Consider the following 461,373-nt stretch of genomic DNA (forward strand, 5'->3'; position numbering starts at 1 on the left):
ACTAGACGAGCTTTGTTCACCTGATAAGGAAGTTCATTTACGATAATGCTCTTCTTACCATTAGAATATTCTTCTATCTCTGCTTTTGCACGCTGGATAATAGAGCCTCTTCCAGTTGTATAAGCTTTACGAATTCCTTCACGACCAAGAATTTCAGCTGCAGTAGGAAAATCCGGTCCAGGAATATACTCCATAAGTTCAGGAATCGTCATTTCAGGGTTTTTACTAAGCTCAAGAAGACCATCGATCACTTCACCTAGGTTATGAGGTGGAATATTCGTCGCCATACCTACCGCAATACCAGAAGCCCCGTTAACAAGGAGGTTAGGGAATCTTGCAGGAAGTACGATTGGCTCACGTTCAGATCCATCATAGTTATCTTGATAATCAATCGTATCCTTATTGATATCTCTTACCATTTCCATTGAAATTTTAGACATTCTAGCTTCTGTATAACGCATTGCAGCAGCTGCATCACCATCGATGGATCCGAAGTTACCATGTCCATCTATCAACATGTTTCGATAGCTGAAGTCTTGTGCCATTCTAACCATGGTATCGTATACGGCAGAATCGCCGTGCGGGTGGTACTTACCGATTACTTCCCCTACAATACGTGCAGATTTCTTATAAGCTTTATCTGACGTCATTCCAAGGTCATTCATCGCATATAAGATACGACGGTGTACCGGCTTTAGGCCATCACGCACATCAGGTAGAGCGCGGCTAACAATAACGCTCATCGCATAATCCATGAAGGAGGTGCGCATTTCCTGACTAATATTTATTTCTTTTACTCTCGATCTTTCCATATCAGACATACGGAAAACCTCCAATTGTACTCTTGTTCATCTTTTACGTAAGATTGCTCTTCAGTGAAAACTGGACTTTTGCACAATCTTTGAAAGCCACTATATTTTTCATTAGCAATAAATATCGTTAGTTACAAGAAGAAAAAGGGGATTTTCTCCCCTTTACTTTTGAAACTTATACATCAAGGTTTTTAACGTAATGAGCATTATCTTGAATAAAGTTTCTTCTCGGTTCTACCTTATCACCCATCAACATGTTAAACACTTCATCAGCTTCGATCGCATCCTGCATATTCACTTGCAGTACTGTACGGGATTCAGGATCCATCGTCGTTTCCCAAAGTTGAGTTGGATTCATTTCACCAAGACCCTTGTAACGCTGAATTCCCGGCTTAGGATTCTTCGGAATATCTGCAAGAACGATGTCTCGCTCACGTTCGTTGTATGCATAAGTAATCTTCTTACCTTGCGTAATTTTATAAAGTGGTGGCTGCGCGATATAAATATAGCCATTTTCGATTAACGGACGCATGTAACGATAGAGGAACGTTAGTAACAGTGTACGAATATGCGCTCCATCAACGTCGGCATCCGTCATGATAATAACCTTGTGGTAACGAGCCTTTGAAAGATCAAAGTCTTCTCCAATTCCAGTTCCTAGCGCAGTGATGATGGCGCGAACTTCATTGTTTGAAAGAATCTTATCAAGTCTCGCTTTTTCTACGTTAATGATTTTACCTCTTAGCGGTAAGATTGCCTGAAAGTGGCGATCACGTCCCTGCTTTGCAGATCCTCCCGCTGAGTCACCCTCAACAACATAAAGTTCAGAAATAGAAGCATCTTTCGATGAACAGTCAGCTAGCTTACCTGGTAATGAGCTGACCTCTAGTGCTCCTTTTCTTCTTGTAAGTTCTCGTGCTTTCTTTGCCGCTGCACGGGCTCTTGAAGCCATTAACCCTTTTTCAACAATTTGTTTACCTACAAGAGGATTTTCAAATAGGAATGTAGAAAACTTCTCTGCAAAAACAGATTCTGTAATCGTTCTTGCCTCAGCGTTCCCGAGCTTGGTTTTCGTTTGACCTTCAAACTGAGGATCTGGATGCTTGATTGAGATGATTGCAGTCAATCCCTCACGCACATCATCACCCGTTAAGTTAGGATCATTCTCTCTAAATAAGCTGTTCTTTCGTGCGTAGTCATTGATAACTCTCGTCAAAGCGGTTTTAAATCCATATTCATGCGTACCGCCCTCATGTGTGTTGATGTTATTTGCAAAAGAATAAATGTTGCTTGAGAAACCATCATTATACTGAACAGCTATCTCAATTGAGATTCCTTCACGTTCACCTTCAACAAAAATAGGTTCTTCATGCAGAGCTTCGCGAGTGCGGTTTAAATGTTCTACATAGGATTTAATACCGCCTTCATAATGATATTCAAAAAGGCGAACTTCTTCCGGACGCTTATCTTCTGCATTGATTTGAATGCCGCGGTTTAAGAAAGCCAGTTCTCTTAAACGATGGGAAAGGATATCAAAATCATATTCAATCGTTTCCGTGAAGATTTCGGTGTCAGGAATGAAGTGAATAGTCGTTCCTGTAATGTCACTCTCACCTATAACTTTAAGGTCCTCATCTGGAACACCTCTTGAGAAGCTCTGGTAATATACCTTCCCGTCTCGTTGCACAGTAATTTCTAGCTTTGAGGATAGTGCGTTTACAACAGATGCACCAACTCCATGTAGTCCACCTGAAACTTTGTAACCTCCGCCGCCAAACTTACCACCTGCGTGCAGTACGGTCATAATAACTTCAACAGCCGGACGCCCCATTTTCTCATGGATACCAACAGGAATTCCTCGCCCGTTATCCTGAACAGTTATACTATTATCTTTCTCTATACTTACGGTGATTTCCGAACAATAACCCGCAAGTGCTTCATCAATACTATTATCAACAATTTCCCAGACAAGATGATGCAGTCCGCGTCCACTGGTTGAACCGATGTACATACCAGGACGTTTTCGAACAGCCTCAAGGCCCTCGAGAACTTGGATCTGGGTTTCATCATATGTTTGCTTATTAGATTGCTGTTCTAATGTCATATCGATCACCTACATTTCTCTATCAAAGATAGACTCTGATCCAGTTTATTAACTGGCTTTATGATGATTCTCCTCGAATCGTTGTTTCAACACTGTCTGATACGGTGTACGCTCTTCTTTTCAACGTTAGTGAAGATAGTGGGGATAAAAATACCATATCCGTCGTAAGAACGATTGATTTCGTTAGATCGCCACCAATGTCTTCTACAAGCTTATCCTTAGAGTGCCGATGAAGAAATTCGGTCGTAATTTCAGCTTCCTCCATTACGTGCCAATCGAATATTCCAACCACATCTCTGGACTGCACGACGACATCTTCTCCTAAGTGTATAAACACATCTTCACCTCATTTCACTTTATCGATCAGCCCGTCTTGAACCTGAAAGGTCGTTGCTTTCTCTAACGTTTCATGATTGATACCTTCAACGCTAGTTGTTGTGACAAAAGTCTGCACCTTACCTTGAATTGTATTTAAAAGATGAGACTGTCTGTAATCGTCTAATTCTGACAGTACATCATCGAGAAGAAGCAACGGATACTCACCAACTTCACTATGAATCAATTCAATCTCAGCAAGCTTTAACGATAAAGCAGTTGTTCGCTGTTGCCCCTGAGAACCATAGGTTTGAACATCCTTTCCGTTGACAAAAAACGACAAATCATCCCTATGCGGACCTACAAGCGTGACACCGCGATCCACTTCTCTTTCTTTTATCTTATCAAACTTTTCTTTATATCCATCTACTATTTTCGACAAATCCGCAGATTCTGATACCTCAACAGTTGGATTATACTTGATTTCTAACTTTTCAAGTCCTCTGCTAATTCCATAATGGATGGGTTCAGCCCATTTTTGAAGGAGTCGAACGAATTTCACTCGACGCTGATAGATATTCGCAGCTGATTCAATCAATTGATCGGTAAGTATCTCTAACATCACATAATCAGGGTTCTTTTGATACCGAAGATCTTTCAACAAACTATTTCGTTGTTGAAGTAATTTAAGATACCGACCAAGGTAATAAAGGTATACAGGTTGAACCTGTCCAAGCTCAATATCAATGAAACGCCGACGAACACCTGGATTTCCTTTTACAAGGTTTAAATCTTCAGGTGCAAACATAACCACATTTAATGCGCCTATATAGTTGCTTAGCTTTTGTTGTTCCAATTGATTTAATTTAGCTTTTTTACCTTTATGGGAAATGACCAGCTGGAGGGATAGGGGACCGTTTCTTTTCTCTACTCTACCTTCTATTTTAGCATACTCCTCATCCCAATTGATTAATTCTTTATCTCTTGGTGTTCGATGGGATCTTGCCATCGCGAGTACATAAATTGCTTCCATGATGTTTGTTTTCCCTTGAGCATTCTCTCCCAGAAAAACATTTACATTGTTTTCAAATGCCAGTTCTTGCTTACCGTAATTACGGTAGTTCGTAACTGTTAACGTGTTTAGATGCAACGGGATACCCCCATTCAGCTAGTTACAACAAACTCTCCTACTCCAGGAATCATAACTTTGTCCTGATCATAGAGTTTCTTTCCTCGACGATCTTCTAATTCTCCGTTCACATACACTTCATACTCTGACAAAAACCATTTGGCCATACCGCCAGTATCTATAACCCCGGCTTCTTGAAGAAGTTGTCCGAGTGTAATATGTTCTTTTATCAATTTAACTTGTTCCATGCTATTCACCTCAATTGTCCTTTTGAATATGTTCATTCATATTCAGTTTCAAGGATGCCAATAGTTTATTATACCTCTTTTTCACCAAAAACGCATGAAAAATAGCTGAAAAATTTATTAAGAATACAAAAAACAAGCTGCCAGAATGAAAAACCCTGACAGCTTGTTGAATATTTCAGTAAAAAAAGATTAATACGTTCTAACAGGAAGAATCAGCTGCATGATCGCTGCCCCTTCGATTGGTTTAATTAAGAAAGGACGCATTGCTCCAGTAAAGCTAATGTTTACTTCGTTAGAGTCCATAGCTCTTAAAGCATCCATCATGTATTTCGCACTGAAGGAAATTTTCAATTCCTCACCATCATAAGAATGAGCTTGTACTTGCTCAATTACTTTACCAATCTCAGGTGAATTGGAGGAAATCTCGAGTGATGACTCTTCAAGGCTTGCAAGCTTTACAACGTTGTTTCGGCCTTCTCTAGCTAGAACTGAAGCACGATCAATTGCTTGAAGTAGTTCTTTCGCTGAAACCGTTACGTTTGTTTTACTCTCATTTGGGATCAAACGGCTTGTGTCTGGATAGTTGCCGTCTAAGAGTCTTGAGAAAAACAGAAGGTTGTTGGCTTTGAAAAGGATTTGGTTTTCAGCAACTGTAATATCGACTAGGTCTTCATTGTCATCGATGATTTTGGAAAGCTCACTCAAACTCTTCCCAGGTATTACAACATTGGAAAATGCAAGCTCATTGCTGTTTGGCTCAACCTTTACAGATCGTAGAGCTAGTCTGTGACTGTCTGTTGCAGTACAGTTTAACTCATCGTTTTCAAGCTCCCAGTTTACACCTGTTAACACCGGTCTTGTTTCAGAAGTAGAAACAGCAAAAACTGTTTGTCTAATTATATTCTTCAGTAGATCAGCTTGGATTTGGAATCCTTCTTGAGCTTCTACTTCAGGTAAACGTGGATATTCTTCTGGGTCTAGTCCATTTAAATTGAACTCTGAAGAGCCAGAACGAATTCTAGTTGTTAAGCTATCGTATACTTCAATTTCTACTTGGTCACCTGGTAGTTTCTTTACAATGTCAGAGAAGAAACGAGCTTGAAGTACGATACTTCCCATCTGAGAAATCTCGACGATTTGTTTATCGTTTTCTTCTGACGGTATAAAGCATTCGATTGAAATGTCAGAGTCGCTTCCTGTTAATGTTACCCCTTCATCACTAGCAACAATTTTGATTCCTGTAAGGATAGGAATAGTCGTTCTTGAAGATACGGCTTTCATTACATCTGATACGTTCGATACAAGATGATCTCTTTCAATCGTAAAACGCATAATTTACCTCCTAAATAAATGAACCTGATTAGTATAATTATTATTAAAAAATATCGTAGTCTTACTAGTAGGGGCTGTGAATGTGTGGATAAGTATACACAACCCCTTGATACGAAAGTTATCCACCTGTGGATAGAGTGTTAGTAACTCTCCCATTCTGTGCACACTTTATTCAGTAGTATCCACATAACGAAGGTTAACCGTTTTTTAATTGCTCGACAATATCTTGCAATTTTTTCTGAAGATCGTGATCAGAATCAAGCAGTCTTGAGATCTTCTCATGCGCATGAATGACAGTCGTATGATCTCTCCCACCAAATTCTTCTCCAATCTTTGGAAGGGAGAAATCAGTGAGCTCTCTAGAAAGATACATCGCTATCTGCCGAGGGAATGCTACTGATTTCGTTCTTTTTTTAGCAGCAAAATCCTCAAGTTTTACAGAGAAATGGTCTCCAATAACCGTTTGAATATTATGGATAGTGATTACTTTCGGTTGAGAAGAAGGAATGATGTTCTTTAACGCTTCAGCAGCGAGATCAGCGTTCATATCTTGATTGATAAGAGATGAATAAGCGACTACGCGAATCAATGCCCCTTCTAACTCTCGAATGTTCGTATCGATTTGGTTTGCGATATAGAGCATGACTTCATTCGGGATATCGAGTCCTTCAGCTTTTGCCTTCTTCCTTAAAATCGCAATTCTTGTTTCTAGATCAGGAGGAGTAATATCCGTAATTAAACCCCACTCAAAGCGAGAACGAAGTCGGTCCTCTAATGTTGGAATTTCTTTGGGAGGTCTGTCACTAGAGATGACAATCTGCTTACTTTCCTCATGAAGTGCGTTAAAAGTATGGAAAAATTCCTCTTGTGTTTGTTCTTTTCCAGCAAGAAACTGAATATCATCGATTAGTAGAACATCTACATTTCGATATTTATTGCGAAAATTTACTGTTCTGTTGTCCCGAATCGAGTTAATGAACTCATTTGTGAATTTTTCGGAAGATAGATAGACCACTTTAGCGTTAGGATTATGATCGATTACATAGTGCCCGATTGCATGCATTAAGTGAGTCTTCCCTAAACCTACTCCACCATAAATGAATAATGGGTTGTATGCTTTTGCTGGTGCTTCCGCTACAGCAAGAGATGCTGCGTGCGCAAACCGATTTCCAGATCCAATAACAAACGTGTCGAATGTATATTTAGAATTAAGCATGCTTTGAGGATTCTCTTCCTGAGCAGGTTTCGCTTTTGGTTTTTTCTTCATTGCTTGTTCAATATCAAGGTCATCATCAGATTTTGTCTGAGGAATGATGAATTTTGCCCTAAGTTCACTGCCGGTCAATTCAAGGAGTGTCTCCGTAATAAGACTTGAATATCTAGATTCTAGCCAATCCCTTGCGAACTCGTTGGGTGCTGTAATAATAATGGTGTCGCCTTCCATCCTGTTGGCGGAAGTTGACTTTAGCCATGTTTCAAAGCTCGGTTTACTAAGTTTCTTTTCGATTTCCGCTAGCGCTTGTTGCCAGAGATCCGTGATGTTTTCCAACGAAGTCCCTCCTTCTGTTTGCAAAATAAAAACAGGCTGTCACCGCTGGCGCTTATCGCCCTCTCTGCCAACGTACAACCTTTGTATAACCATCTGAATATAATGTAATAAATATACCGTCCACAATTTTTAAGTGTGTCATATAATATAGAAGAAAGTCGAATTATCGACTGTGTTCACAGGTTTGTGGACAGGCTCATAAACACCTCTTAATAAATGTCCACATATTTATCCACAAGTTGTGGATTGAATTTATAGCTCATAGTCTTGTCAACGAGTTAAAACACAAATATCATAACAAAATAATCCCTTTATTGCAATGCTTTTCGATTAGTTATCCACAGAGAGCATATCTTGTGGATTTAAGATGTCCACAACGCTAGATTTTGTGTAGAAGCTGTCGATAAGGTATGTGAATAAGTGGAAAGTGTCGAAAAAAGTTATCCACACGGTTTTGGCGGGGGATAGTGTAGAATGAAATTGGAGGGATTGAAGGATCTTGATGAACCCTCTTAAAACATTGTCGATCATGTTCACTTACCAAAGAGTTTTCAATAGAACTTGACATATATAGCCTCTCTTTTTATAATGATTTAGACTGTCTTTATACAGTTTATCCTCAGGGAGGTGTAATAGAATGAAAAGAACGTTTCAACCAAACACACGTAAACGTAAAAAAGTTCACGGTTTTCGTGCACGTATGAGCTCAGCTAACGGACGTAAAGTTCTCGCTCGTCGTCGCCGTAAAGGTAGAAAAGTATTGTCTGCATAGACCACTGATCATCAGTGGTCTTTTTTCAAGATAAGGTTTATAATGTGCTTATCCAAGCAACACTGGGAGTGTGCGGATTGAATAGCAACTACCGGATTAAAAAAAATTCAGAGTTCCAGAGTGTTTTCAAAAAAGGAAACTCTACTGCAAATAGGCAATTTGTTGTTTATGTAATGAAAAGAAATGATCAACCTCATTTTCGATTAGGTCTTTCGGTAAGCAAACGAATAGGGAATGCTGTAACGAGGAATAGAGTGAAACGACTCATTCGTGAATCTTTTCACCAGCTTTCAGATGATATCCAGGTACCTTATGATTTTGTAGTAATTGCTCGAAAGCCTGCATCGGAAATGAATTTAGAAGAAGTGAAGAGCAGCTTGATTCACGTGTTGAAACGAGCACGTGTATATAAAGGTGCAAAACGGAATGGAAAAGGAAGGGGTACAAGATGAAACGACTGGCTATGTTGCTTATTCGCGGATACCAGAAGTTGATATCACCTTTGACTCCTCCATCATGTCGATTTTACCCGTCTTGTTCCCAATACAGCTTGGACTCCTATCAAAAACATGGGTTTCTAAGAGGTACATGGTATACGGTTAGGAGAATATCGAAGTGCCATCCGTTTCATCCTGGAGGATTTGATCCAGTTCCAGATAAAAAGAATTAAGGCAGTGCTTTACTTACATAAAGGTATTGTAATTGTCGAGTTTGATTGCAAGGAGGATGAAGCGTGAGGAAAAAAGTAACCCTCGCATTTCTATTGATTGGTCTCGTTGCGGTGCTGGCCGGTTGTAATATTAACGAACCAATTAATGCAGATAGCACAGGATTCTGGAGTATTTATGTCGTATTACCATTATCTAAGGTCTTAACGTTTTTTGCAGACGCAACAGGTGATGGGAATTACGGACTATCTATTATTATAGTTACGATCCTAATTCGTCTTGTATTGCTACCATTAATGATTAAACAAACGAAGAGTTCAAGAGCAATGCAGGATTTGCAACCTCAGATGAAAGAACTGAGGGAGAAGTACAGTAGTAAAGATCAGAAGACACAACAGCAGCTTCAACAAGAAATGATGCAGCTTTTCCAAAAGAATGGTGTAAATCCACTCGCGGGTTGTCTTCCGATTTTGGTTCAGATGCCAATACTACTAGGTTTTTACCATGCGATAATGAGAACACAAGCAATTGAAACACACACTTTCTTGTGGTTCAGTCTTGGACAGTCTGATATCACGCTTGCCTTGCTTGCTGGTATTACAACGTTTATTCAACAAAAGATTATGATGGGTAGCGGTGGAGCAGTTCAGCCTCAAATGAAGATGCTACTTTATGTTATGCCGATCATGATTATCGTATTCGCAATCAATTTCCCTGCAGCACTTGCCCTTTACTGGGTAGTAGGTAACATCTTTATGATTGCTCAAACTTACTTTATTACGAGACCTGCCAAGAAAACCGCTAGTACGGATACGGAGGGAGCGAAGAAGTGAGAAGCGTTACGGTAACGGGGAAATCAGTTGAAGTAGCGTTGAAAGATGCGCTATCTCAACTTGGAACTGTAGAGGAACAAGTTGATATTGAAGTGATTGAGGAGCCCAAAAAAGGGTTCTTAGGATTTGGAGGAAAACCAGCACGTATTAAGGTGATCGAGAAACCTGATGTGCTTGAACAAACAAAAGCTTTCTTAGAAAAAGTAATTAGTAATATGGGAGTTGAAGCCAGTATAGAAGGAGAAAAGAAGGATCGTGATCTTTTCTTTACCTTATCTGGTGAAAAAATCGCTATACTAATAGGGAAACGCGGCCAAACTCTTAACTCGCTGCAATATCTTACAAACCTCGCCGCGAACCGATTTTCAGATCGTTTTGTAAGGGTGGTTCTTGATGCAGAGAACTATCGACAAAGACGAGAGGATACGCTGAAGAAATTAGCTGATCGTCTTGCTGACAAAGCGATTCATACGAAAAGGGAAGTACAGTTAGAACCGATGCCTTCGCTAGAACGGAAAGTGATTCACCTTTATTTAAAGGACAAAAAGGGAATCTCTACTCACTCTGATGGAAATGATCCACAACGCCGTGTGGTAATTGTTCCACGTAATAAATAATTTCAAACCTTCGGGCTATTGTCCGAAGGTTTTTTATGGTGTTCACCCCCTGAATGTGGAACCGATTTGCAGTTCAGGAACTGCTTTCAATTCTAGAGCCTTGTTATTTCTTTTTTCGCAAAAATGGGTTACACTAAAAGGTATTGTGGATTAATCTCTGTCTTTTTTTGAAAGAGTTATCCACTGTGGATAATTGGTTAAACTAATACTAGTCTTCAATCATATAAGAAATATAGTAAATAGATCATCATTTTTATAGATAAGAGAGGTGAACAAAATGGAATATGAAACGATAGCAGCGATATCGACCCCTATGGGTGAAGGGGCGATTGCAATCGTACGGTTAAGTGGTTCTGAAGCAGTAGAGATTGCTGATAAGCTCTATAAAGGTGCAAAACCGCTAGGAAAAGTAGACTCTCATACCATTCACTATGGACACCTTATCGACCCGGATACAAACGAGTTAGCTGAAGAAGTCATGGTTTCTGTCATGAGGGGGCCTCGAACATTCACAAGGGAAGATATTGTCGAAATTAATTGTCATGGTGGACTTGTATCAGTCAATCGCGTTCTGGAACTTGTATTAAGAAGTGGTGCAAGACTGGCTGAACCAGGGGAATTTACTAAACGAGCTTTTCTCAACGGTCGAATCGATCTTTCTCAGGCAGAAGGTGTCATTGATCTTATTCGAGCAAAAACTGACAGAGCGATGAATGTGGCTTTGAATCAAATGGAAGGTCGTTTATCTTCGTTGATTTCAACGCTTCGAAGGCAATTACTCGAGACTGTTGCACACGTTGAAGTGAATATCGACTACCCAGAGTACGATGCAGAAGAAATGACTCAGGAGCTTTTAACAAATCAGTTAAAAGAGGTTGAAGAGGAGATCAGACGCATCCTCGTCACAGCGAGACAAGGTAAAATCCTAAGAGAAGGACTTTCTACTGTTATTGTAGGAAGGCCAAACGTAGGTAAATCGTCTTTATTGAACAGTCTTGTTCATGAAAACAAAGCGATTGTCACAGATGTACCTGGTACAACAAGAGATGTGATCGAAGAGTATGTGAACGTAAGAGGAGTACCGTTGAGACTCGTCGATACGGCTGGTATACGTGAAACCGAAGATCTTGTCGAAAGAATTGGAGTAGAACGATCTAGAGAGCGTTTGAAGCAAGCAGATCTCATTTTACTCGTTCTTAATCATAACGATGAACTTACTCACGAAGATGAACAGCTTTTCAAAGCAGTCGAGGGTATGGATGTGATCGTTATCGTAAACAAAACAGATCTTGAAGAAAAGCTTGATATAGAGAAAGTGAAACAGTTAGCGGAAGAGCATCCGATTATTACGACTTCCTTAAAGAATGAACAGGGAGTAGATGAGTTAGAACAATCTATTTCTGAACTATTCTTTGAAGGAGCGGTTGAATCACAGGATTTAACCTACGTATCGAACTCCAGGCACATTGCATTACTTGAGCAATCTAGGAAAACTCTAGCAGATGCCTTGAGTGCGATTGAAGCGGGGATGCCGGTTGATATGGTTCAGATTGATATTACTCGAACATGGGAATTACTAGGGGAGATCATAGGCGATACGGTATCTGAGAGTTTGATCGATCAGTTATTCTCACAATTTTGTCTTGGGAAATAAGTATATAAAAGGAGGAATACGGCAATGGGTTACAAAGCCGATTCTTATGATGTAATCGTCGTTGGCGCAGGTCATGCCGGTGTAGAAGCAGGTCTTGCTTCGGCAAGAATGGGTGCAAAGACACTTATGCTGACACTTAATCTTGACTCTGTTGCATTCATGCCTTGCAACCCCAGTGTTGGGGGTCCTGCAAAAGGGATCGTTGTTAGGGAAATTGATGCACTAGGCGGCGAAATGGCGCGAAATATTGATAAAACACACATTCAGATGAGAATGTTGAACACAGGTAAAGGACCAGCTGTTAGAGCACTGCGTGCACAGGCTGATAAGGTCTTTTACCAAAGTGAAATGAAGAAAACCCTGGAAGAGCAAGATAATTTATCGCTACTGCAAGGGATGGTTGAGAAGCTGATTGTTGAAGACGGCGTATGTACAGGCGTAGAAACAAAAACTGGTGCTCAATATGAAGCGAAATCAGTTATTCTTACAACAGGTACATTCCTTCGCGGCCGTATTATCCTTGGAGACCTTTCTTATGAGAGTGGTCCAAATAATATGCAGCCTTCTGTTAACCTTTCTTATCATTTACAAGAACTTGGTTTCGATATGGTTCGATTTAAGACAGGAACACCACCTCGTGTGAACAATAAATCGATCGATTATAGTAAGACGGAAATTCAACCAGGTGACGAAAAGCCAAGAGCATTTTCATATGAAACGACGGAATTTATTACGGATCAACTTCCGTGCTGGCTAACGTATACAGGTGAGGAAACGCATAAGCTTATCAACGATAACCTTCATCGTTCCCCTATGTACTCCGGCATGATCGAGGGCACAGGACCACGCTATTGTCCTTCGATCGAAGATAAGATCGTCCGGTTTAATGATAAGCCTCGTCATCAGATTTTCTTAGAGCCTGAAGGGCGCAATACGAAAGAGGTTTATGTGCAGGGGCTATCAACGAGTCTTCCAGAAGACTTGCAGCGTAAAATTCTTAAGACGGTACCGGGTCTTGAAAACGTAGAGATGATGCGTGCGGGTTATGCGATCGAGTATGATGCAATCGTACCTACCCAGCTTTGGCCTTCTTTAGAAACAAAAACAGTGAAGAATCTATTCACTGCTGGCCAGCTTAACGGTACTTCAGGCTATGAAGAGGCTGCAGGACAAGGAATAATGGCAGGAATCAATGCGGCACGAAATGCACAGAACCGCGAACCAGTTATTCTGGATCGTTCACAAGCTTACATTGGGGTATTAATCGATGATCTTGTAACAAAAGGCACAAATGAACCTTATCGTTTGTTAACGTCACGTGCAGAATACAGATTGCTACTTCGCCATGATAATGCTGACTTGAGATTAACTGAGATTGGACATGAAATTGGCATGATTCCAGAAGATCGATACAGTCGCTTCACAGCAAAAAAACAGCTAATCGAAAAAGAAATCAAGCGACTGGAATCTGTCGTTATTAAACCAACTGCTGAAGTTAATGATGTTCTAAGCAAGTATGGTACTGATTTAAAAGAAGCTGCACATGCAGCTAACTTAATAAAGCGTCCTGAAGTAAGTTATGAAGCCATCAAACAGCTTGCTCCTGCTGATGAAGAAATACCAGAAGATGTAGCAGAACAAGTAGAGATCCAACTTAAATATAAAGGCTATATTACGAAGAGTTTGCAACAAGTTGAGCGTATGAAGAAAATGGATGAGAAGAAGATTCCTGAAAATATTGATTACGCTGCGATCAATGGACTAGCAAATGAAGCGAAACAGAAGCTACATGAGGTTCGCCCTCTTTCGATCGGCCAGGCTTCACGCGTTTCAGGAGTAAATCCGGCAGATATTTCTATTTTACTTGTCTATATTGAGCAAGGCAAAATAGCTAAAATTGCAAAATAATCGATAAAGTGAGGTAGCCATGAACGAACAACAATTCATGGGGTTGCTGGAGGAGAAAGGGATTTCCCTTTCTTCAGAGCAACTTCAACAATTTCAAACATACTATGATATTTTGGTAGAATGGAATGAAAAAATGAACTTAACAGCCATAACCGACAAAGAAGAAGTGTATGAAAAGCACTTTTTTGACTCCATTATGGCAGCATTTTCATTTGATTTTTCATCTGATTTACATATTTGCGATGTAGGAGCAGGAGCGGGATTTCCAAGCTTACCTATTAAAATTTGCTTCCCTCACCTACGCGTCACAATCGTCGATTCACTTAATAAACGAATTGGATTTCTAGAACACTTGGCGTCAGAATTGAATTTAACGGGTGTTTCTTTTTGTCATGATCGCGCTGAACTATTTGGTAAGAACAAAACGTATCGTGAACAGTATGATGTGGTTACAGCTAGAGCTGTAGCACGGATGTCTGTTCTAGGTGAATTGTGTTTACCGCTAGTAAAACCAGAAGGCTATTTTGTTGCATTAAAAGGACCGAATGTCGAGGAAGAACTGAAAGCTGGAAAACAAGCAATAACCTTACTTGGTGGTAAAATAGAAAAGATCGACAAACTTTCTCTACCTATTGAAGAAAGTGAGCGGAATATCGTCACTATTAAAAAAATCAAATCGACACCAAAAAAATATCCAAGAAAGCCGGGCACACCCAATAAAAATCCTTTATAATAGAAATGGTCTGCATTTGAACGGAAAAGTGTTTCACGTGGAACGCTATGTCTAGAAGGATTTTTAGTTCAGGGTAACGAATCAGTTAAGGAGTCGATTAAAGGTGGTGTTGGGCGATGAAACATACGTTTTCACGTCTTTTCGGATTGAACGAAGAAAAAAATGAGGCGATGGAATCTGACCAGGACGAAGTAAAGCACATCCTCGTTGAAGAAATTATTCCGAATCGTTTCCAACCTCGAACAATTTTTATAGATGAAAAAATCGCTGAACTATCTCAGACTATTAAAACACATGGCATTATCCAGCCTATTGTGGTGCGAGAACGTGAAGGCAAATATGAAATTATTGCCGGAGAACGCCGCTGGAGAGCAGTGAAAAAGCTCGGGTGGGAGCGGATTCCTGCAATCGTTAAAGAATTTAATGATTCGCAAACAGCATCGATCGCTTTAATAGAGAACTTACAGAGGGAAGAGTTGACAGCAATTGAAGAAGCAATGGCTTATTCACAGCTATTAGAGCTTCATAATTTAACTCAAGAAAGCCTCGCGCAACGACTTGGAAAAGGGCAATCAACAATTGCAAATAAGCTTCGGTTATTGAAACTACCGGAACCTATTCAGCAAGCACTTTTAAATAAACAAATTACTGAAAGACATGCAAGAGCATTGATCCCTCTTAAAAATCCTGAGAATCAGGTGAAGGTACTTGAAGAGGTGATCGAGAGGCAATGGAACGTTAAGCAGACAGAGGAAAGAGTTGTGCGGATGTTGGAAGGTTCCACTCCAAAGCCAAAGCCAACAAAGAAGTCCTTCAGTAAGGACATGCGTCTTGCTGTGAACACCATTCGTCAATCTCTTGATATGGTTACGGAAAGTGGACTATCGATCGATACTGATGAAGAAGAGCACGAAGAATATTACCAGTTTACAATTCGCATTCCCAAAAAGAAGTAAAAACTCATCCGAGCAGGATGAGTTTTTAGTTTGGACTAGGTGTTTTTTTATTTGTCAAAACAACATCCAAAATATTCTAATCATGATAAAATATGAGGTAGAAATGTCGTTCTAAGGAGTAGGTGAAACATTGGCTAATATTATTGCTGTTGCGAATCAAAAAGGCGGGGTAGGAAAGACGACAACCTCAGTTAATTTAAGTGCCTGTCTAGCTTCTCTCGGTAAAAAGGTGCTTCTCGTTGATATTGATCCACAAGGCAATGCAACAAGTGGTGTGGGTGTGGAAAAAGGTGCGATCGATCACTGTGTGTACAATATTCTAGTTGATGATAAAGATGCAAGTGATATTATGCAGCAGACCTCGATTGAAAATCTCCACGTCATTCCTTCAACGATTCAGCTTGCAGGGGCAGAAATTGAACTTGTCCCCACCATTTCAAGAGAAGTACGTTTGAAAAGAGCGTTAGCGAAAGTTGAAAAAAACTATGATTATATTATAATAGATTGTCCTCCATCACTAGGTTTACTTACAATCAATTCTCTAACAGCGGCTAATGCAGTTCTTATCCCTGTTCAATGTGAATATTACGCGTTGGAAGGGTTAAGTCAACTTTTAAATACTGTTCGACTTGTACAAAAACACTTAAACACCGATTTGAAAATCGAAGGTGTTCTACTTACTATGTTAGATGCTAGAACAAATTTAGGTATTCAAGTTATTGAAGAAGTGAAGAAGTACTTCCAAGAGAAAGTTTATAAAGCGATCGTTCCAAGAAATGTTCGATTAGGGGAAGCGCCAAGCCATGGCAAACCGATTATAGCTTATGATTCTAAATCTAGAGGAGCGGAAGTTTATTTAGAACTTGCAAAGGAAGTGTTAGGAAATGGCTAATCGTGGATTAGGCAAAGGGATAAATGCATTTTTCCCTTCTCAAAAGGAAGATGAAACCGTTAAAGATATTCCTTTAAATGAACTGCGTCCTAACCCATACCAACCTAGAAAAAAGTTTGATGCTGAAGCGATCGGAGAATTGAGTTCCTCTATTCAAACATACGGGGTTCTTCAACCAGTGATCGTAAGGAAAAGCATAAAAGGGTATGAAATTGTAGTAGGGGAACGACGCTATCGCGCTTCAAAAGAAGCGGGGCTCAAAACAATTCCTGCAGTTGTTCGAGACCTTACGGATCGAAAAATGATGGAAATCGCCTTGATTGAAAACCTTCAAAGAGAGAATTTGAATCCAATTGAAGAGGCGTTGGCTTATCAGAAATTAATGGAAGAAACCGATGTTACACAAGAAGAGTTATCGAAGCGGCTTGGTAAAAGCAGACCCCATCTTGCTAACTTTCTCCGGTTGCTCCAACTTTCTTCTGAAGTACAAGAGTATATAGCAGAAGGTAAGTTGACGATGGGGCATGGTAGAGCTCTATTAGGATTGAAAAATAAAGATGCGAGAAAAGCGTTAGCAGAACGTGTAATCGCTGAAAAGCTAAACGTGAGACAGCTGGAGCATCTTATCAATGGTATGAATAATAACGTTTCACGTGAAACAAAAAAGGATGAAAAGCCCGATCCTTTCTTAAAAGATAAAGAAAATGTTCTTCGGGAACGTTTTGGGACTTCGGTTTCAATCAAAAGGACGAAGAAAAAAGGCAAAATTGAAATTGAGTTTTTCTCACAGGAAGATTTAAATCGGATTTTAGACGTATTAGAAAAAGGTGAGCAATAGTAGTCGGCATAAACTGAAAAGCAGTTTATGCTTTTATTATAGGTGAAAAAGCGGAGGTGTTTGTTTTATGTATCTCGATCAAGCTGCATCGTCATTTCCGAAGCCACCAGAAGTGGTGGAAGCTATGACAAAAGCGCTAACAGAATACGCTGCAAATCCAGGGCGAAGCGGGCATAGGATGGCTGTGAAAGCGAATGAGGTAATTAGTCAAGCAAGAGAACAGCTTGCTGACTTTTTTGGGTTTGCATACCCAGATCGCGTTTGTTTTACTTCCAATGCAACTTCCGCGCTTAACCAAGGAATAAAAGGATTTCGTTTTCAAAGCGGTGATCACGTGTTGACGACATCCTATGAACATAACTCTGTACGTCGCCCTCTTGAGAACATGAAAGAGAAGTCAGGTATTGAGATTACCTACTTTGATTCTGGTGTGACTGAAGACTTTGATATGGATGCTTTTGAAAAAGAGGTAACACCTCAAACAAAAATGATCGTTGTCTCTCATGGTTCCAATTTAACAGGCAAAATCACTCCTATCAAAGAAATTGGGAAGCTTGCAAAGGAGAGGGGCATAACGTTTCTCGTAGATGCCGCGCAAACAGCAGGTGTTCTACCGATTAGTATGGAGAATATGAATATCGATCTACTTGCGTTTCCAGGTCATAAAGGGTTACTCGGTCCTCAAGGTACTGGGGTTCTTATAGTAGGTAAAGGAGTGGATCTCGAACCACTTCAACAAGGTGGGACAGGAAGTCAGTCAGAGTCGATTCAACAGCCAGAAGTGTACCCTGAGTACCTTGAGAGTGGAACATTGAACACTCCAGGTATTGCAGGGCTTCTAGCTGGCCTCGAAACTGTGAAGAGATTAAGTCTCGAAGCGATTCATCGACATGAGCAACTCCTTATATCCAAACTGATCGACGGATTACGTTCAATTGATTATGTAACGATATATGGGCCTTCTTCCAATCGTCTTGGAGTTGTTCCATTTACCATTGAAGGGATTGACGGTCAAGAAATCGCGATTATTTTGGACCAGCACTACGATATCGCTGTCCGGGCAGGACTACATTGTACTCCGATCGGACATGAGTCGATTGGGACATCTGAATGTGGGGCTGTAAGGATCAGTGTAGGTCCATATAATACGGAAGAAGAAATTGAACAGGTGTTAACCGCGCTTCAAGAAATAGTAGAAGGTTATTTCGGCTAAGGAGAGGTAAGATGGTCCTATTAGGTACAGTAGTTAATGGTCTTGCAATCATGATTGGAACATTAATTGGAACATTTAGTAGAAGAATACCTGAGCGTATGAAAACGACGATTATGCAGGGGTTAGCACTTGTTGTTGCCGTAATCGGCCTTCAAATGGCTATGAAGAGTGAACAATTTCTCGTTGTGATTGGTAGTTTAGTAGTCGGGGGAATTCTTGGAGAGTATTGGGACCTTGAAGGAAAGCTGAAAACCTTAGGTCGCTGGATCGAACGAAAAACAGGGGCTGCATCTGAAGGAAGCGTTGCGCAAGCTTTTGTAACGGCTACGCTTGTGTACGTGGTTGGGGCGATGGCGATCCTAGGAGCTTTAGATAGTGGACTTCGTGACGATCACTCTGTTCTTTTCACGAAATCACTAATAGATGGTTTTACGGCAATCATGTTTACGGCAACCCTTGGGTATGGTGTCTTGTTTTCTGCCTTCCCTGTTATGATCTACCAGGGGTTTATTGCTCTTTTTGCATCTCAAATCGACCGCTTTGTTCCCCAAGCGTTGCTTGATGCATTCATTGCAGAGGTAACGTCTGCAGGTGGAATCATGATATTAGCCATAGGACTGAATTTATTAGGATTAACACAAATTCGTGTAGCGAATTTCCTCCCTGGGTTACTAGTGGCAGTAACGCTCGTCACATGTCTTTATTTCATCTTATAAAAAAACCCCTTTTCCGGACTAGAGTTCCGAGAAAAGGGGTTTTTTTATGGAATTTGAAAAAGATCATCGCTCCATGATTTGATCTGCTTATTCAATTTACTTTCTTGCTCTGTTGAAGAGTAATAAGCTTCTATCGCACCGTTGAGACTTTCAGCCATAATATCGGCCATTTTCATGACAAGATTTAAGCGTGTATTCTGAAGAACAAAATATTCCATGAACCCACTCACATTTACAATCCCTGTTAAGTGGATATGGCCCACTTCTGGCAGTTCCTTCTTCACGCCAGCACCTGGTTTCACTGGCCCATCTCCAACCGTGATAATGCCTACTGAGTGTAGCCTGCCAAGGCAAGCATCGATTCCAATAATAAAGGGATTGTGATGAGTCTTCTCAATCGTTGTCATCACGTCATTTAAATTTACAGCATGTACGGGAGACTCTAGCGTACCATATACAGTAGCGTGTAAATTCAGTTGATTCAGCTTACTTCCTACGAGAGGACCGAGCGCGTCTCCGGTAGATCGATCAGTACCAATACAAACGATTACAATTTCTTCAGCTCGTTTTCTAGGGAGCATATTCGTAATCTTTTCCTCAGTCGTTTTTATGGCAAGAGTATCCTCATGATGGATTCGATATGCTACAGGCTTTTTTTGAAAAAACTTGTCTCGAAGATTCATAGGATTCTCTCCTTTGTAATAGTAGTAACAGTATACGGAAACTTAAGGTGATCTATACATAAAGCTTCGTTTTTCTTCAACATAAATGAAATATAGTCAAAGAACTAGTAAAGGAGGGAATGCCTTGTTAAACGGTGGGATGAAGTGGATGTTCCTCATACTTGGTACGATGATCGGAGCGGGGTATGCTTCTGGAAGAGAGCTGTGGCAATTTTTTGGACATGAAAGTGTCCTAGCTATCGCTCTATTCACAGTCATGTTCAGTATCTGTTGCTATGTCATCATGAAAATCAGCTATGAAACGCAATCATCACATTACTTACCGATTCTCGAGAGGTTAGTAGGCAAGAAACTGACTGGGCTGTACGATCTATTAATCATCCTTTATTTATTTACGACTACGATTGTAATGTTTGCTGGCGGTGGCGCTACAATGGAAGTGTTGCATTTCCCTTATTGGATAGGGATAGGAGTTCTCGCTATCCTGGTCGTCGTCTTATTCTTTTGGGATATTAACGGCATGCTCTCCATGAATGCGATTATCTTACCCCTGCTCATTATTTTACTGCTAGCAGTTCTTCTTCTGTTTATTAAATCAAATGTGAATGCGATGCTATTTGATTGGATGAAGCAATCAAATTGGCCAGCAGCATTTACTTTTACAGCTCTAAATATTCTACCTCTTGTTGCTGTTCTTTCAGCGGTTGGTCATCAGATTAAACATAAAGGTGAAATTTTGATAGCAAGCATAGGCAGTGGAGTGATACTAGGAGGGCTATCTTTTCTATACAATCAATCATTAATTCAAGTGGCTCATGACTTACTTGTCTATGAAATTCCATTGTTTGCGATTCTAAAAAGCTACCCTTACTATATGGTGTTAATCATGTCGTTCTTATTATGGACAGCGATATATACAACAGCTGTAAGTGGAGTTTTTGGTCTTACCGCACGGTTCCGCGATATGGTCAATCTTCCTCTTTGGATCATTGCATTGATTATTGTAACTGTCATGATTCCTTTTACAACATTCGGGTTTTCAACATTAGTTGCTTTTTTATACCCTCTATACGGCGTGCTTAACCTTTATATTTTGGCTTCTATCTTGATTTTTCCCGTTCTGAAGCGTTATGATTTGTTATCATAACAGTAGGATTAATATTGGAACGGGAGAGATGAGGTATGGGTGTGGTAGAAGAACTATGGCTCACTATTTACGAGTTTCTAGCCAATCGCGAATTATGGATCGACATCTCGGGAAGAATCTTTAGGATTCTTGCCATCCTTGTTGGAACATGGTTGTTCATTCGTTTAGCCAAAACAGCTTTGAATCACATCTTTGCCATTCGTTTGAAAAGCCCACTTCGATTGTCAGAGCGAAGAGAAACGACTCTTATTCGCTTGATCGAGAATGTCTTGACGTACGTCACTTACTTTGTAGCACTCGTCATGATCTTGAGCGAATTTGAGGTTGATGTTCGCACATTGATTGCAGGTGCTGGTGTTGTCGGTCTTGCAGTAGGTTTTGGAGCTCAAAACCTCGTAAGAGATGTGATTACAGGGTTCTTCATTATTTTCGAGAAACAATTTTCCGTTGGTGATTATGTTCGTATCACGGGGATTGAAGGGTTTGTGGAAGAAATCGGTCTTCGAGTTACCAAGATTAAAAGCTGGACAGGAGAACTGCATATCATCCCGAATGGAAACATAAGCCAGGTTACAAACTTTTCTATACACAATAGTATCGCAGTAGTCGATGTAAGTATTGCTTATGAGGAACAGATTCATGAAGCAGAAGAAATCATTATTGAATTATTGGACGAGCTTTATGACCAATTTGAAGCGATGATCGTTAAGCCTGAGTACCTGGGTGTGCAGACACTAGGCGCTTCAGACGTTGTTCTTCGGATTATTTCTGAAACACGACCGATGGAACATTGGGGTATAGGAAGAGAAGTTCGAAAAGCGGTTAAGCAGCGTCTTGACGAAAAAGGAATCGAAATACCGTTCCCTCGTCTCGTTATGTATCAGCGGGATGAACAAGCAGAGGTTCAAGAAAAAGTATAGAAGGGATGGAGCATTGTGAATGAGAAAGAATTTGAGCTGAACGATGTAGTCGAAATGAAGAAATCCCATCCATGTGGTGAAAATAAATGGAAAATTATTCGCATGGGTGCAGATATTCGGATTAAGTGTCTCGGCTGTAATCATAGTGTGATGTTACCACGCAGAGAATTTTCTAGAAAAATAAAAAAAGTACTAGAACGTGCTGATTCTTGACCGTTAATGAGACGGTCTTTTTTTGTGCGAACAAGTGAGCAAAGCTTGTGTTTTCCCCTTTGAATCTCTATAATTGGAAAAGGTATGTCTCTAGTTTATTCGTTAAAAAGTAATGTCAAAAACAGCGCTATAAGCTGTTTTTACTGTTATAAAAAAATAGATGCCAAACGGCTGATTTATTGAAGGAGTGACCGAGATGGCTTTAACCACCGGTATTGTCGGACTTCCGAACGTTGGGAAGTCAACATTGTTTAATGCAATCACACAAGCAGGAGCAGAATCTGCTAACTATCCATTCTGTACAATCGATCCTAACGTTGGAATCGTTGAAGTACCAGATGAGCGTCTTCAAAAGCTAACTGAGCTCGTAAACCCTAAGAAGACCGTCCCTACTGCTTTTGAATTTACTGATATCGCAGGTATCGTAAAAGGTGCAAGTAAGGGTGAAGGTCTTGGGAACAAGTTCCTATCCCATATTCGTCAGGTAGACGCAATTTCTCAAGTCGTTCGTTGTTTCGATGATGAGAACATCACTCATGTATCAGGTAAGGTAGATCCAATTTCTGATATTGAAACCATTAACCTTGAGCTCGTCCTTGCTGATTTGGAAACAGTCGATAAACGCATTGGCAGAGTTGAAAAGATGGCTAAACAGAAAGACAAAGAGGCCCTAGCTGAATATAACGTCTTGAAGAAGATTAAAGAAGCACTAGAAGATGAAAAATCAGCTCGCAGCATCGAGCTAACGGAAGAAGAAGAGAAGATCGTATATGGTCTACACCTTCTTACGAAAAAGCCTGTCCTCTATGTAGCAAACGTAGATGAAGATGATTTGCTCGATCCAGCCGATAACGAACACGTTGCACAAGTGCGTGAATACGCAGCAAAAGAAGGCGCTGAGGTAATCGTAGTGTGCGCGAAAATCGAATCTGAGCTCGCTGAGCTAGACGGTGAAGAGAAAGATGCGTTTCTAGAAGATATCGGCATAGCTGAACCAGGTCTTAACAAGCTGATCAGAGCATCATACGACCTACTTGGTCTCGCTACTTATTTTACAGCGGGTGAGCAAGAAGTGCGTGCTTGGACCTTCCGTCTTGGAATGAAAGCTCCTCAAGCAGCTGGTATCATTCATACTGATTTCGAGCGTGGATTTATCCGTGCTGAAATCGTTGCGTATAACGATCTCGTCGAAGCAGGTACGATGGCAGCAGCGAAAGAAAAAGGAAAAGTACGACTAGAAGGAAAAGAATATATCGTAAAAGACGGAGACGTCATTCACTTCCGTTTCAACGTATAATGAATAAAACCTTGCTAAAATAGGTGCATTTTGATATAATCTAAAGCTGTGAGTAATTATCTTTGTATACTTACTCCTTGCTCTTATCATTATAAGAGCCGTTAGACCAAAAGGAGGTGAACGGAATGCGTAACTACGAAATTATGTACATTATCCGTCCAAACATCGAAGAGGATGCACAGAAAGCTCTTGTTGAGCGTTTCAACGGAATCCTTACTGATAATGGTGCGGAAATTAATGAAGTCAAGCAAATGGGCAAAAAACGTCTTGCTTACGAAATCAACGATTTCAACAGCGGTATCTACATTGTCCTTGACATTAACAGTAACACTGAAGCGATTGAAGAATTCAGCCGTTTGATGAAAATCAACGACGATGTTCTTCGTTTCATGACGCTTAACCTTGAAGAAGCTAAAAAGTAATTGTTTGATAAATAGGAGGGGTTCTGATGCTGAATCGCGTCGTATTAGTTGGGCGTTTAACAAAAGACCCTGAATTGCGTTATACCCCGAGTGGCGTAGCGGTTGCGAACTTCACTCTTGCAGTGAATCGCCCGTTTACTAACCAACAGGGAGACCGTGAAGCAGATTTCATCAACATTGTTGTATGGCGCAGACAGGCAGAAAACGCAGCCAATTTCTTGAAAAAAGGCAGCCTTGCTGGTGTAGATGGACGAGTTCAAACTCGTTCTTACGATAATAGCCAGGGACAGCGTGTGTTTGTGACAGAAGTAATGGCTGAAAGTGTCCAATTTCTCGAGCCTAAAGGTGCAAGCCAAGGCGGCGGAGGCGGCAACTACGGTGGCGGCTCTCCAAACAGAGATAGCGGCGGTTACGGAAATCAGAACCAAGATCGCAACAACAATCGTGATCAATCCAATTTTGGAGATGATCCGTTTGCGAGCGATGGCAAGCCGATTGATATTTCGGATGATGACTTGCCGTTCTAATAATCCCTGTTTCGAGCGGTGAATACAGAGAAAACAAATTTAAAAGCAAAGGAGGTACTAACCATGGCAAGACCAGGTGGACGTAGAGGTCGTCGTAAAAAGGTTTGTTTCTTCACAGTTAACAAAATCACTTACATCGACTATAAAGATACAGATCTTCTTAAGCGTTTCGTATCTGAGCGTGGAAAGATTCTTCCACGTCGTGTAACAGGTACTAGCGCAAAATATCAGCGTCAATTGACTCGTGCGGTTAAGCGTGCTCGTCAAATGGCACTACTCCCTTACGTTGTAGGAGAGTAAGTTGATTAAGGAAGGGACAGCAGGATTTGATCTTGCTGTCTTTTTTCTTTATATTGGAAAAGCAAGGTGGTTTAACTTTATACAGAAAAAGGTATATATTCCTTACAATTGACTGTAAGGAGGATGTATCATCATTATGATGAAAACCACTAAACTAAAAGTACATAAACAGCATAGTATGAATGCGCTCATCTCTTTTGTGAAACAAGCAAAGTCATTCGGTAGCCATGTTACGCTTTATCATGATGGCCATAGCGTAAATGGTAAAAGTCTAACTAGCGTCATTGCGTTCAATTTGATGGTGAATGAGGCTGATCCAATCTTATTGATTGCAGAAGGTCCAGATGCAGAGGAGGCAACTGCGAAGTTGAGTGAATTGCTGAAAAGCGAACCGGAGAGTGCTGCAGACCAACCACTATCTTTCATGTAGTTGATCAGGCTGTTGTGGAAACAGCTTTTTTTATATGTTAGTTTATTTATAAATGCAAAATTTGCTGTTACGGGCAGAAATTCTTACAATATAGTAAGGGGATTTCGACCCGTTTTTTATTAGATATAAGGTAGGTCAAAAAACTTGAAAAATCAAACCGTAAAGCAATTAGTGGAAGGTGCTGCTCTGGCAGCTGTTTTTGCTGTATTATTTCTCATCACAACGTTTGTACCAATTCTAGGGTCCATAACTTTTTGGGTCTTACCTATTCCGTTTATACTAATAGTTGTTCGAAATGGTATCGGTAGCGGATTTGTTATGTGGGGAGTTTCGACTGTTCTTGGTTTAATTATTGCAGGATTTCCATCCCTTATCGCGTCCTTTCCATTCGGAGTTGGAGGATTAACAGCAGGATATCTTTATGCGAAGCGTAAGTCTGCACTGGCTGTTTTAATTGGTAGTGGAATCACTTACGTTATCACCATGTTAATTCTCTTTATCGGAAGTATCGTACTAATAGGTGAGAACCCGATCGATATGTCGATCACGATGCTAAATCAGTCCATCTCACAAGCCGAATCAATTACCGAGGCATTGGGGCAAGATACTAAACAGTTCGATCAATTGTTTGAACAGATTGAGGTTATTCGATATCTGGTTCCTACAGTGCTTGTTATTTTGGGAGTCATGATGGCTTTGATTTCGCAGCTCATTTCAATCCCTGTTCTAAAGAGGGTAGGCGGATTTCAACCTCCAGTGTTTAAACCGATTCGAGAATGGGCATTTCCTAAGAGTTTTTTATGGTATTATTTAGTTGTTACCATTCTAATGATGGTCGGTTTAGAAGAAGGTTCTGCTGCTTATGTAGCTTCTATTAATGTATATTCTGTATTGAATGCGTTAATATTCGTGCAAGGACTAGCAGTCATATACTTTTACAGCCATAAAAAAGGTTGGCCTATCGCTGTGCCGATACTTTTAACATTTCTTGGCTTCGCACTAACGTCACTTGTTGTTATCATTGGAATAATTGATTTAGGTTTTGAACTGCGAAGGAGAATGAAATCATAGGTAGGAGCTGAAAATATGCCAAAGTTTTTAACGAAACGGTGGCATGGTTATCATGTGGTAGCCTTGTTCGTCATTTCCATCCTTTTTATCGGCATTATTACTTATTACAACTGGATACTTGGAATTGGAAGCGTACTTGTCACAACGCTCCTTATTTATACAGCTATACGAGCTGAATCGAATTTTCAGGACGATTTACGGGACTATGTCTCCACACTTTCACATCGGGTGAAAAAAGTGGGAGATGAGGCATTAATGGAGATGCCAATCGGTATATTGTTGTATGATGAGGATTATCACATCGAATGGACGAATCCTTATATGCCAACAGTAACCAAGCAGGAACAGCTGATTGGTCTTTCGTTAAATGAGATTTCTGAAAAAATCATTCCGTTTCTGAAATCAGAAGCAGAGGATGAAATCTTAACCATTAATGAGCGAATGTATAAGACGTACTTCAAACAAGAAGAACGCCTTCTGTATTTCTTTGATGTGACTGAAAAGATTGATATTAAGCGAAAATACAATGAAGAAAAAACGGTAGTAGGTATTATATACCTTGATAATTACGAAGAGGTCACGCAAGGGTTAGGCGATCAGGTACGTAGTAATTTGAATAGTGCTGTTACGTCTATTCTTAACAAATGGGCGGATGAACATGGCGTATTTCTCAAACGTAGTTCTTCAGAAAAGTTTTTTGCAGTACTTAACCAAAAAATACTTCAAGAACTTGAAAAAAATAAGTTCTCCATTCTTGATGAAGTTCGTGACGTGACGTCAAAAGAAAACATTCATATTACGTTGAGTATAGGGATCGGTAGTGGTCATAGTACCCTCACAGAGCTTGGACAGCTCGCACAATCTAGCTTAGACTTAGCACTTGGACGTGGTGGTGATCAGGTAGCGATTAAGCAAACGAGCGGCAAGGTTAAGTTCTATGGCGGGAAAACGAACCCGATTGAGAAAAGAACAAGGGTTAGAGCGCGTGTTATTTCTCACGCACTTCGAGAACTTGTATTAGATAGTGACCAAGTTATTATCATGGGGCACAAAAATCCTGATATGGACTCGATCGGTGCATCGATTGGTATTTTGAAAGTAGCACAGGCGAATGGTAAAGAAGGAAACATCGTATTTGATCAAAATCAAAAAACGAGTGGTGTATCAAGGTTAATTGAGGAAGTCGAACAAAATGAGCAACTTTGGGCTCGTTTTCAAGATCCTGAAGAAGCTCTTGAGAAAGCTACATCAAACACACTTCTTGTTGTTGTCGATACTCATAAACCGTCATTAGTAATGGAAGAAAAGCTGCTTCAAAAGCTTGATCGTGTCGTTGTAATCGATCATCATAGACGTGGAGAGGAATTCATAGAAGATCCAGTTCTTGTTTATATGGAGCCATACGCGTCATCCACAGCTGAACTTGTGACTGAACTCTTTGAATATCAGCCTAAGCGTCTCAAAATGGACATCTTAGAAGCGACAGCATTATTAGCTGGCATAATCGTAGATACAAAGAGCTTCACGCTTAGAACCGGCTCGAGAACGTTTGATGCAGCTTCCTACTTAAGAGCGCATGGTGCCGATACTGTTCTTGTACAAGAATTCCTTCGCGAGGATATTGCACAATATATCCGTCGAGCCCGCATTATAGAAAAAGCCAATATATATCGTAACGGCATTGCTATAGCGCTGGGTGAGAACGATAAAACATATGATCAAGTAATGATTGCCCAGGCGGCAGACACCCTACTATCGATGAGTGGTGTTATTGCTTCCTTTGTCATTTCAAAACGAGATGATGGGAAAATCAGCATTAGCGCAAGATCTCTTGGCGATGTGAACGTGCAGATTATTATGGAAGGTCTAGAAGGCGGAGGGCATTTAACGAATGCCGCCACACAACTAGACGTCAATACAATAGAAGAAGCAGAAAGTATGCTTAAAGAAGTCATAGATGACTATCTAGAAGGGGGAGACGAAGAGTCATGAAAGTAATTTTCTTAGAAGATGTAAAAGGTAAAGGTAAAAAAGGTGAAGTTAAGAATGTAGCAGATGGGTATGCTCGGAATCACCTTCTAAAGAATAATCTAGCTGTGGAAGCAAATAATGCAAATATGAAACAACTGAAAGCGAAGCAACGCAGCGATGAAAAGAAAGCACAGGAAGAATTAGAGAAAGCGAAGGAACTTAAAGGTACGATCGAAAGCCTTGAGGTGGAAATTTCAACAAAATCTGGTGAAGATGGTCGCCTATTCGGATCGATCACAAGCAAGAACATTGCTGAAGAGCTTAAGAACCATGACATTAAAGTTGATAAAAGAAAAATCGAACTTGATGAACCAATCCGTTCACTTGGTTACACAAATGTACCCATTAAATTGCATCAAGATGTGACAGCCAAAGTTAAAGTACATGTCGTTGAGCAATAATAGGTGTTAACGGGTGGAAAAAGCGAAATGCTCAGGGGGAAAACAACATGAGTGATTTATTTGCTGATCGTACGCCACCTCAAAATATAGAAGCAGAACAGGCCGTTATAGGGGCGGTGTTTTTAGAGACTGATGCGCTAACTACTGCAACTGAAGTCCTCCAATCGGAGGACTTTTATCGGGCGGCGCATCAGAAGATCTTTTCTGTCATGATCGAGCTTTCCGAGAAAGGTGAGCCTGTCGATCTTGTAACGGTGACCTCTGAACTTCAAGATCGATCACTCCTTGAGGAAATTGGCGGAGTTTCATATTTAAGTGATCTAGCTAATTCGGTGCCTACTGCTGCAAACGTTGAATACTATTCAAAGATTGTAGAAGAGAAATCGATTTTAAGACGTTTGATCAGAGCTGCAACCGATATCGCTTCGGACGGTTATGCGAAAGAGAATAAAATAGAGAACCTATTGTCTGAAGCAGAAAAATCAATAATGGAAGTATCGCAACGTAAAAACACTGGTGCTTTTATTTCCATTAAAGATGTTCTAGTCGATGCATACGATAATATTGAAATGCTACAGAACAACACTGGAGATATTACAGGTATCCCTACAGGGTTCTCAGAACTTGATCGGATGACGGCAGGATTCCAGCGTAATGACTTGATTATAGTAGCTGCACGTCCTTCTGTAGGTAAGACGGCTTTTGCATTGAATATCGCTCAGAACGTGGCAACGAAAACAGATGAAAATGTTGCGATCTTTAGCCTTGAGATGGGTGCAGAACAACTAGTCATGCGTATGCTTTGTGCAGAAGGTAATATTGATGCACAACGTCTACGTACTGGTGCACTAACAGGAGATGACTGGCAGAAGCTTACGATGGCTATGGGGAGTTTATCTAATGCAGGTATCTATATTGATGATACACCTGGTATTCGAGTCGGAGATATTCGAGCTAAATGTAGACGTTTAAAGCAAGAAAAAGGGCTTGGCATGATCTTGATCGATTATATGCAGTTGATCAGAGGGGATGGCTCTACTGAAAACCGTCAACAGGAAGTATCTGAGATATCTCGTTCACTAAAAGGAATTGCGAGGGAACTTGAAGTTCCTTTAATTTCACTATCTCAGCTTTCACGTGGAGTAGAATCCAGGCAGGATAAGCGTCCTATGATGTCTGATATACGTGAATCAGGAAGTATCGAGCAGGATGCGGATATCGTTGCATTCTTATATCGAGACGATTATTATGATAAAGAATCAGAGAATAAGAATATTATTGAAATCATTATCGCGAAACAGCGTAATGGACCAGTTGGAACGGTAGAGCTTGCTTTCGTGAAGGAATATAATAAATTCGTAAACCTAGAGAGACGTCATGATGAGAGTGATATCCCTCCAGGTGCGTAATAAGTCCCAATGCGGGGCTTTTTCTTTTGCATGTATGTGATGAAAAATGGGTAAATTAACCCTAATAACGAACATAAAAAGACTGAATGAGTAAATTGTTCGGTTTTGTTGACTTAATTAACATGAATTGGTACACTTACTCTGGGTTTTTTAAAAAAGAGCATGCTTCAACGAGCGAATTCGAATGAAGCATCTGGAGGTGCTGAAATGCCATCAGTAGTAGTCGTAGGAACACAGTGGGGCGATGAAGGTAAAGGAAAGATTACCGATTACCTTTCTGAAAATGCAGAAGTTGTTGCTCGCTATCAAGGCGGGAACAATGCTGGACATACAATTGTATTCAACGATACGAAATACAAGCTTCACTTGATTCCATCAGGTATTTTTTATGATGATAAAATTTGTGTGATTGGTAATGGAATGGTTATTGACCCGAAGGCGATCGTAGAAGAACTTGCATACTTACATGAACGTAACGTTAGTACTGCCAACCTTCGCATTAGTAATCGTGCGCACGTCATTCTTCCATATCACTTAAGATTAGATGCAGTTGAAGAAGAATCTAAAGGTGCGAATAAAATTGGTACGACTAAAAAAGGGATAGGACCTGCTTACATGGATAAAGCCGCACGTGTCGGAATCCGTATCTGTGACCTTCTCGATAAAGAAGTGTTTGAAGAAAAGCTTGAACGTAATCTTGCAGATAAGAACCGTCTTCTTGAGCGCATGTATGAAGCTGAAGGCTTCAAAAAGGAAGATATTCTTGAGGAATATTATGAATATGGACAACAGATTAAAAAGTACGTCGTGGATACATCCGTTGTCTTAAATGATGCTATTGATGAAGGACGCCGCGTTCTTTTTGAAGGTGCTCAAGGCGTAATGCTTGATATCGACCAGGGTACTTATCCATATGTAACGTCATCTAACCCAATTGCAGGTGGAGTAGCAATCGGTTCTGGTGTTGGCCCTAGTAAGATTAATCATGTTGTAGGGGTTTCTAAAGCTTACACGACTCGTGTAGGAGATGGCCCTTTCCCAACGGAACTTCATGATGAAACTGGAGACAAAATCCGTGAAGTAGGTAACGAATATGGGACTACTACAGGACGCCCTCGCCGTGTTGGTTGGTTCGATAGCGTTGTTGTGCGTCATGCTCGTCGAGTTAGTGGGATTACCGATCTCTCTCTTAACTCCATCGATGTATTGACTGGTATCGAAAACCTCAAAATTTGTACTGCATATAAGTACAAAGGTGAAGTAATCGATGAATTTCCAGCAAGCTTGAAAGTCCTTGCGGAATGTGAGCCAGTATATGAAGAGATGCCTGGTTGGACTGAAGATATTACTGGTGTGAAAGATCTCGGAGAACTTCCTCCAAACGCACGACACTATATTGAACGTGTATCCCAGCTTACTGGTATACCGTTGTCTGTTTTCTCTGTTGGACCAGATCGTAATCAAACAAATATGGTACGTGGCGTATTTGCGTAACAAGCTGCTGGCAGTTAACACTGCCAGCTTTTTTTGATATATCTTCCCATAAAACAACAGCGCAGTTTGCTTTTATATGATAAGATTAATACTGTTATAATTTTCTATATTTTATGAGGTGGGCTTAATGAATCGGGATAAAAGGCAAGTCTTTCGTCACCAACTTTCTGTACCTCTTGTAGCTAGAATGAGAGTAATAGAAGCGGGTGACCAACCTGATAGTAAAGAATTTAATCATAAAATTTACATACATGACATCGGCCTTGAAGGTATCGGCTTCTCTACTGATCCTGAGTTATCGAAGCATACGGACTTAGAATTTGAGCTGAAATTGAACGAAACATTATTTCAAGTATCTGGCGAAGTCCTTTGGTTAAAGGCAAACAACCCTAATGATCCTAACACCAGGGCTAGTAATAGTTACGGAGTAAAATTCTATCTCAAAACGGAAAAACAATACTCACTTGTCTTTCAGGAAGTGAATCGCTTTGCTATTAAGCGTCATAAGCGAAAACAAGAAATACGCCAAATGATGAGAGAAAAGCTAAGAAAAAAAGGTGAGACAAGGTAACAGTTCTACCTGTTATCTTCTCTTTTATTATTTTTATTTGAAGAATCCTTGCTTTTTTCATAAACCAGTGATAAGATAACACTTGTCGTCATTAAAGAACACTTTAATGAGCCATTAGCTCAGTTGGTAGAGCATCTGACTTTTAATCAGAGGGTCGAAGGTTCGAGTCCTTCATGGCTCACCATTTTCTTTCCGCAGAGATACATACTGGCAGAGAAAGCAACGTTGTCATTTATATCGTCGCGGGGTGGAGCAACGAGCGTAACTTCCATGAATCAACAACGAGTTGTTTCGACGGATACGCATCGAAGCATAACCTTGTAGAGGAAGAAACAGTGCACAGCATATAGAAGCAGGTGCAGCATCATTTTCATTCATATCGTCGCGGGGTGGAGCAGTTCGGTAGCTCGTCGGGCTCATAACCCGAAGGTCGCAGGTTCAAATCCTGCCCCCGCAACCAAAATTTTAACTACGTCGATTAATCTTCCGTGTTAAAATTTTATCGTAGTCCCTTTAGGGACAACCTAAAAACTTCACAAATAGCTTACACATATCAAACGTAAGTGAACAATGGTTTTTAAACAAAACTGGTCCCGTGGTGTAGCGGTTAACATGCCTGCCTGTCACGCAGGAGATCGCGGGTTCGATTCCCGTCGGGACCGCCATTTTAATTTAAACGGCTCTGTAGCTCAGTCGGTAGAGCAACGAGCAAAGCATCACCGAATATCCGACGAGTTGTCCCGACACAGCAAGCTGCGAAGCATTGCTGGAAGAGGAAGGGACAGTGGTCTTACACAGCACAAGCTGATGGACATCACAATAAACATGGCTCTGTAGCTCAGTCGGTAGAGCAACGAGCAAAGCATCATCGAATATCCGACGAGTTGTCCCGACACAGCAAGCTACGAAGCATTGCTAGAAGAGGAAGGGACAGTGGTCTTACCCAGCAAAAGCTGATGGACATCACAATAAACATGGCTCTGTAGCTCAGTCGGTAGAGCAGTGGACTGAAAATCCACGTGTCGGCGGTTCGATTCCGTCCGGAGCCACCATTTCTTACTATTAATACGACTATATACAAGCCTGTCTCCATGGAGATAGGTTTTTTTATGTTCAGCCAATGCCGAAATTTATAGCATTCTTACCAAGGAATACCACTATCATGACGAATAGACTACATTTATGTTACAAAATGGGGAGTAATACCCTATTGACTTTATATGTGTGTTAGAGTTCAAACCGTGAGTAAATTTATAAGCGTAAGCAAATCGCAGGAGGAAACATTATGGCAACATCAAAGCTAGTAAAACGATTGTGTCAATCCGTAGCTCTGTTCTCGTTAATAAGTGTAAGCATGATTATTGGTATCCAGCCAGCAAGTGCTACTGTATATAATATGATGAAACCTGTCTATCACGTATACATAGATGGTACTAATGTAGGAACGATCGATGATAAAGAACTTTTTACTAAAAAAATAGATAAGATGAAAGAAAAAAGACAAACAGACGATTTAACCTTAATGGTGAAAAATGATCTTGAAATCGTTCCAAAACGATTGTTTCAGCCTTCATATGATAATGAAGAAACGCTTGATAAGGTCGATGATGAACTGACTTTTGTCGCTAAGGGATTTGATCTGTCATTTAACGAGGAGTCAGTAGGAGTTTTCCCTAGTGAATCAAAAGCTAAACAAGCGCTTTGGGTATACGCCAAACCGTTTTTATCTGAAGAAAAGGTAAAAGAAATTGAGAAGAAAGTTGAGGAAGATGAGAAGAAACATCCGGCTGACTTCTTAGACCTTTCTACTCCTTTCTCGATTGATGAAGTTGAGACAAAGAAAGAGAATGTATTAACTGAAAAAGAAGGCGTTACTCGAATTGAGGACGGCTACATGAAGGAAGTAGAGAAAGAAGTAGATGAGGATAAAACGCTTGCTGACTTTGCTGAAGAATTTGATATGGATGAGTCAGAGGTTAGAGAACTTAATAATCTCTCCAAAAAAGATAAGATTGCTGACCTTGAAAAGGTGAAAGTGCTCGAAAAGCAAATCGTAAAGGTGCTTGAAACAGAAGAAGTGATCAAAGATGAAGAAATTGATTTTGAAACAGAAACAACCAAAAGTGATTCAATTTTAAAAGGTGAGAAGAAAGTTACCCAATCTGGTGAAAAAGGTGAGAAAAAGGTAACGTATAGCATTTCTAGAGAAAACGGTGAGGTTACAAAGAAAGACATCGTCAAAGAGGAAGTCACGAAAGAGCCGGTTAAAAAGAAAGTCACAATTGGCACTAAAGTAATTCCTTCAAAAGGTACAGGAACCTTCGCATGGCCAACTGTCGGTGGTTCGATTACAAGTAAGCAAGGAGAGCGTTGGGGTTCCTTCCATAAAGGAATCGATATAGCAGGCGTCTCCGATCGAACGATTAAGACAGTAGATAATGGTAAAGTTACTGCAGCAGGTAAACGTAGTGGTTATGGTAATCAAATTACGATTAACCATAATAACGGAATGAAAACGACGTATTCTCATCTCTCTTCCATTTCTGTCTCTGTAGGAGACACAGTACAGAAAGGTGACAAGATTGGTGTGATGGGAACTACGGGCAAATCTACCGGAATCCATCTTCATCTAGAAGTTTACAAAAACGGTAACCTTCAGAATCCAATGAAATACCTTTAATGAGAAAAACCTTCAGTTTACGCTGAAGGTTTTCAGTTTGTAAAGCAACCCGAAATATTGTGCTCCCTATGCCGTAGGAGTTTGAATACCGCTTGCTTTCCTGTGGACGAACGCCCGAGCCTCCTCGCGGACAAAAAGCCCGTCCACTCCGGGGTCTCGAACGCCCGTTTTCCACGGGAGTCAAGCGGTATTCCCTCCTACTAATTAGTAGTTAATACAAGTTAACCTTACCGACCATCGTCATAAAGTAGACGTCATCCATTTTTTTCACTAGCCTGCTTTATATTGAAGTTAGATTTAGTAATTAAATTAATCACGCAATAAAGTTGATTGGAGCGGAAGAATGCCCGCCCCGCGGAAAGCGAGCATCCTGGAGCGGAAATCTCCACCATACTATTGGATAGTACTGTTTTTCCTAAACTGTCTCGACAGTCTGAAAATCTTCAGCTCTTACTGGAGGTTTTCTTTTTACATGTGCCGCATTAGGGTAGATGATAAATAAAATAGTTATAATATGATAGAATAGACGAAATAAGACATGACTTTTACTTGAAAATACATAAATCTGTATTACTAAAAAGGAGCGTTCATAATGGACAAGAAAATTCTTGTTGTAGACGATGAAAAACCCATTGCTGATATACTTCAGTTCAACCTTGAGAAGGAAGGCTTTACTGTTGTATGCGCTTACGATGGAGATGAAGCAATTGCAAAAGTGGAAGAAGAAAATCCTGATATGATTCTCCTTGATATTATGCTACCTCAGCGTGATGGGATGGAAGTATGCCGAGAAGTGAGAAAGAAATACGAAATGCCGATTATCATGCTTACAGCAAAAGACTCTGAAATTGATAAAGTACTTGGACTTGAGCTTGGAGCAGATGATTATGTTACGAAACCATTTAGCACGAGAGAGTTAATTGCAAGGGTGAAAGCGAATTTAAGACGTCGTCAGCAAGAACCTGAGAAAGAATCATCAACGAACTCATTGATTAATGTTGGTGCTTTGACGATTCATCCAGATGCTTACTTAGTAACAAAGCGAGAAGAGTCAATCGAATTAACACATAGAGAATTCGAATTGCTACACTACCTCTCTAAGCATATCGGACAGGTTATGACGCGTGAGCATCTTTTACAAACGGTATGGGGCTATGATTATTTTGGTGATGTAAGAACGGTCGATGTAACAGTGCGTAGACTTCGAGAAAAGGTAGAAGATAACCCGAGCCATCCTTCATGGATTATTACAAGACGTGGGGTTGGTTACTATATGCGTGAGCCAGAACAGGAGTAGTTAGATATAAATGGGGAAAGTTGGTTTTTTTAAGTCCATTCATTTTAAGTTTGCAATCGTATATGTTCTCCTTATTCTTATCGCAATTCAATTTATATCGGTGTATTTCAACGATAAGCTTGAGGAACAATTTGAGCAAAACTATATGAACTCTGTTAGAGATCGCGCACAACTGCTCGCTGAAAATGTTTCTAGTCAAATAAACAGTAAGAGTGATGAAGAAAGCAATTCAATATCCAATTTAATAGCGAATTTTAATCAAAAAGAAATACGCCAAATTTATGTTATCAATTCACTTGGACAGATCGTAGGGTCACTATATGATGACGAATTAGTTGGATCCCGATCGACGAATAAATATGTAAACAGTGCTCTAAACGGAATTGATGATGATGCAATATTAGTTGATGAAGATGGAGAGCGTTTTTTTGTATATAGTGCGGCAGTTGAAGGGGATACAAATTCGACTGTAGGTGCAGTTTACATCCAAGCTGATATGGAGCATGTATTTAAGCAAGCGAACGAGGTAAATAAATTACTAGCGCAATCCGCGCTTATAGCTCTAGTATTAACAGGCTTATTAGGAATTGTGATTTCTCGTACGATAACCAGACCGATCTCAGATATGCGTAAGCAAGCGCTTGTTATGGCGCGTGGGGATTTCACACGGAAGGTAAAAGTATATGGGGAAGATGAAATCGGCCAACTTGCGCTAGCCTTTAATGATTTAACAAGAAGGTTACAGGAGGCTAATGCGATTACTGAAGGTGAACGGCGTAAGCTAACGTCAGTTCTTGCATATATGACAGATGGCGTTATCGCTACAGATCGTGAAGGAATGATCATCCTTATGAATGATCGAGCCGAAGAGATGATGGATGTTTCGCGTGAAACAGCTCTAGGTACGCCTTTGAATAAAATCCTCCAATATGCTGAAGAGAAAACCTGGGATGATCTCTACAATGGTCCAGATTCAGTCATTCTTGATTTAAGTAACGACCATCAAACATTTATCATTCGTGTGAACTTTTCCATCATTCATAAAGAAGATGGGCCTATTAATGGTTTGATTGCCGTTCTACACGATATTACAGAGCAAGAGCAGCTAGAGCAAGAACGGAGAGAATTTGTCGTGAACGTCTCTCATGAGCTTCGTACGCCTCTTACAACGATGAGAAGCTACCTTGAAGCTCTTCAAGAAGGAGCGTTATCTGATCCGGAGATTGCGCCACGTTTCTTAAGCGTGACCCAAAATGAAACGGAACGTATGATCAGGCTTGTTAACGATCTTCTCCAACTATCGAAAATGGATAAAAAAGAATATCGTCTTGAATTTAGTGAAATTGACTTTGTAGAAATGTTTGATCAGGTATTAGATCGTTTTGAAATGTCAAAACGGGAAAACATTGAGATCGTGCGTCAACTTCCTACTGCAGCGATCTATACAAGAATCGATCGAGATAAAATGACTCAAGTACTCGATAACATCATTTCGAATGCAATCAAGTATTCTCCAGAGGGTGGTACGATTACAGCTCGTTGTTGGACGATAGGTAAAAAGGTTCGTATAAGTATTAGTGATCAAGGTGTAGGTATTCCAAAGAACAACCTATCCAAAATCTTCGACCGTTTTTACCGAGTTGATAAAGCTCGCTCACGCCAACTTGGCGGTACTGGTCTCGGTTTGGCTATTGCGAAGGAAATGATTAATGCCCATCATGGAGACATCTGGGCAGAAAGTAAGTGGGGAAAAGGGACAACTATTTACTTTACACTTCCTTATAAGCGGATAAGGGAGGCTGAAGACGAATGAGAATGACAAAAAAGCATTTAGAGTCGATTAAAACCATTTTGTTGAACGTCTTAGTTCTTATTAGTCTCGTGTTAACCTGGCAAATCTGGACGTTTGAACCGGAATATGAGAAAGAAACAACGCCTTCTGAAAATAGGACCGTTGGTGTGAAAGAAGTCGAACTTAATCAAGTTATCAAGCCGAATCAAGTTGTTTTTCACCAAAATGATCAGCATTTTACGTCATTTGAACGGAATACGATCGATTCCTATTATACGGATTTCATCTCAGGTACACGGGTGAAGTCTGTGATGATGGTCGATAATGTCGAAAGTTTAGTGAATCGTGATGAAAGTGTAGAATTTGTGTTTCCTATTTCTCTATCGAATGATGTATTGAAGAGCTTAGTTAGTGTTGCAAAAGGGGATATTCCTCTCGAAGTTTTTGATCGGATCATCATACCGTCAGCTCAAACAGGAAAAAACAATGAAGTCATCTTCTTAAATAGCTCAAATCAGAATGGAATGAGAGCAACCGTTGATGTGTCTAGAGATATGAAAGATTGGTTTGATGGTGATTTTTCAACTCTTGAAGAATCTTCAGGGGGAAAAGTGGCTAGAGCCAGGTCATATCAATACAACGACAAGACGCCTGCCTTTTATTTGCCTACAAATGACATTCAGTTGAAATCATATGGTGTTAGCACGGATGAATTGACGAATATTGACTCATTTATCACAGCGCTCTTTCCTGATGAGAATGCGGTAGAAGAAAACACCTATATCAATTCTTCGTCTCTTTATACAGATGGAAGCCGTGATTTGAATTATGATAAACCGAGCGATTATATGGTTTTTCAAAACCCGCAATCTACATCGAGTAACTTCGTTGCAAATGAAGCACCAATAATGAACGCTTATGGATTTATTAACAAGCATTTCGGTTTTCAGGTGAGTGATCCAAATGATGACTACTTTCTCAGTGAATGGGTGACATCATCAAAGCATAAAACAGATCGCATAACATTTAGGTTGAATACACAGGGATACCCTGTATTTAGTCCTTCTCAGGAGGATTTAGATGAAATCGTCGTGACATTAAAAAATAATGAAATAAGCACGTATAAACGGATGCTTAAAGTGATTCAGTACGCAAATGATATCGAAACGAGTACTATCCCTTCCTATGATGAAGTGGTATCTCTATTAGACGAGGGGAATTTCAAAAAGAATGCGATCACTAATTTTACGATTGGGTATACGATCATTCCAAACACATCTGATAACTCATATGACTATAGTCTTGTCCCTCAGTGGTATATTAAATTGAATCAAACGTGGACACCACTGCAGAATTTAGAACAAGGAGGGGACGACTTTGGATTGGAATAGAACAAAAACCATACTCATTCTAACCTTCCTTGTGTTTAATATTTTTCTTGTGAGCAATTTGATTAAGAAACAAACGGCTATGAGCGGTCTTTAGCAATTAAAGCAGGTAACGCTTGAAGAAAAGCTTGCAAGCTATAATGTGACATACAAACAAAAGCCATCTATACAGTCTGAGAACATGCCGTTCATTAGTGGGAAAGTACATGAATTTAATGAACAGGAAGAAAAAACGCTTGAGCAAGGCACGGGTCAAGAAATCGAACTCGATGGAAATAAGTTGATTTCTACATTGGAAAAGCCTTATCCAATTAAGGATCCAAAATTACCTTCAGCTTTTTCCATTTTCTTAGAAACGTATGTGTATGAAGGGTCCAAATACGAGTATTCTCATTCTGCAAATGATAAGAACATTATTTATTTTGTCGAAACATATGAGGATGATCGACCAATATATAATCAGAATTCTGGGATGCTAATCGTTACGATGGAAGATGATAAGGTCATTTCCTACACTCAAACATACCTCAATCTTGATGCAATTACGGATGAGAGAAAGATAGATCCTGCTTCAGACGTGATTGAAGTGTTATTGAATCAACAATATCTTGAGTTAAATGACGTTGTAGAAGATGTTTCTTTAGGGTACTATACGGTTACGACTGAGGACCAAAGAGAGAAGATTGTCTTTGTTCCGACATGGCGTGTTGTGTTAACGAATTCAAAGAAAAAAGATGAAGAGCCTGATGTTTATTATGTAGATGCAATTGAAAAGAATGTTTTCAGTGATTCGAAGGATAATGAAAAGGTCGAAGAAAGTGAAGAGGATGGCAATAATGAAACGAACGATACAACCATTGACCCTTCTACACCACAATCTTCGACAGGGGAAAAGTAGGAGAGGAATGAAATATGTCTCTTAAATTTAGTGTGCTTGCAAGCGGGAGTACAGGAAATGCACTATTTGTAGGTACGGAAAAACAGAAATTTTTGGTTGATGCCGGGCTGAGTGGGAAGAAGCTTGAAGAACTATTAGCTAAAGCTCACATTGATCCTAAGGAAATTGATGGTTTGCTTGTAACACATGAACATAGTGACCATATCAAAGGCCTCGGTATATTTGCACGCCGTTACAAACTACCTATCTATGCGAATGAGAAAACATGGCAGGCGATGGAGCGTTCGATTGGTGAAATTCCACTCGAACAGAAATTTCATTTTGATATGGAGTCCGTTAAAACGTTTCATGATTTAGATGTGGAGTCATTCGGTGTATCTCATGATGCAGCTGAACCTATGTTTTATGTCTTTCACCATGAAGGTAAGAAACTAAGTTTAGCAACCGATCTTGGATACGTTAGTGAAAGGATAAAGGGGACCATTCGTGATTCAGATATGCTTATTTTTGAAGCGAACCATGATATTAATATGTTGATGATGGGAAGGTATCCTTGGAACGTCAAAAGAAGAATTCTTGGAGATATGGGGCACGTATCGAACGAAGATGCAGCAGTGGCCCTTGCAGATATAATCGGTGAAAAAACGAAGCGTATTTATTTAGCCCATTTAAGTAAAGATAATAACATGAAGGACCTGGCAAGATTGTCAGTCCAACAGTCTCTTGAACAAAATGGCTTTAGCGTTGGAGAACAGTTCGATCTCTATGATACGGATCCTACAACTCCTACACTTCTCACAAAAATATGATTCCCGTTCAAGAGTTGAAGTTGGAAGGATAGTCTCACTTAGGTCCACCTTTTTGATAGGAAAGGAAAGGTGAAGAAATTGGGCTTTTATGATGGTGAGGATTATAACCGGACCACCAAACAGAAAGGTAATCGTGGTGGTGCATTAGTTGCTGGGTTTCTAGGTGCTATCTTAGGCGCATTGATCATTCTTTTTACGATTCCAGCATTGTCGGGTCTCGGCGTATTGCCTGAGGTGACATCTCCTGCACCAGAGGAAGAATCAAGCGATGAGCTTGTTCAAGATCCCGTTACAAAGAGCATTAGTGTTGATGTAACGAATGATATTACTTCAGCGGTAGAAAAGGTAAATGAGGCGGTTGTAGGGGTTATTAATCTCCAGAAGACCGATTTCTGGGCTGAAGATTATGGAGAAGCAGGAGCAGGTTCAGGTGTTATCTACAAAAAGCAAGGTGATACAGCTTTCGTTGTCACAAATAATCATGTTGTTCAGGGTGCAAGTCAGATAGAAGTTAGTTTAAGTGCTGAACAACGTGTCTCTGCTGAGCTGGTTGGGACCGATCCACTCATGGATCTTGCAGTGTTAAAGATTCCAGCTGAAAATGTAACAATGGTCGCTGAGTTTGGAGACTCAGATAAACTCAAGCCAGGAGAACCGGCGGTAGCGATTGGGAATCCTTTAGGGTTTCTTGAAGGGACGGTTACGCAAGGCATTGTAAGTAATCCTGAACGCTCATTTCCTGTCGATACAGACCAAAATGGTACGATCGATTGGAATGCTGATGTTATTCAAACAGATGCTTCGATTAACCCTGGGAATAGTGGAGGAGCTCTCATCAACATTTCTGGGCAGTTAATCGGGATCAACTCGATGAAAATTGCGAAATCAAGTGTAGAGGGCATTGGATTTGCCATCCCAATCAATATTGCAGAACCAATCATTAAGGATCTAGAAACTTATGGAGAAGTGAGAAGGCCGCAAATAGGAGTAGGAACAAAATCACTGTCTGAAATTCCAACTTACCATTGGAGTGAATCCTTGAAGCTCCCGATGGATATTGATTTTGGTGTAGTCATCATGAGCGTCTTTCCTACATCATCAGCCTACCAAGCAGGACTTAAAGAACTTGATGTGATTACAGCGATGGATGGTGAAACCATCAAAAATTCTATCGATCTAAGGAAATTCCTATACTCCAAAAAAGAAATTGGAGATACAGTAACGATGACGATCTATCGTGAAGGAAAGAAGCAAAATGTGAAAGTGACGTTATCTGAGCAACAAACCTCATAATCGATAAACAGGAGAGGAAACTCTCCTGTTTACTATGTAAATGAGTTATGCACAGTGGATAACTTAGAAAGGATGATGAATATGAAAATCTATTGTTGTGAAGAACATGTAGAGCTTGCTCTAGATGTGACAGTGGATGAAACAGAGCATTTCCCTGTGCTGGAAAAGCTCGAAAAGAATGAGAAAAACTTGTCCACAACCTGCGAATATTGTAGTAACACTGCCGTATATATGGTGTCGAACTAATATTCGGTCACGATATGTGGATAGAAAATGTGTATATGTGGATAAGTTCTGTTGATAACATGTTTATTAACTGTGGATGTACTGTATAACGAACAACTTGGGGGCAGATGGTTAATATGAATATTAGTATCGTTACGGTTGGTAAATTGAAAGAAAAATACCTTAAGCAAGGAATAGCAGAATACACGAAACGTCTAGGCCCTTTTGCAAAAATAGAGGTGATCGAGGTTCCAGATGAAAAAGCACCTGAGAACCTTAGCGAAGTTGAAATGGTGCAGGTTAAGAATGCTGAAGGAACACGTATACTCTCAAAAATCTCTCAAGATGCTCACGTTATTGCTCTAGCGATAGAAGGGAATATGAAAACTTCTGAAAAACTTGCAAAAGACCTGGACCAGCTTGCTACATATGGAAAAAGTAAAGTAGCGTTTGTGATAGGTGGCTCCCTCGGCTTAAGTGACGACGTTATGAAGAGAGCGAATGATACACTATCCTTTTCGAAGATGACTTTCCCTCATCAGCTTATGAGACTAGTTCTCGTGGAACAGATTTATCGTGCGTTCAAGATTAATCGTGGGGAACCGTACCACAAGTAAATCAGCTCTGAACAAAGCGTTTCTCTTTAGTGAGAAGCGCTTTGATGAGTACAAGGTTGAAGCACGGCATACCCTTAAATATCTGAATACTCATTTTAATCGCTTTTTCTACTCTAGTTTTCATGCAAAACTGTCTAGATCGGTTTTGAAAAGGGTACATATAAGTATAGATATATTTAACAATTGTGAAATTCAAATATGATATGGTTATAATGGAGATAGAAACGGAATGTTCCAAAGTGACGCCTTGCGAGACGTAAGCTTGTGCGCCTACTCTTTATTAAAATTAATAAGATAAGGAAGGATATCATGAGTAACAATCAAAAAAAAGACGTTATCTTAATTGGTGCTGGAGTCATGAGTGCGACTTTGGGGTCATTACTGAAAGAGTTAGCACCGGAATGGAATATAAAAGTATTTGAGAAGCTGGGCAGTGCAGGAGAAGAAAGCTCTAACGAGTGGAATAATGCTGGGACAGGCCATGCCGCCCTTTGTGAGCTGAATTATACATCCGAAAAAGCTGATGGATCCATAGATATTAGTAAAGCTGTAAAAGTAAATGAACAGTTCCAGCTATCAAGGCAGTTTTGGTCATTTCTAGTAAACAAAGGTTTAATTGATAACCCTCAAGATTTTATTATGCCAATCCCTCATATGAGTCTTGTACATGGGGAAGAGAATGTCACGTTTTTGAAAAAGCGTATGGAAGCGTTGTCAACGAAACCTATGTTTCAAGGAATGGAATTTACTGAGGATCCTGAAAAGCTGAAAGAGTGGATCCCATTAATTATGAATGGTCGTACAACGAATGAAGCGATAGCAGCTACGAAAATCGACTCTGGAACAGATGTTAATTTTGGTGCGCTAACCCGTTTGATGTTTGAGAATTTGGAAAGTGAAAACGTTGCCATCAATTATAAGCATAGTGTAGAAGATATTAAGCGTACTAAAGAAGGTACTTGGGAAGTAAAGGTTCAAGATATGGAAAATGATACACTTGGTTATCATTCTGCAGACTTCGTGTTTATTGGAGGAGGAGGAGGCAGCCTCCATCTGTTACAAAAGACAGGAATTCCTGAATCGAAGCATATAGGAGGTTTCCCAGTTAGCGGACTCTTTATGGTTTGTAATAATCCAGAGGTTGTCGAGCAGCATCATGGAAAGGTATATGGTAAAGCGAAGGTTGGAGCACCTCCAATGTCTGTACCGCATCTTGATACAAGATATATAGGCAATAAGAAAACGCTTCTGTTCGGCCCATTTGCTGGCTTTTCACCAAAGTTTTTAAAAGGCGGTTCAAACCTTGACTTGATTAGCTCAGTAAAGCCAAACAACGTCTTAACGATGATGGCGGCTGGCTTAAAAGAAATGGGACTTACTAAATACTTGATTCAACAAGTCATGCAATCTCATGAACAGCGTATGGAAGATATAAGAGAGTTTATTCCAAATGCAAAAGCCGAAGATTGGGAAATTGTCGTAGCAGGTCAACGTGTTCAGGTTATTAAGGATACTGAAAGTGGTGGCAAAGGTACACTACAATTTGGTACAGAAATTGTTAATGCTTCTGATGGCACTATTGCCGCATTACTAGGTGCTTCACCAGGTGCTTCTACAGCTGTTCACGTTATGCTTGAACTTTTTGAAAGGTGCTTTCCTCAACAGATGGCAGATTGGGAACCAAAAATTAAAGAAATGATTCCTTCATTTGGGCTGTCATTAGCTGAGAACCCTGAACTCTTTCAAGAAATTCATTCTTCGACAGCAAATACATTGGGTTTAAATAAAAATGAAGTCGTTTATAGTTAATCTGATGAAATGTAAAGCTAAGCGGGCAAAAAGTTCGCTTAGCTTTTTTTGTGCATCAATAAGGATCACTAAGCTTATGAATAGGAGAAGAGGAGGCAGCCTCCTGTAACAAAACTTAATGTACACGAATATGTGTACATGTTTGCAATCTCGTGTACAAGTACACATTAAAAGTAAACAAGTTTACAATATTGTATACATCCCTTCATTGCGCTATGTGTACATTATTGTATACAAGTACACAATTGATGTTTACTTGTATACGCTTTTGTAAACAAGTAAACAAAAGTGTAAACTAGATAATATGGCTTATTGACGAATGGCGAAATCTTCTATAACTTTTAAATTAATAGTAGAAATACTAGATTCATTTAAATTTGAAAGGGTGGATCGATTTATGAGTAATTCGAGAATCGCTGCAGTTGATGTTGGAAATGACTCTCTAAAAGGAATCTATGGGAAAATTGAATCCGACTTATACATACCAAACGTTATAGCAAGAGATATTGAAGACCGTCCGGTAATTGGAATTGAGGAACTTGACACGAAGGATCCTCTCGATGGTATTCACATTAAAGTACACTCCCCTGCACTTCAGGACAACAATGCAATTTACCGAGTAGGTAACCTTGCGACGACAAGTGATAACCCTACTGAGCTTGATCCAGGTAGCGCTAAATCAGAAGAAGATCAAACTCTGATTATGCTATTTGCATCTCTAGCTTTGGATGCTGTGAATGAAAACAATACAGCGAACTTCAGAAATCAGAATGGCGTAATCGATGCCAATTATACACTAGGTACTGGACTTCCTCTTCGTGAAGTAAAGGAAGGAAAGGACGTTGGTTATCGTTCTAGACTCCTTGGCTCAGTACACCAGGTTGAATTCTTAGTAACTCCTAAACATCAGGGTAAGAAAGTAAACATTAAGTTTGATGAAGTGAAGGTTTATCCTGAAGGATTTGCTGCTTATATTAATCTAGTTATGGATAACGATCTTAACGTTATTAACAAAGACTTAATCGATAAACGCATCCTTATTCAGGATATTGGAGGTTTATCTACTGATATCGCTGTTATTAAAAACAGAAACGTTGATGATGACAAAGCACAAGGATTTAATATCGGTGTAGCGGAATCACTAGAATTAATTCGAGAAGAAATTCGTTCGAAGCATGGAGTTGAGCTTGACAGCAGACGTGATGTCGTTGATATCATCACGAAGAAAAATGATCGTAATCACATTATGGTGCGAGGAAGTCGTACAAGCGTTCATGATATTACTGATCGTATTCTCCTTGAACTTGCTAAAAAGCAATATCGTCACCTTCGTAATGTTTGGCAAAAGAATTCTCAAACAGAAATTTGTTACTTTGTAGGTGGGGGTTCAATCGTTCTTAAGGATTACCTTAAAACGCTTAACAACAACCTTGATGGCTATAATATCGACTTTTTCGAGGACGAAAAAGAAAGCATCTGGATGATGTCCAATGCTTATTATAAGCTAATTTCTGATTACAAAAGAAAGCTTCAAAAAGAGGCATCTAAAGATAAAAAGGAAGACAAGCACAAGGTCAAAAGCTAGGGTGATTTGATGAAAAAGGCGGGGATGACAGGGGTTCAAAGGGGACAGGCTATCACATTTCGGCTGCCCTCTGACACGCCTGATCATATTCTGAAACAATTGCAGAAATTAAAAGAAGAAGAGAAGAGAAACTTTTCAAGTCGCATAGCAGAGTATGTACTTGAAGGTGTTACTCAAACGATCAAAAGAGATAATGAGGCGATTACTGTTCCTCTTCCGAAGAGCTTAAGTAAAGCCCAACGCGATTGGTTGAAGCATGAACACTCTGAGGCTCTTCTAGGCAATATTGTTTATCAGATTTTATCAGATCCTCTTCGTGCAGCTTCCATTTTAGCCACGTTTACTAGTAATTCTCTTGATATTGAAGAAGCTCTTTACTGGCAGGAGAAAGGCTCTCTAGCTTCATATTCACCTGAACGTGATGAAGAAGATCAATCTGTGTCAGAGGTTCAACCTAATGATGATGATTTAATGAATTTTGATTGGAATCAAGCAAAGCAAGAACAAAGTTCATCGATCGAAGAAGACGCTGAAGATAGCGATGAGGATTTGCTTGGTGGTTTCTTAGACAAGATGAATAAATAAGAAAGAGGCAGAAGAGAATTATTCTCTTCTGCCTCTTTCTATCATCTTTGTCGGGCAATAGTGACTAAAGTTTCCGCATAGCATCTGCTACGAACTCTACGTCTGTTCCAACAATGATTTGTAAATTGCGGCTATCAACTTTAATTACCCCTCTAGCACCGTATTTCTTCAATTCAGCTTCATTCACAGCTGATGCATCTTTAATTTGCAAGCGAAGTCGAGTCGTACAGTGATCGATTGAAGAAATGTTATCAATTCCACCGATGCTTCTTACGAAGTGACCAGCCATGAGGTCGTACTTATCCCCTTCAGCAGGTTCATCGTCCCGTGTAATCATGTCTTCATCTTCACGCCCTGGTGTTTTCAAATTGAATGCTCGAATAAGGACATAGAAGATGATGAAGTATAACAATCCATAAACTAGCCCGATTATGAGCAATAAAACAGGCTTTTGTGCTAATCCAAAGTTAAGAAAGTAATCGATGGCCCCTGCCGAGAACCCAAATCCATGATGGATATCTAACACATAAGCAAGAACCATTGAACTTGCGGTTAGAAGTGCGTGAATAACATAGAGAAATGGTGACAAGAACATAAAGGCAAATTCGATTGGTTCTGTGATTCCTGTTAGGAATGAGGCGAAAGCAATCCCGATCAGCATGCCACTTACCTCAGCTCTTCTCTCTCTTTTTGCAGTGGCGATCATTGCTAGACATGCAGCTGGTAAGCCGAACATCATAATCGGGAAGAACCCTGTCATGAAGATGCCGGCAGATGGATCCTCCGCAAAGAAGCGATTGAGGTCACCTGTCGCCCCGTTATATTCTCCGAAAACGAACCACACTAGGCTGTTTAAGACGTGGTGAAGTCCAAATGGGATTAACAGTCGATTTAAGAATCCAAATACCCCTACGCCAAGTGCACCAGCATCTATAATCCACTGCCCGAGTGCATTGATACTATCCTGGATAGGTGGCCATACAAACCCGAATATCCCTGCAAGTATAACCATTGTGGCAGCAGTTATAATCGGTACGAAACGTCTTCCTCCGAAAAACCCAAGCCAACTTGGTAATTTTATATCATGAAAACGATTATATAATAAGCCAGCGACAATCCCGGAGATAATTCCTCCTAGCACTGCCATTTCAATTTCTTTATCGATCGATTGTGCGCCTTGAGTGAGCACGAGATAGCCAATTGCTCCTGATAACCCAGCAGCCCCGCTACCATCCTTAGAAAACCCAATCGCTACTCCAATAGCGAAAATAAGTGCAAGATTATCGAAAATAGCTCCTCCGGCAGCTGCTACGAACGGTATATCCAACAAATCTTCTTGTCCTAAACGAAGCAATAGTGCTGCGGCTGGTAATACTGCGATCGGTAGCATCAACGATTTTCCTATGCGTTGCAAACCTCCTAGCATAACACCTTCAACCTCCTTAATATCATTTTGAAAACGTTTTATCTCCAAATCAATCATAACAACATTTAAATATAGTTGTCTATACCAATTCTATCTATGTCACGAAACCGTCAGCTCATCTGGTATAGACAACTGTACTTTGGGGTGATAAAATTTAATCAACAAGCCTAGGTAAGGAGTTTGATCGTATGAATGAAGACAGTTTTGTTATAGATCAAATAACAATATATGCTGAAAATGAAACGATTAAAAATGGATATGTCAAAGTGAAAAATGGAAAGATTGAGGCTGTTGGTCACTCCGTTAATCTAACAAAGGATTCAGATGAGAGGATCTTTCATGTTCCGGAACAGCTAAGTTTATTGCCAGGTATGATCGATGTGCACATTCATGGTGTGAATGGGGCAGATACGATGGATGCTACTCCTGAAGCCCTAGATACGATTACGAGCACGTTGCCCTCGGAAGGTACAACAAGCTTCCTTGCTACGACGATTACAAACGAATCCTCTACGATCGAGAAAGCTTTGGATAATGTAGGTGAATATATTCTAAATAAGCAAAAACCAGGACAATCAGAAATTATAGGGGTTCATTTAGAAGGTCCTTTTATTAATAAAGTTCGTGCGGGTGCGCAACCTTTTTATGCTATACAGCAACCAAACATCGATTTGTTCAAACAATGGAACAAACGAGCACTTGGTACAATTAAGCTTGTGACATTAGCGCCAGAACTAGACAGTGGGGTAGAGTTTGTTCGCTATTTATCTAATGAAGGTGTTGTTGCTTCGATCGGTCACTCTGATGCAACACATGAGCAGGTTCAACTAGCAGTTGATAACGGGGCGACTCATGTAACACATCTCTACAATGGAATGAGAGGTCTTCATCATCGGGAGCCAGGTGTAGCTGGTGCTGCCTTATTGTTGCGTGAACTTAGAACAGAGCTTATTGCGGATGGTCATCATGTACGCCCTGAAATGATCGATTTAGCTTACCGCCAAAAAACCGATGAAGGAATTGTATTGATTACAGATTCAATGCGTGCAAAGTGCTTGAAGAACGGAAGCTATGACCTTGGTGGTCAGGATGTTATCGTCCAAGATGGGAAAGCCGTATTAGAGAATGGAACGTTAGCTGGAAGCGTTCTAAAAATGAACGAGGCTCTGAATAACATTCAGGAATTCACTGGCTGTTCCCTAGAAAGTGCGATAAAAATGGCTGCTGAAAATCCAGCTCGTCAATTAGGTGTTTATGATCGTAAAGGCAGTATTGCTGTTGGCAAGGACGCAGACCTCATCCTACTCGATGAACAAGGAGAAATCTTTGCGACATTCTGTAAAGGTGTAAGAGCGCAAACAAAATAAGGAGGGGGCAGTATGAGAGTAATAGAAGCAGAGGATTATCAGGAACTCAGTAATATAGCAGCTGACTTCTTTATTAATAAAGTAAAAGAAAATCCGGAAATAACACTCGGATTGGCAACTGGTGGCACACCTAAAGGGACATACAGGAAAATGGTGGAGGATCATGACAAACACGGTACCTCTTATCGTTCTGTAACAACATTTAACTTAGATGAATATGTAGGTCTAGATTCAGACCATCCAAATAGTTACTATCAATTTATGGAGACTCATCTTTTTAATGAGATCGATCTTCCGTTTCGTCAAAAGCACCTTCCAAATGGCGTTGCGAAGGATATTTATAAAGAATGTATCGAATATGAACGAACGATCGAACAGTGTGGTGGAATCGATGTGCAACTTCTTGGTTTAGGAAGCAATGGACATATCGGATTTAATGAACCCGGAACTGCTTTTGAAACTATGACTCATGTAGTTGAGCTTACACAATCGACGCGTCAGGCCAATGCTCGCTTTTTCAATCAACTCGATGAGGTTCCACAGAGAGCAATAACGATGGGCATTTCGACGATTATGCAGAGTAAGGAAATCGTATTGTTGGTATCAGGAGAGTCGAAGCAACATGCGTTACAACAGTTACTTACTAGACAAAGTGATGAGGGGTTTCCTGCTTCCGTTTTAACAAAACACCCTCATGTTACAATAATTGCTGATCGAAAAGCATTGTCAGGGATTCCTGTAAACGGCTGAAAGGAGAATCATACGAATGATTGATAAAACATCCCCTTTACCAATTTATTATCAACTTGTAGAACTAATCAAAGGGATGATCGAAAAGGGAGAGCTTAAGGCGGGTGATTCACTTCCTTCTGAACGAGAATATGCAGAAAGGTTCAAAATCAGCCGAATGACAGTGAGACAGGCGATCACTGAGCTTGTGAATTCTGGCTACCTGTTTCGTCAAAAAGGGGTAGGTACATTTGTTGCTGAGAAGAAGATTGAGCAACAGCTTTTAGGGTTGACCAGCTTTACTGAAGATATGCAGAGCAGAGGAATGGTCCCTAGTAGCAAGTTGATCAGTTTTGAAATCGTTTCGTCACCTGCATCAATTTCTGAACAGTTGAACATACAAGAGCATGCTCCTGTGTATGAAATCAAACGTGTCAGGCTTGCGGATGGTATTCCGATGGCGCTAGAAACCACTTTCATATCTGCAAACCTTGTGAAAGGGATAACGGAAGATACCGTTAGTCAATCACTTTATGATTATATTGAGAAACAATTATCAATAAAGATTGGCGAGGCGACACAAGTACTCGAGTCGTCCGTCGCAACACAACAAGAGTCTCAGTTCCTTAAGATTAAAAAAGGTTCCCCTATCTTGCTTATACAAAGAAACACAAAACTTGCAGATGAAACTCCTCTAGAGGTTGTGAAATCATCTTATAGGGCCGATCGTTACAAGTTTATGATCACATTGAAGCGGTAATCGACAGGAGGCATAGGTATGCTCTCGGAATACTTTGCAGAAATAAAACATGCACTGGATGTTATTGAAAATGATGAACGTCAAACGATAGATCAAGCAGTAAAGGTAATGACTGAAGTGGTCGAATCAGGTAACATCATTCATGTGTTTGGTTGTGGGCATTCCCATATGATGGCTGAGGAGATGTTCTATCGAGCGGGAGGCTTAGCACCTGTGCGTCCTATACTGATCGAGGAATTAATGCTCCATCAAGGAGGTAGCAAGTCTTCAAAGTACGAGCGAATGAATGGGTTTGCGGAAACCTTTATGAAAGAGCAAGATATTAGGAATGGCGATGTTGTTATCGTAGTATCTAACTCAGGACGAAATCCAGTACCAGTAGATGTTGGGCGTATCAGTAAGGAGAAGGGCGCATTCGTAATAGGATTGACGTCCTTAGAAGCAAGTGAAGATCAACCCTCTCGCCATAAAGAAGGCATTTATTTAAAAGATGCCGTGGACCTTGTACTCGATAACCATATTAAACCAGGGGATACGGTATTTTCGCTTGAAAACAGAGGCTTTTCCTATGCTCCTCTTTCATCAGTTATCGGGATGGCGCTACTCAATGGTATCGTTGCTCAAGTAATCGATCGTATGATCGCTGGTGGAAAAGAACCTCCTGTATTTCGTAGTGGCAATATCGATGGATCAGATTCTCATAACAAGAAGTTAATCGATGATTATCAAGCAAGAATTTCACTACTGTAATGCTAGTCATAACGCACATATAAAAGGAGGAACGTGTTCTTGTATCTCTCGATAAAAGAAACGGCTGAATATTTATCATTACCTGAAGAATATATTGAAACGCTGATTCGCGAAAAGCGTATCCGAGTCATTCATGACGGCGATCAATATTTGATTTATAAAGAGCAATTTAATACTCACTTAGAACAATTAGAGAAATATAAGAAAAGGATGGAAGAAGAAATGAACGAGCCTCTTCCAGAAGACCCCGATGTGAAAGATGAAGATTGATAGCTAGTGGTCGTTCACTTCACTTCGTTTATGATTTCTTAATCCGGGAATAGCCTCTTTATAAAGGGAGGCATTCGTTATGAAGAAATTAATCAAACGAGCAATCAAGTATGGTCCCATGATTTATCCGATTGTGAGAAAAATGAGAAACAAAAGCAAAGCAAAACGCATGTAAATAAACCCCGGGACTCTCCGGGGTTTTTGGTTTGTCTATCTCTTTAATACGTGGTTACTTGGAATAGTTTTTGAAGAATATACATGATGTATTTAAATGCCGATAACGTGTTTTGATACTTTGAATATTCAACTGTGTATACGCCGTCCTCATTATTCCATATTCGTTCAAAGTAATGATCGACGTCTTGGACAAGCTTAGAATCATTCGATGCTTTCAGGTGAATATTAGACTCCATGTTATAGTCATCCATATTTCTTGATGTATAGTTTCCTGATCCTCCTATTATCGTACTTTCCTCTTTCCCTTTCACATACAACATTTTCGTATGAAATTGTTCTTTATTCGTATCATACCAGCGGATCTTTAAGTAGTTGTCACCTTGTTTGTGGAGTTCCCCGGTAATCGGCAGGTTTGGCAACCCCATCTTCTGATGACCGAAAGCGTTTTGGTTTGGGTCAAGAACCATTCGCACCATAACTTTTCTCTCAGTGGCGTCAACGATTGCATCGATAATATCCCGGTCAGCTAGATAAAACATACCAATGTTGATTTCATCGCCTTCTTTAGCGTCGTCGATCGCAGTAACAACACTATCTTGTATCTTACTTTCAGTGACGATCTGTCCTTTAACATTAGATTGTTTTTCTTTTTCCGTTGATTGCACAGCAGGGAGCTCTGGAAACCTTGATAAATCTCCTCCAGAAAAAGCAGCGACCGCTTTCTCAGATCGAATCAAGTCATTGAGAATTTTCCCTTTTACTTTGAAGGCGATATTCGAATGAAACCCACTCGCATCATGAGGGTTAGCTGACATAATGATTCCTTCATCCTCGGTCATAACTGTTTTTCGATGATTTGCTTTAATGTTAAATAAATCTAAGTAGGAGCGCATCGTGACTTTTGGGGCAGACGATGCTAGTGGGTTAGGAATCCAGCCAGGACCGCTCTTACCGAACCATGAGAACGTCATACGCCATAGTCCTGAATAGAATAGGTTAGGATCTCGCAAACGATTCAAGTCCGTATAAATAACTTCTGCTCCCATCTCCTTTAATTTGTTGATTTGTGGAGCGGTATGAGAATTATACGACGTATTGATTTCATCGCTTATTAAAACCACTTTTAGTGATGGGTTTTCCTCCATCACTTCTATGACAGAGTTCGATAACCGCTCACTAATTTTAGGATAATCTCTTTTCCCATCCGTAAATCCATTGAACAAAAAAAGATCTAGCACGAGGAAATCATCTGCTTCCTTAATTGTGTTGTTCACTTCATCGAAAATAGAGTGATCATAGACTTCTTTACCATCTTTGTCATATGTTAAATCGTATAAAAACTCTATATCATCTTCTTGCAAAGAGTGCACTTCCGAAGCGTACGATATTCCTTCAGGGAGTGGTTTAAAACGATGATAAAGTAACATACCACAATAAATAAGAAGGAAGATACTTAATGCAATCCAGCGTTTTTTCTTATACCATGACTTTTTCTTCATTAGGCGGACTCCTCGAAATTGTTTACTGTTCTTATACCCTCAAGGCTACGCGTTAATCCTCTTCAGGAAAGAAAGAGAAGCCGTTTCTGAAACCTTTTTATGGAAAATGCGTAGTACATAGTAACAATCAAAAGAAAAAGGGGGAAGTAAGATGGAAAAACAACGAGATAAAGTTCTCTCCTTAAAGGGGTTAACAAAAAAATATGGCGATAAACTTGTCCTTGATGAAATAGACCTGGATGTCTATAAAGGACAGATTATTGGTTACATAGGACCGAACGGTGCGGGTAAAAGTACGACGGTGAAAATTATGTTAGGGCTTGAAGGGTCTTACGAAGGTGAAATAGAGATATTTGGAGACAATATAAAAGATAATCAGGTGGATTATAAATATAGAATTGGTTATGTCCCAGAAATGGCTGACATTTATGATAATTTATCAGCGAGAGAATATCTCTCCTTTACGGGTGAGTTGTATGGAATGGACCCGGAGGAAGCAGAAACAAAAGCAAGAGAGTTAATGAAAATATTTGATCTTGAAGAAGTGTATGATTCTCGAATTTCTTCTTATTCGAAAGGCATGAAGCAAAAGGTATTGCTCATTTCGAGTTTATTGCATGACCCAGATCTATTGTTTCTAGATGAACCGATCAATGGCCTGGATGCGAATAGTGTGATGATTTTCAAAGAGATTCTTGCAAAGCTATCTGAGCAAGGAAAAACGATTTTCTATTCTTCTCATATCATGGAAGTCGTGGAGAAAATCAGCAGTCGTATTTTGCTTCTTAATGAAGGAAAGATTGTAGCAGATGGGAGTTTTGAAGAACTTCGACAGAAGAATAAAGAAGGTTCATTAGAAGAAATCTTTAATCAGTTAACAGGATTTAAGGAATATAAAGATCTATCTGAGGAATTTGTACAAATCGTACAACGTGATAAAACATGAAGAATTTCAATTCGTTAAAGCTGTTGGATGTATTTAAGGTGCTTTTTGAGAAATTAGGAATCGATTATGGTACGATGCGCCGTATTCTACAAGTGAAGCTTACGATGGACGGAAGACGAACGTCTACTGTCATGAGTCAAAACATGGGAAATAGTAAGAAGAGTGATAGTAACCAGTTTTTAAAATCTCTCTGGTTTTATGCGTTTACCGGTTTGACCCTTGTTCCAATCTTGTTTGTTGGTGAAAACTACATGTTCCAAGTGAGTATAATCATTGGGGTATTCATGTTTTTAATCATGACAACGATGATTTCTGATTTTTCTTCAGTATTACTAGATGTAAGAGATCAAACGATTCTTGGAACAAGGCCCGTTAATAGTAAAACGATCAGTGCATCAAAGGCGATCCATGTAACGATTTACTTGTTCTTCATAACGGTTGCAATGATAAGTACATCTCTTATCGTTGGTACGATTCGACATGGCTTTTTATTTGGGGTGTTGTTCATCCTGACGATCCTATTCACCAACCTGTTTATTGTTGCTATCACAGCGATGCTCTATTATGTTATTTTGAAGCTCTTCGGTGGAGAGCGACTGAGGGATATGATTAATTATGTTCAGATCGGATTGTCTATTACCATCGTGCTTGGCTATCAAGTCGTAGCCCGTGCATTTGAAATCGTAGAGTTTGAAGCGCAATTCACACCTGAATGGTGGACGGTGTTATTACCTCCCGTGTGGTTCAGTGCGCCGTTCGCGGTCGTATTGAACGGTGAGACAGGACCGTACTACTTTATACTTTCTGCGTTAGCAGTTGTAGTTCCTGTACTTTCATTTGTGGCGTATACAAAGATACTTCCTACATACGAAGAAAATCTAGTGAAATTAATGGATCAAACGACCAAGAGTTCAAAACGGAATAGGTTCGGCCTCTTTAAACGTCTCGCCTCTTTGGTTACTCGAAGTAAAGAAGAACATGCTTTTTATCGCTTCGCAGAGAAAATGCTTAAGAATGAACGAGAGCTTAAACTAAAGATTTACCCATCGCTAGGGTTCGCGATGATCTTTCCCTTTGTTTTTCTTTATAATAATTATTCAGCAGCGGGATCTTTCGAAATGTTAGGACAGGGGAAATCGTATCTTTCGATTTATGCTGCGTTGATGATGATTCCAGGTGTCGTCATCATGCTTCAATATTCTAGCAAGAGTAAGGGAGCGTGGATCTACCATGTGGCGCCGGTGGCAGATTTAACCAATAGTATAAAAGGAACGCTTAAAGCTCTTCTCATTCGTTTGTTTCTGCCATTGTTCATCGTTCTTAGTGTCCTTTATACAGTGATTTTTGGTATTCGGATTCTCCCTGACCTCCTCATTGTTTTTCTATTAACTTTCATTTATAGCGTGGTTTGCTTTAAGTTAATTAAAGGAACACTACCTTTCTCTGAACCTTTCGAGAGAGCAAGTCAAGGTGATGGATGGAAAACCTTGCCCTTCATTTTACTAATCCCTTTATTAGGATTCATTCACTATGGAGCAACATTTGTACCATTTGGGGTGTGGATCTATCTACTACTTGCATTAGTCATGACACCGCTTATTTGGAAACTAGGATTGAAAAGAAACCCCTCTGCATGAGGGGTTTCTTTATATTTGAGCTTTAGAGAGCTTAGTTGAGTAGGTTATTTAGTTTCGATGTTAAGTCGGAAGTAAAGCTTCGATTTGTGCTGTAATAAAACGTATTTGGATCATCAGTAATGTGAATGTTTAGGAGCCCTGCTGCTCGTAAAATCGATAGGTGATGGTGAATGTTTCCTTTTGCCATCCCGATTTCAGAGACGATATTCGTGAACGTATAAATTCCACTAGAAAGAAAGGTGAGGATGTTAAGCCGTCTTTCGTCGCTTAATGCTTTAGTGATTCTTAAAAGTTCTTTCTGTTCGTTTTTCTTTGAGTGAACGGGATATGTAATAAACACTGTGTTCTGAAACTGATCGATTAAAGACATGGGATAAAAGTGAAAACCAGGCATCAGGTAAACTGTTTGAATGTTGTCGTTAGTGATGACAAATCGGCTAGCTTTATGGACGATTTCAGCTGGTGTTGATGTTTTGAGTAATTCACTTTTTTCAATCGCGTCAGATTTTAAATCTTCTAGTATGGTCGTATCGATCTTATCAAAATACTCTGCTCTCCACTCCTTTAGAAGCGAAATGAAACGGTCTCTTTGTGCCTCGAGATCTGGTGGAAGCGAGCTCTTAAGAAAAGGTGAAAGTAGCTCGTAAAGTTCCCCTGAAGATTTGGATTGCAACCAATCGAACAAACCATCGATGTCATCTTCGATTGGACACTGTGCCATTAATAGTACGGATAAGTCCTCGAAGTTAAGGGTGGTATTTGATGCAATGCGCTCTTGTAAAGATGAAGATATTCTTTCTTCTACTTCTTGTGGCCAAGTAGCACCTAAAGTTAAATATTTCATTTGTGTTTGTCTCTTATATAACGACATGCTTAATAATAATTCATGTACAGGAGAATAAAACATTTTTAATTCATAAGCCACAGAAAATCCTCCAGTTTTCTTTTTATTTTATCATAGTAGTTTCAATTATTTAAAACATTAAAATCGGTTATAAGTATATTGACTTAATTATTTAGTTCAATTAATATTGAACTAAATAAAAGTGGGGGGCCATGCTTATGCTTACATTCGTAGACTGCCAGACTCGTGTGATCGATCTTGTAGGTAAGAAACAGTATGATGAGTCACTTGAACTAATGGAAAAAGCAAAAACAACTTTTCCTGAGAAACGGGATCGACTAGGGCATTGGAAAGCCAATGTTTATTGTCTTCTAGGTGAAAGAACTAAAGCAATTGCCGAGTTACAGGAAATCATCGATAGCGGACTATGGTGGAACCCAGATATTTTAAATTCTGATTCTGAGCTGGATGTAGTAAAAGATACAAGGGAATTCCAACATATCCTGGATCAATGTGAATCTATCTATCGTGCGAATCAGGATTCAGCACAACCTTTGCTAAAAGTTGAAGGGAACGATAATGCTGAATTGGCGATTTTCTCATTGCATTGGAAAGCTTCAAATGTAGAAGACTTCTCATTAGAGTGGCAAGATAAAAGACTATTAAATCATTACCTTATTGGATTTCCGCAGTCATCTCAGCTGTTCAGCTATAATTGTTTCTCATGGGATGATTTCGAACAAACTAGGGAGGATGTAAGGGAGACGTATTCAACGTTTTCAATGAACCGTGAGATTGAGTCAGAACACGTTATCATTTCAGGTGCTTCACAAGGAGGCGGGCGAGCTGTAGAGCTATGCTTAAGCCAAGAAGCGCTTTTTGAGAAGTTCATTGCTGTGGTGCCGGCATTCGAGGACTTGGATAAATTAGAGAAACTAGCGAGTACTAACAAGTGTAACGCCCGAGGATGTATCATTACTGGAAATCGTGACCCTTTTTATGAAGGTGTTTTGAAAGCGGTTTCTATTCTTGAGAAGCATAGCATTCCGTGCAAGCTAATCGTGATAGAAGGGATGGGGCATGAGTTTCCTGAAGACTTTCCGTCGGTGTTTGAAGAAGCTGTTCGGTTCGTATCACGTTAACTATCGAGCCCTCTCCAACCGTTGAAGAGGGCTCTTCACTAGACATGTTTTTTTGCATAGTAATACGCGATCCCTAGCGATAAAATCATAATTCCGAGTAGGAAAAGGTATGTTAGTTGAAACGAGTTCGTGCTGTATGTCAATCCGTTCAATTCAAGGAGGATTCCCCCTAGAACTGCTCCTGAAGCACTGCCGACAAACTGCACGAGCTGTTTCATACCAATTCCAGTAGCCGTTTCAGAGGGTGGTAAAATACGTGATACCTCATTCGTGGTACTTGAAGAAAGACTTGAGAAGCCGAAGCTAGTAAACATATAGCCGAACATGGTCATATAGGAATTCAGTGGAGATAAGAAATAAAAGATGATCGTGGAAATCAAAAGTAACAGGTGTGCAAGATAAATAACCTTCATGTTTCCATAACGATCGAGCATCTTCCCTACATAAACAGCTGCAACGGCTGACAACATAGCTCCTGGAAATATAATGTAACCTATGATAGAGGGTCCCTTATCAAATACGTTTTGTAGCATGAGTGGCATTAGGAGTAAGATAGCAAAATGCGTCGTGAAACCTAGATAACTCATATAAAGAAGAAGGCGATATCCCCTTTTTTTAAAGAGCTCGGGCTGAATAAATGGAATGTTTGTTTTTGTGATTCGTACCCAAAGTAGAAAGATAACGACGACTCCTAAAAATAGATAAAGCAAATTGAACGTTGAAATGAATAACAAGAAACTCGTAACAGATATCCCTGTTAAGGCTGCACCGAGAAAATCAAAAGATCCCCTTTTTACCTCCTCTTCAGGCAGGCGTTTAAAAAGGATGGGGATAAGTGATAGTACAAATAGCGTTACAATAAAAAGATAATTCCAATCAAGGTATTCTGTTATGATGCCACCTATAACTGGTCCTAAGCCAAACCCAAGTGATGATGCCGAAGCAATGAATGCCATCGCTCTTCCTCGTTTCTTCAAAGGAATGAATCTGCCCGCAAACACCATCGATAGCCCTGGAATTGCTGATGCCCCTGTAGCTTGTAATAACCTTGCAGTAAGAAGAAAGGCGAAACTTTCAGCAAAAAAACCAAGTATTGAACCGATACTAAAAATAACGATCCCTGTTATAAGGAGACGTCTTATTGGAAGGTAGTCAGACAATCTCGTATAAGTAATCGTGGTTACCGCCAGAATAATTGAGTATCCAGAAACAACCCAGGCACCATCGGATGGACTTAAATTAAATTCACTTAAAATGTTAGGAAGCGCGACGTTGAACATCGTTGTATTCATCACAACGAGCCAGACAGCTGCACTTAATATGAGGATGGTGCGGAAATAGTTTTTTTCATTCGTCATGGTTTAAAACCTCCTGATGCTCTAAAAAACAACACCAGTTTATTGTAAACCATCACCCCCATTGAAGTCCCATTTGAATGTTTATAATAGCGATGAATTATTCTTTTTGTGGTCTAATCGTTTCGCGAGTTCTTGTTTCGCTTGGTTATACGTAAGACCTGAATTTGCGTTTAATCTCTTTACTTCTTCAATGTCAGTTCCAGATTTCGCTTTCATCGTGTTCACCACCTTTTCATTAGCTTTTGAACGTTCATACTGTTTTATGTAGGGAGATCGCATCATGTTATAATGCAAGCAGAATCAAAAACTTGAACAGATAGGATGACATGATGAGAAACGAAACGCGCGTGCAAATTCAATCCAAGCACAAAAAAAAGTTTCTGAACGGATACCCCCTTTTATTTAAGGAAGCCCTCGCAAACCCTGAGAAGTTAAAAGAAGAGGGGGCGATTTTAAATCTTGTAGATCATAACGGAGAGTTTATTGGAAAAGGCTATTATGGAAGGCAGAACAAGGGATACGGATGGGTCTTGACCCAGGACGCAAGTGAATCGATTGATGAAGCGTTTTTCACCAATAAAATTCAAAAAGCTCTTCACTATCGGAAATCATTTTTTGAAGATCCAAGTACAACTGCTTTTCGTGTTGTTAATGGCGAAGGTGATGGACTTGGAGGAATAACGATCGATCGGTTCAACGATTATTACCTGATCAATTGGTATAGTGAAGGCGCATATTCATTTAAGAATGAGGTTGTAAATTCATTAAAAACGCTCGTTAACTTCAAAGGTATATACGAGAAAAAACGGTTTGACGCTAAAGGACAATATGTCGATGATGATGATTTTGTAGCTGGCGAACGTGGTGAGTTTCCTCTTATCGTCAAAGAAAACGGGGTCGATTTTGCGGTTTATCTTAATGAGGGCGCTATGGTAGGCGTGTTCTTAGATCAGCGACCTGTTAGAAAAATCATCCGTGATAAGTATGCGAAAGGAAAGAGTGTATTGAATACGTTCTCCTACACGGGCGCCTTTTCTGTTTTCGCTGCATTAGGTGGCGCGGTTCACACAACGAGCGTTGACCTTGCGAACAGAAGCTTAAATAAAACGATCGAGCAGTTTAGCGTCAATGGAATCGACTATGAAGCACAGAACATTTTAGTGATGGATGTATTCAAGTACTTTAAGTACGCTGTGAAGAAGAACCTTAAGTTTGATATGGTGATTCTAGATCCACCTAGCTTTGCACGCTCTAAAAAACATACATTTAGCGCTGCTAAGGATTATAAGAATCTGCTGAAAGAGACGATTGCCATAACAGAGGACAAAGGGGTAATCGTAGCCTCAACGAATTATAGTGGCTATGATATGAAAAAGTTTAAAGGTTTTGTGGACCAGGCATTTAAAGAGAGTGGTGGAAAATATAAGTTACTTGAAGAATATTCTCTACCAGAAGATTTCCGTACCACGAAAGAATTCCGAGAAGGAAATTATTTAAAAGTAGTCTTTATCGAAAAAATAAAAGGTTGAGATTAAATAGAGCATTTAAAACCCCGCATCGATCGATGTGGGGCTTTTTCTATTAAAGCCTTTTGGAAGAGATTGCTTCACGCATACGCTGAAGAGAGTCCTTAGCTTCATCTTTTCTTGCGATCATGACATTCACATAAAGGGCGTCTACAAGGCTCAGCTGCGCAATTCTAGATGCGAGTGCTTCAGAGCGAAATTCTGTTTCTTGTGAAACAGTGTATAACGAAATATCTACTTTTTTACTTAATGGAGATGTAGCAAGGTTTGTGATCGCAATCGTGGTAGCTCCACTTTCTTTTGCGATGTCAGCTACTCGCATGATGTCTTTGTTTGTTCCTGAGTGAGAGATGAGAATCGCTAAATCACTATCTGTTAGCTGGGAAGCGCTCATAATTTGCAGGTGCGCATCACTATAAGCCGCCGTTCGCAGACCTGTTCGAATAAACTTATGCTGTGCATCCATCGCAATGATTCCTGATCCACCATTTCCATAAAACTCGATCTGATCAGCGTTCAAAAGGGCTTCTACAGCATCCTCAATGCTAGAACTGTCTAAAATATGAAGCGTATCTTCAAGCGTTCTAATATTAGAGCGCAGTACTTTCTCTGCTACATCTTTTCTGGAATCCGATTCTGAAATCGTTTCGTGGATATCTTGAATTGGGTTAACGATTTCTGCGGCAAGGGCAATCTTCATCGCTTGAAACCCTTTGAAGCCAATGCGCTTACAAAATCGAAATACGGTTGCATCCGCAACGCCTAAATCCTCCGCAACTTGATTGATCGTGTTATGGATGATTTTGCTCGAATGATTTAATATGTAATCCGCTACTTGACGCTCTTTTTCACTAAACTGAGAGTATGAAGAGCGAATTCTAGGAAGACAGTGACGGGTTTCAGTGCTAGACATAAACATTCTCCTCTCACTTTACTCTGTTCTCTTTATTGTAACCGATTACAAAACTTATGAAAATAGATTTCTTGGAAGCGGTTGCAATAAAAAATATTTATTGTATAATTCGTAAGTAGGAAATATTTTTCCTTGATGGTAATGCTTTTTTACATATAGTTCTTTTGGACGTCATTATTCATGTTAATTATGTAAGCGATTCCTAAGGTGAACCAACAAATAGTATGGGTCTCTTCGAAAAGCTTAGTACATACGAAAATGAAGGAGGAAACAACATGTCAGGTAATATGTTAATTTTGTTAGCAGTTCTTGCTATTTTTGTGCTTTTATTCCTTGTTATTAGAACGAAACTGCATGCTTTTGTATCACTCTTATTAGTGAGTTTACTAGTAGGGATCGCAGCAGGGATGCCGTTAGAAGGGGTTATCGAGTCGGTCAAGAACGGAATGGGCGGAACACTTGGATTCGTTGCAGTCGTTGTTGGTTTAGGTGCGATGTTTGGTCAGATGTTAGAAGTATCTGGTGGAGCTGAACGACTTGCACAAACGCTCATTAAGAAGTTCGGCGAAGAACGAGCACAGTGGGCATTAGGGTTAACAGGTTTTATCGTCGCAATTCCCGTTTTCTTTGATGTTGGTTTTATTATTCTTGTTCCACTTGTTTATAGTCTTGCGAAAAAAACAGGGAAATCATTGCTACATTATGCAATTCCACTTCTAGCTGGACTTGCTGTAACACACAGCTTTATCCCGCCTACGCCAGGGCCGATCGCAGTTGCTGATTTAATTGGAGCGGATCTTGGTTGGGTTATTTTCTTCGGTGTACTTGCAGGTATTCCATCAATGGTTATTGCTGGACCTTTATTTGGACGTTATATCGGGAAGAAAATTCATGCAACAGTTCCGGACTACATGGAAATTAAAGAGAAGAAATACGATAAAGAGCTTCCGAGCTTTTGGTTGGTTACTAGTTTGATATCGATTCCACTAGTTTTAATCTTAGCGAACACACTATCTGATTTACTGATTAAAGATGGTACTTCACTCGTTCCCCTACGTTCTTTCTTAACGTTCATGGGACATCCTTTCGTGGCATTAACAATCGCAACAATCCTTGCATTTATCCTGCTGGGGACATTGCGTGGGTATACGAAGGAAGATGTACAGGGTATTGCGAACAAAGCTCTTGAGCCAGCTGGTATCATCATTCTTGTAACCGGTGCTGGTGGTGTTTTCAAACAAGTATTGATTGATTCAGGTGTAGGACAAGTTCTAGGTGAGAAAATGGCTTCATCACCATTACCTCCTATTCTATTAGCCTTCTTAATTGCAGCCGCTGTTCGTGTTGCACAAGGTTCTGCGACTGTTTCGATGGTAACCGCAGCAGGTCTTATGTCTCCACTGATTACGAGCATGGATATGCAGGGACCAGTATTAGGAATGATGGTTATTGCCATTGCAGCTGGTGCAACAGTGCTATCTCACGTGAACGACTCTGGCTTCTGGCTAGTGAACCGATTCTTAGGATTAAATGAAAAAGATACGTTAAAGTCATGGACGATCATGGAAACCTTGATTGGTCTTGTCGGGTTCGCCGTGGTCTTTGTTTGTAGTTTCTTTATTGGATAGTCGAAGTCGGATGCGAGCATCTTAATGCTCGCATTTTCTTATTAAACTGAATGCAGGAGGAGTTTACTTTGAAAGAAACATTTATGATTGGTGTCGATATTGGTACGACGAGTACGAAAGCTGTGTTATTTAACGAGAAAGGTCATCCAGTTACAAAACATAGCGTTGAATATCCACTCCTAACACCTACACCAGGTACAGCAGAACAAAACCCAGAAGAGATTCTCCTTGCTGTGGTGAAATCAATTCGGGAAGTGTTGACTGAACAACATCTTTCTTCAGAAAACATATCATTTGTTTCCTTTAGTTCGGCTATGCATAGTTTAATTGCTGTAGATTCAGATGGAAAGCCAATAACAAACTGTATTACGTGGGCAGATAATAGAAGTGCAAAGTGGGCAGAGAAGATCAAATCAGAAATGAATGGTCATGAGATCTACATGCGTACAGGTACGCCAATTCATCCGATGTCTCCTTTATCAAAATTATTATGGATGAAGAATGAGAAAGAGGATGTATTTTCGAAAGCTAGTAAATTTATTTCGATCAAAGAATATGTCTTCTACCGCTTTTTCCATAAATACGTAATTGATTATTCGATTGCTTCTGCAACGGGTTTATTCAACCTTGAGAAGCTTGATTGGGATGAAGAGGCGCTAGAGATCGCGGGTGTTACAAAAGATGAATTATCTACTCCTGTATCAACTACTACGATTGTGGACGGCTTGAAAGAGCCATATATCGAAGAAATTGGGCTTAGTGAGTCGACTAAATTTGTTGTTGGAGCAAGCGATGGTGTTTTATCGAATTTGGGTGTGAATGCAATCGATCCTGGCGTGGTAGCGGTAACGATCGGAACGAGCGGAGCCATTCGTGCGGTAACGGATCGTCCTGTGACAGACCCTCATGGACGAATCTTTTGCTACGCTCTTACTGAAAACAAATGGGTGATCGGCGGGCCAGTCAACAATGGCGGCATAACGTTCAGATGGGTTAGAGATCAGTTTGCAGCCTCTGAAATGGAAACAGCAAAGCGTCTAGGTATCGACACATATGAAATTTTAACTAGAATTGCTGAACAAGTGCGACCAGGCTCAGATGGATTGATCTTTCATCCATACCTTGCTGGAGAACGTGCTCCGTTGTGGAATTCAGATGCGAGAGGAAGTTTCTTCGGTCTAGCGATGCACCATAAGAAAGAACACATGATTCGAGCGGTTTTGGAAGGTGTTATATTCAACCTGTATAGTGTGTTAGAGGCACTTAAAGAACTTATCGGTGAACCGAAACAAATTAAAGCAACTGGTGGCTTTTCAAGGTCCGCTCTGTGGCGTCAAATGATGGCAGATATTTTTAATGAGGAAGTAATTGTTCCTGAAAGCTATGAAAGCTCATGTCTCGGTGCCATTGTCCTAGGGATGGAAGCACTAGGCGATATCGATTCATATAGTATCGTATCAGACCTTGTTGGCAGTACGTTTGCCCATCAGCCTGAAGAAGAAAGTGTGAAATTATATTCCGAGTTACTGCCGATTTATACGAGTATTTCTCAAAAGTTGACGGATGAATATAAAGCTATTTCAGCGTTTCAGACGAATGTATTAGGAAAGTAAACACAAAAGGCCAGCTCCGGTTTGGAGCTGGCCTTTTCGTTACGTATTCTATTGATAGATCGCTTCATTCAGCATCGTCGTAGCCTGATCGATCTCTACATCTTTTGTTAGTACAATTTCACTTATGAGAAACTGCTGTGCATTTTCAAGCAGCTTTTTGTCGTCTGTTCCTAGTGGTCTTTTCTTGTTGAGGGTAACCAGTTCTCGAATGACCTCTACGTGGTTGCGGATATCCCCGGTTTTCAGCTTATTCATGTTATCGCGGTATCGCTGGTTTCTATTTGCATTCGGTTCTTCATCAAACTCAGCGTCATGATGAAAGGTGGTTAGAATATCATCCATTTTATTGGAATCCAATACTTCACGGATATTCAAGTTCTCCATTTTGCCTTTTGGTATCATCACCTGGATATCACGAAATGCAATATGAAGAATATAATAGAGCTGTGTTTCGCCCAGAATTTCTTTCTCTTCGATAGCTTCGATTACACCTGCACCGTACATGGGATAAAAAACTTTGTCGCCTACCTCAAACAAGCGCCCACCTCCAAAATAATTAATTATAGCACAACTACTATTATATCATAAATAGAAAATCTACACTAATTTAAATTTTTCTCAAAAAAATTTCCTAATGAATTGATGGACTGTTATGATCTCTTATACAATTAATTAAAGCGCTATCATTCCGCACAGATAGGAGGATGTCATAATGAATCTTGCAATGATAAGTTTTTGGCACGTTCACGCAAAAGATTACGCTAAAGAGGCTCAACAACATCCTGAAACGACCATAACTGCGATTTGGGATGAGAATGAAGAACGAGGAAGGAAGAAAGCCGAGAAGTGGGGAGTAGCGTACATAAGTACCATCGATGAAATTCTTGGTAACGATTCGATCGATGGGGTGGTTGTGACTTGTCCAACGAATATGCACAAAGAGGTTATGATAAAAGCCGCCAAAGCAGGAAAGCACATTTTCACAGAAAAAGTACTTGCTGCAACAGAAGATGAGGCTTTAGAAATAATCCATACGGTGAAACAGGAGGGAGTAAAGCTGTTTGTTTCCTTGCCAAGGGTTTATGATGGTTACACCTTAGCGATACAAAATATCATCTCCTCTGGTGAGATTGGAGAAATTACACAATCTAGAGTCCGACTTGCGCATGATGGAGCTCTTGCAGGTTGGTTACCTAATCATTTCTATGATAAAGAAGCTTGCCAGGGAGGAGCTTTGATAGATTTAGGGTGTCACCCAGTCTATTTAACAAGGTTATTTCAAGGAATGCCGAAAAGTATCTTATCACAATTTGGATATGTGACGGCAAAGCCCGTTGAAGATCAGGCGGTAGTCACATTTCATTACGCAGGAGGCACATACGGCATTATTGAAACGGGTTTTGTAAACCCACATTCTCCTTTTACTATTGAGTTACATGGAACAAAGGGTTCCGTTCTTTATGGAATGACCGGTGATGTCTTGCTAATGAATAAAGGAGAAGGATTCGAGCGAGTTACCATTCCGGTTGACCAACCATCTCCGTTCAATCAATGGGTCGATCATGTTCAACATAATAAGCGTACCGATGAAAATATCGCTCTCGCACTCGATTTGACGGTACTGATGGAAGGAGCATATCGCTCCGCCCAACAAGAAGCGAAAGTTACAATCAGCATTTCCTAAAGTGATAGTAAAGAGCCCGCCCAGGTAGTGCACCCCTAAAAGTTAGTTATTAACTCTAACTTCCGGGGTGCACTACCCCATCATCTTGCTGGGCGTGCTCTTTACTAACTGTTCTATTGATCGATAGGGATATGTTTGAATGCTTTTACATCAAATAGTCCCATGTCCGTGAGCTTTAGTTCAGGAATGACAGGTAGACTTAAAAATGAAAGCGTTAGAAAAGGGTTGAAATGTTCTGGAGCTCCAACCTTTCTTAGCGCTGTATCTAACCGGCTCAACCCTTTGTTAACCGTTTGGTAATCTCTGTCTGAAAGCAGTCCCGCAATCGGCAACGGCAGTTCACCGATTATCTCTCCCTCTTTGACAACCACCAGGCCACCGCCTATATTACTCAAGAGGTTTGCTGCTGTGATGATATCTTCATCGTTCGTACCTGCAACGATGATATTATGGGAGTCATGTCCGACAGTAGTGGCGATCGCACCATTTTTTATTCCTAGTCCTTTTACGATTCCAAGACCGATATTTCCTGTTTTATGATGTCTCTCGATTACTGCCAGCTTCATGAGGTCGCTTTCTTCCGAAGGGATAAACTTGTTTTCAGTATCCTTCTCCACCTCGACCTTGAGGTGTTTTGTCACTATTTGATTTGGAATGATTTCAATGACATTTGCGCGCTCATTTTCTACCGTGATGGAAAAACTTTCCTTGCTTAATTCAGGTATATGAACTGTGTTACGAACTTCATATTGGGGTGCGTTGGATTCAAATGAAGCTGTACCTTTCTCCGCAACAAATTTTCCACCATGATAGACGTGATGAATATCGAAGGTCTCAAGATCGTTCAACAAAAGAAAGTCTGCATCAAGGCCAGGAGCAATAGCTCCTTTGTTCAAGCCATAGCATTCGGCAACGTTGAGTGATGCCATCTGAATAGCAAGGTATGGATTTATACCATTTTCGATAGCCAGTCGAACGTTGTGATCGACGCTACCTTCAGATATTAGGTCGTCCAAATGCTTATCATCGGTACAAAACATAAAGTGTCTTGCGTTATGAGCGGTGATCGCAGGAAGGAGTTGCTTTAAGTTTTTTGCAACGGATCCTTCACGAATAAGAACATACATCCCTCTTTGAATCCGTTCTAGTGCCTCCTCAGCATTGACACATTCGTGGTCCGTGGTAATGCCAGCAGATTTATAGACATTTAATGCATCAGTTGTAAGACCTGCTGCATGCCCATCGATTTTCTTATTGTTTCGATGTGCATCAAGAAGCTTCTCGATCATGGAAGGATCTGCATTTCTCACGGAAGGATAGTCCATCACTTCAGCAAGTCCTAGGACCCGGGGGTGGCTATAAAAGGGTTTCAGTTCTTTAGCTTTTAGCACGGAACCTGCGTTCTCAAAGGGGGTGGAAGGGACACAAGAAGGAAGCATAAAGAAAACATCCATCGGAATTTGTTCCGAATCTTCAATCATGAAGGATATCCCTTCCACACCAAGCACATTCCCGATTTCATGAGGGTCCGTTACGACAGAGGTTACTCCGTGGGGGAGCACGGCCCTTGCGAATTGCGATGGAGCCACCATTGCAGATTCAATGTGGACATGGGCATCGATAAGTGAAGGGACGAGAATCTTTTGTTTTGCATCAATGATTTGTCTCCCCTCGTATTCACCGATACCTGCAAACTTCCCATCACTAATCGCGACATCCCCTGTTATGAGACGCAAATTATACACATCTAAAATCTTCGCATGCTTAATCACAATATCAGCAGTTTCTTTTCCTGATGCCGTATGAATTCTTTTTACTAATGGATTCATTCTGATAAGCTCCTCTCGTTCTGGAATTCTCCAGCCTGACAGAGGATGACACATCTTATGTAATCATCGTAGTCAAACCATTTGCGGTAGTTTGGTAGAAACATTTGGACCATATTACCAAAAATATACGAAGTGCTTTCACTTATATTATTAAGATATTCTATACATTCTCCATCGTTTGGTCAATTCATGCTTCTAAAATTACTTTGACAAGTATATTGATAATTAAGTAGATTGCGAGTAAACTTAAGTAAGCGATATCATATGAAGGCTTTTTTTATTATGCAATTGAGCAAACGTTTGCACTTAAAATGAGTTGCCTCGTTTTCAAATAAATAGATGGGGGTGTAGGAGAATGAATAGAATTTGGTGGAAAGAAGCAGTAGGTTATCAAATTTATCCCCGCAGTTTCCAAGACTCTAACGGTGATGGCATAGGTGATTTGCAAGGGATTATTCAACGACTAGATTATATAAAAGAATTAGGAGTCGACGTGATCTGGATTTGTCCGATGTACAAGTCTCCAAATGATGATAATGGGTATGATATTTCTGATTATCAAGACATAATGGAAGACTTCGGTACGATGGAGGACTTTGATTGTCTTCTTCGTGAAGTACATGATCGTGGAATGAAGCTAATTATCGACCTTGTACTCAATCATACGAGTGACGAGCACAAGTGGTTTGTGGAATCCCGATCTTCAAAGGAAGACCCAAAACGAGATTGGTATATTTGGCGAGATGGAAAAGAAGGCCATGAACCAAATAACTGGGAAAGTATCTTTGGAGGATCTGCATGGCAATATGATGAGAAAACAGATCAGTACTATCTTCATGTATTCTCAACTAAGCAACCTGACTTAAACTGGGAAAACTCTGATGTACGTGATGCACTATACGACACCGTAAATTGGTGGCTCGATAAAGGAATCGATGGGTTCCGGATCGATGCGATCAGTCATATAAAAAAGCGACCGGGTTTACCAGATATGCCAAATCCAAAGAACGATAAATATGTTTCATCCTTTGATATGCATATGAATCAAAATGGAATTCAACCGTTCCTTGAAGAATTTAAAAATAAAACGTATGCGAACTACAATGTAATGACTGTAGGGGAAGCAAACGGCGTGTCTATAGAGGAAGCAGATAAGTGGGTTGGAAAAGAACAAGGTAAGATGGATATGATTTTTCAATTCGAGCACCTAGGACTTTGGGATGCCGAGAATAACACTGAATTGGATATCGTAGCTTTGAAGAGGGTCTTAACCCGTTGGCAGAAGGGGCTTGAGGGTGATGGATGGAATGCACTTTTCGTCGAGAATCACGATAAACCTCGTGTAGTATCTACTTGGGGAAATGATGAAGAATTTTGGAAGGAAAGCGCAACTGCAATGGGGGCGATGTACTTCCTGATGCAGGGAACGCCTTTCATATACCAGGGACAAGAAATTGGGATGACGAATGTTCAGTTCCCTTCAATAGAAGACTATGATGATATTGCTGATAAAAATCGCTATCGTATTCAACGAGAAGCCGGCGTATCTCATGAGGACATCATGAAAATCATTTGGGCATCGTCTCGTGATAATAGCCGTACGCCTATGCAGTGGAATAGAGATTCAAATGCAGGCTTTACCACGGGAACACCATGGATGAAAGTGAATCCAAACTACCACGAGATCAATGTAGCGAACCAAGAGCAAGATAAAGATTCCGTATTATCATTCTATAAAGAAATGATTTCTCTAAAGAAAGATCATCCAGTTTTCACATATGGAACCTATAACTTGATCCTTGAAGACCATAACCAAATTTATGCTTATACGCGTACAACTAACGACGAAAAAATTGTTGTTATTACGAACCTTTCGACTGAACCAGCTACATTCCATTTTGAATTTAACTTGAAGGATGAGAAGCTACTGCTTCATAACTATCCAGTAGAAAAAAGTGAAAAAGAACCATTAATACTTAAGCCATACGAGGCTAGAGTGTATCGAATATAATTCCTAGAACAAAGCTGTCGATTAAGTCTTCGACAGTTTTTTTGTTAGCAAGCGAAAATCAGCTCCATTCTTATAGGAACTTCAGCAACAGAAACTTCTTTGCGCTTCATTGTTTCACGTGTAACATTCTAGCTGGTATGATAAGAGGAAAGCAGAGGTAGAATTGAGGAGATTGGTAAAGTGAGTAAACAATTAATTCTTGCTGAAAAACCTTCAGTAGGACGAGATATTGCTAGAGTATTGAATTGTTCAAAGAAAGGTAACGGATATCTAGAGGGAGATCGTTATATTGTGACATGGGCGCTTGGGCATCTTGTTACCCTGGCAGATCCAGAGGTATATGATGAAAAGTATAAAACATGGAATTTAGATGATCTGCCCATGCTCCCTTCCCCATTAAAGCTTGTCGTTATCAAAAGAAGTGGGAAGCAATTCAGCGCCGTTAAAGCGCAGATGAACCGTAAGGATGTAAATGAAATCATCATTGCCACAGATGCAGGACGGGAAGGCGAACTCGTAGCGAGATGGACGATTGAAAAAGCTCGCGTAAACAAACCGATGAAGCGGCTTTGGATTTCGTCTGTTACAGATAAGGCGATTCGCGAAGGGTTTAAGAATTTAAAAGATGCCAAAAACTATGAGGCCCTTTATCAATCGGCAGCAGCGCGGTCTGAAGCGGATTGGTATGTTGGCTTGAATGCTTCAAGAGCTCTAACGACGAAATTTAATGCGCAGCTTTCAAGTGGAAGGGTACAAACGCCAACCCTCGCGATGATTGCTCATCGAGAAGAAGAAATCAAATCATTTCAGCCGGAGCGCTATTATGGGTTGGTAGCTGTTGTGGATGGTTTCTCGCTTAAATGGCGAAACAAACAAACGAAAGAATCGAACGTTTTTGATCGAAATCTAATTGATGAAACCAAGTCTAGAATAGCGGGTGAATCCGCTACTATTCGATCAGTCGATAAAGCGAAGAAAAAGACGTATTCTCCTGGGCTTTATGACCTGACTGAACTTCAAAGAGATGCACACAAACGTTATGGCTTCTCAGCAAAAGAAACACTGTCAGCTACACAACGGTTATATGAGCAGCACAAGCTCGTTACTTATCCGCGGACAGACTCCCGTTTCTTATCTTCAGATATGAAGGAAACGTTAAAAGAACGTCTTCAAGCTGTTTCTTCATATGAAAAAGCTGCAAGAAAAGTTGTTGGTCAACCTCTTAGAGCTGGAAAGCATATTATTGATGATAGTAAAGTATCTGATCATCATGCGATTATTCCAACCGAGCAGCACCCTGTTATCCGCGAATTGAGTGATAAAGATCGCAAGGTATATGAACTGATTGTTAAGCGCTTTGTGGCTGCCTTGTATCCACCTTATGAATATGAACAAATCACGGTTCATGCTCAGATTGATAATGAGAACTTTGAAGCAAAAGGTAAAAAGATCATCTCAAAAGGTTGGAAAGAAGTATATGGAAATGAAGAAACTGACGAAATCTTACCAGAGCTAGAAAGCGACCAGAAGCTGAAGGTTCTTTCTCTTACACGAACAGAAGGGACCACCAACCCACCGGCTCGTTTTAATGAAGGTTCATTATTAACAGCAATGGAGAAGCCTGCACAGTTCCTCGAGCAGCAAGATCAACGTTTTGCGAAAACGCTAGGTCAAACAGGTGGACTAGGTACAGTCGCTACTCGAGCTGATATTATCGAAAAACTGTTTAACAGCTTCCTGATCGAAAAGAAGGGGAAGGATTTAACGATAACAGCAAAAGGAAAACAGCTTCTAGAACTTGTTCCGACAGAGCTTCAATCTCCTGCACTAACCGCAGAATGGGAACAAAAGCTTGAAGCGATCGCAAAAGGAAAGTTAACGAAGCAAGCATTTATTAAAGAAATGAAGGCTTATGCAGAAGAAACTGTGCAAAATATTAAAGCAAGCACAAAGAAATTTAAGCACGACAACCTTACTGGTACGAAATGTCCAGATTGCGGTAACTTGATGTTAGAAGTGTCGAATAAGAAAGGTAAAATGCTTGTTTGTCAGGACCGAGAATGTGGTTACCGTAAAGGGAAGAGCAGAGTTACAAATGCAAGATGCCCGAAATGTAAGAAGAAACTTGAATTACATGGCCAGGGAGAAGCACAGACGTTTATTTGTAAATGTGGCCATCGCGAAAAGCTTTCTTCATTCAATGAACGTAAGAGTAAAGAGAAGAATCATAAAGCGTCCAAGCGAGATGTTTCAAAATACATGAAGAATCAACAGAAGGATGAACCGGTCAACACGGCACTAGCAGATGCGCTTGCCAAGTTGAAACTTGATCAAGATAAGTAAGAAGCAGGCACGCCTGCTTCTTTTTCAATAGAAGGCAGGGGTATGGATGAATGGATTTATTGAATTTGGGCTAAGAAAGGAAATGATCGAACAATTAGCAGGAGATGGAATCGAAACGCCTACCACAATTCAAGAAAAAATGATTCCTCCTCTATTAGAAGGGAAGGACCTCCTTGTTAGAGGTAGAACGGGTACAGGAAAAACCTTTGGATTTCTTCTTCCTGCAGTTGAAATGCTTAACGATGGTGAAAATAGGGTAAAAATCCTTGTTATTACACCTACAAGAGAATTAGCAATACAAATAACAGAGGAAGTGAGAAAGCTTTTACCTTCAGAAGAGAAAGCAGTTGCGATTTATGGAGGGCAAGATATACATATTCAAATCGCTCGCCTTAAGGTAGCGACAATTGCTGTAGGTACGCCCGGTAGACTGCTTGATCACGTTAGACGGGGTACGATCGACTTGGATTCTGTTTCTATATCCATATTGGACGAAGCAGATCAAATGTTACATACTGGCTTTTTACCTGAAGTGTCTGACTTGATGGAAGTCCTTCCTGAGGACAGACAAGCAGTCCTATGTTCAGCTACGATGCCAGCACCTATTAAAGAGCTTTCCAATCGATTTCTAGCTGACCCTGTAGAATGTTATGATGATTCTGCCGTGATTCCGGAGATAAAACAAACTGTGTTCGTGACCAAAGCTCGGTTAAAGCAGGATACGTTAGTGACCATTCTGCATCAATTTCGTCCATACAAAGCGATTCTTTTCTGTAGAACAAAGAGAAGGGTAGCTCGTCTAGCTGAAGCACTTAGCTTAAAAGGGATTCAATGTGGGATATTTCATGGAAACCTTTCTCAAGCTAAGAGGGAACAAGTAGTAGAACAATTTCGCAATGATGACTTTCAGTTCCTCATTGCGACGGATATTGCTGCGCGAGGTCTTGATATCGATGGTGTCACGCATGTGATCAATTATGATATTCCTCTTGATGTAGAGGGGTACGTTCATCGGATTGGAAGAACAGCTAGAGCAGGTGGAAAAGGAATCGCTGTCACCATCGCAACTCCTTCTGAAGAACAGATGCTTCTCAAGATTGAAAAGTCACTCCAAACTAGAATGAAAAGAAAAACGTTGTAGGAGCAATATTTACTAATTTCAGGGAATTATGAGCAGGAATCCATACAAGTTTACTGAAATCATTTAAAGTTATAGAATACTTAGATAGAGAAGGAAGCAGAAGAACTGTTTCGAAAAGGAGGCTGCCTGTGGTAGATTCAATTTTGTTTAATATTATGCTTGTGGGCGTCCTCGGTGTGTTTTCACAGTGGTTTGCCTGGAGGTTTAACATGCCTGCCATCGTAGTGATGTCTATAATCGGTCTGCTTGTGGGTCCGATCTTTGGTATCCTACATCCTGATAATGTTTTTGGGGATTTATTTGATCCGTTTGTTTCTATCGCAGTTGCTATTATTTTATTTGAAGGAAGTTTGAATTTAGATTTTCGTGAAATAAAGGGGCTTGGAAAACCAGTTGGTAGAATCGTTACAGCCGGTGCATTTCTCGCATGGTTACTTGGATCACTATCTGCCCATTATGTAGCTGGACTATCATGGGGGGTGGCCTTTGTAATAGGTGGACTCTTCATTGTTACCGGTCCTACCGTTATTCTTCCTTTATTAAGGCAGGCGAAGCTTAAGCCAAGACCAGCCAAAATATTAAAATGGGAAGGGATCATCGTAGATCCGCTCGGTGCACTTCTAGCGGTATTTGCATTTGAAATCATTAAATTCCTCCAATTTGAAGAAGCGACGCCTACTGTTCTTCTTATCTTTTTCCTAGCGTCCTTGTTCGCCACACTATTTGGGTTCTTATGCGGACGCGGAATAGGATGGATGTTTGAGAAGGGGTACGTTCCTGAATTTTTGAAATCTCCGGTTGTTTTCGGGGTTGTTATCCTATGTTTTGCCGTAGCGGATGAAATTGCCCATGAAACAGGGTTACTAGCAGTAACTGCAATGGGGATTACAATTGCGAATATGCATATATCGTCTATCGATGACATGAGGCACTTTAAAGAGAATATTTCTGTCTTATTGATCTCGACAATCTTTATCATGTTAACAGCATCGCTATCCGTTGAAACCCTATTAGAAATCTTCCAGTGGCAAATCTTAGCGTTCGTATTGTTAATGCTCTTTGTCGTAAGACCTCTTTCCATCTGGCTTTCTACAATTGGGACCGATCTCTCCTGGCAGGAGAAAACCCTAGTCGGGTGGATTGCACCGCGAGGTATTGTAGCGTTAACAGTGGCCAGTTACTTTGCTAGCGTTCTTCTTGAAGCAGGGTTTGAAGATGCAAAAATATTGATTTCACTTACATTTGCGCTTGTGTTTGCGACGGTTGTGGTCCATGGATTCTCGATTCGATGGACGGCTGAAAAGTTACATTTAGCCAGTGATGAGCAGCCGGGTGTCGTCATTGTTGGAGGAAGCTCATTCAGTACGGCTCTTTCACGCACACTTCAGCAGTTAAAAGTACCTGTGTTAGTCACTGATTCATCGTGGAAAAGGCTGATAACGGCTAGAAAAGCTGGAGTTCCTTTTTATCGAGGAGAAATTCTTTCTGAGCAAACTGAATATAGGCTGGATTTGACTCCATATGAATATATGATTGCCGCCACCGAACTGGACTCTTACAATGCACTAGTATGCACGACCTTTGTTCCTGAAATAGGGAGAAACAATCTTTATCAACTCAGCTTAAGAAATGATAGAGGCGATGATATCGAGGAGCTTGTTCATACAATTGGTGGACGGATTGCATTCCGGGAAGGTGCTACGTGGGAACACTTGAATCGAAAAGTGGAAAGTGGCTACGTACTTCGTAAAACGAACATTACACAGCAATATAAATATGACCAATATGTAGAGGAAATTGATGAAGAAACAATCCAACTGTTCATCAAGAAACCTTCAGGAAAACTCGAGTTCTTTGCACACGACTTAGAGTTAAGTGGTGAGGCAGGAGATATAGTCGTTAGTTTAATGCCTCCAAGCAAAGAGTTTAATCGAATTCAACAAAAACTTGAAAAACAACGAAGTGAAGAAGATAAGGTTCAGAATCGTCAGGAATGACGGTTCTGAACCTTTCTTTTATCAAAGGCTCTCTAGTCACCACCCTCTAAATGAGAGGCCTTTCGTATGGTATGCTGATTGAAAGAAACAATAAACGGAGGGTTACTATGTATGATGTCATTATTATAGGAGCAGGAGTGAGCGCTATCTTTATGGCTCATAAACTAACAGAGCTACACCCTGGCTATAAGATATTGATGATCGACAAAGGAAAACAACTTCATGAACGATCTTGTAAGGGTGATGGCTGTAAATGTGAAGCATGTGACCAATACATAGGGTTTGCAGGATTAGGAAAGTCTGAAGGGAAATTCAACTATACGAATGACTTTGGCGGTAGTCTTGGAATGAAAGTTGGAAGCGAGAAAGCCATGAAATTAATGGAGGAAGTAGACGAACTCATCTGTATGTATGGAGGGAATGCTGTAGAGAGTTATAGTACTCATAATCCTCATTTAGCTGATGAAGCGGAGCGACATGGATTGAAGGTGCTGACAACTACAGTCCGGCACCTTGGAACAAAACGATCAACAGAAGTCTTTCAAAACATATACGCTTATTTGAAAAGTCATATTGATTTCGTATTTGAAGCAGATGTGAAGGAAATTTCTAAGGATAATGGATATTGGATCAAAACGAGTCGAGGAACCTTCCACTCCAATAAAGTTGTATTTTCAACAGGAAGTAGTGGAAGTGAATGGATGTTGGAAAGGTGTGAGGCGTTAGGTTTGAGACCTGGTCCTTCGCGTATTGACTTAGGGATTCGGGTTGAGATGAGAGGAGATCAGCTTAAACATATTCTAAGAGACACGTTTGAAACGAAGCTTTATGTAAAAGGGTCAACTTATGAAGCTACGACGTACTGCATGAATCCCAATGGCCGTATCATACGGAAATATCAACATGGCCTCGTTATGGCTGATGGACAGAATCAGCGAGAGAAGGGATTGAGTAATAACCTGAATTTCACTCTGTTCGTACCATGGTTATTTGATTCGAAAAACGAAGCTGATGGTTTTGCTCGTCAGTTCATTGGTGGAATTAATCAGGGAAGAGACCGAATCGTTGTGCAGCGTTTTGAAGATTTGCTTAATCAAATCGCAACTGATGATCAAAAGCTGACTCGAAACTCGATACAACCCACATTGTCAGCAGAGCCGGGGAATCTGAAAGAAGAAGTTCCAATAAAGGTTGTAACCGCCATCCAAGAATTTTTACAATCGTTAGAAAGCCTTCTTGGTGAGGCGATTGATACAGATACATTGCTTTATGGGATGGATGGTAAATTTTATGAACCAAAAATCAAAACCGATCGCTGGTTTGAAACGGAGTTGGCTGGACTTTATTTAATCGGAGATTGTTCAGGAGAAACACACTCTCTATCGCAGGCAGCAGCGAGTGGATTGCATACAGCGGAACATATATAAAGGCTGGCCTTTTGGCCAGCCTTTATATATTATGAAACGGGCCTTTCAGACAGTTTCTTTTCTTTATTTAATCGGAATTTCAAGGTGAAGACACTAAATGCCACTACAGCGATAAGACTTAAACCGATATAAAGATTACTATAGATAATATTGTCTCCTAGCTTAGCCAATGGATTCATGGAAAAGGAAACGTTAGGCATGTCCAGAAGGCGACCGAAAATAGCTGAGCTGAAGGCGCCAGCCATAAAGTTGAGTAAGTTGAAAACTCCCATTCCAACGCCGTTTTGATGGTCAGGTAAAATTGTAGATATCAAATCGGCAGTTGAGCTTTGAATAAGAGGAAATCCAAGATAAGCAATAAGCAGACAAGGCACAATCACCCAGGCTGTGTAACCTGAAAAGGTTGATATGAAGAAGGTTCCACTGGCGATGAGTATTAGGGCAAGTTTCACAACGGTGGTAGCACCCTTTTGTTCAATAAGTTTACCGCCAACTTGGCCGATTAACCCCGCAGCCATAGCACCAGGGAATAAGACGAGACCAATCGATAATGTCGATAGCTCGTTTAAATCTCTCAACATGATCGGTATAACGAAAATCAGACCGAATAGTGCTGAAGTACCGAGAAAGCTTGTAAGTGCAGTGATGGTGTATTTCGTATTCTTCAAAATGAGTGGATCGATAAACGGTTTATCGATTGTGAATGTCCGGTAAAGAAACAACCCAAATAATACGATGAATAATACAAGTAAATACCAGAAGAAAGTAGTTATATAGATGAGCAATGCAGCAACTGAAGCTGCCATCAATAACGCTCCCGGGATATCGACCGTGCCTTTACGTTTATCTTCGTCAGGTAGCCATTTACGAAACAAGGGAATCGCAAAAATCGTTGCTACTGAAAAAAGGAAAAGGAATCTCCAGTTCATCGTACCTCCAACAATGCCGCCAATAATTGGGCCTACGCCTGAAGCAAACGCAACTGTGGAGGAGATAAGCCCAAATACTCGTCCTTTTTCATTTGGAAGAAAGCGAATTGGCACGATAAATGCTAGTGCAGGGATCGTGGCACCACCTGCAGCTTGTAAAAGTCTAGCTAGAAGGAGTGTTTCATAATTTGGAGATATAAACCCAATAAATGCCCCAGCGGAGAAAATTGCGATACCGATTGTGAACAATGTTTTAATAGGATAAATATCTGCGAGCTTTCCATACATAAGTGAACCGATGGCGAAAACTAAAATATATCCTGTTAGCACCCAACTTACTTCGGATGGACTTAAGTCAAAAGCGGCCGCAATATCTGGGATTGCAACGTTAAACATCGTTCCATTCATTACGGCAAAGGCAAGAATCGTACACACCAAAATAATCAGTCGTTTTCTTTCTTTGGGCGTGAATTCCTTGCTTATTTGTGAATCTGACATGCATACCCTTCTTTCTATTTAGGAACTCGAAATAATGATTACTCATTTTATAATAGAGTGGAAAGGTAGTGATGTAAATTAACTAGCTTCATAACATCGCATTTCAATGGTTTTACCATTTATAGACAATAAACAGATAATCTATTATGATTAGATTGGAAATTCTTGCTGAAGGGGTGAAGAATTTGACGACCATCAAAGATGTAGCAAAACGGGCAGGCGTTTCACGAACAACGGTCTCTCGCGTATTAAATGACAATGGTTATGTAAGTCAGGAAGCACGAGAGCAGGTTTTGAAAGCAGTCCAAGAAATGGGTTATATTCCTAGTGCCCATGCTAAGACGATGAGGACGAAACGTTCTGGCGTTATCGGTGTCATTCTTCCAAGGATCAGTACCGAAACCGCAAGTCGAGTGGTGAATGGAATTGAACAAGAATTAGCTGATAATGGATATCAGATCTTACTTACGAATACACAGTTAAAGCCGGAGAAAGAAATAGAAAATATTAAACTCCTAAGAAGCCGACAAGTAGACGGTATTATATTACTTGCTACAAATCGTAATCAAGGACTTTTGAACACAATAAATGAAACGAATATCCCTTTTGTAGCTCTAGGACAAGAACTAGAAGGGGTGACTTCTGTGATGTATGATGATTATCACGCATCTATTTCTATAGCGGAGTCGCTTATTTCCAAAGGCCATCAACGCATTGGGTTCATTGGTGTGCAAGAAAAAAATCACGCAGTTGGTGTTCTTCGTAAAGAGGGATACAAAGACGCGATGAAGAAACATAACCTTACAATCGATGAAAACTGGATTCAGTATGGTGACTTCACGTTCGAATCAGGGTACGAAGCAGCAGAGCGATTAATGGTTGGTGCAGCTATGCCGACTGCTATTTTTGCTGTAACTGACAGAATGGCAATCGGTGCATTAGGTTGTTTGCGAGAAAAAAATATCAATGTCCCAGAAGAAATGGCCGTATATGGCATCGGTGCTTCTGATCTATCAAAACATGTAACTCCGACGTTATCTACTGTCGATTACTTTAATGAAGATGCGGGTCGTCAAACAGCTCAACTGATTTTACAACAGTTGAAAGGGCAAAGTTTGGAAGAAAAAAAAGTCAAACTAAGTTATAGACTTATTGAAAGAGATAGTGTATAGCAACGAGTGAAAGCGATATCATTTATTTTTTACCGATGTGGAATCGTTCACACATAGTGAACAATTAACTTGAAATTGATACAAGAAGTTAGCGAGTGTTTGAAAGCGCTCGCATTCCTCTATCAGGGTTACTTGGTTTTAAAGACAGCATGCTAGGGGGCTAACTAAGTGGGCTGTGAAATGGAATATTTCCAATCATATAATGATTTAGATAGAACGAGCCTGGTCAAAAGACCAGGCTTGTTTATTAGTTAGATAGATAGAGCGAATAATGCCGCCTTCAACTCGTTGAGCTGAGCCATTAATCGCTGAAGAAAGAGGAGATGCAAGGTATGCAACCGTATTAGCTACTTCTTCTATCGTTGCAAAGCGTTGGATAAGAGAAGTTGGTTCATTGTCTTTGAAATAATCTCTCGTAAATTGATCAAGATCTTTATTTTCTTCTTCAGCCGCTCCTTCCATGAAGCTTGCTACACCTTCTGTCCAAGTTGGCCCAGGTAGAACGGAATTAACTGTTACATTCGTACCTTTTGTTGTTTCAGCTAATCCGCGAGAAAGGCTGATCATCGCACCTTTTGAAACGGAATAAGGGATCATTTGCGTAAGGGGCTTCACGCCAGCTTCACTTGCAATGTTCAATACCCGACCGGAATCCCTTTCAAGCATAGATGGAAGGAAGTTACGAGTGAGTCTTACAGCACTGATAACATTCGTTTGGAAATAATTCATCCACTCTTCATCCGTTACTTGTTCAAACGGTTTCACTTCAAACATGCCCATATTATTAACAAGAATGTCGACTGCGCCATGCTTTTCAACTTCTTCAACAAATAACTCACTTTCTTCCTGTAACGAAAGGTCTGCTGCGATTCCATAAACCTCTCCATATGAAGATAGCTCATCGACAATACCATTTACACGTTTCTGTTTACGGCCGTTGACGATGACTTTTGCTCCTTCTTTTAAAAGCGTTTCAGCAATTCCTTTTCCAATTCCAGAAGTAGATCCTGTTACCACGGCTAATTTATTCTTCATTTGTAAATCCATCCTAATCTCCTTTCGACAATCAAGTTAACTCCTCGCTAACTGTACCAATAATAAATACAGTTACTCAATGATTCTGCTCACGAAACAGATAGCGTTTTTAGTAAGCGTTATTTTAGTCAATGAGGTTAAAATCTTCCACAAATATGACCAAAGTATGTACGAAATGTGTCGAAAAAGTGATAGAAAGTTGAGCAACTTTTGACACATTGTGATGTGTATCACATTTTTCTATTTCCCCTGCTAGAATAATAGTTGTCAACGCAAAACCCTATCATTAAGCATCTTTAAGAAGTTGAAATTATGATTTTACTATAGAGAAAGAAAGGAAGGTGGCCTTGCGGTGAAGCGAATAAAGTCAATGCTAGCATTCGTCATGTTCATGTCAGTTTTAGTTCTGAGCGGTTGTAGCAACTTAACTGTGCTTGATCCAAAAGGACCCGTAGCGGAACAACAAGCAAATCTAATTCTATTCTCCATAGGGTTAATGCTATTTATTGTTGTTGTCGTATTCGTTCTATTCACACTAATTCTTGTGAAATATAGAGAGCGGAAAAGTGGCCCTGAATATGAACCTCCAGAAATCGAAGGAAATATATTTCTTGAAATTGTTTGGACGGTTATCCCTATTATCATTTTAATTGCTCTTGCAATTCCTACCGTTAAAACAATCTATGCATTAGAAGAGCCTCCTGAAGCAACAGCCCATAAAGACCCTGTTGTTATTCATGCGACATCAGTAGATTGGAAATGGGTGTTTAGCTACCCAGAAGAAGATATTGAAACTGTGAACTATATCCACATTCCAGAAGATCGCCCGATATTGTTTAAGCTTGCTTCAGCTGATTCTATGGGTTCATTCTGGATTCCATCATTAGGTGGTCAGGAATATACGATGGCCGGAATGATGACGGAACTTTACTTACAAGCAGATGAGCCTGGGGAGTATCGAGGTCGAAACTCTAACTTCACAGGTGAAGGCTTCGCAGATCAGGTGTTTACCGTTACAGCGGAAACAGAAGAAGAGTATGCTGAATGGGTTGAAGAATCCCAAGAGGCACCTGAATTAACGCAAGAAAAATACAACGAGTTGATGTTAAAAGGTCATTCAGATGAAATGACATTCTCCTCAACACATCTTGAATGGGTCAATCATGCGATGGATGCTGAATATGCAACTAAGGTACGTAAAGGCCTCCCACTCGATGAGGATAAAGAAGAAAACTCACATGGTTCACATGGTGAACACGATGACCATTCAAAATCTGAAGATAAAGGCACTCACTCTGAGTCGCATTAAGGAAGGAGGAAGACACCATGAAATGGGATGAATTTTTCGTCACAGGTGACCCACTTATATATGGTGCCGATGTATCGATCGCTTTAACGATGATCGGTGTTATATTTGTTCTGACATATTTCAAGAAGTGGAAGTGGCTATGGACAGAGTGGCTCACGACTGTTGATCATAAGAAATTAGGAATTATGTATGTAATGTCTGCCGTTCTGATGCTATTTCGTGGAGGTGTAGATGCCCTCTTGATGAGAGCGCAGCTCACGGTTCCAGATGCAGGATTCCTGGACTCTACTCACTATAATGAAATCTTTACAACGCACGGTACCATCATGATTATTTTCATGGCTATGCCGTTCTTGATCGGTTTGATGAACGTTGTTATTCCTCTCCAAATTGGAGCTCGAGACGTTGCGTATCCGTTTCTTAACGCAGTAAGCTTCTGGACATTCTTCATGGGAGCAATGCTGTTTAATATTTCATTCGTTATCGGAGGCTCTCCTTCTGCAGGATGGACAAGCTATGTTCCACTAGCAGGACTAGAGCTAAGTCCGAGTGTAGGACAGAACTATTACTTGCTCGGCTTACAGATAGCAGGTATCGGTACACTGTTAACAGGTATTAACTTCCTAGTCACGATACTCAAAATGAGAGCACCTGGAATGAAGCTTATGCAGATGCCAATCTTTACATGGTCATCTTTGATTACATGTGTAATTATCGTATTTGCTTTCCCAGTTCTAACAGTAGCTCTTGCTCTTATGACATTTGACCGCCTATTTGGAAGTCATTTCTTCACATTGATGGACGGTGGTATGCCGATGCTATGGGCTAACCTATTCTGGATTTGGGGACACCCTGAAGTATATATCGTTATCCTTCCAGCGTTCGGTATGTTCTCTGAAATTATTAGTACATTTGCACGTAAAACACTATTCGGATATAAAGCGATGGTTTACTCGATGGTTGTCATCGCAGGACTTAGCTTCCTTGTATGGGTGCACCACTTCTTTACGATGGGTGCCGGTGGAGCAGTTAACTCGTTCTTCTCCATCACAACGATGTTAATTGCCGTTCCGACCGGTGTTAAGATATTCAACTGGCTATTCACTTTATATAAAGGAAGGATAAAGTTTACTACAGCAATGCTGTGGTCGCTTGCCTTCATACCAAACTTTGTTATTGGTGGGGTTACAGGGGTCATGCTTGCGATGGCTGCAGCTGACTACCAGTACCATAATACGTACTTCCTTGTCGCTCACTTCCACTACGTATTGATCTCAGGTACAGTGTATGCTTGTTTTGCAGGCCTTCACTTCTGGTATCCTAAGATGTTCAACCACCGATTGAACGAGAAGTTAGGAAAGTGGACGTTCTGGATTTTCGTAGCAGGATTTAACCTTTGTTTCTTCCCGATGTACTTCCTTGGACTCGCAGGCATGCCGCGTCGAGTCTACACGTATGGCGCTGCTGATGGATGGATGAGTTTGAATGTTCTAGCGACTATGGGTGGCGTTCTGATGGGAATCGGATTCTTGATTCTTGTTTACAACATCTACTATAGCTTCCGTTACTCACCACGTGAGACAACTGGGGATCCTTGGGATGGAAGAACACTTGAATGGTCTACTGCAGCACCTGTTCCTTTCTACAACTTTGCACACGTACCTGAAGTAAAAGGACATGATGCTTATTGGATTGCAAAGAAAGAAGGGAAAACGAAAGAGAAGAAACCTTACAAACCGATTCATATGCCAAGCAACTCTGGTGTACCGATCATCATGAGCACGTTCTTCTTTATCGCAGGTTTCGGTATGGTTTTCTCTTGGCACTGGATGTCGATTGCGGGACTGATCGGGGTTCTTGCAACGTTGGTTATTCGTTCTTTCGATTATGACAAAGGCTTCTACGTTAGCGTAGAAGAAATAGAAAAACATGAACAGACTACCGAATAAAGGAGGCGTGACAAATGGATGCAGTTGAACATTCTCCAAATACGCCTTTGGAATATCAGTCGGAAACTGGTCGTCTGAATATTCTCGGCTTCTGGATTTTTCTTGGTGCAGAGATCGCGCTTTTCTCAACGCTGTTTGCGACCTATTTTGTATTAGATGGCCGTACAGCGGGTGGTCCATTACCAACAGAATTATTCGAAGTAAAAGGTGTATTGATCGAAACATTTTTGCTGTTAACAAGTAGCTTTACTTGTGGACTGGCAATTCATTATATGAGAGCCAATTCATTAAAAGGAGTTTTCCTATGGATTGGGATTACTCTTGCTCTTGGCCTTTCGTTCCTTGGCTTTGAAATTTATGAATTCGTTCATTACATTCATGAAGGTGCGGCACTCACAACGAGCGCTTACTGGTCAGCATTCTTCGTACTGACTGGTACGCACGGTGCCCACGTTGCAATGGGGATCGCTTGGATCTCTCTCATATTGATTCAGTTAAAACAACGCGGCTTAACCCCCGACACGTCAAGGAAAGTATTCATTTCAAGTCTTTACTGGCACTTCCTTGATGTTGTATGGATCTTTATTTTCACAGCCGTATATTTACTAGGGATGGTGATGTAAGATGGCTAACAACGAGCAAACTCACAGCCATTTCCCATGGAGTCACGTCATTGGTTTTGCTCTTTCAATCATTCTGACATTGTTTGCACTTTGGGTTGGTTTTGAATCTGGATTAAGCAATACCATGATAGTAGCAGTCGTGGTTGGTCTGGCTCTTATTCAGGCGACAATCCAGCTACTTATGTTCATGCATATGACGGAGAGTGAAGACAGCAAGATCCAAACTGGTACTATTTTATATGCCCTGTTCATCGCGATTGCAGTCGTGGTCGGTACAATCTGGGTTATGTCATTTGGTATGAGTCATATGTAAAGCCAAAAACCGTTCACCATTAGAGGTGAACGGTTTTATTTATTATTCCATAGAAGAAACTTTTTTTGCAGCTGCACGTTCACGGATAATCGGTAATGCAAAAAGTAGAAATGCTGCTAAATGTGCAAACAAAACATTAATGACAAATAGTGTAATGAAGATTGTATGAGCAGCTGGCGTCATTCCTCCACCGATGTAAAAAATGAGAAGAGCCCAACTAGCTATTATAAATGGGGTGTGTAGATAAGCAAGCTTTCTATATTCTTTCCAGAGAAATAGTGGTGTAGCTGTAATAACAAAAAGATAAACCATAAAGACATCCATGAAATCCACTCCTTATTTGATACCGCTTTCAAAATCGTATTTTGTGACAAACTTAAGATTTATTTGTGAATGTTTTGTTACAATTAGTATACCACAAAAGTTCGAAAATTCTACACATATTAAAGACACGTGGAATCTTTAATAGGATTAGTTAGTTTATAGAATGGAGGGAGAAACGATGAGGAAACTTCATGAAGATGAAATGATTGATGCGCTTCGTCTTTCAGAATATGCATTTCAATATGATGTGCCGAAAGAAGATGTAGAGAAAAGGTTGAAAGCCTACAGTGAGCATGCTGTATGGGGAGATTTTGAAGATGGTAATTTAGCCGCAAAGCTCCACATCATCGATTTACATACGTGGATTGCAGGAACGCGATTTTCGATGGGAGGCATTGCATCTGTGGCGACTTACCCAGAGTATAGAAGGGGTGGGAAAGTTGCGAAGTTGCTTCGCCATTCATTATCAGAGATGAAAGAGAATGGTCAAACGATTTCATTTCTTCATCCTTTTAGCATTGGTTTTTATCGTAAATTTGGTTGGGAGATTCTTAGTAATTGGAAAAAGCTCACGCTAAAGAAAGAGGATTTCGTGCAGCTTACTCCAGCTAGTGGAAAAGTTCGAAGGATTCGCTTAGAGGATGTATTCGAACAACTGAATCCAATCTATGAAGCCTTCGCAAATAAATTCAATGGCATGCTCAAACGAGATGAATACTGGTGGAAGAACCGCGTTTATTCAGAAGGCGACCTGTTTGCGACCTATCAAAATAGTGATGGTAAACTGTCGGGATACGTTTATTACAAAGTGAAAGAACGAAACCTTGAAGTGGAAGAATTCGTTGCTTTAGATGGAGATGCTCGAAAAGGTCTATGGAATTACTTATGTCAACACGATTCGATGATTGATGGAGGGACCATATTAACGAATGAAGGAGATCAGCTTCCGTATTTACTTCAAAACCCTAAAGTCAAAAGCGAAGTGGAAGCATACTTCATGGCTAGGATTGTGGACGTGGAAAACTTCCTTATCAACTATCCATTCATGTTGGACGAGGGAGAATCTCTCTTTATGCACATACATGATGAACACGCTGCATGGAATAACGGAACGTTTCATATCGCACCACATGAGGTGAAGGTGTTCCAGGCTAACTCTCAAACTAGCTCTTGTACTCACCCACCAAAGCGCGGCCTTCGATGTAATATCAATACATTGACAGCAGTACTAACGGGGTATCAATCACCAGAATTTCTTTATGAATCAGGCTTGATTGAAGGTTCAGAACAAGACTTGTCCTTACTTAAAAAGATCATAACCAATAAGGAAACAAATTTCATGGACTTCTTTTAAAATTAGCAGGCGGTTTAGAAAACCGCCTGTATTTCATTTCAATCACTAGATCGATAGACTGTGTTTTGTAAGAAATTCCTTTTCTATATGGGCTTTGAACTCATGTTGCTGTTGTAAATCGAAGATGCTGTGTGCTTTCTTGAAATACTGAAGCGATTCTTTTTCTGCGCCTTTAAGGTGGTAATTATAGCCGACTTGGAAATACAATTGCCCAAATAAATACATGCTGTTGGTTGAGATACAATACGCAATGCCCTTATTACAAATCGATATCGACCTTTGGATATCGTTATGGTAACTGAGCGCTTTCGCGAGATTGTAATATAAACGAATTTTAACTGTATGATCGCGTACGCGTTTAAGTTTACTGTGTTGTTCGATTAATTCAGTATATAACGCGATAGCCAGTGTGTGTTCTTCAGATAATAAAAAAACGATGCCTTTACTATTCAGAATTTCAATTTCTCTTTCACTATAATATTTATCTGTAAATGTGAGATTGAATGCCTCGTTTATGAGTGCAATTGCTGATTGAGCTTCTTGGTATAAGTGATAGTGGCAAATGCCATTGTGCCACATGATGAACTGCTTAAATTCTAGGTTTTGATGATACAAAGGATTTCTCTGTTCAGTTCGAACGATTTCCTCTACCCTTTGATAGTCATATTCTTTTATGGCATTCCTTACTTGAAGATACACTTCTTGAACATAATCAATTCTTTCAACAAGCGTTCTTTCAAAGAAATAATTAATATCTACTCCGAGTCGGTTTGAAAGCTCATAAAGAGTGGGAGCTAACGGATAAACGTCACCTTTTTCAATTTTACTAATCTGAGCTTGTGAACATATGCCTCTACTCAGTTCTTTCTGCGAAAATCCTCTGAATTTACGTAAATTCTTAATTTCGATTCCTAACGTAGCGAACGTCATTCAATCAACCCAATCGTATGTATTATGGTAGGTTCTCGAGCACTTCAAGAGTGCGACAGTGGATCCGCTGGACGTCACCAGATGAATCGTTTTGAGACGGAATAAGGTATTTTATACAATCCTCACTTGAAAACCAGTCAGGATGATCCTGGGTTTGATGAGAAATTGTCTTCCAAATCGATAGTTCTGGGCTATAGATACGTGGGCCAGATCGAACCTTACAATTATTTAATACCCTTTTCTCCCCAGGAATTCCTTCTTTTATAGAATGAAAAAGATGAGCCCAGTAATCTTTTCTAGAGCCTGTATGTCGATGTTGGAGACTCCAATCAAGAATAGATTTCAGGGTAGTGTCTTTAGAAAAAAGAAGCTGATATAGATGTTTTCCAAGTTTAATACGCTCAGACAGTTGAGAAAAATGCTGAACAGTAGCTCCTATTAACCGTACGTTCTCCCCATCATTCATTGGAAACAGAATGGTATTCGTAGTTAACACATTTTGAAGATGGAACGGTAGCGTGTTTAGAACAGACTCTTTGTAATACTGATTCTGAATCATGCGAGTATCGATATAGTTTTGTTCATTTATGATTAATGCGCTAGTAAGCAAAGAAGCGTCTTGGGTTTTCCAATACCAGTTCCAGATTACTTCCATGAACTTTGAAACCTGAAGATGTGGCAAAAGGTGAAAAAGATAGCTTGATTGAATCTTACTATGCTTATATAGCAGTAGTTGAGGATAAACATCCTGGAAGATCAACCAGTTTCCTTTCTCGAGAAAGAGGAAAAAGTCTTTTTGCTTGGATGAAGATAGAATTGTAGGCAAATACTCTCCCTTTAAGTCTGTCATCGACCATCCTGCATTACGTGAAACCATGTGAGCAAGAAGGGACCAGTGAATTTCTTTATAGTCCATAAAGAAATCTAAATATGCTTTCGTTCGTGTGCAATTGTCTCGGTTATGAAGAGAGGTTTCGAGTCTGATCGCCTCTAACAATTGATTATCTTCTTTGGATAGATGAGGCTTTGTTAGATGAGTGTGTTTGCATGCTTTTATTAACTCTTTCTTCAAGCTTTTCCAATACGAAGGCGTTTTTTTCTTGGGTAGATTATTTAAAATAGGTAACACTCTGGTTCCTACCTCCTTCACTCTTATATGTATGCAACTCTTTCCGAGTGAGAAGGGGAGGGAAATAGTGATGAAAATGATTTAAGGTGTCTAGAGGTATAGACAACTAGCTTCATTGGAAAAGCTGCCGACATATTCTCGACAGCCTGATATCTTACTCTCTCTATTACCCTACTTAAATTGCAACAGTGCTTTTTCAAGTGTTTCTGCAATGGCTTTCATGCCAGACTTGTTCCCTTTTTTCTCTGCGTCTGGATTATAGTTTGTATTCGTATTTACATCGTACGTAAATAAATCACCATTTTCATTCTGTATGCATTCGATCCCAGCAAATGTAATACCGTTTGCTTTCAAGAATTCTTCGTATTTTTTTAGAATAGGATGATCAAAGTCTTCAATGATTTCGAATTTAGGCTTTTCGGTTGCTGGAGTTGTTGGGCAGTAAGAATCACCAACCTGGCATACATCAGCCGGGCAGAGTTCAAATCCTTCAGACGTATCTACTTTAACGGCATATAGAAACTTACCTCCTACAAATTCACAGCGTGTGATCGAAGCATCAGGGGATTGAATGTAGTCTTGAAGTAAGGTGATTCCGTCGATCGATTCATCAAAGTCATCGCTGTCTACGTACTGTTTCAATGCTTCTTTGCTTTGAAATAGTTGAACACCTAGTCCTTTTCCAGCTCTGTTATGCTTTGTGATGAACGACCCATCAAAGGAGTCAGCAGAACGGATGAGATGCTCTTTCCCAACTGCAGCAATCGTCTTCGGAGTGGTAATGCCGTGTTCTCTTAGCGCATTGTATTGAGCAACCTTACTTACCTCAAGTGCTAGTGCGCGACTATCGTTCAGTACAAGGCGACCATGGCTTTCAAGCCAGGAGATTACTGCAGCGGTATATTCAGGTGCATAACGATGATTTCTTGTATGTGAAGACGCACTCATTCTGTTATAAAAGATTCCCTCTGGAGGAATTTCAGTTAAATCAAGCTTTCCACTGTCCAAAAACCAATCTTCATATGGAACATCGAGCTTCTCTAGCTCACCTTTAAGCGGTGTTGTCCATTCTTCATTTTCGTGTAAAATGTAAACCTTCGAACTCATGGTGTAGCCTCCTTTTATAATAACCAGAAAATCCAATCGATTTACTCGAGTATAAATCAGAATTAATAGAATTCCCAGTACAGAGGAGAAAAGGGTAGTGAACAGACGCAGCAGTTTAAAAGAAAACAAGCTAACGAGATTTTCTCGCTAGCTTGAGAGTCTAGAGTATTAAAATGCCCAGTTCCCGCTCCTAAAGACCGGTTCACTCGATCCATCGCTTTTGATGCCATCGATGTCCATTTCTGCTGAACCAATCATGAAATCTACATGAGTGACACTTTCATTGGCACCAGCAGCTTGTAGCTCTTCTTTAGACTTGGTTTTCCCGCCTTCTAAACAGAAGGAGTAGGCATTGCCAATTGCAAGATGGTTCGATGCATTTTCATCAAAAAGAGTGTTGAAGAAGATCGTATCTACATTTGATATTGGCGAATCGTGAGGAACGAGCGCAACTTCTCCAAGGTACCGTGCACCTTCATCCGTTTCGAGTAGATGCTGAAGAGTGTCATTACCTGATTTAGCTTCTGCTTTTACAATTCGACCTTCTTCAAATGTTAATGAGAACTCTTCGATCACCGTTCCGCCATAGCTTAACGGTTTAGTTGAAGTCACTACGCCGTTAACGCCTTGTTTGTGTGGAATGGTAAACACTTCTTCTGTGGGCATGTTCGCTACAAAGTGATTTCCTTTTGCGTTCTCACTAATACCACCTACCCACTGATGAGCTTCAGGGAGCTCAATGGTTAGGTCAGTACCAGGCGCACGATAGTGGAGTTTACTGTAGTGCTTTTCATTTAAATAATCTACTTTTTGTTCAAGGTTAGCACTATGTTCTTTCCAGGCTTGAACAGGGTCTCCTTTTGAAACGCGCGTTGCATCAAAGATTGCTTCCCATAATAACTCTTCTTGCTTATCTTCTGGTGCTTCAGGAAATACCTTTTCGGCCCACTGTTTTGATGGAACCGCTACAACTGACCAGCTGTTATGATCTGACATGATGTAGTCTCGGTATCCTTCAAGCGCTTTTCCCGCCGTTTTACTTGCTTTGGAAATCCGCTCAGGATCAATTCCTTTTAAGAGATCAGGGTTTGAAGAAACGATCGATAGAAAAGCTGCGTCGTTTTCAGCCAGTTCTTCAAAACCTTTCGCTTTCCACATCGGAAATTCTTTGAATGCTTCATCTGGAGCTTTCTCGTACTTAATTCGAGTTAGACTTTCATCATTCCATTCAACGTGGACATTCTTAGCTCCAGCGTCATAAGCACTTTCAGCGATCTTTCTAACGAATTCAGCTGAAGTGAGTGGTGCGTTCACAACAAGAGTTTGTCCTTCTTGAATGTTGACGCCGACCTTAACTGCGAGGTCAGCATATTTCTGTAAATTCTTATGAAAAGTGGTCATAAACAGTCTCCTTTATTCATTTATATTCCTACAAGTTAAGTTTATCAGATATAAAGCTCATCGGTGAATATTTATTGAAAGCGCTATCATGAAACAAGTTTCTGGAAATGTACACGCTTTTCAGGATATCTTATTAGTAAATCCTCTGTATTGGAGTGGTAGAGAATGAGTAACAAACAAAGTGAAGTGGCAACATTTGCCGGAGGATGTTTCTGGTGTATGGTTGAACCTTTTGATGAAATGCCAGGGATTCAAAGCGTAGTAACAGGATATACGGGTGGAGATAAACCATATCCAACGTATGAAGAAGTAATCTCCAAACAGACTGGTCACGTGGAAGCGGTGCAGATTACGTACGACCCTGAGGTATTCCCTTATAGCAAGCTGCTAGACCTTTTTTGGCGCCAAATTGATCCTACTGATGATGGTGGGCAATTCTTCGATCGTGGTGATACGTATAAGACAGCAATTTATTACCACGATGATGCGCAACAAGCGTTAGCAGAAGAGTCCAAGGTAGCACTAGCTGAAAGTGGGCGATTTTCAAAACCGATCGTCACAGAAATCCTTCCTGCAAAACCATTTTATCCTGCTGAAGATTATCATCAGGATTATCATAAGAAAAACCCTGGTCACTATAAACGTTACAAAAAAGGATCAGGCCGAAAAGCGTTTATTGAAGATAACTGGACTTTTCAGAAAAACGACGATGAGCTTCGTGAGCGCTTAACTGATATTCAATACGACGTGACACAGAAAAATGGTACGGAACGACCATTTCAAAACGAATATTACAATAATGATCAGCAAGGAATCTATGTTGATATCGTCTCGGGTGAACCATTGTTTAGTTCAACTAATCAATATGATGCGGGGTGTGGCTGGCCAAGCTTCACTCAACCCATTCACAAAAACTTTGTTAAAGAAAAGAAGGATCTCAGTCACTTCATGATTCGCACAGAGGTTCGTAGTAAAGAAGCAGAATCTCATCTCGGTCATGTTTTTAATGATGGACCTACTGAGAACGGGCTGAGATACTGTATTAATTCTGCAGCGATGAAGTTTATTCCGAAAGATAAGCTAGAGGACGAAGGCTACGGTGAATTTCGCGTGTTGTTTCAATGATAACTTATGATGTAGCGATTGTAGGCGGGGGATTATCAGGAATCCTTGCCGCGAGAACGATGATGAAGCAAGGACTTTCAGTAGTCGTGATCGATAAAAGTAAAAGTGTCGGTGGCCGAATGGCGACGAGACGCCTCGATGGTGGGAGAGCCGATCATGGAGCGCAATTCTTCACAGTGCGATCACGAGAATTTCAGTCTCATGTGGATGATTGGATTCAAAATGGCTGGGTGGAAAGCTGGTTTGGTGATAAATACGCAAGGTATAAGGGGATTGAGGGAATGAATCAGCTTGTGAAGAACTTATCTGGGGATCTTCCTTTGAAGCTGAATTTCCAAGTGCAACACATCAGCAAACGAAACAGTGAGTATGTGCTCGTATGTGAAGATCGAGAAGAGATAACGGCAAAAGCAATTCTCTTAACTCCTCCTGCACCTCAAGCGGAAAAATTGCTAAATCAAAGTGAATGCAGTGTATCTAAAGAGGCTTTAGATACACTTCGAAATCTCAAATTTAGTCCTGCTATCGTAGCACTAGTTACCCTAACGAAGAATGCTCATACAGGATTACCTGAATCAGGTCACCAGGATACTCTATTATCTAAAGGACTTGAACGAATCGTCGATAGCTATAGGAAAGGTATCTCACATGAAAGAATTGTTAGCATCTATGCTACTCCTGAGCTGTCTAAGAAATTGTATGAAGAAAGTGACGGTACAATAAACGATGAGCTAATAAAGCTTGCAACACCGTTCATTCCCGTACGGGACATCGTTTCTTATCAGATAAAGAAATGGCGGTATGCACAGGCCGAAAACGTGTATATGTCCCCGTTCCTTTCTGTCTCCGATGAAGAAAATATTCTAGTAGCGGGAGATGCTTTCTTGTATGAAGACGATCAATCTGGTCGCACAAGGATTGAAAGTGCTGCCCGCTCAGGTCTTGCGGCCGCAAAAGAAATGATAGGAAGACGATATAACGCTTCATCATGAGGCTTAAAAGGTCTGTCGAGTACTTCTCGTCAGACCTTTTTACATGATTGGGGGGAGCTTCTGGTTATGATAGAGGTAACGATATGTTTCGGAGAATTCTCGAAAAGTGAAAAGTAATGTAAAGGGTGTGCAGAAGGAAAGAGCTCTTTCTGAATAATGGATGCAGATTTTCCTTCATGGTGTTTACTAAGAACATCATATTGCACGGCTTTTAAGTACGTAAGCTTTTCCTCTAGTCGAACTCGTCCGTTAGGAAGGACGCCGGAATGGGAGCAATACATCGTTTCGAAATCACATTGCATTACTTTTTCAATCGAATCGATAATGTCAGGGATCGACTCAAAGGCGAAGATACTCTTTGGTTTACTCATCACATATAGATCGCCAGAGAATAACCATCCCTTGTCTTTCTCGAGAAGCGCCACATGATCCGGGGCATGACCGGGCGTATGGATCACGTCAAATGTACAGTGCTCAGTGCGAACTTGATGACCTAGTGGCATCGGAGAGAATGGTTTTCTATTTCCCCAAAACACTTTTCGATAGAAAGGAAGTTTTGGCTGTTGCTTGCAGAGCTCTATTCCGGTTGCATGGCTATAAATTGGCACGCCTTTACTCAATGAATGAGCATTTCCAGTATGATCTTCATGATGGTGTGTTAAGATAATTTTATTATAGTGTTGCTTTTCTAACTGAGAGGCGAGTTCACGCTGCAACCTGGCGGGGCCTGTATCGATAAGAAGCTCATCCACAATGTATAGGTAGACACTCATGGAAATCCCGCCTCGTTTTACAGATCCTTTTATTGCGGTAACATCATCTTTGTTCGTAACAGTAAGCAATGCACATCACGTCCTTCGATCTTCTACTACCTAGTATAGCTCTAAATGGGTAAATGAAAAGTTATCTAAGACATTCTTGACATAGGATTTTAATCTTTGTATAATTATCTTGAATTCAAGATAAACGCATCGACTGGTAAGGGTGAACAGTATGAATGAATCGCTAGACAGGGAATTATCTCTAAAGCTTTTTATTGTTATGGCTAGGGCCACTCGATCTGTGACCGATCAAGTGAAGATAGACATTCAAAACCATGGATTAAATCCAACAGAATTTGCTGTATTAGAGCTTCTTTATCACAAAGGTAGTCAACCACTTCAACAAATAGGAGAGAAAATCCTACTTGCTAGTGGAAGTATTACGTATGTGGTCGACAAGCTTGAAACCAAAGGTTATTTGAGAAGAAATCCATGCCCGAATGATCGTCGCATCACTCATGCGGTGGTTACAGATGAGGGGAAGGCATTAATGGATCGTATTTTCCCTGAGCATGAGTTGAAACTCCAGAAGATTTTTGCTGGACTCGATGAATCAGAGAAAGAAACAGCTATTTCATTAATGAAGAAGCTTGGTCACTATGCGGAGAAGCTCTAAGCTTCTTTTGCCTAATTATCTCGAAGTGGAGATTCTTGAATTTGAGAATATTGGCGCTTTAAGTTTAAAATTGGTTTTGTAGGGAAAATATCTCGAAGTAGAGATATTTTGTATTGAGGTATTCTGAAAAATATAGCTTAAGAGGGAGTGTTTTTGTTGAGTACAAAAATTTTAATTCCGTATTATAGTGCTTATGGTCATATTTATCAAATGGCTCAGGCAGTAGCAGAAGGTGCAAAAGGTGCTGGAGATGTAGAAGTGAAACTGGTGAAAATTCCAGAATTCGAAGGTGTCAAGCAAGCAATGTCTGCACAGCCACCATACGTAGAGGCACAAGAGGCGCAAGATCCTATTCCAGAAGCAACACATGATGACCTTCGCTGGGCTGACGGTATTATCTGGGGCATTCCTACTCGTTATGGTTCCATGCCGGCCCAAATGAAACAATACCTTGACTCAGCTGGGTCGCTTTGGATGAATGGTGAGCTCGAAGGGAAAGCAACGGCTGTTGTCACAAGTACTGGATCGATTCATGGAGGACAAGAAACAACAGCGCTAACGACATTCGTACCATTGATGCACTTTGGTATGATTTACGTTGGTCTTCCGTACGGTGAAAATCCAGAACAACTGTCAACCGAAGGAATTGGTGGTTCCCCATATTCAGCTTCTACGGTGGCAGGACCAGACGGATCAAGAACACCGGTGGAAGTAGAATTAACGATGGCAGGTAGACTCGGTGCACGCGTTGCAAAGGTAGCGGGAGCATTGAAGAATATTTAAATAGACAAAGCCAGCACCTCACAGGGAGATGCTGGCTTTTTTTATAGGTTTCGTATTTTGCTCTTGGAGTACAGTCACACCTAGAAGTCCAAATAATGTAAAACCAAATGTGTTAACAAAGCCATGAAAGAAGACCATTAACGGAATGCCGAGAATGACTGTTTCATTCACATGAGCAAATCCGTAGATCATAGCAGAACTCATAGAAAAGAGAAGAGCCATAAATGAGATCGACAATAGCATTTGAACTGAAAACTCAAGCTTTGGAACGAGGTAAACAAGCGAAAGGATTGCAAATACAATTAATGGCGAAACAAATTCAATGACAGAAATGAATTCTAATACAGGTAAGGTTTCTGAAAATGTTATCCCTAAAGCAATGAAAGGCGGGCCTAAAAGGACAAGATAAGCAAGTATTGTAAACCATGGTTTTAATTTCGGTGCAAATGTAAGTAAGTACTTCCCCAGGAAAGCCATCGTAATAGGGGTGACAAAGGCAGCATAATGAAAATGAATCGATGTAAGCAATACGATTACATCGCTGAAATGAAGAACTTGAATACCTGATCTATGAAGAACGAGCCACATTCCTCCGATACTGATATACATAAGCCCCACTTGAATCAATACGTGATAAATTTTGCTTTTCTTCCAGGTTTGCAATACTTTCGTAACCCCAAAGAGAGCAATAAGTATTGTTGTAATGAACCATGGAATAGCTAAGATTACCGCAAATGTGCCTTGTTCTAAGAAAAACGAGACCCCGGCTAACACAGCTGCGATGGGTTGCAGGTTAGCTGCATAACGGTAGAAAGAATTTTTCTTTTGTTGAACTAAATGAAGCGTAAGCGGCACAAGAACGAGATAAGCAAACATCAGTAGCATCATCACATACTGAAGCGTATCGATTGGCGTTGTGACGAGCTTCGTTACTACAAATGCGACCCACAAAAACAGTCCCGCAAAACTACTAGTTTTCATCATGATTTCACCTCTCTTTTAGTGTACGATGAAGAGAAGATAGAAGAAAGAAAATTATAGGAGAGAGGCGAAAAAAATGGATTCTTCAACACAACAACCTGTTCTGGGCTTTGTTGGAACAGGGGTAATGGGTAAAAGCATGGTTCGTAATTTAATAAAGGCGGGGTATCGTACGCTCATCTATACGAGAACAAAAGAGAAGGCTGCAGAGCTTTTAGAAGAAGGAGCCGAGTGGCAAAATTCAATTGCTGAGCTTTCCTCAGCATCAGATGTCATCATGACGATGGTGGGGTATCCAGTTGATGTAGAAGAAGTATATTTTGGAGATGAAGGCATCATTAACAATGCTCGTTCTGGATCGTTTCTGATTGATTTTACTACATCGAGTCCGACGTTAGCAGAAGAAATCTATCAGCTTGGACTATCAAGAAAGTTATACACACTTGATGCCCCCGTATCAGGAGGAGACGTGGGAGCAAGAAATGGCAAGCTTTCGATTATGGTCGGGGGAGAACAAGAAGTGTTTGAAAAAGTGAAGAAACTCTTTGAAATCGTCGGTGAAAATATCGTCTTGCAGGGACCCGCAGGTGCCGGGCAGCACACGAAAATGTGCAATCAAATCGCTATTGCGAGTAATATGATCGGGGTGTGTGAAGCGATCGTCTATGCTGAAAGAGCTGGTCTAAACCCTAAGAAGGTCCTGAAAAGCATCGAATCGGGTGCTGCAGGAAGCTGGTCTTTGAGTAATCTTGCACCAAGAATGATTTCGAACCAATTAGAGCCTGGCTTCTATGTAAAACATTTTATCAAGGATATGACGATTGCGCTTGAATCTGCAAAGCAGATGGGAATGCTGACGCCAGGTCTTGAACTTTCAAAAAAGCTATATGAGGATTTGGCTGAACGTGGAGGAGAAGACAACGGGACACATGCCCTCGTTACATTGTTTCGAAAGTAGGAACCTGGGGGTGGCCAGGTTCCTGCCATGAAAAGGGAAGATTACGTTGAATGCCGAATACAATAAATAAGAAATAAAAGACTAGTATTTTCAGGGAAATAATCGTGTGTTTTTTTTGGGAAGGCTCTACTCCCAAAGGTTGTTTCTTTAGAAAGAATTTTTGTATAAAGAAACACACTTTGCTTGTTGGAGCGGAAATCCCCCACACATATCGCAATAATGTTTACGAAAAGAGCATTTAGAAAACCCTATTTCTTTTTTGATTTTTTCTCGATTTCTTCAGAAACAATGTATGCAAGATCATCGTTTCCGTATAATGAAAGTACACTTAGAACAGTTTGATCAGGTATGTGCTCTGATTCTTCTTTAGCTACAATAAGTTCAAGACTCTGTTTCAATGCTGGGTTTTTTATTTGATCAGGATAAGCTGTTTCATAGAGTGATTCCGGGTTAAGATCATTATTCACGCACCATTGCGCAAATACAAGAATCATCATATTTTCATCGCGCTGATAGTTTTCGATTACTTTTTTTTCAATATCTTTTCGGTCCAATGAGAACCCTCCGTTTCCCTAATCTACCGTTAGTGTACTCGGACAATTTGGGCATGACAAGAGTATTTATTCATTTCATATCATAGATAGCTAGGATCTACCCCAAACTACCCGATGGAGGGACCGATATGAATAAGAAGGAAGTAAGAAGCTGGATGATGTACGACTGGGCGAACTCTGCTTTTGCCACAACGATGATGGCAGCTGTTTTACCAGTATTTTATTATGATGTCGCAGCAAAAAACATTGATAAAAGTCTAGCTTCTTCTTATTGGGGATATTCTCAATCGATCGCTGTCTTGATCGTTGCTATTCTTGCCCCGGTGCTCGGTGCGATTGCTGATTATTCCAATTCGAAAAAAATGTTTCTAAGGTTCTTTGCTTACATGGGTATTCTGGCCAGTATTCTCATGGCTTTTGTCGGGGAAGGTGGGTACCTTTTAGCATCTCTGTTACTAATCCTTGGGACGATCGGTTTTTCTGGTAGTAATGTGTTTTATGATGCTTTTCTACCCGAAATTGCCAAAGATGGGGAAATCGATCGCATTTCCGCTAGAGGATATGCATTCGGATACATCGGTGGTGGAATCTTACTTCTTATTAATCTAATGATGATTCTGCACCCGTCATGGTTTTTATTACCGAACACTCTCGTAGCTACTCAAGTTTCCTTTGTAACGGTAGGAATTTGGTGGTTTCTCTTTTCGATACCAATGTTCAAAAATGTGAATGAACAAAAGCGAATTCATTCCAAATTGACCGGCTCCTATTTGTCCGTAGGGTTTAAACGTGTTGGCGTCACCTTTAAAGAAATCAATCAGTACAAACATTTACTAATCTTCCTATTTGCTTTCTGGCTTTATAACGATGGCATATCAACGATCATAAAGATGGCAACGATTTACGGTCGTGACATTGGAATAAATGCCAACGATCTCATAGCAGCCATTTTGATCACACAGTTCGTTGGTATACCATGTGCATTTTTCTTTGGATGGCTCGCGAAAAAAATCACTCCAAAAAAAGCACTTCTGCTTGCGCTATGGATTTATGTTGTCATCGTATTTCTTGGCTATTTTATGACTACAGCCTTGCACTTCTATATCCTCGCTTTTATGGTTGGTTTCGTACAAGGAGGAGCCCAGGCATTGAGCCGCTCAATATTTGGGAGTATGGTTCCTGAACATCGACATGCAGAATTTTACGGTTTCTATGGAATATCGGCTAAGTTCTCAGCGATATTCGGACCATTTTTGTTTGCGCTTGTAGGTCAATTAACGGGTTCTAGTCGTCTCGGGATTTTCTCTATCGTTCTTTTCTTTATAGGAGGGATTTATCTTCTGCACAAAGTTAACATCGATAAGGGAAAGGAAGAAGCGAAGAAAGCAATGGTACAAGATGGGATTCAAATGTAAGCGAAAGCGCCTCTCCCAATAATAGGGAGAAGCGCTTTTTTTTATTTATACGATTGGACTAAAGTGTTTAAGAGGTAAGGGGAGTGTGCAGTCCTTCCCAGTATCATAAGAACGATTTCCGATCTGGTCTTTTAATTCCCTTACACAGTTTTCTTCATTATGCCAATAATCATAAATGAGGGGCAGTATCGTTGTCGCTTCGTCTGATGCCTGTTCAAGTAGTTCTTCAAAAGTGGCATTCGATTCTTCTTCTTTCACAGAGGGGTGCAACCAGACGTTGCCTTCTTCGTTTAAATAATCCTCATTCCCAATCTCTTTCCTGTATGAAAAAGAAGATACTTGTTTTCTCAACACCTTGTTTTTCCAACCGAAGGGGTCAAATAATAATTTTAGCGCAAGAACCATATCGTGATAGGATTGGTCGATGTAGTGATCTGGCATACGTGCTGCGCTCTCAGGATAAAATCGATGGATCAACTCAGAAAGCATTTGTTCAATTGGTTTATAGAGTGTTGAACCAACATTAATTTCTTTGTATACAGGTGTTTTCCATGTGTCGATGTCTTTATGCTCCTTCATTAAGAGCGTGTCGATGATGATCTCAAGGCGCTGATGCTTATTGCCTTCAAGGCCAGCTCGATAATGAATATAGGGATGGGTATTTCGGTCGAGGATGTGGTGAGTGACGAAACCAAGTATATAGGACTGGATGCGCGGATCATCGGTTTTACCGTATTCAATCATATCTATAAGAAATGGGCCACAATGGTTTTTATGAAGGACTTCACCAATCTCTTGCACCGGCGTTTCTTTCCATGGCCAGAAATTATGATAGAAAAAAGGGTCGGGCCCTTGTGCCCCTAGTCGGAAATATGGGAGGTGGTCTTTGATGGTACTCCATATGCCGGCTTCAGTAATCGCTTCTTCTGCAAATAATATATGTGTCCAAACATTCGGCATCTTTAGGTCCCCTCCTGTTGAAGTCTTTCTTCTATTATACCTAAGATATACCTGTCTTCTTGCTAGTTTTTGAAAAGAAAAGTTGTGGAGAGAGATGGATACTCTTTCTTTTCCCTTTTTTTCGAGAAAAGAAGCGTAAAAAAAGCAAAAAACCCGGTACTTGACCGGGTTTTTACTACTTCAAGAAAACTTTTTCAATGTCGTCTAGCATTTTATTAGCTGAAAGAACGCCACCTGATGTGTTCCAGATTGCATCGCTAACTTCATGGACATTCCCTTCTTTCACAACTTCTAAGTTGTTCCAAAGCGAATCGTTTGTCCATTCTTTTTCTGTTGTACTCGCTTCACCATCGCCAGCTTCATAAGTGAAGTAGAAGAGAACGTCTCCATCCATTTCAGGAATGCGTTCTTTTGTTACTTCTTTGGCGAATTCTTCCTTTTGCTGTGATTTAGGTCGAGCAAAGCCTAGCTCTTCAAGGATAACCCCTGAGAATGAATCTTTATAGTAAATTCGTGTTTTTCCAGCAAGGAAACGAACGACAGAAACTTCCTTCTTAAGTTGTTCACCTAGATCAGAGCTCATTGACTCAATGCGCTCATTGTAAGCGTTCATTACTTCTTTGCCTTTGTCTTCTTTATTCAATGCCTTCGCATAAAAATTGAAGTTCTCCTGCCAGTCGCCTTTAAGCGTTTCTGAGAAAACCGTTGGTGCGATGGAGCTCAATTGGTCGTATACGTCTTCTTGACGAAGTTTATTTCCGATGATCAGATCAGGTTTAAGGGCAGCGATGGCTTCAAGGTTAACTTCACTCTCTGTTCCTACAACTTCAACGTTCTGCATGTCGTCAGAGATGTGGTCGTACCATGGGTCACCGAGCCAAGATTGAACGGCCCCAACTGGCTTTACACCAAGTGCAAGAAGAGCTTCTGTTCCTTCATTTGTTAGAATGACTACTTTTTGAGGTTCAGCTGGGACGTCTGTTTCACCCATCGCATGTTTCACTGTCCGCATTTCAGAGCTTTCAGAATTATTATCATCTGCGGAATCCTGTTGATTATTTGTATTTCCGTTATTCGTACCACAAGCAGAAAGGATCATCACGATTGCAAGCAAGGTAATCATCCAACCTTTTTTAAACATATGTTTTTCCCCCTATGTATGTTGATAATCATTTTCATTTACGTAGTTATCATACTGAATTGTCAAACATGTGTCAATGTTTAATTGATATTGATTCTCAAAATCATTGACACGCTTTCAAACTTTTTCTACACTTAATTGGAAGGTGTAGAAAGGGATTAAAAAAATGACGAACATAAAACCCATGACGCTAAGGTGGATGGGGGTTGCTGTTGGAATAGTTGCTGTAATGATCTTGATGGCGCTAAGCGTTGTTTACGGCCTAACAAGCATTTCCTGGGAAACCGCCTGGCAGTCTTTCACTAAATTTAATGGAAGTAATGAACATATTATTATAAGAGAAAACCGCGTGCCACGAGCACTTATAGGGGCAACAGTTGGAGCTAGTTTAGGTGTTGCTGGTGCACTCATGCAAGCGATCACACGAAATCCTCTCGCGTCACCTTCTATTCTAGGAGTGAATGCGGGAGCGAGCTTTATGATTGTAATAGCGGTGACGTTCTTTTCTGTGTCTTCTCTGACAGCTTTTAGTTGGCTAGCATTCTTAGGAGCAGGAATTGCATCAATCGTTGTGTATACGCTTGGTTCCTTAGGAAGAGAAGGGCTTACACCGATGAAGTTAACGCTCGCTGGCGCAGCGATCGCTGCGATGTTTTCATCGCTGACGCAAGGGATGCTCGTATTAAATGAGAAAGCCCTTGAAGATGTCCTCTTTTGGCTTGCTGGGTCAGTAGAAGGACGCAGTCTCACAATTCTTGTATCTGTTTTACCATACATTTGTGTTGGTTTGATCGGTTCTATTCTCATCAGTTCAAAAATTAACACGCTCGTCATGGGCGAAGATGTTGCAGTTGGACTCGGACAGCGCACGCTTCTAGTTAAAGCGATCGCAGCGCTTTTTATAGTCTTCTTGGCAGGAGGATCAGTTGCAATCGCTGGTCCAATCAGCTTAGTTGGAATCGTAGTTCCGCACCTGGCCCGCTATGTTGCAGGATATGATTACCGATGGGTAGTACCGTATAGCGCAATTCTTGGGGCTATACTATTGTTATTAGCAGACATAGCAGCGCGCTTTGTCATTATGCCACTAGAAGCACCAGTCGGCGTGCTGACAGCTGTTATTGGAGCTCCATTCTTTATTTACATTGCACGAAGGGAGTTTAACCAGCTATGACAAAATATGCTTCCTTCAGAACTCGAATGTTTTCCTATTTAATCGATCGAAAAGCTGTGTGGATTACGATTATACTCGCTTTATTCGTTATCATTTCAGGGCTGATTAGCATTGGAGTCGGTGAAATTTTCATGACCCCTATGGAAGTTGGGAAAGCCCTCTTCGGATATGGAACCGATATGAATGAGCTTGTCGTGAAGCAGTTTCGTTTTCCTAGGGTTGCGATGTCCATTCTCGCAGGTGGTGCTCTAGCTGTTTCTGGAGCCATTTTACAAGGAATGATAAGAAACCCACTTGCATCACCAGATATACTAGGGATTACTTGGGGCGGAGCTCTTGCGACGACAGGTTTTTTGGCAATATTTAGCGATCGAGCAGATGCTCTAACGGTAAGTATTCAATGGATGCCACTCGCATCATTCATTGGTGCGATCGTAACTGGATTTCTTGTGTTCATCCTTTCTTATAAAAATGGAATATCTCCTATCAGACTTGTACTGATAGGAATTGGGCTTGCTGCTGTACTGCAAGCGCTCACGACGCTTCTCATGATCTTAGGACCAATTTACCGTGCTTCTGATGCGAACATATGGATTACAGGTAGTGTCCATGGTACGAATGGAAAAGATGTACTCACCCTTTTTCCATGGGTAGCCATTTTACTATTAGTATTAATGGTATATTCAAGACGAGTTAACCTTCAGGAACTAGGTGATGATATAGCAAAAGGTGCCGGAGCAATCTTAATGAGAGATCGAATTGTTCTGTTGTTCATTAGTACCGGACTCGCAGGTGGTGCAGTTGCATTTGCAGGCGGAGTCGGATTCGTGGGCTTGATGGCACCGCACATCGCTAGGAAGCTAGTCGGGTCGTCCTTCGGCGTACTCGTTCCTGCATCAGCTCTCGTAGGAAGTATGCTCGTCATTGTTGCTGATTTAATAGGGAGAACGCTGTTTTCACCTCTAGAAGTGCCAGCAGGTGTATTTACAGCAGCGATCGGAGCTCCTTACTTTGTTTACTTACTGTACCGTTCTAGAAACTTATAAATGACGAGGTGATAGCCATGTACGCATTACAGACGAAAGACCTTACATTGGGATACGGTGATCACACCGTGATAGATGAACTGAATTTGCTGATTCCAGAAGGAGAGTTGAGTGTCCTGATCGGTGCCAATGGATGTGGGAAGTCCACCCTTCTCCGAAGTTTAGCGCGTCTATTAAAACCACACTCTGGTGGAGTCGTCCTTGATGGAGAAGCTATTTCAAGCATGCAGACAAAAGAAATTGCACGTAAGATGGCTATTCTACCTCAGTCACCGGTAGCTCCGGAAGGTCTTACTGTTCTTCAACTCGTCAAGCAGGGGAGGTACCCTTACCAGAGCTGGTTGAGTCAATGGTCAGAAGATGATGAAGAAGCAGTTCAAAAGGCACTCAAATCAACGCATCTTGAAGAATTAGCAGAGCGTACTGTCGATTCCCTTTCAGGTGGTCAAAGGCAGCGCGCATGGATTGCGCTGACGTTAGCTCAAGATACAGATATTATTCTGTTAGATGAACCAACAACGTATCTCGACCTTGCTCATCAGATTGAAGTGCTTGACCTTCTGTTTGAGTTAAATAGACAGGATAACCGAACGATCGTAATGGTCCTGCATGACTTGAATCTTGCATGCAGGTACGCTGATCATATTATCGCTGTGAAAGAGAAAGGGATTTATGATCAAGGAAAACCTGAAGATATTATTACAGTTGACCTTGTGAAGCATGTATTTGGACTTGATTGCAACATACTCGAGGATCCGCTTTTTGGGACTCCATTATGTGTACCGCACGGAAAGGGGAGAAACATTCATGCTAGCCAAACCGCAAACGTTTAGTATTGAAGAGAAAGCGAAGTTAGAGAAGCTTAGGCTTCAAGTTGGACTAGATCCTTCTACTAATGGTCAAATCGATGAGGTGAAGAATCTCCTCGATCCAGGTCATCTAAAAGGTCTCTTGCAAAAGCTCGTAGACGAAGGTCATTTTCCTTCCTTAATCGTCGCAGGATCGCAGTTTGTGAAGCGATATGCCTTCATGCTTCTTGTTCCTTTTCTATATTCGTTCTCGAAGTGGGATAAACCGATCTTAGCTGGTCCTGAAATGCTTAAGTACAATCTTGATACAAGCACTGACCCATGGATGATGAACTTTGTGTTGAGCAATGATACGTTGAGTGGGATGAACACAAGAAGTGAGGCAAGAGAAAAGCTTGCAGATGAGCTGATCAATGGGAATCTTGCTCCATTTATCGAGACAGTAGTTGAGGCAACCAAGCTATCTCCTACTATTCTTTGGGAAAATGCCGCCATTTATCTTTTCTGGTTATACGAAACAGAACTTCCGAGCGGGGCATCAGAAGATCAACAATCAAAGATACAGGAAGATTTTCATTACTTGCTCAAAGAGTTTCAATGTACAAGCTTCACGTGCGGCGTAAATCCTTTTATTCAGTATTACACTCAGAAAGAAGAAACAGCGAACGGCCCACAGCGCTTTCGAAGAACTTGCTGTCTTTTCGATCAAGCGTCAGATGACGGCCGCTGCTGCAAAACATGCCCGAAGATGAAGTGACAGGTACCACCCGGTCTGGCTCGAACGATGTCGAATTAGCCTTGAATGGTTTGTTTCTGATGAATGTGCTTTGGCTCACGGTTGTAGGTTCGCGTGAATAGGAAGAGTCCAGTCAAAATAATGCCTCCTCCGATCCACTGCATGAGGTGCAGGGTCTCACCAAGTAAGAAATAAGCGAGTATACTTGCACCAATTGGCTCAAATAAGATACTCATGGCAATAACGTTAACACTGACCCATTTCACGGACCAGTTTAATAGCGAGTGACCTAGCAAAGTAGGGAAGACGGCTAGGAGTCCAAACATCATCCAGTCTGAACCAGGATAACCTGTGAAAGGGTTTGTAAGGCTGATGTTATAGAGTATAAGCGTAACCGCAGCGATTCCATATACGATGAACGTATATGGAATAAGGTCGAGCCGCTTTCGAACATTTTGTCCGAATAATAAGTAACCTGTAACCATTGCGCAGGCGGTGAGAGCAAGCATGTCGCCTACAAGGGCGATACCGCTCAACCTGAAATCTCCCCAGCCAATCACAATAGAACCTGCGATGGCGGTTATCCCACCAATCATCGCAGGCCATGAGAGTTTTTCTTTGAAAAATAGATAAGTCCCGATGAATGCAAATAACGGTTGTAGTGTGACAAGAACAACAGAACTAGCAACAGATGTGTAGTTCAGTGACTCAAACCAGAGAATAAAATGAAACGCGAGACTGACACCTGCAAGGCTACCAAAAACCCAATCGCTTTTGCTAACTCTCATCAAGTCTCCACGATGCCGAAGGATCACGATAGGGAGCATCAAGAAAGTGGCAATGATCAGCCGATACATGGCAATAATCGAGGCAGGTGCTGACGTTAGTTTCACCATAACTGCTGAAGTTGAAATGAATGCCACTGCAATGGCAATCGCCAAATAAGACTTTTGTTGTTGAGAATAAGCCAACAGAATTCCCTCTTTCTCTCTTCAAAAGATAAGTTAAACAAGCTCCGCTTCAGCTTCTTCTGTAGAGCGTTGGTCATACGTCTCACATCTCTTATATCCACCAAACTTCTCTTCAATCTTCTCTCCCAACTGAAAAAGTGCTTCCTCGTTACCGGTGCGGCTGACGAGCTGAACACCAATTGGCATACCTTCTTCTTTGCTCGTTCCAATCGGAATGACAAGTGAAGGGAGCGCCCATAAATTCGCATAGGCTACATACGGCATGTAATTCAAAAACGTTCTTCTGATCGAGAAAATTTCTTGATAAAGCTCACCGTGCGGAGGAGCGGGGGTATGGTAGACAGGCATTACTAGAATACGTCTATCTAAATAGTCTCCAATCAAGTCGTCTCCACGGGTAATCATCGCGTAAATATTATCAGTTTGTTTCCGATTAGGTTTAAAAAGCTTAGCACCTACTAGTGCCCAGGAAAGGTATGAATGAACAGAAGAGCTTTTGAAGAATTTCTCTTTCATATATTCTGCAATCGGAACGGCAGAACCATCTTCACTCATAAGTTTGGTGAGAGATGCTCCCCCGTCGATGGACATGATTTGTTGCCATAGTTGTGCAGCGTCATTAAAGAATGGCGGTTTGTCCTGCTCTGTATCTAAGTCATCGCTAAAGAAGTCTCTAATACTTGAAACGAGCTGAAATGTTTCACGATTGATCGGGATGCGATGGTGAGGAATTGGAAACACAAGTTTAAATTCACTCAAGCTTACCTTTTCTGGCTTTTGATCAGAAATAATCTGGTTGATCAGCCGGGCATCTTGAACGGATTTACTTAGAGCACCAATGCCAAGCATCCGCTCTTGTTCTCGGATTTGTATATAAGGAAATGTTCCTTCATGAGGAACTTGTCGATCTCCAGATTTGAAGCCCACTACACCATTAAAATGAGCAGGAATTCGAATTGACCCTCCAATATCTGAGCCGATCCCAACGGCTGCACCTCCTGCAGCAATCAAACTAGCTTCGCCTCCGCTTGACCCTCCAGCTGTTCGAGAAACGTCCCACGGATTATTTGTTCTACCATAGTGTTTATTATCCGTCTCCTGACAAAAGCAAAGCTGTGGTGTGTTTGTTTTTCCTAGTATGATCGCGCCCTCTGCTTTTAAGCGTTTGATCACTTGGGCATCTTCTTGTTCACGATGAGTCGAGCGATAGCTGAGCCCTCCAGTTGTATACATACCCTCCACGTGAAAGCATTCCTTCACACTGATTGGAACACCGAACAAACGCCCTTCTGCCTTTTTCGTTGCAAGCGTGTAGTCCGCGAGTTTGGCTTCTTCAATAGCTGCATCAAAACGATCCTCTACTAGGCAGTTCAGCGTAGGGTTGATCGCATTTAGGTGGTCGATAAACGTTTTGACTACATGTGAAGAAGAAACTTCTCTACTTGCAATCTTCTTTGACAGGGAAACGGCATCCAAATCTAATAGTGACATCTTATCCCTCCATCGTGTCGGACTTTCCCCGACATGGTTTACTGTATTAATTCGTCCCCTAGCAAAATAATCCTTTAAATTCCAGGTGACAGGCACCGCTCACATTTGCTCGAAACATGTCGAGAACGAAAGCACAAAAAAGCATTTCGTATAATACGAAATGCTAGATTCCTTTATGAAATAGAGTATTCAGAGGGAAGAGGGGATTGAAACACTTCACGCTCAGATGTTTTTGGATCGTAGTAAACCAATACAAGTTGTATTTCGCCATCACTCATAATAGTATCGATAATCGTGTGCTTTTGTACTTCTCTTTGAGAAAGGTTCATCGCTTCAAATTTTGTCCCTAATAGGTTAGGCGCTGCGACAATGGTGTGAATAAGTGATAGTTGTGTTGCTTTCTCAAGGCGGTTTTCCCACCAAACGGTACGAGGTTTCGTTTTCGCGTTAGATAAATAATCGATTTTCATAAGGGAAGTAATCTCATCAATGTGTTCAGGGGATCGATTCCTAAGGAAGGTAGCTAGCCTTCTGAATAAATCCTCAAGCTGGTGCCCGATTCGTGACCATCCATTGTTTTCCCAGTAGCTACCAAACTCTTGGAAAAAGTCAAAAGGAGAATCGAAAACGGTAGTGACAAGGTACTCAATGGTTCGATCCATACGATGATCGTTCCAGTACTTTTCTAACACATCTTCAACTTGCTTAATTCGTATAATATCGTCAAATGAGAGGACATTATTCCCAAGTATTTCGTATGGAGCATGATCCATGTATAGGTAACCATGGTTCTCAGCATTTATACGTACGCCGGTTCCTCTGAGCATTTTAAGAAAACCGAGTTGCAGTTCTTCAGGTCGAAACGAAAAAACATCGTTGAACGTTTTGCGAAAGGATTGATAATCTTCCTCGGGTAGCCCGGCGATCAAATCTAGATGCTGATCAATCTTTCCGCCGTCTTTGACCATCGTGACGGTTCTAGCAAGCTTTTCGAAGTTTTGCTTTCTCATCACAAGTTCATTCGTTGCGTCGTTCGTAGATTGAATTCCGATTTCAAATCGGAACAACCCTGAAGGTGCTTCGCGATTTAGGAACTCCAACACTTCAGGACGCATGATATCTGCCGTGATTTCAAATTGAAAAACACATCCAGGTCGATGATGATCGATAAGAAATTGAAACATTTCGATCGCATAGTTTCTTCGAATATTGAACGTTCGGTCAACGAACTTAATCGTTTTTGCTCCGTTATCCATCAAATAGAGGAGCTCTTCTTTCATCCGTTCAACAGGAAAGTACCGCACGCCTACCTCTATAGAAGATAAGCAAAACTGACAGGAATATGGGCAGCCACGACTTGTTTCAACATATGTTACACGACGTCCAAGCTCTGCTCGGTCCACTTCAAAACGAAATGGAGATGGAATTTCACTTAATGAGAGCTTAATAGCTGGTGGGTTGATATGATTCTTACCGTTTTTTCGAAAAGCGATCCCTTTCACGTCTTCCGGCGAGTCTCCCTTTTTGATTCGTTGAAGGAGCTCTTTAAACGTAACTTCTCCTTCGCCCATGACGATATAATCGACTTCAGGGATACGATCGAGCCACTCGTACACATCATAAGAAACTTCAGGGCCTCCCAAAATGATTTTGAGTGAAGGGTTTACCTTTTTTAGCATTTCAATAACTGGGATGGTTTCTTCAATGTTCCATATATAACAGCTGAACCCCAATACATCGGGTTTCATGCTGTGAAGATCACTAACGATATTCATAATTGGGTCTTTGATCGTATATTCTGCCATCTTTACATCAAATTCTGGGGCGGCAGATGCTTTCAGATACCTTAACGCAAGGCATGTATGAATATACTTGGCATTCAACGTACTAACAACAACTCTCATATTTTCCAACTCCTGCATAATTAATCATTATAATTATAGCACCTCTCTATAGAAAGTAATCAGTTGCAAAGGAAGATTTGTTGTTAGATTATTCAGAATAATAGTTGAAGCAAAATAAACTCCGTGAGATGATAAATGAAAAAACGAGGAGGGAATCAGTTGGAAATCGCTTCTGTTACGAGGGAACATCCTTTTACAGAACAGGATCTTGAGTACACGGCCCTTTTACCACAGTATCGAGTCGATTTACGGAATGTGAAGGATGAAAAACGAGATCGCTTCTTAAATGCCAATATTGTCAGTGATTGGTCGCAACTGTCCTGGGATAAAGTAGGGAGGCCGTTCGAAGTAAAGAAGCTCGCAAAGGACCGTCTTGATTGGGAAAGTGAACATGGACAAGCGATGCCTGTTAAAACTTCTTGGGAGCACTTTAATCGGTCCTTTCATAGTCTGTTCATGCAAGACGTCCCTGCTGAACAGTACAGGCTTAAAGGAACATTGAAAGATAGTTTCAAAGGCTTCCGGGTACAGGATGTGAAACAGGGTCTCGGTGAGATGGTTCGATTATCTCTTTGGAATTACGTTCATCGAATCGAAGACGGGATCTGGGACCCAAGAGGGAAGCGAGCGTTGTTTGAAGGGCTCGATGTCACCAATCCTCGCATCCTATTTCTCGGGGCAGCAGAAGGATATGAAGCGATGCAGCTGCATGCGATGTATCCAGGTGGAGAAGTCGTGATGGTGGATTACGATGAATTTTGTAAGACGGATCGTTTCGGTCATTTCCCTGAGACGTATCCATTTCTAGGCACGAATCCTCAAACAGGTGGAACAAAGGTCTGGTACAAAGACCAGATGAACATTACGTATCTAGTAAAAGACATTCGAGATCTCGATTTTCAAAACGAGTTTGATATTGTGTTAAGCGTCGGTTTACTAGAACATGTTCCTGATGAGCATAAACCTGCCATACTAGATTGGCATCGTAAATTTGTGAAAACAAATGGATACGTCATTATGACGACTCCTCGAAATCAAGTGAAATCGAAACTGTATTATCATATCATGGCAGATATTATGAACCACACGTACCGAGAGTTGATGGATATTCGCCAGATGGGATTGTACGCATATGAGAACGGTTTTGATATTCTAAGGCATGGATACATCAAAGTTCATAATGGAATCATTGCAAGAGCACGCTGATCGATGATTCCCTCACATTTATGGTACAACTGAGAGTAACCAATAGGAGGGGTAATATGACAATACATTCATTCAATGTAGAAACCATTAAAGGGAAAGAGCTTCCATTATCCGAGTATGAGGGGAAAGTGCTATTGATCGTTAATACCGCAAGTAAGTGTGGCCTAACACCCCAGTATGAGGGACTTCAAGAGCTCTATCAGTCATTTCGAGAGCGGCCATTCGAAATACTAGGGTTTCCATGTAATCAATTTGGTGCTCAAGAGCCAGGTTCAGAAGAAGCTATTCAAGAGTTTTGTACACTTAATTATGGGGTTAGCTTTCCAATGTTCTCAAAAGTCGATGTAAATGGGGAAACTGCACATCCACTTTACAAATACTTAACTCATCAAGCACCTGGAGTAGAACATAAGGATATCCCATGGAACTTTACAAAGTTTTTAGTCGATAAGAGAGGGAACGTCATCAAGCGTTATTCCCCAGAAACAGATCCACAAGATTTGAAGAAAGATGTCGAAGAAATGCTCGAATAGAGGTTCAATAGTTGTCGGATCCGGGTATATCACCTTTGAGGTGATATCAAAATGAAATGGTGGATTCCGTTTTGCTATATGGTAGGCACGTTTTCAGGAGCGATGCTCAGTGGATGGGGCATGGACAGAGAATGGGATGTGTTTCCTTCATTTGCAATGGCAATTACAGCATTTTTCATTAGTGTCTTATACATGGTCTTTCGAGACATCGTTCCAAAAGTCTTTCATGAAACGTTGCGTAACTAGTGAGCGCGACGTTTTTTCATGAACTAATACAGAAAAGCCCTGCTTTTATTGCAGGGCCTTTTGGCTGTATGAGTGACTCGAATCTGATGTGATTCGAGAGGTCATTGCGTCTAGTAATGTTTTTTTGTTCCCGTTTTCATACAAGTCCAGGAATTGCTCAGCTGTTTGATAATCTACGTGATACGTTAAGCCTGTGTGGTAGTCGATTAGAAAATAGGTTGCTTCTCCGTTATCGTTTCCTGAAAGCAACTCATACTTCTCGTATTCGTAGTGTACCTCTGTTCCATGCTGTGTTTTCTCCAAATACGTTTCAAAGGGTGTAATCGGTAACACCGCTTCCTTTTTCATCATACTTCCTCCTTTAATGTACGAAACTTATTTGCTAGTTTGTCCAGAGGAAGGCATTTTATACATAAAAAAGTAGATTAAGAGAATAGTAGTGAAAAGAGCCTATAAACGACACCTAACATCCAATCTCGAAAGGATGAATCGGTGACTCAGCCGGAAACGAGAATGAGGCTTTCCCGTGATGCCACTTCCAAGCAGCGTACGCTGCGAGACAAGCATCGAACGAATGTGTCGATTGAAGTGTATGTTCTGGAATAGCTACCACTCTCTCAATTTCTAAAAAATCTAGTAGCGTCTTTCTAGCAGTTATGTCAGATTTATAGGTTAGCACAGAGTTGATATCGGAAAACCTCAGTCCAACTGCTGCTCCAGGATGAACTTCTACGATACTAGTAGAAGGTATACCCGCAAGACCTCGTGATAATGAAACACCTCTTAATGTGAGGTAGACCATGCGCGTCATTGTTGGTGTCATGATCGAGGCACCCTTCATGCCTGCTTCCTTTATGCGGTTCCTTAGTGCTCGATCACCTGGGCGATCTCCTCCACCAGGCTGATAGGAGAGGGGAGCGTCGATTCCGATCACCATGTTTTCCTCTTCGTTCTCAAACCGACTGTAGATTTCGTGATCAGTCGCTCCCACCATCAATTCCTTAAGGCGCATTTCTTCATGATTCCCTGAGAAGATCGAGATGGAAGTGTCTTTTGTGTTCGAGGGACCTGACAGGTCGATGCCAATATATAATGTCATCACGTTTCTCCTTTTTTTACTTTATAAGGTAACAGTAAGCGTATGGCTTGTTTATGTAAACTCTCGTGTACGTTATAATGAAGGTACAGAAATGGACTGATTAACAATGAATGATTTAAAACAAAAGTTATTTAAATTTGTAGGGGGACGGATTTTAAAAACGGGTTTAGCCGCATTTATTACTGCCTGGATTTGTGATGCGCTTGGGTTACCCGTGCTTTTTGCTGTCATTACAGCAATCGTAACCGTCGAACCTACTGCTTCTGACTCGATAAAAAAAGGTATCGTTCGATTTCCAGCAGCAGCAATCGGTGCTGGCTTTGCGATGGTCTTCGAGTCGTTTCTCCACCAATCTCCATTTACTTATGCACTTGCAGCGACACTCACACTTATCGCCTGTCATAAGCTCCATCTCGACTCGGGTATGCTTGTTGCAACATTAACTGCTGTTGCAATGATTCCTGATACAACAGGAGATTATATGACCTCTTTCGTATTTAGGTTAAGTACCACATTAATTGGTATCCTGGTCTCAACAGCTGTAAACTACTTTGTTATGCCGCCAAAATTTTACCCGATGATCAATCAGAGCGTTGAAGGGCTCTACCATAGCGCAGGAGATTTGCTTGATCAAATTATGAGAGATCTTCCACATGCTCGAAAACAAAACCTTGTGTACCAACGCGTAAGTCGTGAACTCGAACGAACGTATAAGTTGATTGAATACCAGAGAGAAGAATGGAAGTATCGCCGACATAGCATGCAGGAAGTAAGGAGCTTTTCTGTCGTTCTTAAGAAGCTTGAGTATTTGCAGAAAATCCTTTATCACCTCGGAAATATGCTGTACGTCGACACGAAAAAAGGGTTTCAAGAAGAAGGTTATGACACCATCATTCAGGCTGGTTGCTCAATCTCAAATGCCTTTCATAACCCAACGAACCAGACAAGAGAAGAGCACCTCGCGAAAATCGAACAGCTTGATCAGTTGTTTCATGAGCTTGATGATACGAGAACGACCTCATCAACTTCTCGCCATCATTTCGATGACAAAATGATTATCATCTTTGAACTTCTATCACTGAATGATGTGCTGGATGATCTCTACATGCTAGAACAAAAAGAAATACGTCATTACAATAGGAGCATACAAAATGACGCTGAGATTTGAAGATAAATGGGAAAAAGCGATATCACCGAGTGATCATGAGGAATTCAATAAAGTGCACCAGCGTTTCCCCATCAAAAGTAACGAACTTCTTTTCGCTCCAGTAAGAGTAGCGATGAACCATAATGGTGCACTACTCGCCACTGTTTTGATTCTGAATGGTTATAAAAGCAATTGGAGATTATATGAGAGGGCTATTCAGTATGTTGAATCGACTGACATAGTAGCAGAGGGTTCTTTCACACGTGAATCTCTCGAAATTCCATCTCAATCAGCTGTACCCTGGACATTTATATTTCCTAGTTCCTCCTTTTTGAGAGCGCCTTCATTTCAAGATTGGAAAATTACTCAGCAAAAACCCTGACACCGCAAGGGATTTCTGTGGTAAAACAGTTTGTAATAAAACTTCTGTACCACTTCACTGTACTAACTAAGTAAGAAATGTGTTACAATAGTTTGTAGATTGTGTCTAAAATTACAAAAGGGGGACAAATGAATGACGAAGAAAAGAATATTCAGTTTGTTCGTAGCTTTACTTTCAATTTCCATGGTACTTGGAGCATGTGGTTCATCAGATGGCGATGGAGCTAGTGGTTCACCTAAGGATTTAAGCCTGTTAACAGGTGGTACTGGTGGTACATATTTCCCACTTGGTGGTGAAATCGCTAATTCGATTCAAGATAACACCGATATTGAAAGCGCTAACGCACAGTCTTCTGGAGCATCTGTAGAAAACATGCAAACACTTCAGAGTGGAGATGCTGATGTTGCGTTTACTCAAACCGACATCGCTGCATACGCGACGAAGGGCGAGCTAATGTTCGAAGATGGTAAAGTTGATAATGTACAAGCTATCGGAACGCTTTATCCAGAAACAATTCAGGTCGTTACACTGAAGGAAAGCGGCATTGCTTCGATCGAAGACCTTAAAGGCAAGAAAGTATCTGTTGGAGCACCAGGAAGTGGAACATATGCGAACGCTGAGCAAGTTCTTGAAATTCACGGTATTTCCATGGATGACATCGACGCGCAGCATCTTGCATTCGATGAGTCTACTGAAGGTATCCAAGATGGTAACATCGATGCAGCATTCATTACTTCTGGAACACCAACTGGTGCTGTAGAAGGACTGTCTGCAGTAAAGCCTGTTAACGTACTACCGATCGAGCAAGATATGATTGATAAGCTGATCGAGAAGTACCCTTATTATGCAAAAGATACAATTAAGAGCGGTACTTATGGACTTGAAGAAGATACGACAACAGTTGCTGTACTTGCAATGCTTGTCGCTCGTTCTGATCTTGATGAAGAGTATGTTTATAACCTCACGAAAGCTATTTTCGACAACGCAGATAAAATTACACATGCTAAAGGTGAATTCATCACAGCAGATAGCGCACTTAACGGTGTAGGAATCGACCTTCACCCAGGTGCAAAGAAGTATTTTGATGAAAAAGGAATCAAAAGCGAGTAAGCTTCTTTATAATCTATTTAAAAAGGATGTGATGGACGCAGGCTGCTAGCAGCCTGCGTCTTCTTACAATGATATTATCAACCTCAACCAGACAATTTCTGTTTCACACAAGTTTGGCGCTCGTTCTGATTATGGTTGTTTTTACTTATCCCTTTTTTACGGTGATGGGTCTTGAGAATGGGAAGACTGGTAAATTTCTAGCCTATGTTCCGATCGATTCTGCCCCAGAAAGCTTTGATATACGTTACACGCATTCTGTTCACCGCACGCCAGTCCTAGAATCCTACTACATTTCAGAAAACGGCACTATTATTCAATATGAACTTTCATATGAAAACTTTGCAGTTGGAATGCCGGCGAATGCAGGTGAAGGAGAGAGATTTATTCAGGATGAAGAGGGCTATAAAATTAAAGACATGAACCTAGAGCTACCGTCGATCGACTTGCGAACAGGTCAAGTTGTGGCTGATCATACACTCCTCGTGCAGAATCAAGAAGTGAAGCTAAGCAAGGTTATTGAACCTGGCTCATGGCTTCATATGGAATCAGGTACAATAAGTTTGTGGAAGTGGATGAAAGGAGTTAATTTGCTTGAGTGACAAGGATAAAGATAAACCAATAGATCATGAAGAAAATGAAGAATTTACAGAAGAACAATCGAAGGACTTATTGGCGAAATTCGATCCTGAAGCGAGCCACCGAACGTTAACTGGAGTGCTAGGGTGGATTTCGGTTATTGGACTCGTAGGATTTTCTGTCTTTCAATTGTATACAGCAATATTTGGAGTGTTTACCGCTCAACTACAGCGTTCAATCCACTTAGCTTTTGCGCTTGGACTGATCTTCTTACTGTTTCCTGCTTCAAAGAAGCGAGTCAAAGATAAAAAAAGAAGGTTTCAAGTTGCCTGGTATGACGGACTGCTTGCTCTAGTTGGTGTTTATGTCGGTATGTACTGGCCACTAAATTTCGAAGAGCTTGTTTTTCGTGTTGGTCGTTTGACGACACTCGATTTAATCGTTGGTTTTCTAGCGATCGTTCTTGTGCTTGAAGCCACAAGACGTGTTGTTGGATTACCAATAACCATCATTACGTCAATCTTCCTTCTTTATGCTTATCTTGGACCTTATATGCCTGGCTTTTTGCAGCATAGAGGACTAAGCATCGATCGTATTATTCGTTCGATGTACTTTACAACAGAGGGGATACTCGGTACGCCGCTCGGGGTATCGGCAACATTTATATTCCTCTTCCTCTTGTTCGGAGCCTTTCTCGTCAAAACGGGTGTTGGTCAGTACTTCAATGACCTTGCACTTGTGATTGCCGGGAAACGAGTTGGCGGGCCAGCGAAAGTTGCAATCTTCTCAAGTGCGTTACAGGGAACGATCAGCGGAAGCTCGGTTGCAAACGTTGTTACATCAGGTTCCTTTACGATCCCGATGATGAAACGTCTCGGGTACAAGAAGGAGTTTGCTGGTGGGGTAGAGGCAGCCGCTTCAACAGGTGGACAGCTTATGCCACCGATCATGGGTGCCGCAGCCTTCCTAATGGTTGAATTTATTGGTGGAGGCATCACGTACTGGGAAATTGCAAAGGCAGCAACAATTCCAGCAGCTCTTTATTTCACAGGTATTTGGATCATGACTCACTTTGAAGCAAAACGTATCGGGCTACGTGGTCTGACAGAAGATGAAATGCCGAATCGTAAACAGGTACTGATGAAAATCTACCTTTTACTTCCGATCGCAGCAGTTATCTTCTTCTTGATGTCTGGAACGTCCGTAACGAGAGCAGCACTCTATGCGATTCTAACATCGATCATCGTAGGTGCAATCAATAAGGAAACAAGAATGGGTATCGGTGATTTCATCGATGCGCTAGCAAATGGTGCACGAACAGCGCTAGGTGTAGCAGCTGCAACCGCAGCTGCAGGTATGATCGTAGGTGTCGTAACGTTAACAGGACTTGGGTTAAAGCTTGCGAACAGCCTCGTGTCATTGTCAGGTGAGAACATCTTGCTCACATTGTTCTTTACAATGATCGCATCACTCATCCTTGGTATGGGATCACCGACGACGGCGAACTACGTTATCACGTCAACGATCGCTGCGCCTGCACTCATCGTGCTTTCAGTTCCTGAGCTGTCAGCTCATATGTTTGTGTTCTACTTTGGTATTGTGGCAGATATTACACCACCAGTAGCGCTTGCAGCCTTCGCCGCAGCAGGTGTGTCTGGGGGTGAACCGCTCCGAACCGGGGTCAATTCAGCCAAACTTGCCATCGCCGCGTTTATCATTCCATACATCTTCGTTCTTTCGCCGGAACTGATGATGATCGATACAACGTGGCAAGAACTTCTTTGGGTACTCTTTACATCACTCACTGGTATGATCAGTATCGGTGCTGGGATGATTGGTTACTGGTACAGAAGAACATATGCGATCGAACGGATTGCTGGTGTAGCAGCAGGTATCATGTTGATTTACCCTGACGGATCTACTGATCTATACGGACTAGGTCTTTTCATCGTGCTACTCGTTCTACAATTTGTATTTAAAAGAGATGACCAAGATAAAAAGCAAGTTGCGAATGCGTAATTTGAAAAGCCGCTCATTTTGAGCGGCTTTTTTTCAGGTGTGCTATTAGTTTGTTAAATGAAAAGCACATTGATTTTGGAAGGATCAATGTGCTTTTCGAACAGAATAAATCAATTTCTTTATTGAATTCAAAACCTGGTTGTTAATTCGAGACTATTCTTTTGATTTTTTCTTCATCTGGAAGTGTTATCCCGTATATAACTCCTGGCATATTATAGGTATATTCTTGTCCTTTTATTGAATAGGTAAGAAGTGGTGTTAACGTATAAAAATCGAACTCATTTTCAAATTCAATTGAAGGGATGACTAGATTCTTTTTTTGATTTACTTCAATTGGATTTTCGTCTTTAAAATCATGGAAGAAGTTTTGGTTTATATCTTCGATGCTATGAACTGTAATTAAGCTGTCTGCATTATTAGCAATATGAACATCAAGACTTGGGGATGGGTAACCGACGTTGTAATCTCCTTTTGGGACTAAATCATCTTTCTGAAAAAGCTTATCATTTTGAAGGATGATCTCCCCTATATCATAAGAACGTACTTCACCATTTTTTAAACTGATTTTTATTTGTTCAGCTTTTTCTATATCATCTGTTAGAACTTTAAATTCCACAATCATATTAACCAATTGATAATGATTAGTGGTTATTCCTTCTTCTACACTAAAATCTAACGTTTCTATGTTTGCATTATTAACCGTCACACCATTAATTAAATCTGAAAGCGAGGCATCTCCTTTGCTTACATCCTCAACGGCAAAAATGTTAAAGGACATAGGATCATCATTTTGTAGGACATAACTCACGTAATTATCAGCAAATAGAATAGCAGGGTTCTTTAAAATCACTTTTTCATCGATGCTTTCTTCATTTGCATTTGAATTATTAAACCCATAAAAAAAAATTATTATAAAAGAGACAGTGGCTACTAAACCCACTGTCATAATAAGAAACATCTTTTTCTTCAATGTGATCCCTCATATCTTGACTTTTATTTGTAAGCAGCTAATAAATAGGTGTCTTTTCGAGGCGCATAGTGATAGGTGTTCTTAGAGCTGTATAGCTTACCACTGATATAAGTACTTACTTTCACATACCTCTTATTATAATCACTATAAAAAGCCAATTTACTTAACCTTTTGCTGTCGGCAGGAATCGTTGCTGCAACGGAATAAGACGTAGTAACACTACTTGAGACTCCTAGCTTACTAGAGATTCCTCCTGCACTTAACCCAGCATCTGAAGTCACCGTTGCGCTGGCTGTATTTGACTTTGTCCACGTATAACGTGAAGCATAAGACCATGAGCCACTTAGATAACGAACGAATTTCGTACTAACTAAGTTTGGTCCAGAAATTGTACTTACTTTTTGACTAGGTACTCCACATGCTACACAGGATGGTTCATCGGGGTTAAGGATATCTGGATAAATCATATCCGGTTCACTCGGCTGCTCAGGGGTGACAATATCAGTCACACCTTCAAATTGAACAATAGAACCTACATCAGAATGCTCCAATTCTTCATTACTTCCATCGGACGCAAAACCTAACTGAGGAAAACCTAAACTGAGGCAGAGAGCAAATGTTAAACCACCGACCAGCTTTCTCAACTTTTCCATCTCCTTTTTATAAATGCAAATACCAACAAAAGTATTCTATCAATTCAGAAAAATAAAGTAAACATTTTATTCCATTATCTTTAAAATATTTCCATTTTATATCTACTAATTAGTAATCTCTCATGATAGCGACTGCACTACGGACTAATCAAGAGGCGAAGAGCGCTTCTCGTACTCCGTACGTGTCGCTTCGGTCTCAAAGAGCTCAATAACGACATCCTATAAGCTCCTTCGTCACTAGAACAAAACTTACATATGAAATTTGACGCATTTAAGAAATACGGGGTGGAAGAGAAGATAAATGAAACGAAAAAGGACCGTCCAGCGTTTGCGGAATTGTTGAAGTATTTACGATAAGGAGATACAGTCGTTGTTTAAAAGCTATCCGATCAAATTGAGCGGATTTTCATGTGTGGAAAAACTAAATTTGACCTATCACACGGATCAGAACCTAGATTTTCCCGTCAAAACAAAGCTTCATGACGTATTGTTATACTCATTAAAAAGGTGTGGTTTACAATCTTTAAACAGTGAAATATCGTTGATTGGAGCGGGAGCATGCTCGACTCCTGCTGGATGAGCAGGACAGTGTGACCAAAAAGGCGCGCGTCAGAGCGCCGAGGCACCGCCCGCCGCGTGGAAAGCGAGTATCCAGGAGCGCAAATCCATCAGCACCAAGGTTCTTAAGACTTTCTCGACATCTTTTTTGTATGTAAATTGTAACGATACCTTCGTAAAAATATGATATGATGAAAGCGTCGTCATGAAAAAGAGAGAAGGATTAGCCTTCTTTTTATGGAAGTGAAACTTGTTAGTTTTTTACTTAAAGGAGGATCACAATGGACTATAGAATTGAACGCGACTCAATCGGAGAAATAAAAGTACCTAGCGACAAAATGTGGGGTGCTCAGACACAGCGAAGCAAAGAGAACTTCAAAATCGGTAACGAAAAGATGCCGTCTGAAGTTGTAAAAGCATTCGCGATTCTAAAAAAGGGTGCTGCTCTTGCGAACCAACGTCTCGGAAAACTTGAGGACGAGAAAGCCGAAGCGATCGTACAAGCTGCTAACGAAGTGATCAACGAAGAACATAACGAGCACTTCCCGCTAGTTGTTTGGCAAACAGGAAGCGGCACACAATCGAATATGAACATGAATGAAGTCATCGCATTCCGTGCGAATGAAATATTGAAAGAACAAGGTAGTGACGCGACGGTTCACCCGAACGATGATGTGAATAAATCACAATCATCTAACGATACATTCCCAACAGCTCTTCATGTAGCAGCTGTTTTGGCAGTAGAAGATCATCTTTATCCTAACTTGATCGAATTAAAAGAAACGCTTTATAAGAAGATGCAGGACTTTGACCATATTATTAAAATTGGTCGTACACACCTACAAGATGCAACGCCCCTTACGCTTGGACAGGAAATCAGCGGTTGGCACCGTATGCTTGTGAAGTGTGAAAACATGCTTCTTGAAAGCGTGAAGTACATGAAGGAGCTTGCGATCGGTGGGACTGCAGTAGGAACTGGACTGAATGCTCACCCTGAATTTGGCGATATGGTGGCTGAAGAAATCAGCAAAATGACGAATCGCACGTTCAGCTCAGCTCTTAACAAGTTCCATGCGCTTACAAGTCATGATGAAATTGTGCACGTACACGGTACGCTTAAAGCTCTTGCAGCAGATCTGATGAAGATCGCAAATGATGTACGCTGGCTAGCGAGTGGTCCACGCTGTGGTATCGGCGAAGTGACAATCCCAGCAAATGAACCAGGAAGCTCCATCATGCCTGGAAAAGTAAACCCTACTCAAAGTGAAGCACTTACGATGGTTTCGGCTCAAGTTATGGGTAACGACGCGACAATCGGCTTCTCAGCAAGTCAGGGTAACTTTGAGCTTAACGTTTTCAAACCGGTAATCATTTATAACTTCCTTCAATCTGCAAGCTTGCTTGCAGACGGCATGAAGTCATTCAATGATAAATGCGCAGTAGGAATTGAACCGAATGAGGAAGTAATCGGTGAGTACCTTAAGAACTCACTAATGCTTGTGACAGCACTTAATCCTCATATTGGGTATGAGAATGCGGCGGCTATTGCGAAGAAGGCTCACCAGGATGGGACAACACTTCGAGAAGCAGCTCTTGAAAGCGGTCATCTCACAGCTGAGCAGTTCGATGATATTGTACGCCCAGAAGAAATGATTTCACCTAAATAAGCACGAAAAAGCGGGATCGCCTATGATCCCGCTTTTTTTCTTACTTTCAAAACCAGGAAAGCGCTTACGGTTTTGACGGAAGAACAGCCCTGATGCCTTTGTAGATCAACACAAGTGCAAATAGCAGCGCCGCTAAGTATCCAACAACTTCGAATACCGGATTAAGACTCGATAGAAAAGAGTCAGCCTCAGATAAACGAAGCATTGCAAAACCAGCAATCATAGCCGCTACAAAAAGCAATGTACGATCCAACATAATCAGCACTCCCTTTGAAAGAAGAATTTTTTATTGCCCTACAAATATATGCAGAGACAGGAGTTGGCAGACCGTATCTGTCCTATTTCTTAAAGAAATATTATGTGGAGGGGGTCAGGTAGGTTCCAGGAACGTACCTGGAACCGCAAAAGTAAAAAGGGGTCAGGCACCAGCCTGACCCCTTCACTCATTTATTTCCATTGTGCTACTTTATCTGTATCTGTTACAAACATGAAGATTTTTCCTTTGTCCATTTCAGATTCATAACGCTCTGCTTCTTCTTTGGAAAAGCCGATTTCTTTCATTTTCGTACGTAGTTCGTCACCTTTTCTCCTAAAGACGTTCTTTAGGCTGGTTAAGCCCATTTCTTTTCGATCGATCGTGTTGGCATTTACGCCGTTTGCAACGCGTTCTGTGCGATCATCGTCGTGAGAGAGGACATAAATATCGTCCTTGGATACACCGATGTTACTAAGTTCTTCAATGTCAGTCTTTAGTTTTTCATCGTTCTGATATTCTCGGACTAAGGGTCTACTCATCAATAATGCCTCCTTCAATAACTGATTTTATAGGTAATATTGACGCTGCAAGGGAAGGATAAACGTAAGATTGTGCGTGGTTGTGCTTCTTCCGTGGATGGAAGATGTGCATAATTCGATAGAAAAGGGTATAACAAAGAGTAGATAAAAGAAGGAGGCAAATGCGATGAGTAACGAACAATTAGGTGTAACAGATGGAAAATTAGCTCCTTGTCCAAATAAGCCAAACTGTGTGTCGACACAAAGTATAGATGAGAAAAGTAAAATGGAGCCTTTTTCATATAGCGGTACTGAAGGAGAGGCGCTCGCAAAGCTAAAAGAAATTTTATTAGATAGAAAACGTACCAAGATTGTGAAGGAAGATGAGAACTACATAAGAGCTGAAGAAACTTCTAAGCTTTTTAAGTTTGTAGACGATATCGAATTCTATCTGGAGGAAGCATCAAAAACGGTCCACTTTCGTTCTGCTTCACGTACTGGCTACTCAGATTTTGGTGTGAATAAGAAAAGGATGGAAGAAATCCGAAATGCGTTCGTAAACTAAGAAACAGGTGCCGGTTGGCACCTGTTTTCTCGTTAATATTCGTTCGCTTCGTCACTTTCTTCTTCTAGCGTATCTTCGTTTTCATCCTCGCGTTCATTTTCGTCTCGTTCTGAGGATAGAAACCACCCTCCAAGAGCAATCGCAACAAGGACGCCCCAGAATGTTATTTTCCAGACCGGTTCTTTTGGAAACGATTCTTCAAGAATACCTAGGCTAGGGTGAGCAAGGGTATACACGGCTAGCTTTACACCGACCCAACCAACGATGATAAATGCAGCCGTTTCAAGTCCAGGTTTACGGTGAAGAAGTTTTACGAAATAGTTCGCTGCAAATCGCATGATAATCAAACCGATAATTCCACCGGTAAGGATAACCGCGAATTGCGCACCATCTAATCCACCCACTTTTGGGAAATTGGTGGTGGGTAATGTGAGTGCGAGCGCCACTGCAGCGAGAATGGAATCGACTGCAAACGCAATATCAGCTAACTCAACTTTCAACACGGTTGTCCAGAAACCTGAACCTTCGCTGTTTGGCTTCTTATCTTTTTTTGATTTTTTCTTATCATCGCTCAAAAAGAATTTTTTCACAATGTGGTTGATGCTTAAGAATAGCAGGTAGAGTGCACCGATTGCCTGCACCTGCCAGATATCGACTAAGAAGGAAATGATGAAGAGTGAACCAAAGCGGAAAACAAATGCTCCACCAAGGCCATAAAATAGCGCTTTTTTACGTCTTTTTGGTTCAAGATGCTTGACCATAATGGCCATAACAAGCGCGTTATCTGCAGCAAGTATGCCTTCAAGTCCGATCAGGACAAGAAGCACCCATGCGTATTCTAGTAGTAGACCAGCATCCATGACTATCTCTCCTTTAATGCTATTTAGTGTCCCCAATTCTAAAGACCTTACTATGGCTATTAGAGTAGATCATATCTGTAAAATCATATTTCTAAAGGTATGTACGAAGTATGGTAATACGTACACATTGAGGGAATGGTTACATTATGTTTTTTATACCCTCATTTATATTCAAGAAACCCGACGTTTTGAAATAAACGCAAAATGGGTTATCGTAAAAGGTGGAGGTGAAAGCATGCGTTTATCGAATAAAAAAGTAATTAGTCTCGTTCATCATGAATTTGAGGACCTTGAGTTAACGTATCCTTACTACCGCTTGATCGAAGAAGGTGCAACCGTTCATTATGTAGGTGAAAAAGCCGGAGAGAAGTACGTCGGAAAGTATGGTGTTCCTGTCGTTTCCGATTATGCATACGGTGACATTGACCCTGCAGACTACGATGCAATTCTCGTGCCGGGTGGCTGGGCACCTGATAAGATTCGTCGTTTCCCTGAAGTAATAAATATGGTGAAGCATATGGAAGAAAACAAAAAACCAATAGGGCAGATTTGTCACGCAGGTTGGGTGTTGATCTCTGCACGTATTCTTGAAGGGAAAAAAGTAACGAGCACACCTGGTATTCGTGACGACATGGAGAATGCAGGCGCAACATGGATCGATGAGCCAGTCGTGGTAGATGGCCATCTTGTATCAGCAAGACGTCCACCAGATCTTCCGCCTTATGGGAAAGCATTCGCAGATCTTCTAGCATCACAATAAGAAGAAGCTCACTCCATCGAGTGAGCTTCTTCTTATTGTTTATTTTTCTACAAGCTCTAGCTTTCCAGTTTCAGGATCGATGACTAACCCGTGAACAGGCGTATCTTTTGGAAGAAGAGGGTGGTTCTTAATCATATCGACACTATTGCGCACCCCATCATGCACAGTGGTAAACCCTTGGAGCCATTTTTCCAAATCCATTCCAGCATGTTGGAGAGTAGAGACAACTTCCTTCGATACGCTATTTTCCATTTTATCAAGGAGTTTCTTCGGATCAACTTTCCCCATACCGCAGTCATGGTGCCCGATGACGAGAACTTCATCTGCCTGTAGTTCATAGACACCTACAAGAATCGAGCGCATGATGCTACCAAACGGATGGCTTACGACTGCGCCAGCATTCTTTACGATTTTCACATCGCCATTTTTAAGATTCATCGCACGTGGGAGCAACTCGACCAAACGAGTATCCATACAAGAAAGAATGACCATTCTTTTTTCAGGAAGACCTGATGTTATGTACGGTTCATAATCCTTGTTCTCAACAAATTTCTCATTAAACTCTAGAATATCACTTAGCGTTTCCATTTAATAAACTCCTCCTACATTGATAATTTTTTCATTTCTCATTTGTTCTGGTACACTAAAAGCACGAATCCCTTCTTAACGAAAAAGGAGTATGCATAAATGAAGGATATCCCTATTGAACAACTTGTTCAACAGATGAATAGCAAAATGAAGCAGCTTACTTATAATGTTGAAGAAAATGATGCCGATGTCAATGGCATTCGAGAAGATCTTATCGCGATCAAAACCTACTGCGATATGTTGCTGCAGGCTTCAGATGGTGTGAAGTCAACTCCAAAGCTTAAGCAGCAGCCATCCTACTCAGCTCCGGTTCAGCCAACTCCGGTTTCATCTCCATCAAAACCGATGGACGATGATGACGCGAATGAAGACTCGATCTTTGATTTCTAAAGGCGTATGTCCCATGGGACATGCGTTTTTTTATATGCCGAATGAAGTTGGATACCGGACGTGCCCCTTCTTTAGCGCATCATTCTTTAATTCTTTCACCATGAACGAATTTCCTGCATCCTCGAACGGACCTGTAATGTTCTTTTCAGAAGCGGGCACAAACCCAAACTTCGAATAGTAACAGCTATCGCCAAGGACTACGGCATGGCGGTAGCCTAGTGACGTAGCACGATTTAGTCCTTCTCTAATCATCAAGCTACCGATTCCTTCCTTCTGAAACTCAGGGACAACGGAAACTGGTGCAAGGGCAAGCGACGTGAAGCTCTCATGCTCCGTCTCGATCTTTATTTCACTAAACATAATGTGCCCTACTGGTGTGATTCGATTATGTAAAGCAACGAAAGTTAGTTCGGGGATGTAATAAGGTGATTTTCTTATGCGATGGATTAAGGAAACTTCAGCTTCCCCATCAAATGCATTTCTTACGATGTCATCAATTTCCTCGACATCATTCGTTAACTCTTCACGAATTTCGATCATGTTCTCTCCTCCTTTTGTAGCTTTGTTTCTAGAGTAAGTGCCTCCTACATTAACGACCCTTCAGTCTATTTAGTGAAAGATTTCCAACATAAAAAAAGTGTGAGGGGACAAATTGATAGTAATCCCAAAGAAAGGAGGGAGACAGAATGCCGGATCTATATCCTTATTCAGCAGAAGCTGATCCTATAAAAAATGAACACGACAGCTACAATGTGTATGTGAATGATAATTATATCGGCAATAAAATTTTGTTCTCTCAGAAAGAAAACATTCAAGATGTAAGCGACTATTTAAATAACAAAGGCTTCTACAATTTCCAGGCGGAGGTTGAAGGCGATCACTATCGTCTCCAAATGACTGAGCTAGACCAAGGTGAGCTTGTAATTGATGAACTTCACAGCTACCTTGGACTGCATTAGAGTGAAATTCTTTCCCATATCCTGAACATTCGTTCTTTCTCGATGGCGATTTCTTGAGCCTCTTCGACACTGACTTCTTTGAAACGAATCGTACCACCAGGAGGCACCTGAGCAATCAATGGAAGGTCTGGACCAATGACTGTGCCGATACGGATGTAACCACCCGTTGTTTGACGGTCAGCAAGAAGTATAATTGGCTCCCCATTAGCTGGAAGCTGAATGCCACCAAGGGGCACGGCGTCAGATATAATATCGCCTTCATGATTTGTTTTGATACCGTTGCTCACTAAGCGATATCCCATTCGATTCGATTGAGGAGATACCTCGTGATTTGTCTTGAAAAATTGATTCAAAACTTCAGGACTCAGCTTCTCATGGTGCGGCCCTTTTACAACGCGAACTTCAACTTCGCGCCCATATGCAGGAATCTCGGTATGGAAGAGCCCGATTCCTGTTTTTTGATGTTGAGGGTGTCCTACTAGCTCATCTCCGGCCTCCAACTTACGCCCAAGACCTGCAGGTTCATATACGGATTTACTTCCCATGTATTCCTCTGCTTCAAATCCTCCATTCACGGTTAAGTAAGCACGTACTCCAACTTTGGGTCGACCAAACTCAAGTATCTGTCCTTTTTTTATAGTGAGAGATTTCCACGTTGGAATACGTTCGCCGTTGATCATCGGTGATAAATCTGCCCCTGTAATTGCAATGACAGAGTCGATTTCTGCAACCAATTCTGGTCCCTGCATCGTGATTTCGATTCCTGCAGTGTTACGTCGATTGCCAACAAGAATGTTTCCAACCTGAAGTGCGAAGCGGTCGAGTGCACCTGAAGCCGGCACACCGTATTTTAAATAGCCTGTTCTACCAAGATCTTGATATGTTGTATATACACCCGGTTTTACTACTGAAAATAACTTCAACGGTTTCCGATCCTTTCCAGCGTGATATTTTCTGCTCTAAATCTCTTTCTTAGTGATTGGATAAAAGCGAGCGCGGACGGTTCATCACCATGCACACATACTGTATCTGCTTCGATCGTGATTTCTGATCCATCTACTGCTATAACCGTGCCGTGTTTAATCATTGATATCACTTGATCGATTGCCGCTATCTCATCTGTTATTATCGCATGTTTTTCTGTACGTGGCGTGAGGGTTCCATCAGGTTGATACGTTCGATCTGCGAAAACCTCAGAAGCATACCGTATGCCAGCGAGTTTTGCTGCTTGAATCAATTCAGAATTTGCAAGGCCGAACAAAATTAGATTTGAATCAAAGTCCTTCACAGCTTGCGCGATTGCGTTTGCAAGTTCTGCGTCCTTTGATGCCATGTTGTAAAGCGCCCCATGAGGCTTAACGTGCTGGAGCTCTACTTCGTGAGCACTGCAGAACGCGTGCAGCGCACCGATCTGATAAAGCACAAGCGTATAAGCTTCTTCAGGTGAGATAATCATTTTTCTTCTGCCAAATCCGGTTAAGTCGGGGAAACCAGGATGAGCACCGATCCCAACGTGATGCTCCTTCGCCCATTTGACCGTTCGGTTCATGATGCGTGGATCACCCGCATGAAATCCACATGCTACGTTTGCTGATGATACAAGTTCAAGAACTTTTTCATCCTCCCCGATCGAATACGCACCAAAACTTTCACCAAGATCACAGTTAAGATCGATTAACGTTGTCACCTCGATACCTCCTCACGTTGTACCTCATAAGAACCTTTTTCGACTTCTTTTAAAATATGTTCAAACTCTTTCTCTGTAACGGGTTGAAACCGAAGATAATCTCCTTGATTTAGTAAAAATGGAACGTCTCTTTTGGGCTGAAACAGCCGAAGTGGTGTGCGTCCGATAATGTTCCAACCACCAGGAGATTCGATTGGATAAACGCCTGTCTGTGCTTCAGCGATTCCAACCGACCCAGCAGGAACCTTTTGCCTTGGAGTATCGAGACGAGATGCCGCGATTCGCTCATCTAGTCCGCTGAGATATGGAAATCCAGGTAAAAAGCCAATCATGTTTACTAGATAATCTTCGTTTGTATGTATGTGTATGATGTCGTCACGTTGCATTCCTTTTTGATTTGCAAGTTCTTCAAGGTCAGGCCCGTATTCTCCACCATAAAGCGTTGGGATCGTCACGATTACTTTCCTTTGTGATTCCTCTGTCGCAACTGCCGTGATATTTTCTAGTATTTCAGTGATTTCAGCATAAGTGAGCACCCAAGGTTCGTAGTAAATAGTAATGGAGTCGTAAGCGGGTACCCATTCTGAAATTCCGTCTATGTTTAGGGATGCGAGCTCACGACAAAAAGCTTGAATGCGACTAGTAAGAGAGGGGGACACTTCTTCACTGTACGAAAGCTTTACTGCTGCTTCTCCTAGCGGGTGGAAAGTGATGTTCATAGCGGTCTACTCCTTTCATGAATAAGTGTATCGAATTTTAAAATTTTCAACAAATTCAACCTGTTAAAAGACGACAAAAGACTTATAATGAGGATAGACTTTTACAGATAAAGGAGCTTTTTCTATGAAAATCCTCACAACCCGCTTCGGAGAACTAGACGTGAATGAAGACAGCCTCATCACATTTACGAACGGAATCCCCGGACTTGAACAATACACGACATATTGTCTATTACCCGCTGATGAAGAGAATGAGTCGCCGTTTTTCTTTTTGCAATCAACTGAGGAAAGCAGTTTATGTTTCATTCTTGCTGACTCATTCAGTTTCTATCCTGACTATGAAATTCAGTTAGATGAAGATCTATTGCAAGAGTTATCGATTGAAGAGTCAGCACACGCGATGGTACTTTCCGTCCTAACGGTGCAGGGGTCGCTACAAGAAGCAACGATAAATTTAAAAGCACCGATTATCTTGAATCCAACTCGTGGAAAAGGGAAGCAAATCGTGTTGAGTAGGGATTTTCAAATAAAAGCTCCGTTAGTGGCTGCGGAAGAGGGAGGCAGGTAACATGCTTGTACTCGGACGTAAAAAAGACCAGTCGATCATCATCAACGATGAAATCGAGCTAAAGGTCATCAGCATTGAAGGGGATACCGTGAAGCTCGGGGTAGAAGCTCCAAAAAACATCAGCATCCATAGAAAAGAAGTGTACGTGGAGATTCAGGAAGAGAATAAGCTGGCATCCTCACAAGAGATCAATCTCGAGGAGTTAAAAGGTTTCCAATTTAATCGATAGGCAAAGAACCGCTATAAAGCACATAGCGGTTCTTTTTAATTTATTTTTCTAAAAACTATAAACAACTGAATTTTCCAGCCGATAATGAAAATATCAGGAAGTCCAAACGGATGTGGGCTTTCTAGAAAACACATTACACGGAGGTAATTTAGAATGAGAATTAACCACAATATCCAAGCGATGAACACGTACCGTCAGATGAACGTGAACCAAAATGCGGCGAGCGGATCAATGGAAAAGCTTTCTTCTGGGCTTCGTATTAACCGAGCTTCGGATGATGCAGCCGGTCTTTCAATTTCCGAAAAAATGCGTGGCCAAATCCGTGGGTTGGATCAAGCTAGCAGAAATGCTCAAGATGGCATCTCACTAATTCAGACTGCTGAAGGAGCATTGTCAGAAACACACTCTATTTTGCAACGTATGCGTGAACTAGGTGTTCAAGGAGCATCATCAACATTACAAGATCAGGATAGAGGCGCGATCAAAGACGAATTGCAACAGCTACAAAAAGAGATTGACAGAATCGCTGATACTACTCAGTTTAACGGTAATAAGCTAATTAATGGCGATATGAAGTCAGAATTTGCTAATGTTGGAACAAACTTATCAGCAAGTACCACTTCATTCGACAATTCTAAAGGGATTAAAATTGATACTACAGGTGCTGATGGCGCTTATTATGAAGTAGAGACTACAGTAGGTGGTTCAGGGGAATTAACTTCATTAACTTTATCCAAGCTATCAGGTGCTGCTGGAACGCCAGTTGAAACACAGACGTTTACAGGAGCTGATTTAAGTGCTGCAGCCGGCCAAGAAAAAGATTTTGATTTCAGTTCCATTGGCGTAAAAGTTACTTTAGATTCTACTTTCGATACTGCTGCTGCTCTATCAGCAAATAATGAGTTTCAAGTTGATACTTCTACTACAAGTGATGTAAGCATTCTAATTGGTGCGAATAGCGGTGAATCTCTTGATTTCTCAATTAACAATATGGGAACATCTGCATCTGCCTTGGACCTTTCTAATGCTCGTATTGATGTAACGACATCTGCTAATGCACAGAATACAATCGATAATATTGATTCAGCGATAAAGAAAGTATCTGAAGAGCGTTCAAAATTAGGTGCTAGTCAAACAAGACTAGAGCACACTATCAACAACCTAAGTACTTCTTCGGAAAACCTTTCTGCCGCTGAATCACGTATCCGCGACGTAGACATGGCGAAAGAAATGATGAACATGACGAAGGAAAACATCAAATCTTCAAGCTGCTCAAGCTATGCTTGCGCAAGCTAACCAGAACCCACAGCAAGTACTTCAACTTCTTCGTTAATTTCTTTTAACTAGGCCTTAGATTTCATCTAAGGCCTTTTTCTTTGAAGGGGGTGGTTTGATATGGATATTGCTGCGCTTTCGATGGTATTAAATCAAGCAAAGGTCCAGCAGCAGGTTAGTGTCTCGCTTACAAAAACCGCTATGAATCAAGCACAGGAAAATTCGAATGGGCTTGTGAAGATGATGGAGCAAGCCGCGCAGCCTCATCTTGGTGGTTCAATCGATGTGAAGAAATAAATCTCATTAGAGGTCGGGTTTAATGTAACTCTTATTGAAGGGGATCGGACCATGGAAATAAAGACAATTTCAAATCAACTACCTGGTATAGGGAAACAAGTTCAACAGCCCGTTGAAGGTAAAGAAATAAAGGAACTAAAAGAAGAGAAGAAAGAACCGAAAGAGAAGGTTCACACAAAGGAACAGGTTGTTCAACAGATCGATCAGCTGAATGATTTTATCATGCCAGTGAAAACGAACCTTAAATTCCAACTGCATGATAAGTTGAACGAGTATTATGTACAAATTGTTGATAGTACCAGTGAGGAAGTCATCAGAGAGATTCCTTCGAAGGATTTTCTCGATCGGTATGCAGCGACCGCTGAACTCCTTGGTTTTATGGTGGATCAAAAAGTATAGAGTCTTGAGAACCTTCTACAATGAGGGTTCTTTTTTTATAGTACTATTTACATCTAAAAAAACGGTGTATCTTTGCCGATAGTATGTGTATGAGTGATGAACGGAGGAGATGTTCATGAGAATTTCCGGGATGGCATCGGGAATGGATATCGATCAGATGGTGAAGGATCTGATGAGAGCGGAACGGATACCGCTCGATAAATTATCACAACAAAAACAAACTGTGGAATGGCAGAAGGATTCGTATCGTGAATTGAACACGATGATGTCGGATATGAGAAGTGCGGCATCAAAATTGCGACTTCAGTCCACTTTTAACGCATATAAAGCAGGTTCATCGAACGCGAGTGCCGTTACGGCAGAAGCTACGTCTAGTGCAGCACCTGGTTCTTATGCTGTAGTCGTGAACAGCCTTGCTGAGAGTGCGAAGTTAACATCAGCGCAAGGGATCAAGAATGAAGCTGGCGCTGCTGCAAAAGGGACTGATAAAGTCCTGCAGGCAGGTGATGCCGACACCACCTTTAACCTTACGAACGGAAAAGGGCAGGAAGCAACCATTACGATAACAGCTGCCGACACATTTAAGAGTCTAGCAACAAAGATTGCTGAGGCAAAAGACGATACGACTGGTGAAACGCTTGGCATGAGAGCGAATTTCGACGATACGACTTCTCGATTCTTCCTCTCGACGAAAGCGATGGGTGGAGATGAATCGATCACTCTCTCGAATTTTAGTGATGGCACTGTAGAAAACCGACTCTTTGGAGGAGCGACTACTGCGAATGGAGCATACGGTTCGGTCACATTTGATGGCATCACGGTAAATGATCTAAAAAAGAACGAAACAACAATCAATCATATCAAGCTTAATCTTGTTGAGAAGGGAACGTCGACGGTTTCGATTCAAAGTAACCCTGAAGCACCCTTCGAAAGTATTAAGTCCTTTGTAGAGAAATATAACGAGTTCATTGAGAAAACGCAGGGGGTACTCACTGAAAAGCGGCACAGAGATTTTCCACCTTTAACGGATGCGCAGCGGGAAGATCTTTCTGATAAAGAAATCGAACTCTGGGAAGAGAAAGCAAAGAGTGGTTTGCTACAAAGCGATGCAACGGTGAGAGGCATTGCGAGCGATCTTCGAAGTGCTTGGATGAATCCTGTTAGCGGTACTGCCGGTGGGGAGCTATCCATGCTTTCAGAAATTGGCATCAATACAGGTTCTTATCGTGATGGAGGTAAGCTTTTCATCGATGAAGCGAAACTGAAAAGTGCTATCGCGCAAAAGCCCGATGAAGTGATGAACCTATTTACGAAAGGCGACGCAGGAATTGGAGACCGCATCTACAAGCAGGTGAATGAAGGAATCGATCGTCTTGGGAAAAAAGCGGGTACGCCTGGCGTGTTGGTCGACACGAGCTTTTTATCGAAGCGGTTGGATAGCATCAACGAACAGATGGATCGCTGGGAAGATAAGCTCGGCTCCATCGAAGATCGCTATTGGAAGCAGTTTTCCGCCCTTGAAACAGCGATGGATCGAATGAATCAACAAAGCATGTGGGTACAACAAAACTTACTTGGTGGGATGTAAAATGAAAAGAATTGATGCCTTGAATCAAATGCACGTCGTGACAAATCAAATCGTAAAATCACTCGATGGGCTAAAGCCTTCGATGGATGAGAACGGTCCAGAAGATCTTGAAGGGATCAACAATATGATTACCCGTCGTGAAGAGACGATTCAACTTTTAGATAAGGCGATGAAAAAAGAAGGAAACGACTGGTCACAAGAAGAGCGGATCATGCTTCAGCAGTTGAATAAGCTTGAAGAAACGATCCAACCCAGGCTTTCTGATCTGTATGCTGCGTTTTCTGAGCAGATGAGACGTTTGCAGCAAGGAAAGACAGCGGCATCTAAATATAATGCTGGACAAGCTTACACAGACGGCGCATTTTTCGATAAGAGGAAATAGGGGGAACGTTCGATGGCTATGCAAAATCCTTATCAAACGTATCAACAAAATTCGGTCGCTACTTCATCTCCACAAGAACTTACGCTAATGCTGTATAACGGATGTCTTAAATTTATTCGGATGGCAGCAATTGCTATGAAAAAAAACAATGTTGAAGGTAAGCACACCAATATTATGAAAGCACAAAACATTCTAGAAGAGCTACGCGCAACGCTAAATATGGATATGGAGCTTGCGAAATCGATGGATTCACTTTACGAGTTCATGATTGGTCAGCTTGTATCTGCGAATATCAATAACAATATAGAGACACTCCAAGAAGTAGAAGAGCTAGCAGAAGAGTTTCGAAATACTTGGAAAGAAGCTATGGAACAGAAATAAGCGGTATTGAGGGTGAAAGCTTTGGAAAAAACATCACTGTTCGGATTATTGCTCGGCTTTTTCGTCCTCGTGGGCGGATTGATTTTGAAGGGAGCCAATCCAGCTGCTCTACTTAATCCAGCTGCCCTCGTTATTATATTTGTCGGGACAGCCGCAGCACTGTTGATCGGTTTTCCGTTTTATGAAATTAAGAAATTTCCGGTTTTATTAAAGATTATTTTCACAAACCAAAAATTAGTTTCTGCAAAAGAAATTATTCCGATGTTTCGCGAATGGGCGACGATTGCTCGTCGGGATGGTTTGCTGTCACTAGAAGATAACCTTGAAAACCTAGAAGATGATTTCCTGAAAAGAGGCTTTCAGATGGTCATCGATGGACATTCCCGGGAAATTATTGAAGAGATACTAGTAGAAGATATCGAAGCGATGAAGGAACGGCATCGTGCGGGAGCGGGGATTTTCACACAAGCAGGAACATACGCACCTACGTTAGGGGTTCTTGGTGCAGTAGTAGGACTTGTAGCGGCACTCAGTCACCTTGGTGATATGGAGCTATTAGGAAAATCTATCGCAGCAGCATTCATTGCAACGCTGTTTGGGATTTTCACCGGATACGTTCTTTGGCATCCATTCGCTAATAAGCTGAAAAGGAAGTCTAACGCTGAAGCGCAAATTAAGATGATTATGCTTGAAGGGTTACTAGCCGTACAATCTGGGGCAACACCTACGATGGTCGAAGATAAACTACTTGTCTATCTTCCTGAGAAAGAGCGAAATCTTGATAAGACTAAGAAATCAGGTGACGTCAAAGTCGGAGAGGGAGTAGGTGCCGATGCGTAGGAAAAGGCATGAAGAGCATGAAGAACACGTCGATGAAAGCTGGCTAATTCCTTATGCAGATATGCTAACGCTACTTCTTGCCCTTTTCATTGTTTTATTTGCAGCAAGCACGGTAGATGCAAAGAAATACGAAGCGATTTCAAGGTCGTTTGAAGAAGTGTTGAATGGTGGTACAGGTGTGCTAGAAAGTGAGCCATCGGTGATGAAGCCTGAGGATGACTCGTTCGTTGGGTTAACGGAAGAACTAGACAAAAACAGTGAAGAGGATTCAGAGAATCTTGATGTGGATGAAACTGAGAAAGATGAAGAAGAACTAGAGGAAGATTTAAATAATCTACAAGAGTTAAAAGAACGGATCGATCAATACATTTCAAAGCAAAGTCTCGATTCGTATTTGAAAACGGACTTAACAGAGGAAGGGTTATTGATCACGATCAAAGAGGCTGCTCTGTTTAATAGCGGACAAGCTTACTTAACGAGTGATGCGAAGGGGATTGCTAGTGAAATTTCCCGTTTCCTAGTAACGGATCCTGCAAGAAACATTACTGTGACAGGACATACTGATAACAAACCGATAAAGACTTCTCAGTATCCGTCAAACTGGCATCTTAGCTCAGATCGAGCGCTGAACTTCATGACGGAGCTTTTAAAGAATAGTAAGCTAGATCCAAAGCTTTTCAGTTTTACAGGTTATGGAGAGTATCGTCCGGTCGCCTCGAATGATAGTGAAAAAGGCAGAACGAAAAATAGACGAGTTGAAGTGTTGATCCTGCCTTATGATGTTGAAAATTAACGTTAGAGGTGAATAGATGAAACGTATCATATTAATTATTTTGGCCACTCTTGGAGTCGTTGGAGGAGGGGCCTTGGCAGCAGTATTCTTCTTAGACATCGATCTTGGAAAAGTACTTGCACAGGAGGAGAAAGAGCCGACTGCTGAAGAACTAGCAGCAAGAAGCTATAGCATGGAGTCGATTACGACGAATCTACTGTCTGATCATTATGCTGTTGTTCAGCTAAACTTGTTAGCAGACGGGGGAAAAAGCTATCATGAAATTGAAGTTCGTAACCCCGAATTAAAGTCAATCGTCATATCGACCCTTGCAAGTTTATCTAGAAACGATTTAAAAGGTGCAGAAGGTCTCAAAACGTTTGAGGAGAGCATCAGAAAGCAAATTAATGACGTATTGCAAGATGGTGAAATCGAGAGAGTACTTGTAATAGATTTCAAAATTCAGTAAATAGTAAACTTTTACAAAGAAATTTCCGATATAAACGGTAAGATGCTCAAAATAGGGTACGAATAATAGAAGAAGGAGTAGTATTACTATTATCGGAGAGGGGTGAACGGATTGAACGTTAATAAACCGTCAGCACCACCATTTGTTAACCCTTACAAAAAGCACAATCCTGTTACAAAAGTCGAGCAAGTGAAAAAAGCTCCTCGTGAAGATGAGCTACAAATCTCAAACAATGCGAGAGAACTATACACGATGAAGACAGAAGAAAAGCGGGAAGCCAAAATAAACTCGATTCAAAAACAAATTGATGATGGAACATATAGGATCGATAGCAAGAAAACAGCCGAAAAACTGTTTGATCAGTTGTTTTAACAGGAGGCAGCAAGATGGGGCAACAATTATTGGCTACATTGAGCAACATGATAAATTTGCATGAGGAATTAATGTCTCTCGGTGAGTCGAAGAAAGATGCGCTCATCGAGCGAAATGTAAACAGTTTGTCAGAGGTGATGAAGGCAGAGAGAGAACTCCTACAAGCTCTAAGTGTAGAGGAAGAAAAGCGGCAGGAGCTTGTTGAGGAGCTTGGTGGAACAGGTCAAACGCTTAAAGAGGTGCTGACAAAGCTCAGCCCGGCTGTTAGAAGAATAATCGAAAGCCGAGCAGTCACCTTAAAGCAAAAAGCAGAAGCCTTACAAGTCTTAAATGAACAAAATGATGTTCTATTGAAAGATGCAATGGCTTTCGTTCATCATATGATCGGACATCTGACAGCGTCCCCAGAGCAACCCCTTACATACACAAGACCAAACCAAAAACCGGCCTCATCGACACCGAGAGGGTACTTCGACACAAAAGCATAGGCTTTAGAAAGGAACGTGACAGTATGACGTCTACATTTCATGGGTTAGAAATCGGAAGGAGAAGTTTGTATACGCAGCAAACGGCACTATCGACCACAGGTCATAATATCGCGAATGCAAACACTCCTGGTTATTCCAGACAGCGTGTGAATATGGAGGCGACTTCGGCGATTACGAATCCTTATCAAAGCGGCGGCTCATCATCTGAACTAGGAACTGGCGTAAGCGTTGGATCCATCGAGCGAATTCGTTCAGAATATCTAGACACACAGTATCGTAGCCGAAATGCTACGCTAGGCTCAGAGTCTATGAGGCTAGAAACGCTTGAGCAAATCGAGATGATGTCAGCAGAGCCAGGCGAGAACGGACTGAATGCTTCACTAAATAAACTCTGGTCTGCTTTCGAAGACCTTTCGGCTAATCCAGATAGCCTTGCAGCGCGTTCTGTCGTCGTTTCACGGGCAGAAGAGGTACTTGATAAGGGAAAAGCATTTAATAAAGACCTTACGAATCTATCAGATAGTCTGCAATCACAGAAAGAAGCTGTGATTAAAGATATTGATTCTCTTTCAAAGCAGATCGATGAATTAAATAAAGAAGTCGTTCGTACGAATGGTGCCAATGATATTAAAGATAAGCGTGATCAGCTGATCGATGAACTTTCTGGTCTTATCGATATAGAAGTGACGGATAAGAGTAACGGTGAACGAGATGTTAAATACGATATTGCAGATGCAAAGGCAGGTAAGCTCAAGGGTCTCGAAGAGTCAGCAGCCTTCACGAAGAACGTGCAACAAAATTTAAACGCTGTGTTTGAAAAACTAGCTCCTGAAATCAATACTCTTGCAACGTCTGGTTATTCTCTCGTGAAAGTAGACGGCGCGATGCAAAAAGGAGAACCTCTTTTTGATGTAAGTAAAGGTGAGGGAAGCTATCTTGAGCGTATGAGTGTTAATTCGGAGGTCAAGTCGAATCCTGCTAATTTAGCAGCCTCGTCTACCCAGGGAACAGTTAGTAACGGTGACCTCGCTGCAAAGATAAGTGATTTGAAAAACAAATCACTATCTTTCGATCTAGCAGGATCTGATGACAAAGTAGATGCGACGACCAACGATTTCTACAGCATGCTCATCTCAGACATCGGGTCGAAAACACAGTCCGCCGAGCGTGCTGTGGCGAACAATGATACTGTGCTTCAGTCAATTGAATCGAACCGGCTTTCAATCAGCGGTGTATCGCTCGATGAAGAAATGGCAAATCTTGTTCAGTTCCAACACGCATATAATGCAGCAGCACGGTATGTAAGTACAACAGACGAAATTCTTGATGTAATCATCAACCGAATGGGCATCTAACGGGAAAAGGAGTCATATGATGAGAATTACACAACAAATGTTAACTCAAAATGTTACAAATCAGATGAATCGAAACTTGACCCGGTTAGAACGAGCAAATGAAGAAGTATCGACAGGAAAGCGCATCAACAAACCTTCTGACGATCCGATGGGTACAGAAAAATCGTTGAAGCTTTCGTCAGAGCTTGCAAACAACGTACAGTTCGAGCGAAATGCTGACTACGCACAATCATGGTTAGAAGTAACCGAGCAGTCACTAAGCAGTGTTTCTGATCTTCTACAACGAGCAAATGAGATTGGACTACAAGGAGCAAATGGAATTAATTCTCCCGATGAACTAAAGAATCTTGGAAAAGAAATCGATCAGCTTCGTGATGAACTCGAAAATTTAGCAAACACGAAACTAGATGGAAAGTATATCTTCAATGGGCAGAAAACAGATCAGCCAATTGTGATCGAAGAATCTGGTAACATCATCAACGATGACCAGCCTCTCAATCAGCGATTATCACCTTTTAGTTCAATGACCATCAACGTTCACGCTGGTGAAGTATTTGGTGGGGAAGACAACTTGTTTAAATCACTCGATGATTTATCTGCTACATTAAAAAGTGGTAATGAAAGTGGCCTTCAAGATGCGATTGGTAGAATTGAAAAAGGATCGGATCAGGTGCTCAACAAGTGGACATCCTTAGGAGCGAAACAATCGAGGGTAGAGAGCTTGTCACAGCGATTGAAAGAAGAAAACGTTTCGCTGCAAAAGCTCGTTTCAAAAAATGAAGATGTGGATATTGCAGAAGCGATCATGAAGCTGAAGTCTGAAGAGAGTGTGTATCAAGCTTCACTTGCATCGAGCGCAAAAATCATACAGCCTTCTCTAATGGATTTCCTTAGATAAAAAACACTCATCCAACGTGGATGAGTGTTTTTCATTATCGCTTAATTGTATTCGCAAGGCCCATCATTTCATCAGCCATCTTCATCGCTCGGCTTTGAAATTGTAAAAGGCGTTGCGTGGTGAGCATTTCTGTCGTTTCATTCGCAAGATCAACGTTTGACATTTCAAGGAATCCCTGTTTCACCTTATATCCTGAATCAGCGACTTCACCTTCGCCTTCACGGAGTCGGAATTCATTTCCGCCTTCGCTCAGAAGGGATTGAGGACGGTCGATTCGAGCTACGCTCAACTCGAATGTCGCTTCGTTATCGCCAACATTGATTTCACCACTATCAGAGATCACAAACCTGGATGGTTCGCTATCAAAAGAAATAATGTCACCATTTTTATCGAGTACATTGCTACCGTTTCTGGTTACAAGATTGATTCTGCCATCCTCTGTATTTTGAAGTTGGAATGAGCCATCTCTCGTGTAATGAGTAGCGTCACCATTTTGAACTCGAAAATACACATTCTCTCCCTCTAACATCACATCAAGGTTTCGACCAGTTTCATTAGCTGCTCCTTGATCTGTTCGGAGGTTCGTCATAGCGACCTTGGCTCCGTAACCTACTCGTAGGTTTTCAGGAGTTAGTCGACCGGGTTCAGTCGTTTCACCTGTATTATTCTGAAACTGTTGAGTTAATAAGTTTTGAAAGCTTGCTTCCCGTCGTTTATATCCGACTGTGTTTACATTTGCTATATTATTCGCGATTGAATCCATTTTCTTTTGCGTCTGGCTCAATGTTGAAGATGCAATATTCATCTGGATGTTCATTCAAAACCCTCCTAATACACTCTACCAATGTCATTAACTGATTTGTCGATACTTTGATCGTAGGTTTGAAGGACGCGTTGGTTCGCTTCGTACATTCGGTAGGTGTTGAGCATATCTGTCATAGTCGTCGTGAGATCTACATTCGATCCTTCAAGAAATCCTTGCTCCACGGTATATTGAGTGAACTCAGTAGTACGAATGTCACGTGGTGCATTATTGTCATCTCCAGACCATTCGAAAACGCCGTTTCCTCGCTGATTTAATCCTTCAGGATTACCAGTATACCCAATCCATATCTCTTGTTCATTTCCATTTGCTTCAACAAGCTTCCCATCTTTTAGCGTGAATTGCTCACTCGAAAGTTGAATGGGGGCGAGGTTAGTATTCAGTACACGATATCCTTCACTCGTAGTCAAAAAGCCTTCTTCGCTTACCGTAAAGTTACCGTTTCGTGTATATCGGATAGCGTCATCCTCTGTTCTTACCCCAAAAAGAGCGATGCCTTTCTTCCCTGTATCTTCATCGGTAGGAAGGTTCTCATCAAGAAGAGCAAGGTCAGTTGTATTTCCAGTTTCCTTTAATGTGCCGCTAGTAAAAAGCGGAACGCCTTCTTGAGTATATACACCATGAGAAAGATCTCCGACTCTCTTGTCACTTTGCGACGATGTCGTATTTCGTTCTTTTAATAAATATTCAGGAAAAGAACGAATGACAGCTTGATCTTGTTTAAAGCCAGGTGTCTGCGCATTCGATAGATTATTTGTGAGGTATTGCTGCTTTCGTTCACTCGCCATCATCCCCGAGGTTGCAGTGTACATTCCTCTAAACATTTTTACCTCCTCAGTAGTCCCTTTTAACTATAATTCTTGGATATTATTCTCATTATAACGTTGAAATATGGAAAAAATAAGTGTAAAAAGTCGTTTATTAGGTTAAAACTCTCATTTACTATTAATTTTGACAGTGCTATGCTAAAAACAGAGAAAATATTGTCGAATGAAGATTATAATGGAATGATATCCATTTATTGTAAAATAAACCTAATATTTCATGAGGAGTGTGGAATGCTTCGTGAAGGTATTTCAATCGATTAATCCGCTTCATAATGCGTTGAATGCTTCGATGACTCAACAGCGGACCATAACGTCTAATATATCTAATGTTGATACCCCTAATTACAAACGGAAAACCGTTTCGTTTCAGGATAACCTACAGGAAGCCGTGAATCAGCGCTTCCAAAGCTACAAATCAAACCCCAACCATGTGTCTTTTAGTACTGAACAAAACTCGTCTGCAAATGTCAAAGTGAAAACTGAGCGTAATACATTAAGTAAATCAAACAAGAATAACGTTGACATGGATGTTGAGATGGCAGAGCTTGCGAAGAACCAGCTCTGGTATAATTCGATGATCGAGAAAACAAACAGCCAGTTTCGTGATCTGCAAACTGCTATTCGAGGGAGCTGAACGAAATGAAATTGTTTAATGGATTCAATACAAGTGCTTCTGGACTCACGGCCAATCGTTTACGAATGGACGTCGTTTCTTCAAATATTGCTAATGCGGAAACAACTAGGTCGGAGTTAGTAGATGGTGAATGGCAGCCCTATAAGAGAAAAGTCGTTCAGCTTCAGGAAAATTCTTTTGAAAACCAGTTGCAAGCGGCGATGGGGAAGGGGAAATCATCTTCTGGAGTGAAAGTATCTGACATAACAGAGGATCGTGCACCCAATAAACTTGTCTATCAACCTACTCATCCAGATGCAAATGAAGACGGGTATGTAGAATTGCCCAATGTTGATATGGTGAAAGAAATGGCCGACCTTATGTCTGCTTCACGATCATATGAAGCAAATGTGACGGCTCTTAATGCAACAAAAAGTATGTATATGAAAGCCCTTGAACTTGGGAAGTAGTTTAATAGCCTTTTGGGAGGAATAACATGAACACGATTAATGCGCTTCAAAGTACACCGCTTCAAACAGCTAATTCATCTCAACCAAAAGAAGCTACAGGGGATTTTGGCAATATGTTAAAAGATGCAATTCAGCAGGTGAACAATACTCAGGTTCAATCTGAGCAAATGTCACAAAAGCTCGTAACGGGTGAGGTACAGAATGTTCATGAAGTGATGATCGCAGCAAAAAAAGCTTCTCTCTCACTCAATTTGACAGTAGAGGTTCGAAACAAGGTGATCGAATCTTATCAAGAAATCATGCGTATGCAAATGTAGTTCTTCAGGGATGGATGGCAGATGAATGAACAATTACAAAAAATGAAAAGCCGCTGGGGCGAAACATGGAGTAGTTATTCCGCTAAGACAAAATGGCTGATAGGTGGAACATTTCTAGCAACGCTACTAATCCTTCTATTCCTTGTTTTCTGGATGTCTAAACCAAATTTGACACCTATTTATTCCAATCTCACTCCGACTGAGGCTGGAGAGATCAAGGGAGCGATCGAGCAAAAAGGGATTGCAGTAGAAGTTTCATCAGATGGAACAACGATCAGTGTTCCAAAAGCGGAAGCTTCAGATCTAAAGGTGAGTTTAGCAGCAGAAGGAATTCCTAAAAGCGGTAATGTAAACTATAGTATCTTTAGCGAAAACATGGGTATGGGAATGACGGATAAGCATTTTGATGTGGTCGAGCGGGATGCGATGCAAAATGAACTGAGCTATTTAATTGAGCAGATCGACGGCATCCAGCAGTCCAAGGTCATGATCACCCTTCCGAAAGAAAGTGTGTGGCTGAATGAAGAGAGCGATGTAGCTACTGCATCAGTTGTAGTTACAAGAGAACCTGGATTTAACCTTGATCAGGGACAGGTGAATGGACTTTATCACGTTATTAGTAAAAGTGTTCCGAATCTTCCAATCGAAAATATCGTTGTGATGGATCAGAACGGATCGTCTTTTGATTATGGTGAAAATAAGTTGGACACAACGCTATCAGCTTATCAGCAACAGGAAGAAATACGTCGTGGTATTGAAAAAGACATGCAAAAAGACCTCCAGCAGATGCTAGGGTTGCTTCTTGGTCAAGACAAAGTAGTCGTATCTGTCATGACGAGTGTCGACTTCACAAAAGAAAAACGAGTCGAAGACTTGGTTGAGCCTGTCGATGAAGAAACAGGAGAAGGTATTGATATTAGTGTTGAGAAAATTATGGAAACATACTCCGGAAACCCTGATGCCGCTACAGATGGCACTGGGACTGCAGAGGGAGAAATTCCAAACTACAACGCTGATGATCCAAATGCTGAAGGCGACGGTTCATACGAAAAAGTTGAAGAACGCATCAATCGAGAAGTCAATCGAATTCATAAAGAAGTAGAAGAAAGTCCCTATGTAATCGACGATATTACGATTAACGTTGGAGTTGAACCTCCAATCGCTGACGACGTAACGTCTTTAACAGCAGCTCATGTAGAAGATATTCGCACTGTGCTAAAAAATGTTGTCCGTACTTCTTTAAGTGGAAGTGACGTGCCTCTTGAAGATGCAGATTTAGAAGAGCGCATCTCTGTATTTCCAAACGAATTTAGAGGAAAACCTGGTTATGTAGCACCAGAAAAGAGCTTCTTCTCAAGTACACTCGATACAATTCCAATGTGGGTTATTTATGCAGCAGGAGCAGGTGTTGGAATCCTTCTTATAACAGGGACGATGCTTCTATTCCGAAGAAAAGGTAAGCGAGAGGAAGAATATGAAGAGTTTGAAAGAACCTATGCACCGAGCGAATCAGAAGACCACTACCTTCCTCGAGAAGAAGCAAAGGAAGTCGATCTTACTCCAGAGGTTATTTCAGGTAGAGATGAAATTGAAAAGCTCGCAAAAGAAAGTCCAGAGGACTTTGTTAAATTATTAAGGATATGGATGAACGAAGACTAGGAGGGGCTATTTGGTGAGTAAAACGAAGGGAATATCAGGCACGCAAAAAGCAGCAATTTTACTTACATCTCTCGGCCCTGATTTATCAATTCAAACGTTCAAGCATCTGACTGAGAAGGAAATCGATAAGCTTGCGCTTGGGATATCAGAGCTTAGTAAGGTAGAAACCGGCGATCGTGAAAACATTATGGAGGAATTTATTCATATGGTTAAAGCGAAGGACTACATTGCTGCGGGTGGGATAGATTTTGCTAGACACGTGTTAGTTGAAGCGCTTGGCTCGAAGAAAGCAGAGGAGATTCTGGCTCGACTACAGTCTACTACGCAGGCGAAACCATTTGCATTCGCTCGAAAAGCTGACCCGGAGCAGATACTGAATATCGTTCAACAAGAGCATCCTCAAACGATTGCCCTTATCCTTTCTTATTTAGATTCACAGCAAGCATCCAAGATCTTGTCATCACTTCCTCAAGAGAGGCAAGCGGATGTTGCTAGACGAATTGCCTTGATGGAAAGTACTTCACCAGAAGTGATCAGCAAGCTAGAGGACATCATCGAAAGAAAATTAAATGCCAGCGGTTCACAAGATTATACGTTTACCGGAGGAGTAGAATCGATTGTAGAAGTACTGAGTGGTGTTGACCGTAGTACTGAAAGAACGATCCTAAGTTCACTCGAGAAGGACGACCCGAAGCTTGCTGAAGAAATTAAACAGCGCATGTTCGTATTTGAAGATATCGTTCTACTAGACGATCGTTCCATTCGTCTTGTAATCAGTGAAGTGAAGGATGACGACCTATCGATTGCGCTTAAGGTAGCAAGTGAAGAAGTAAAAGACCTTATCTTCCGAAACATGTCAAACCGACGTGTTGAAACAGTTAAAGAAGAACTTGAGTTGATGGGGCCACTTCGCCTTAGTGAAGTTGAAGAAGCTCAGACGAGGGTAGTCTCTGTTATTCGATACCTCGAAGATACCGGAGAGGTCGTAATCGCGCGTGGTGGAGGAGATGATGTGATTGTCTAATATCATTCCGAAGTCTTACAAAGGAACAGACGATGTACCAAAAGTACTTGGTCAAAGAGAAATAGCTGAACCTAAGAAACAACGAGTATTACAATCACGGCAGTTAACGGTTGAGGAAAAGAAATCACATTTACTTCAACAGATGATTCGGCTAGAAGATCAATATCACACGATCCGTACTCGACTGCAAAATGAGGAAGAGCAAGTTCTATCAAGTCTAGATCAAAAGCAGCAGCAAAAAGAAGAAGAGTGGGAAAAGCTTGCTGAACAAAAGTATAGAGAGGCCGAGGATAAAGGCTTTGATGCTGGTTACCAGGCTGGTCTTCAACAAGTGCAGTTTGAGCTCCAAGATAAACGAAATGAAATAGAATCGATTTTAACAGAGGCTTATAAGAAAAAAGACGAATTGATTCAAAGTGCTGAACCGTTCCTTCTCTCGCTTAGTACTTCGATCGCGAAGAAAATTATGTTGAGAGAATTAAAGCAATATCCCGAATCGATTTCTGAGATGGTCCGACAAACGCTACAACGTATTCAAGACCGAGGGGAAGTCGTACTTCAAGTTTCGGTTGAAGACTATACACACATTACTCCGATGGTAGAGGAGCTTGAGAAGCAGCTCGATGGTCATGCGAGCTTAAAGCTTATTCCCATGAGTGATCTCCCTCCTGGATCTGGCATGATTCACACACCTAGTGGTAGCTATGATATCTCGTTCCATAGCCAACTAAACGAAATTAAAAAGCAGTTATTTGCACTCTATGAGGAGAATGGAAACGATGAGCATTAAGGTAGATCGTTATCTTTCGCACTTGGATTCGATCCAATCTGTTCAAAAGTATGGAAAAGTTACGCAAGTAATTGGATTAACAATTGAATCAATGGGTCCTGAGGTAAAGATGGGGGAACTTTGCTATTTACAACCGGGTCCAGGTCATACGCCGATTGAAGCAGAAGTCGTAGGATTTCGTGAGAACAGAGTTCTGCTTATGCCGATGGATGACCTATCAGAAATTGGTCCAGGTTGTCTCGTTGTTGCAACAGGTGAACCGCTAGAAGTGAAAGTAGGCTACTCTATTCTTGGTAGTATCCTTGACGGCAGAGGGAAACCACTTGATCAAACGGTTTTACCCGGGGGGCTGAAAACAGTCACGACACATAGGCAGCCACCTAATCCGATGACGAGACCAAGGATTTCAACGCCATTCCAGCTAGGAGTTCGCGCGATCGATGGGTTATTAACGGTCGGACATGGTCAGAGAATCGGTATATTTGCAGGAAGCGGCGTTGGAAAGAGTACGCTCATGGGGATGGCAGCTCGAAACTCCGAGGCTGATGTGAACGTGATTGCCCTTATCGGTGAACGAGGGAGAGAAGTTAGAGATTTCATTGAGCGAGATCTTGGTGAAGAAGGTTTGAAGAAATCGGTCATCGTCGTAGCGACATCTGATCAGTCGCCACTTCAAAGAATTAAAGGTGCACTTACTGCAACGTCAATCGCTGAATATTTTCGTGATGAGGGGAAGAACGTCATGCTTATGATGGATTCCGTCACGCGTTTTGCGATGGCTCAGCGTGAAGTGGGGCTTGCGATTGGAGAACCTCCAACAAGTAAAGGCTATACACCGAGTGTTTTTGCATTATTACCAAAATTGCTAGAACGCTCCGGAACATCGCATAAGGGTTCAATTACTGCTTTTTATACCGTGCTTGTTGATGGGGACGATATGAACGAGCCTATTGCAGATGCTGTTCGCGGAATATTGGATGGTCATATCGTTCTCGACAGAAAACTTGCTCAGAAAGGGCAATACCCTGCGATAAACGTCTCACAGAGTGTTAGCCGGGTAATGAAAGAAATTGTGCCTCCGGAACATATGGAAGCAGCTAATGAATTGAAGCGACTTCTCTCTGTTTACAACTCTTCTGAGGACTTGATCAATATCGGTGCTTATAAATCAGGGACAAACAGCAATATCGATAAAGCGATCGCAAGTCATTCAGAGATTGAGCGATATATCAAGCAAGGAACAGATGAACAGGCATCGTTCCAAGAAAGCCAGGAGTGGCTTTTATCAAAGTTTGGAAAGGATGAATAGTCATCGCACGTTACCAATTTCCATTTCAGCGTATTCTCGATGTGAAGGAAAACGAAAAAGAACAAGTGCAGCTTGAAATGGCTGAAACATTGAAAGTTCAGAGTGATCTAGAACAAGAGATAGCCACTCTAGAACAAAAATTGAATACGATGCGACAAGCCCTAGAACAACGGCAGTTCGAAGGCCTTTCCGTAACAGAATTGATAAAAGAAGAAGCCCACATTTCCTATTTAGACCAGAAACTTGGTGAAAAGAAAATGTATCTCAAACAGTTAGACGAGCGGGTTTCAGATCATCAGGAGAATTTGGCAGAGAAAGTGCGAGAAGAAAAAACGTGGCAATCGATCAAAGAAAAAAGACGTGAAGAGCATAACAAAGAAATCCAAATCTTCGAACAAAATGAACTCGACAGCTTCAATACGGTTAGAGCGTATTTGCAACTTAAGAATGGGTAGCGTGTAGAAAGGGTGAAAAGGGTGCGAAAGAAGCGGAACCATACATCGATAAAGGAAGTCTTCATACACAATATTTTTCTGCCGCTGACTTTCGTAGTGACGGTACTGCTGATCATTCTCCCATTCATGGGATATGACCTTATCGCTATCGCATCTAATGCCAGCGAAAAACCAATTACATACATTCAGAATACGTTCGCGGCAGAGCTTTCGGAAGGTGACGCTGAGGAAGAACCAGATTTCGAAAAAAAGGTTGAAGAGCAAGAAAAAGAGATTTATAGGCTTACAAAAACGGTTAAGGAGCAAAAAAGCGAACTAGCCGAGTACAAGAATGAAATAGAAGAGCTTAATAAAGAAAGAAAGCAAGAATTGAAAGACAGAGAAGAGCGAGAGAAAAAGCAACAGAATCTCGCGACGATGTACGAAGGGATGACTCCTTCTAAATCAGCCGCGATCATTGAGAAACTCACTCTTCATGAAGCGGCGCTCCTGCTCGATAAGATGGGGGGCACCGAACAAGCCGCGATTCTTGGAAAGATGAATACTGCTGTAGCTGCTGATATTACCATTGCACTAAGAGATCTTGATAAAGCAGACCAACCAGAAGTAGAAGCTATGCAAGAAAGACTTTCGCTGTTAATGAATGCGATCGAACGAAAAGATAGTTCGATCGCAGTCGAAGATCTCGCAAAGCAGATTGAGGGAATGGAAGAAAAGAAAGCGGCAGGGATTTTAGAAGCGATGAGCGGAGATAAAGAAGAGAAGAAAGTCGGTATTCAGATTCTTTCAGAGCTTGATGAATCAAAGCGAACGTTGATTCTTGAAGAAATGGATGAATCAGTTTCTTCTAAGTATGTAGCGGAGTTAGCGAATTGACTTAAGAGGAGGTGATGATGTGAGTAAGACGATTCAACCCCTTGCCAAAGGTACGCAACGTTCTCCTGCAACAAAGGGAGAGGCGCCCAAAGGCAATTCTGAATTTGAAAAGCTACTAACAAAGCTTGCCAATGTAGAAGAGACTCCAAAGAAAAAAAGTCAGGATCCTCTCGTTCTTGCAGAAGGAGTTACTGAAGAGGGACAAGACGAACCGTCAGAAAGCGGAGCTTTCCCCTTGCAAGCGATAGGCGAAAAGCTTGTGAATCGCACAAACCTTAAGCAACTGCTTTTGGCTACCCCGAAAGGTAATGGATCTGACGTAGCTGTTCATGGTTTTACGAAAGAAGAGTTGCTGAAACTTGATTCAGGTCAGCAAAAAAAGCTCATGCAAACTGTTGCTGACGCAACGGTGAAAATGAGTGAAGAAGGCGAACTGAAAGCAATTGAAAGTAAGCAAACAGTGTTGAAAATGGCTGAACAAATTGAGCCTTTGTTAGTAAAACAACAGCAGTCGGATCTTCAAGCATTGCTAAAGAGAAATGGGATCGACATCCCACCTAGTTTGATGACTGGAAAAGGGTTAGTTCAGGATTTAGCGGCTCCACTCGAAACAGCTACCGTCCAAGCTCCTGAGGAAAATGAACAAGTTCAAGCAAAACCGTTGGCAGAACCTCTACTGCAAACATCAGTGAAAGAAGAAATGCCGGTTGTAAGAGCACGTCAACTTACAAATGATTTCAGTCAGCTTTTAGATCGAATGCAAGTGATGAAAAACGGTAAAGAATCGCAGCTTCGAATCAAACTAGCACCTGAAAACCTAGGGCAGTTAGACATACGGTTAACAACAGTTGAAGGAAAAGTGACTGCTCATATTGCAACAACTACGGCAGCAGCGAAAGAGATGATCGAAGGACAGCTACATCAGCTGCGACAAACATTTGTGCAACAGGGAATCCAACTCGACAAAGTAGAAGTCGTTCAGCAATCGAGCCAATCGCTTTTACAAGACCAACAGAGTCATCAGCAGGGACAGCAGCAGTTTGGGCAAGGAAAGCATCGCCAGGAGAAGCCCTCTGGTCAGTATGAAGTTGAAGAAAACCCTGTTGTAACCCATGAACATGAGCAAGAAGAGACGATAGGAATTAATTATTCCGTTTAGGAGGGGTGGTATGAATACAGGTTCAGTTACAAGCACAGCAGCTGCAACAGCACAGCGTCCCAAATTGCCAGGACAGCTTGGAAAGGACGACTTCTTAAAAATCCTAGTAGCACAGTTAGGGAATCAGGATCCTATGAAGCCAATGCAAGATACCGAATTCATCGGACAGATGGCACAATTCAGTTCGCTTGAGCAAATGACGAATATGAACAGTTCTCTGACTCAATTTGTGAATAACCAGCTTCAAGATTCAATAACAGATCATGCTCATTTAATTGGAAAACAGGTGAAATGGCGTGAGAATGATGAACTGAAAGCTGGGGAAGTATCGGCCGTGGTGTTTAAAGAAGGGAATGTTCTAGCAGAGCTGAAAGATGGAACACAGGTGAATATCTCCTTGTTAGAACGTATCGAAACGGGGGAGTGAGATGACGAAGCTGCAGATTCATGAGAGGTACCATCCGAACCAACCGCTCGTAGCACCAAAAAAGCAGCCACCCAAAGCATTTGCAGAACAGCTGAAGCAAACTTTACATAAACCAGTTTCCTTCAGTCACCATGCAGAGCAAAGGTTAGCGCAGCAAGGTATCTCGCTCTCTAACGTTCAGCTAAAGAAGCTGAATGAGGGTATCGAAACGGCTCGCGAAAAAGGTTCTCAAGATTCACTACTGCTTATGAAAGATCTTGCGTTTGTTGTAAGTGTGAAGAATAACAAGGTGATTACCGCGATGAAGCAAGAGCGGATGGAAAATCACATCGTAACGAAAATCGATTCAGCGTTAATTTTATAAAAGAACAGGCTGGACCATATGATGGAGGCCTATCGCTGTGGACCGATTGAAGCAGCGACTTATAATCAAGGGGGAAAACACATGCTACGTTCTATGTACTCAGGTGTATCGGGAATGAAGGGGTTTAATACAAAATTAGATGTGATCGGAAATAATATCGCCAATGTGAACACTGTCGGGTTTAAGAAGAGCAGAGTAATGTTTCAAGACTTGCTCAGTCAGAACATGGGTGAAAGACAGGTGAATTCAACTCAGGTCGGTCTTGGGGTAACTGAAGGATCAATCGATACGTTACACACGACGGGGTCATTTATGACGACTGGTGTACAGACGGACCTTTCAATTGAAGGAGATGGCTACTTCCGAGTACAGCGTGAAGTTAACACAGGAGGCACACCTATAACTGAAGAACTTTATACGAGATCTGGAAACTTCTATTTGAATAATGAAAACCAACTAGTTACCTCACAGGGATACTATGTGCTAGATGAAGATGGGAAGAAAATCGAGATTGACTATCCTTATACGATTAATCGAGAAGGGCAAATCAATGAAATGGGAACTGATGGTAAAGCGATACCTCACGGGAAAATAAGCATGGGAGTGTTTAGTAACCCTTCAGGTTTGTCAAAAGATGGAGGATCTATGTACGAGGAAACTACAAAGTCAGGTACTTTTTCCCAAGGTTTACCTGAATCGTCACGCGTCGTATCTGGTCAGCTTGAAATGTCTAACGTAGACCTTACAGAAGAATTCACGGAAATGATCGTTGCACAGCGAGGATTCCAGGCTAACTCAAGAGTGATTACCACCTCAGATGAAATCCTTCAAGAAATCGTCAACTTAAAACGATAGGGGGTAGGAGCTGAGGAAGGTGTACCTTTCTCGGCTCGTTCTGTTCTTATGATTACATTAACGAAACTAAACAAAGAATCATTTACTCTTAATGCCGTTTATATCGAAAAAATAGAAGCCACACCAGATACGATGATTTTCTTGACCAACGGAAAACATTACGTCGTGCTTGAGCCTGTTGAAGAAGTCAAAAGAAGAGTAACGAAATTTTACCATGATATTCAAATCTTGAAGTAGTGGCTAGTAGAAGGAACGGGGGTGACAACTTTGTCTGATATGCTATCTCCAGCAACTGTCGATGCATTATTATCAGCAATCGATGATAAATCTCAAAAGCCTGATCCGCTTGAAGGGCGGCGAGTACGAACGTATGACTTTAAACGTGCTCTTCGTTTTTCACAGGATCATATTCGGATATTAACAAGAATCCATGAAAACTATGCGCGACTCATGACCACCTACTCATCTGCTCAGCTGCGGTCGATCGTTCAAGCTTCGGTTGCGTCTGTTGATCAAATGTCATTTGAAGAATTTGTGAAGTCTCTTACAGACCAATCGATCTTAAGTCTATTTATCGCAAAGCCGCTTTCAGGTCAAATGGTACTTGAAGTATCACCTGATCTCGCGTTTGCCATGCTTGATAGGATGTTAGGAGGGATGGGGCTTCAGCCAGATAAGCTCTCTCACTTAACAGAAATAGAAACGATGGTGATGGAGCGTATATTCAGTAAGATTCTGGAGAGTTTTCAGGATGCTTGGAATTCGGTTATGAAGCTGAATACAGAATTGAAAGAGCTTGAAGTGAATCCTCACTTTCTTCAAATCGTTTCACCGAACGAGACGGTTGTCACAGTCACCATAAATGTAAGCGTTGGTGATGTGGAAGGGACAGTACGCGTTTGTTTACCACATGTCGTACTTGAGCCGATCATGCCACGACTATCAGCTCATCACTGGCTATCGAATCAAAAGAAAGACCCTGAACCTCAAGAAAGTGAAGCACTGCAAAAGCGGTTGAGGAAGACGGATTTAAACATTATTGCTGAATTAGGGAATTCAGAGGTGACGATTGAAGAGTTTTTGAACCTCGAAATAGGCGATGTGATTCGACTGAACGAAAATGTCTCAGATCCGCTCATCGTAAAAGTAGATGATCAAGAAAAGTTTCAGGGGTACCCTGGAACTTCAAAAGGCCGAATGGCTATCCAAATTACAGAAGTTAAGGAAGAGGAGGACTTGGGCAATGACGGATGATCGCCTTTCACAAGAAGAACTGAACGCTCTTTTCCAGGAAGCTGCTGCGGGCAAGGAAGGATCTACATTACCATTTCAAGCAGTTGAAATTGAAGCAATGAACGAGTTGTTCAGCGTCTCATTAGGAACTCTGTCTACATCGCTTTCTTCTATTTTCATGGAGGAAGTTCGTGTATCTAGTATTCATACAAACGTTCTTACAGATGAGAACATTACGGAACAAGTACCTTTTCCATATGTAGAGGCTGCGACTCGTTATGAAGGAGCTGCTTCAGGCGATTCGGTATTTATGTTAAACCCTCCTGATGCACAGGATATTGCAGATATCTGGGCAGTTGTAAGTGGTGATGAGAATGACGACAATGTCGACAAGAGCTTAACATCAGTTGTGACACACATAATGGAAAGCTTACATAAAGGGTTGAGTATGGCGTCTGGTTCCTCTTTTGGAGGGGCGTTCTTGAACCTGCAAGTTGTATCTGAATGGAGTAATTCTGTTCTAAATCAGAATGAAGACTTAACGATGGTCGACGTTTCATTCGATCTGTCAATAGGTTCAATTATTCAAACAACCGTTCACCATGTGCTACCTGCACCGATTGGCAAACAAATCTCAGAATTGCTCGTAAGTGAAGAAGACCTTCGCCAACCAACAACAGAAGAGGTCGTTGAAGAACCCCCTCTAACAGAACGAGTACAAACAAGCGAATGGAAGGAGCCTGAGCGTTCTTATGATGAACAAGTGAAACAGTCTGAACCAACAAGATCTGAACCAGCAATTCAGAACGTAGAGTTTACTAATTTTAATCAAAAGCAAAACCCGTATTCCGAAGAGCGTAACCTCAATATGCTCCTCGATATTCCCCTTCAAGTTACGGTAGAGCTCGGTCGTACGAAGCGAATCGTCAAAGATATTTTGGAACTATCACATGGTTCAATTCTAGAGCTCGATAAGCTCGCTGGTGAACCTGTCGATATTCTTATTAATCAAAAGCTTATTGCCAAGGGAGAAGTTGTCGTAATCGATGAGAACTTCGGTGTACGTGTGACAGATATATTAAGTGCAGCAGAACGGTTATCAAAGTTGCGGTAAAACAAGGAGTGTTAGAGAGTGAGACAGCGTTACTTAGGCATCATGGCACTCATGCTGCTTCTTAGCTTTTTTGTTACGACACCTCACGTAGAAGCGGTTAACGGTAGCGTAACAGATTGGCTTAAGGAAGAGGGAGAGAAGCCAGCTGAAGAGAAGGAAGAAAAACCACCAGCTAAAGTAGAAACGAAGAACTCAAATATAGTTGTTCTCCTATTGAAGCTTGTATTCTACACGGTTGTCGTCGTTGGACTGATCTACCTTCTAATACGTTTTCTAGCGAAGCGTCAGCAAAAGATGCAGCAGCATTCCATCTTCACCCCTCTTGGAGGTACCCCACTTGGAAACAATAAGTCTGTCCAAATGATAAAAGTGGGCAATTCTGTATATATGCTCGGTGTCGGTGAAGATATCAATCTATTAAAAGAAATTAAGGATGAAGAAGAAATGAAGGTCATCATGGCTCATGCTGAAGAACAGAAGACTGTTCCTTTTCTAAATCGAAAGCAGTCAGAAGACTTGAAGGATATGTTTCAATCCAGCCTTAATCGTCAACGCTCAAGACGATCGAAATGGCAGCAGGAAATGGATGATGACGATCCAGATAAGAGAGATCGTCTATGATGGACTTATTTATCGGCTTAACAGTACCTGGGCTTGATTTTGGGTCGAATAATCCAGAGGATGTCTCAGTAACCGTCCAGATCGTCCTGTTACTCACTGTTCTTTCTATTGCACCCGCTATTCTCGTACTCATGACCTGTTTTACTAGAATCGTAGTCGTACTTTCGTTTGTTAGGTCTGCACTTGCTACACAATCGATGCCGCCTAACCAGGTGTTGATTGGTTTAGCGTTATTTTTGACGTTCTTCGTCATGTCGCCCGTACTATCAGAAATTAATGCGGAAGCGTTACAGCCTTATATGAACGAAGAGATTGGGCAGGAAGAGGCGCTGGATGCTGCAGAAATGCCAATCAAGGAATTTATGGCAGAGCATACGCGTGAAAAAGACTTAGCGCTATTTTATAAGTATGCGAAGCTCGAAAAACCCGAATCGATTGAAGATGTAAGATTAACAGCACTTGTCCCTGCCTTTGCTATATCGGAATTAAAGACAGCATTTCAAATAGGTTTTGTGATATTTATTCCATTTCTTATTATCGATATGGTTGTCGCTTCCACTCTGATGGCGATGGGGATGATGATGTTACCGCCCGTTATGATTTCATTACCTTTTAAAATATTGTTATTTGTGCTCGTCGATGGCTGGTATCTAGTCGTCGAGTCACTTCTATTAAGCTTCTGAGGAGGACGACATGTCACCGGATTTGGTTATTTCGATTGCTGAAGACGCTGTGTACACGGTCATCATTATATCCGCACCACTCTTGCTTATCGCACTAGGTGTCGGTTTGATCGTCAGTGTATTTCAAGCAATGACTCAAATACAAGAGCAGACACTCGCATTCATACCGAAGATCATTGCAGTACTGCTGACCATCGTTCTCTTTGGACCGTGGATGCTAACGATGTTGCTAGATTACACAACGAACCTCTATCAAAACCTCAATAGGTTCATCGGGTAAGGAAATGGAAAGTATTTTAAACGCCCTACCACTATTTTTACTTGTATTCATGAGGGCGACCTCCTTCTTCATCATTGCGCCTGTTTTCTCAACACGAAGCGTACCGGCGCGTTTCAAAGTAAGTCTCGGGTTTTTTATCGCACTTCTCGTAACAGCTGGGGTGGGTTCAGTAGAAAGCATGTCACTAGATTTCGCTTTCTTGCTATTAATAATCAAAGAATTATTTATCGGTCTATCTCTTGGATTTATCGCGACACTCATTCTGTACACGGTTCAGGTTGCTGGCGCATTTATTGATTTCCAAATGGGTTTTGTTATGGCGAATGTAATCGATCCCCAGACGCGTACTCAGGTGCCGATCATCGGTAACTTTAAGTACATGCTCGCTTTGCTATTTCTCGTATCGGTAGATGGTCACCATATGATGCTAGATGGTTTAGTCAAAAGCTATGAGCTTCTTCCTGCAGAAGCGCTTCTCGCACAGGCTGAGAGTCAGACGCTTGCTAGATTTATTGCAGAAGTATTTTCGGGCATGTTCTATTCCGCGTTTCAACTTGCACTACCGATCGTCGCATCCTTATTTCTTGTTGACGTGGCTCTTGGTCTATTAGCCAGAGCGGTTCCGCAAGTTAACATTTTTGTTGTCGGGCTCCCTTTGAAAATCTTTGTAGGCTTTGTTTTGATCCTAGTAACGATACCGACGTTCTTCTTCTTACTTAGAGGAGTGTTTAGAGAAATGATCGATACGATGGGGCAGCTTATTCAAATTCTGGGTGGTTAATGCAATGGGTACATATCGTATGAAAATGAATCTACAGTTTTTTTCTCAAGAAAAGACCGAAAAAGCGACGCCCCAGAAGAAGCAAGATTCTCGTAAGAAGGGTCAAATCGCAAGAAGTGCTGAGATTCCTTCAGCGCTAATGATGATTGGTGTTTTCTTATTCATGTCTTTTATTGGTGGATGGATGGTAGAGAGCCTTCAATCGATGATTCGGGGCAACATCATGAGAATACCAGAATGGGAATTGACCGAAAAAAACCTTGATCTCATGATGAAAGAGAATGTCTGGCAAGCTGCACTCATCGCAGCACCATTGATGGGCATTTCGCTCGTCATGGGGGTGATAGGAAACTATATGCAAGTTGGTTTTCTAGTAGCTACAGATCCTCTAAAAGCAAAGCTTGAAAGAATTAACCCTTTAAAGGGCGCGAAAAGAATATTCTCTGCTCGTACGCTAGTCGAACTCTTGAAATCTTTAATCAAAATAACGTTTATCTCCTCCGTAACCTTCATCGTGCTTTGGAGAAAGAGAGAAGAGATGATGGTGATTTCCCAGATTTCAATGGGAGACGCAATTGGATTAATCGGTTCGTTAATCATTCAAACTGGATTGGCGGTAGCGATTCTACTATTGTTCTTATCCATTCTTGATTACGTTTATCAGAAATATGACTTTGAAAAAAACATCCGGATGTCAAAGCAAGACATTAAGGATGAACATAAAAAGAGTGAGGGTGACCCACTCATTAAATCACGAATTAAAGAAAAGCAGCGGGAGCTAGGGATGAATCGAATGATTTCAGAAATTCCAAAAGCAGATGTGGTCATTACAAACCCAACGCACTTTGCGGTAGCCCTAAGGTATGACCCAGAAGAAATGGATGTACCAACTGTCGTTGCAAAAGGAATGGATTTTGTTGCTCAAAAAATTAAAGAAACAGCGAAAGATCATGATATTGTGATGTCGGAAAATGTCCCCTTAGCACGCGCCCTTTATCATCAAGTGGATATAGGAGAAGGTGTTCCGGAGGATTTATTTAAAGCAGTGGCTGAGGTGCTTGCTTATGTATACAGCATCAAAGGCTATCCGGGAGGAGGAAACTAACCATGAAATTAAGGGATTTTGCAGTTCTTGTATCAGTCATTATGATCGTCATCATGATGGTTATTCCGTTTCCTCCATTGTTATTGGATTTTTTGATCATGATGAATATAAGCCTGGCTTTAACAATTATTCTCGTTGCAATGAATACGAAAGAAGCGTTGCAATTTTCCATTTTTCCATCCCTCTTATTGCTTACAACGCTCTTTAGGTTAGGGCTTAACGTTTCGACGACGCGTTCAATTTTGACAAACAAAACCGGCGGACAGGTAATTGAAACGTTTGGATCATTTGTGGTTGGAGGAAGTGTAGTAATAGGACTCCTTGTTTTCCTTATTCTCGTTATTATTCAATTTATTGTAATTACGAAGGGGTCCGAACGTGTAGCTGAAGTAGCAGCACGTTTTACGCTAGACGCGATGCCAGGTAAGCAAATGAGTATCGACGCAGATTTAAATGCCGGAATGATTTCGGACCATGATGCACGTGAACGTCGTCAGAAGATTGAACGTGAAGCAGACTTCTATGGTGCGATGGACGGTGCAAGTAAGTTTGTAAAAGGAGATGCAATCGCAGGAATCGTCATTACGCTGATCAATATTATTGGGGGACTCATCATCGGAATGGTCGTTCACGGAATGCCTGTAGGAGATGCGGCGACTACGTTTACGCTTTTATCGATAGGCGATGGTCTTGTGAGTCAAATACCTGCACTATTGATTTCGACTGCTACAGGTATCGTCGTAACTCGAGCTGCGTCAGACGGAAACCTTGGAACGGATATTACAGGACAAATCTTTGCTTACCCGAAATTGTTGTACATAGTTGGAGCAGTTGTTGCGCTTCTTGGTATCGCAACGCCAATCAATCCGCTATTAACATTTCCAATCGCAGGTTTGCTTATCTATTCTGGTTGGATGATGCAGAAGACTCTTGATACTACAGCAGAAGAAGTAGAAACGGCTGCTGGCGATGAAGAAGCAGAAGAAATGAAAAGTCCTGAGAGCGTTACTGGCCTTCTTCATGTTGATCCGATTGAATTTGAGTTCGGATATGGGCTGATTCCGCTCGCAGATCAAAAGCAGGGCGGCGATTTGCTTGACCGAGTCATCATGATACGTCGTCAAATCGCACTAGAACTAGGAATCGTGGTGCCTGTCATCCGAATCCGTGACAACATACAGCTACAGCCTAATGAATATGTTGTCAAAATCAAAGGCAACCGCGTTGCTGGAGGAGAGCTTTTACTAAATCAGTATCTTGCTATGAGTAGCGGAGTGGAAGATGAAACTGTTACTGGTATCGAAACGGTAGAACCTGCTTTTGGACTTCCAGCACTCTGGGTGACTGAAGAAATGAAGGATCGAGCAGAGCTTTCAGGTTATACCATCGTTGACCCACCATCGGTCGTATCAACTCATTTAACAGAAGTGATCAAAAAACACGCCCATGAGCTATTGAGTCGCCAGGAAGTTAAGAACCTTCTAGAAAATGTGAGAGAAACATCACCTGCAGTTCTAGAGGAGCTCATACCGAATGTTCTCACAATCGGTGACGTTCAAAAAGTTCTGATGAGGTTACTAAAAGAGAAAGTTTCAATCAGGTCACTCGATATGATTCTTGAATCACTTGCTGATAATGGAATTCGAACAAAGGACACGGATGTGTTGGCAGAATACGCGAGACAAACGTTATCACGACAGATTACGGCTCAAATCGCAGCTCCTGGTGAAGCGGTCAAAGTACTGACAGCTGGTGCAAGACTTGAGAAGCGCTTTGCAGAGTCAGTGCAGCAATCTGATCAAGGTAGCTATCTAGCGCTTGATCCAGAAACGTCCCAGACCATCTACCAGGAAGTATTGCAACAAGTAAACCGACTCCAGCAATCTGGGATTCAGCCGATTTTACTTACCTCTCCTGCCATTCGAATGTATATAAGACAATTTCTCGAGCGATATATGCCTGACTTAACAATTCTATCTTATAGTGAATTAGAACCTGATGTTGAAGTCCAGAGTGTAGGGGTGATTAATCTGCCATGAAAATAAAACGATATACGGTAAACCATCTGAGAGAAGCTATGCCGATGATTCGAAAGGATCTTGGTAAAGACGCCGTCATTTTAAATACGAAAAAGATAAAAGTTGGAGGGTTTCTCGGTTTTTTTCAGAAGACCAAGCTCGAAGTCCTCGCTGTATTAGATGAAGATAAAGCCGCAAAGGAAAAGAAGGATGAGTTTGCGACGCTGCTCGAATCAGAGAAGAAGCGACGAGAACAAGCGCCTAAACCTAAAGCGGAAGAGGTTCCACAACCCGAACCACAGTCGATTCAAGAGGAAGAGAAACATGTTATTGGCGAATTAAAGTCCATGAAAGAAATGATGATGCAGATGATGGAAACAGAAAGGTTACCCGTGCATTTGAAACCGGTCAACACCTTTTTGGAAGATCATGAATTCTCTAAATCGATTCGTTCATCCATCATGGCAGACTTACTCATGAAAGCGAAGCTATCTCCTGGGTTTTCTAGAGAAGATGCTTTCATCTGGATGAGACAGGGGTTGCAAAAGCGCACACAAGAATACCCAGACATGGCTACACCTTCTAAGAAAATACGCTGTTTTGTTGGTCCGACTGGTGTAGGGAAAACGACGACGATCGCTAAACTTGCTGGAGATATCATCCTAAATGAACGAAAGTCAGTAGGGTTGATTACGTCAGATACGTATCGAATTGCTGCAGTTGATCAGCTGCGCACGTATGCGGATATCCTAGGAATTCCTTTAGAAGTCGTTCAATCACCTGATGACCTTTCATATGCGATCGGAAAACTTTCGGAATGTGACACGATTTTAATGGATACAGCAGGACGGAATTACCAGCAATACAAGTATATTTCACAACTTGAAGAACTTGTTTCAAAGAACGATATCGCCATCAGTCTCGTTCTCAGCCTGACTCACCGATATAACGATTTAAAAGTAATCACAGATAATTTTCAGAGCGTAGGTGTGACAGAAGTCATTTTGACGAAGATGGATGAAACGAAAGCCCGAGGACCGATCTTCAACTTAATGGAAGAGTATAAGATTCCGGTGACCCTCATTACGAATGGTCAAAACGTGCCGGATGATATGGTGAGGACTACCCAATGCCCCCCTGTGGATCTAGTAATGGAGGATAAGATGTATGACAGATCAAGCTAACAAATTAAGAGAGAAGATCACTAGTCGTGCAGAGTCCCATCGTGAACGAAAGACGAAGGTTATCGCAGTAACGAGCGGTAAAGGCGGCGTCGGAAAGTCCAATATTTGTTTAAATTTAGCTTTAAGTATGGAAGCACTCGATAAAAAAGTGATGATCCTTGACTTGGATATAGGTATGGCGAACGTTGATGTCCTGATGGGTGTTACGCCAAAAGAAACATTGGTATCTATGCTTAAAGAAAGGCTCTCACTTGAAGACGTACTCGAAACAGGTGTGAAGGGACTTACTTTTATTGCTGGCGGTAATGGAATAGGTACTGTTTTTTCAATGACTGATGATCAACTTCACCACTTCTTCAATGAGTTTAGTAGTCTACAAGGCAAAGTCGATTACATCATTTTAGATACGGGTGCAGGCCTTACTCCTGAAAGCATGAGATTTCTTCAATCTGCAGACGACATCTTTATCGTACTCAATCCAGAACCTCCATCGATTACGGATGCTTATGCAGTATTAAAAGCACTCCACACGAAGAATGCTAACCTACCAGTCAAGCTAATCGTCAATCGTACTATCAACGATCAAGAGGGAGAACAGGCTTCAGCTAACTTTTTGCGAGCTTCTGAACAACTTCTGAATAAACCGATCGAGGTGCTTGGGTATATTCCAGATGATGACGCAGTAAGGAAAGCCGTTATGAACCAAACACCATTTCTTTTGCAGTACCCGCGTTCAAAAGCTTCTGAAGCAATCAATCAAATCGCAAGAGCTTACCTTGAACTTCCTACCCAATACAAGCTAGGAGTGAAAGGGTTCCTTATGAAAACATTGTTTCATAAATAAATGGAAGACATAATCAGGTGGTGAATCCCATGAAATCCAAAATGGACCAACAGACAATTGAATATTGGAAAGCATGGAAAAATGAGAAAAACGAAGAAGCCGGTAACTATCTAGTTTCCTTCTATCGACCACTTGTTGATTATGCTGTGAAACGTTATGTGGCTACATTACCTTCCTCTGTTCATCCGGATGATATTAGTAGTTTTGCTTTCAATGGTTTGCTAGATGCGATCGATAAGTTTGAGCTAGAACGTGACCTTAAATTCGAAACCTATGCGAATTGGCGAATCAAAGGTGCGATCATCGATGGATTGAGACAGAATGACTGGGTACCGCGATCTGTGAGAGATAAAGCGCGCAAGATCGAGGAAGCGTATGCGCTGTTAGAACAAGAGCATCAAAAGTCTTGTACAGATGAAGAAGTAGCAAATCACCTTGGAATGACGGCAGCAGAAGTTCAACAAACGATGCAGGATGCCTCTCTTTCAATCATGATTTCAGTTGATGAGCCGGTTTATGAAGAAGATCAACAGCAAATCGAACGGTATAATGTCATTGAGAATGAACGTGCTGACCTCCCAGAAAAGCATATCCATGAGCATTTTATTAAAGAAATCCTGACGGAAACCATCGATCGCCTGCCAGAAAAAGAAAAACTAGTTATTTCGCTCGTTTATTTTGAAGAGCTTACCTTAACTGAAATTGCGAGAATTCTTAAGCTGTCTACAAGTCGAGTCTCACAACTTCATTCAAAAGCATTAATGCGTATGAAGGGTGCTCTTCGAGCGAATAAAGAACATGTCCAATCCATGTAATCGGAGTGAATTGAATGATAATCTTCATTTTTATCAGCATAGCCTTACATCTGGTTAGCTTTTTGTGTATCGTACTTCTATTTCTCAAGCAGTCCAAAGGATCCAATCTAAAAGAAGAGGTTAGAGAAAGTATGCAATCCTATATCGAACAGCTTGAGCATGAAAATGATCAATTGATCGATCGCGTGAAAACACTTGTTGAAAAGCGAGAGAGTAAGATTGATTTACGACTGCGAATTCTTGAGCAATCTAGAGACAAGGTGGTACCAGAGGAAGATGTGCCACCACGGGAGCCACCAAAAGAGGTTCAGCAATATCCGAAACCTGGATCGGTCGTTCTTCAGCACCCTTCTGTAAGAAATGATCGAAAGCAGCAAGCTCTCAAGTTATACAAAGAAGGTTTTACGATAAATGAGATCGCAAAGTTCCTAAACTGTGGAGTCGGAGAGGTCGAACTTATTGTAACGATTCATGGAAGGTCTCAACAGCTATGAAAATCCAACAATCAAGTCAACTAATGCTTGATTCAGTAAAGAAAGACACAACGAAACTATCGTCTCGAAACACATTCAACAATGTGATGAATGAGGCTGCAAAAGAGTTGAAAGGCTCGGCACTTCAAAGGCTACTTCATCAAATCGAAGACCAAGGAAAGCTGCTAGGAAAAGAAAAAACGCTTCAAAACTTAACAGCATACAAACGTTTAGTAAAGAACTTTCTTGAAGAAGCAGTAGGTCAAGGTTTATCACTATCCGAAAAGAACAGCACCGATCCGAATGGTCGAAATCGAACATATAAACTAGTTGAAACGGTTGAAGAAAAGCTTGTAGAGCTTCAAGAGGAAATTCTAGAAAAAGAAAAGTCCGGTGTGCGCGTTCTCTCGCTTGTGGGTGAGGTTAAGGGACTGCTAGTGGATTTACTATTATAGGTCATTTGTACTAGGGGAAAATAGGAAGTTTTTGCTCATGTGGGAACGCATGAGTTTTTCTATAATAAAAACAAGAACATACGTTCTAATTGATGGTTGTGATTTTTGGAAGAATGGATACTTTCTATCTTACACAAAGAGAAGGGAGAGGTGAGGATGATGCAAAGATGTCCATATTCTATGATAAAGGGTGCTCATGGTGAGCTCATGAAAAACCCCCTTTTCCGATCTTTCATTGAAGGTGAGGAGAACTGGAGATGTTACATCGAAGTTCGTGAAGAACAGAGGGCGGACAGACTTCAAAGGTTAAACAAGCTTTTTCATATGTATTATGCAGAAATTCGATTTATTGCTTATTTATCAAGCTTGATTCATTATACGGCGATTAATTTCGATCGAAAACACAGATTAAACAACATGAGGTATCCACTAACGCTCGATCAACCTGTGAAAGAGAACGGGGACTCCTGGATCGATCTAGTTGCTGGGGAACCGCTTCATTCTACTGCAAAGGATGTTGAGCAACAGTTCCTATCCTTCCCTCTGTATCGGGCGTATAAAAGGCTGACAGATAAACAGAAAGAAGTGTTAGCTCTTTTTTATAGTGAAGGCGCTACTGATACAGAGATAGCAATTGATGGTGGAGTGTCTCAGCAGGCTGTAAGCAGACGAAGAAAACGTGCATTGACGAAATTAAGAGATGTGGTAAAGGAGGGGAGCGAATGAACATCACAAATATTATTAATACGATGATCGGTGATTTAGGTTTTCCAATCGTTGTGTCGCTGTATTTACTCATTCGACTGGAGAGAAAAGTTGAAAATTTATCTAATGTGATTGCTCAACAGGAATCTGATAAGAAGGGATAACTATGGAAAGCAGACTATATAACCTTTTACAACGTGCTAAGAAACAAGATGAGGAAGCGATCTCGCTTATCCTACAAACATTTGAGAAGAAAATCGAAGCAGAATTAAGACAAACATCATATGAAGAGAGAGACGACTTGCGACAAGACTTGTTCGTGAAGGTATACGAAGCGATTGGCAAATACAAGATTGACGAGGTGCCTGACTTTGAAGAGTTTGTGATAAATCTAGAAAAAGGGAAGAGTGGGAGTGGTGAATGATGTATGAACTTTTATGAAAATGATTGTAGCTTTAATCGCTTTTAGCTATGATGAAGATGGAAGTAACAATACGGAGGGTTTATTATGAAAATCTTTTTAATAATTGGTGCGATCAATGCTTGTCTTGCTGTTGGTCTAGGTGCCTTTGGCGCACATGGGTTAGAAGGACGTTTATCAGAAAGAATGCTGGAAACGTTCAAAACGGGCGTTCAGTATCATATGTATCATGCTCTCGGATTGATCGGTATTGCACTTGCTGCTGACAAGCTGCAATCAGCAGGACTTATCAATTGGGCTGGGTGGCTGATGTTTGCTGGCATTATCCTCTTCTCAGGAAGCCTTTATGTGCTGAGCTTGAGTGGTATTAAAATTCTTGGAGCGATTACCCCACTAGGAGGCTTAGCTTTTATCATTGCTTGGATTCTTCTTGCAGTGGCTGCATTAAAATTGTAATAGAAAACCGGCCTAGGTTAGGCCGGTTTTTGATTTATCTTGGGGAATATGAGGTCATTTGTTGGAGAGGGTAGTTATATTCAAGCTCTTCATCGAACGTAATATAGTCCAAGTAGACCATTAATAAAATATAGCGTTTCCCTGTCTGCGGATCAGAAAGAATAATATGATCTCTTCCAGCGGCTTCAATAATTCCTTTGAATACCTTCGCATTCCACTTTTCGTTGTTTTCAAACGTCATATAGATTGTCGCGACTTTTCCAAGGTTTAAACGAAGAATATTTTCTATATACGATTGCTCGACTGCCAACTGAGCTGGAAAGCCTTGACCTTGTGTCATGGCACCCTGTACTTGTTGACCTTGCGCAGGGTATCCTGATGGATATGATTGCTGCCCCATTTGTTGTCCCTGACCGTTTTGCCCCATTCCATTTTGTCCTTGCTGCGGCATCTGTCCATACCCGCCGCCCCCGTTGTTCCATAGATTATTCTTCATCGTAACCCTCCTTAAGCGTTCCCTTAGCCTTAGTAAACCTCTGAGCACTCACTTTCGGTAGGTTGATAAAAGCAATGCGCTTTAAACCTTCCAGCATTCCATTGATCGTACCATTGAGCAGGGCAGGTTCCCGATGGTTTAAAGAACCACAGTGCATTACTTGCTGGGTGGTATCGAATGCCTTTGATCGTCTTTCGAGCAAGTCGTTTTTCCTTTTCTCTAGCTCGTTGATAAAAATAGCCTTTTTGAGTCGCTTCGAATCCTCCTGGATTTTGATAAACCATGTTCGTAATAGAGTTGATGTTCTTAAAATCGAGACATGTCACCTTTACTCGATTGACACCGACATTTCCTACCATCAGCATACCTAGTTCACCCTCACCCTCTGCCTCAGCACGCATTAAGCGAGCTAAGAGGGCGACATCAGAGTCATTCGTTTGAATTACGGCCAAAAGCCCACCTCTTCTCAGGTTTCACAATGATCATTTGCAGGATGAAAGAAAAATGCCATGGCCCTTCGTAACTCATTGTATGTTTAATACGGGAGGTTATGACTTTTTGTGAATGAAGAAAGAAGTGAGGAATATGCACATAGAAAAAAGCCATTGAAAACGTACGTTTTCAATGGCTTTTCCACATCCTATTACACGTATAAGAATTGAGGGAGACGTTCTTTAGGAAGGTGAGTTCCAACAAAGAAGCTTCCGAATTCACCAAAGCGTGCACTCACTTCATCAAATCTCATTTCATAAACAAGTTTTTTGAACTGAAGCACATCATCAGCGAATAGTGTAACGCCCCATTCCCAATCGTCGAAACCGACTGAACCGGTAATGATTTGTTTTACTTTCCCAGCGTAGCTTCGACCGATAAGTCCATGGCTACGCATCATGTCACGACGCTCATCCATTGATAGCATGTACCAATTATCGTTTCCTTCACGTTTCTTGTTCATTGGGTAGAAGCAAACATATGGTGCTTCAGAAAGCTCTGGTTTCAAGCGTGCCTGAATACGAGGGTCGTTATCAGGGTCACTGTCTTTGCCAGCCATATAGTTACTTAACTCGACAACGGATACATATGAATATGCTGGAATTGTATATTCTGCAAGTGTCGTTTTATTAAACGCATTTTCGATCTCATTGAGTTGTTCCATTGTAGGGCGAAGGAGCATCAACATAAAGTCTGCTTTTTGACCCACGATGGAGTAAAGCGCGTGACTTCCTTCTTTGTGATTTGCTGTTACTTCCCACTTTTCTAGGAAAGTTAAGAATTCGTTAATCGCATTGTCACGTTCTTCGCTAGATAGCTGCTTCCATGCAGTCCAATCCATCAAACGGAAATCATGCAGGCAATACCAGCCATCAAGAGTTTCTGCTGCTTGGTTCATATATGATTCACTCCTTATTAATTATCCAATCAATCTCCACCTTCTACTATACCAATACTTGTCCTTGTTTGAAAGCGATTGGGAGGAGGAGCGTTTGAAGGAAGTCTAACGCTTTTCTTGTATTCGTTTATTAAGGATGAACCCATAAATCAGGTTCATTAATTTATAAAGCTTACTATTATTCATAAAGGAAAGTCATGCATGAAATTTGAAATCGAGGCCGACTCCTATGCTAACGATTTCTATAGTGTGATATACGTGGTAGGAGTGTCGTGAGGTGGTTACAAGTATCATTGTTTATTCGTCAGAAAAATAGAACTTTTAAATGGAAGGGTTTACAAATAGGGATTTATTTTTGTTTTTCATGAAAAAAGAGTATTGTAGGGGTGGAAATCAAATTAATGAGGTGAATACAATGAGTGATCTTTTTACAACCATGAAAGATACCGTAAAAAAAGGAAATCCGACAATTGTTTTTCCAGAAGGTACAGATGAACGCGTTCTTGTGGCGGCAAATCGTCTTGCGCAGGATGGCATTTTAAAACCAATCGTTATTGGCGGAGAAGAAGCAGTGAAAGACAAAGCATCTACATTAGATGTTGAACTTCACAGTGACTTACAAATTATTGATCCAGCTTCTTATTCAGAAATGAATGCTCTTGTTGAGTCTTTCGTAGAACGTCGTAAAGGGAAAGCTACTGCAGAGCAAGCACAAGAAATTCTTCTTGATGTGAATTACTTTGGTACGATGCTTGTTCATACAGGAAAAGCTGATGGTCTTGTGAGTGGCGCTGCACACTCTACTGGGGATACAGTACGTCCGGCTCTCCAAATTATCAAAACAAAAGAAGGCATCAAAAAGACTTCAGGTGCTTTCGTGATGGTAAAAGGCGATCAGAAATATGTGTTTGCTGACTGTGCGATTAACATTGCACCAGATAGTAACGACCTTGCTGAAATTGCCGTTTCTGGTGCAGAAACAGCTAAGATGTTTGGAATCGATCCGAAAGTAGCGATGCTAAGCTTCTCTACAAAAGGTTCCGCTGTTTCTCCTGAAACAGAAAAAGTAATGGAAGCAACACGTATTGCAAAAGAAAAAGCACCTGATCTTGTCATCGACGGTGAGTTCCAATTCGATGCTGCATTCGTACCAGAAGTAGCAAAGAAAAAAGCACCTGAATCTCCACTTGAAGGACAGGCGAATGTATTTGTATTCCCAGGTCTTGAAGCAGGAAACATCGGGTACAAAATGGTTCAACGCCTTGGTGGTTTCGAAGCAGTTGGACCGGTCTTGCAAGGTCTAAACAAGCCTGTAAACGATCTTTCAAGAGGTTGCAGTGAAGAAGATGTGTACAAGCTAGCGCTAATTACAGCGATGCAAAGTCTATAAGTTTCGTTACAGACTGTCGACACGAGTTCGGCAGTCTTTTTTTTTGTTTCATTTCACGGTAGGATCGAGGAGAGATGGCCTTTATCTCGCATAAAGTGAAATAATTGCGGGTATACCACTAATCTCACGCGATATAAAAAGCACCCGAAACGGATTTCGGGTGCTTTTAACAACTATTTATAAAGTGCTTTCTCATTTCGTGTGAAAACACGTTGATAATTGTAATCGTACAGAGATAACTCAGGAATCGAAAGGTGTTGAGTCGTCAATGACCCTGCGTATTTATTCAGCGTTTTAAGTGACCTCATCATTACATCACGAACCGATAAATCTTCTCCAATCAATTCGCTTAATGAAGCCATCGTTTCTGGAACAATTGCTGGATAACTAAACTTAGTTTCTTCTCCATGTAAGGAACGCTCGTAAAACTCCTTGATCAGTTCTGCACGCTCTGAACCACTGCCGTCCACACAAAGATAAACCTGAACCGCAACGCCTCCACGAAGACGCCTTTGAGAGATTCCGGCAAACTTCTGGCCATTTATGCTTAAATCATAGCGGCCAGGACAATAAGAGCCAACAATTTCACGGTCTTCGATAACAACACCATACGGGCTAAGGATTTCCTGCACGAAATCGACCATAGATTCATACCCTTTGTCGATGCCAACCTCTTGCTCTTTTTCAGAAAATACTAGTGATAGATTTAAAACACCATCATCAAGAACAACGGCTAGACCACCTGAATTTCTAACAATGACCCGATAGCCTTGTTGTTTTAAGTATTCGATTCCTCTTTCAACGTGGGGAAGACGAGTGTCTTGTATGCCAAGTACAATCGTATCGTGATGAACCCAAGAGCGCATAACCGGTGAAGATTCGCCACTCCCTGTTGAGTTGCATAGCGTATCATCCATCGCAAAAGATTGTAGTGCGTCGAAAGAAGGTCCAAGAGTTGATTGATCTATTATTCGCCATTCTGGCTGGTAAAGTACTGAGTCATTCGCCATAGCTATTTCCTTTCTGTTACAAATCATCTGTTGTTATTATAGCACGAAAAAATACTCACCTTCAGAATACATATTGCGACAATATTTCCCGGGAGATGACATATTATTACGTTTAGGGCTAGTGACAGTAGTGGAATATAGGTACTAGATAAATATGGGAGGTGAGGGGGCGCCACGAGCCACAAATAGGCTAGGAGGAGGGACTTATAAGTTTACAAACTGTGGTCTGAAAATAAGTTGCGCTAAAAACAGTGGTTTGTTTCCACTTTATAAAATTTATGGAAACTACATCTTTCATTCCGCCTAATACCATAGCTCCTCAGCGCTGGAAAGTACGGGGAAAATATCTCGTACTTTTTTCTTAGTTTTAGTGATTTTTTGCCTTTAAAACCTTTATTTTATAGGTGAAGTTGTAAACTTACTAAGTTAAGATAATTTTGCGAGAATTGTCTAAAATGCTATAATAATATTCGCGTGTTTACTAGTTAGCGAGAAAGAGAGCAAGCAAGATAGAAACAAAACAAAGTGTAAGTGCTTTCATAAAAACAAGACAGCAAACGAATGACTTGCATATAAACCATTCATGAGAGGGGTAATGTCCATGAAGCTAACGGTTAAGATAGTTGCCGGTTTAGTATTGGGTATTTTAGTTGGTGTAGTTTTTAATTTATTTGCACCAGGTGCGTTTGGACCTGTTGATCAGTATGTTCTTGGTCCCATCGGACAAATCTTTTTAAATTTAATTAAAATGCTAGTTGTACCGATTGTGTTCTTCTCAATCGTAGTAGGTACAGCCGGAATTAGTGACCCGAAGAAGTTGGGTCGTATGGGAGGAAAAACAGTAGGCTTTTTCCTAGTAACGACGACCATCGCTATTTCAATCGCTATGGCACTTGCTTATCTAATCAAACCTGGTGTGGAAGGTTCATTCTCCGGCCAGAGTGATTTTAAAGCGGAGGAAGCACCTCCTGTAATGGATACTATTCTGAACATTATTCCAACGAATCCTGTTCAGGCTTTAACTGAAGGAAACATGCTTCAAATCATTGCTTTTGCTATTTTCATAGGTTTTGCACTTGCTGTTCTTGGTGACAAAACGAAAGCACTGCGAGACCTTATGGAACAAGGTAACGATGTCATGATGTATCTAGTGAAAATCATTATGGAAACTGCTCCATACGGAGCTTTCGCTTTGATCGCCTCTGCTGTCGGTGGTCAGGGTAAAGAAGCACTTCAATCCATGGGTATGTACTTTGTTGTCGTACTGGCTGCACTGTTTATTCATGCACTCGTCACATATAGTAGTGCTATTTATTTGCTGGGTAAAGAGAATCCACTTAAATTCTATAAAGCTTTTTCTCCAGCGATGGCTGTTGCGTTCAGTACCTCATCAAGTAGTGGTACTCTTCCGGTCTCAATGAAAACAGCTCAAGAAAACTTGAAGATTCCAAAACAAATTAGTAGTTTTGTTCAGCCTCTAGGGGCAACGATTAATATGGACGGAACTGCGATTATGCAAGGTGTTGCAACAGTATTTATTGCACAGATTACTGGTGTTGATCTGACCTTCACTCAGCTTATTATCGTAGTTGTAACAGCTACTCTGGCAAGTATCGGTACAGCCGGTGTTCCTGGTGTAGGACTCATCATGCTTGCGATGGTTCTGAAACAAGTTGGTCTTCCTGTTGAGCCAATTGGCTTAATTCTTGCTGTGGACCGCTTGCTCGATATGACGCGTACTGCAGTTAATATCACAGGGGATGCTGCTTGTGCTCTTTATGTAACAAAATCAGAGGAAAAGAGAAATGAGGCTGCACCGTCTACTGCCGGTGATTTCAAAGGATAATACGTAACGATAAAATCGTACTCATAACTCTTAGAAACCTTCTACAATCCGTCCTTCTGACGGGGTGTGGAAGGTTTCTTTTTGGCATAATCTGAGCTATAATAGGGGGATGAAATTGACGGAAGGAGTCCAATGCTGAAATGCTCGAACGATTAAACGAAGAAAAAGTTTTTAAAGATCCAGTTCATCGCTATATCCATGTTCGCTACCGTTTAATCTGGGAGCTAATTGGAACGAAGGAGTTTCAACGTCTTCGCCGGGTTAGACAGTTAGGAACGACATATTTAACGTTTCACGGTGCTGAACATAGTCGCTTCAGTCACTCACTCGGTGTTTATGAGATCGTTAGAAGGATTAATGAAATCTTCTCTCAATATGACAGTTGGAACGAAGAAAATAGATTATTAAGCATGTGTGCTGCGCTTCTGCACGATGTTGGACATGGTCCGTTTTCCCATTCGTTCGAGAAAGTATTTGGATTCGATCATGAGGATTTTACGCGCATGGTCATTTTGGGTGATACAGAAATTAATCAAATCCTTCGTAAAGTAAGCGATCGTTTTCCTGAAGAAGTTGCTGATGTCATTGCCAAAACGCATGACAACAAACTTGTAGTTTCTCTCATATCTAGCCAAATCGACGCAGATCGAATGGATTATTTATTGCGTGATGCTTATTTCACAGGCGTGAGCTATGGGCAGTTTGATATTGAACGTATTCTGCGGGTTATGAGACCAGGTGATGACCAAATTGTCATAAAGCAAAGCGGTATGCATGCTGTAGAAGACTATATTATGAGTCGTTACCAGATGTATTGGCAAATCTATTTCCACCCTGTAACGAGAAGTGCGGAAGTCATTTTAAGCAAGATTTTGCATCGAGCAAAGAAGCTTTATCTCGAAGGGTATTCCTTTAAGCATGAACCGAAACATTTTCATTCTCTTTTTAATGAAAATATCAGCCTTGAAGACTTTTTAAAGCTTGATGAATCTGTTGTGATGTTCTATTTTCAGATTTGGCAAGAAGAGGATGACCCGATCCTTCGCGATCTTTGCGAACGTTTTATGAACCGACGTTTGTTTAAGTATGTAGAATTCAATCCAATGGAAAAAATGAATGATTGGAGAGAACTATACGATTCGTTTAAGGAAGCTGGGATCGATCCGGATTACTATTTGGAAGTAGATTCTTCCTCGGATCTTCCATATGATTTCTATCGCCCTGGAGAAGAGGAAGAAAGACTTCCTATTCATCTTCTTAAACCAGGTGGAGATCTACGAGAACTTTCTCGTGAATCTGAAGTTGTCGAAGCCATCTCAGGCAAGAAGCGAACAGATCACAAGCTCTATTATCCCGCAGATATTATTCTGCAGGGGAACTCAAAAGCCACTCGTCGTATTAGGTCATTGCTTCAATTAGATTAATCTGTTCAAAAAGAAACCTGCACATGATGGCGTGCGCTTCCTATGCAGGTCAAATGATATTAGATATAGAAAGCTTTTTGGACAACCTGTAAAAAGAAAAATGGGGAGGGGTACAGGTTGCTAGAAGATCATGCGAAAGTCATCACTGTATTAAAAGAAGCGGGAGAAGTTACCGGACGGAAAAAACTTCAGAAAATCATATACATTTGTAAGAAGTTACAGTTTCCATTTAACGAGAAGTACCAATTTCATTTTTATGGTCCGTATTCTGAGGAACTGACGCTTCGAGTTGAAGAGCTTTGCAACCTTGGCCTTGTCGCAGAAGTGAAGGAAAGCAAAGGGAACTACTACCAATATAAGTACTCCGTAACGGATCAAGGAACTGAATTTCTAGGACATTACAATCTCGATTTTCCATCTTTAAATGAGTGTATCTTTAAAATGAATGAAGAAAGCTCACGTTTTCTTGAGCTTGTTTCCACTGTATTGTTTTTTGATAAGCTTACGAAAGATGAAGTGATTGAGAAGATTCAGACGATTAAACGAAAGCAAAATTATTCGAGTGATGAGATCGAAGAGGCATACGCCTTCATCAATGGTCTTAACAGCTTGCTTCAATAGAATACTAGTTCAATAGAAAAAGGTGCGCGAAGTAGATTCGGCACCTTTTTCGTCTAACCTTTTAGAGGGATTTTTTTCGATAGGGTCGTTTGGAGCTTGCTGAAATTAATTTTTGTGAGAATATATCCGTTTACAATCAAGAGTCCTATCATAAGTAGAGAAAAGACCAAAGTGCTTAGATATGGAAGAATCAGTTGCAGTACACCGGGTATTGAATCTGCTAGTAGGAAAACAATCGAAAAGGATGCTAGTACATGAAAGGTAATTCCAGCTGCTAGCCCCACACTTTCCCTGCTTTCTAATAGAGAAGGCATCCAACCAATCGCTAGTATAGAATAAGTAATAAGAGCAAGGAACAAGGTTAATGTCCCCAAGACGAGGTTATGCTGAAAATTACCAACTGCTAATAGCACTATGTAAATGAGAGTGGATACAATACCTATTCCAGCACCGATCGATGCTGGCGAATACAAGCGTTCCTTCATCATTAATCTCCACCTTTTTATTACAATTATTTCGAACATATTACAATCAATACCCTATTGAAGATTAGTATAATCGTTCAGGTACATAAGATTTTGCAGAAAAATGTCGAGGCTAGTAAGAAATTTTGTCGATTGATAAAAAAGGTTCGAAAGACTCATATAGGAGAAAAGGAGTGTTCAAAATGGATAGAATCAATACCGCTATCGTTGGGTTCGGATTTTCTGGAGCAACGTTCCACGCGCCTGTGATGAAAGCAGTGAAAGGTTTACATATTACGACGGTGGTTTCATCGAACCCAGAGAAGGTAAAGTGCGCTCTTCCTGACGTAGACGTTCACTCAACTATCGAAGAAGTGTTGAATAATGAAGAAATAGCGCTAGTTGTCATTACAACTCCAAATGAATTTCATTTCCCTATGGCTAAAAAAGCGCTGGAGGCAGGAAAGCATGTTGTTCTTGAAAAACCTTTTGCGGTAGATGTTTCTGAGTGTGAAACGCTTATCAATGTGGCAGAAGAGAATGGGTGTATCTTGAGTGTTTATCATAACAGGCGTTTTGATAATGATTTTCTCACGATCAAGGAACTGGTAGAAGAGAACATTCTAGGTGATGTGTGCACATATGAAGCGCATTATGATCGCTATCGTGCTGAAGTACGAGAGCGATGGAGAGAACAAGATAAGAAGGGCTCGGGTATACTATTTGATCTGGGCTCACACTTGATCGATCAAGCCTTGTCTCTTTTTGGAGAGCCAGACAGTGTAATGGCAGACGTGATTGCACAGCGTGAAGGTGCAAAGACTGATGATTATTTCCACCTTATTTTGAAGTACGGAAACAAAAGGGTCATTTTGCATGGAGGATCACTTGTGCAGAAGCCTGGGCCACGCTATCAAGTTCACGGGATGGAAGGTTCGTTCGTGAAGTGGGGGATCGATCCTCAAGAGGATGCTTTGAAGAACGGTCGAATACCAGGTGGACCTGGATGGGGGGAAGATGCCGATCGTGATTATGGAATTCTTACTTCAGGAAGTGAAGAGAGCAGAATCCCCACTATTCCAGGAGCCTATCAGGAATATTATGAAAGAATCGTCAGATCGATCAAAGAAGGTGACGCTGCACCAGTAACGGCTCAGCAAGCGCTGAACGTAATCAAATGTATCGAACTAGCATTGGAAAGTAGTGCTAACAACCGCACAGTTGAATGGATGTAAAAAGAACGAGGTGGCTAATTGAGCTACCTCGTTCTTTGCGATTGTTATTCTTTACCCGTTACTTGAATAATAGAATCAGCCCATTTAAGAGCCTCGATATAGCTGTTTTGAAGAGCTTCACTAGTGATTGTGAACGTATTGAGGTGGGAGGATAGCTCTTGCCAATCGTTCCGTTCCACAGCTTTAATCATATTCAGCAAGTGATGATAGTCTGTTTGTCGAACGTTCGTTAAGGTTTGTTTAATCGTATCGTCTATTGGTAGCTCATCAAGAACTTCTTCCATAGGTCGCTGCAAAATCGTATCGAGTAAAGAAAACATACCTACTAGAGAAGCTTGATGCGGATTCACATTTACTTTCTTTGCTAGTAGCTCTGCTAATTTTGCACGTGAAAGAGAGAGGTGGAGAATCCCGGAGGACTGATCAGAATCCTTCGTGAACATGAGAATTAGAATCCACTTTTTCACCTCAGCTAGTCCTAAAAATACGATCGCCTGTCTAACATTGCTTACTTTAACTTGGAGGCCGAGTGAGTTGATCAAACGTAATAACTTATAAGAAAGGGCAACGTCTTTTTCAGCCAGCGTAGCTACAGCATCAATATCAGGCACCGGCTTATTGATTTCGTTCAACATTTGAATATATAGTTGCGGCATTGGTTTAAGGTCTTTTGTAGAAAGGATTGATGGCTTACAGAAAAAATAACCTTGAAACAGTTCGAATCCAAGGGATTTGGCCTCCTCAAACTCTTCTAACGTTTCTACCTTTTCAGCTAGAAACTGTATTGGACGGTGACGGTATCGATCCATGATTTCGATTCGTTTTTCTTTCGATGTGCCAAGGAAATCAACTTTGATGATATCGATCACGTGTAAAATCTTTTCGTAATTTCCAAAATCGGTGAAGTCATCGATTGCAATGTTGTAGCCTTCCTCTTTAAAGGTTTCACATTTCTTTATGACTTCCGCGGTTATTTCAATATCTTCTAGTAACTCGATGATAATAGAATCAGGTGAAAATAGCTTAGGCGTTTCGTCAAGAATCAAATCTTTCGTGAAATTAATAAAACATTTTTTGTGGTCAGACAATTTATCTAGTCCAAACGCTAAATAGGAATTAGAAATGACTTCTGCCGTAGCTTGGTTACCGTCTAATCCGTCAAAAGAATTGAGGTTTCCGGTTCTATGCAATAATTCGTAACCAAACAGCTGCTTGTCGACTGTTAAAATCGGCTGACGCCCGATAAATACGTCCACTGTATACCTCCAGTAGGAAATTAATTACGTTAGTCTTAAAATTATTATAGTGGAATTTATAGGTAATTGGAAACGTTATTTAATTCAAAGAAAAGACCTACTCAAGTAGAAGCAGGTCTTTTGATTAAGCATGTGGTAGAAATGCTAGTTGATAGAAGAAGAGCACTGCGAATAAGTATAGCAGCGGATGAACCTCGCGCCCTTTTCCTTTTACTAATTTTAGAACGGGATATGTGATGAAACCTAGTGCAATTCCAGTTGCGATGCTTGATGTGAGTGGCATCGTTAAGATGATTAGGAATGCCGGGAACGCTTCATCGAATTCATGCCATTCGATTTTACCAACAGCGCTGATCATTAAGCTTCCGACGATGATTAGCGTTGGAGCTGTAATCGCTGAAAGTCCTGATACTGCACCAACTAGTGGACCGAAGAAAGCTGCGGCGATGAATAGTACTGCGACTACAACGGATGTTAAACCAGTACGGCCACCAGATGCGACACCAGAAGATGATTCGATATACGCACTTGTTGGACTTGTACCGAAAATAGCTCCGACTGTCGTCCCAATTGAATCTGCAAGTAATGCCTGACGAGCTCGTGGCATTTTCTTTCCTTTCATCAACCCAGCCTGCTCTGCTACACCTACCATCGTACCGGTAGTATCAAATAGTGTAACGAGTAAGAAGGAGAAGACCACTGCATATAAACCATATTCGATCATGTCTTTAAATGCTTGAAGGGGACTGCCGAATACAAAAAGATCAGGAGAAGAAGGTGAACCGACGATCCCTTCTTTGAATTCAAGCTGCCCTGTTAATATAGCGATAATCGCTGTGGCGATCATGCCAAAGAATAAAGCGCCATGTATATTTCGTGCCATCAAAATGAGCGTGATGATTAGACCTCCAAGAGCTAGTAAAACTTCTGGAGAATGAAGGTTACCGAGTGTGACAAGGTTTTCCTTATCAGCAACGATGATTCCTGTCATACGGAGTCCGATGAACGCTATGAATAAACCGATACCTGCTGTGATACCAAGTTTTAAATTTGTAGGAATAGCCTCGATCAACTTTTCACGGAACGGCGTTAGTGAAAGAATGATGAAAAGAAGTCCAGCAATGAATACAGCTCCGAATGCTACCTGATAGGAAACGCCTGGTTGGCTGCCTACAACAGAGAAAGCAAAGTAGGCATTCAAGCCCATACCAGGAGCGATCGCAATCGGATAATTAGCAAACAGCCCCATCCAAAGCGTACCAACAACTGCTGAGATGATGGTTGCCATAAAAACTGTATCGAATGGTACGCCAGTTGAGGAAAGAATAATAGGATTTACAATAACGATATATACCATCGTTAAGAACGTGGTGATACCGGCTAGAAATTCAGTTTTAACGCTTGTTCCATTTTCTTTTAGATGGAAAAAGGAGTTTAACATACAATACCTCCTGTAAATACGAACGATTTTTAAACACAATCTCTATATTATTCGTAAAAGCGATTTTTAGCAAGGGTAAATTAGTAATTTTCTCTTTAATATCAGCATAGGGGCTACTGGATGAATACACTATTGTGTGTATGATAAAATAGTAGCGGAGAATAATGAATAAAGGAGGTCGTTCAACTTGGCAAAAGAGGAAGAAAAGAAGCCTAAGAAAAAGCCTTCAACAGGCTTTAATATTTTGAGTGGTGATTCCACAGATGGCCATGGAGGATATGGTGTTGGAACCATTAATCTTGATAACGTATCACCGGTGATTATCGACCCAACGACAGACGAAGTATATGTAGATATCGGTGCCCTGCATGCAAGAAGTGCACTTGAAAAGCGTAAGAAGCTAGTCAAAACAAAAGAAGAAGTTCCTGATGGTCATACGGCATGGATCGTTTGGGTAACCCTTCAACGAACAGAAGAGGGTCCTCTTTATTATGGGGTAGGAGCTTGTGAATTCTTCTTAAATGCTGAGGCGAAACGGGCTTGGAAGAGTATGCCTGAGCATGTTAACAACATGGATAAGTCTATGAAGGGCCGAGTAGTTGTCGACCACATGGATGATAAGTCTAGAGAGATGCTTCGAAACTACTTGATCGACTTCGATAAGAATGTTTACGATCGCTCCAGTGATGAATTAAAGGAAGCGCTTGAGAACTAATTTATGACCTTTTTTTGAACAAATTTTGAAATCTCTTGAGCTTTCATTGAAGTAGGATTAAAATTATTTTACACAGCACATATAGCTAGGACGCGAAACGGCTCGGGGATACGTCTCCGGGCTGTTTTGTTTCGAAATGGTATACTTATCCTAAACATTAGTTAGGAGTGGTCGACATGTGGAAGCAGTTTCCCCGTGAGAAAAAACAGGAGCTTATCGAGCGCATTCAAACGTACTTCTATAATGAACGTGACGAAGAAATCGGTGAGCTTGCTGCAGAAAACTTTCTTCATTTCATCATGTCTGAAATGGGCCCATCCTTTTACAACGCAGGAGTGAAGGATGCTATTGGAATGACAGAACAAAAGTGGATCAGCATCGAACAAGATTTGGATTCATTGATCAAGCCTGACCCAGAAGTGAAGAGATGATATGAAGAGGACGCCATTTAAGGCGTCCTCAGTTTGTAGAGCAACCTTAACCTGTGCTCCCGAGGCCGTAGGAGTTTGAATACCGCTTGCTTTCCTGCGGACGAACGCCCGAGCCTCCGCGCGAAAAAACGTCGCTGTGGGGTCTCGGTCGCTCGTTCTTCCGCGGGAGTCAAGCGGTATTCACTCCTACTAGATGGCGATGAAGCTAAGCATAACGACCAGTTCTATTGAATCCAATTAAATAAGAAAAATCTTTCTTTCCATTTTTATCAAGTTAATTATTAAAGATTCTTGATTTGATGAAAAATGATTTAATTTATCTCACAATAACGTAGATTGGAGCGGAAGGATGCCCGCCCCCCGGAAAGCGAGCATCCTGGAGCGGAAATCCCTCTTACTTATTGCTAAAGGTAAACAGAAAAGCTGCCGAGATTTTCTCGACAGCTTGATGACATCGTTACATATTTGCTTCGTTATCTTATCCAGTTAAAGAAACGGTCCAAGAAACCTTTCTTATCCTCTTGAATGTCTTGCTGTTGTGCGGCATCGACATGAACATCACAAACTTCGTGAGGTTCGCTTCCTTCTATATAATACGTTAATCTCTTATTCGGACAATTTTCATCGGCGATTTTTCCTGTTTGAGGATCGATTTCGATCCCAACCACACCTTCAGGAGCTTTGAATTCTTTTACTTTCTCCCCTTCAAGTGCATCCTCTACAAAATGCGCCCAGATTTTCTTGGCATAGAACCCATCATTTCGATGGTTTAAATTTTTTCCTTCATCGTAACCGATCCAGACTGATGTAGCGAGTTGTGGCGTGAAACCGACCATCCAACTGTCAGTGGAAGTGGATCCAGTTTTTGCAGCAGCGGGTCTTGTTAGTAAATGATCGACTCCAGAACCCGTCACCTTTGTATAATCATTTAAAGATTCATCAAAAACCCCTGTCATCATGCTTGTTGTGACAAATGCAGCTTCTGGCTTCAATATTAATTCTTTGTTGGATTTATTTTCATAAATCACGTTGCCGTCACGATCTGTTACTTTTTCGATGTAGTGAGGTTCAACACTGTATCCGCCGTTTGCAAGCATGCTGTAAGCTTCAGTCATTTCCAAAACTCCAACTGGCTTCGTTCCAAGTGCAAGAGAAGGGATTGCTGATAGTTTACTCGTAATCCCAAATTTCTTTGCTGTATCAACGAGCGTCTTTTCCTCTAAAAACATGTGTGTTTTAACCGCAACAATATTATCCGATAGTGCGAGCGCTTGTGCGATGGTAATTTCATCATTCGCGTATGCGTCTCCATAGTTATGAGGTGAATAAGTCTTCTTATCGCCATCATAATAAAAGTTCGTAGGCTCACTCCTGACGAGAGTAGACGGTGTGAAGCCGTTGTTCATCGCCGCATAGTAGAGTAAAGGTTTAAACGTTGATCCTGGAGTTCGTTTCGCCATCGTCGCACGATTGAATTTACTTTCCTTGTAATCTCGTCCCCCAACCATCGCCTTGATCGCACCGTTTTTAGGATCCATTGCAACGAGTGCTGCTTGGATGTCGCTTTTTTCTTCTATTGAATTTGAGACTAAGTCTTCAGCCTTTTCCTGCATGTCTGAATCTAACGTTGTGTAGACATGAAGGCCACCTTCCTCAATAATTCTTTCATCTAAGGACAGCTTATTTCTTAATTCTTTTTTTACTTCAGCTGTAAAATAAGGAGCTGTTTCTGGATCGATTTGTTCCTCGTTGAAAGTTTGCAATGCCATCGCTTCATTTTCAGCATCGACTGCTTCAGCCTTTGTTAATTTATTCGTTGTCACCATGGCATTCAAAACGGTGCGCTGTCGTTCTTTCGATCGATTTGAATCTGCATAAGGAGAGTAGTAGCTGGGACCTTTTGGAATCCCAGCAAGCATGGCCGATTCAGAAACAGAAAGTTCATCAGCTGCTTTACCGAAATAGGACCTGGCAGCAGCTTCGATGCCATATGCGCCATGGCCATAATAGATTGTGTTGAGATAGCCTTCTAGAATATCTTCCTTTGAATAATGAACCTCAAGTCGATAGGCGTAAAAGGCTTCGAGCACTTTGCGCTTCCACGTTTTGTCGTGTTCTAGGAATAGATTTCTTGCATATTGCTGCGTGATGGTACTCGCTCCTTGAACTTTTGCCATCGCTTTTAGATCGGCGAGAACAGCCCCTGCGATTCGCTTGAAATCAAAACCGAAATGATCGTAGAAGCTTCGATCTTCAATGGCTATCGTCGCGTCGACCACAGACGGAGAAATATCCTCAAGCTGTACCCAATAACGGTTTTGTCCACTTTGGTTACTTTCTCCTATTACGTTGTCATCAACATCGTAATAAATCGTTGTTTGTGGCACCTGAAGAGGTGGGGCACCAACGAAAACGGCAAGCAAATAGATCGATCCTACTGAAAGGCCGACAAAAAGTGTACCTATAACCATCAATCGTAAAAATAGTTTCCCCCAGCGCTTCCAATAATCAAAGCGTTCACTCATCGGTTTCATGTGGTTCACCCCCACATTTCTTGTTTAAATCTAGTATGTGACAATCATGAAACTCTTAAACACAGCAATCTATAAAAATAATTGTCCACTTTTTGAATAGGATACAAATAATGAGTGTCATTTTGTACAGAGGGAGAGAGTGCAATGGAACTACTTATTGCTATTATTCTTGGGGTGGTTGAAGGATTAACGGAATTCTTACCTGTTTCATCTACGGGTCACTTGATTCTTACAGGTTTTTGGTTGGACTTTGTAGATGAGCGAGCTAAGACGTTCGAAATCGTGATTCAGCTTGGGGCGATTCTTGCGGTAGTAGTAATGTATAGAAAAAGGTTTATCGATTTATTTTCCCTTAAGCAAACCGAGGGCGGACTTTCTCTTATGCACATTATACTAGGGATGATACCTGCTATCGTAGCGGGGTTCTTTCTTCATAATGTCATTAAAACGTATCTATTTTCGCCATATACTGTTGTCTTTGGACTTGTATTAGGTGGTATATTTATGATTTTAGCAGACGTGAAGAGAACGGCTTCTGTAACCTCGAATCTGGACGATCTCACGCTGAAACAGGCTTTTTCTATTGGAGTCTTTCAATGTCTCGCTTTGTGGCCCGGGTTTTCACGATCCGGAGCAACGATTTCTGGTGGAGTATTGCTTGGTACAACGCATAAGACGGCTGCTGAATTCTCCTTTATATTAGCAGTACCTATTATGGTCGCTGCCAGTGGGTTTGATCTTCTGAAAAGCTATAAATACTTGGCTATTGCAGACATTCCTATTTTTGCTGTTGGATTCATTGTTGCATTTCTTGTTGCGCTTATTGCTATTGTAACATTTATCCGATTTATCGAACGCGTCCGTCTGATTCCGTTCGCAATCTACAGGTTCATTCTTGCCTTCTTCGTGTGGATGATACTATTCTAATTGAAGTGAAAAATTCTCTTGCTTTTTTATAGAAGTGAACTATACTTTTCTTGTGCTTAATGATTAATGATAGGATAGAGAACGATTGGCATACACGAATGAAAATAGGATGATTTTTCGGTTCATATAGATTCGTTTGCGTTATACTAAGTCTGTTTTGAGATGGTTGAATCGGGAACTGCTTAGATAAAGAGATAGAATTTGAGGAGTGGTAGAGATGGAATTATGGTATACAGAGAAACAAACAGAGCGCTTTGGCATTACGGCGAAAATTAAACAAACGCTTCACACGGAACAAACAGATTTCCAGCGTCTAGACGTAATTGAAACAGAAGAGTTTGGAAATATGCTCGTGTTAGATGGCATGGTTATGACAACTCAAAAAGATGAGTTTGTTTACCATGAGATGGTGGCTCACGTACCCCTTTTCACGCACCCGAATCCGAAACATGTACTAGTCGTTGGTGGCGGAGACGGTGGAGTGATTCGTGAAGTATTGAAGCACCCTTCTGTAGAAAAAGCAGTATTAGTCGAAATCGATGGAAAAGTAATCGAGTACTCAAAGAAATACTTACCTGAAATTGCTGGCGAACTAGAAAATGAGCGCGTGGAAGTTCTAGTGGATGATGGGTTTATGCACATCGCAGAAAGTGAGAATGACTACGATGTGATTATGGTTGATTCCACTGAACCTGTTGGACCGGCTGCGAGGCTTTTTGAAAAAGGCTTTTATGAAGGAATTTCAAAAGCACTAAAAGACGACGGTATTTTTGTCGCACAAACGGACAACCCATGGTTCAAGGCAGATCTTATTTCCCAAGTTCAGAGCGATGTGAAGGAAATCTTCCCAATCACACGTGTGTATACGGCGAATATCCCTACGTATCCGAGCGGCCTTTGGACATTCACGATCGGATCGAAAAAGGTAGATCCTCTTGAAGTTGAAGAAAGTCGCTTCCATGAGATCGATACCAAATACTATACAAAAGAACTACACAGTGCTTGTTTTGCACTTCCTAAATTTGTACAGGATCTTTTGAAATAAGGAGAGCAACGATGAAATTTGATGAAGCTTATTCTGGAAATGTATTTATTTTAAGTAATCCTTCATTTGAAAATAGTGATGTTGTGATTTATGGCATGCCGATGGACTGGACAGTAAGCTTTCGACCTGGATCAAGATTTGGCCCTGCTCGCATAAGGGAAGCATCACTAGGGCTTGAAGAATATAGTCCCTACATGGACAAGCATCTTGAAGAAATTCGTTATTTTGACGCAGGTGATATTCCTCTACCTTTTGGAAATCCTGAGCGAAGTATCGATCTGATCGAAGAATATATCGACTCTTTGCTTGAACAAGGCAAATTTCCTTTAGGGATGGGTGGGGAGCACCTTGTGACATGGCCGATCATGAAAGCTTTCAACAAGAAGTACAATGATCTTGCTGTTATTCATATCGATGCTCATGCGGACCTTCGAGAGGAATACGAAGGAGAGGTGCTATCTCATTCGACTCCTGTTAGGAAGATATGTGGTTTGATCGGTGCGGAGAATGTGTACTCATTTGGAATTCGTTCCGGTATGCGAGAAGAGTTTCAGTTTGCTAAGGACTCCGGTATGCACATGTCGAAGTTCGAAGTGGTCGAACCTTTGAAGAAGATTCTTCCAACGCTAAAAGGGCGTAACGTCTATGTGACGATCGATATCGATGTGTTGGATCCAGCTTATGCACCTGGTACAGGTACAGCTGAAGCTGGGGGAATTTCTTCAAAAGAATTACTAGAGGCAATCTCGTTGATCTCAAACGCTGGGGTGCGCGTTGTAGGAGCTGATCTCGTTGAGGTTGCACCGGTTTATGACCCATCAGAAAAGACTCCGATTGCAGCTAGTAAATTTATTCGTGAAATGCTGCTAGGCTGGACTCACAAGGAATAAAATTGGACAGAGGCTGTATTCAATTTGAATACAGTCTCTTTTTCTCATATAATAAGAAAGTTAATGATGTGTAAGGACGTGAATGCGATGAGTGATCATCCGATCAATTTGACGATTGAATCTAGGATTCAATCTGGTAAAGAAAAAGAATCTTCTAACCATTCTGTTCAAGGTAATCTAATCGAAAAAGGGGACTCCCTATACTTACGATATGAAGAAGACCTTGAAATTGGACAGGTTTCCACAACTGTGAAAATAGATAACCAGCAGGTGACGGTAATCCGTAGAGGAGCGCTTTCGATGCGTCAGAGCTTTGCACCTGGTCAGCTATCCGAGAGTCTGTATAAAACGCCATTCGGTTCCATGCCGATGCAAATACGTACAGAACGAATCGAACAGCTGGTTGATCGAGAACAAAACAAAGGGCGTTTGACCCTTCGCTATATTCTTTATTTAGAAGAAGATGAAACACAACGACATGAGCTGTCGTTAAGCTGGAAAGGAGCAAGTCAATGAACAGTGTTGAGCAAAAGAAAGAACAGTTAAAAGAACAGATAAAAGTTGCCGTCATTCAAGCCGGACTCGCAAATGAGAGTGAAATTCCTGAGGTAATCCTTGAATCGCCTAAAGATAAGGCGCATGGTGACTATGCGACTAACATGGCGATGCAACTCGCTCGTATTGCAAAGAAAGCACCAAGAGCTATTGCAGAAGATATTAAAGCAAACCTTGATATGGACAAAGCATCCATCAAGCAAATTGATATTGCTGGCCCTGGCTTTATTAACTTCTTTATGGAAACAAGCTATTTGAACGAGCTTATTCCAATGATCCTCGAAAAAGGCAGTGATTATGGGAAATCTGTCGACAAAAATGAAAAGATTCAAGTAGAGTTTGTTTCTGCGAACCCTACAGGCAGCCTTCATCTAGGACATGCACGTGGTGCAGCTTATGGAGATACACTGTGTAATATTCTTGAACGTGCTGGGTATGAGGTATCAAGAGAGTATTACATCAATGATGCAGGAAATCAGATTCATAATCTGACGGTCTCTCTTGAAGCACGCTACATGCAGGCACTTGGTATGGAAAAAGACATGCCTGAAGACGGATATCAAGGACAAGATATTGTTCAGTTCGGTAAAGATTTAGCTGAGAAAGATGGAAACCGTCTCCTTGAGCTTGATGAAAAAGAACGTTACCAATATTTCCGTGATTATGGTCTTGAGCGAGAGCTTGAGAAATTGAAGAAAGACCTTGCAGAATTTGGTGTTGAATTCGATGTTTGGTTCTCTGAAACATCACTTTACAACTCTGGTAAGATAGACAAGGTACTTGCAAAGCTCCATGAACGCGGTGAAACATTTGACGAAGATGGCGCGACGTGGTTCCGTTCAACTGAATACGGAGATGACAAAAACCGTGTCTTGATCAAGGGTGATGGTTCATACACTTACCTAACGCCAGATATTTCGTATCACCAAGATAAACTTGATCGTGGATTCGATAAGTTGATTAACATTTGGGGTGCCGATCATCATGGCTATATTCCTAGAATGAAAGCGGCGATCGAAGCACTAGGATATAAGAGAGAACAGCTTGAAGTAGAAATTATTCAGATGGTTAATCTGTTTAAAGACGGCGAGAAAATGAAGATGAGTAAACGTACGGGTAAAGCCGTTACCCTTCGTGAACTAATGGACGAAGTAGGGATCGACGCGATGCGTTATTTCTTCTCAATGAGAAGCTCTGACTCTCATCTAGACTTTGATATGGACCTTGCTGTTTCAAGATCGAATGAAAACCCTGTTTATTATGTACAGTACGCGCATGCGAGAGTGTGCAGCATGCTGCGCCAAGGGAAAGAGATGGGATTAAGCGAAGATGCCGACCTATCGCTCATTACTTCTGAGAAGGAAATCGATCTTCTGAAGAAGCTTGGAGAGCTTCCTGAAGCAATTGCCGAAGCAGCTGAAAAGCGTATGACACATCGCATCACAAACTATGCGTTTGAACTTGCTGCAGCACTTCATAGCTTTTACAATGCTGAGCGTGTACTAGATCCAGATAACCTTGAACTAAGTGCAGCACGCTTTAAATTAATGCAGGCAGTTCAACAAACGATCCAAAACACACTTGAAATCATTGGTGTAACAGCGCCAGAAAAAATGTAGAACACATTCAGAAACCGTCAGGTACCCTGACGGTTTCTGAAATTTTCTGAGGCCGAATATAGGAGAGGGCAGTAGCCTTCATAATCCAATGCAAGTACGGAAATACTTTTAAAAGGAGGGATCGTATGAAGACAATACTACTCGCCATTCTAACCGGTTTTATAGTTGGGTTGGTTTTTGCTATTTTAAAACTACCTATTCCAGCACCCCCAGCTTTTGCAGGCGTTGCCGGCATAATCGGTATCTATATGGGCTTTAAAGCATATGACTGGATGCTTGGGACATTCTTCAGCTAGTTTTCAGGAAAAAAATACAGTAGTTAACGCTACTTCCATAGAAGGGTGCTGCCATCGAGGCGCTTCACCCCTCTGATCGATGAAAGATCTTCTACCAACTTAAGGGCAGCAAGGTCTTTTTTCTTTGCTTCGATCATGATATCAGCATCTTCACCATGCTCGTTAAGCATCTCAAGAAAAGGCAATGCAAATTTGGGGTCAACGTAATCTGCATGGCTACGGTAAGCATTTTCTGATCGCGGGGAGGATAAGTGATACTTCACCGAAACTTCCCGGTTCTGCCACGTTTTCTTAACGCGTTCAAAAAAATGTTCTGGGAGTCCATTGCCCTGATTCGCCATATGATGATGATAATCAAAAATAAACGGCACGCCCGTTTCCTCGCAAACAGTCAAGGTTTCTTCTGCATTGTAAGTTTTATCGTCGTTTTCTAGCGTGATTCGTGACTTGATTCGCTCAGGAACTGTATCGAAATTTCGGTAGAACCGCTCTAGAGTTGTTTCTTTGTCCCCATAAGCGCCCCCAATATGAATATTTGTAATCGCGCTGTTATCGAGCCCCATCATTTCAAGCATGGAGGTATGATAATCAAGGTCGATCACAGCATTTTCAGTTACTTGCTGCCTTGGGCTTGTAAAGAGCGTGAACTGATTTGGGTGAAAGCTCACTCTAAGGTCATGTTTCTTAACAAGGTCGCCGATTTCCTTGAATTTTTCCCGGAATGGTGTTTGATAATCCCACTTGACCTCAGGGTGAGTAGCGAGAGGAACGATTGATGATGACATTCGATAAAGCTTTATTTCATGAGCAATATTATAATGGAGTGCTCGTAATGTGTTCGTCAAGTTAGTATCCGTTACGGAGAGAAGTTTTTCCTGACGTTCATTTTTTGGTAGTTTGCTATAGCGAGCAAACGTCATCGTTCGAGCGGGAGTTGCTTCATAGAGTGCAAGTGCATGTGAGACATAGCCAAACCGCAGTTTCATGGACTGAGCATCCTTTCAATTGTGTTACTACATACTTTCCCTGCTATGGTTGAACGAAACCGTTCATGGAGCATCACTCTATAGAAAGGGTGATAAGGCTCTAGCGATCGGGCCGATTAGACGGTTTTTCAACGTTCGATCTTTTAACCTTTTCAGGTGGAGCGGGTCTGATTGGACAATATCTCGCTCAATCGTATTCTTTACCTTTGTAATCATCTCTTGATCACGAAAGATGCAGTTGATCTCGCCGTTGATAGTCAAACTTCTCTTATCGAAGTTAGCTGTTCCGATGTCACAAACTTGATCATCGACTAACAATACCTTCGCATGAAAAAAGCCGTTCATATATTGGTGAATCTCACATCCAGCTTCAATGAGCTCAACTAGATAGGGAAATGATGCTTCTTGTACAAAGGGGTGGTCAGCTCGTATCGGTAGGATGAGTTTCACATTCACGCCCCTACTTGAAGCATTCAAAAGACTTTCTTGTAATTTATCTCCTGGAATATAGTAAGGTGTTCCGATATAGATCAAAGAAGTTGCGTCATCAATAAGAGAAATGAACATCTCTTCGACGCTGTTTCCATTTGTGATGTGTAGGCTCACGAGTGCATTACCTTTGGGTAAAGACGGGAAAAAGGCTTCATCTAGTTCAGTGCCGGCGTTCTCTCGCGACCAGTCTGATAGAAACTGCTTTTGTAGTTCGTGTACAGCCTCTCCTTTTATACGTAAGTGATAATCACGCCAGTAGCCAAACTTCGGATCTTTACCCACATACTCTTTTCCAATATTGAATCCCCCCATATAACCGATTTTTCCATCGATTACAGTAATCTTGCGATGGTTTCGTTCGTTAATAGATGTAAAGAAGAGAGGGAAGGTCGCTTTTCTAGAAAACGAGAAGTGAACACCACTTTTTTTCATTTTCTTGATCGTGCTTTTTTTTATATGTCGGCTCCCCATATAATCGGTTAGCAACCTAACATGTATGCCATAGGAAGCTTTTTCACAAAGCTTATCAATGAATTCGTTTCCAGTTGTGTCATCTCGAAAAATAAAGAACATCATATGGATATGATCTACAGCTGCATCTAGGTCTTTTAATAACATTCTCAAAAAATCATCACCATCTGCAATGAACTCCATGTCAGCAGAAACTGATTTCAGGGAGGAAGGGTTTTTTCTTCTTTTTTTGGCTCCCAACATGAGGTCTATCCCCATCCATATCACTAGTGCGATAACAAGTAACACAAAGACCATTCGACACACCTCGATTCAAGTGAAATCCATAGAAATAGTTTGCCCAAAATAATAAAAACTAAAAAAGTTCCCTGACTGAATGCTCATTCAGTGAAATATATGTTATAATTTATTCAGAAAATTACTTTCATTCTGACTTAAAGCGTTTTCATAAAGTTGTTCGAACATTCGGGGAACATAACTCTTGTTCAACATACCAGGTAAAGCGTTCTTACAAGAAAGAATGACATGAAAGGAGATTTTGCCAACATGGATGTTTTATTGATCATCAACTGGATTGCTTTCATTGTTGTAACCGCTTACGCATTCTTTTTATTCGGGTACGTTGTTAAAACGCGTTATGAATTTATTAAGCTAGGTAAGAAAGCAGAATTTGATCGCTCCATGAAAGAACGAATTGAAGCGATCGTTGTAAAAGTATTTGGGCAAAAGAAATTGTTAAAGGATAAGAAGAGTGGAACCATCCATGTCATGATGTTCTATGGCTTCCTACTTGTTCAGTTCGGCGCGATCGATATGGTCATCAAAGGTCTTTCACCTGGATCACATCTACCGCTTGGACCACTGTATCCAGCGTTTACATTCTTCCAAGAGTTTGTGACCGTAATGATCCTTGTAGCAGTCATCTGGGCATTTTACAGACGTTATATCGAAGCGATCGCTCGCTTGAAAAAAGGATTTAAAGCAGGTCTTGTATTACTCTTTATTGGTTTACTAATGGTTTCTGTTCTTTTTGGGAACGGAATGGAAATGATTTGGCATAATATCGATTATTCCTGGAGTGCTCCTATTGCTTCTGCAATTGCATTTATATTCTCTTGGATCAACGAGACTGCTGCCATCGGACTATTCTTTTTCTTCTGGTGGATTCATCTTCTCGTATTATTAACGTTCCTTGTGTACGTACCACAGTCAAAGCATGCGCACTTAATTGCTGGACCAGTAAACGTATTCCTTGGTCGTACTCATAAGGTTGGACAGCTTGCATCGATTGATTTTGAAGATGAAAGCAAAGAAACATATGGGGTTAATACAATCGAAGATTTCAATCAAAAACAGCTCGTCGACCTATATGCTTGCGTAGAGTGTGGCCGTTGTACAAACATGTGCCCCGCGACAGCAACAGGTAAAATTCTCTCTCCTATGGAGCTAATTGTTAAGCTTCGTAATCATTTAACTGAAAAAGGGGCAGCGGTAACATCCAGAACGCCTTGGATGCCAGCGTATGCTTTCTCAGATACACCGGGGAATCAGCTCGCGTATCAAGCGAGGGAACAACAGGAAACAGCAGCAACGGCTGAAGGGCTTGTAAGTGATGAATTGATTGGTAGCGTTATCACTGAAGAAGAGATCTGGGCTTGTACGACTTGCCGTAACTGTGAAGATCAGTGCCCAGTCGAAAACGAACACGTAGACAAGATCATCGATATGCGTCGTCACCTCGTTCTAATGGAAGGAAAGATGGACAGCGACGTTCAGCGTGCAATCACAAACATCGAGCGCCAAGGCAACCCGTGGGGAATTAGTCGTAAAGAGCGTGAAAACTGGCGCGACATGCGTGATGACATTGTAGTTCCTACCGTAAAAGAGAAAGAAAAAGCTGGTGAAGAGTTTGAGTATCTTTTCTGGGTAGGTTCAATGGGCTCTTACGATAACCGAAGCCAGAAAATCGCAGCTTCATTTGCCAAAATCATGAATGAAGCGGGCATTTCCTTTGCAATCCTCGGAAACAAAGAGAAGAACTCTGGAGATACGCCTCGTCGTGTCGGTAATGAGTTTTTATTCCAGGATCTTGCACAGAAAAATATCGAGACGTTCCAGAAACATAATATTTCAAAAATCGTTACGATCGATCCTCATGCTTATAACTCTCTAAAAAATGAGTACCCAGAGTTTGGGCTCGAAGCAGAGGTTTATCACCATACAGAATTGTTATATGACTGGATTAAAGAAGGTAAACTTAAGCCTGTTAACGAGGTTAACGAACGGATTACGTACCACGATTCCTGTTACCTCGGAAGGTACAACGAAGTATACGATCCGCCACGTGAAATCTTACGCAGTATCCCTGGTGTAGAAGTGATCGAGATGGATCGCAATCGTGAAAATGGAATGTGCTGTGGTGCTGGTGGCGGTCTGATGTGGACGGAAGAAGACACAGGTTCACGTATTAACGTTACTAGAACAGAGCAGGCATTAAGTGTGAAGCCTTCTGTTATCGGAAGTGCTTGTCCTTATTGCTTAACGATGATGAGTGACGGTACTAAGGCAAAAGAAGTGGAAGAAGATGTCGCAACACTCGATATCGTAGAAATCTTAGAACGTTCAATTGTTCAGAAAGAAGCAATCGTTCAATAACAATGCACAAAAGGAAGCTTATGCGGGAGGGAACTCCGGCATGAGCTCCTTCCTTTGTGTTTTTAATATGAGAATTCAGGGTGAACGAGCGTTCAGTCACTAATAAACTTGCATTTATGAGAGCGTTTTCAACTATTTTGAGGAGGTTATTGTAATGGGCAAAACAGTTATTGTGAGCGGTGTTAGAACACCATTTGGAAAGTTTGGAGGGGCGCTTAAGTCTCTAGAAGCTTCTCAGCTAGGTGGTATTGCGATCAAGGAATCATTGAAACGAGCGGGTATCGAAGCCAATCAAGTTGGTGAAGTCATCATGGGTTCAGTTTTGCAAGGCGGACAGGGTCAGATCCCATCACGTCAGGCAGCAAGACATGCAGGAGTTCCATGGGAAGTGAAAACGGAAACGATCAACAAAGTATGTGCATCTGGACTTCGTAGTGTCACGATGGCTGACCAAATCATTCGTGCAGGTGATGAAGAAGTAATCGTCGCAGGTGGCATGGAATCGATGAGTAATGCTCCTTACATTATGAAGGATGCCCGCTGGGGAATGAGGATGGGAGATAAAAAGATCGTCGACCTCATGGTACATGATGGCCTTACGTGCTCATTTGATGGGTGCCATATGGGCGTGTACGGAAATACAACGGCAGAGGAATATGAAGTATCAAGAGAAGCGCAAGACAAATGGGCTTTCAGAAGCCAGGAGCGCGCAGTAAAGGCAATGGAAGAGGGGATTTTTGCAGAAGAAATCGTTCCTGTGGAAGTTCCTCAGCGTAAAGGCGATCCGCTTTTGGTCGAGCACGATGAAGCACCTAGAAAAGGAACGACTGTTGAGAGTCTTGGTAATTTAAAGCCTGTATTTGGTGCTGACGGAACGATCACTGCAGGGAATGCGCCTGGCGTCAACGATGGAGCAGGTGCACTTGTATTGATGTCTGAAGAACGTGCAGAAAAAGAAGGAAAAGCGCCGATGGCAACGATCCTTGCTCATACAGCGATCGCGGTGGAAGCGAAAGACTTCCCTCAAACGCCAGGACTCGTGATCAATGAGCTTCTTAAGAAGACAGGAAAGACGCTTGAGGAAATCGATTTGTTTGAAATTAACGAAGCATTTGCAGCTGTTGCACTTGCAAGCGGAAAGATTGCTTCGTTAGATGAAGAAAAGGTTAATGTTCATGGCGGTGCCGTTGCTCTAGGTCATCCGATCGGCGCAAGTGGTTCTCGGATTTTAATCACGCTTATTCATGAGTTGAAAAGACGTGGCGGTGGCATAGGCATTGCAGCGATATGCAGTGGCGGCGGTCAAGGCGACGCGATCATGGTGCAGGTATAATTTAGAGGGAGGAATGAACATGGAAATTAAATCAGTAATGGTAATCGGTGCAGGACAAATGGGGTCTGGGATTGCACAGGTTTGTGCGATGTCAGGATACAAGGTGTACTTAAACGATCTTAAGCAAGAATTTATTGATAAAGGATTAACAAGAATCGAAGGCAACCTTTCTAAGCAGGTTGAAAAAGAACGAATTTCTCAAAAAGACCTCATCGCAGCGATGGATCTTCTCCAAGGAACAGCTGATCTTAATGACGCAAAAGAAGTGGATATCGTAATCGAAGCAGCTGTGGAAAACATGGAAGTAAAATGTAATCTTTTCTCTCGTCTTGATGAGATTGCTCAAGACCATACGATTCTCGCAACGAATACATCATCCCTTCCGATCACAGAAATTGCTGCAGTAACAAAACGGCCAGGAAAAGTCATCGGGATGCACTTTATGAATCCTGTACCAATCATGAAGTTAGTGGAGATCATTAAAGGTCTTGCGACGACAGAGGAAACGTTCAATGCTGTTGAGACACTTGCGAATGACTTGAAGAAATCTCCAGTAGAAGTGAATGATTTTCCAGGATTCGTATCGAACCGCATCTTGATGCCAATGATCAATGAAGCAATCTATACCGTTTACGAAGGGGTTTCATCTCCGGAAGATATTGATCAAGTGATGAAGCTTGGTATGAATCATCCGATGGGTCCGCTCACTCTTGCTGATTTTATTGGACTTGATACTTGTCTTTATATTATGGAAACGCTTCAGGAAGGTTTTGGGGACGATAAATACCGCCCATGCCCGCTTCTCCGCAAGTATGTGAAGGCCGGCTGGTTAGGACGTAAGACTGGAAGAGGATTCTACCAGTATCAGGATTAACATCATGAGGAGGAACAGAGATGGAGCTTGTTTTTACTGAAGAACAAAAGATGATGCAGAAGATGGTAAGAGATTTTGCCGAAAAAGAAATTGCACCATTTGTAGAGAAGATGGAAGAAACTGATGAATTCCCACGTGACATCATTAAGCGTATGGGTGAACTTGGTCTAATGGGCATCCCAATCCCTGAAGCATATGGTGGAGCGGAAATGGACTACACGTCTTATATCATAGCGATCCACGAACTTTCAAAAGTTAGTGCAACAATCGGCGTCATCTTATCTGTGCATACATCTGTTGGCACACTGCCCATCCTGAATTTTGGAACAGAAGAACAGAAACAACGTTATATTCCAAAGCTTGCAACAGGGGAGTACTTAGGAGCGTTTGCGCTGACTGAAGCTGGATCTGGGTCTGATGCAAGCAGCATGAAAACGCGTGCTGTACGCGAGGACGATCACTATAAGCTAAATGGATCTAAAGTATTCATCACAAATGGTGGAGAAGCTGACACATACGTGGTGTTCGCACGTACGAATCAAGATGAAAAAGGAAGTAAGGGAGTTACAGCGTTTATCGTCGAAAAAGATACGCCAGGATTCAGCATTGGGAAGAAAGAAAAGAAAATGGGATTGAATGGCTCAAATACAGTCGAAATCATTTTCGATAACGCACGTGTTCCTGTGGAAAATCGACTCGGTGAAGAAGGGCAAGGCTTTAAGATCGCGATGGCAAACCTTGAGAGTGGACGAATCGGAATCGCTGCACAATCTCTTGGCATTGCAGAAGCTGCGTTGAATTACGCTGTTTCTTATGCAAAAGAAAGACAACAATTCGGCAAGCCGATCGGGCAAAACCAAGGACTTGGCTTCAAGCTCGCGGATATGGCAACAGAAGTAGAAGCAGCAAAACTATTAACTTATCGCGCAGCAGATCTCAAAAACCAGGGCATCCCATGCATGCAACAAGTCTCAATGGCCAAACTTTTCGCCTCAAAAACAGCCGTAAAAGCATCCATCGAAGCCGTCCAAGTCTATGGAGGCTACGGATACACAAAAGACTACCCAGTAGAGCGCCTCTTCAGAGACGCAAAAGTCTGCGAAATCTACGAAGGCACGAGTGAAATACAGAAGATCGTGATTAGTAGGGGTATGATGAAGTAAAGAAAAGCGGAGGCGACTGGTCTGGCTCGACAAGCGCTGGAACCTTTTCAAATGAACACGCTCTTTGTGTTCAATTGAAAAGGTGAAGCGACTCGAGAGCCAAGGAGCCGCAGCTAGCCAGGAAAAGCGGAGGGGAGCGTTCAGAAACGGCAATATTGGAACTCTTGAATGGGAACACGTTCTTTGTGTTCCTATGAAAGAGTGAAATATTGAAGTTTCTGCAACCCGCAGCTAGCCAAGAAAAGCGGAAGCGCCCGTTTAGCCCCGACAGGCGTTGGAACCTTTTCGAATGAACACGATTTGTGTGTTCAATCGAAAAGGTGAAACGACCCGAGGGGCTGGGCGCTCGCAGCTAGCCAAGAAAAGCGGAGGGGAGCCCTCCCACCGTAGAATCATTCCAACTAGCTAATAAAATCCCAATTTAGACAATAAATCTCGATTTTGGACAATAAAATCAAATTTTAGCTAATAAATCGGCAAATTGGACAATAAACCGGCAATTCCGTCCAAAAAACAATACAAACCACACAACAGGAGCACATCCAGACCACCACCAAGAGAGAAAAGCTCCTACACACATAAATTTAAAGGAGAGAACCTCATATGAACTTTCAACTTTCAGAAGAACATGAAATGCTACGAAAAATGGTGCGCGACTTTGCCAAGAAAGAAGTAGAACCAACAGCTGGTGAGCGTGATGAAGAAGAACGCTTCGATCGTGAGCATTTCACACATATGGCTGAACTTGGATTAACAGGTATTCCTTGGTCAGAAGAATACGGCGGCATTGGATCTGATTACTTAAGCTACGTGATTGCGGTTGAAGAGCTTTCAAGAGTGTGTGCATCAACAGGTGTAACGTTGTCGGCACATACTTCTCTAGCTGGATGGCCAGTACACGCATTCGGTTCGGAAGAGCAAAAGCAGAAGTTCCTTCGTCCAATGGCAGAAGGGAAAATGATGGGAGCTTATGGTCTAACTGAGCCAGGGTCTGGTTCTGACGCAGGTGGCATGAAAACAACAGCAAAGCTAGATGGTGACCACTATGTGATCAATGGTTCAAAGATCTTCATCACTAACGGTGGGGAAGCTGAGATCTATATTGTGTTTGCACAAACGGATAAAGAAAAGCGTCACAAAGGCATCACGGCGTTCATCGTGGAAAGTGATACACCAGGATTCTCTGTAGGGAAAAAGGAAAAGAAGCTAGGAATTCGTTCTTCTCCTACGACTGAAATCATTTTTGAAGACTGCCGTGTTCCGGTTGCGAATCGACTCGGAGATGAAGGGCAAGGTTTCAAGATCGCAATGAAGACGCTCGACGGTGGACGTAATGGTATCGCAGCTCAAGCGGTTGGGATTGCACAAGGAGCACTTGATGCGGCTACAGCTTATGCGAAAGAACGTAAGCAGTTTGGTAAGGCGATCGGTGAAAACCAGGGGATCGGCTTCAAGCTTGCGGACATGGCGACTAAGGTAGAAGCAGCAAGACTATTAACCTACCAGGCTGCATGGAAAGAAAGTCAGGGACTTCCGTACGGGAAAGAATCTGCGATGTCTAAGCTATATGCTGGTGACATTGCGATGGAAGTGACAACAGAAGCGGTTCAAGTGTTTGGGGGCTATGGCTACACGAAAGATTACCCTGTTGAACGCTATATGAGAGACGCGAAAATAACGCAAATTTATGAAGGAACTAACGAAATTCAGCGTCTTGTTATTTCAAGAATGCTATTAGCTGATTAAGAAGGATGAGTAGCATGGATTCACTTGCAGAACGTATTTCGAAACGCGATGAACGTGCGCTGGCAAAAGCGATTAGCCTAGTTGAAAACGACGCAGAAGGAAAACTTAAGCTGTTAAAAGACATTCATCCTATGACTGGACATGCGCATTATATCGGATTAACAGGATCACCAGGTGCAGGGAAAAGCTCACTCGTTAATCGACTCATCACATATCTTAGAAAGCTTGAACTCACTGTTGGAGTGGTGGCTGTTGATCCTACGAGCCCCTTCAGCGGTGGTGCGCTTCTAGGCGATCGCGTACGAATGGTAGAGCATTTTACTGACCCGGGCGTCTTTATTCGGAGCATGGGCACAAGAGGAAGTCTAGGGGGATTATCACGAACATCAAAAGAAACCGTAAGACTTATGGATGCATTCGGGTTTGATGTGGTTTTAATCGAAACAGTAGGTGTGGGACAGTCAGAATTAGACATTATGAAAATTGCTGATTCCATAGCTGTCTTATTGAATCCAGGCAGTGGTGATGTGGTCCAGGTGTTTAAAGCAGGAATCATGGAGATTGCAGATCTATTCATCGTAAACAAAGCAGATTTGTCAGGTGTTCCGAAATTGCTAGCGGAGCTTGAAAGCATGCTGGATATCGTGAAACATGATGCTGACTGGCGCCCTCCAATCGTAAAGACAGTTTCTGTTAAGAATCAAGGAATCGATGAAGTGTGGGAGCGATTGACGGAGCACATTGAATACATGAAAGAGTCTGGAGAGCGGGATAGGAGACGGAAGACTTCTCTTGAACGTGAAGTAATCGAAGTCGTTCATGCTGAAATGATGAAAAGACTTGTAGAAAAAGAAGAAGAGCAGAACAAAAGCTGGGTAGAAGAAGTAAAGAATGGATCGATCGATCCTTATTCGGCTGCAGTCAGGCTACTGGATGACTATTACGGAGAGAAAGTAGACAAAGGCTGAGGAAGGGGCTGGGTATTCGGTGAGAAAGAACGTTCCTTCCATGGTGAAGGATGAAAAACTGATCCAGAAACGACGAGAGCAAATGATCAAGGCTGCTGTGACACTTTTTAAAGAAAAGGGATTTCATAGAACAACGACAAGGGAAATCGCTCGTGTAGCAGGATTTAGTATCGGAACACTTTATGAATATATCAGGAAGAAGGAAGACGTGCTCTATCTTGTTTGTGACAGTATTTACGATGAAGTGCGAGAGAGATTAGAAGAACAGATCAAGCCAAATGTGAAGGGGATCGATCGCTTGAAACAAGCGCTGCATGCGTTTTATCAAGTCATGGACGACTTTCAGGATGAAGTGCTTGTGATGTATCAAGAAGCGAAGTCGTTGCCGAGTGAAACGCTACCTTACGTGTTGAAGAAAGAAATCGGCATGGCAGAAATTTTTGAGAAACTCATCCAAGATTGTGTCGACGAAGGCATGCTTCAGCTGACAGATGAAGAAATCTATGGAGCATCGCACAACATCCTTGTGCAAGGGCAAATGTGGGCGTTCAGGCGCTGGGCGCTTCGCTCTCATTACACGATTGAAGAATTTACGAAAATGCAGGAGGCGTTCATCATTCAAGCGCTGAACCCTGTTAATACAGCGAATAGAACGTGAAGGAGGAAACAGTGTGAGTGTAACGCAAACAAAAAAACCGGTTAACCATGTGCGTTTTGTAACGGCTTCTAGTTTATTCGATGGTCATGATGCGTCGATCAATATTATGCGTCGAATTCTACAAGCGAGTGGTGCAGAGGTGATTCACCTTGGGCATAATCGTTCTGTTGAAGAGGTTGTAAACGCTGCCATCCAAGAAGATGTTCAAGGTATCGCCATCTCGTCATACCAAGGTGGCCATATGGAGTATTTTAAATACATGTACGACCTTCTGAAAAAGAACGGGGCTTCTCATATCCGCATCTATGGTGGAGGTGGAGGAGTTATCATTCCGAAAGAGATTAAAGAACTTCATGAATATGGAATTTCAAGAATCTTTTCTCCTGATGATGGAAGTGACCTTGGACTTCAAGGAATGATCGACCTGATGGTGAAGGAGTGTGACTTCCCAACCTTTAAGCAGATCGATAATCAACTTGAGCGTGTAGGAAAACGCGATCCGCAAGCCGTTTCAAGCTTAATTACGCTTGCTGAAAGCTTCGGTGCTGAGCGATCTGAAGAAACGGCTGCTACTGCCGAAAAAGTGTTCACAGAGCTTAAAGGCATGGAAACGGCGGCTCCAGTAATCGGAATCACAGGTACTGGTGGGGCTGGTAAAAGTTCTTTAACAGACGAATTGGTTCGTCGGTTTATTAATGAATATGACGATAAAACAGTTGCGATTCTTTCAATCGATCCAACAAAACAAAAGACGGGCGGTGCACTTCTTGGTGACCGTATTCGTATGAACGCGATTCATAATGATCGTGTGTTTATGCGCAGTCTTGCAACCCGGAAGTCTAAAACAGAGCTTTCACTTTCAATTCGTGAAGCGATGGCTGTTGTTAAAGCAGCTGGCTACGACCTGATTATTATCGAAACGAGTGGAATCGGTCAGGGGGATGCAGAAATCGCTGAAATAGCGGACGTGTCGATGTATGTGATGACTAGTGAATTTGGAGCACCATCACAGCTTGAAAAAATCGACATGATCGATTTTGCTGACCTTATTGTAATTAACAAATATGAGCGTAAGGGATCAGAGGATGCGCTTCGTGATGTGAAGAAACAATACCAGCGCAGTCACATGCTGTTTGAACAGGACCTTGATAAAATGCCGGTTTACGGCACAATCGCGAGTCAGTTCAATGATCCTGGAACGAACACGCTGTTTAAAGCGCTGATCGATACGATTCAGCAAAAGTGTGGAAACGACTGGGCGACGACTATTGAAACGAGTGAAATCGTTGAAAAGTTGAATTTGATCATTCCTCCACAGCGTCAACAGTACCTTCAAGATATTTCAGGTTCTGTGCGTCGCTACCATGAGTATGTTGAGAAGCAGGTGCAGCTTGCACGAAAAGCATTTCAACTTCAAGGTACGATCGAAATGCTTCAAGAGAAAGATGAGAGCGAAACAATCACAATGCTTTCTAAGATGAAAGATGAAAACATGGATGACATGCATCCTGAGACGAAAAAAATCATCGAAAGCTGGCCGGAGCTTAAAGAAAAATATAGCGGCAAAGAGTTTGTATCCGTTATTCGCGATAAAGAAATCGTAACGGAACTTACGACAACGAGCCTATCGGGGATCGACATTCCGAAGGTTTCCCTTCCGAAATATGAAGACTGGGGAGAGATCGTGCGCTGGGTATTGAAAGAGAACGTACCAGGCTCGTTCCCTTACACGGCTGGAGTATTTCCATTTAAGAGAAAAGGTGAAGATCCTAAGCGTCAGTTTGCTGGTGAAGGTACGCCTGAGCGTACGAACCGCCGTTTTCACTATCTATCAAAAGATGATGATGCAAAGCGTTTGAGTACCGCATTTGATTCCGTAACGTTATATGGCGAAGACCCTGATTACCGTCCAGATATTTACGGTAAAGTTGGGGAGAGTGGCGTAAGCATTTGTACGCTAGATGATATGAAGAAGCTATACGATGGCTTTGATCTTTGCGCGCCTTCAACATCTGTTTCTATGACGATCAATGGTCCTGCTCCTATCATTCTTGCGATGTTTATGAACACGGCAGTAGAGCAGCAGATTCAGAAGTTTGAAGAAAAAGAGGGACGTAAAGCAACTGACCAGGAGCTTCAAGATATTAAGACAATGACCTTGAGCACTGTTCGTGGAACAGTTCAGGCGGATATTCTGAAAGAAGATCAAGGACAGAATACATGTATTTTCTCTACTGAATTTGCGCTGCGTATGATGGGAGATATTCAGGAATATTTCATCAACAATGAAGTCCGAAACTATTACTCAGTATCTATTTCCGGCTACCATATTGCTGAAGCTGGAGCGAATCCTATTTCTCAGCTTGCATTTACGCTTGCGAATGGTTTTACGTATGTAGAGTATTACTTGAGTCGTGGGATGGATATTAACAAATTTGCACCGAACCTTTCCTTCTTCTTCAGTAACGGTTTGGATCCAGAATATACCGTGATTGGACGTGTCGCAAGAAGAATTTGGTCTACGGTTATGAGAGAAAAATATGGTGCGAATGCTAGAAGTCAAAAGCTAAAGTATCATGTGCAAACTTCCGGTCGCTCTCTCCATGCACAGGAAATGGATTTCAACGACATTCGTACGACGTTACAGGCTCTTATGGCTATACAGGATAACTGTAATTCTCTTCACACCAATGCTTATGATGAAGCTGTTACGACTCCTACAGAAGAGTCGGTGCGCCGTGCAATGGCGATTCAGATGATTATTACAAAAGAGAATGGACTCACGAAAAACGAAAATCCACTTCAAGGTTCCTTCATTATTGACGAACTTACAGATCTCGTTGAAGAAGCTGTCCTTACGGAATTCGATCGAATCAATGCACGTGGAGGCGTTCTTGGAGCGATGGAAACGCAGTATCAGCGCGGTAAGATTCAAGAAGAGTCTATGTATTATGAGATGCAAAAGCATACGGGTGATCTTCCAATCGTAGGGGTGAACACGTATAAGAATCCGAATCCACCTGCAGAAGAAGAGTGGAATATGGAACTCGCAAGAGCGAGTAAGGAAGAGAAAGAACAACAGATATCTAACCTCAAGAGCTTCCAGGAGAGAAATGCTGAAGAAACGCAAGATGCCCTTCGTCGTTTGAAGCAAGCAGCTCTCACGAAAGGAAACATATTTGAGGAGCTTATGGAAACTGTCAAAGTTGCAAGTCTCGGCCAAATAACTACTGCACTCTATGAGGTCGGTGGAAAATACCGTCGAAATATGTAGACAGGTAATAGCTTGTCAAACGAATCGGTTCATATTATTGTAGGAGGAAGGATAGTCCTTCCTCCTATTATTTGTTTACTAGGGATTTTATACCTTTTCAGTACAAATCTATAGATTGAACTAGATTTGTTTAAAAATCGTAGCATAGATTGAGGAAATTTGTTTATAATGAATGGTATGATTTTTAGAAAGTAAGAAAAGCTACCTATTTGGATACCTAGCATAGCTTGTTTTTCTTATCATTCGGGTAAAGTATTCAGAGGAGAGAATTGAAAGGGAGTGCCGATATCATGAGTACCTTAAATCAGTTGTCTGCTGATGAGATTCAAGAGACATCAATGATTGATATTATGTTTTATATTTTGCAAGATGAAAGAAAGCCAGTTTCTTTTTATACTTTAATGAGTCAGATTGGAGATATGAAAGGACTGTCATCTCAAGAGGTTCAAAAGCGTCTTGCAGAAGTTTACACAAACCTAAATACAGATGGTCGTTTCGTAACACTTGGCGACAACCAGTGGGGTCTGAAGAGCTGGTATCCTGTTGAGCAATCTCAGGAAGAGCTCGCAACTACGATCAAACCAAAGAAACGCAAGAGCAAGAAAGCTGAAGAAGAAGATGATGCTTTCGAAGATGACGTTGAAGATGAGTTGGAAGATCTAGAAGTCGATGATCTTGATGATGACTTCGATGACGATTTCGATGACGACGACGCAGAAGAGTTTGATGATGAAGATGCGGATGACGACGATGACGACGATGATTTTGAAGATGACGAGAAAGAAGCTAAATAATTTGTGTCAGTTCTTGACTTTCAGTCCTGAAGTCGGTAGAATCATTTTTGGGCTTCACCAATAAACGAATATAATAATGATTAATATAAAACAAAAGTGCCCCCCTTCTATGGGACAGGTGTCACTTTTGTTTTTTTTATTTTATTTACAAGCACCTGACAATACATTCGAATAGGAACACGTCGATCATTCTCACAAGTCTTTTTCTAGAACATAGCAATCGAATGAATCCTTTCCCTTTTTATAAGGGTAGAATACTAACAATGAGGGGGCAGAAATATGACAATAGGTAAGCGGAAGAAGTATATATTTGTAACAGGCGGGGTTGTATCATCGCTAGGAAAAGGTATAACAGCAGCATCACTCGGACGCCTTCTTAAAAATCGTGGAATCAGCGTAACGATTCAGAAATTTGACCCTTACATTAACGTTGACCCGGGCACAATGAGCCCATACCAGCACGGTGAGGTATTCGTAACAGATGATGGCGCGGAAACAGACCTTGACCTCGGACACTATGAGCGTTTCATCGATATCAATCTTTCGAAGAACTCGAATGTTACGACAGGTAAGATCTATTCAACTGTTCTTCGCAAAGAGCGTCGCGGTGACTACCTTGGTGGAACTGTTCAAGTAATCCCGCACATCACGAATGAGATTAAAGAGCGTGTATTCCGTGCTGGCAACGAAACGGATGCGGACGTTGTTATCACTGAAATCGGCGGAACTGTAGGCGATATTGAAAGCCTTCCTTTCCTTGAGGCGATTCGTCAAATCAAGAGTGATATCGGGAAAGAAAACGTGATGTACATTCACTGTACGCTCGTTCCACACTTGAAAGCTGCTGGTGAGATGAAAACAAAGCCAACTCAGCATAGTGTGAAAGAATTGCGTAGCCTTGGCATCCAGCCGAACGTGATCGTTGTGCGTACTGAACAACCAGTTCCTCAGGACATGAAAGATAAGATCGCACTGTTCTGTGATATCGATTCTCATGCTGTAATCGAAGCACAGGATGAAGAAACACTTTATCAAGTGCCACTTTCACTTCAAGCACAGAAGCTAGACGAGATTACTTGTAATCACCTTAAGTTGAACTGTCAAGAAGCGGATATGGTAGAGTGGAAGCAGCTTGTAGAGAAGGTACAAAACCTTTCTAAGAAAACAAAGATTGCGCTAGTAGGTAAGTATGTTTCACTACAGGATGCGTATATTTCTGTTGTTGAGTCCATGAAGCATGCAGGCTATGCGTTTGATGCAGATGTGGATATCAAATGGGTGAACTCTGAAAATGTAACACCTGAAAATGTTCATGAGTTACTGTCTGATGTTGATGGTATTCTTGTACCGGGTGGATTTGGGGATCGTGGTATCGAAGGTAAAATCACGACCATCCAATATGCTCGTGAAAACAAAGTGCCTTTCCTTGGAATTTGTCTTGGAATGCAGCTTGCTTCAGTAGAATTTGCACGTAACGTTCTTAATCTTGAAGGCGCACATTCTGCAGAAATCAAGCCGACTACTAAATATCCAGTGATCGACCTTTTACCTGAGCAGAAGGATGTAGAAGACCTAGGTGGCACGCTTCGCCTTGGACTTTACCCTTGTAAGCTTGTTGAAGGTACAAAAGCGTTCGAAGCTTACGAAGATGAAGTAGTCTATGAGCGTCATCGTCACCGCTATGAGTTCAGCAATCAGTATAGAGCTCAAATGGAAGAGGCAGGATTTATTTTCTCTGGTACAAGCCCAGATGGCCGCCTCGTTGAGATTATTGAAGTTCAGGATCATCCGTGGTTTGTAGCATCACAATTCCACCCTGAATTCACATCTCGACCAACTCGTCCTCAGCCATTGTTTAAAGAATTTATCGGTGCATCGATTTCGAATCAATAACATAAAAAAACAGGGTGTCGAGTAATTATCGGCACCCTGTTTTTCTCTATATTTCTACTCCATGTTCATCAAGAATTTCTTTCGTTGTTAAGTAAATCGCATGATAGATATAAAGGGATATGAGGAGTGATGGATGACCGATACGCTCACCATCTTCATCAGGTACAAGTCCCGTTGTGAGCCCTGTGTTAATATAAAAGTGAACAGAATCCTCCAGGGTTTGGGCTTGATCTTGACCTTTTCGTGTTGCCGCAACACCAACAACCGAAGCTCCCGATTCTTTATACTCCTTAGCTAGCTCTGCAAGTGATTCATCATCGTTAAATTTTCCGAACATGATGACTGTATCGCGATCTGTGAGCTCTGTTTGAGGCTCAAGTATAGCGCATGAGGGAAGGCGATCCGCTCCATCGATCGCTTCAAGTGCTACGCCTTGAAGTTCATTTTGACCATGAAAGTAAACCATACCTCCGCCAGTAATCGTTTGTGCGAGAAGGCGGGATAAATCCTCGATGACCATCTCGTGGTTATCTTGTATGTGTTTAAACTTGCCCATCAATTGTGTTGTAAATATTTTTAGCATTGGGGTCACTGCCTTTCTTGTGATTGAACATCGTTCGATACACATTATAACGTGAGTGCAGCGTGCTTGCGAATCGTGGACGTAAGAAGGATAATTTTCACGAATAGCGAATTCATACTAATAGAAACTGAAAATCGGGGGGCATTTATATGAAAAAGAAAATCTTAATCGTCGACGACCAATACGGAATACGTATCCTCCTTAATGAAATCTTTCAAAAAGAAGGTTACCAAACCTATCAAGCCGCAAACGGCGTTCAGGCGTTATCAATTGTCAAAAGCGAGGATCCAGATCTCGTGATTTTAGATATGAAGATTCCAGGTATGGACGGATTAGAGATTCTTAAACGAATTAAAAAAATGGAAGCGAGAGCGCTTGTCATCATCATGACAGCATACGGCGAGCTTGATATGATTCATGAGGCAATGGATCTTGGAGCGATCACACACTTCCCAAAACCGTTCGATATTGATGAAATAACAGACGCTGTAAAAAAAGAACTGTCTAAGATATCTTAGTGTTATAGGTAGCGCTTACATAAACAAATCCTATTAAATCAGGGTTTTCCCCCTCCTTTTGTTAATTTGATATGCTATAATAGAACCGTGTTTTTGGAGTTTTTACAAGAGTGGCTGATGAAATTCATTTCATGGTACATACATAAAATAAATGTGTTTGTGCCATCTTGAATAAGACCGATTATTTCAAGAAGGCATTTTGTAGGCTCTGATAACAAGTGTTTCGTTTACAACGATGCTACTGGTTTCGACCGAGCAATCTTAATTAATATCGAGGAGGATTTACCATGCCTTTAGTTTCTATGAAAGAAATGCTAGAAAAAGCTAAAGCAGAAGGCTACGCAGTTGGCCAATTTAACCTGAACAACCTTGAGTTCACTCAAGCGATTCTTCAGGCTGCTGAGGAAGAAAAATCTCCAGTAATCCTAGGAGTATCCGAGGGTGCTGCTCGCTACATGGGTGGTTTCAAAACCGTTACAACTCTAGTAGAAGCATTGATGGAAGAATACAATGTTACAGTTCCAGTTGCGATTCACCTTGACCATGGTTCAAGCTTCGATAAGTGTATGCAAGCGATCAACGCTGGCTTCACTTCTGTTATGATCGATGGTTCTCACTATCCATTAGACGAGAACATCGCTCTTACTTCTAAAGTAGTTGAAGCTGCACATGCAGTTGGCGTTTCAGTTGAAGCTGAGCTTGGCCGTATCGGCGGACAAGAAGACGATATTATCGTTGACGATGCAGAAGCTGCTTATGCAATCCCAGAAGAGTGTGAGCGCCTGATCAACGAAACTGGTGTAGATTGCTTCGCTCCTGCACTTGGTTCAGTACACGGTCCATACAAAGGTGAACCAAACCTTGGCTTCGACCGCATGGAAACAATCAGCAAAATGACTGGTGTTCCTCTAGTTCTTCATGGTGGTACTGGTATTCCAACTGCTGACGTGAAAAAAGCGATCAAATTTGGACATGCTAAGATCAACGTGAACACTGAAAGTCAGCTTTCTTCTGCAAAAGCAGTTCGTTCTGTACTAGAAGAAAAGCCAGAACTTTATGATCCTCGTAAGTACATGGGACCAGCACGTGATGCGATTAAAGAAACAGTAATCGGCAAAATGCGTGAATTCGGTTCTTCAAAGAAAGCATAAACCTTCTTTAAAAATGGAAATAGTAAAAACCGCTCGATATCGAGCGGTTTCTAATTTCCATACTCTTCCCCTTCCACCTACTTGTCGACTATTTTTCAATTAATTTGAACCAAACCCGGAAATCATCTAGTAATTTATGTTAAACTTTTTTCGTAAACGCTTTCTAAACAACGGAGGAGGACATACTTAATGAAAATTTTTATAGATTCTGCTAACTTAAATGACATCAAAGAAGCTTTCGATATGGGAGTTGTATCTGGAGTTACTACGAATCCATCACTTGTTGTGAAGGAAAACGTAGATTTCCATGACCGATTGAGAGAAATTACAAACTTGGTCAAGGGCTCAGTCAGCGCTGAAGTTGTTTCCATGAAGGCTGAGGATATGATTGAGGAAGGAAAGCAGCTTGCTAATATCGCTCCTAACATCACTGTGAAAGTACCGATGAACCAAGAAGGTCTTAAAGCAGTAAAGGCATTCTCTGAACTTGGAATCAAAACAAATGTAACGCTAGTATTTTCTTCAAACCAGGCACTTCTTGCAGCTCGTGCCGGTGCATCGTATGTATCACCTTTCCTAGGTAGATTAGATGATATCGGACATAACGGTTTAGATTTGATCTCTGAAATTTCTGATCTGTTTGCTGTACACGGAATTGAAACTGAAATTATTGCCGCATCTATTCGTCATCCGCTTCATGTTTCAGAAGCAGCACATAGAGGAGCAGATATTGGAACAATGCCACTGAAAGTTGTTCTACAAATGCTAGAGCATCCACTTACAGACAAAGGAATTGATAAATTTCTTTCTGACTGGAACGAAGTACAAAAAGACTTGGATTAATCGAAGTGAAATTGGCATGAACTTCCTGTTTTTGCCCATACTATTCTTATGGAGTTTCACATTTCGACAAATCCATTGCCAGGAATAAGATGCGGACGAAGAAGGGAGACCATTATGGAAAAGTTGATGATCGCCGGAGGACACCGTTTGAGTGGGACCGTTCAGGTGAGCGGAGCCAAGAATAGTGCAGTAGCGCTGATTCCGGCGGCTATATTAGCAGAATCCACTGTCACAATCGACCACCTGCCTAACATTTCAGACGTTGGCATCCTTCGTGATCTTTTAGAAGAAATCGGGGGACAAGCTGAATTAGATGGGAATACGCTAACGGTTAACCCTCAAGATATGATTGCTATGCCGCTTCCGAATGGGAAAGTGAAGAAATTACGTGCTTCTTATTATCTGATGGGAGCTATGCTCGGGCGCTTTAAAAAAGCTGTTATTGGACTTCCTGGTGGCTGTAACCTTGGCCCACGTCCAATTGACCAGCACATTAAAGGCTTTGAGGCACTAGGTGCAAAAGTAACCAATGAGCAAGGTGCGATTTATCTTCGAGCTGATGAATTAAAAGGCGCGCGTATTTATCTTGATGTTGTTAGCGTTGGGGCTACGATTAACATTATGCTCGCTGCTGTACGTGCAAAAGGACGTACTGTCATTGAAAACGCCGCTAAAGAACCTGAAATTATTGATGTTGCCACATTGCTATCTAGCATGGGCGCAAAGATTAAGGGGGCTGGAACGGACGTTATTCGAATCGACGGCGTCGATGAGCTTAACGGTTGCTATCATTCTATAATTCCTGACCGCATCGAAGCGGGAACGTATATGATTATGGCAGCAGCTATGGGTGACGAGGTCGTCATCGATAACGTGATCTCACAACACTTAGAGTCGCTGATTGCGAAACTTCGTGAAATGGGTGTAACAGTAGAAACGAATGAAGATCAGGTGTACATCAGTTCACCTCGGACGGGATGGAAGAGCGTCGATGTCAAAACGCTCGTATATCCTGGTTTCCCAACAGATCTTCAGCAACCATTCACCTCACTCCTTACCAATGCAGAAGGAAGTAGTGTTGTAACCGATACAATCTATGGAGCAAGATTTAAGCACATTGATGAGCTTCGTAGAATGGGAGCGAATGTTAAAGTTGAAGGTCGCTCCGCCATTATTAACGGAGCTACAAGGCTTCAAGGTGCAAAGGTTCGTGCATCTGATCTTCGTGCAGGAGCAGCACTCGTTGTAGCTGGGTTAATGGCAGAAGGTGTAACGGAAGTATCAGGACTTGAGCATATCGATCGTGGCTATGAACGACTTGTAGAGAAACTCAGTGACCTTGGGGCACGAGTTTGGCGTGAGAAGTTGGATCAAGAAGAGTTAAAAGAAGTAGAAAATACGTAACTAGCAGAAAAAGCGGCCTCAACCGCTTTTCTGTTACAGAAAATATGTAAGCGTTTTATTCAAGCTGACATGAGCATTTGAGGGGAGAGCGTTATGGAGAGAAGTTTGTCGATGGAACTAGTTCGGGTGACAGAAGCAGCCGCACTTGCTTCTGCTCGTTGGATGGGTCGAGGAAAGAAAGAAGAAGCGGACGACGCTGCTACTTCTGCGATGAGAGATGTGTTTGATACCGTTCCTATGAAAGGGACCGTTGTTATCGGAGAAGGAGAGATGGATGAAGCTCCTATGCTTTATATAGGTGAAAAGCTAGGAACGGGCTATGGTCCACGAGTAGACGTGGCTGTCGATCCTCTTGAAGGAACAAACATCGTAGCTGCAGGCACATGGAATGCCCTAGCTGTACTTGCCGTTGCTGATCACGGTAACTTGCTTCATGCGCCTGATATGTACATGGATAAAATTGCGGTAGGACCAGAAGCAGTTGGTAAGATCAACATCAATGCTTCCGTCCTTGATAATCTGAAAGCAGTAGCAAAAGCAAAAAATAAAGACATTGAAGACTGCGTGGCGGTCATACTGGATCGTAAACGTCACGAAAAGATTATAGAAGAGGTTCGTTCTGCTGGTGCAAGAATTAAACTCATCACTGATGGAGATGTAGCCGCCGCGATCAACACGGCTTTTGAAGATACTGGTGTTGATATTTTGTTTGGCTCAGGCGGAGCTCCTGAGGGTGTTCTTGCCGCAGTAGCACTCAAATGTCTTGGTGGTGAAATTCAGGGTAAGTTACTTCCGCAGAACGAAGAAGAGATGCGTCGCTGCCGTGAGATGGGAATCGTTGACGTCTCTCGAGTGTTACGAATGGAAGACCTCGTTAGAGGAGACGATGCGATCTTTGCCGCTACAGGTGTCACAGACGGAGAATTGTTAAAAGGAGTTCGCTTTAAAGGAACTGCTGGAACGACTCAATCCGTAGTCATGCGCGCCAAATCTGGAACAGTTCGTTTCATTGACGGCAAGCACAGCTTGAAAAAGAAACCAGACTTAGTTATAAAGGCTTAATTAATGGAAAGAGTGGTGCTGTGTTTGGCAGCATCGCTCATTTCATGTTGAATATTCTTAAAGAATCTGGTAAAACTATAAGGTGCTACATTATTTTGCTGTACTTTAAGAAGATTTAACCCTATCATGAGGTTTAACCTATAAGATTTTAAACTATGTCTATATGAGCACAAGAGTAACGATTGCTTAGCAACACCTTCGTTGTGCACTTCCTCTACTCTCACACAAGAGATACCTGCATGGATAAGAATACTAGCCTCTCATGGGATCTCACAAACTCTTTCTTTTTTCGTACGATGAACATGATTCATTTCATTAAGACAGCAATGAAAGCTGTTTATATCCGTAGTACTCTCTTCTCCTTTATTCCTTTTATCAGGAAAAACTAGCATTATTATAAATTAAAAGTGTGGTGTCAACATGGCAGTAAATTTAACTGAATTAGAACAAATGAACTTAAAAGAACTGTATGAACAGGCTAGAAAATACAAAGTCTCCTATTACAGTAAACTCAACAAAAGAGAGCTCGTCTTTGCAATTCTGAAAGCACAGGCAGAGCAGTCCGGACTTCTGTTCATGGAAGGAATTCTTGAAATTATTTCTTCTGAAGGCTTTGGCTTCTTACGACCGATTAACTATTCACCAAGTGCTGAAGATATTTATATATCAGCTTCTCAAATTCGCAGGTTCGACCTTAGAAACGGTGACCGCGTTTCCGGTAAGGTACGACCTCCGAAAGAAAATGAACGATACTATGGCCTTCTCCATGTAGAAGCAGTAAATGGAGATGACCCTGACTCTTCGAAGGAACGCGTTCATTTCCCTGCGTTAACGCCTCTCTACCCAGAGAAGCGCATGGAATTCGAAAACAAGCCGAATAACCTTTCGACTCGTATTATCGACATGATCGCTCCAGTAGGATATGGCCAACGTGGTTTGATCGTGGCGCCACCGAAGGCAGGTAAAACCATGCTGTTAAAAGAAATTGCGAACAGCATTACAACGAATCACCCTGATACGGAACTAATCGTTCTTCTTATCGATGAGCGTCCTGAGGAAGTAACAGATATTGAACGTTCTGTTGATGGAGATGTTGTGCATTCAACATTTGATGAAACGCCTGATAATCACATTAAAGTAGCGGAGCTCGTACTTGAACGTGCGATGCGTCTTGTCGAACATAAGAAAGACGTTGTTATTCTTCTCGATAGTATTACACGTCTTGCTCGTGCTTATAACCTTGTGATCCCGCCAAGTGGCCGTACACTTTCAGGTGGTATCGATCCTGCAGCTTTCCATAGACCTAAGCGTTTCTTTGGTGCTGCGCGTAACATCGAAGAAGGCGGAAGCCTAACGATCCTAGCGACAGCTCTTGTAGAAACTGGTTCTCGTATGGATGACGTCATCTATGAAGAATTCAAAGGAACAGGTAACATGGAGCTCCACCTCGACCGTCGTCTTGCTGAACGTCGTGTATTCCCAGCGATTGATATTCGTCGTTCTGGAACACGTAAAGAAGAACTTCTTCTTCCAAAAGAACAGCTTGAAATGCTTTGGACAATTCGAAAAAGCATGGATGACTCCTATGAATTTGTCGATAACTTCCTGAAGAGATTGAAGAAAACGAAGACAAACAAAGAGATGTTCAACTTGTTTGAGAAAGAGAAAAGCGGAGCTGGACGTTAAGTCATGAAAAGCGGAATGGGCCGTTTAGACCCGACAAGCGCTGGAAGCTTTTCAAGGGAACATGATTTGTGTGTTCAATTGAAAAGGTGAAGCGACTCGAGGGTCTGGCCCGTGCAGCTAGCCAGGAAAAGCGGAATGGGCCGTTTAAATCCGCAGTTCGTTGGAGCCCGTGAGGATGAGACGCTTTATGTCTCACCCGAAGGGGCGAAACGAGCGGAGGATTTGGCCCATGCAGCTAGCCAAGAAAAGCGGAATGGGCCGTTTAAATCCGCAGTTCGTTGGAGCCCGTGAGGATGAGACGGCCGAAGGATTTGGCTTCTGTAGCTAGCCCCAACAAGGAAGCTTCTAGCGAATCGACAACTGAAAAAGACTTTTTTATGACCAATTGCAATGTGTTATTCTCCCTGCTATAATACGTCTGTATGTGCAGAAATCGTTAGCTTAGCTTAACGGTTTTTAGATAACTCTGGTTCCCAAGGAATCAGGGCGGAAGGAGATGACATTCATGAAACAAGCAATTCATCCAGGTTATGAAAAAGTAACGGTTAAGTGTGCTTGCGGTAACGAATTCGAAACTGGTTCTACAAAACAAGACGGGGTTAACATTGAGGTTTGCTCAGAGTGCCACCCGTTCTACACTGGTCGTCAGAAGTTTACTGACGTTGGTGGACGCGTAGATAAGTTTAGAAAAAAATACAACCTCAACGGTTAATAAATAAGAACAGGCAAGTATTCTTCTTGCCTGTTTTTTTAACACTTTCAGGAGTGTAACACCTTCAATAGGGGAATATAGATAACAAAAGACATTGTCTTTTCGGGATAGGGAGAAAGGAGAAGCGGTTGCATGCATGTCATGAAACACAACGGCTGGATTGAGGTCATTTGCGGTAGTATGTTTTCTGGAAAATCAGAAGAGTTGATCCGCCGTGTAAGACGAGCGACTTATGCGAAACAGAAAGTTCAAGTCTTCAAGCCAAAAGTTGATAACAGATATAGTGAAGAGTCCGTTGTGTCTCATAATGGCACGTCGGTTATTGCTGTGCCGGTAAACGACTCAACTGCGATACTTGATCGTGTCGATGAAGATACAGATATGGTCGCAATCGATGAAGTGCAGTTTTTTGATGATGGAATTGTGGAAGTTGCCCAGCAGCTTGCTGATGAAGGCGTACGCGTCATCACAGCAGGTCTTGACCAGGATTTCCGTGGTAAAGCATTTGGACAGGTTCCAGAGCTTCTCACAGTAGCTGAGTCCGTAACAAAGCTGCAAGCTATTTGCGTTGTCTGCGGCTCGCCAGCAAGCAGAACACAACGCCTAATCGACGGCAAACCGGCTCACTACGATGATCCAATCATCCTAGTCGGAGCCTCAGAATCATACGAACCACGGTGTCGCCACTGCCACAAGGTACCAGGCAAACCCACAGCTAGAGACCTACAGCAGCAAGAAGTATCGAGATAAACCCGGGAAACCGGGTTTTTTTAGTTAGAAAAGCGGAAGCATCCGCTTAGACCCGAAGGCGGTGGAGGCTTTTCAAATGTACACGATTTGTGTGTTCAATTGAAAAGGTGAAGCGACTCGAGGGTCTGGATGCTGTAGCTAGCCCAAGAAAAGCGGAAGTGAGCGTTTAGAAACGGATATATTGGAACTCTCGAAAAGGAAGACGATTTTTGTGTTCCATTGAGAGAGTGAAATAGAGGAGTTTCTGCGAACTGCAGCTAGCCCAAGAAAAGCGGAAGCGAGCGTTTAGAAACGGATATATTGGAACTCTCGAAAAGGAAGACGATTTTTGTGTTCCATTGAGAGAGTGAAATAGAGGAGTTTCTGCGAACTGCAGCTAGCCCAAGAAAAGCGGAAGCATCCGCTTAGACCCGAAGGCGGTGGAAATAATTACTCTAATTAGCTAATAAAAACCGAAAGTAGATAATAAAATTAGATTTTGGCCAATAAATCTCGAATTTAGCTAATAAAATCGTATTTTAGACAAGGGCAGTATTGTTGAACAATAAATCACCGACACACACGGGCAATCAGCCTGAAACTCCTTCAAATTCCTGACAACACCTCCAACTAACATAATTTAACTGCCATACAGTCGCAAATAGTCGGACACCTTAAGAACAGGAGGTGTTTAGATGATGAAAATTTGCGCTGTTTTCCTTGCTTCACTTATGCTTTTCGCATCAGGCTGTACGCCGCTGAAGGCACCTGAATCAAATGGAGCAGCAGGTGAGGGGCAACAATTGAGCACTGATATCAATTTGAACCCGAATGCTTATCGAAATATGGATACGCAGAAACCAACCATTAGTGATGATCAAAACAAGATCCGTGAAGTTGTTGAAGCAGAGGGTCTGGATGCTGGTGCTGTTTCGATCAATGGAAATCATGCTTGGGTGAATGTGAAGTTTGAATCAGTAGAAGCGATGGATTTAAATGAACAACGAAAACGCCTGGCGAAGAAAATTTATAAGGCTGTTCCAAGATACAAAATCCATGTCCGAGCAAAATAAATACCCTCTCCCTACTGTGTGGGAGAGGGTCAATTTTTGTTAATGCTGTGCTCTTCTTGCTCCTTGTTGAATCGGATCCCATACACTGTTGTATGGAGGAGCATAGGCGAGATCGAGATCTTCGATATCATGCAGCGTCATTTGATGGAAGAGGGCAGTTGCGAGCACATCGACGCGTTTATCGACGCCGTGTTTTCCGATGAACTGGCCTCCCAAAATACGCTCGTTGTCATCTCGGAAAATGAGTTTTACATTTAGCTCGCGTGCATCAGGATAGTATCCAGCGATGTCTGTGGCCTGAGTTGAGCAGCTAGAGAACGGTAGATTTAACTCCTCTGCTTCTTTCGAGGATAATCCTGTACGTCCTAATGTTAAATCAAAGAACTTAATCACAGAGGTGCCGACGACCCCTTTGAACGTGCTTGAATTTCCGATGATGTTAAGTCCGGCGATACGACCTTGTTTATTTGCTGTTGTGCCTAGTGGGATAAAATCATCGCGCTCTTTTACGCGGTGATAGTGTGTGGCGCAATCGCCTGCAGCATAGATATCTTCAATGCTAGTTTCCATGTAGCGATTCACTTGAATGGCACCATTTTTCGCAGTATGAAGACCACACTCTTGCGCGAACTCTGTGTTAGGTTTAACTCCGACAGAGACCATAACGAGGTCAGCATCATACTCACCTTGATCTGTAACTATTTTTTCCACGCGGGAATCACCTTTAAGTTCTTTCACGGCCTCGTTCGTATGTACGGCTACGTTGTTTTGTTTTGCTTCTTCATGAATGTGCTCTGCCATGTCTTCATCAAATATTCCGCCGAGATACGGACCTAATTCGATGATGCGCACTTCTTTCCCTATTTCTCGAAATGCTTCAGCCATTTCGAGTCCGATATAACCACCACCTATAATGGCCACATTTTTGATCGATTCTGTAGTATCTTCTATTACTTTTTCAGCATCAGGGATCGTTTTCAGAGTATGTACACCGTCGAGATCGATGCCTTTCCAGTTTGGTTTTACTGGACGTACGCCAGTTGCAATCAATAATTTATCGTAGCTTTCTGAAAAGCTCTCGCCGGTTTGAAGGTTTTTCCCCTTCACAATTTTGTTATCGCTATCAACTTCTGTTGCTTCATGATAGACTCTTGCATCGATACCATATTTTTCGCGGAACGTATCGACACTTCGAGCAATCAGTTTTTCAGTTGATTCAATTTTTCCGCTGACAACGTAAGGGAGTCCGCACTGGCCATAAGAATAAATATTTCCTTTTTCAAGCGTAACGACTTTAGCTTCTTCATCATTTCTTACGATTTGCATCGCGGCACTCATTCCTGCAGCATCTCCACCTATAATGACAACTTTCATGGAAACAGCTCCTTTCATATAAAAATCACTTTTGTTAGTTTACCCTATTTAAAGAAAGTTCAAGCTATTTTTGCTTTTGACGGGCTATTTATCCTATACTATAATTAGAATGTTATGCAACGAAAACGAGGTGAAAGATCTTGTTAGAACGGTTAGAAGCTGTAGAAGAACGTTATGACAAATTAAATGGGTTATTGAGTGACCCAGAAGTAATCAATGATACGAAGAAGTTACGTGAATATTCGAAAGAGCAATCAAGTCTTGAGCAAACGGTACAGGTGTATCGTGAGTATAAGGAAGTCCTTCAAGGAATCAAAGAAGCGAAAGCGATGCTTGAGGAAGAGAAAGATTCCGAAATGCGCGAAATGGTGAAAGCTGAGATAGCTGAACTTACGCCACAGGAAGAAGAGCTCGCTGAAAGACTTCGAATTCTTCTTTTACCTAAGGATCCAAACGATGATAAGAACGTTATCATTGAAGTTCGTGGAGCTGCTGGTGGAGATGAAGCTGCCCTATTCGCAGGTGATCTTTATCGCATGTATAGTCGCTATGCGGAAGCACAAGGATGGAAGTCTGAAGTAATCGAAGCTAGTTACACAGAGTTAGGCGGATTTAAGGAAATCATTTTCATGGTCAATGGTGAAGGTGCTTATTCCAAGATGAAGTACGAAAACGGTGCACATCGCGTTCAACGTGTACCTTCTACTGAATCGGGTGGCCGTATCCATACGTCTACTGCGACTGTAGCGGTTCTACCGGAAGCAGAAGAAGTAGAAGTCGATATTCATGAGAAAGATATTCGAGTGGATACCTTTACTTCAAGTGGCCCAGGTGGACAGAGTGTTAATACGACGATGTCAGCGGTCCGTTTAACGCATGAACCTACAGGTGTAGTTGTATCATGTCAGGATGAGAAGTCACAGATTAAGAACAAAGAGAAAGCTATGAAAGTTCTTAGAGCTCGTGTGTACGATAAGTTCCAACAGGAAGCTCAAAAAGAGTACGATGAAAATCGTAAATCAGCAGTAGGTACTGGTGATCGTTCTGAGCGTATTCGTACGTATAACTTCCCTCAAAACAGAGTAACTGACCACCGTATCAACTTAACGATTCAGAAGCTTGATCAAATTCTCCAAGGTAAGATGGATGAATTTATCGATGCTTTGATTACGGAAGAACAAACTCGCTTGATGGCTGAAGCTGGAGAGTGACTTTATGAAGACAGTATTTGAAGCCCTAACCTGGGCTTCTTCTTTTTTAGAAGATCATGGACGTGAGGCATCTTCAGCAGAATGGCTATTAAAGCAGGAGCTGAACGTGTCACGAACGGAATTGTTGCTTAAGATGAGAGAAGAAATGCCTGATTTTGAAAGCTTCGAAAAGAAAATACGAATCCATGCCACAGGCGTTCCGATTCAACATCTTGTTGAACGTGAGGAATTTTATGGCCGGACGTTTCGAGTGAATAAGCATGTTTTAGTGCCTAGACCTGAAACGGAGGAGCTAGTAGAAGGCATTATTTCTCGAGCGCGAACGCTGTTTAGTGACCCACCCTCCATCGCTGATATCGGCACAGGGAGCGGGGCAATTGCGATTAGCTTAGCGCTTGAGCTTCAACAGTCAGTTACAGCGGTCGATATTTCTGAGGACGCGTTGAATATAGCGAAAGAAAACGCTAAAACCCTCAAGGCTCCTGTGTCATTTATGCATGGTGATTTAGTAGAACCGCTCAAAGGTCAGAAGTTCGATATTCTCGTTTCCAATCCACCGTATATTTCAGAAGAAGACTATAAAGAATTGGACTCCCTTGTGCGGGATCATGAGCCAATTCTTGCTCTTGTCGGTGGAGAAGATGGGTATGAGTTATATCGTCGTCTTGCATACGACCTGCCCGAAGTTATTTCAAGCCCTGGATTGATTGGTCTTGAAGTGGGTGAAAAGCAGGCGAGAACTGTTGCTGATCTATTGTGTGTTTCTTTTGGAGAGCGAATTGAAGTGGAAGTAGTGAAAGATATAAGTGGCAAAGAACGCATGGTGTTTGGCGTCATAAAATAGCCCCGTCGAAATGGCTCACATTCTGGTGAAGAGTTTCATGTTTAAAACGTCTTAATCTGGCCAGAATGAGAGCTAGAAGGGACGGGGATACAAAATGAAACAAAGCGGACTTATAAATCTATTAATCTCTATTTTTATTCTTGTATCAAGTCTTCAAGGGTCAGAAAGCAGTCAAGCATCAGAACAGCAGATAATCCCAGACGAAGCGATTCGTCTTCGTATATTGGCTAATAGTAACAGCCAGGATGACCAAAGTGTGAAGCGTCGTATCCGTGATGAAGTGAACGAATCGATCAACACATGGGTAGCTGATTTAACATCGATCGAAGCTTCTAGAACGGTTATTAAGGGGCACCTGGAAGAGATCGAAACAATTGTAAAGAAAGAGCTAGATGCCATCGGAAGTAAAGACGCATTTAAGGTCGAGTTTGATGAAGTCGCTTTTCCTACAAAGCTATATGGTGATTTCGTTTACCCTGCTGGAAACTATGAGGCTGTGTTGATCACGATTGGTGAAGGTCTTGGGGATAACTGGTGGTGTGTATTATTTCCTCCTCTTTGCTTTCTAGATTTCTCGAATGGAGATGCTGTTCAGGCGGAAACGTCTGCTGCCGACACGGAAGTGGAAGCGTCGTCGGATGACGTTGAAGTAGAGTTCTTTCTAGTACAAATGATTGGTGATTTGATAGATTGGATAAAAGGATTGTTCGCTTAAGGGTTCTATTATCCTTCTTTTATGCATAAAACGTATCATAACTACTTTTATGCTAGAAAAAGGAGGATGATAGATTTGTTTCTTGTAAGAGAAGCGACTTCCAAAGATGAAGAAGCAGTGAAAAATATCGTAAAACGTTCGGGACTTGAAGTGGACTTGATTCCTGATATAGAATCATTTTTGATAGCTGAAACAGAAGCGAAAGAATTATTTGGAGTCATCGGACTTGAGAAATATGGTCGCTCTGGACTTCTTCGTGCACTTGTATTAAATAGTGCGGAATCTACTTCTGAAAGGCTTTTGCGTTTCTTCGATCAAGTGATTGCATATGCAAAGAAATGTAACTTGGACGAGCTTTATTTAACCTCAAACGAAGAATCTTTCTTCTTTCAGGTATTTGGTTTTTCGACAATAAGTCGTGAAGAATTGTCTGTAGACATAAAACAAAATAGGTTATTCAGTGGAGATGCTTCGAATCGGGTGATTATGAGGCGCCAGTTGAACTCCTGATGTCACCATCAACAATTTTATACACAGATTGATCGTGTTTTATCCACATTATGTGGACTAGTTTGTTTTAGAACTAGAATACGTTTCTGCAAATCGTGTAGAATCCTGCTGAATAACCGCTCTTTATCCCGAAACCAATGGGTTTCTCGGCAATATGTGTATAAGAGGGTGAATAACGTGGGAGGTATCCACACAAATGTTTGGTATGTGGATGACAATGTGGATATAGAAAAATGTTATCCACAGATTGCAGAAGCTGCCGAGTTGTTGAAAAGAAATGAAGTTGTCGCTTTTCCTACTGAAACGGTATATGGGCTTGGCGGGAACGCACTTTCAGAGCAGGCTGTAGCTAAGATTTTTGAAGCGAAAGGAAGACCAGCAGACAATCCACTTATCGTTCATGTCGCTAGTCGTCCACATGTGGAAAAGTTAGTAGCTGAAATTCCGCGCCAAGCCGCTCAGTTAATGGATGCTTTCTGGCCAGGTCCTTTAACAATCGTTTTACGTGGAGGAGCAGGTGTCGCAACAAATGTTACCGCTGGTCTTGATACAGTGGCTATTCGCATGCCTGATCATCCTGTTGCTTTGGCTTTATTAGAAGCTGCCGACTTACCTTTAGCAGCGCCTAGCGCGAATCTTTCTGGTAAACCGAGTCCTACAACTGCTCAGCATGTTATTCATGACTTGACCGGAAGGGTAGCTGGAGTTGTGGATGGAGGAGCAACTGGTGTAGGCCTAGAATCGACGGTTGTGGACTGTTCTGGGGATACGATCACGATTTTGCGGCCAGGTGGGATTACGAAAGAACAGCTGGAAGAAGTCGTCGGACATGTTGAGATTGATCCAGCACTAACGGATGACAGTCATCAACCGAAATCTCCAGGAGTGAAATACAAACATTATGCGCCGTCTGCCCCAGTCACGCTAGTAGAGGGTACAAGCTCTTTCCTTCAATCTATTGTTGATAAACGCAAGGCAGAGGGAGTTAAGGTTGGCGTTTTGGCAACTGAGGAATCAGAGTCTTTGTATGAAGCGGACTTGGTGATTCCGTGTGGTTCACGAGATGATCTCATTTCTGTTGCTAACCGCCTATACGATGTTCTAAGAAGGTTTGATGAAGTGAATGTGGATGAAATCTACAGTGAAGTGTTTACTGAAGAAGGTGTTGGCGCTGCAGTAATGAATCGATTATCAAAAGCTGCCAGTGGTAATGTGATAAAGGAATAGATTACGAAGAGCGATGTCCCCAGAAGGGGCTCGCTTTTTCTTTGTTTAACGCAGAAATCACCCCGTACAAAGCGGGGTGATTTTGTGCTACTTATTTCTATATTTCTTTTGGACATATTCCTCGATCATTGCATTTGTAACATAAGAACGCGTTGGGATCGAACCTTGTTTTGCGAGTTCGTTTATTTGAGAAGTTAGTTCGTTTACACGGTCGAGTGAATAAGTTTCGTCGGCGTGACTATGTTCGACTGCCTTGGCGATTGCTGCTTCTCGTTCTTTATCTAATTGAATAAATAAATTTATTTCTCTGTTTTTTCTTCCAAGCTGTGATGAAATGTCTTTGTGTACGCTCATTGAGTATAGCCTCCAAAAGTTTGACTTTTCCTAGAATCATTTCCCTTATCCTACGACTCTTAACCTATTATTACCCCTTTCCCTTCTATTTTCAAGAGGACGTGCATAAAAGTGGAATAGCACGTCCCGGGAGGAGAGAGTATGATTTCCACTGCGCTTATTGGAGAGCTTGCAACCTTGAGTATGATGGCATTAGCTCTCGGTATGGATGCCTTTTCAGTTGGACTAGGTATGGGGATGATTCCCCTTCGTCTTCGTCAAATTACTAAGATCGGAATTGTTATCGGATTGTTCCATATGGGAATGCCTCTGGCTGGGTTATTGATTGGAAAGATTATATCCGTTCATTTTGGGAGTATCGCCTCTATGATCGGAGGAGGTTTGTTGCTCATCTTAGGGATACAAATGTGCCTGTCTTCGTTTACTTCCAGTGATAAGCCTTTCGTGAAACCGTTTGGGATCGGGTTGCTCTTGTTTTCTCTTAGCGTGAGCTTAGATAGTTTTTCTGTTGGGTTGAGTTTAGGTATATATGGAGCGAGAGTCATCGTCACGATCGTTTTGTTCGGATTGATCAGTATGATGCTAACTTGGGCTGGTTTGATTATAGGTAAAAAGTTTCAGAACGTTATCGGATCGTATAGTGAACTGTTTGGAGGGTGCATCTTGTTCGGGTTTGGGTTAAAGCTTCTCGTTATATAGAATATGATGCCGCTCGGAAGCGACATCATAATGGTGAATTTATTCTGAGATTCCCTGTAAAAGTTGAGCATACGGAGAATCAGAAGGTAACATGATGACTGTTTCATCATTAAGTGTTGTTCGATAGGACTTCAGCGTTCGGTAAAGCTCGTAGAACTCTGGATCCTGACTGAATGCTTCGTTATAGATCTTAGCAGCCTCGGATTCCCCTTCGGCAACGATTTCTTGGGCATCAGCATCAGCTGTAGCGAGAATCGTATCTACTTCTTTATCCGTTTCCGCTTTGATTCGATCTGCTTCCGCATCACCTTGAGAAAGGTATTCTTGCGCTTTGGATTCACGCTCAGAAATCATTCGCTGGAAGACGGACTTTTCGTTAGCGTCAGGTAGATCGGTACGTTTCATTCTTACGTCTGTTACCTTAATCCCATAGGCATCTCGTTCTAGTAATTCATTCACACGATCGCGTACACGCGTGTTAAAACTACCTCTACTGGATTTTTCCTCATTAATAATTTCATCGTACGTTAATTGACCAAGCTCTGATCGAATAACAGAGAAGATGAATTCTCCCATTTTGGCTTCAGCATTTTCGATGGTACGAGCATTACTGATCATGTTCTGAGGATCTTTGACTGACCAAACAGCATAGTTATCCACTGTCATTCGCTTTTTATCTTTCGTCGTAATTTCTTCTGGATTCACATCATATAACATTTGATACTTCGGAAGAGTCGTAATCGATTGGATGAACGGAATCTTGAAATTAAGACCCGGACTCGTTTCGATTCGAACAACGTCTCCGAATTGACGGATAACCTTATATTCGCCTTCTTTTACGACGAAAATAGAGCTGAAGATACCGCCGATGACAATGAGAAGTGCAATGATGAGAAGAGCGCTTTTAATTAGTTTAGAAGGATTTATATTCTTTCGGTGTTCATCCATATTAAAAACGTTGTTATCACTCATTCGACTCACTTCCCTTCGGCTTTTCAGTCTTACCAGGCTGGATCGGTAAGTATTTTACAGTATCTCCGCCTTCATCAGTAATGTAGATCTTCGTATCAGGTAATACTTCTTCAAGCGTCTCTAAAATGAGACGTTTTTTCGTTACTTCAGGACTATTCTTATATTCGTTGTAAAGTGCATTAAAGGTTGCGACGTCACCACGCGCTTGCTCGACGCGCTGTGCTTTTTTACCTAGGGCTTTTGAAATACGTGCGTCCTTTTGTCCTTCAACAACACTAAGCTCCTGGTTTTTATATTTTCTCGCTCCGTAGATCGTCGTTTCTTTTTGTTCACGAGCGTCAACTACGTTCGTAAACGCTTTTCGGACTTCATCGTTTGGTAATTCAACATCCTGTAGCTTCACGTCAAGGATAGAGATACCGATTTCGTACTCATCGATGAGTTTCGTAAGGATTTCACGAACGCTTCCTTCGATTTCAGCTTTACCAGAGGTAAGTGCTTCGTCGATTTCAGAGCTTCCGATAACACCTCTTAAGGAAGAGGATGTTGCGTTATAAAGGATTTCTTTCGGTTGATCAGAATAATAAAGATATTTCTTCGGATTTGTAATTCGCCACTGCACGACAAGGTCAGCCAGGACGATATTTTCATCACCCGTTACCATTTTCGTTTCTTTAGGGAAATCCACGATTTCGCCATCTTTTTCATCGTATCCAAACGTTAAACTAAACGTCTCTCTCGGTAATATATCAACTTGTTGAATTGGCCACGGCAACTTGAAGTGTAGACCGGCATCGCTAATTTCTTCGTCTACTTTCCCAAATGTCATGATCACAGCTTGCTCGGATTCATCTACCGTATACCAGCTCGTAACAAGTACGATTCCTAGTAGTAGAAAGAGGACGATGGAACCAGCAATAACTGCTATTCTTCTTTGTGACATTTTATTTCCCCCCTTGGTTTTGCTTCTATCAAGTATTACGCTTTCATGTTACAAAAAGTTTCATTTTTGTTAAAAAACATTTCATGGATCGTGCTTAATTGAACAGGGTGGATTTATCGCCTTACATCTTTCATAATAAAGGTAGAAGGAGAGTGGCTACGTTGAAGGTTTTATTTATCTGCACAGGGAATACGTGTCGAAGTCCAATGGCGGAAGCGATCGTGAAAAATAAAAAAAGTAAGGTCGAAGTGAAGTCTGCAGGTGTTTTCGCTGCAAATGGGTCACCTGCCAGCCAACAAGTTGTAACTCTTTTGAAAGACAAGAACATATCGTTTTCCCATAGTGCTCGCTTACTAGATCGGGAGCTTGCTGAATGGGGAGATTTACTTCTTACAATGACAGAGAGTCATAAAGCGTTGGTTTTAAGAGATTTTCCGGAGCTGTCTCACAAAGTTAGTACGTTAAAAGAGTATGTTTTTGGAGAAGGGATGTACGAACCTTACCAAAGAAAAGCTGCAGAACTTGAAACAAAACGCGCGACTTTTATACATGAAATGAATGGATTAAGTGGTGAGGAAGAAGAGGAGAAGAGAAAAGCGTTTGAACAAGAGCTAATGAAAGAACTAGAGCAATTGGAAATGCTAGAGAAAAATCTTCCTTCCATCGATATCTCTGATCCATTTGGTGGATCTTTAGACCAATATCATCAAACATATAATGAAATAGAAGATGCAGTAGAACGATTAATCGAACAACTAACAAAGGATAATAATGAGGAGGATGAACGGTGAGAGTTGCAATTGGAGCGGATCACGCAGGTGTTATGATCAAGGATGACATTATAGAAGTAATAGAGGAATTAGGCATGGAAGTTACCGACCTTGGATGCAATTGCAAAGACTCTGTTGATTACCCGGACTATGCTATACCTGTAGCCGAACATGTTGCTTCTGGAAAAGCTGACCGAGGCATTCTTATTTGTGGAACAGGCATCGGCATGTCCATCACAGCGAATAAAGTCGAAGGAATTCGATGTGCGCTTGTTCACGACTTGTTTAGTGCAAAGGCAACGAGACAGCACAATGATTCCAACGTATTAGCGATGGGTGAGCGGATCATCGGCCCTGGACTTGCTAAGGAAATCGCCAAAGTTTGGCTTGAAACAGAGTATGAAGGCGGTCGTCACGCAAAGCGCGTAGGTAAGATTACTGCTTACGAAACGAATTAAAGGAGGAATGAGCTGTGGATGAGAAAATGGCTCAGCAGATTTCCCAGCATACCCGTGAAGCATTAGATGATCTACAAGTTGATGCTCGTTTGTCGGAGCGAAATCTTTTAATTGTCGGAATGAGTTCAAGTGAGGTCATGGGAGAACGAATAGGGACTGCCGGTACCACTTTTGCTGCTGAAGCAGTTTATGAAAGCATCGGTTCATTTCAGAATGAGACGGGTGTAAACATTGCGTTTCAATGCTGTGAACACTTAAATCGCGCTCTAGTAGTTGAACGAGAAACTGCTGAAGCTAGAAACTATGGCATTGTAGCTGCCGTTCCTACAATTCATGCAGGTGGTTCAATGGCAACGTATGCTTTTCAAAGGATGCGTGATCCCGTACTTGTTGAATTCATTTCAGCAGACGCAGGAATCGATATTGGTGATACCTTTATCGGTATGCATATTAGACACGTAGCGGTGCCTGTTAGAAGCAGGCATAAAGCAATAGGACATGCACATTTAACGATGGCGAGATCCCGTCCAAAACTTATTGGTGGTGAACGAGCTTCGTATCCTACTAAAAATGAGCATTGTTTTTAGGTGAAAAACCGAACATTTTCAATATTGTTTTATTTAATATACGGTATCGAAGATCTGTGATACAATGCAAGCGAGATTGATTCACGACTATTCAATTAAAGGATAGAAATATGTGTGAGATGGAAAGGGGATATCAATGCAACAACTAGCAAAGCATGATCAGGAGTTATTTCAGGCAATTCAAGACGAGCTAGGTAGACAACGTAGCAAAATTGAACTAATTGCATCAGAGAACTTTGTTTCAGAAGCTGTGATGAAGGCACAGGGGTCCGTTCTAACGAACAAGTATGCGGAAGGTTATCCAGGTCGCCGTTACTATGGTGGCTGTGAGTATGTAGACGTAGCTGAAAACATCGCAAGAGATCGAGCAAAGCAGTTATTTGGAGCAGACCATGCTAACGTCCAGCCACATTCAGGCGCACAAGCAAACATGGGCGTATACTTCACTGTCCTAGATCAAGGAGATACGGTCCTTGGTATGAACCTTTCACATGGAGGACATCTCACACATGGTAGTTCCGTTAACTTCAGTGGTGTTCAATATAATTTTGTGGATTACGGTGTAGATAAAGACTCACATCGCATCGATTATGATGATGTGCTTGAGAAAGCCAAAGAACATCGTCCGAAATTGATCGTTGCAGGCGCAAGTGCATATCCTCGAGAAATCGACTTCAAGCGTTTCCGTGAAATTGCTGATGAAGTTGATGCTTATTTGATGGTAGATATGGCACACATTGCTGGACTTGTAGCAACAGGACATCATCCTAACCCAGTTCCTTACGCTGATTTTGTAACGACAACCACTCACAAAACGCTTCGTGGCCCACGTGGTGGTATGATTCTTTGTAAAGAGGAATTTGCGAAGAAAATCGATAAGTCTATTTTCCCAGGTCTTCAAGGTGGTCCACTCATGCATGTGATCGCTGCAAAAGCAGTAGCATTCGGTGAGGCGTTATCGGAAGATTTCAAGCAATACTCAGAAAGTATTATTAAGAATGCTAGAAAACTAGCATCCTCTCTAGAGAAAGAGGGAATCAATCTTGTTTCTAATGGAACAGATAACCATCTTGTTTTATTAGACCTTCAGAGTCTTGAAATCACTGGTAAAGTGGCAGAGAAGGCATTGGATGATATCGGTATTACAACGAATAAAAACACGATTCCATTCGATCCGCAAAGTCCTTTTGTAACAAGTGGACTCCGTATCGGAACCGCTGCTGTCACATCACGAGGATTTGGTGAAACTGAAATGGAAGAAATCGCAAGCATCATGAGCGATGTTCTTCATAATATTGAAGATGAAAATGTATTGAAGAATGCAGAGCAGCGTGTTGTTGAACTAACAAATAAATTCCCAATGTATGAAGATCTTTCCTATTAATAGATGAAAGTCAGGGCGGATAAGCGTCCGAGAGCTGTCGAAACTGTTTCGACAGCTCTTTTTATACTCTAGTAAATCGGGCTAGTTAACCCCTGTAAGCAGAGGAAAACGAAGGTTAGCGGACGATCTGCGTAGCTTGGATGTGTAGTAGGAAGGTTAATTGCGTAATCCGTATTGCTCTCAATGAGTGTGAATATTTTATCATCTTAGAAAGCCTTGAATAAGTTATCGTTTTTCTGTAGAATTGCGAAGAAGATTGTGGAACGATATTAAATTGAGAAGGGGAGATTGTACAATGGGTAAAGTATACGTGTTTGATCATCCATTGATTCAGCATAAGCTTACATACATTCGAGACGAAAAAACAGGTACGAAGGAATTTCGTGAATTAGTTGATGAAGTTGCTGCTCTAATGGCGTATGAAATTACGAGAGAGCTTCCAACTGAGGAAGTTATGGTGAAGACTCCTGTAACAGAAGCTAAATCCAAAGTCCTTTCAGGTAAAAAACTTGGACTCGTTCCGATCTTAAGAGCCGGTCTCGGCATGACAGACGGAATTCTTAAGCTTATTCCTGCTGCAAAAGTAGGACACGTTGGACTTTACCGTGACCCTGAAACACTTCAACCGGTCGAGTACTATGTAAAGCTCCCTGCAGATATCGAAGAACGTGAATTTATTGTAATCGACCCGATGCTTGCTACTGGCGGATCAGCTGTTGAAGCAATCAATTCAATTAAGAAGCGCGGTGCACAAAACATTAAGATGATGTGCTTGATCGCGGCTCCAGAAGGTGTAGAACTTCTTCAAGAAGCGCATCCTGATGTAGATATTTTCATCGCTGGTCTCGATGAGAAATTGAACGAAAAAGGATATATTGTTCCAGGCTTAGGCGATGCTGGTGATCGTCTTTACGGAACGAAGTAATCGAAAACCTCTCCATTGTGGGGAGGTTTTTTAGTTTGATATTAGAATGTGGTGATTTCCGCTCCAGGAGGCTCGCTTTCCGCGGGGCGGGCGGTGAGCCTCCTCGGGGTCTCACCTGTCCCGCACATCCCGCAGGAGTCGAGCCTCCTTCCACTCCAATCACAGTTATTAAACTTCATTACAAAGCTAAATTAATCCAAAATCTTTTAAAACAGGATAGTGAAATGGATCAGTTACTGTTTACTTGATTCGTGGCAACAAGTCGGAGAGTACTGCTTAAATTCGTATCAATCTATCGGGACCCATACTATCCTCATACTTCAGACGTAGGGAGATTATAAAATTCTTAAAAGCTAACTCTCTCGATATAAGAACGATTTTTGTGTTAAAAAGTGTCCCATCCACATAAAATGTGAAAAAAAAGTGACAAAATGATTCGAGTTTATCCGCTAAATTTTACCTCTTTCACAGATAAGGTTTCGTAAAAGTCATGAAAGCGTTATAATCCTTGTGTATATGGGGATTATTGAGCTTGTTTGAATTTGTGAAATTCATCACACCATTTGCTTGAAACGGATTGACATGGTTGGATGCCTATTGTATCCTTACAAAGGGTATAGTGATAAGGTTTTCATCCGCACGGGAGCTACATTCCTCCCAAACTAACCTCAACAGTAAAGGGGCGCTTCATTTGAAGGCGATGGCACTCTACTCAACCATCCTGTCGTACCTTGTCGGATCAATACTCACAGGGATATTCCTCGGGAAATGGATGGACAGCCTTTTCGACACCTTTCCGCTTTTTCTTGTCATCGGACTCCTCTTAGGACTCGGTGGAGGAATATATGGACTGGTTCGTCTTCTACATAAGTTTACAGGGGAAGATTAAATGACAGAATATAAACAACATTTCCGCCGCTACTTACAATACACCCTGTATCTGCTCGCAATTTTCGTTATGGGTTGGGGAGTTACCTCAAGCAAAGCATTATTCCTCGGGTTAATACTAGGCACCATATTTAGTATATATAACCTATTCAACATGTTCCGTAAAATAAACCGACTTGGACAAGCTGCTGCAGAGGGGAAGAAACCAAAATCTCTCGGCTTCTTAACAAGGTTAGCTGTGGCAGGACTAGCTGTCGCCATCGCAACTCGGTATCCGGAACTGTTCAACTTGCTAGGTGTGGTAATTGGGTTAATGGTGACCTACATTATCATTCTCATAGATTCAATACTTCAAATACGCTTTAAGTAGGAAGAGAGGTGAAAAGCTGTTGGAACATAATGCACCTACAACTGAAGAAATTTTAGGCATTACTTTTAATCTTTCCAATGTACTCATGATCACGATTGCATCCGCTATCGTTTTCATCCTTGCAGTTGTAGCAACTCGCTCACTCGCAATGCGTCCAACTGGTCTGCAAAACTTTATCGAGTGGGTTATGGACTTTGTGAAAGGTCTTATCTCAAGCACCATGGACTGGCAAACAGGAGGACGATTCTTGTTTCTAGGGATGACGTTACTCATGTATATCTTCGTCTCGAATATGTTAGGTCTTCCATTCGCCATTTCATTGGGCGACACCTTATGGTGGAAGTCTCCAACTGCAGACCCGACGATTACGCTAACGCTAGCAACAATGGTCGTGGTGCTTACACACTATTATGGTGTGAAAATGAAAGGTGCAAAGGAATATGGTAAAGGGTTCTTTACCCCGATGAAATTCCTATTTCCTTTCAAGTTGATCGAGGAATTCTCAAACACATTGACACTTGGTCTTCGTCTTTACGGAAACATTTTTGCCGGTGAAATCTTGCTTGGACTCCTAGCTGGACTTGGAGCTGCAGGAGTCGGCGGAGCGCTTGGAGCCTTTCTTCCTATGCTCGCATGGCAAGGATTCAGTATCTTTGTCGGTACAATTCAGGCGTTTATCTTTGTAATGCTTACAATGGTTTACATGGCACACAAAGTGGCAGACGACCATTAAACAACAGTATTAATGAACTTTTCATTATATAAAAAATCTATTTTCATGAATAATAAGGAGGAAATTTAGCATGGGTTTAATCGCAGCTGCAATTGCAGTAGGTCTAGCGGCAGTAGGTGCCGGTATTGGTAACGGTCTTATCGTAGGACGTACAGTAGAGGGAATCGCTCGTCAACCAGAACTTAGAGGTACTCTTCAAACTACAATGTTTATCGGTATCGCACTAGTTGAGGCACTACCGATCATCGGTGTAGTAATCGCATTTATCGTAATGGGTCAATAATTACCTACGAAATTTCATAGGGAAATCGTAACGTTTCATGATGGCGGAGAAAGTTTCGAAATGAAACCTTCGCCATTCGTTTTGTATGATCTCTGAAGGGAGTGAACACGTTGTTCAACAGTCTAATTCTTGGAGCTGGCACTGGGATTCACGCTGGTGATATCCTTTATCAGCTTTTCGCATTTATCGTGCTTCTTGCTCTATTGAAAAAGTTCGCTTGGGGCCCGTTGATGGGTATCATGAAAGAACGAGAGCAGCATATCGCAAATGAAATCGAATCTGCTGAAAAGAACCGTAAAGAAGCTGAAGCTTACTTAAATGAACAGCGCGAAGAAATGAAGCGTGTTCGTCAAGAAGCGCAAACTATGCTTGAGAACCAAAAGCAAATGGCTGACCAAAAAGGTCAGGAAATGATTGAAGCAGCACGTCTCGAAGCTGAACGCTTGAAAGAAGCAGCATCAGCTGACATCGCTCGTGAACGCGAAACTGCTGTAGCATCACTGCGCGAGCAGGTTGCATCACTATCTGTCATGATCGCTTCCAAAGTTGTTGAGAAGGAACTGGACGAGCGTTCACAGCAGAAGCTGATCGATGATTACCTTTATCAGGCAGGCGGTCAGAAATGAGCAGGGACCTTGAAGTAATCGCAAAACGTTATGCTAACGCTCTTTTTGAAATTGCTCATGAGCAAGGAACAGTTGAGCGAGTGAAGCAAGAGCTTGCAGTCGTTAACGATGTATTCAAAGAAACTGACGACTTGATGGAAGTGTTCGCACATCCTAAATTTACAACGGCGCAGAAGAAAGACATCATCCAAAACAGTTTTGGAAAATCACTTTCCGCGCCAGTTTTAAACACGCTTCTCACTTTGGTTGAACGTGATCGTATTGCGATCGTTTTCGATCTCATCAACCACTACCATATGTTCGCAAATGAGCAGCAGCAAACAGCTGCAGCTAAAGTATATTCTGTAATGCCTCTTTCAGATGAGGAACAGAGCAAGATTTCTGCAGTTTTTGCAGAACGAGTAGGTAAGAAAACACTTCAAATCGAAAATGTGATCGATCCAACTTTGGTCGGTGGAATCAAAGTCCGTGTCGGCAATCGCATCTTCGATGGCAGTATTAGCGGTAAACTCAAACGCATGGAACGTAAATTAGTTTCAGCGAAAGGCTAGAAGATAGGGGTGAATATGCATGAGCATCAATGCTGAAGAAATCAGTACTCTGATAAAGCAACAAATCTCAGACTACCAAGCTGATATTAAAGTTGATGATGTAGGTACCGTTATCCAAATCGGTGATGGTATCGCTCGTGCCCACGGTCTTGATAACGTGATGGCAGGAGAACTAGTTGAATTTTCAAATGGTGTTATGGGTATGGCTCAGAACCTGGAAGAAAATAACGTAGGTATCATTATTCTCGGACCTTACACAGATATCCGTGAAGGTGACGAAGTTCGTCGTACTGGCCGTATTATGGAGGTTCCAGTTGGTGAAGAGCTTCTTGGCCGTGTCGTTAACCCTCTTGGACAGCCTGTTGATGGACAGGGTCCACTTGGTGCTACAAAAACACGACCAATTGAAAGTCCGGCTCCAGGTGTTATGGATCGTAAATCCGTACACGAGCCACTTCAAACAGGAATCAAAGCGATTGATTCTCTTATTCCAATCGGACGTGGACAGCGTGAGTTGATCATCGGTGACCGTCAGACTGGTAAGACATCAATTGCGATCGATACTATTCTTAACCAAAAAGATGAAGATATGATCTGTATCTATGTTGCAATCGGGCAAAAAGAATCTACGGTTCGTGGTGTTGTAGAAACACTTCGTAAGCAAGGTGCACTTGATTACACAATCGTTGTAACTGCATCTGCATCTCAGCCGGCTCCACTTCTTTTCCTTGCGCCATATGCAGGTGTAACGATGGGTGAAGACTTCATGTATAACGGCAAGCACGTTCTTGTTGTATACGATGACTTAACAAAGCAGGCTTCTTCATACCGTGAACTTTCCCTATTGCTACGTCGTCCTCCAGGTCGTGAAGCATATCCAGGGGATGTATTCTATGTTCACTCCCGCTTACTAGAGCGTGCAGCGAAGCTTAGTGATGCAAAAGGAGGCGGCTCACTAACAGCCCTTCCATTTATTGAAACGCAAGCTGGTGACGTATCAGCTTATATCCCAACAAACGTAATTTCCATCACTGATGGACAAATCTTCCTTCAATCTGACCTCTTCTTCTCGGGTGTACGTCCAGCGGTTAACGCAGGTCTTTCCGTATCCCGTGTTGGTGGATCTGCTCAGATTAAAGCGATGAAGAAGGTTGCGGGTACACTCCGTCTTGACCTTGCATCTTATCGTGAACTAGAAGCATTTGCTCAGTTCGGTTCTGACCTTGATAAAGCAACTCAGGCTAAACTGAACCGTGGTGCACGTACAGTTGAAGTACTGAAGCAGGGACTTAACAAGCCACTATCAGTAGAGAAGCAGGTTGCTATCCTTTACGCATTGACTCGTGGATTCCTTGATGACATTCCTGTTGAAGACATTCAGCGTTTCGAATCAGAAATGATGACTTGGATCGAACACAATAAGAAAGATCTTTTCAATACAATTCGTGAAACAAAAGCTCTTCCAGACGAAAAAGAATTCAACGGTGCAATCGAAGAATTCAAAAAGAGCTTCGCAGTTTCTGAATAAGAGGGATGCGGCGGAAACGCCGCGGCCAGCTTAAAAGGTGGTGAAAATGAGTGGCATCTTTACGCGATATTAAGTCGAGAATTACATCGACTAAGAAAACAAAGCAGATTACAAAAGCGATGCAGATGGTTTCAGCAGCGAAGCTTAACCGTGCAGAAATGAATGCAAAGTCATTCGTTCCCTACATGGAGAAGATTCAAAATGTTGTAGCGAGTATTGCTAATGGATCAAGCGGCGTTAGTCATCCGATGCTAGAAAAACGTGAAGTGAAGAAAACAGGTTATGTCGTCATCACTTCAGACCGTGGACTTGCAGGAGCATATAACAGCTCAGTACTACGCCATGTCTATCGAACGATTAATGAACGTCATAGCTCCAAAGACGAGTATGCCATCATCGTAGTTGGTAAAGTAGGTCTTTCCTTCTTTAAGAAACGCGATATGCCTGTAGTGGAAAGCATTGTTGGTCTTGCTGATCAGCCTTCCTTTGCAGACATTAAAGACATTGCATCCAGAACGGTAAGGATGTATGAAGATGGTGCCTTTGATGAGCTTTACATGTACTATAACCACTATGTAAGTGCCATTCAGCAGGATCTAACGGAGAAGAAACTTCTTCCGTTAACGGATATTGAGACAGGTGAAGGGAAATCGTTAAGTAGCTACGAATACGAGCCTTCTGAAGAAGAAATTCTTGAAGTCCTGCTTCCTCAGTATGCTGAAAGCTTAATCTACGGAGCGCTTCTCGATGCAAAAGCAGCAGAGCACGCTTCCCGTATGACAGCGATGAGAAGTGCGACTGACAATGCAGACGACCTCATCGGCAACCTTACACTTTCTTACAACCGAGCACGTCAAGCAGCAATCACTCAGGAACTTACTGAGATTGTAAGTGGCGCAGCGGCACAGGAATAATAACGAAAAGCGAAACGAGCCCGTTTAAATCCGTAGGGTGTTGGAGGCCATGAGAATGAGACGATTTGTGTCTCAATCGAATGGGTGAAACAGCCGGAGGATTTGGCTCGTGCAGCTGGACACACGAAAAGCGGAAGTGGCCGTTTAGGTCCGACAAGCGCTGGAGGCTTTTCGAATGAACACGTTCTTTGTGTTCAATCGAAAAGGTGAAGCGACTCGAGGACCTGGCCACTGTAGCTGGACAACGAAAAGCGGAAGTGGCCGTTTAGGTCCGACAAGCGCTGGAGCCTTTCAAAATGAACACGATTTTTGTGTTCAGATTGAAAGGTGAAGCGATCGAGGGGCTGGCTACTGTAGCTGGACAAACGAAAGGCGAAGGCGACTGCACGGTTCCGACAAGCGCTGGAGGCTTTTCAAATGAACACGCTTTTTGTGTTCAATTGAAAAGGTGAAGCGACTCGAGGGACCAGGAGCCGTAGCTAGACAACACTAGTTCAAACACTATTGCTATTTGAAAGAATTCCTTTCAAAAGCACTTAAAGCAAGTTAGGAGGGAACAGGATGAACAAGGGATACATTACCCAGGTTATGGGTCCGGTTGTAGACGTTAAGTTTGAGGGCGGCAAGCTCCCAGAAATCTACAACGCCCTTACAGTTAACTATAAAGCGGAATCCGATGACGAAAAGAGCATGGATTTAACGCTTGAAGTCGCGCTTCACCTTGGCGATGACTCTGTTCGTACCGTAGCGATGGGTTCAACAGATGGTCTTGTCCGTGGAGTTGAAACGATTGATACAGGTGCGCCGATCTCCGTTCCAGTTGGAGACATTACACTAGGACGTGTATTCAACGTACTAGGAGAAAAGATTGACCTTGACGAAGAACTTAGTGGCGACATTCGTCGTGACCCTATTCACCGTCAAGCTCCTACATTTGAACACCTTGCAACATCTACTGAGATCCTAGAAACAGGAATCAAAGTAGTAGACCTTCTAGCTCCATACGTAAAAGGTGGTAAAATCGGTCTGTTTGGTGGTGCAGGTGTAGGTAAAACAGTACTGATCCAGGAACTGATCAACAACATCGCACAAGAACACGGCGGTATCTCTGTATTCGCAGGTGTTGGTGAGCGTACTCGTGAAGGTAACGACCTTTACTACGAGATGACAGATTCCGGAGTTATTAAGAAGACTGCAATGGTATTTGGTCAGATGAACGAGCCACCAGGTGCACGTATGCGTGTTGCTCTATCTGGTCTTACAATGGCAGAATACTTCCGTGATGAGCAAGGACAAGACGTTCTACTCTTCATCGATAACATTTACCGCTTTACTCAGGCAGGTTCTGAGGTATCCGCATTGCTTGGCCGTATGCCATCAGCAGTAGGTTACCAGCCGACACTTGCAACTGAGATGGGCCAACTTCAGGAACGTATCACATCGACTAACAAAGGTTCTGTAACTTCCATTCAGGCAATTTACGTACCAGCCGATGACTATACTGACCCGGCTCCAGCAACAACGTTTGCTCACCTTGATGCAACGACTAACCTTGAGCGTAAGCTATCTGAGCAAGGTATCTACCCAGCGGTGGATCCACTAGCCTCTACTTCTCGTGCACTTTCTCCAGAAGTTGTTGGTGACGAACACTACAACATCGCTCGTGAAGTACAGCAAACGTTACAGCGTTACAAAGAGCTTCAAGATATCATCGCAATCCTAGGTATGGATGAGCTTTCTGATGAAGATAAGTTAACTGTTTCACGCGCTCGTCGTATTCAGTTCTTCCTTTCTCAGAACTTCCACGTAGCTGAACAGTTCACTGGACAGAAGGGCTCTTATGTACCTGTTAAAGAAACAATCAAAGGATTCAAAGAAATCCTAGAAGGCAAACACGACGACATCCCTGAGGATGCTTTCCGTCTTGTAGGCCGAATTGAAGAAGTAGTAGAAAAAGCTAAGCAAATGGCATAATGAAAGGCGAAATGAGCCGTTTAAATCCGTAGGGTGTTGGAGCCCGTGAGGATGAGACGCTTTTTGTCTCACCCGAAGGGGCGAAACAGCCGGAGGATTTGGCTCATGCAGCTAGACATTAAAGAAAAGCGGAGGCGACCGCCTAGGCCCGACAAGCGCTGGAGCCTTTTCAAGGGAACACGTTCTTTGTGTTCAATTGAAAAGGTGAAGCGACTCGAGGGCCTGGGAGCCGCAGCTAGACATGGAGCAACGGCGCAAAGAGACTTTTCTCTAGCCAAAGCTACCGATGTCTAGCTCCAGCGCCTACCCCCTCTAGGTCTTAAGTCAATCATCATTGTGGCAAAGAACGCCACATTGATGCTCGCCTTAAGCTCGTCGGGGGTAACCAAGGCGCTTACGCAATCATTACCACACCCAGGGAGGGGTACGATGAATACATTGGAAGTCAGTGTAGTCACCCCTGACGGCCCGGTATACCAAGGGGAAGCTGAATTAGTCAGTGTAAAAGCGCAGAGCGGTGAGCTCGGTATTTTACCTGGTCATATTCCGCTTGTTGCCCCTCTTACCATTAATGCAGTTCGCTTCAAACATGGAGCTGATACTCATGTGCTGGCCGTTAGCGGTGGGTTTGTTGAAGTAAGACCAAAGCAAGTGACAATCCTTGCAGAATCTGCAGAAAAGCCTTCTGAAATCGACGTGGAACGCGCTCGTGCAGCAAAGGAAAGAGCAGAGCAACGCCTTAACCAGGCAAAGCAGGATAATGTTGATTTCAGCCGTGCAGAGCTAGCTCTTAAGCGTGCAATCAACCGTCTTGATCTTGCAACGAAATAATAAGCAAAGCATCAGAGATTACTCTCTGATGCTTTTTTTATAAACTTCTTCTGTTATACCCTCGTAGTCTTGACCTTCAAACAAAACATTCCAACCCTCATCTGGTTTAATAAAATAACTTTGATCGATATAGTCTGAAGGATACTTTTTCAACAAGTTGGTCACCAGACTTTTGAGCTGACTGATATCTTCTTCTGAGAGCTCTTCTTCACCATCTAGAATTTCATTCATAGAGGCGAAGAACACTCGCTTCTCATCTTCATCTGCGCGTTTTCTAAAATAACCCCACATATGCTCTAGGGTCGTCCGCATACCTTTTTTAGTATAGGGTAAGTGAACAGCTTCAAAGATCATCAGGTAGACTTCATAAAGTTCATCTACTGACTGTGCCTCTTTTAAAACTTTACCAATACGTTTGTAGTGTTCATAACCCTTTGCCATCACACTATATTTATTCTTTGCCCAGAGCTTTTCGGTTACCTTTCTCATTTCCTTGTAGGACACACTGATCACCTCTGTTCGAAATTTTTAAAAAACTTTTCCAGAAAAGCAAGAATAAGGGGAAAAGTGTTGAATTAGTATACGAGAGTAATCATTTCAACCGCATGACGAGAGGAGAGATCCTGTTTGGGTGATTCGCTTAACGTGTACCAAAATAGTTACCTCCTGGTATTGATGTTCCTTCTTCTTGGTCTCTTACTACCTATTGTTGCACTCACAGCCGGGAAATTCCTCCGCCCCCATAAGCCTACCACAGAAAAACAAACAACTTACGAAAGCGGCATTGAGCCGTTCCATCAAAGCTGGATACAGTATAACGTCCGATATTATTTATTCGGGCTACTATTTGTCATATTCGATGTAGAAACCGTTTTCTTATACCCGTGGGCAGTAGCCTATCAGAAACTCGGTTTTTTTGCATTTATTGAAATGATGATCTTCATCATCATGCTTCTAATCGGGTTAATCTACGCTTGGAAAAAGAAGGTGTTGAAATGGATATAAGATTGGAAAATATAACGCCAGAAGAATACGAGGAAATGAAACAGAACGTTTTCCTCGCAACGCTTGAACAAGTGAAGTCATGGGCTCGTAGTAACTCGCTTTGGCCTCTTACGTTCGGACTCGCATGTTGTGCGATTGAAATGATGGGCTCAGGAGCTTCGCATTATGACTTAGATCGATTCGGAACATTTTTTCGAACGTCTCCTAGACAATCAGATGTCATGATTGTATCCGGCACAGTAACAAAGAAAATGGCACCTGTCCTGAAGCGTCTATACGATCAAATGCCAGAACCGAAATGGGTTATCGCGATGGGATCCTGCGCGACTGCAGGAGGACCGTATATCAACTCCTATGCCGTAGTGAAAGGAGTCGATCAGATCGTACCGGTTGATGTGTACATACCGGGCTGCCCACCAAATCCGGCAGCACTCATCTATGGAATCAATAAATTACAGGAAAAGATTCGTTACGAAGCTAAGACCGGAAAGCGGGTGACGAATAAATGACGGATGAATCACGAACTGATGAACTAGCTGAAGAGAAGCGGAAAGCCATAGAAGAAGCCAAGAGGAAAGCGGCAGAACTAAGAAAAGCTCGTGAAGAAAAGAAAGCAGAAGAAGCTGCTCAAGTGAATGAAACAGAAACTCCGGAAGATGCCGAGCTAGCGAAAAAGAAAGCTGCTGCTGCAGCGAAAGCAAAAGCAGCAGCACAGAAGAAAAAGAAAGAGTTAGAGGATGGGGCGGATGAAAAAGCAAAAGCCGCCGCTGCCGCTCGTGCGAAGGCAGAAGCTTTAAAGAAGAAGCGTGAGAAGCAAGATGTTTCGGGGAATGACGCAGACATAGACAAAGACGCCGATCTTGAAAAGAAAAAAGCAGTTGCAGCAGCGAAAGCGAAGGCTGCCGCATTAAGGAAGAAGAAAGAGCAAGAGCAGTCATCGCCAGACGATAAGGCAAAAGCGGTTGCTGCCGCAAAAGCAAAAGCAGCTGCTTTGAAAAAGAAGTCAGGTGATGGTGATGATGAAAAAGCGAAGGCGATTGCAGCTGCAAAGGCAAAAGCAAAAGCCGCCGCAGCCGCTAAAGCAAAGGCGAAAACGAAAGAAGAGGAGCCAGAAGAGGTTGAGCCTTCTCCAAACCAACCTATTCTTGACCGTTATCTTGCCATTATCAGAGAAAATCTTGGCGAGGACCTCTTGGAAGATGCCTACATCAATCGCCTTGCCAAAGACGTCCCAACGCTCATTGCGAAGGTCGATTCGTATTATAAACTCGCAGAGTTTCTGAAATACAATGAGCTTCTGGCTTTTGACTATTTATCAGAAACGCATGGCACCGACTTTGAAACTCACATGGAAATCTACAATCACTTCTATTCTTATCAAAATAAACAGAGCGTTGCTCTGAAAGTAAAGATAGATAGAGAAAAAACTGTTGTCCATTCGATCACCCCCCTCTGGGCGGGGGCGAACTGGCCTGAACGAGAAGCGTACGATCTGCTTGGAATTGTTTTTGAAGGGCATCCGAATATGACAAGGATCATGATGCCAGACGATTGGGTAGGTCACCCTCTCAGAAAAGATTACGAGCCGTACGATGTGGAGGTGTAAGGATGATTCGTACTGAGGAAATGCTTTTGAATGTAGGACCGCAGCACCCCAGTACACATGGTGTGTTTCGCATCGTCCTCAAGATTGATGGTGAAGTGATCAAAGAAGCGACACCTGTAATCGGATACCTTCACAGGGGAACTGAAAAGATTGCTGAAAACCTACAATACACACAGATTATTCCATATACAGATCGAATGGATTACCTGGCTGCGATGACGAATAATTATATCCTTTGCCACGCTGTAGAGACGATGATGGCGATGGAGCTTCCTGAACGTGCTGAGTATTTGAGAGTGATCGTCATGGAGCTTGGGAGAATAGCGAGTCATCTTGTATGGTTCGGAACATACCTACTTGATATTGGAGCGATGAGCCCCTTCCTCTATGCGTTTCGAGAGCGAGAAATCATTATTAATCTGCTGAATGAAATATCTGGAGGGCGCCTGACCTTTAACTATATGAGAGTAGGCGGAGTAAAGTGGGATGCGCCAGAAGGATGGCTTACAAAGGTACGAGAGTTTGTACCATATATGAGGGAGGAGCTGGCAGGTTATCACGATCTCGTTACAGGTAACGAAATCTTCATGGCACGCTTAAAAGGGGTAGGGGGTTATTCAAGAGAAACAGCACTCTCTTATTCTCTTAGTGGAGCGAACTTGCGTTGTACAGGTGTTGACTGGGATCTTAGGAAGAATGAGCCATACTCCATCTATGAAAAGTTCACCTTCGACGTTCCTGTCTTCCACGAAGGAGATGCAATGTCGCGATACAATTGCCGAATGGCTGAGATTGAAGAAGCGCTAAAGATTGTGGAGCAGGCCGCTGCTCAAATTCCTGAAGAAGGGGCGATTATGGCGAAGGTGCCAAGGATCATTAAGCCTCCTGCTGGTGAAACATACGTTAGAATCGAATCTCCCCGCGGAGAAATCGGCTGTTACATAGCATCCAAAGGGAAAAAGGAGCCTTATCGACTAAAGTTCCGCCGTCCGTCCTTTTATAATCTACAAATCCTTCCGGAACTTCTCGAAGGAGAAAACATTTCAAACTTAATCACAATTTTAGGAGGCATCGATATCGTTCTTGGGGAGGTGGATGGTTGATGAGTGAATGGCTCACTTCCACACCAGGATATTGGCAAACAGGAGGATTCTTCCTTGCTGGCGCAGCTATGCTGATGGTCGTGCTAGGTTTCGTTACTTATGCGATTTTGGCAGAGCGGAAAGTGCTTGGTTTTATGCAGTTAAGGCACGGCCCAAATAGAGTCGGAGGGCGTTTCGGTCTCCTTCAGACCGTTGCAGATGTTCTGAAACTATTGCTGAAAGAAGATCTTATCCCAAGAGATGCAGATCGTCCGCTATTTATCATTGCACCTGTCATCGCATTTGCACCTGCTTTTATTGTTATCGCGGTACTACCTTTTACGGAACAGATTTCGTTCGCCAATATTGGAGTGGGATTGCTTTACTATATTGCAGTTTCGGGAATCTCAACGATCGGGATTCTAGCTGGTGGGTGGGCCTCGAACAATAAATACGCATTATTAGGAAGCATGCGTTCAGCGGCTCAAATGATTTCCTATGAAATCCCGCTCGTTATGAGTGTCATAGGAATTGTCTTACTTACAGGTTCATTAAATTTGAATGATATCATCATGGCTCAAGAAAATGTGGCGTTCATCATTAAGCAACCGCTAGCGTTTCTGATCTTTCTAATCGCTTCTGTAGCTGAGTTAAATCGAACGCCATTCGATTTGCCAGAAGCGGAGTCAGAACTCGTTGCAGGTTACCACGTAGAATATTCAGGATTCAGATTTGCATTCTTCATGCTTGCTGAATATGTATATCTCTTTGCCATGGCTTCGCTAACAACGATTCTTTTTCTTGGAGGGTGGCAGGCGATCCCGTTCTTAGATTTTGTACCTGGATTCGTCTGGTTTGCTCTAAAGTTCATTTCGATCGTGTTCGTCATGATCTGGATTAGAGCAACATTCCCACGTCTAAGAGCAGATCAATTAATGTCATTCGGATGGAAGGTTCTCCTTCCACTGGCGTTGGCTAACATCTTTATTACGACCATTTTGATCGAACTATTCCGTTCATTTTAAATAGGGGACAGATCCGGTTTAAAAAGGGAGGAAGCAAAACATGCGAGGACTAGCGAAAGGGTTAGCTTACACCCTTAAGAACCTAACAAAAGAAAAAGTAACGTATGGCTATCCAGAAAAACCGCTCGAAATGCCAGATCGCTTTCGAGGCATTCAGAAATTTTATCCAGAGAAATGCATCGTCTGTAACCAGTGTGCAGCGATCTGCCCGACGGATTGCATCACATTAACTGGAAAACGTCATCCAGATCCTTCGAAAAAAGGAAAGATTATCGATACGTACGATATTAATTTTGAAATCTGTATACTATGTGATCTTTGCACCGAGGTGTGTCCTACAGAGGCGATCATCATGACCAATAATTTCGAGCTGGCTTCATATAGTAGAGACGATCTGTTTAAGAACCTGGAGTGGCTAGATGAAAACGATACGAACTTGAGAAAGGAAAACAAAGTATGAACGGAGAACTGATCGTCTTTGTCATCCTCTTTCTCATTACGATTTCAGGTGCTCTCTTCATGCTGAACCTATCAAAGGTCGTTCATATGGTGATGGCGCTTGTTCTAACGTTTCTCGGAATCGCGGGGCTTTACGTGATGCTAGCAGCGGAGTTTGTAGCTGTTGTCCAAATTCTAATTTATTCAGGAGCGATCACCATCATTATGCTATTTGGCATCATGCTCACGAAGCATACAGATGAAGAGAGGAAAACAAGCTTTGCAAAGAAAGGAATTGTCCTTTCTGGTATAACCCTTTTCTTCTTAATCATGTTTTCCGCAATACGAAATCTATCGCTTGGAAGCGAAGCGACAACTCTTCATGAAAATAATACAGAGCAAATTGGGATCATGCTTTTCACAGATTATGTTATTCCTTTTGAACTAGTGTCAGTCGTATTACTCGTCGCGCTCGTCGGAGCGGTAATCCTCGCAAAAAGGGACGATGCGAAGGAGGGAGAGGGATCATGAGTTCAATACCGCTTTCTGCCTATCTAGTTACGGCATTATTACTTTTCTGTATGGGGCTTTATGGTGCTCTGACAAAACGGAATGCCGTTATCGTTCTGATTTCAATTGAGCTCATGTTGAACGCCGTGAACATCAACCTTGTTGCGTTTGCAAAATACGGTGTAGGTGCTTCCATTCGAGGGCAGGTATTCTCGCTGTTCACGATTACGGTCGCAGCTGCAGAAGCAGCAGTTGGTCTTGCTATTCTTATCGCTCTCTACCGCAATAGGGGGACGGTTAACGTCGATGAAATGAATACATTAAAAAAGTAGCAAAGGGGGGTTATAAATGGGTTATGTCTGGTTGATTCCGGTTCTGCCACTTCTGTCCTTTCTAATCATTTTGTTTACCAGGCCGGTCATTTATAAAAAAGCTGGCATCGTTGGTACCCTGTTTTCTGGCGCTGCTTTTGTTGGTTCACTCGTTGTTCTCTTTAGTCATTTTCAAACAGGAAATTACCTGATAGAAGGCAACTGGTTATCGATTGATGCTCTTACACTAACTGTCGGATTAGAAGTGAATCCGTTGAATGCGCTCATGCTTGTCATCGTGACCCTCGTTAGTTTTCTGGTACATATGTATTCGATCGGTTACATGGAGGATGACGAGCGGATCGCAACGTTTTTTGGCTATTTAGGACTTTTCACTTTTTCGATGACAGCGCTCGTTTTGTCGCCAAATCTTCTTCAAATTTATTTCTTCTGGGAGCTCGTAGGAGTATGTTCTTTCCTTTTAGTAGGTTTTTATTTTTATAAGCCTGAAGCAAAGGCGGCAGCTAAGAAAGCCTTCATCGTAACGAGAATCGGGGACGTAGGTTTGCTTGTTGCAATCTTCCTACTGTACTGGCAAACCGGTACGCTTGAGTTAGACGGCATTTTCGCTGCAGCGGCATCTGGTGATATAACGCCAACGATGATCACCATAACAGCCATCCTTATTTTCATAGGTGCGGTTGGGAAATCCGGACAATTTCCACTGCATACATGGTTACCGGATGCAATGGAAGGTCCGACACCGGTATCTGCTCTCATTCATGCTGCAACGATGGTAGCGGCTGGTGTCTATCTTGTTGCCGTGATGTTCCCTCTATTCATAGCTTCAGAGGTTGCGATGACGACTGTTGCCATTACGGGTGGAGGTACAGCGATCTTTGCAGCCACCATTGCGCTCGTTCAAAACGATATCAAACGAATTTTAGCATACTCAACAATCAGTCAGCTTGGTTATATGATGTTAGCTCTTGGAACGGCTGGTTATACAGCAGCAATCTTCCACCTCACCACTCACGCGTTCTTCAAAGCATTGCTTTTTCTTGCGGCAGGGAGCGTTATTCATGCAGCACATGAGCAGAACATTCTAAAATTAGGTGGTCTCGGTAAAAAGATAAAAGGAACAGCACTTCTTTTTCTTCTTGGGAGTTTAGCGCTATCTGGCTTTCCGCTTTTCTCAGGGTTCTTTAGCAAAGATGAAATCCTTGCTTCTGCTTTTACAGATGAGCGCTATATTTTGTTCGGTTTAGCTCTCCTTACTGCGTTTCTCACCGCTTTATATATGTTCCGTCTTTATTTTCTTGTTTTTGCTGGAGAAGAGAAAGGGGAGGCAAAAGAATCACCGCGGACGATGCTTATTCCAATGGCGGTACTTGCCGGTCTCGCGGTTCTTTCAGGATTCATCCAGACACACTGGTTCGGCACGTTTCTTGGTGATTGGCTCGAAACGACACCTTATCCGGTTGTATTCCGTGCGATCGAAGCGCCGTTCTGGATTCCGATTCTTGCAAGTGCCTTGTCTATAGGAGGGATCGCTCTTGCTTGGTTGATGTATGCGAAACAAAGTGTTCCTCGAAATTGGCTATATGGATCGCTGAAAGAAATACATCAGGTTTTGTATCGAAAATATTATATAGATGAAATTTACGATGCTGTTTTTGTTAGAGGACTTTTTGTTTTCAGCTACTTCTGGAGCTATTTTGATCGCTTCATTGTAGAAGGAGCAGCTGCAGCAGTGAGGGGAGTCGTGACACAACTCAGCAAAACAGGTGTGAAAGTTCAATCTGGACAGGTGCAGACCTATGGTGCCGTCGCATTCTCGGGTCTCGTAATTGTTCTGCTCGTTATCGCGGCATTAGGGGGGTATTTCCAATGACCGAGTCATATTTACTTACATTGATCGTATTCTCGCCTCTCCTAGGAATCGTATTACTTTGCTTCGTGTCTCCAAAAAACCACTCAATAAAATGGATCGGTACGGTATCTACCTTATTACCACTTCTTCTTACCGTCATCGTGTTCTCGTTATTTGACCGAGGCATCGAAGGGGTCCAGCTCAAACAGTCTCTTACATGGTTTGAATTGATGACATCGATTAGTCCGAACGAGCCATATATCATTGCTTATGAGCTAGGCGTCACTGGATTATCTCTCTTGTTTTTGTTTCTAACGTCACTCATCACGTTTCTTGCTTCTTTTACAGCGCATCGAATGAAGGATGGTGTGAAAGGATTCTTTATTCTTTTCTTGGCGCTTGAACTTGGCATACTTGGCGTTTTTTCTAGTGAAAACTTGTTCCTCTTTTTCTTGTTTTTTGAGATTACTCTTGTCTCGACTTTCTTACTTCTTGGAAGGTGGGGAGGGTTTCACAAGGAACGAGCTGCCTTCTCATTCTTAATCTACAATGGAATTGGGTCTATCTTGCTTCTTGTCGTGATCATTACACTTTTCGTTGAGATGCATACAACGAACATTACAGAACTTACTGTCATGTTGAAAGATACGGATTCACTTGAATATCTCTCGTATGACGCGAGAATGTGGCTATTGGTTCTACTCGTTCTTGCATTTGGCACAAAACTACCGATCGTTCCCCTTCATTCTTGGATGGTACGCGTACACGTAGAAGCGCCGATAGCAGTCGTCATGATTCATGCAGGTGTTCTACTGAAGATAGGGGCATATGGATTGATTCGCTTTGGAGGTGGTTTCTTTCCAGAACAGCTTCAGGACATGGCGGTGGTTCTCGCCATACTTGGACTGATCAACCTTCTATATGGCGCATTCATCGCTTTCGTCCAAACTGAACTCCGTGCGTTACTTGCTTACTCTTCCATATCTCACATGGGAATCGTGTTGCTTGGTTTGGCTTCATTCAATACAGCAGGCGTACAGGGGGCGATTTTTCAAACCATCTCACATGGACTTATCGCAGCGCTACTCTTCCTCCTAATTGGTGTCATCGTAGATCGTTTTGGAACAACAAGACTCGATGAGCTTGGGGGAATTGCGAGTCAGACGCCGTTATTTGCTGGGTTCTTTTTAGCAGCAGGACTTGCATCACTGGGTTTACCAGGTATGAGCGGCTTCATTAGTGAGTTTCTAGCATTCCTAGGTGTGTTTGAAGCGATGCCTGTGATCGGTGTAATCGGAGTAATAGGAATTATTTTAACGGCTGTTTATATATTACGAGCAGTTCTCGCTGTAACCTTTGGTGAAAGGCGACCATCGTTTGATCGAAAGGCAGATCTCACGGTGACTGAACTCGTTCCTTCAGCGGTCTTACTCATCATGATTATCTGGATCGGCGTTTACCCAGGAATCTTGTCTAGCACACTGAGAACGATTGGGATAGGGGGTTAGAGATATGGATATGTCGACATTGATGCAATTCAATTGGGATAGTATGATGCCTGAATTTATCATCCTAATTACTGCTGTAGCACTCTCCCTGATCGATCTGTTTATGAATAAGGAGAAAAACCGTACGATACTCGTATGGTTCGCCCTTGCAGGAGTTGGATTGGCAACGACCTTTCTCTTTCTGCAGTTCGACAATGGCGTTGTTTCAATCCTGAATGAAACGTTCCGTCTAGACTCCTTTGCGAAAGCATTTAAGCTCTTGATGCTGGTTGGAACTGGTTTCGTACTCTTGCTTGGGCTTCCAGCTGCCGATGATCTAGAGCACGTGAGGGGTGAATACTACTATCTTATTTTAACTGCGCTTCTCGGCGGGATGATGATGGCTTCGAGCGCTGATCTTATCACCTTATTTGTTGGTCTTGAGCTATTGAGCTTATCTTCTTATATACTAGTAGGGATAAGAAAAACGAATCATTTCGCAAACGAAGCTGCATTTAAATACCTCGTAAATGGAGGGATTGCCACCGCAATCACACTATTCGGGATGAGCTATGTGTATGGTCTTTCAGGAGAAACGAATCTATATGCGATTCAGTCAGCAATGGCTGGAGACATTGTGGCAGAGAATCGTTTTCTCGTCGTTTTTGCTTTCCTAATGATTTTTATCGGACTGGTATTCAAAATTGCAGCAGCGCCTTTTCATATGTGGGCACCTGACGTCTACCAGGGAGCTGAAACCCCGATCACAGCTTTTCTAAGCGTAGTATCAAAAACAGCTGGATTTGCGATCATCCTTCGAGTGCTTATGGTTCCGTTTGTTTTCGCACCAGGGACAGGAAAGGTCATTACACCAGATGGAATGAGTTATGAGTCGTTACTCGTATCCGTCCGACCTTATATAGGGATTATAGCGATTCTAACGATTTTAATAGGAAATCTTATCGCGCTTAGACAGCTGAATGCTAAACGGCTTTTTGCCTACTCGAGTATCGCGCACGCAGGGTATATCCTTATTCCGTTTGCGGCGTTATCGGAAATGGTTTTTGAAGTGATATGGTTTTATTTAATGGCTTATCTCTTAATGAATATTGGTGCTTTTGCGGTCATACATGCTGTAACGAAAGAAAAAGAAGATGTGACGATCGCTTCGTTTGCAGGGATGTTTCGACGTTCCCCATTCATCGCAATCGCCATGACAATCTTTCTTTTGTCTCTTGCAGGCATCCCGTTTACTGCAGGGTTCATAGGGAAGTTTGAAATATTCATGAGCGCTCTTGGAACAGAACCGAAGCGATATTTTTTAACAGGAGCAATGCTTATTGGAACCGTTCTTTCATACGTATATTATTTTGGGCTACTCGTTCAAATTTATTTCAGGCCAACAGATAAAAAACCGATCACTATTTCATCAGGCATCACGGCTGTTCTAACGATCACAGCGACAGCCACACTTGTAGTCGGGATATTCCCTTCGACGGCTTTAACTTTTATACAGGACTACTTTCATTTCATGGAAATGTTTAATCAATAGGTACCGCAGTCTCACAGGGATTGCGGTTTTTTTGTTGTGATTTAGGAAAAAATAAAATTATTGTCGAAATTGATGGTAAAATGAAGTTTATTGCTTATAATTATGGGGTTAAAGTCCGATATTCATTAAGTAGAATATCTTTTATAATTAGCAAATAGAAATTGGTACAAGTGTGCAATGGAGAGGGGGTAAAAAGATGACAGAAGCACTTGCGCAGCAATCGATTTTTTCGATTTTTATTCATCTGGTGTTTTTATTAATCACTTGGTGGGCGCTGCAAACTGTTCGCTTCGATGTATTTGTTAAGAAGCCGAATAGTCCACAAGCCAAAGTCCTCATGATACTCCTGACCATTAGCATCGGTTCCCTCACTAGCAGCTTCTTTCTTGATTACTACAACTGGTCCATCCGCCTAAAATACTTATTCTAACTAGCTTCACGATAGCAAAATGGAATTTGTCGGTTAATGACTACAAATTCCATGTATGCGCTCGCTCTCTATGGTCACAATGAAAGTAAGAGACCGGAACGGGGAGAGGGTTTAAGATGAAGCTAATGATCGGTTTACTTTCAGCGATGCTTCTTGGAAGTTTCTCGAATGGTACATCAGTAACGTTTGAAGAAGATACGGAAGTAAAGACAGCCGAGATTGCGAACATTTTAATAGACAATGATGTCACGATTAAAAGTTGGTCCCTTCACACAAAAGAAAAAATGGGTTTTAAAAGTAATAGCTCAGGGAAGAGACTAACTACGTCGGAGCTTCAAGACCTTTCACCAGGCTACAAATGGACTGAAAAGGATGAGCACGACGGTATTGTGAAGGTCATTGGCACAAAACTGGATTCTAAGAAAGGGATCAAAGACACACTGACCCTGATTACTTATCCGGAGAATGGTCGTAACAGCTCTTATCTTATTTATAAAATGGAAGTCTCCGGATTTCACCAGGAGGAATGGCGAACAGCTTACGAACACTTTAAGTCACAAAAGTCACAATTTTTCCATGAAGATGCCCCTGACTTCACTTGTTTTAAAGGGGTAAAAGATGATAAAATGAACATTGTTTTGTACAAAGAGGCGGACAAGCTTTTAAACGATTTTCAAGCCTCGAAAGTTGAAGCAGTCAATGAAGAGACGTTTGTATCACTTTCCGCATACCATAAGAAGTGGAAAGCTAATATTACAACGAACAACCAGAGAATGAATTTACAAATAGCATTAAGAGATACAGGATTGGGCGGCGCAACTACCGTCACAATTGGCACACCGATAATTACGACTGAATATTAATATACAAATTGGACGCGGAGGGGAATACGTTGGAAAAAATCATCGTCCGAGGTGGCAGGAGACTGACTGGCTCTGTCAGAGTCGAGGGAGCTAAGAATGCAGTCTTGCCCGTCATCACAGCATCTGTTTTAGCACATGAAGGCACGAGCACGTTAAAGGATGTGCCGGCCTTATCAGATGTACACACGATTAGCGAAGTATTAAGTTATCTGAACGTTGAGTCAGAGATAAATGGAAATACGATTCATGTAGATGCAACAAAACCACTAAAAACAGAAGCACCTTTTGAAGCAGTACGCAAAATGAGAGCTTCATTTCTAGTGATGGGACCATTATTGGCCCGCGTGGGTCATGCCCGCATCGCACTTCCTGGTGGTTGTGCAATCGGATCTAGACCGATCGATCAGCACCTCAAAGGATTTGAAGCAATGGGTGCTGAGGTTCAAATCGGAAACGGATTTATCGAAGCTTCTATTAAAGGAAGACTTCAAGGCGCAAAGATTTACCTTGACTTCCCAAGTGTTGGAGCTACAGAAAACATTATGATGGCAGCTGTTCTTGCTGAAGGTACAACGGTCTTAGAAAACGTTGCTCAAGAGCCTGAAATCGTCTGTCTAGCGAATTATCTAAATGCAATGGGTGCGAAAGTACGTGGCGCAGGTACAGGAACAATTCGAATCGACGGTGTCGAGAAGTTATACGGTGCTGAACACACTGTTATTCCAGATCGCATCGAAGCAGGTACTTTTATGGTAGCATCTGCGATTACAGGCGGTAACGTTCTTGTAGAAAACGCTGTTTCTGAGCACATGAGACCTCTTATTTCTAAGATGGAAGAAATGGGCGTAGAGATTATTGAAGAAGGTGATGGACTAAGAGTTATCGGTCCTGAAACGTTGAAACCAGTAGATCTCAAAACAATGCCACACCCTGGTTTCCCTACAGATATGCAGTCACAGATGATGGCACTTTTGCTTCAAGCAAAGGGTACAAGTGTGATCACGGAGACAGTATTTGAAAATCGCTTCATGCACGTAGAAGAATTTCGTCGCATGAATGGAAACATTAAAATCGAGGGTCGTGCTGCTATTATCGAAGGTCCTTCAAAGTTACAAGGTGCTGAAGTATCAGCGACCGACCTCCGTGCTGGAGCTGCTCTTATCTTAGCTGGTCTAGTTGCAGACGGCTATACGCGAGTAGATGAACTCAAGCACTTAGATCGCGGATATGTTAACTTTGCTGAGAAGCTTGCGGCTCTTGGCGCTGACGTGGAACGCGTTAACCTTGACGAAGCTGAAAATGCTTCTGAAGCTGTAGTCGAAGAGACGGATGTTAAACCGAAATTAGCATAGAGTAATGAAAACCGTAGCGATGAGCTACGGTTTTTTTGTTGTGTAGAAATGTGTATAGCAGACGAGAAGCCGTTTTAATGTAGCCATCGTTTCTGTTCTAAATGGTTGTCCTCTTCCATAAGGTGTTAGTGGAGATACATTTAAATGACGGGGGCATGCGAATGAGAAAAATCCTTACGACACTTGTATTGTTTGCCGGCATTATTATTCTTCTACCATCTGTTTTAGTCCTACCTTATGGGGCTACTGGAGAACCACCTGTGGCAACTCAAGCGAACGTTAAAGACAAAACGATACCTACGAAGACTGTCGATGTTCCTGTCTATCGAGCTCAGCTTGAAAAGACCGTAAACGTTCCTATCGAAGAATATGTAAAAGGCGTTGTAGCGGCTGAAATGCCAGCAGAATTCAATATGGAAGCGTTGAAGGCCCAGGCATTAACAGCAAGAACGTTCGTAGTCACACGGCTAGCAAATCCAACTGAGAAGCTACCAGGTAACGCAATCGTGACAGATACCATTCAGCACCAGGTGTTTAAAGACAATGATCAGCTGAAGGAAGCCTGGGGGGCAGAATTCGAGACGAAATACGCAAAGATCGAGAAGGCTGTTGAGGAAACAACCGGTCAGATCTTAACGTATGAAGGAAACCCGATCTACGCTTCTTTTTTCTCAACGAGTAATGGATACACGGAGAATTCGGAGGACTACTGGGAAAACGCAGCCCCATATTTGCGTAGTGTAGAAAGTCCATGGGATAAGCAATCTCCAAAATACTCCGATCAAGTGTCTTTCTCAACAAGTGAGTTTGAACAAAAGCTCGGCATAACGCTTCCTGCAGATGGATCGATCGGCTCCATAAAAAACTTAACAACAGGGAAACGAGTAGGTGTGGTTGAAGTAGCTGGTAAATCGTTTTCCGGTAGGGAAATAAGAGACCTCTTAGGCTTAAGATCTTCAGACTTCACCTGGGAGCGGAATGGAGACAGAATATCCGTAACAACAAAAGGTTATGGGCATGGAGTAGGTATGAGCCAGTACGGGGCGAACGGGATGGCTGAAGAAGGGAAAGCTTACGATGAAATCGTGAAACACTATTATAAAGGCGTGGCGATCAGTGAGATGGGGCGCTATGTGGAAAATTTAACAGCACAACGATAAAAGTCGCAGCGATGCGGCTTTTTTGCTTGTTCGATATGCGTTTTTTTAAGGAAACTGAAACCAAATGCATAAAAATAACCCTCTTGTCGAAAAATAAATAGATATTTTTTCTGTAATGTGTATAGAAACCTTGTAACCTGACAAGAATGATTGCTGAGGTGATGATAAATGGGAGATGAAAACAAAAAATCTCATCCTATTGAAAAAAGTGCTTCTAAATGGCAAAGGCTAGCTAGAAAGCGTTGGATTTATCCAGCAGTATATCTTGGGTTCGCAGCACTAGTATTAACAGCGGTGTTATGGATGCAAGGTGGACAAGAAAATGCAGAGCCCCGTGACTTGAGTGACATTGATTCTGACAGAAGTGCCTTTGATGCTGACGAAAAGTCTGTCCCGGTTCTTGGTGATTCTGAAGTCTTTAAAGTACCTGCTTCTGAAGATAGTGGCGTATTTGTTCAAAAGCAATATTACGACGCTGAAGCTAGCACTGACGAACAAAAAGCTGCTCTCGTATTCTATAATAATACCTACTACCAGAATTCAGGAATCGACTATGCAAAAGATGATGGTGCAAGTTTTGAAGTCGTAGCTGCTATGAGTGGTAAAGTTATGAAAGCAGAAAAAGATCAGTTGCTTGGTAATATCGTACACATCGAACATAATGATGGCGTTGTAACTGTTTATGAGTCTCTTGATGAGCTTGAAGTTGCTGAAGGCGACAAAGTGAAGCAAGGCGATAAGTTAGGAACAGCTGGAACAAACACATTCGATACGGATGCAGGCGTGCATGTACACTTCGAAGTACGTAAAGAAGGAACACCAGTTAATCCGCTTGAAGTCTTTAATCAACCTTCCTCTGCTGTAGAAGTACAGGAAATGAGTGATAACTCAGAAGCTGGAAACCCTGTTACAAATCCATCAGCTTCAGAAGGTAATCAGGGAGTAGATTCTGAGAAAGATGCAGAAGAGAAAGCTGAAAAAGACGCGGATAAAGCAGATGAAAAAGGGTCAAAAGACGCAGAAGAAACTGATGAAAAAGGTTCGAAAGACTCAAACGCAAACAATGAAAAAGGGTCAAAAGACTCTCAATAAGAAACAGGGCCTCCGAGCGATCGGAGGCTTTTTTATGTTCTATTAAATAATGGAAGAGTATCATGTAACAGCAATCGACCTTTCCCGGGAAATAGCAGGGAATTTTATGTCCTTTCGTTAAAGAATAGGGCGAATTATTGGAAGATTTGTGGAAAAGAAGTGTTGACTTATAGTTTCTCTAGCATGATAATGAAAAATATAATTTACAAAAATTCAGATTATTTAGACGAAAGGAGAATCTACAATTTTATATGTCTTAATCATAGCGGTTTTAATAAGTATCGTCATTACTGTCCGGAAAAGAAAACCTCTATTTTTGCTTATGCCCATTGGTTTATTGGGTGTTTATTTAATCGTAGAGATTGCCAGAGTTCCGCTAGGTTTTGGAGAAACTGTAGAGCTTATTTTTAATTTAAAATAATTGGAGGTGGAAGAATAGTGAAGAAGATCGATAAACAAACGGCAGATGCTTACACAAAAGCTAGATTTCGACTGACCACTGTTCTCTTAATCATTTGGCTAACTGTTTCCTTCGGAATGGTTTTGATCGCTGAAACGCTAGCGCAGTATACGTTTAATGGTTTTCCGCTGCATTATTTTATGGGTGCTCAAGGTTCGATCGTCATATTTATCATTCTACTATTTGTTAACGCTTACATATGTGATCGAATAGATGAAAAGTACAATTTAGTAGAGAAGAAGAGCAAGAATGTTAAGGGACAAACACTAAGTCAATAAGAGGGAGGATAAGAATGGATTCACAGTTTCTAGTTTCATTACTACTTATTATCGCCTCGTTTGGGTTGTATATTGGGATAGCCGTATACAATAGAGCAAAGCAAACGTCAGAGTTCTTTGTAGCAGGTCGTGGTGTCCCACCGATTTACAATGGGATGGCGATTGGAGCGGATTGGATGAGTGCAGCTTCATTCATCGGCTTAGCCGGAACTGTAATGGTACTTGGTTACGATGGATTAGCTTATATTATGGGCTGGACAGGTGGGTATTTACTCCTTACTTTTCTATTAGCACCTCAACTTCGGAAATCTGGCCGCTATACAGTTCCAGAATTTATTGGTGATCGTTTTCAAAGCAAAACAGCACTAGTTATCGCAGCCATCGCAACAATCATCATTAGTTTTACATACTCGATCGGACAGTTAGCTGGTTCAGGGGTCGTGATCGGGAGATTATTTGAAGTAGATGCAAAGGTTGGCGTCATGATTGGGGTTGTGATTATTGCAATTTATGCAACGATGGGCGGTATGAAGGGGATTACCTGGACGCAGGTTGCTCAATATGTCATTTTGATCATAGCCTATCTTGTGCCAATTATCTTCATGTCACTTCAGCTTACGAATAATCCCTTGCCGTGGTTAAGTTATGGAAACATCGTGTCTGAGTTAGGCGCACTGGATCGAGAACTCGGTATTTCAGAGTATTTTAAGCCGTTTGATACTGCTTCTAAATGGCAGTTCCTCGCATTGATGTTTAGTTTGATGGCAGGAACAGCAGGCTTGCCTCACGTTATCGTACGCTTCTATACGGTTTCGACGATGAAAGCAGCTCGATGGAGTGGCGCGTGGGCCCTTCTATTTATCGGTTTACTTTACTTGTCGGCTCCGGCATACGCAGCTTTCTCACGTTTCATCTTGATGAAACAAGTCGCAGGTAGTCCGATTGATAACCTCCCAGGGTGGACTGAGAAATGGATCAATACTGGTTTACTCAGCATGGCAGATGCCAACTCTGATGGGATTCTTCAGTGGAAAGAAATCGCGATAAGCAACGATATTGTCGTGATGGCCACGCCAGAAATCGCAAACCTTGGAATTTTCGTCATTGGCCTTGTGGCAGCTGGTGCAATGGCAGCAGCCCTATCAACAGCAGGTGGCCTTCTTATGGCTATTTCTTCTTCTTTTTCACATGACATTTACTTCCGGATCATTAATCCGAATGCGTCTGAGAAGAAGAGAATGGCAGTTGCAAGGTGGTCAATCTTGATCGCAACGATTGTAGCTGGTCTTGTGGCTTTGAACCCTCCTGGCGTTATTACGCAAATTGTAGCCTGGGCGTTTGCACTCGCCTCTGGTACGTTCTTCCCGGCACTGATTCTAGGTGTATGGTGGAAACGTGGAAATGCGCCTGGCGTTATTTCAGGGATGATTGTAGGACTGCTCGTAACCCTCACTTATATCTTCCTAGCTAAATTTGGAGGGGTGACGGTCTTTGGGATCATCGACACAGGAGCGGGAGTATTTGGAGCTGCGGCAGCTTTCCTCACCAATATTCTCGTTTCACTAAGTACAAAGCCGCCATCGCAGAAAACACAAGAAGAAGTACTAGATCTTCGTTACCCTGAACAATTGAAGTATCGAAATGGCGAAGTATGGAAAGATGATGAAGTCATTTAAAGAAGTAGCCCCGGATACAATGGTATCCGGGGCTTAGTTTGTAGGGAAACCCTGGTTATTGAGCTCCCCAGCTTTGCTTTTTCTCGTAATCATACCCTGAAATGCAGATTGGAGCGGAAGGATGCTCGACTCCAGCGGGATGTGCGGGACAGGTGAGACCCCGGAGGCGCAACGTTTTTGTGCGCTGAGAAGGCTCACCGCCCGCCACGAGGAAAGCGAGCATCCTGGAGTGGAAATCACCACTATAACCGTGGCAGATGGTTCTTAAGACTTTCTCGACGCTCAGGATTCAATCGTATCAGAGGCTGTTTATATTTTAGGACCTTTCAATAATTAAGTTTCTTATAAAGAAATTTGAGTATAATCATACTTCATAATTGATTGGAGCGGAAATCAATCACCACTCAGAAAGGTTTAAGGGGTTATAATTTTAAGAAAATTAAATAAATTCACTTGTCCCTCTTGACTTTTTGGTATATAACTATCCAACCCCTAATAAAATGTTACAAAACTTAGTAAATGAGGGGCAGAGGTGAGAAGTTGTGGTAACGCTTCGAAGTATTCTTGTACACAATTCTCCTGACATCATGTAGATCGACTTGATGACTAGAGCTTCGTTGCATGATCACTTTATCAGTCTCATTTCGCATCTCTCACATCCAATTTAGGGAGGCGAGTGGTGTGCACGATTACATCAAAGAGCGAACCATCAAGATTGGAAATTACATCGTGGAGACGAAAAAAACGGTGAGGGTGATCGCCAAAGAGTTTGGAGTATCAAAAAGCACCGTCCATAAGGACCTTACTGAAAGACTTCCAGAAATCAATCCTGACCTTGCTAATGAGGTGAAAGAGATTCTTGAGTACCACAAATCCATCCGACATCTCAGAGGCGGGGAAGCGACTAGAATAAAATATAGAAAGGACACAGAAAAGGAAGAAGCTGTAAAATAATCGATTTTCAAAACGACAATTTTTTCTAAATCTTTTCTTCCGTGTTCATTTATGTGATACAATATACTAATGGATATGAACTCTATACATACTAGGATTGGAACTTATAGATGAGTGATTGAACACAGGGAGGATAGATCATGTTATCACGTGATATAGGGATTGACTTAGGTACTGCAAACGTACTGATTTATTTAAAAGGTAAAGGAATTGTGCTTGATGAGCCTTCTGTTGTAGCAATTGACACCACCACGGGCAAAGCGCTTGCTGTTGGTGAGGAAGCTAGACAAATGGTAGGCCGGACGCCTGGAAACATCGTTCCTACTCGTCCTTTGAAGGATGGAGTCATCGCTGACTTCGATATTACGGAAGTGATGCTTAGACATTTCTTGAACAAGATCAATGTGAAAAGTTTTCTATCTAAGCCACGTATTTTAATCTGTACACCAACCAATATTACATCGGTTGAGAAAAAAGCGATCAAAGAAGCTGCTGAAAAAAGCGGTGGTAAACAAATTTTCCTTGAAGAGGAACCAAAGGTTGCAGCGATTGGTGCAGGAATGGATATTTTCCAACCAAGCGGCAATATGGTTGTGGATATAGGCGGTGGAACGACTGATATCGCGGTACTTTCAATGGGCGATATCGTCACCGCCTCTTCCATTAAGATGGCAGGGGACAAGTTTGATTACGAAATTTTAGATTATATTAAGAAAACGTACAAGCTCTTGATCGGAGAACGTACGGCAGAACAGATCAAAATCAATGTTGCAACGGTATTTCCAGGTGGTCGGAAAGAAGAGCTCGACATTCGTGGACGCGACATGGTATCTGGACTTCCTAGAACGATCACAGTAAAGTCTGATGAAATTCAACAGGCACTGCAAGAACCGATCTCCCATATGGTGATGGCTGCGAAAAGCGTTCTCGAACGTACTCCTCCTGAACTTTCGGCAGATATTATCGATCGCGGTGTGATCATGACAGGCGGAGGCGCGCTTCTGCATGGTATCGATCAACTATTTGCTGAAGAGCTGATGGTACCAGTACTAATTGCTGAAGAGCCAATGAGCTGTGTTGCAAAAGGGACAGGCCTCATGCTTGAACATATGGACAAAATCGCTAAAAAGAAACTAGTATAACTTATCGGAAGTTCTTGGGTAACGGAAACTATTCGTAAGGGTGTTATCATGATGGCGAACAACCATGAAAACGTAAATGAAACCTCAGAAATCAAACCTATGAATGATGAGGGAAAAAAGACAAAAGATAAATCTAAAATAAAAGAGCGCAAGCCAAGAATTCGGTTGATCCCGATTTGGCTGCGCCTTATTCTCGTTACTTTGCTCCTTGCTCTCTCACTTGTTGCAGGAGCTATGATTGGATACGGGGTCATCGGAGAAGGAAGTCCAGGAGATGTTTTCAAGAAAGAGACCTGGATGAAGATTTCTGATATTGTTAAGAAAGAAACAGAGTAAACGAAAGGAGCACACGTTATGATGGATATTCAAGATATCAAATCGATCATTCCACACCGCTATCCTTTTCTACTTGTTGATAAGATTGTGGAAGTAGAAGAAGAAGTAAGAGCGATTGGGATTAAGAACGTTACAGCCAATGAAGAATTTTTCAACGGCCACTTTCCTGATTACCCTGTCATGCCAGGTGTCTTAATTGTAGAAGCACTTGCGCAGGTCGGAGCTGTTGCAATGCTTAAGAAAGAAGAGAACCAAGGAAAGTTAGCTTTCTTTACCGGTATTGATAAATGCCGATTCAAGAGACAAGTTAAACCAGGTGATCAGCTTCGATTAGAAGTAGAAATCATTCGCATTAAAGGACCTATGGGCAAAGGAAAAGCCACAGCGACGGTTGATGGTGAAGTAGCTGCGGAAGCGGAAATAATGTTTGCCTTAAAATAAAGTTTGTAGAAGCATCTCGTTTATCGAGTTGCTTTTTTTTATTCCTAAACAGCAATTTGTAAAAAAAGAAGCCAGGTTTGTAAAGCATTTATTGAAACTCTGTTAATTCAAACACATGAGATTATTTTGCTGTTATGATTTGGTCAACCGCTTATTCAGTAGCCGCGGTCATACTTAGTTTTCAGGGAGGAATTTTGATAATGAATAAGAAATTCATGGCCAAAATTGCAACTTCGTTTCTAGCTGTAATGCTCATCACGGCTTGTAGCAGTGGTGGGGAAGAAGAAGGGAACAACTCTACGAATAACGGAAGTAACACAGAAGAGCCTGCTTCCAACGAGGGCACAAATAACTCTGAGAATTCTGCTGAATAAGTCTTTAAGCTCCCGTCCACTCCAGGCGGGAGTTTTTTTATTTTCTCTATTCTTTTTTGTTTAATTGCCATTTCCTAAACTCAAGGAATTCTTCAAAGTCCTCTTTCGTAATTCCTGATCGCATTGCTTCTTCAATCAATGCTTCCCATTCAGGGTCAAGCTGTGACTCTCTGTCTCCGAATTCATCCTCATGAATAAACACATCCATAGGTACTTTCAAGACAGTAGCAATTTTTTCAAGGAATTGAATGGATGGATTAGCCTGCTGGTTTCGTTCGATTGAGCTAAGATATGATTTTGCCACACCCGCTCGTTTTGCTAATTCGGTTAATGAAAGTCCCATTCGGTTTCGATAAAGTTTGATTTTTGCACCTATCATCCCCAATACCTCAACTTTGTTATTATTTATTGTTTCAATTTTATCAAGAACAACCCGTTCTGTAAATAGAACAAATGACGCAAATTAAAAAAACGTAAATAAATGGAATTATAAGAAAAAACAAGCATAGATTAGAATATTACTGATTTTCTAACGTGATGTAATGAAAATAAAGAATTTTCAGTCTTTTATATTCAATCTCATAAGATTATATTAGATTTATATTCTAAATAAAGAACAGTAACGTTCTTAATAATGTCGTAATAGAGAGAATAAAGTAAGGAGGATGAAAATGAGGGCGTATGGTGGGGAAAAATTGGACTTAGAATGGATAAACCTTATTTCAAAAGCAAAAAAATTGGGTCTCAGTAAGGAAGAAATTAGACAATTTCTTGATAATTCCTCAAAAAAGTAGGGAGGAATTAAGATGATTAAGTTAGGTCATTCTACATTCGTGTCCTATATTACAGGAAAAAGGGTAAAGATCGTTGCTCTCGACGAAAGGACAAGCAAACTATATATTAACGATGAATATAAAGGTAGGTGTGATTTAGATTTTATTCTAAATAAGGTTAGGGAGTTGGAAGTCCAAGAGGAAAGTAGCAAATGGCTCTTTAATGACGAACGGAAACTATATAACGAATTAAGCGAAATCATAAAGAATCAAATCATCTCCTCCAATACGGAATGAGGCCTCATTCGCAGCTATTCTTTCAATTCACCCTTTACTATTTGGCCTGCTGCAATATCATAGATGGCTTCATTACATATTGGGGTGTGCAAAATAGCGTGATAGAAGAAGCTAACCCAATGATGAAGGCTTTGGTACATTATCATCCATATGCTTTTCTTATCTTTAAGCTCGCATTATCTATAGTGCTTATATTTATAGGCATTATGAAGTTTGAATTCGATTCACGTTTCGTATCGGCATCGTTGATCGTTGCATCCATTCTTTATACGTTCATTGTAGTCTACCACGCCTATTGGCTCTTTTTACTTTGAAGAAAAATAAAAAGAGCCTTCATCTAAGGCTCCTGGTCACTAAATTAGTTGTCGCTTCCCTGCTTTGCACGCCATTTGTTAAATTCAAGGAACTCTTTGAATTGTTCTTTGCTAACACCAGAGTTCATTGCTTCCTTAACAAGCTTCTTCCACTCTGAATCCAACTCACTTTGATGGATTAGGTTATCTCCTTGAAGAAGAACCTCTACGGAAACATCTAATACTCCTGAAATCTTCTCCAAAAATTGAATAGAAGGGTTAGATTGTATGTTTCGTTCAATTGAACTCAAATAGGATTTTGCTACACTAGCGCGTTCAGCTAATTCAGAAAGTGAGAGGCCTTTACGTAAACGATACTTCTTTACTTGCTCTCCTATCATCTCTTACCCTCCCATACTTCGACATATCTCTTAGATACTAAGTATTATATCAGTATGGTTATGTTCCGTAAATAGAACAAAAGCGGTAATCACCCCTTTGATCAAGTCTAAGAACCCCTGACCATTTTCTCCTTTCGAATAAAAGATTTCACCTCTTCTACCGATAATCCCAATTCTTTCGCTTTAAGAATTAGAAAAACCCACTCATCATCAAGCTTCACCTTTTCACCTGTATTCATCCCATTCCTCCTCAATATTCCAGGTAGTTCAGCCGTCATAGGATTCGTCTGACCGATACTCCCTTAGACCTGATAACTTTGCGATCTACTTCTTTCAAAGTAGAGTGCCTTTGGCTGGAGGATACCCGCTACTTTGGACCTATGTATACAAATGATGCCTTGTTTCTATCATAGTCGGAAAAAGCTAAGAAATTTGTTGTTTTTTGTTGCTTACATAAACTTTTTTTACCTTAATTTCAGGAAAGAAAATCGATGGAATTTCAATTTCTAAGGGGGGGTATCTGCTTAAGTTAATTGACGAAATAAAAACACTTCGCTAAGTTTAGAAAGAGGTGATCGAAGATGTTTACGAAGTTGCACCATGTAGCAATCATTTGTTCAGACTATGACTGTTCGAAGCATTTTTATGTGAATGTACTTGGATTAAACGTGATTCAAGAAACATTTAGAGAAGAACAGCAGTCGTACAAGCTCGATCTCGCAGTTGGAGGGCATACTCAAATCGAGCTGTTCTCGTTTGTTGAAGCCCCAGAGCGTCTAAGCTATCCAGAAGCGCGAGGACTTCGACATGTAGCATTTGAAGTACAAGACATCAACCGTGTTGTGCAGAAGTTAAAAAGCAAAGGTGTCGATACGATTGAAAACCTTAGAATAGATGAATTAACAGGGAAGCGGTTCACTTTCTTTCAAGACCCAGATGGACTCCCGATTGAAATATATGAAAATAGCGACGAAATCGTAAAAGAAATAGTAGAAAAGTAAATTGTTTAGTAAGGGGGCCAGGCACGTGCCTGGCCCCCTTTAAAATATTTCCAAATATTTTAAAATTTTACTATTCCCAAATAATAGAAAAGTGATATACTACAACTATCAACCACGCATTAGTAGAAATTCCTCATCTTCCTCTCTTAAAGGAGCAATTCGAATGGCTCGAAAGAAACGAATCTGGTTTCCCGGGGCAAAGTACCACATTGTATGCCGAGGGAACCGCAAAGCTTCACTGTTTAATGAGCAAGTGGATCGACTAACGTATTTTAAGTTTCTAGAACAAGCTCGTACCGCTTTTCCGTTTCGCTTACACGCTTACTGCCTCATGACTAACCATGTGCATCTCTCCATCGAAACCTTCGATTACCCACCCGGTGAAATCATGAAAGTCATCAACTCCAATTATGCCCGTTATTTCAATAAGAAATATGACTATGCAGGACACGTATTTCAAGGCCGCTACACAGCTGAGCTGCTTGATTCTATTTTGTATGAAATACACCTAAGTAAATACATTCACCTTAATCCGGTCAATGCCCAGATGGTTCAACATCCATCGGACTATGCCTGGAGCAGTTATAGTGCCTACCTTTCATATAAAACAGACCTGCACGTTACTTCCGAATACATACTAGCTTTCTTTCAACAACCGGCAAGGGAAGCCTATCAGCGTTATGTAGAACATAGCAATCCTTCGATACTACCAGAACTTGTGAAACACGTTCCATATCTTAAACAAGGTTGATACCCTATTTTGGATCAGAGAGAGAAGAAGAAGTGAAAAATTTATACAGAAAGAGAAGACTAGAATGGAGCATTGGATCTGGCTTTGTTCAATCCGGCATGTCGGTCCTGTTTCTCAAAAGAAACTTCTGACCGCATTTGGGAGTCCTGAGCGAATTTATGAAGCTTCTTCTTCAGAGCTACAAGAAGTGAAGGGGATTTCTCAACGTGTCCGAGACGCTGTTTTGGAAGCTCGGTCATTAGAGAAATGCAAGCGCATTCTTGAGCGGGCTTATAAAGAAGAGATCTGGCTTTTAGCCCGGGATGACCCACTTTATCCGTCATATGCAAAAGACTTACCTGAATCACCAGCTCTACTTTATTACAAAGGCTTTATACGTCCATTCACTCCTTCTGTTGCAATCGTAGGTTCTAGAAATTGTACAGATGAAGGAAGAAGGGCTGCCGAAGACCTTTCGTACTCTCTTTCTAAAAGAAATATACCTGTGATCAGCGGGCTAGCGAAAGGAATTGATCAAGCTGCCCACGTAGGCTGCCTCGTAAATCGTGGTGTACCGATCGCCTTTGTTGCAAGCGGAGTAGATCGTTGCTATCCGAAAGAGCACCGCTCGCTCTACGAAGCAATTATCGAAAAGGGAGCCGTGATATCCCAGTACATGCCTGGCACACCTCCGTCTCCAAAGCAATTTATTCAGCGAAATGCGTTGATCAGTGCATGGTCGAGTCACGTAGTCGTCATTGAAGCTGGCGTGAAGAGTGGTGCCCTGTCCACCGCCCACTTTGCACGAAAGCACAATAGAAAAGTATTCATGTTACCGCGGAGTGATGCGCTATCTGAACTGATACCAGGCTGTTCGGTAGAGGATGGGTATTACCCATATCCGGGAGTTACAGCCTTTGAAGCGGTGCTGAACTAACTCCTAGCATCACTACCGTTTTTAATCCATCCCCTATAAAACTCCCCGAAATATCTGATTCCCTTCAGTAACTCCGAAATGATCCCTCTAGGATCTTCAAGCCCATCTCCCCACAAGAGCATGGTGGTCAAAGACCATCGGGGTAAGATGAGAAAAAGAAGAAGATAAACCTGCCTCTAGACCACCGGATCGAGCCATCGATCTGGTGGTTTTTTTGTTTGGTGATGGGGCCTGGATGGGGCCAGGCCCCATCACCAAACAATTTACAAACAAATTACAGATTTTTCATAAATTTTGTTGTATACTTCAAGTGGCGGAATTATTCGCTATAATCTGACTAAATCCGGGGGGATACATGTTGAAAAGAAAGTCTTCGAGTCACATGATTAGCTTCTTGCTGATCTTTTCAATGGTCTTGAGCTTTTTTGCTGCGCCTGTTTCTCAGTATGCATCAGCTGCTGAAGAGACGTTTCAGAGTGTCATTATTTCTGAATACATAGAGGGCGGAGGTCACAACAAAGCAATAGAGCTTTACAACGGTACAGGTAGTTCAGTAGATTTAGCTAACTATGCGCTAGAACTCTATACGAATGGGGAAGCACCGCCTAAGTATTCTGTAACATTAGACGGTACGATAGCTGATGGAGAAGTATATGTACTTTCCCATGATAGCGCTGACCAAGTGATTCTCGATCAGGCAGATACTACGAATCAAACCGTTACGAATTTCAACGGGAATGACACGTTAGTTCTGAAAAAGAACGACACGATTGTTGATTCTTTGGGGCAAATCGGAAATAGCGCCGATTTCGCTAAAGACGTTACCCTCGTTCGTAACGACTCAATCAAGTCTGGCGATACGAACCCGAACGACACATTCGATGCTTCATCAGAATGGACATCCCACGCGAAAGACACAACGACTTACCTCGGTTCTCACCTATCAGATGGTGGAACAGACCCAGAACCAGTCGAACTTTCTTCTATTGCCGATGCTCGTTCGAAAACAGTCGGTTCAGCAGTGAAAGTGAAAGGCATCGCGACAGCTTCCTTTGTTGCTGGAAGTAGTACAAACCTATACATTCAAGACGACACGGCTGGTATCATCGTACGCGCTGAAGGAATCAAAGCAAACCCAGGTGATGAAATCACAGTAGAGGGCAAACTTGATGACTATTATGGCATGGCACAGATCAGCACAACTTCTTCACAAATCGCAATCACAACACAAGATAAAGGCATACCTCAACCACAAACGATTCAATCTACTAATCTAACATCCGATAACGGTGAAGCCGTTGAAGGAGAATACGTAGAACTTAAGAACGTAACCATCCAATCCAAAAATCAATTTGGTGAATTTAAAGCAACGGATTCAGCAGGAGCATTAACAATCGACAATTTCAATACTGATAATCTTGAAGTAGGAAAAACGTATGAGCTTCTTCGTGGGGTAATTAACTATGACCATGAGGAATATAAGCTCGTTTTTCGTAGTGCATCAGATATAATTGAAAACGCTTTCTCTGTTGTGGCTAACCCAGGTGCGGGTTCAGTAACAGAAGGAACGAAGGTTGAACTTGAATCTGCGACAGAAGGAGCGAACATTCACTATACGGTGGATGGGTCAACTCCAACAGATCAAAGCACTGAGTACACAGCTCCGATCGTACTTACAAAAGATACAACGATTAAAGCAATCGCAACGAAAGATGGTAGAACGAGCGAAGTAGCAACATTCAGCTACACCGTACTGAAACCCGCGGACAACGTGAACATCCACGATATTCAAGGTGCAGGACATGAGTCTCCATATAAAGGCCAACCTGTATCTGAAGTGGAAGGAATTGTTACAGCAAAAGCGGGAGCAAACGGCTTCTATATGCAAAGTGAAACACCTGACGCACGTGTTGCAACATCAGAGGGGATCTATGTTTATAGCAAAGGTCATTCAGTTAAAGTGGGCGACAAAGTCTCCGTTGACGGTAAGGTAGCTGAATGGAGAGAAGAAGGCTACGACGATGCAAAAGATTTATTAACAACACAAATCTCAGCATCTAACGTAACTGTGGTTTCATCTGATCAAACAGTACCGGCTGCAATCGTGATTGGTCAAGATCGCACGCCGCCAACTGAAACAATCGAAGATGATGGTATGAAAACATTTGACCCTGAAACAGATGGACTGGACTTTTATGAAAGCCTTGAAGGGATGCTTATAGAAATTCCTGATGCGCTGATTTCAGGTCCAGCGAAATATGATGAAGTACCAGTTTTCGTGAACACAAGCGACGATCAACTTCGCACACGTGCTGATGGGCTATTGATCTCACCTGAAGATTACAACCCTGAACGCATGCTGATCGATGTTGATGGTATTGACGTGAATGTGAAAACGGGCGATTCGTTCGATGGATCTATTCTAGGTAACGTTAGCTATGACTATAGCAATTTCAAAATTCGCCCAACGGGTACATTCCCATCCGTTGTCGACGGTGGAGTTGAAAGAGAAACAACAGAAATCGAGGTTTCAGACGAGAAGCTTACGGTAGCGTCTTACAACATCGAGAACTTCCGTGCGCCTCAAACTGAAAAAGCAGAGAAAATCGCGGAATCGATCGTTTCAAATATGAAGACACCTGACATCATCGGTCTCGTTGAAGTACAGGATAACAACGGACCGACTGACGATGGCACAACAGATGCAAGTGAATCTTACAAAGCACTTATCAAAGCAATCGAAAGCGCTGGTGGGCCAACGTATAAATTCGCAGAAGTGGCACCACTTGATAAAACAGATGGCGGACAGCCTGGAGGAAATATTCGTGTAGGATTCATCTACAATCCTGATCGCGTTGATTTCTCTAACAAGCCAGAAGGAGATGCAACGACTGCAGTCGGTGTTGATAAAAATGGTCTGACGCATAACCCAGGTCGAATCGATCCGACAAATGAAGCGTTCGATGATTCTCGTAAAGCACTTGCTGGAGAATTTTCATTTAACGGTGAAAAAGTAATCGTCATCGCAAACCACTTTAACTCAAAAGGTGGAGACGGTGCGCTATTTGGTAGCGATCACCCTGTTGTACTTAATAGTGAAGTGCAGCGAATGAAGCAAGCGACTGTCATCAACGACTTTGTTAATCGTGCAGTCGATACGATGGAAGAGGCGAACGTGATCGTATTAGGAGACTTGAACGATTTCGAATTCTCAAATCCAATCAATACGCTTGAAGGCGATGTTCTTACAAATATGATGGAGAAGCTTTCAGCTGAAGAGCGTTACACGTACATCTATCAAGGAAACTCTCAAGTTCTTGATCACATTCTTGTAACGAATAATCTAGCAAAACATACTGCGATCGACAGCATCAATATTAACTCAGACTTTAGTGAGGCTGATGGACGCGCGAGTGACCACGATCCAGTTTTAGCTCAGATTCAATTTGATAAAAAAGTTGATCGAACAAGTGGAAAAGATCGCTACAAAACAGCGATTGAAGTTTCAAAAGCAGGCTGGGAGCAGGCGGATACAGTTGTGATCGCTCGTGGCGATACGTACCCTGATGCACTTGCAGGTGCGCCACTTGCTTACAAATACGACGCTCCAATTCTTTTGAATCCTGAGAACAAACTGAATGCTGATGTTCGGGCTGAGCTCGATCGTCTATCTGCTAAGAACGTTATTATTCTTGGTGGAACTGGCGCGATCTCAAATTACGTAGAATACCAGATTGAAGGTCTTGGAATCAAAGCAGAGCGAATCTCTGGTAAGGATCGCTTTGAAACAGCGGCTAACATTGCCGCGCGCCTTGACGGTAATCCGGCAAAAGCAGTCATCGCGGATGGCTATAACTATCCAGATGCGCTAGCTGTTGCTTCACATGCTGCGAAAAAGGGTTATCCAATTTTACTAACAGGTAAAAAAGAATTGCCTAAAGCAACGAAAACAGCTCTTCGTTATATCGATGAAACGATCGTTGTTGGCGGAACAGGTGCGATCGGTGCAGATGTGTTTAATGAGCTTCCGAAACCGAAGCGCTATAGCGGAAGTGATCGCTATGCGACAGCGGCAACCATTGCTACTGACCTTGTCGGCTCAACGAACAAAGCCTTCATCACGACAGGAAGCGAATTTGCAGATGCGTTAACTGGGTCTGTCCTCGCTGCAAAAGAAGATGCAGTCATGCTTCTCGTTCAAAAAGAGAAGGTACCAGAGGCGACACAATCTGCAATTGATGAACTCGACATCATTAACTTCCGCATTCTTGGAGGTACTGGTGCTGTAAGTGAAAAGGTTATGAACCAACTGAAAAAGTAATTGAGGAGTCGGGGTATCTGCTGTCAGCAGTGCCCCGCCCAACTAGCAATCTACTATATTTTATAAAAAGAGAAGGAAGTGTCTGAACACATGAAAATGAAAAAGCCATTTATCGCTGTATTATCATCTGCTGCCCTAGCTATGGGGATTGCAGCTGCTGCACCTGCAACACCAACTGAAGCGGCTACGGGGAATTTTGACTTAACGATCATGCATACGAATGACACACATGCACACTTAGAAAATGCTGCAAAACGTGTTACAGCTGTGAAAGACATTCGTGCTGAGCGCGAGAATTCCATTCTTGTTGATGGAGGGGATGTTTTTTCCGGAACCCTTTTCTTCAACAAATACAAGGGTCTTGCTGACGTTCAGTTTATGAACATGATGGAATACGATGCGATGGTTCCTGGTAACCACGAATTCGATGAAGGTCCAAAAACGTTTTCTGACTTCGTGAAAAAGACCGAATTTCCAATCGTAAGTTCGAACATTGATTACAGTAAGAATGAGGATCTTAACCCTCTTTATAAAGATGAAGTTGGGACACCTGGAGATGGTGGCACAATCTATCCAGCAGTCGTTCTTGATGTGAATGGTGAGAAAGTTGGTGTGTTCGGCTTAACAACGGAATCGACACCTGAACTTTCTGGACCTGGAGATACCCTCACATTTGAAGATCACCAAGAGCATGCGGCAGAAATGGTGAAAATGTTTGAAGGCAAAGGCATTAACAAAATCATTGCGCTAACTCACCTTGGAAAAAATACGGAAGTAGAGCTTGCAGGAGCGGTTGAGGGCATTGATGTAATCGTTGGTGGACATAGTCATACTAAGCTTGAAGAGGAAATTGTTGTGCATAAAGACGAAGAACCCACTCTTGTTGTTCAAGCATTCGAATACAGCAACTTCCTTGGAGATCTACAAGTCACTTTTGATTCTAACGGTGTTCTAACAGGCTGGGATGAAACCCTTGTTAATTTAGGAAGAGATAGTAAAATAGAACCAGATCCTGAAGCTCAGAAGCTTTATGAAGAGCTAAAGAAACCGCTAGAGGAAATTGAGAAAGAAGTGGTTGGTCACTCAGACGTATTCCTTGATGGTGAACGTAGTTCCGTGCGCTCTGGTGAAACGAATCTTGGAAACGTGATCACAGATGCAATGCTTTCAAAGGCACAAGAGTTCACTGATGCTACGATTGCGATTCAAAATGGTGGTGGTATCCGTGCTTCAATCGACAAAGGACCGATCACGATGGGAGAAGTTTTAACAACGATGCCATTCGGAAATAATCTTGTAACACTTGATTTAACTGGTCAAGAAATCATGGATTCTCTCGAACACGGATTGAGTGGTATTCAGGACGGAGAAGGTCGTTTCCCTCACGTTTCTGGAATCATGTACTCTTATGATGAAGAAGCTGAAGTAGGCAAGCGACTTTTAGATGTGAATGTGAAAACGGATAAAGGTTACAAAGATATTGATCTAGACGCTACGTACACTGTCGCAACAAACTCGTTCATGGCAACGGGCGGAGATGGCTACACAGTGATGGGGCAAGCGGCTGAAGAAGGACGTATGGAGGAACTTTTCTTCGTAGACTTCGAACTATTTAATGAATACATCGACGGTAAGACGATTGAAATGGGGCAAGAAGCAAGAATCGTTGAAGAAGAAGCAACGCGTCTTTCTGGAGATGACCGTTATGACACGGCTATCAAAGTTTCACAAGCTGGATGGGAGAGTGCAGATACTGTTGTACTAGCACGAGGTGATGCATTCCCTGACGCTCTTGCAGGTGCACCACTTGCTTACGAATTGGACGCTCCGATCTTGCTGACGGGTCAGGATTTTCTTAATAAGAAGGTAAAAGAAGAAATCAAGCGTCTTGGTGCGAAGGATGTTGTTATTCTTGGTGGAACAGGCGCTGTGAGTGACTATGTAGAATACCAGGTTGAAGGACTTGGAGTCGAAGTTGAGCGAATCAACGGTAAGGACCGTTTTGATACAGCAGCAAACATCGCTGCACGCCTTGGTGGTTCACCAGAGCAAGCCGTTGTTGCAAACGGAATGAACTTCCCGGATGCTCTTTCGATCGCATCATACGCCGCTCGTAACGGCTATCCAATCTTATTATCAGAAGAAGATGAGCTTCCTATGGTAACAAAGCGTGCTCTTTCTAACGTTGATATGTCGATTGTTGCTGGTGGAACTGGCGTGATTAGTAAAGAAGTAGAAGGCATGCTTCCAGAAGCAACGCGCTATGCTGGGAAAGATCGCTTCAGCACTGCTGCAACGATCGCGACTGATTTAAATCCGTCGGCTCGCGTGTTCGTAGCAACTGGAATGGACTTTGCAGATGCACTAGCAGGATCCGTTCTTGCGGCGAAGCAGAACGCATCGATCCTACTTGTTCAACCGAACAAGCTTCCTGAAGCGACTGAAAAAGCAATCGATGATTTAGAAGCATACGACTTTACTGTAACGGGCGGAACTGGCGCAGTAAGTGACGATGTGTTTAATAAGCTTTCAAAATAAAGAGATACTAAAGGAAGTGCCATCATGGTGCTTCCTTTATTTTTATTTTCAGCAGGACTTTTGAATGGCGTGGCAAATAGTAATAAAGCAATGTTCTTTATAATGCATAACATAAAGAACAGCAATCAAAGGAGGCAAACAAGTGAAGCAACGTTTTAGGAAAACGCGATTATTGGTTATCCTGTCCCTTGTTATGATGCTTTTTGCTCCGTCTTTTGCAAACGCTGCCCCGTTCGCTCATGATCAATGGAGTTATGTTGCCCTTGGTGATTCATTGGCTGTAGGGATCCAATTTGATGGAAAACCAGGCGATAGCTATGCAGATTACATAGCACATGATTTAGAAAACATCTATCAGTTAGAGTCATATACAAAGAAATTCGCTGTGCCGGGTCTTACGACTGATGGTCTTTTGGAACAATTAACGATGAACGTAGAAGCGCAACAAGCTGTGGCGAATGCTGATCTTATTACGCTCACTATAGGAGCGAATGACTTTCTAAACGTCTTGAAAACTAGCCCGGAAGATCTGGAAGATACAGAGAAAGTAAAGCTATTGTTTCAAAAAGTCCAAGCAAACTATGCGCAAGTCATGGGAGTAATCCGTAAATTAAATCCGGATGCCAACGTATTCTTAATGGGCTATTATAACTCGTTTTACGCATATCCAGCGGAGCAGCAAGTGGTATTCACTCAGCTCATGCAGTCATTAAATCAAATGATTCAAACGCTAGCAGTCGGATCGGGTAGTGGGTTTGTACCTACGTATGATGCGATTGCTATGAACTATACTGAGTATTTACCGAATCCTCAAAATGTCCATCCGGGACCAGCAGGCTATAAGGTGATAGCGGATGAATTTTGGAAGCAGATCAAGATGGTTGTGCCTGTAGAAGTCGAACGAATCTCTGGAAAGAATCGATACGAAACGGCAGTAGCAATTTCTAATATAGGGTGGGAGTCAGCTGATACCGTGATCATTGCACGAGGAGATGATTTCCCTGATGCGCTTGCAGGAGCTCCTCTTGCCTATAAGATGGATGCGCCGATCTTGTTAACTGGCAAGACGCTTCCTCAATCGGTAAAAGACGAGCTTGCGAGATTAAAAGCCGAGAAAGCTATTATTCTCGGAGGCAAAGGTGCTGTATCAACTTATGTCTATAATGAGCTCAAAAGCTTAGGGGTTGATGTCGATCGAATCGGTGGAATCGATCGTTTTGAAACGGCGACAAACATCGCTGCTGTACTCGGTGGCGATCCAGAAAAAGCCATCGTAGCAAACGGACTGGATTTTCCAGATGCACTTTCGATCGCATCTTTTGCAGCGGAGAACGGTTTTCCAATTTTATTAACAAAGAAAAGCGAATTACCAGAAGCAACGAAAAAGGCACTGCATGGGTTTGAGTCTTCAATTGTGGTTGGAGGCACAGGGGTTATTTCTGAAAATATTTTGGCGAATCTTCCTGGGGCTGAGCGATATGGTGGAGAAAACCGTTACGCTACATCAGCGAAGATAGCGACAATACTTAATCCTGCTGATAAGGCGTTTGTTGCAACGGGCGCGGATTTTGCAGATGCCCTAACCGGTTCCGTTGTCGCTGCGAAAACGAATAGTACCTTTCTCCTTGTACCACCAACTAGCGTAGACGATTCAATTTCAGGAGCAGCTACTGAACTAGGAATCAGGCACTTTACGATTCTAGGCGGGGAAGGTGCAGTGAGCAATAATGTAGAAAAACTACTCGAAGCGATCAAATAATTTAAGAGCGGGGTCAGGTAGGGGACAGTCCCCCACCTGACCCCGCTTTCATGTTACACTAGAAAATGATGGAAAAAGGGGAAGGGGAGAACACATTGAAAAAGAATTTTATTCGAATCGTCATTGCTTTATTAATTGTAAGTAGCTTTGGTAGCTTACAGCTAGGGGGCAATAAGGTACAAGCAGCTGAAAACCTTACATACGCTAACATTGGACAAATATTAACTGAAGAAGCGATCAAGATGGATATTCCACCTGAGGTAGCGAAAGCGATCGCATACGAAGAAAGTGCTTGGGACCAACAGAAGGTTTCGAGTGTTGGAGCAATTGGAGTAATGCAAGTATACAAGCCAGATGCATCTGATGACGAAAAGAACAAACTAAGATATGATACGCGCTATAATATCCAACAGGGTCTTAAAATTCTCAATGATAAGTTTGTAGGTAAAGATGGTAAACTTCCAACAGTTAACGAGAATGATCGTGACGTGCTTGAAAGTTGGTATTTCGCTGTACTTGCATACAACAGTGTTGTACAGAAGAATAGTCCACTAATACTAAGTGATGGTTCAGGAGATCGAAATCTTGGTGCTTATCAAGAGAAAGTCTATCAATCTATTGAAAATTACAGCATATCAGGAAACGTTCAACCGATTCCTTTCAAATTCACAAAAAACGATTTTAGTTATGGGGATGGAAATCAGCTCTATTTCGAAACGTTTCATTATGAAATTCCTGAAAGTGAACTGCATAGAACCGCGCAGAATTATAAAGGCCAAGACATTGTAATCACAGCACAGCAAGCTAATTTCAGAGACGCACCATCGTCTAAAGCTAAGAGTATAGCGTCAACGACAGAGCGTGAACCTGTAACGCTAACAAGCGATCGTATCTATGATGATTCATCTAATTATGGAGTAAGCGATGCAAGTATGGTGTACAAGCACTATGTTTGGTACAAAGTAGAACTCGATAGTGGGAAAGAAGCGTACGTAGCTTCTGGCGATCTCATCCAGCTCGGCCAACGCTTATCGGGTCCTGACCGTTACAAAACAGCTGCAGCCATTGCACAAGAGGGATGGCCAAATGGAGCAGATACGGTTGTAATCGCAAGAGGTGGCGATTATCCAGATGCGCTCGCTGGAACACCACTTGCATATGAACTAGATGCACCGATGCTATTAACAGAGAAGAAACAGTTAACAGAATCTACAATGGATGAATTACAGCGCTTAAAGCCAAACAAAGTTATTCTTCTTGGTAGTAATGGCGCTATAAAAGACGTTGTGAAAGAAGAAATTGAAGGTATGGGAATTGAAGTAACACGTCATGGTGGATCCAATCGTTTTGAAACAGCATCGATTATAGCGGATCAACTTCCGAAAAGTAACACTGCGATTCTTGCATACGGACTGAACTTCCCAGATGCTCTTTCAATCGCTCCTTATGCTGCGAAAAATGGGTATCCGATTTACCTTGCACTTACGAATAAACTTCCTGAAGCAACGGCAAAAGCAATCAAGAACTACGACAACGTAATCGTAGTGGGAAGTAATGGTGTTGTAAGCGAAAAAGCGTTAAAAGGGATTCCTAACTACAAGCGTTACGCTGGAAAAGATCGTTATGAAACAAATATAGATATTCTGAAAAATCTTCCACTTGGAACGGAGCAAGCCTATGTCGCTACAGGTGATGATTACCCAGACGCCCTTACAGGAGCAGTACTTGCAGCAAAGAATAACGCTCCATTGATTCTTTCTCCTGCAAAATCTCTACAACCTGTCACACAAGCTTACCTTGAAAACTCATCGTTCGACCGTTTTGAATTCCTAGGCGGTGACGATGTAATCAACGTTGAAAAAGATCTTACACAAATTCTGCTAAACAACTAGTTCTTCTAATAGAACGAGAGATGTCGGTTAACCTCGACATCTCTCATTTTTTGTGGAGTGGAAATATTATCCTAATTTTCAGAATTGTGATATCATTTAAGGTAATAAAAATGATACATAGTTAAGGGAGGAAATAGCTTGAAGATGAGTAGAGTGATCGTCTCGATTTTATTCATTGCACTTCTGTTCTTTATATGGAACGAAAATGCTTTCGCAGCTCCTGCCAACGATGTATTTCGAACCACTACGCAACCTGACGGAACAACTTTTCTTGCAAAGTCAGTAGGAGACGAATTTAAACACTGGTACGAAACAAAGAATGAGAAAGTCATCGTGCGAAATGAAGATGGCTATTGGTATTACGCGAAAGTTGAGAAATCGAACGTTACCGCTACCTCATCCAAGGTTGGGATAGACAAGCTCCCAAAAGATGCAGCCGAAAAGAACGATATGCTAGAGCTACCTTCCCAAAAGCTACTTACTCCTAAAGCAAGTCAAGTAAGTCATAAAAGCACTCTGAAAACTGCTGATTCTCTCTCCTCACATAATTTAGTAGTGTTATTAGTGAGCTTCAGTGACACAAAAATAAGAAAGTCTGAAACGGTTTGGGCAGATAAAATTTTTAATCGTAATGGTAACACGTTGAACAACTATTATGACGAAGTTTCTTCAGGAAAGTTTCAGTTCACACCGGCTGAAGAGTCAAGTGAGCTAAACAATGGGGTAGTGTCGGTAACGTTAGACTATAACCATCCTAGTCCGGTAGGCAAAGTAACAGAATTTGAGACTTATAGAAAATTAGCTACCGATGCTCTTGAAGCTTCCGACAGCATGATTAATTACAAAAAATACGATAAAGACAATAATAAATACATCAGTACGGATGAACTTCATGTCGTCACAATTATTGCAGGTGGAGAAGCAAGTTACGGAGACGGTGATCATTCTGTTTGGGGCCATAAATGGGGCTTACTTTCACCTCTAAATTTAGACGGCGTTTTTGTTGGTTCGCTTTACGATAACGGAGGTTACACGCAGTTTGGTGAATATCATGGTTCGCATCTAGCTACTATCGGAATTATTGCTCATGAACTCGGTCATGATCTTGGTTTACCAGATTTATATGACCGGGATCGTTCTTCCCTTGGAATTGGTGTTCATAGCCTGATGGGTTCGGGGTCATGGGCAGAGAAGACAGGAGAACATTCTGGTCAAACCCCCACCCACTTGGACGCATGGTCAAAAGTTCAGCTCGGTTTTGCAGTACCTGAAGTGATCACGTCATCGGGAACCTTCACCTTTAATTCAACCAAAGATGGTGGATACAATGTCATAAAAATCGACACCGATCGACCATGGGAATACTTCCTTATCGAAAATCGCCAGTATGCAGGTTTCGACAAGGGATTAGAAAACGCCACACTATCTGGTGGGGTAGCGATTTGGCATATTGATGAAAGTGCATATTATAAACAAAACGATGATGAAGGCAACAAGCTTGTCGACCTTGAAGAAGCAAGTGAAGGAGAGGAAGGGAGCGATCTCGATAACAGACGATGGTACAAACCTTTCAATCATTACTACCGAAAAGGCTTCAAAACATTACTTAACAACACAACCAAACCGAATAGTAAATTATATGAGGGCTTATCAACAGATGTTTCGATCGAGATAACTGATTATAGCCAGGATATTATGAAGGGGAAGGTTACTCTCGGAAACGAAGATGTTCAGGAACCTGTTTGGCAAACAAATGCAACCGTCACCCCAGTCAGTGTGACTTCAGATGCAGTGTCGTTATCCTGGGCAGCAGCTTCAGATGCGTCCGGAATCGCAAACTATGAAGTCTACCTTGGTAATTCCTTAATAAAAACCGTTGCTGGAAGTACGAAAAGTGCACTAATAGCAGACTTGAAAGCGAATAAATCCTATACATTTAAAATTGAAGCCGTAGACAAGAAAGGTAACCGAACGACAGATGGTCCTTCTGTAACGGTTAAAACGAAGCTAGAAAGCATCATGAGACTAAAAGGGAAAGACCGATTCTTGACAGCCAATGAAATTAGTCAGCAAACTTACAGAATGGCTAAGACAGTCATCATAGCAACAGGGTATGATTTTCCGGATGCACTAGCTGGTGGTCCGCTTGCTAGAAAGCTAGAAGCCCCTATTCTATTAGCTGGGAAAACGAGTCTGTCAGATGGCACAGTAAAGGAAATCAAGCGTTTGAAGGCATCTGAAGCGATTATTCTAGGTGGTAACGGAGCAGTCTCAGACGCGATCCGTGTTCAATTGGAAGAGCTTGGCCTGAAGGTAGATCGAATCAAAGGCAAAGACCGTTTCGAAACAGCTGCGAAAATTGCCGATGAACTGAAGCCTTACGACCGAGCAATCGTAGCGTATGGACTGACCTTCCCAGATGCCCTAGCGATCGCTCCGTATGCAGCTCAGAATGGGTATCCTATTTTGCTAACGAGCACCAAAAAACTACCCAACGTAACGAAAACTGCTCTTGCTAAAGTTGAAAAAACCTATGTGATTGGTGGGACAGGTGTGATATCTGCCGATGTCGCAAATAAACTCCCAGCACCAACCCGATATTCTGGTAAAAACCGCTTTGCTACAAACGCGGATATCGTATCAAAACTTTATACAAACTACGACACCGTTTATTATGCGAGCGGAATGAACTTCCCTGACGCGTTGACAGGCTCCGTTGCTGCAGCCCAGCATTATGCACCTAAGTTTCTCGTAACAAAAGACAAGATACCAAAGGAAATCATCGCGCTTATCGAAAAAAGAAAAGCAACGTCCTATGTAATAGTAGGAGGAAGCGGAGCGATCAGTAATAAGGTAGAAGATCAACTATCCAACTAATAAGGGAGCAGAGCCACTGTCCAAATAGAGGGCAGTGGCTTTTCTTATGTCTTTTTACCTACTACTAACTACCATAATTCGCCACTATTCGTATAAATAACCTTTTTTGTATAAAAATTTAGCACTTTTTAAAGGGAAACTATTCAAACTTAGCGAATTATAGCCGATATTGTTAAATAGTAAATGTCGGTCTGTCATGCAGTGAAACCATTAAGGGGGATGTACATGCAAGGTTCTACGCTAAAGAAAACGGTAGTTGGATCAGCGCTTTTGTCTGGTTTTTTTTATGTTCAAGCCGGGGAAGTAGAAGCTGCCCTTGGTAATCAGGAATTAACGCTCGGAATGAACAATTCCGATGTGAAAGAACTGCAAGACGTTTTGAAAGAAAAGGGTTACTTTACATATCATACGTCAACAGGATACTTTGGCCCGATCACCGAGAAAGCCGTTAGCGATTTTCAAAAAGCAAAAGGATTACCAGTAACAGGTACTGCAAATGGTGAGACTCTTAGCGCATTGAAAGGAGCTACTGTAAAAGCTGTTTCTACCTCTTCTCAAACACTATCGATGGGTGAACGTGGCCAGGCGGTGAGTGATCTTCAAACGAAGTTGAAGAACAAAGGGTATTATAATTATAACGTCGATGGGATCTTCGGACCGATCACTGAAAAGGCTGTGAAGCAATTCCAGAAGGCGAAGGGTCTTTCAGTTACTGGAATCGTCGATCAGGCGACAGAAAATGCAGTGAATGCTTTCGCGACGAAAACGACAAAACCTTCCCAGCAGGCTGATTCGTTGAAAGTTGGCGCACGTGGTGCTGAAGTTTCAACAGTACAGCAACAGCTGAAGAACAAAGGGTATTACAGCTATGCAGTGGATGGAATCTTCGGACCAATCACGGAGAAAGCAGTAAAGCAGTTCCAAAGCGCGAATGGCTTATCGAGCACGGGCGTCGTTGATGGGAAAACAAAAGACAAGCTTTCTGCAACTTCATCAACTCAAGTAGAGAAAAAGAAAGAAGAAAAAGTTTCTGGCCTCACGATCGGTGCACGTGGAAGTGCAGTCACGTCTCTGCAGCAAGGGCTTAAGGATCGCGGCTATTACAATTACAAAGTCGATGGCATCTTTGGTTCGATTACTGAAAAAGCAGTGAAAGAGTTCCAAAGTGTCGTCGGTCTTTCTGTGACAGGCGTTGCGGATGATGCGACAGTCGATGCATTGAAATCGCGTGGAGGTACGACAACACAATCGGTTTCAGTGATGAAAGTCGGCTCACGTGGCGATAACGTTGTTAAGCTTCAACAAGACCTCAAAACCGCAGGTACGTTTCATGTAGGTGTAACTGGATATTTTGGCCCCGTTACTGAAAAAGCTGTGAAGGACTTTCAAAGAGCGAAGGATCTTACCGTAACTGGAACAGCAACGAAGGAAACGCTCGATACGCTGAGCAACACGACTAGTCCAGCGGTTCATCCTCCAGCACAGGATTCTTCTCATGACGATGTTCTCAAGGTTGGTTCAAAAGGGGAGCTCGTCGTCGAACTTCAGTCTAAGCTAAAAGCGCTTGGCTATTACAACGGTGCAACAGATGGCGCATTCGGACCGATTACTGAAAGTGCTGTGAAGACGTTCCAATCTCGTAATAAGCTGACTGCGAACGGAATCGTTGATTCATCGACATGGGAGAAGCTGAAGCAAGGGACTTCCTATGATGGCGGTGGTTCTGGAGATACAGGTAGTGGTTCTTTCAGCGTCATGGATCTGATCGCAGATGCATCAGAGTTTATTGGTGTTCCTTATACGTGGGGAGGCAATACGCCGCAATCAGGTTTCGATTGTAGCGGCTTTCTCGTTTACGTATTCAAGAAGCAGGGGGTTTCCTTGCCGCGAACAATGGCACAGATGTGGAATGTGACGACTCCAGTCAGCAGCCCATCTGTTGGGGACATCGTGTTTTTTGAAACATATAAACCAGGAGCATCACATGGTGGAATCTACATCGGAAACAATAAGTTCATTCACGCTGGATCTTCTACAGGCGTTACGATCAGTAACATGAACTCAAGCTACTGGTCACCGAGATACCTCGGTGCGAAGCGAGCTCATTAATAGGAAGAAGGCCGATCTATTCGTAGGTCGGTCTTTTTATATGTTTTTAATAAACTATTATCATCATCCAATCAGATTTGTTAATCGATTGTAAAATTTGTGTTACAATATGATACAAATCTATGTAAAAAAAGGAATTTTCTCATGTCTAAATACATATATATCGTTCTTTGGTCCTCCCTCATTCTTATGGGATGGACATTCAAAAACAGTTACTTTTCACATCAAATAATAGGAGAAGCTCATACGGGGCTTATTTTTCTAGGGGCGGTTGCGCTAACGTTCGTATTAGTTAGCTTCCAAGTGATGTCTGGAAAAGTGCGATATGCGTTTCTAGCATTCTCACTTTATTTGCTCGTTTCGTTCTTACTCTATGGCGATGTGCTATATGAGCGTTACTATTCAAGCCTATTATCACTGGAGCTACTAAACCAGGCGGGCCAAACAGCGGAAGTTGGGGACTCTATCATCACCCTCATCGAACGCAGTGATATCGTTTACCTCGTGGACGTTGTTGTATTACTCCCTTTATTGATCATGATGGCTGTAAAACGACAAGCGGTGAAAAATCGTTTGATAGGTTCTAGCTTTCTAGTCGTTGGAATCATTCTATTAACGGTGATTTCAACCTTCTCGATCGAAAGTCAGTACAGTGATCAATATAAGGTGGCGAAAGCAGGGATTCTGCCGGCTCATTTACATGCGAGCACGATTTATTTTAATGAAAATAAGGTCGCACCTGCGATGGGGCAAGGCGAATCGATTAAAGAGCTCGAAGCGATCAATCAGTACTTTTCTGAAAATCAGAGCGGAAAATCCCCTTATTTTGGCGTAGCCGAAGGGAAGAACGTCGTCGTTGTTCAAGGGGAGTCCATGAATAACTTTGTGATCGGTATGGAAGTAGAGGGGGAAGAAATTACCCCTAACTTGAATGATCTTGTCGAAAAAAGCTTCTATTACAATCAATTCTACACACAGATCGGAAAGGGGAACACATCAGACGCGGAGTTCATTGTGAACAACTCCTTGTTTCCCGCGGAACGAGAAAGTGGATACACGGCTTATGAATCGGGAGTTTTTCGTTCATTACCGATCGTTCTTGGAGAGGAAGGCTATCAGACTAGCGTAGCTCACGGAAATGATCCTGAATTCTGGAATCGAAAGGCTGCCTATCCAGCTCAAGGGTTCGATCAATTCTATAATGCGACATCTGAAACAATCGATAGCAGCGAAACTCTTGGAATGGGTATTTCTGATGAGAGCATGTACAGTCAGCTCGTCGACATCTACGAGCAACAAGCAGAACATGGACCATTTTATAATTTCTTCATCACCTTAAGCCAGCATAGACCGTTTAAATTACCAGAAGAAAAGAAATACCTCGATTTACCTGAACGTTTTCAGGATACAGCTGTAGGAGACTACCTTCAGAGCACGAAGTATGCGGATGAAACGCTAGGGACTTTTATCGATGAAATGAAAGAAAGAGGTCTTTGGGAAGATACGTTATTCGTATTCTACGGTGATCATTATGGGCTATTGCCTGAAAAGAAAAAGGAATTAGATGAACTAATCGGAGTAACGTTCGATCGTAAAGAAATGTACCACGTCCCACTCATGATTCATTATCCTGGTCAAGAAGAAGGCGAAGTGAACAATGTCATCGGAGGTATGGTGGATATTAAGCCGACAATCACTAGCTTACTAGGGTTAGAGGATTCCATCTATCATGTTGGTACGGACCTCACAACGAAAGAAAAAGGTTTTGTCGGATTTCGACACGGCTTCCCAACATATACCTTCTTCGGTGAAACCTACTCGTTCGACATGTCGCCAACAGGAGAGTTCACGAAAGGAACATGTTCGAGAACTGAGAGCGGTGAAACGGTAGACGTCGAGAATTGCCGTGAAGGATATGAGCGAATCAAAAAGCGAATCGAGATATCGGATAAAGTTTTAGAAAATAACCTTCTCGAAAGGTTAATAAAGTTACGTGAAGAATCACTATAAAGAGCACCTTTTTAGGTGCTTTTTTGATGGAGAAATTTATCGAAAAAAAGAGATAGTAATTATTTGGAATCTCGTATATAATCCTCTTAGCAATAAGAAATGGAAGGTGAAGCTGCCGGGAAATAGGCGTTATCTTATTTCGTTAAATCTCCAAAAAACATTATATTCGGGGGAATGAAAGCATTGAAGAAAGTATTGAGTCTAATGTCGTCCGTTATCGTGGCTGCAAGTTTGTTAGCAAGCCCAGCTGCTTCTGCTGCTACAAATGATCATCCAGATTTAGAAAGCGTAAAGAAACTTATGAAAGAAAGAAGTCTTGATGAAACTGTCGAACTACAAGGGTACAATGAGTTCGGTGATTATGAAGAGGAAGAGCCAAATAATAGCTTCGATCAAGCAAACGCGATCGAGCTTGATAACTATGTAATAGGAACGTTTGCTGATCAAGATAAAGACTACTATAAAATCGAAATTACCGGAGATGAAGAAGTAGACTTCATTATCTCTCTCTTTTCAACTGAAGAAGAAGGCACAGAGATGGAGCTTAACGTAAATCTTTATAATGAAGATAAGCAAAAGCTTGAAGGGGATTTTGACGTTTCTGATGAGTATGGCTACCTAGCTGGTATTACACTAGACCCAGGTGTCTATTATCTTGAGGCATCAGATCTTGCTAACCTTACTACTGGAGAAGAATATCTCTTAAATGCGTTTGTCTATGCCCCAGAACCATACATCCAGCGTATAAATGGGAAAGATCGTTACCATACGGCTGCAAAAATAGCGATTCGCTCTCACGGTAGCTATTCGACAGAGAACGTAGTACTTGCGACAGGAAGTGATTTTCCTGATGCGCTAGCGGCGGCTCCACTCGCATACTCATTGGATGCACCGATCTTATTAACAGGAAAGAACTCACTACCGAAATATACTGAAACAGCTATGGATTTGCTAGATACGACTCATGTCACGATTGTCGGCGGTAGTGGAGTTGTTTCGAAAGAGGTCGAGCGCTATCTTGAAGAAGAATTAGGACTCGAAGTCGATCGAATTTCAGGAAAAGACCGCTATGATACGGCTGCGAAGATCGCAAATGAACTCCCATTCGCAACTGGCACAGCTGTCGTTGCAGATGGCACGAACTTCCCTGATGCTTTATCCATGGCCCCTGTAGCTGCTCAAAACATGATGCCGATTTTATTAACACAAAAGGATAGCATCCCTTCAGCAACGAGTAAGGCGCTTCGGAATTATGATAGTAGCATCGTTGTTGGTGGAACAGGAGTCATCAGCAATACGGTTTTTGAAAAACTACCTGATCCAGATCGAATTTCAGGAAAAGACCGCTATGGCACATCTGTTGCGATTGCAGAAGAATTTGAGCTAGACCGAGAATTCGTTAACCTTGCAACGGGTAGAAGCTTCGCAGATGCCTTATCAGGATCAGTGTATGCAGCAACGATGAACGAGCCAATGTTACTCACTCCTAAAGAAGAGCTTGATCCGAAGGTGAAACAGTTCTTCGTCGACAACGATACATTCTACTTTAGAGTGCTTGGTGGAACAGGCGCTGTAGGTGTAGGTGTGGAAGAAGATATTTGGAGTGTTTTTGAATAATAGGTAAGATGAATAATCGTTTAATAGAAAACGAGTATCCTAAATGGGTGCTCGTTTTTTTGGTGTGCATCGAATTATGCCTCTAGTTATATTTTTTTACTATGCGGGAGCAAAAACGAGGATTTGGAGTGTTGTTGCTTTAATACTGGTTGAACCCTTCTGAAAATATTACAAAAATTACTTTTGTTACGTTTACATTACAAAAAGGGTGTAGTATAGTGGGTGAAGAGTTAATTACTGGAATATTATTAAGCCTTGAAAGGAATGAATCTATTGAAGAAAATCATTAGTATTTTATTCTCGCTTCTGTTGGTAGCTAGTATACTAGCGTGCCCGGTTGCGAACGCTGCCAATAGCGATGGTTTTGAAAAGATGCAAGCACAGAAAGCTAGTAAACAAGGTTCAAATGAAGTAATTCAGGAGCAAGAACCGAATGATTCGTTTGAAAATGCGAATGCGATTGAGTTAGAAGAACATTATAAAGGAACTTTTACAAAGGACGATAAAGATTACTATAAAGTAACGATTACTGGTGAAAAGCCAGTTAATTATTCACTAGAACTGTTTAAAGAAGATTATTCAGTGAAGGATATGGATTTTGATATTACAATCTATGATTCTAGTGAGAAGGTAGTAGAACCTTACAGGTCAGATAAAAATGATGCTTATTTTTATGGATTATATAAACTAAAACCGGGTGTTTATTATATAGAAGCATCGGATTTAGCTAATTTGGACAATGGCGAAGAATACATTCTTTCTCAGGGACTCGTAGTTCATGAAATACCTTATATCGATCGAGCAAAAGGAAAGGACCGTTATGAAACAGCTGCCTTTATCGCTTATCTGCAAACGCTAGAAGGTGGCGGAAAACCAGATAACGTTGTTCTTACAACAGGTGCTAATTATGCTGATGCTCTAGCTGGCGCGCCACTTGCATATCACCTTGAAGCCCCTATTCTATTAACAATGAAAGATAAACTTCCGAACGCTACGGAGGGAGAATTAAACTTCCTAGAAGCTAAAAAAGTTACGATCGTTGGAGGAACAGGCGTCGTTTCTACTGATGTTGAAGATTACTTAAAAGAAGAGCTTGGTCTAGAAGTCAATCGAATCTCAGGAAAAGATCGTTATGAAACGGCAGCTGCAGTAGCTGCTGAACTTCCAGAGACAGACACTGCGGTTGTCGCTTATGGAAAGAACTTTCCGGATGCCCTATCAGTTGCATCTGAGGCAGCTCGAAATGGGATGCCAATCTTGTTAACAGACACAAATCATGTGCCAGAAGCTACGAAGAAAGCACTACAAAACTATGAGAAAAGTTATGTAGTAGGTGGAACGGGTGTTATCAGCGAGAACGTATTCAAAAATGAATTGCCTGAACCAACACGTCTTTCAGGAAACGATCGTTACGCTACTTCTGTAGCGATTGCAAACGAATTTCAGAATGATAAAAACTTTGCAGTCGTTGCAACTGGAGAAGGCTTTGCAGATGCGTTGACTGGATCTTTGTTAGCAGCTAATTTCACCAATCCGCTACTATTAACACCGAAAGATAAACTAGATCCTTCTGTAGCAACTTACTTTAAGAACCATGAAACACGCTATTACACGATTCTTGGTGGTGAGGGAGCCGTTTCTGAAGATGTAGAGATGGATATCTGGAATTTATTGAATTAATAATGTGTGGGGTCTGGAACGGGTCAGACCCCACCAACAAACAATTAAACAGGAGGGAGCACGAATCTAGTGAAAAAAACGATCGGAATCTTTTCTTCAGTCATTATGGCAACGAGTCTACTAGCAGGACCAGTCGTACAGGCGGAGGGGAATCTGCCAAACGACAAAAATGAATTTACTTACATAGACGAAGTGGAGCTCAATGACACGTTTAGTAGTGCGAATCAAACGCTATCAAACGAAGTTATTATTCATGGGACCTTTTCTGAAAGTGATAAAGACTATTACAAGTTGGAAGTTACTGGTGAAGGGTATCGAGATTTAAGTATATTCATTGGCCAATTAGATGGAAAAAGAACTGAAATGAAAATGGATATTGCTCTTTATAACAGTGACAAGGAGGAAATTCATCCTTATCAATCTGTTGAGGCTTCTGATGGACAATTTATAATTAAGCCAGGTACCTATTATGTTAAAGCGCAAGACCTTACGAATATTAACAATGGGGAAAGATATGATTTATTGGCTTATGTTACAGAAGTACCCGAAGGATCTCTTTTTATAAGAGAAGGATCTGATCGGTATGAAACTGCTGCCAGAATTGCGATGCAATCTAGAGCAAATGGTTATGCGGAAAACATTGTCCTTGCATCGGGTGAAGACTTCCCAGATGCACTTTCGGGTGCCCCTTTAGCCTATCATCTTGATGCGGAACTTCTACTAACTCAAAAAGACAAACTCCCTAAATCAACTGAACAAGCATTAAAAGATTTTAAAACAAAGAATGTAACCATTATTGGGGGCACAGGGGCAATTTCAGAAGAGGTTGAAAACTACCTTGAGACGAAACTTGATATTAACGTTGATCGTATTTCAGGAAAAGACCGCTATGCTACAGCGGCGGCGGTAGCAGCTGAGCTTCCTCAGTCAGATAAGGCAGTGGTTGCTTATGGAAAGAACTTCCCTGATGCTCTTTCTATTTCACCTTACGCAGCGAAAAATAAGATGCCCATTCTTTTGACGGAAACGAACAGCGTACCTGAAGCAACAGAAGAAGCACTTAAGAGCTATAAAGAAACAATTGCTGTTGGAGGTACTGGTGTAATCAGTGAAGATGTCCTTGAAGATCTGCCAACTGCAGAGCGTCTTTCAGGAAAAAATCGATACAGTACTTCTGTAGCAATCACAGAATACTTTGATTGGGAAAGACCTGCAGCTAACATAGCAACTGGAGCAGGATACGCGGATGCACTTTCAGGTTCTTTGTTCTCTGCTAAATTAGGAGCACCGCTGCTACTGACTACTAAAAATCACTTAGATCCATCAACGAAAGAATATTTGGAGAATAACCATAAATACAAATATAATCTTCTTGGTGGAGAAGGAGCAATTTCGAGTAGCGTTTACGACGACGTCATCGATTTAATTATTGCGAAAAAATAATTGATGACATTGAGAATCAGACAATCGTCTGGTTCTCTTAATGCGTATGAAACATATACGGTATGATCTAGGGGGATATTATTGTGACGAAATCTGTAAAGAAGAATCTATTCCTACTATTAACGATTGCACTCGTGATAATAGTAGGAATAGTTATATTCAATCAATCAAAAAGTGATGAAACAAGCGTTACTTCCGATGAATCAACAACTTCTGAGGAACTAACACATAGAGCAGAAATAAATGAAGACTATGGTTTTCGAATCGATTCATATGAAATGGAAGAACTACCAGCTGAGAAGGTTCCTTACATTGGGGGAGCGGTACCGTTAGAAATTGATGAACCAACTGATGAGAACGGTATTGTGATGTATAAGCAAGGGGAAGAGCTGTACTATCATCCCTTGAAAATTGGTAGATATGCCAAATCATTTTTAATTAGTTACGAAGAGAAAAATGATGAAGCGTATCTCGAAAAAGCAATCTTACATGGAGACAAGCTTTTAGAAATGGCTGAAGAGCATAATGGTGGTCTCTATTTTCCTTATAATAATAATTTTGATCTCCATGGATTTGGTGAAGACGTTATGAAAGGTCCTTGGTTTTCAGCTATGACGCAAGGTCAAAACCTTTCTACTTTTACAAGGTTGTATGACTATACCGGTGAAGAAAAATACCTTGAAGCGGCCCATGAAACGTTCCAGAGCTTGAAAAACGTAAAACGTGAGAATGATGTCTGGGTTTCTTTAATCGATGAAGACGGTTATTTATGGATGGAAGAATTTCCTCGGGAAGAACCAACTCATGCATTGAATGGATTTTTATTTGCGATCTTTGGTGTGTATGACTATTACTTAATGGAAGAAGATGAGGAAGTAAAGCGTTATTTGGAAGGAGCAATCACGACTGTGAAACATTACCTGCCTGAATACAGGGTAGAGGGTGAGATCAGTTATTATTGCCGCGACCATCATGTGCAAAGTGACCGTTATCATATGATTCATATCGGTCAACTTAATAACTTGTCTAGAATTACGGGGGATCCTTTCTTTAAAAACGAAGGGTCGAAATTTAAGGATGACTTTGAGTTAACAGAGGAAGCTTAAGGTTTCTTACATGTGAAAATGTTTATAGTAAATAAGAGAGAGCTGGACTTTTGTCTAGTTCTCTTTTTTTATTATGTTAATGAATGGCATGTAAGGGTATTAGTACTAAGTGAGACTGAAATTGTTACATAAACTATTACCCGAGAGGAATGAACATGTTGAATAAAACGATAGGGATCATCTCTGCTTTACTTGCTGGAAGTCTAATCATTAGTCCATCCGTTCTTGCTACTACAGGTTCTAACGTTGAAAAGGAAAGCGCCACCATTGAGCCGTTAACGAGTGGGGAATATTCGATCTACAACGAAAAGGAACCGAACGATTCGTTTAAAGAAGCGAATCAAACGATTCAGAAGACAAAGGATTATATGAGAGGGACGCTAACTGATAAAGATAAGGACCTTTTTAAACTGAAAGTCAGTGAATCTAGTGAAGTCGAACTTTCAATCTATCAGACAGATGGTGAAGTGTCAGAGATGGATTTACATACGAATGTATATGATTCCAATATGAAAGAAATCAAACCTAGTCATGAGTCGAATGAAATCAGCTTCAGTGCTGTGTATTCTCTAGCTCCAGGTACGTATTACATAGAAGCTACTGATCGTGAGAACCTTAATAATGGGAAAGAGTACGAGTTACATGCTTCAGTCTATGATGAAGTTGAGCCTTATATTGATCGAATCGCTGGGGAAGATCGATATGACACAGCGGTCCAAATAGCAATGCATGAGCGAATCGATGGGAAAGCAAAGAATGTGGTACTAGCTACTGGCGACGACTTCCCTGATGCACTCGCGGGTGCGCCTCTTGCTCATCATTTGGAGGCACCGATTCTTTTAACAGAAGGTGACAAACTCACTACCGTTACGGAGAAAGCTTTCGAGATTCTACAAACAGAACATGTTACGATCGTTGGTGGAACAGGTGTGATTTCTGAGGAAGTTGAACAGTACATCGAAACTGAGTTAGACATCGAAGTTGAGCGAATCTCAGGAAAGAATCGCTATGACACAGCGGCCGCTATCGCTGAAGAAATGCCCGCATCGGAGTCTGCTGTTGTGGCATATGGAAAGGGCTTTCCAGACGCGCTATCGATAGCGCCAGTGGCTGCACAGTTATCGATGCCGATCTTATTGACTGAAAGGGATAACGTACCTAATGCCACAAGTGAAGCACTATCGAATTATGAAAGCACATTTGCAGTCGGTGGAACAGGAGTTATAGGAGACGACGTACTTGGGGAATTGCCAAAAGCGGAACGCTTAGCAGGAAGTGACCGATATGAAACTTCCGTTGCCATTGCCGAATACTTTGGACGAGATTCACAGTCTCTTAACTTAGCAACAGGTACGAGTTACGCCGATGCACTGACAGGATCAGTTCTAGCAGCGAAATTCAGTGAGCCGATGGTTCTAACACAGAAGAGTCACCTTGCTTCGACAACTGCGGATTATATCAAGAAGAATGATAAATATAACTTCACCATATTCGGTGGAACAGGGGTTGTCGAGAAGAGTGTAGAAGAAGAGATTATGGAATTGTATTGATGTGGGGGTCTGGATGGGGCCAGGCCCCATCCAGGCACCACCGCGTGACAATTTACAAAGGAGGAGCTAGTCATGATGCAAATTGCAGGTAAATCCTTAGAGTTATGGAAAACAGAATATCCTCTACTAAATGACCTTATTCAATATAATGAAGTTCTTTGGAGCAATCCTAGCAAGGGGTTATCGCCCTCCGGGCTTGATTTAACACTAGAAGACATCAAGGAAGCGGAAGCTCGTTTCAAACGGTTTGAGCCTTATTTCAAAAAGATTTTCCCTGAAACAGATGGGGTCATCGAATCTCCGTTATCAGAAATAGGTGAGATGAAAAAGTCTCTTGAACAGGAATACAGTGCAACTATAAACGGTGATTTGCTACTGAAACAAGATGATCGCCTTCCAATCGCAGGGAGTATTAAAGCGAGAGGTGGCTTTCATGAAGTCATCAAGCACGCAGAGGACCTCGCACTCGGACACAATATCTTATCAAAAGACGATGATTATGGAATCCTAGCTGACAAAAAGTATAAGGAGTTTTTCTCTGCCTTTTCCATCATGGTTGGATCCACCGGCAACCTAGGTTTAAGTATCGGAATTCTTTCTGCAAAACTTGGATTTAACGTTACGGTACATATGTCGAGTGATGCGAAGCAGTGGAAGAAGGATTTATTACGAGAAAAGGGTGCAACAGTTGTTGAGCATCAAGGTGATTTTAGCGTAGCGGTAGATGCAGGGCGTTCGCAGTGTGAAGAAAAGCTTACTTGCTATTATATCGATGATGAGAACTCGAAGGATCTATTCATGGGGTATGCAGTAGCGGCTCTCCGTTTGAAGAAGCAGCTAGATGAACTGAACGTACAGGTTAATGAAGAAAATCCTCTCACAGTTTATCTTCCATGTGGTGTAGGAGGTGGCCCGGGTGGCATTGCTTTTGGACTCAATCAAGTATTTGGTCACAACGTTCATTGTTATTTCGCTGAGCCGACGCACTCACCCTCGATGCTAATTGGTCTTATGACGGACCAACACGATAAGGTATGTGTTCAGGATTTCGGAATCGATAACTTAACTGCTGCAGATGGACTTGCAGTGGGGAGACCATCGAAGTATGTAGGACAGCGTGTAAAGACATATATCGATGGCGTGTATACGATCGACGATGAGCGGCTGTACCGTCTACTGCATCTGCTGTATGACGCAGAGGGGATCAAGCTTGAGCCATCTGCGCTCGCTGGCATGATTGGACCGGTTCATGTTGCAAAACAGGCTGAAGGTGGAAGCGGGACTCATGTTGTGTGGGCAACGGGTGGTAGGCTGGTTCCTGAAGATGTGTGGAAAGCGGATTATGAGAAAGGGAAATTGTAAGAGAGTGGGGTCAGGATGGGGCCAGGCCCCATCCTGACCCCGCAGTGAAACAATTCACCTCCTTCAAACGTACATATTAGTAAGAAGAAAGGGTTACTCGAAGGAGGAGAAACAATAGTGGAGCTGTTATTTGAAATCCTCGCAAACTTAGGTGGGTTATTTGGTTTAGGTGGAGGAAACATACCAGATGAGGAGAGGATAGAAGAAAACATCGTAGCGCTCATGGCGTTTTCATGGTTCACTGATCTCATGAAACACCCAGAGGGAAAGCCACTCATCATTAAAAATGAATCCGTGCGTTATGTGATCGGCAAGATGCGCGTCAAAAAGATGAAAAAGTCACCAATGTATGAAGACAGAATGGCACGAAAGTTGAAGAAAATGATGAATAAGCAGCTTGCAGTTAAATAAGGTTTTTTGCATACTAGCCGTCAAGCATAGGGGGAGCACTATGAATTTTTATATCGCATCTAGCTTTCAAAACAAGGCGCAGGTTCAAGAGCTACGTGATCTGCTTAAGGACGAAGGCTTCTTGCATACATATGATTGGACATTGAATGAGAGAGCGGCAACGTTTGCGGACCTCGAAAGAATAGGGAGTGCCGAGCTCGATGCAGTAAAGAAATCCGATTTTCTCATCGTTCTCCTACCTGGAGGAAAGGGGACGCATATTGAGATGGGAATTGCGCTAGGCCTTGATATTCCCGTTTATCTTTATTCTGAGGAGGAGATCACAGATCCTGTGACTTCAAGCTCTTTCTACCATACGAGCGGTGTGACAGTTTGCACAGGTACGATAACTGACCTTTTGGATACGATTGTTCAGGAGAAAAAACATGCCGGTATCCAATAAGCTCGTCAGAGATCGAATCCCTCAAATCATTGCTAAAAACGGACAAAACTATGAAGCTGTAACATTATCAACTGAAGAGTTTAAGGTAGAGCTTCGTAGAAAACTCCTTGAAGAAGTGGATGAATACTTTGAAGCAAGCACTGACGAGGACGCTATATATGAGCTTAGCGATATTATTGAAGTAGTACGATCATTGGCAGGAATGCATGGTAAGTCATATGAGGATCTAGAAGAAACCAGAGAAGAAAAAGAGAAAGAACGAGGAGCCTTTGCGGAAAGAGTGTTTCTTAAGAGTGTGGAAGGGTGAATTGTTAATAAGGGGGGTCAGGCATATGCCTGACCCCCCTTATTAACAATATTAAGAAAGTAAGTTAAGATTATACAAGGTTTACAATTTGGGGGGGATATAGTTATGGGGTGTTTATTTGTTTTAGCGATGGTCCTAGCATTTATGGTTATCGTCTGGGCATTTTCTGTTTCACCAATTCTTGGATTGTTATTACTTGGTGGTGTTGGGGTAGCTATTCACTTGAGTAACAAAAGAGAGCGGGAGAAGAAGGAAGAAGAAGTAAATCATAGACAGCATAATTTGTGGGAGGTACAAAGTAAACTGAAGGATTATTCTTTTTCTCAGAAGCATATTTCAAGTAATATGGATTCATCGATTATGATTGATGAAGAAGCTAAGAAACTTTGTATTATTCAGGACCAATTAAGCAAGGAACGTGTTTATGATTATAAAGATATATTAGCATCCGAAATTATTGAAGATGGTGTTACAGTAAATAAGACTTCAAGGAGTTCGCAAATTGGCGGAGCTATATTGGGAGGAATTGTTGCTGGAGGAACAGGAGCGATAATTGGTGGTTTATCAGGTGAAAGTACTACTGAGGAAGAAGTGAACAGGATTGACTTAAAAGTGATTGTTAATGATACCAAGCAACCAGTGAAGTTCATTAGCTTTTTACTTGATGAATCTGATGATCCTATGACGAATAAACCATTTGGGATTAAAAAAAGTGATTCTAGATATAAGGATGCGTTTAAAGAAGTCACTCACTGGCATAGTTTAATAAGCGTACTAATTCGACAAGCAGATCAGCATGATAAAGTACATAAAGAAGAAAGTTCTAATTCGGTGGCTGATGAAATCAAAAAATTATCAGATTTGTTCAATGAAGGGATCTTAACAGAAGAAGAATATACGCAACAAAAAATGAAGATATTAAAGTAGCTTCATTAGGGGGGCAGGCACACACCTGTCCCCCTTTTTTTCTTTTGCACCATTTCCTAGGCACTCATCATATACTGTTCTATCTTGCTTCTAAATAAAGGGAGAGAAACGTAAATGTACAACGTCTATCGAACACTCGTCGAGGACATCGCGACAGCCATCAACGGGGAATATAGCGCCATTCAGTGTTACGAAAAACTCGCTCAACTTGCACCTAATGAAAAGGCACGAAAACAGATTCTAGAGATTCGTAATGATGAAATCAAACATTATCAAGCTTTTACAGCAATCTATACACAGCTTACCGGTCAACAGCCATCACCACAGTTAATCGAGGAATGTCAGTCTTCCTATGTCCCTGGACTGAAGTATTCAATCGAAGATGAACAAAAGGCGGTTGACTTTTACCTCGATATCGCTGATCAAACACAGGATCCATATATTAAGGAAACGTTCAAACGAGCAGCGGCAGATGAACAGAACCATGCCGTGTGGTTTTTGTATTTATTAACAAGGGGTCAGGCGTAAGCCTGACCCCAAGTAAGAAAAATTCTATTCTAAATTAGCATGCTTCCCGTACATCTTATCCGAATCTAGCCCTTTCTTCTCCATGAACCTCAAAATGATTGCATCATAGAAAAGGAGTAAGGTTTGTTCGAATAAAGACCCCATCGGCTGAATCGTTTCGTGATCGCCGGATTGGTCCTTCGGAGATCCCGGCAACGTTACGATAATGTCTGCTAAACTACCGATCGTTGAATCTGGATTAATGGTAACTGCAGCGATCTTTCCACCTATATCAGCAGCTTTATTAGCGATGGAAACGAGTTGTTTGGTTTCGCCAGAACCTGATCCGATGATGATGAGATCACCCTCTTCAAAGGTAGGTGTAACCGTTTCGCCTACAACGTAAGCATCGATTCCCATGTGCATCATGCGCATCGCAAAGGACTTCGCCATAAAACCAGAACGTCCACCGCCTGCTACGAAAACTTTATTTGCATCTAGTATTTCGTTCGCAAGCTGTTCAGCTTCTTCATCAGAAATACGATTAGCTGAACGATTTAGCTCATCGATGATTTCAGCTAAATAGTGAGTCGTTTGCATACGATTATCCTTTAATAAGCTTTTGCATTTTAGATGCAACGGCTTTTTTATCGTCTTCACCAGTAATACCGCCACCAACAATGACGAGGTCTGGTTGTACGTTAACCACTTCTTCAAGTGAATCTAGCTTGATTCCGCCAGCGATTGCTGTCTTTGCATTCTTTACGACACCTTTGATTGTTTCAAGATCTTCGAAAGAGTTCTGGCCTTTCGCTTGTAGATCATAGCCAGTATGAACGCAAATATAATCAACGCCAAGCGCGTCTACTTCTTTCGCGCGAGTAGCGAGGTCTTTCACTGCCATCATGTCGACAAGGATTTGCTTGCCTTGTTTCTTCGCTTCCTCAACTGCACCTTTGATGGATTCATCTTCAGCAGCGCCAAGAATCGTAATGATATCAGCGTTTGATTCAGATGCCTTCATTACTTCATAGCCTGCCGCGTCCATAATTTTAAGGTCAGCAAGAACTTCAAGGTCAGGGAATGCGGCTTTCATTTCTTTGACAGATCGAAGACCCTCATTGATGACGATCGGTGTGCCGATTTCAACAACATCGATATATTCTTGAACTTCTTTCACGAGTTCAATACCTTCTTCTGTGTTTACCAAATCTAATGCTAGCTGTAATTTCATCTTCTTTCACTCCCGATCCTATATTTTCTCTCTTTAGTTCTACACCATCTGTTTTTTGGTGTAGTGGCAAGTATACTCCCTACTTCAGAAATATGTAAGTACGCACATTAAACTTACATAGTGTCAAAAAGTATACCGTCAGTTATAATAGGGGTTCTCGGAGGTGAAGTGAATGTCTAGAACCCAAGATAAAACATTCAACTGTGAAAAAGAATTAACGCTCTCTGTTATCGGAGGCAAATGGAAGATGCTTATTCTCTGGCATTTAGGTAAAGAAGGAACGAAACGATTTGGCGAATTAAAGTCTCTTATGCCTGGTATCACCCAGCGCATGTTAGTGACCCAATTAAGAGAACTAGAAGATGACCAAATCGTAAATCGAAAAGTCTATCCCGTTGTACCTCCGAAAGTAGAGTATTTCCTAACCGCGCAAGGTGAAACACTGATGCCAATTCTCGACTCCATGTATGAATGGGGAAAGAATTATAATAAGAATATCGCTCAGAATGTTTCGTTGAATGAGGAATCTGTATAAGAGAGGGGTCAGGCGTAAGCCTGACCCCCGCTATTGACTATTTCCAATATGAGCATACAATATAAGGTAGCTCATTACGGAGGTGCACCATGCAAGAGGGTAAGAAAAATATTTTAACGCTACAGGGATTCTATTTACTCGCCTTTTTCGGGGTAGGTAGCTTATTCCCATTACTAAGCGTTTACTTAAAACAAGTTGAGAATCTGAACGGTTCCGAGATCGGAATGATCATGTCGCTCGGGCCGATCATCATGATCTTCTTTCAACCAATCTGGGGGATGGTGTGCGACTACACGCAGTCACCTACTAGAGTACTAACATTAACGGCACTATTAACTGGTATCGCCGGTATGGGGTACCTTGTTTTTGATGGTTTTTACTGGTTTATCGTAATTGCGATTATCGTTGCGATCTTCCAAAGTGCGATTATTCCAGTGTCCGACAGCATCACCCTGAAGTACACGAGTAAGGTGAACTATAACTATGGAAACATTCGATTGTTTGGTTCATTAGGCTTTGGGCTTGCGGTGTTCATCATGGGGAAACTATCAGAATCAGTTTTTGGTCCAGGTGTTATCTTTTATGCGTTCCTGATCGCCCTCTCACTGGCGGCCATTCTCGCGTGGCGTGCGCCAAGTGAGCGCCAAACGAAGAAAGTCGATTTACGAGGCGGAATGAAAAAGTTACTCGTCTATCGAAAATTCCTTCTGTTTCTCATCGTGACATTCATGATCTTCGGTCCGAACTTATCAAATAATACATACTTTGGATTGTTTGTAGAGGATAGCGGAGGTTCCTACGCAGGAATTGGACTAGCGTTTATGCTGGCGGTACTACTAGAAATTCCGTTCATGCGACTTTCAGGAAAGTGGATTCAACAATATGGTTTACTCGCAGTTGTGCTGTTCGCAGGAATCGCATCATTGCTAAGATGGGTCCTTTATTTCTTTGAACCAAGCTTAACGGTTATCTACGCAACCACAATTATTCAAGGGTTCTCACTAGGCTTGTTTATTCCAGCTGGACTTCAGTACATCAAGGAGATTGCGCCGATTAACATGGAAGCAACGGCAGTGACACTCTATGCTGCAGTTGGGAATGGGATCGGAAACTGGTTCTGCACGTTTGTAGGAGGATACCTGTATGAGTTCTTTAATATTTTTGCAGTGTACTTATTCTTTGGAGTGCTTGCATTCATAGGTGTCTTATTGACTGCTGTTCTATTAAAATCAGAACGGTCCTATTCTCAGCTACACGCGGTGAATTCGAATTAATAGGTTTGGAGGTATCTGATGAACATTGAAAAACAACTTTTCGACGAAGCGGTGAACTTAATAGAAAAAAGATATCCAACAGGCTGGGGTGGGGCAGCGGCTATGCACACAAGTCATGGTCAGATCCTAACAAGCATCTCTCCCGAAATCATCAACGCGTCAACAGAATTATGTATTGAAACGGGTGCGATCTTGGAAGCTCATAAACTAGAAACAAAGATTACACATACGATTTGTGTTGTACGAGAGGATGAGCATTCACCGTACGTCATTCTTACTCCGTGTGGCATATGCCAGGAGCGGCTTTTTTATTGGGGAAGTGACGTGAAGACAGCAGTCTACAACTCGGAAGGACGCCTCGACTATAAGACGTTGAAGGAGATTCAGCCGTATCATTGGTATGAAGCTTATGATGAATAAATTGTTAAGAGCTGGGGTCAGGCACGTGCCTGACCCCAGCCTCTTTCATCTTTTTCCTCTAATCATCCAACGTTCTTTTCCTATACATTAAGATGACACAAACTCCGCTCAGAATCGCCCAGCCAGCAATGATAGCGATGGGTCCCAAGAGGTCGACCATTCCTTTTCCATTCTCAACGAAAGCTGCTAACTCAAGCAGTTGAACGTTTGGCATATATTCCAGAAGTGCTAAAGCCGAATATTTCTCAGCAAATGATTGAAGGACTGAGCCAAAGCCGAAAATGAACATAACAGGCAACACCATAACAGAAGCTTCCATCACGGATTTTGATATCAACCCAATGAACGTACCTAGCGCAATATAAAATACCGTAGATAGAAGGATGGCAAGACCAATTACAAAGACATTCGAAGGTTCATACCCAGTAAGGAAAGTGCACACAATTATCGTCGCAATCGTGAAAAGAAAGGTAAGCGTACTTTTACCACCTAGAATTTCTGTTAGCGTCGCTGGTGATAACATGAGTCCTCTTAACGTATTCTTCTCCTTCTCTTCAGCGATCAAGGCACTCTGGATAAAGACGGCTACAGCTGCGAAAGTGAGATTGATCACGGTATAGTGAGCTTCAAGCGAATGTAGTCCAGACGTACCGTAGAAAACAGCCAATATTATTGGAACGAGTAAGGTTGTGATCACAAATAAATTCTTGGTTAGATCTTTCACATCTTTTTGAAAGATCGCATACGCGCGTTTCATCGAAAAAGTCATATTAATTCTCTCCCCGTTACGTCGACGAATATGTCGCCTAATGTAGGTTCATTTGAATAAATTGAGGCTACTTGGCTGCTCGTCATATACTCATGCATTCTCACAGCATCTTCAGGTCCATTCTTCATGACAACCCTCCTCCCATCGTTTAATTCAACCGTTATAGAAGAATCGGAGAACTGCCTTCTGATCTTCTTTGGCTCATCGAGTAATTGAATCTTTCCTTTATGAAGAAACGCCACGCGATCGCAAAGGTGTTCTGCCTCACTCATATCGTGAGTGGTCAAGAAGATCGTTGTTCCTTCATTGTTAAGTTCGCGCAATCCATTATAGATATGTCGTGAGTTAGCAGGGTCTAGTGCTGAGGTCGGCTCATCTAAGAAAAGAAGATCCGGTTTATGTAAAAGCGCTCTAGCTAGAATAACGCGTTGCAGCATCCCTTTTGATAGGCGAGAAACAATTTTCTTCTGCTCATCGATTAAATTCACAACTTCTAACACGTCATGTATCCGCGAGAAAGGAGCGTCATAAAGCTTGCAGTACAACTTAAGATTGTCATAGATCGATAATCGGTTATACAACCCACTATTATCCGTTAAGATTCCAATTCTTCGATGAGCGCCCTCCTTTGTTAATCGGTGAGAGGGAATCCCAAACACAGTTGCGACACCATCTGTAGGTGAAAGTTGATCCGTTAATATTTTTATCGTCGTTGTTTTTCCAGAACCACTTGGTCCGAGAAAACCAAAGATTTCTTTTTTTCTTACTGAAAAATCTACGTCATCCAATGCGACCTGGTTACCGAATGCTTTCATTAATGACCGTACTTCAATGATATTTTCCAACATGAACCCTCCTCGTTGTTTGTAACCTAAGGTTATCGGAACAACGATCTGGGGGCATTAAAATCCCGTCATACGGAGGCTGAAAAAGTCGGATGGAGTATGAGTAAGGGTGAATGGCGTACTTTTTTAGCTGAGTGGAGTACGTTAAATGCCGATGATTTCTTTCAGAGTAGCCATTTTATTCTTAGACAATGGAAGTTCTGATGAATCTTCAAGAATAAGTCCATACGCATTTCTTGTCCAAGTAATAATCTCTGTTACTTTTTGCAAGTTAACGAGATACGATCGATGGCATCGAAAGTAACCATAGGAAGCTAACTTTTCTTCATACTCTGTTAATGTGAAATACCCCTGGTATTCCTCACCCCTCACATGAATGGTCACATCGCCTCCTGAGCTTTCTATATAATTGATGTCACATGGGTCAAACAAATAGATTTTCTTTTCTACTCTTGCAGGGATTTTATTGAACGTGAAAGAGGATGAAATGGGCTCGTTCGACTCTTCAGGTTCTTCATCCTCAGTGTCAGCAGAGGTAGGCTGTTCACTTTCAATTTGTAACGAGTGCAAACCTTTTTCATTCAATCGATAAGCTGTGTCTGCTAGTGTTATCGCACTTTCACTATTGCCTGTAAGGATTAAAATACCTTTCTGCCGTTCTTGTAGATGTTTGACGATCTTTAGAAACACCCTTTTCGTTTCCATGTCGACACTTTGATCAGGCTCTTCAAAGACGAACAACAACGGATCTTGAAAAATGATTCTAGCAAATTGGATCCTCCTTATTTCCGAGTAAGAGAGTTTCTTCACTTTCTCATTCTTCTTCCCTTCAAGCTGCACAAGGTGAAGCACCTCATCAACAATCAGGTCCGATCCAAATAGCCCTTTATAAAATTTAACGTTATCGAGCACACTTAGTCGTTCATAAACCCCTCCCTTTAAGAATGAAACACCTATGTCTAGGTTGGGCTTTGTAACATCCTTTCCATCCAAGCGAACCGTTCCCTGGAAAATAGGGACGCTACCTGTTAACACATGAAGTAATTCGTTGATAATATTCATCGGGGAATGAAGCGAAACAGCCTGTCCCTTTTCGATAACCAAATCAAACTTTGAGAAAACAACCTCATTTTTTATCTGCTTTTCAAAATTCTTTATTGTTAACACCTTTAAAACTCCCTCTATAGAGTAGGGCGGTCCCTACTTAAATAAGTGCATCCTAGACTGTACAACTTTTATTTTATTTCAATTTTGTAATTATTTCATCTATTTACAGGAAAAGTAACGAAAAATAAAAGAGGGGGTCAGGCACGTGCCTGACCCCCACCTCTATCAATTCCGCAATTCAAAACTCTCTGAGTTCACGGTATAACTCGCCTTGCTAGCTTTCTCCTTCTTTCTTTTCCTCTTATACGTATGATCCGTCTTCAGTCCATAGACAATCGCGTTGACTGCAAGTATCGTCAGCGCAAATGCAGTAACTGGCGCGAAAATCATCCATGGGAAGGAGTAGACATACTGAAAGTTCTGCGCGATCAAGCCCGCCCATTCATTCGAGATCGTAAAGGCTGCTGTCGTCGCTTCTCCTGTGTCGATGTCATATTCAAGAATTCTCAAATCAGTTCCACCTATGAATACGTTTAATAATCCGAGGTGGGCAAAGACGATCAGCACTTGTCCGACTTGCTGAATGAAAATAATCAGTAGCTTTGGGTTCAAGAAGGGAGCCATATGCGCTCGGAAGATATGGAAGTGACTACCGCCCATTATTTTCGCACTATCGATGAACTCCTTCTGCGCGATGAGGTCGAGTTCTTTCTGTATGTAAAGCGATAGGACAGGTACACTGATGAGAACAAGCACAAACATCGGAAAGAAAATTTTCGTAGGCGTGCTGTAACTCCAGCTGAACGTCATCACAACAGGTGCGATCAACACATACGTGAAAATCGTAACGGGTGCATAGTGAAACGTATCTGCGAGACCTGCGAGAAATTTACGAAAAGAAGCGGGTAAGAGAAACAGCAAATATCCTCCTATGAATGAAAGAACCATTCTCCCTAACGCTACTAGAATCGACAATCCAATCGTAAACTTCGCTCCTTCAAGTAATTTCAGCATAAAGTTGTTTCCATCGATATCACTGCCTAGTGGATAGTGTGCTGATGGTGGAAAGGGTGCTAATGCAACTATGTCACCGTTACGATCATATAGCATCTTCTCCGGCTGAGGAGGTTCGACAAGAGCACTGTACAAAATGCTTCCACCTAATAAAAGGGCTATGAACAAGAAGCCTCCAGCTACCATAGGTCGTTTGAAAACCGCTAACCTTTTCATCATAATCCCCCCATCACATTAAATCGTTTCTCTAAAAACCATTGCGTAATCGCAAAAAAGAGAAACGATGGCAGGAAGATCATAAACAGTCCCATCGTAACGATTTCGTTATTAAGCACACCATTTTCAAAAATGAACGTCATAAATCCGTTGAGTTCAAAGATCACTTCAAGCATCACTAGATTTGCTAACGCAAAAAGAAAAATCCCTTTGAAATGATTAAACAGCGTGAAGATTGAATTTCTGAAAATATGTATCAGTAGAATACGGTTCCGATTCAATCCTTTCCCTCTAGCTAGTTCAACATAAAGAAGCTTTTCTTCATCTTCAAACGATAAGAGCAAATACTTGTAGATATAGAGAGCAGGAAGGAGGGAGAGGACGAGTACTGGCAACAGGATTGCTCGTTCATCAAATGCATTCCCGATATTGAATAATAGAATCTCCGTCTTTTTATAAATCCAAATAATCGTGATTTGCGTAAGAAGAATGATGAAGATATCCGGTAATGATTCCATAACAAATAGAAAAGCTTTCGGAATTCCCCTTCTATGCTTGGGCAATTGCATCGTCAGAATGGTTAGGAGAATGGCGAGTCCAAGGGCTACGATTAAGGAAACGATCAAATATTGCATCGATTGAATATAGGCGTCCCAAAACTCAGGAAAAAGGGGGTGTTCACTGCCCCTCGCATAATACTGAGTCGTATTTCCGGAAAAAATAATACCGACCGTGTCGACGATGTTGCCGAAATAAGCATCAACGTTCATTACGATATTATCTGATAGAAAGAGTGTGTTATTGAGCTCCTTTCGTTCGATCATTTTGAGTACTTCCAGCTGTGATTTCATATTAAATAATAGATAGGGCAGTGAACCGATTAGAAAAATCCCTATCGATGTGAGTAGAAATTGCAAAGCATTTTTTGTGAAAAAAGAACGTGCCATGAAGACCCTCCTCTACTGTGCGATTGAGCCAGCTTCTTTCTTTGGAACGAAGTGCAATACATTGTCGAGCTCATTCATGCCGCCACTAGCAGCAACTTTACCGTGCGGATCGATGATGAAGATGGTTGGAACTTTACTTATGTAGTAGGTTTCAAAAACCTCTGGAGCAACTATATAAGAAGTATTAGCGATAGAAGGACAGAATTCCTTCCCTGATTTTCCCTGTTTAACAATGAGAAGGTTCGTCTCATATTGTTCTGCAAGGTGTGGAACATTGCTAATTAATGTAGAGGGGGTGGGACATGTTGTACTGCTGAAGATCATAATCGTGTGCTTTCCTTTTAAATCATTCATAGAAATAGGGCGATTATGCTGATCGTTAGAGTGAAAAAGTGGTGCCGGTTCGCCGATTTGTAGTGACTTTTCCTCTACAACGCTACCGTTCTTTCTTAATCGATTGAGAACATGGATAACCTGCTTTAAGAAATAAAATAAAACAGCGATTAGTAAAAAAAGAAAGATCCACAATTCCATATGAGAAAACAGCTCCCAATTAGTATTCATTTCGTTATCCACTTTTACGCTAGCAATCTCCTAAAATGCCTCTTCAACGTAACCAGTTGACGCTGAAGATATGAGCAGAATTCGATCAGCTAGATGTGCTGTAACGGTTCGGTTTAAAATATAGATCGTCGTAATATCTTTTGTAATATCTCTATTGAAAATATTCTGTGCCTACTTATGTTCTCGATTGTATAAGAATGATTAAGGACATGTTTTGGAGGTTGTGAAGTGACTATAGGTGAGAGGAGGTAGTTAATCTATCGTTTTCTACGTTATTCATTTGAAAATATAACTGGAGGCATATTAAGTGGTTGGGTAATACGGACTATCAAAAAAGTGGGTTAAAGGGAATAAAAGGGGATTTAGATATTACTTTATTCGCTGGTATTAGGTTAGATTCTGATATCGAGTTCTTGCCATATAATCTCATAATCGCGCTACTACTAGATTCACATATACTTGGAGTAATAGGCTTTTCAGCTTATCAAGCTGTAGTGTACGGCATTTCTTATAAAGAAATCATAGTCTTCCAAAAGGAAAGGGCAGGGACATATCATTATCTCTAAATAATTAAATTTACCTATTTTTCGTTTTAAGGGTAAAAAAATGAGGATCTCTTTCCGATAAAAAAAGTGAAGTGGGATATAGGTCAATTTACGACAGGAAATATAAAGATTTTTAAAATCTAGCTGGATTATAGGAATATTTTATACTTTAAGGAAAATATTTCTTAAGTTAACCTACACATTTATACATAATATGCTAAACTATATCTTGTGAATAAACCGACCTTGTAATGAACTCACTTAAGATCACAAAAAATTTCGGAAAAAGAGGGATGTAATGAACGGTGCTTGGATGACTCCGGAAGAGATTGCATGGAAAAAGAAACGTAATAAACACATAGGTTATGCTTTGATACCTTTATTTTCAATTCTTGTAGGCGCTCTCATAAGCCTACTAGCAAGCTAAAAGACCATCTGACCTTCTCAGATGGTCTTTTGTTATCGTAAGATATAGTAATTGACGAGTTGCAAAACGAGTTTTGCCCAACCAAACAATGAAATCCAGAGTGGAATGCTTAACGAAATACCCCATATTATTCCTAAAGCAAAATTCCCTTCCTGGTAGTCTTCCAATCCTTCATCTCCCTTTTAACTTGCTTGCTACTTCAAGAGTAAGGTAACAGTAGATTTCTATTCTTCTAATAACAGTCTATCCAGAATAAATGCCTATATCCTCCCTTGATTAAAATAAATAACAACGTGTTTGCTTTTCTTACAGGAGGGTATGTACTTCGTAGGAGATGAAAAGGGATTCTCACAAACTCGTTCGTTATATAAAACATTTTATAGGTAATATGAATCAACTTTTGGACTATTCTATTAGTCTCAAGGGGCAATCTCCTTATTTAAGTGGAAATTATTTGAAGCTGGTGCTATAATCAAAAAATAGTTTACGAGAATGCGGAGGTAAGGCGTTTTATGGAAAGAAAAGAGGAAGGGAATCTAATGTGGACGGAGCTACAGGCATTTGTTCAAGAAGTCGAAAAAGAGCAAAAGCAAGCAGAATCTGCTGGGCCGTACATAGAGCAAATTAGAGGTATCCTTGCAAAGTATATGCCTGGTGATCAAGCCAAACTGAATACGGACTAAAAAAGAAGGTGCTTTTGAATTCTATCAAAAGCACCTTCTTTTTTGTATTTAACTGATTCCGAGATGATCTTTCAATTTCTGTGTGATCATCTGCTTTTCCTGATCTGGAACGATATAATACCAGAGGTTATCGATCATTTGTCCGTGACCACTGATTTCAAATGTGTTCATATTCTTACGCGCACTACGGTAATTCTGGAAGATGTTATTCATTTCTTCAAATGTCATGTTCGTCTTCACGTTACTACCAACAGCATCGAGTAAAGTACCTACTTTATTAATACTACCCACGCTCGCGCCCTCATCAATAATCGCTTTGATAACTTCGCGTTGACGGTCGTTACGTCCAAGGTCCCCTTTAGGATCTTCATAACGCATACGTGAGAAAGCAAGAGCTTCCTTCGCGTTCAAATCGAGTTCACCTTTAGGGAAGCTATACCCTTCATAATTAAATGAAAGAGGGTTATCGACGGTTACGCCGCCGAGAGCAGAAACGACATCCTTGAATGCTTCCATGTTTACTTTAAAGTAATAGTCGATTGGTACGTCGAGGAAATTTTCAACCGTGTCCATCGTCATTTCAACGCCGCCGTAGGCGTAGGCATGGTTCATTTTCTCAACTGTTCCGCGGCCTACAATTTCTGTTCGTGTATCACGTGGCAAGTTGAACATATACATCGATTCATCGTTAGGGTTAAGAGTCATCATAATCATCGTATCAGAACGGCCCTGGTCATTCGCTCGCTCATCTACCCCTACGAGCAGAATGGAGATGGGGTCTTTTTCTTTCATATTGACGTCTTCGGAACGTTTTGCGGAGGTCTCACGGTCAATCGGCTCATGCATTGTGCTCGCTGTATCCTTTACAGATGAAAACAAGTAGTAAGCATATCCTCCAACAGAGATGAGAAGAACTCCCATAATAATACCGGTAATCAGTAAGAACTTTTTCATAGATACATTCCAGCTTTCTATAAAGTAATAAATTCAAATGAGTGCAGAATACTAGTCTATATTATACGTCCAATAAAAACACAAAGTAAATACCTTCCAAAAAATAAAAAAACATAGACAAATCCGGCAAATATGGTAAAGTTAAACAGTTGTTTTTGTGATTCCTACCTTGAGGGGGTTTTTGTGGAAAATTTCAAAAAACGACAGCGAAATATGCTACTCTATTAGACAAGTGCAAATTTTGAAAGGGGAGCATCATATGATCGATATTCACTCACATATTCTGCCAGGAATCGACGATGGAGCAAAAACAATAGAAGATAGTTTAGCAATGGCTAGACAGGCTAGTGATCAGGGCATTACAAAAATTGTAGCCAGCCCACACCACCGAAATGGCGCCTTCGAAAATGAAAGACTATCTATATTGAAAGAAGTAGACTTATTGAATACGACGTTACAGCAAGAAGGGATCGACATCGAGATCTTACCAGGTCAAGAAAACCGGATCTATGGTGAATTGATTGAGGACATTCATGGTGAAGAATTGTTAACCGTAAATGAGACTGGAATCTACATGTTGATAGAATTCCCATCGAGCCACCTACCTCGCTATGCAAATAAGCTGCTGTTTGATCTACAAGTAAATGGCTTCATCCCGATCATTGTCCACCCAGAACGAAATCGAGAAATTATGGAGAATCCAGATCGCCTTTATAAGCTAATAAAAGAAGGCGCCTTAAGTCAACTTACTGGATCAAGTGTCACAGGGAAAATGGGCAAGAAGATTCAAAAGTTCTCGATGGATTTAATCTATCATAATCTTGCTCACTTTGTTGCATCTGATGCTCATAACGTCACGAACAGGCCTTTTGACCTAAGGACTGCAATGGAAGCAGTGGAACGAGAATTCGACATGTCGACGCGGTATATGCTACAAGAAAATGCTGTAGAAATGATTGAAGGAAAAATGGTAACGAAAGAACTACCAGAAGAAATCAAACGAAAGAAATTCCTAGGCTTATTTTAAGAAGAGACAACAAAGAAAGTTGATAAGATAAAACTTTCGACATGAAAATTAAAAAAACGGTAATGGAAACCCTTTCTCCGACAGTATTCGACAAAATCACATGAGTAATTCGTACTAATACTAATTTCGTGGGGGTGGAGATTGAAATTCCACCTAAAATTCGAGTGTTTTCTGTGTTATAGTGGAATCTGTACTGGAAAAAGTTACTCATAATGAAAAATAAAAGAAAACTAAAATCTTTATATTTTGCTGGAGGCATCTAATGGAAGAAACAATCAGCTTAAAGGAAATATTCGAAGTTTTAAAAAAACGACTCTCTCTTATTCTACTCATCACGTTAGTTGCGACAGCGACTAGTGGAATCGTCTCTTATTTCCTACTAACCCCGATCTACCAAACATCTACTCAAATTCTAGTAAACCAAAAAGCAAATTCTGAAAGCGGTTTTGACTATAACCAAGTAAGAACGAACGTTGAACTGATTAATACATATAACGTCATCATAAAGAGTCCAACCATTCTTGATCAGGTAGTAGAGGACCTTGATTTAGACATGTCGACGAGTGCATTGAACGAGAAAATTTCTGTGAGTAATTCCCAGAATTCTCAAGTCGTTGCAGTGGTTGTACAAGATCCAGACCCGGCATTAGCAGTGAAAATAGCAAATACAACAGCAAGCGTGTTCGAAAAAGAAATCAGTTCGATCATGAACGTTGATAACGTTAGTATTCTATCAAAAGCAAATTTTGAAGGAACACCATCTCCAGTTAATCCAAAACCAGTGCTTAATATGGCAATCGCCTTAGTCGTAGGGTTGATGGTAGGTGTTGGACTCGCGTTTCTACTTGAATTCCTTGATAACACGATTAAAGATGAAGATGATATCGAAAACGTACTTGGGTTACCTGTCCTTGGAACGATTGCAGTCATCAATGATAAAGAAGTAATGGGGTCACGTACAGATAAATCTAAGAAGTCGATGAGAGGTGAAACCGTTGAGTCGTAAAAATAGAAAGTCGATTACAGTTGCTAAAGAAAGAAGTCTATTAACTCATCAAAATCCTAAATCTCCAATTGCGGAGCAATACAAAACGATTCGTACAAATATTCAATTTGCAGCGATAGAGGAAGACATGCGTAGCATTATGATTTCATCTTCAGGCCCAATGGAAGGGAAATCGACTACCATTGCTAACCTTGGAGTGGTAATGGCGCAACAGGGTAAAAAAGTTCTTATCGTAGATGCCGATTTAAGAAAGCCAACGGTTCATTATACGTTCCGTACGATGAACACGAGAGGGATCACAAACGTCTTAACGAGACAAGCAGAATTAAAAGAAGTTACATATGAGACTGAGGTTCCTAATCTAGAGGTATTAACAAGCGGACCAATACCTCCTAACCCTTCAGAATTACTAGGGTCAAAGGCAATGGATAAATTGATTGAAGAAGCACTAACTATTTATGATCTTATATTGTTCGATTGCCCTCCAATTCTTGCGGTGGCAGATTCTCAAATTATTGCGAACAAGGTACAGGGTACTGTGCTTGTCGTAAGTAGTGAGACGACTGAGAAAGAAGCAGCAGTAAAAGCGAAAGAACGGTTAGAGAGTGCTAGTAGTAAATTACTAGGCGTCGTGTTGAATAGGAAGAAGATGAAAGAAGGTAGCTACTACTATTACTATGCACAAAAGTAGTAGATGATCTTAAGGTATCCTTCATTACTAGTTTTAAGATAAAGATTTTATAAAAAGAACGGAGAGTGAGTGAATGACGTATCGCAAACGCTTATCATACTTAATTGTGGTAGATTCACTGATTGTCGCTTTCGCTATTTTCCTTAGTAGCTTTCTGTTGCATTATAATGCATTGCTTACATCGGCTCCATTAGTGGCAAGCTCAATCGTATTACTTCTTGGCCATCATTTTTTCTCATACTATTACAAACTATATAAACGAGCATGGCAATATGCGAGCATAGGTGAACTTGTCGTTATCTTCAAAATCGTAACGTTTTCAGTTCTTGTCGCTGCTGTAGCTCAATTTATTTTGTTACAAGATGTCTACTTCCGAGCTCTATTTATCTCCTGGATGCTTCATATGCTATTGATAGGTGGCTCACGATTTTCTTGGCGTATTTTGCGTGACAACTACATAAACCCTAAGAGTAAGAAAAAGCGTGTATTAGTTGTAGGGGCAGGATCAGCAGGAATGATGATCGTACGTCAATTAAGACAGAGTGCTGATTCGGACCTTAATCCAGTCGGATTTATTGATGACGATGTAAAGAAACATCAATTAGAGATTATGGGAGTACCGGTTCTAGGGTCAACTACTGAAATCACAAAGTATGTAAAAGAAATGGAAGCTGACAATATCGTCATTGCTATCCCTTCCCTATCGAAAAAAGAGTTAAACCGAATTTACGTGGAATGTTCGAAAACGAAAGCTAAGACACAAATCATTCCTATGATAGAAGATCTTATGGTAGGTAATGTTTCTATCAGTAACTTTAGAGATGTAAAGGTAGAGGATCTTTTAGGTAGAGAACCTGTTCAACTGGATACAGATAATATTGCAGAAACTATTACTGGAAAAACGGTGCTAGTAACTGGTGCTGGTGGATCGATCGGTTCTGAAATTTGTCGTCAGGTTAGTAAGTTCAAACCAGATCAAGTCGTTTTACTCGGTCATGGGGAGAACAGCATTTATACCATTGAGATGGAACTCAAAAATACGTATGGTGATACGATTATGTTTATACCGGTAATTGCAGATGTACAAGATCGTGAAAGACTTGGTGAAGTGATGAACCAACACCGTCCAAATGTGGTTTATCATGCAGCTGCTCATAAACACGTTCCATTAATGGAAGCAAACCCGCACGAGTCTGTGAAGAATAACGTGATTGGTACAAAAAACGTTGCAGAAGCATCAAGTGAAGCCAATGTAGATACCTTCGTAATGATTTCTACTGATAAAGCTGTAAATCCAACGAGCGTCATGGGCGCTACAAAACGCCTTGCCGAAATGATTGTCCAGCAAATGGATACGATTAGTGCTACGCGATTTGTGGCTGTTCGTTTTGGTAATGTACTAGGAAGTCGCGGAAGTGTAATCCCACTCTTTAAGAAGCAAATTCAATCAGGTGGACCAGTTACAGTGACGCATCCAGATATGGTTCGGTTCTTCATGACCATCCCAGAAGCATCGAGACTTGTCATTCAGGCTGGGGCCATGGCTAGAGGCGGAGAGATATTTGTGCTTGATATGGGAGAGCCGGTTAAGATTGTCGATCTTGCAGAGAACTTGATTAAACTTTCTGGTTACTCAGTTGATGAGATTGGGATTAAGTTTGCTGGTGTGAGACCTGGTGAGAAGTTGTATGAAGAGCTTCTTGGGAAAGATGAGGTTCATGATGAGCAGGTTTATCCTAAGATTTATGTTGGGAAGTCGGTTAATGCGGATTTGAGCGTTGTGAGTGACTTTGTCCGCAGGTTTGAGGATATGGATAAGCTAGGAGTTAGAGAGAGGGCTTTAGACATTGCGCATAATCGAGTTAGTTCTGGTGAACAGTTAGTGTATGCCAAGTAAATCGACACTAATTTAAATAGCCTTAATAAGTTAAGGTACTGAGTGACATTTCATTCCTCAGTACCTCTAACTATGATGTTTTTAGGGGATTATTAGTTAGTTGGAAGAAAAGGAATCATATATTCAGTTAAGTACTAAACAACTAAAAGTTATGTAATCATACATAGAAATGAATAGACTACATCATGGAAGGATGTACTTAGCAATGGGACAACGAATTTTTCTTTCATCTCCTCATATGAGTGATGAAGGATATGAACTGCAATATGTGAATGAAGCTTTTGAAACAAACTGGATCGCACCGCTTGGAACAAATGTAAATGAATTCGAGAATGAGCTTGCTTTGAAAGTAGCATCTAAATCGGCAGTGGCTTTAACGTCAGGGACTGCGGCGATTCACCTAGCTTTAATAGCAGCTGGAGTAGAAGACGACGACGTTGTTTTCTGTCCAACCCTCACGTTCTCAGCTACAGCGAATCCAATTATTTATCAACATGCGACTCCTGTGTTTATTGATAGTAACGAAGAAACATGGAACATTTGCCCGAAGGCGTTGGAAGAAGCTTTTACGAAATATCCTGAAGTTAAAGCTGTTATTGTTGTCCATCTTTATGGACTATCAGCAGATATGGATCAAATCGTAGCACTTTGTCAAAAACATAACGTAACACTTATTGAAGATGCTGCGGAAAGCCTTGGGACTTATTACAAAGGTCAGCATACGGGAACATTTGGTGATTACGGCATTTTTTCTTTTAATGGAAATAAAATCATCACTACTTCCGGTGGTGGAATGCTCGTTTCGAATAATGAAGAGAAAATTTCAAAAGCGAGATTCTGGGCTACGCAATCTAGAGACACGGCGAGACACTATCAGCATAGTGAACTAGGATTTAACTACCGAATGAGTAATGTAGTTGCTGGGATTGGTAGGGGGCAGCTTAAGGTTTTGAATCAGCGTGTTGAAAAAAAACGTGCAATCTATGAATTTTATAAAAAGGAACTTGGCGAGCTAGAAGGTATAGAATTTATGCCAGCAAATGAATGGGATTACGCCAACCACTGGTTAAGTGCGATGACATTGAACGGAAATGTTCGACCACTTGATGTGATGGAAGCTTTGGAAGGCGAGAATATTGAGTCTCGGCCGATTTGGAAGCCGATGCATTTGCAACCATTTTTTGAGAAGTATGATTTTGTTGGGACGGATGTTAGTGAGCGGTTGTTTGAGAATGGAGTTTGTTTACCGTCGGATACGAAGATGACGGATGGGGATTTGAAGAGAATTGTTGATGTTGTAAAGGGGTTGTGGTGAGGAAGATGCATAAGTCTAATAATGGGATCTACCAAAATTACATAAAAAGGCTTATGGATATCCTCTTATCTCTTATTGCGATTATAGCTCTTAGTGTTGTGTTTATCGTCGTTGGTCTTTTAGTTAGGTTCAAGCTAGGTAGTCCAGTTCTTTTTACACAAAATAGACCTGGAATGAATGAAAAAGTATTTAAAATGTATAAGTTTAGAACGATGACAGATGAGAGAGACAGTAATGGCGAGTTACTTCCAGATCACGTACGACTTACTAAGTTTGGTAAGTTTCTAAGATCTACTTCACTTGATGAGTTACCAGAGCTATTTAACATTTTCAAAGGTGATATGTCGGTTGTTGGGCCGAGGCCTCTACTGATTCAATACCTTGAATTATATAACGAACATCAGAAAAGACGTCATGAAGTTCGACCAGGACTTTCTGGGTTAGCTCAGGTTAATGGACGAAATGCGATTAGTTGGGAAGAAAAGTTTAATCTTGATGTGAAGTATGCTGAGAGAGTTAGCTTTGTAGAAGATTGGAAGATCATTCTCTTAACGATTAAAAAGGTTAGTGTTAGAGAAGGGATTAGTTCGAACTCCTCTGAAACGATGGAGCCTTTTAAAGGGAATAAAAAGGATGAGTGAACATTTGAGAGAGCGACTTATTATCATTGGTGCGAGTGGACATGGAAGAGTAATAGCTGACATTGCTTTGAAAATGAATAAGTGGAAAGAGATTGCTTTTTTAGATGATGAGAAGGGTAAGTCCTCGCTTGGGTTTGATGTTATTGGAAAGTCAAAGGATTTTAAAAACTATATTGATAACTCAGAAATTATAGTTGGTATTGGTAATAATGAAGTTCGACAGAAGATACAGAGTGAGTTAGAGGTATTAGGTGCTAGTATACCTGTGTTAATTCATCCTAATGCTGTGATTGGGGAAGAAGTTGAGGTGGGTGCTGGTACGGTGGTAATGGCTGGAGTTGTGATTAATTGTTCTACTAGGATAGGTAGAGGATGCATAATAAATACTAGTGCTTCGGTTGATCATGATAATTTTATTGAGGATTTTGTGCATGTTTCGCCAGGGGTTCGGTTGGCTGGTACGGTGAAGATTGGGCGGGGGACATGGTTAGGAATCGGGAGTGTTGTTAGCAATAATATAAGAGTTGTTAAGGACTGCAAAATAGGAGCAGGTTCAGTGGTGATTAAAGATATAATTAAAACCGGGACTTATGTAGGGGGACCGGTGAGGAGAGTTTAAAGTATGAATGTCTTATTTTTAACACTTCTAGATTTTTCAACAATTGAAGAACGTGGAATATATAGTGATTTAATGAGAGAGTTTGTAAAAAATAAACACAATGTATATATCGTTTCTCCTACAGAAAAGAGAAATCAACAACAAACCAAGTTGCTAGAAAAAGGGAATTATAAAATACTTAAATTACAAATTGGTAATATCCAAAAAACCAATATGATGGAAAAAGGCCTTTCAACTCTCAAATTGGAGTCTAAATTTAAAAAAGGTATAAAAAAATACTTTTCTGAAGTAAAATTTGACCTTGTAATCTATTCTACTCCACCAATAACACTGCAAAAAGCAGTTTCGTATGTAAAAAAAAGAGACGATGCAAAAAGTTATTTATTGTTAAAAGATATTTTCCCACAAAATGCTGTAGATATTGGTATTTTGAAAAAGTCAGGTAGTAAAGGTGTTCTATACAAGTATTTTAGATCTAAAGAAAAATCCCTCTATAAGGTATCAGATTATATTGGTTGTATGTCAGAGGCAAATGTTGATTACTTATTAAAAAACAACTCTAAACTATCACCGGAAAATTTAGAGGTATGTCCTAATAGTATAGAACCTCAACCAATCGAAAGGGATGAAAGAAAGATAGCAGCTATTAAGCAAAAGTACAACATTCCTTTAGATAAGATAGCCTTTATATATGGTGGTAATCTCGGTAAACCACAGGGGATAGATTTTTTAATTGAATGTATAAGATCCAATAGAGAAAATAATAACATCTATTTTGTAATAGCTGGATCTGGGACGGAGTATACAAAACTCAGCTCCTTTTTTGAAGCTGAAAAACCTATTAATGCAAAGTTGTTTTCTCAATTACCAAAAGATGATTATGAGATTCTCGCTAGCTCGTGTGATGTAGGATTAATCTTTCTAGATAAAAGGTTTACGATACCAAATTTCCCATCAAGACTTCTATCTTATATGCAAGCTTCAATGCCTGTTTTGGCAGCGACGGATATCAATACAGACATTGGAAAGGTTATTGAAAAAGGGAACTTTGGCAAATGGTGCGAAAGCGGCAATGTTATTGAGTTTAACAAAGCAGTGAAAGAGTTATGTATCAAATCTAATAGAGAAAAGATGGCTGAAAATTCAAGAGGATATTTAGAAGGGAATTTTACGGCTGAACACTCATATACGATAATAATGCGTCATTTTAAATAAGTACAGCAGAGGTGTATAAATGTTTAAAAATAAAACGTTACTTATAACAGGTGGAACTGGTTCTTTTGGTAATGCTGTAATGGAAAGATTTCTTGATACAAATATCAAGGAAATAAGAATTTTTTCGCGTGATGAGAAAAAACAGGATGATATGCGTAAGCGTTATAAGAATGAAAAGCTTAAATTTTATATTGGAGATGTTCGTGATTTGGCGAGTGTTAAAAATGCTATGCATGGTGTAGATTATGTATTTCATGCTGCAGCATTAAAACAAGTTCCTTCTTGCGAATTTTTCCCAATGGAAGCAGTAAAGACGAATGTCGTAGGGACTGATAACGTTCTAACTGGAGCTATAGAAATTGGAATAGAAAAAGTAATTTGTTTGTCCACTGATAAAGCTGCCTATCCAATAAACGCTATGGGCATATCCAAAGCTATGATGGAGAAAGTATTTGTATCTAAGGCAAAGACAATAGATCCGGACAGAACTCTTATCTGTGGAACGCGATACGGAAATGTTATGGCTTCAAGAGGATCTGTCATTCCTTTATTTATTGATCAGATCAAAAAAGGACAGCCGTTGTCTGTTACAGATCCATATATGACAAGATTCTTAATGAGCTTAGAAGAAGCGGTAGAATTAGTTGTTTTCGCATTTAATAATGCTGAAGCTGGAGATATTATGGTTCAAAAAGCACCCGCTTCTACTATTGGTGACTTGGCGCAAGCTTTAAAAGAATTATTTGACTCAGAGAGTGAAATAAAAGTGATTGGTACACGGCATGGAGAAAAGCAATATGAAACGCTACTTACTAGAGAAGAACATGTCGTGGCAGAAGATATGGGTGGCTTTTATAGAGTGCCTGCTGATAAGAGAGATTTAAACTATGAAAAGTATTTTGAAGAAGGCGATCAAAAATTATCTTCCGAAGAAGAATATAATTCTCATAACACTGAAAGATTAAACATTGATCAAATTAAGGAGAGACTTCTAACGTTAGATTACGTTAATCAAGAGTTGAAAGGTTGGGTATACGTATGAAGATTTTAGTTACGGGGGCAAATGGATTTATCGGTAAAAATCTAATAGCTGAACTTCGAAACCGAAACTATAATGATATTTTGGAATACACAAGGGATACTGAACAATCTCTTTTAAATAAATATTGCAAAGAAGCAGATTTTGTTTTCCATCTTGCAGGCATTAATCGACCGAAAGAACAAGCTGAATTTATGGAAGGGAATTATGAATTCACTTCAACTCTACTAGCTACTTTAAAAGAGAATGATAATGCATGTCCAGTTATGCTGGCATCTTCAATCCAAGCTGAAAAAGATAATCCTTATGGTAACAGTAAGAAAGCTGGAGAGGATGTACTCTTTGAATATAGTAAAGAAACGGGAGCTAAAATACTAGTTTATCGTTTCCCGAATATTTTCGGAAAATGGTGTAAGCCAAATTATAATAGTGCTGTAGCAACATTCTGTCATAATATTGCTCGGGATTTACCTATTCAAGTTAATGACCCAAGCGTAAAAATAAATTTAGCTTATATTGATGATGTATTAGAAGAGCTAATAAATGCATTAGAGGGGAACGAAAACTCTAAAGGCAACTATTGCGCAGTGTCTAGGGTTCATAGTACTTCTTTAGGATATCTTGTAGATTTAATTCAGTCATTCAGAAATAGTCGAGAAGAACGTTCAATTCCTGATAAGGCAAATGGATTAACTAAAAAGTTATATAGTACATATCTAAGCTATTTACCTGAAAATAGTTTCAGTTATGATCTTAAAATGAATGTCGATCAAAGAGGCTCTTTCACAGAATTTCTTAAGACTCCAGACAGAGGGCAAGTATCTATAAATGTATCTAAACCAGGAATTACAAAAGGCAATCACTGGCACCATACTAAGAATGAAAAATTTCTAGTAGTGAGTGGTACAGGTGTTATCCGTTTTAGGAAGATTGATACGGATAAAGTTATTGAATACTTTGTTAGTGGAGACAAGATGGAAGTAGTAGATATTCCTACTGGTTATACTCATAATATTGAGAATCTCGGTGAAGGTGATATGGTCACAATCATGTGGGCGAATGAACTCTTTAACCCTGAGAAGCCTGACACATATTACTTGGAGGTTTAATTTGTGAAAAAATTAAAAGTAATGACAGTTATCGGAACTAGACCAGAAATTATCAGATTGTCTGCTGTGATTAATAAATTAGAAGAATCAGAAGCCATTGAACATATTCTTGTGCACACAGGACAAAATTATGATTATGAACTTAATGAAGTGTTTTTTAATGATTTTAATCTAAAAAAGCCAGACTACTTCCTTAATGCAGCTACTGGAAGTGCAGTAGAAACCATTGGCAACATACTAGTCAAGATTGATCCTATTATGGCAGAAGTTAAACCCGATTCTTTCTTAATACTTGGAGATACAAATAGTTGTTTATGTGCAATTGCTGCCAAAAGAAGACATATTCCTATTTTTCATATGGAAGCGGGAAACAGATGTTTTGATCAAAGAGTTCCAGAAGAAACGAATCGAAAAATTGTTGATCATACAGCTGATATCAATTTAACTTATAGTGATATTGCAAGAGAATATCTATTAAGAGAAGGTATACCTGCTGATAGAATTATAAAGACGGGTAGTCCGATGTTTGAAGTTCTTAACTCTAGAAAAAATGATATCGATAAATCAGAAGTGCTAGAAAGGTTAGAACTAGAAGAAGGAGAATATTTTGTAGTCTCAGTCCATAGAGAAGAAAATATTAACTCGGAAATTAATTTCCTAAATATAGTTGATAGCCTAAATTCTATCGCGGAAAAGTATAAGATACCTGTAATTGTTAGTACTCATCCTCGAACTAGAAATATGATTAATGCTAAGGGTGTGCACTTTAATTCGATGATAAAAACTGTAAATCCTTTAGGTTTTAATGATTATGTCAGACTTCAGCTTAAAGCAAAAGCTGTACTTAGTGATAGTGGGACTATCAGTGAGGAATCTTCAATTTTAGGTTTTAAAGCTTTAAATATCAGAGAGGTCCATGAAAGGCCAGAAGCTATGGAGGAATCTTCAGTGATTATGGTAGGGCTAAGAAAAGAAAGAATATTACAAGGACTTAAGGTTTTAGAGGTACAAAAAAATGATACTTTAAGACATGTCGAAGATTATACTATGTCTAATGTATCGGAAAAAGTATTAAGGATTATTATATCCTACACCGACTATGTGAATAGAGTTGTTTGGGGGAAATAGCATGGGAAAAAAAGTTCTAATTATGGCTGGCTATTATGTTCCAAGTATAAAAGGTGGTGGACCAATACAATCAATTAAGAATTTAGTAGATAATTTTTCAACGAAGGTGGACTTTTATATAGTAGCAGCAGATAGAGATTTAGGTGATGATAAACCCTTTAGAAATATTGAAACCAATAAATGGGTTAAAGTTGGCAATGCAAATGTTTATTATACTGATATATCAAAACTGACATGGAAAAAAACAATAAGTATATTTAATAGTGTCGAGTATGATGTTATATATTTAAATAGTTTTTTCTCCTATAAATCCAGCACAATTCCCATATTATTGAGGAAATTGAAAAAAATATCTAGTAAACCAATTATTTTAGCACCAAGGGGGCAGTTTTCGCCAGGTGCTCTTGGGTTAAAAAACAAAAGAAAAACTATATATTTAAATGTAACAAAAGCTTTAAGGTTTTATAAAGGTATAATATGGCATGCTACTGCTGAAAGCGAAAAAAAAGATATAGAGTCAGTATTTGGGTCTGAAGAAAAAATTACTGTTGCAAATAATTTAACTGCAAACTATGAGGAACTAAACTTTGATAAAACCCTTGATAAAATAAAGGGTGAACTCAAATTAGTGTTTATTTCAAGAGTTCATCCGAAAAAAAACTTGAAAAAAGCGATAGAGTTTTTAAAAGAAATTGAAGGAATTGTTGAGTTTAACATATTTGGTCCTTTGGAAGATAAAGCATATTGGTTCCAATGCGAAAAAATAATTAAAGAGTTACCTACAAACATAAAAGTTTCTTATCAAGGATTATTAGATCATGATGATATAATAGATGTGTTTAGAGAACATCATTTTTTTATTTTCCCCACTTTAGGTGAAAATTTTGGACATGTGATTTCTGAAGCATTAATTGGAGGATGCCCTGTTATTATCAGTGATCAAACTCCTTGGAGAGGGTTGGAAGAAGAAGGAATTGGATGGGATATTAATCTTTCTGCTGAAAATAAATTTGTTGAAGTACTACAGCAATGTGTGAACTACAATCACTCTGAATATAAGAATATGTCACTAAAATCTTTTGATTATGGAAAATTAAAATCAAATACCGATAATAAACTAAACGCTTATGAAAATCTTCTAAGTATCCCTTTGCCAAGCAATCAAGATGTTGAATCGTAATATCATAATTCATATATACTACCTTCAAAATAAAGAGGGAACATTTATAAGTTAGGAATTTAAAATTAGGGGATGTAAAAATGGGAGATCAATTTAAAGTAATTGTTGCACACCCTGCTCAACAACATTCTTTCAGGACAGCAGAGGCATTGAAAAATTCAGGCTATTTATTTAAGTATATTACAACTGTTTATCAAAAACAAAACACATTAACATCTATGATTACCAAGGTTCTCAAAGGGGATAATTTAAAAAGAGCAAATAGTCGTAGAAGTAAAAAACTAGAGGATAATGAAGTGATTCAATTCTGTGAAATAGAAAGTCTGATTTTGCTTTTATTACAACGTATTGATAAAAGTAAGCTCTTATACTCGCGATGGAATCAGATTATAGTCAAGTTATTTAATAAGAAACTAGTAAAATATGCAATTAAAAACAATGTTGATGCTATCATAATGTTCGATACTGTAGCGGGTTCAGCAGTTGAACTATTGAATAAAAGAGCTCCAAATATGACAAAGATTATTGATATGTCTGCACCTAACCTTTCATATATGGAAAAAATATTTAAGGAAGATATAAATAGAAGTAATAACAATGAATGTGTCGCATTAAAAAATGAGTTAAACTCACCTTTATATAAAAAAATCTTGAAAAACAGTAGGACTGAAATTAAGCTTGCTGACTACTTTTTGGTTGCTTCTACCTTTAGTGAACGGTCATTGCTTTACGATAACATTAACCGAAGTAAAATTTTCAAATGTCCTTATGGAATAGAAAATGAACAAAATTTCTATAAAGAAATAAATAAAAAAGATAATGAAAAATTAAAATGTGTGTACGTTGGTAGGGTTACACAAAAGAAGGGCGCTAATCACTTATTTAATGCAATCAGTAGACTTAATTTAAATGATTTTTCATTTAAATTTTTAGGATCTTATAATGATAAAAATCTCTATTACAATTTTTATAAAGAATTATGCGATTTTGAAGGGCATGTTACAAAAGATAAAGTAATGGATATATATAGTAATTCTGATATATTAGTTTTTCCTTCATTAGCAGATGGATTTGGATTGTCAGTTTTAGAGGCATTAGCTTGTGGAGTACCTGTAATATGTTCAAGCAATGCAGGAGCAAGCGATTTGATAATTAATGGCTACAACGGATTTGTCATAACTAGTGGGAGTACTCAAGAGATTATTGAAAAATTACAATGGTTCAATACAAACAGGGATAAGTTATCTGCAATGAGTAAAAATGCTAGTGAAACTGCTCAAAGATATACATGGGGACAATATAATAAGAATATTGGTAATGCGATGAAGCAAATTATGGAGTGCGAATTTGATTAAGAAAATCAAGGGAATTTATTATAATATTTTGGTGATGTTATATGATATTGAATATTAATAAAATAAAATTTTGGATTTTACTTAATTCATTAAATATATATTTAGTGCTTTATGTCGCCAAAGTTTATCAACTACCTTTCGCAAATGACAATATACGTTTAATCACCACAATAATTTTATGTACCTTTGCTTTTTTTGGTATTTTTGAAATGGTTTTTATAAAACAGGAACTAAGCAAAGTCTATTCTGTGTTTTTAGGATATTTCATATTTATTTTTTGTATGAATATATATTTAGGTCAATTTAATTTAACAGATTTAATGACCAGTTTATTTTTTCCAATAATATTCTTGAGTAGCTATGCTATTTTTAAAAAAAATAGAAGCATAGATATTATAGGCGAAATTAAAAAAAACCAGTTCATAATGTTGTTAGTATATTTTATTTTGTATTCATTTGTAAGATTAGTTGCAAATGTAGATTATGGGATGGTAACCAATTCTATTTATTATCAAGTTTTACTTTTTCCATTTTTATTACTTATTAGGAAGTCTAGTATTAGGAATATAGGAATCATGCTGGTTATAACATCTATCTTATTTTCTATGAAAAGAGCAGCATTTATTGCAATTGTAGTAGCATTATTAGTGTATTTAATTACACAAAATAGTAGTTCCATTAAGAAACAATTTAGCAAAACAAGAAAGGCCATTACACTAGCAGTTCTAATGATAATAATCTATATTGTAAATATATTCATTTCCTTATTTAATGATACTAATATTTTCAATAGGTTTGAGTCTATAACTGATGACGGCGGATCAGGTAGATTAGAAATATTAAGCATAATGATATATCAAATTAAAACAAGTGGATTTTATGATGTTATCTTTGGGCATGGTGTTTTTACTTCTTCAGAAGTTACAGGTGGGTTTGCATCTCATAATGACTTTGTAGAAATGCTATGGAGCTATGGTATAGGTGGCTTATTTATATACTTATTTATTTATGGATATTTAATTCACCTTGCTATAAAGTTTATTAGAAATAAATATAGATACTCAGCAGTTTTTAATGCATCTATTAGTCTTTTTTTTGTTCTTTCTTTATTTAGTCAATTAATATTTATACCTACTTACATTGGTTATTTATGTCTATTTTGGAGTTTTATTATTTCTGATTATGAAAAGGGTTTTAATAAGGAGGAAGTTATATGAAGTGTGGGATACTAACTTTTCATCGAGCACAAAATTTTGGTGCTATACTTCAAGCGTACGCTTTACAACAAAGTGTGGAGAAGTTGGGAGCGGAATGTGAGGTAATTGATTATAGAAGTCCACATATTGAAAAATATTACCAACCTATTACGCTTAAAACATTACCAAGCATAAAAAAGATGGCAGCTATTGTAATAAAAAACGGTAGAGTTAAAAACAACCGAGATAATTTTGATCTTTTCACAAATAATCATCTAAAAACTAGTTCAATAATATATGAAGATAAAGGACAGTTAGAGAATAGCAAGGAACGTTATGACAAATTTATCACCGGAAGTGATCAGGTTTGGAGTTATCTAACTGCTGGATTTGACAAAAGTTATTTTTTGGATTTTGTTGATAAAAAAGAAAAAAAGCATTCCTATGCAGCTAGTTTCGGTGTGGAGAGCATACCAACTGAATACAAAAAAGAGTATACTGATATGCTTAAGGATTTTGAGAATATTTCATTGCGGGAAGAACAAGGAGCACAAATTCTTAATGAATTGCTAAGTATAGACCCCCTTGTTGTATTAGATCCTACTATGCTTTTAAATAAGACTGAATGGTCTGAAATTAGTCATGAAACTTCAGAAGACCAAGAGTATTTATTGCTTTATGTTATTGCGGAGTCTAAAAGCATACTTTCTTTAGCAAAGGAAATAGCCAAAAAAAGAGACCTGAAAATAATATATATTAATGATCGTTTATATAAAAGATCTGGGATGGAGAATAGAAGTAAAATTAGTGTTGATGAGTGGATTGCTCTTTTCTTAAATGCCAATTGTATTGTCACAAATTCATTCCATGGCGTTGCATTCTCGATTAATTTCCAGAAAGATTTCTTTATGCAATACTTACCTGAACCGGCTAAAGTAAACTCAAGGCTAGAGAACATTCTTAATAAATTTGAACTTAACGCTAGGCATATAACAGATATTTATAATTTTGATAAAGTTGAAGACATTAACTATTCTCAGGTTCATAAAATATTAGAATCTGAAAGGTCGATAGCATTGGACTATCTATCAGAAGTGATTGAAATTCCTAAAAATAACAAGAAAAGTATATAATTGAAATTAGTGGATATTTCAGGATGAAATATCCACTAATTAATAAGTAATCGATGGGCAGATTAATAATTCTAAAAATTCATAATGAAAATGATGTCTGATAAATATAACCTTAAATTGTTATTGTTCAAATCGAGTTTGAATAAAAGGAGTACAAAGATGTATATTTTATACAAGATAAAAGGTCTCGTTAAAAAGGGTGAATATGTTGATGTTATAAAGAGGAATGTATATAAACTTATTAGCAACTTCACAGAAAGAGAAATGCAGAAGTTCAATAGTTTATTAGAATCTCATAGATATAGTGAAGCTGTAGAAGTGGGAAAAAAAATGGTTATAAATAAGCGAAATGATAGTGCTTTTCTAAAAAAAATGGCGTTTTGTAGTTTTTATGCAGAAAGATATAAAGATGCAAGGAATTATATGGAAAGTTGCTTAGTTTTAAATACTGGGAGAAATGTTAATGAAATTGTAGATATCGTCAGTAATAATATATTTTCAAGTTTAGAGCGAGTTAAGTCAAATTATATCTATCTTGGAGGGCATTCCAATCTAGGTTTTATTGAACATAACTATACTGATGAAGCAGGTATATCTTATATTTTTATTACGAAAATAGTTTGTGATAAAAATACTAATAGAATAAATAGAGAGCAGTTTTTTTACTCGGAAATTTGTAGAGAGTTTCCTCAATTAACGCATGTAGCTCCGAAAGCAATTGGCTTTTCAAACATAAGTAATAATGGGATTACACTTCTAACCTATGAAAAAATCTCTGGGCATAAACCCAATAATAGTAATCTAACTGAAATATTAAAAATTAATAATATAATAGAAACAATATCTTATGAGAAAGCTAAAAAATTTATTGATAAAAAATTATTGAATAATGATAAATATGTTGCCAGGTTAGTCCATAAAAAAATAATTAACATGGAAATTTTTAGTGAAATTAACCATGTATTAAAAAGAACAAATGGTTCTGAAGAAACTTCATTATTGATTAACAGACTTAAAAATGCAATTTTCGAAAAAAAATTGTATAAAAAACTCAACCCTGCTATACATTATAGCTTTTGTCATAATGATTTCCACAAAAATAACATTTTAGCTTCACATGATTATATCAATAAAAGTTACGTATTTGACTGGAATAATTATAGTATCGCTTTAAAAGGCTGGGACATGGCGTATTATTTTGGTAATTTTGAGTTTACATTTAATGAAATTCTTGAAAAGTATATCGTCACTTCCCTTCAATATGAAAATAATGAAGATGAAAGTATCGCTAGAATATTTTTTGTCTTTATTCTTATCTATATTTGGATACATAGATTGAGGGGGGTAAGTAGTAAAGATAAAAATTCTCAATACTTTCGCCCGGCAATCGAATTTGTTGAAGAATTAGTTGATACATTATAGAGCTTTGTATGAAATACAATTAGCTTGAAATAAAAAGACAAAAGTTACAACAGATTAGGCGGAGGATAAATTTGTCACAATCAAAAAAAGCGATGAAATCTATTTTATTGATTATCATTATTTCGCTTGGTGGGAAGTTGTTAGGGTTAATAAGGGAAATGTTAATTGCTGCAAAATATGGAGCAGGAGCTCAGACTGATGCTTTTTTTATTGCGTTAACTGCTGTCACACTTGCAACTGCATTGCTTATGCAAGCTATTAATACAACAATGATTCCTATTTTATCAGAGATCGAAACGAAAGATGGAAGAAAGGGCAAAGTAAAACTCACAAATAACATTTTCAATATAGTATTTTTATTATCATTTATTATTGTAATATTTGGATGGATACTATCACCATATATTATTAAGGTCTTAGCTTTGGGCTTTGAAGGGGAACAGTATAAATTAACAGTATTACTAACGAGAATAGGATTTACAAGTATTATATTTGCCGGTATTGTAGGTGTATTTAGAGGGTATCTCCAAAGTGAACAAAAATTTACAGAAACATCTATATCCGAATGGGCAATTAATATTACTTATATTATTTTCTTGCTTTTTATGTCAAAAATGTTTGGCATAAAAGGATTAATGGTAGCAAGTGTGATTGCGGTTGGGGCTCAATTAATAGTACAAAATTTCGGTTTAAAAAAGACTGGGTTTCGGTATAAGTTCACTATTGATCTAAAAGATAAATATGTACGAAGAATTTTTTACCTTATTTCTCCCGTTCTTATTAGTGTTGCAGTTAGTCATGTGAATAAAATTGCTGATAAGACTTTAGCTTCGACATTAATAAATGGTAGTATTTCTGCACTTGATTACTCCAGTAGGTTAAACCTAATGGTGCTAGGTGTTTTCATAACAGCCATTACAACAGTTATATTTCCAATATTATCGAAGGAAGCAAATAAAATTAACTACCATGGGCTAAAAAAGATAATAAGACATGGGATCAACTCGATTTTATTAATAACTATACCTGCTACTGTAGTAATGGTAGTGTTAGCTGGTCCGATAGTTAGTATAATTTTTGAAAGAGGAGCTTTTGATTCAAATGCAACTGATATGACTGCTGGGGCATTGGTATTTTACTCTTTAGGGCTAAGTGGCATGGCAACGAGATTATTTTTAGTGAAAGTTTTTTATTCATTACAAGATACAAGGACACCTATGACTAACAGCTTTATAGTGATGTTATTAAATATCTTTTTAAACTTGATATTAATTAATTCTATGCAACACGAAGGAATTGCATTTGCTACGTCGATTTCGGTGACAGTAATTACTTTTTTACTTTTATTTAGCCTAACAAAAAAAATTGGGTCGTTAGGAATTGGAAATCTTATAAGTTGTATAATGAAGTGTATAATTGCAGCCTCAGTGATGGGGATAGTAATTCACTTTTTATATTATTTATTAATAGATACTTTTTTAAATATGTACTCTATGAACATTTTAGCAATGATAATATCCTTAATCGTTGGTAGTGTAATTTACTTAATAATAATATATTTTCTAAAAGTAGAAGAACTAAAATGGCTTTTAAGTCTAATTAAAAAAGAACGATAGAAATAATGAATTCTAGTTTGTATTCAGTTATTTTTATTAAAATTAATGTTAAGTAAGTTGTTATAAAAAAAATCGAGGTGAATGTAACATGAAAAAAACTCTTAAAAGGGTTTTGAAGCTAATTGCAAAAAAACTAGGGGTATCACGTAGAATTCAAGGTATACCTAAAAAGGATGTTCAACTTTTTATTGATAAACTAGATAAAGAAAATATTGAATATATTGTTCTGAGATGGTTTGAAACCTTGCCTGAAATCAAAGATGGGGAAGATATTGATATATTGGTTGCTGATAAAGATCTATATAAGATTCAAAAACTTTTGAAGAAGGGCAAGCATAATAATAATAAATTTATTAAGTGTGACATATATCCTGAATCAAGTCAGAAACGTCATATGGCTTATTATCCTCCTATTCTAGCAAAACGTCTACTTAAAAGTAGGAAAAAACATGAATCTGGAGCTTGGATTCCAAACCCAGAGCAATATTTCTTTTCCTTGTCATACCATGTATTATTTCATAAGGGCTTTAAATCTGGATTGAGATCCAATTATCTTTCAGTGCAAGAGACATATCCCGAACATGATTATGAAAACTATTTAAAGGTATTAGCAGAACAATTAAATATTGGTGATTTTGAAATGACAATGGAGTCTTTAGAAGAAATTCTTAATGAATATGACTGGCTTCCTCCATTAGATATTTATTTTCGTAGATCTAAAAAAAATAATTGGGTATATAAAAGAGCATTATCCCATGTTGAGGATGGTTGGAGATGGCAAAAAGGTACTGCAGTTTTTATTATTCGGGAAAAAGGAAATTATCCAAATTTAATTAATAAAACTATGGAACTATTAAATACTAAGGGTGTTACTAATATAGATATGATTGATTTGACAATAGATGAATCTTTCTATTTCTCAAAGCACACAAGAGGTGGTGATTGGGGGAGAGGACCTGCTGAGGTTAGTGGAGGCTTGCCTAAGCTTGCCCTCATCGCTAGGTTAGAAAAAGATTTTAACATACAAAATAATAAGGAAGAAATACCAAGTGGTACTGTAGAATATAGTTGGGTGAAAGATATCAAGAATGAAGTAAGAGAAGAGCATATAAGAAATGTTAAAAGAAGAGATAGGTGTAATATCATTCATTCTTCTGATAATGGAGTAGAAGCAGCTTATTATATTGACTTACTTACTAAGATAACATCAACAAGGGGAGAAGATATCAAAAAGCAAATTAAATCTCAATAAGATGAGAAAAATCACAAATTGGCTTTTGAAGCAATGAAAACAGAAAGGCATAATTTATTGGATTTTATTGTTAATAAATTGTATTTTATTTGAATGGGCAAATTGATTTTAAAAGGGTGATTATTATGAAAATAACAATTGCAGGAACGGGTTATGTTGGTTTGTCCAACGCAATCTTATTAGCACAGCATAACGAAGTAACAGCTTTGGATATTATTCAAGAAAAAGTTAATATGATAAATAACAATAGTTCTCCAATTGTTGACAGTGAGATAGAAGACTTTTTAGCAAACCAAGAACTGAATTTAACTGCAACCACTGACAATTATAAAGCTTTTAAAGATGCTGAATATGTCATAATTGCTACTCCAACTAATTATGATCCTGAAAAAAACTACTTTAATACCCGAACAGTAGAAGCGGTTATTGCAAGCGTTTTGTCTATTAATCCTGAAGCGGTAATGGTAATTAAATCAACAGTTCCGGTAGGATATACAGAAAAGATCAAAGAAAAGTTTGAATGTGATAATATTATTTTTTCTCCTGAGTTTTTAAGAGAAGGTCAGGCATTATTTGATAACTTGTACCCATCTAGAATTGTTATTGGGGAGAAATCTGAAAGAGCTAAAGTGTTTGCTAATTTATTAATAGAAGGTGCCTATAAAGAGGAGATTAATGTTTTGTTCACGAATTCAGCCGAAGCTGAGGCTGTTAAACTCTTTGCTAATACATACCTTGCAATGAGAGTGGCTTTCTTTAACGAACTTGACTCGTATGCAGAAGTAAGAGGATTAGACTCAAAACAAATTATCGATGGGGTTGGGCTAGATCCACGAATAGGAAATCATTACAATAACCCTTCTTTTGGCTATGGAGGTTATTGCCTACCTAAAGACACGAAGCAGCTATTGGCTAACTATGCAGATGTTCCAAATAATATTATGGCATCAATAGTGGATGCAAATAGAACACGGAAAGATCATGTTGCAGATATGATTATTAAGAGAAACCCCAAAATAGTAGGTATATATAGACTTACTATGAAAATGGATTCAGATAACTTTAGGCAATCGGCTATACAAGGTGTTATGAAGCGCATTAAAGCAAAAGGTATAGAAGTAGTTGTATATGAGCCAGCTTTAACTGAAGAAATTTTCTTTAATTCAAGAGTTATTAATAATTTCGAAGAGTTTAAAGCAATCTCAGATGTTATAGTTGCTAATAGATTTTCAACAGAATTAAGAGAAATACAAAATAAGGTTTACACAAGAGATTTGTTTAGTAGAGATTAATTAAGAATTTGGGTAATTGGAAGTGAAGTAGAGATCTGAGACAAGGGACAGAGGGACAGGTTCCGCGTCCCACTAAAATAGACATAGGTTTTGCCACTTTTTAACCCCATACTGATGAAGAAGGACAGAGATTAGAGCCATCTCTGCCATCTTTTTGACCCACTTAGGACAAGAAAATGATCCACTCGTGCCATAGATGAGCCACTATCACCAATGATAGTGGCTATTATACTACTATTTGCAGTAAAATCTTTAATGAGGATGCCAGTATTAGCGAGATTACATATTCTACTTCCATTTAGATTATGTAATAATAAAAAAAACGTAAGAACAAAATCATCAAATTAAAGGAGGTACTTATGAATAAGTGTGATCGTTGTCGGGATAGAGAAGCTACAATACTATTTACAGATGATTGGCAGGAATGGCTTTGTAATCGTTGTTTTAACAAGATGATTTCTGAAGAAATAGGAGTTACGTTAGAGACTATGCCTGAAGAAATAGAAGTTAACGATCATTCAGGAACTAGAAGGAATTTTACGGTCCAACAGCGGCTTTATCCAAATGGTATATTCATAGATGCTACTGAAGGTACAGAATTTGGTTACCAGTTTGCAGTCCATGGTGAGCTAGAGTGTAACCAAACGGAGTTATTTGAGAAGCTGAAAGATAAAGTACAGCGTGGTGTAGCGAAGCGGTTTACAAAGGTTGGAGAATATCCTGGTGGTCAAAAATATAGCGCAATTATTGATGACGAGGTAGTTGGACATATTGATTACGATGAGATGAGTTCATCTACACCCATGATTGTGATAGATGGACAGCCTTATACATGGGAACAACTAGGTGAGATGGTAAATAGCTTTGAAGGATTTCAGTTCCAAATGAAATTCTATGATAAGACAGATGATGTGGAATAAGGGCAAAACAGAGAGAAAAAACTTTATACCAGCCACCAAAATCATTGGCAGCACTCAAGTACACCACCACCGTTATTCTCCTTTCCACTCTTATCTCAATTAAATGTGACCTGTTGAAGGATTCTTTATAGTATTGTCTAATAAATAAAAGTGCTTCAGTTTTCAGTTGGTTTTTATGCTTCATTTTCCTCTGCCCCTTTTTAGAAGTACTCCTCTAAACAGCCACCACTTTTTTATTAACCTATTATTTTCTTTTCATTATTTCTTTCCTTGGAATCTATAATCCTAGTACCCAGAAATGTTCTTAGAATCCAGCGTAAAGAGGTGATCTCCACCTGCCTAGAAAAGCCAGAAAGAAAAGCAACACGAATGTCTATCATATCGTGTTTAGAGGTATCAACCGACAGACTATTTTTGAAGATGAGGAAGATAAGGGACAATTTTTACTAACCCTTGCCCGATACAAAAAGAAAAGCGGCATCGAGCTTTACGCCTACTGTTTGATGGATAACCATGTTCACCTGTTGGTAAAGGAAACAGATGAGAGCATTTCAATATTTATGAAGAGGCTGAGCTCAAGTTATGTGTATTGGTACAATATGAAATATGAACGGTGTGGCCATTTGTTTCAGGAGAGATTTAATAGTGAGAACGTGGAGAGTGATGCCTACTTTTTAACCGTTTTGCGATATATTCATCAAAATCCCCTTAAGGCAAACTTGGTAAGAAGTGTATGGGACAGTAAGTGGACAAGTATCCATGAGTATATGAGCAGAGTAAAGCTTGCTGATATTGACAGAGGGTTATGTTTATTCTCTGTAGATAGAAAAGTTGCACGTCGGCAGTTTATCCTTTTTATGCAGGAGATTAACGAAGATCGGTGTCTGGATATCTACGAGAAAATAAAGCTTACCGATGATGAGGTCAGGGACTATCTTCGTTCAATTGGCGTCATGAGCAGCAGTATGCTCCAGCAAATGGATAGAGAAGAGCGGAATGCTGTTTTGTTGAAGATGAAAAAATTGAAAGGGGTATCCATTCGCCAGATCTCCAGGGTTACGGGAATCTCCAAAAGTGTGATTGATCGGTTAACGTAAAAGTTGGACATTTGTTTGTGTAGGTGTACTTTTTTATCGTCGTATCACATATCCTCTTTGGTATTTCTATTGAAATCATCATTCAAAGATAGTGGTCAAAAAGGTTTCTATATTAAAGGATAGGAGGGGTAGATTTGTCTGTGAACGTTACCAGTATTGGACTTAGAGGTTTGGAAGGCTACAGGGTGAGAGTGGAGGTTCAGGCAGTTGATGGAATAGATGCCATCGTTATTGTCGGCCTGCCTGATGCTTCTGTGAAAGAATCAAAGGAGAGAGTAGCGGCAGCTCTGCATTCCATGAACCACTCACTTACTGACCAAAAAATCATTATTAATTTGTCTCCTGCCGAACAGAAGAAAAATGGGCCGCTGTTTGACTTGCCTATGGCATTAGGCGTACTCCTTAGTATGAATGAAATCCACGTTAAGCTCTCAGAAGACTTTGCGTTTATCGGAGCACTATCGCTAGATGGTGGCATTCAGCCGGTAGAGGGCATGTTGCCTGCCATATTGGCGGCGAAGAGGCTTGGTCTTAAGAGGTTGTATATGCCTTTTGATGAGAAGTTGCCCCAACTGGAATTTAACGGCTTGGATATTGTCTATGTTTCTTCTGTTCATGATGTGATTCAGCACCTGTCCGGCCAGACTCTTCTTCCATTTATTGCACCAAGTATTCAAGAAGAAGTTGTAGTAGAAAGCACGGTTGAGTTTTCTAAAATCGTCGGCCATACTTATGCGAAGCGAGCACTAGAAATTGCGGCGGCAGGTGAGCATCATTTATTCATGTCTGGTCCTCCGGGGTGCGGGAAAAGCATGCTTGCGGAAGCTTTTCCATCTATTCTGCCTCCTTTAACAGAAGAAGCTCGCCTTGAAGTAATGAGTTTGTATCAGCTGAATACCTGCGGTCAAGTATCTTCTCGCCAGCCACCCTTCCGAAATCCCCATCATTCTGCATCCGGTGTATCCATTATAGGAGGAGGACAGAATCCGAAGCCCGGAGAAGTCTCCCTTGCCCATAGAGGCGTCCTGTTTTTAGATGAAATAGCCGAATTCACGAAGAAGACACTCGACATGTTAAGACAACCCCTTGAAAGCGGGAAAGTGACGATCAGCCGCGCGCACTCGACTGTTAGTTACCCCGCTCAATTTATTCTTATAGGTGCTATGAACCCATGTCCCTGTGGCTTCCTGCATTCCCGCACTCATTACTGCACCTGTACCACAAAACAAATAACCGCTTACCAAAATAGACTTTCAGGTCCCATCCGTGACCGATTTGACATTCACCTTTCCCTGAAACCAGTAGATTTGCAAGCAGAACAGGAAAAAGAAAAGGAAAATTCAGAGTTAATTCGTAAACGAGTAACAGCAACAAGACAACGACAGTATAATCGATATGGAGAACAGATATGCAATGGCAGAGTCTCTTACGACCGATTAACAAAACACACTCTACTATCAAACAGTCAACATCAAATGATACGTCAGCTATCTTTAAAGCACCACTTAAGCAACCGGGCACAGATCAAGATCCTAAGACTAGCCAGGACGATTGCGGATATACAGCAGTCTGAAACGATTTCTGATGGTCATATATGGGAGGCAGTTAAGTTGCAGAAGAGAGGGGAGGAGAATGTACATAGATTGAAAATGACAAAAGGGTTGAAGAAATAAGGGAAAGGGAAGGTATCTTGACCCTTGTAAATATATAGGAGTGGACAAGGGGGGATAACATGTTGGGACGCGGTACCTGTCCCTTTTGTCCCGTCCCTTTTGTCCCTGTGTCCTCACCTTCAATAAACTGCTTTAAGTATATTGAAAGTGTTACTAGATTGACCAGTAACTGTTGATTCTTATTGTGGAAATCTGTTTAATCTTATCTGATGAAAACTGTTAACTCTAGTTTAGCGTTTACACTTGCTAGTAATATTCAAAATATATAAAGAAACAGGTGAGCTAACTCACCTGTTTCTTTGGTTGAATACTTTTAGAATTTGTATGATCTTCAGCTAAATTATTGCAGATAAAGAAGGGGTGATAATCTGTCTCGCCCCCTGTCCAGCGACTCCAAGGTCATTTGTAGTTGTAGCTGCTGCAATTCCTGCTACGTGTGTTCCGTGACCATTCATGTCTTCCGCTGTGAAAGAAGTTGAGAAGTTATGACTTAAATAATCTTGTCCACTAAATCTGGATGAGTCGTTTTGGAACATGACATGTAGTTCAACCCTAGTAAATATTGCTATTCTCGATACAGGTGTTCACTCGTACAGAATTTATTTTCAGGAGTCCCCACTGTTGAGGGAATTGAGGATCGTTAGGTGTCATTAAATCGATCTGTAACCCCTGGATATACCCCCCTCATTAACATTGAAAGCCTCTACAACAGAATGTATTTTATACCTCATAAAAGATATAAAAACCAACCAAAATACTACAATATCCCAAAAATTTACTGATAAGTAAAATATATACTTAAAAAGGGTTAGTAAGTATTAGATAAATGATCAAGTGTTTTAAAGAAAAGAGCAGGTATTTGGCAATATATAGGGAATTAATCCTAGAAGTATCTCAATGGAAAAGGACTAAATACTCAACATAAAGTGGGAGAGTGAAACATGGCACGTGCTATTGGCATTGATTTAGGAACGAGTAACACAGCAGTAGCTATTTATAGAAAGGGAAAAGTTGAAAGTATTCCGCTTGAAGGAAGGATGATTATGCCTTCAGTCGTTTCCTACAGAAAAAAGGACGACATTCTAGTAGGTAATGCAGCCAAATCTCGGTTGTATATCGACCCAATGAATAGTGTATCTTCTTCTAAACGATATATTGGAACGGATAGGACATATTCTATTCATGGTGATGAGATTACTCCTGTTGAAGTGGCGAAAGAGTTGTTAATAAAGGTTCGAGAGGAAGCTAGTAAATATCTAAAAGAAGATGTAAAGGACGCAGTAATTACGATTCCCGCATATTTTACAGATGAACAAAGAAAAGCGACAAAGGAAGCAGGAGAACTTGCTGGGTTTAATGTATTAAGGTTGTTACCTGAACCAACAGCAGCCGCCATAGCATATGGATTAGAGAAAGAGCGTAATCAAACGATAATGGTGTATGACCTTGGTGGAGGGACCTTCGATGTTTCTATTCTAAAAGTGACTCACAATAATTTTGAAGTTCTAGCAGTTGATGGAGATTCGATGTTAGGTGGAGACGATTTTGATGAGGAAATCGTTCGTTTCTTATTAGATAAACTTAACTTTCCAATCCATGCTAGTCAGGGAGTACAAGGCTCAATGATTAGACAGCAGCTTAAGGAAGCGGCAGAGGAAGCGAAAAAAGAGTTATCTGAAAGTGAATTTACAGACATCACGATTCCAGATATTTACGGACAACATTTAGATGAAGAATTAAGTAAAGAATCCTTTGAAGAAATGATCGATTCGCTTGTTCAAAAAACTGTAGATAAATTGAATGAAGTTCTAAAGTCCGCCGGACTTACTAAAAGAGACATCAGTAGAGTAATTTTAGTAGGTGGTTCTACGCGTATTCATGCTGTTCAAAAAGCAGTAGCCTCAAAAATCAAACAGCCTTTTATTGCTGATAATGTTGATGAAATTGTTGCTCAAGGTGCAGCGATCATGGCAGCAAATCTTGCAGCACCGAATATAGATTCTACACCAGTTCCAATCAATGTAGAAGATGTAACAGCACATTCGTTTGGAGTAGACCTATTAGATGACGAGGTAGACAGAATGAAAGTTTTTCATTTGATTAGGAAGAATTCTAAATTACCGTGTACTGGATCAATATTAGGTTGGACGATCAGACCTTACCAGACAGAAATCGCTATGGGTGTATTTAGAACTGAGGAAGATATTCCATATCAAGAAGACAAGTTAGGAGAGTTGGTGCTCCCAGTAAGTAGAAAATCTTACAATGTTACCAATGTCGCTTTATTTGAATTAGATGTAGATGGAATTCTTACTTTTTCGAGTGGAGAGATCGATAGAGTGAAAGGATCAGATTTGATTCAAGAATACATAGATACTCAAAAAGTCAATCTGAAGAAGATAAAAAATATGATTGATCGATCGGACCTTCAGTTGAAAACAATCACCATTGATACTACAAAACAGGAGGCAATGAAATGACTATAATTGAAAAGAATAGTCCATATATACTAGGAATCGATTTAGGTACTTCTAATTCAGCTGTATCCATTTATCGGAAAGGAAAACCCCACATGATTAAACTTGGTAGGGAAACTACTATTCCATCTGTCGTTAGTTTTCGGTCAGAGGAAGATGTGCAAGTTGGGGAAGCTGCCAAACGTCGTATACTGATTGAGCCAGAGAAAACTGTTTCATTTATAAAGCGTGAGATGGGAACGGATTGGAACCGTGAATTTTTCGGTAAGTTTTATACCCCCCAGGATATATCGGCTGAGATTGTGTCTAAAATAAAAGATTATGTAATGAATCAAGAAGAAATAGATATGAAAGGGACGCCGACTTATGCAGTAATTTGTGTGCCTGCTAACTTCGACGATAATAAGAAGAAGGCAACAAGAGAAGCTGCAGAGCTAGCAGGGTTGCACGTTACTTACTTATTAGAAGAACCCGTAGCTGCTTCTATTGCATATGGCATGGAAGTTGGTCGTAATCAAACGATACTTGTATATGACTTAGGAGGAGGAACCTTTGATGTCTCTATCCTAAAAGTTGAAAGTCTGGAAGAGAACGAGCCAGCTACTTTTTCTATCCTTGCTAAAGAAGGAGATCCTCAACTTGGTGGATATGACATTGATCTAATCCTGGTAGAAAAAGTTGCAGCTGATTTTAAAGAGAAGAGTAACCTAGACTTATTTGATCTGGAGGCAGATCAAGGAATTTCTGCTTCAGATCTTCTTGAAGCACAGCAAAAACTTCAAGAAGCATGTGAACAAGCGAAGAAGGATCTATCTGACATAGATATCGTTTCTATTGAAATTCCGAACTTTATTAAAGATGAATTTGGAAAGGTGCATAATATAGACTTAGAGTTGACTAGAGAAGAATTTAATCTAGCTATTACTCCTTTAATAGAAAAGACGATGTTAACAGTAGAAAAATCATTGGAAAACGCCAAACTTGGAGTCCGTGATATTTCTAGAGTGATTGTAGTAGGAGGGTCAACAAGAATTCCGCTTGTAAGTGAGAAAATCAAAGAACTTCTCCATAAAGAACCATATTCTAATATTGACCCGGATACTGTTGTTGCACAAGGTGCGGCTATTTTTGGTGCAAGTATCGGCGTACCTACCGATAAACTTGAGCACACTAATAAATCTGATGATGACGACCGTCCAGATACAGAAATTGAAATGAACAATATTGTGACTCACCACCTCGGAATTGAAATTAGTGGTGGACGTTTTAATCAAATCATTGAAAAAGGCCTTGAGATAACGAATGAGTCTCCAGTGATATCAAATGAGAAGGAATATAGTACATACGAGGATAATTTAACCGAAATGAGGATTACTGTTTTTCAGAGCACTGAAAAGGTTGAATACGTAAGTGACGATCATTGTGTCTGCATTGGCGAATTCTTCTTAACTGGTATTCCACCTGCACCCAAGGGTGTGCAACGAATATTAGTAAACTTTGAAATTGATCAGTCAAATGAGGTAGTTGTAACTGCAAGGCTTAAGGGTGAGGAAAGCGTATCTGAAAGTATCACAATTCAGAAGAATTAGGAGAAGTGACATGTTGAAAAAAGTTGATAGTGAACGATTGCGAGTCGACGAGGAATATCAAGAAGAATTTCTAAAGTACTCAGAGTGGCGAAAACGAATTGCACAATTAGAACATAAAGTTATCCTTTTAAATGATGAATTTGAATTTCAATATGGTAAAAGAAGTATACCGGAAAACCTCCCTGTCTACTTACAAGAAATTATGGAAAACAGGCGTGAAGGTTTGCGCCTTTCTGTCAAAACTACCAGTAAATTGATGAGAAAGTTAAAGCCATTACAACAAATTGATTTTGATGAAGCATCCTACGTAACACAGCAGCAAAGTAATATGGAAGTGATGGATAAGACGGATGGTCAAGGTGAGGAAGCTACGATGAAAGAAAATGATTCTACTCATCCTGAAGATACCTTGCCTAATAAAGACTTAAAACAAGACTCTGACTTGAATGAAGTAAATACGGATGACGAGTTAATACCCCAAAAACCAATTGTCGAAGAGCTAGTAAACTCAGGTGAAACAAAGGATTATACAGAGGTGATACAACAAAATAGTAACAATCAAGAAGTGTTGAATGAGTTAAAAGATATTAATCATAAGACTGAGAAAAAGTTTTTCAATTTCATGGAGAAGGGCGTTGCTCCTATTTTAGACGGCTTATACAATGGTCAAAAACATGCGGGCGATTTGGAAAGAGATATAAGTGAGGAAAGTGAAGAATGTAAGGAGGAAGTGAGGAATTGGCTTGAGATTTATCATCTACTTAGCCAGAGAATTAAGGACATTTTTCAAACATTTTCATTCACCCTCCTTACTCCAGAAGTTGGGGAGCCATTTGATGAAAACCAGCACGATCCAATAGCAGTCGTTGAAGATCTGAGCTTTCTTAATGAGCAAATTAAAGAGGTTGTTCGTGTAGGTTTACTGTACACACCACAATCTTTTATTGTACGGCCAGCTCAAGTCATCGTTGTGAAGAATGTAGAAGTAATGAATGAAGAAGTTCTAGAAGACGGTAAAGAAGGTGCACAAGCAGATGAGAGTTGATAATGAGAAGAAGCCGGCTCTTGGCATTGACTTAGGAACGACCTATTCTGCCATTGCAAGATGGACAGACAAAGGACCGAAAGTTTATCAAAATCCTAGAAGAGAATACACCTGGGCATCAGTGGTTTATTATGATGAACGGCAAACAAAGCCACTCGTAGGTAATCTTGCATTAAGAAAAGCAATTGTTGACCCTGTGAATGCAATAATTGGTGTGAAACGAATGATGGATGATGGTAATCAAAAGATTCCGTTAGGTAATGAGGAATTCACTCCTATAGAATTGTCTTCTATGATCTTAAAAGATGTATACGAATATGCAGAAAAAACTACGCCTGGATTTGATCCTGCTGGGGTAGTCGTCACAGTTCCCTATTATTTCACAGCCTTACAATCAAGTAATACAGCCGAAGCGGCTTCTTTAGCTGGCTTAAACATGCTAGGAGTCATCCAGGAGCCTATTGCTGCTGCGCTTGCTTACGGAATTCATGAAGAAGATAGCATAGATAATGAAATTATTATGGTATTCGATCTTGGTGGAGGAACCTTTGACTTAACGATATTTAAATTAATTAATGAACCAGATAAGCTAACGTTTGATGTGCTTGCAACAGGTGGAGATGATCGCCTAGGTGGACTGGATTTTGATAATGAACTAACTGATTTAATTCAAAAAAAATCTGGACTAAACTTTACCCAGCATTCTAAAGAGGAGCAATTGAAGGCTAAGGCATCAATACTTGAAGCGGCTAAAGAAGCTAAAGAAATTCTATCTTTTGAAGAGTTTACTGAAATTATCAAACCGAATATTCTCCCTGGAAAACATATAGAAGTTGATTTAACACGAGAAGAATTTGAAGAGTGCATCAACCATTATTTTAGTAAGATGGATTTAATTCTTGATGATGTTCTAGAAAAATCTTCGCTCTCAAAACAAGATATAGACCGTGTTATTAAAGTAGGTGGTTCTAGTAGAATCCCAAAGATTGATGAGTTGTTGGAGAAGAAAATAGATGCGAATAAAGTATATGGAAATATCGATCCTGATTTATGTGTGGCTCAGGGGGCAAGTGTGTACGCGGCTTTCCTTGATGACCGCATTCAATGGTCGAAAGAGATTGAGATTAAAACAGCTACTGCCCATGCACTTGGAGTAGGTTTAAGTGATGGTAGATTTAGCGTATTAATTCCAAGTAATCGTCGAACACCATGTGAAGCTACCCGTATGTTCACAACCAACCTGGATCACTGTGAAGAGTTGGATATCGATGTATATCAAGGATCATCAAAATATATAAAAAACAACATGAAGATTGGAACGATACAGGTGACGGGTCTAGAAAAGCGACCAGCTGGGGAACTGGATATCGATATTACTTTTAGAATTAATCAACAACAAACTGTATCGATTACAGTAGTTCAAAAGGAAAGTAAAATAAGAAAGATGGAAAGTTTGAATCTTGCATAAAAGCTAAATGCTAGTGTTTATATACTAGCAAAATGTAATTAGGTAAAGAAAATGAATAAGGGGATAAAGGGATGATGCAATGAAAATCGAGGGTTATGAAGTAATCAATACCCTTTTTAAAAGTGATGAAGGATTAGAAGTATTTGAAGTTATTGATTCTTCATCAAAAGAAAAACACATCCTGAGGATTGCTGATTACTCCAAACAGGAAAGTTTGCAGGAGTCTTGGTTTGCCATATATGATGACTATCAATCGAAAGTTACAAACTATAAATACTTGCCTCGGGTGCTTTCCGTTACAATGGTTGATGGAAAAAAGGTAATGGCAGTTCTTAAGTGTGATGAAGGACAACTATTACGCAGTGAAAAGTCTATTTCTTTAGATCAAGTGTATCAACTAATGGATGCAGTTCATCACCTCCACAAAAGGAAACTTATTCATGGTTCTATTACTGCCAATAATATATGGGTGAATGAAAATGATTCCATCGTATTATATGGAACAAACGAAAAGATAGCTTTTGATTCAGAACATCAGGGTGATGAAAGATCTGATGTAAATCAACTAATTGAAATCATTAATATCTACTCAAATATAGATAAAAAGATTTTAAGAGTTATTGAAAACAAAAAGCCGACCACTATCGGCGATTTAGAACTCTTATTAAAGGATCCCAGTATTGAAGTAAAGAAGCAAAAGTCAGGTCTTGTTGAAAAGGAAGTTATTGAAGCAAACGTAGATTTAGAGACGAAAAAAAATGTACCAATTGTTGAACGAAAAAAGAAAAAAAGGGATCTTGAAGCCAATAGAGAAGTCGAGCAACCACCTATTCGATCGGAAAGAAATCGTAACAAGAAATCCAAGAAAAAACCACTTCTAATTGGTGGTACCTTGGTCATTATCATATTGACTATTATATTTACTAATATGTATAACAACGGAGTTGAGAATCAGCCTGAAGCAATACAAGTAAATACTATTGAAGAAGCTCCTGCCGATACAGAAGTCGATAATGAGGATGATGTTTTAGAAGCGCCACCTGAAGAGGTTGTTGATGAACCTGTAATTGAGGAAAATCCAATTCCAACATTTTCAGATCGAGAAATCAAACATTTCATGGATCAGTATTCTGCTTTGACCATTAACGCAATTAACCAGCAAAATTTCTCTTTGGTCGAAAGAATGATAGATCCAGATGGAGAGATGTATCAGGAACAACTAGACTATATCGAGTATTTAAGTGGAAAAGATATTTCTGAGAAGTTGTTGTTTTTTAGAATTGATGACGTAGAACGGATTGATGAAACAACTTATAAAATAAATACCTATGAAGAATACGATATTGTATATGGAGTTGAAGGAACTCAAAAAGTTAAAAGTTTTAACAGCGCATACTTACTCAAAGTCATGGAAAATAATAATCTTGGAGTTAATAAACTCTTATTTACTGACGAGGTTTCTTCAGAAGATATTGTAAGTTCCGAACCGGAAGTTGTGGAAGAAGAAATAGAAGAAGAACCTGTTGTCAACGAGAGTGTCTCACAGGAAGACTTGGAATATTTCATACAACAATATGGGAATGCCACAATCGATGCAATTCGAATGAATGATTTTTCTTACGTTGAGCATTATCTTGATCCATATGGAAAGTCTTATAAAGAGTCTAAAGAGTACATCAGTTATTTGAATGAAAAAAACATATCAGAAGATTTATTGACACTCTACGCAACTGAAACTTATCAACTCAATGACAACACCTATCAAGTTAACACTTATGAAGAGTATGATATCACTTATGGTGATGGGTCTGTTAAATTCAAAAGCTTCAATAGTCAATATAAAGTAAAGCAGATTGAAGGTTATCTCTATATCAGTGAATTGATTGATACTAAAGAGGTTGAGTCAAGAGAATATTAATGCGTTATGAAATAAAAGGATAGAACAAATTCTAGGGAGAAGGAAATTGAATTCTATGGAATATCAAGAAATATCGGGGAGATTGTATAGAGACGCTCATGTTCAAAGTTATTTAAGTAAGGAATGGCAAGTACCTTCAAGTGAGCAAAGTCAATTAAGAGTAAAGCATAAGGTTTATTCACATGCTTATAAACAATCAGCACAGTACCCTTTCTCCAATGAAGCAAAAGCAATATATGATGGTTTTTCTGGTAATAGTCAACTAATCTACCAATTTATTAAAGAGTATCAAGATACAAATCGATTAATTGTGAATGCAACACCTGAGGTGAAAGTATCAGATACATCATCCTCTAAATGGGGGGACTTTTCTAGGAAAGCAAAAAGCGAGTTATCCTCCCTACCTATATTATCAGCTTTAAGTGATGCAACTCAGGGAGCCTCCGGTTTAGGTGAATTGCAAAATAAGCTTAAGGATGATCCAAATAAACCTGAGAACTGGTTATATTACTATGAAGCTACTATGATGTATAAGAAAATGAACAGTGGAGTTAGCATTGGTAGAGCGGTCATTAATCCAGTAGGGTTTGTTGCGGGTAAAGGAATTGCAGCGGGCTTAAATTCTATCGATGACCAGTTCGAAAAATTCGATTCTAAAACATGTCTTGGCATGACCATTTCTCTTCTTATGAACAAAATGAAAAAAGATGGAAAAGACCTAGAGCCGAACGAACTCGTCCTTCTTGGAAAAACCATCATGTACTCTTCCTGTCATGCAAAATCAGAACATTCTAGAAAACAAATGATAGAGAAATCAATAAAATACATTTCCAAAGCAATACGTAATGAGCAATCAGGACGAAGGAAATCAGAATATTTTTATTATCTTGCAGAATGTTATGACCAAATAGATGACGAAATCATGTATTTAAAGTCATTGGGGATTGCTAGAAAACTTGGTTTTGCACCAGCTGACAAGCTTGTTAAAAGAATTTTAATGAAAAGGGTTAATGAAGGTGACAAGGAGCGATTAAAGCAGGTTAACAGTAACTTACCATATGATAGTTTTGAATACACTTATAGCCCAAATTTTGAAGCAAGATTTGAAAACTCACTAGATCACGTCTTTAAGGAACAATCGAAAAAGTTTTCGGAAACGGGAAAACGTTTAAAGAAATTATGGAGTAAATTATAAAAGGGAGCGTAATATATGGCGATTGATTTTGATCCTTTTGATGTCATGGACATGAATTATAATATGGAAGTAGATGCAAACGATTTACAAATGTATGAATTACAAGAGCATGGCACTTACTCAATTGATGATATAGATCACGATATGGTTATGGATGCGTATGATTATGATATAGGGAATGATAATCAGATAGATTCCTATCAAGTCGATCTTAATCATAACAACGTAGTTGATGAGTTTGAAACTCACTTTGGAATGACTGAGTGGAATTTTGATACAAATGTTGATGGTACTATTGACTATGTAGATCGTGCTTTAGGACAACAGATATATGGCGTGTGATAGAATACTCAAATTACATTAATAAAGATCCCTATAAAACAAGCTGTTAATCAAACGTTTGATTAACAGCTTGTTTCAGTTAGTTGAATATCTACAGTAACTATCTTTTGTTAGATGACTCTTCTTTATTGTTTGAAAATGAGTTGATCAATTTCATGAAAGATAGCAAAAAATAAGGTGCTAAATACTAATCAACGATTGTATTTTCCTTTATTTTCCTTAAAATTAGAATTAATGGGATAATTTTCTGTCGAAAATGAGAGTTAGGTGAAAAAGATGTTTGAAGTGCTATTAATCTTGTTTTGTTTGTCCATTATTTTAGTTGTTATCGGAATGATTTGGCCAAAATATGTTTTTTTATGGAATGGAAAGAGAGCAAAGAGACGATGGAAGGTATTTCTGTTTTATAGTGGGATGGCCTATCTACTATTTGCGTTAGGACTAGGCTCTATAGCGAGCTGGTTATTTACTCTTGATTTAGTGGTTCTATTGACCGCTATTATAAGCATTGTTTTATTAATAATTGGAATTATAAGACCAAATATCGTTTTGCGCATGAAGAAGAGAATCACGGGGACGGTTCTAGTGATTCATCTCAAAATTGATTTTTCGTAAACAAAACTTTAAAAAATCAGATGAACTTAACCATTTTATGATTGATTCACCTGATTTTCTTTGTTTTTAAGCTATGGGAACGGTTTTCGTGATTCACTTCCATGTTAAACCAACTTTCTTCAATCTCAAAGAAACATCAGTAAACTAATCAGTAGATAAGATCTCCTGGTTTCTTTGTATTTTGTAAATAAATGAATCATTAGAACCGTCCCTTTGATTCTCAAACAACCAGGTTATTAAACAAACGTTTGATTGAATGGCTTTTTGAAGAGGATATAGATAGACCCACGCCTGCCATTTATGACCCACTATGAAAGAAGAATATGGACATGGGGACAGGTACCTCGTCCCATTATACAAATGCTTTAATCAGCATAACCCTCCCGCTGATTGTTTTATGACAGCTTAGCCCTTTCCTCACATAAGGAAAGGGCTATTTTAATTTTCTTTTTTAAGTTTATAGAGAGAACTTAGTAGAGGATGTATTCTTAACTTAGATTTGACTAGAGGGCGGGATAGTATGGAGAAACGAAAACCAACTATAATATTTCTAATTATATTAATTAGTAGCATCTTTATGCTTCCAGTAAGTGCTATTGCGAGCAGTGGAAGTATAGACTATGATAAATCGGAGTTAGTAGATTCTAATACAACAAGTTCAAACCAGGAATCTAGTAAAGATAAGAAAGATAATAGTTGGTGGATTCCTAACTGGTTTGAAAATGCGACTGATAAAACGAAAAAGACCTTAGTCAATACATGGAATGGTACAAAAGAGATTGCTATTAGCGGTTTCGATTTAATAAGAGATAAAACGAACCAAGGCATTGAGTGGATCTCTGACAAGTTACACGGAGTCGGTGAATGGTGGAGTGAACGCTCACTCTTAGAGAAGTCGCTTATTATTCTTGGAACGGGTGCGGCGATATTAACCGGTGGTGTTGCCCTTGGTTTTATTTCTGCAGGTGCTGCAGTTGTTGCTGGTATTGGTGGAGCAATCAATTATGGTCTTTATGCGATGAATACTGATGATGCGTCATTGGTCGGCGGGCTAGGTATGATGACGTTAGGTGCTCTTGGAGGTATTGGCTTTGGTGCATTACGAGGAATAGGAGTTCTTGGAGCAAGAGGAGGTTCGCTCTTAACTGCTGCTTCAAAAGGTATAAGTCATTCACGTGTGGGTGGAGTTATTAAGAACGGTATGAGTGCTTTAGGGCGAACTAGAGTAGGCACAGCTATACTGAGCAGTACAGGTGCAGTAGTCCGAGCTGCTCGTCCGGTTTTGGGCCTGATTTCTAGTAAGGGGGCACTCACTGGCGGTGCGATTTCCTCTGTTTTTGCAGGTGGAACTCATGTATACAATACCGTGGTAAATGGAGAGCCACTTGATTCAAAGGCAATGATTAATGACATGGTTGTCTGGGGGGCTGCCGGTGCAGTTGGCGCAGGACTAGCTACTAAAACGTTTCAAGGGATCGGTACTTTAACAAAGTCTAAGGGATTAAAAACAGCTAGCAGTTCCACAGTTGGCGGGACTTCAGAGTATGTGCTTGGTAATTTGTTTGAGGGAAAGAGCCCTGGTATTAAAAAGACGTTGATGGTTGCAGGGTTGTCACTTACCTTGGGTGGGGCGGTTGCTTTTGGGCCATCTCTCGGGAACATAGCAAAACAAGATGAAATAATTAGCAGTGCAATGAATAATCAGCCATTAGTAAATAATAAGTCTGCACCACAATCTAATTCAATAGAACGTACAGGAACTCTATCCGGAAGTAATAGCTATGTTGGAGGTAATGTAAGAAAAAATGGCTCAGATTTAACGGGTATTCCCAAAGTGGACCTTCAATTTTTTTCAAATAATAACATTTCGGGTGTTAACGAAAAGGTTGAGGAGCGTTTTTTTGGTAACACAATAGGATTCAAGAATACATCTAAATTAGTTGGAGAAGAAGTTAAACTTCCTTGGTTAAATGATGAGAAATATAAAGCTGTCCAAGTTGAGGGGACTGTTAACGTAAATGGAAAAAAAGTTGATATATCTAGAAGGGTCTATCAGAAGAATAGTATTGACTGGGAATATAAACCTGTTAATCCTAGCGGAAAGGGACTTACAAATAAAGAACTCGCAGCCAAAGGGAGACCCCCTTTTATCATAGATAAAAATGGAAAAGAAGCTCAAATTGAATTACACCACTTAATTCAAAAAGAAACTGGGAATATGGTAGAAATTGAAGCGACCTCTCATGACGAATATACAAAAGTATTACATGGACTTGTGGAAAATGGGAATAGTTTCAGAAATAACCCTGAATTAATTAAACAATATACTAATTTTATGAGGAAATATTGGAGATGGCGACACCAAAGTATAGAAAGGAGATAAGGCTATGAATAACATGATAAACAAGATGATAGACAACTATAAAGAAGATAAAGATTTTTATGGTCCTATACAGGAAGAATACATAACACTCGTTGAAGATGAGTTAAAAGTGAGTTTTCCAGATCAGTACAAAGAGTTCGTAAGGAACTACGGATCAGGAGGTATCTGTGGAGTAAACGTTTTAGGGATAGAGGGAGAGTTAGGTTCATCTGTATTGTTAAATACAAAAAGATATCGTCAATTAGGACTTCCGAAAGATTTAATTGTCATTGAAGATCTAGGAGAATTTGTCGTGTGTAGTAAGACGGGCAGCAAAACGAGTGTATTATATTGGAACAGATTTCAAAAACAAGGAACTGTGATGTATGAGAATTTCTATGAGTATTTGTTCGATACTTTTAAAGAGGCAATTGATAATTGGTAAGGAAGGAATCAGTAATCATGTAATGAGAATTACGGGTGAATCACGGGGACGGTTCTCATGATTCACTTCAAGGTGGGTAAACACTAACGAACTAATGACAATTCGCAAATTAGTAGTGATATACCATAATTCTAAGCAAGCTATAGAAAAACAGGTGATCAACCAATGATTATTGGTGAGCTCATCTGTTTTATTTTGTATAGTTATATAAATCGGTAGAATCATCTACCTAATCCTTTAAATTAATGAAGGAATTCAATATATAAAGAGAGAAAAATTAGTTTCAAGCAAATAATTTAAGCAATAATTTCACTTACGTGGGGAGGATGGATATGGAGTTTATTGATTATCTTCTAATGAGACATACCCTTAAAAAGGACGAAAGGCAGATAAAAGATAGGTCCGCAAAACAATATCAAAGTCGCCTAGTAAACTTGCAAAAGCACAACATTTATAATGGGGAAACTCAACTCAATGATGAAATCCTCAAGAAAATTTAACACCAGTATAAAGATTCCACGAACCATTATCCGAGAACGATACAATACTATATTGAATTCCTTCATTATTCTTCAACCATTAAATGAAGGAACTCCTTCCTCCTCATAAAATAGTACTAATCGTTTTACCCCAATGATCTCTCCTCCACATCATCTTCACAATAAATAATGTCTTCTTTACACTTCAGGCATTAGAAATGGACTTAAAAAAGTCATTAGTAAAAACAAGGAATTGTATCCTGACTTATTTGAAAAATAGATGGGGTGAAAAACATGAATATTCAGTTACAATTAATGAAGGTATACTCTAACCGTTTTCTACAAACTCCAGAAGAGATATCTGAATTTGAAGTTGCCTTAGAGCAGCTTATTTCTGGTGGTGATACCTCATTAATAAGTGACCTTTGTAAAGTCTTTGAAGATGGAACAGAAAACCATGAGGTCATGTTTAGTTTAGTACATAGTGTAGAGTTTCTTTATAAGAAAAATTTAGAAGAAGGACTGAAATTAATTGCGATAGCTGTTCCAAAAGTAATCTTCAATGCTAAAGAGTGGATGGAGGTTATACACTATAGAATCCTAAACCACCCGGAAGTGAGGTTGGTGTATGGTAAGGTGCTTTCTAAGATAGATTTGAGTATCAGACTTCAAATTATAGATTTATTAAATGATATTAAAAATGAAGACCCTGACATGTTTGGTAACTCTGTAGATGAAGTAATGATGAAGATATAATATGAATCACTGGTCTCGGACGGTTCTTATGACTCATTTAAAAATTGAAATAAATTTCCACGAAAAATATTAGTCAAAGAAACAAATAAGCTAAACCCTCAGTTGATTTATAGATGATGATGTGTTCTTTATAAAGAATTAATAAGCATATGATAGAATACCTTAGTTTTTTAAAGAAAAATCTAATTTTATTATACTATTTGACTTAATACGAAAGTTTCTATTCTTCCCAAAGAAACATATAATAAAGTTACGTTCTTTAAAAAGAACGATATTATTATTCATTTTCTCTAAAACGCGCTTGTTTTTAGTTTCAAATGATAACTGCTGTTATTGGTTTATTTCGAAGGCTCACTATTACTTTATTCATTCAAGGTTTATAACAGGAGGGTATCAAAATGGCTATCTTAATAACCGGTGGTGCAGGATATATTGGAAGTCATACATGCGTTCAGCTAATAAGCCAGGGATATAAGATCGTAGTAGTAGATAGCCTTTCCAATAGCAATATAGAATCGCTAAATCGAGTAAGTGAACTAACGGATACTGAGTTTCCTTTTTATAATGTGAATTTATTAGATCCTGATTCGCTTGAAAGAGTATTTGAAGAAAATCATATCGATTCTGTTATTCATTTTGCAGGGTTAAAAGCGGTAGGAGAATCTGTTTTGAGACCACTTGATTACTATCATAATAATCTAACTGGGACTTTTAATTTGTGCAAGGTAATGGAAAAATTCCATGTTAAGAAAATCGTATTTAGTTCATCTGCCACTGTATATGGTAACCCTAAATTGGTGCCTATTAAGGAAGATGCGCCCTTAAGTGCAACAAGTCCTTATGGACAAACAAAGCTAATGACTGAACAGGTGTTACGAGATTTATTCGAAGCTGATTCGGGGTGGAGCATCGCACTCTTACGCTATTTCAATCCGATTGGTGCTCATCTAAGTGGTCGGATTGGTGAGGATCCAACTGGTATTCCCAATAACTTAATGCCATTTATCAGTCAGGTAGCCATTGGTAAACTCGATCAGCTTAGTATTTATGGTAATGATTATGCCACGGTTGATGGCACTGGTGTGCGTGACTATATTCACGTGGTAGATTTAGCAAAGGGGCATATAAAAGCTCTTGAACATCTTATGGGTACTACAGGAGTAGAAGCTTTTAACTTAGGTACAGGGAAAGGATATAGCGTACTTCAAATGGTAAAAGCATTCGAAAAAGCTACTCGTACAGCTATAACTTATTCAATTGCACCACGTCGTCCAGGTGACATAGCCGAATGTTATGCCGATTCAACTAAAGCAAAGAAAGTGCTAGGCTGGGTGGCTGAAAAGGAAATAGAAGAAATGTGCCGCGATACATGGCGCTGGCAGCAAAGGAATCCACATGGCTATAAGCATGATCAGGTCCTTACCTGATCATGCTTGATTATTTATCTATTCTATAGGTTTACAGGTGAATTACTTTCTCATAAATCGGGTTTCATACAAAACTTCAAAGACAGTGTAAAAGCTGCGGTTCATGACTCAATTAAATAATACTCCACAAAAAAATTAACCGAAGCCCTTAATCAAACGTTTGATTAAGGGCTTCTTTACGTTTAATAGATCGTCCGTCTTTTGAATTATACTACTGGACGATAATCAGTCTGATAACAAGACAACTACTTTATGGAAGAAAATCTATCTTTTATCATTTTCAGTCTAAAAGTTCCTAATTTCATACCGATATACTAGTGTGAGGGAATTATATGGAAAAGAATAGTTCTAAAGACTCCGTTATATCGTCTTTAAAACGAGTGAGTGAAGTAAGATATTTTCTGTATAAACTATTTTTATTATGTGGAAGGGGGAAGAATGAATTGAGTTTTTGTACCGAGTGTGGACAACCTCTTAAAGAAAACAATGCGTTTTGTACGGAGTGTGGCTCACCTCAAGGAGAAAGTAAGGAGCAGAATCCAGAGGCAGTAGAAGTGAAAAAAGAAAGACAACCACTTTCACGCAAAAAGAAAATAAGTTTACTAGCAAGTGGTATTACGATCGCCTGTTTGATCATCGCCCATTTTGTCATCACGTCAATGACGGACCCTATGAACAAAGTAAAGGCAATGGATCGAGCGATCAGCGAGGAAGAGACGGAAGCGTTTTTTGACGAGGTTAATCTTGATCAATCCGCACTTATTAATAAAGATCATTACTTACAGTATATAAAAGAATCTGGTTGGGAAGAGATCCGTCTTCAACTTATTGCAATGGAAGAAGCTGATTACGCATTTGATACGACAATCAGAGATAGCAATGGGAACCAGGTTTTTATTGTGAAGAAAAAGGCCTTGATCCCAGGGGTTTACTATACATATGCTTTTGACGCAATTCCGAATGAAGTGCTTGTAAGTAGTAATGTTGAAGAGGCTACCATCACCATTGGCAAGCAATCTAGTGATGCGAAAGAAGTCGGTGAAGAAATGTCGTTTGGAAAAGCTTATCCGGGTGAATTTGACGTTAGTGGAACAGCTAGTAATCCTTTCGGGAAATTCACTTATGAAGATACGGTGGAACTGATGACGCATGGGAATGAACCAATTTCTATACCGATTGAATTCTCAGGATTCATGCTTTCTTATGATACAAATGTTCCAGAATCTACATTGTTTATCGATGGAAAAAGCACAAAGAAAACACTATCAGAGTTTGATGCACTTGGCCCTTTTCCGGACGATAAGAATGTCGTGATGCATGCTGAATGGAAAGACAGCGATGGAGAAGTTCATAAAACGGATGATATTAATCAGTATGAGGATAACTGGGGAACGTTAGAGTTTGAATTTGCTATTGATGAAGATGCTGTTGTTGCGTCTACCTTAGAGAAAGTGGGCGAAGATACGGTTGAAAATAGCGACAGCGCTGAAGATCATGTCCTGAATTTTCGTCAAGCTTATGAAAATGCATTAAATTCTCGAGATTATAGTATCATTTCTCCTTTTTTACTTAGTAAGAGTCCAGCAGACAAAGAATTAAAGAAATATATTGGCGATCTACAGGACAAGGGTTATTCGTACGAGTTTACTGATAATACGGTAACGGCTACAGAAGATCTCGGAGAAGGGATGTATTCTGTTTCCACAAACGAGATATTCGTTTTCACTAATCATCTTAATGAACAAATTCATTACGATCGGGAGAAAACGTACTATCTAAGTAAAGAAGAAGATGGGCTTAAGATTACTAAGATTGTGATTAAAGATACAGATCGGAACGATCTTTAGAGAACAAAAACTAAATAAAGGATTGGTGATAGGATGTATTGTTCAAATTGTGGAGCTGTATACGAAGAAAATGCAAAGTTTTGTGGTGGTTGTGGAGGTCAACTTAATGCTAATGCAAATGAAGCGGCTCAGTTAAATCAACAGCAAGTGACTCAGCAAATGACGGCTGCAACTGCTAGTACTACTGGTACAGCAAACAACGAATACCTCGAAAAAGGAAAACAAATCAGCAAGAACTTTTTCTCATTTGCACTAGAAGCTTTCAAAGGACCGATGGCTGCCAGTCATAAGGTAACAGACTCGGATAAGATAAATGGAATAATCGCTCATCTATTATTTGCATTTTTGCTTCCATTCTTTTCATATATGACAACGAAAAACGTAACGAATAGTATTACTAATGGATTTTCTCCTGGTGCTTCTGTGCCAATTCCATTCGGAGCAATCGTTATTCAACCATTTATTTATATTCTTATCTTTCTTGCAGTATTCACGGCCGTCAATTTTGGTGTAGCGAAATTAATGAGAGCCGATCTATCGTTTATGAATGTGATGACGCGTTTTGGCGTCTTCATTGTTATCCCTGCATCACTATTACTAGTAGCAGTGTTGTTCGCGTTTATTTCTGCTAGTTTTCTAAGTGCTTTATTCTTCTTTCTTGGATTAGGTCTCTTTACAGTTTCAAGTACTTCACTACTCTTTTCTTTAAAAGAGAAAGCGAGTGGTGGATTAGATGTGTATTACGGTTTAATCATCACGAATGTGGTTATGTTTATCTTCTTTGCAGTTGTTCTAATGACGGTTATGGAAAATATTATTGATCAAATGGGTAGTATGGTGCCTTTTGGATTCTAGGAGGTTTCTGCGACTATTCTATTAATGAATAAGTAATAGGAACAATGCAAATCAGCCTACTTAGTAATTTACCTATAGAAGTGGGAAGAAGCATTTTATTCGTCGTGTGGTACAGAAGTTAAAACGTAAGCCCGTGTCGAAAAAGAGAAAGCCGTTTACAACGAAATATATTTTTCTAATATAGTGAAATGTACAAGGGTATATTAAAGGTGGTAAATAATGAAGAGTAAAATTAAGTTTGTTATGTTATTGGGGTTATTAGGTATGTTGCTTACGGGGTGTGGAAGTATTGATCAGTCATCCATGGAAAGCACTGCACAAACTTTTGTGCAAGCAGTAATAGATGGCGATGAAGAAGTTTTGAATACAATCAATAAATCGGACGAATGGTCATGGCCAACGAATTATGTACTATCCGAGCTTGGACCAGATTTTTCTGGTAGATCATTAGATGAATTCACCTTCACTGTAAATAAAGAGCGTAGTCTAGTTATGTTTGAAAGTGAAGATGAAGAAATTAAGAAGGCTGCGAGATTTAAACCTGTAGGAGAAAAGTATTATTTTATGGATATGAGTTCAACATGGAGCTTTGAATAATCTAGACTGAAAACATAATATGGTTGTATGAGGCATAGGGAAGGTTATACTCCTTGTGCCTTTTTTATATGGCAATTATGTAACTATAATTCTCACACAAGAAGAGGTATTCACATTTATAAAAATCAATATAGAGATATAGTTATACCTGAAAGAAGAGGTAGTTCACAAGGTGAAATAAAGAATTGATTTTTTTCAAAAGGTTGAATCAGCAGAAACGTCTCCACTGATTCAATTCTCTCTTACTCTGTTATCTTCAACAAAGCCGCATAAGTATTAATTCTACCTCTTTGATACAAAGTACCTGTCCCATTTATCGATACAGTTGTGGTCTGAATCGCGTTAAGAACGTTGTTCACGTTCGAGTCTAGGGAGAGCATGAGTGCTGCGAGACCAGCTACGAAAGGCCCGGCCATTGATGTGCCTGATAAAGAGCCATAGCTTGTTCCTCCCTGGCTATTTGCATAAGTAGGAAGTGTTGATAAGATATTGACTCCGGGAGCTGCAACATCGACCCAGGAAGCACCGTGATTTGAGAACGAAGCCTTTGTATCGTCCTGGTTTAAGGCTGCGACGCTAAGGCATTGTACATAAGCGGCTGGGTAGAAAAGGTTGCTTGAGTTTTGATTACCAGCGGCTGCAACGCTAAGTACGCCATTATCTTTCGCGTATTGAAGGGCGTTTTGAAGAGTAGCGCTTGCTAAAGTACCTCCGAGACTTAAGTTGATGACTTTGGCACCATTTTGAGTTGCATAAACGACGCCTTGTGCCACATCGCTGAAAGCACCGCTTCCACTGTCGTCTAACACTTTTATATTCATAATCTTAGGATTAATCGCAAGTCCAGCAACGCCAAGGTCATTTCTTGTTGTAGCAGCTGCGATGCCTGCAACGTGTGTGCCGTGACCATTCAAGTCCTGTACTGTGGATGACGCTGAGAAATTGTGACTTAAGATCACCTTGTCCACTAAATCAGGGTGATTCGTTTGGACGCCAGTGTCGAGAATCGCAATATTTACTAACGTTGAACCACGTGTAACGTTCCATGCTCGTGTAGAGTTTATCTTAAGAAGGCCCCATTGTTGAGGGAAAAGTGGATCGTTCGGTGTGAGCTGAGCACTTAGAATGCCATCGTATTCAACATAACGAACTCCTGAGAAGTTTGAGAGAATCGTCATTTTGATGTTCAAAAGTGAAGGAAGGACTGAAACAACGTAGACATTCAGTACAGGGATTGTATCAATAACTGTAAGACCTCCAACTTGTTGGATGATCTGTAATGCCGTACTTGGAGATACCCCAGATTGAAACCCTATGACAATTCGATTAGGATAATAATTCATTGTAATCGATAACACCTCCTATGTTGGTAACTGCATTACTAGTTTATTCAGTAGAGTGATAGATTGTTTGGGTGATTGAGGGAAATAGGTAGTTAATGGTCTAGGAAATGGATAATTGTTGAGTTTTAGCCCTTTCCTCATGTGTGGAAAGGGCTATTTTAATATTCTTTTTTCCATTTTATAGAGATACCACATTAGAGACGGTATTCTAAACTTAGAATTTTCTAGAGGGGGGGGATAATGTGGGGAAAAGAAAATCAAATGTAATTTTTTTAATCATATTAATAAGTAGCATCTTCATGCTTCCGGTAAGTGCGATTGCGAACAGTGGAGGAATAGACTACGATAATTCGGATTTAGTAGATTCAAATACAACAAGTTCTAACCAGGAATCTAGTAAAGAAAATGAGACGAATAGTTGGTGGATTCCAAACTGGTTTGAGAGTACGATGGATAGTACGAAAAAAACGATAGGTAGCACCTGGAATGGTATAAAAGAGGTTGCTAGTGGAGGCTTCGATTTAATAAAAGATAAAACCACCGAAGGCCTTAAGTGGGTCGGTGACAAGTTGCATGGAATCGGTGAGTGGTGGAGTGAACGTTCAGTATTAGAGAAGTCGCTTATTATTCTTGGAGCGGGTGCAACGATATTAACTGGGGGTGTTGCTCTCGGTGTTATTTCTGCAGGTGCTGCGGTTGTTGCAGGTATCGGTGGAGCTGTCAGCTATGGTCTTATGAAAGGGTTGATTATTAAATATGAGTATATTAAATAATTTAAGTGATAGTTTCAATATTGATTCATCACAGATTCCTTCTACAGAAGAAGAAATAAACAAACTGAAAGAATTTTGTACAATAAATGTCCCACTTGATTATATTGAATTAATACGTGAAGCTACAGAAATTGAAATGAATGTAGATAACAAAATGTATATCAGAATTTGGGGTGCTTTAGGATCTATTGAAATGAACGAGGCGTATAACATACAACAATATATACCTGCATCTCTTGCTGTAGGAGATGATGAAGGTGGGAGAGCATTAATTTATCTTAACGGGAAAAGCGGATACGGATTATATTTGATTGGATTTGGTGATTTAGATATAGAAGGTGCGGAGTATGTTGCGCCTTCTCTCGAAGAATTATTGACTAGAAATTATGGAATAAACCAATTAATGATAGATTGAGTGTTACAGTATGTTATATAAATTGATCTAAAATTTTACTAGGAGAAATCTTAATGAGCCTTTGCCGTTTCCTTTCAAGTTATATTTCGTGCGAAGATGATAAATTATCAATTAAAGACCATAAATTTTACAACTTAGAAGAACCAACTATAAAAAGTGCAGAGGGTAGAATGGGGATCCAGCTTCCAGACGAATTAAAAACTTTTTATAATGAAATAGGGTATGGTTTTATAAATCGGGGGTCTAGTGCTATCAATAGGTTGATAGATCCTGAGAGTGTTGCTGATATAAGGCTTAAGGAAGACGTTTATGAATTCGATCCAGATCTCGATATTTATACTGATTCCAATAAACTAGTATTTTTTGAAGCGGTGGAAGGCCTTTACCTCTCCATTTCACTAAGTAATAGAGGGACAAGCCCAATTTATTATATTGATACTAAAATTGCTGATTCATTGGAAGAGTTCTTAAGGAAAATAGACGAAGAAGAAGATTATTTTTATAATTTAATATAATCGAATTCTCAGGTGAAATTGATTGAGGTTTTGAGCTATTTTCAATAGAAAAGGGTTGGAACAAGTTGTATGGAGGACCTGTTAAAGCTAAGCATTGAGAAAGTTATGAACGAATTGTTAGCAGATCCAGACAGTATCATCTATGGTGAGCTAAATAGGGGTATAGAAAAATCTGTAGAAAATAACATCACACCTATAGACTATTATTATTTCCTTAAGTTATCAGATGGTGCTAGGTGTGGGGCAATTGATATTTGGTCATATGAAGAGTTGCCTTCGCATCAATTTCGTGTCTCAGATTTTTCAGGTGGTCATGAAAAGTGGATTGAAGTAGGGCAGGTCTTATTTGAACCGTTAGTCATTCATAAAGAATCTGAGGCAGTTTATCTCTATCAATCCGAGCAATTATTGAAAGTCGCGGATAATTTTGAAGAATTCATTCTTACCTTTGCTTTTGGAGATAAATATGAAGAGCTAATACCTGACTCATATTTCGACGAATGGTTTCTATTACTTAAGCGATTAGATTTAGCATAATTAAAGAAATAAAAACCAGGTAGCTAAACCATACAGTTAGCATACCTGGCTTTAAATCTATGACCTATTTACTGATTCCCATCAGCCTCCTGCAATCATCCGAGCAAGTTGACCACAGAGAAGAGCAGCATACGTTCCGACAACGTTACCGAGTATCCCCATCAATAATCCAACAGGAGCTAACGCTGGTTGGAAGACGGAAGCGACGATCGGAGCGGAGCTTGTTCCACCGATATTTCCTTGTGACCCAACGGCTACGAAGAACAATGGTGCACGGAAGAGGCGAGCAGCGGCAAAGATGAACAGGATGTGAATTGCGAGCCACACCAATCCCATCAGAATAAACTGAGGAGCTTGAACGATGTCCATCAAGTTTGCCTGAGCACCGATTGCGGTTAGGAATAAGTAGATGCCCATATAACCGAATTTACTAGCACCGTAGTACTCAAGATTACGAACCTTCGTAAAGGATAGAAGAATACCAACGGCTGTAATGATAAGGAATGTCCATGTTGACGTGCTCATTACATCTGATTTTGGAATGAATGACAGGTCGGCAAATAGACGAATCAAGTACGATCCAGCAACACCAATTGCAAGGATTCCAAACAGCTGTGGCAATTGGAGGGGCTTGGAATTTTCCTCTACGTCTGTTGCAATATCTTCATTGACACGTTTGATGGTGGAGTTGTCTGCCTTGTTCCATTTGTTAAAGCGTTCCTGGTAACTAGCAAGTGAAATCATCACACCCATCCAGCCGATTCCAACGAGCGTATCTGTTAAGATAATCGGACTAAGGATATCGTCTGGAGTTTTGAATGCTTCAATCATCGCACCCATGTTTCCAGATCCACCGATCCAGCTTCCTGCTAGAGCGCCGACACCGCGCCACGCTTCATCTGGAAGAATACCTTGGAAAAGTGCGAATGAAATGGGTCCACCTACAACGACTCCAAGTGTTCCGGCTAAGAATACGAGGATGGCTTTACCGCCAAGCTTGAACGTTGCCGGCACATTTGTACTGATCATTAACAGCAAAAGACCTGCTGGGAGCATGTATGTGCTCAAGAAGCTGTACAAGTCTGAACTTTGAGGGATAATACCGAACGTCGTAGAGAGCATCGGTAAGAAATACATCCAGATCAACGGTGGTAAATAGCCGAAGAACTTTTTAATCGGTCCATATTGAACTGTCGAAAGCATAAATACAATTCCGACAATTGCGATTAAATAAGCAAAAATTGCCATGGGTTCTTGTATAAGGGCTTGTGCAAGTATCATGTTGTGTCTCTCCTTTTCTATACATTCTTTCGAGGTAGTAATAATGGGTTAAAAAGCCACATTCAAAAAGTATAGCACAGAGAAGGGATATAGAGACAGGTCTATGTTCGTTTTCAGTGTTTATTGAATGGAACACAGTGAATCAGCAGAACTGTCGCGCTAATTCGAGTTAGGTTCGGCAACATTGATGATAGGTTGGAGGGATTTTTTATGGATAATAGTAAGTTAAGAAGATTAGAACTGCAGATCACATCTACCATTCCATTGATAGAAAGAGAGTATAACAATAACCCTTCCGATATGGTGAGGTTGATACACAAGAGATTTATAGATGCGCAAAACATTTTAAAGAATCGAAACAAGCGTGAGGTTGCGAAAGAAGATTTCTATCTAGATGGTTCTTCAAGAGCTTTTCTGGAGGTATCTTCTGATTACGGTTGCCTTTTGTTAGAAGAATTGGGGAAAGCTGAGAAAATATTCGTAGAGGTATTTTCTTGAATTTAGTAGTCGGGGAGTTAGAAATTCAAAGAAAACAAGCTAGGGGCATTACTATCAAGATAAACTAAGGGAGAGGTTAATCAAACGTTTGATTAACCTTCTTCTTTGATTATAGATATAGAGAACTAACTGCCAAACGGCTCTTTGAATTAGCAAAATGCTTCCGTTAGTTTAACTAACCTTTCTGAAACTGTTCGTCCAACTCCCGCACTTTATCATACGACTCTTTTAGATGATCAGGAATGAATTTGCGCCCAAACTCCCAGGCATTTTCTTCAATGCTAGCGAGAAGCTTTTGTTGAACCTCTTCATCCTCATACATTAAGATTCTCAAGTCATGTCTGTGTTTTTTAAAATCTAAATAATACCCGATCTCATGATAGAGAAGGATAAGTGCGATGTTTTCTTCATTTTCTTTTAAGCCAACATTTACTTTTGCGACATACCCGTTTATTTCTAAATAATTAAACTTAATCGTATTTGTTGATACATTGTAACTCATTGGAGATTTCAGGTCGTTGTTGAATTCATAATTGATATCTAACTGGTGCTTTTCCAATGTATCTTTAATGATCTTTTCAACATCCCATATATATAACATGTTTTTATCACTACCTTTTTGTGAAGCTTTGCCCTATTTTAAACCATCAACTGTTATATTCCCACTATTTTTTAGCTGAAACGGTATAGGTTAGCATGACAACATGAAAGAGGCAGTTTTCAATCAAACGTTTGATTGAAAACTGCCTCTTTTTGTTAAACCAATATAATCCACAAAATCATCGTAAACACAATTGCCGTCAAACCTTGAACGAGCGTAGCCATCGTCTGAGCTTTATACGCATCGGTGACTTTCATGCCGCTAAATTCCTTCACAACCCAGAAGTAGCTATCGTTCACATGACTGACCACCATGGCGCCTGCACCTACTGCCATGACAACGAGTGCTAATGGAATGGCACCATCGATTCCCATTTCAGGTAGTAATGGGGCGATGAGTGTAGAGGTTACAACGATTGCTGCGGTTGATGAACCTTGTGCAGATTTCAATGCTGCTGCAATGATGAACGGAATGACCAAGACAAATACGCCGCTTAAAAGTCCACCGTCTGCTAGCCCTTGAATCAACCCTGCGACAGGAGTGGCTTTAATGACTGAGCCAAATGCTCCCCCGGCACCTGTGATGAGTAGAATTGGAGCGGCATCTTTGATGCCGTCAGCTACCCAACCGGTTAACGTTTCTTCATTTAGTTTAGGCATTAGCGTAAAGGAGATGACTACCCCGACCAGAAGTGCTACAACTGGTGATCCAAGAAAGAGTAAAATGTTTGCAAATGTTCCGGACCAACCTGCGAAGCTAACGAATGAACCTAGTCCGATCAACAGAATCGGAAGTAGAATTGGCGCGAATGATTTCGCAGTGGATGGAAGTTCTCCAAATCCTTTGACGATCTCATCGTAATTAAGTCCTTCACTATCATGTTCGTCTTCAATTTCAATTTTGCTAGCGACTTTGATCGCCCATACGTAACCGACCAATATTGTTGGGATCGCAACGATGAAACCGATCATGATAATCGTTCCTAAATAATCACTCGCACCTATGTTTCCGGCGGCAGCGATCGGCCCTGGAGTCGGTGGTACTAGCGTGTGCGTCGCATATAAACCAGTAGCTAGCGCAACGCTCATAGAAGCTAATGCCACTTTTGCTTTCTTTGCAAGCGCTTTCTTTAAACTGGATAAAATAACGTAACCAGAGTCGCAAAAGACGGGAATACTGACGATCGCGCCGATCAATGACATCGCTAACTGCGGTCGCTTTTCCCCCACGAGTCTGAGTACAACTTCTGCCATCCGTAGTGCTGCTCCGGATCTTTCAAGAATTGTACCGATGATGGTACCGGCTACGATAACAATCCCGATGTATCCCATTAATCCACCGAATCCACCATTCACGGCTTCGATGACGTCTGGAAGTGGAAGCCCTGCTAGGAGTCCAACGCCAAAGGCTGCGAAGAGTAAGGATAGAAATGGGTGTAGCTTCAGTTTGGCAGTTGCAAATACGATGAATCCTACTCCTAATAAAATCACAAGAAATAATAATGGTCCTTGCATAATTCATCCCCCTTAATGGTTAGGTTTAAGCAATCTCGCAATGTTTCTAGTCTGGTTAAACAATAAGGTTTGGGCATTTTCGATACAGTCATCTAATGATATCGGTCCAGCTGTAATTGAAAAACAGCTCGTAAAATAATCATAGAGTTGTTCATATCCTTTACCGAGTGATCCAGATAGTAGAATCGTTCTTACACCGTTTTCGCTTGCTGATTTTGCGATGAAGGCGGGGACTTTTCCATAGAGAGTTTGGTAGTCACTCTGGCCTTCCCCCGTAATCACCCAATCTGCTTGCCTGATCTTATCGATTAATCCGGTCGTTTTCGCAACGATTTCTGATCCTGACATAAGATCCCCTTTTAGTAAAAGAAAGGCAAAACCAAGCCCGCCTGCTGCACCAGAACCTTCTTTGTGCTGATAGGACTCACATAGGTGATCTTCAATCACGTCAGCATAGTGCTTGAGGGCCTTATCCAGAGTGGTGATTTTTTCTTCAGTGGCTCCTTTTTGTGGACCAAAGATAGCAGAAGCACCGAGCTCGCCACATAGAGGATTGTCGACATCACTCGCAATTTTGAAGTGACACTCGTTCACGGATGGGTGAATTGTTGTAAAATCTACTTTCTGTACCCTTTCAACATCAGAACCATAAGGTGAGACTGCTTGTCCTTCTGAATCGTGAAACGTAACTCCTAATGCTTGAAGCATGCCGAGGCCACCATCATTGGTAGCGCTTCCGCCTAACCCAATAATAAAATCTTTGAATCCGTCATCGATCGCTTGGAGAATCGCCTCTCCGATCCCGAACGACGTCGTGTTGAGCGGATCGCGCTTAGACGTGGGGACGAGTGGTAAGCCTGCGATATTAGCGACTTCGATCACGACCGTCTTTCCATCGCCGAGAACGCCGTATTCTGAAGTGATCGGTGTACCAAGCGGTCCTGTGACTTCGATAGGAATCTGCTTCCCATTCGTAGCGAACGTGAGCGTTCTGAGCGTTCCTTCTCCGCCATCAGCCATCGGAATGACGTCGACCGTTGCTTCTGGCATTTCTTTCTCGAAAGCTTCTTTCATCGTTGTTCCAACTTCTAATGCAGTTAAGCTGCCTTTGTAGGAGTCAGGAGCAATCAATATATTCATTCAGAACACCTTTTTCAGTATATTTTGACTTCTATCCTTATTTAACTATAAACAATGCATGAATAACAATGGCATTACAACCAAGTTTATTAGCCTGTTTTCTATATTTTATTGTTCAAATGACCAACATCCATTCATTTCATCAAGCTAATTTCTTGAAAACGAGTAGCATCATGAGAGTCGCAGCATCTTGGAATGTTCTAGGATCAAGCCCGATTTGATCATGGATTCGATCTAACCGATATTGAAGCGTATTCCTGTGTATATGGAGCCTTTCTGCCGTCGCTTTCATATTGAGGTTCGTCTCGAACAGCACTTCTAACGTATGGAGAGCTTCTTCATTCATAGAAGCATCTTCAGAGAAATAGCTAGCTAACATCTCCGACCTTAACGAATCAGGCGTATTTGCCAATAATCGAATGAGCTTCCAGTCAGAAATATGAACGACCTCATCTTCAGACTGAAATTTGTCCATCAACTCTAGGCTTTGTTTCGCTTGGAAATAGGAGTCTCGGTAGCGATCAGCACCGTGTCCACGGTTTCCGATTCCAATTCGCATCGGCAGTTCTTGTTCCTCAAAATGCTTGTGTAATCTTGCGGCGAGTGAGCGCTCCTCTTCGATCTCAGCTCCAATACAGTGAATACCTACGACGCACGTGCTGTCGTCGATGAATGAAGAGAATCTTAAGGTAGGTAATAATTGTTTGATCGTATTCAACGCTTCTTGTTTCGCATCGTTTATTCGCATAATCCTCTCCGTCATCGCCCATCCCTTATGTTTGTGTAACGTAGGGAAGGAAATCAGCAGCATCGCTACATCTTCCTCAAAATCAAACTTAAATAACTGTTTTCCGTGTTCCTCAACGGTCTTCCTATTAAAATGCTCGGGATGAATCAAATCGAAAACCCAGTTTTCCATCAGCTTGTTCTGGTATTGAAGCTGGTTGTTTACATAAACTTGCTCGATCATCACTTCGACCGTGATCTTGATCACGTTCGCAAATTTATATAACTCCTCTGGATCTCCAGTAACCCCAACGACACCGACGACCTTGTTTGAAAACTCGATCGGTAGGTTGACGCCTGGCTTCACACCAGCATATCGTTCGGAATTAGTAGTTGATATGACAAGAGGTTCTTTCATCGCGATGACCTGAATGGCTCCTTCATGAATTTGGTCCAGGCGAGCGGAATCGCTACTTGCCACGATGACACCATGCTCATCCATCACGTTCATATCGTAATCAAGAAATTCGCTTAACTTTATAAGAATTGGTTCTGCTAATTGGTGGGTGATCATGGTTGTGCTCCTTTCAAAATACGAAACGGTACTGATTTATACTTTAATGAAGTTTGTTAAAAAGTAAAAGGGGTGGAAGAGGAATGCTGGTAAAGGGCTTGATAACTTTTATAGATATTCACCTGAAAGAGTAGGGGGAGCTTACGTAGTAAATGTAATGAATCAAAAAAGGAGTCATGTTTTGTTGGATATTTACGGTAAAATATGAAAGACAAAAGGTGCCAATCAGGTGAATGGGTGATTGGATTTTTCGTATCATTTTTTCAATAAGGCTTATCTTAATTTCAGTGAGAATGAACCGGGGGTATAGAGTGATTCGTCTATTAAAGAGAAACGACAGAAAGATTAATTAAAGGAGTTGTGTTAGTTGCCGTCAACAAGAATATTACTTACTTCCATTATTGGAATCATTGTACTTACATTTGGTCTAGTTTATTGGTTTATATCAGACCTAGAAGCGACTTTGAAAGAAGAAGAAACGTCATCACAATCTACTGCCAATGAATCAAATAATGAATCAAATGAGGAGATTGATCCAGCTCGTTATATTGATAAAGAGGAGGATTCAGATGACTCCTTGCCATCAGAGAAACAGTTTAGGGATAGACTTCATGGAATGACACATCAAAAAGTGTTTGCCGATGAAAAATGGACGTTGCTGGAACTTACCGATCAGCGTGTCGATGAAATGTTAGAGGATCTAAGTAAAGCTAAAAATGAAAACCAGTATGACCATTATGAATTTTATCACGATACCCTGACTCAATGGAAAAGAGGTAATTTTGATAATGCGGTCGAGGTACATAACCGTTTGTGGGAAATGAAAGGCGGTACGATAGGTCGAGCACAGCGATTGTTAACGACTGAAGAGGAAAGGGCGTTTGTAGAAAAGCATTATGATTGAATAGGAATAGAAGAGCACTACGTAGTTGATGACGTTTTACTTTTGAATTGGAGGGAGAGGGTCACGCGTCTATAGTGTGGGGGAATCGGGGGGCGTCAATTGGAAGAAAAGCATTCAGGTCGAACAATAAGCAGAAACCAATTAATTAAAGGATTGATCGAAGATTATGCTCAACAGGTAAAACGTTTGGCATTTACATACGTGAGAAATTGGGCGGTAGCGGATGATATCACACAAGAAGTGTTTATATCTTGTTATAACAACATCGAACGATTTAGGGGTGAAAGTAGTTATAAAACCTGGATCTTAAAGATTACTGTTAATCGATGCAAGGATTATTTAAAAAGCAAGTGGTATAAATCAGTTCTGCCTTTAGACTGGTCAAGTGAGAGAGTGCCATCGGTCGAGAATCTTGACACCATTCTCATTCAAAAGCATGAAGAAGAAGAGATTTCCAAGGTGGTTCTATCCCTTCCGCTAAAGTATAGGGAGATGATTATCTTATTCTATTATCAAGATCTCAGCGTGGATGAAATTAATGGGCTGACAGGTATCAAAAAAGAAACAGTCAAAACAAGATTGAGACGCGCGAAAACAAAATTTCGTGAGTTGTACGAAGGAGATGATTGAATGCATGATAAGCTGAAAAATCTCCAGAATAAAATGGATCGAACCGTGTTGAAGCAGGGAAAGGTAAGCGAGGATGATAAGGAGAGGATTTTTAAGAACGTTATTCATTCGGATAAGAAACATCGCTCATTCAAAGTTATTCCGGTTCTCGCGCTCGCTTCTTGTTTGATGGTTTTTATCATTCTAGGTTCCACAGGTGGTTTCGCTAGCTTTGTAGATACAACTCAATCAGATGATCATGAAGATATAATAGATAAATCAAATGGAAACGATAAAGAAATTTCTAAGGAAAGTGAGGAGACTGAAGAAGATGTTTCAGGATTAATTGTTCCGACAGAAGATGCATTTATGGAGACGTTATATGCTATGACAAATCAAAAGGTTCTTACAGAGTTTACGTTTACAGAGGAAGAAGAAAATATGTGGCACCCTGATCAGTATCATTTTGTTGAAATTACGGAAGAACGTATTGACGAGATGATTCTAATTTTAGATAAAGCAAAAGAAACAAAAAAATATTTCAATCATGATTATTACAGTAGAGCTTTGAAGGAATGGGAAAAAGGTAACTTTGATAATGCCATAGATGTGCATAATGAACTCTGGCTATTTATAGGGACTAGTATACAAGCTAAACGTTTATTAACGAAAGAAGAAGAACGAACATACTTAGAGAAAGATCATACAGATCGCTATGAAGATTTTATGAGTCAAGATCGTACAAAGAAAAAGGAGGAGTAGCTTTGATGAAATTACAAGTTTCTGAAACAGATAGTTCGGTGTTTCTAGATGGACTCCGCCTATGGTATGACAAGAAAAGTGGAGCAATTCGTCTTAAGGTCCCGGGAGTGAAAGAGCTCCATTATATTAAGAAAGGGTCTGACCTGTATGAGCCACTGTTGAAAGAGGTGAATAGGGTTACAAATACGTAAATACATGGATCACGAAGAATTGCTTCGTGGTTCTTTTTTTATGGTTGATTATATCTCCATCATGAAAAGCGTGAACTGAAAATAGACTCTCAGTAAAGCCTTATTGGCGAAGGAGGGGTCGAATGGGAATACATACGGTGAGAGCGGGGGACAATTTATGGCGGATATCAGTAACCTACGGTGTACCGATAGCGACGCTAAAAGCTGTTAACGGACTCGTATCGGATCACCTCGTTCCAGGGTTAAATCTGTTTATCCCTGATCAAGCCCTTCCTGAGCAGTATTATCAAATTAAGTCTGGGGATACGTATTGGAAGCTTTCCCAACAATTCAACACTTCCATTCAAGCTCTTATCTCCGCTAACCCTACCATTGATCCCAATGCACTACCTATCGGATTACGCGTTCGAATCCCTTCTTTGGAAAAATACCGAATGGAATCCTTAGTCTTTTTTGATGCGTTAGCTGGTACGCCTTACCTTGATGCGCTAACTAAAATTGCGGGATCAATAACATTTTTAGCGATATTTACTTATTCTTTTACAAGGGAAGGAAAGCTACTAGGAATAGATGATACTCTGATTTTGCAAAGGACGAAAGAGTTGAATATCAAGCCGTTGCTTGTAATCAGTAATTATGAGGGGAACATGTTTAGTCCAGCATTAGCCGATGATGTTCTTCAAAACGTGGAAAAACGAACGGCATTGGTTCAAAACCTCGTTAGAGTAGTGAAGGAAAAAGGATATGCAGGTGTCAGCATTGACTTTGAGTTCGTTCCTCCACAGAGAAGGAGTGATTTCACTGCCTTTCTAAGAGAACTAAAGAACGGTCTTGGGAACCTGGTTCTCCAACTCAACGCACATGCGAAAAGCAGTGAAATGGCAACGAATCGATTGGTTGGATTTCTTGACTACAAGGCTGCGGGTGAAATCGTTGATATCGTATCGATCATGACGATCGACTATGGATATGCGATTGGACCTTCTGATCCAATCGCGCCGGTTTGGTGGATCGAACAGGTGTTGATGTATGCAACTGGACAAATTAATCGCCGCAAAATCATGATGGCAATGAGTTTATACGGATATGATTGGAAAGTGCCAATTCAGTCTGAAGTCGTGGCCGCTATGCTTCCCATGCAAATCGCTCAAAATCGTGCGATCGATTCGTGGATTCCTATTCAGTATGATGATGTGGCGCAGGCTCCACATTATCGTTATCGATTGGCCAACAGTGATCATATCGTATGGTTTGAGGATATCAGAAGTATCACTGCGAAATATAAGCAGATGGAAGTGTATAACTTGCTTGGGGCAACTTACTGGCGATTACGTTTTTCGTTTCCGCAGAATTGGGCTTATGTTGGGAAGAATATATTTGTTATTAAATAAAATCGCAGTCGATGAGTGAATTGTGTATTCTTTGGGTTTCGTACTGAATCTGTTGGAGAAGGTGGGAGAATCTTTTTTTCGATAGAAAGCTCCACAGAAGGTAAGGTATCTCTGTTATGTTGAGAAGAAAATACCTTCCTTTACATAGAGTTGAAACGTTAAACAAACGTTTGATTGAATGTATGCTTGATAGTTACTTATCTTTGTTGAAGACCATAATAACCTCATCTCCAAACTCTTCCACTTTCTTAATTCCAAACCCCTCAACATTAAGCAGTTCCTTCACCGTTCTTGGCTTCTTTTTTAGCAGGTCCTCTAGAGTTGAATTTGTGAATATGTAGTATGGTTTAACCTTTCGTTCTTGTGCTTTCTTCGTACGCAAGACAATGAGGTCGCCCTTTTCACTGCTGCTAGGATTCTTGCTCGGATCTGTATTGGGCAGTTGAATCGTATTGTTCTCTTTGGAGTTGGTAGGGTTATTATTTTCTTTGGGTGCACGACTTTTAATGATTGTTAGTATGTCATCTCCAAAGTCTTCAACCTTTTTGGGACCGATTCCATCAATTTCTAACAATTGGTTTAAGGTATTAGGCTTCTTCTCAAGAAGTTCATCTACTATTTTATTAGTAAAAATATGGTAGGGTTTCATGTTGAGTTCTTTTGAACGTTGCAATCGAAACTCTACTAGTGATGCCTTTAATTTCTCATTAGTATGCTCGGTGTTTGTGTGAATAGTTGGATTGATATGATGGGAAGTTTTCTTGGTATGTCTAAGTTTTTTCAGAGTGTAGTCAGAAACGTTAAATTGTTGTTCTTTATTGTTTTGAAGAATGACTTGAGCGATTTCATGAAGAGAATGATCTAACATAAACACAGGTGATTTGCTATCTAGTTCATCTTTAATAAACGACTTAATTTGGTCGTGTCTGATAACTCTTGATTGTATGTCTGCTGGAACATCGGGTGACATGTCTATAATCGTCTTCGGATTTGCAAAGGTAACCGCACCCCTAATCGGACATTTTGTGATGATTCCCTTTGATTTAAGAAGCTTTTCAAGGATATTCACATGTCTTTCGGCTTGGTTGACCGGGCTGTACATGCCTTCTTTGTTAACGACACGATTGTTTTTTGTAATCACACGCTGAAATTCACCTTTATCTGTGATGCGAATATTACCGAACAGTTTTTTTACCTCTAGAACGAGGATGAATTTATGAGTAATAACGATGAAATCGATTTGTGCTTTATAATTTTCAAACTCTAGATGGACATCATGGAGAATTAAGAGGGGAAGCATCGAATGTTGAAGCTCGAACATCACACTCTTTTCACCAGTATGACCTATGGAAAATAGTTTAAGGTGTTTTTCTATTTTCTTTGTGTCCAGATTACCATCGTTTCTTGTTTTTAGGTCTGTTAGAAAATTCACCATATTAGAGTTTTCTTCTATGTCTTTGTAAACAGTGGGTTCTTTGATTTCTCTATTATCAGTAAAAATATTAAATACAGTTTTAAGAAAGGACATAACTAAACCTCGCTATCATAATTGGATAGATTAAATAGTAAAAAAACCGCTAATGTAATTTATTGTAATCACTAGATAATTATAGCAAAATAATAGAGTTTTGGGAGGAATCCTTTTTAATTATTAACATAAAAATCCATTTATCATGAGTCTACCAAAGCTTAACCTAAAAAATAGATAGTTGAGGAAGTTGAAAGTAACTGAGTAGAATCGTTATTAAACAGTTGCAAAATTGAAGAATGACGAAACGGTGCTAAGTGTGTGCATATTTTCGCTAATATAAAATGGAATATTTTGCTTAAAATATATAAAATCCACCTAATTATGGTATATAATAGATTTTGTAAGAAGTGGTAAATCAAGGGGGGATATCTTTGGGAATGAGCTGTTATATCCATGAAGATCAGTCATCCATCGGTACTTGCGTAGGATGTGGGAAATTTATTTGTAATGAGTGCAACACGGAAGTGAAACGGAAAAATTATTGTAAAGCTTGTATTGGGGAAATGATCACAGAGAAACAAAGCAAGATTGAGAAATTAGAAGACAATAAAAATAATTCAAACCCAATGGTCTTTATGAATGCAGGTGGGGGCGGCGGTGCAGCCAGTTCTGCTGCTAGTTCAAGTGGTTCAAATGGAATGGGCGTACCAGTCTATACAAAAAGTAAAGTTACAGCAGGTGTTTTAGGAATTTTACTTGGTTCTCTAGGCGCACATAAGTTTTATTTGGGAAGATGGGGATGGGGAATTATTTATCTTTTGTTCTCTTGGACATACATTCCAGGAATTATCGGATTCATCGAAGGACTTATTTATCTCTTTTCAAATGAACAATCATTCGCCGCAAAGCATGATCGAAACTTCTTCAGAAGAGCAGCTTAACGCTGTCTCATTACATAATCCAAACAAAAAGTAGCCTTTCCTCATAATAGGAAAAGCTACTTTTTTGTTTGGATTTAATTCCTCACAGGTACCACCCGAATGAGCTCGAAATATGCAGAAAGCCCCCTCTTCCTCAGTGGGAGGGGGAGCTTTCTTGGGTTTTCCAACACCGGTTTCTCCCTGTAACCTGAACGTCTTCATTCGCGAATAGCTCGATAGCTTGTTCGATTTTATCTGATGCGAGGATCTGCATGATTGTAACCTCCAGAAGAGTTTGCTTGGTGTTAGTTTAACATGAGGGAATTTAAGTGGAGCGAGAATGTAAATCTATCTGAACCTAAACTGCCAAGTGGCACGATGTATTGTTGTGACAAAAGGCCAATAATTTTTTCCAAGTGGTAATATAAGAATAGAATATACAATAAAAGAGTTTAGAAGAAAATAGAGGAGGTAACAAAATGAGTGAAAAAATCTGTTCTAAGTGTAAAGGAGAAGATTTCGGAGAAGGCACAGACTTTATGGCTATACGCCCCTTGAACAAAAAGTTCTCTTCTGGATCGATTAAAATATATACCTTCTGCTTAAACTGTGGGGAAGTTTCATCTATTAGAATTGAAAACCCTAGCAAACTTAGAAAATACACAGATTAATAATGAATGTGTGATGTAATGACTCTTTAGAATCAAGTTCGATTCTAAATTCTATGGATTTTTACAGTTATAAAAAGAAATGATTAGTGTAAAAGTTGTAAATAAATAGAACATTCTGTTATTTAACTGTGATATTATGGTTGTGAATTTGAAAAAAAACCCATCGTGTGGTTATAAAAGACCGCAACTCAAGGACCAATTATTCAACTTGATTTAAAAGGAGGGAGCCATGTGTGGGGAGAAAAGATACATTACTACAGAAAAAAAAGGGGGCTGACACAAAGCGATTTAGCTGAGGGGGTTTGCTCTGTTTCTTATTTAAGTAAACTTGAACACAATAGTATTGACCCTTCTCGAGACATTATCATCCCGTTATGTGAGAGGCTAAACATTCAAATTGATGATCATCAAACTATTGATGAAGTTAAAATGGAATTGAAGTTATTGTACAAGGAGGTTGCAGAGAAAAAATTAAATGTTGCAGAAGAAAAACTAGATAAGATACGCAATCAAATGAAATGGATAGAAGATCCAAATACGATTGCACTATTTTCTTTGATGGATGCTAGATATAAGATGTGGATGAAAGAAATGGAAGCTGCAAAAAAAGAGTTGGAACTAGTAAAAAGTTATTTAAGTCTCTTAGAAAGCGAACAAAAATACTTTTATTTCAGTTTTTGGGGACTGTACCTTTACTTAACAGGTCATTTTCCGGACTCTCTTGAATACTATGCCTCTGCTGATAAGATAAGGCATGAATTGAACTTGAATGATCCTTATTTCGTATACCAGCATGCAATGGTACATAGTAGGATGAATAGTAGCGCAAGGTCTATCATCTCGGCTCAAGAGGCACTAGATTCCTTTAACGCAACTAGTTCTTTCTCTAAAAGTGTTGATTGTTTAATTCTTCTTGGTATCAATTACAACCGTATTGGTGATAAAGACAATGCAAAATCTTATTTAAAACAAGCCTTAAGAGCAACTGAATACCTAGTGGATAATAATAATATCTTAGTTACGATCTATCACAATTTAGGTTTTGTATTTTCGTCTGAAGGGCGATCGATGGAAGCGATTTCATATTATGAGAAGAGTTTAAAGCTAAACGAAGAAAATGTGCAAACGATGTATTTATTAGCAAAAGAGTATTACCTTACTAGTCAATTTGATAAATCTCTTAAGCAATTGCAAAAGGGTATGAAATTTGTAAAAGGTAGGGAGTCAACCTATTCAGTAAAGTTTTCAATTCTTGCATTAAAACTTGAAAAGAATGAAGAAACTACAAAGTTTGAACATCTGCTAATTCATGCAAAAGATTTTTTTCAAGATAGAAATGATATCGTTAATTTACTTGATGTCTATATAGAACTTGGTGATTACTATTCAAAGAAGTTTTCTTACAAAAATGCAAGTATGTATTACAAGAAAGCATTAGAAATGAATCTAACTTATGAAAAGAGGTAGTTTTAATGAAAAACCATAGAGTTGTTTTCACTTTGTTGATTCTTATCGGGGTACAAAGCTTAACTATTAATACCACATTTGCAAATGGAATTACTTTAAGTTCAGATTCCTTACAACCACCTCTATCAGATGAAATGTATCCGGACCCAATCATCACGAATCCTCTATCAGATGAAATGTATCCAGATCCAATTAATAAACCATAATAAATTTTCTTAATAGTTTAAGCCAGCTCTTCATATAAAGAGTTGGTTTTTTTTATGGAATTTGAAAAATTATTTAAATTAGAAGTGTCAAACACCTCTCATATATCAGAATTTTCTCAATACACAAAGGCTTCATTATCGTTTAGCATGAAATTAGAACTTAAGAAAAACGACCTATATCAAAATCTAATTAACTGGAGGGCAAGATGAATACACTGAAGCTTGAAGATTTATATCAGCCGATTGGAAATTTGATGACTCATCCTCATTACTTACCTCCTAGTCCGGGTGAACCATTATACAGTACATATGGTTCCAACCTAGGAGACTTGAATCAAATAAAAGCCCTAGCTGGTCATAATCACGGAAATATAATGGAAATGTCAGGGGCTGGTGGTGATCTCAACCCCAATATCGGAAAGTTTAAAGCAGCAGCAGAAACGTTAGAGAGATATTGTAATGCGTTCTATAATGAAAAGCAATTTATTTGGGCAACAGCAAACGAATTGGGAAGCGAAGCTCTTGACCTAGACACTGTTCCTCTTTTTTCAGATAAAGAAGTAAGCAATCCAATGGGACCATTTGTAAAGCCAGATAAAAATCAAAAGATCAGATGGGTTCGAGGCGTATCGTTAACGAATGATCGACTGATTTGGATTCCTTCTGTAATGGTATACCTCTTTATTCCTTACCAATCCCCGGCTGAGGCGTTCCATTTACCAATATCAACAGGAACTGCAACACATACAAGTTATGAGCAAGCAATAGTGAATGGGATTAATGAGGTAGTCGAAAGAGATGCGATTTCATTAACCTGGTTGCAAAAAATTTCTTGGCCTAGACTTACACTTGATCTAGACAGGCTACCGAGTTGGGCGAAGGAATTTTATGATGAGAGTGAAAAGAATGAACACTTTAAAACAATATATTTAGATGCAACAACCGATATTGGAATTCCAACAATTTACTCAGTTCAATTCACGCCTCATAACGAAAAGATATCAACAGTTGTGATGTGTACTACGGCGCTGGATCCAATAGAAGCGTTCACGAAAATTACGAGAGAAGGAGCCTCTGTAAGGTTAGCGTTACAGAATTTAGACAGTAAGAAAACAGACATCAATGAGTTTGTTGACGTTTTTGATGGAGCTCAATATATGGGGGGGCCGGATAAAATGAAAGAATTTGATTTCTTAAGTAGCTCCACCGAGACAAGTGAGTTAATGAATATGCCGAATCTACAACATGAAACTTCTAAAGAAGACTTAGATTATTTAGTGAAAAAGTTAAAAGATAAAAATATGGAAGTGTTTGTCGTAGATTTAACCACAGATGAAGCTATGAGGTGTGGTTTTAGGACGGTGAAAGTCATCATTCCAGCACTTCAACCCTTATCTTTCGTATATAGAGCAAAATACCTTGCTCATCCTCGACTTTATGAAGCGCCGCAAAATATAGGTTTTAAAGTAAGACCAGAGGAAGAAATCAACTCAAATCCGATGCCATTTGCTTAAATTGGAGGTAAAAATATTGAAAATACACGCATTTATTTCTGGAGATTTTTCTTCTGCTATTTCAAGGTCCATACATTCTAGTTATGCAGATTACACTTTTTCAGAGTTACCCTCAGTCGAAATTTACAAAGAGTGGACGGTTTTCGAGAAATCAGCAGATATTTATCTGGTGATTTTAGACGCTCCGAACCCTTCGTTTTGTGAAAAAATTAATGACCTTTGTCACGATTTAGAAAAAGCTTTTATTCCTATCATTGTCGAGCAACCTCATATTAACATTGGTCCGGTATATTTAGGTCAAGAGACGGCATGTTATTCCTGTTACATAGATAGGGTGCGGCAACATTCAAATAAAAATGAAATACTCGATAACCTATGGCGATTTTATGAAGCTAATCCTACGAGTGCCCCTAAAGGGTTTCATCCGGCCGATCCTGACCTCATAAGCAACTGGGTATTAGGTCATTTAGAAAGTTCCTTTAGAGAAATCGGTGGGAGAATATTTCGAATTAATCTAATCACTCGGGATTCTCAATCTTCTTCTGTTATAGGTGTTCATGGTTGTAAGAGATGTGGGCTAAATAGAGATGAAGCGACAAGAAGCTATGACTTATTGTATGAAGAACTGTTCCGAAAGGAGGTAAAGGTTTGATAACTCCCACAAACCAGAGAATCAATGCAAGAGAAATGGGGCAGGCTGTTGCCCATGATCCACAATTCAACTTACCTAAAAACCCGTTACTTTCTAAGGCTCTCGTTCAAATTCCGATTGAAAATGGAATCGTTTTTGATGGGTGTGAACAACCGCAAATTTTGAAAGGAAACGCTACTGTAGAATTTCTTCCAAAGTTAATTGAACTCTTAAATGGAAGACATTCATTGGAAGAAATCAAAGACTTGATGGTTGGTTACTCTGATAAGAATATCTATGATGCACTTTCGCTACTTTATACTAGAGGCTTATTACAAGAAGGTAACGCTGAAATTCAGAGTAGCTTCACACAATACTTGGAACGCAATATTGATCAAACAAGAGTGAATCATAGCGTTAAGGATGCACTTAGCAGACTGAATAATTATGAACTAATTCTCAACGGTTCCGATGAAAAAAAACGGCTTATGAAAAAAGCTCTTATAAACTATTCTGTCACTGTTTCTGAATTAGAAGAGGATACTACTTCTTCTAAGCAAAAAGTAGGTATTGGCATTTGTGAAGACATAGAAAATATGTCGTTATTAAAAGAATTCGATTTAGAAATGAATAAACTAGGTATACCTTGGATTCTTGTAACGATTGATGATTCTAATCTCTATGTAGGTCCTTACTTTAGTAAAGAAGATACTCTTTGTTTTGATTGCTATTTAAATCAAATCATAATTTCACCAACAGATAAACAAAATCATAATCGTTATTTTCATAATGCAGCAATCTCGATAGCAGTTGCAGAAATCGTGAATTTTCTTACAAGAATAAGTGCTTCCCAGATCTATAAAGGGGTCAAAAAAACAAATTTAAAAAATATATCTACTCATTTATACCCAATTGCGAGGTTACCGTACTGCGAGCAATGCGATTTCCATCCTGATAAAAATGCTATTAATAATGAAGTCGTAGAATATGAGAGTTTAGTAGGATTTCCATCTCATCGTCTATTAAATCCAAAGGATCATCAAAGCCATTATAAGCCTAGCAACATCCAGTTATCTAAATTCTCCAAGGAATATCCAAGCTTTCCAAAAATAAAACTGCCTTCACAAGAGGATTTACCTCTGTTGGGGAGCGATGTTAAATCTTCATTTATTTATGATCTTTCAAAGATCATGTTATACACTTGCGGCTTTAAGAAAGAAAGTATCGAGAATCAATACGGTAAAGCTAAGCGATGGGCGCCTACTGGAGGGAATCTTGGTTCACAGAACATTTATTTTGTGAACAACAACCTACAGGAGTTAGAACGAGGTACTTATTATTATGAGGCGACAAATCACTCACTTGCCAAATTATCTGGGGGAAATGAGCCAGATAAATTTGAATCGATGCTATCAGACGCTAGTCCACATTGCTTGGGGTACTTGATTTTGACAGGTGAATTCGAAAAAGTAAGTCAGAAATATAGGGATTTCGCGTACAGAATTATCAACTTAGATGCTGGTGTAGCTCTTACTCAATTAACCGTTGTAGCTAACGCATTAAATAAGAATGTTCATGTTCATGAGTTTATGGATGAAGGGATTGAGAACTGGCTAAATATTATCAGTCCAGGTGAAATTATTACGACCGTGGTATCCATTGAAGAAAGGACTAATTTAGAATGATAACTTTTACTAATACTCCATCTCATCTTATAGTAGACACCTTGGTCGAGAAGAGCAAGAATCCCAAAAGTAATGTAACCAACCAGTCCACAAAATTAGATCTTGTCCCAGGGTTAGAGAATGATTTGAGGTTAGAAGACGTCTTTCAGAAAAGAACATCAACCCGATTCTTTAAAGCAGATCCTGTAAAGTATTCTGATTTACTAAAACTATTACAGCAAAACACTAGTTTTATGAAAAGTATTTCTGAACCAGAACTTTTTCAGCAACTTGTCATACTTAGGAACATCGACAATCCTGCACTTTCACTTGAAAGTGTTTACCAATATGACTTGGAAACCAATCGTATCATTCCTAGATTTCAATTTTCTGAAGAAAAGGTACACGAATTCTACTTACAAAAAGAGTTTGCGTTCGCGCCAGTAACCATTGTATTGGTAGGAAAGTTGGAAGAATCCATAAAGAAAAATCATGGATTATCAGGTTACAAAGATCTATTGCAAAAATCAGGGAGTATAGCTCATTATGCATGGTTGAATGCACTTTCTATGGGGTACGCGGGGACTGTTTTTGCAGGGTTTAACCCAAATTCCTTATATCAGCTATGTAATATAGATGGATATCGCGATTCACAAATGATCGCTTTCTCATTTGGATATTCACATTAATATCTCAAGCTTGAAAGGAGGTGATCGTGATGGAAGATAAGAAATTTGATTTAGAATTAGAACTTTATGCGGAAGAACTACCAGAATTGACTCAATTTTCCGCTGCAGGTACTTCTACTGTAGCTACTGAGAGTACAGCATCTACAGCTTCATGTCCTTCAACAAGTATGAGCACGTATAGCTCTATGAGCAGCTTTAGTTGGTAAAAAAAAAGATGACATAAAGTCATCAGTTAAGAACCCATACTTAAGAGTATAATTGTTAGTTAATTTTTATTCAAGTTTGGCAGTTTCCTTATTAGGCACTTATTTTGTTAAGTAGGAGGAGAATTGAGTGGAAAAAAAGCATCAAAATGATCAGGAACTTAACCTAGAGCTATACGCGGAAGAATTACCTGAACAAATCAATTATTCCGCAGCATGTTGCTGGGGCTCTGGTGGAACTTTTACCAGTCTAGGGTGTGTAGGTAGTACGGCATCAACATCTACTACTGCTTCAACAGGGTCATGTGTATGCTAAAGGGGGAGAAATCTATGGGAAAATCTAATGATGAAATCACTCTAGATTTAGAGTTATATGCGGAAGAGTTACCTGAAAACATCGCTTATTCAATGGCAGCAGCTACTGTAGCATGTGCGTTGTGCGGTGGATCATTTGGTTCGGTTGGCACAACTGCTTCATCTGCATCTACATCTAGCTCATTCTCAACGGCAGGTTAACATGTATATGAGAGCATATCAATGCAAGTTGATATGCTCTTTAGATAAGGATGTGAAAATATGAACAGTAATTCTCCAGTGTACTCTGAGAAGTTAGCTGTTAATCCAGATATCACTGTTTTTCAAAATAATAATGAATCGATGATGTACTTTACTTCAACGAAAAAATATTTTCGTATGGGGCAATCAGCAATTCAGTTAATTGAAGAGCTTCAAAAGGAAAGCTCTTCGATTGATCAATTAATAACCAAATTCTGCCGTGCTAAAGACCTTAACATCAACGATGTCTATGAACAATTAAAGGATTTTATTGATCAAATGATTTCCAAAGGAATCATCATTTACCAAGAAGGAAGCAATGCCCATTTAAATGATCTCATAAAGAACGAAACGAATTTACGGCAAGGAAAGAAGAAACGTCCACTTTTGAAAGCAGGAACTACAAAGGGAAACCGTTTATTTTCTTGGATACCATCAACATCTAATGAAGTGAATCTAATTTCTTTCATACTAATAGGTGTTCTTGCAATTGGAGGTTTATCTTTTATAATATCTGTTCTTATAAATTACATAGAAGTTTACAATAATATTCCCGCGTTGAAATACCCTATCTTTATTTATGTAATTCCATGGTTAATCCTCCACATGGCGTTTCATGAATCTTCTCACGCAATCGCTTGTAAAAGATATGGAGGAGAATTAAGGGAAATGGGAGTAGGGTTGTTATATTATGTACTGCCAGTAGCTTATGTTGATCTAACGGATACATACAGATTGCCAAACCGTTCTAGAGCACTGATTGCGTTGGCTGGCCCGTTGTTTGACATTATGGCTCTATCAATTTCATCGATAATCATAGTAACCCAATCTGGTGACATTCAAACCATCGCATACTCTTTGGTGGGTTTTCAATTGTTTATATTGGCAATAAATTGCAATCTCTTTTTCCCAAGTGATCTCTACAGAGCAATAGAAAGCTTTGTGAAAGACATGAATTTACGTAAGCACAGCTTTGAATACATGAGATCAGTCTTACTTAACAAAGAGAGACCGGTTTATTTAAGGAAATTAACTTCAAAAAAAGAAGTGTTATATATTGGTTATGCAATCGTATCAACACTGTACATCACTTCATTTATCCTTTCTATCCTTTTGTTTTATTCAAGCTTCATCACAAATATGTTTTAGGAGGTAAAGAATGTATACTACGACATCTACAAATGTTAAAACAGCAGATTTTTTACTTACCCGCGTAGGTTCTTTACCTACATCCTTAATGAAAGAATTATTGCTACTGCAATCTAGAGAAATACATCAAAAAGTATATGCTAAGCAAGAAGAGATAGAAAAGATTAAACCTATTGTGATTGATCTACTGTTTGATTTGGTGCCTAAAGTAGGCGATGAGAAAAAGTTATTACGTAAAACGATTAAATTTAAAAGAGATATTTATAATAACAGATCCTTTAGGGCGAACCTTCCATTGATTGATGAACTTTGCTTATATCTAGATGAAACTAACTCAGAACGATTGAGAAAATGGTACCAATTGAATGAAGAAATACTTGATTTACACGATGAACTGAATGAAGTATATCGAGATGAGACTGCTAAGAGTATTGAAAGGGTTAATGAGTTTTTTTCCAGTGATAGGTCCGAAGAATTAATGAAGGGAATCGCAATTGCCAGTGAAGACTTTGCAAAAGGTGTTTTGAAGAATACAAAGGACTTAAAGAAAATTCGTTCCAACCTATCTAAAACTGCTTTTTCTTATCTACAACGGAGCACTGTGAAAACCAGCCCTTTTAGTACGTTGACTCAAGTGAAATCCATTCCTTTGGAACAAGAGAATGCTCCCCCATTTGAAATCGATCAAGAAAATACACATAAACGAAACTCTATGAAACTAAATAAAGCGCTTATCTCCTCAATTGGTGAGGCGATTGGTGTTACTTTTCAAGATCATTTTAAATTTAAATTTAATCCAATTGTGAATGTAAATAATGAAGATGCTCTAATAAAGAATAATTACTTGAACACTGATGGTTTCTTTTGGAAAAACGAAGAAGTTATCAAAAATAAAAGATTTATTACCATTATTAAAGACTTGCCAACGAGGTTTCGTACAGAACCTTTCTACTTAACAGAACTATCCAATTATATAGATGAAAAGAAATTAAAATTTTATCAAAAAACATTGATTTCTTCAAAAGTACTACGCCCAGTTCTTCCGATTCCTTCTGATGCGGATCACCGAAACATATTTACTAAATTAGCATTACCGATAAAATCTGAATCAGAGCAAGTGCAATCGTTAAAGAGCCTACTTAGGGAAGCAGACAAAGCATATGAAAAATTAGCAGAATTTAGTATTTCTGCTCAAGATAGAATTGCTATCATCCAAGAGCTTAAGAACAATATCTACGGCATATATGATGTATTAAATTGCAAAGAACCTAGATGGTTAAGATCTATAAATTTTGTTTATGAAGATGTTATGTCTAGTATCGATAACATATTTTTACCTTCCAAATTGCAAATAGACTTAGAGGATCTTCATCAGAAAGTATCTACTAAAATTCAACTAAATCCTCTTTATCATAAAATTACTCAATACTTTATCGATCATTATGATGCAGATAAAAAACATAATCTATTAGAATTTATTTTCACCTTAGCCAATCAAAAGGAATACATGAGGATGGTTCAAGATTCACGAGATCAATTAAATTCTGAGGAAGAGAACAATTTAACTGTTTCTGGAACATCACATGCTGTACCATCATCTGATATCTATTTTCAACTGGCAGCTAATGAGGAAGGTGAACTATCAGAAGAGAACTATTTAATAGTGGTTAATAAAGTGTCAAATGGTTTGGGAAGTGTCTATGCCCGCTTTAATTCGTTATTAGATAGAACTTATAAAGATCAATTGAATAAATGGATATCTGGCTTGTTTCCACAAAGTAATGCGATGGAATTTAGTCCGGGTGGTGATTGGTCAAACCTTCAGGAAAATTATGATGTTTTAGACGCTGCAATTAGTGATGTTGCAACATTTCCGTATATGGAACCGAATAAGGATGTATTAAATATCGAGCAACTTATGATTTCCTACAATAAAGATACAAACACATTAGATCTATCTGACGATCATGGAAACACAGTATCACCGGTGTACCTAGGTACCACTCCACAGTACTTACTAGTAGGACCGATTGGAATATTATTGAACTTAGTAAATCCATGGATCACAAATACCGATTTCGGAATAAACCCACGCCCATGGAATGATTATGGAACATTTGAAGAGATAACTTATGTTCCAAGATACCAAGAAAAAAACGTTGTCTATAATCGAGCAAGGTGGATTGTTCCTGTAGATAAAATTCTACTAAAGCAAAACACAGAAAGTGATGTTGATTATTTTGAACGAATAAATACGTTTAGATTGAACCATAACATTCCAGAAGAAACGTATTTAACCCTACAATCAAGTGACACTTCTCAAACGAACGGACACAAGCCAATTTGGATGCATTTCAATAGTCCATATTGTTTGGAAATGTTAAATAAAAAAGTAAACTCTTCCACCACATATTTAGAATTTACCGAATCATTGCCTAATATATCGAGTAGCGCTTTAAGAAATTCTGAAGGCGAGGTCTTTGTGGGAGAATTTATGAGTTTAGGAAGGTGCTTTGATGAATGAGTTAGAATGGATGTATTATAAAGTTTACTTACCTCATGAAAAATACAGTGATGTATTTACGGAAAAAGTAGTGAAGGAAGCAGCAGAAACTATAACGGAAAATTTCGATTGTGAAAAGTGGTTCTTTATTAAATATCTCGATGAGACTGGCTACCATTTTAGAATTAGATTTTTAACAGATATAGAAAACTTTGATGCTATCGCATCGTACCTGGAAGAGTTATTTGAGATCAAAGGAAATGATGTTTTGAGTCAAGATGTCCCCGTACAAAAAAGAATTTTACCTATCGATTCATTTCCTACAAAAGGGTCAGGCACTGATTCCTTGCACTATGAGCTTTCTATGTATGAACCTGAGCTTGATAAATATGGCGAAGAAATAGGAATAACGATTGCAGAGAACATATTTCACGCTTCAAGTGAATTTATTATCAAAGTCATTCCTCAATTGAATAGAGGGGAAACTGATCGTTATCAGCTAGCTCTATTATGTATGCAACAATTTATCGATAAATGTGTTGAATTGGAAAGAAAAGAGATATTTTTGGAATATTATATTGATTACTGGTCTGGAGTATTGTTTAATCCAGCCCGTAAATCGTATAAAGATTCACTACAAACTGCTGCACATAGTAGAATTGAAACTCTCAATATTATGCTGAATGCCTCGCTACCAGAATCTATTGAAGTAGCTTATAAGGAATTCAGCAACGAACTTCAGAAAAGTATTGATAAATTAAGTACTTACAAAGATATTTCAGAAAATATTGAAAAATATTGCTTTCATTATATACACATGATGAATAACAGGCTTGGTGTTTGGACGATTGAAGAAGCTTACCTCGCTATTTTGCTGCTGACAAATCTTAGAGAAAAACAATTGATGAGGTGATACAGTGAGTAATTCAGAAGTTCTAACTGTAAAAGATTTTTGGAAATCATATGATAAGAACACCGTCCTGGAAGGTGTAAACCTTAAGATTGAGAGAGGAAGTATTCATGGGATTCTTGGGAGGAATGGAGCTGGAAAAACGACTTTCATGGAGTGTTTAGTTGGTTTAAGGAAACCTGATTCAGGAACTGCGACAATCTATGATGGAAATGGGGCAGTACGAACTTTCCAAAAAATGAAAGAACATGTCGGAGTTCAGCCTCAAGAAATAGCCTTATTTGAAAGACAAACTGTTCGTGAAACGTTTGAGCTTTTTGAAAGTTTCTATGAGAATAGCTTATCAGTGGATTTTTTAATTGATAAATTAAAATTATCGGAGCTTGAAAACAAACAAATACGTAAGTTGTCTGGTGGACAAAAGCAGCGAGTAGTTATTGGAGTTTCTGTTATTGGAGATCCAGAAATCCTGCTGCTGGATGAACCTTCTTCTGGCTTAGATGTGCAAGTTCGGATGCTTATTTGGAACTTAATACTAGAGTTCAAAAAGCAAGGGAAAACGATTTTATTGACAACTCACTATATGGAAGAAGCAGAAAAACTATGTGATTCAATCTCGATCCTATATGATAAAAAAATTGTTGCAACTGATCATCCAAAAGCCATTATTCAAAAATACGCTAAGAAAAACAATCAATCTTTGGATAATGCATTTGTAAACCTCACAGGTACTGACTTACGGATGGGAGTGGACTGAGTAATGGCAACTAAAAAACGAACTCAAAAACTGGTAAAGACAGGCTTTTTGGAATTAATTAGAGAACCGAAAACATCTTTTTTTATTTTCATTTTTCCTTTGTTTTTTTTAGCTATGTTTGGAATTATGGGTCAAGTTATCCCAAAATCCCAATCTGGTCTCTCATTCGTTGAGTTTATGTTTCCTGGAATACTAATTTTTGCTTTGCTTTCGACAGGACTTTTTGGAACCTCTGTTCCATTGATCGAAATGAGAAAAAAGGGCACACTTCGCTTATTACAAGTAACTCCCCTGTCCAAAAGTACCTTTCTCATTTCACAAATTGCTGTTCGATTCATCATTTCTATACTACAAATCATTATCTTCTTATTAATTGGTCTGGCAATGAATATGTTTGAAGTTCAACTTTTACCTGTTCTATTTGCAGTATCTCTTTTAGGAATGGCAATGATATTGTCCCTTGGTTTTATTTTTGGTGGTATTCTTAAATCCGTTGAATTAGCGGGAGGTTTATTAGGCGGATTTTCTGCTCCTTTGTTGATTTTTAGTGGGGTTCTTCTGCCGCTTACCATTATGCCAGAGGCTTTTGAAAAGGTTGCGATGTTCATCCCTTTCACATATTTAGGAGATTTAATACGCTCCATAATGTTTGAGAATGGTAGTCCATTATATTCTACTCCTACTAACTTAATGGCAATATGTGGATGTACCATCTTATTCTTCTTTATTGCAAAATTAACCTTTAAGTGGGAAAGTGTATGATTTCTCTTCAGGCTGAACAAAAGTCTAAAGTTAAAGAAGTAACTGAGTTAACGCTTTTTCTGTTATTAGCTATGGGTTTTTCTTTTGTTTTTGCTTTCGTCTTCGGGAACATAGGTTTTATTGTTAACTCTCCTCTCCTTGCAGATGTTTTTGCTCGTATCGGACAACTGTTAGGTTTACTAGGTTTTATGATTATTTGGTATAGAAACATAAATTGTTTCCCAAACTTCGGATTAAAGATAAAAGAAAATAACATTTTCTCTTTATTATTGTTAGGTCTATTGCTTGGAATGGTAATACAATTAATTCTATTTATTTTGTTCACAAATTTAGGACAAAAAATTTATTTGCCTCCTCTATCAGTGATGAGTTGGGTACTAAAGGGGCTGATCCCAGCCATTATTATTCATACTTGTGTATCTGTTTCAGAAGAATTACTTTTTAGAGGTTACCTATTATCAAAGTTGCAAAATGTAATGGCTACTCCAATTGCTGTTTTAATACAGGGAGCACTCTTCTCCTTAACCCATTATTTTAATACTGGATTTTCCATATTGGCATTTACCGGTTTGTTACTTTTTGGAGTATTAATGGCTTTGCTTAAGTATAAGTCTGGGAGTCTAACGTTGCCAATTGCTTTTCACTTTATGTGGAATGTTGGTGAAGGGACAATCTTTGGATTTCCTGTTAGTGGTGAAAAGCCAAGTAGTTTAATTGAAGTAAAAACAGGAGACTCTACTTCTCTAATGTTTGGTGGAACATTTGGACCTGAAGAAAGCCTTCTATCAATCATCTTACTTAGTGTGATGACAATCATTATGATCATAATTACTCATTCCAAAAGAAAGAAAGTTTCATCTCAACCTTCTTTCAGTGTAAGTCAAAGTTAATGAACCATTCTTTTACTATAGAAGTATTTAAGCTACTAGAGTTTATAAAGAAGAGGAGGTTGTTTCGATGAAAGGAAACACTACTATTGGATTAATTGCATCATTGCTTGTATTGTTTGGACAACTCATTTTCTTCATAATTCTTGCATTCGTTACTAATGAATGGAGTTACGTTATGTGGAGCTTTATGGTTAGTATGATGGCTGGTTTACCTTTACTTATTATCTCTCTCCGCGCTAAGAAAAAAGAAAAGCAACTTATGTAGAATGGAAGAATGTATTCCTTTTCTTTCAAGGAGCGAGCCGCAATAAAGTGTGGCTCGTTTTGTGTTTGTTTTAAAGTTCAAAACCTCATTGTTAAATGGAATATATATACAATTTTCAGGTGTGGAAGTATATAATGATGAATACATATTAAGAAAAATGCTAGATGTATTACATACTAATTCAGAAAAGGTGACGGTATGGCAAGGGTTGCAAAAAGGGATACGATACTTCAGAAGACTAGGGAAGAATCACTGTTTATGAAAAGGAGGTTGGAAGGGGAAATCGAACGGGTCAAACGCGAACATAAGAGGGATCTACTCTTTCAATCTATTCTTTGGATGATGGCAGTAGGAATTGCTTTAATATTTATTTTCCCCATCGGTTTTATATTAGGGTGGTTTCTAGGTAGAGAGCTTGTCTTACGAAAGGTATGTGGAGAGCAAAGAACCCAACTAAAGAAGTTGAATCATCATATCAAAATCCAGCCAGGAGAGGAAGGGGAAAGTAAGGTGTCGGATGTTATAGAAGGTTGGCTACCAGATTCATTCACACTGCTAAATGATCTTGTTATTCCAAACGGTCGAAACGGCACACAGATCGATCATGTTTTGATCGGCCCTGATAAAATCTATTGTATTGAAACCAAAGACATCACTGGTAGATTCTATCCACACCGAGATGGATGGCTATGGTATCCATACAATAGTAGAGGAAATGTTACGAAGAAAACAATCGTTAAGAATCCCCAGGGACAATCAATTTATCATGCGAATCATCTCAGGAAGTTCTTAAAGAGTAGAGGACATTACTTCAAAGTTGAGCCGGTCGTGATTATGACAAACGCTCAAGGTGTTTGGATGGGTGGACAAGATGATAAGTGTCCGATCTTTAGGACTCATGACTTTATTCATTATGTGAAGAAATCGGAACCCGGGAAGATTACGAGAAAGACGAGCGAGAAGATAGCAGGGTTACTGTTGGAATGTGATCGGGACTATTCTGAGGGGTTTTATGCGCAAATTCGGTGACTCGGTGACAGGCACCACCCGATGTAGCTCGCTTGATGTCGAATGGTGTTTGTCCTAATAGTAAACAAACGTTTGATTGAATAGCTTGTCATGTTAAATTGTTGCTATCATGGTGTGATAAAAAGAACCTGAAAAATTCAATGCAATACTTATAACAAGTAAAGTTAAAGGAGCATTTTTATGCTAATTCAGTGCACGAAAAAATTATTAGACGAACTTAAAATAACTCCTGCTGAACGCCCAGAGGAAAATACACTATTTTCGTGGCATGCTAATATGATAAAGCTAGGAAGGAAGAAGACTCTAGTGTTAGTTAATGATCATAATTATTATGTTATTGTCCTTTACGGTGTGAAAGCTAATATTATGAAGAAACTTGATCGATTCATTCCACAAGCCATCGAGCAAGTCTTTCGTGCAGAGGGCATTAAAGAGGGTGTTATCTCACAATACGTTAACCAACTTGGTGACATGTCCATTTCCAAAACAAAAGATAGAAAGTCTGTAGGAAAACTGAATAAAGCATGTGAAAATGTATCGTACTTCGAGGATATGATTAATGAGGAAGAACTGGTACAGGAAGAGTTGAGCATGAGGATTAGCAGTATGTTGATAGGCAACGGAAAGAATCGTTATTTGAAGCCGCATGAGGAAATGTACAAAGATTTAGAAGAACTGACTGGCCAATCCATTTTTCATTCTCAAGCAGTGGAAATGAAAGTAACGTTACAACTTGTAAACGATTCGGTATGGAGGAAGTTAACTATACCAACCAATACTACCTTCACGAGGCTACATAACATCTTACAGGATGCATTCGGTTGGCATGACAGTCATCTCCACGACTTTAGTATTTATCCTCTTTACCAGACTAACAATGTGATACCTATTAACAAGGACAAACCTATTTTGCAATTAGTATGTGATGAAGAAGCTTACGAATATCAAGGCGATATACCAATGAAAATGGAAACTGGAGTCAAGCTGTCTGATCTTCTTCCAGCTAGAATCGTTTACAACTATGACTTTGGTGACGACTGGCAGCATGTAATTGAAGTCGAAAGAGTGGTTGAGGATTACAAGGTCAATTATCCGATTTGCAATGACGGTGAAGGAAACGCTCCTCCTGAAGATGTTGGTGGAGAAGGTGGCTATGAAGAGTTCCTTAAGATTATTGATGATGAGAGCCACCCAGACCATGAGCATATGGTGAACTGGGGAGAGATGCAGGGCTATGAGAAATTTGATTTAAGAGAGATTAACTGGCGGTTGAAGCATTGATGGTTGTAAGTGACAGTTACCACCGAGTTTATGTCAAATCAATTTAATGACGTTCAATAGAATAATAACTTGAAAAATAGCTTCAGCCTAGGCTGAAGCTATTCGACATATAGCGGGGGGTACCAGGCACCTTAGAATGTTTCACTCTTATCTGTTCCTACTTCTTTATAAACGCCTTTCCTCATCCTCATAAAGAAAAACAACCCTACTAATGACCAAGCTGCGAACATAATCCATTCGTAAGGCCAGATGAGAGAGGCTGGCATTCCTGGTAGATAGAGTGTTACGAATCCGAAACTTAGCACGAGAGCAAGGTAGCCAAAGACCGGAGATTTTGATGCTCGGAACGGACGCTCCATATTCGGTTCTCTTTTGCGGAGAACTATGAACGAGAGAGCGACTAGGAAATAAGCGACGACGATTCCTAGTCCACCGGCATCGACGATCCAAACGAGCGCTGATCTTCCTAGAAGAGGTGCGAGCATGGATAGCACCCCTATGAACAGCACGGCGTTTGAAGGCGTGTTGAACTTTGGATGTAGACGTCCAAACCATGCTGGGAGCATACCGGACTTTGCCATTGCGTAAAGCACGCGACTTCCTCCAATGATGAAGGAGTTCCAACTCGTGATAATACCAGCTACACCACCGATGATTAAGATTTGAGCGAATAGATCTGATCCGAATAAGCTTGCAATCGCATCAGCGGAAGCGAGTTCAGTGACAGCTAGTTGTTCTTGATTAAGTCCGAGACCTACGCCAAGGGCAATCGCAAGGTAAAACAAGATCGCACCGATTACGGAAACAACTAGGAACATGCCGATTTGCCGTTGCGGTAAGTTTGCTTCTTCTGCAACTTGCGGGATGACATCAAATCCGACGAATAAGAATGGTACCATGACGAGAACAGCCATGATACCGCCTGCTCCTCCAACGAAAGTGGGAGCAAGGTTCGATGGATCGCCGTGTAAACCAGATCCGAAGATCAATAGTAATCCAACCCCAATAATGACGATCGTGAAAAACGTTTGCATCGCAGCTGCTTGCTTAAGACCTATGTAATTGAGCGCTGTGATGATGAGCGCTCCTCCTGTTCCGATCAACACCCAATTCAGATGGACGTCCCATCCGGCGACGGTCCATAAATAGCCAGATTGATAATCTGGGATAAGGTAGTCGATGACGGTAGGTAGTGCTACTGCTTCAAACGTTGCGACCGAAACATATCCGAGTGTTATAGCCCATGAAGCGATGAAAGACATATTTTCGCCAAGTGCTCTGTGAACATATTCGTGTTCTCCGCCTGCCTTTGGCATGGCTGAGGCGAGTTCGGCGTAGTTCAGTCCAACGCAGATGACCAAGAATCCTCCGATCGCGAAAGCGATTACGGCTCCAAATGAGCCTGCAGATGTAATCCATGTTCCTGATAACACCACCCATCCCCAACCGAGCATGGCTCCTAGTGCGAGGAAGAGGAGGTCGAACCTCGACAGAACCTTCTTTAACTTTTGTTCTTCTTCCATACTTGAATCCTCCTATTTATTCGAAGTAACGACTGTGCTATTCCAGACAGAACGCACAGCGTTTTCAATGATCGATAAGCCTTCATCAAGCTCTTCATCTGAAATAACGAGCGGCATGAGAAAGCGGATGACATTTCCGTGGACGCCAGCACCGAGTACGAGAAGCCCCTGGTGTTGGGCGGTAGAAATCATTTGGGATGCTAAGCTTTTGGCTGGTGTTTTCTTTTCTAAATCGCTCACGATTTCAACCGCAACCATGGCACCAATCCCGCGAATGTCGCCAATACAGTCTATTTCTTCAGATAAAGCTGTAAATGTATCTTTAACTTTTTGACCGATGATAGTGGCTCGATCATTCAGTTTTTCTTCTTCAATAATATCGATTGCAGCGAGAGCAGCTCGACAAGCTAGAGGGTTTCCACTGTACGTACCACCGAGTTCCCCGCCGTTTGCGGCATCCATCACTTCTTGTCTTCCAATAACACCGCTTATTGGCATTCCAGCACCAAGGGATTTCGAGACGGTGATGAGGTCTGGGACGATGTCAAAGTGCTCGGAAGCGAAGTAGCTTCCTGTACGACCGAAGCCAGTCTGAATTTCGTCAGCAACAAAAAGAATGCCGTGTTCAGCGCACAAGTCTTTTACTACTTTTACAAAAGCTTTATCAGGTATGATGAATCCGCCTTCACCTTGAACAGGTTCCATCACTACGGCAGCGATTGTTTCCGGAGCTACTTCTTTTAATAGAAAGTCCTTAAATTGTTCGATCATGAAATCACTGTACTCTTCTTCGGTCATGTTATTTGGGCGACGATATGTGTAAGGGAAAGGGGCTTTGTAGACTTCAGGTGCAAACGGCCCGAATCCAAACTTGTATGGCTTCACCTTACTTGTCATCGACATCGTCATGAGCGTTCGCCCATGGAAAGCGTTTGCGAAAGTGACGATTGCTTGGCGTCCTGTGTATTTTCTAGCGATTTTCACGGCATTCTCTACTGCTTCAGCCCCGCTGTTTTGAAGGAGGACTTTTTTATTGTGTGAACCTGGAGCTAACTCAGCTAACTTCTCAGCTAACGCGATATAAGGCTCGTACATCATGACGTTAAATCCTGTATGAATATATTTATCGACTTGGTCATGAAGGGCTTCTTTAACTTTTGGATGGCAGTGACCAACGTTAATTGTGCCGATTGCTCCAGCAAAGTCGATAAACGTATTGCCATCGACGTCCGTTACTTTTGCGCCACTTGCTGCTCTTGCAAAAGTAGGAATGCCATAACTCACCGCGTCAGGGACAATGTTGCGTCGACGTTCTAATAGTTCACTAGCTTTTGGTCCTGGAAGTGGAGTGTTGATCGATGCATGGCTCATATTAAATCTCTCCTTAGCTGAATAGTGATTTGCGTTCAGATAAATCGTCGAGAGTAGATAGCAAATGGGCTTCAATCGCATCGCACATCTTATCTACATCTCGTTTACGAAAAGCTTCAACAATCTCATTGTGTTCCGGAATGGACTTCGCATCTTCGATTGGAATCGTATAAAATTCATCTTTCAAAATCAGGTAGCAATCTGACCATTGATTAAGTCTTTCAATCTCTTGGAGTAGAAATTTATTATTTGAGAGTTTGGCAGGATACGAATGAATGAGGCAGTTGATTTGTAGAAATGCCTCGAAGTCTTTTGATTCGTACGCTTCGAGCTCCTGTTTTAATAACATCTCCATGTGAACGACATCATCCTCTGTCATGTTTTCGATTGCTAATTGAGCAGCATATCGTTCGATGACGACCCTTAGATGAAACACATCCTGTAGCTCTTTATCAGAAGGATTACAAACAAACGCTCCTCGATGAGGGATAAGTGTAAGAAGTCCTTCATTTTCAAGGCGTTTGAAGGCAGAACGTATAGGAGTGCGACTCATCTTCAATTCCTGACTTAACCAATCTTCAGTTACTCGTTGATCTGGGTTTAGTTTCTTGAGCATGATTGCTCTCTTCACCTTTTCATAGGCTAATTCTTCGTTTCGTTGTTTTGTCATTTTGTGATCCCTTTCGAATTGTGTTCGGATATTGTATACAATTTCCATTGTTAGTAGCCATGATAACGCAATGTATTCTAAATTTCTAGTATTTTCAGAAAAGTGAAACTTGGTGCCTGTCACCACCCGGTTTTTGTCGAACCAAATAATGGTAGTAAATACCTAAATCATCGTTCGACAGTACCTTACATGGATTATGTTTCTTAGCGCCTATATAATGAGTTTTAGGTTACACAATTTGGTAATAGAGGCGGGGGATGTGCAAGTGAGAAAGGCTTTATCGTGGGTTTTGTTTGGTTTTCTATTAGTTAGTGGGTTTTCATGGACAGGGGATGTATCTGCAGCCAGTAATAGTCCAAAAGGATTGAAAGAAGAAATAACAAAAGTAAAACAGGAGAAAAGTACCTCATTCTCTAAAGACGAGAAAAAGAAGATTGAATCGCATCTAAAGCAAAAGCTTGCAAAGGATCCAATAAGTATCAAAACGCTAGGTGACTATTACGAGAATGAACCAAATGATAATTTCAATCAAGCGAATATCCTTCACATGGAGGATGTGGTCTACGGTACGTTCGACGTCGATGATGTAGATATGTATCGAATGAAGATCAACAACCCTATCGAGCTTGTCGTTGCAGGTTCTTCACAACCTGGTGTAGATCTTGGTTATCTGGTTGCTAATGCATCAGGAGAATGGCTCGATCCTGATCTTTATGACTATTATGACGGTGTGGAGATTCAAGTCTATACAATTCCAGAAGGAACCTATTACATAGGAGCTATTGATATGAATGGCGGAGGCACAGAAGGTATGTATGCTCTTTCTGCTTTTAACACCAAATACATCGAGCGTCTTTCTGGAAAAGACCGTTATGCAACAGCGATTGAGATAGCAGAATATGGTTGGCCAGAAGGAACAGATAATGTTGTACTGGCAACTGGTTCAACATTCCCGGATGCGCTCGCAGGGGCACCACTTGCCTTTCAATTAGACGCTCCGATTCTATTAACACCTAAAACAAAACTTGATAGTCGCGTGCGTGATTTGATAGTAGATTTCGGTGTGAAGAAGGTTACAATTCTTGGAGGGACGGGAGCTGTTTCGGCGAAGGTCGAGAACGAGTTACGAGATAAAATGGGGCTAGAAGTTAGAAGGTTGAAAGGAAAAAACCGTTATGAGACGGCCGCTGCAATCTCAGAAACCCTTTTACCAACACATCAGGCAGTCGTAGCATATGGAGGGAACTTCCCAGATGCACTTTCAATCGCACCTTATGCCGCGATGTATGGACTTCCAATCTTCTTAACAGAGAAAAACGAGCTCTCAAAGGCAACGAAGGATGCAATGTTTTCTTACACGAAGACGTATGTGGTCGGTGGTACTGGAGCAATCAGTGAGAACGTGAAAAAACAGCTTCCGTCACCAACACGTTTAAAAGGAAAAGATCGTTATGAAACATCGATTTCCATTACGAAGGAACTCAACTTGCCGACGAGAGGGGCATTCCTTGCGACTGGAGAAGGATTTGCCGATGCTCTTACAGGTTCTGTTCTAGCAGCCAAATTCGGGGAACCAACGATTTTGACTAAGAAAAGCAGTCTACCAACATCGACTAAGAAATTCTTTATAGAAGAAAACACGACTTTCTACACGATCTTAGGTGGCAATGGAGCGGTTGGACCAGGTGTTGAGAATGATATTATGGGCTTAGAATAAGAAACGATGAGAAGTGATAGACGAGCTGTGTTTAGCAGCTCGTTTTTTTGTCGGGAGTTATAGGAAGTAAATGGTGATATATCTAAAATTAAACTTTCTTGGAATGGTAATTATGTCATCTTTGACATTTTTCCAGAAATAAATGACAGAAAGATTACTTTTATATGAAAAATGATGATGAAGGCTGGATAGTTAGCAAACATCCGTTATAATTGTAGCGTTATGTCGAACTATGTAGTATTTTGTGTTCTGGCGTAACACTACTATATTGCAACAGGACGTGACTCCTATGAAAAAAAGTAAATCAAGTTATATAAATGAGATTCATTTTCTTCGAGCAATTGCTTGTTTGTTTGTGTTAGGCGTACATGTGTCTGGAATCTACTACTCCAAGCACGGCGGTACGTTTACTGAATTTACTCAGTTTTTTAACCAGATCGGTCGTTTTGGAACACCTATCTTTGCGGTGATCAGCGGATTCTTGCTTTTCCTTCAAGTAAGGAAAAAGGGGTTCGATGTGAAGCGATTCTATCACTCTCGTATGGTGAAGATTGGTATGCCATTCTTGATCTGGAGTATCGTTTACCTTGCTTTGATGAAATTTGTACTCCAAGTCGATATCTTTAATGACTGGAAGCATTTCGTAGTAGACTTCGCGATGGGGAATTCGTTTTATCATCTTTATTTCATGTCAGTCGTTTTTCAATTTTATTTGATCTTCCCATTGCTGCAGCTTATTCGTACTAAACTCGGCTGGTGGATTGCGCTAGTATTTGCTATTATCGCTAACTATTATTTTGTTTATGTCTATTCACCTGAATCTGTCACGGTGGTGAGTCAGCTATTGGAACAAAGAGCAATGCTGACGAAATGGATTTTCTTCTTCGTATTTGGAGGATTTCTTGCATATCACTGGGAGCCGATCTTGAAGTTTGGTAAAAAGCTGAATTGGTTCGGTTACGTTGGTTTTGCAGGTTTGGTCGTGTTAGCGGTATACGAATATAAGATGAAGGGCTCAATCGGGAATAATCGATGGACGAATATGATCAATATTCCGGTAATGACGTTAATGGTGATTGGGATGTATCAGTCGGTGAAAAAAGTGAACTGGATCGAGAAATTCTTTGCGATGCTAGGTAATCTATCCATGGGAATCTATTTAGTCCATCCATTGGTGATTTTTGTTTACTCAAGAACTCTACCTGAGAGTATTTGGACAGCAAAAACAGCTCCGTTCATGTTCGTGGTCGTACTCGCAACGTCTATTGGATTCATTAAAATTCTGCAACTGTTCCCACTAAACCACTATGTAATCACTGTACCAGCGAAGAAAAAGCCTGTTCCGGTGACAGGTACCACCCGTTATTTGTTAGATACTGTCGAATAACTTTACTGATAAGGAAGAGCCCCTTAGGGGGTTCTTTTTTGTTTGTACATAACTGTTATTAAGAACAATCTACTAAAAATAAAGTCTCTTTTCACTGAGTTATTAATAAAACTATCACGGGAGAAGAAGATTATGGGGTGGGTACTTTATGCTTGCGCACAAACTAGGAGTACGCTTATTGTGGGGATTTGGTCTAGTGGCACTTTTTCTATTATCCCCTAAGGGTGTCGAAGCTGTGGAAATCGATCGAATTTCAGGAAGTGACCGGATTGAAACGGCTGTGGAGGTTTCTAAGAAAGGATGGCTTGATGGAAGCGACACGGTTCTCTTATCAAGAGCAAATGAGTTTCCTGATGCCCTTGCTGGAACGCCTCTTGCCTATCAAGAAAATGCGCCGATATTGCTGACGCAATCTCACAAACTATCAGAAGCAACGAAGAGAGAAATTCAAAGGTTACAGGCAAGAAACGTTATTATATTGGGAGGATCCGGGGCTGTCTCAAACAACGTGGAATCGTACTTAAAAGATAACATGAACGTTGCTGTTGAACGGGTTTCAGGAAGTGATCGATTTGAAACAGCGGCATTGATTGCGGACCGAATGGATGCAAATAGTCGAGCGGTTGTCGTAAGCGGTAAGAATTTCCCTGATGCGTTATCGATTGCACCGTACGCAGCGTATCAAGGTTATCCGATTTTATTAACGTTAGAAAACGCTCTTCCTGATGTAACAAAGGATAGAATCGAGGCAAATGAACGGAATTATGTGATAGGTGGTACGGGTGTCATCACGCCATCTGTTGAAAGTGTTATCCCTAAATCTCTGCGAATCGCGGGAAGTGATCGATTTGAAACGTCTCGAGCTGTAGCGGAAGCATTCCCACAAGGTGATGCTGATGACCTGTATTTAGCGACCGGCTTGGATTTTGCGGACGCATTGACCGGTTCCGTACTAGCAGCTAAAACAAGTGATCCTCTTCTATTGATCGAAAAAGACTATGTTCCAAATCCTGCGAAACTCTATATAGCTGAGAAACAATTAACCAGTTTTACAGTGCTCGGAGGTTCCGGAGCGATTGATGAGTATGTCGATACAGAAGTATCGTTACCGATTCAACTACTATTAGTAAACAAGCAGCGAGATCTACCAGCGACATATGTCCCTGAGAAATTAGAAGAACCAGATGTTCCATTTCCGTTCGACTATGAACATAACAAGCGGAAAATGAACATTATCGCTGTCGAACATTTAGAAGCCTTATTTGATGATGCAGACCAAGCAGGTCTCGATCTCTATGCGCAATCTGGCTATCGCTCCTATGAAAGACAAAAGCGAATATATGAGGGGCACGTTGAGGAGCATGGAGAAGAGTATGCGAATCGAGTAAGCGCAAAGCCTGGACACAGTGAGCATCAAACTGGGCTAGCGATGGATGTAACTAGTCCAGATGTGAACTATGAACTTGTTGAAGAATTTGCATTCACGGATGAAGGTGCCTGGATTGAAAAGCACGCACATGAATACGGATTTATCATTAGATATCCTGAAGGTGAAGAGCATGTGACAGGGTACAAGTATGAGCCTTGGCATTTACGTTATGTAGGCAAAGATGCTGCGACATATATGAAGTCGACTAACAGAGTGCTAGAAGAGTATTTGAGGTGAATGCTGTAATCGTTACTCGCAAGAAGAATACGAGAAATACACCGATCATCATTGAGATGATCGGTGTATTTTGTTGTAGCAATATAAGCCGAGCTTAATTATTCGTTCGACAAAATTCGGGTGGTGCCTGTGAAACGACTTAGAATGCCTTTCATTACTTCTGAAGTCTTCACAATCTCTTCTTTCGTTGTATGCTTTCCAAAGCTTATTCGAACGAGTTCTCTTGCTTCGTCATCCGTGCGCCCCATGGCTTTTAAGGTTTTGGATGGAGACTGTTGCCCAATCGAACATGCTGAGCCAGTGGAAACAGCAATTCCTTTTTGGTTCAGTTCATTCATGACGTATTGTCCCTCGATGCCTTTCAGTCGAATGGCAACGATATGAGCGAGTCCACATCTCCCTCCTTCGATCACGACATCTCTTCCACTCAACTCATTCAGCAATCCTTCGCGTAGCTCATTACAATGCGCATGGTTAGCATCTACATTTGTCGCTGCTTCTTCTACGGCAGCTGTAAAGGCAAAGATTCCAGGTACATCAACAGTACCCGGTCGGAATCCTTTTTCGTGAACGGTTCCGGGTAACGTAGCTTGCCACGATTCTGATGGATCGATATAGCAAGCACCTACTCCTTTAGGACCGTGTAGTTTATGTGAGGATACGGAGAGAGCGGTTAGGTTCAGGTTCTTAACATCGATCTGAACTTTACCAAATGTTTGCACCGCATCAGTGTGAAATAATATCCCTCTTCTAGAAAGCTCAGAGCCAATCGCTTCAACTGGTTGGAGTGTTCCGATTTCGCTATTGCCATGAGCGATTGACACGAGGATCGTATCATCTCGTATTTCTTTCATAAGTTCATCAATCTGAATTTGTCCCTTGTCATCGTATCCCAGATAAGTGACGTCGAACCCTTCGCGTTCTAACTGCTGAAACGTATTGATGATCGAGGAGTGCTCAGCTTTTCCTGTAATTAGATGGCCGGATTTGTGTTTTCTCACTAGCCCGTTGATCGTTAGAACATTCGATTCAGTTCCGCCAGATGTAAAGTAAACGCCCGAAGGGTCACCGTTGATTTCAGTTGCGATTGTTTGCCGCGCGATTTCAAGCAGTTTCGCTGCAGAAGTTCCTTCGTCGTGGAGGCTTTGTGAATTGGCAAAATAGCTGCGTGCTACCTTGGTGTAAACCTCAATCGCTCGATCTGACATTGGGGTTGTCGCTGCATAGTCTAAATAAATCATTTCCGTCTCCTCAGTAAGTTCTGTCTTGTACTTTATTTAAATCTATGTAACTATTAGTGTCAAGACACATGTAAAGTTACATCGGTGGGTCACATCATTTTTAGGAGAAGGTGCCATGGACAACAACTTTCATACAGAGGTACTTGTCATTGGTAGTGGGGTGGCAGGTTTATTGATTGCAGAGCTTCTATCTGCGGAAAAGAATGTGACGGTTATCACAAGGTCGGAACTTGGACGAAGTAATTCCCGACTAGCACAGGGTGGTATTGCAGCTGTCACGACAGAAGATGACAGTTGGGCGGATCATTTCTTCGATACGATTCAAGCAGGTGTTTTTCATAATAACGATGAATTAACCGAGCTTTTAGTGAAAAAAGGTGGCGAACGTGTCAAGCAGCTGATCGAAATGGGAGTGGCGTTTGATCGAAATATGGATGGATCCTATTCGAGATGCCGTGAAGGAGCCCATCGTAAACCGAGAATACTGCATGCGGGTGGCGATGCGACTGGAAAAGAGCTCATGGATACGCTTATCAAACGAGTCAAAAAGAGCTGTATGATCATCGAGCACCATACGGCGGCCGATCTGCTCGTGGAAAAAGGTGTCTGTGCAGGTGCCTGGTTTATGGGTGAGGAAGGAAAGTTGCTAACGGTAAAAGCAGACTACGTCATCCTCGCCACTGGTGGTGCAGGACAGCTTTATCCGATTACGTCTAACGATGCGTCAGTGACAGGTGATGGCATTGCGATGGCTTTTCGAGCAGGAGCTACCGTTTCTGACCTGGAATTCATGCAGTTTCATCCGACGATGTATGCGGGGAAAGGTGCGTCTCCTTTTCTCATTTCTGAAGCAGTTAGAGGTGAAGGTGGGAGATTGGTTACGTCGAGCGGACAGCGTTTGATGGAAGGGAAGCATGATCTCCTCGACCTCGCGCCAAGAGATGTTGTTTCTCGTGCGATTGCTGAGGAACGGAGTCTGGTGTACCTCGATACTTCTTCTGTCTCTAATTTTAACGACCGTTTTCCAACAATAGCGTCGTACCTGAATCTAGATGATGCTTCATCAAAAAGAGTTCCTGTCCAGCCTGGAGCACACTTTTTGATGGGTGGGGTGGAAACGGATCGATATGGAAGAACAACGGTCGCAAATCTTTTCGCAATTGGAGAAGTTGCGAACACGGGTGTTCATGGTGCGAATAGGCTTGCGAGCAACTCCCTTTTAGAAGCGGTTGTTTTTGCGAATGAATCCGCCACTTGGGTGTTGAATCATACGCCAATTCAGCAAGATGTGAGTGTCACTTTTCAACCTCTTCACATACCAATCTCGATGCCTGCGGCGAGCATGATACGAAGCATGATGAGTGATTACGTGGGGATCACGAGACATGCGGCGGGGCTTACAACAGCGATAAACGAACTCGGTTTTTATTTAAAGGGGAGGAAGAAACCGGCTTCGAGTGTAGAGGAAGTCACGGTTTACAACATGCTTCAAACAAGCTGGTTAATGGCGACATCAGCTCATATGCGTACGGAAAGTCGTGGGGGGCATCATCGATTAGATTTCCCTCAGTCAAAACAACGATTTCAGCAAAAAAGGATAACCAGGAGGATCTTTGAGGATGAATGGATTACTACTGAGAAAAAATCTCGAGCAGTTTTTTAATGAAGATATCGGCACAGGAGATTTATCGAGTGAGCTGCTATTCGAAACAGACGAACGCGGTATTGCCGAGTTAGTGGCGAAGGAAGATGGGGTAGTTTGTGGTCAAGGTGTGATCGATATGGGCTTTCGTTTATTAGATGCTGACTGCTCTGTCGAGGTATATGTGCAAGAAGGGGAGCGTGTCCAAAAAGGCGATGTGATCGCGAAAGTAACCGGCCGTGTCGGTGCTATTCTGACTGGTGAACGCGTCATCCTTAACTTGATTCAGCGCATGAGCGGGATCGCGACGATGACGAGTCGTGCCGTTGCGTTACTTGGTGATTCTCCCACACGTATATGCGACACGCGAAAAACAACTCCAGGGCTTCGGATGCTAGAGAAATACGCGGTTCGCTGTGGTGGAGGATATAATCACCGCATCACGCTCGACGGTGGCGTCATGTTGAAGGATAACCACATTGCACAATGCGGAAGCATTCGAAAAGCTGTGGCTCACGTCCGAAGCAAGATTGGGCATATGACGAAAATCGAAGTAGAGACGAGCACCGAAGAAGAGGTGCGAGAGGCGGTTGAAGCGAACGCTGACATTATTATGTTTGATAACTGTACGCCAGAAGAAGCGACTCTTTATAATCGTCTCGTCCCGAGTGCGATCGTGACTGAACTATCAGGCGGAATCACTCTTGAAAACCTGGCGGCGTACAAGAACTGTGGAGTTGATATGATTTCACTCGGATGTCTTACACACTCTGTTAAAAGTCTTGATATTAGTCTTCGTATGAAGGGAGAAGAGCAATGAGTATACTTGATGTGTTACATAAACCAGTGGGCATTCCAGAACAGTACCGCACGCTATCAGAGGAAGTGATGGTTCAGCGTGTGAGTGAGATCAAGAAGGAATTGGGTGAGCGCCTCTATTTACCTGCCCATCATTATCAGAAAGATGAGGTTGTCCAATTTGCTGACAGCACGGGTGATTCATTGCAACTCGCTCAGCTAGCAGCGGAGAACAAGAAAGCGGAGTACATTGTTTTTTGTGGTGTTCATTTTATGGCGGAAACAGCGGACATTTTAACAGAGGATGATCAGACGGTGATTCTCCCAGACATGAGGGCAGGGTGTTCGATGGCTGACATGGCAGACATCCATCAGACAGAGCGCGCATGGAAAATTCTCATGGAGCGATTCGGTGATACGATATTACCGTTAACCTATGTGAATTCGACTGCAGCCATTAAATCATTTGTTGGAGAGAACGGCGGAGCGACCGTCACGTCTTCGAATGCTACAGCAATGGTCGAGTGGGCGTTCACACAGAAGGAGCGAATCCTCTTCTTACCAGACCAGCATTTAGGAAGGAACACAGCGTATGATCTTGGCATTCCACTTGAAGCGATGGCGGTGTGGGACCCTATTTCAGATCGCCTTGAGTATGAAGGTGATTATGAAAATGTGAAGGTTATTTTGTGGAAAGGGCATTGCTCTGTTCATGAAAAATTCACGCTCGATAACATTTCCGAAATCAGGCGTGATCTTCCAGACGTAAATGTGATCGTTCACCCTGAGTGCACGTTTGAAGTTGTACAGCAATCTGATTATGCAGGTTCAACGAAAATGATCATCGAGACGATCGAGAATGCCTCTCCTGGCACTTCTTGGGCGATCGGGACGGAGATGAATCTCGTGAATCGCATTATTCAGCAGCATCCTGATAAAAAAATCGTTTCGTTGAATCCTAATATGTGTCCGTGTCTTACGATGAATCGCATCGATCTTCCTCACCTTCTTTGGTCTCTTGATGAAATTCGTGAAGGAAAGAAAACGAATCAAATTACAGTTGATGAGAAGACAGCTAGGTTTGCAAAAGATGCATTGAATCGCATGTTAGAACGCGCGTAGAATCGTACTTTTGCATACAGTATTACAGATGAGGTGTGCCTCACCGTTATTTTGGAAAGGAGTGAGCGCATTGTTAAGTGACAAGGATTTGCTTTCCGTTATTCATACTTCAGTGAATGCTGGTAAAGCTATTTTGAAGGTTTATGGTAGCAGTGATTTTCAAATTGAGAAAAAGAGTGATGCTTCTCCTTTGACGATAGCTGATAAACTGTCGCACCAGACAATCGAAAAGGGATTAACCTCGCTAACGATTGATTATCCGATCTTGAGCGAAGAAGGAAAGCATCTCGGATATGACGATCGAAAGAAATGGGAAATGTTCTGGCTCGTCGATCCTCTCGATGGTACGAAAGAGTTCATCAAACGAAACGGTGAATTCACGGTGAATATTGCCCTTATTCACAATAAGAAACCTGTTTTCGGTGTGGTTTATGTGCCTGTCAGTGACACCTTGTACGTTGGAGGTGAAGATGCAGGCTCTTATAAAATCGAGAAAGCTTCTGAGGGAAATCCAGCTTCTTTCAAAGCTCTTATCGAAAGTGGCCAGCGTCTTCCACTATACAGTAGTAAGAATGATTGCATCACAGCAGTAGCAAGCAGGTCCCATCAGACGCCTGAGACAAAGCAGTTCTTAGATAGTCTAAAAGCCAAGTATGGAACAGTGGATGTGACGTCAGCAGGAAGTTCATTGAAACTATGTCTCGTTGCTGAAGGAACGGCAGATGTGTATCCGCGCTTCGCCCCCACAATGGAGTGGGATACCGCAGCCGGGCATGCGCTCGTAGTAGGTTCTGGCGGTAAGGTAATTTATTCGACAAATTCGACAAGTGACAGGCACCTTGCGTATAACAAGGAGGACTTGTTAAATCCTTGGTTCATTGCATGGAGGAATGGGTGAGGTGAAAGATAAACTTCCGGAATCGGGAGTTTATTTTTTTCTGGTATTTTATTTGGGTATATTTGTTAATGCAACAGGAGTTTTTCGATAGATTGCGAATACGTTATACAGACTACAGGGTTGACACAACAATTATTGGGGGGAAAACAGTATGATCGAATTCGAAAAACCAGACGTGGAACAATTTTTTCAAACGATAGGCATCCAAACATTTGCGGTGAGTCCAGATGAGACGCAAATGGTGTTCAGTACGAACTTGAATGGAACATACAATCTATGGGCGATGGATCTTCCGCACACGTTCCCTTATCAGATATCGTTTGAGAACCAGAGCTGCCAGGAGGTCTTCTATGATAAAAGCGGATCATTTCTTGTAGCCGTCATGGATAAAGATGGTGATGAGAATGGTCAAATTTATGCGATTCCAACTTCCGGTGGTAAGGTAAAAGCTCTTAGAGAGGCAGAGGGATATCGTCATGATATGCCGTTTTTATCAGACGATGGCAAGCGCCTCTATTATACTTCGAACAAAGAGAATGAGACATTTTTGAAGGCATACTCTTACCACTTGGAAACGGGAACAGAAGAGTCGGTTCTCGAAGGTAAGGACGCAATGGTTTTCTTGTTCGATAAGAGTCCTGAGGAGAAGAGCTTTCTATATGGTGAATTCTACAGAAATACATACTCACTACCTTACGTGAAGACAACTGATGAGCGTATCTTATTGACGCCAGACAAAGAAACAGAGCATACATTTGGTGGGGCGGTCTACACTTCGGAAACAGAGGTTTACCTGGTTACGAATTATGGAGAAAATTTTTCGTACCTTGCAAAGTTTGATCTTGAGAAGAGAGCATTCCAAAAAGTGCTTCAGCTTGAGAAAGAAAGTTTTACAGAACTCATATTTGATCGTAAAAGGGGCTCTCTATATCTCACTAGTGAAAAAGGAATTCAAGATTATTTTTATCAGTATCATCTTCAAGCTGGAACCCTCGAGAAGATCGATACACCCGTTAAAGTCATTGAAAAGGTAATTGTCGGTGAAAAAGGAGGCGTCTACCTTAAAGGCAGTTCATCAACGGTTCCATCCAATATATACAAGAGATCCGATCAAGGGTGGGCAAGACTTACAAACTATAATGTACCAGGTGTGGCAGAGGAGGATATGGTTGAGCCAAATGTCGTAACATACTCGTCGTTTGATGGCCTTCAGATCGAGGCCCAATTCTTCCAAGCAAAAGAAGAAAACAGCAATGGGCATGTGATTTTTTGGCCACATGGAGGGCCACAAGTTGCAGAACGAGCTTCTTTCCGCTCGTTGTTTCAATTCCTTCTTCACCGAGGATATAGCATTTTCGCACCGAACTTCCGTGGCTCAACTGGCTACGGACTTGCTTTTAAACGAATGGTAGAAGGAGATTGGGGAAATGGTCCGCGTCTCGATAATGTTCATGGAATCGAGTGGTTAATAAACGAAGGGTATGCCGATCGAGATAAAATCCTTTTAATGGGAGGAAGCTATGGTGGCTATATGGCGCTCCTCTTACACGGCAGGCACCCAGAATATTTTAAAGCTGTTGTCGATATTTTTGGTCCGAGTAACTTATTTAGTTTCCTAAATACGGTTCCAGAGCACTGGAAACCAGCGACAAAAAAGCTAGTCGGTGATCCGATCAAAGATAAGGATGAGCTAACGGAGGCATCCCCAGATTCCTATCTCGCATCTATGACAAAACCGATGCTCGTGATCCAGGGAGCGATGGACCCTCGCGTCGTTAAAGCGGAATCCGATCAAATTGTGGATGCATTGAAACAGAAGGGAAGAAAAGTAGACTACCTTGTGTTAAGTGATGAAGGACATGGTTTCTCAAAAAAAGAGAACGAGATGACGGTCTATCGAAAAGTGTTAGCCTTTTTTGATGAGTGTCTGTAACCGTTATTCTTAAAACCGAGGTTAAGGGGATGGTTAACATGAATAAATTCGGTGTCCTTTCATTTCTGATGGTTCTTCTAAGTATCATCATGTTCGTTATTGTTAGAGGACCAGATGCGAGTTTATCATTTATGATCATCGTTTTAGGGGCGTTATCTATTTTGGGTGTCCTTTTCGCACTTCTATCAAGGAAGTGGATTCAGGGTGTGACTGGAATTATTTTAAATGGTGGTATACTTGTTTTTGTGTATTTCCTATTACTTGCGAAAGGAATCGGTGGATAAGATTAGTGGGGGAACGCAATGAATAGTTTAGAAGAAATGAAGAAACGGATTACAGCACTGGATGAATCTGATGCAAAAAGCGCACTTATGATTACGTACGCAAATCTGCAGATGGTCAAAACTGGTAACGGACAATTTACGAGTGAGGAATGTATAAATCAGTTACTTAACTTTTTTGCTAGTATTCCTGAACCGGAGAAAAACCATGAGAGAAAAAATAAATAAGACCAATGCTCAGAGCTCACCACTCTGAGCATCTTTGTGTAGAGTGTAAGCTTCGTTAGCTGATAACTGTATACTTAAGCGTTACAATAGTTGTATGAAAGATCAAAAAGGGAGATTTCAATGAAAAAAATAATTCGCATGATCGCACTTGTATTATTTGCCCTCTTTTTCATATTCGCAGGCTGTGCTCACTTTGCTCAAGGGGACGGATTTGCCGCAATGCTGCCTGAGTGGGTGCCATTTCGCTTAGCACTTATCTATGCAACGGGCATAATTGAAATCCTTCTAGCGGTTCTACTTCTAGTGCCAGCTACACGAAAGCTGGCTCGATTCTGGACAGCGGTCTATCTAGTCGTGATTTTCCCAGCGAATATTTATGCAGCGATAGCTGGCATACCAGCTCCAGGTCAAGAAGAAGTCAACCAGACATTACTATGGATCAGGCTTTTATTTCAACCGTTATTAATAGGGTGGATTTTATGGGCTGCAGATACGCAGGACCGTCATAAAAATATGTAGTCTTTAGAAAAACAGCCTGGCGGGTTATCCCTGCCAGGCTGTTTTATATGGAGCTTTTTAGAGTTTCGTTGGCTGGTAACTAACGAAGACCTCATCATTTTCTTTTACAATAGAATCTGGTTTTTTCTTATTAACTTTATAAGTTACGTCCGAATTGCTATAGTCGATTTCCTTAATCGGTAAATTGTTCACTTCTGTAACAGCTGAATTACTGCTTGGCGTGAGAAGAATATCCCATTGCGAGACTTCCTCACCGTGTGTATCAATTTGCATCGTAAAGATTTGACCCTTCTTTTTAATCGATGGTGTTGCAAATAGAGGATAAGTGATGTCGTTAATTTTCTTATCTAACGATGCACCCGGCGCTAAACCGGAAGCATGGATCGTCTTGGCGATTCCTTCGTCAGGATCCACTGTTTTTTCGATTGGATTACCAGCAGACAAAGCTGAAAATGGTGCCATTAATACGAGCATGAAGATAATTGCGAGAATCGCCTTGATTCTGTGCATCTAAGCTGTACCTCCTTTGATGAAGTCCCGTCCATTGTAACTTCCATGAAGGTAACGTGTGTTAATAGAGCATTACAATGTGGCTGATCTTGTGTAAATGCTGCGGAAATTGTGTTAAACAAACGTTTGATTGACCATTATTATAAAGGTAGCCTGAATTGAGGGGATGAAGGTTATCCTGTAAAATAGCTACACAGACAGAAGAAGAAAAGGTGTATGAAATGAAATCAGTCATCGTCATTGGGGCAGGCATATTAGGTGCTTCTACAGCTTATCATCTTGCTAAAAAAGGTGTCGCGGTCACCGTAATCGATCGGAAAGATCGCGGACAGGCTACTGAAGCTGCTGCAGGAATTGTTTGCCCGTGGCTTACAAATAGAAAGAACGGACCGTTTTATAGACTCGTGGAAGCTGGTGCGAGGTATTATCCATCCTTGATTGCAGAGTTAGAAAAGGATGGTGAGAAGAATACTGGTTATAAACGAGTCGGTGCGATCAATATTTATTCTGGTGAAACAAAGCTAGAAAAGAAATTGAGTATGGCACTTGAACGAAGGAAAAACACACCTGAAATGGGTGAAGTGTTAAAGCTATCCAAAGAGCAGACGAAGGGGATGTTTCCACCGTTGTCTGATCGATTTGGGGCGGTGTACGTTAGTGGAGCAGCTAGGGTCGATGGAGCAGCACTCCGTGATGCGCTCATTCGAGCTGCAGAAAAAAATGGCGCGCGTGTGTTACGTGGAGAAGCTTCTCTAAAATGGGATGGGTCTGTAGTTAAAGGAGCTTTCGTTAATCATGAAGAGTTGCATGCTGACGAGGTCATCGTGACTGGTGGAGCCTGGGCGAAGGAGTTGATCGAGCCACTCGGTATGACGTTTCAAGTTTCACCCCAGAAAGCTCAAATCGTTCACTTGCAGTTACCTGATACAGAGACGAAAGACTGGCCGATCGTGATGCCCCCATTCGTACAATATTTCTTACCATTTGAAAATGGAAGGATCGTCGTCGGTGCCACACAAGAAGATGATGCAGGTTTTGATGAGCGCATCACGATGGGCGGCATTCATCATATTATTGAGCGAGCTCTGAAAGTTGCACCTGGACTAGAAGTGAGCACCTATTTAGAAACGAAAGTGGGCTTTCGCCCGTTTACACCTGGAAACCTTCCAGTTGCTGGCGCTGTTCCTGATGTGCAGGGGCTTTATGTAGGGAATGGACTTGGAGCATCCGGATTAACGAGTGGCCCATTTCTAGGCGCGGAACTTGCTAGGCTGATTGCAGATGAGGAAACGGAGCTAGACTTACAGGAATATGATCCAGGGAAAGCATTCGGGCGGTGACAGGTACCGCCCGGTTTTGCTCGAAGGGTGTCGGAATAAAGCTAGTGATTGAAAAAAAATCAGTGAATTTAAAAATAGTGTTGTGTTCTTAATAAAAAACACTATAATGAAAATAAGTGCACTTTATTGAACTCTCTTTTTCCTCTTTTACTATACGATTACATTAACCTGAGTTATTTAATGAGAATCACTTAGTAAAACATATACACTCTTACAAATTCCCATTCTCTTTTCTCCTAACTGCTTGCAAGTATCAATCTCTATTTGTTTAGCTTAATATCTTTTAGTTCGTATTGCACTTATGTTCTTTAATAAGAACAATGGGGTTTCACGTACTTAAAACAATTATTTAAGAATTTACAGTAGTGAATTCATCGATACCATAATGAATAGAAAAATATTAAGTTATAACTAAGGCTTATGGTTTTACAAACTTTAATGCCGCGAGGGGGATTAACCTATGATTGGAGAGAATGTCCGGAATATTAGACAGCAAAAAGGGATATCGATGACTGATTTGGCCGAACGAGCTCTAATTTCAAAGTCATACTTAAGTAACATAGAACGGAATTTAAAAACTAATCCAACAATTGACATCATACTTCGAATTAGCAAAGTGTTAGAGGTAGATCTTTATGAGCTGCTTGATTTAGAAGATTTTGCGTTTCAGGTTGTTGGTGGTACTAGTGATTTGACGAGAGATTATAACGTGAATGAGAAAGAGGACTTAGAATTAAAAAATGTTAATGATTATAAACTTTTGGTTGAATTTATTAAGTGGCACAGAGAAAGGGCGACAGGACTTTCAAAAGTTTCTACAACTGATATAAAAGAAAAGTGATTATTGCAATTAAAAAAGATTAGGAGGGATTCCATTGAGCCAAAAATCTAAAACCGCATTACTCACTAGATCTCTTGGGAGAGTTTCATTTCAATCAAAACAATTGCCAGTTTCAGAAGGGTTCCGTACTCTCAGAACAAATATACAATTTTCAACTGGGAGTAGGGAGATGAAAACGATTGTTGTGACTTCATCACGATCGGGGGATGGCAAAACTACTACTTCTTCAAACCTTGCCATTGTTATCGCTCAACAAGGAAAGAAAGTTCTTTTGATTGATGCAGATATGAGAAAACCAAGCCTTCATACAATCTATCATATACCCAATAGAAAAGGCTTATCAACGATCCTGGCAGGGCAACAAGTTTTAGAGGATTGTATTAATCAAACGGATATTCCTCGCTTGGATTTACTGACTAGTGGTCCTATTCCACCGAACCCAACTGAGTTGTTAGGTTTTGAAGAGATGGATGAATTAATTGAAGGGACTAAAAAGTTATATGATTTTATCATCATAGATACCCCTCCATTACTCGTAGTGTCAGATGCACAAATTCTACTGAACAAATGTGAGTCTTCCTTATTGATTTTTAAGAGTGGAAAGACAAGTAAGCAGGATGCTAAGAAATCAGTTCTATTAATGAAAAAATCCGAGGCGAAATTTTTGGGTGTTTCTTTAAACCAGAATAAAGAGAAAAAATTAAAAGATGCCTACTATTACACAAGTGAAGAATAAATAAAAAACAAGAAAGGCTGGTCCTCAAAAAGAGGAGAGCCCTTCTTGTTTTTTGAAATATTAACTAGCCTGCTGAATTCTATTCCCGTCAGCATCTTCATTAACATGCATCAACTTTTGAAGTTTCTTAGACATAAGTAGGAGCACGACTCCTAGTCCAAGTGCTGCAACTCCAAGGTAAATAAAGATTTCGAGATACCCGGCTGAAGTTGTCAGTGATGCGATATGACCTGCTAAATAGTTTGCGACTGAGTTACTCAAGAACCATGCACCCATTAATAGTGATGCGATTTTCACTGGTGACATCTTACTTACAAGTGAAAGACCGATCGGTGATAGTGCTAGCTCACCTAGTGTGTGTAAGAGGTAGGTGAATACCATAAACAGCATACTAGCTTTTACTGTGATACTTCCGTCATCACTACCTGTCATAATAACTGCTGGTACCATGACCATAAAACCTAAACCGAGGAGAATAAGACCGAATGCCATTTTCGTTGGGATGGCAAAGTCTCCACGCTTCGTTTTAGAAAGCTTGATCCATAGTGCAGAGACAACAGGTGCAAGTAATAGAACGAACAATGGATTCAATGACTGGAACCAGGATACTGGTACTTCGTAGCCAAATACGGTTCTGTCGATGAAATCACGTGTATAAAGTGTAAAGGATGCGCCGGCTTGTTCGAAACCAGCCCAGAAAATAACAACGAATACTGCAAGAATTAGGATAACTGCTGTACGCTGTTTTTCGATTTTTGTTAATGGTTTTGCTTTGCCTTTTACTGTTGGAGAAACTCTCTGAGCAGATGGTTGTGTACCAACATCGCCGAGGTATTTCTTAGCAAGAAGGTTAAATGTAACTTGTCCGATAATCATACCGATCGAAGAAGCAAGGAAAGCATATTTAAAGCCGAATGTTTCGATTCCGCCCGTAGTGGAGTGGAAGAGATCGGCATAAAGGAATCCTGCAACTAGTGGGGAAATGAGTGCCCCAAGGTTGATCCCCATATAGAAAATTGTGAATGCTGAGTCTTTACGTGGATCGTTTTTCGTATATAACTCACCAACAAGAGTTGAGATATTCGGTTTAAAAAAGCCGTTACCTAGAATGAGTAATAGTAGTCCTAAATAAAGTCCCCATTGCTCTTGTACAGCAAATAAGGTAAAATCACCCAGAGCCATTGTAATACCACCAATGGTGATCGCTGTCCGGAGCCCCATAAGTTTATCGGTTAAGTATCCTCCGATAAGTGGAGTAAAGTATACAAGCCCAGCATAAATACCATAAAGCTGAAGTGCTTTTCCGTTGTCCATTCCTAGACCGCCGCTGATCAATTCAGCCGTCAAATAAAGAATTAGAATGGAACGCATTCCGTAGTAGCTATAACGCTCCCACATTTCTGTGATGAATAGCAGGTATAAACCAGGAGGGTGTTTACCCTTTCCCTTTGGTGGTTTCACCTTGCTGTCTACTGTGGTGTCCATGTTGTAACCTCCAAGTTGTTTAATAACACTTCCCCATTTTAGCAAATTATTTGTCAATTTGAAGATTTCGCGGAAATGTTCACCTATTTTAAATCTTTGTAAATTTATAAAAATAATTTAAATATGCATGAAATAAACAAAGAAAACGTTAACATATAAGGTTTTGTGAAATGTGGAATTTTTATACAATGCATAACTGTTTTTGTGAATTGGGTAATATGAACTAAGTGGTTGGTCATACATAAAACACTAAAATATACATAAAAATTTAATATAGACCGCAGGAAATGTACGTGTTCTTAAAGAATTTGATTGATAAAGAAAAAGAGTTGGAGATGACATCTATGAGCATGATTGTACTTGCAAAGTTAGCTATCTCAGCACTTCTAGGTTTGATGATCGGTATTGAGAGAGAGTTAAAGCATAAGCCTTTGGGACTTAAAACATGCATGGTTATTGCGGTTAGCAGCTGTTTGTTAACGATCGTTTCCATCGAATCATCTGTGAAATTCGCTGAGTTTTCCTCAAACATTCGTACAGATCCGATGCGACTTGCAGCACAAGTCGTTTCAGGGATAGGTTTCATTGGAGCTGGGGTTATCCTTAGAAGAAACAATGATGCGATATCGGGACTAACGACAGCGGCAATTATATGGGGAGCGTCAGGACTTGGTATTTCAGCGGGAGCAGGCTTTTATTATGAAGCGTTCGTTGGTGCAGCTATCATTCTTTTCAGTGTAAATGTGCTTCCGATTATTATTAAGAAAATTGGTCCAAAGCAGCTCAGACAGCGCGAGATGCGAGCAAAGATCACGTTGGATGAAGACCAGGATGTGACTGCTTTTATGCAAGCGATCCAGAAACATGACTTTGAATTGCGGCATGTACGTGTGCGTGACACAAAGGATCATAACCGCCAGATTGAGCTCCGCCTTATGACGTTTGAAAAAAATCACACCACAGATATTTATCAGCTGTTGCGGAATGTAGATGGTGCCTCATCTGTAGAGGTTGAGGGATAAGTAGCCTTGCAAAAGGCTACTTTTTTACTTAGAAATATAAAAATTGGTTATGAGGGGTGTATTGTAATCGAGCTTCGTCCAAAACATTCATTAACAAAACGAAACGATTCTGCTTCAAGACAGTTTACCGATCGAAAAGAGCCGACGGCAGCTTTTACCCAGGCGTTCCAACAAAAACAAGACGCATATCATGTACTCACATATTACGGGGTTGGTGGTGTGGGAAAAACCCGTCTGCAAAAGGAATTATATGAGTTCGTTCATTCAATCGATTCAGATGCAATCAAAGCAAGTTTGGATTTCAAAGAACCAAAACTCCGTCATTCTGGAGAAGCGTTGATTTGGTTGAAAAAGGCTTTGCAGAAAAAGAACCCTGTGAAATTCACAACATTTGACCTCGCTTATACGGTTTACTGGAGCAAGTTAAATCCCCAACTCAGTTTGAAATCGAAAAATATTGACTTGCCTTTTATTGAAGAAGGGAGCTTTGTAGGCGAACTTGTTCATTATTTAGAAGATGTCCCAATTGCCCAATGGCTCCCTAAAACACTAAAGCTTATGAATGGAATGACACGGTACAAGGATATGATGAGCTGGTGGTTAGGTTCAGGTAAACACGTGTTAACAGAACTGCAAGACATGTTGCCTGGAGAAATAGAAGAAAAGTTGCCGATGTATTTTGCTGCAGATCTTAACGCGTATTTAGCAAAGAAACATGTTTCAGCTGTTATTTTCCTAGATACATTTGAAGCATTATGGGAAGTTGATCGAAATGTAGGATCTTTTCATCAAAAAGATGAGTGGGTCAGAGAACTTGTGCTTCAGCTTCCACAGGTTTTGTGGGTCATCTGTGGAAGGGAAAAGCTTCGTTGGGAAGAAGTGAATCCTGCCTGGAAAGAAGCGTTAGATCAGCACTTGATAGGAGAATTATCTGAAGAAGATTCAAAGAACTTCTTATTGTCATGTGGGATTACAGATAAGGAAGTTCAGGATGTGATCCTGAAGAGCAGTCAAGGCCTTCCTTACTACTTGGATTTGATGGTCGATACGTATAATGTTTTGAATGAAAAGCAAACTCCCGCGCCTGCTGATTTTTCAAGGCGGCCACAAAAAATATTAGACCGTTTTCTTCAATACCTTGAGTTATCCGAAAAAGAAACCATCAAGTTGCTATCCTTTCCAAGAAACTGGGATACCGAGATTTTTCATCACCTCATCACTCATTTTAAGACGGGCTATCCTGTTACTGCATATAAAGAGTTATTTCGTTTCTCGTTTATTAATCGAATCGATCATGAACGTTGGGATATGCAGGAGTTAGTTAGAAGGAGTCTGCAAGATCATGTGAAGGAAGAGACACCACCTTTATACCAGAAAGTTCATGAGTGGTTGTTTTACTATTACGATGAGCTCAAGCATGATGGAGTTCGTTCTTTTCAGGAAGCCTTCTACCATGGCAGCAAAGTGAAGGGTAACGAAGAGTTGTTGAGATGGTTCTTGCGGACAGGTTCGGAATACTATTCGAACGGGCAGTTTAGTGTGATTACTTCTCTACATACGGAAGTGATCTCACACCTTGAAAAGATTGATGAGGAAGAACTAGTAGGTGACATTCATCTTTTTCTAGGAGAAGTTCAGCTACTTCAAGGGGAATATGAGCTAGCATTAATGAATTATCAAGCTTCAATTGAGTCCTTTATTAAAGCATTAGTTGATGATCGCTCGCAGCTTATCGAGAAACTTGGTAAATGTGCTATGGATATGGCGGAGATGAAGATACATTTAAACTCATACGCTGAGGCATATAAGTTACTTGAAGAGGCTTCAAAATACTTTCGTTCATATAAAGGTAAGAAGAGCACGGGCTTTTTCGAAAATTATTCTCTACAGCAGATTAGACTTGGAAAGTTGCATATCCGTTTTGCAGAGTATGAAAAATCAGAAGCAAACTATCAAAACGCATTGGTGCAGTGTGATGAAGGCCTTAAGCTTAACCATGACTCTGTGAACTTGCTTTCTTTGAAGGCGCTAGCTTATGAAAAGCTGGGTGAGTTGAGCAGTAAAGTCCCTTCACAACAAGGGGAATATTACCGTAGGTCAATCGAATACTATGAGTTGGCGTCAAAAGACAGTACTCACAAAGACTATCTTCGCATCAGGACGAACATGGGACTTGCCCATAAAAGAATGGGAGAGCATTTAGACTCAAACAATCATCTCGGTGAAAAGAAATTAAGCTTTGAGAAAGCATTGATGATCTATAATGAAGTACTTGAGAAGTCTCCGAATTTCGTAGATGCACTTGAGAAAAAGGGACATGCGTCTATAGATTATATGGTGCTTTTACGAAACATTGGTTTTTATGATCAGTCTATACACTATTTTGAGATAGGCACAGAAGCTTTTAGCAAGGCTTTAGCCATTGCACCTGGTCAAGGTGGTTCTAGAAATAGAATCGCATCAGCTTATCGTGAATTAGCGATTCTTTTTATGGATCGTTTGGATTTTGATCGTGCTTTCGAAAATTTAACAACGTCACTGTCTTATTTTGAAGAGATGAAAATCTATTCACCAAATTATGTTTACTTATGCAATAGTACTGGAAAAACGTTTCAAACGTTTGGTGATTACTACTTGAAAGTCAATAAAGTACATGATGCGATTGAATCCTATGAAAAAGCGAAAAAAAGCTTTGCCGCTATGCTTTCTAAAGCTCCTGGATTGAGGGAGGCAAGTGAACGAATAGAGGTACTAGAAAGAGTTATATGGAAGTTAAAAGAACATAATTAACTATCAATCAAACGTTTGTTTAACTTAAAAGCTTTAGGCGAGAGTGAATGCCTAAAGCTTTTTTTGGTTGATAGGAATGCATCGTAACGTGAAAGATAGAGAGAGGATTATGAACAAGACTATAGACTTTCTCACATGATGTTATTTAGAATAAGACATTGTAAGGAATGCGTCAGTCATATATTTTTCGAGGATTTTGATGTTCTTCATATGGGGTCGTCGAGGTTTCGAGGGGGTTAAGAATGAAAAGAGAGAAGCGAGAAGGTGGAGAGGATCCGCGTTTTCGAATAGCAAATCGTGAGGCCCTTATTGGTATCGGGCTTGTTCTAATAAATTTCTTGTTATGGTATGGAACCGCATATGGTTTCGGATCAAAGCCTGTTGAGGAGTATAGTTACATATGGGGATTGCCAGCTTGGTTCTTCTATAGCTGTATCATCGTGACTCTCGTGATGCTCTTTCTTGTTATCTTTTCGGTGACATTTCTGTATAAGGAAGTACCGTTAGAAGAGGAGGATGACAATTGAACTGGGAAGTTGTCATTCCACTCCTTATCTTTCTTTGTAGTATTTTCGTCGTTGGGTTTTACGCATCAAGGCATGTATCAGCATCGTCTAGTTTTCTACATGAGTATTTTCTAGGCAGTCGCGAGCTTGGTGGATTTATTCTTGCGATGACGATGGTAGCGACGTATGGAAGTGCGAGCAGTTTTATAGGTGGTCCTGGCGTAGCGTATGAAATGGGCCTAGGTTGGGTGTTGCTTGCGATGACGCAGCTTCCTACGGGTTATTTTGTATTATCTGTTCTTGGGAAAAAATTTGCGATTGTGGCAAGAAAAATTCGAGCTGTAACGTTGATCGACTTTTTGAAAGCAAGGTATCGAAGTAAAGCTGTTGTGATCTTATCGGCACTTAGCATCATCATATTCTTGTTTTCCGCTATGGCAGCCCAGTGGGTAGGTGGAGCACGTCTGATCGAGTCGTTAACAGGGCTCTCGTATACAGCGGCCCTGTTCCTTTTTGCTGTTTCCGTTCTTGTATATGTTATTATTGGCGGGTTTCGAGCTGTTGCGATCACAGATACGATCCAAGGAGTCATTATGTTCTTCGGAACGCTCGTTATCTTGATTGGAACGGTGATTGCAGGTGGTGTGGAAAACATCATGGCAGATTTATCTGCAGAAAATCCGAATTTGATTTCGCCATTTGGAGCTGACCAATCCCTAACACCGCTATACGTATCATCTTTCTGGTTGTTAGTAGGTGTAGGGGTCGTTGGTCTGCCCCAAGTGGCTGTTCGCGCTATGTCTTATAAAAGCTCAAAAGGAATGCACCGGGCATTGATAATCGGAACTGTCGTAGTTGGGTTTATAATGCTTGGCATGCATCTTACTGGTGTGTTTGCTCGAGCCGTTTTACCAGGAATCGAAGTTGGCGATACTGTCATGCCTAGAATCGCTATGGAGGTTTTGCCGACTTGGCTCGCAGGAATCGTACTAGCTGCCCCAATGGCAGCGATTATGTCTACCGTAGATTCATTGCTGTTGTTGGTGAGCTCTGCAGTTGTGAAGGATGTGTACTTGAATTATGTGAAGCCTGATGCAAGCGATCAGGCGATCAAACGGTTGAGCATCGGGGTGACAGCAGTGCTCGGTATTCTCGTGTTCGTAATGGCAGTAAACCCTCCTGATCTTTTGATATGGTTGAATCTTTTTTCCTTTGGGGGATTAGAAGCAGCCTTCATCTGGCCAGTGGTAATGGGGCTTTATTGGAAGAAGGGAAATGCGAGCGGGGCAATGGCTTCAATTCTGACGGGAGTAGGGAGTTACATCCTGTTCAACACGTTTCTGCCCAATGCGTTCGGAATGCATACGGTTGTATTACCAGCCCTGATCTCACTCTTATCTTATGTGATGGTGAGTATGTTAACGGTGAAGCGACATGAAGAAACGCAAGCTCTAGTAGAAGCGAATATGTGGAAAGCTTAAATCGACAGGTACCAGGTACCTGTCGATTTTTTTTGTGGTGTGAAAGGTACAAACAATTTGATGTTTCTGAAAATTAAGATGTATCATGTGGGTGGGAGGCAAAACACAGGATGGAAATATCAAATCGCAATTCCTTCAGGAAAATCAATTCAAAATATAGTAAGTACATTTACTATTTCAACAGGAGGGTGAAATCATGAAATTTTCAATTTACCAAATGGATATTATTCCAGGTAATCCTGAGAAAAATCGTGAGAAGGTAAGTGAGTGGGTAGAAAAAGAGGTGGCAAAAGGAACCCCTGACACGATTGTTCTCCCTGAAATGTGGACGACCGCTTATACTCTAGCGGACCTTGACCAATATGCTGATGAGAATGCAGAACCGACGAAAAGTTTCCTAAGTGATCTTGCCATTAAGCATAATATTAATATTATCGGTGGTTCAGTCGCTAACCGCATTGATGGTGAATTTTATAACTCATCATTGATCATAAATCGCAAAGGTGAGGTTATTTATCAGTACGATAAAGTCCACTTAGTTCCTATGTTGAACGAGCCTGATTATCTTTCGTGTGGCTTAAAAGCTCCTGAAATATTTGAACTCGATGGAATTAAGATGGGCGTTATCATCTGTTATGACCTTCGTTTCCCTGAAATCATTCGCTCTCTTGCTCTAGAAGGTGCGCAGGTTCTCCATATTGTAGCCGAGTGGCCACTTGCAAGACGATCCCACTGGCGCACGTTGCAGCTTGCAAGAGCGATTGAAAATCAAATGTATGTCGTCTCTTGTAACCGAGTGGGAAGCTATGATGGCGTTGATTTTGCAGGAACGTCTATGGCGATCGATCCATGGGGAGACGTGCTCGCTGAAGGTGAAATAGAAGGAGAAAAGTCACTCTCAGTTTCTTTAGATCTGGAAAAAGTGAAGCAGGTTAGAAGGGATGTACCGATTTTTGATAGTAGGGTGCCACATCTTTATAGATATAAATAAGGATTCGTTTTCCTAATCACAGGCAATTCGTTACTGCAGTCCCAATGACTAATGGCCCATGCTATTCACCCGATAGCCTGTGGTAAAATGACTTTATCAGCTGTAAAGCAGGGTGGGCGGTGGTACCCCATGAACGAAAGGGGGTGCTGCCTATAATGATGAGCACATATGAGGCATTGGTATTGATGATTAGTTTTGCTTCTCTTGTGGTCACGATTATTACGGTTTCAAGTAATAATAAAAAGAAGTAACCCACCCTGCCCCGGCCAAGGTTTAAGGTGAGTTACTTCATTCATTTGCCTTTTGAGCCGCCGCTCTTCTTGCGGAGCAGCTGTATGGACGCTGGTGTTTACGCACCAGCGTGCTTTTTTTTACTGTATGAATTCTACTCTTATTATATGCAATAAGGCTTAGTATGGCAAGGGTTAGACGGTGCCTGGTACCACCCGGGTTTGCACATAAATTGTCGAATGAGAAAAGAAATAGACGAAATATCAAAAGGGAATCATGAAAATCCAACGAAGTGTAAAATGTCAGACTATTTCTCTTTTGCTATAGTGGACTAAAACCAATGAAAAGGGTGAGGTTATGTCAATTAACCGTTCGCGTTTACAAAGTCATTTAGAAGAGCTTGCATTGATTGGGAAAATCGGTGAAACAGGTGTATGTCGTCTCGCACATTCTAAAGAAGATCGGCAGGCTGTTGATGTCGTACAAGGTTGGATGGAAAATGCGGGTTTATCAGCTAAGATCGATGGATTCGGCAATTTGATAGGTAGAATTGATGGAGAAGATCCAGAAAAACCTATCTTGATTCTTGGTTCCCATATCGATTCCCAACCGTACGGCGGGAGGTTTGATGGAACGGCAGGAGCGCTCGGGGCCATAGAAGTACTTCATACGATGAAAGATAATGGAATTAAACCAAAGCGAACGATCGAAGTGATTTGTTTCTCGGATGAAGAAGGTTCCCGCTTTAATAAAGGTGTATTTGGTGTTCGAGCGCTTGTTGGCATGCTTGAAGAAGGCGAAATCGAGCGTCAGGACAAAAACGGTGTTTCGAGAAAAGAAGCACTAGAAGAGTTTGGGGTCGTAACGGATCTAAATGAAAGTCCCGTATATAAAGAGGGAGATATTGAAGCATTTATAGAGCTTCATATCGAGCAAGGACCTGTACTCGAATCAAAGAATAAGCCTGTTGGAATTGTTTCTGGTATTTCGGGACCGATTTGGTTAACGGTTACGCTTGAAGGATTTGCGGGTCATGCTGGATCTGTTCCAATGAACTTGCGAAAAGATGCGATGGTTGGCGCGAGTGAAATTATTTCGAAATTTGATCGCATGGTAAAAGAAAAAGGTAAGGATACGACTGTTGGAACGGTAGGGAGTGTACAGGTTTTTCCTAACTCACGGAACATTATTCCTGAAAAAGTAGAGTTTACGATCGACCTGCGTGATATCGATCTTGAACATCGTACTAAACTCAAGAAAGAGCTCTATACCATTATCGAGGATACAGCAAGGATCTACGAACTTACCTATAGCATCAGAGAAGATACAAAGAGTGATCCGAGGTATTGTGCAGACTGGATTAAAGAAATTATGGCAGAAGAAGATAAGGGTCTTGGCCTACATTCACCAGTTCTCATGAGTGGTCCATTCCACGATGCGCTCTTCATGTCCTATATTAGTGACTACGGAATGATCTTTGTCCGTTGTGAGCAGGGCATCAGTCATAACCCGCTTGAGTTTGCGGAGATGGAGGATATTGAGAAAGGGGTTAATCTGCTCTATAAGACAGCAGTGAGAATTGCACAGAAAGGATGAGTTTATGATTGGTGACTTGGTGTTTATCAATGGCGAAGTATGGTCTTTGAATTCAGAATTTTCAATCCACGAGGCGGCGGCAGTAAAAGGTAACAGGATTTTGATGACCGGGCGAACAGATGAGGTAATGAAGGTTGCTGATGACCATACCGAAATCATCGATTTAAAAGGTCGGAGCTTATTGCCAGGATTTATCGATGCTCATGCCCATTTAGAATTGTACGGTACGAATAAGCTCGGGGTGAACTGCAAGGATGTTGCTGGAATCGATGACCTTTTAGAAAAACTAAAGGTTGCTGCTGAAAGAACACCAGAAGGAGAGTGGGTCCGCGGTTGGGGCTACAACCAAAATGAATTAGGTCGACATCTAACTAAATGGGATCTTGATAAAGTTTCTGTGGATCATCCAATTATTGTCGTCAGAACATGCGGACATATCTCATGTGTGAATAGCCATGCTCTTGAGCTGGGAGGGGTCACCAACAACACACAGAACCCAGTTGGGGGGAAGTATGCTCGTGAAGAGAATGAAGTGTCGGGACTCCTGCTAGAATCAGCTCATATGAATATGTTCTTGAATGCGATGTATTCAGAGGAGGAGATTCAAGAAGGACTTATGCTCGCTTCTCAAGATTTTATAAAGAATGGTATCACGAGTGTTCATGACGCTGGGGGATACGGTACTGAGCATATTCGTGCACTCCAACGTGCCGTAAATACTGGTGCAGTGAAACAGCGTGTGTATGCGTTATATGGTTCGCTTCACCAATCAGCTTCTATGGTGAAAAACGGGCTAGCGAGTGGAATGGTGACAGGACTTGGAGATCAACGGTTTCGAATTGGTCCCGCCAAAGTATTCATCGATGGAAGCAGCAGCGGACCGACTGCAAAAACAAGAGAACCGTATACTAGTGACAAATCAGACTCGGGAATTCTGTATTTAAATCAGGAAGAGCTGAACAAGTCTCTCGTAGGTGCTCACGAACAAGGTTGGCAGATTACTGCACATGCTATAGGGGACGAAGCAGTTGAGATGATGATTGAAACGATCGAGACTGGTATAGATGTCTCTTATCGAGAAGACCATCGCCATCGCATTGAGCATGCAGCTATTGCACCGGGTGATCTCGTAAAAAGAATAAAAGCTTCTGGCATCGCACCCATTCCGAATCCAGCGTTTTTACATGAGTTTGGTGATGGATACATTCGAGATTATGGGGAGCGGACTGATGTGATGTTTCCTTTAAAAGACTTTGTTGATCATGATATACCATTTTCCTTTGGTTCCGATAGTCCGATTACTGACGTTAATCCATTCGTAGGAATTTATGCAGCCGTTAACAGACGAAGCAAGAGAGGACATGTAGTTGGTGAAAGTCAGCGCATTTCGATCGAAGAGGCGATTAAAGCGTATACGTTATCAGGAGCTTATGCGAGTTTTGAAGAAAATCTAAAAGGGAGCATTGAGAAAGGAAAACTTGCTGATTTAGTAGTTATTAGCGAATCAATTTTACATTGTAAGTCAGAGAGATTGAAAGAATTGAAGGTCGATATGACTGTGCTTGATGGAGAAATTGTATTTGTGAATAAAAAGGAGGGTGTGAAATGACTAAGAAGAAATTTAATATGATTTACTGCATATCTTTAGCAATTCCACTACTACTACTCGTATTTCCGCTTTTTTCAATGGGGAATCGGAGTACTCCACTTGTCTTTGGCCTTCCTTTTTCATTCTTTTGGGTGCTTTTTTGGATAGTAATGACATTTGTGATCGTTCTTATTTTATATCGCCTAGACCCGGATAAAGATGAAGAGGAGGTGAGCTAAATGATGGCAGACTGGAAAATCGCAATGATCATTATGATCGGTTACCTTGTCGTCGCTCTCTTCATTGGAGTGATGGCTGGACGAAATCAGGATAAGGGATCTCTAGATGAGTTTGCAGTAGCCGGTGGTAAGCTCGGATTGTTTGTCATGTGGTTTTTAATGGGAGGCGCCGTATTTAGTGCTTTTTCATTTCTTGGAGCTCCTGGATGGGCGTATTCCAAAGGGGCACCGGCACTTTATATTATCACGTATACGGCTTTTGCAATTCTCCCGTGGTACATCATTGGACCGAAGATAGGAAAGATAGGGCGAAAGTACAATATTTATACCGTGTCAGGCTTTTTGAAGAAGAGGTATAACAGTCGTGTATTGCCAATATTGATTGGATTAATTGCGCTTTTTGCTTCAATTCAGTACTTAGCTACACAAATGAAAGGAATGGCATACATATTCAATATCATGACAGAAGGAAGGATCCCCTTCTGGTTAGGAGCTCTTGTATCATACGGAATCGTTGTCGTTTATGTAGCTACAGGCGGTCTCAGAGCTGCGGCATGGTCCGATGTCTTTCAAGGTTTGCTCATGATTATCATCTCCTGGGTAGTAGGACTAGCGATTATCAATCAGCTTCATAGTAGCGTATCTGGGATGTTTACAGATTTAACCGCATCCAAACCGGGTTTTCTCGAAATTGGAAGTGAAGGATCTTCCATGTCTTCAACTGCTTATACATCTACCATTCTCGTATCCGTCATCGGATTTCTCATGTGGCCCCATTTATTCTCAAAATCGTATGCGTCGAATGCGAGAACAATCAAGAAAACTGTTCTCGTTTATCCAGTGTTCGCGCTATTTCTCGTACCGCTTTTATTAGTTGGATTTGCAGCAGTAAACGTAGTCGATCCTTCGACGATCGGTTCACCTGATGAAATCCTTCCCTACCTGATCACTGCAGTATTAAGTCTGCCAGGTTGGATCTATGGCCTTGTGGGAGCAGGGGCACTAGCAGCTGCCATGTCATCTGCGGATGCGATTACCCATAGTGCGTCTCTTGAATTTACTGACGGTGTTATTCGCAATGTGAAAACGGATCTATCGAATAAAACAACGCTATTGCTGATGAGGGTAGGCGTTTTTGTAATAGGTGGTTTGGCATATTTTATTACAGTTTTCGGTGGTCAGGGACTGATCGCACTGTTGCTTGGCGCTTATGGTTCAATCGTTCAATTCGCACCAGGTGTATATGGCGCTCTTTACTCGAAGCGAATTACCGGACCGGCTGTTATAACAGGACTCCTCGTTGGTACAGTAGTCAACTACTATTTTCAGCTTGTAGCATCCAGTACACCGTTTGATTTGCATGCGGGGATACTAGGATTGTTATGTAATGTTGTGATTGTAGTGGTGGTATCGGCATTTACCCAGGCGAAGAGTGAACAGGTTGCTGAAGAATATCAAAGAATTAGCGGGTGACAGGTACCACCCGCTTTTTGTCATATTTTCTGTGTGAATCGTAGGATTAAAGAGGGTAAAAGCTTAATGGATTGTCTAGCACTTATCAAATGAAAACGAAAGGGAGTGATTGTATGAAACCACGTATATATGTAACAAGGAAACTACCAAATCAAATTGTAGAGCGTTTGAGTGAGAGCTGTGAAGTTAGAATGTGGGAAGAGGATGATAAGCCTGTACCGCGAGAAGTGCTTGAAGAAGAGATAAAAGAAGTAGATGGGCTCTATTGTTTACTTACGGAGCAAATCGATGCATCACTCTTAGAGGGAGCAGACAAGCTGAAAGTGATCGCAAACATGGCTGTTGGCTATAACAACATTGATATCGACGCTGCAAAAAGGCTCGGTATCACAGTTACAAATACACCAGGTGTTTTGACAGAAACAACGGCTGATCTCACATTTTCATTATTGATGGCGACTGCAAGAAGAATTCCAGAGGCTTCTGAGTATTTGCGAGATGGTGACTGGAAAACATGGTCACCGATGCAGCTAACAGGACAGGATATTCATGGTGCGACGCTAGGGATAATTGGCCTCGGAAGGATAGGTGAAGCAGTAGCCAAGCGAGCTAAAGGGTTTGATATGAAAATACTTTATCATAATCGCAGTCGGAATCGTGAGGCAGAAGAACGACTGGAGCTTCACTATACAGAACTAAATACCTTATTACGTGAATGTGATTTTGTCTGTGTGTTAACGCCGTTCACTTCTGAAACAAATAATATGATCGGTAAAGAACAGTTAGATCTGATGAAGGAAAGTGCTGTTATCATTAACACTGCAAGAGGTGGAATCATAAACGAAAAGGCGCTTTATGGTGCGTTAAAGGAAAAATCAATTTGGGCAGCGGGGCTAGATGTATTCGAAGAAGAGCCCATTTCATTGGATCACCCATTATTAACGTTACCTAATCTCGTCACCTTGCCACATATAGGTAGTGCAAGTATTGCGACAAGGATGAAGATGGCAGATCTTGCAGCAACTAATTTGCTGGATGTTCTGCTAGGAGAAGAGCCACCGAATAGAGTAGTTTAAAGAGTGGATGACTAAAGGGCGGGTGCCAGGCACCGCCCGAACTACCTCGAACGATGTCGGAGAGAATATGTTGACGTTGTTATGGAGGTAGAAGTAATCTGTAACTACTATGAAAGGAGGTTTGAGCGTTATTTATCACTAAATACAAAGGAGAGAAGAATGTGAGAACTGTGTATCATCCCCGTTCTACCCTTGCCTATCCTCGAACAATCAGCATGACACCTCCATGGTAAGAAAACTCAGAGTTTGGCTCCCAAATCACTTTTATCACATTGTAAGTAGAGGAAATCGTAAAGATCTATTGTTTAAAGACGATAAGGATTATCGTGTTTTCTTCTACATCCTCGAAGAAGTCTACGAAACTCATCCCTTCGAAATTTCTTCATACTGTTTATTGAGTAACCATTACCATCTCCAGCTTCGTTCAAAACACTTCCCTATTTCAAAGATTATGGCGTTCATTAATAAGCGCTATGCAACTTATTTTAATTCACGCTACGAGTTAACTGGTCATGTTTTTGAAAAGCGATATTTTGGTGAGGTCCTAGAAACCGTTGGTGATCTGTTAGAAGTGAGTCGATATATTCATCTTAATCCCATCAAAGCGGGTCTTAGTAATAGGGCTGAAGATTACCAGTGGTCAAGCTACCAATATTATTATAGTGGTCAATCTAGGTTTCTTCCATATCTGAAAACCTCTGTGCTATTAGAGGGCTACCCAGGAACGATAATGGAAAAAAGGGAAGAGTATTGTAGGTATGTTAATTTGTTGCGAAAAGAACTCCTAAATCCCATTCACTTATAAGGCCGAAACTCTAACAAAACAAAAAGAGGCGCCTTCTCATACAGGTGCCTCGATGTTAAACAAACGTTTGATTGAAGAAACGTGTGCTAGTTGTAATTCCACAGTATTCGGTATTTCCCATCCTCTTTGGCGACGATAACCTCCTGAACAATGTTGAATTTTCCAAAGTCGTTATTGAAGGTTTGTGTAACAGTGGTAACATACACTTTTGTTAAGATCTGTCCACTTCCAGGTGTTTTCCAATTCTTTTTTGTTTTTATTTTACTAACTTTGAAGGTGTATGCCTTTGCGAAAGTATCTTGTGTTAAAAACTGCGCTCGAAGCTTACTATACTGTTCGTCTGAAAAACGATTCCTCATTTCGGAGTGAAACAACTTCCAAGATTGTGTGTATTCTCCTTTTTGCTCATATCTATAAAACTCTTTTACGGCACCGACAGCTCTAGCTCTTGGTTGCTGCCAAATCCATACTGTTACACTACCTCCTAGCAATACCATAATGATTAAGATGATAAGGAATTTGGCGCCGCCCCCAGATTGACGACGAGTTTTGAAGTGCGACAAGGTGTGTTCCTCCTTGTGGCTTGACTATTAAAGTGTATGAGCTACCAGAGTTGTCCCATTCAAAGTAGTTGTGCTTTTCAAAGTGTGCAGCCATTTCGTCTCTTTTTAAGGTTATCCTTAAAAGAATAGAGCTTGGTCAGGAGGAGAGAAGCGGGAGCGCATAAAGAGATTGCTAATCTATTTGTACATTACGGGTGGCGAAGGAATCGTGAGGAATTTTTGTAGTAATAACACGAGTCAGCCCCTCTAGTGAGGGGCTGACGTTTTCATTATAAAGGTCGATAATCAAAATCATAATCGGCTGGGCTAGGAGCAACATTTGAGTTTTCTAAAGCTGGGGTATCTGGTCTAGCAATTTGGTAAACGGATGCCCCAACTATTTCAGCAACGTTTTGAAGTTTTTCTTTACTTATTTTATCTAGAGTATCTTCAGGAGAGTGATACCAAGGCTCAAATGGAGCATGGATAAACAAGGCAGATGGAATTCCTTTCTCAAAGAACGGAACATGATCACTCCGGCCAAGCTGTCCGTAATCTACTACTTCCGAAATTCTTGCTCCTGCTGATGCACCAATGTCGGTCACAAGGTTTTTCTCTCCGTCCGGAGTGAACATGATTAAGTCTCCAGCATCTTTACTTCCTACCATATCTAATTGAAAATGAGCGACGCTATTTTCAATTTCCTCATCAGATAGCGTGTCTGCATAATGATAGGATCCTAATAGCCCTCTTTCTTCAGCTCCAAAAGTTACAAATCTTAGTTCCGTATCTGTAGGTGTCTTTGCTAAAATTCTTGCTAATTCCAGCGTTGCTGCTACGCCTGAAGCATCGTCATTTGCACCTGGCCCATTTGGCACAGAATCGTGGTGTGCCCCAACTGTTACGATCTGACCATTGTCTTTATTAGGGTGAGGTTCTTTTTTTGCTATAACATTATAAGATGTTTTGGCTACAAAATTTGCATTTTCAACTGATAACGTGGCTGTTATTTCTTTGTTCTGGAGGCGTTCCACTAACTCAAGTCCATCTTCCCGAGTAAGAGCTATAGCAGGTATATCCTGTCCAAGGTAAACAGATCCAAAGTTGTTGCCTGACTGACCTTCAGCATTGTACATGACAACACCTATTGCGCCTTTTTCTAGAACGTTTTCTATTTTCTCGTAAAATGTGTATTGACCTCTTTCAATTAATGCGATCTTCCCTTTGACGTCCTCACTCACTTCTTCAGGTGAAGCCAAACCAACAAACTCAAGTTGAGAAGTTACACTTTCGTTAGCAGATGCGTAAAAGGATCGAGTATCACCTGTGAAATCTCCACCTTCAATAGAGAGGGTGGAAACCCCTGGATCCCAGTCATACATGGTAAACGGCTGTAATTCAGTATCATACCCGTACTCTTCAAACTGGTTTTTTATGTACTGTACAGCTTCATATTCCCCTTCTGTACCTGCAACCCGTGGCTGTTTTGACAACAAAGCAATATTGTCATACATATTATCAACCTTGATTTTTTTGATTACCTTGTTGTCAAAAGCGTGATCTGAAGGATTGTTAGAGGTGGACGATGCGGCATTTGCTGAAAAGCTAACAGGACTTAGTATGAGACCTGCTGTCAGCATTACCGCCATTGTTTTACGATACAAATGGAATTCCCCCTTTTATTTGATATACAAGGAACATTATTCCATCGATCGAATAATCTGTAAATTGTGTCTTTTTTTAACGTTTCACCAAATATCTAAGGGTTTCCAACTATCTACCTATGAAAACCTGTCTGATTAGATCTATATTTGCTGATATTTGTAGAAAGAATGTGACAAAGGAATCAAATCGTAAATCGGTGCCTGTCACCACCCGCTTTTTCGGTTATTTTGTCGAACATCAGTCCATGTCATTTATTCCTTCATTTTCTGGATTGTATCTCACACCGTTTCGTAATCCGACAAAGAAGGTGACTTTTTCGTCTTTATCACCGTAACCTTCAACCACTATAATCTGTTCTGGAATATCTGCTGGAAGTGTCACGGTATTACTAGCTAACGTTTTAGATTTCAGTTGCTTTTGTGTGCTATTTTCATAGTAGGACACAACATATTCATAAGAAGAGCTAAACGTATTGGATATGGAAAAAGATAATTTTGCTGGACCCTGATAAGTGAATTTGGTCCCGCCAATATCAGCAAGAGGTAGAATTGTTGGTTTGGTATCTGTATGACAACCATTATATGTATATCCTTCGGTGCAATAGTCTGTGCTGATCTTCTTTGTATCATTTTCTAGTGTTACTTCAGCTACTGGTGTACCGTTTTCTTCAATATAATCGATTACGTTGTTATTAGCGTTACTCTCAACTATTGAAGGTATATATGCGGCTCCTAATACTACAACCGGTACAAGGGGCAAAAGGAAAGAAGTTTTCTTATGTAAGCCATTATAAAAAATCAACTCGTCTAAAATGAAGTAAACGCATGCGATGCCGAGTGGAAACAATTGTATATATCCGCTGTCTCCTGAAAATAAATGTGTATTGAACAAAAGAATTCCAGCAACATAAGCGGGAATAATATGTAGAAATAAATTTGCCCAAAAGCGGAATCGATTAAGGTTTCTAGTAAGAAAACCTGCCAAAATATTGACGGGTGTACCGATTAACAACATGATGGGAACACCAACCAACGTAAACCAGAAGGTCGTTACCATACCTTCAGAAGATAGGAATAGTCCTGAAGCTAATAAAAACAGGACATAAATAATAACTGCTAGAATAGAGATCAATGTTTTCTTAATTAGCATATTAAACACGCATCCTTTCAATGAATATAAACCAATATTTAGGAGTGAATAAAGTATATCACAATTATTGTTAGTTATGTGAAATGGTGAGCATAACATTGAGTAAAAATAGTAGTTTGGTTATAAAACTCTACATACTCAAGCTATTAACATTAGTTACTTGTTATTTTCGCAATATTGTGTGATAGGATGATTGTGAAGATAACTAAAAACTGGAAAGGGGTATGACAATGAAGTTTGATTACCACACGCACCATGAACGATGTGGTCATGCTGAAGAAACGATTGAGGAATACATAAAAGCTGCGATCAAAAATGATTTACAGATGATTGGCATTTCAGATCACTCCCCCTTCTTTGCGAGTGAAGAGGATGTCGCGATGCCTGGAATCGCGATGGCAAAGAGTGAATTTTCTTCTTATGTGGAAGAGGTGTTGAAGCTTAAAGAAAAATATAAAGGGAAAATTGACGTGCTACTTGGCGTGGAGTCAGACTTTTTCCGAGAACATTACCCTCTATATAAAATGATCTATGATAAATATCCTTTTGATTACATCATAGGATCTGTTCATTTCAGTGGAGAAACGAATATATTCAACAAAAAAAGATGGGAAAATGTAAGTGAAGAAGAGGTGAAGAAACAAAAAGAAGAGTATTATCAACTAATCGTTGAATCTGCTGAAACTGGTGCTTTTGATATTTTAGGTCACATCGACGCGATGAAAGGCTACTATCCGGAATTTACGAATGTTCATACTCCTGAGGTGGAAAAAGCGTTGAAGCGCCTAGGGGAAGTAGAGGCAACGATTGAGGTTAATACGTCAGGAAAACACAAAGAGTGTGGTGGATGGTATCCTGCGAACGATATGTTGGAATTGGCTTGCCACTTCGGCGTTGGGGTCACATTTGGTTCTGATGCGCACTGGCCAGACCGCGTTGGGGAAGAGTTTGAAGAAGTGCGTGCAAAACTAAAGGAGATTGGATTTAAAAACTGGACGATCTTTAAGGAACGTAAGAAACAGTTGGTGGAATTGTAAGGAGAAGGGGTCAGGATGGGGTCTGGCCCCATCCTGACCCCTTCATCCACCAATTGTCTTACGAATTCCGAGAACCTTCTCCAATTCTGATCTTTTTTGGTTTTCGGCAAGAATGTAGAGTACATCATGTACTTTGATTTTCGTATCACCAGAAGGTGCGATTAGTTCATCTTTTCGAATGATGGCACTCACGAGAACTTTTTCGGGAAAAGAGATGTCGGATAGTTCTTTTCCAATGAGCTTAGAAGATGATGTGATCGTGTAAGGAATCATCTCTGCATTTACTGTTGTTGATGAAACAAGTTCAAGTGAATGGGATGGAACATGAACCTCGGGACCAGTAAGTCCAAGACGTTTTGCTACATAAGGAATGGTTGTTCCTTGAATGAGAGCTGACGTCATTACGATGAAAAAGATTAAATTGAAGAATAACTGACTGTTGTCGAGCCCAGCTAATAATGGAAATGTTGCGAGCACAATTGGAACTGCACCTCTTAGTCCAGCCCAGGAGAGAAACGTTTTTTCTTTGAATGTGAATTTGAATGGAATACTTGATATAAAAGCAGCAACTGGACGTGCGATAAAAATCAGAATGAATGATAATGCGAGCCCTTTTAGAACGATCCAAGTTGAAAATAGCTCAGAAGGAAAGACAAGAAGGCCAAGCATGATAAACATCAGAATCTGCATCATCCATGCGATTCCATCGTGAAAACGGAAAATGGTCTGACCGTATGGGAGACTCTTCGTATTCCCAAGCACAAGCGCAGCAGCATAAACAGCAAGAAGTCCACTTGCATTAACAAGGTCTGTCAGGCTGTATGTAAACAAAGCGATTGCAATAGAGAAGACGGGATATAAGCCGTTTGAACCGAGATCAATGTTTTTCATGGCCCAAGAGGCAGCGAATCCTAATAGGATACCTAGTATGAGCCCAACTCCCATTTGCCAGAAGAAGGAAAGTAGGAGTGAAGCGCCAAATGTTTTCTCACCTATGGCGAGTTGAAGAAGAGAAAGGGTCAAAAACATTGCCATCGGATCATTTGAGCCAGATTCAGCCTCCAGTGTTGATTGAAGTTTGCGCTTGATATTTTTACCTTCCATCACCGCAAATACAGCTGCTGCATCCGTTGAACCAACAATAGCACCTAGAAGGAGTGCCTCGTTCCATGTGACTTCGAGAAGTAGTTTAGCTGCTAACCCGAATAGTCCTGCCGTAATAAGGACGCCAACAGTTGCGAGCGATAACGAAATCGGTAGAACGGATTTGGTCCTACGCCATTCCGTTTGTAAACCTCCATCGAATAAAATGAGAACAAGAGCTAGTATTCCAAGTGATTGAGTAAGCGAAGCGTTATCGAAGTAGATAAACCCAAAACCATCACTGCCAAACAGCATACCCACGATAATAAAAAGCACAAGGGCAGGCACACCTACTCGTGATGAGAATTTCGCCATAATCACGCCACCTATTAAAAATAAAGAACTAAACAATATGACCGTATTTGTATCCATTTGTGTTGCTCCTTCTATCATTCACATCAATCTTTGAGCATTGTGCGATTTGAACCAATAGTTTTAAGTGTTTCACTTTGTAACGAACGTATACTTTTTGTTTTACTCCACTGAATTTTATCATAGCAAAGGTGCTGTCACTACTATTCTGTATTGTTTGCAGATGGGGACAGGATGGTTCCAGGTAGGGGACAGGTACTATGTCGTAAAAACTCCTCCTAACCAATAAATAAATTAACGGCTCATAAGAAAATAGATTCTAACCAAGTACTGGAGGATTATTAAAGGATGTCGCGAATTGAGTTTATGAGTCTAATGAATAATAAAGCAAACCCCTGATCTCTTTTTAAGAGTAATCGGGGTTTGCTTGTTTCTATATGAAGGAGGAAACGAACGAATGCAAAAACCTAAGAAAATCATCTTGGACTGTGACCCGGGGCACGACGATGCCATCGCTATGATTCTCGCCGCGTCAAATCCTCATATTCAACTAGAAGCCATCACGACTGTCGCTGGAAATGTGGAACTAGAGAAAACTACGTTAAATGCGCTTAGGATGTGCGATATTCTAGGGTTAGAAGATATTCCTGTCGCTCGAGGTGCTGAACAGCCTCTCGTTAGAGAAAGAGAGATCGCGCCGACCATTCACGGTAAGACAGGACTTGATGGACCCATATTTCCAGAGGTTCCGAAGAAAGCGGTTGTCGATCAACATGCGGTTGATGTAATCATTGAGAAAGTGATGGCTTCTAATGACGATATTTATCTTGTCCCAACCGGCCCTCTCACAAACATTGCTCTTGCTATTCAGAAAGAGCCTAAGATCGTAGAGAAAATAAGGGAAGTTGTTTTGATGGGTGGGGGAACGTTTGGGAACTGGACACCAACTGCAGAATTTAATATATATGTTGATGCTGAAGCAGCAGACATTGTATTCAAGAGTGGGGCATCCGTAACGATGTTTGGGCTCGATATCACACATCAGACGATCGCTTCCGAGGCGATTCTAAAACAAATTTCTGAGATTGGAAATCCAGTTTCACACCTTGTTAGTGAGCTATTAATCTACTTTTCTAAATCATACAAACAGGTATTTGGATTCGATGGCGCTCCGATTCATGACGCATGTACGATCGCATATTTAATCGATGACTCGATCTTTGATTTTGAGAAGGTGCATGTAGATATAGAAACAGAAGGTAACTATACGTATGGCACAACGTGCGTCGATCGCTTGCATGTAACGGGAAGAGAGCCAAATGTGAAGTTTGCACACCAACTTGATTATGAGAGGTTTTGGAGGTTGATAGTAAGTGCGTTGCGTGGAGGGTGACCCGAGTCGGTTTTTCGGTAGTTTTTATAATAGTGAATTTGCGAAGCGAATCCAAGTTTTTGTTGGGTTCGCTTCGTGCTTTTAGGAGGCGACCACAGGCACCACTCGAATTATGTCGATTTATGCTTTGATGTTGTGCAACGTGTTTTCTATGTCTACACTTAATATAAATCGTATTTATTTAGCGGGGTGTGTAAGCGATTACATGAAAACCATTACTTCTAGTAACGTATCTCTTCAAACAAAACTATCATTGATGATTCTAGTTCTTCTTTTCGGTGTATTGCTGATCCTAGGGATTATTTTTACGGATTTATATTCATCTAATCTAGAAGAACAGATGGGAGAAAGAGCATTAAATGTTTCTCAATCAGTGGCAATGATGCCGGCTGTGGTGGAGGCGATGGAGTCAGACAATCCAACCGCTGCCATTCAGCCTATTGTAGAAGAGATTCGTGTAAGAACTGGCGCGGAATTTATTGTTGTTGGAGATCAAGATGGTATACGAGTAGCTCATCCAATTGCTGATCGAATTGGTCAGCACATGGTAGGTGGAGATAGCCAGAGAGCTTTGCATGATGGAGATTCGTATGTTTCGAAAGCGGAAGGGTCCTTGGGTTCTTCTTTAAGAGGGAAAACTCCTATAGTAGCAAATGGAGAAATTCTGGGTATTGTTTCAGTTGGGTTTCTAATTGAGGATATTGAAAAAAAGATCAATCGGTTTGAACTAAAGGTGGCTAGCGTAGTTGCAGGAATATTAATTATCGGGCTGGTAGGCGGTTTTCTGATAGCTAGAAATGTGAAAAAATCTATTTTTGGGCTGGAGCCTGGTGAAATAAGTGCCATGTACCTCCAACGAAACGCCATTCTGGAGACGATAAGAGAAGGAATTATTTCAGTAGACTCTAGCGGAAAGATTACACTGGCGAATCAGGAAGCATACAAGCTATTAGATCGTGATAATAAGAATGATCTAGTAGGAGAGGATATAATCTCTGCACTTCCAAGCACTAGAATGATGGAAGTATTAGCTTCTGGTAAGTCCCATCACGATCATGAGATTCGAATAGGGAAAAATGCTGTTATTGTGAATCGAATCCCAATTATTCAGCATGAGGAAATAACAGGTGTCGTTTCGAGTTTTCGTAGAAAGACAGAAATAGAAGAATTATCTCGACAGCTCTCGCAAGTACAAAGCTATGCAAAGGTCCTCAGGTCTCAAACGCATGAATACTCTAATAAACTTTATACCATTCTTGGGTTAATCCAATTAGGTTCTTCTGATGAAGCAATTGAATTGATTCATAGGGAGACAGTTGGTTATCAAGAAGTTGTGGAGTTATTAATAAATACAGTGCCGAATGCTACAATTTCAGCATTACTTTTAGGAAAATATAATAGAGCACATGAGCTTCGTGTAGATTTTACTATCGATGATGAAAGCAGTATGAGTGATTTGCCACATCATATTGAAGCAGAGAAAATCGTTACCGTTCTTGGGAATTTAATAGATAATGCCATGGAAGCTGTTATCGCAGATTCAAATAAGAAACGAAAAGTTCATTTGTTTTTGACTGACTTGGGGAATGATTTGATTTTCGAAATTGAGGACTCTGGACCGGGGATTAAAGAAGAGTGGTTAGATCAAATGTTTGAGAGAGGATTTAGTAGCAAAAACGGGGAAGATCGTGGTATCGGTTTGTATCTTGTTAAGAATACTCTTGATAATATAGGTGGAACCATCACTATTTCTAAAAGCAGATACAACGGTGCTGCTTTCACAGTTTTTATTCCTAAGGGGGAGCAGAAGCATGGGTGATATCGAAGTATTGATTGTTGAAGATGATGAGAGAATTGCTAGAATTAACCAGAGATTCACGGAAAATATTCATGGATATTGCGTCATGGGAATAGCTTCCTGTATTGTGGAGGGCAAAGAATTATTAGACATTATACAACCTGATCTAGTTTTATTGGATATCTATTTTCCAGAAGAAAGTGGGCTCGATTTTCTATGGCACATAAGAGAGCACTACAAAAACACTGATGTAATGATGATTACTGCAGCAAAGGAAGTCGATGCAGTTCAAGAAGCTCTTCGAGGAGGAGCCATTGATTACATCATTAAGCCGGTGATTTTTGATAGGTTTAAACGTACACTGGAGAACTTCAAACAGACTCGAGGGAAAATAAGTAACCAGCTTACCATTAATCAAGAAGAAGTAGATGATTTGTTTGTAAGAAATGATTATGAATTAGCTACAAAAAGTAGTGAAGTACCCAAGGGAATCGACCCGTTAACACTTTCGAAAATGGAAAGGATTCTACATAAATATTCGGATGGAGGCATCACTGCTGAAGAGGTGGGTGATGTAGTTGGGTGCAGTAGGACAACCGCAAGAAGGTATCTAGAATATATGGTATCAACTGAAAAGGTGAAAGCAGACCTTTCTTACGGAACGGTTGGTAGGCCCGAACGTCGTTATTATACGAATCAAACGTAAAACGATAACGAGCTATCTTCAATGGTTCGTATTAATTGAAGATAGCTCGTTTTATTATGAAGCTATATTCTCATCTTTCTTGTTGTCGCGCTTTTTGTTGGCTCGCTCTTTAATCAATGGGACAAGTAGTGATAAGAGTGAAAGAATAAGAAGTGAAACTGTCACATTACTATTCAAAAATGTAAAATAGTTACCATTTGAAATGGTGAGCGCCTGACGAAACGACTGCTCCATCATGCCTCCGAGAATAAAAGCAAGAATTAACGGCGCGGCAGGAAAGTTTAGCATTCTCATAATGAAACCAATAATGCCAAATGCCAAAAGCAGAATAAGATCAAAGGTGCTAAAACTCACCCCGTAAACACCGATCATACAAAAGACAATGACAAGCGAGATGAGCAATGCCTTTGGTATGTATAAGATACGAGCAATAAAAGGAATAAGAGGGAGGTTTAACACGAGTAAGAAAATATTCCCTAGATACATGCTTGCGATCACTCCCCAAAATACATCGGGATGATCCGTCAGCATTAAAGGGCCGGGCTGAACGCCTACAACTAATAGAGCGCCTAGAAGGACAGCGGTTGTACCTGATCCTGGTATTCCTAGTGTTAACAATGGAACGAATGCTCCACTTGTGGCAGCATTGTTAGATGTTTCAGGTGCTGCTAGTCCTTTGATGTTCCCTTTTCCAAATGTGGAAGGGTTTTTTGATATTTTCTTCTCCGTAATATACGACATAAAGGAAGCAATTGTTGCACCTGCCCCTGGAAGAACACCAAGAATGAAACCTAGAACCGAATGACGGGCAATTGGACCAGAAATTTCTTTAGCTTCCTTTCTAGTAATTTTCAATGATCCGACGTTTGAGTTTCCGTTCAACATTTTTGTGTTTCTGCTCAATATCATCGAACAAACTTCTGCCAAAGCGAACAACCCGAGTGCAATAATAAGAAAATCGATTCCTTCTAGAAGATTAGGAAGACCGAAAGTAAAGCGCTCTGTACCTGTTTGCTGGTCAATTCCAATAGTAGCAATCATTAAACCTATTGTTGCTGATATAAGCGCTTTGATTGTGGACCCGTCTGATAAACTAGCGATCGCTGTTAATCCTAGTAGCATGAGTGCGAAGTATTCTGTCGGTCCAAAAGAGACAGCAAATTTCGCCATAAGTGGAGCGACTAACATTAATCCGATTACGCTTATAGTACCACCAGCAAAAGAGGAGATGGCTGCAATGGCAAGAGCTTTGCCAGCATGTCCTTGTTTTGCTAGAGGATAACCGTCAAACGAGGTTGCAACTGTACCTGAAATACCAGGAGCATTTAATAGAATAGATGAAGTAGATCCCCCAAATACTGCTCCATAATATACGCCTGCCATTAAAATGAGTGCTGAAGAGGGGTCCATTCCGTAACTTAACGGAATCATGATCGCAATCGCTGAGATTGGACCAAGCCCTGGTAACATTCCAATAAGAGTACCTGCAAGAACGCCTATAAATACAAAGAGGATATTTTGAAATGTTAAAACAACCTGGAAACCATATAGCATGTTAGAAATCGTATCCATGATGTTTCCTCCTTTCTAAAAGGGAAGTATCCCTTGAGGTAAATAAATCTGCAGCAGATAATTAAATGACACATATAGAACGAATGTAAAAACAATTGTAACCGTAATCAAAGCTTTCCAATTCTTGTATCCTAGTAATCTAGACGTAGAAAGTAAGAATAAGGTTGTAACTAAGACAAAGCCCAGAATTTCGAATAGAAGGATATAAACAAGGATCAGTCCAGCTACAGCTAGAAGTATTAACACTTCTTCTTTCTTTAATTTGCTTTTCTTGTGGTCATCGACAGGATTTTTAATGAACAATAGAATGGATAATAGTGCTAGTAAAAAACCAAGTCCCTTTGGTAATGCGTCTGCATCAATAATTGCGTAAGGGAATGTAGGAAGCTGATAACTAAGTAAGAGATAGAATGAAGATATAAGAAATAAGACGATAGATACTTTCTGTTCAACGCTTTTTATCACTACACATACACCTGCCTCGTTTTGAGAAATGGGCCAGGATCAACTGGCCCACATTAGTTAAATTTATTTTGCTATCCCGACTTCATCCATTAGCTTTTTCATAGTGTCATATTCTTGATCGAGAAAGTCTTGAAATTCCTCGCTAGACATATAGTTATCTTTCCAACCAAAGTTATCACGTTGCGTTTTCCATTCATCCGTTTTCATCATATCTTTGACGGCCTGTTCATAGAAAGAAACAGCTTCAGGGTCCATATCTTTTGGCCCCATGATTCCTCTCCAGACGACAAATTCACCATCAATTCCCTGTTCTTTGAGGGTAGGGAATTCGGATACAGTCTCACCTTCTAGAGGCTCAGGAGATGTAATAGCAAGGACTTTAACTTTACCTGCTCGGGCTTGTTCCGTTGCTTCTGCAAGACCCGTAGAGTATACATCGACTTTATTTCCGAGTAGCATGCTCATGCCGCTTCCATCCTGTGCAGATACATATTTGAGTTGTTTAATGTCTACACCAGCTGCTTTGACTGCTTTTACGAAAGACATATGATCCATGCTTCCTGGTGATGAGTCACCAACTACCGATACGGAGCTCGGATCTTCTTTTAATGCATCAACGAGGTCGTTCATAGTGTTATAAGGTGAATTAGCAGGAACGACAAATGCTGAATAATCGGCAATCACGCCTGCAATTGGAGTGAAATCATTATGACCAAGGTCCGACTGACCATTTAATGGTACAAATAAAATAGGTGGTGATGTGACAAAAAGAGTATGATTGCCACCCTTTTTATTTATGTACGACCATCCGACTGCTCCACCACCACCGGGCTTGTTTGCGACAGCTAATCGCTTATCAATAATATTCTCTTTCTCCATTACTTTTGAGATTGTTCGAGCAGTTGTGTCCCAACCTCCGCCAGCTCCTGCTGGTGCAATCATTTCAATTGGCTTCTTAGGGCTCCAACTTTCTTCTTCACCAGAGTTCTGCCCTGATGTGTCATTGCTTCCACATGCACTTAATAGTAAGGCGCTTCCAAGAAGTAAAGAAGTAAAAAGATTCTTTTTCAACATTAATTCCTCCTAATTGTGTAATCGCTTACAATGATTTGTTATTCCAACTATATAAGTTGTGGTGATTAATTATAAGAAAACGAAAATAAGATAGGTTTCTTTCTTTATGTGTTTTTTGTTCATAAAGTTCATGACGAGGATCGGGAGAAAAGCATCAAGATGAAACAAAACTACATCACTACCAACATAAATAGTCACAATATTTAAAAATCATCCCAAACTCATAGATACATAGTCCTTGAAAAAGCATGTATTTTATCTCAAGCGGTACTAAGGTGGTATAGACGACTATAACGGAAGAACGTTACTCTTTAAATAGAAGTGATTCGATGGTCATTGATTAAGGAGGAAGGCTTAACCGGTCTGAAATTCGTACAAAAGAGGAGGAGCAAATGAGAAAAAAGACGGTGTCTGTCGTTTTATCAACCATACTTGGAACATCGTTACTTCTGCCAGGTGCAGGGGTAGACGCGAAAGGGCCAACCATTGAAAGGGAAGGGAAGCATAATCAGCATCAGACTTTAAAGAAGCGTCATCCTGTATTTTCGTGGGGGAATCCAGGACCAACTTCCCCCGTTCTTCACAACGGTTCTGTCAAAGGAGCGGGCATGCGAGTTGATCCCTTAACTAAGATTGATGAGGTGCTAGAGACCGCCATTGATGAGCAAGTTATGCCTGGTGCTGTGGCGTTTGTGGCAAGGCGAGGACATATCGTAAAAGAAGAAGCTTACGGCTATGCAGCTCAGTATACAGACGATTCTTTTACTGAAATGGATGATCCTGTGAAAATGGAAAGAGATACGATTTTTGATTTAGCTTCAATCAGTAAGATCTTCACCACAACAGCTGCGATGACACTCTATGAAAAAGGATTGTTCCACCTCGATGACCCGGTGGCTAAGTACATCCCGGAATTTGCTTCGAACGGAAAAGAAAGCGTTACCATAGAACAACTCATGACACATACGTCTGGATTTAAGCCCTGGGTTCCGCTTTATAGCATCGATGGATCCCGAGAAGAACGTATGCAATATGTGTTTCACTATCCACTCGAGTCAGAACCAGGTACAGAGTATACATATAGTGATCTCAACATGATCACACTCGGTGCGCTTGTAGAAACATTATCAGGTATGCGTCTTGATGAGTATGTGGAAAAGGCGATCACAGAACCCCTTCGTATGAATGATACGTTCTATAATCCTGACCCGAAACTAATAGACCGTATCGCCGCAACAGAATATCAACCGTGGACGAATCGAGGGCTTGTTTGGGGGGAGGTTCACGATGAGAATGCCTGGTCGTTAGATGGAGTGGCCGGTCATGCAGGGGTCTTTTCAACTGCTTCAGACCTAGCTAAGTTCGCTCATATGTTTTTGATGGAAGGTCGTTATGGTGGTACTAGGATCCTAGAACCTGAAACCGTACAGCTCCTTACCGAGAATCGTATTCCTCAGTTTCCGGGTGATGACCATGGACTAGGTTTTGAACTTCAGCAAGGCTGGTTTATGGATGCGTTGACTGAAAGTACGACGCTTGGTCACACGGGGTACACCGGAACGTCTCTTGTCATCAGCCCTTCGAATCAAACGATTGCAATCTTATTAACAAATCGCGTTCATCCTACGAGGGGAACGGTATCCACATCCCCTACGCGTAGAGCATTTGCCAGGCAGGTGGCGGACGCGATTCCGGTCGCTATGCCAAAAAAAGCTGATCCGTGGTTTGCTGGATACGGTGACAAGGCAACAAAACACCTTACTGCAAAAGTCGATGTGAATAAAGATTCTTCGTTTTCTTTTCATACATGGTATCAATTGGAAGCAAACTATGATGTAGGAAAAGTTGAACTATCCGAGAATGGAACAGATTGGACTGAGTTAACGGTGCTTACTGGCAATAGTGATCGGTGGGAAAAGAAAAAACTGACTGTGCCAGAGGAGACAAACTATATACGCTTTTCTTATGTTACGGATTCGTCCGTCAATAAGCGCGGATGGTATGTCGACCATATAGAACTAAACGGAAAACGTCTCAGATTCACGAGTGATGAGTGGGTTAAACGTTCGTATTGATTTTAAGTAGGAGGGAAAGAAATGCCGAAAAATGGTAAACAGTGTTTTGTTTTTTTACTAGCTTTCGTATTGATCGTTTCACAAGGGTGGATGAACCCGGGTAACGCTCAAGCAAAAAAGAATAAGGGGCATGATCGAACGGACTTGATCTTGATGCAGAATGTTCCAGAAGTAAAAACAACTATAGAGGGAGATTCGATTCAGTTAAGTGCTCTCCACATCTATGACGACGGACATTTTATGAAAACATCAGACAAGCTAAGGTGGAAATCCTCAAATAAAAACGTCGCGTCTGTTGATAAGGACGGAATGGTTACGCTCAATGGGCATCCAGGTCGTACGTTTATTTATGTATCAGACGGGAGAGATCGCGATCGAATTGCGATACATGCATCGAAGTCACCAAAGTTAATCAAAGAAAGAGGAATGAAGTACGATGTTATCCAACGTGCGATCCATAACATGACGCTCGAAGAAAAAGTTGGACAGATGTTGATGCCAGATTATCGAACTTGGAACGGTGAAGATGTGACGGAAATGTTGCCTGTGATTGAGCAGCAGGTGAAAGACTATCATCTTGGCGGAGTCATTTTATTTAGAGAGAACGTGGTCACGACAGAGCAAACAGCAAGACTCGTTTCTGATTACCAGGAAGCTTCTGAGAAATATGGATTGTTGATGACAATTGATCAGGAAGGTGGAATCGTGACGCGCCTTCAATCGGGCACTGATATGCCTGGGAACATGGCTCTTGGGGCAGCGCGATCTGAGGAAGTCACCGAAGATGTAGGTCGAGTGATTGGTGAAGAACTTGCTTCCCTTGGTATAAACATGAACCTTGCACCAGTACTTGATGTGAACAATAACCCTGACAATCCTGTTATAGGGGTTCGGTCGTTTGGCGAAGATCCTGAGTTAGTCGCAAAGCAAGGGATCGCGTATACAAAAGGGCTGCAAGAATCAGGCGTAGCTGCAACGGCGAAACATTTTCCGGGTCATGGGGATACCGCGGTTGACTCACACCTTGGACTACCTGAAGTTCCTCACGATAAAGAACGTTTGAAAAAGGTTGAATTATACCCATTTCAGCAGGCTATGGAAGCAGGAATCGATGCAGTCATGACAGCTCATGTCACGTTTCCGAAAATTGATGACACAAAGGTGATATCCAAAAAAGATGGCGAGGAAATTTCATTACCCGCTACGTTATCAGAAAAAGTATTGACCGGACTTATGCGGGAAGAGATGGGTCATGAAGGAGTCATTATTACTGATGCGATGAACATGGGTGCAATCGTGGAGCACTTTGGCTCTGTAGATGCTGCGGTACGTGCTGTGAAAGCAGGAACGGATATCGTATTGATGCCGGTTGGTTTACCTGAAGTAGCAAGTGGATTATTAGATGCGGTTCGATCAAGAGAAATTTCAGAAGATCGTATCGAGGAGTCAGTCGAACGAATTTTGACCTTGAAAATAAAAAGAGGGATTATTAAGTCTGAGAATTCAGAAGACGTTGAAGACAAAATTCAAGATGCGCTAGATACGGTTGGATCAGAAGAAAACAAAGTTGTGGAAAAGACTGCTGCAGAAAAGTCCATCACGCTCATTAAAAATGAGAATGTTCTACCTCTCAGTAAACAAAGTGACGAAAACGTAGTGGTTCTGGGGAGAAGTTTCATTGATTCTCTTGGAGAAGCTGTGAAAAAACATCAACCGAACGCAACAGTGATCAGCCTTGCTTCGAATTACGAATTAACAGAAGAACAGCTTGATGTCGTTGAATCGGCAGATAAAATCATTGTTGGGACGTATACGTACAGTATTGGTACCCGTTCTGAAGACCATCCGCAAATGAAGATGGTCAACCACTTAATGGAAACGACAGAAGCATCAGTAATCGGAGTAGGGATTCGAAATCCATACGATATTATGGCTTATCCAGAGATCGATAGTTATCTTGCACAATACGGTTTTAGAACAGCTAGCTTTGAAGCTACAACCGCAACTATCTTTGGTGAACATGCACCTTCTGGGAAGTTACCTGTTACGATCCCGGGTGTGGAAAATGATGTTCTTTATCCATTCGGTCACGGTTTAACATACTAAACTAATCTGAGAAGAGAGCTTTTACCTCTCTTCTCTCCTTGGGGGAGGAGTTTCACATATGAAAAAATGGTTCGTCATGATTTTGATGTCTGTTCTTGTTATGTCTACGATCTCAGTAGCTCTAGCTGATAGCGATGGAAGAGGGCATAAACATGGTCATCATAAAAAGAAACATAAAAAGGATTTTAAACTCGGAGTAGAAGTACTATTAGATGATGAAAAAGAACTGATCGAGGGGAAGAACGTTGGTTTGATCACGAATCCAACGGGTGTCGATCAAGAGTTAACTAGCATCGTTGATCTCCTGCATCATGATTCTGATGTGAACCTTACTGCCCTTTATGGACCAGAGCACGGGGTACGGGGAAGTGCACAAGCAGGAGAATACGTTGAGTATTATACAGATGAACAGACCGGGCTTCCTGTCTACAGTTTGTATGGAGAAACTCGTAAACCTTCACCTGAGATGCTTGAGGGGATCGATGTCTTGCTTTTTGATATTCAAGATGTAGGAACGCGTTTCTACACGTACATTTATACGATGGCTTATGCGATGGAAGCAGCCGAAGAAAATGATATTGAATTTATCGTTCTTGATCGTCCAAATCCTCTTGGAGGAGAAGGTGTTGAAGGGCCAGTACTGAACGATGAGTATTCTTCTTTTGTAGGAAAGTATGAAATTCCACTTCGTCACGGCATGACGGTTGGGGAGCTTGCGAAGCTTTTCAATCATGAATTTGGAATCGGTGCAGATTTAACCGTTGTTGAAATGGAAGATTGGGACCGCGATATGTACTATGATGATACAGAACTCGAGTGGGTGTTGCCTTCGCCTAACATGCCAACGTTCGACACAGCACTTGTCTATCCAGGTGCTGCTCTAATAGAAGGCACAAATGTATCGGAAGGGCGAGGAACAACGAAGCCATTTGAATTGATCGGTGCACCCTATATCAATTCAAACGAACTCGCTTCTGAATTAAATCATCTCAACCTGCCAGGCGTTGATTTTAGAGCAGCGTCATATACACCATCTTTCTCAAAACATGCAGGCAAACTAACACACGGGGTGCAAATACATGTGACAGATAAGGAAGAGTTCAAGCCTGTCATCACTGGGTTGAATCTTGTCAAAACGATTCACGATCTTTATCCAGAAAACTTTGAGTTTCGAGCAGAAAACAGTAGCGGCGTTTCATTCTTCGATCTTCTTGTTGGTAATGGATGGATACGAGAAGCAATCGAGCAAGGTGAAAGCGTGGAAGATATGCAGGAGAGATGGGAAGATGATCTAAAGGATTTTAAGAGGGTTAGGGGAAATTATTTGTTATATAAATAGTTTCAAAAGGCACTCGTGGCAAGGAATCGCGAGTGTCTTTTATACGTGTTTGTAACAAAACTTCATGAAAAGTAGTTGAATAATAAATAAAACTTGATACACTAGAATAAACTTATTAGAAAATTCCATTAAATTAAGGAGGGATAACATGATGAGCGGGGGATTAATCAGTATTCATGAATCGATGGCATCTCTTAAACCTTCCGAACGAAAAGTAGCAGAGTACATTGTTAATCGTCCAGAGGAAGTGATCAACCTTTCTATTCAAAAACTGGCACATCGGACAGAAGTGAGTGAAGCTACAATCATTCGCCTTTCTCGAACGCTTAACTATAAGGGGTTTCAAGAATTGAAGCTTCGAATTGCTGGCGACCTTGCTAAGAAACAGAGCAGTAATTCTTATCAGGAAATTTCAATTGATGGAACCGTTGATTCTTTCATCGCTAATATCTCCAATAACAACATCCAATCGATCAATGATACACTCTCCGTTCTTTCACGTGATGAGGTGGAGAAAGCGATCGAAGTGCTTGGGAAAGCGAGAAAGATCGCATTATATGGTATTGGAGCATCTGGATTGATCGCGCAGGATTTTAAACAAAAGCTTTCAAGAATCAACCGATGGTGTGAAGCAGCGGTTGATTATGACTCACAGGGAACCATAAGCGCGAACCTTAGTGAGGAAGATGTGGTGTTTGGCATTTCGTATTCAGGTCAAACGAACGATATTATTCAATCGTTGAATATTGCGAAAGAAAATGGAGCAACAGTTATCACGCTTACGAAATATGGTGCGAATCCAGTATCAAAGCTCGCTGATATTAAGCTTTTTACTAGCTCACTTGAAAAGAGCATTCGAAGTGGCGCGATGAGTTCACGCATTTCGCAGCTTAATGTAATCGATATTTTGTACGTTGGTTTAACAAGCCGGAATTATAATGAAAGTGTTGCTGCACTCGAGCGCACTCGAAAAGCTGTGGAGCATTTGAAAAAGCATGTTTGATCAGTATCTTAACCAGTTAGTTAAAGATAATGAACTGCCAGGCGCAACCCTTCATGTTCAACATTTAGGGAAAACGGTGTTTCATAAAGCTTATGGAACTTATCTTGATCGCCATAACAACGTAACTAGCATATCGAAAACCACAAAATTTGATATCGCTTCTCTCACAAAAGTGATGGCGACCTTACCTTCAATCCTCTGGCTACTCGATAACAGCTCATTAGATTTAGACCATCCTATACAGACCTACATACCAGAGTTTAAGCATCGAGACGTTACAATTAAACACGCCCTTACACACACGGGTGGCCTCCCAGCTGATCTTCAACATATGAAAAGGAGCGAGAGGAGACCAATATTCGAGGAGATCGTTGCATTACCTCTTGTTCATAAGCCTGGGGGAAAGGTGCTTTATAGCGATTCAGGGATGATTTTACTTGGGAAGGTGATTGAAGAAATAACTAGTCAACCGTTGTCGACTTTCACAGAAACCTATCTTTATCGGCCGTGGGGACTTTCTTCTACAGGTTTTCACCCAACTGGGGATACGATCGCATCTACTGAAGCGTACGGTGACTCCTACATTCAAGGTGAAGTTCATGACGAAAAAGCACTTCATCTCGGTGGTGAAAGTGGGAGTGCGGGACTGTTTTCAACTGCGTCTGATGTTGGAAAGTTTGGAAACCTATTTCTTTATCCAGAACAGCAACGTGTCTTACAGGAAAAGAGAATCCTACAGGCTCAGAAACATGTAGTGCATAATCGCGGACTTGGATTTGAAGTATGGAGTGGCAAAGGAGCGGAGCTATCGTGTGGGAGTTGGTCGATAGGGAGCTTCGGTCATACAGGTTTTACAGGAACAAGCTTATGGATCGACCCTGTCAGGAAACTCGTTGTAACATTTTTGACGAACATCGTTCACTATGGAAGAAAACATAATATGAAAGTGATTCGACCACATCTACATTCATTAATACATTCAACTTTTATTAAGGGGGAGTAATAGCATGAAAAAAATGAAAGCGATTTCTTTTATGGCGTTGTTATCGATACTTCTTGTGGTTTCGGCTTGTAGTAGCACGAACTCTGGTAGTGATGGAGGAAGTGAGGACGGGGCGACTTTAACAATTGGTAGTTGGAGAACGGAAGACAAAGCAAGTTATGAAAAGGTCATCGAAAAGTTCAATGAAGAATATCCAGATATTAACGTTGAATTTAAACCATCGAAAAACACAGAGTACAACACGATTCTAAATACGGCTCTTCAGAGTGGGGAAGGTCCAGATGTTATTCATCTTCGTCCTTATACCCCGGGGATTGAACTAGCTGACGCTGGTTACCTTGAGCCGCTTGATGGACTCGAGGGTCTTGATCAGTACCCAGAAGAAACACTTGCTGCTTCGAAAGGGACAGACGATAAACAGTATGGTGTCCCGTTAAACATAAGTACAACGCAAATGTTTTATAACAAGAAAATCTTTGAAGAGTTAGGTCTTGAAGAACCAAAAACATGGGAAGAGTTTATGACTTTGAACAAGACGTTACAGGACGAAGGATATACTCCTATTTCTCTCGGAACGAAGGAAGGGTGGCTCTTATCTCTTTCTCACGGAATTATCGGACCCGCACACTACGGAGCGAATGAATTTGTAGATGAGATCACTGCAGGAGAGACAGATTTCACAAGTGACGAATTTAAAAGCTCAATCGAAGCATTAGATGAATTAAAGCAATTCTTCCCTGAAAACTATGAAGGTCTTGGGATGGAAGATATTCGTACGATGTTCTTTACCGGAGATGCTGCGATGTTCCCACTAGGTAGTTGGGAAATCGAGGTGCTTCGTGAAATGAATCCTGATCTTGAGCTTGGTTTCTTCCCGATGCCTTCAGCAGTTGGAAAAGAACCAACGATTACGACATGGGTAGACGGTTCTTATGCGATCAATGCAAATTCAGAAAATAAGGATGCGGCTAAGAAGTTCCTTCAGTTTATGACGACAGAGGAGTTTGGAGAGCTGTTTACGGAAGAATTCAAAATGATTAGTGCGATACCTGGAATTGAGTCGGATGATGAGCTTGTAAATTCGCTTGGAAAAGCGGTAGAAGAACAGTCAACACCATACATGATGCTTGTTCACTTCGCGGGTGGTAATCCCTCAACGAAAGCTACAATTGAAACAGAACTCCAGGGCATGTACTTAGGTGAACGTTCTCCTGAGGATGTTGCAAATGCTGTTCAGGATAGCGCGAAGTCATGGTATGAACCTCTAAAATAATGTACAAGGGGCGGAGAATATGAAACCAGCAATGCATAAACCTGTGACAGTGAAAAAGCAACGGAACTGGAAAAGGTGGACGATTCACCTTTTCCCTATTCCCGCCTTGATTATTTATGGGTTATTTATTGTTTATCCGTTATTTGCTGCACTTACATACAGTTTCTTCGATTGGAAAGGAATCGTTAGAGGTGAATTTGTTGGACTGAAGAATTTCAAAGATTTATTCACGCTCCAACCTTTTTCAGATTTGTTTTGGAATGCCTTCGGTCATAACATCCTGTATTTTGCTCTTCAGATGGTTTTCCAAAATGGTCTTGCCTTTATTCTTGCTTATATTATTTATAAAAAGGTTCGTGGTTCTGAGTTTCTAAAAATCGCTTACTTCCTACCACGGCTCCTTTCAGTCATTGTTGTTGGCTTCCTATGGAAACTGATTTTGAATCCGAATTATGGAGCTTTGAACGTTATTCTAGAAAAGGTCGGATTAGAACATCTTGAAAAGGCATGGCTTGGCGATCCTGATACGGCTCTCATTTCTATTATTCTCGTCAATTGTTGGTATGGTCTCGGATTTGGCGTTCTCATCTTTCTTGCCGGGTTTCAATCAATTCCGAAAGAGCTGTTCGAGGCTGGAAAACTCGACGGGGCAGCTGGTTTTGCGATGATTAGAAGAATTGTTTTACCACTAATGGTGCCATCGATCATGATTATGACGGTGTTAACGTTTATTCAATCGTTTGAAGCCTTTGAACTCGTGTATGCGATGCAAGGTTCACAAGGAGAACCTTACCATTCTACTGATACGCTCGCAGTATATTTTTATCGACTTGCCTTTGGTGGTTCAGCGGGTGGATCTACCACCGCGGTAGGTCTCGGTTCAGCACTTGCGGTCGTGTTGTTTATTTTCATCTCGTTCTTTACAGCACTGTACCTGAAGTATATGCAGAAAAAACAAGTGGATCTTTAGGGGGGATATGATGAAGAATACAATTTGGTCAAAGCCTTTTTATTACGTCTTTGCATTTTTAGTCGCATCGGTCAGCATCTATCCGATCCTATTAATGATTCTATCTTCTTTTAAAACGAGTTCTGAAATTTTCACGAATCCACTCTCGTTACCAGAAACGTTTACGTTAGATACGTATAAAAGCTTGCTCGAACAAGTGCCGTTCATGACGTATTTCATGAACAGCGTTCTCGTAAGTGTGGTGTCTGTGACACTGATTCTCGTCACGTCTTCACTTGCGGCATTTTATATCGCACGCTTTACATTTGTATGGAACAACATGATCTTCTTTTTCTTTCTAATGGGTATGATGCTTCCTATTAAACTTGGAATCGTACCACTCTTCATATTGATGAAAGACCTACAGCTATTAAATTCACTATGGTCATTGATCTTCATGTATGTGGCAACAGGAATTCCTTTATCCGTGCTTATTCTGACAGGCTTCTTTAGAACGATGCCACGGGAGCTCGAGGAAGCTGCGAGAATCGATGGAGCTGGAAACCTTCGCATTCTATGGAATGTCGTCTTACCACTGATGAGACCAGCACTAGGAACAGTGATGATTATTCAATTTATCCAATCATGGAATGACTTTTTCTTTCCGTTGATCTTTATTACGGATGATCTAAAACGAACGATACCAGTCGGCATGCTGTCACTCTTCGGTGAGTATTCAGCTGATTGGGGAGCTCTTTTTGCAGGTCTTACACTTGCTTCGTTACCGATGATCGTTCTGTTCTTCATTGCTTCAAAACAATTTATGGAGGGACTTACACAAGGTGCGATCAAATAATATGTACTATATCGGAATCGATGGTGGTGGAACGAAAACAGAAGCGTTACTTTGCGACCGAGAAGGAACGATATTGGCTAAAAGCATAGCGGGATCTACGAATATCAAATCGCGTTCAGAAGAAGAGGTTCGTAAGGAAGTTCTACAGGTGATAACATCCTTAACTTATAAATTAGTACAACGTGAGATTGTAGCGATCTATGTATCGACGGCTGGAGGCGACAGGGTAGAGGATCAGGAACGTTGGGGAAAATGGTTACTTGAATGTTTACCAGATTTCAGCGGATCGATAACGGTTACGAACGATGCCTACGGCGCACTTGCAAGTGGAACCTTTTCAATGGAAGGAACCGTCCTAATCGCTGGGACGGGGTCGATTGCTTATTCGATCAACCCTAATAAGGCACCTGTTCGTGTTGGAGGTTGGGGATATCTATTTGGGGACAATGGAAGTGGCTATGATATAGGGAGACAGGCCTTGAAAGTTCTTGGCGACATGCATGATAACGTACAAAAATTAGATGAAGAATTCGTTGGAAACGTGCTTACTTATTTGACGTTGAAAAGCGTTCCTGAAATCATTACCAGCATTTATGAAGGTGATTATCCTAGATTGAAGATCGCATCTTTAGCTAAGTGTGTCATCAAGCTTGGAGAACATGGGAATCCTACTGCACTATGTATCCTCGATGATGCTTGTGAAAGTCTCATGAAACTTGTAAAAGTTGTTCATAACGAGACGAGCTCAATCGTATTATGTGGAGGCCTGTTCCAGTCAGCATTTTTCAGAAAGACGTTTGAAAGAAAGCTAAATGAAAGCTTTGTGAAACAAAAAGTCGCTTATCCAGATTTGTCACCTGCAGTAGGGGCATGCATTTGCGCGCTGCTTACTACTGGTTTGCTCACTGAAAGAATGAAAAAAAATCTAACGTCGTCCTATCATGCGATTAAGGACAGCTATGCCTGATGGAGGTACAGATATGACGGATGTGAACAACATGAATACAGAAATGAGAAATAGTAAATCAGAACAACTTCATCAATTTTCAACTTTAGAGATTATTGCGTTGATGAATGAAGAAGATCATCATGTGCCTTCAGTAGTGAAGGGGGCTCTCCCCCAGATCGAGAAGGTCATCGATCAAGCGGTTGAAGTCATGAAGAATGGAGGTCGACTCTTTTATTTTGGAGCGGGTACGAGTGGTCGACTTGGCGTTCTTGACGCTTCTGAATGCCCACCAACTTTTGGAGTTGCGCATGACCTTGTGAATGGGATTATCGCTGGTGGCGACCGAGCCCTTCGCTTCCCAATCGAAGGGGCGGAAGATAGTGCTGAGACAGGAGCAGCTGATGTTTATAAACATGTGGGCTCAAAGGATATGGTTGTCGGCATAGCGTCAAGTGGAAGAACGCCTTATGTTCTAGGTGCAGTTAATGCCGCAATCAAACTGGGCATCCCAACTGCTGGAATTGCATGTAACATCGGCTCTGTTTTATCACAAAAAGTTACATTCCCAATCGAGGTACCGGTCGGACCTGAGGTGGTCACGGGGTCCACGCGTTTAAAAGCGGGGACAGCGCAGAAAATGGTACTGAACATGATTACAACAGCTTCCATGATCAAGCTTGGGAAAGTGTATCGAAACCTCATGATCAACGTACAAGCTTCAAATGAAAAACTTCGTAAACGTGCTGTCTCGATTATTCAGGAAATCACTGGTGTTAAGGCAGAAGAAGCTAGTAAAGCGAGTGAAAAGGCCGGTGGTGATGTGAGGGTTGCCATCGTCATGCTTTTACTAGGAACTGATGTTGATATTGCTAGAGCTTTGTTGAAGAAAAAACAAGATAATTTAGTGGAGGTAATAAAAGAAATTGATAAAGCTACTTAGTTTGTTTGCTAATAAAAGATTTCCTGATATAAGGAAGTCTTTTATTAGAATTAAGTTATTAGCTGTTGACTTGTTCTTTATATAGAACTAAAATAGTACTATATAAAGTTACTGTGATTCAGACCAAAAGAACCATTGTTAAGTACGAACTTCGTATACTTTTTGCTATCTAATAACAACTATTTGTTCTCTTTAATGAAAGTTGGTGCTTATGTTCTTAAATAGTTCATTCCATTTAATATAAATAAAAATCAGAAGGAGACTTTCAAAACATCCCAATACAGGTTGATCAGTACCACTGAATAATTGGAGGTGGAGATAATGGTAAATTCAATAAGAAAAGCTATGACTCTTTTCGACGTTAAAGATAAAAGAAAGTTAGTTGTTTTGTTATTAATGATGATTATTGCTGCTTTATTTGAAACTTTAGGTATAGGGTTAATTATCCCCTTTGTAGGTATCATTACAAACCCTGAAGTTATACAGGATATTACTTTCCTATCGAATATATATTCTTTCCTAGGATTTGAATCGACTAATTCCTTTGTTATCTTTTCTGTTATAACCTTTTTATTCATTTATATTTTCAAAAACATGTACTTGCTGATCTTTGAATACGCTCAATATAAGTTGATTTTCAATCAAGAAATCAAGTTATCCGAAAGACTATTTAAAACGTATCTCATAAAGCCATATACGTTTCATTTGCAGAGAAATTCGGCTGATTTGCTAAGAAATATAACCATAGAAGTCCCCAAAATCTTCCGTAAAGTAATTATTTCATCCTTCCAACTTGCAACAGAAATCCTAGTAGCTTCATTCATATTAACTTTACTATTTTTTGTTTCGCCAATAGCTACATTAACCGCGTCCATTATCTTATGCGGAAGTATTTTCACCTTCTTTAAATTCTACAGAACAAAAATTTCGAAATTAGGAGAAGAAGAACAAGATTTAAATGGTTCAATGATTAAATGGGTAAAACAAGGACTCGGAGCTGGTAAAGAAGTAAGGGTAACGGGTAAGGAAGGGTACTTTGTTAATGAATATGCCAATCTAGGAAAAACAATAGCTGTAAATAATAGATCAATTAAGATGTTAGAGTACGCTCCACGACCTTTTATTGAAACTCTTTTAATATCTATTGTATTAGTTACTATGTTGATAATTTTTTATCAAAACCTAGAAACTACACAGGTTGTTTCTACAATGGCATTATTTTGTATGGCTGCTTTCAGACTCTTGCCATCAATAAATAGAATATTATTTGTCATAACTACAATTCGATATAATTATCCAGCTTTATCGATCGTTTATGAAGATATAGAGAAGAATGAGGTGTTATTTCCTCAAAATACGCATGTGAAGGATAAGATGGAAAGTTTCGAAAAAACCTACAAGGGTGCAATATCATTAACCAATGTAAGTTTTAGGTACCCGAACGATCATGCACTCATTATAAAAGATGTTTCTTTAACAATACCTATCGGAAGTGCTGCTGCATTCATAGGAAAATCTGGTGCAGGTAAAACCACTATCGTTGATTTAATTCTAGGACTGCTTACTCCAGAAAAGGGAAAGATAACGATTGATGGGAAAGATATAGATGAACAAAGATCCATTCTCGTTCAAAAAATAGGGTATATCCCTCAAACTATTTTTCTTTCTGATGATACGATAAGAAACAATGTGGCTTTCGGACTAGTCAAGGCAGATATTAATGATGAGGAGGTTTGGAGGGCTTTAGAGCAAGCACAATTAAAGGAGTATGTTCGATCACTCCCAGCCGGTCTGGACACGATGGTTGGAGAGCGAGGATTGAGATTATCTGGAGGACAACGACAAAGGATTGGAATTGCTAGAGCTTTGTATACGAACCCCGAAATTATCTTTATGGACGAGGCTACTTCAGCCGTAGATAGCGAGACGGAAAATGAAATAATGAGAGCGATAGATTTATTAAAAGGACAAAAAACCTTAATCATCATAGCTCATAGGTTAAGTACAATAAAGAACTGTGATTTCATTTTCGAAATGGAGAATGGTGAAGTTACTTCAGTAGAAAAGAACTTTAAAGATTGGGGACAGGTTCATGCCTAACACTGTTTATGATTCTACTATGTATGTTTATACAGTATAATTATATCAGGGTGTTCTTTATAAGGAACGAAAAGGAGTTTAAAAGAAATGGGGGGTTATTATGGAACTAGAATTACAGGACATTATTAATATCCTCAAGAAGAGAATAAAACTAATTTTGATAATGACAGCCCTTTTTGCCATTATGTCTCTGGTCATCAGCTTATTTGTCCTTAAACCACAATATGAAGCTACTGCAACGATACTTGTTCAATCTCAAAATCCAGATGCAAACGAAAGCTATTCAAATGTTATTACAAACCAGAATTTAGTCGTTACTTACGAGAAAATCATGAAAAGTAACAGAATAGCAGAAAAGGTAAGAAAAGAACTGAACCTTCCATATTCAACCGAAGATCTTCTCTCGAACGTTTATACAAGTTCAGATCAAGACTCCTTGATAACGTCAATTACAGTTAGAAATGAAAAACCAGAAGATGCAGCTCGCATATCAAATACATTTGCGACTACTTTTCAAAAAGAAGTTCCTTCGCTTATGAATATCAATAATGTGGCAATTTTAGACAAAGCAACTTTTGTTGAAGATCAACAACCTGTTTCACCCAATATTGTAATCAACACACTAATTGCTTTGCTTCTAGGCGGAATACTAGGTATTATCATTACTTTCCTTATTGATTTTCTAGATCAAACAGTGAAGTCAGAAGAGGAAGTAGAACTTTTATTACAAATCCCTGTTCTTGGAATCATCCCAAAAGTAGATGAGTATCAGACAAAACCTCTCCACAAATCAATATGATAAAAACTAATAATACTATTAGGAAATAATTTATAGATTAATATATATTCTGCGAAAGGGTGTAATACCTATGAATACAAAGTTGGATAACAAGATAGCGTTCGAAAGTTCATGCGAAGATTACGTACTTAGAACAGAGGCAAATGCTTTATCATCACCCAGGTGGCATGAATTTAATGAGGCGAAATGGGGTGTGAAAACACATAAAATTGCGGTTTCTGAATCCGCAAAAAAGTACCCATGCATAGAAGGAACCTTTTTTCTTAACAAAAAAAACCAGATTGTACAGCCACCCTTAAATGCTTATACCCCTATATTATTCAAATCGACCCCTACTAACTCACCACGTCGCTTATATCATCAAAGATCGCGGTTATCTGAGAAGCTTATCCACCATATGCTCGATATCGGAGTTTCTAATAATGTTCTATTTCTTCCAACGGATTATACGGATGTAAGACCTTGGAAATGGGCGAATTTTGATGTGGGTGTAAGGTATACATTCCTTATGAATTTTCCATACTCAATTGAAAAAGCCGGTCCCAGTGTGAGGAGTAGATACAGAAAATTATGCCAAAATGGATTTAGAGTAGAGAGAACCAACGACATGTCTTTAATTTATAATTGTTTAATAGAAACAGAGATTAGAAACGGTTTTTCACACTCACTGTCTTTAAAGGATTTAGAATTGGCACAGGATATCATGGGTGAAGATATGATGCGGTCTTATGTAACCTATTCTCCCGATGGGAAGCCAGTATCAGGGTCTGTTGTTTTGCATAAAGAAAATGGTAGAGGAATTTCCTGGTTGGTAGGATATAAGCGAGATTATGCACAAGATTCCCCAAACACTCTGATGGATGTGTTCTGTTTTAGCGATCTGCACAAAGCAGGGGCAACAGGAATTGATCTAGTTGGTGCCAACATGAAGAGTGTTGCAGATAATAAAGCAGCTTGGGGAGGCGAAATGGTTCCTTATTATACAATTGAATTGAATAGTTGGAAAACTGTAGCTCGCTCCATAAGAGATTATGTGCGATGTAAAAATACGTTAAGGAGTAAAGTTTAACATGTTTATTCTTTACCACCCACCAAACAGCTGTGCAGAGAGACTGTATATCTATGAGTTATTTCTTCAAAGGTTTTTAGGTTTTTCGTTTCAAATGGTAGAAGAAGAAAGAAATGACTTAAGGATTACATTGAAAGGAGGGGGTGATAAAGAAATCGTTGTTAACGACATATTTTTTAAAAAATATGAAACGAATTGGCTGTTAAAAGAATCACTTCCAAAAACACCTTTAGAAAAGTGTGATATCTTTGCTGAAATAGGAGGTGATTTTCCAGCAACTCCTGTTATTTACGGCGAGCAAGTAACTAATAATAACTTTATTAAACGAGAAAGAAAGTTAATTAAAGTTGGTATAGATCTTTTTGGAAGCTCTTTTTATATGTTAACTAGATACGAAGAGCTTGTTATAAAGACCCGTGACAAACATAATCGTTTTCCGGCTTATGCTTCTTTAGCTTATAAAGAAGGATTTCTTCATCGTCCCATTGTGAATGAATACTTAGAAATACTATGGACTCTAATAAAAATACAGTGGCCAGAGTTAGTGAGAAAGGAAAGGTCATCTAAGGTTTTCTTAAGTCATGACGTGGATTGGCCATTAACTGTTAGTAAAAACCTGCATAAAACTATGAAGAGTATGACTGGAGATATTATTAAACGGAAGAACTATCTTCTCGCAAAGGATAGGCTTACTTCTTATTTCAATTTACATCTAGGGAAAACAACTAACGATGTATTCAATACTTTTCATTACTTAATGAGTAAAAGTGAAAGCAGGGGCTTTAAAAGCGCCTTTTACTTTATTACTGACCGAACAGCAGGGGATGTCGATGGGAATTATTCAATCCAATCAAATTGGATAAAGTCCTTGCTGAGGGAAATTCACAACCGTAATCATGAAATCGGACTTCATCCTAGTTATCTTACTTATCAAAATGGGAAACAACTATCATTTGAGCTTAAGAGACTTAAAAAGGTTTGTGAAAATGAAAATATACCTATTGATGAAATAGGAGGAAGACAACACTTCTTGAGATGGGATCCTGAGGTAACCTGGAAATTATGGAATGAAGCAGGTCTTCATTATGATAGTACGTTAAGTTATGCTGAAACCCCTGGATTCAGGTGTGGTATATGTTATGAATTCCCGGTTTTTAACATCGTTACAAAAGAGAAACTAAGCTTGATCGAACGTCCTCTTTTAGTGATGGAAGTTTCATTACTTAATAAGGAATATCTTTCTTTGTCACATAACGATGCGATGGAGAAAATTTTAAATATATATGATGAGTGCACCAAATACAATGGAGACTTCACAATGCTTTGGCATAATAGTCAATTAGCCCATCACAATGAAAGAATGCTATATGATGATATTATTCAAGCTCTATGAGGAGGATATATATGAAAATATTAGTAGTATCTTATTATTTTCCTCCCTATAATACAATAGGCGCTATTAGGGTGAGTAAAACAGCGAAGTACCTTAAACAATGTGGACATGAAGTTAAGATCCTCACTGCCAAAAATCAAACCTTACCACTAAATTTATCTCCAGATTTATCAAATAATGATGTGTATGCAACCTCATGGATTAATGTAAATAAACCTATTGAGATCCTACTCGGTGGGAGTAGAAAGGTAGCTTATGAAGGATATACATCACATAAAAAGTTTTCATTATTAAAGAAACCTGGTTATGTTTACAGGGAACTTCTTAATTTTCCAGATGGGCAAATCGGTTGGTATCCATATGCATTAAAAGAAGGAAAGAAACTAATTGATGATTGGCGTCCAGATATAATTTTTGCAAGTGCAATGCCCTTAACTTCCCTATTAATAGGAAGCAAACTCTCAAAGATATATAAAATTCCATGGGTTGGAGAACTAAGAGACTTATGGATCGACCATCATGCCTATCAGCATAGTACCATCAGGACTAAATTAGAAACCAAATTTGAAAGAGAAATTCTATCTACCGCGTGTGGGTTAGTTACAGTTTCTGAACATTTAGCGGATCAAATTAAGAAGAAATATAATGGTCCAGTAAAAGTTATATTAAATGGATTTGACCCAACAGATTATGAGGGTGAAATGACAAGTTATAAAGCACCTTATCATCCTAAATTAAACATCGTTTATACTGGGAAAATTTACGAAAGCAACCAAGATATCACTCCATTACTTAAGGCTCTTTCCATTCTTAAAGGTACCAGGTATGAGAATAAGATAACTATTAACTTATATGGGCGAGACTTAAATCACGTTTTTAACAAAGTTTCTTCTTATGGTGTGAATTCGTTCTTTAAAAATAACGGATTCGTAAATTATAAAGAATCTATTATGAAACAAAAAACAGCTGATATCCTGCTTCATTTGCTTTGGAATGATGAAAAACAAAAAGGAATATATACTGGAAAATTATTTGAATATTTTGGGGCAAGTCGCCCAATTCTTGGCATAGGAACGAAAAATAATTTAGCGGCAAAATTAATTATTAGTAAAAAAGCAGGTATGGTGGTTGATGATCCTATTATTATTGCTGAGCAACTAAAATCACTTATTAAAGAAAAGGAAAATAAAGGGTTTATAGAGTATCACACATCCGACGATAACATTGAGTTAACGCGGGAATTTCAAACAAATAAATTGATTACGTTTATCAATGAGTTGCTGGGGAGAAAGGGAGTGGAAAGTGGAGACAAAGTCAAACACTCGTAGCTTCTTTTTACTAATGTTGGGCATTCTCTTATCTATTAGTTCAATCGTATATATTGAACCTTCTCCTTATGATTTACTACTAATAGTATTAGTAGTATGTAGTTTCTTTGCTCATTATCTGCGGTTTCACAGCAAAATTTTATTACCATTATTACTAGTAGGTCTATTTGTATCATGTAATTTAATATCCATGTTTACTGCTATGGATTTGAGATATTCATTAAATTATTTTTTAATTACTTGTTACCTAGTGGTTGGTTGGATATTTTTTATCGGTGTTATTAACTATTATCAATTTAAAGCCGTTCATGTAGTGTTTAATGGATATTTAATAGCAGCATTACTGGCAGTAGCTTTAGGATTATTAGCTTTTTTTGGCTTAATTCCTGGTGAGGAGCTATTCCTAAAATATGGACGTATAACATCTCTTTTCAAAGATCCAAATGTTTATGGGCCATTTCTTGTACCATGTGCTTTGTTCGTCTTGATGAAAAGTGAGAAAGAAAATACAATAAAAAGAAATTTCTATATTTTGCTATTTTTAATAATCAGTATTGGTATTTTAATGAGCTTTTCACGGGCAGCGTATGGAAATTTCTTGATAGCGTTGAGCCTCTTTTTAATCTTACCTGGTGATACTTCATTAAAAAATAGGATGAAAACAATATCTATACTTCTTTTCCTATTCGTGCCGGTAATAGTATTTTATATCTTAACCAGTGATATAAATGACTTTCTCGTACAACGCTTTGGTTTTCAAGCCTATGATAGTGAACGTTTTTCTACTCAAGCTCTTGCGATACACAATGGTTTACTGAAACCTCTAGGAATAGGCCCGGGGCAATCAGAATTATTACTTGAATATGATCCGCATAGTTTGTTTGTAAGAGTCCTAATAGAAAATGGTTGGATAGGGTTTCTCTGCATGGTGTCATTTCTAGGAATCACATTATTAAAATCGATATACAATAATTTCTCCGAAAAAGGTACTGCGCGAGCATTTTCAGCACTAGTTACTGCTGTCTTAGTCGGATTAATTTTCAACAGTTTTTTTATCGACACTTTACACTGGAGACATCTATGGTTGATTACAGCTTTACCATGGATGACCACTACAGTTGTAAAAGTTGGTGTGGAGGAAACAATCGAGAGGAGATTCAGACATGAAAATCGCATTTCTGATCACTCATTGGGATAACATAGGTGGAGCTCAAATTCATGTTCGTTATTTAGCACGATCGTTAGTCTTGGATGGTCATTCAGTTTATTTACTCGTTGGTGGTAAGAATCCTCCATTCATAATGAAAGATGAGTATGGGATAGAAGTTTTGAAAATAGAAAATTTAGACCGAGAAATTAATCCAATCAAAGATTGGCGTTCTTTAAAAGAGTTAAAAGAATCCTTAAGAAAGATTCAACCCGATTTATTAACGATTCATTCTTCGAAAGCTGGTTTACTGGGTAGATTAGTAGCTGATTCGTTGGAAGTACCAGTTATCTTTACAGCGCATGGGTGGTCTTTTACAGAAGGAATTCAAACAGGTAAACGCATAATATATATTATTGCTGAGAAACTTGGATCGTTATTATCATCAAAAGTTATAACCGTATCCGATTATGATCGAAAGTTAGCATTGTCACATAAAATAGCGACTCCCTTAAACATCCAAACAATCCATAATGGGGTAGTAGATGTTTCAAATGAATTATATGCAAATCCCGAAAACCATCCTCCACGCTTAACAATGATTGCAAGGTTCCAAGAGCAGAAGGACCACGCTACATTAATTAACGCACTTTCCGGTTTGCGTCATTTGGAATGGGAATTAAGTTTAATAGGAAATGGACCATTATTAGAAAATATAAAAAAGTTAGTCGCAAAGAATAATTTGGACAATAGGGTCCATTTTTTAGGGGAACGCGAAGATGTTGAAATGCAGCTCTCCAATTCTCAAGCACTATTACTTATTTCCAAGTGGGAGGGCTTACCTCTAAGTATACTTGAAGGTATGAGGGCTGGTTTACCTGTAATAGCTTCTGATGTTGGAGGAGTCAGTGAGGTTCTTCATAATGGTGAAAATGGCTACTTAATTCCAAGAAATGGTGTAGATGAGCTTCGAAATTCACTTGAAGAAATTATCACTGATCCTATTCTACGAAAAACACTTGGTGACAATGGTAGAAAACATTATGAAGAAAACTTCACTTATGAACTTATGTATAAGAAAACATTTGATGTTTATAGTGAAGCTGTTAAATCCAAAAATCAGAGAGTAGAAGTGAAATTTAATGGTTAGAGGGGAGGGTGAGCATATGAATGCATTCGTGCTCGTTGGTATGGGGAGCAGTATTTTATTATACCTACAGCGTAATGATCCTTTAATAATGGATATTTTAATAGTAGAAAACTATTTCATGATATTGAATTTCTTATTGCTTTTGAAAATATTAATCGATGCTAAGTCCCCTATTAAAGATATGTTAGAGGACAATAAATGGAAAGTTATTTATTACCATGTTTTGCTATTAGTTGAAGCTTTTTGCCTTACCTCTCCAAACTTTTTAGGTTTACTTCTACTGACAACAATAGGTTTGATTATTTATATAAAGTCTCAACACGTAAATAGCACCGGAACTTTTAGCAATGGCAGGTCTCTATTAATAATAGGATCTGATGAAAGGGATTTTTCATATCTTGCGTCCTATTTTGAGACTCATATCGAAAAGTCATGGAGGATTGAAGGGTGCATCGATACTGATACTAGCGAGGTGGAGGCAAAGTTATTAAATGCTAGTTCGGTGCTAATAAGTAATGACAGTCCCATTAAAGAAGATATATTTCGGAAATGCAAGGATGCAGGTAAGGAAATTTTAATTGTACCAAGTTGGTCAGATATACAAATGATTAAAAGTCGGCCAAAACGAGTTGGAGATATGCTTTTAATATCCTATGGAAAAGCAGGTTTAACAGATTTACAAAACATTCTCAAGCGTTCCTTTGATGTCTTTGTTTCGATTTTCCTAATAACGATTCTAAGTCCAGTCGTTGTATTGTTGATTTTCGGTATTACAATAACGTCAAGTGGAGGGCCTCTATATAAACAAGTAAGAATAGGATTTCATGGTGAATTATTTACCATATATAAATTTAGAAGTATGATACAAAATGCCGAAAAATTATCTGGTCCAGTATTAGCGCGTGACAAAGATCCAAGAATCACCTCTATCGGGAAATTTATGCGACAGACTAGGTTAGATGAAATACCTCAATTATATAATGTATTAAAAGGAGATATGAGTTTAATTGGACCGAGACCTGAAAGGCCCTATTTTACAGACCAATATATAAAAACCATTCCAAATTTCACCGATCGCTTACTTGTCAGACCTGGTATAACCGGGTTGGCTCAAATAAATGGTAAATATACTACAATACCAGAAGATAAATTACGGTTCGATCTCATGTATATATTGAATTACTCATTCGCTCTTGATGTGAAAATACTTATGCGCACAATTGGGATTGTATTTCAAAAGCAAAAAGCTACTGGTATTGAAGATACGGTTCTCGCTCAAAAAGAGACAGCCTCACACAATTAAGTTGGATACACTAAAAAAGCCCTCTGCAACTTTGCAGAGGGCTTACTGTTATTACATTAAATCCATCGGTGATTCATCAAAATAGAGCCAGTGGAAGTATTCGATTTCTGCATCAGACATTCTCAGAACCTCATCCCTATTCATTGTCGTTTTGTTCGTCAAACGTTCAATAAATTGGTTTCTTGCTTTCTGGCTCATTGTAAATCCTCCCTGTATTGTTAAGCGAATCACTAGTGTAATCGCTTTCAATTTATTAATCTTATTATATATCTCAAAATGAGATCAATACAATACCGTTTCGAGATATATCGTATGTAACCGATGTGAAAATGTGATGAGAGTGAACGACCGTTCAGGGAATTTGTGCTAAAAATAAGAATGTATGTTCTTTTTGTGGTAAAAAAGACTTATCGAAGAGATCGTCACGAGCTTTCCTTAAATATGAGATTTATAAAATTTTTAAACAAAATGCCTATATGGATCTCTAATGATAAAATGAAGTATCAAAAGCTACCAATTCATACATAGAAGGTTGTGTTTAGATGGAATGCTTAGGGTGTCGATTAGCTAATAAGAAAGAACCTGTACATGTCGTATATGAAAATGAATTTGTTTGTTGTTTTTTAGATCATGAGCCATATAATGAAGGTCATGTTATGATCTTACCAAAAAAGCATTTTCATGATGCGGATGAGCTTGACGAAAATACTGCTAGTGCGATTATGAAAGCTTCTATACTATTATCAAAAGCTGTCAAAAAAAGGTGTGCTCCAGATGGCATTACCATCTGTCAAAATGGTGGCATATTTAATGAACTATCGCATTATCATATGCACATCGTACCAAGGTACGAAGGTCAATTATTTTCAACGTTTTATATTGAGGATGGAGAAGTCTGTATTGAGAGCGAAGATAAGCTAGCAAAAAACAGGAAACAATTAAGTAAAACTATTCAAGAAATAGAAGCTACTGCTTAGTTAAAATCAATGAGATCGATTGATTTCTATACTTCTATTTGAATTCTTTCATTCTTTCAAAGCGAACGTATTGCATTACATAGGTGCTTCAGATTTCGAATATACCCGTGTTACGATTTATGTGAGTTAATGTACAAGAATGCAATAGTATTTTAAAAAGGGAGAATGTTATGCCTGACTGGACTTATCATCCATTATTCAAACCATGGTTAACGAGATTAGCACCCGGAAAATCGAGAGAGTTCATTTATAAAAGCCTGGGGTTGATATCTACTTTTTTATTTGGGCGTATGTTCATAGAAACACTAGGTCATTTAAAACCTCCAAGCGATATAGGCTCGACAGTTGACGGAGTTAGATATTCAAGTCCTGTAGGGATTAGCACACGACTCGATCCTATTGGTAGTGGCGCGAAAAGTTTCTCATCACTTGGCATCAGCGTCATTGAAGCAGGACCAGTTTCTCATGCAAAAAATGAACAGAGAGATCCAGGTGTTAACAGAGAACAAGAAGAGATATGGTTCCCATTTCCAGAAAACACACAAACGGTTGAGGAGTGCAGTAAACAGATTGGTAACTTTGGTGGACCGGCGATTATAACTATTGATGTTCAATTGAAGGGTGAAGAAATCGTTGAGGTTATCAATCAACTGAGTGATGTAGCTGAATCGTTTGCTATAAGTATTCAGCAAGCTCAGGAGTTAAAGGATGTAACGCTGAAGAAGAACCCGAACCTCTACGTAATTCAGACACTGCCATCACTTTCTGTTGACCTACTCACCTTTCTATTACGATCAAAAGCAGTCGACGGTGTTGTTTTAGAACCAGTAAAGAGATCGAATAAGAACTATTTTACGGAGAAAAAAGGTGCAAACAAATCGCTCGTGGAAGCTGTTCAAACGATTCGGAAGAACGTTTCTCAAACTTGCACACTTATCACTAAGGGGGGTGTATCTGAACCTGGTCACGCAAAAGACCTTTTCAATAATGGTGTTTCCATCTGTTTATTAGAGGGAGGGTATGTATTTGCTGGTCCAGGTTTACCAAAACGCATCTGCGAACTTCTTTTACCAGATCGTTTAGAAGCTCAAAACCCTCAGGGAGCACGCTATGGTATGTGGTTTGGAATTACAATCTTATTCGCAGGAATACTTGCATTGTTATTTAGTATGACACGAATTATCCTTCCATATGATGAAGCCTTTTTAGGAATGACAAAAGCAGAAATTGCTGCAATCAATCCTCAAATTCTAGCGTTTATGGCACACGACAGGATGACGTTAGCAGGCACAATGATAAGTGGAGGAGTTCTTTACATACAATTAGCGAGGTATGGCTTAAGGAATAAAATTATGTGGGCGAATAGAAGCTTTCACATTGCTGCTATAACAGGTTTTATTGGGATATTTTCTTTTATAGGATATGGATATTTTGACTGGTTACATGGGTTGTTTTGGTTGTTGCTGTTACCTATGTATGTCCTATGTTATCGACATACTCGGCAATCAGTTGTTCATCCTGGGTCGATAAACGAAACGAACCATTATGCATGGAGAAAAGCAAATTATGGTCAATTACTATTTGTGGTTCTAGGTGTATTGATATCTGTGGGCGGACTTGTAATCATGTTTATCGGAATGACAGGTGTTTTTGTTCCAACAGATATCACTTTCTTATGCATGACCCCAGATACTATGCAAAACCTCAATGACCGACTTATTCCTGTTATCGCTCATGACCGGGCTGGCTTTGGAAGTGCACTCGTTAGTGTAGGTATCTTAGTGTTATTTATTTCATTATGGGGATTTCGAGAAGGTGAAAGCTGGGTTTGGAACACGCTGGCTGTAGGAGCACCACCTGCATTTCTAGCAGGCATCGTCACTCATTTTGTTATTGGATACACTTCGTTTTTTCATCTTCTTCCAGCATATCTACTGGTAGCCATCTATGTCTTAGGGCTATATTTCTCTTATCCATATTTAAAGAAGCGAGGTTCATAGGTAGTGTTTGATAGCAGTAGAAAAGACTCAATTTATTGAGTCTTTTCTACTGCTTTTTGCAAAGGAGCTAAATAGCCCCTTATACTTTTTCCCCATTCACAAAAGTCGCTTCAACCACATTCCTCGTATCAAAAGGATCACCGCTCCATATAACGAAATCCGCGTCCTTTCCTTCTTCTGTGCCAGCCTGCGCTTCGGATTTTCTCCAAAAGCTGCTTTCATTCCGGACGGTTCTCGAATGACCATTTGATCGGTTGGTTTGATGAACACCTTTAAGGTGAACAATCACAATTCGACAGAATGTGGGTGGTGACAGGTACCGATCAAAGTCCCCTTGACGCATGCTGGATAAGGTACTATACTGTTGAGAATAGTTAAACAATATGAATAATTCGAACTCTTATCAAGAGTGGCGTAGGGACTGGCCCATTGACGCCCGGCAACCATCTCAATTCGTGAGAAAGGTGCTAATTCCAGCAAACGAGCAATCGTTTGAGAGATGAGAGAGAGTTACATAATGGTGAAAAACACCCAACTCTCTCTGTCCAACAGGGAGAGTTTTTTTAGTTTATGGGTAGACAAAAGGAAGGGGAGTTTCAGCGTTCTAATGCAATCGTATGTTTTCGTAGTTTAGTGCAAAGACGCTTTAAATTAGTATAGAAAAGAAAGGGAGTAGGAGAATGAAGAAACTAACGCTATTATTAGGTGCACTATTATTAATTGTAGTAACAGGATGCTCTGGTAGTGCAGAGTCGGGTGAGTCAGATGAAGGTCCTTTGAAGGTTGGGGTTACAGCTGGACCTCATGAGGACATTATGAAGAAGGTAAAAGAAGTAGCTGAAGAAGATGGATTTGAGATCGATGTCGTGGCGTTTAATGATTACGTGATGCCGAATACAGCTCTTGATGAAGGTGAACTTGATGCGAATGTGTTTCAACACGAACCGTATTTAAATGATTTTGTTGATGAGCGTGGCATGGAATTAACAAAAGTTGCGACAACGATTAATTTTCCGATGGGGATTTATTCTGACCAATACGATGACCTGGATAAACTGAAGAAAGGCGACAAAGTAGGTCTGCCTAACCACTCTACTGGGGAACCCCGAGCGCTAATGTTATTTGAAAAGGCTGGCATTATTGAACTTAAAGAGGGTGTAGGGGTTGAAGCAACAATAAAAGATATTAAGAAAAATCCACTCGATCTAGAATTTGTTCCTCTTGAAGCTTCACAGATTCCAAGACAGCTAGGCGAGCTCGCTATTGCGGCGATCAACACAAACTACGCGATGGAAAGTGGACGAGTACCAACCGAGGATGCGCTTGAAATGGAACCAAAGGATTCTCCATGGGTGAACGTGATTGCAACCCAATCAGATGATAAAGATGATGAAAGAATCAAGAAGCTAGTGGAATATTACCATTCAGATGAGGTGAAGAAGTTTATTGAAGAAGAATTCAACGGTTCAGTCATAGCATCTTGGTAATGTCGTAAAGGAGAGAAGGAAATGATTCGATTAGAAAACATCACCAAAGCGTTTCAAACCGGAACGACTGTAACGAAAGCCTTGGATGGCGTAGATTTAAACGTTGAAAAAGGCAAGATTTATGGCGTGATCGGTTACAGTGGGGCTGGTAAAAGTACTCTTGTTAGAACGGTCAATTTATTAGAGCGACCAACGGAAGGCAAGGTGTACATTAATGATGAAGAGTTAACAGGTTTATCAGCAGGTAAGCTAAAGAAAACACGTCAGCGAATAGGTATGATCTTTCAATCATTCAATCTATTAAAAACGGGGACGGTTTATCAAAATATAGCCGTTCCTCTTAAGTTGACAGGTGTTCCAAGAAAGGAAATCGATTCGCGGGTAAAGAAGTATCTTAAAATCGTTGGACTTGAAGATAAGCGTGATACGTATCCCGGGCAGCTTTCTGGAGGTCAAAAGCAGAGAGTTGCGATTGCCCGCGCTCTTGCTCACGAGCCAGAAGTTCTTCTTTGTGATGAAGCAACTAGCGCACTTGATCCTGATACAACAGAATCGATTCTTTCTTTACTAGAGCAAATTAACAAGGAGTTTGGGATTACTATTCTTTTGATTACACATGAAATGCACGTCGTTCAGAAGATTTGTCATGAAGTAGCGGTGATGGAAAATGGGCGCGTCATTGAGCGTGGCCGCGTCGTTGATCTGTTTAGTAAACCGAAAACTTCTACTACGAAGCGGTTTGTTCAATCACTATTTCAAGATGACGTTCCAGAATCACTCGTGAAAAAGTTGGAAACTAGCGGCCAAATCGTAACGTTGTCCTTTGTCGGGGAGTCTTCCGGTAAACCAGCGCTCGCGCTTCTTAGTAAAAACTTTGATATCTATCCTTCTATTCTTGCAGGGAATATCACGCAGCTTAAAGACGAACCTTTCGGAAGGTTAGTCGTTCACCTTGAGGGCGAAAAGTCAGAAACGAGAAGAGCGGTTATGTTTTTAGAAGAGAAAGGCATCGTTGTTGAAGGATACGTTCAGGAGGTGAGTACACATGTCAGCTAAAGTATCAGAGTTTATCGATCTATGGGGAGCAGACATATGGAGTGCGATCATCGAGACATTCCAGATGGTCGGGATTTCTCTGTTCATTTCAGTGTTGATCGGTTTACCACTCGGTGTGCTGCTCGTTCTGACTAGGCCTGGTAAGGCGCTAGACAACAAAATGTCATTTCGATTATTAAATGCGGTCATCAACGTAATCAGGTCGATTCCGTTCATCATTCTCCTGTTTTTTATACTACCTTTCACAAAATTTATTGCAGGTACGACGATTGGTGTAAAAGGAGTAATCGTGCCACTTGTTGTTTTTACTGCTCCTTACATAGCTAGGCTAATGGAGTCTGCTCTTCTTGAAGTGGATCGAGGAGTAGTGGAAGCATATGAGGCGATGGGAATTAAAACACGCCACATTATCTGGCATGTACTTGTACGTGAATCTCGTTCTTCTATCGTGCTCGGACTTACGATAGCAACGATTGGATTGATTGGTGCTACTGCCATGGCAGGCCTAGTTGGAGCTGGAGGATTAGGTGACCTTGCTTACCGTTATGGTCATCTTCGCTATGAAGTTGATGTTATGTATGTCACCGTGTTCTTGTTGATTGTACTCGTGCAAGGACTACAATCATTTGGTAACGTGATGGCAGCTCGATTGAAGAAGGACTAGTTTTATAGGTGTGGAAAGGAGGCCCATTAGGATGGAACCTATTCATATAAGGGCTACTCCAGGGCATTATCAGTGTCATAAAGGTGCTTTGGATGAGCTTCCAGCTCGATTGAAGGAAGGTGGATTTCGGAATATTTTTTTGATTCACGGTGAAAAGTCATGGGAAGCAGCTCGTCACTATATTCCTGAACTCTCTCAATTTCATGCAGCATTTTCGAAATATAGAGGAGAGTGTTCTTACACTGAAATAGAAAGACAAGCTGAGTTAGGTCGTCTTCATGATGCGGATCTGATTATCGGTGTTGGTGGAGGAAAGGTGCTTGATGTTGCAAAAGCAGTTGCGAACGAACTGACTATTGAAACAGCACTTATTCCGACTCTTGCTTCTACTTGTGCGGCGTGCACACCTCTCAGTGTTATTTACACGGAGGCGGGAGAGTTCGAAAGGCACATCGTCTACCCGCGGAGCACTCATTTAGTTCTCGTGGAACCAGAAATTTTGCTTCATTCACCTTCATCTTTTCTCCGAGCTGGAATTGGAGATACGCTTGCAAAGTGGTATGAAGCGAGAAGCATTATCGAAACGCTTCCTTCTCGATCAGTACCGATTCACTTCGCATACCTTGCAGCGAAAAGCTGTCGAGACGTTTTGCTAGAACATGGTGAGCAAGCTCTTAACGATCAGAAAGAAGACCATCTAAGTGAATCGTTTATAAAAGTAATCGAAACGAACCTACTTACTGGAGCGATGGTAGGAGGTTTTGGAGATCAGTATGGGCGAGTAGCTGGAGCTCATGCGATTCACAATGCACTAACTCATCAGCCTGAAACACATTCATTTCTTCATGGTGAAAAAGTAGCGTATGGCATATTAGCTCAGCTTGCACTAGAAGAGAAGTGGGAAGAAATCAAGGAACTACTTCCATTTTATGAATTCGTAAAATTACCTGTTTCGCTTAGTGCACTTGGAATTCCTGACGTTGAGTGTCTAGTTAAAGCCGATTCGATTTCAGAATACGCGACGCAAGAAGGGGAATCGATTCATATAACAAAGATTGTTACAAAAGAAGAATTGTTAAAAGCGATCACAAAGCTTGAAGCCTTAACAAAAATAAAGCATTAAATAAAAGAGACCCCTGGATCTAATGTATGATCCAGGGGTTTATATATGGTATTGATGATCAGAAAGTCGATCGATATGCCGTTCGCGATGTTTTCTAAATGCTTCAACTTGCTTTAAGTGTGATTTAAAGAAATTCTTCATTACTAACAGTACCATTACAAGACCTCCTTTTTTTACAATCCTATTCAAAAGTCTAAACGTTTATTAAAAAGATTCTCCGGTCCCACTCCTGGTATCGTTAACCTCTTTCTTTCTACTTCCAGTTTACGCAGAAGTCTATTGAATTAAACCGGTCAGGGGAATGGTTTTTATCTCAGTCTCTAGACTGAGATTTTTCTTCGACAAAATGCGGGGAGTGACAGGCACTTTACTGATAGGCGTCGAAATAATCATAGAGTTTGTTTAGATAATGGGGGCGAAGCATATATGAGATGGAGCAAACTGCTTGTTTTGACACTAGTGGTTATGAGTACAGTTTCATGTTCGTCTAAAGCTTCTACGAACCATGACACAACAGATACGTTGCATTTGATTCCAGAAGGCTTCGAGGGTCAGTTAATCACCGTCTATAATGTGGAGGGTGCTCCAAAGTTAAAAAAGGAAAAAGGATTTACGATGATCCGATATGATAAGGATGGAATGTTTTTAACATCAACTGAAGAAATGGAGTATGGGACAGTAACTGATGAGTTTTATTATGTGGACAGTAAAGATAAACGCACGAAAATAGCGGAGGATTGTACCTACCTCTTTCCTAATGGTGGCATTACGGTTAAAGACAGACGACTTCTTTATAATGCGTTCTATATTACCGAATCGCATTGTAGTGAAGATTTTGTAGGAAGGGGACCTCAAACTCCGTCCAATCGAAATCTATCCCCAAAGCTTGAAGCAAAACTGATTGAAGAGGGTCTGCTCGAATAGTGGACAGCTCATAATAGAAAAGGATGAAGATATGATGAATGGAAGCTTAACTCGACTTCGCGCAGTAGCGTTCGAGGATATGGAAGAGTTGTTTCAATGGAGAAACGATGATGAGGTCAGTCTATTTGCAGTTGGAAATTCTCCACTGCTAACACATGTGTCTCGTGAACAAGTAGAAAGTACGTATGAAACGATAGTAAGTATGAATCGAGCGGATAATGGAGTGTTCTCAGTTCTTGATTTGGAAGGCAGATTAATAGGAATTGCTGACTATCGAGATGTGAACAGCATTACTAGGTCTGCTGAGATGGGGATCACGATCGGTGATAAAGCATACTGGGGGAAAGGGTACGGAAATGATGCGATCGGAGTGATGGTCCGTTATCTCTTTCTTCAATTAAATTTACAACGAATTCAGTTGGACACGTGGAGTGGTAATTCCCGTGCAATCAGAGCATATGAGAAATGTGGATTCAAAGTAGAAGGTAGATTACGTCAAAATGAGTACGTAGAAGGAATGTACTATGATACTGTCGTTATGGGCTTACTACGAAGCGAATGGGAAGAAGACCTGGATAAATAATGTTCAATCAAACGTTTGTTTAACGTGAGAAACCCCTGTTTTGTGAGGTCATATACTCTCATAAAACAGGGGTTTCTTCATGATGACGACTATAAGTTGTCTTTCTTCCATTCAGGTGTCCAGACCCTTTCAACCTGAGTCAGATTTTCTCCATTAAAAGAAAGCTTATAAATATCTGGCATATCGAGACTTCTCCAAAACTCCACATCATAGTGACTGTCAAAGTAACTCATCAGCAAAACCATGATATTTCCGTGCGTGCCGATCACCACGTTTTTTCCTCTATAAGTGTAAAGAATCTTAGATAAAACGCGAACCCCTCTCTGTCTTGCATCCTCATTCGACTCTCCACCTTCGAATGAAAATGACTCGTCACTCCAGA

General features: G+C 40.5%; 454 protein-coding genes, 4 tRNA genes, 3 pseudogenes and 3 riboswitches (2 of these 464 only partly in view). Of the genes and pseudogenes, 364 read left to right on the forward strand and 97 right to left on the reverse strand.

Annotated features, from left to right (window positions below):
* From gyrA to dnaA, 7 genes are all read right to left on the reverse strand, one after another.
* On the reverse strand, positions 1 to 821 hold the 5' portion of the coding sequence (gyrA, locus tag SJY16_RS00945; RefSeq protein ID WP_377887196.1) for a DNA gyrase subunit A. The gene continues 1,747 nt to the left of window position 1, outside the view; 821 of the gene's 2,568 nt are visible here — the first part of the coding sequence; its start codon is at positions 819 to 821; its stop codon lies beyond the left edge, outside the window.
* A 166-nt stretch (positions 822 to 987) separates the two neighbouring features.
* Positions 988 to 2,916, reverse strand: a complete 1,929-nt coding sequence (gene gyrB / locus SJY16_RS00950; protein ID WP_377887197.1) for a DNA topoisomerase (ATP-hydrolyzing) subunit B — start codon at positions 2,914 to 2,916, stop codon at positions 988 to 990.
* A gap of 58 nt (positions 2,917 to 2,974) precedes the next feature.
* Entirely contained in the window at positions 2,975 to 3,253 is a 279-nt protein-coding gene (gene remB, locus SJY16_RS00955; protein WP_377887198.1) for an extracellular matrix regulator RemB, read from the reverse strand.
* Between the two features lie 9 nt (positions 3,254 to 3,262).
* Positions 3,263 to 4,381, reverse strand: a complete 1,119-nt coding sequence (recF, locus tag SJY16_RS00960; RefSeq protein ID WP_377887199.1) for a DNA replication/repair protein RecF — start codon at positions 4,379 to 4,381, stop codon at positions 3,263 to 3,265.
* 14 nt (positions 4,382 to 4,395) lie between these two features.
* A complete protein-coding gene (gene yaaA, locus SJY16_RS00965) occupies positions 4,396 to 4,608 on the reverse strand; it encodes a S4 domain-containing protein YaaA (protein ID WP_377887200.1) in 213 nt (70 codons plus the stop codon).
* 189 nt (positions 4,609 to 4,797) lie between these two features.
* Entirely contained in the window at positions 4,798 to 5,940 is a 1,143-nt protein-coding gene (gene dnaN, locus SJY16_RS00970; protein WP_377887201.1) for a DNA polymerase III subunit beta, read from the reverse strand.
* A 196-nt stretch (positions 5,941 to 6,136) separates the two neighbouring features.
* Complete coding sequence (dnaA, locus tag SJY16_RS00975) at positions 6,137 to 7,489, reverse strand: chromosomal replication initiator protein DnaA (RefSeq protein WP_377887202.1); 1,353 nt, start codon at positions 7,487 to 7,489, stop codon at positions 6,137 to 6,139.
* Positions 7,490 to 8,126: 637 nt separating this feature from the next.
* On the opposite strand from dnaA, the gene rpmH reads away from it, so the two are divergent.
* From rpmH to SJY16_RS01040, 13 genes are all read left to right on the forward strand, one after another.
* Positions 8,127 to 8,261 (forward strand): 50S ribosomal protein L34, encoded by a 135-nt coding sequence (rpmH, locus tag SJY16_RS00980; RefSeq protein ID WP_048311109.1) that lies wholly within the window; start codon positions 8,127 to 8,129, stop codon positions 8,259 to 8,261.
* 77 nt (positions 8,262 to 8,338) lie between these two features.
* The gene (gene rnpA / locus SJY16_RS00985; protein ID WP_224883940.1) at positions 8,339 to 8,713 is read left to right on the forward strand and encodes a ribonuclease P protein component; all 375 of its coding nucleotides are present in this window, start codon (positions 8,339 to 8,341) and stop codon (positions 8,711 to 8,713) included.
* Entirely contained in the window at positions 8,710 to 8,931 is a 222-nt protein-coding gene (yidD, locus tag SJY16_RS00990; protein WP_377887203.1) for a membrane protein insertion efficiency factor YidD, read from the forward strand. The genes rnpA and yidD overlap by 4 nt, the downstream gene beginning before the upstream one ends.
* A gap of 63 nt (positions 8,932 to 8,994) precedes the next feature.
* Entirely contained in the window at positions 8,995 to 9,762 is a 768-nt protein-coding gene (spoIIIJ, locus tag SJY16_RS00995) for a YidC family membrane integrase SpoIIIJ (RefSeq protein ID WP_377887204.1), read from the forward strand.
* Entirely contained in the window at positions 9,759 to 10,379 is a 621-nt protein-coding gene (gene jag, locus SJY16_RS01000) for an RNA-binding cell elongation regulator Jag/EloR (RefSeq protein WP_377887205.1), read from the forward strand. The genes spoIIIJ and jag overlap by 4 nt, the downstream gene beginning before the upstream one ends.
* Positions 10,380 to 10,656: 277 nt before the next feature.
* On the forward strand, positions 10,657 to 12,033 hold the full coding sequence (mnmE, locus tag SJY16_RS01005) for a tRNA uridine-5-carboxymethylaminomethyl(34) synthesis GTPase MnmE (RefSeq protein ID WP_377887206.1): 1,377 nt from the start codon (positions 10,657 to 10,659) through the stop codon (positions 12,031 to 12,033).
* A 24-nt stretch (positions 12,034 to 12,057) separates the two neighbouring features.
* On the forward strand, positions 12,058 to 13,941 hold the full coding sequence (gene mnmG, locus SJY16_RS01010) for a tRNA uridine-5-carboxymethylaminomethyl(34) synthesis enzyme MnmG (protein ID WP_377887207.1): 1,884 nt from the start codon (positions 12,058 to 12,060) through the stop codon (positions 13,939 to 13,941).
* A 19-nt stretch (positions 13,942 to 13,960) separates the two neighbouring features.
* On the forward strand, positions 13,961 to 14,674 hold the full coding sequence (gene rsmG, locus SJY16_RS01015; RefSeq protein ID WP_377887208.1) for a 16S rRNA (guanine(527)-N(7))-methyltransferase RsmG: 714 nt from the start codon (positions 13,961 to 13,963) through the stop codon (positions 14,672 to 14,674).
* 116 nt (positions 14,675 to 14,790) lie between these two features.
* On the forward strand, positions 14,791 to 15,630 hold the full coding sequence (noc, locus tag SJY16_RS01020) for a nucleoid occlusion protein (protein ID WP_377887209.1): 840 nt from the start codon (positions 14,791 to 14,793) through the stop codon (positions 15,628 to 15,630).
* Positions 15,631 to 15,760: 130 nt separating this feature from the next.
* On the forward strand, positions 15,761 to 16,522 hold the full coding sequence (locus tag SJY16_RS01025; protein ID WP_377887210.1) for a ParA family protein: 762 nt from the start codon (positions 15,761 to 15,763) through the stop codon (positions 16,520 to 16,522).
* Complete coding sequence (locus tag SJY16_RS01030; protein ID WP_377887211.1) at positions 16,515 to 17,360, forward strand: ParB/RepB/Spo0J family partition protein; 846 nt, start codon at positions 16,515 to 16,517, stop codon at positions 17,358 to 17,360. Before SJY16_RS01025 ends, SJY16_RS01030 begins: the two co-directional genes overlap by 8 nt.
* Before the next feature lie 67 nt (positions 17,361 to 17,427).
* The gene (locus tag SJY16_RS01035; protein WP_377887212.1) at positions 17,428 to 18,573 is read left to right on the forward strand and encodes an aminotransferase class V-fold PLP-dependent enzyme; all 1,146 of its coding nucleotides are present in this window, start codon (positions 17,428 to 17,430) and stop codon (positions 18,571 to 18,573) included.
* A gap of 11 nt (positions 18,574 to 18,584) precedes the next feature.
* Positions 18,585 to 19,289, forward strand: coding sequence for a DUF554 domain-containing protein (locus SJY16_RS01040; protein WP_377887213.1), 705 nt, complete (start codon positions 18,585 to 18,587; stop codon positions 19,287 to 19,289).
* 44 nt (positions 19,290 to 19,333) lie between these two features.
* Here SJY16_RS01040 and yyaC read toward each other — a convergent pair whose 3' ends face one another.
* Positions 19,334 to 19,972 (reverse strand): spore protease YyaC, encoded by a 639-nt coding sequence (yyaC, locus tag SJY16_RS01045; protein ID WP_377887214.1) that lies wholly within the window; start codon positions 19,970 to 19,972, stop codon positions 19,334 to 19,336.
* A gap of 124 nt (positions 19,973 to 20,096) precedes the next feature.
* On the opposite strand from yyaC, the gene SJY16_RS01050 reads away from it, so the two are divergent.
* The 30 genes and pseudogenes from SJY16_RS01050 (at position 20,097) to SJY16_RS01195 (ending at position 47,183) form a co-directional block, all read left to right on the forward strand.
* Complete coding sequence (locus SJY16_RS01050) at positions 20,097 to 21,119, forward strand: YkvI family membrane protein (RefSeq protein ID WP_377887215.1); 1,023 nt, start codon at positions 20,097 to 20,099, stop codon at positions 21,117 to 21,119.
* Positions 21,120 to 21,154: 35 nt separating this feature from the next.
* Positions 21,155 to 22,039 carry a mechanosensitive ion channel family protein gene (locus SJY16_RS01055; RefSeq protein ID WP_377887216.1) on the forward strand — a complete coding sequence of 295 codons (885 nt, stop codon included), beginning with the start codon at positions 21,155 to 21,157 and terminating at the stop codon, positions 22,037 to 22,039.
* A 15-nt stretch (positions 22,040 to 22,054) separates the two neighbouring features.
* A complete protein-coding gene (locus SJY16_RS01060; protein WP_377887217.1) occupies positions 22,055 to 22,252 on the forward strand; it encodes a DUF951 domain-containing protein in 198 nt (65 codons plus the stop codon).
* Positions 22,253 to 22,448: 196 nt separating this feature from the next.
* A complete protein-coding gene (gene ychF, locus SJY16_RS01065) occupies positions 22,449 to 23,549 on the forward strand; it encodes a redox-regulated ATPase YchF (protein WP_377887218.1) in 1,101 nt (366 codons plus the stop codon).
* A gap of 125 nt (positions 23,550 to 23,674) precedes the next feature.
* The gene (gene rpsF, locus SJY16_RS01070; protein ID WP_377887219.1) at positions 23,675 to 23,971 is read left to right on the forward strand and encodes a 30S ribosomal protein S6; all 297 of its coding nucleotides are present in this window, start codon (positions 23,675 to 23,677) and stop codon (positions 23,969 to 23,971) included.
* A 26-nt stretch (positions 23,972 to 23,997) separates the two neighbouring features.
* Positions 23,998 to 24,498: a single-stranded DNA-binding protein gene (ssb, locus tag SJY16_RS01075; RefSeq protein ID WP_224883974.1), complete on the forward strand. Its 501-nt coding sequence runs from the start codon at positions 23,998 to 24,000 to the stop codon at positions 24,496 to 24,498.
* A 63-nt stretch (positions 24,499 to 24,561) separates the two neighbouring features.
* Entirely contained in the window at positions 24,562 to 24,798 is a 237-nt protein-coding gene (gene rpsR / locus SJY16_RS01080) for a 30S ribosomal protein S18 (protein ID WP_224883976.1), read from the forward strand.
* A gap of 136 nt (positions 24,799 to 24,934) precedes the next feature.
* Entirely contained in the window at positions 24,935 to 25,228 is a 294-nt protein-coding gene (locus SJY16_RS01085) for an HPr family phosphocarrier protein (RefSeq protein ID WP_377887220.1), read from the forward strand.
* A 144-nt stretch (positions 25,229 to 25,372) separates the two neighbouring features.
* A complete protein-coding gene (locus tag SJY16_RS01090) occupies positions 25,373 to 26,299 on the forward strand; it encodes a YybS family protein (RefSeq protein WP_377887221.1) in 927 nt (308 codons plus the stop codon).
* 15 nt (positions 26,300 to 26,314) lie between these two features.
* Positions 26,315 to 28,291 (forward strand): DHH family phosphoesterase, encoded by a 1,977-nt coding sequence (locus tag SJY16_RS01095; RefSeq protein WP_377887222.1) that lies wholly within the window; start codon positions 26,315 to 26,317, stop codon positions 28,289 to 28,291.
* The gene (gene rplI / locus SJY16_RS01100) at positions 28,288 to 28,731 is read left to right on the forward strand and encodes a 50S ribosomal protein L9 (RefSeq protein WP_377887223.1); all 444 of its coding nucleotides are present in this window, start codon (positions 28,288 to 28,290) and stop codon (positions 28,729 to 28,731) included. Before SJY16_RS01095 ends, rplI begins: the two co-directional genes overlap by 4 nt.
* A 47-nt stretch (positions 28,732 to 28,778) precedes the next feature.
* Positions 28,779 to 30,140, forward strand: a complete 1,362-nt coding sequence (gene dnaB / locus SJY16_RS01105; RefSeq protein ID WP_377887224.1) for a replicative DNA helicase — start codon at positions 28,779 to 28,781, stop codon at positions 30,138 to 30,140.
* Between the two features lie 207 nt (positions 30,141 to 30,347).
* Positions 30,348 to 31,634: an adenylosuccinate synthase gene (locus tag SJY16_RS01110; RefSeq protein WP_377887225.1), complete on the forward strand. Its 1,287-nt coding sequence runs from the start codon at positions 30,348 to 30,350 to the stop codon at positions 31,632 to 31,634.
* A gap of 127 nt (positions 31,635 to 31,761) precedes the next feature.
* Positions 31,762 to 32,205 carry a PilZ domain-containing protein gene (locus tag SJY16_RS01115; protein WP_377887226.1) on the forward strand — a complete coding sequence of 148 codons (444 nt, stop codon included), beginning with the start codon at positions 31,762 to 31,764 and terminating at the stop codon, positions 32,203 to 32,205.
* 108 nt (positions 32,206 to 32,313) lie between these two features.
* Positions 32,314 to 32,389: transfer RNA gene (locus tag SJY16_RS01120), tRNA-Lys, on the forward strand.
* 199 nt (positions 32,390 to 32,588) lie between these two features.
* A tRNA-Met gene (locus tag SJY16_RS01125) sits at positions 32,589 to 32,665 on the forward strand.
* Positions 32,666 to 32,794: 129 nt separating this feature from the next.
* A tRNA-Asp gene (locus SJY16_RS01130) sits at positions 32,795 to 32,870 on the forward strand.
* Positions 32,871 to 33,181: 311 nt separating this feature from the next.
* Positions 33,182 to 33,257, forward strand: a tRNA-Phe gene (locus tag SJY16_RS01135).
* A 233-nt stretch (positions 33,258 to 33,490) separates the two neighbouring features.
* Positions 33,491 to 34,885, forward strand: a complete 1,395-nt coding sequence (locus SJY16_RS01140; protein WP_377887227.1) for a peptidoglycan DD-metalloendopeptidase family protein — start codon at positions 33,491 to 33,493, stop codon at positions 34,883 to 34,885.
* A gap of 592 nt (positions 34,886 to 35,477) precedes the next feature.
* On the forward strand, positions 35,478 to 36,182 hold the full coding sequence (gene yycF / locus SJY16_RS01145; RefSeq protein ID WP_377887228.1) for a response regulator YycF: 705 nt from the start codon (positions 35,478 to 35,480) through the stop codon (positions 36,180 to 36,182).
* A gap of 10 nt (positions 36,183 to 36,192) precedes the next feature.
* Complete coding sequence (gene walK / locus SJY16_RS01150) at positions 36,193 to 37,995, forward strand: cell wall metabolism sensor histidine kinase WalK (protein WP_377887229.1); 1,803 nt, start codon at positions 36,193 to 36,195, stop codon at positions 37,993 to 37,995.
* The gene (locus SJY16_RS01155) at positions 37,992 to 39,365 is read left to right on the forward strand and encodes a YycH family regulatory protein (RefSeq protein ID WP_377887230.1); all 1,374 of its coding nucleotides are present in this window, start codon (positions 37,992 to 37,994) and stop codon (positions 39,363 to 39,365) included. Before walK ends, SJY16_RS01155 begins: the two co-directional genes overlap by 4 nt.
* A 118-nt stretch (positions 39,366 to 39,483) precedes the next feature.
* Positions 39,484 to 40,260: pseudogene (gene yycI / locus SJY16_RS01160) on the forward strand (two-component system regulatory protein YycI); the annotation flags it as partial.
* 14 nt (positions 40,261 to 40,274) lie between these two features.
* Positions 40,275 to 41,069: an MBL fold metallo-hydrolase gene (locus tag SJY16_RS01165; protein WP_377887231.1), complete on the forward strand. Its 795-nt coding sequence runs from the start codon at positions 40,275 to 40,277 to the stop codon at positions 41,067 to 41,069.
* 78 nt (positions 41,070 to 41,147) lie between these two features.
* Positions 41,148 to 42,362, forward strand: a complete 1,215-nt coding sequence (locus SJY16_RS01170; protein ID WP_377892005.1) for a S1C family serine protease — start codon at positions 41,148 to 41,150, stop codon at positions 42,360 to 42,362.
* A gap of 81 nt (positions 42,363 to 42,443) precedes the next feature.
* Complete coding sequence (locus tag SJY16_RS01175; protein ID WP_377887232.1) at positions 42,444 to 42,608, forward strand: CxxH/CxxC protein; 165 nt, start codon at positions 42,444 to 42,446, stop codon at positions 42,606 to 42,608.
* 116 nt (positions 42,609 to 42,724) lie between these two features.
* Complete coding sequence (gene rlmH, locus SJY16_RS01180; protein ID WP_377887233.1) at positions 42,725 to 43,204, forward strand: 23S rRNA (pseudouridine(1915)-N(3))-methyltransferase RlmH; 480 nt, start codon at positions 42,725 to 42,727, stop codon at positions 43,202 to 43,204.
* 264 nt (positions 43,205 to 43,468) lie between these two features.
* Complete coding sequence (gene mqo, locus SJY16_RS01185; protein ID WP_377887234.1) at positions 43,469 to 45,013, forward strand: malate dehydrogenase (quinone); 1,545 nt, start codon at positions 43,469 to 43,471, stop codon at positions 45,011 to 45,013.
* Between the two features lie 397 nt (positions 45,014 to 45,410).
* Positions 45,411 to 46,598, forward strand: a complete 1,188-nt coding sequence (locus SJY16_RS01190) for an Alp7A family actin-like protein (protein WP_377887235.1) — start codon at positions 45,411 to 45,413, stop codon at positions 46,596 to 46,598.
* 9 nt (positions 46,599 to 46,607) lie between these two features.
* Positions 46,608 to 47,183: a hypothetical protein gene (locus SJY16_RS01195; RefSeq protein WP_377887237.1), complete on the forward strand. Its 576-nt coding sequence runs from the start codon at positions 46,608 to 46,610 to the stop codon at positions 47,181 to 47,183.
* Positions 47,184 to 47,247: 64 nt separating this feature from the next.
* Here SJY16_RS01195 and nagE read toward each other — a convergent pair whose 3' ends face one another.
* On the reverse strand, positions 47,248 to 48,609 hold the full coding sequence (gene nagE, locus SJY16_RS01200) for an N-acetylglucosamine-specific PTS transporter subunit IIBC (RefSeq protein ID WP_377887239.1): 1,362 nt from the start codon (positions 48,607 to 48,609) through the stop codon (positions 47,248 to 47,250).
* Positions 48,610 to 48,797: 188 nt separating this feature from the next.
* On the opposite strand from nagE, the gene nagA reads away from it, so the two are divergent.
* From nagA to SJY16_RS01225, 5 genes are read left to right on the forward strand one after another with little or no spacing between them, the layout of a single operon-like run.
* Positions 48,798 to 49,976, forward strand: a complete 1,179-nt coding sequence (gene nagA, locus SJY16_RS01205; RefSeq protein ID WP_377887240.1) for an N-acetylglucosamine-6-phosphate deacetylase — start codon at positions 48,798 to 48,800, stop codon at positions 49,974 to 49,976.
* Positions 49,977 to 49,988: 12 nt separating this feature from the next.
* Positions 49,989 to 50,726, forward strand: coding sequence for a glucosamine-6-phosphate deaminase (nagB, locus tag SJY16_RS01210; RefSeq protein ID WP_377887242.1), 738 nt, complete (start codon positions 49,989 to 49,991; stop codon positions 50,724 to 50,726).
* A 16-nt stretch (positions 50,727 to 50,742) separates the two neighbouring features.
* Positions 50,743 to 51,465, forward strand: a complete 723-nt coding sequence (locus SJY16_RS01215) for a GntR family transcriptional regulator (RefSeq protein WP_377887243.1) — start codon at positions 50,743 to 50,745, stop codon at positions 51,463 to 51,465.
* 18 nt (positions 51,466 to 51,483) lie between these two features.
* The gene (locus SJY16_RS01220) at positions 51,484 to 52,215 is read left to right on the forward strand and encodes an SIS domain-containing protein (RefSeq protein WP_377887244.1); all 732 of its coding nucleotides are present in this window, start codon (positions 51,484 to 51,486) and stop codon (positions 52,213 to 52,215) included.
* 39 nt (positions 52,216 to 52,254) lie between these two features.
* On the forward strand, positions 52,255 to 52,485 hold the full coding sequence (locus SJY16_RS01225) for an excisionase family DNA-binding protein (RefSeq protein ID WP_377887245.1): 231 nt from the start codon (positions 52,255 to 52,257) through the stop codon (positions 52,483 to 52,485).
* Positions 52,486 to 52,703: 218 nt separating this feature from the next.
* Here SJY16_RS01225 and SJY16_RS01230 read toward each other — a convergent pair whose 3' ends face one another.
* Positions 52,704 to 54,161: a phospholipase D family protein gene (locus tag SJY16_RS01230; RefSeq protein ID WP_377887246.1), complete on the reverse strand. Its 1,458-nt coding sequence runs from the start codon at positions 54,159 to 54,161 to the stop codon at positions 52,704 to 52,706.
* Positions 54,162 to 54,312: 151 nt separating this feature from the next.
* On the opposite strand from SJY16_RS01230, the gene SJY16_RS01235 reads away from it, so the two are divergent.
* On the forward strand, positions 54,313 to 55,107 hold the full coding sequence (locus tag SJY16_RS01235; protein ID WP_377887247.1) for an ABC transporter ATP-binding protein: 795 nt from the start codon (positions 54,313 to 54,315) through the stop codon (positions 55,105 to 55,107).
* Complete coding sequence (locus SJY16_RS01240; protein ID WP_377887248.1) at positions 55,104 to 56,744, forward strand: hypothetical protein; 1,641 nt, start codon at positions 55,104 to 55,106, stop codon at positions 56,742 to 56,744. Before SJY16_RS01235 ends, SJY16_RS01240 begins: the two co-directional genes overlap by 4 nt.
* Positions 56,745 to 56,775: 31 nt before the next feature.
* Here the strand turns inward: SJY16_RS01240 and SJY16_RS01245 are convergent, their stop codons facing one another.
* Complete coding sequence (locus SJY16_RS01245) at positions 56,776 to 57,669, reverse strand: ArsR/SmtB family transcription factor (protein WP_377887249.1); 894 nt, start codon at positions 57,667 to 57,669, stop codon at positions 56,776 to 56,778.
* A 137-nt stretch (positions 57,670 to 57,806) separates the two neighbouring features.
* On the opposite strand from SJY16_RS01245, the gene SJY16_RS01250 reads away from it, so the two are divergent.
* On the forward strand, positions 57,807 to 58,730 hold the full coding sequence (locus SJY16_RS01250) for an alpha/beta hydrolase family protein (protein ID WP_377887250.1): 924 nt from the start codon (positions 57,807 to 57,809) through the stop codon (positions 58,728 to 58,730).
* A gap of 38 nt (positions 58,731 to 58,768) precedes the next feature.
* On the opposite strand, the gene SJY16_RS01255 is transcribed toward SJY16_RS01250, so the two are convergent.
* Both SJY16_RS01255 and SJY16_RS01260 read right to left on the reverse strand, forming a co-directional pair.
* Positions 58,769 to 60,088: an MFS transporter gene (locus SJY16_RS01255; RefSeq protein WP_377887251.1), complete on the reverse strand. Its 1,320-nt coding sequence runs from the start codon at positions 60,086 to 60,088 to the stop codon at positions 58,769 to 58,771.
* Between the two features lie 81 nt (positions 60,089 to 60,169).
* A complete protein-coding gene (locus SJY16_RS01260) occupies positions 60,170 to 60,304 on the reverse strand; it encodes a hypothetical protein (protein WP_377887252.1) in 135 nt (44 codons plus the stop codon).
* A 113-nt stretch (positions 60,305 to 60,417) separates the two neighbouring features.
* Between SJY16_RS01260 and SJY16_RS01265 the strand changes: the two genes are divergently transcribed.
* Positions 60,418 to 61,617, forward strand: a complete 1,200-nt coding sequence (locus tag SJY16_RS01265) for a class I SAM-dependent rRNA methyltransferase (RefSeq protein ID WP_377892006.1) — start codon at positions 60,418 to 60,420, stop codon at positions 61,615 to 61,617.
* A gap of 52 nt (positions 61,618 to 61,669) precedes the next feature.
* On the opposite strand, the gene SJY16_RS01270 is transcribed toward SJY16_RS01265, so the two are convergent.
* On the reverse strand, positions 61,670 to 62,527 hold the full coding sequence (locus SJY16_RS01270) for a MurR/RpiR family transcriptional regulator (protein WP_377887253.1): 858 nt from the start codon (positions 62,525 to 62,527) through the stop codon (positions 61,670 to 61,672).
* Positions 62,528 to 62,802: 275 nt separating this feature from the next.
* Here SJY16_RS01270 and SJY16_RS01275 point away from each other — a divergent pair, with 275 nt between their 5' ends.
* Both SJY16_RS01275 and gntK read left to right on the forward strand, forming a co-directional pair.
* A complete protein-coding gene (locus SJY16_RS01275; RefSeq protein WP_377887254.1) occupies positions 62,803 to 64,155 on the forward strand; it encodes a GntP family permease in 1,353 nt (450 codons plus the stop codon).
* Between the two features lie 50 nt (positions 64,156 to 64,205).
* Positions 64,206 to 65,768 carry a gluconokinase gene (gene gntK / locus SJY16_RS01280; RefSeq protein ID WP_377887255.1) on the forward strand — a complete coding sequence of 521 codons (1,563 nt, stop codon included), beginning with the start codon at positions 64,206 to 64,208 and terminating at the stop codon, positions 65,766 to 65,768.
* A gap of 48 nt (positions 65,769 to 65,816) precedes the next feature.
* Here gntK and SJY16_RS01285 read toward each other — a convergent pair whose 3' ends face one another.
* Positions 65,817 to 66,305 (reverse strand): CarD family transcriptional regulator, encoded by a 489-nt coding sequence (locus tag SJY16_RS01285; RefSeq protein WP_224884033.1) that lies wholly within the window; start codon positions 66,303 to 66,305, stop codon positions 65,817 to 65,819.
* Positions 66,306 to 66,477: 172 nt separating this feature from the next.
* Here SJY16_RS01285 and SJY16_RS01290 point away from each other — a divergent pair, with 172 nt between their 5' ends.
* A complete protein-coding gene (locus SJY16_RS01290; protein WP_483860836.1) occupies positions 66,478 to 67,452 on the forward strand; it encodes a Gfo/Idh/MocA family protein in 975 nt (324 codons plus the stop codon).
* A gap of 113 nt (positions 67,453 to 67,565) precedes the next feature.
* On the opposite strand, the gene ade is transcribed toward SJY16_RS01290, so the two are convergent.
* Positions 67,566 to 69,281: an adenine deaminase gene (ade, locus tag SJY16_RS01295; RefSeq protein WP_377887257.1), complete on the reverse strand. Its 1,716-nt coding sequence runs from the start codon at positions 69,279 to 69,281 to the stop codon at positions 67,566 to 67,568.
* A 49-nt stretch (positions 69,282 to 69,330) separates the two neighbouring features.
* A riboswitch (purine riboswitch) is annotated at positions 69,331 to 69,432 on the reverse strand.
* Between the two features lie 204 nt (positions 69,433 to 69,636).
* On the opposite strand from ade, the gene SJY16_RS01300 reads away from it, so the two are divergent.
* The 5 genes from SJY16_RS01300 to SJY16_RS01320 all read left to right on the forward strand — a co-directional run bounded on the left by SJY16_RS01300 (position 69,637) and on the right by SJY16_RS01320 (position 78,200).
* The gene (locus tag SJY16_RS01300; protein WP_377887258.1) at positions 69,637 to 71,292 is read left to right on the forward strand and encodes a glycoside hydrolase family 13 protein; all 1,656 of its coding nucleotides are present in this window, start codon (positions 69,637 to 69,639) and stop codon (positions 71,290 to 71,292) included.
* Between the two features lie 180 nt (positions 71,293 to 71,472).
* Positions 71,473 to 73,635 (forward strand): DNA topoisomerase III, encoded by a 2,163-nt coding sequence (locus SJY16_RS01305; RefSeq protein ID WP_377887259.1) that lies wholly within the window; start codon positions 71,473 to 71,475, stop codon positions 73,633 to 73,635.
* Between the two features lie 46 nt (positions 73,636 to 73,681).
* On the forward strand, positions 73,682 to 74,776 hold the full coding sequence (locus SJY16_RS01310; protein ID WP_377887260.1) for a DEAD/DEAH box helicase: 1,095 nt from the start codon (positions 73,682 to 73,684) through the stop codon (positions 74,774 to 74,776).
* A gap of 128 nt (positions 74,777 to 74,904) precedes the next feature.
* Positions 74,905 to 76,773 (forward strand): cation:proton antiporter, encoded by a 1,869-nt coding sequence (locus SJY16_RS01315; protein WP_377887261.1) that lies wholly within the window; start codon positions 74,905 to 74,907, stop codon positions 76,771 to 76,773.
* A 107-nt stretch (positions 76,774 to 76,880) separates the two neighbouring features.
* A complete protein-coding gene (locus SJY16_RS01320; protein WP_377887262.1) occupies positions 76,881 to 78,200 on the forward strand; it encodes an NAD(FAD)-utilizing dehydrogenase in 1,320 nt (439 codons plus the stop codon).
* A gap of 29 nt (positions 78,201 to 78,229) precedes the next feature.
* Here SJY16_RS01320 and SJY16_RS01325 read toward each other — a convergent pair whose 3' ends face one another.
* Positions 78,230 to 79,627 carry an MFS transporter gene (locus tag SJY16_RS01325; protein WP_377887263.1) on the reverse strand — a complete coding sequence of 466 codons (1,398 nt, stop codon included), beginning with the start codon at positions 79,625 to 79,627 and terminating at the stop codon, positions 78,230 to 78,232.
* A gap of 176 nt (positions 79,628 to 79,803) precedes the next feature.
* Here SJY16_RS01325 and SJY16_RS01330 point away from each other — a divergent pair, with 176 nt between their 5' ends.
* Positions 79,804 to 80,799: a LacI family DNA-binding transcriptional regulator gene (locus SJY16_RS01330; protein ID WP_377892009.1), complete on the forward strand. Its 996-nt coding sequence runs from the start codon at positions 79,804 to 79,806 to the stop codon at positions 80,797 to 80,799.
* A 207-nt stretch (positions 80,800 to 81,006) separates the two neighbouring features.
* On the opposite strand, the gene SJY16_RS01335 is transcribed toward SJY16_RS01330, so the two are convergent.
* Positions 81,007 to 81,846, reverse strand: coding sequence for an SDR family NAD(P)-dependent oxidoreductase (locus tag SJY16_RS01335; RefSeq protein WP_377887264.1), 840 nt, complete (start codon positions 81,844 to 81,846; stop codon positions 81,007 to 81,009).
* 358 nt (positions 81,847 to 82,204) lie between these two features.
* Here SJY16_RS01335 and qoxA point away from each other — a divergent pair, with 358 nt between their 5' ends.
* From qoxA to qoxD, 4 genes are read left to right on the forward strand one after another with little or no spacing between them, the layout of a single operon-like run.
* Complete coding sequence (gene qoxA, locus SJY16_RS01340) at positions 82,205 to 83,143, forward strand: cytochrome aa3 quinol oxidase subunit II (protein ID WP_377892011.1); 939 nt, start codon at positions 82,205 to 82,207, stop codon at positions 83,141 to 83,143.
* A gap of 17 nt (positions 83,144 to 83,160) precedes the next feature.
* Positions 83,161 to 85,092: a cytochrome aa3 quinol oxidase subunit I gene (qoxB, locus tag SJY16_RS01345; RefSeq protein ID WP_377887266.1), complete on the forward strand. Its 1,932-nt coding sequence runs from the start codon at positions 83,161 to 83,163 to the stop codon at positions 85,090 to 85,092.
* Between the two features lie 14 nt (positions 85,093 to 85,106).
* Positions 85,107 to 85,715 carry a cytochrome aa3 quinol oxidase subunit III gene (gene qoxC / locus SJY16_RS01350; protein WP_377887267.1) on the forward strand — a complete coding sequence of 203 codons (609 nt, stop codon included), beginning with the start codon at positions 85,107 to 85,109 and terminating at the stop codon, positions 85,713 to 85,715.
* 1 nt (position 85,716) lies between these two features.
* Positions 85,717 to 86,028 carry a cytochrome aa3 quinol oxidase subunit IV gene (gene qoxD, locus SJY16_RS01355; RefSeq protein WP_377887268.1) on the forward strand — a complete coding sequence of 104 codons (312 nt, stop codon included), beginning with the start codon at positions 85,717 to 85,719 and terminating at the stop codon, positions 86,026 to 86,028.
* Between the two features lie 42 nt (positions 86,029 to 86,070).
* Here the strand turns inward: qoxD and SJY16_RS01360 are convergent, their stop codons facing one another.
* Entirely contained in the window at positions 86,071 to 86,352 is a 282-nt protein-coding gene (locus SJY16_RS01360; protein WP_377887269.1) for a spore morphogenesis/germination protein YwcE, read from the reverse strand.
* A gap of 178 nt (positions 86,353 to 86,530) precedes the next feature.
* Here SJY16_RS01360 and SJY16_RS01365 point away from each other — a divergent pair, with 178 nt between their 5' ends.
* A complete protein-coding gene (locus tag SJY16_RS01365; protein WP_377887270.1) occupies positions 86,531 to 87,706 on the forward strand; it encodes a GNAT family N-acetyltransferase in 1,176 nt (391 codons plus the stop codon).
* Between the two features lie 45 nt (positions 87,707 to 87,751).
* Here the strand turns inward: SJY16_RS01365 and SJY16_RS01370 are convergent, their stop codons facing one another.
* From SJY16_RS01370 to SJY16_RS01385, 4 genes are all read right to left on the reverse strand, one after another.
* Complete coding sequence (locus SJY16_RS01370) at positions 87,752 to 88,636, reverse strand: helix-turn-helix domain-containing protein (protein ID WP_377887271.1); 885 nt, start codon at positions 88,634 to 88,636, stop codon at positions 87,752 to 87,754.
* 22 nt (positions 88,637 to 88,658) lie between these two features.
* A complete protein-coding gene (locus SJY16_RS01375; RefSeq protein ID WP_377887272.1) occupies positions 88,659 to 89,765 on the reverse strand; it encodes a DUF2515 family protein in 1,107 nt (368 codons plus the stop codon).
* Between the two features lie 171 nt (positions 89,766 to 89,936).
* A complete protein-coding gene (locus SJY16_RS01380) occupies positions 89,937 to 90,872 on the reverse strand; it encodes an ATP-grasp domain-containing protein (protein ID WP_377887273.1) in 936 nt (311 codons plus the stop codon).
* A gap of 168 nt (positions 90,873 to 91,040) precedes the next feature.
* A complete protein-coding gene (locus tag SJY16_RS01385) occupies positions 91,041 to 92,273 on the reverse strand; it encodes an aminopeptidase (RefSeq protein WP_377887274.1) in 1,233 nt (410 codons plus the stop codon).
* A gap of 165 nt (positions 92,274 to 92,438) precedes the next feature.
* Between SJY16_RS01385 and msrB the strand changes: the two genes are divergently transcribed.
* Together msrB and SJY16_RS01395 are read left to right on the forward strand one after the other, a co-directional pair.
* Entirely contained in the window at positions 92,439 to 93,398 is a 960-nt protein-coding gene (gene msrB, locus SJY16_RS01390; RefSeq protein ID WP_377887275.1) for a peptide-methionine (R)-S-oxide reductase MsrB, read from the forward strand.
* Complete coding sequence (locus SJY16_RS01395) at positions 93,395 to 94,390, forward strand: NAD(P)/FAD-dependent oxidoreductase (RefSeq protein ID WP_377887276.1); 996 nt, start codon at positions 93,395 to 93,397, stop codon at positions 94,388 to 94,390. Before msrB ends, SJY16_RS01395 begins: the two co-directional genes overlap by 4 nt.
* A 29-nt stretch (positions 94,391 to 94,419) precedes the next feature.
* On the opposite strand, the gene SJY16_RS01400 is transcribed toward SJY16_RS01395, so the two are convergent.
* Complete coding sequence (locus SJY16_RS01400; RefSeq protein ID WP_377887277.1) at positions 94,420 to 95,232, reverse strand: MBL fold metallo-hydrolase; 813 nt, start codon at positions 95,230 to 95,232, stop codon at positions 94,420 to 94,422.
* A gap of 151 nt (positions 95,233 to 95,383) precedes the next feature.
* Here SJY16_RS01400 and SJY16_RS01405 point away from each other — a divergent pair, with 151 nt between their 5' ends.
* On the forward strand, positions 95,384 to 95,827 hold the full coding sequence (locus SJY16_RS01405; protein WP_377887278.1) for a MarR family winged helix-turn-helix transcriptional regulator: 444 nt from the start codon (positions 95,384 to 95,386) through the stop codon (positions 95,825 to 95,827).
* A 156-nt stretch (positions 95,828 to 95,983) separates the two neighbouring features.
* Positions 95,984 to 96,610, forward strand: coding sequence for an NAD(P)H:quinone oxidoreductase (gene wrbA, locus SJY16_RS01410; RefSeq protein ID WP_377887279.1), 627 nt, complete (start codon positions 95,984 to 95,986; stop codon positions 96,608 to 96,610).
* Positions 96,611 to 96,628: 18 nt separating this feature from the next.
* Here the strand turns inward: wrbA and SJY16_RS01415 are convergent, their stop codons facing one another.
* The gene (locus SJY16_RS01415) at positions 96,629 to 97,594 is read right to left on the reverse strand and encodes a YndJ family protein (RefSeq protein ID WP_377887280.1); all 966 of its coding nucleotides are present in this window, start codon (positions 97,592 to 97,594) and stop codon (positions 96,629 to 96,631) included.
* Positions 97,595 to 97,652: 58 nt separating this feature from the next.
* On the opposite strand from SJY16_RS01415, the pseudogene SJY16_RS01420 reads away from it, so the two are divergent.
* Positions 97,653 to 98,549: pseudogene (locus SJY16_RS01420) on the forward strand (NAD(P)-dependent oxidoreductase); the annotation flags it as partial.
* A gap of 248 nt (positions 98,550 to 98,797) precedes the next feature.
* Here SJY16_RS01420 and SJY16_RS01425 read toward each other — a convergent pair.
* Positions 98,798 to 99,103, reverse strand: a complete 306-nt coding sequence (locus SJY16_RS01425) for a hypothetical protein (protein WP_377887281.1) — start codon at positions 99,101 to 99,103, stop codon at positions 98,798 to 98,800.
* A 128-nt stretch (positions 99,104 to 99,231) separates the two neighbouring features.
* Between SJY16_RS01425 and SJY16_RS01430 the strand changes: the two genes are divergently transcribed.
* Positions 99,232 to 100,518, forward strand: coding sequence for an MFS transporter (locus tag SJY16_RS01430; protein ID WP_377887282.1), 1,287 nt, complete (start codon positions 99,232 to 99,234; stop codon positions 100,516 to 100,518).
* A gap of 45 nt (positions 100,519 to 100,563) precedes the next feature.
* On the opposite strand, the gene SJY16_RS01435 is transcribed toward SJY16_RS01430, so the two are convergent.
* Positions 100,564 to 101,478 carry a zinc dependent phospholipase C family protein gene (locus SJY16_RS01435; protein ID WP_377887283.1) on the reverse strand — a complete coding sequence of 305 codons (915 nt, stop codon included), beginning with the start codon at positions 101,476 to 101,478 and terminating at the stop codon, positions 100,564 to 100,566.
* A gap of 175 nt (positions 101,479 to 101,653) precedes the next feature.
* On the reverse strand, positions 101,654 to 102,619 hold the full coding sequence (locus SJY16_RS01440) for an ABC transporter substrate-binding protein (RefSeq protein ID WP_377887284.1): 966 nt from the start codon (positions 102,617 to 102,619) through the stop codon (positions 101,654 to 101,656).
* Between the two features lie 166 nt (positions 102,620 to 102,785).
* Between SJY16_RS01440 and SJY16_RS01445 the strand changes: the two genes are divergently transcribed.
* The 4 genes from SJY16_RS01445 to SJY16_RS01460 are packed head-to-tail and all read left to right on the forward strand — an operon-like array spanning position 102,786 to position 106,405.
* Positions 102,786 to 103,793, forward strand: a complete 1,008-nt coding sequence (locus tag SJY16_RS01445) for a FecCD family ABC transporter permease (protein WP_377887285.1) — start codon at positions 102,786 to 102,788, stop codon at positions 103,791 to 103,793.
* Positions 103,790 to 104,839, forward strand: a complete 1,050-nt coding sequence (locus tag SJY16_RS01450; protein ID WP_377887286.1) for a FecCD family ABC transporter permease — start codon at positions 103,790 to 103,792, stop codon at positions 104,837 to 104,839. Before SJY16_RS01445 ends, SJY16_RS01450 begins: the two co-directional genes overlap by 4 nt.
* A gap of 17 nt (positions 104,840 to 104,856) precedes the next feature.
* Entirely contained in the window at positions 104,857 to 105,672 is an 816-nt protein-coding gene (locus tag SJY16_RS01455) for an ABC transporter ATP-binding protein (protein ID WP_377887287.1), read from the forward strand.
* Positions 105,647 to 106,405 (forward strand): IucA/IucC family C-terminal-domain containing protein, encoded by a 759-nt coding sequence (locus SJY16_RS01460; RefSeq protein WP_377887288.1) that lies wholly within the window; start codon positions 105,647 to 105,649, stop codon positions 106,403 to 106,405. The genes SJY16_RS01455 and SJY16_RS01460 overlap by 26 nt, the downstream gene beginning before the upstream one ends.
* Before the next feature lie 35 nt (positions 106,406 to 106,440).
* Here the strand turns inward: SJY16_RS01460 and SJY16_RS01465 are convergent, their stop codons facing one another.
* The 3 genes from SJY16_RS01465 to SJY16_RS01475 form a co-directional block, all read right to left on the reverse strand.
* A complete protein-coding gene (locus tag SJY16_RS01465; protein WP_377887289.1) occupies positions 106,441 to 107,355 on the reverse strand; it encodes a DMT family transporter in 915 nt (304 codons plus the stop codon).
* A gap of 33 nt (positions 107,356 to 107,388) precedes the next feature.
* The gene (locus SJY16_RS01470) at positions 107,389 to 108,846 is read right to left on the reverse strand and encodes an amidase (protein ID WP_377887290.1); all 1,458 of its coding nucleotides are present in this window, start codon (positions 108,844 to 108,846) and stop codon (positions 107,389 to 107,391) included.
* Between the two features lie 173 nt (positions 108,847 to 109,019).
* On the reverse strand, positions 109,020 to 110,750 hold the full coding sequence (locus SJY16_RS01475; protein ID WP_377887291.1) for a B12-binding domain-containing radical SAM protein: 1,731 nt from the start codon (positions 110,748 to 110,750) through the stop codon (positions 109,020 to 109,022).
* A 159-nt stretch (positions 110,751 to 110,909) separates the two neighbouring features.
* Between SJY16_RS01475 and SJY16_RS01480 the strand changes: the two genes are divergently transcribed.
* Genes SJY16_RS01480 through SJY16_RS01490 form a run of 3 tightly spaced genes read left to right on the forward strand, consistent with a single transcriptional unit; the run spans position 110,910 to position 112,735 of the window.
* Positions 110,910 to 111,956 carry a class I SAM-dependent methyltransferase gene (locus tag SJY16_RS01480; protein WP_377887292.1) on the forward strand — a complete coding sequence of 349 codons (1,047 nt, stop codon included), beginning with the start codon at positions 110,910 to 110,912 and terminating at the stop codon, positions 111,954 to 111,956.
* Positions 111,957 to 112,012: 56 nt separating this feature from the next.
* A complete protein-coding gene (locus tag SJY16_RS01485; protein WP_377887293.1) occupies positions 112,013 to 112,489 on the forward strand; it encodes a glutathione peroxidase in 477 nt (158 codons plus the stop codon).
* Positions 112,490 to 112,540: 51 nt separating this feature from the next.
* Positions 112,541 to 112,735, forward strand: a complete 195-nt coding sequence (locus SJY16_RS01490; RefSeq protein WP_377887294.1) for a hypothetical protein — start codon at positions 112,541 to 112,543, stop codon at positions 112,733 to 112,735.
* A 45-nt stretch (positions 112,736 to 112,780) separates the two neighbouring features.
* On the opposite strand, the gene SJY16_RS01495 is transcribed toward SJY16_RS01490, so the two are convergent.
* Positions 112,781 to 113,086 (reverse strand): hypothetical protein, encoded by a 306-nt coding sequence (locus SJY16_RS01495; RefSeq protein WP_377887295.1) that lies wholly within the window; start codon positions 113,084 to 113,086, stop codon positions 112,781 to 112,783.
* 112 nt (positions 113,087 to 113,198) lie between these two features.
* Complete coding sequence (locus tag SJY16_RS01500; RefSeq protein WP_377887296.1) at positions 113,199 to 113,834, reverse strand: DUF429 domain-containing protein; 636 nt, start codon at positions 113,832 to 113,834, stop codon at positions 113,199 to 113,201.
* A gap of 106 nt (positions 113,835 to 113,940) precedes the next feature.
* Between SJY16_RS01500 and SJY16_RS01505 the strand changes: the two genes are divergently transcribed.
* The 5 genes from SJY16_RS01505 (at position 113,941) to SJY16_RS01525 (ending at position 119,068) form a co-directional block, all read left to right on the forward strand.
* A complete protein-coding gene (locus tag SJY16_RS01505; protein WP_377887297.1) occupies positions 113,941 to 115,002 on the forward strand; it encodes an FUSC family protein in 1,062 nt (353 codons plus the stop codon).
* On the forward strand, positions 114,986 to 115,363 hold the full coding sequence (locus SJY16_RS01510; RefSeq protein ID WP_377887298.1) for an SLAP domain-containing protein: 378 nt from the start codon (positions 114,986 to 114,988) through the stop codon (positions 115,361 to 115,363). The genes SJY16_RS01505 and SJY16_RS01510 overlap by 17 nt, the downstream gene beginning before the upstream one ends.
* A gap of 132 nt (positions 115,364 to 115,495) precedes the next feature.
* Positions 115,496 to 116,473: a TAXI family TRAP transporter solute-binding subunit gene (locus tag SJY16_RS01515; protein ID WP_377887299.1), complete on the forward strand. Its 978-nt coding sequence runs from the start codon at positions 115,496 to 115,498 to the stop codon at positions 116,471 to 116,473.
* Between the two features lie 131 nt (positions 116,474 to 116,604).
* Positions 116,605 to 117,072, forward strand: a complete 468-nt coding sequence (locus SJY16_RS01520) for a DUF1850 domain-containing protein (RefSeq protein WP_377887300.1) — start codon at positions 116,605 to 116,607, stop codon at positions 117,070 to 117,072.
* Between the two features lie 19 nt (positions 117,073 to 117,091).
* Positions 117,092 to 119,068, forward strand: coding sequence for a TRAP transporter permease (locus tag SJY16_RS01525; protein ID WP_377892014.1), 1,977 nt, complete (start codon positions 117,092 to 117,094; stop codon positions 119,066 to 119,068).
* A gap of 142 nt (positions 119,069 to 119,210) precedes the next feature.
* Here SJY16_RS01525 and SJY16_RS01530 read toward each other — a convergent pair whose 3' ends face one another.
* Complete coding sequence (locus tag SJY16_RS01530; RefSeq protein WP_377887301.1) at positions 119,211 to 120,038, reverse strand: hypothetical protein; 828 nt, start codon at positions 120,036 to 120,038, stop codon at positions 119,211 to 119,213.
* 23 nt (positions 120,039 to 120,061) lie between these two features.
* Positions 120,062 to 120,682, reverse strand: coding sequence for a hypothetical protein (locus SJY16_RS01535; RefSeq protein WP_377887302.1), 621 nt, complete (start codon positions 120,680 to 120,682; stop codon positions 120,062 to 120,064).
* 848 nt (positions 120,683 to 121,530) lie between these two features.
* Between SJY16_RS01535 and fumC the strand changes: the two genes are divergently transcribed.
* On the forward strand, positions 121,531 to 122,916 hold the full coding sequence (gene fumC, locus SJY16_RS01540) for a class II fumarate hydratase (RefSeq protein ID WP_377887303.1): 1,386 nt from the start codon (positions 121,531 to 121,533) through the stop codon (positions 122,914 to 122,916).
* 64 nt (positions 122,917 to 122,980) lie between these two features.
* Here fumC and SJY16_RS01545 read toward each other — a convergent pair whose 3' ends face one another.
* Both SJY16_RS01545 and SJY16_RS01550 read right to left on the reverse strand, forming a co-directional pair.
* Positions 122,981 to 123,172: a hypothetical protein gene (locus SJY16_RS01545; protein WP_377887304.1), complete on the reverse strand. Its 192-nt coding sequence runs from the start codon at positions 123,170 to 123,172 to the stop codon at positions 122,981 to 122,983.
* A 191-nt stretch (positions 123,173 to 123,363) separates the two neighbouring features.
* Positions 123,364 to 123,711 (reverse strand): YflT domain-containing protein, encoded by a 348-nt coding sequence (locus SJY16_RS01550; protein WP_377887305.1) that lies wholly within the window; start codon positions 123,709 to 123,711, stop codon positions 123,364 to 123,366.
* A 166-nt stretch (positions 123,712 to 123,877) separates the two neighbouring features.
* On the opposite strand from SJY16_RS01550, the gene SJY16_RS01555 reads away from it, so the two are divergent.
* Complete coding sequence (locus tag SJY16_RS01555; protein WP_377887306.1) at positions 123,878 to 124,255, forward strand: DUF1499 domain-containing protein; 378 nt, start codon at positions 123,878 to 123,880, stop codon at positions 124,253 to 124,255.
* A 32-nt stretch (positions 124,256 to 124,287) separates the two neighbouring features.
* On the opposite strand, the gene SJY16_RS01560 is transcribed toward SJY16_RS01555, so the two are convergent.
* Entirely contained in the window at positions 124,288 to 125,115 is an 828-nt protein-coding gene (locus SJY16_RS01560) for a TerC family protein (protein ID WP_377887307.1), read from the reverse strand.
* A gap of 235 nt (positions 125,116 to 125,350) precedes the next feature.
* Between SJY16_RS01560 and SJY16_RS01565 the strand changes: the two genes are divergently transcribed.
* The gene (locus tag SJY16_RS01565) at positions 125,351 to 125,875 is read left to right on the forward strand and encodes a type 1 glutamine amidotransferase domain-containing protein (protein ID WP_377887309.1); all 525 of its coding nucleotides are present in this window, start codon (positions 125,351 to 125,353) and stop codon (positions 125,873 to 125,875) included.
* 39 nt (positions 125,876 to 125,914) lie between these two features.
* Here SJY16_RS01565 and SJY16_RS01570 read toward each other — a convergent pair whose 3' ends face one another.
* Positions 125,915 to 126,463 (reverse strand): beta-class carbonic anhydrase, encoded by a 549-nt coding sequence (locus tag SJY16_RS01570; protein WP_377887310.1) that lies wholly within the window; start codon positions 126,461 to 126,463, stop codon positions 125,915 to 125,917.
* A 99-nt stretch (positions 126,464 to 126,562) separates the two neighbouring features.
* On the opposite strand from SJY16_RS01570, the gene SJY16_RS01575 reads away from it, so the two are divergent.
* Positions 126,563 to 126,853 carry a YwdI family protein gene (locus SJY16_RS01575; RefSeq protein ID WP_377887311.1) on the forward strand — a complete coding sequence of 97 codons (291 nt, stop codon included), beginning with the start codon at positions 126,563 to 126,565 and terminating at the stop codon, positions 126,851 to 126,853.
* A 30-nt stretch (positions 126,854 to 126,883) separates the two neighbouring features.
* On the opposite strand, the gene SJY16_RS01580 is transcribed toward SJY16_RS01575, so the two are convergent.
* Positions 126,884 to 127,393, reverse strand: a complete 510-nt coding sequence (locus tag SJY16_RS01580) for a GNAT family N-acetyltransferase (protein WP_377887312.1) — start codon at positions 127,391 to 127,393, stop codon at positions 126,884 to 126,886.
* Positions 127,394 to 127,539: 146 nt separating this feature from the next.
* Between SJY16_RS01580 and SJY16_RS01585 the strand changes: the two genes are divergently transcribed.
* Entirely contained in the window at positions 127,540 to 127,812 is a 273-nt protein-coding gene (locus SJY16_RS01585) for a hypothetical protein (RefSeq protein ID WP_377887313.1), read from the forward strand.
* On the opposite strand, the gene SJY16_RS01590 is transcribed toward SJY16_RS01585, so the two are convergent.
* From SJY16_RS01590 to pxpB, 3 genes are read right to left on the reverse strand one after another with little or no spacing between them, the layout of a single operon-like run.
* The gene (locus tag SJY16_RS01590; RefSeq protein WP_377887314.1) at positions 127,809 to 128,735 is read right to left on the reverse strand and encodes a 5-oxoprolinase subunit C family protein; all 927 of its coding nucleotides are present in this window, start codon (positions 128,733 to 128,735) and stop codon (positions 127,809 to 127,811) included. The genes SJY16_RS01585 and SJY16_RS01590 overlap by 4 nt on opposite strands.
* Entirely contained in the window at positions 128,732 to 129,499 is a 768-nt protein-coding gene (locus SJY16_RS01595; protein WP_377887315.1) for a LamB/YcsF family protein, read from the reverse strand. The genes SJY16_RS01590 and SJY16_RS01595 overlap by 4 nt, the downstream gene beginning before the upstream one ends.
* Positions 129,496 to 130,218, reverse strand: a complete 723-nt coding sequence (gene pxpB, locus SJY16_RS01600) for a 5-oxoprolinase subunit PxpB (RefSeq protein ID WP_377887316.1) — start codon at positions 130,216 to 130,218, stop codon at positions 129,496 to 129,498. Before pxpB ends, SJY16_RS01595 begins: the two co-directional genes overlap by 4 nt.
* 124 nt (positions 130,219 to 130,342) lie before the next feature.
* Between pxpB and fliW the strand changes: the two genes are divergently transcribed.
* The 15 genes and pseudogenes from fliW to flgL all read left to right on the forward strand — a co-directional run bounded on the left by fliW (position 130,343) and on the right by flgL (position 140,531).
* Positions 130,343 to 130,786, forward strand: a complete 444-nt coding sequence (gene fliW, locus SJY16_RS01605) for a flagellar assembly protein FliW (protein ID WP_377887317.1) — start codon at positions 130,343 to 130,345, stop codon at positions 130,784 to 130,786.
* A 1-nt stretch (position 130,787) separates the two neighbouring features.
* Positions 130,788 to 131,015 carry a carbon storage regulator CsrA gene (gene csrA / locus SJY16_RS01610; RefSeq protein ID WP_377887318.1) on the forward strand — a complete coding sequence of 76 codons (228 nt, stop codon included), beginning with the start codon at positions 130,788 to 130,790 and terminating at the stop codon, positions 131,013 to 131,015.
* Between the two features lie 153 nt (positions 131,016 to 131,168).
* Positions 131,169 to 132,348: pseudogene (locus SJY16_RS01615) on the forward strand (flagellin N-terminal helical domain-containing protein).
* A gap of 62 nt (positions 132,349 to 132,410) precedes the next feature.
* The gene (locus SJY16_RS01620; RefSeq protein WP_377887319.1) at positions 132,411 to 132,587 is read left to right on the forward strand and encodes a YjfB family protein; all 177 of its coding nucleotides are present in this window, start codon (positions 132,411 to 132,413) and stop codon (positions 132,585 to 132,587) included.
* A gap of 51 nt (positions 132,588 to 132,638) precedes the next feature.
* Entirely contained in the window at positions 132,639 to 132,986 is a 348-nt protein-coding gene (flaG, locus tag SJY16_RS01625; protein ID WP_377887320.1) for a flagellar protein FlaG, read from the forward strand.
* Positions 132,987 to 133,101: 115 nt separating this feature from the next.
* On the forward strand, positions 133,102 to 134,574 hold the full coding sequence (gene fliD / locus SJY16_RS01630; RefSeq protein ID WP_377887321.1) for a flagellar filament capping protein FliD: 1,473 nt from the start codon (positions 133,102 to 133,104) through the stop codon (positions 134,572 to 134,574).
* 1 nt (position 134,575) lies between these two features.
* Positions 134,576 to 134,956, forward strand: coding sequence for a flagellar protein FliT (gene fliT / locus SJY16_RS01635; protein WP_377887322.1), 381 nt, complete (start codon positions 134,576 to 134,578; stop codon positions 134,954 to 134,956).
* A gap of 12 nt (positions 134,957 to 134,968) precedes the next feature.
* Positions 134,969 to 135,337, forward strand: a complete 369-nt coding sequence (gene fliS / locus SJY16_RS01640) for a flagellar export chaperone FliS (RefSeq protein ID WP_377887323.1) — start codon at positions 134,969 to 134,971, stop codon at positions 135,335 to 135,337.
* Between the two features lie 21 nt (positions 135,338 to 135,358).
* Positions 135,359 to 136,177 (forward strand): flagellar motor stator protein MotA, encoded by an 819-nt coding sequence (gene motA / locus SJY16_RS01645; protein ID WP_377887324.1) that lies wholly within the window; start codon positions 135,359 to 135,361, stop codon positions 136,175 to 136,177.
* Positions 136,170 to 136,970, forward strand: coding sequence for a flagellar motor protein MotB (gene motB, locus SJY16_RS01650; protein ID WP_377887325.1), 801 nt, complete (start codon positions 136,170 to 136,172; stop codon positions 136,968 to 136,970). The genes motA and motB overlap by 8 nt, the downstream gene beginning before the upstream one ends.
* A gap of 16 nt (positions 136,971 to 136,986) precedes the next feature.
* Positions 136,987 to 137,418: a flagellar basal body-associated FliL family protein gene (locus tag SJY16_RS01655; protein ID WP_377887326.1), complete on the forward strand. Its 432-nt coding sequence runs from the start codon at positions 136,987 to 136,989 to the stop codon at positions 137,416 to 137,418.
* 111 nt (positions 137,419 to 137,529) lie between these two features.
* Complete coding sequence (gene flgM, locus SJY16_RS01660; protein ID WP_377887327.1) at positions 137,530 to 137,790, forward strand: flagellar biosynthesis anti-sigma factor FlgM; 261 nt, start codon at positions 137,530 to 137,532, stop codon at positions 137,788 to 137,790.
* A 14-nt stretch (positions 137,791 to 137,804) separates the two neighbouring features.
* Complete coding sequence (locus SJY16_RS01665; protein WP_377887328.1) at positions 137,805 to 138,278, forward strand: flagellar protein FlgN; 474 nt, start codon at positions 137,805 to 137,807, stop codon at positions 138,276 to 138,278.
* Positions 138,279 to 138,301: 23 nt separating this feature from the next.
* Positions 138,302 to 139,633 carry a flagellar hook-associated protein FlgK gene (flgK, locus tag SJY16_RS01670; RefSeq protein ID WP_377887329.1) on the forward strand — a complete coding sequence of 444 codons (1,332 nt, stop codon included), beginning with the start codon at positions 138,302 to 138,304 and terminating at the stop codon, positions 139,631 to 139,633.
* A 16-nt stretch (positions 139,634 to 139,649) separates the two neighbouring features.
* Positions 139,650 to 140,531, forward strand: a complete 882-nt coding sequence (gene flgL / locus SJY16_RS01675; RefSeq protein ID WP_377887330.1) for a flagellar hook-associated protein FlgL — start codon at positions 139,650 to 139,652, stop codon at positions 140,529 to 140,531.
* A gap of 34 nt (positions 140,532 to 140,565) precedes the next feature.
* Here flgL and SJY16_RS01680 read toward each other — a convergent pair whose 3' ends face one another.
* On the reverse strand, positions 140,566 to 141,348 hold the full coding sequence (locus tag SJY16_RS01680) for a flagellar hook-basal body protein (protein ID WP_377887331.1): 783 nt from the start codon (positions 141,346 to 141,348) through the stop codon (positions 140,566 to 140,568).
* A gap of 11 nt (positions 141,349 to 141,359) precedes the next feature.
* A complete protein-coding gene (locus tag SJY16_RS01685; protein ID WP_377887332.1) occupies positions 141,360 to 142,178 on the reverse strand; it encodes a flagellar hook-basal body protein in 819 nt (272 codons plus the stop codon).
* A gap of 241 nt (positions 142,179 to 142,419) precedes the next feature.
* Between SJY16_RS01685 and flgB the strand changes: the two genes are divergently transcribed.
* The 31 genes from flgB to SJY16_RS01840 all read left to right on the forward strand — a co-directional run bounded on the left by flgB (position 142,420) and on the right by SJY16_RS01840 (position 165,687).
* Positions 142,420 to 142,815, forward strand: coding sequence for a flagellar basal body rod protein FlgB (gene flgB / locus SJY16_RS01690; protein ID WP_377887333.1), 396 nt, complete (start codon positions 142,420 to 142,422; stop codon positions 142,813 to 142,815).
* A 5-nt stretch (positions 142,816 to 142,820) separates the two neighbouring features.
* Entirely contained in the window at positions 142,821 to 143,264 is a 444-nt protein-coding gene (gene flgC, locus SJY16_RS01695) for a flagellar basal body rod protein FlgC (protein ID WP_377887335.1), read from the forward strand.
* A gap of 26 nt (positions 143,265 to 143,290) precedes the next feature.
* Positions 143,291 to 143,581: a flagellar hook-basal body complex protein FliE gene (gene fliE, locus SJY16_RS01700; protein WP_377887336.1), complete on the forward strand. Its 291-nt coding sequence runs from the start codon at positions 143,291 to 143,293 to the stop codon at positions 143,579 to 143,581.
* 21 nt (positions 143,582 to 143,602) lie between these two features.
* On the forward strand, positions 143,603 to 145,240 hold the full coding sequence (fliF, locus tag SJY16_RS01705) for a flagellar basal-body MS-ring/collar protein FliF (protein WP_377887338.1): 1,638 nt from the start codon (positions 143,603 to 143,605) through the stop codon (positions 145,238 to 145,240).
* Positions 145,241 to 145,250: 10 nt separating this feature from the next.
* On the forward strand, positions 145,251 to 146,264 hold the full coding sequence (gene fliG / locus SJY16_RS01710) for a flagellar motor switch protein FliG (protein ID WP_377887339.1): 1,014 nt from the start codon (positions 145,251 to 145,253) through the stop codon (positions 146,262 to 146,264).
* On the forward strand, positions 146,257 to 147,054 hold the full coding sequence (locus SJY16_RS01715; protein WP_377887340.1) for a FliH/SctL family protein: 798 nt from the start codon (positions 146,257 to 146,259) through the stop codon (positions 147,052 to 147,054). Before fliG ends, SJY16_RS01715 begins: the two co-directional genes overlap by 8 nt.
* Positions 147,044 to 148,363, forward strand: coding sequence for a flagellar protein export ATPase FliI (gene fliI, locus SJY16_RS01720; RefSeq protein WP_377887341.1), 1,320 nt, complete (start codon positions 147,044 to 147,046; stop codon positions 148,361 to 148,363). Before SJY16_RS01715 ends, fliI begins: the two co-directional genes overlap by 11 nt.
* Positions 148,364 to 148,365: 2 nt before the next feature.
* Complete coding sequence (fliJ, locus tag SJY16_RS01725) at positions 148,366 to 148,818, forward strand: flagellar export protein FliJ (protein WP_377892016.1); 453 nt, start codon at positions 148,366 to 148,368, stop codon at positions 148,816 to 148,818.
* A gap of 21 nt (positions 148,819 to 148,839) precedes the next feature.
* Positions 148,840 to 149,694 (forward strand): MotE family protein, encoded by an 855-nt coding sequence (locus SJY16_RS01730; protein WP_377887342.1) that lies wholly within the window; start codon positions 148,840 to 148,842, stop codon positions 149,692 to 149,694.
* 19 nt (positions 149,695 to 149,713) lie between these two features.
* A complete protein-coding gene (locus SJY16_RS01735) occupies positions 149,714 to 150,853 on the forward strand; it encodes a flagellar hook-length control protein FliK (RefSeq protein ID WP_377887344.1) in 1,140 nt (379 codons plus the stop codon).
* Between the two features lie 10 nt (positions 150,854 to 150,863).
* The gene (gene flgD / locus SJY16_RS01740; RefSeq protein WP_377887345.1) at positions 150,864 to 151,280 is read left to right on the forward strand and encodes a flagellar hook assembly protein FlgD; all 417 of its coding nucleotides are present in this window, start codon (positions 150,864 to 150,866) and stop codon (positions 151,278 to 151,280) included.
* A gap of 1 nt (position 151,281) precedes the next feature.
* Positions 151,282 to 151,644 carry a TIGR02530 family flagellar biosynthesis protein gene (locus tag SJY16_RS01745; RefSeq protein WP_377887346.1) on the forward strand — a complete coding sequence of 121 codons (363 nt, stop codon included), beginning with the start codon at positions 151,282 to 151,284 and terminating at the stop codon, positions 151,642 to 151,644.
* Between the two features lie 81 nt (positions 151,645 to 151,725).
* On the forward strand, positions 151,726 to 152,499 hold the full coding sequence (locus SJY16_RS01750; protein WP_377887347.1) for a flagellar hook-basal body complex protein: 774 nt from the start codon (positions 151,726 to 151,728) through the stop codon (positions 152,497 to 152,499).
* A gap of 48 nt (positions 152,500 to 152,547) precedes the next feature.
* Positions 152,548 to 152,736, forward strand: coding sequence for a flagellar FlbD family protein (locus SJY16_RS01755; protein WP_377887348.1), 189 nt, complete (start codon positions 152,548 to 152,550; stop codon positions 152,734 to 152,736).
* Between the two features lie 39 nt (positions 152,737 to 152,775).
* On the forward strand, positions 152,776 to 153,753 hold the full coding sequence (gene fliM, locus SJY16_RS01760) for a flagellar motor switch protein FliM (protein WP_377892017.1): 978 nt from the start codon (positions 152,776 to 152,778) through the stop codon (positions 153,751 to 153,753).
* Positions 153,743 to 154,846: a flagellar motor switch phosphatase FliY gene (gene fliY, locus SJY16_RS01765; protein WP_377887349.1), complete on the forward strand. Its 1,104-nt coding sequence runs from the start codon at positions 153,743 to 153,745 to the stop codon at positions 154,844 to 154,846. Before fliM ends, fliY begins: the two co-directional genes overlap by 11 nt.
* Positions 154,847 to 154,864: 18 nt before the next feature.
* The gene (locus tag SJY16_RS01770) at positions 154,865 to 155,467 is read left to right on the forward strand and encodes a flagellar biosynthetic protein FliO (RefSeq protein WP_377887350.1); all 603 of its coding nucleotides are present in this window, start codon (positions 154,865 to 154,867) and stop codon (positions 155,465 to 155,467) included.
* Positions 155,467 to 156,150: a flagellar type III secretion system pore protein FliP gene (gene fliP / locus SJY16_RS01775; protein WP_377892019.1), complete on the forward strand. Its 684-nt coding sequence runs from the start codon at positions 155,467 to 155,469 to the stop codon at positions 156,148 to 156,150. The genes SJY16_RS01770 and fliP overlap by 1 nt, the downstream gene beginning before the upstream one ends.
* Before the next feature lie 10 nt (positions 156,151 to 156,160).
* On the forward strand, positions 156,161 to 156,430 hold the full coding sequence (gene fliQ / locus SJY16_RS01780; RefSeq protein WP_377887351.1) for a flagellar biosynthesis protein FliQ: 270 nt from the start codon (positions 156,161 to 156,163) through the stop codon (positions 156,428 to 156,430).
* A 4-nt stretch (positions 156,431 to 156,434) separates the two neighbouring features.
* Positions 156,435 to 157,211 (forward strand): flagellar biosynthetic protein FliR, encoded by a 777-nt coding sequence (fliR, locus tag SJY16_RS01785; protein ID WP_377887352.1) that lies wholly within the window; start codon positions 156,435 to 156,437, stop codon positions 157,209 to 157,211.
* 4 nt (positions 157,212 to 157,215) lie between these two features.
* Positions 157,216 to 158,316: a flagellar biosynthesis protein FlhB gene (gene flhB, locus SJY16_RS01790; RefSeq protein WP_377887353.1), complete on the forward strand. Its 1,101-nt coding sequence runs from the start codon at positions 157,216 to 157,218 to the stop codon at positions 158,314 to 158,316.
* Positions 158,317 to 158,318: 2 nt separating this feature from the next.
* Positions 158,319 to 160,355 carry a flagellar biosynthesis protein FlhA gene (gene flhA / locus SJY16_RS01795; RefSeq protein ID WP_377887354.1) on the forward strand — a complete coding sequence of 679 codons (2,037 nt, stop codon included), beginning with the start codon at positions 158,319 to 158,321 and terminating at the stop codon, positions 160,353 to 160,355.
* Complete coding sequence (gene flhF, locus SJY16_RS01800) at positions 160,352 to 161,518, forward strand: flagellar biosynthesis GTPase FlhF (protein WP_377887355.1); 1,167 nt, start codon at positions 160,352 to 160,354, stop codon at positions 161,516 to 161,518. The genes flhA and flhF overlap by 4 nt, the downstream gene beginning before the upstream one ends.
* The gene (locus tag SJY16_RS01805; protein WP_377887356.1) at positions 161,502 to 162,362 is read left to right on the forward strand and encodes a MinD/ParA family protein; all 861 of its coding nucleotides are present in this window, start codon (positions 161,502 to 161,504) and stop codon (positions 162,360 to 162,362) included. Before flhF ends, SJY16_RS01805 begins: the two co-directional genes overlap by 17 nt.
* A 29-nt stretch (positions 162,363 to 162,391) precedes the next feature.
* Positions 162,392 to 163,177 carry a FliA/WhiG family RNA polymerase sigma factor gene (locus SJY16_RS01810; protein ID WP_377887358.1) on the forward strand — a complete coding sequence of 262 codons (786 nt, stop codon included), beginning with the start codon at positions 162,392 to 162,394 and terminating at the stop codon, positions 163,175 to 163,177.
* Positions 163,178 to 163,191: 14 nt separating this feature from the next.
* Positions 163,192 to 163,671 (forward strand): helix-turn-helix domain-containing protein, encoded by a 480-nt coding sequence (locus tag SJY16_RS01815; protein ID WP_377887359.1) that lies wholly within the window; start codon positions 163,192 to 163,194, stop codon positions 163,669 to 163,671.
* On the forward strand, positions 163,668 to 164,105 hold the full coding sequence (locus tag SJY16_RS01820) for a YaaR family protein (protein WP_377887360.1): 438 nt from the start codon (positions 163,668 to 163,670) through the stop codon (positions 164,103 to 164,105). Before SJY16_RS01815 ends, SJY16_RS01820 begins: the two co-directional genes overlap by 4 nt.
* 156 nt (positions 164,106 to 164,261) lie before the next feature.
* A complete protein-coding gene (locus SJY16_RS01825) occupies positions 164,262 to 164,831 on the forward strand; it encodes a sigma-70 family RNA polymerase sigma factor (protein ID WP_377887361.1) in 570 nt (189 codons plus the stop codon).
* Positions 164,828 to 164,974, forward strand: a complete 147-nt coding sequence (locus tag SJY16_RS01830) for a YvrJ family protein (RefSeq protein WP_377887362.1) — start codon at positions 164,828 to 164,830, stop codon at positions 164,972 to 164,974. Before SJY16_RS01825 ends, SJY16_RS01830 begins: the two co-directional genes overlap by 4 nt.
* A 2-nt stretch (positions 164,975 to 164,976) precedes the next feature.
* Positions 164,977 to 165,234, forward strand: coding sequence for a helix-turn-helix domain-containing protein (locus SJY16_RS01835; RefSeq protein WP_377887363.1), 258 nt, complete (start codon positions 164,977 to 164,979; stop codon positions 165,232 to 165,234).
* Positions 165,235 to 165,318: 84 nt separating this feature from the next.
* Entirely contained in the window at positions 165,319 to 165,687 is a 369-nt protein-coding gene (locus SJY16_RS01840; RefSeq protein ID WP_377887364.1) for a DUF423 domain-containing protein, read from the forward strand.
* A gap of 34 nt (positions 165,688 to 165,721) precedes the next feature.
* On the opposite strand, the gene gerQ is transcribed toward SJY16_RS01840, so the two are convergent.
* The 3 genes from gerQ to hemQ all read right to left on the reverse strand — a co-directional run bounded on the left by gerQ (position 165,722) and on the right by hemQ (position 167,573).
* Entirely contained in the window at positions 165,722 to 166,183 is a 462-nt protein-coding gene (gerQ, locus tag SJY16_RS01845) for a spore coat protein GerQ (protein WP_377887365.1), read from the reverse strand.
* 29 nt (positions 166,184 to 166,212) lie between these two features.
* Complete coding sequence (locus tag SJY16_RS01850) at positions 166,213 to 166,635, reverse strand: cell wall hydrolase (protein ID WP_377887366.1); 423 nt, start codon at positions 166,633 to 166,635, stop codon at positions 166,213 to 166,215.
* 191 nt (positions 166,636 to 166,826) lie between these two features.
* Complete coding sequence (hemQ, locus tag SJY16_RS01855) at positions 166,827 to 167,573, reverse strand: hydrogen peroxide-dependent heme synthase (RefSeq protein ID WP_377887367.1); 747 nt, start codon at positions 167,571 to 167,573, stop codon at positions 166,827 to 166,829.
* 415 nt (positions 167,574 to 167,988) lie between these two features.
* Here hemQ and pta point away from each other — a divergent pair, with 415 nt between their 5' ends.
* The gene (gene pta, locus SJY16_RS01860; RefSeq protein WP_377887368.1) at positions 167,989 to 168,963 is read left to right on the forward strand and encodes a phosphate acetyltransferase; all 975 of its coding nucleotides are present in this window, start codon (positions 167,989 to 167,991) and stop codon (positions 168,961 to 168,963) included.
* Positions 168,964 to 169,136: 173 nt separating this feature from the next.
* Here the strand turns inward: pta and lipL are convergent, their stop codons facing one another.
* Positions 169,137 to 169,973 carry an octanoyl-[GcvH]:protein N-octanoyltransferase gene (gene lipL, locus SJY16_RS01865; RefSeq protein WP_377887369.1) on the reverse strand — a complete coding sequence of 279 codons (837 nt, stop codon included), beginning with the start codon at positions 169,971 to 169,973 and terminating at the stop codon, positions 169,137 to 169,139.
* A gap of 601 nt (positions 169,974 to 170,574) precedes the next feature.
* On the opposite strand from lipL, the gene SJY16_RS01870 reads away from it, so the two are divergent.
* From SJY16_RS01870 to SJY16_RS01880, 3 genes are all read left to right on the forward strand, one after another.
* A complete protein-coding gene (locus SJY16_RS01870; RefSeq protein ID WP_377887371.1) occupies positions 170,575 to 171,819 on the forward strand; it encodes a dicarboxylate/amino acid:cation symporter in 1,245 nt (414 codons plus the stop codon).
* A 140-nt stretch (positions 171,820 to 171,959) separates the two neighbouring features.
* A complete protein-coding gene (locus tag SJY16_RS01875) occupies positions 171,960 to 173,243 on the forward strand; it encodes an HD domain-containing protein (protein WP_377887372.1) in 1,284 nt (427 codons plus the stop codon).
* 117 nt (positions 173,244 to 173,360) lie between these two features.
* Positions 173,361 to 173,864 carry a YwgA family protein gene (locus tag SJY16_RS01880; protein ID WP_377887373.1) on the forward strand — a complete coding sequence of 168 codons (504 nt, stop codon included), beginning with the start codon at positions 173,361 to 173,363 and terminating at the stop codon, positions 173,862 to 173,864.
* Between the two features lie 53 nt (positions 173,865 to 173,917).
* Here SJY16_RS01880 and SJY16_RS01885 read toward each other — a convergent pair whose 3' ends face one another.
* Positions 173,918 to 174,352 (reverse strand): hypothetical protein, encoded by a 435-nt coding sequence (locus tag SJY16_RS01885; protein WP_377887374.1) that lies wholly within the window; start codon positions 174,350 to 174,352, stop codon positions 173,918 to 173,920.
* A gap of 179 nt (positions 174,353 to 174,531) precedes the next feature.
* On the opposite strand from SJY16_RS01885, the gene SJY16_RS01890 reads away from it, so the two are divergent.
* Entirely contained in the window at positions 174,532 to 175,563 is a 1,032-nt protein-coding gene (locus tag SJY16_RS01890) for an oxidoreductase (RefSeq protein ID WP_377887375.1), read from the forward strand.
* Positions 175,564 to 175,607: 44 nt separating this feature from the next.
* Here SJY16_RS01890 and SJY16_RS01895 read toward each other — a convergent pair whose 3' ends face one another.
* On the reverse strand, positions 175,608 to 176,819 hold the full coding sequence (locus tag SJY16_RS01895) for an EAL and HDOD domain-containing protein (RefSeq protein ID WP_377887376.1): 1,212 nt from the start codon (positions 176,817 to 176,819) through the stop codon (positions 175,608 to 175,610).
* Positions 176,820 to 176,943: 124 nt separating this feature from the next.
* The gene (locus tag SJY16_RS01900) at positions 176,944 to 178,260 is read right to left on the reverse strand and encodes an NCS2 family permease (RefSeq protein WP_377887377.1); all 1,317 of its coding nucleotides are present in this window, start codon (positions 178,258 to 178,260) and stop codon (positions 176,944 to 176,946) included.
* A 187-nt stretch (positions 178,261 to 178,447) separates the two neighbouring features.
* Between SJY16_RS01900 and SJY16_RS01905 the strand changes: the two genes are divergently transcribed.
* Together SJY16_RS01905 and SJY16_RS01910 are read left to right on the forward strand one after the other, a co-directional pair.
* Positions 178,448 to 178,975 carry a YwhD family protein gene (locus tag SJY16_RS01905; protein ID WP_377887378.1) on the forward strand — a complete coding sequence of 176 codons (528 nt, stop codon included), beginning with the start codon at positions 178,448 to 178,450 and terminating at the stop codon, positions 178,973 to 178,975.
* 176 nt (positions 178,976 to 179,151) lie between these two features.
* Positions 179,152 to 179,406 carry a DUF2164 domain-containing protein gene (locus SJY16_RS01910; RefSeq protein ID WP_377887379.1) on the forward strand — a complete coding sequence of 85 codons (255 nt, stop codon included), beginning with the start codon at positions 179,152 to 179,154 and terminating at the stop codon, positions 179,404 to 179,406.
* A gap of 473 nt (positions 179,407 to 179,879) precedes the next feature.
* On the opposite strand, the gene SJY16_RS01915 is transcribed toward SJY16_RS01910, so the two are convergent.
* Positions 179,880 to 181,940, reverse strand: coding sequence for a transglycosylase domain-containing protein (locus tag SJY16_RS01915; protein ID WP_377887380.1), 2,061 nt, complete (start codon positions 181,938 to 181,940; stop codon positions 179,880 to 179,882).
* Between the two features lie 144 nt (positions 181,941 to 182,084).
* Here SJY16_RS01915 and bacA point away from each other — a divergent pair, with 144 nt between their 5' ends.
* The 6 genes from bacA (at position 182,085) to SJY16_RS01945 (ending at position 187,272) form a co-directional block, all read left to right on the forward strand.
* A complete protein-coding gene (gene bacA / locus SJY16_RS01920; protein ID WP_377887381.1) occupies positions 182,085 to 182,867 on the forward strand; it encodes an undecaprenyl-diphosphate phosphatase in 783 nt (260 codons plus the stop codon).
* Between the two features lie 217 nt (positions 182,868 to 183,084).
* Positions 183,085 to 183,912 carry a polyamine aminopropyltransferase gene (speE, locus tag SJY16_RS01925; RefSeq protein ID WP_377887382.1) on the forward strand — a complete coding sequence of 276 codons (828 nt, stop codon included), beginning with the start codon at positions 183,085 to 183,087 and terminating at the stop codon, positions 183,910 to 183,912.
* Between the two features lie 11 nt (positions 183,913 to 183,923).
* Positions 183,924 to 184,802, forward strand: a complete 879-nt coding sequence (gene speB, locus SJY16_RS01930; protein ID WP_377887383.1) for an agmatinase — start codon at positions 183,924 to 183,926, stop codon at positions 184,800 to 184,802.
* Between the two features lie 87 nt (positions 184,803 to 184,889).
* Positions 184,890 to 185,318, forward strand: a complete 429-nt coding sequence (locus SJY16_RS01935; RefSeq protein WP_377887384.1) for a YwiB family protein — start codon at positions 184,890 to 184,892, stop codon at positions 185,316 to 185,318.
* Positions 185,315 to 186,976 (forward strand): arginine--tRNA ligase, encoded by a 1,662-nt coding sequence (argS, locus tag SJY16_RS01940; RefSeq protein WP_377887385.1) that lies wholly within the window; start codon positions 185,315 to 185,317, stop codon positions 186,974 to 186,976. Before SJY16_RS01935 ends, argS begins: the two co-directional genes overlap by 4 nt.
* A gap of 125 nt (positions 186,977 to 187,101) precedes the next feature.
* Positions 187,102 to 187,272, forward strand: coding sequence for a XapX domain-containing protein (locus SJY16_RS01945; protein WP_377887386.1), 171 nt, complete (start codon positions 187,102 to 187,104; stop codon positions 187,270 to 187,272).
* Positions 187,273 to 187,301: 29 nt separating this feature from the next.
* On the opposite strand, the gene uvsE is transcribed toward SJY16_RS01945, so the two are convergent.
* Together uvsE and cls are read right to left on the reverse strand one after the other, a co-directional pair.
* A complete protein-coding gene (gene uvsE, locus SJY16_RS01950; protein ID WP_377887387.1) occupies positions 187,302 to 188,258 on the reverse strand; it encodes a UV DNA damage repair endonuclease UvsE in 957 nt (318 codons plus the stop codon).
* A gap of 78 nt (positions 188,259 to 188,336) precedes the next feature.
* Complete coding sequence (gene cls, locus SJY16_RS01955) at positions 188,337 to 189,518, reverse strand: cardiolipin synthase (protein ID WP_377887388.1); 1,182 nt, start codon at positions 189,516 to 189,518, stop codon at positions 188,337 to 188,339.
* 249 nt (positions 189,519 to 189,767) lie between these two features.
* Between cls and SJY16_RS01960 the strand changes: the two genes are divergently transcribed.
* From SJY16_RS01960 to SJY16_RS02005, 10 genes are all read left to right on the forward strand, one after another.
* A complete protein-coding gene (locus tag SJY16_RS01960) occupies positions 189,768 to 191,876 on the forward strand; it encodes a (Fe-S)-binding protein (protein ID WP_377887390.1) in 2,109 nt (702 codons plus the stop codon).
* 154 nt (positions 191,877 to 192,030) lie between these two features.
* A complete protein-coding gene (locus SJY16_RS01965) occupies positions 192,031 to 193,209 on the forward strand; it encodes an acetyl-CoA C-acetyltransferase (protein ID WP_377887391.1) in 1,179 nt (392 codons plus the stop codon).
* 19 nt (positions 193,210 to 193,228) lie between these two features.
* Entirely contained in the window at positions 193,229 to 194,083 is an 855-nt protein-coding gene (locus SJY16_RS01970; protein WP_377887392.1) for a 3-hydroxybutyryl-CoA dehydrogenase, read from the forward strand.
* Between the two features lie 20 nt (positions 194,084 to 194,103).
* On the forward strand, positions 194,104 to 195,246 hold the full coding sequence (locus SJY16_RS01975; RefSeq protein ID WP_377887393.1) for an acyl-CoA dehydrogenase: 1,143 nt from the start codon (positions 194,104 to 194,106) through the stop codon (positions 195,244 to 195,246).
* A gap of 603 nt (positions 195,247 to 195,849) precedes the next feature.
* Positions 195,850 to 196,992: an acyl-CoA dehydrogenase gene (locus SJY16_RS01980; protein ID WP_377887394.1), complete on the forward strand. Its 1,143-nt coding sequence runs from the start codon at positions 195,850 to 195,852 to the stop codon at positions 196,990 to 196,992.
* Positions 196,993 to 197,006: 14 nt separating this feature from the next.
* On the forward strand, positions 197,007 to 197,960 hold the full coding sequence (gene meaB, locus SJY16_RS01985) for a methylmalonyl Co-A mutase-associated GTPase MeaB (protein ID WP_377887395.1): 954 nt from the start codon (positions 197,007 to 197,009) through the stop codon (positions 197,958 to 197,960).
* A gap of 40 nt (positions 197,961 to 198,000) precedes the next feature.
* Complete coding sequence (locus SJY16_RS01990) at positions 198,001 to 198,618, forward strand: TetR/AcrR family transcriptional regulator (RefSeq protein WP_377892021.1); 618 nt, start codon at positions 198,001 to 198,003, stop codon at positions 198,616 to 198,618.
* Between the two features lie 13 nt (positions 198,619 to 198,631).
* Entirely contained in the window at positions 198,632 to 201,892 is a 3,261-nt protein-coding gene (gene icmF / locus SJY16_RS01995) for a fused isobutyryl-CoA mutase/GTPase IcmF (RefSeq protein ID WP_377887396.1), read from the forward strand.
* A 290-nt stretch (positions 201,893 to 202,182) separates the two neighbouring features.
* A complete protein-coding gene (rpoE, locus tag SJY16_RS02000) occupies positions 202,183 to 202,686 on the forward strand; it encodes a DNA-directed RNA polymerase subunit delta (protein ID WP_377887397.1) in 504 nt (167 codons plus the stop codon).
* Between the two features lie 279 nt (positions 202,687 to 202,965).
* Positions 202,966 to 204,579, forward strand: a complete 1,614-nt coding sequence (locus SJY16_RS02005) for a CTP synthase (protein ID WP_377887398.1) — start codon at positions 202,966 to 202,968, stop codon at positions 204,577 to 204,579.
* Positions 204,580 to 204,625: 46 nt separating this feature from the next.
* Here the strand turns inward: SJY16_RS02005 and SJY16_RS02010 are convergent, their stop codons facing one another.
* Positions 204,626 to 205,162 (reverse strand): DUF2529 family protein, encoded by a 537-nt coding sequence (locus SJY16_RS02010; RefSeq protein WP_377887399.1) that lies wholly within the window; start codon positions 205,160 to 205,162, stop codon positions 204,626 to 204,628.
* Positions 205,163 to 205,311: 149 nt separating this feature from the next.
* Here SJY16_RS02010 and SJY16_RS02015 point away from each other — a divergent pair, with 149 nt between their 5' ends.
* The 9 genes from SJY16_RS02015 (at position 205,312) to SJY16_RS02055 (ending at position 214,340) form a co-directional block, all read left to right on the forward strand.
* Positions 205,312 to 205,680, forward strand: a complete 369-nt coding sequence (locus tag SJY16_RS02015) for a response regulator (RefSeq protein WP_377887400.1) — start codon at positions 205,312 to 205,314, stop codon at positions 205,678 to 205,680.
* 287 nt (positions 205,681 to 205,967) lie between these two features.
* Positions 205,968 to 206,831 carry a class II fructose-1,6-bisphosphate aldolase gene (gene fba / locus SJY16_RS02020; protein ID WP_377887401.1) on the forward strand — a complete coding sequence of 288 codons (864 nt, stop codon included), beginning with the start codon at positions 205,968 to 205,970 and terminating at the stop codon, positions 206,829 to 206,831.
* 189 nt (positions 206,832 to 207,020) lie between these two features.
* Positions 207,021 to 207,674 (forward strand): fructose-6-phosphate aldolase, encoded by a 654-nt coding sequence (fsa, locus tag SJY16_RS02025; RefSeq protein ID WP_377887402.1) that lies wholly within the window; start codon positions 207,021 to 207,023, stop codon positions 207,672 to 207,674.
* Positions 207,675 to 207,788: 114 nt separating this feature from the next.
* On the forward strand, positions 207,789 to 209,078 hold the full coding sequence (locus tag SJY16_RS02030; protein ID WP_377887403.1) for a UDP-N-acetylglucosamine 1-carboxyvinyltransferase: 1,290 nt from the start codon (positions 207,789 to 207,791) through the stop codon (positions 209,076 to 209,078).
* A gap of 93 nt (positions 209,079 to 209,171) precedes the next feature.
* Positions 209,172 to 210,140, forward strand: a complete 969-nt coding sequence (gene glpX / locus SJY16_RS02035) for a class II fructose-bisphosphatase (protein WP_377887404.1) — start codon at positions 209,172 to 209,174, stop codon at positions 210,138 to 210,140.
* A 420-nt stretch (positions 210,141 to 210,560) separates the two neighbouring features.
* Positions 210,561 to 211,826, forward strand: coding sequence for a transcription termination factor Rho (rho, locus tag SJY16_RS02040; protein ID WP_377887405.1), 1,266 nt, complete (start codon positions 210,561 to 210,563; stop codon positions 211,824 to 211,826).
* Between the two features lie 505 nt (positions 211,827 to 212,331).
* Positions 212,332 to 212,538, forward strand: a complete 207-nt coding sequence (gene rpmE / locus SJY16_RS02045; RefSeq protein ID WP_377887406.1) for a 50S ribosomal protein L31 — start codon at positions 212,332 to 212,334, stop codon at positions 212,536 to 212,538.
* A gap of 132 nt (positions 212,539 to 212,670) precedes the next feature.
* Positions 212,671 to 213,288 carry a thymidine kinase gene (locus SJY16_RS02050; protein ID WP_377887407.1) on the forward strand — a complete coding sequence of 206 codons (618 nt, stop codon included), beginning with the start codon at positions 212,671 to 212,673 and terminating at the stop codon, positions 213,286 to 213,288.
* 674 nt (positions 213,289 to 213,962) lie between these two features.
* Entirely contained in the window at positions 213,963 to 214,340 is a 378-nt protein-coding gene (locus SJY16_RS02055) for a hypothetical protein (protein WP_377887408.1), read from the forward strand.
* 39 nt (positions 214,341 to 214,379) lie between these two features.
* On the opposite strand, the gene SJY16_RS02060 is transcribed toward SJY16_RS02055, so the two are convergent.
* Positions 214,380 to 215,714: a CoA-disulfide reductase gene (locus SJY16_RS02060; RefSeq protein ID WP_377887409.1), complete on the reverse strand. Its 1,335-nt coding sequence runs from the start codon at positions 215,712 to 215,714 to the stop codon at positions 214,380 to 214,382.
* A 140-nt stretch (positions 215,715 to 215,854) separates the two neighbouring features.
* On the opposite strand from SJY16_RS02060, the gene prfA reads away from it, so the two are divergent.
* The 5 genes from prfA to SJY16_RS02085 all read left to right on the forward strand — a co-directional run bounded on the left by prfA (position 215,855) and on the right by SJY16_RS02085 (position 220,221).
* A complete protein-coding gene (gene prfA / locus SJY16_RS02065; protein ID WP_377887410.1) occupies positions 215,855 to 216,925 on the forward strand; it encodes a peptide chain release factor 1 in 1,071 nt (356 codons plus the stop codon).
* A gap of 4 nt (positions 216,926 to 216,929) precedes the next feature.
* Entirely contained in the window at positions 216,930 to 217,769 is an 840-nt protein-coding gene (prmC, locus tag SJY16_RS02070) for a peptide chain release factor N(5)-glutamine methyltransferase (protein ID WP_377887412.1), read from the forward strand.
* Positions 217,770 to 217,863: 94 nt separating this feature from the next.
* Complete coding sequence (spoIIR, locus tag SJY16_RS02075; RefSeq protein WP_377887413.1) at positions 217,864 to 218,484, forward strand: stage II sporulation protein R; 621 nt, start codon at positions 217,864 to 217,866, stop codon at positions 218,482 to 218,484.
* A gap of 66 nt (positions 218,485 to 218,550) precedes the next feature.
* Positions 218,551 to 218,994, forward strand: coding sequence for a GNAT family N-acetyltransferase (locus SJY16_RS02080; protein WP_377887414.1), 444 nt, complete (start codon positions 218,551 to 218,553; stop codon positions 218,992 to 218,994).
* 186 nt (positions 218,995 to 219,180) lie between these two features.
* Positions 219,181 to 220,221: an L-threonylcarbamoyladenylate synthase gene (locus SJY16_RS02085; protein WP_377892022.1), complete on the forward strand. Its 1,041-nt coding sequence runs from the start codon at positions 219,181 to 219,183 to the stop codon at positions 220,219 to 220,221.
* An 87-nt stretch (positions 220,222 to 220,308) separates the two neighbouring features.
* Here SJY16_RS02085 and SJY16_RS02090 read toward each other — a convergent pair whose 3' ends face one another.
* Positions 220,309 to 220,575 (reverse strand): DUF2533 family protein, encoded by a 267-nt coding sequence (locus SJY16_RS02090; protein ID WP_377887415.1) that lies wholly within the window; start codon positions 220,573 to 220,575, stop codon positions 220,309 to 220,311.
* Between the two features lie 141 nt (positions 220,576 to 220,716).
* Between SJY16_RS02090 and SJY16_RS02095 the strand changes: the two genes are divergently transcribed.
* Entirely contained in the window at positions 220,717 to 221,274 is a 558-nt protein-coding gene (locus tag SJY16_RS02095; RefSeq protein ID WP_377887416.1) for a manganese efflux pump MntP, read from the forward strand.
* Positions 221,275 to 221,313: 39 nt separating this feature from the next.
* Here the strand turns inward: SJY16_RS02095 and hflC are convergent, their stop codons facing one another.
* Positions 221,314 to 222,246: a protease modulator HflC gene (hflC, locus tag SJY16_RS02100; RefSeq protein WP_377887417.1), complete on the reverse strand. Its 933-nt coding sequence runs from the start codon at positions 222,244 to 222,246 to the stop codon at positions 221,314 to 221,316.
* Positions 222,239 to 223,189, reverse strand: coding sequence for an FtsH protease activity modulator HflK (gene hflK, locus SJY16_RS02105; protein WP_377887418.1), 951 nt, complete (start codon positions 223,187 to 223,189; stop codon positions 222,239 to 222,241). The genes hflC and hflK overlap by 8 nt, the downstream gene beginning before the upstream one ends.
* Before the next feature lie 161 nt (positions 223,190 to 223,350).
* On the opposite strand from hflK, the gene SJY16_RS02110 reads away from it, so the two are divergent.
* The 16 genes from SJY16_RS02110 (at position 223,351) to SJY16_RS02185 (ending at position 236,011) form a co-directional block, all read left to right on the forward strand.
* Positions 223,351 to 223,980, forward strand: coding sequence for a low molecular weight protein arginine phosphatase (locus tag SJY16_RS02110; RefSeq protein ID WP_377887420.1), 630 nt, complete (start codon positions 223,351 to 223,353; stop codon positions 223,978 to 223,980).
* Complete coding sequence (gene rpiB, locus SJY16_RS02115; RefSeq protein ID WP_377887421.1) at positions 223,977 to 224,417, forward strand: ribose 5-phosphate isomerase B; 441 nt, start codon at positions 223,977 to 223,979, stop codon at positions 224,415 to 224,417. The genes SJY16_RS02110 and rpiB overlap by 4 nt, the downstream gene beginning before the upstream one ends.
* Positions 224,418 to 224,443: 26 nt before the next feature.
* Positions 224,444 to 225,004 carry a TIGR01440 family protein gene (locus SJY16_RS02120; protein ID WP_377892023.1) on the forward strand — a complete coding sequence of 187 codons (561 nt, stop codon included), beginning with the start codon at positions 224,444 to 224,446 and terminating at the stop codon, positions 225,002 to 225,004.
* A 136-nt stretch (positions 225,005 to 225,140) separates the two neighbouring features.
* A complete protein-coding gene (locus SJY16_RS02125; protein WP_377887422.1) occupies positions 225,141 to 226,388 on the forward strand; it encodes a serine hydroxymethyltransferase in 1,248 nt (415 codons plus the stop codon).
* Between the two features lie 295 nt (positions 226,389 to 226,683).
* Positions 226,684 to 227,313 carry a uracil phosphoribosyltransferase gene (gene upp / locus SJY16_RS02130; RefSeq protein WP_377887423.1) on the forward strand — a complete coding sequence of 210 codons (630 nt, stop codon included), beginning with the start codon at positions 226,684 to 226,686 and terminating at the stop codon, positions 227,311 to 227,313.
* Between the two features lie 700 nt (positions 227,314 to 228,013).
* Positions 228,014 to 228,202 carry an AtpZ/AtpI family protein gene (locus SJY16_RS02135; RefSeq protein ID WP_270180638.1) on the forward strand — a complete coding sequence of 63 codons (189 nt, stop codon included), beginning with the start codon at positions 228,014 to 228,016 and terminating at the stop codon, positions 228,200 to 228,202.
* On the forward strand, positions 228,203 to 228,571 hold the full coding sequence (locus SJY16_RS02140; protein WP_377887424.1) for an ATP synthase subunit I: 369 nt from the start codon (positions 228,203 to 228,205) through the stop codon (positions 228,569 to 228,571).
* A gap of 19 nt (positions 228,572 to 228,590) precedes the next feature.
* Positions 228,591 to 229,304, forward strand: coding sequence for a F0F1 ATP synthase subunit A (gene atpB, locus SJY16_RS02145; RefSeq protein WP_377887425.1), 714 nt, complete (start codon positions 228,591 to 228,593; stop codon positions 229,302 to 229,304).
* A gap of 70 nt (positions 229,305 to 229,374) precedes the next feature.
* Positions 229,375 to 229,587, forward strand: a complete 213-nt coding sequence (gene atpE, locus SJY16_RS02150) for a F0F1 ATP synthase subunit C (protein ID WP_224884350.1) — start codon at positions 229,375 to 229,377, stop codon at positions 229,585 to 229,587.
* 110 nt (positions 229,588 to 229,697) lie between these two features.
* A complete protein-coding gene (gene atpF, locus SJY16_RS02155; protein ID WP_377887426.1) occupies positions 229,698 to 230,213 on the forward strand; it encodes a F0F1 ATP synthase subunit B in 516 nt (171 codons plus the stop codon).
* Positions 230,210 to 230,764 carry a F0F1 ATP synthase subunit delta gene (locus SJY16_RS02160; RefSeq protein WP_377887427.1) on the forward strand — a complete coding sequence of 185 codons (555 nt, stop codon included), beginning with the start codon at positions 230,210 to 230,212 and terminating at the stop codon, positions 230,762 to 230,764. The genes atpF and SJY16_RS02160 overlap by 4 nt, the downstream gene beginning before the upstream one ends.
* 19 nt (positions 230,765 to 230,783) lie before the next feature.
* Positions 230,784 to 232,292, forward strand: coding sequence for a F0F1 ATP synthase subunit alpha (atpA, locus tag SJY16_RS02165; protein ID WP_377887428.1), 1,509 nt, complete (start codon positions 230,784 to 230,786; stop codon positions 232,290 to 232,292).
* A 50-nt stretch (positions 232,293 to 232,342) separates the two neighbouring features.
* Entirely contained in the window at positions 232,343 to 233,206 is an 864-nt protein-coding gene (locus SJY16_RS02170) for a F0F1 ATP synthase subunit gamma (protein ID WP_377887429.1), read from the forward strand.
* Positions 233,207 to 233,502: 296 nt separating this feature from the next.
* A complete protein-coding gene (locus SJY16_RS02175; protein WP_377887430.1) occupies positions 233,503 to 233,658 on the forward strand; it encodes a hypothetical protein in 156 nt (51 codons plus the stop codon).
* A gap of 109 nt (positions 233,659 to 233,767) precedes the next feature.
* Positions 233,768 to 235,180 (forward strand): F0F1 ATP synthase subunit beta, encoded by a 1,413-nt coding sequence (gene atpD / locus SJY16_RS02180; RefSeq protein ID WP_377887431.1) that lies wholly within the window; start codon positions 233,768 to 233,770, stop codon positions 235,178 to 235,180.
* A 429-nt stretch (positions 235,181 to 235,609) separates the two neighbouring features.
* The gene (locus tag SJY16_RS02185) at positions 235,610 to 236,011 is read left to right on the forward strand and encodes a F0F1 ATP synthase subunit epsilon (protein ID WP_377887432.1); all 402 of its coding nucleotides are present in this window, start codon (positions 235,610 to 235,612) and stop codon (positions 236,009 to 236,011) included.
* A gap of 18 nt (positions 236,012 to 236,029) precedes the next feature.
* Here SJY16_RS02185 and SJY16_RS02190 read toward each other — a convergent pair whose 3' ends face one another.
* Positions 236,030 to 236,515 (reverse strand): YbgA family protein, encoded by a 486-nt coding sequence (locus SJY16_RS02190; RefSeq protein WP_377887433.1) that lies wholly within the window; start codon positions 236,513 to 236,515, stop codon positions 236,030 to 236,032.
* A 171-nt stretch (positions 236,516 to 236,686) separates the two neighbouring features.
* Between SJY16_RS02190 and SJY16_RS02195 the strand changes: the two genes are divergently transcribed.
* The 23 genes from SJY16_RS02195 to SJY16_RS02305 all read left to right on the forward strand — a co-directional run bounded on the left by SJY16_RS02195 (position 236,687) and on the right by SJY16_RS02305 (position 257,458).
* Entirely contained in the window at positions 236,687 to 237,016 is a 330-nt protein-coding gene (locus SJY16_RS02195) for an NADH-quinone oxidoreductase subunit A (RefSeq protein ID WP_377892025.1), read from the forward strand.
* Positions 237,007 to 237,525, forward strand: a complete 519-nt coding sequence (locus SJY16_RS02200; protein ID WP_377887434.1) for a NuoB/complex I 20 kDa subunit family protein — start codon at positions 237,007 to 237,009, stop codon at positions 237,523 to 237,525. The genes SJY16_RS02195 and SJY16_RS02200 overlap by 10 nt, the downstream gene beginning before the upstream one ends.
* Positions 237,522 to 238,622, forward strand: coding sequence for an NADH-quinone oxidoreductase subunit C (locus SJY16_RS02205; RefSeq protein WP_377887435.1), 1,101 nt, complete (start codon positions 237,522 to 237,524; stop codon positions 238,620 to 238,622). Before SJY16_RS02200 ends, SJY16_RS02205 begins: the two co-directional genes overlap by 4 nt.
* Before the next feature lie 2 nt (positions 238,623 to 238,624).
* Positions 238,625 to 239,725: an NADH-quinone oxidoreductase subunit D gene (locus tag SJY16_RS02210; RefSeq protein WP_377887436.1), complete on the forward strand. Its 1,101-nt coding sequence runs from the start codon at positions 238,625 to 238,627 to the stop codon at positions 239,723 to 239,725.
* Positions 239,722 to 240,729, forward strand: coding sequence for an NADH-quinone oxidoreductase subunit NuoH (gene nuoH, locus SJY16_RS02215; RefSeq protein WP_377887437.1), 1,008 nt, complete (start codon positions 239,722 to 239,724; stop codon positions 240,727 to 240,729). Before SJY16_RS02210 ends, nuoH begins: the two co-directional genes overlap by 4 nt.
* Positions 240,730 to 240,769: 40 nt before the next feature.
* Positions 240,770 to 241,189, forward strand: coding sequence for an NADH-quinone oxidoreductase subunit NuoI (nuoI, locus tag SJY16_RS02220; RefSeq protein ID WP_377887438.1), 420 nt, complete (start codon positions 240,770 to 240,772; stop codon positions 241,187 to 241,189).
* Entirely contained in the window at positions 241,186 to 241,698 is a 513-nt protein-coding gene (locus SJY16_RS02225; protein WP_377887439.1) for an NADH-quinone oxidoreductase subunit J, read from the forward strand. Before nuoI ends, SJY16_RS02225 begins: the two co-directional genes overlap by 4 nt.
* On the forward strand, positions 241,695 to 242,009 hold the full coding sequence (nuoK, locus tag SJY16_RS02230; protein WP_224884377.1) for an NADH-quinone oxidoreductase subunit NuoK: 315 nt from the start codon (positions 241,695 to 241,697) through the stop codon (positions 242,007 to 242,009). Before SJY16_RS02225 ends, nuoK begins: the two co-directional genes overlap by 4 nt.
* Positions 242,010 to 242,025: 16 nt before the next feature.
* Positions 242,026 to 243,882, forward strand: coding sequence for an NADH-quinone oxidoreductase subunit L (gene nuoL / locus SJY16_RS02235; protein WP_377887440.1), 1,857 nt, complete (start codon positions 242,026 to 242,028; stop codon positions 243,880 to 243,882).
* Positions 243,879 to 245,369, forward strand: a complete 1,491-nt coding sequence (locus SJY16_RS02240; protein WP_377887441.1) for a complex I subunit 4 family protein — start codon at positions 243,879 to 243,881, stop codon at positions 245,367 to 245,369. The genes nuoL and SJY16_RS02240 overlap by 4 nt, the downstream gene beginning before the upstream one ends.
* A gap of 4 nt (positions 245,370 to 245,373) precedes the next feature.
* The gene (gene nuoN, locus SJY16_RS02245; RefSeq protein ID WP_377887442.1) at positions 245,374 to 246,900 is read left to right on the forward strand and encodes an NADH-quinone oxidoreductase subunit NuoN; all 1,527 of its coding nucleotides are present in this window, start codon (positions 245,374 to 245,376) and stop codon (positions 246,898 to 246,900) included.
* Positions 246,901 to 247,096: 196 nt separating this feature from the next.
* Positions 247,097 to 247,330 (forward strand): DUF1146 family protein, encoded by a 234-nt coding sequence (locus SJY16_RS02250; RefSeq protein WP_270180361.1) that lies wholly within the window; start codon positions 247,097 to 247,099, stop codon positions 247,328 to 247,330.
* A 116-nt stretch (positions 247,331 to 247,446) separates the two neighbouring features.
* The gene (locus tag SJY16_RS02255) at positions 247,447 to 248,193 is read left to right on the forward strand and encodes a YwmB family TATA-box binding protein (protein ID WP_377887443.1); all 747 of its coding nucleotides are present in this window, start codon (positions 247,447 to 247,449) and stop codon (positions 248,191 to 248,193) included.
* Positions 248,194 to 248,222: 29 nt separating this feature from the next.
* Positions 248,223 to 249,545, forward strand: coding sequence for a UDP-N-acetylglucosamine 1-carboxyvinyltransferase (gene murA / locus SJY16_RS02260; protein ID WP_377887445.1), 1,323 nt, complete (start codon positions 248,223 to 248,225; stop codon positions 249,543 to 249,545).
* A 161-nt stretch (positions 249,546 to 249,706) separates the two neighbouring features.
* Entirely contained in the window at positions 249,707 to 250,705 is a 999-nt protein-coding gene (gene spoIID, locus SJY16_RS02265) for a stage II sporulation protein D (RefSeq protein WP_377887446.1), read from the forward strand.
* A gap of 168 nt (positions 250,706 to 250,873) precedes the next feature.
* Entirely contained in the window at positions 250,874 to 251,797 is a 924-nt protein-coding gene (gene spoIIQ / locus SJY16_RS02270) for a stage II sporulation protein SpoIIQ (protein ID WP_377887447.1), read from the forward strand.
* Positions 251,798 to 252,235: 438 nt separating this feature from the next.
* The gene (locus SJY16_RS02275) at positions 252,236 to 252,535 is read left to right on the forward strand and encodes a DUF4212 domain-containing protein (protein ID WP_377887448.1); all 300 of its coding nucleotides are present in this window, start codon (positions 252,236 to 252,238) and stop codon (positions 252,533 to 252,535) included.
* 14 nt (positions 252,536 to 252,549) lie between these two features.
* Complete coding sequence (locus SJY16_RS02280; RefSeq protein ID WP_377887449.1) at positions 252,550 to 254,211, forward strand: sodium:solute symporter family protein; 1,662 nt, start codon at positions 252,550 to 252,552, stop codon at positions 254,209 to 254,211.
* A gap of 681 nt (positions 254,212 to 254,892) precedes the next feature.
* Positions 254,893 to 255,165 carry a sporulation transcriptional regulator SpoIIID gene (spoIIID, locus tag SJY16_RS02285; RefSeq protein WP_224880233.1) on the forward strand — a complete coding sequence of 91 codons (273 nt, stop codon included), beginning with the start codon at positions 254,893 to 254,895 and terminating at the stop codon, positions 255,163 to 255,165.
* A gap of 140 nt (positions 255,166 to 255,305) precedes the next feature.
* Positions 255,306 to 256,307, forward strand: a complete 1,002-nt coding sequence (gene mreB, locus SJY16_RS02290) for a rod shape-determining protein (protein WP_224880231.1) — start codon at positions 255,306 to 255,308, stop codon at positions 256,305 to 256,307.
* Between the two features lie 48 nt (positions 256,308 to 256,355).
* The gene (locus tag SJY16_RS02295) at positions 256,356 to 256,643 is read left to right on the forward strand and encodes a DNA-directed RNA polymerase subunit beta (RefSeq protein WP_377887450.1); all 288 of its coding nucleotides are present in this window, start codon (positions 256,356 to 256,358) and stop codon (positions 256,641 to 256,643) included.
* Positions 256,644 to 256,661: 18 nt separating this feature from the next.
* Positions 256,662 to 257,084, forward strand: coding sequence for a 3-hydroxyacyl-ACP dehydratase FabZ (gene fabZ / locus SJY16_RS02300; RefSeq protein WP_224880227.1), 423 nt, complete (start codon positions 256,662 to 256,664; stop codon positions 257,082 to 257,084).
* Between the two features lie 200 nt (positions 257,085 to 257,284).
* Positions 257,285 to 257,458, forward strand: a complete 174-nt coding sequence (locus SJY16_RS02305; protein ID WP_377887451.1) for a hypothetical protein — start codon at positions 257,285 to 257,287, stop codon at positions 257,456 to 257,458.
* A 46-nt stretch (positions 257,459 to 257,504) separates the two neighbouring features.
* Here SJY16_RS02305 and SJY16_RS02310 read toward each other — a convergent pair whose 3' ends face one another.
* A complete protein-coding gene (locus tag SJY16_RS02310) occupies positions 257,505 to 257,837 on the reverse strand; it encodes a helix-turn-helix domain-containing protein (RefSeq protein ID WP_377887452.1) in 333 nt (110 codons plus the stop codon).
* A 292-nt stretch (positions 257,838 to 258,129) separates the two neighbouring features.
* On the opposite strand from SJY16_RS02310, the gene SJY16_RS02315 reads away from it, so the two are divergent.
* Genes SJY16_RS02315 through SJY16_RS02325 form a run of 3 tightly spaced genes read left to right on the forward strand, consistent with a single transcriptional unit; the run spans position 258,130 to position 258,842 of the window.
* The gene (locus tag SJY16_RS02315) at positions 258,130 to 258,252 is read left to right on the forward strand and encodes an anti-repressor SinI family protein (RefSeq protein WP_270180350.1); all 123 of its coding nucleotides are present in this window, start codon (positions 258,130 to 258,132) and stop codon (positions 258,250 to 258,252) included.
* Between the two features lie 12 nt (positions 258,253 to 258,264).
* Positions 258,265 to 258,528: a hypothetical protein gene (locus SJY16_RS02320; protein WP_377887453.1), complete on the forward strand. Its 264-nt coding sequence runs from the start codon at positions 258,265 to 258,267 to the stop codon at positions 258,526 to 258,528.
* Positions 258,525 to 258,842 carry a DUF5658 family protein gene (locus tag SJY16_RS02325; RefSeq protein ID WP_377887454.1) on the forward strand — a complete coding sequence of 106 codons (318 nt, stop codon included), beginning with the start codon at positions 258,525 to 258,527 and terminating at the stop codon, positions 258,840 to 258,842. Before SJY16_RS02320 ends, SJY16_RS02325 begins: the two co-directional genes overlap by 4 nt.
* Positions 258,843 to 258,886: 44 nt before the next feature.
* Here the strand turns inward: SJY16_RS02325 and SJY16_RS02330 are convergent, their stop codons facing one another.
* Together SJY16_RS02330 and SJY16_RS02335 are read right to left on the reverse strand one after the other, a co-directional pair.
* Positions 258,887 to 259,222, reverse strand: a complete 336-nt coding sequence (locus SJY16_RS02330) for a helix-turn-helix domain-containing protein (RefSeq protein ID WP_224880215.1) — start codon at positions 259,220 to 259,222, stop codon at positions 258,887 to 258,889.
* A 107-nt stretch (positions 259,223 to 259,329) separates the two neighbouring features.
* Entirely contained in the window at positions 259,330 to 259,461 is a 132-nt protein-coding gene (locus SJY16_RS02335; protein ID WP_377887455.1) for an anti-repressor SinI family protein, read from the reverse strand.
* 19 nt (positions 259,462 to 259,480) lie between these two features.
* Positions 259,481 to 259,580: riboswitch (cyclic di-GMP riboswitch) on the reverse strand.
* Positions 259,581 to 259,803: 223 nt separating this feature from the next.
* Between SJY16_RS02335 and gloA2 the strand changes: the two genes are divergently transcribed.
* The 21 genes from gloA2 to SJY16_RS02440 all read left to right on the forward strand — a co-directional run bounded on the left by gloA2 (position 259,804) and on the right by SJY16_RS02440 (position 290,769).
* Positions 259,804 to 260,223 carry an SMU1112c/YaeR family gloxylase I-like metalloprotein gene (gene gloA2 / locus SJY16_RS02340; RefSeq protein WP_377887456.1) on the forward strand — a complete coding sequence of 140 codons (420 nt, stop codon included), beginning with the start codon at positions 259,804 to 259,806 and terminating at the stop codon, positions 260,221 to 260,223.
* A gap of 163 nt (positions 260,224 to 260,386) precedes the next feature.
* On the forward strand, positions 260,387 to 260,974 hold the full coding sequence (locus tag SJY16_RS02345) for a transposase (protein ID WP_377887458.1): 588 nt from the start codon (positions 260,387 to 260,389) through the stop codon (positions 260,972 to 260,974).
* Between the two features lie 64 nt (positions 260,975 to 261,038).
* Positions 261,039 to 261,890, forward strand: a complete 852-nt coding sequence (locus SJY16_RS02350) for a DNA-processing protein DprA (RefSeq protein ID WP_377887459.1) — start codon at positions 261,039 to 261,041, stop codon at positions 261,888 to 261,890.
* A gap of 355 nt (positions 261,891 to 262,245) precedes the next feature.
* Entirely contained in the window at positions 262,246 to 266,211 is a 3,966-nt protein-coding gene (locus SJY16_RS02355) for a cell wall-binding repeat-containing protein (RefSeq protein ID WP_377887460.1), read from the forward strand.
* Positions 266,212 to 266,301: 90 nt separating this feature from the next.
* Entirely contained in the window at positions 266,302 to 268,749 is a 2,448-nt protein-coding gene (locus SJY16_RS02360; RefSeq protein WP_377887461.1) for a cell wall-binding repeat-containing protein, read from the forward strand.
* Positions 268,750 to 268,891: 142 nt separating this feature from the next.
* Positions 268,892 to 270,508, forward strand: coding sequence for a cell wall-binding repeat-containing protein (locus SJY16_RS02365; protein ID WP_377887462.1), 1,617 nt, complete (start codon positions 268,892 to 268,894; stop codon positions 270,506 to 270,508).
* A 95-nt stretch (positions 270,509 to 270,603) separates the two neighbouring features.
* Positions 270,604 to 272,400, forward strand: a complete 1,797-nt coding sequence (locus SJY16_RS02370) for a cell wall-binding repeat-containing protein (protein WP_377887463.1) — start codon at positions 270,604 to 270,606, stop codon at positions 272,398 to 272,400.
* Positions 272,401 to 272,544: 144 nt separating this feature from the next.
* Positions 272,545 to 275,277, forward strand: coding sequence for a cell wall-binding repeat-containing protein (locus SJY16_RS02375; protein WP_377892028.1), 2,733 nt, complete (start codon positions 272,545 to 272,547; stop codon positions 275,275 to 275,277).
* A 225-nt stretch (positions 275,278 to 275,502) separates the two neighbouring features.
* On the forward strand, positions 275,503 to 277,386 hold the full coding sequence (locus tag SJY16_RS02380; protein WP_377887464.1) for a C40 family peptidase: 1,884 nt from the start codon (positions 275,503 to 275,505) through the stop codon (positions 277,384 to 277,386).
* Positions 277,387 to 277,530: 144 nt separating this feature from the next.
* On the forward strand, positions 277,531 to 279,396 hold the full coding sequence (locus tag SJY16_RS02385; protein WP_377887465.1) for an LTA synthase family protein: 1,866 nt from the start codon (positions 277,531 to 277,533) through the stop codon (positions 279,394 to 279,396).
* A 183-nt stretch (positions 279,397 to 279,579) separates the two neighbouring features.
* Entirely contained in the window at positions 279,580 to 281,013 is a 1,434-nt protein-coding gene (locus tag SJY16_RS02390; RefSeq protein WP_377887466.1) for a cell wall-binding repeat-containing protein, read from the forward strand.
* Between the two features lie 273 nt (positions 281,014 to 281,286).
* A complete protein-coding gene (locus SJY16_RS02395; RefSeq protein WP_377887467.1) occupies positions 281,287 to 282,693 on the forward strand; it encodes a cell wall-binding repeat-containing protein in 1,407 nt (468 codons plus the stop codon).
* Positions 282,694 to 282,762: 69 nt separating this feature from the next.
* A complete protein-coding gene (locus SJY16_RS02400; RefSeq protein ID WP_377887468.1) occupies positions 282,763 to 284,136 on the forward strand; it encodes a cell wall-binding repeat-containing protein in 1,374 nt (457 codons plus the stop codon).
* Between the two features lie 83 nt (positions 284,137 to 284,219).
* Positions 284,220 to 285,242 (forward strand): D-glucuronyl C5-epimerase family protein, encoded by a 1,023-nt coding sequence (locus SJY16_RS02405; protein ID WP_377887469.1) that lies wholly within the window; start codon positions 284,220 to 284,222, stop codon positions 285,240 to 285,242.
* A 155-nt stretch (positions 285,243 to 285,397) separates the two neighbouring features.
* The gene (locus tag SJY16_RS02410) at positions 285,398 to 286,792 is read left to right on the forward strand and encodes a cell wall-binding repeat-containing protein (protein WP_377887470.1); all 1,395 of its coding nucleotides are present in this window, start codon (positions 285,398 to 285,400) and stop codon (positions 286,790 to 286,792) included.
* 72 nt (positions 286,793 to 286,864) lie between these two features.
* Entirely contained in the window at positions 286,865 to 288,154 is a 1,290-nt protein-coding gene (locus SJY16_RS02415; protein WP_377887471.1) for a D-serine ammonia-lyase, read from the forward strand.
* A gap of 117 nt (positions 288,155 to 288,271) precedes the next feature.
* Entirely contained in the window at positions 288,272 to 288,565 is a 294-nt protein-coding gene (locus SJY16_RS02420; RefSeq protein WP_377887472.1) for a hypothetical protein, read from the forward strand.
* Between the two features lie 40 nt (positions 288,566 to 288,605).
* The gene (locus SJY16_RS02425) at positions 288,606 to 289,007 is read left to right on the forward strand and encodes a nucleoside 2-deoxyribosyltransferase (protein ID WP_377887473.1); all 402 of its coding nucleotides are present in this window, start codon (positions 288,606 to 288,608) and stop codon (positions 289,005 to 289,007) included.
* Complete coding sequence (locus SJY16_RS02430; RefSeq protein ID WP_377887474.1) at positions 288,991 to 289,314, forward strand: phosphoribosyl-ATP pyrophosphohydrolase; 324 nt, start codon at positions 288,991 to 288,993, stop codon at positions 289,312 to 289,314. Before SJY16_RS02425 ends, SJY16_RS02430 begins: the two co-directional genes overlap by 17 nt.
* A 105-nt stretch (positions 289,315 to 289,419) precedes the next feature.
* Positions 289,420 to 290,241, forward strand: a complete 822-nt coding sequence (locus SJY16_RS02435) for an SHOCT domain-containing protein (RefSeq protein WP_377887475.1) — start codon at positions 289,420 to 289,422, stop codon at positions 290,239 to 290,241.
* A gap of 114 nt (positions 290,242 to 290,355) precedes the next feature.
* Positions 290,356 to 290,769, forward strand: a complete 414-nt coding sequence (locus SJY16_RS02440; RefSeq protein WP_377887476.1) for a ferritin family protein — start codon at positions 290,356 to 290,358, stop codon at positions 290,767 to 290,769.
* A gap of 24 nt (positions 290,770 to 290,793) precedes the next feature.
* On the opposite strand, the gene hxlB is transcribed toward SJY16_RS02440, so the two are convergent.
* Together hxlB and hxlA are read right to left on the reverse strand one after the other, a co-directional pair.
* Positions 290,794 to 291,348, reverse strand: coding sequence for a 6-phospho-3-hexuloisomerase (gene hxlB, locus SJY16_RS02445; protein ID WP_377887477.1), 555 nt, complete (start codon positions 291,346 to 291,348; stop codon positions 290,794 to 290,796).
* A gap of 4 nt (positions 291,349 to 291,352) precedes the next feature.
* On the reverse strand, positions 291,353 to 291,982 hold the full coding sequence (hxlA, locus tag SJY16_RS02450) for a 3-hexulose-6-phosphate synthase (protein WP_377887478.1): 630 nt from the start codon (positions 291,980 to 291,982) through the stop codon (positions 291,353 to 291,355).
* Positions 291,983 to 292,154: 172 nt separating this feature from the next.
* Here hxlA and hxlR point away from each other — a divergent pair, with 172 nt between their 5' ends.
* From hxlR to SJY16_RS02465, 3 genes are all read left to right on the forward strand, one after another.
* Positions 292,155 to 292,517, forward strand: a complete 363-nt coding sequence (hxlR, locus tag SJY16_RS02455) for a transcriptional activator HxlR (RefSeq protein WP_377887479.1) — start codon at positions 292,155 to 292,157, stop codon at positions 292,515 to 292,517.
* An 89-nt stretch (positions 292,518 to 292,606) separates the two neighbouring features.
* Positions 292,607 to 293,791, forward strand: a complete 1,185-nt coding sequence (locus tag SJY16_RS02460; protein WP_377887480.1) for an MFS transporter — start codon at positions 292,607 to 292,609, stop codon at positions 293,789 to 293,791.
* An 18-nt stretch (positions 293,792 to 293,809) separates the two neighbouring features.
* Entirely contained in the window at positions 293,810 to 294,211 is a 402-nt protein-coding gene (locus tag SJY16_RS02465; RefSeq protein WP_377887481.1) for a cytidine deaminase, read from the forward strand.
* Positions 294,212 to 294,269: 58 nt separating this feature from the next.
* On the opposite strand, the gene SJY16_RS02470 is transcribed toward SJY16_RS02465, so the two are convergent.
* The 6 genes from SJY16_RS02470 to SJY16_RS02495 form a co-directional block, all read right to left on the reverse strand.
* Positions 294,270 to 294,980 carry an ABC transporter permease gene (locus tag SJY16_RS02470; RefSeq protein WP_377887482.1) on the reverse strand — a complete coding sequence of 237 codons (711 nt, stop codon included), beginning with the start codon at positions 294,978 to 294,980 and terminating at the stop codon, positions 294,270 to 294,272.
* Positions 294,977 to 295,825, reverse strand: a complete 849-nt coding sequence (locus SJY16_RS02475) for an ABC transporter ATP-binding protein (protein WP_377892029.1) — start codon at positions 295,823 to 295,825, stop codon at positions 294,977 to 294,979. The genes SJY16_RS02470 and SJY16_RS02475 overlap by 4 nt, the downstream gene beginning before the upstream one ends.
* 144 nt (positions 295,826 to 295,969) lie before the next feature.
* On the reverse strand, positions 295,970 to 296,992 hold the full coding sequence (locus SJY16_RS02480) for a LytTR family transcriptional regulator DNA-binding domain-containing protein (protein ID WP_377887483.1): 1,023 nt from the start codon (positions 296,990 to 296,992) through the stop codon (positions 295,970 to 295,972).
* A 165-nt stretch (positions 296,993 to 297,157) separates the two neighbouring features.
* Entirely contained in the window at positions 297,158 to 298,165 is a 1,008-nt protein-coding gene (locus SJY16_RS02485) for a hypothetical protein (RefSeq protein WP_377887484.1), read from the reverse strand.
* Positions 298,162 to 299,109 (reverse strand): ABC transporter permease subunit, encoded by a 948-nt coding sequence (locus tag SJY16_RS02490; RefSeq protein ID WP_377887485.1) that lies wholly within the window; start codon positions 299,107 to 299,109, stop codon positions 298,162 to 298,164. Before SJY16_RS02490 ends, SJY16_RS02485 begins: the two co-directional genes overlap by 4 nt.
* Positions 299,110 to 299,121: 12 nt before the next feature.
* Positions 299,122 to 299,673: a thioredoxin domain-containing protein gene (locus SJY16_RS02495; RefSeq protein WP_377887486.1), complete on the reverse strand. Its 552-nt coding sequence runs from the start codon at positions 299,671 to 299,673 to the stop codon at positions 299,122 to 299,124.
* Positions 299,674 to 299,984: 311 nt separating this feature from the next.
* On the opposite strand from SJY16_RS02495, the gene SJY16_RS02500 reads away from it, so the two are divergent.
* A complete protein-coding gene (locus SJY16_RS02500) occupies positions 299,985 to 300,239 on the forward strand; it encodes a hypothetical protein (protein ID WP_377887487.1) in 255 nt (84 codons plus the stop codon).
* Positions 300,240 to 300,677: 438 nt separating this feature from the next.
* On the opposite strand, the gene SJY16_RS02505 is transcribed toward SJY16_RS02500, so the two are convergent.
* Positions 300,678 to 300,812 carry a hypothetical protein gene (locus SJY16_RS02505; protein ID WP_377887488.1) on the reverse strand — a complete coding sequence of 45 codons (135 nt, stop codon included), beginning with the start codon at positions 300,810 to 300,812 and terminating at the stop codon, positions 300,678 to 300,680.
* Between the two features lie 345 nt (positions 300,813 to 301,157).
* Between SJY16_RS02505 and SJY16_RS02510 the strand changes: the two genes are divergently transcribed.
* Positions 301,158 to 301,328, forward strand: a complete 171-nt coding sequence (locus SJY16_RS02510; protein WP_377887489.1) for a hypothetical protein — start codon at positions 301,158 to 301,160, stop codon at positions 301,326 to 301,328.
* Positions 301,329 to 301,376: 48 nt separating this feature from the next.
* Here the strand turns inward: SJY16_RS02510 and SJY16_RS02515 are convergent, their stop codons facing one another.
* Positions 301,377 to 302,282, reverse strand: a complete 906-nt coding sequence (locus SJY16_RS02515; RefSeq protein WP_377887490.1) for an LCP family glycopolymer transferase — start codon at positions 302,280 to 302,282, stop codon at positions 301,377 to 301,379.
* Between the two features lie 259 nt (positions 302,283 to 302,541).
* On the opposite strand from SJY16_RS02515, the gene SJY16_RS02520 reads away from it, so the two are divergent.
* The 22 genes from SJY16_RS02520 to SJY16_RS02625 all read left to right on the forward strand — a co-directional run bounded on the left by SJY16_RS02520 (position 302,542) and on the right by SJY16_RS02625 (position 328,105).
* Entirely contained in the window at positions 302,542 to 303,309 is a 768-nt protein-coding gene (locus tag SJY16_RS02520; protein WP_377887491.1) for a tyrosine-protein phosphatase, read from the forward strand.
* A 262-nt stretch (positions 303,310 to 303,571) separates the two neighbouring features.
* Positions 303,572 to 304,315, forward strand: coding sequence for a YveK family protein (locus tag SJY16_RS02525; protein WP_377887492.1), 744 nt, complete (start codon positions 303,572 to 303,574; stop codon positions 304,313 to 304,315).
* Positions 304,305 to 305,006, forward strand: a complete 702-nt coding sequence (locus SJY16_RS02530) for a CpsD/CapB family tyrosine-protein kinase (RefSeq protein ID WP_377887493.1) — start codon at positions 304,305 to 304,307, stop codon at positions 305,004 to 305,006. The genes SJY16_RS02525 and SJY16_RS02530 overlap by 11 nt, the downstream gene beginning before the upstream one ends.
* Before the next feature lie 73 nt (positions 305,007 to 305,079).
* Positions 305,080 to 306,903 (forward strand): polysaccharide biosynthesis protein, encoded by a 1,824-nt coding sequence (locus SJY16_RS02535; RefSeq protein ID WP_377887494.1) that lies wholly within the window; start codon positions 305,080 to 305,082, stop codon positions 306,901 to 306,903.
* Positions 306,904 to 307,108: 205 nt separating this feature from the next.
* The gene (locus SJY16_RS02540; protein ID WP_377887495.1) at positions 307,109 to 308,218 is read left to right on the forward strand and encodes a DegT/DnrJ/EryC1/StrS family aminotransferase; all 1,110 of its coding nucleotides are present in this window, start codon (positions 307,109 to 307,111) and stop codon (positions 308,216 to 308,218) included.
* Positions 308,219 to 308,223: 5 nt separating this feature from the next.
* Complete coding sequence (locus tag SJY16_RS02545; protein WP_377892030.1) at positions 308,224 to 308,859, forward strand: sugar transferase; 636 nt, start codon at positions 308,224 to 308,226, stop codon at positions 308,857 to 308,859.
* 4 nt (positions 308,860 to 308,863) lie between these two features.
* On the forward strand, positions 308,864 to 309,478 hold the full coding sequence (locus tag SJY16_RS02550; protein ID WP_377892032.1) for an acetyltransferase: 615 nt from the start codon (positions 308,864 to 308,866) through the stop codon (positions 309,476 to 309,478).
* A 3-nt stretch (positions 309,479 to 309,481) separates the two neighbouring features.
* The gene (locus tag SJY16_RS02555) at positions 309,482 to 310,693 is read left to right on the forward strand and encodes a glycosyltransferase family 4 protein (protein WP_377887496.1); all 1,212 of its coding nucleotides are present in this window, start codon (positions 309,482 to 309,484) and stop codon (positions 310,691 to 310,693) included.
* A 19-nt stretch (positions 310,694 to 310,712) separates the two neighbouring features.
* Positions 310,713 to 311,735, forward strand: coding sequence for a polysaccharide biosynthesis protein (locus tag SJY16_RS02560; RefSeq protein WP_377887498.1), 1,023 nt, complete (start codon positions 310,713 to 310,715; stop codon positions 311,733 to 311,735).
* The gene (locus tag SJY16_RS02565; RefSeq protein WP_377887499.1) at positions 311,732 to 312,841 is read left to right on the forward strand and encodes a capsular polysaccharide biosynthesis protein CapF; all 1,110 of its coding nucleotides are present in this window, start codon (positions 311,732 to 311,734) and stop codon (positions 312,839 to 312,841) included. Before SJY16_RS02560 ends, SJY16_RS02565 begins: the two co-directional genes overlap by 4 nt.
* A 3-nt stretch (positions 312,842 to 312,844) precedes the next feature.
* Positions 312,845 to 313,969, forward strand: a complete 1,125-nt coding sequence (gene wecB, locus SJY16_RS02570) for a non-hydrolyzing UDP-N-acetylglucosamine 2-epimerase (protein WP_377887500.1) — start codon at positions 312,845 to 312,847, stop codon at positions 313,967 to 313,969.
* A gap of 1 nt (position 313,970) precedes the next feature.
* Positions 313,971 to 315,149, forward strand: a complete 1,179-nt coding sequence (locus tag SJY16_RS02575) for a glycosyltransferase (protein WP_377887501.1) — start codon at positions 313,971 to 313,973, stop codon at positions 315,147 to 315,149.
* A gap of 80 nt (positions 315,150 to 315,229) precedes the next feature.
* Entirely contained in the window at positions 315,230 to 316,504 is a 1,275-nt protein-coding gene (locus tag SJY16_RS02580; protein ID WP_377887502.1) for a glycosyltransferase family 4 protein, read from the forward strand.
* A 41-nt stretch (positions 316,505 to 316,545) separates the two neighbouring features.
* Entirely contained in the window at positions 316,546 to 317,721 is a 1,176-nt protein-coding gene (locus SJY16_RS02585; RefSeq protein WP_377887503.1) for an O-antigen ligase family protein, read from the forward strand.
* Positions 317,718 to 318,833 carry a polysaccharide pyruvyl transferase family protein gene (locus SJY16_RS02590; protein WP_377887504.1) on the forward strand — a complete coding sequence of 372 codons (1,116 nt, stop codon included), beginning with the start codon at positions 317,718 to 317,720 and terminating at the stop codon, positions 318,831 to 318,833. The genes SJY16_RS02585 and SJY16_RS02590 overlap by 4 nt, the downstream gene beginning before the upstream one ends.
* A gap of 159 nt (positions 318,834 to 318,992) precedes the next feature.
* Positions 318,993 to 320,255 carry a phosphotransferase family protein gene (locus SJY16_RS02595; RefSeq protein WP_377887505.1) on the forward strand — a complete coding sequence of 421 codons (1,263 nt, stop codon included), beginning with the start codon at positions 318,993 to 318,995 and terminating at the stop codon, positions 320,253 to 320,255.
* A 71-nt stretch (positions 320,256 to 320,326) separates the two neighbouring features.
* Positions 320,327 to 321,871 carry a murein biosynthesis integral membrane protein MurJ gene (murJ, locus tag SJY16_RS02600; protein WP_377887506.1) on the forward strand — a complete coding sequence of 515 codons (1,545 nt, stop codon included), beginning with the start codon at positions 320,327 to 320,329 and terminating at the stop codon, positions 321,869 to 321,871.
* Positions 321,872 to 321,959: 88 nt separating this feature from the next.
* Complete coding sequence (locus SJY16_RS02605) at positions 321,960 to 323,123, forward strand: hypothetical protein (RefSeq protein WP_377887508.1); 1,164 nt, start codon at positions 321,960 to 321,962, stop codon at positions 323,121 to 323,123.
* A 125-nt stretch (positions 323,124 to 323,248) separates the two neighbouring features.
* Positions 323,249 to 324,415 carry a nucleotide sugar dehydrogenase gene (locus SJY16_RS02610; protein ID WP_377887509.1) on the forward strand — a complete coding sequence of 389 codons (1,167 nt, stop codon included), beginning with the start codon at positions 323,249 to 323,251 and terminating at the stop codon, positions 324,413 to 324,415.
* Between the two features lie 359 nt (positions 324,416 to 324,774).
* Positions 324,775 to 325,335, forward strand: coding sequence for a DUF7686 domain-containing protein (locus tag SJY16_RS02615; RefSeq protein ID WP_377887510.1), 561 nt, complete (start codon positions 324,775 to 324,777; stop codon positions 325,333 to 325,335).
* 383 nt (positions 325,336 to 325,718) lie between these two features.
* Positions 325,719 to 326,432, forward strand: a complete 714-nt coding sequence (locus tag SJY16_RS02620) for a transposase (RefSeq protein WP_377887511.1) — start codon at positions 325,719 to 325,721, stop codon at positions 326,430 to 326,432.
* 134 nt (positions 326,433 to 326,566) lie between these two features.
* A complete protein-coding gene (locus tag SJY16_RS02625) occupies positions 326,567 to 328,105 on the forward strand; it encodes a YifB family Mg chelatase-like AAA ATPase (protein ID WP_377887512.1) in 1,539 nt (512 codons plus the stop codon).
* Positions 328,106 to 328,440: 335 nt separating this feature from the next.
* Here the strand turns inward: SJY16_RS02625 and SJY16_RS02630 are convergent, their stop codons facing one another.
* Entirely contained in the window at positions 328,441 to 328,641 is a 201-nt protein-coding gene (locus SJY16_RS02630; protein WP_377887513.1) for a S8 family serine peptidase, read from the reverse strand.
* 405 nt (positions 328,642 to 329,046) lie between these two features.
* Here SJY16_RS02630 and SJY16_RS02635 point away from each other — a divergent pair, with 405 nt between their 5' ends.
* From SJY16_RS02635 to SJY16_RS02705, 15 genes are all read left to right on the forward strand, one after another.
* Positions 329,047 to 330,585, forward strand: coding sequence for an Hsp70 family protein (locus SJY16_RS02635; protein WP_377887514.1), 1,539 nt, complete (start codon positions 329,047 to 329,049; stop codon positions 330,583 to 330,585).
* Positions 330,582 to 332,171, forward strand: coding sequence for an Hsp70 family protein (locus tag SJY16_RS02640; protein WP_377887515.1), 1,590 nt, complete (start codon positions 330,582 to 330,584; stop codon positions 332,169 to 332,171). Before SJY16_RS02635 ends, SJY16_RS02640 begins: the two co-directional genes overlap by 4 nt.
* A 10-nt stretch (positions 332,172 to 332,181) precedes the next feature.
* Positions 332,182 to 333,216: a nucleotide exchange factor GrpE gene (gene grpE / locus SJY16_RS02645; protein WP_377887516.1), complete on the forward strand. Its 1,035-nt coding sequence runs from the start codon at positions 332,182 to 332,184 to the stop codon at positions 333,214 to 333,216.
* Positions 333,206 to 334,684, forward strand: coding sequence for an Hsp70 family protein (locus SJY16_RS02650; protein ID WP_377887517.1), 1,479 nt, complete (start codon positions 333,206 to 333,208; stop codon positions 334,682 to 334,684). Before grpE ends, SJY16_RS02650 begins: the two co-directional genes overlap by 11 nt.
* A gap of 79 nt (positions 334,685 to 334,763) precedes the next feature.
* On the forward strand, positions 334,764 to 336,602 hold the full coding sequence (locus tag SJY16_RS02655) for a TcaA NTF2-like domain-containing protein (protein ID WP_377887518.1): 1,839 nt from the start codon (positions 334,764 to 334,766) through the stop codon (positions 336,600 to 336,602).
* A gap of 55 nt (positions 336,603 to 336,657) precedes the next feature.
* Complete coding sequence (locus SJY16_RS02660) at positions 336,658 to 337,797, forward strand: hypothetical protein (protein ID WP_377887519.1); 1,140 nt, start codon at positions 336,658 to 336,660, stop codon at positions 337,795 to 337,797.
* Positions 337,798 to 337,812: 15 nt separating this feature from the next.
* Positions 337,813 to 338,139 carry a hypothetical protein gene (locus tag SJY16_RS02665; RefSeq protein WP_377887520.1) on the forward strand — a complete coding sequence of 109 codons (327 nt, stop codon included), beginning with the start codon at positions 337,813 to 337,815 and terminating at the stop codon, positions 338,137 to 338,139.
* Positions 338,140 to 338,415: 276 nt separating this feature from the next.
* On the forward strand, positions 338,416 to 338,754 hold the full coding sequence (locus SJY16_RS02670; RefSeq protein ID WP_377887521.1) for a hypothetical protein: 339 nt from the start codon (positions 338,416 to 338,418) through the stop codon (positions 338,752 to 338,754).
* A gap of 520 nt (positions 338,755 to 339,274) precedes the next feature.
* Positions 339,275 to 341,137, forward strand: a complete 1,863-nt coding sequence (locus tag SJY16_RS02675; protein ID WP_377887522.1) for an HNH/ENDO VII family nuclease — start codon at positions 339,275 to 339,277, stop codon at positions 341,135 to 341,137.
* A 4-nt stretch (positions 341,138 to 341,141) separates the two neighbouring features.
* Positions 341,142 to 341,561, forward strand: coding sequence for an SMI1/KNR4 family protein (locus SJY16_RS02680; RefSeq protein ID WP_377887523.1), 420 nt, complete (start codon positions 341,142 to 341,144; stop codon positions 341,559 to 341,561).
* Positions 341,562 to 342,334: 773 nt separating this feature from the next.
* Positions 342,335 to 342,796, forward strand: a complete 462-nt coding sequence (locus SJY16_RS02685; RefSeq protein WP_377887525.1) for an Imm30 family immunity protein — start codon at positions 342,335 to 342,337, stop codon at positions 342,794 to 342,796.
* A gap of 398 nt (positions 342,797 to 343,194) precedes the next feature.
* On the forward strand, positions 343,195 to 344,223 hold the full coding sequence (galE, locus tag SJY16_RS02690; RefSeq protein ID WP_377887526.1) for a UDP-glucose 4-epimerase GalE: 1,029 nt from the start codon (positions 343,195 to 343,197) through the stop codon (positions 344,221 to 344,223).
* A gap of 443 nt (positions 344,224 to 344,666) precedes the next feature.
* Entirely contained in the window at positions 344,667 to 346,070 is a 1,404-nt protein-coding gene (locus SJY16_RS02695; RefSeq protein WP_377887527.1) for a TcaA NTF2-like domain-containing protein, read from the forward strand.
* 33 nt (positions 346,071 to 346,103) lie between these two features.
* On the forward strand, positions 346,104 to 346,925 hold the full coding sequence (locus SJY16_RS02700) for a zinc-ribbon domain-containing protein (RefSeq protein WP_377887528.1): 822 nt from the start codon (positions 346,104 to 346,106) through the stop codon (positions 346,923 to 346,925).
* Between the two features lie 219 nt (positions 346,926 to 347,144).
* A complete protein-coding gene (locus SJY16_RS02705) occupies positions 347,145 to 347,522 on the forward strand; it encodes a hypothetical protein (protein ID WP_377887529.1) in 378 nt (125 codons plus the stop codon).
* A gap of 242 nt (positions 347,523 to 347,764) precedes the next feature.
* Here SJY16_RS02705 and SJY16_RS02710 read toward each other — a convergent pair whose 3' ends face one another.
* Positions 347,765 to 348,865, reverse strand: coding sequence for a S8 family peptidase (locus tag SJY16_RS02710; protein ID WP_377887530.1), 1,101 nt, complete (start codon positions 348,863 to 348,865; stop codon positions 347,765 to 347,767).
* 242 nt (positions 348,866 to 349,107) lie between these two features.
* On the opposite strand from SJY16_RS02710, the gene SJY16_RS02715 reads away from it, so the two are divergent.
* The 4 genes from SJY16_RS02715 to SJY16_RS02730 all read left to right on the forward strand — a co-directional run bounded on the left by SJY16_RS02715 (position 349,108) and on the right by SJY16_RS02730 (position 351,105).
* Complete coding sequence (locus SJY16_RS02715; RefSeq protein ID WP_377887531.1) at positions 349,108 to 349,638, forward strand: hypothetical protein; 531 nt, start codon at positions 349,108 to 349,110, stop codon at positions 349,636 to 349,638.
* Positions 349,622 to 350,053: an SMI1/KNR4 family protein gene (locus SJY16_RS02720; protein WP_377887532.1), complete on the forward strand. Its 432-nt coding sequence runs from the start codon at positions 349,622 to 349,624 to the stop codon at positions 350,051 to 350,053. The genes SJY16_RS02715 and SJY16_RS02720 overlap by 17 nt, the downstream gene beginning before the upstream one ends.
* A gap of 53 nt (positions 350,054 to 350,106) precedes the next feature.
* Entirely contained in the window at positions 350,107 to 350,568 is a 462-nt protein-coding gene (locus SJY16_RS02725; protein ID WP_377887533.1) for an SMI1/KNR4 family protein, read from the forward strand.
* A gap of 69 nt (positions 350,569 to 350,637) precedes the next feature.
* Positions 350,638 to 351,105, forward strand: coding sequence for a hypothetical protein (locus SJY16_RS02730; RefSeq protein WP_377887534.1), 468 nt, complete (start codon positions 350,638 to 350,640; stop codon positions 351,103 to 351,105).
* A gap of 81 nt (positions 351,106 to 351,186) precedes the next feature.
* On the opposite strand, the gene SJY16_RS02735 is transcribed toward SJY16_RS02730, so the two are convergent.
* Positions 351,187 to 352,386: a DUF819 family protein gene (locus tag SJY16_RS02735; RefSeq protein ID WP_377887535.1), complete on the reverse strand. Its 1,200-nt coding sequence runs from the start codon at positions 352,384 to 352,386 to the stop codon at positions 351,187 to 351,189.
* 210 nt (positions 352,387 to 352,596) lie between these two features.
* On the opposite strand from SJY16_RS02735, the gene SJY16_RS02740 reads away from it, so the two are divergent.
* A complete protein-coding gene (locus SJY16_RS02740) occupies positions 352,597 to 352,884 on the forward strand; it encodes a hypothetical protein (RefSeq protein WP_377887536.1) in 288 nt (95 codons plus the stop codon).
* Positions 352,885 to 353,059: 175 nt separating this feature from the next.
* Here the strand turns inward: SJY16_RS02740 and SJY16_RS02745 are convergent, their stop codons facing one another.
* The 4 genes from SJY16_RS02745 to SJY16_RS02760 all read right to left on the reverse strand — a co-directional run bounded on the left by SJY16_RS02745 (position 353,060) and on the right by SJY16_RS02760 (position 357,439).
* A complete protein-coding gene (locus SJY16_RS02745; protein WP_377887537.1) occupies positions 353,060 to 353,485 on the reverse strand; it encodes a hypothetical protein in 426 nt (141 codons plus the stop codon).
* A 155-nt stretch (positions 353,486 to 353,640) separates the two neighbouring features.
* Positions 353,641 to 354,999 (reverse strand): GntP family permease, encoded by a 1,359-nt coding sequence (locus SJY16_RS02750; RefSeq protein WP_377887538.1) that lies wholly within the window; start codon positions 354,997 to 354,999, stop codon positions 353,641 to 353,643.
* A 12-nt stretch (positions 355,000 to 355,011) separates the two neighbouring features.
* Positions 355,012 to 356,139, reverse strand: a complete 1,128-nt coding sequence (locus SJY16_RS02755) for a glycerate kinase (RefSeq protein ID WP_377887539.1) — start codon at positions 356,137 to 356,139, stop codon at positions 355,012 to 355,014.
* Between the two features lie 142 nt (positions 356,140 to 356,281).
* Complete coding sequence (locus tag SJY16_RS02760; protein WP_377887540.1) at positions 356,282 to 357,439, reverse strand: CdaR family transcriptional regulator; 1,158 nt, start codon at positions 357,437 to 357,439, stop codon at positions 356,282 to 356,284.
* A 367-nt stretch (positions 357,440 to 357,806) separates the two neighbouring features.
* Between SJY16_RS02760 and SJY16_RS02765 the strand changes: the two genes are divergently transcribed.
* From SJY16_RS02765 to SJY16_RS02785, 5 genes are all read left to right on the forward strand, one after another.
* On the forward strand, positions 357,807 to 358,343 hold the full coding sequence (locus tag SJY16_RS02765; protein WP_377887542.1) for a DUF6241 domain-containing protein: 537 nt from the start codon (positions 357,807 to 357,809) through the stop codon (positions 358,341 to 358,343).
* 99 nt (positions 358,344 to 358,442) lie between these two features.
* Positions 358,443 to 358,973 (forward strand): sigma-70 family RNA polymerase sigma factor, encoded by a 531-nt coding sequence (locus SJY16_RS02770; protein ID WP_377887543.1) that lies wholly within the window; start codon positions 358,443 to 358,445, stop codon positions 358,971 to 358,973.
* A complete protein-coding gene (locus SJY16_RS02775) occupies positions 358,974 to 359,714 on the forward strand; it encodes a DUF6241 domain-containing protein (protein ID WP_377887544.1) in 741 nt (246 codons plus the stop codon).
* A 2-nt stretch (positions 359,715 to 359,716) separates the two neighbouring features.
* Positions 359,717 to 359,905, forward strand: coding sequence for a hypothetical protein (locus SJY16_RS02780; protein WP_377887546.1), 189 nt, complete (start codon positions 359,717 to 359,719; stop codon positions 359,903 to 359,905).
* Between the two features lie 122 nt (positions 359,906 to 360,027).
* The gene (locus SJY16_RS02785; protein ID WP_377887547.1) at positions 360,028 to 361,296 is read left to right on the forward strand and encodes a LysM peptidoglycan-binding domain-containing protein; all 1,269 of its coding nucleotides are present in this window, start codon (positions 360,028 to 360,030) and stop codon (positions 361,294 to 361,296) included.
* Positions 361,297 to 361,489: 193 nt separating this feature from the next.
* On the opposite strand, the gene SJY16_RS02790 is transcribed toward SJY16_RS02785, so the two are convergent.
* Positions 361,490 to 362,824 carry an HRDC domain-containing protein gene (locus SJY16_RS02790; protein WP_377887548.1) on the reverse strand — a complete coding sequence of 445 codons (1,335 nt, stop codon included), beginning with the start codon at positions 362,822 to 362,824 and terminating at the stop codon, positions 361,490 to 361,492.
* 380 nt (positions 362,825 to 363,204) lie between these two features.
* Here SJY16_RS02790 and SJY16_RS02795 point away from each other — a divergent pair, with 380 nt between their 5' ends.
* The 20 genes from SJY16_RS02795 to SJY16_RS02890 all read left to right on the forward strand — a co-directional run bounded on the left by SJY16_RS02795 (position 363,205) and on the right by SJY16_RS02890 (position 380,833).
* The gene (locus SJY16_RS02795) at positions 363,205 to 363,708 is read left to right on the forward strand and encodes a TM2 domain-containing protein (protein ID WP_377887549.1); all 504 of its coding nucleotides are present in this window, start codon (positions 363,205 to 363,207) and stop codon (positions 363,706 to 363,708) included.
* Between the two features lie 458 nt (positions 363,709 to 364,166).
* A complete protein-coding gene (locus SJY16_RS02800; RefSeq protein ID WP_377887550.1) occupies positions 364,167 to 364,358 on the forward strand; it encodes a hypothetical protein in 192 nt (63 codons plus the stop codon).
* 231 nt (positions 364,359 to 364,589) lie between these two features.
* A complete protein-coding gene (locus SJY16_RS02805; RefSeq protein WP_377887551.1) occupies positions 364,590 to 365,825 on the forward strand; it encodes a tetratricopeptide repeat protein in 1,236 nt (411 codons plus the stop codon).
* A gap of 5 nt (positions 365,826 to 365,830) precedes the next feature.
* Entirely contained in the window at positions 365,831 to 366,031 is a 201-nt protein-coding gene (locus SJY16_RS02810; RefSeq protein WP_377887552.1) for a hypothetical protein, read from the forward strand.
* 206 nt (positions 366,032 to 366,237) lie between these two features.
* On the forward strand, positions 366,238 to 367,545 hold the full coding sequence (locus SJY16_RS02815) for a YcaO-like family protein (RefSeq protein WP_377887554.1): 1,308 nt from the start codon (positions 366,238 to 366,240) through the stop codon (positions 367,543 to 367,545).
* 16 nt (positions 367,546 to 367,561) lie between these two features.
* Positions 367,562 to 368,197, forward strand: a complete 636-nt coding sequence (locus SJY16_RS02820; protein ID WP_377887555.1) for a hypothetical protein — start codon at positions 367,562 to 367,564, stop codon at positions 368,195 to 368,197.
* Complete coding sequence (locus SJY16_RS02825; RefSeq protein ID WP_377887556.1) at positions 368,194 to 369,861, forward strand: SagB family peptide dehydrogenase; 1,668 nt, start codon at positions 368,194 to 368,196, stop codon at positions 369,859 to 369,861. Before SJY16_RS02820 ends, SJY16_RS02825 begins: the two co-directional genes overlap by 4 nt.
* Positions 369,858 to 370,529 (forward strand): nitroreductase family protein, encoded by a 672-nt coding sequence (locus tag SJY16_RS02830; RefSeq protein WP_377887557.1) that lies wholly within the window; start codon positions 369,858 to 369,860, stop codon positions 370,527 to 370,529. Before SJY16_RS02825 ends, SJY16_RS02830 begins: the two co-directional genes overlap by 4 nt.
* Before the next feature lie 29 nt (positions 370,530 to 370,558).
* Positions 370,559 to 370,735: a thiocillin family RiPP gene (locus SJY16_RS02835; protein WP_377887558.1), complete on the forward strand. Its 177-nt coding sequence runs from the start codon at positions 370,559 to 370,561 to the stop codon at positions 370,733 to 370,735.
* A 127-nt stretch (positions 370,736 to 370,862) separates the two neighbouring features.
* Positions 370,863 to 371,048, forward strand: coding sequence for a thiocillin family RiPP (locus tag SJY16_RS02840; protein WP_377887559.1), 186 nt, complete (start codon positions 370,863 to 370,865; stop codon positions 371,046 to 371,048).
* 14 nt (positions 371,049 to 371,062) lie between these two features.
* Positions 371,063 to 371,248, forward strand: coding sequence for a hypothetical protein (locus SJY16_RS02845; RefSeq protein ID WP_377887560.1), 186 nt, complete (start codon positions 371,063 to 371,065; stop codon positions 371,246 to 371,248).
* 60 nt (positions 371,249 to 371,308) lie between these two features.
* Entirely contained in the window at positions 371,309 to 372,436 is a 1,128-nt protein-coding gene (locus tag SJY16_RS02850) for a site-2 protease family protein (RefSeq protein WP_377887561.1), read from the forward strand.
* Positions 372,437 to 372,446: 10 nt separating this feature from the next.
* Positions 372,447 to 374,960, forward strand: a complete 2,514-nt coding sequence (locus SJY16_RS02855) for a lantibiotic dehydratase (RefSeq protein ID WP_377887562.1) — start codon at positions 372,447 to 372,449, stop codon at positions 374,958 to 374,960.
* The gene (locus tag SJY16_RS02860; protein WP_377887563.1) at positions 374,953 to 375,852 is read left to right on the forward strand and encodes a thiopeptide-type bacteriocin biosynthesis protein; all 900 of its coding nucleotides are present in this window, start codon (positions 374,953 to 374,955) and stop codon (positions 375,850 to 375,852) included. The genes SJY16_RS02855 and SJY16_RS02860 overlap by 8 nt, the downstream gene beginning before the upstream one ends.
* A 4-nt stretch (positions 375,853 to 375,856) precedes the next feature.
* Positions 375,857 to 376,606 (forward strand): ABC transporter ATP-binding protein, encoded by a 750-nt coding sequence (locus SJY16_RS02865; RefSeq protein ID WP_377887564.1) that lies wholly within the window; start codon positions 375,857 to 375,859, stop codon positions 376,604 to 376,606.
* Between the two features lie 3 nt (positions 376,607 to 376,609).
* Positions 376,610 to 377,368 (forward strand): ABC transporter permease, encoded by a 759-nt coding sequence (locus SJY16_RS02870; protein ID WP_377887565.1) that lies wholly within the window; start codon positions 376,610 to 376,612, stop codon positions 377,366 to 377,368.
* Positions 377,365 to 378,258, forward strand: a complete 894-nt coding sequence (locus tag SJY16_RS02875) for a CPBP family intramembrane glutamic endopeptidase (protein WP_377887566.1) — start codon at positions 377,365 to 377,367, stop codon at positions 378,256 to 378,258. The genes SJY16_RS02870 and SJY16_RS02875 overlap by 4 nt, the downstream gene beginning before the upstream one ends.
* Positions 378,259 to 378,325: 67 nt before the next feature.
* On the forward strand, positions 378,326 to 378,523 hold the full coding sequence (locus SJY16_RS02880) for a hypothetical protein (RefSeq protein WP_377887567.1): 198 nt from the start codon (positions 378,326 to 378,328) through the stop codon (positions 378,521 to 378,523).
* Between the two features lie 198 nt (positions 378,524 to 378,721).
* Positions 378,722 to 379,552: a nuclease-related domain-containing protein gene (locus SJY16_RS02885; RefSeq protein ID WP_377887569.1), complete on the forward strand. Its 831-nt coding sequence runs from the start codon at positions 378,722 to 378,724 to the stop codon at positions 379,550 to 379,552.
* 180 nt (positions 379,553 to 379,732) lie between these two features.
* Positions 379,733 to 380,833: a plasmid pRiA4b ORF-3 family protein gene (locus SJY16_RS02890; protein ID WP_377887570.1), complete on the forward strand. Its 1,101-nt coding sequence runs from the start codon at positions 379,733 to 379,735 to the stop codon at positions 380,831 to 380,833.
* Positions 380,834 to 380,964: 131 nt separating this feature from the next.
* On the opposite strand, the gene SJY16_RS02895 is transcribed toward SJY16_RS02890, so the two are convergent.
* The 3 genes from SJY16_RS02895 to SJY16_RS02905 are packed head-to-tail and all read right to left on the reverse strand — an operon-like array spanning position 380,965 to position 384,397.
* Positions 380,965 to 382,356 carry an APC family permease gene (locus tag SJY16_RS02895; RefSeq protein WP_377887571.1) on the reverse strand — a complete coding sequence of 464 codons (1,392 nt, stop codon included), beginning with the start codon at positions 382,354 to 382,356 and terminating at the stop codon, positions 380,965 to 380,967.
* 12 nt (positions 382,357 to 382,368) lie between these two features.
* Positions 382,369 to 383,727: a 4-aminobutyrate--2-oxoglutarate transaminase gene (gabT, locus tag SJY16_RS02900; protein ID WP_377887572.1), complete on the reverse strand. Its 1,359-nt coding sequence runs from the start codon at positions 383,725 to 383,727 to the stop codon at positions 382,369 to 382,371.
* Positions 383,728 to 383,740: 13 nt separating this feature from the next.
* Complete coding sequence (locus SJY16_RS02905; protein WP_377887573.1) at positions 383,741 to 384,397, reverse strand: GntR family transcriptional regulator; 657 nt, start codon at positions 384,395 to 384,397, stop codon at positions 383,741 to 383,743.
* Between the two features lie 265 nt (positions 384,398 to 384,662).
* On the opposite strand from SJY16_RS02905, the gene SJY16_RS02910 reads away from it, so the two are divergent.
* The 3 genes from SJY16_RS02910 to SJY16_RS02920 all read left to right on the forward strand — a co-directional run bounded on the left by SJY16_RS02910 (position 384,663) and on the right by SJY16_RS02920 (position 389,167).
* Positions 384,663 to 386,114 carry a cell wall-binding repeat-containing protein gene (locus tag SJY16_RS02910; RefSeq protein ID WP_377887574.1) on the forward strand — a complete coding sequence of 484 codons (1,452 nt, stop codon included), beginning with the start codon at positions 384,663 to 384,665 and terminating at the stop codon, positions 386,112 to 386,114.
* Between the two features lie 289 nt (positions 386,115 to 386,403).
* Entirely contained in the window at positions 386,404 to 387,501 is a 1,098-nt protein-coding gene (locus tag SJY16_RS02915) for an acyltransferase (protein ID WP_377887575.1), read from the forward strand.
* Positions 387,502 to 387,649: 148 nt separating this feature from the next.
* Entirely contained in the window at positions 387,650 to 389,167 is a 1,518-nt protein-coding gene (locus SJY16_RS02920; protein ID WP_377887576.1) for a cell wall-binding repeat-containing protein, read from the forward strand.
* Positions 389,168 to 389,265: 98 nt separating this feature from the next.
* Here the strand turns inward: SJY16_RS02920 and SJY16_RS02925 are convergent, their stop codons facing one another.
* Positions 389,266 to 390,408, reverse strand: a complete 1,143-nt coding sequence (locus SJY16_RS02925; protein ID WP_377887577.1) for an IscS subfamily cysteine desulfurase — start codon at positions 390,406 to 390,408, stop codon at positions 389,266 to 389,268.
* Between the two features lie 115 nt (positions 390,409 to 390,523).
* On the opposite strand from SJY16_RS02925, the gene nadB reads away from it, so the two are divergent.
* The 8 genes from nadB to SJY16_RS02965 all read left to right on the forward strand — a co-directional run bounded on the left by nadB (position 390,524) and on the right by SJY16_RS02965 (position 397,829).
* Complete coding sequence (nadB, locus tag SJY16_RS02930) at positions 390,524 to 392,071, forward strand: L-aspartate oxidase (RefSeq protein WP_377887578.1); 1,548 nt, start codon at positions 390,524 to 390,526, stop codon at positions 392,069 to 392,071.
* The gene (gene nadC / locus SJY16_RS02935) at positions 392,028 to 392,870 is read left to right on the forward strand and encodes a carboxylating nicotinate-nucleotide diphosphorylase (protein ID WP_377887579.1); all 843 of its coding nucleotides are present in this window, start codon (positions 392,028 to 392,030) and stop codon (positions 392,868 to 392,870) included. The genes nadB and nadC overlap by 44 nt, the downstream gene beginning before the upstream one ends.
* Entirely contained in the window at positions 392,867 to 393,970 is a 1,104-nt protein-coding gene (gene nadA, locus SJY16_RS02940) for a quinolinate synthase NadA (RefSeq protein WP_377887580.1), read from the forward strand. Before nadC ends, nadA begins: the two co-directional genes overlap by 4 nt.
* A 70-nt stretch (positions 393,971 to 394,040) precedes the next feature.
* Complete coding sequence (gene cysQ / locus SJY16_RS02945) at positions 394,041 to 394,868, forward strand: 3'(2'),5'-bisphosphate nucleotidase CysQ (RefSeq protein WP_377887581.1); 828 nt, start codon at positions 394,041 to 394,043, stop codon at positions 394,866 to 394,868.
* A gap of 151 nt (positions 394,869 to 395,019) precedes the next feature.
* Positions 395,020 to 396,801 carry a S9 family peptidase gene (locus SJY16_RS02950; RefSeq protein WP_377887582.1) on the forward strand — a complete coding sequence of 594 codons (1,782 nt, stop codon included), beginning with the start codon at positions 395,020 to 395,022 and terminating at the stop codon, positions 396,799 to 396,801.
* A gap of 38 nt (positions 396,802 to 396,839) precedes the next feature.
* On the forward strand, positions 396,840 to 397,085 hold the full coding sequence (locus tag SJY16_RS02955) for a hypothetical protein (protein ID WP_377887583.1): 246 nt from the start codon (positions 396,840 to 396,842) through the stop codon (positions 397,083 to 397,085).
* 18 nt (positions 397,086 to 397,103) lie between these two features.
* Complete coding sequence (locus SJY16_RS02960; RefSeq protein WP_377887584.1) at positions 397,104 to 397,310, forward strand: hypothetical protein; 207 nt, start codon at positions 397,104 to 397,106, stop codon at positions 397,308 to 397,310.
* Between the two features lie 120 nt (positions 397,311 to 397,430).
* Positions 397,431 to 397,829: a DoxX family protein gene (locus SJY16_RS02965; protein ID WP_377887585.1), complete on the forward strand. Its 399-nt coding sequence runs from the start codon at positions 397,431 to 397,433 to the stop codon at positions 397,827 to 397,829.
* A 57-nt stretch (positions 397,830 to 397,886) separates the two neighbouring features.
* On the opposite strand, the gene SJY16_RS02970 is transcribed toward SJY16_RS02965, so the two are convergent.
* Entirely contained in the window at positions 397,887 to 398,339 is a 453-nt protein-coding gene (locus tag SJY16_RS02970; protein ID WP_377887586.1) for a hypothetical protein, read from the reverse strand.
* Positions 398,340 to 398,560: 221 nt separating this feature from the next.
* On the opposite strand from SJY16_RS02970, the gene SJY16_RS02975 reads away from it, so the two are divergent.
* The 3 genes from SJY16_RS02975 to SJY16_RS02985 all read left to right on the forward strand — a co-directional run bounded on the left by SJY16_RS02975 (position 398,561) and on the right by SJY16_RS02985 (position 401,256).
* On the forward strand, positions 398,561 to 399,679 hold the full coding sequence (locus tag SJY16_RS02975) for an NAD(P)/FAD-dependent oxidoreductase (protein ID WP_377887587.1): 1,119 nt from the start codon (positions 398,561 to 398,563) through the stop codon (positions 399,677 to 399,679).
* A gap of 460 nt (positions 399,680 to 400,139) precedes the next feature.
* A complete protein-coding gene (locus SJY16_RS02980; RefSeq protein ID WP_377887588.1) occupies positions 400,140 to 400,520 on the forward strand; it encodes a helix-turn-helix domain-containing protein in 381 nt (126 codons plus the stop codon).
* A 34-nt stretch (positions 400,521 to 400,554) separates the two neighbouring features.
* Positions 400,555 to 401,256: a CpsD/CapB family tyrosine-protein kinase gene (locus tag SJY16_RS02985; protein ID WP_377887589.1), complete on the forward strand. Its 702-nt coding sequence runs from the start codon at positions 400,555 to 400,557 to the stop codon at positions 401,254 to 401,256.
* Positions 401,257 to 401,316: 60 nt separating this feature from the next.
* On the opposite strand, the gene SJY16_RS02990 is transcribed toward SJY16_RS02985, so the two are convergent.
* The gene (locus SJY16_RS02990; RefSeq protein ID WP_377887590.1) at positions 401,317 to 402,741 is read right to left on the reverse strand and encodes a peptide MFS transporter; all 1,425 of its coding nucleotides are present in this window, start codon (positions 402,739 to 402,741) and stop codon (positions 401,317 to 401,319) included.
* 344 nt (positions 402,742 to 403,085) lie between these two features.
* Here SJY16_RS02990 and SJY16_RS02995 point away from each other — a divergent pair, with 344 nt between their 5' ends.
* From SJY16_RS02995 to SJY16_RS03050, 12 genes are all read left to right on the forward strand, one after another.
* Positions 403,086 to 403,763 (forward strand): MgtC/SapB family protein, encoded by a 678-nt coding sequence (locus SJY16_RS02995; protein ID WP_377887591.1) that lies wholly within the window; start codon positions 403,086 to 403,088, stop codon positions 403,761 to 403,763.
* A 6-nt stretch (positions 403,764 to 403,769) separates the two neighbouring features.
* Complete coding sequence (locus SJY16_RS03000) at positions 403,770 to 406,553, forward strand: tetratricopeptide repeat protein (RefSeq protein ID WP_377887593.1); 2,784 nt, start codon at positions 403,770 to 403,772, stop codon at positions 406,551 to 406,553.
* 242 nt (positions 406,554 to 406,795) lie between these two features.
* Positions 406,796 to 407,080: a YhdT family protein gene (locus SJY16_RS03005; RefSeq protein WP_377887594.1), complete on the forward strand. Its 285-nt coding sequence runs from the start codon at positions 406,796 to 406,798 to the stop codon at positions 407,078 to 407,080.
* Positions 407,077 to 408,540 carry a sodium/pantothenate symporter gene (gene panF / locus SJY16_RS03010; protein ID WP_377887596.1) on the forward strand — a complete coding sequence of 488 codons (1,464 nt, stop codon included), beginning with the start codon at positions 407,077 to 407,079 and terminating at the stop codon, positions 408,538 to 408,540. The genes SJY16_RS03005 and panF overlap by 4 nt, the downstream gene beginning before the upstream one ends.
* A gap of 196 nt (positions 408,541 to 408,736) precedes the next feature.
* Complete coding sequence (locus SJY16_RS03015; protein WP_377887597.1) at positions 408,737 to 409,531, forward strand: carbon-nitrogen family hydrolase; 795 nt, start codon at positions 408,737 to 408,739, stop codon at positions 409,529 to 409,531.
* Positions 409,532 to 409,686: 155 nt separating this feature from the next.
* Positions 409,687 to 409,782 (forward strand): putative holin-like toxin, encoded by a 96-nt coding sequence (locus SJY16_RS03020; protein ID WP_224879806.1) that lies wholly within the window; start codon positions 409,687 to 409,689, stop codon positions 409,780 to 409,782.
* Positions 409,783 to 410,119: 337 nt separating this feature from the next.
* Complete coding sequence (locus tag SJY16_RS03025) at positions 410,120 to 411,358, forward strand: Zn-dependent hydrolase (protein WP_377887598.1); 1,239 nt, start codon at positions 410,120 to 410,122, stop codon at positions 411,356 to 411,358.
* A 4-nt stretch (positions 411,359 to 411,362) separates the two neighbouring features.
* Positions 411,363 to 412,967, forward strand: coding sequence for an amidohydrolase (locus SJY16_RS03030; protein WP_377887599.1), 1,605 nt, complete (start codon positions 411,363 to 411,365; stop codon positions 412,965 to 412,967).
* Positions 412,964 to 413,185 (forward strand): DUF3311 domain-containing protein, encoded by a 222-nt coding sequence (locus SJY16_RS03035; RefSeq protein ID WP_377887600.1) that lies wholly within the window; start codon positions 412,964 to 412,966, stop codon positions 413,183 to 413,185. Before SJY16_RS03030 ends, SJY16_RS03035 begins: the two co-directional genes overlap by 4 nt.
* A 3-nt stretch (positions 413,186 to 413,188) precedes the next feature.
* A complete protein-coding gene (locus tag SJY16_RS03040) occupies positions 413,189 to 414,658 on the forward strand; it encodes a sodium:solute symporter family protein (protein WP_377892033.1) in 1,470 nt (489 codons plus the stop codon).
* Positions 414,659 to 414,771: 113 nt separating this feature from the next.
* Positions 414,772 to 415,734: a 2-hydroxyacid dehydrogenase gene (locus SJY16_RS03045; protein WP_377887601.1), complete on the forward strand. Its 963-nt coding sequence runs from the start codon at positions 414,772 to 414,774 to the stop codon at positions 415,732 to 415,734.
* Between the two features lie 226 nt (positions 415,735 to 415,960).
* Complete coding sequence (locus SJY16_RS03050; RefSeq protein WP_377887603.1) at positions 415,961 to 416,539, forward strand: transposase; 579 nt, start codon at positions 415,961 to 415,963, stop codon at positions 416,537 to 416,539.
* An 86-nt stretch (positions 416,540 to 416,625) separates the two neighbouring features.
* Here SJY16_RS03050 and SJY16_RS03055 read toward each other — a convergent pair whose 3' ends face one another.
* The 3 genes from SJY16_RS03055 to SJY16_RS03065 form a co-directional block, all read right to left on the reverse strand.
* A complete protein-coding gene (locus tag SJY16_RS03055; RefSeq protein ID WP_377887604.1) occupies positions 416,626 to 417,102 on the reverse strand; it encodes a hypothetical protein in 477 nt (158 codons plus the stop codon).
* Between the two features lie 269 nt (positions 417,103 to 417,371).
* A complete protein-coding gene (locus tag SJY16_RS03060) occupies positions 417,372 to 418,745 on the reverse strand; it encodes a M28 family peptidase (protein WP_377887605.1) in 1,374 nt (457 codons plus the stop codon).
* A 238-nt stretch (positions 418,746 to 418,983) separates the two neighbouring features.
* The gene (locus SJY16_RS03065; protein WP_377887606.1) at positions 418,984 to 419,895 is read right to left on the reverse strand and encodes a hypothetical protein; all 912 of its coding nucleotides are present in this window, start codon (positions 419,893 to 419,895) and stop codon (positions 418,984 to 418,986) included.
* A gap of 230 nt (positions 419,896 to 420,125) precedes the next feature.
* Between SJY16_RS03065 and SJY16_RS03070 the strand changes: the two genes are divergently transcribed.
* Positions 420,126 to 420,932 carry a histidinol-phosphatase gene (locus SJY16_RS03070; protein ID WP_377887608.1) on the forward strand — a complete coding sequence of 269 codons (807 nt, stop codon included), beginning with the start codon at positions 420,126 to 420,128 and terminating at the stop codon, positions 420,930 to 420,932.
* A gap of 42 nt (positions 420,933 to 420,974) precedes the next feature.
* Here the strand turns inward: SJY16_RS03070 and SJY16_RS03075 are convergent, their stop codons facing one another.
* The gene (locus tag SJY16_RS03075) at positions 420,975 to 422,447 is read right to left on the reverse strand and encodes a potassium/proton antiporter (protein ID WP_377887609.1); all 1,473 of its coding nucleotides are present in this window, start codon (positions 422,445 to 422,447) and stop codon (positions 420,975 to 420,977) included.
* 397 nt (positions 422,448 to 422,844) lie between these two features.
* On the opposite strand from SJY16_RS03075, the gene SJY16_RS03080 reads away from it, so the two are divergent.
* The 3 genes from SJY16_RS03080 (at position 422,845) to SJY16_RS03090 (ending at position 426,284) form a co-directional block, all read left to right on the forward strand.
* Positions 422,845 to 423,780 (forward strand): nucleoside hydrolase, encoded by a 936-nt coding sequence (locus tag SJY16_RS03080; protein WP_377887610.1) that lies wholly within the window; start codon positions 422,845 to 422,847, stop codon positions 423,778 to 423,780.
* Positions 423,781 to 423,931: 151 nt separating this feature from the next.
* The gene (locus tag SJY16_RS03085) at positions 423,932 to 425,599 is read left to right on the forward strand and encodes an ATP-binding protein (RefSeq protein WP_377887611.1); all 1,668 of its coding nucleotides are present in this window, start codon (positions 423,932 to 423,934) and stop codon (positions 425,597 to 425,599) included.
* Positions 425,592 to 426,284, forward strand: a complete 693-nt coding sequence (locus SJY16_RS03090) for a response regulator (protein ID WP_377887612.1) — start codon at positions 425,592 to 425,594, stop codon at positions 426,282 to 426,284. Before SJY16_RS03085 ends, SJY16_RS03090 begins: the two co-directional genes overlap by 8 nt.
* A gap of 54 nt (positions 426,285 to 426,338) precedes the next feature.
* Here the strand turns inward: SJY16_RS03090 and SJY16_RS03095 are convergent, their stop codons facing one another.
* From SJY16_RS03095 to SJY16_RS03105, 3 genes are all read right to left on the reverse strand, one after another.
* On the reverse strand, positions 426,339 to 427,856 hold the full coding sequence (locus SJY16_RS03095) for a tripartite tricarboxylate transporter permease (protein ID WP_377887613.1): 1,518 nt from the start codon (positions 427,854 to 427,856) through the stop codon (positions 426,339 to 426,341).
* A gap of 15 nt (positions 427,857 to 427,871) precedes the next feature.
* The gene (locus SJY16_RS03100; protein WP_377887614.1) at positions 427,872 to 428,321 is read right to left on the reverse strand and encodes a tripartite tricarboxylate transporter TctB family protein; all 450 of its coding nucleotides are present in this window, start codon (positions 428,319 to 428,321) and stop codon (positions 427,872 to 427,874) included.
* A 63-nt stretch (positions 428,322 to 428,384) separates the two neighbouring features.
* Positions 428,385 to 429,395, reverse strand: a complete 1,011-nt coding sequence (locus SJY16_RS03105; RefSeq protein WP_377887615.1) for a tripartite tricarboxylate transporter substrate binding protein — start codon at positions 429,393 to 429,395, stop codon at positions 428,385 to 428,387.
* A gap of 392 nt (positions 429,396 to 429,787) precedes the next feature.
* On the opposite strand from SJY16_RS03105, the gene SJY16_RS03110 reads away from it, so the two are divergent.
* From SJY16_RS03110 to SJY16_RS03195, 18 genes are all read left to right on the forward strand, one after another.
* The gene (locus SJY16_RS03110; RefSeq protein WP_377887616.1) at positions 429,788 to 431,470 is read left to right on the forward strand and encodes a serine hydrolase domain-containing protein; all 1,683 of its coding nucleotides are present in this window, start codon (positions 429,788 to 429,790) and stop codon (positions 431,468 to 431,470) included.
* Positions 431,471 to 431,491: 21 nt separating this feature from the next.
* Positions 431,492 to 433,576, forward strand: coding sequence for a glycoside hydrolase family 3 protein (locus SJY16_RS03115; RefSeq protein WP_377887617.1), 2,085 nt, complete (start codon positions 431,492 to 431,494; stop codon positions 433,574 to 433,576).
* A 58-nt stretch (positions 433,577 to 433,634) separates the two neighbouring features.
* Positions 433,635 to 434,915, forward strand: a complete 1,281-nt coding sequence (locus SJY16_RS03120; RefSeq protein WP_377887618.1) for an exo-beta-N-acetylmuramidase NamZ family protein — start codon at positions 433,635 to 433,637, stop codon at positions 434,913 to 434,915.
* A gap of 148 nt (positions 434,916 to 435,063) precedes the next feature.
* The gene (locus tag SJY16_RS03125; RefSeq protein ID WP_377887619.1) at positions 435,064 to 435,918 is read left to right on the forward strand and encodes a MurR/RpiR family transcriptional regulator; all 855 of its coding nucleotides are present in this window, start codon (positions 435,064 to 435,066) and stop codon (positions 435,916 to 435,918) included.
* Positions 435,911 to 436,921, forward strand: a complete 1,011-nt coding sequence (locus tag SJY16_RS03130) for a serine hydrolase domain-containing protein (protein WP_377887620.1) — start codon at positions 435,911 to 435,913, stop codon at positions 436,919 to 436,921. Before SJY16_RS03125 ends, SJY16_RS03130 begins: the two co-directional genes overlap by 8 nt.
* 13 nt (positions 436,922 to 436,934) lie before the next feature.
* The gene (locus SJY16_RS03135; RefSeq protein ID WP_377892035.1) at positions 436,935 to 438,194 is read left to right on the forward strand and encodes an ABC transporter substrate-binding protein; all 1,260 of its coding nucleotides are present in this window, start codon (positions 436,935 to 436,937) and stop codon (positions 438,192 to 438,194) included.
* Positions 438,195 to 438,213: 19 nt separating this feature from the next.
* On the forward strand, positions 438,214 to 439,164 hold the full coding sequence (locus tag SJY16_RS03140; protein WP_377887622.1) for a carbohydrate ABC transporter permease: 951 nt from the start codon (positions 438,214 to 438,216) through the stop codon (positions 439,162 to 439,164).
* Between the two features lie 10 nt (positions 439,165 to 439,174).
* Entirely contained in the window at positions 439,175 to 439,999 is an 825-nt protein-coding gene (locus tag SJY16_RS03145; protein ID WP_377887623.1) for a carbohydrate ABC transporter permease, read from the forward strand.
* Positions 439,986 to 440,966 (forward strand): BadF/BadG/BcrA/BcrD ATPase family protein, encoded by a 981-nt coding sequence (locus SJY16_RS03150; RefSeq protein WP_377887624.1) that lies wholly within the window; start codon positions 439,986 to 439,988, stop codon positions 440,964 to 440,966. Before SJY16_RS03145 ends, SJY16_RS03150 begins: the two co-directional genes overlap by 14 nt.
* Before the next feature lie 13 nt (positions 440,967 to 440,979).
* The gene (gene murQ, locus SJY16_RS03155) at positions 440,980 to 441,888 is read left to right on the forward strand and encodes an N-acetylmuramic acid 6-phosphate etherase (RefSeq protein ID WP_377887626.1); all 909 of its coding nucleotides are present in this window, start codon (positions 440,980 to 440,982) and stop codon (positions 441,886 to 441,888) included.
* Between the two features lie 321 nt (positions 441,889 to 442,209).
* Positions 442,210 to 443,988, forward strand: a complete 1,779-nt coding sequence (locus tag SJY16_RS03160; protein WP_377887627.1) for an ABC transporter ATP-binding protein — start codon at positions 442,210 to 442,212, stop codon at positions 443,986 to 443,988.
* Between the two features lie 100 nt (positions 443,989 to 444,088).
* Complete coding sequence (locus tag SJY16_RS03165; RefSeq protein WP_377887628.1) at positions 444,089 to 444,787, forward strand: YveK family protein; 699 nt, start codon at positions 444,089 to 444,091, stop codon at positions 444,785 to 444,787.
* A 70-nt stretch (positions 444,788 to 444,857) separates the two neighbouring features.
* Positions 444,858 to 445,856: a GNAT family N-acetyltransferase gene (locus SJY16_RS03170; protein WP_377887630.1), complete on the forward strand. Its 999-nt coding sequence runs from the start codon at positions 444,858 to 444,860 to the stop codon at positions 445,854 to 445,856.
* A gap of 1 nt (position 445,857) precedes the next feature.
* Positions 445,858 to 447,249, forward strand: coding sequence for a polysaccharide deacetylase family protein (locus SJY16_RS03175; protein WP_377887631.1), 1,392 nt, complete (start codon positions 445,858 to 445,860; stop codon positions 447,247 to 447,249).
* 11 nt (positions 447,250 to 447,260) lie between these two features.
* Entirely contained in the window at positions 447,261 to 448,577 is a 1,317-nt protein-coding gene (locus SJY16_RS03180) for a glycosyltransferase (RefSeq protein WP_377887632.1), read from the forward strand.
* Positions 448,552 to 449,775, forward strand: a complete 1,224-nt coding sequence (locus SJY16_RS03185; RefSeq protein ID WP_377887633.1) for an O-antigen ligase family protein — start codon at positions 448,552 to 448,554, stop codon at positions 449,773 to 449,775. Before SJY16_RS03180 ends, SJY16_RS03185 begins: the two co-directional genes overlap by 26 nt.
* Positions 449,741 to 450,874, forward strand: a complete 1,134-nt coding sequence (locus tag SJY16_RS03190; protein WP_377887634.1) for a glycosyltransferase family 4 protein — start codon at positions 449,741 to 449,743, stop codon at positions 450,872 to 450,874. The genes SJY16_RS03185 and SJY16_RS03190 overlap by 35 nt, the downstream gene beginning before the upstream one ends.
* Positions 450,875 to 450,890: 16 nt before the next feature.
* Entirely contained in the window at positions 450,891 to 452,177 is a 1,287-nt protein-coding gene (locus SJY16_RS03195; protein ID WP_377887635.1) for a sugar transferase, read from the forward strand.
* A 51-nt stretch (positions 452,178 to 452,228) separates the two neighbouring features.
* Here SJY16_RS03195 and SJY16_RS03200 read toward each other — a convergent pair whose 3' ends face one another.
* Positions 452,229 to 452,375: a BH0509 family protein gene (locus SJY16_RS03200; protein ID WP_377887636.1), complete on the reverse strand. Its 147-nt coding sequence runs from the start codon at positions 452,373 to 452,375 to the stop codon at positions 452,229 to 452,231.
* A 344-nt stretch (positions 452,376 to 452,719) separates the two neighbouring features.
* Between SJY16_RS03200 and SJY16_RS03205 the strand changes: the two genes are divergently transcribed.
* From SJY16_RS03205 to SJY16_RS03240, 8 genes are all read left to right on the forward strand, one after another.
* Positions 452,720 to 453,154, forward strand: coding sequence for an HIT family protein (locus SJY16_RS03205; protein ID WP_377887637.1), 435 nt, complete (start codon positions 452,720 to 452,722; stop codon positions 453,152 to 453,154).
* 170 nt (positions 453,155 to 453,324) lie between these two features.
* Positions 453,325 to 455,154, forward strand: a complete 1,830-nt coding sequence (locus tag SJY16_RS03210) for a dihydroorotate dehydrogenase (RefSeq protein WP_377887638.1) — start codon at positions 453,325 to 453,327, stop codon at positions 455,152 to 455,154.
* Between the two features lie 397 nt (positions 455,155 to 455,551).
* Positions 455,552 to 455,660: riboswitch (SAM riboswitch) on the forward strand.
* Between the two features lie 174 nt (positions 455,661 to 455,834).
* On the forward strand, positions 455,835 to 456,641 hold the full coding sequence (locus SJY16_RS03215; RefSeq protein WP_377887639.1) for a MetQ/NlpA family ABC transporter substrate-binding protein: 807 nt from the start codon (positions 455,835 to 455,837) through the stop codon (positions 456,639 to 456,641).
* 21 nt (positions 456,642 to 456,662) lie between these two features.
* A complete protein-coding gene (locus tag SJY16_RS03220) occupies positions 456,663 to 457,697 on the forward strand; it encodes a methionine ABC transporter ATP-binding protein (protein ID WP_377887640.1) in 1,035 nt (344 codons plus the stop codon).
* Positions 457,687 to 458,361, forward strand: coding sequence for a methionine ABC transporter permease (locus SJY16_RS03225; protein WP_377887641.1), 675 nt, complete (start codon positions 457,687 to 457,689; stop codon positions 458,359 to 458,361). The genes SJY16_RS03220 and SJY16_RS03225 overlap by 11 nt, the downstream gene beginning before the upstream one ends.
* 31 nt (positions 458,362 to 458,392) lie before the next feature.
* Positions 458,393 to 459,484 carry an iron-containing alcohol dehydrogenase family protein gene (locus SJY16_RS03230; RefSeq protein WP_377887642.1) on the forward strand — a complete coding sequence of 364 codons (1,092 nt, stop codon included), beginning with the start codon at positions 458,393 to 458,395 and terminating at the stop codon, positions 459,482 to 459,484.
* Between the two features lie 426 nt (positions 459,485 to 459,910).
* The gene (locus tag SJY16_RS03235) at positions 459,911 to 460,408 is read left to right on the forward strand and encodes a DUF6843 domain-containing protein (RefSeq protein ID WP_377887643.1); all 498 of its coding nucleotides are present in this window, start codon (positions 459,911 to 459,913) and stop codon (positions 460,406 to 460,408) included.
* 31 nt (positions 460,409 to 460,439) lie between these two features.
* Complete coding sequence (locus SJY16_RS03240) at positions 460,440 to 460,991, forward strand: GNAT family N-acetyltransferase (protein ID WP_377887644.1); 552 nt, start codon at positions 460,440 to 460,442, stop codon at positions 460,989 to 460,991.
* Between the two features lie 89 nt (positions 460,992 to 461,080).
* On the opposite strand, the gene SJY16_RS03245 is transcribed toward SJY16_RS03240, so the two are convergent.
* On the reverse strand, positions 461,081 to 461,373 hold the 3' portion of the coding sequence (locus SJY16_RS03245) for a histidine phosphatase family protein (RefSeq protein WP_377887645.1). It continues 289 nt past the right edge of the window; the window shows 293 of its 582 coding nt (coding positions 290-582); its start codon lies off the right edge, out of view; the stop codon is at positions 461,081 to 461,083.

Origin of the sequence: Alkalihalobacillus sp. R86527 (assembly GCF_042466185.1) — a bacterium.
Lineage (GTDB): Bacteria > Bacillota > Bacilli > Bacillales > Guptibacillaceae > Guptibacillus.

Coding starts and splice junctions, on each gene's coding strand:
- SJY16_RS01475 (WP_377887291.1), bottom strand. CDS start 110,750: ATGAGAGTTGTTGTTAGTACGTTGAATGCCAAGTATATTCATACATGC.
- SJY16_RS01965 (WP_377887391.1), top strand. CDS start 192,031: ATGGGCAAAACAGTTATTGTGAGCGGTGTTAGAACACCATTTGGAAAG.
- SJY16_RS01815 (WP_377887359.1), top strand. CDS start 163,192: ATGATAATCTTCATTTTTATCAGCATAGCCTTACATCTGGTTAGCTTT.
- SJY16_RS03040 (WP_377892033.1), top strand. CDS start 413,189: ATGGCAGACTGGAAAATCGCAATGATCATTATGATCGGTTACCTTGTC.
- SJY16_RS03020 (WP_224879806.1), top strand. CDS start 409,687: ATGATGAGCACATATGAGGCATTGGTATTGATGATTAGTTTTGCTTCT.
- SJY16_RS02610 (WP_377887509.1), top strand. CDS start 323,249: ATGAAAATAACAATTGCAGGAACGGGTTATGTTGGTTTGTCCAACGCA.
- walK (WP_377887229.1), top strand. CDS start 36,193: ATGGGGAAAGTTGGTTTTTTTAAGTCCATTCATTTTAAGTTTGCAATC.
- SJY16_RS03080 (WP_377887610.1), top strand. CDS start 422,845: ATGCAAAAACCTAAGAAAATCATCTTGGACTGTGACCCGGGGCACGAC.
- nadC (WP_377887579.1), top strand. CDS start 392,028: ATGAATGGATTACTACTGAGAAAAAATCTCGAGCAGTTTTTTAATGAA.
- ade (WP_377887257.1), bottom strand. CDS start 69,281: ATGAATCCATTAGTAAAAAGAATTCATACGGCATCAGGAAAAGAAACT.
- yidD (WP_377887203.1), top strand. CDS start 8,710: ATGAAACGACTGGCTATGTTGCTTATTCGCGGATACCAGAAGTTGATA.
- SJY16_RS01190 (WP_377887235.1), top strand. CDS start 45,411: ATGAGTAATTCGAGAATCGCTGCAGTTGATGTTGGAAATGACTCTCTA.
- SJY16_RS02845 (WP_377887560.1), top strand. CDS start 371,063: ATGGGAAAATCTAATGATGAAATCACTCTAGATTTAGAGTTATATGCG.
- speB (WP_377887383.1), top strand. CDS start 183,924: ATGAAATTTGATGAAGCTTATTCTGGAAATGTATTTATTTTAAGTAAT.
- SJY16_RS01580 (WP_377887312.1), bottom strand. CDS start 127,393: ATGATCGAAATTCGTGAAGAGTTAACGAATGATGTCGAGGAAATTGAT.
- SJY16_RS01745 (WP_377887346.1), top strand. CDS start 151,282: ATGACGAAGCTGCAGATTCATGAGAGGTACCATCCGAACCAACCGCTC.
- SJY16_RS01810 (WP_377887358.1), top strand. CDS start 162,392: ATGAAATCCAAAATGGACCAACAGACAATTGAATATTGGAAAGCATGG.
- SJY16_RS02345 (WP_377887458.1), top strand. CDS start 260,387: ATGGCTCGAAAGAAACGAATCTGGTTTCCCGGGGCAAAGTACCACATT.
- SJY16_RS03190 (WP_377887634.1), top strand. CDS start 449,741: ATGAAAATCGCATTTCTGATCACTCATTGGGATAACATAGGTGGAGCT.
- SJY16_RS02860 (WP_377887563.1), top strand. CDS start 374,953: ATGAATGAGTTAGAATGGATGTATTATAAAGTTTACTTACCTCATGAA.
- rlmH (WP_377887233.1), top strand. CDS start 42,725: ATGAATATTAGTATCGTTACGGTTGGTAAATTGAAAGAAAAATACCTT.
- SJY16_RS01915 (WP_377887380.1), bottom strand. CDS start 181,940: ATGAAACCGATGAGTGAACGCTTTGATTATTGGAAGCGCTGGGGGAAA.
- argS (WP_377887385.1), top strand. CDS start 185,315: ATGAACAGTGTTGAGCAAAAGAAAGAACAGTTAAAAGAACAGATAAAA.
- SJY16_RS01975 (WP_377887393.1), top strand. CDS start 194,104: ATGGAGCTTGTTTTTACTGAAGAACAAAAGATGATGCAGAAGATGGTA.
- SJY16_RS02225 (WP_377887439.1), top strand. CDS start 241,186: ATGAACGGAGAACTGATCGTCTTTGTCATCCTCTTTCTCATTACGATT.
- SJY16_RS03240 (WP_377887644.1), top strand. CDS start 460,440: ATGATGAATGGAAGCTTAACTCGACTTCGCGCAGTAGCGTTCGAGGAT.
- mnmE (WP_377887206.1), top strand. CDS start 10,657: ATGGAATATGAAACGATAGCAGCGATATCGACCCCTATGGGTGAAGGG.
- SJY16_RS01460 (WP_377887288.1), top strand. CDS start 105,647: ATGCTAGCCAAACCGCAAACGTTTAGTATTGAAGAGAAAGCGAAGTTA.
- mnmG (WP_377887207.1), top strand. CDS start 12,058: ATGGGTTACAAAGCCGATTCTTATGATGTAATCGTCGTTGGCGCAGGT.
- SJY16_RS01365 (WP_377887270.1), top strand. CDS start 86,531: ATGAGGAAACTTCATGAAGATGAAATGATTGATGCGCTTCGTCTTTCA.
- speE (WP_377887382.1), top strand. CDS start 183,085: ATGGAATTATGGTATACAGAGAAACAAACAGAGCGCTTTGGCATTACG.
- SJY16_RS01550 (WP_377887305.1), bottom strand. CDS start 123,711: ATGAGTAGACCCTTAGTCCGAGAATATCAGAACGATGAAAAACTAAAG.
- SJY16_RS01665 (WP_377887328.1), top strand. CDS start 137,805: ATGGGGCAACAATTATTGGCTACATTGAGCAACATGATAAATTTGCAT.
- SJY16_RS01840 (WP_377887364.1), top strand. CDS start 165,319: ATGAAAATCTTTTTAATAATTGGTGCGATCAATGCTTGTCTTGCTGTT.
- yaaA (WP_377887200.1), bottom strand. CDS start 4,608: ATGGAACAAGTTAAATTGATAAAAGAACATATTACACTCGGACAACTT.
- nuoK (WP_224884377.1), top strand. CDS start 241,695: ATGAGTTCAATACCGCTTTCTGCCTATCTAGTTACGGCATTATTACTT.
- SJY16_RS01430 (WP_377887282.1), top strand. CDS start 99,232: ATGAATAAGAAGGAAGTAAGAAGCTGGATGATGTACGACTGGGCGAAC.
- mreB (WP_224880231.1), top strand. CDS start 255,306: ATGTTATCACGTGATATAGGGATTGACTTAGGTACTGCAAACGTACTG.
- SJY16_RS03160 (WP_377887627.1), top strand. CDS start 442,210: ATGGTAAATTCAATAAGAAAAGCTATGACTCTTTTCGACGTTAAAGAT.
- spoIID (WP_377887446.1), top strand. CDS start 249,707: ATGAGAAAAATCCTTACGACACTTGTATTGTTTGCCGGCATTATTATT.
- SJY16_RS01685 (WP_377887332.1), bottom strand. CDS start 142,178: ATGTTTAGAGGAATGTACACTGCAACCTCGGGGATGATGGCGAGTGAA.
- SJY16_RS03145 (WP_377887623.1), top strand. CDS start 439,175: ATGAAGAATACAATTTGGTCAAAGCCTTTTTATTACGTCTTTGCATTT.
- SJY16_RS02810 (WP_377887552.1), top strand. CDS start 365,831: ATGAAAAACCATAGAGTTGTTTTCACTTTGTTGATTCTTATCGGGGTA.
- SJY16_RS02680 (WP_377887523.1), top strand. CDS start 341,142: ATGAATAACATGATAAACAAGATGATAGACAACTATAAAGAAGATAAA.
- SJY16_RS03135 (WP_377892035.1), top strand. CDS start 436,935: ATGAAAGCGATTTCTTTTATGGCGTTGTTATCGATACTTCTTGTGGTT.
- SJY16_RS02375 (WP_377892028.1), top strand. CDS start 272,545: ATGAGTAGAGTGATCGTCTCGATTTTATTCATTGCACTTCTGTTCTTT.
- rpoE (WP_377887397.1), top strand. CDS start 202,183: ATGAGTACCTTAAATCAGTTGTCTGCTGATGAGATTCAAGAGACATCA.
- SJY16_RS01325 (WP_377887263.1), bottom strand. CDS start 79,627: ATGTCAGATTCACAAATAAGCAAGGAATTCACGCCCAAAGAAAGAAAA.
- SJY16_RS01490 (WP_377887294.1), top strand. CDS start 112,541: ATGAAATGGTGGATTCCGTTTTGCTATATGGTAGGCACGTTTTCAGGA.
- SJY16_RS02795 (WP_377887549.1), top strand. CDS start 363,205: ATGAGCTGTTATATCCATGAAGATCAGTCATCCATCGGTACTTGCGTA.
- SJY16_RS01275 (WP_377887254.1), top strand. CDS start 62,803: ATGTCAGGTAATATGTTAATTTTGTTAGCAGTTCTTGCTATTTTTGTG.
- SJY16_RS03195 (WP_377887635.1), top strand. CDS start 450,891: ATGAATGCATTCGTGCTCGTTGGTATGGGGAGCAGTATTTTATTATAC.
- SJY16_RS01945 (WP_377887386.1), top strand. CDS start 187,102: ATGAAGACAATACTACTCGCCATTCTAACCGGTTTTATAGTTGGGTTG.
- SJY16_RS03115 (WP_377887617.1), top strand. CDS start 431,492: ATGCCGAAAAATGGTAAACAGTGTTTTGTTTTTTTACTAGCTTTCGTA.
- hflC (WP_377887417.1), bottom strand. CDS start 222,246: ATGAGTGATAACAACGTTTTTAATATGGATGAACACCGAAAGAATATA.
- SJY16_RS01335 (WP_377887264.1), bottom strand. CDS start 81,846: ATGGATTTACAAATGAAGAATAAATTAGCCGTGGTAACAGGATCTACT.
- SJY16_RS01835 (WP_377887363.1), top strand. CDS start 164,977: ATGGAAAGCAGACTATATAACCTTTTACAACGTGCTAAGAAACAAGAT.
- fliY (WP_377887349.1), top strand. CDS start 153,743: ATGACGGATGATCGCCTTTCACAAGAAGAACTGAACGCTCTTTTCCAG.
- noc (WP_377887209.1), top strand. CDS start 14,791: ATGAAACATACGTTTTCACGTCTTTTCGGATTGAACGAAGAAAAAAAT.
- SJY16_RS02735 (WP_377887535.1), bottom strand. CDS start 352,386: ATGATACTTGCACAAGCCCTTATACAAGAACCCATGGCAATTTTTGCT.
- fliP (WP_377892019.1), top strand. CDS start 155,467: ATGGACTTATTTATCGGCTTAACAGTACCTGGGCTTGATTTTGGGTCG.
- SJY16_RS01445 (WP_377887285.1), top strand. CDS start 102,786: ATGACGAACATAAAACCCATGACGCTAAGGTGGATGGGGGTTGCTGTT.
- SJY16_RS01110 (WP_377887225.1), top strand. CDS start 30,348: ATGCCATCAGTAGTAGTCGTAGGAACACAGTGGGGCGATGAAGGTAAA.
- murQ (WP_377887626.1), top strand. CDS start 440,980: ATGACGGATGTGAACAACATGAATACAGAAATGAGAAATAGTAAATCA.
- hflK (WP_377887418.1), bottom strand. CDS start 223,189: ATGTCACAAAGAAGAATAGCAGTTATTGCTGGTTCCATCGTCCTCTTT.
- SJY16_RS02980 (WP_377887588.1), top strand. CDS start 400,140: ATGATTGGAGAGAATGTCCGGAATATTAGACAGCAAAAAGGGATATCG.
- SJY16_RS01910 (WP_377887379.1), top strand. CDS start 179,152: ATGTGGAAGCAGTTTCCCCGTGAGAAAAAACAGGAGCTTATCGAGCGC.
- rpsF (WP_377887219.1), top strand. CDS start 23,675: ATGCGTAACTACGAAATTATGTACATTATCCGTCCAAACATCGAAGAG.
- flhF (WP_377887355.1), top strand. CDS start 160,352: ATGAAAATAAAACGATATACGGTAAACCATCTGAGAGAAGCTATGCCG.
- SJY16_RS02355 (WP_377887460.1), top strand. CDS start 262,246: ATGTTGAAAAGAAAGTCTTCGAGTCACATGATTAGCTTCTTGCTGATC.
- atpA (WP_377887428.1), top strand. CDS start 230,784: ATGAGCATCAATGCTGAAGAAATCAGTACTCTGATAAAGCAACAAATC.
- SJY16_RS01370 (WP_377887271.1), bottom strand. CDS start 88,636: ATGACGTTCGCTACGTTAGGAATCGAAATTAAGAATTTACGTAAATTC.
- SJY16_RS02435 (WP_377887475.1), top strand. CDS start 289,420: ATGGGGTGTTTATTTGTTTTAGCGATGGTCCTAGCATTTATGGTTATC.
- SJY16_RS02850 (WP_377887561.1), top strand. CDS start 371,309: ATGAACAGTAATTCTCCAGTGTACTCTGAGAAGTTAGCTGTTAATCCA.
- SJY16_RS02615 (WP_377887510.1), top strand. CDS start 324,775: ATGAATAAGTGTGATCGTTGTCGGGATAGAGAAGCTACAATACTATTT.
- flhA (WP_377887354.1), top strand. CDS start 158,319: ATGAAATTAAGGGATTTTGCAGTTCTTGTATCAGTCATTATGATCGTC.
- SJY16_RS01655 (WP_377887326.1), top strand. CDS start 136,987: ATGAAACGTATCATATTAATTATTTTGGCCACTCTTGGAGTCGTTGGA.
- SJY16_RS01555 (WP_377887306.1), top strand. CDS start 123,878: ATGAGTAACGAACAATTAGGTGTAACAGATGGAAAATTAGCTCCTTGT.
- SJY16_RS02710 (WP_377887530.1), bottom strand. CDS start 348,865: ATGAATTATTATCCTAATCGAATTGTCATAGGGTTTCAATCTGGGGTA.
- SJY16_RS02210 (WP_377887436.1), top strand. CDS start 238,625: ATGATTCGTACTGAGGAAATGCTTTTGAATGTAGGACCGCAGCACCCC.
- SJY16_RS02125 (WP_377887422.1), top strand. CDS start 225,141: ATGCAACAACTAGCAAAGCATGATCAGGAGTTATTTCAGGCAATTCAA.
- SJY16_RS01455 (WP_377887287.1), top strand. CDS start 104,857: ATGTACGCATTACAGACGAAAGACCTTACATTGGGATACGGTGATCAC.
- spoIIR (WP_377887413.1), top strand. CDS start 217,864: ATGAAACAAAGCGGACTTATAAATCTATTAATCTCTATTTTTATTCTT.
- SJY16_RS01560 (WP_377887307.1), bottom strand. CDS start 125,115: ATGGATGCTGGTCTACTACTAGAATACGCATGGGTGCTTCTTGTCCTG.
- SJY16_RS01440 (WP_377887284.1), bottom strand. CDS start 102,619: ATGTTTAAAAAAGGTTGGATGATTACCTTGCTTGCAATCGTGATGATC.
- SJY16_RS01505 (WP_377887297.1), top strand. CDS start 113,941: ATGAATGATTTAAAACAAAAGTTATTTAAATTTGTAGGGGGACGGATT.
- SJY16_RS02595 (WP_377887505.1), top strand. CDS start 318,993: ATGTATATTTTATACAAGATAAAAGGTCTCGTTAAAAAGGGTGAATAT.
- SJY16_RS02605 (WP_377887508.1), top strand. CDS start 321,960: ATGAAAAAAACTCTTAAAAGGGTTTTGAAGCTAATTGCAAAAAAACTA.
- SJY16_RS02055 (WP_377887408.1), top strand. CDS start 213,963: ATGATGAAAATTTGCGCTGTTTTCCTTGCTTCACTTATGCTTTTCGCA.
- SJY16_RS01820 (WP_377887360.1), top strand. CDS start 163,668: ATGAAAATCCAACAATCAAGTCAACTAATGCTTGATTCAGTAAAGAAA.
- SJY16_RS02495 (WP_377887486.1), bottom strand. CDS start 299,673: ATGAATACTAATTGGGAGCTGTTTTCTCATATGGAATTGTGGATCTTT.
- SJY16_RS01270 (WP_377887253.1), bottom strand. CDS start 62,527: ATGTCTAGCACTGAAACCCGTCACTGTCTTCCTAGAATTCGCTCTTCA.
- cls (WP_377887388.1), bottom strand. CDS start 189,518: ATGGTCTTTGTGTTACTTGTTATCGCACTAGTGATATGGATGGGGATA.
- SJY16_RS01990 (WP_377892021.1), top strand. CDS start 198,001: ATGGTGAAGGATGAAAAACTGATCCAGAAACGACGAGAGCAAATGATC.
- SJY16_RS01875 (WP_377887372.1), top strand. CDS start 171,960: ATGCTCGAACGATTAAACGAAGAAAAAGTTTTTAAAGATCCAGTTCAT.
- SJY16_RS01970 (WP_377887392.1), top strand. CDS start 193,229: ATGGAAATTAAATCAGTAATGGTAATCGGTGCAGGACAAATGGGGTCT.
- nadA (WP_377887580.1), top strand. CDS start 392,867: ATGAGTATACTTGATGTGTTACATAAACCAGTGGGCATTCCAGAACAG.
- SJY16_RS02880 (WP_377887567.1), top strand. CDS start 378,326: ATGAAAGGAAACACTACTATTGGATTAATTGCATCATTGCTTGTATTG.
- SJY16_RS02280 (WP_377887449.1), top strand. CDS start 252,550: ATGGATTCACAGTTTCTAGTTTCATTACTACTTATTATCGCCTCGTTT.
- SJY16_RS02310 (WP_377887452.1), bottom strand. CDS start 257,837: ATGATAGGTGCAAAAATCAAACTTTATCGAAACCGAATGGGACTTTCA.
- SJY16_RS03125 (WP_377887619.1), top strand. CDS start 435,064: ATGATGAGCGGGGGATTAATCAGTATTCATGAATCGATGGCATCTCTT.
- SJY16_RS02250 (WP_270180361.1), top strand. CDS start 247,097: ATGACAGAAGCACTTGCGCAGCAATCGATTTTTTCGATTTTTATTCAT.
- SJY16_RS01380 (WP_377887273.1), bottom strand. CDS start 90,872: ATGAGTTCGAAGGTTTACATTTTACACGAAAATGAAGAATGGACAACA.
- SJY16_RS02385 (WP_377887465.1), top strand. CDS start 277,531: ATGTCTAAATACATATATATCGTTCTTTGGTCCTCCCTCATTCTTATG.
- SJY16_RS02335 (WP_377887455.1), bottom strand. CDS start 259,461: ATGAATACAGGTGAAAAGGTGAAGCTTGATGATGAGTGGGTTTTTCTA.
- SJY16_RS02565 (WP_377887499.1), top strand. CDS start 311,732: ATGAAGATTTTAGTTACGGGGGCAAATGGATTTATCGGTAAAAATCTA.
- SJY16_RS02905 (WP_377887573.1), bottom strand. CDS start 384,397: ATGACAAAACAACGAAACGAAGAATTAGCCTATGAAAAGGTGAAGAGA.
- SJY16_RS01230 (WP_377887246.1), bottom strand. CDS start 54,161: ATGAAGAAAAAGTCATGGTATAAGAAAAAACGCTGGATTGCATTAAGT.
- bacA (WP_377887381.1), top strand. CDS start 182,085: ATGGAACTACTTATTGCTATTATTCTTGGGGTGGTTGAAGGATTAACG.
- gloA2 (WP_377887456.1), top strand. CDS start 259,804: ATGTTTACGAAGTTGCACCATGTAGCAATCATTTGTTCAGACTATGAC.
- hemQ (WP_377887367.1), bottom strand. CDS start 167,573: ATGAACCAAGCAGCAGAAACTCTTGATGGCTGGTATTGCCTGCATGAT.
- SJY16_RS03070 (WP_377887608.1), top strand. CDS start 420,126: ATGAAGTTTGATTACCACACGCACCATGAACGATGTGGTCATGCTGAA.
- SJY16_RS02755 (WP_377887539.1), bottom strand. CDS start 356,139: ATGAATATATTGATTGCTCCTGACTCCTACAAAGGCAGCTTAACTGCA.
- SJY16_RS01320 (WP_377887262.1), top strand. CDS start 76,881: ATGTATGATGTCATTATTATAGGAGCAGGAGTGAGCGCTATCTTTATG.
- SJY16_RS02655 (WP_377887518.1), top strand. CDS start 334,764: ATGAAAATCGAGGGTTATGAAGTAATCAATACCCTTTTTAAAAGTGAT.
- flhB (WP_377887353.1), top strand. CDS start 157,216: ATGGGTACATATCGTATGAAAATGAATCTACAGTTTTTTTCTCAAGAA.
- meaB (WP_377887395.1), top strand. CDS start 197,007: ATGGATTCACTTGCAGAACGTATTTCGAAACGCGATGAACGTGCGCTG.
- SJY16_RS03165 (WP_377887628.1), top strand. CDS start 444,089: ATGGAACTAGAATTACAGGACATTATTAATATCCTCAAGAAGAGAATA.
- gabT (WP_377887572.1), bottom strand. CDS start 383,727: ATGAGCCATGCATCGATCAACACTCCACTTCCAGGACCAAAAGCTAGT.
- SJY16_RS02650 (WP_377887517.1), top strand. CDS start 333,206: ATGAGAGTTGATAATGAGAAGAAGCCGGCTCTTGGCATTGACTTAGGA.
- SJY16_RS01495 (WP_377887295.1), bottom strand. CDS start 113,086: ATGATGAAAAAGGAAGCGGTGTTACCGATTACACCCTTTGAAACGTAT.
- SJY16_RS02995 (WP_377887591.1), top strand. CDS start 403,086: ATGAGCATGATTGTACTTGCAAAGTTAGCTATCTCAGCACTTCTAGGT.
- SJY16_RS02800 (WP_377887550.1), top strand. CDS start 364,167: ATGAGTGAAAAAATCTGTTCTAAGTGTAAAGGAGAAGATTTCGGAGAA.
- SJY16_RS01680 (WP_377887331.1), bottom strand. CDS start 141,348: ATGAACATCCAGATGAATATTGCATCTTCAACATTGAGCCAGACGCAA.
- SJY16_RS01515 (WP_377887299.1), top strand. CDS start 115,496: ATGACGAAGAAAAGAATATTCAGTTTGTTCGTAGCTTTACTTTCAATT.
- SJY16_RS01570 (WP_377887310.1), bottom strand. CDS start 126,463: ATGGAAACGCTAAGTGATATTCTAGAGTTTAATGAGAAATTTGTTGAG.
- SJY16_RS01310 (WP_377887260.1), top strand. CDS start 73,682: ATGAATGGATTTATTGAATTTGGGCTAAGAAAGGAAATGATCGAACAA.
- SJY16_RS02380 (WP_377887464.1), top strand. CDS start 275,503: ATGCAAGGTTCTACGCTAAAGAAAACGGTAGTTGGATCAGCGCTTTTG.
- SJY16_RS02050 (WP_377887407.1), top strand. CDS start 212,671: ATGCATGTCATGAAACACAACGGCTGGATTGAGGTCATTTGCGGTAGT.
- SJY16_RS01450 (WP_377887286.1), top strand. CDS start 103,790: ATGACAAAATATGCTTCCTTCAGAACTCGAATGTTTTCCTATTTAATC.
- SJY16_RS01195 (WP_377887237.1), top strand. CDS start 46,608: ATGAAAAAGGCGGGGATGACAGGGGTTCAAAGGGGACAGGCTATCACA.
- glpX (WP_377887404.1), top strand. CDS start 209,172: ATGGAGAGAAGTTTGTCGATGGAACTAGTTCGGGTGACAGAAGCAGCC.
- pta (WP_377887368.1), top strand. CDS start 167,989: ATGAGTGATCTTTTTACAACCATGAAAGATACCGTAAAAAAAGGAAAT.
- SJY16_RS01870 (WP_377887371.1), top strand. CDS start 170,575: ATGAAGCTAACGGTTAAGATAGTTGCCGGTTTAGTATTGGGTATTTTA.
- SJY16_RS01240 (WP_377887248.1), top strand. CDS start 55,104: ATGAAGAATTTCAATTCGTTAAAGCTGTTGGATGTATTTAAGGTGCTT.
- rpsR (WP_224883976.1), top strand. CDS start 24,562: ATGGCAAGACCAGGTGGACGTAGAGGTCGTCGTAAAAAGGTTTGTTTC.
- hxlB (WP_377887477.1), bottom strand. CDS start 291,348: ATGCAAACGACTCACTATTTAGCTGAAATCATCGATGAGCTAAATCGT.
- SJY16_RS01830 (WP_377887362.1), top strand. CDS start 164,828: ATGAACATCACAAATATTATTAATACGATGATCGGTGATTTAGGTTTT.
- rpmH (WP_048311109.1), top strand. CDS start 8,127: ATGAAAAGAACGTTTCAACCAAACACACGTAAACGTAAAAAAGTTCAC.
- SJY16_RS01085 (WP_377887220.1), top strand. CDS start 24,935: ATGATGAAAACCACTAAACTAAAAGTACATAAACAGCATAGTATGAAT.
- csrA (WP_377887318.1), top strand. CDS start 130,788: ATGCTTGTACTCGGACGTAAAAAAGACCAGTCGATCATCATCAACGAT.
- prmC (WP_377887412.1), top strand. CDS start 216,930: ATGAAGACAGTATTTGAAGCCCTAACCTGGGCTTCTTCTTTTTTAGAA.
- SJY16_RS01545 (WP_377887304.1), bottom strand. CDS start 123,172: ATGTTGGATCGTACATTGCTTTTTGTAGCGGCTATGATTGCTGGTTTT.
- upp (WP_377887423.1), top strand. CDS start 226,684: ATGGGTAAAGTATACGTGTTTGATCATCCATTGATTCAGCATAAGCTT.
- gyrB (WP_377887197.1), bottom strand. CDS start 2,916: ATGACATTAGAACAGCAATCTAATAAGCAAACATATGATGAAACCCAG.
- SJY16_RS01510 (WP_377887298.1), top strand. CDS start 114,986: ATGACGCTGAGATTTGAAGATAAATGGGAAAAAGCGATATCACCGAGT.
- fliD (WP_377887321.1), top strand. CDS start 133,102: ATGAGAATTTCCGGGATGGCATCGGGAATGGATATCGATCAGATGGTG.
- SJY16_RS03170 (WP_377887630.1), top strand. CDS start 444,858: ATGAATACAAAGTTGGATAACAAGATAGCGTTCGAAAGTTCATGCGAA.
- SJY16_RS02135 (WP_270180638.1), top strand. CDS start 228,014: ATGGCACTCTACTCAACCATCCTGTCGTACCTTGTCGGATCAATACTC.
- qoxB (WP_377887266.1), top strand. CDS start 83,161: ATGAAATGGGATGAATTTTTCGTCACAGGTGACCCACTTATATATGGT.
- SJY16_RS02665 (WP_377887520.1), top strand. CDS start 337,813: ATGGCGATTGATTTTGATCCTTTTGATGTCATGGACATGAATTATAAT.
- SJY16_RS02785 (WP_377887547.1), top strand. CDS start 360,028: ATGGGAATACATACGGTGAGAGCGGGGGACAATTTATGGCGGATATCA.
- SJY16_RS02015 (WP_377887400.1), top strand. CDS start 205,312: ATGAAAAAGAAAATCTTAATCGTCGACGACCAATACGGAATACGTATC.
- SJY16_RS01485 (WP_377887293.1), top strand. CDS start 112,013: ATGACAATACATTCATTCAATGTAGAAACCATTAAAGGGAAAGAGCTT.
- SJY16_RS03065 (WP_377887606.1), bottom strand. CDS start 419,895: ATGCTAATTAAGAAAACATTGATCTCTATTCTAGCAGTTATTATTTAT.
- SJY16_RS02835 (WP_377887558.1), top strand. CDS start 370,559: ATGGAAGATAAGAAATTTGATTTAGAATTAGAACTTTATGCGGAAGAA.
- SJY16_RS02535 (WP_377887494.1), top strand. CDS start 305,080: ATGACGTATCGCAAACGCTTATCATACTTAATTGTGGTAGATTCACTG.
- SJY16_RS03230 (WP_377887642.1), top strand. CDS start 458,393: ATGGAACCTATTCATATAAGGGCTACTCCAGGGCATTATCAGTGTCAT.
- fba (WP_377887401.1), top strand. CDS start 205,968: ATGCCTTTAGTTTCTATGAAAGAAATGCTAGAAAAAGCTAAAGCAGAA.
- SJY16_RS02970 (WP_377887586.1), bottom strand. CDS start 398,339: ATGCACAGAATCAAGGCGATTCTCGCAATTATCTTCATGCTCGTATTA.
- SJY16_RS02410 (WP_377887470.1), top strand. CDS start 285,398: ATGTTGAATAAAACGATAGGGATCATCTCTGCTTTACTTGCTGGAAGT.
- SJY16_RS02490 (WP_377887485.1), bottom strand. CDS start 299,109: ATGGCACGTTCTTTTTTCACAAAAAATGCTTTGCAATTTCTACTCACA.
- SJY16_RS01040 (WP_377887213.1), top strand. CDS start 18,585: ATGGTCCTATTAGGTACAGTAGTTAATGGTCTTGCAATCATGATTGGA.
- qoxC (WP_377887267.1), top strand. CDS start 85,107: ATGGATGCAGTTGAACATTCTCCAAATACGCCTTTGGAATATCAGTCG.
- SJY16_RS01155 (WP_377887230.1), top strand. CDS start 37,992: ATGAGAATGACAAAAAAGCATTTAGAGTCGATTAAAACCATTTTGTTG.
- SJY16_RS02060 (WP_377887409.1), bottom strand. CDS start 215,714: ATGAAAGTTGTCATTATAGGTGGAGATGCTGCAGGAATGAGTGCCGCG.
- grpE (WP_377887516.1), top strand. CDS start 332,182: ATGTTGAAAAAAGTTGATAGTGAACGATTGCGAGTCGACGAGGAATAT.
- SJY16_RS01500 (WP_377887296.1), bottom strand. CDS start 113,834: ATGACATTATATATTGGCATCGACCTGTCAGGTCCCTCGAACACAAAA.
- SJY16_RS02875 (WP_377887566.1), top strand. CDS start 377,365: ATGATTTCTCTTCAGGCTGAACAAAAGTCTAAAGTTAAAGAAGTAACT.
- motB (WP_377887325.1), top strand. CDS start 136,170: ATGCGTAGGAAAAGGCATGAAGAGCATGAAGAACACGTCGATGAAAGC.
- SJY16_RS02725 (WP_377887533.1), top strand. CDS start 350,107: ATGAGCCTTTGCCGTTTCCTTTCAAGTTATATTTCGTGCGAAGATGAT.
- SJY16_RS02005 (WP_377887398.1), top strand. CDS start 202,966: ATGACAATAGGTAAGCGGAAGAAGTATATATTTGTAACAGGCGGGGTT.
- SJY16_RS02205 (WP_377887435.1), top strand. CDS start 237,522: ATGACGGATGAATCACGAACTGATGAACTAGCTGAAGAGAAGCGGAAA.
- msrB (WP_377887275.1), top strand. CDS start 92,439: ATGAGTAACAAACAAAGTGAAGTGGCAACATTTGCCGGAGGATGTTTC.
- SJY16_RS02580 (WP_377887502.1), top strand. CDS start 315,230: ATGGGAGATCAATTTAAAGTAATTGTTGCACACCCTGCTCAACAACAT.
- SJY16_RS01885 (WP_377887374.1), bottom strand. CDS start 174,352: ATGATGAAGGAACGCTTGTATTCGCCAGCATCGATCGGTGCTGGAATA.
- SJY16_RS02590 (WP_377887504.1), top strand. CDS start 317,718: ATGAAGTGTGGGATACTAACTTTTCATCGAGCACAAAATTTTGGTGCT.
- SJY16_RS02320 (WP_377887453.1), top strand. CDS start 258,265: ATGATTAAGTTAGGTCATTCTACATTCGTGTCCTATATTACAGGAAAA.
- nuoL (WP_377887440.1), top strand. CDS start 242,026: ATGGGTTATGTCTGGTTGATTCCGGTTCTGCCACTTCTGTCCTTTCTA.
- SJY16_RS02895 (WP_377887571.1), bottom strand. CDS start 382,356: ATGGAAGAAGAACAAAAGTTAAAGAAGGTTCTGTCGAGGTTCGACCTC.
- SJY16_RS03120 (WP_377887618.1), top strand. CDS start 433,635: ATGAAAAAATGGTTCGTCATGATTTTGATGTCTGTTCTTGTTATGTCT.
- SJY16_RS01900 (WP_377887377.1), bottom strand. CDS start 178,260: ATGTTAAACTCCTTTTTCCATCTAAAAGAAAATGGAACAAGCGTTAAA.
- SJY16_RS01585 (WP_377887313.1), top strand. CDS start 127,540: ATGCCGGATCTATATCCTTATTCAGCAGAAGCTGATCCTATAAAAAAT.
- SJY16_RS02745 (WP_377887537.1), bottom strand. CDS start 353,485: ATGTTATATATATGGGATGTTGAAAAGATCATTAAAGATACATTGGAA.
- SJY16_RS02660 (WP_377887519.1), top strand. CDS start 336,658: ATGGAATATCAAGAAATATCGGGGAGATTGTATAGAGACGCTCATGTT.
- SJY16_RS02720 (WP_377887532.1), top strand. CDS start 349,622: ATGAGTATATTAAATAATTTAAGTGATAGTTTCAATATTGATTCATCA.
- SJY16_RS02975 (WP_377887587.1), top strand. CDS start 398,561: ATGAAATCAGTCATCGTCATTGGGGCAGGCATATTAGGTGCTTCTACA.
- SJY16_RS02585 (WP_377887503.1), top strand. CDS start 316,546: ATGATATTGAATATTAATAAAATAAAATTTTGGATTTTACTTAATTCA.
- SJY16_RS02990 (WP_377887590.1), bottom strand. CDS start 402,741: ATGGACACCACAGTAGACAGCAAGGTGAAACCACCAAAGGGAAAGGGT.
- SJY16_RS02315 (WP_270180350.1), top strand. CDS start 258,130: ATGAGGGCGTATGGTGGGGAAAAATTGGACTTAGAATGGATAAACCTT.
- SJY16_RS02545 (WP_377892030.1), top strand. CDS start 308,224: ATGCATAAGTCTAATAATGGGATCTACCAAAATTACATAAAAAGGCTT.
- pxpB (WP_377887316.1), bottom strand. CDS start 130,218: ATGAACATCACTTTCCACCCGCTAGGAGAAGCAGCAGTAAAGCTTTCG.
- hxlA (WP_377887478.1), bottom strand. CDS start 291,982: ATGAAATTACAGCTAGCATTAGATTTGGTAAACACAGAAGAAGGTATT.
- flgC (WP_377887335.1), top strand. CDS start 142,821: ATGAAATTGTTTAATGGATTCAATACAAGTGCTTCTGGACTCACGGCC.
- fsa (WP_377887402.1), top strand. CDS start 207,021: ATGAAAATTTTTATAGATTCTGCTAACTTAAATGACATCAAAGAAGCT.
- fliT (WP_377887322.1), top strand. CDS start 134,576: ATGAAAAGAATTGATGCCTTGAATCAAATGCACGTCGTGACAAATCAA.
- SJY16_RS02510 (WP_377887489.1), top strand. CDS start 301,158: ATGGAAAGAAAAGAGGAAGGGAATCTAATGTGGACGGAGCTACAGGCA.
- SJY16_RS01395 (WP_377887276.1), top strand. CDS start 93,395: ATGATAACTTATGATGTAGCGATTGTAGGCGGGGGATTATCAGGAATC.
- SJY16_RS01055 (WP_377887216.1), top strand. CDS start 21,155: ATGGGTGTGGTAGAAGAACTATGGCTCACTATTTACGAGTTTCTAGCC.
- SJY16_RS01030 (WP_377887211.1), top strand. CDS start 16,515: ATGGCTAATCGTGGATTAGGCAAAGGGATAAATGCATTTTTCCCTTCT.
- hxlR (WP_377887479.1), top strand. CDS start 292,155: ATGTCTAGAACCCAAGATAAAACATTCAACTGTGAAAAAGAATTAACG.
- nagA (WP_377887240.1), top strand. CDS start 48,798: ATGAATGAAGACAGTTTTGTTATAGATCAAATAACAATATATGCTGAA.
- nagB (WP_377887242.1), top strand. CDS start 49,989: ATGAGAGTAATAGAAGCAGAGGATTATCAGGAACTCAGTAATATAGCA.
- SJY16_RS02740 (WP_377887536.1), top strand. CDS start 352,597: ATGGATAATAGTAAGTTAAGAAGATTAGAACTGCAGATCACATCTACC.
- fliE (WP_377887336.1), top strand. CDS start 143,291: ATGAACACGATTAATGCGCTTCAAAGTACACCGCTTCAAACAGCTAAT.
- SJY16_RS01435 (WP_377887283.1), bottom strand. CDS start 101,478: ATGCCGAATGTTTGGACACATATATTATTTGCAGAAGAAGCGATTACT.
- SJY16_RS02640 (WP_377887515.1), top strand. CDS start 330,582: ATGACTATAATTGAAAAGAATAGTCCATATATACTAGGAATCGATTTA.
- SJY16_RS03140 (WP_377887622.1), top strand. CDS start 438,214: ATGAAACCAGCAATGCATAAACCTGTGACAGTGAAAAAGCAACGGAAC.
- SJY16_RS01220 (WP_377887244.1), top strand. CDS start 51,484: ATGCTCTCGGAATACTTTGCAGAAATAAAACATGCACTGGATGTTATT.
- SJY16_RS01265 (WP_377892006.1), top strand. CDS start 60,418: ATGAGAAACGAAACGCGCGTGCAAATTCAATCCAAGCACAAAAAAAAG.
- SJY16_RS02890 (WP_377887570.1), top strand. CDS start 379,733: ATGCTAATTCAGTGCACGAAAAAATTATTAGACGAACTTAAAATAACT.
- SJY16_RS03025 (WP_377887598.1), top strand. CDS start 410,120: ATGTCAATTAACCGTTCGCGTTTACAAAGTCATTTAGAAGAGCTTGCA.
- rsmG (WP_377887208.1), top strand. CDS start 13,961: ATGAACGAACAACAATTCATGGGGTTGCTGGAGGAGAAAGGGATTTCC.
- SJY16_RS03005 (WP_377887594.1), top strand. CDS start 406,796: ATGAAAAGAGAGAAGCGAGAAGGTGGAGAGGATCCGCGTTTTCGAATA.
- SJY16_RS01300 (WP_377887258.1), top strand. CDS start 69,637: ATGAATAGAATTTGGTGGAAAGAAGCAGTAGGTTATCAAATTTATCCC.
- SJY16_RS01470 (WP_377887290.1), bottom strand. CDS start 108,846: ATGTCACTATTAGATTTGGATGCCGTTTCCCTGTCAAAGAAGATTGCA.
- SJY16_RS03110 (WP_377887616.1), top strand. CDS start 429,788: ATGAGAAAAAAGACGGTGTCTGTCGTTTTATCAACCATACTTGGAACA.
- SJY16_RS02515 (WP_377887490.1), bottom strand. CDS start 302,282: ATGAAAAAGTTCTTACTGATTACCGGTATTATTATGGGAGTTCTTCTC.
- rplI (WP_377887223.1), top strand. CDS start 28,288: ATGAAAGTAATTTTCTTAGAAGATGTAAAAGGTAAAGGTAAAAAAGGT.
- SJY16_RS02540 (WP_377887495.1), top strand. CDS start 307,109: ATGGGACAACGAATTTTTCTTTCATCTCCTCATATGAGTGATGAAGGA.
- SJY16_RS02925 (WP_377887577.1), bottom strand. CDS start 390,408: ATGATTTATTTAGACTATGCAGCGACAACCCCAATGTCAGATCGAGCG.
- fliW (WP_377887317.1), top strand. CDS start 130,343: ATGAAAATCCTCACAACCCGCTTCGGAGAACTAGACGTGAATGAAGAC.
- SJY16_RS01165 (WP_377887231.1), top strand. CDS start 40,275: ATGTCTCTTAAATTTAGTGTGCTTGCAAGCGGGAGTACAGGAAATGCA.
- SJY16_RS01405 (WP_377887278.1), top strand. CDS start 95,384: ATGAATGAATCGCTAGACAGGGAATTATCTCTAAAGCTTTTTATTGTT.
- SJY16_RS03235 (WP_377887643.1), top strand. CDS start 459,911: ATGAGATGGAGCAAACTGCTTGTTTTGACACTAGTGGTTATGAGTACA.
- SJY16_RS02120 (WP_377892023.1), top strand. CDS start 224,444: ATGGCTCAGCAGATTTCCCAGCATACCCGTGAAGCATTAGATGATCTA.
- SJY16_RS02160 (WP_377887427.1), top strand. CDS start 230,210: ATGAGCAGGGACCTTGAAGTAATCGCAAAACGTTATGCTAACGCTCTT.
- fliQ (WP_377887351.1), top strand. CDS start 156,161: ATGTCACCGGATTTGGTTATTTCGATTGCTGAAGACGCTGTGTACACG.
- SJY16_RS01805 (WP_377887356.1), top strand. CDS start 161,502: ATGACAGATCAAGCTAACAAATTAAGAGAGAAGATCACTAGTCGTGCA.
- flaG (WP_377887320.1), top strand. CDS start 132,639: ATGGAAATAAAGACAATTTCAAATCAACTACCTGGTATAGGGAAACAA.
- flgK (WP_377887329.1), top strand. CDS start 138,302: ATGACGTCTACATTTCATGGGTTAGAAATCGGAAGGAGAAGTTTGTAT.
- SJY16_RS02255 (WP_377887443.1), top strand. CDS start 247,447: ATGAAGCTAATGATCGGTTTACTTTCAGCGATGCTTCTTGGAAGTTTC.
- qoxA (WP_377892011.1), top strand. CDS start 82,205: ATGCTAGCATTCGTCATGTTCATGTCAGTTTTAGTTCTGAGCGGTTGT.
- SJY16_RS03180 (WP_377887632.1), top strand. CDS start 447,261: ATGAAAATATTAGTAGTATCTTATTATTTTCCTCCCTATAATACAATA.
- SJY16_RS02920 (WP_377887576.1), top strand. CDS start 387,650: ATGCTTGCGCACAAACTAGGAGTACGCTTATTGTGGGGATTTGGTCTA.
- SJY16_RS02295 (WP_377887450.1), top strand. CDS start 256,356: ATGATGGCGAACAACCATGAAAACGTAAATGAAACCTCAGAAATCAAA.
- SJY16_RS02350 (WP_377887459.1), top strand. CDS start 261,039: ATGGAGCATTGGATCTGGCTTTGTTCAATCCGGCATGTCGGTCCTGTT.
- nuoN (WP_377887442.1), top strand. CDS start 245,374: ATGGATATGTCGACATTGATGCAATTCAATTGGGATAGTATGATGCCT.
- SJY16_RS03200 (WP_377887636.1), bottom strand. CDS start 452,375: ATGAGCCAGAAAGCAAGAAACCAATTTATTGAACGTTTGACGAACAAA.
- SJY16_RS02080 (WP_377887414.1), top strand. CDS start 218,551: ATGATAGATTTGTTTCTTGTAAGAGAAGCGACTTCCAAAGATGAAGAA.
- SJY16_RS03095 (WP_377887613.1), bottom strand. CDS start 427,856: ATGGATACGATTTCTAACATGCTATATGGTTTCCAGGTTGTTTTAACA.
- SJY16_RS03030 (WP_377887599.1), top strand. CDS start 411,363: ATGATTGGTGACTTGGTGTTTATCAATGGCGAAGTATGGTCTTTGAAT.
- SJY16_RS02140 (WP_377887424.1), top strand. CDS start 228,203: ATGACAGAATATAAACAACATTTCCGCCGCTACTTACAATACACCCTG.
- SJY16_RS03045 (WP_377887601.1), top strand. CDS start 414,772: ATGAAACCACGTATATATGTAACAAGGAAACTACCAAATCAAATTGTA.
- SJY16_RS02470 (WP_377887482.1), bottom strand. CDS start 294,980: ATGACTTTTTCGATGAAACGCGCGTATGCGATCTTTCAAAAAGATGTG.
- SJY16_RS01415 (WP_377887280.1), bottom strand. CDS start 97,594: ATGATGAAAACTAGTAGTTTTGCGGGACTGTTTTTGTGGGTCGCATTT.
- SJY16_RS03090 (WP_377887612.1), top strand. CDS start 425,592: ATGGGTGATATCGAAGTATTGATTGTTGAAGATGATGAGAGAATTGCT.
- SJY16_RS02685 (WP_377887525.1), top strand. CDS start 342,335: ATGAATATTCAGTTACAATTAATGAAGGTATACTCTAACCGTTTTCTA.
- SJY16_RS02485 (WP_377887484.1), bottom strand. CDS start 298,165: ATGATGAAAAGGTTAGCGGTTTTCAAACGACCTATGGTAGCTGGAGGC.
- SJY16_RS03035 (WP_377887600.1), top strand. CDS start 412,964: ATGACTAAGAAGAAATTTAATATGATTTACTGCATATCTTTAGCAATT.
- SJY16_RS01255 (WP_377887251.1), bottom strand. CDS start 60,088: ATGACGAATGAAAAAAACTATTTCCGCACCATCCTCATATTAAGTGCA.
- SJY16_RS03105 (WP_377887615.1), bottom strand. CDS start 429,395: ATGTTGAAAAAGAATCTTTTTACTTCTTTACTTCTTGGAAGCGCCTTA.
- SJY16_RS02430 (WP_377887474.1), top strand. CDS start 288,991: ATGCCGGTATCCAATAAGCTCGTCAGAGATCGAATCCCTCAAATCATT.
- SJY16_RS03130 (WP_377887620.1), top strand. CDS start 435,911: ATGTTTGATCAGTATCTTAACCAGTTAGTTAAAGATAATGAACTGCCA.
- SJY16_RS03225 (WP_377887641.1), top strand. CDS start 457,687: ATGTCAGCTAAAGTATCAGAGTTTATCGATCTATGGGGAGCAGACATA.
- SJY16_RS02330 (WP_224880215.1), bottom strand. CDS start 259,222: ATGATAGGAGAGCAAGTAAAGAAGTATCGTTTACGTAAAGGCCTCTCA.
- rpmE (WP_377887406.1), top strand. CDS start 212,332: ATGAAACAAGCAATTCATCCAGGTTATGAAAAAGTAACGGTTAAGTGT.
- flgD (WP_377887345.1), top strand. CDS start 150,864: ATGAATACAGGTTCAGTTACAAGCACAGCAGCTGCAACAGCACAGCGT.
- SJY16_RS02575 (WP_377887501.1), top strand. CDS start 313,971: ATGGGAAAAAAAGTTCTAATTATGGCTGGCTATTATGTTCCAAGTATA.
- uvsE (WP_377887387.1), bottom strand. CDS start 188,258: ATGAAACTGCGGTTTGGCTATGTCTCACATGCACTTGCACTCTATGAA.
- SJY16_RS01960 (WP_377887390.1), top strand. CDS start 189,768: ATGGATGTTTTATTGATCATCAACTGGATTGCTTTCATTGTTGTAACC.
- SJY16_RS02440 (WP_377887476.1), top strand. CDS start 290,356: ATGTACAACGTCTATCGAACACTCGTCGAGGACATCGCGACAGCCATC.
- SJY16_RS01890 (WP_377887375.1), top strand. CDS start 174,532: ATGGATAGAATCAATACCGCTATCGTTGGGTTCGGATTTTCTGGAGCA.
- SJY16_RS02030 (WP_377887403.1), top strand. CDS start 207,789: ATGGAAAAGTTGATGATCGCCGGAGGACACCGTTTGAGTGGGACCGTT.
- SJY16_RS02855 (WP_377887562.1), top strand. CDS start 372,447: ATGTATACTACGACATCTACAAATGTTAAAACAGCAGATTTTTTACTT.
- SJY16_RS02705 (WP_377887529.1), top strand. CDS start 347,145: ATGAAGAGTAAAATTAAGTTTGTTATGTTATTGGGGTTATTAGGTATG.
- SJY16_RS02750 (WP_377887538.1), bottom strand. CDS start 354,999: ATGCAAGGACCATTATTATTTCTTGTGATTTTATTAGGAGTAGGATTC.
- SJY16_RS02525 (WP_377887492.1), top strand. CDS start 303,572: ATGGAAGAAACAATCAGCTTAAAGGAAATATTCGAAGTTTTAAAAAAA.
- SJY16_RS02630 (WP_377887513.1), bottom strand. CDS start 328,641: ATGTTCCAAAACGACTCATCCAGATTTAGTGGACAAGATTATTTAAGT.
- SJY16_RS01755 (WP_377887348.1), top strand. CDS start 152,548: ATGATTACATTAACGAAACTAAACAAAGAATCATTTACTCTTAATGCC.
- nuoI (WP_377887438.1), top strand. CDS start 240,770: ATGCGAGGACTAGCGAAAGGGTTAGCTTACACCCTTAAGAACCTAACA.
- SJY16_RS01235 (WP_377887247.1), top strand. CDS start 54,313: ATGGAAAAACAACGAGATAAAGTTCTCTCCTTAAAGGGGTTAACAAAA.
- SJY16_RS02360 (WP_377887461.1), top strand. CDS start 266,302: ATGAAAATGAAAAAGCCATTTATCGCTGTATTATCATCTGCTGCCCTA.
- fliM (WP_377892017.1), top strand. CDS start 152,776: ATGCTATCTCCAGCAACTGTCGATGCATTATTATCAGCAATCGATGAT.
- qoxD (WP_377887268.1), top strand. CDS start 85,717: ATGGCTAACAACGAGCAAACTCACAGCCATTTCCCATGGAGTCACGTC.
- SJY16_RS01980 (WP_377887394.1), top strand. CDS start 195,850: ATGAACTTTCAACTTTCAGAAGAACATGAAATGCTACGAAAAATGGTG.
- SJY16_RS01140 (WP_377887227.1), top strand. CDS start 33,491: ATGGCAACATCAAAGCTAGTAAAACGATTGTGTCAATCCGTAGCTCTG.
- rho (WP_377887405.1), top strand. CDS start 210,561: ATGGCAGTAAATTTAACTGAATTAGAACAAATGAACTTAAAAGAACTG.
- nadB (WP_377887578.1), top strand. CDS start 390,524: ATGGACAACAACTTTCATACAGAGGTACTTGTCATTGGTAGTGGGGTG.
- SJY16_RS03075 (WP_377887609.1), bottom strand. CDS start 422,447: ATGGATACAAATACGGTCATATTGTTTAGTTCTTTATTTTTAATAGGT.
- SJY16_RS02675 (WP_377887522.1), top strand. CDS start 339,275: ATGGAGAAACGAAAACCAACTATAATATTTCTAATTATATTAATTAGT.
- SJY16_RS02965 (WP_377887585.1), top strand. CDS start 397,431: ATGAAAAAAATAATTCGCATGATCGCACTTGTATTATTTGCCCTCTTT.
- SJY16_RS02760 (WP_377887540.1), bottom strand. CDS start 357,439: ATGATCACCCACCAATTAGCAGAACCAATTCTTATAAAGTTAAGCGAA.
- fliR (WP_377887352.1), top strand. CDS start 156,435: ATGGAAAGTATTTTAAACGCCCTACCACTATTTTTACTTGTATTCATG.
- SJY16_RS02790 (WP_377887548.1), bottom strand. CDS start 362,824: ATGTCCTTTCTTAAAACTGTATTTAATATTTTTACTGATAATAGAGAA.
- SJY16_RS01565 (WP_377887309.1), top strand. CDS start 125,351: ATGCGTTTATCGAATAAAAAAGTAATTAGTCTCGTTCATCATGAATTT.
- SJY16_RS02240 (WP_377887441.1), top strand. CDS start 243,879: ATGACCGAGTCATATTTACTTACATTGATCGTATTCTCGCCTCTCCTA.
- SJY16_RS02815 (WP_377887554.1), top strand. CDS start 366,238: ATGAATACACTGAAGCTTGAAGATTTATATCAGCCGATTGGAAATTTG.
- SJY16_RS01935 (WP_377887384.1), top strand. CDS start 184,890: ATGAGTGATCATCCGATCAATTTGACGATTGAATCTAGGATTCAATCT.
- SJY16_RS03210 (WP_377887638.1), top strand. CDS start 453,325: ATGCCTGACTGGACTTATCATCCATTATTCAAACCATGGTTAACGAGA.
- SJY16_RS02560 (WP_377887498.1), top strand. CDS start 310,713: ATGTTTAAAAATAAAACGTTACTTATAACAGGTGGAACTGGTTCTTTT.
- SJY16_RS02670 (WP_377887521.1), top strand. CDS start 338,416: ATGTTTGAAGTGCTATTAATCTTGTTTTGTTTGTCCATTATTTTAGTT.
- SJY16_RS02090 (WP_377887415.1), bottom strand. CDS start 220,575: ATGAGCGTACACAAAGACATTTCATCACAGCTTGGAAGAAAAAACAGA.
- SJY16_RS02200 (WP_377887434.1), top strand. CDS start 237,007: ATGGATATAAGATTGGAAAATATAACGCCAGAAGAATACGAGGAAATG.
- SJY16_RS01750 (WP_377887347.1), top strand. CDS start 151,726: ATGCTACGTTCTATGTACTCAGGTGTATCGGGAATGAAGGGGTTTAAT.
- fabZ (WP_224880227.1), top strand. CDS start 256,662: ATGATGGATATTCAAGATATCAAATCGATCATTCCACACCGCTATCCT.
- ychF (WP_377887218.1), top strand. CDS start 22,449: ATGGCTTTAACCACCGGTATTGTCGGACTTCCGAACGTTGGGAAGTCA.
- spoIIQ (WP_377887447.1), top strand. CDS start 250,874: ATGGGAGATGAAAACAAAAAATCTCATCCTATTGAAAAAAGTGCTTCT.
- SJY16_RS02305 (WP_377887451.1), top strand. CDS start 257,285: ATGAATAAGAAATTCATGGCCAAAATTGCAACTTCGTTTCTAGCTGTA.
- SJY16_RS02955 (WP_377887583.1), top strand. CDS start 396,840: ATGAATAAATTCGGTGTCCTTTCATTTCTGATGGTTCTTCTAAGTATC.
- SJY16_RS02730 (WP_377887534.1), top strand. CDS start 350,638: ATGGAGGACCTGTTAAAGCTAAGCATTGAGAAAGTTATGAACGAATTG.
- atpE (WP_224884350.1), top strand. CDS start 229,375: ATGGGTTTAATCGCAGCTGCAATTGCAGTAGGTCTAGCGGCAGTAGGT.
- SJY16_RS01520 (WP_377887300.1), top strand. CDS start 116,605: ATGGTTGTTTTTACTTATCCCTTTTTTACGGTGATGGGTCTTGAGAAT.
- yyaC (WP_377887214.1), bottom strand. CDS start 19,972: ATGAATCTTCGAGACAAGTTTTTTCAAAAAAAGCCTGTAGCATATCGA.
- lipL (WP_377887369.1), bottom strand. CDS start 169,973: ATGGCGAATGACTCAGTACTTTACCAGCCAGAATGGCGAATAATAGAT.
- SJY16_RS02635 (WP_377887514.1), top strand. CDS start 329,047: ATGGCACGTGCTATTGGCATTGATTTAGGAACGAGTAACACAGCAGTA.
- SJY16_RS02520 (WP_377887491.1), top strand. CDS start 302,542: ATGATCGATATTCACTCACATATTCTGCCAGGAATCGACGATGGAGCA.
- SJY16_RS02175 (WP_377887430.1), top strand. CDS start 233,503: ATGAACACGATTTTTGTGTTCAGATTGAAAGGTGAAGCGATCGAGGGG.
- SJY16_RS02870 (WP_377887565.1), top strand. CDS start 376,610: ATGGCAACTAAAAAACGAACTCAAAAACTGGTAAAGACAGGCTTTTTG.
- gntK (WP_377887255.1), top strand. CDS start 64,206: ATGCAGGAGGAGTTTACTTTGAAAGAAACATTTATGATTGGTGTCGAT.
- yycF (WP_377887228.1), top strand. CDS start 35,478: ATGGACAAGAAAATTCTTGTTGTAGACGATGAAAAACCCATTGCTGAT.
- SJY16_RS02950 (WP_377887582.1), top strand. CDS start 395,020: ATGATCGAATTCGAAAAACCAGACGTGGAACAATTTTTTCAAACGATA.
- SJY16_RS01035 (WP_377887212.1), top strand. CDS start 17,428: ATGTATCTCGATCAAGCTGCATCGTCATTTCCGAAGCCACCAGAAGTG.
- SJY16_RS01175 (WP_377887232.1), top strand. CDS start 42,444: ATGAAAATCTATTGTTGTGAAGAACATGTAGAGCTTGCTCTAGATGTG.
- SJY16_RS01620 (WP_377887319.1), top strand. CDS start 132,411: ATGGATATTGCTGCGCTTTCGATGGTATTAAATCAAGCAAAGGTCCAG.
- SJY16_RS03205 (WP_377887637.1), top strand. CDS start 452,720: ATGGAATGCTTAGGGTGTCGATTAGCTAATAAGAAAGAACCTGTACAT.
- fliF (WP_377887338.1), top strand. CDS start 143,603: ATGAATGAACAATTACAAAAAATGAAAAGCCGCTGGGGCGAAACATGG.
- SJY16_RS02425 (WP_377887473.1), top strand. CDS start 288,606: ATGAATTTTTATATCGCATCTAGCTTTCAAAACAAGGCGCAGGTTCAA.
- atpD (WP_377887431.1), top strand. CDS start 233,768: ATGAACAAGGGATACATTACCCAGGTTATGGGTCCGGTTGTAGACGTT.
- gerQ (WP_377887365.1), bottom strand. CDS start 166,183: ATGAAGAATAATCTATGGAACAACGGGGGCGGCGGGTATGGACAGATG.
- SJY16_RS02700 (WP_377887528.1), top strand. CDS start 346,104: ATGTATTGTTCAAATTGTGGAGCTGTATACGAAGAAAATGCAAAGTTT.
- dnaN (WP_377887201.1), bottom strand. CDS start 5,940: ATGCGTTTTACGATTGAAAGAGATCATCTTGTATCGAACGTATCAGAT.
- SJY16_RS02555 (WP_377887496.1), top strand. CDS start 309,482: ATGAATGTCTTATTTTTAACACTTCTAGATTTTTCAACAATTGAAGAA.
- flgL (WP_377887330.1), top strand. CDS start 139,650: ATGATGAGAATTACACAACAAATGTTAACTCAAAATGTTACAAATCAG.
- SJY16_RS01250 (WP_377887250.1), top strand. CDS start 57,807: ATGCTTACATTCGTAGACTGCCAGACTCGTGTGATCGATCTTGTAGGT.
- SJY16_RS02010 (WP_377887399.1), bottom strand. CDS start 205,162: ATGCTAAAAATATTTACAACACAATTGATGGGCAAGTTTAAACACATA.
- ssb (WP_224883974.1), top strand. CDS start 23,998: ATGCTGAATCGCGTCGTATTAGTTGGGCGTTTAACAAAAGACCCTGAA.
- SJY16_RS03085 (WP_377887611.1), top strand. CDS start 423,932: ATGTCTACACTTAATATAAATCGTATTTATTTAGCGGGGTGTGTAAGC.
- SJY16_RS02185 (WP_377887432.1), top strand. CDS start 235,610: ATGAATACATTGGAAGTCAGTGTAGTCACCCCTGACGGCCCGGTATAC.
- galE (WP_377887526.1), top strand. CDS start 343,195: ATGGCTATCTTAATAACCGGTGGTGCAGGATATATTGGAAGTCATACA.
- SJY16_RS02325 (WP_377887454.1), top strand. CDS start 258,525: ATGAGGCCTCATTCGCAGCTATTCTTTCAATTCACCCTTTACTATTTG.
- SJY16_RS01360 (WP_377887269.1), bottom strand. CDS start 86,352: ATGGATGTCTTTATGGTTTATCTTTTTGTTATTACAGCTACACCACTA.
- SJY16_RS01215 (WP_377887243.1), top strand. CDS start 50,743: ATGATTGATAAAACATCCCCTTTACCAATTTATTATCAACTTGTAGAA.
- SJY16_RS02915 (WP_377887575.1), top strand. CDS start 386,404: ATGAAAAAAAGTAAATCAAGTTATATAAATGAGATTCATTTTCTTCGA.
- SJY16_RS01260 (WP_377887252.1), bottom strand. CDS start 60,304: ATGAAAGCGAAATCTGGAACTGACATTGAAGAAGTAAAGAGATTAAAC.
- SJY16_RS02195 (WP_377892025.1), top strand. CDS start 236,687: ATGTTCCTTCTTCTTGGTCTCTTACTACCTATTGTTGCACTCACAGCC.
- fliS (WP_377887323.1), top strand. CDS start 134,969: ATGGCTATGCAAAATCCTTATCAAACGTATCAACAAAATTCGGTCGCT.
- SJY16_RS02960 (WP_377887584.1), top strand. CDS start 397,104: ATGAATAGTTTAGAAGAAATGAAGAAACGGATTACAGCACTGGATGAA.
- nagE (WP_377887239.1), bottom strand. CDS start 48,609: ATGCTAGGAGGTTTGCAACGCATAGGAAAATCGTTGATGCTACCGATC.
- SJY16_RS01115 (WP_377887226.1), top strand. CDS start 31,762: ATGAATCGGGATAAAAGGCAAGTCTTTCGTCACCAACTTTCTGTACCT.
- SJY16_RS01575 (WP_377887311.1), top strand. CDS start 126,563: ATGAAGGATATCCCTATTGAACAACTTGTTCAACAGATGAATAGCAAA.
- SJY16_RS03220 (WP_377887640.1), top strand. CDS start 456,663: ATGATTCGATTAGAAAACATCACCAAAGCGTTTCAAACCGGAACGACT.
- SJY16_RS01825 (WP_377887361.1), top strand. CDS start 164,262: ATGATGCAAAGATGTCCATATTCTATGATAAAGGGTGCTCATGGTGAG.
- dnaB (WP_377887224.1), top strand. CDS start 28,779: ATGAGTGATTTATTTGCTGATCGTACGCCACCTCAAAATATAGAAGCA.
- SJY16_RS02775 (WP_377887544.1), top strand. CDS start 358,974: ATGCATGATAAGCTGAAAAATCTCCAGAATAAAATGGATCGAACCGTG.
- SJY16_RS02830 (WP_377887557.1), top strand. CDS start 369,858: ATGATAACTTTTACTAATACTCCATCTCATCTTATAGTAGACACCTTG.
- SJY16_RS02885 (WP_377887569.1), top strand. CDS start 378,722: ATGGCAAGGGTTGCAAAAAGGGATACGATACTTCAGAAGACTAGGGAA.
- SJY16_RS02095 (WP_377887416.1), top strand. CDS start 220,717: ATGATTTCCACTGCGCTTATTGGAGAGCTTGCAACCTTGAGTATGATG.
- fliI (WP_377887341.1), top strand. CDS start 147,044: ATGAGCATTAAGGTAGATCGTTATCTTTCGCACTTGGATTCGATCCAA.
- SJY16_RS02465 (WP_377887481.1), top strand. CDS start 293,810: ATGAACATTGAAAAACAACTTTTCGACGAAGCGGTGAACTTAATAGAA.
- SJY16_RS02460 (WP_377887480.1), top strand. CDS start 292,607: ATGCAAGAGGGTAAGAAAAATATTTTAACGCTACAGGGATTCTATTTA.
- fumC (WP_377887303.1), top strand. CDS start 121,531: ATGGACTATAGAATTGAACGCGACTCAATCGGAGAAATAAAAGTACCT.
- SJY16_RS03215 (WP_377887639.1), top strand. CDS start 455,835: ATGAAGAAACTAACGCTATTATTAGGTGCACTATTATTAATTGTAGTA.
- SJY16_RS03050 (WP_377887603.1), top strand. CDS start 415,961: ATGGTAAGAAAACTCAGAGTTTGGCTCCCAAATCACTTTTATCACATT.
- SJY16_RS01095 (WP_377887222.1), top strand. CDS start 26,315: ATGCCAAAGTTTTTAACGAAACGGTGGCATGGTTATCATGTGGTAGCC.
- SJY16_RS01385 (WP_377887274.1), bottom strand. CDS start 92,273: ATGACCACTTTTCATAAGAATTTACAGAAATATGCTGACCTCGCAGTT.
- SJY16_RS02415 (WP_377887471.1), top strand. CDS start 286,865: ATGATGCAAATTGCAGGTAAATCCTTAGAGTTATGGAAAACAGAATAT.
- SJY16_RS03175 (WP_377887631.1), top strand. CDS start 445,858: ATGTTTATTCTTTACCACCCACCAAACAGCTGTGCAGAGAGACTGTAT.
- SJY16_RS03015 (WP_377887597.1), top strand. CDS start 408,737: ATGAAATTTTCAATTTACCAAATGGATATTATTCCAGGTAATCCTGAG.